Below are 455,657 nucleotides of genomic sequence, written 5' to 3'. Positions count from 1 at the left end.
CTTTGCGCTGTGCGGCGTGCTGCTTGCGCTCGCGCTGTGGCTGACCTCGCATTTCGCCTATGTGTGGTTCGCGCCGATGCAGCACTTCCGCGACGAGATGATCCTGCTGCTGCTGATTGCGGTCGGCGTCTTCGTCTACGCCCTGCTGATCCTCACATTGTTCGGCCGCGGCTGGCTGTTCGCACTGCGGCGCGTATAGTTTTACCTGTCAAATCAAATGCATAGGAGCCGGTTGTGCGATAGCGCCACGTGCGGCGGAAAGCGGTTTGCGCTTCGCGGACAACCACGCCAATATGCGCAAAACACACCAAGGCAATTGGAGAGACGATGGCAGCTCCCATCAAATTCGGCGTCGGACAAAGTGTGCGGCGCAAGGAGGACGACGCCCTGATTCGCGGCAAGGGCCGCTATACCGACGACGTCGCACCGTCTCCCGCATTGCACGCGTTGATGCTGCGCTCGCCGCATGCGCACGCCACCTACACGATCGACGCCGGCAAGGCCCGCGGCATGCCCGGCGTGGCGTTGATCCTGACCGCGGCCGATGTCGCCGAGCTCGGCGGCCTGCCGTGCCTGTTCAACCTCGAAACCGATCCGTTCATCGCGCCGCCTTATCCGATCCTCGCCAAGGATGAAGTGCGCCATGTCGGCGACGCCATCGCCTTTGTGGTCGCCGATACCGTCGATCATGCCCGCGACGCGATCGAGGCGATCGACGTCAAATGGACGCCGCTGCCGGCCGTTGCCGGCCTCATCAATGCGGTGAAAAAGGACGCGCCGCAGGTCTGGCCGGACAAGCCCGGCAATGTGCTGTTCGACGTCTCGATCGGCGACAAGGGCGCCGCCGAGGCCGCGTTCGCCAAAGCGCATGCGGTGGCCGAGATCACCATCGTCAATCCGCGCGTCATCACCAATTTCATGGAGACGCGCGCAGCCGTCGCCGAATACGACGCCAAGAGGGATCACCTGACGCTGACGATCGGCAGCCAGGGCAGCCATCGCCTGCGCGAGATCCTCTGCGACATGATCCTGAAGATGCCGAAGGAGAACATGCGGGTGATCTGCCCGGATGTCGGCGGCGGCTTCGGCACAAAACTGTTTCCCTATCGCGAGTATGCGCTGATCTCGGTCGCGGCGCGCAAGCTCAAGAAGTCGGTCAAATGGACCGCCGAGCGCTCCGACCATTTCATGGGCGACGCGCAGGGCCGCGACAATCTCACCACCGCGAAGATGGCGCTCGCCGAGGACGGCAAATTCCTCGGCATGGATGTCGATCTGATGGGCGACATGGGCGCCTATCTCTCGACCTTCGCGCCCTATATCCCGCATGGCGGCGCCGGCATGCTGCCGGGCCTCTATGACATCCAGGCCTTCCATTGCCGCGTCCGCACCGTGTTCACCAACACGGTGCCGGTCGATGCCTATCGCGGCGCCGGCCGCCCGGAGGCTGCCTATGTGATCGAGCGGCTGGTCGACGCGGCGGCGCGTAAGCTGGGCATGACGCCGGATGCGATCCGGCGGAAGAACTTCATTCCGCCGAAGTCGCTACCGTACACGACCGCGACCGGCAAGGTCTACGATTCCGGTGACTTCGTCGCGCACATGAAGCGCGCGATGGAGATCGCCAACTGGAAGGAGTTTCCAAAGCGCGCCAAGGCGGCCAAGAAGGACGGCCTGGTGCGGGGCATCGGCATGGCGAGCTATGTCGAGGTCTGCGGCACCATGGGCGAGGAAACCGCCAACGTGGCGCTCGATCCCAATGGCGACATCTCGGTCCTGATCGGCACGCAGTCGAGCGGGCAGGGCCACCAGACCGCTTACGCGCAGATCGTCGCCGAGCAGTTCGGCGTGCCGCCCGAGCGGGTCCATGTGCTGCAGGGCGACACCGACAAGATCGCGACCGGGCTCGGCACCGGCGGCTCGGCATCGATCCCGTCCGGCGGCGTCAGCGTGCAGCGCGCGACGCACGAGCTCGGCAACAAGCTGAAGGAGCTTGCGGCGCAGGCGCTGGAAGCCGGCGCCGGCGATCTCGAGATCGCAGACGGCCGCATCCGCATCGCCGGCACCGACCGTTCGGTCAGCTTCGCCGATCTCGCCAAGCGTCCCGGCGGCGACACCGCGAAGATGAATGCGAGCGCGACCTTCGCCAGCGCCGACGGCACCTATCCGAACGGTACGCATCTCGCCGAGGTCGAGATCGATCCCTCAACCGGCATCATCAAGATCGTTAGCTACGTCATCGTCGACGATTTCGGCGTCACGCTCAATCCGCTGATGCTCGCGGGCCAGGTGCATGGCGGCGCGATGCAGGGCATCGGGCAGGCGCTGATGGAGCAGGCGGTCTATAGCCAGACCGACGGTCAGCTCGTCACCGGCACCTTCATGGACTATGCGATGCCGCGTGCGTCCGACGGGCCGTCCTTCGTGTTCGAGACCCACAACGTGCCGTGCACGACCAACCCAATGGGCGTGAAGGGCGCGGGCGAGGCCGGCGCGATCGGCTCATGCCCGGCGGTCGTCAACGCGATCGTCGAGGGGCTGCATCGCGAGTTCGGGATCGACCACATCGACATGCCGGCCACGCCGGAGCGGGTCTGGATCGCGATCCGCGAGGCGCAGCGCCGCCATACTCTCTGATAAATTGTCGCAGGCGGAATGAACATTCCGCCTGCGGTGTTTGCAAACCAGACCGGCCGCGACCTGCGGACCCGGACAGAGCGGAATTGAGGGGTTTTGCCGATGAAGCGGATTGTCGTCGTTGCTGCGATGCTTGCCTTGAGTGCCGGTGCGGTCGTGGCCGATCAGGAGCAGGTCAAGAAGACCCAGGGCATGATGAAGGGCAATGGCAAGAATGCGGGCGCGCTGGTGGCGATGGTCAAGGGCGAGAAGCCCTACGACCAGGCCACCGTCGATGCCGCGCTGGCCCAGTTCGAGGACACCGCCAAGCAGCTTCCGACGCTGTTCCCCGAGAGCATGAAAGGCGTCAAGTTGGATGGCGATTACGCCCCTTCGCCGAAGATCTGGGAAGACAAGGCCGGCTTCGAGCAGCACATCGCGAGCTTTGCCAAGACTGTTTCGGAAGCCAAGGGCAAGGTCAAGGATGTCGACACGCTGAAGGCGGAGCTCGGTGTGATCGGCAAGCAGTGCGGCGGCTGCCACGAGACCTATCGCCTCAAGAAGGGCTGATCGCCATTCGGACGACAAGAAGGGCGGACGCTGCGAGGCGTCCGCCCTTTGTTGTGTCGGCCGTTTGTTGTTGAGGTCTTACTTCGTCACTTGGCCGCGGATCTCACCGCCCGGGTTCGCTGCGGTATGGACGTTGACATAGTACTTGCCGGCGAGAAGGTCGGCGGCCTGCGCATCGGTCAGCGTGGCGCTGCCTTCGACCGGGCTCGATGTCGCGTTCGGGATCGCGACCGCGACACCGGAATTCTTGCCGGCCTCGGCGGGGCCGTGGAAATGCGCGGCGGTCGCAGGGCCCGACAGGCCGGAATAGGTCAGTTTCCAGCTGAGCTTCTTGGTGGCCGCATCGTAGTCGATGTCGGCAGTGCCGGTACCGGCGCTGGTATTCGCAGGCACTTCGGACTTGGCGTCCAGCTTGGCGTGCAGCTTTTCGGCAAAGGCCGGACCGGCGAGGGTGACTACGGCGCCGAGTGTCAGCGTGGCAAGCAAGGTCTTGTTCGACATGGTTCTCTCCCCTTTGACGTCACACGATGGTTGTAATCCTCAAACCGCGGCTCACCGGATTTATTCCCAAAATGATCGTGAGTGCGGCAAATTTGATGCGAGCTTGTGCGACCGGTTGCCATCATACTGGTTGATGAACTGACGCGACCAATGACGGATCGGCGAATGTTGCGACGAATTCTCCTTCTGGCCGGCCTGGCGAGCCTCATCGGCTTCGGCGTGTTCTGGTGGCTGACGATCCCCGCGACCGTCGCCGCGAGCGCGCTGCCCGCCTACCAGCCTAACCTCGCCAACGGGCTCACAACGTTCAATGCGGGGGGATGTTCCTCCTGCCATGCCGTGCCGAAGCAGGATGACCGCACAAAGCTCGGCGGCGGGCTCGCGATACCGTCGCCGTTCGGCACCTTCTACGCGCCGAACATCTCGCCCGACCCGAACGACGGCATTGGGAGCTGGAGCGAGGCCGATTTCGTCACCGCTGTCATGAAGGGCACCTCGCCGTCGGGGACGCATTACTTCCCGGCGTTTCCCTACACGTCCTATCAGCACGCCAGGGTCAATGACGTGCGCGACCTGTTCGCCTATCTGAAGACCTTGCCGCCGGTCGCCGGCAAGGTGCGCGATCACGATGTGCCGTTTCCATTCAACATCAGGCGCGATGTCGGGGTCTGGAAATTCCTGTTCATGGACGGCAAGCCGTTTATTGCGGATGCAAGCCGCTCGGCGCATTGGTATCGCGGCGCCTATCTCGTCAACAGCTTCGGTCACTGCGCCGAGTGTCACAGCCCGCGGAATTTTCTCGGCGGCATCGTCAGCTCGCAGCGCTTCGCCGGCGGCCCGAACCCGGAGGGCGAAGGCTGGGTGCCCAACATCACGCCGCGGGGGATCGCGGACTGGAGCGCGAAGGATATCGCCTATTTCCTCGAGAGCGGACAGACGCCGGATGGCGATAGCGCCGGCGGATCGATGGTGCGCGTGATCCGCAACACCTCGCAGCTCTCGCCTTCCGATCGCGACGCGATCGCCGACTATATCAAGTCGCTGCCGCCGGTCGACGGGCCGCCAAAGCCGACGCGCAAGGCGGACAAGACCGATCCTTCCTGATTGCGTGGCGGCTATCCGCGCCACGCAGTGGCGGCAATGACCATCAACCCACCGGCAAGCGCGAGATCCTTGAAGAACAGCGTTCGTTCCGCCTTGTCGGCGAGGTCGAGGTGAAAGCCGAACGCGGTCGCGAGGCAAAACAGCGCCAGCGCGCCGGCGGCAAATGACAACTGCCATCCGATCAGCAGCGCCAGGCCCGCACCAAGCTCGAGCGCGATGACCAGCGGCAGCAGCACACCGGGAATATGGTGGGCCGCCATGTGGTCGAGGAACGGCTTCGGGCCGCCGATCTTGGCTACGCCGGCAAGGATGAACAACAATGCGAGCAGGCTTCGTCCGGCAATCGTGACCATCGAGATCGGCATGAAAGGATCCTCCGGGCTTGTTATTGGCTGTTGCGAGCGTGGTATCTCGCCTGTGAAGCGAACAGGACGGCGGACAGGATGAAGGCAAAGACGAAGAAGATCGTCCGTCCCAGGACCAGCGCCTTCGCCTGCTCCACCGGCGTAACCGAAATCAGGACCCGGAACGGGATGTAGCACCACAGCACCACCGCGATGGTCCTGCCGAGCTTGCCGAACTGCAGGAAGCCGAACGAGAACAGCAAGGCTGCGAGATAGCTGGCGTGAAACTTGACCTGGGAGGCGATCATCTGCAGTTCCCCGTCGGCCGGCGACAGCGGCAATCCGTTCTGGATCGCATGCACCATGGTCATGATGTGGTGGTTCTCGACGCAATCGAGCAAAACCGTGAGCATCATGGCGGCGAGCGCAATGCCTAGCAGATAGGGGTCCATCATCGTACGCAGCCGTGCGGCCAGCACGGTGAAAAATGCGCCGTAGAAGATCATGAAGAGATTATCGAGCCCGAGATTGAGCCGCAGGCCGAACGGTACGAGGGGGGTCCCGAGGTGCGCGCCATAAGCTTCGAGGGAGCGGGCGGTCTGGAAGAAGTCCTGCGAACCCTTGGTGGTGAGGATCCCGATCACCATGGCGGCGACGGTCGATGCCGCGAGCGTCGCCAGAATGGCAAGCGTACGGTCCATTGGACTGCTCCGCATGATATAGCTGCTCCCCGTGCGTTCGTCCGACGCGCTGATTTACAGATACCGACTGCTATCTGAAATAGATATCATTTGGTATCTGAAAATCAACTGATATTTGTAGCTGCAGGAGCCGGATCCGTTGCCCAGGCTAAATCGCGAGGAAAGTCAGGCCCGTACGAAGAGCCTCCTGATCGAGGCGGCGCGTGAGGAGATCATCAAGAAGGGGTTTGCGCAGGCCTCGGTGCGCGACATCGCCGATGCCGCCGGATTTTCGCAGGGCGCGTTCTATTCGAATTTTCCCGACAAGGAGGCGATCCTGCTGGAACTGGTGCAACAGCACCAATCCGAGGAGCGCGCAAAAATCGAAGGCGTATTGGGGCAGGCATCGGGCGAGCCTGCGAAGCTGATGGCCGGCCTCGAAAAATGGGCCGCCACCGCCAATTCCGATCCGGGGTTTGCCGTGCTGGCGATCGAGCTGCAATTGCAGGCGCTGCGCAGCCCGACTTTCGCGCAAGGCTATAACGAGCTCAACCGCAAGCACCGCCGTGCCCTGGGCGTGCTGGTGACGCGCCTGTTCGAGTTGCTTGGCAAGCAGCCGCCCGCCGATCCCGTCGAGATCGCCACCGGCTTCATCGCATTGGGCCGCGGCATGGCGCTACTGTCGAGGGCCGGCGAAGTGAGCCGCAGCGGCCGGATCGTCGTCACGTTCCTGAAGGCGCTGATCGACGCGGCGCCTTCCGCCTAGAGCATGATCCGGAAAAGTGCGAAGCGGTTTTCCGAAAGGATCATGCTTAGACAAGAATCTAAGGCGCGATGATGATTCAACCTGATCTCATCGCGCTTTAGCGGCGCGCGCCTCGCCAAGCGGGCGCGTGTGAAGATCGATGCGCTACTTCGCGCCGAACGCCTTGAAGGTGATGATGGTGAGGGTGTCCTGGATGCCCGGGATCACCTGAACCTTCTCGTTGATGAAATGGCCAATGTCGGTGTCGTGGTCGACGTAGAACTTGACCAGGAGATCGTAATTGCCCGCGGTGGAATAGATCTCGGACGCAATCTCGGCTTCCGCCAGCGCATTGGCGACGGTGTAGGACTGGCCGAGCTTGCATTTGATCTGGACGAAGAAAGGAACCATCAAAGTCGTCTCCGGGGATTTCCGCGACTATAGGCCAAAAACCGGCGGCCAAGGCAAGGGGACAAGAAGGGGCAAGGCAGGGCCAACGCGCGGTAAAGTCAGGCGAACTTGCTGGCAATCGGCGGCCGGGCTAGGACAGGCCATGGTGTTGTTCGTAACAGTCTCATTTGCATCAACCGCGGGTGCCACAAGATGACGCCGGTCGCGCTCACCATTGCCGGCTCGGATTCCTCGGGCGGCGCGGGCATCCAGGCCGACCTCAAGAGCTTTGCCGCGCTCGGGGTCTATGGCGCCTCGGCGATCACGGCGCTGACCGCGCAGAACACCACGGGGGTCAGCGGTATCCATCCGGTGCCGGCTTCCTTCGTCACGGCGCAGATCGATGCCGTGTTCTCCGATCTCGACGTCGGCGCGGTCAAGATCGGCATGGTCGCGCAGGCCGAGACCATCGCGGCGATCGCCGATGGGCTGAAGCGCTGGGCGCCGCGCCATATCGTGCTCGACCCGGTGATGGTTGCAACATCAGGCGACCGCCTGCTTGCCGCCGAGGCGGTCGATGCGCTGAAGACCAAGCTGTTTCCGCTGGCCTCGCTGATCACGCCGAACCTGCCGGAAGCGGCGGCGCTCTTGAACGAGCCCGTTGCGGCGAGCGAGGCCGACGTCGAGCGGCAGGGAAGGCAATTGCTCGCGATGGGCTGTCGCGCGGTGCTGGTCAAGGGCGGTCACGGCCACGGCGCCGAGAGCATCGACTATCTGATCGAAGGAGCGCGCAGCATCGCGCTCGCGGCGCCGCGCATCGCGACCGCGAACACGCACGGCACAGGTTGCTCGCTGTCATCGGCGATTGCGGCAGGGCTCGCGAAGGGCGAAGCGATGGAGACCGCCGTGCGCAACGCCAAGGCCTGGATATCAGATGCGATCGCAGCCGCCGATCGCTTCGCCGTCGGCCACGGCCACGGGCCGGTGCATCACTTCCACAAATACTACTGAGCCGCCGTAGCCCGGATGTAGCGAAGCGAAATCCGGGAACGGTTCATCCGCGCACGAAGGACCCCGGATTACGCTTCGCTCCATCCGGGCTACGCATTCGTCACGCGCGTTGTTCCGCTGCGATATGCAGCAACACCACGCCTGTTCCTCACAGCCGCGAGCGCCGATGTCGCCAGATTGTCGCATGCGGCTGTTATCCGCAGGGCAGGGGCGCGCTGCTGATTCTCGTTAACTCTTTGTGGAGCCTCAGGTCGCGGGGATCGTCATCGCCTTGTCACAAGAATCTGTTAGGTGCACAGGCATGGGAAGTGACTCCTTGAGTGAAGAAAGCCCCGAGCGGCGCTTTCGCACTTTGTTTATCTCCGATGTCCATCTCGGAGCCCGCGGTTCGCAAGCCGACCGCCTGTTGGACTTCCTCCGCTCTCACGATGCCGACACGATCTACCTCGTTGGTGATATCGTCGACGGCTGGGCGCTGAAGTCGAACTGGTACTGGCCGCAGACTCACAACGACTTCGTGCAGAAGATGCTGCGCAAGGCGCGCAAGGGCGCCAAGGTGATCTACGTCCCGGGCAACCACGACGAGTTCCTGCGCAAATATTACGGCACGCATTTCGGCGGCATCGACGTGGTGGAGAACACCGTCCACACCGGCGCCGACGGCAAGCGCTACCTCATCATCCACGGCGACATCTTCGATCTCGTGGTGCAGAACGCGCGCTGGCTCGCCCATCTCGGCGACAAGGCCTACGACTTCGCGATCCAGATGAATCGCTTCGTCAACTTCTTCCGCAAGATGTTCGGCGTTCCCTACTGGTCGCTGTCGCAATGGGCCAAGCTGAAGGTCAAGAAGGCGGTGAACTATATCGGCGCGTTCGAGGCGACGCTTGCGGGCGAGGCGCGGCGTCACGGCTGCGACGGCGTGATCTGCGGCCACATCCACTACGCGACGATTCATGACGAGCACGGCATCCGCTACATGAATTGCGGCGACTGGGTGGAGAGTTGCACCGCGCTCGCCGAACATGAGGACGGCCATTTCGAGATCATCACCTGGACCGACCCGGTGCGCCGGATCGCGCCAGTTCCGCGAGTGACGGCACGCGCTGCATGACGCATATCCTGGTCGCGACCGATGCGTGGCATCCCCAGGTCAACGGGGTTGTCCGCACGCTGACCATGATGGCACAGGCGGCGAACTCGCTCGGCGTCGAGGTCAGCTTCCTGACGCCGGACGAGTTCCGCACCTTCGCGATGCCGAGCTATCGCGATCTCCGGCTGGCGCTGCCGTATCGCGCCAGGGTCGCCAGCCTGATCGAAGCGGCCAAGCCCGACAGCATCCACATTGCGACCGAAGGCCCGATCGGGCTTTCGGTTCGCCGCTATTGCCGCAAGCGCGGCCTGCCGTTCACGACGAGCTTCCACACCCGCTTCCCCGAATATGTCTCGGCCCGGACGCCGGTTCCGGAAGCCTGGGTGTGGCGCGCGCTGCGCTGGTTCCACAAGCCGAGCCGGGCGGTGATGGCGGCAACCCCTGCGCTGGCCGCCGAGCTGCGTCAGCGCGGCTTCCGCAACGTGGTGCTGTGGTCGCGCGGCGTCGATACCGCGCTGTTCCATCCGCGCGATGTCGATCTCTGCCTGCCGCAGCCGGTCTATCTCAGCGTCGGCCGGGTGGCGGTGGAGAAGAATCTCGAGGCCTTCCTCGATCTCGATCTGCCCGGCACCAAGGTCGTCGTCGGCGACGGCCCGGCGCGGGCGGCGCTGGAGCGGAAATATCCGGAAGCCGTCTTCCTCGGCGCCCGCCATGGGGAAGAACTGGCTGAGATTTATGCCGCCGCCGATGTGTTCGTTTTCCCCAGCCGCACCGATACGTTCGGTTTGGTGCTGCTCGAGGCGCTGGCGAGCGGCCTGCCGGTTGCCGCTTTTCCGGTCACCGGTCCCCGCGACGTGATCGGCGCGGCGCCGGTCGGCGTGCTCGACGAGGACCTTCATCACGCCTGCCTGGAGGCGCTCAGCATCCCGCGGCAGGCCTGCGTCGATTTTGCCGCGCTCCACACCTGGCAGGCGTCGGCCCGGGTGTTCATCGAGCGATGCATGAACGTCCGCCCGGCTCCGCCCGATGGCGAGGGCGAAGCGTTCGAATTCGGTGCCGAAGAGCACCATTTCGCAGTTTTGCCGGCGAGCCACCAAACCTCACACTGACTTGTCTTGACGCGTTTTCTTCCCGCGAACCGGTACCCACTTCGCTCGAAAACGCTATGAAGCGTCTTGCCGGGCCGTATCCCGCCGCGATACAAATTGCGGATGACGGACACCGTTTTAAATCCACCCGTCGCTGCGGCGGACATCGATGCCGCCGCAAGGGTGGTCGCGCCGTTCGCGGTGCGCACGCCGCTCCTGACCTTTCCGGTTCTCAACGAACGCGTCGGCAGCCGGGTCTTCCTCAAGCCCGAGATGCTGCAGCGGACCGGATCGTTCAAGTTCCGCGGCGCCTTCAACAAGCTCGCCTCGATCCCGCAGGACCAGCGGAGCGGGGGCGTCGTCGCGTTCTCTTCCGGCAACCATGCCCAGGGCGTCGCCGCGGCAGCCAAGATCCTCAACATGCAGGCGACCATCGTGATGCCTGCGGACTCGCCGCTCACCAAGCGCGAGCGGACCAAGTCGTACGGCGCCGAAGTCGTGCTCTACGACCGTGATCGCGACGACCGTGCGGCGATCGCCAGCGGCATCGCCAGCAAGCGTGGCGCGACCCTGGTGCCTCCCTATGACGATCCGCTCGTGATCGCGGGCCAGGGCACCGCCGGCCGCGAGATCGCCGAGGACATGGCCGCGCTCGGGCTCACGCCGGACATCGTGGTCGCGCCGGCTTCCGGCGGCGGATTGATCGCGGGCGTTGCGACCGCGGTGAAGGCGAAATATCCGCAAGCCCAGGTGATCGTCGCCGAGCCCGCGGGCTATGACGATCACGCCTTATCGCTCAAGGTCGGCCATCGCGAGGCGCATGCGGTTGCGCCGCGCACCATCTGCGATGCGTTGATGGCGATGATGCCGGGCGAGCTGACTTTCGCGATCAACAGCAAGCTGCTCGCAAACGGTGTCAGCGCTTCCGACGAAGAGGTTGGTGCGGCTGTAGCTTTTGCCTATCGCGAGCTGAAGCTCGTGGTCGAACCCGGTGGCGCGATCGGGCTCGCCGCGCTGCTGGCGGGACGGATCGACGCCAGGGACAAGAACGTCGTCATCGTGCTCTCGGGCGGCAATGTCGATGCCGACCTGTTCGCCAAGCTCGTCGCCTGAAATCGGCGTTTTGAAAAGCAGCGGGGCAGGGCACGGTCGCTCTGCCCCGGTTTCGTTTGTGCGGTGTGGCCGATCAGTGCCTGAAGCCGCCATGAAGGCCGCCGCCCATTCCGCCGACATGCGAGCCGGACGGAGTTGAGCGGAACGCTGCATGGTCACCACCGCCTGACCTCGTCCGGTCGAGTTGCATGCTCTGCCGCCCGGCGCGGAAGCGGTGCCGGTCGCTGTCTTTCATGATCGGGCTTGATGCGTTCTTGCCGGCATTTGCAGCCGGAAGGCTCGCGATGTTGCCTTTGCCGATCGTGTTCGGCATCGCGACCGGCTTCGCTCCGGGCGCGGGCATGTTGACGATCCTGCCGCCGCCGATCTGGCCATTGCCGCCGGCGCCCTGCAGGCCCGCATTGATCGGCTGCAAGGCCTGACGATTTGTCAGCCGCGTGAATTGCATCAGCGGCACCGCCTTCGGCTCGGCCTGCAGCTTCAAGGCCTGCTGCGCGTAGGGGCTGCCAGCGAAATTGTCGTGGAAGGTCTTGTAGGCGAACGGCGTGTTGGCCAGCACCGCCTTGTGCCATGCGGCGACCTGCAGCCAGTTGGTCAGCAGGAAGCGAATGCGGTCGCACAGCGGATCGCGCGGATAGAGCCGGATGAATTCTTCATAGTATTCCGGGCGGCCCTCCGACAGCACAAAATCGTAGGCCTGGTGTACCGAGCGGTTCGGCAGGTTCGACGCCATCTGCACGACAGGGTCATTTGCAGGCGCACGCGATGACGCGACAGCGGTGTCGCCGAAGAAATAGAAGTCGGAGGTCAGCGACGAGCTTTCCCACGGCGTCTGCCGGCCGTCGGTCGTCGAGTTGACCTCGAGGCGAACGCGCTTGAACAACTGCTCGATCGGCAGATTGGGCTCGCGCGCCAGCCGCAGGAAGGCGTTGGTGTAGGGGCTGTGGCCGTTGCTGCCGTCCTGCGCCTCCATACCGGGCGCGGTCGAATAGCCGACGATCGAGCCGTTCGGCGCGTCGACGACGGCGAGGCCGCGGCCGGCATCGTTGACGTTGGGAAACGGATTGTTGCGGCAGGCATCGAGCACCACGATGCGCATCCGGCTCGGGATGTTCTCGAGCGTGCCCATCACGTCGACGAGGCGCACCGCATTGCCGTCGAGGTCGGACGGGGTTGCGATCTTCGCGTCGACCGGAATCAGATAGTTCTCGCCGGCGAGCTGCACGCCGTGGCCGGCATAGTAGATCATGGCGACCGTGCTCGGGCCCCGCGCCGCGACCTTGTCGGAGAAATCCCGCAGCACCTTCACCATGTCGCCCTGCCTGAGGTCGGTCGCGGAGATCACCTCGAAGCCGGCCGCGTTCAGCAACTCGGCCATCGACTGCGCGTCGTTGCCGGGATTGGCGAGCTTTGGCGCGTTCTCGTAATTCGCATTGCCGATCACGAGCGCCACGCGCTGCTCGGGACTCCGGAGCGCAGCCGGTGTCGCTGCGGCTGATGTCGCCGGCGAAACGCCCTGATCGACAGATTGCGTGGGCGTCTGCATCGCATTGCCGACGGTGATGCTGCTGGTCTCGGCGAACCCCGCGCGGGGCGCACCGAGGCCGAATAGGCCGAGCAATGCGGCCGATATCATCATGGATGTCAGGCGGACCATCGCGCGCTCCCAAAAGCTGATCCCGGTGCGAGACCGGTCGCGGGGAGGCTAGGCGCAAATGCGGACGCGGTACGTGAGCTGGGTCACGGAGCGTGGGAGGTCAATCGGAGGTGAACGCGTAGCGTGAACACGTCCGCGCTTACGAGAAGAACGCCATCTTCTCGGCCTGGCTCATGCGGCGGATCGGCGCGAGCGGATCGTTGGCGGCGGCGTTCGGCTTTTTCAGGAGGCCGCTGGCGATGATGGTGGAGCCGAGCGAGATCTCTGCCGCGGGAGCGGGCGCAGCCTCAACGGTGGGCGGGAGAGGCGGCGGCACCGCCGCCGGCGCTTCGGCAACCGCCGCTGCAACGACCAATGCGGGTTCAACCTTGATCTCGGCCTTCGGCTCGGGGGCCGGTGCAGGCTCGGGCAATGGCGCAGGCTCGGGCTGAATGGCCGGTGCGTCCATTTCGGGTTCGGCGGCCATCGCCTCGGCGACACGCACCTCTTCGGCAGCGCGCATTTCCTCGGCGATCGTCTCTTCGTCGATCGGATCGGGTGCGCCCATTTCCATCGCGATCAGGTCGAGCACCGCTTCGTCATGGGCGTCGGCGGCGGCCTCGTCGTTGACGCGTGCAAGTTCGGCAGCCTCGGCCTCGGCCAGCGCAGCTTCGGCCTTGAGCCAGGCTTCGCTCGGCTGCGGGATTACCACTGCGGCAGCCTCGGCGGGCGGCGTTGCGGTCGGCATCGCGGCTTCGGCGTTCGGCGTCGCAACGGCTTCCTGAGGCGGCGCCGGCGGCGTGGCGGCCATCGTCGCATCGGGGGCCGCGCTCTCGGCGGCAGCGCATTCGGCTGCCGGCGGCGATGAGGGCGCCGCCGCGGCAGGTTCCGCAACCGGCGCTTCGGCTGCGGCCGGCTCGGCCGCGGGCGTCGCCTTGTCCGGGTCGAACTCGCTGAGCCGGCGGGCGAGCGCCGCGAAGGCCGCGTCCAGCACGGCCTTGGCGTCGTCCATCGAAACCTGGGACGCGCCGGCCTCGATCGCGCTGGCCTGCGAATCGATGATGTCGCAGATCCGGCCGTCATTGCCGATTTCGCGCAGCCGCCAGGAGATCTCCCGGATCACCCGCACGCCCTTGCGTACCGGCGCGAGATTCTGCTCGAAGCTGACGCCGTCGAGCGCTGCGATGGCGGAGGCCTGGGCGGCCTCGATCGCGCCGCGCAGGGCGCCCAGCGCCTGCGCCAACTGCTCGTCCCTGATGGCAGCTGCGGCGGCCTGCCGCTGCGCGCTGAGGCTGTCCTCGATCCGCGCCACGGCATCGAGCACCATGCGGGTGTCGGCATTGCGGTTGCGCTTGGCGTATTCGCCGAGGAACCAGCGGCCCCGCGAGGTCTCCATGAAGGCTGCGCTGATCGCGGCATAGTCCTCCTCCCTCGGCAGGGCCGCGCGGGCGGAAATCGGCGACAGGGCGAATGCTTCTTCGGCCATCACAATCTCTTCGCGCAAATCACTGCGCGTTACGCTAACGATCACCACGATATCGCGCGAATCGCAATTGAATTGATGTCTTCCGAATCACAAATCCCCATTGCAGCAAAAGTTGCATCGCGGCGATTCGCGCGCAGGCTTGCGGCATTCTATGCCACGCTGTTCGGCATGACCGGAGTTCACCTGCCGTTTTTCACGGTATGGATGAAGGCGATCGGCATCGATGCCACCTGGATCGGCATCATCACGGCGGTGCCGCCGGTGACGCGCTTCACCGTGCTGCCGCTGGTCACTGCGGCCGCGGAACGGCGCCAGATGCTGCGCGGCGCGATCATCGCGACCGGCTTTGCCACGGCGTTCGGCTTTGTCGTGATCGGCACCCAGCACCAGCCGTTCGTGCTGCTCGCGGTCTATGCGCTGACCTGCTGCGTGTGGACGCCGATGGTGCCGCTCACCGACGCCTATGCGTTGCGCGGCGTCAGGCAGTTCGGCCTTAGCTATGGACCGCTGCGGCTGTGGGGCTCGGCCGCCTTCGCGGTCTGCGCGCTGGTGAGTGGCTTCCTGCTGCGCTATGTCGCGGAGGTCGACCTGATCTGGATCATCACGGCCGTGACGGTGCTCGGCGCGCTGGTCGGCCTGACGCTAAGGCGGCTCGGCCGCCCAGCGGCAACGGTGGCGCACGCGGTCGGTTCGCCGAGGTTGCTCCGCAATCCCACTTTCCTCGCGATCATCGTGTCCTCGGCGCTGATCCAGGGCAGCCACGGCGCCTATTACATCTTCGCATCGATTGCCTGGCAGCAGGCCGGTTTCAGCGGCCTGACCATCGCGGTGCTCTGGGTGCTCGGTGTGATCGCCGAGATCGTGCTGTTTGCGGCCTCGCCGCGCTTCACGCTGCCGTCGGCGGTGCTGGTGATGATCGCGGCCGCTAGCGCCGTGGCGCGCTGGGCGATCACCGCGCAGGATCCGCCGCTTGCGGTGCTGGCTGTGGTCCAGCTCGGACACGGGCTGAGCTTCGGGCTGACCCAGGTCGGCATCATGGGCTTGATGGTGCATCACGTACCGGCTCATGTGATGGCGCGTGCGCAGGGCTATCTCACCGCCTGCGGCGGCATCGTCGCGAGCACCACGGCGATCGTCAGCGGCTTGGTCTATGCGCGCTTCGGCCTCGGCGTCTACGACATGATGGCGGCGATGGCGGCGGCGGGCGGGCTCGTGATGTGGCTGGCGCGTCGACGCCTAACCCACCATCATCCCCACAGCGCGGCGTCCGGCGGGTAGACCAGGCTGCCCTCGTAGCGCAGGCCATTGTCGCGGTCCCTGGCCAGCAGCAGCGGGCCGTCGAGATCGACGAAGCGCGCGGCTTGCGCGATCAGCATCGCCGGCGCCATCGCCAGCGAGGTCGCGACCATGCAGCCGATCATGATCTCGAAGCCGAGCGCGCGGGCGGCATCCGCCATCGCGAGCGCTTCGGTCAGCCCGCCGGTCTTGTCGAGCTTGATGTTGACCGCGTCATAGCGGCCGCGCAGGCCCACGAGCGACGCGCGATCATGCACGCTCTCGTCGGCGCAGACCGCAACCGGGCGCTGGATCCGCGCCAGCGCTTCGTCCTTGCCTGCCGGCAGCGGCTGCTCGATCAGCGTGACGCCGGCATCGGCGCAGGCTTCGAGGTTGGCGGCGAGGTTGAGCTCGGTCCAGGCTTCATTGGCATCGACGATCAGTTCGGCACGAGGTGCCGCCCTGCGCACGGCGGCGATCCGTTCGCCGTCGCCATCGCCGCCGAGCTTGATCTTGAGCAGCGCGCGGTGCGCGGCCTTCGCGGTGGCCTCGGCCATTGCTTCGGGCGTCCCGAGCGAGATCGTATAGGCGGTGGTTCGCGGTTCGGGTGCAGGCCGGTCGAGCAGGTTCCAGATCCGCTGACCGGCGCGTTTGGCCTCGAGGTCCGCCAGCGCGCAGTCCAGCGCGTTGCGGGCGGCGCCGGCGGGCATCCGGGCCTGCAGGGTGATGCGGTCCATGCCGCCGGCAAGCGGCTCCTGCATCGCCTGGATCGCCTCCAGCGTCGCCTCCGGCGTTTCGCCGTAGCGCGGGTAGGGCACGCATTCGCCGCGGCCGATGAGGCCGCCCTGGCTGACCTCGGCCACCACCACGACCGCCTCGGTCTTGGCGCCGCGGCTGATCGTGAAGGTCCCGGCGATCGGCCAGTGCTCGATCCGGGCATTCAAGGAAATGGTCCGGGATGGGCTGGAAGTCATTTTAAAGTCTACTATTTCCTGAACCGTAGCTTGCGACGCGCAACCAACTATGGCTGGTTAGTGACAGATTCGACAAGCCGATCCGGCATCGCCGGAGATCTGCGTGAGCGGCGGCCAGCCGGCTTGAGGGGTAGGCAAAAGGTGAGCGGCGACCCGACACTGGAGCGGATAGCCCAAGGCGAAGGACTGGCGTTGTGCGCGGCGGGCAACTGGACCGCCCGCTTTGCCCCTGCGCTCGAGCGGATCGTCTCCGACGCCGAGAAGCTGCGCGGCAGCCGTCCCCACATCTTCATCGACGTGTCGCAGGTCGCAAGCCTCGACACCTTCGGCGCCTGGCTGATCGAGCGGCTGCGCCGCAGTCTCAGTGATGCCAGCGCGGAAGCGGAGATCGCGGGCCTCTCCGCCAATTACTCCAGCCTGGTCGACGAGGTGCGTCGCGTCGGCCCCGCGCCCAGGGTCGTGAGCGAGGGGCTGTCGATCACGGGCATGCTCGAGCAGATCGGGCGCACCGTGGCCGGGGTCAGCGGCACCATCATCGGCCTGGTCGACATGCTCGGCGCGGTGCTGGCCGCGGCCGGCAAGGTGCTGATCCATCCGCGCAGCTTCCGCCTGACCTCGACGGTGCACCATCTCGAGCAGGTGTGCTGGCGCGCGGTGCCGATCGTGGTGCTGATCACCTTCCTAATCGGCTGCATCATCTCGCAGCAGGGCATCTTTCATTTCCGCAGGTTCGGCGCTGACATCTTCGTTGTCGACATGCTGGGCGTGCTGGTGCTGCGCGAGATCGGCGTGCTGCTGGTCGCGATCATGGTCGCGGGCCGCTCCGGCTCGGCCTATACCGCCGAACTCGGCTCGATGAAGATGCGCGAGGAGATCGACGCGCTGCGCACCATGGGCTTCGATCCGATCGAGGTCCTGATCCTGCCGCGCATGCTGGCGCTGGTGCTGGCGCTGCCGATCCTGGCCTTCCTCGGCGCGATGGCCGCGCTCTATGGCGGCGGCCTGGTGGCGTGGCTCTATGGCGGCGTCGATCCGGAGGCCTTCCTGCTCCGCCTTCGTGATGCCATATCGATCGACCATTTCATCGTCGGCATGGTCAAGGCGCCGGTGATGGCGGCGGTGATCGGCATCGTCGCCTGCGTCGAGGGGCTGGCGGTACAGGGTTCGGCGGAATCGCTCGGACAGCACACCACCGCGTCGGTGGTGAAAGGAATCTTCTTCGTGATCGTGATGGACGGCGTGTTCGCGATCTTCTTCGCCTCGATCGGGATGTGATCATGGCGGAGCAGGACATCGACGCCATCATCCGCGTTCGCGACGTCACCGTGCAATTCGGCACCACGCGCGTGCTCGACGGCCTCGACCTCGACGTCAAGCGCGGCGAGATCCTCGGCTTCGTCGGCCCATCGGGCGCCGGCAAGTCGGTGCTGACGCGCACCATCATCGGGCTCGTGCCGAAGGTCTCCGGCCGCATCGAGGTGTTCGGCGTCGATCTCGATGCCGCGAACTCGTCGCAGCGCCGCGCCGTCGAGCGGCGCTGGGGTATCCTGTTCCAGCAGGGCGCGCTGTTCTCCTCGCTGACGGTGCGCCAGAACATCCAGTTTCCGGCGCGCGAATATCTGCGCGTCTCGCAGCGGCTGCTCGACGAGATCATGGTGGCGAAGCTGGTGATGGTCGGCCTCAAGCCCGAGGTCGCCGATCGCTATCCGTCGGAACTGTCCGGCGGCATGATCAAGCGCGTCGCGCTGGCGCGCGCGCTCGCGCTCGATCCGGAGCTCGTGTTTCTCGACGAGCCGACGTCGGGCCTCGACCCGATCGGCGCCGGCGATTTCGACGAGCTGGTGCGGACGTTGCAGCGCACTTTGGGGCTGACCGTTTTCATGGTAACCCACGATCTCGACAGTCTTTACACCGCGTGCGACCGTATCGCCGTTTTAGGGAACGGTAAGATCATTGCTGCAGGATCGATCGCCGACATGAAGGCATCGCAGCATCCATGGCTGCAGCAATATTTCAACGGCAAGCGCGCCCGAGCCGTTGTGGCCTAGCCCATGATCCCGAAGCGAGAAGACCGGTTTTCGGACGAGATCATGCGCCAATAGGGAATTCGACCGGCTCGAACGCAGGCTGACTGCGCAAGGGCCCAAGAGTAATTCAAGAGTGATGAACGCGAGCAATTGATGGAAACGCGGGCGAACTACGTCTTGATCGGGGCTTTCACGTTGGCGGTGATCGCCGCCGCGTTCGGCTTCGTGCTGTGGTTCCAGAGCCTGCACACCACCAAGCAGCGCAGCCCGTTGCGGGTGATCTTCGAGGGGCCGGCGTCGGGCCTGCGCAACGGCGGCAATGTCAACTTTAACGGTATCCGGATAGGGGAGGTGGTGTCGGTGAAGCTCGACAATCCGCGGCGCGTGGTGGCGCTCGCGATGATCGAGAACAACGCACCGCTCCGCAAGGACACCCTGGTCGGTCTCGAATTCCAGGGCCTCACCGGCGTCGCCGCGATCTCGCTGAAGGGCGGTGAGGAGGCCGCCCCGCCGGTGCCGCTGGATGAGGACGGCATCCCGGTTCTGACCGCCGACCCCAACGCACTGCAGGACGTCACCGAGGCGATCCGCGCCACCCTGCAAAACGTCAATCGCATCGTCGCCGACAATCAGCAGTCGGTGAAGAATTCGCTGAAGAACCTCGAGGTCTTCACCGAGGCGCTGGCGCGCAATTCCGAGAAGATCGACAACGTCATGGTCAAGGTCGACGGCGTGATGGCCAAGGCCGACAATCTGATGCTGGGCCTCAATGCAATCGCCGGCGGCAACAATGGCAGCGAGCTGAATCTCATGGTCAAGTCGATCCGCGAGCTCGCCGACAATGTCGACAAGCGGACCAATCTCCTGATCAACGACGGCCGCCGCACGCTCGCCGACATCAGCCGCGCCGTGAACAATTTCGACCGCAATCCGAGCCGGGTGATCTTCGGCGGCAGCAACAACGCCGCACCCGAGCCCGCGCCGGCTCCCGCCGCAGCACCCGGGCCGCGGCGGCGGCAGTAGGAGTAGGCCAACGCGAATGGTGAGTGGCGAATAGCGAGTAGGGGGCGTTGCGCCCTCGTTGTTACGTCATTCCGGGGCGATGCGAAGCATCGAACCCGGAATCTCGAGATTCCGGGTTCGGTCCTGCGGACCGCCCCGGAATGACGCTGTTGAGTGTTTCGTCGGCCAGAATTTTCAAATCGTGCCCAAAACAAAAACGGAGGCCCTTCGGCCTCCGTTTCCATTCGCTATTCGCTGTTCGCAAGCTTACCCCAGCCGTCCTGCGGCGTGCGCGAGCAGGGTGTAGACCAGCCCGGTCTCCGAGGTCAGGTGGCCAGCCAGCTCCTGCTGGCCGCGACCTTCGCGGGCGACTTCGTCGAGCAGGCGCTCGAACTCCGCGATGTAGCGGTCGACCGTCTGCTTGAAGCCGCGGTCGGCGCGATACTTGCGGGCCACCTCGTCGAAGGCCTTCTGGCCCGCCGGCGTATAGAGGCGCTTGGAGAACGCCTTGTTCTCGCCGCGCTGGTAGCGATCCCACATCTCGGCCGCAAGCGTGCGGTCCATCAGCCGGCCGATGTCGAGCGACAGCGACTCCAGCGGATTGGCGGCCGGCTGCTGCTGCGGACGCGGCCGCTGCTGGGCATCGCGGCCCTGCGGGGCAGGCGGCGGCGCGTCGCTGCGGTTGAGCAGGTCGGACAGCCAGCCGTCGCCGTTGTTGTTGGGGCCGGCCGGGCTGACCGACGGGGCCTCGGTGCGGCGCGAGCTCGCCATGCCGAGATCAGGCGGCGGCAGCGTCGAAGCGCTGTTGCCGTTGTCGCGCACGCTGTCCCGCATCCGCACGTCGGCACGGCCGCCGGCGGCAGCAGCCATCACCGGCTCCTCGTGGCGGACGCTGGCGCGGTTGGTCGAGACCACGTCGAGCCCGCGGCCGTGATGGGCGACGATACGGTTCAGCTCGGCCAGCGCCTCGATCTGGTCGACGATCACCTTGCGCATCTGCGCGGTGTTTTCGGCAGCCTCCTGCGGCATCTCGAGCACGCCGCGGCGCAGCTCGTTGCGGGTGGCCTCGAGCTCGCTGTGCATCTCGCTCGCCATCTGCTTCATCGCCGTGACCATCGCGGAGAACTTCTCCGTCGATTCCTTGAACATCGCATCGGTCTCGGCGTTGCTCTGCTGGTAGAGCTCGTTCATCGCGTCGACGGTCTGCTGACGCTCGTTCTCGGCCGCCTGGCGTACCGCCTCGAACTGCCTGCTGATCGCAGCCGAGCCGGCGCCTGCGGTCTCCGCTACCACGCGCGCGATGTCGCGGGCGCGTTCCTCTGCCGCGCCGAGCGATTCATCGAGCAGCCCGGTGAAGCGCGACAGCCGCTGGTCGAGATCGGTGGTGCGCAGGTCGATGGTGGTGACCAGCGCTTCCAGCGCCTCCTTACGCTCGCTGACAGAGGCCGTCGTCGAGCGGTTGGCCTGCTCGACCACGGCAGCCGCCTCGATCAGCGCCTTGCCATGGGTCTCGAACTGGCTCGACAGCGCGCCGAGATCTTCCAGCGCCTTGCCGGTCTTGCTGTTGAACACCGTGAGCTGGTCTTCCAGCGTCTGGGTCGCCACGCCGTTGCGCGAGGTGACGTCGTTCATGGCGGACACGAAGTCGGCCACGCGGGTCACCAGCGCGCGCTCCAGCGAGTTGAGGTTGTCGTGGGCGCCGGTCAACACCTCCTGCAGCAGGATGTTGCCCTCGCGTAGCCGCTCGAACAGCGCCACCGTATCGGTGCGCAGGATCTTGCTGGTCTCCTGCATCTCGGTGACCGCCGAGATCGAGACCTGGCGCGACTGGTCGATCGCCGCGCGCGAGGCGTGCTCGAGCTCCTTGAGCGACTTCGCCACCGCGCCGGTCGCCTGATCGCCGGCCGAGGTGATGTTGCGCGCGACATCGCCGCCATGCGCCGCCATCGACTGCGAGAAGGCGAGGCCGCGGGTTTCGATCGCCTTCAGCGCGTCTGCCGTGGCGCGATCCATGTCGGCCGACAGCTGCGTGGTCTTGGCGGTCAGCGCCTCGACCAGCGAGCCGCGGCGGCCATCGACCATCTGCGACAGACGCTCAGCCTGTTGCTGCACATAGGTGACGATCTCGTCGGTCTTGCCGGTCATCGCCGAGCCGAACGCGCTGGTGGCGGACAGCACCGAACGCTCGATGTCGGCGGAGGTCGTCTTGACCTTGGTCGAGACCTCGTTGGACATGGTGATCAGTGCGGCCTGTGCGTTCTGCGCAGAGGTCTGGATGTTGTCGGTGGTCTTGGCCGTGACCGAACCCAGCGCGCGCTCGATATCGGTCGAGAGCGTGCGGATCTGCGCGGCGGCATCGGCGGAGGTCGCCGCAAACGAGCTCTGGGCTTCGCGGGCGCTGCCCAGGATGGTCTGCGCGGTCTCGGCGCTGGCCGTGGTCAGCGAGCGCTCGATCTCGACCGAGATCGCGCGGATCTGGGTTGCGGCCTCGCTCGACGTTGCGACGAACGAGTTCTGGGCATCGCGGGCACTGCCGAGGATCGACTGGGCGGTGTTGGTGCCGACCGACGTCAGGGTGCGCTCGACATCGGCAGCCAGCGACTTGACGTGGTTGGCTGCATCCGTCGACGCGGTGACGAGGGTGTTTTGCGCCTCGCGGGCGCCGGCCGTCAGCAACTCGACGGTGCCGGAACCGGCCATCGACAGCGCGCGCTGGATGTCGGCGGCAAGTGCCGACACCTTGGTCGCAGCGTCGGTCGACGCATTGACCAGCGTGCTCTGCGCTTCACGCGCACCCGACGTGATCGATTCCGCGGTGGCCGAGCCGGCCATCGACAGCGAGCGCTCCATGTCGGCCGCCAGCGTGCGGACCAGATCGGCGGCCTCGGTGGATGCACCGGCCAGCGTGCTCTGGGCTTCGCGGGCGGAGGCGACGACGGCTTCGGCGGTGGCGGAGCCGGCCATCGACAGCGAGCGCTCGATGTCGGCCGACAGTGTCTTGACCAAATTGGCGGCATCGGTGGATGCGCCGGCCAGCGTGCTCTGGGCCTCGCGGGCGGAGGCGACGATGGATTCTGCGGTGGCGGTGCCGGCGGTCGACAGCGAACGCTCGATGTCGGCCGACAGCGTGCGGACCAGGTTGGTGGCGTCGGTCGACGCACTGGCCAGCGTGCTCTGCGCCTCGCGGGCGGAGGCGACGATGGATTCCGCGGTGGCGGTGCCGGCGGTCGAGAGCGAGTGCTGCATGTCGGCCGCAAGCGCGCGGACGATGTTGGCGGCTTCGGTGGATGCGCCGGCCAGCGTGCTCTGGGCCTCGCGGGCGGACGCGACGACAGCTTCCGCGGTTGCGGAACCGGCCATCGACAGCGAGCGCTCGACGTCGCTGGCGAGCGACTTGACCTGGCCGGTGACGTCGGTCGAGGTCGAGATCAGCGTGGTCTGGGCCTCGCGCGCACCGGCCATGATCGCTTCGGCGGCAGCGGAGCCGGACATCGACAGGGATGCCTCGACATCGGCGGCCAGCGACTTGACCTGGCTTGCGGCCTCGACCGAGGCGCTGACCAGCGTGGTCTGCGCGTCGCGGGCGCCCGACAGCACGGAGGCTGCGGTGGCGCTGCCGGCCGCCTGCAGCGTGCGCTCGACGTCCTCGGACAGCGCCTTGATCTGCGAGGCGACGTCGCCGGAGGCGGACACCAGGGAGACTTGCGCATCGCGGGCACTGGTGAGGATCGAGTTGGCGGCGCTGGTGCCGACGGCGGTCAGTACGCCCTCGACCTCGGCCGAGCTCAGCTTGAGCTGGTTGCCGACATCGGCGGACACGGTGAGCAGCGCCTGCTGCGCGGTGCGCGCGCCGGTCTGGATGGTTTCGCTGGTGTTGACCACGAGATTGGTTAGCGAGCGCTCGGCGTCCTCGACATGGGACTTGATGCTCGACGACAGCAGCTCGGCGCGGGACATCAGGTCCTCGCTGGCCTGGCGGCCGCTGCTCTCGATGCGGCCGGCGACGGCCTCGACGCGCGAGCCGAGCAGGTCCTCGAACTGCGCGACGCGGGTGTCGATGTCACCGGCGATGACGCCGACGCGGCTCTCGATGCCCTGCTGGATGTCGGCGAAGCGCGCCGAGATGGTGTCGGTCAGGTTCGAGCTGTGGCCGCTGATGGTCTCGACGAGGCGGCTGTTGTGGCCGTTGATGGTGTCGGCGAGGCGGGTGCTGTGGCCATTGATGGTATCGACAAGGCGGATGCTGTGGCCGTCGATGGTCTCGGCGACGCCGTTGATACGGTGGTCGATCGCGGCGATCGCCTGCACGGTGCCCTCGGTCAGGGTCGTGGTGAGCAGGCCGAGGCGCGAGTCGATCGAGTGGATCGCCTGGGTGGCGCCTTCGGTCAGCTGCGTCGCGAGCGTGCCGAGATGGCCGTCGATGGTGTCGGTGACCGACTTGGCGCGGCTCTCGAAGGTGACCTCGATCGTCTTCATGCGGCCGTCGATCGCATCATCCAGCGACTGCAGGCGGCCGTCGAACGAGCCGATCCTGGTGGCGAGCGAACTGTCGAACGACGACAACTTGTCGGTCAGCGAGGCGTCGAGATTGGTGACGCGGCTGCCGAGCGTGGTCTCGAACTGCAGCAGGCGCTGGTCGAGCGAGGCCGTGATCTCGCCGCCATTGGTGGTGACGCGATTGTCGAAGGTGTCGACATAGGTCTTCAGGCTGTCGGCGATGTCCTGGGTCCGCTGGCCCATGCGCTCGACGATGTCGCCGCCGAAGGTCTTCACCGTGCGGTCGAATTCCGAGATGTGGCGGGTGATCAGCGCGCCGAGCGTGCCGGAGTCGCGGGCGAATTTCTCGGCGAGCTCGCTGCCGTGGTTCTTCACCAGGTCGTCGAACGCGCTCATCTGCAGCGACAGCGAGTCGTGCGCGGTCTCGGTCTGGCCCACTACCTTGGCGACCAGCGAATTGACGGTGACGTCGAGCGCCTCGCTCGCGCGGTCGCCGGACGTCATGATCTGGCCGGCGAGGCGGTTGCCGGCGTCGTCGATCTTGCTGACGAGGTCGTTGCTGCGCAGCTCGAGCTCGAGCAGCAGCGAGTCCGCGGAGTTCTTCAGGGAGTCGTGGACCTCCTCGGTACGGTCGGAGATGCCGTCGACGATCGCAGACGAACGCTGCTCGAACTCGCCGGTGATGCGGTCGATGCGCTCGTTCAGCATCTCGTGGACGCGGTCGGCCAGATCGACGAACTCGTCATGGACATGGCCGGTCTTGAAGTTGAGGCTGGTGGTGAGCCGCTCGGAGGCGTCCATCACCGCGCGCGTGGTCTCGGCGCTGGCTTCCTCGAGGCGGTCGAGCAGGTCGCCGCCGCGCTCGCCGAGCGCGAGGATCATGTTGTCGCCGGCATGGCTCAGCGCGGTCGTGATGTGCTGGCCGCGCTCTTCCAGCGCGCCGGTGATGCTCTTGGCGACCTCGTCGACGCGCGAGGCGATCGCGTCGGAAATCAGCGCGATGTCGTGGCGCAGGTCGATCTGCACGCCGGAGATCGCGCTGCGCACCTGCTCGGCCTGGCCGACCAGATTGTCGCGCTGATGGGCGATGTCCTGCAGCAGCGCGCGGATGCGCACTTCATTGTCGGAATATGCGCGTTCGAGCGCCGCGACCTCGTTGGCGACGAGGGTCTCGAGTTCGCCGGCGCGCGCGATCGCGCGTTCGACGCCATCGCCCATCGCCGCGACCTCGCGTCGGATCGCCTGGCCGACCGTCACCATGGAATCGGCGGCGGCGTTTTCCGGCTCGGAGAATCGCATTGCGACCTGCGCCATCGATTGCGCGATCATCTGCATGCGCTGGCCGTGCGCGGCGAGGCTGGCGAGATAGTAGAACAGCAGAATCGGAACGGCGAACAGCGCGGCGAGGCCGGCGAGCACCAGGACGCCGGTGCCCTGGGCCATCGACGCCTGCAGCGCCGGCCAGAACGCGATGGTGAGGATCACGCCGCCGAGCAGCCAGGCGCCGGAGCAGACGAAGAACAGCGTGAAGGCGTTGCGGGCGCGCCCTCCCTGCAGCGTCTGCAGCATCTGGCCGATGGTCTCGCGATCATCATTGGCGGCGCGGCGAGGGGCACGCGGTTCTTCGATCGGCTCGAAGGCCGAACGGTCGGTATTCGGACGCTGATCGAACGATGTGGCGGAAAAATCCGAAGCCGATGGCGGCAGGCTGGGCGGCGCCGCGCCTTCGTTGAGGGAGCTGCGATTTTCGGCGCCCTGTTCGCTGATGTTGAGGGCTTCCTGGATGGCAGAAAGCGCGACTTCGGTGGGATCTTTGACCTTCTTGGGAGTGTTCGCCATGTTCAGTCTGAGCCCTCTCACTATTTTACGCGTCGGCGAGCCTGCGATCGTCCCCACGCAAGCTCGAAGCCGGTGCCCACAAGCGGAGCGCAAGCGCCCCCTCGGCGGCTTGTCCGCTACATCCGCAAACATCCTATGGGGAGAGTGATGCGAATGAAATGCTTGCGATTAATACTTTCTTAATCATCGTTAACAGCTTTGCGCCATAAGGCCTTACGGGTACTCGAAATTCCCGCCGCAGAGGGTCGATTGTGTCCGGAAATTGTCCAGAATCAGGCGGTTTTGCCGATCATCCCGACAACAATTCGTTAACCAGTTTCGTGATTGGCTCGCCGATGGTCCGCCGGTGAAGGCCCGGTGGGAACGACAGGGACAGGCCATGCCGCTTCATCTCGAACGCGTTGAATGGACCCAATCGCCGCCGCTCGCGCCCGGCGACGGGCCGATCGACGTCGATCACCTCAGGCGGATGACGCTGGGCGATCCGGGGCTGGAGCGGGAAGTGCTGGCGATGTTCTCGACCCAGTCGGCCCGGATCCTTGGCGAACTGGCTGCCCTGCCGCCCGAGGCGGCCACCCATGCCCACACCCTGAAGGGATCAGCGCGGGCGATCGGCGCCTTCGGCGTCGCCGAGGAGGCCGCCAACCTGGAAACCGCGCTGGCCGGCGGTTTCGATCCCGCCCAGCCGCTTGCTGCGCTCGGGGCCGCGATTGGCGAGGCGCGCACCGCGATCGAGCTGATTCTGGGCCGGTCCTAGGCCTCCCCCAACTCCGGGTCCTGCCGCAGCGGCCAGCGACGCCGCCCGGGCGGGCGGCAGGTTTTCGGTCTCTGCGCTGGCGCTGTGCGGATCGACCCGTTATACGACTGCCCGGGACCTTTCCATCCATCGTCCGGCGCATTCCGGCAGCACGAGCAATCATGGCCAAAATCCACTTTATCGACCATAGCGGCGAGAAACGCACAGTTGAGATCGAGAACGGCGCGACGGTGATGGAAGGCGCGATCCGCAACGCCATTCCCGGCATTGAAGCCGAATGCGGCGGCGCCTGCGCCTGTGCGACCTGCCATGTCTATGTCGATGAAGCGTGGCGCGAGAAGGTCGGCGCACCGTCGCCGATGGAAGAGGACATGCTGGATTTCGGCTTCGACGTGCGCCCGAACTCGCGGCTGTCCTGCCAGATCAAGGTGACCGACGAACTCGACGGCCTGGTCGTGTCGACGCCGGAACGGCAGGCCTGAGGCCTGTTACTCGCCGTCGGGGTTCACACCGCGACGGACCCAGCGGCGGAAGTTCTCTTTGACCTCCGCCGGCAGCGGCGTCGGCCTGCGCGTGGCCTCATCGATCATCACGGTGACCGCCTTCGCCGACGCAACGCATCTCCCCTGCGAAAACACCACCTGATCGAAGGTGGTCGATGTGCGCCCGAACTTGACGAGACCGAGCCCGAGCTCGATCTGGCCCGGCCAGTGCAGCTCGGCGCGGAAATGGATGTCGAGACGCACCATGATCCAGCCGAGCCCGGCCGGCATCAGCCCCATGCTACGGTCCTTCACCAGCGTGACGCGGCCGGTTTCAAAGTAGCTCGCATAGACGGCGTTGTTGACGTGCCCGTTCGGGTCGAGATCGGCAAAGCGCACATTGTCGGACAGCCGATAGGGAAAGTCTTCCAGGCGCAGTGCATCGTCGGCGCGGACAGGGGCATTCACGAGGGGGATCTCCGTCGGTTTCCTGCCCATACAGCCGAGTTGCGCAGGCTCGGCAAGGGGTTGCCGCGCCAGCCGCTGTCCCTATTATGCATGTCACGATCCGGCCCACTTGGCTGGACAGGCGAAAAGCCGTCCAGTCGACCTCAACTGAAAAGAAGCGGACATGAGCGAAGCGATCAAGACCGATGTGCTGATTATTGGCGCGGGCCCCTGCGGACTGTTCGCCGTGTTCGAACTGGGCCTGCTCGACATGAAGGTGCATCTGGTCGACATCCTCGACAAGATCGGCGGGCAGTGCGCCGAGCTTTATCCGGAGAAGCCGATCTATGACATTCCCGGCATTCCCTTCGTCACCGGCCAGGGGCTCACCGATCAGCTGCTGGAGCAGATCAAGCCGTTCAACCCGACCTTCCATCTCAACGAGATGGTGGAGAGCATCGAGAAGATCGGCGATCCCTTGTTCCGCGTGAAGACCGATGCCGGCAAGGAATTCGAAGCCAAGGTGGTGGTGATCTCCGCGGGCGGCGGTTCGTTCCAGCCGAAGCGTCCGCCGGTGCCGGGCATCGAAGCCTATGAGGGCACCTCGGTGTTCTATGCCGTGCGCAAGATGGAGCAATTCCGCGACAAGAACATCCTGATCGTCGGCGGAGGCGACTCCGCGCTCGACTGGACGCTCAATCTGCATCCGATCGCCAAGCGCATCACGCTGCTGCACCGGCGCGACGATTTCCGCGCCGCGCCGCACAGCGTCGAGCAGATGCGTACGCTGGTTGCCGACGGCAAGATGGATCTCAGGATCGGCCAGGTCACCGGGCTCGAAGGCGCTGGCGGTCAGCTCTCGGGCGCCGCCTTGAAGGGCAACGACAATGCGATGTCGACGATCGCCTGCGATACGATGCTGCCGTTCTTCGGGCTCACCATGAAGCTCGGTCCGGTCGCGAACTGGGGCGTTGCGCTCGAGAACAATCTGGTGCCGGTCGATACCGCGGCGTTCGAGACCAACGTTTCAGGCATCTTCGCGATCGGCGACGTCAACACCTATCCGGGCAAGCTGAAGCTCATTCTCTCGGGCTTCCACGAGGGCGCGCTGATGGCGCAGAAGGCGCACCGCTACGTGTATCCGGACAAGCGGCTGGTGTTCCAGTACACAACCTCGTCATCAAGTCTGCAGAAGAAGCTTGGCGTGAACTGATTCCGCTCCAGCAGCGACCAATGCCAGGGGCATGGGCCATTTCCCGCGCGGCGCGGGTACTGGAACGCTCCGTCAAATGGCCGTAGTCTGCGCGTAGTCGAGTTTGTCGATTGATCAGGTGATTGATGATGCGGAACACGCGATCCAGACTTCGGCTGATCTTGGCGCTCGCCGCGGCCTTTGCGCTCGCTGCTCCGCTTGCGGCGTCCGCGGCCGAGCTGTCGGCGGCTGGCCTTTGGCAGAAGGTCGAGGACGGCAAGACCGAGGGCTGGTTCCTGGTGGTCGAGCGCAACGGCCTTTATGAGGGCATGATCGCCAAGATGTTTTCGGCGCCCGGCGACCCGCCCAATCCGGTCTGCTCGAAATGCACCGACGATCGCAAGGACATGCCGTGGCTCGGCATTCCGCTGATCCGCGACATGAAGCGTAACGGGCTCGCCTATGAAGGCGGCAACGTGCTCGATCCGCGCAACGGCAAGGTCTACAAGGCCAAGATGACGCTGAGCGCCGACGGGCAGACGCTGACCATGCGCGGCTACCTCGGCATCTCGCTGTTCGGCAAGGACGAGGTCTGGACCCGGCTGCCCGACGCCGCGCTGGCGCAACTCGATCCGGCGATCGTCGCCAAATATCTGCCGGCGCAGGCCGCAGCGGTGAAACCGCCGCCTGCGCCCATGCCCGCGACGAAGCGGCACTAGGGCTTTTCGCGCTCCGATCCAGGATTACGTTCGCGCTCGCAGGGCGCGAGCGTTCAGCGCTGCTCCGGTGCCGTCGGCAACGGCGCGACCGGTTCGGAAAGCACTTCGGGCACTGTGGTGTTCAATTGCAGCACGGTGGCGGCTGCAGGCACGGCCGCATCGGCCATCGCCGCATGACCTTCAGCGCTGGGATGCACCGCACCGCCATACACCGCCGACAGGATGCCCCATGTCGCGTCGTGGATGTCTGTCGGCTGCATCGAGGACGGCAGGCCCTGCGGGTAGGTCATCGCCGCGAAATAGCTGTCATTGGCGTCGCGGATCCAGCGCGCGCGCGGCAGATAGGCGCGGTATTCGCCGGCGCTGCGGCCGCATTTCAGCGGCTGGCTTGCCGCGGCGACGATGTCGGAGACGAAGCTGTCGCCGTTGGCGGCGAAGCAGTCGCGGTCGAACTCCGGATCGGTCGAGGCGCGCGCGCAGAAGCCGTGGCTTGCAAACGCGTCCTGATGCGCATCGACGAAGGTCATGCGGTCGGCCTGCGGATTGCGGCAGATGATGCCGGACTGGCACTGCGCGATCGCCTTGAGCTGCGGCAGGAACTCGTTCTGCACGAAGCTCGTGACCGAGGCGAGCCGCTTCGGATCGGCGTTGAACGAGGGATGGATCTCGAAGCCGGCGCGGCCGCCGGGGCAGGGCGCGCCGCCGTTGGCCAGCGCCGGATTGGCATAGGCCGTATAGATCACGCGCGACAGGTCGCCGCCGAGCAGCGGCTTCAGCGCATCGCGCAGCTTGGCGAAATCAGCCGGCAGGTCGCGCGCCAGCGCCGAACGCGCGTCGTCGACGCTGGCCATCGAGCCGCCCTGGCTGAACAGCGTGCGTTCGGTCGGCGTGTCGACGATCACGTTGGCGACGAGGCCGGAGAAGTAGATGTCGTTGGCACCGATCGACAGCAGCACGAGATCGAGCGCGCGGTCGGGCTGCCGGCGCTTGGCGGCTGCGAGTGCTGTGCGCAACTCAGCGATCTGGCCGTTGACGGTGCCCGAGCAGCTGCTCGCGGTTTTGGTCGGCAGACATTCGCGCGCCTGCTGTGAGCCGAGCAGCCCGTCGGCGATGGTGGCGCCGGTGCAGGCCAGCGGCAGATAGGTCACCGCGATGTGCGGATATTGCACGGCGAGCGCAAGCGCGGTGCGGGTCTGGTAGCTGTACAGCGAGCGATGGCAGGCCGAGTTGAGCCACAGCGCGCTGTGGCGCTGCCAGTTCGCCAGGGTGTCCGGCGCTTCGCAGGCGCGCCCGCCTTTGAAGCCGGCGCGGCTCGGCCGGTAATATTGCGCTCCGCCGAGATAGGAGCGGAAACAGAATCCATCGTCGGAGAGTGCAATCGCGCGATCGGGATTGCCCTCGCCGGACGCTATGCTGTCGCCGAGCCCGGCGATCAAGAGGTCGCGCACCGCAATCTGCGTCGTCACGCGCTGGTTGGCGTCCGAGCCGCTGGCGACATCGACGGTTGCGACCGTGGTGCGGCCGTAGCGGACCCGCAGATTGACCGGCTCGGCGCAATCGAAGGTTTGGGATTGCGGCCCATCGCCGTCGTCGAACGACCAGGCGCAGGTCGCACCGACCGGAACCGGGCCGGTGAGCCGCACGGTGATCGGATGATCGATCGGCGTCAGATAGCTTTCCTTGACGTTGTCGCGGGTGCAGGGCTCGCTGACGCGGCCCTGCAGGTCGATACAGAGCCGGTTGATCGTGTTGCGGGCCCAGCCGCGGCCGTCGCTTTGCAGTTCCAGTGCCTGTTCCGAGGCCAATACGCTGCGGCCGAGCCCGCTTTCGACATGCAGGCGGAAGTCGCGTTCCTCGCGGAACAGGCGGAAGCGGTTGCGGACCTCCCAGGAGATCGAGAGCTGGGTATCCTGCGCCTCCGCGGCCGAGGCCAATACCGCCGCAAGCGCGCTGCCGAGCAGCACGCTTGCGACCGCCACGCGAAACCAAAAACGAACCAAAAAGCCAATCATGGCGCGGTTTGACGCGAGTGGTACGGCGAAAATAAGAGAAGCGACTGCAGGGATCAAAAATCCGGGATCGAAGAAACCGGGGCGAGGGGCTGATAACGTCGCTGTTACCGTCTCAGCCGCCTGATCTGCTGCTGCCGGCTTTCGATCGGTTGCCGCACGGTCGCCGAAGCCGTGCAGGCTTGGCTTAATCTTTTTCGTTCCTGCCATGGCCGCACCACGTTCAGCCACAGCTCGCGCATGCCCATGATCGAGATCGAGATTCCGAACGGGATCAGGAAATAAAGGATCCGGAACACGACCAGCGTCGCCAGCAGCTGTTCCTTGCTGAACTCCGGCAGCGCCACCAGCATCGCGGCATCGAACACGCCGATCGAGCCGGGGGCGTGGCTCGCAAAGCCGAGCAGCGTCGCCAGGATGAACACCACCGCCAGCGAGACGAAATCGATATGCGGCTCGGTCGGCATCAACAGATACATCGCAAGCGCGCAGAAGCCGAGATCGACCACGCCGATGATGATCTGCAGCAGCGTCAGCTTGGCCGAGGGCAGCACCACCTTCCAGCCGTTCTGGCCGAGCTCGCGGCGCTTCTCGCCGGTCAGCAGCCAGACGAAATAGGCGCCGATGCCGGCAAGGCAGCCGAGCGCGATCAGCCGGTTCATCGCCGGCGGCAGCAGGTCCATCGCCGACGCCGCGGCGGGGTGCCAGGCCATGCCGAAGCCGAGCACGAACAGATTGCCGAGCCAGAAGGTCAGGCCCGAGAGAAAGCAGATCTTGGCGACGTCGATCGCGGAGAGGCCGTAATCGGAATAGATCCGGAAGCGGATCGCGCCCCCCGTAAAGACCGTGGCGCCGATATTGTGGCCGATCGTGTAGCTGGTGAAGCTCGATAGCGCTGCGATGCGGTAGGGGACGTGGTTCTTGCCGATCGTGCGCAGCGCGAAGAAGTCATAGAAGGTCAGGGTGCAGAACGCTCCGACCACGCAGAGCGCCGCGAGCGCGATCCGGTCCGGCGCGATGTCGGTCAGCGCGGTCAGGATGATCCCGGTATCGACGCCCTTCAGGGTGTGGACCAGCGTCGTGATCGCGAACACGATGATGAGCACGCTCGCAGCGATCCCGAGCCGTTTCCAGCCGATCCTTTCCTTGAAGCCACGCCCGAGCGTGGTCAGCAGCCGAAGCATTCATCCTCCCGGCAGGGACAATTTCAGTGGGACCCGGTCACGGACGGCGACGGGTGACGGGCAAACGCACCGTACGCGATGACCCATAAGGCAAAACCGATGCGTTGTGCAGCCCTTGACAAGCCAACCTTCGGCTCCTGTCCAGCGTTGTTGTCATACTCGCTACATATGTTCTCGCTCTGCGGAATGTGAGTCGCGGCCATGTCGCGCACCGCGACGGGACCGCTGCGTGTTCCGCCGTCGTTCGGCCATTCACGGAGATTTCATCGGCATTTTTGCCGATTTTGCCGCCGTTGCGGGGACCATGGGAGCGAAGCGAATAGACGATATGCATCGGCATGGGGGAGGTCGGGGCCGGCTGCGGCGTTTACCAAAGCGTGAAGTCGATACGCGCATCTGCGTGATCGGGCTGTGAACCGCGGTTGGGGCCGGAATGAGGCGCCCGGAGGCCGGTCCGTAGGTCTATTGAGGCAAAACGCCGCGCAACATCGTTGCGGCCGCATCGCCCCGGCCGCCATCTCAATGCCATAGTTCGATCGACGGCGAAGTATCATTGAGAAACGAAGACCTATCTCTCGCATTGGTTGCGCAGAGCGAGGTCAAGACCATGCAACAGACATCCCTGAACGTTCGGCGCGTGCCGGACCAGCGCGCGGAGTCCCAACAACCGTCGGCCGGGCTTGCGGCGACGTTGACGCTCGCTGCCATGAGTCTCGGTTACGGCGTCGTGCAGCTCGACGTCACCATCGTCAACACGGTGCTCAATGCGATCGGCGCCTCGCTCGGCGGCGGCGTTGCCGAGCTGCAATGGGTGGTCAGCGCCTACACCATCGCCTTCGCCGCCTTCATCCTGACCGCGGGCGCGCTCGGCGACCGGATCGGCGCCAAGCGCATTTTCATGGCCGGCTTTGCGATCTTCACCGCGGCATCGGTCGCGTGCGCCGTCGCGCCTGATGCCGTGACGCTGATCACCGCGCGCTGCGTGCAGGGACTGGCCGCGGCCATCCTGGTGCCGAACTCGCTCGCGCTGCTCCGCCACGCCTATGCCGACGAGACTGCGCGCGGACGCGCGGTCGGCGTCTGGGCCGCCGGTGCCAGCCTTGCCTTGACTGCCGGCCCGTTCGTCGGCGGCGCGCTGATCGCGCTGGTTGGCTGGCGCGCGATCTTCCTGGTCAATCTGCCGATCGGGCTCGCCGGGCTCTGGCTCGCCTGGCGCTTTGCCGGCGAGACCACCCGCCATCAGCAGCACCGGCTCGATCTGCCCGGGCAAGTTGCGGCGATCGCCGCGCTCGGCACGCTGGCCGGCGCGCTGATCGAAGGTGGTGCGCTTGGCTGGGACAGCCCGTTCGTGATCGCAGGCTTCGCGCTGGCCGCCGTCTTCTCCGTGCTGTTCGTCTGGCGCGAGGCCCGCGCGGCACAGCCGATGCTGCCGCTCTCGCTGTTCAGGCAGCGGATGTTCGCACTGACCTCGATGGTCGGCCTGTTGGTCAACGTCGCGTTCTACGGGCTGATCTTCGTGCTCAGCCTGTACTTCCAGCAGGTCAACGGACTATCCGCGTTCGCAACCGGCCTCGCATTCGTGCCGATGCTCGGCGCCGTGCTGCCCGCCAACCTGATCGCGCCGCATGTTGCGGAGCGGATCGGCGCGCCGGCGGCGATCGCATTGGGCGCCGCACTCTCGGCCGCCGGATGCCTGGCGATGCTGTTGATCGGTCCCGGCACGACCTATACCGCGATCTGCCTGCAACTGGTCGCGATCAGCGGCGGCCTCGGCCTCCTGGTGCCGCCTTTGACCTCGACGCTGCTCGGCAGTGCCGAGCCGCAGCATGCCGGGATCGCGGCCGGGGTGCTGAATGCAACCCGGCAGACCGGCAGCGTGCTCGGCGTCGCGCTGTTCGGCTCGATGGTCGGCCGGTCGGCGGCCTTCATGGCCGGCCTGCATGCGGCCCTCGTGATCTCCGCCGGCGTCTTGCTTGCCGCCGCCGCGCTGGTCTGGATCGGCGCGCGGCGGTACGACTGAATTGAGAGGACTGCGGTTTTCCCCGACGGTATTCCGTTCATTCAAGGCTTCTTCACCATGCGTGGAACCTTGCTGCGGTGCGTTACCGTTCGTACACGAATACGCTTGTTCTTATGGGTCCATAACGGGGGCCTATATGTATCGCGTACTCACCTGTCTCACCTTGGAACATGACTGGCGGTTGGTCGTCCTCGGTGGGGTGATCTGCCTGCTTGCCAGCGCCGTGGCGATCAGCCTGTTTCACCGGGCCCGCGCCGCACAGGGCCGCGCCCGCGAGATCTGGATCGGCCTCGATGCGGCCGTCGGCGGTTGCGGTATCTGGGCCACCCATTTCGTCGCCATGCTGGCGTACGATCCCGGCATCGAGGCCGGATACAACATTCCGATCACGCTGCTGTCGCTGGTGCTTGCGGTTGCGATCCTGGCCGTTGGCCTTGCCGTCGCAGCGCTCGATGAACGCTGGTGGACGGTCGCCGCCGGTGGCGCGATCGTCGGCATCGGTGTCGCGGCGATGCACTACACCGGCATGCTGGGGCTGGAATTGCCGGCCCGCATCGTCTGGTCGCCCGGCATCGTCGTGACCTCGATCGCATTCGGAAGCCTGTTCGGCGCGCTCGCGCTGGTGGTTGCCACGCGCGGCGAACGTCTTGGCGCCACTGCGGCGGCGACCGGTCTTCTGACGGTTGCGATCGTCTCGCATCATTTCACCGCGATGGGCGCGGTGACGCTGGTGCCGGATCCGACCATCGTTCCCGACGGACTGACCGTCTCGCCGCGCGTGCTCTCGTTCATGACCGCGGTTGCGGCCTTTGCGATCCTCGGCCTCTCGCTGATCGCCTCCATCCTCGATCGCCGCGCCAAGACCGAGCTTCACAAGCAGAAGATGGTGCTCGATACCGCGCTGGAAAACATGTCGCAGGGCCTGTGCATGTTCGATGCCGACGGTCGCATCATGCTGTTCAACGAGCGCTACAGCGAGATCATGGGGCGCAATCGGGTGCCGCTGCAGGGGCGTTTGCTGATCGACGTTTTGCAGGACCTGCATTCCATCGGCGAGTGGGACGGCGATCCCGAGGAATTCTGCAATGCGCTCGTCGCCGAGGCAAAGGCCGGCAACGGCGCGACGCGGATCGTCAGCCGCAACGAGCGCGCGATCCGTGTCGTCGACCAGCCGATGAAGGGCGGCGGCTGGGTCGCGACCTTCGAAGACATCACCGAATGGCAGCAGGCCCAGGAACAGATTTCACACATGGCGCGGCATGACGCGCTGACCAACCTGCCGAACCGCACGCTGTTCCGCGAGCAGCTCGAGAAGGCCTCGCGACTGGCCAAGCGCTCGGATCAGCTGGCGGTGCTGTGCCTCGATCTCGACCATTTCAAGGAGATCAACGACACGCTCGGGCATCCGATCGGCGACGCGCTGCTGCGCGAAGTCGCGCGGCGGCTCGGCGAATGCGTCACCGAGCACGACACCGTGGCGCGGCTTGGCGGCGACGAGTTCGCCATCGTGCAGTTCTGCAGCAATTGCGAGCCGTCGGTGGTGTCGCAGCTTGCGAGTTGCGTGGTCGAGCGGATCGCCGCGCCCTACGAGATCGCCGGCCATCAGCTCGTGATCGGCGTCAGCATCGGTATCTCGCTCGCGCCCGAGGACGGCAAGGATCCCGACGAGCTGCTGCAAAAGGCCGATCTCGCACTGTACCGCGCCAAGGCCGACGGCCGCGGCACCTACCGGTTCTTCGAGACCGGGATGGATGCGCGCGCGCAGGCGCGCCGGCTGCTGGAGCGTGACCTGCGGCTCGCGCTCGAGCGCGACGAGTTCGAGGTCTATTACCAGCCGATCCGCGATGTCGAGGGCGATCGGGTGGTCGCCTTCGAGGCGCTGGCACGCTGGAATCATGCGCAGCGCGGGCTGATCGCGCCCAACAATTTCATTCCTGTCGCCGAGGAAACCGGACTGATCGTCCCGCTCGGCGAGATCGTGCTGCGCAAGGCTTGCGTCGAGGCTGTGCGGTGGCCTGAGGACATCGCGGTTGCCGTCAACCTGTCTCCGGTGCAGTTCAAGAATCCGAACCTGGTGTCGTCGGTGAGGGCGGCGCTGGACGCGTCGGGCCTGTCGCCGGATCGGCTCGAGCTCGAGATCACCGAATCGGTGCTGCTGCAGAACAGCGAGGCGACGCTCACGGTGCTGCACGAGCTGCGTGGTTTCGGCGTCCGCATCTCGCTCGACGATTTCGGCACCGGCTATTCCTCGCTGAGCTATCTGCGCAGCTTCCCGTTCGACAAGATCAAGATCGACCGTTCGTTCGTGACGGATCTCGCGACGCGCGAGGACTCGATGGCGATCGTGCGCGCGGTCACCGGTCTCGGCAAGAGCCTCGGCATCGTCACCACGGCGGAGGGCGTCGAGACCGATACCCAGTTCGACCTGCTGCGGCAGGAAGGCTGCACGCAGGCGCAGGGCTATCTGTTCAGCCCGCCGCGGCCGGCGGCTGACGTCGCCAAGATGTTGCGCCGGGCGCCGGAACGGTCGGTGGCGTGATCGGATACTTGCCGGACGCGTATTCTTGACGCGAACCGGCGTCCGCTTGGCTCGGGCGTTGTTCACAAATTGGTAGCGCCCGCTTTGCGCTTAAAAGGCGACGTTGAAACCGAGATGGCGGCACGTCGGCCTTGGGCCAGTTTCAGACAAATGCGCTGCAGCAAACTGCGCCTCGTATACGATCTTTCGGTTCGGAACCGGTGTGGGTTTATTCAGGCAAGCCCGTTTTCCGAAGACCCTCGATCAACAGCTTCGCATTTGAGAGGCCGCCCCGAGCGATCCACGCGGATATTGTAAAGGCGGGATCGACCTCAAGGACACGCGCCGCCGCCTCACGCGCCTTAGCATCACGCCCGAGATGAGCGAAAGCGGACGCGAGACAGCGGTGAGCTGGTGAGTAGAAGGGGTCCCGACGAAGGGCTTTCTTCCCTGCGGCGATGGCCTCGTCAAAGCGACCAAGCTCGATCAACGCCGTCCCCATCGCGGCAAACATCAGGTGCAGCCGCGGGTCTACTGGGCTCATACGCATAGCGCGTTCAAAGCTCCGGACTGCTTCCTCCGACAGCCCCGCAATTCTGTAGACTTGTCCTCTGCTATTCCATGCGCCGAATGAACTTGGGTTGAGCGCGACCGCCCGGTCCGCCATTTCGATCTCACTTTCACTATCGCCGACCATGAACGCCGAGGTTATGGCAGCCGTTGCCAATGTGTCTGGATCACTATCGTCGATGCTCAATGCCAAGCGACAAAGCCGAATAGCTTCCTTGCGCTCGAATTGAGGATCCATAGCGTAGCCCAAAACGACGTTGAGCATGTGGCAGTTACCTGCCAGCGCAGCGACAAAGCCGAACCGAGGGTCCAACTCCAAGGCGCGATCAGCCAGCCTTATCGCCTCCGCCACCCGTTCTCGGGTCGTTAAGTAAAACTGCTGCCTCGCGCGGAGAGAGAAATCATAAGCGGTGAGGTTCTCCGGTCGCCGTTTCGTCGCCATTGCAATTTCTGTTTGAAGCAATTTTGGCTCAATCGCTGAGACAACGGCGACCGTAACTTCGTCCTGCAGAGCGAAAATGTCGGTCAGGTCACGCTCAAACTTGTCCGCCCAGATGTGCGCACCTGTCACTGCATCGATCAACTGCCCGGTGATGCGAACCTTTCCCGACGCCTTACGCACAGACCCGTCAAGGACATAGCGCACGCCCAGCTTGCGCCCGACTTCCTTGACATCGACGACTTTGCCTTTGAACGTAAAGCTGGAAGCACGAGCGATCACGAACAGCCATTTGAACCGGGAGAGCGCGGTGATGATCTCCTCGACCATCCCGTCCGCAAAATACTCCTGCTCGGGATCGCCGCTCATGTTCTCGAATGGCAGCACGGCGATGGAGGGCTTGTCGGGAAGCGCAAGAGCGCTTTCGGCCAGAGCTTCACCGGGATTTGGGCCCGCCGCTTCCGGCGCCTCCCGCACCTGTCCGACGAAACGGAAGCCCTTGCGCGGCAGTGTCTTGACGAGGCGCTGCTCGTCCCCGGAGTCGCCGATTGCGCTTCGGGCCACATTCAGCCGGGTCGTCAGTGCTGCATCCGAAACGCTACGCCCATTCCAAACGGCATTGATGAGGTCGTCTTTACTGACGACGCGTTCCCTGTTGCGGATCAGGTAATCGAGCAGATCGAACACCTGTGGTGCGATGGCAACGACGTCTACCCCGCGATGCAGCTCGCGCCGGTCCGTGTCGAATGCGTACTCCTCGAAGAGATAGCGCAAGAGGCGAATCCCCTTGAATGAGGCCCGGACTTTGGCCTCGCTGGACATCGCAAGAATAAGCTGCCGGTGAGGAAAATGTAAGCGGCCAGTCAAGTGTGCCCGCCGATCTCGCGGCACCCTCGTGTCGGTGGAAAGACACCGTCCCATGGAGACACCGCAATGAGCGCGGCGCACGGCACAACGTGGCTAGGGCGGACATTCGGATCGACCCGGCATCTCTCCAGCTTCATCTGGAAATATTGCGACGCCTTTCAGGAGCGCGGCAAACGCCAAAAATTGCGCGCCACCATGTCCGATTTAAGCGACAGGGAGCTGATGGATATCGGCACCACGCGCGGCGAGATCGACTACGTCGCCTCGCACCGGGGCATCGACCCGCGAGGCATCCGATCCGGCGATTGGCTGCGGTACCTGCCAACGGTGGACGGCCAGATTGGGCCCACCGACTTCCGATAGTTGTCAAAAGCGGCCAATGCAGACCGGACTACTGATGTCGGCTCTACGCCGACGAACCGACATCCCCGATGGTCGAATGACCGCCAGCTATGGGCCAACTACGGACTCATGCAGCGCAGCAACTCCGTGTGCGCAAACTTGTGCATGCACGTCAGGATCGGCCGCGCCTTCGGAATTTGTCTTGCGCCCGGCTTTACGTGCGTCCGATGGCAATATTCGAAATCATGTTGGCGCTCACCTTTCCGTCCCCAAGGAATGGAGCAAGGTGTGCGCCGATCGTGGCGTTCAATCTGGATTGCGTTTCTGCCGGCAATATAGCGAGGGATGGGGCGAGCGGAGTTGCTGCGAGAGATCTGACGACCTGAGCGATCCCGCCCTCGAAAATCAATGGCAGGCTCGCGCTCATGACACGAATCTCATGAAAACCCGCAGCCTCGACCGTACTCTTGAGGACTTGCGCATCAGGCCAACTGAATGGTGCCAGGAGACGGTCAGCCAAATCGCCGGGAACACTCTCGCGCAGCGCCGCATGGAGGGCCGCATAGAAGGCATTGTCCTCGATATGGGACCATGCGGCGATCGCTAGTTTTCCCCCGGGCTTGAGCGCACGGCGCATCTCGCTGAGCGCGGCTAATCGATCCGGGAAGAACTGAATACCCTGTTGACAGATCACAAAATCGAACGTGGCGCTCTCAACTCCCAAAGGTGCAGCCGCTGATTCGATATAGGTAATTGGTGCGGAGTCTGGCGAGGACGACTTCGATTTGGCCACGTCGAGCATCGGGCGTGAAATGTCTGTCGCAACAACGCGGCCGCCCGGACCGATCCGTTTGGCTGCAACCCGTGCCACCGTTCCGGGGCCGGTCGCGACATCGAGAACGACCGCGCTTGGACGGAGGTGGCATTCATCAAGCAACAGCAGCGCCCACGGCTCGAACAGCCGAGGTACCATTACTTCCTCGTATGCTCTCGGGACGGCGTCGTTACTGTACTGGAAGCCCGTGTCTTGGCTCATGGATGCCCCCTTGGTGTAGAACTGCCTGCTGCGCGCGCCGCGAGCGGCAACGCGACGCGCTGCTATCTGGAAGCGTGATTAACACGCGCCGCGAAATGGCCTCCGCTGTCCTACCACATCGATGTGGGAATGCAGCGTTGTGCATCACAGCAAATCTGATCGTCGAATGGCAGAAGTAGGTCATAAGCCGTCTGCGGCGGCCAAGCGGAGCGACCTCCGCTTTACCTCGGAGTCCGGACGTTTACGGGTAGACGCGCTAGTTCTTCCTCAGCGCAAAATAGGCGCCGCAGAACGCCATCACGGCACCGAGGCACAAAGCGGCGAGGCCGGCGAGCACGGCGGAGATGGTCGACACCGCGCTCGGTGCCGAGGCCGCCTGACCGGCCCCGGCCAGCATCAGCACGCCGACGACGATCAGGAACTGGCGCATCCGCTGCGGGATCTGCCCGGCCACCGCACTGTGCATCAGGTTGGCGGTGAAGTAGCCGCCCGAAAACCCGACGCTCGCGATCAGCCACCAGGCGATCGCCGCACCTGCCGGCATGAACTCGTGGCTGTCGGAGCGCCACAGGCCGCCGAGATCGAGCCCGTAGCGCGCGCCGAGCATATGCACGGCAAGCGCCAGCAGCACACCGGAAATCATCGCGCCGCCGAGGATGAGGTAACGCGGAAAATAGGTCGTCTCGGGCATGGCTCGCTTGTAGGATAGGCACGACACTCCATGCAAGCGCGCGGATGTGTCCGAACAGGTGGAACGGCGGATTGCCAACAATGTTGCAGGACCGGTCGGAGGCAGGCGAGGGCGCAGCCGTGCGCTACGCCTACAAGGCCTCGCTGGTCGGCTCGGCGCACCAGTTCGAGCTGACCGGGGACGGGCTGTCGTGGCGGGTCGCCGGCAGGTCGGGCATGTGGGATTACGCCGACATCTCCGCCGTGAAGCTGTCCTATCGCCCGGTCTCGATGCAGCAGCAACGGTTTCGCGCCGACATCGACAATGCCAGGGGCGGGCGGATCGCGATCCTCTCGACCACCTGGCAGACCGCCACGCTGGTGGCGCCGCAGGGGCATCTCTACCGCGACTTCATCGTCGAGCTGCATCGCCGGATGCAGGCGGCCGGCAGCACGGCGAGGCTGACCGGAGGTCTCGGGCCGAAGACATATACCGCGGCACTGGCGGTGCTGGCGTGGCTGGCGGTTGCCATGATCGGATTGCTGGTGATGGCGCTCATGACATCCAACTGGACGGGCGCGCTGTTCCTGCTCGGCTTTGCCGCGCTGTTTGCCTGGCAGGTCGGCGGCTTCGTCAGCCGCAACCGGCCCCGGCATTACAGCTTCGACCAATTGCCCGACGCGCTGCTGCCCGAGGCGGATCGCAATCGAGCGCAATGAAACGTGACTTCGCGCGCAAGCTCGCCCGCGGCATCGTCGGCGAGTGGTGTCGCGAACGGAACGGGCAGGGGCATGGACGATCGAAGTTTGCGGATGCCGTCCGGCGATGAGATCGCCGCGATCAATGCCCGGCACCTGATCGAGACGCCGCTGAGGCCCGCCGATCTTCTGTTCGTGTTCGGCACCCGCTTGGATGTTGCCGAGCGGGTCGAGATGGCGGTCCGGCTCTGGCGCGACGGCTTTGCGCGCTGGTCGATCGTGAGCGGTGGCATCACGCCGGGCGATGGCCGCTCGGAATGCGAGATCATCAAGGCCGCGATGGTGGCGGGCGGCGTGCCGTCGGAGCGGATACTCGAGGAGCATCGCGCGCAGAACACCGGCGAGAACGTGATCTTCTCGCTGCCGGTGATCGACGCGGCGTTGGGGCTCGCCAACATCAGGAGCGTGATCTGCCTCGGCAATAGCTGGACCGCGCGGCGTTATCCCATGACGCTGCAGCGGCACTGGCCGGAGGTCGAGAAGATGCTGGTGACGGTGGATAGCTTTGCCGTCCCGCGTGCGCTTTGGCACACCGTCCCCGAGTTTCGCCGCCGCGTCCTGACCGAGTGGGACAAGATCGAGCCGTACATGGCGAGGGGATTCATCGCGGAGTGGCCTGTTGCCTGAAGGACAAATCTGCACGTTCGCGCCGGCCGGACTGTAAGCGGGTTGTAAGCAACACGCTGTAACATCGACGTCCGATTTGCTTTTTGCTGGAGTGTCAGATGACAATCCGGACCCCGTTTCTGGCCCTGTGCCTCGCGCTCTTGAGCGTCTCTCCGGTTCTTGCGAAGGGCAGCGTAGGTAACAAACACGATCCGCTGGATCATAGCCACGTCGACAACCTGCCCCTCGATGTGCGGCAATATGTTGCCGGAATCTGCAGGGGCACGCCGGTCGCGCAGCACGACTTCGCGACCTACTCGCCGCAGGAGAAGCGCTGGCGGATCAACCTCGAATATCTGCAGTGCGGCGTGATCGGGGAGTATCGCCGAGGCAACCAGTGCCTGGATGTGGACTTCGTCGCCGAGGGCGCCCATTTTCGTCTCGTCCGGAAGACGTATGCTGCCTGTGGTTATTGACGCTCGGACCACCAGGAATAGGCCGCTGCAAGCGCAGTGATCACGAGCGCCACCAGAATCCAATTCTGAACTGCTGTGCCGCTGACGAGCCAGTCGCTCATCACTGACTACTTGAACACCCGGCGCGAAAACGCGATCCAGGTCAACAGAACCGCAAACGTCGGGAGCACCCAGTTCTGAATGGGAAACCCGAAGATCATGAAATATCCCGTCAGCAGGCTGCGCATCGGAGCCACCATGCGCAACGTTACCACTGGTCCCTGACGGGCGGCTTACGGGGAGCGCTGAATGAATCGGTGTCACTCCGTCGAGTCAAAATCCTCTTCGGTCGCGCTCAGCATTCCCGCCAGTGTCCGCAGACCGAGGTCGAGTTGCTCCATCGGCGGCGCGGCAAGCGCAAGCCGCACCGCATTGGGCGCGTGCCCCGGCGTGGCGGCGAAGGTCGTCGACGGCGTCAGCGCGATGTCCCGGCGCGCCGCGGCCGCCACCAGGGTCTGCGAGCGCCAATGCGGCGGCAGGGTCAGCCAGAGATGATAGGACTTCGGGTTGGTCTGGATCTCGAAATTGGCCAGATGCTTCGCCGCGATCTGCTGGCGGCGGCCGGCGTCGATTCGCTTCAGCCGTGACAGTTCGGCGGCGGTGCCGTCGGCCATCAGGCGCTGCCCCGCGGCGAAGGCGTAGCCCGACGCCGTCCAGCCGCCCGAGCGCACCGCGGCCATGATGCTTTCGCGCAGCCGCGGCGGCGGGACGATGAAGCCGAGCGCGAGACCGGGCGCGACCTTCTTCGACAGGCTGTCGAGCAGGATGCAACTGTCGGGTGCGAGCGCGGCCAGCGGCACCTCGTCGTCGAGGAATCCGTAGACGCCGTCCTCAATGACGACGAGGCCGAGCTTCTCGATCACGCGCAACAGCTCGGCGCGGCGCTCGGCCGGCATCGTGATGCTGAGCGGGTTCTGGATCGTGGGCTGGACGTAGATTGCGGACAGGTGCGCCTCGCGGTGCGCCTTCTGCACCGCGTCCGGGCGCACGCCGTGCTCGTCCATCGCGAGCGGCACCAGCGTGATGCCGAGTCGCGCGGCGATGCCCTTTACGAACGGGTAGGTCAGCGCCTCCACGCCGCAGCGACCGCCGGGCGGCACGACGGCGGCAAGCGCCGCGGCGATGCATTGCCGGCCGTTGGCGGTGAACACGATCTGGTCGGGATTCGGCGCCCAGTTCTTGCGCGCCAGGAATTCCGAGGAGATCGTGCGCGCCGCCCGCGTGCCGAAACTGGTCGCCGGCCGCAGCGCACCCTCGAGCACCTCGGGCCGCTCCAGCCCTTCCAGGCTCTTGGCGATCATCGTCGCCTGGTGCGGCAGCAGGGGATAGTTGAATTCGAGGTCGATGCGGGCACCGCGCGGCTCGGTCGGAGCGGCGATGCCGCGGCGCGCCTCGCCCGACACGAAGGTGCCGCGGCCGACTTCGCCGACCACCAGCCCGCGCCGCAACAGCTCGGTGTAGACCCGGCTCGCGGTCGAGACGGCGATGTTGCGGTCGTACGCGAAATGACGCTGCGGCGGCAGGCGGTCGCCGGCCTTCAGCGCGCCGCTGGCGATCTCGGCGGCCACCGCATCCGCCAGCTTCAGATACTCAAATCGCGACATTATTGCACCGAGAGCAATGTTTTACTTGCTCCGATGAATGTACCGGATCATTTAAGAGGTAACAAGCCCATGATTGCACCGAGGAGCGCGCAAGCGATCCGAGGTCATGACGGCGCAGGTGCTGAAACAGCATTTGTGCGAACGGCATAGCTTTGCCTTTTGGGCGTCGATGGAGATGACAATGACGACGATATCCTCAGCCGCCGCAGCGCCCGTGCGGTCCAGTATGGTGGGCGGATTGCTCCGATTGCTCCGCGTGTGGGGCGATGCCCTCGCGACCTATTGGGTGCGCCGCGAGGCCATCAAGACGCTGCGCCAGCTCGATGACCGGACGCTGCGCGACATCGGAATCTCGCGCTGCCATATCGAGACCGCCGTCACCGGCGATCTCGACCTGGAACTGGTGCGGATCCGCTGACCCCTGCGGGAGCCGGGCGAGGTGGCGTTTGATGATTTCGGAATATTAGAAATATATCCCTGATTTGCCCGACGTGTCAAGTTGCCGTGTCGAGCGCCTGCAGCCGACGGCTCCTTTGCATGGGGTTGTTTTCGATATTTCGGCAGCGCGCGTGCGGCGGTCGTTGCGAGGTGCGGCTGGACCAGTCGCGCTTCAGTGCCGCACCACCAGCACCGAGCATTTGGCGTAGCGCACCACGTGCCCGGCATTCGAGCCGAGGAAGTAGGTGCGCATCGCCGGGCGGTGCGAGGTCATCACGATCAGATCGGCCTTCATGGTCGCGGCCTCTTCGAGGATCTCGTGATAGATGCCGCCCTGGCGGACCACGCCGGAGATGCGCCCGGGTGCGATGCCGGATTCGCGCGCCACGATCGCAAGCGCTTCTTTCGACGTTTCGCGCTGCTGGCTGTCGAAGTCTGCCGGCACATATTCGGCGAGCATCACCGGCGTCATCGGCAGCACGTTGAGCAGGCGCACCGCGCCGTTCCAGGTTTGCGACAGCGTCGCTGCGGTTGCGATCGCAGGCTTCGCCAGATCGGTATCGGCGAGGTCGATCGGCACGAGAATGGACTTGTACATCTGCGCCTCCTGTCCGCGATTGGTCTGGAGCCGTTTGGTCCCGGTGCCGGGACGCGCGCCTTCTTCTTCTTCGGTAGCTCGTGGTCGACGCGAACCGGTCCCCCTGTCGCGCGATCGTCAATATAGCATGGCGGAGCGGCGGTGTCCGCCCGCGTCAGCCGCGCGAGGCCTGCTTCAACAGTTTAGGGCTGACGAAGAGGATGAGCTTGCCGCGCCGGAAGGAGACGTCGTTCCAGTCGTCGGTCGCGAAGTCGAAGACGGCGAGCCCCGAGGTCGGCAGATTGTCGGCGAGCGCGCGCTTCGCCGCCTCGTCGCCGCTGCCGGTCAGGGTCAGCGCCAGCTCGTGCATGCCGGGGTTATGGCCGATCAGCATCAGCCGCTTCGGATCGGTAACCGAGGCCATCCGGATCGCGATGAGCAGCTGCGCCGGATCGGCGCCGTAGAGTTCCGGCACGAAGTCGACTTTCGGCGCAGGTCCGGCGCCCTTCAGCGCCTCGCGCACGATCTCCCAGGTCTGCGTGGTGCGGACCGCCGGCGACACCAGCGCCAGATTGGGCAGGGGCGAGTGCCGAGCGATCCAGCCGCCGATCTCCGCCGCATCGCGGTGGCCGCGCTCGTCGAGACGGCGATCCTGGTCGTGCCCCGAGGGCGCGTCGTGTTCGGTCTTGGCGTGACGCAGCAGCAGCAAACGGCGCATGAATTTCCATCTCGATTCGGTCGGGTCGAATTAATTCTACAGGCTCACGCCCTGGACAAGGTGACAAGCGCCGCAGCGGTTCGTAAGAAACGACATGAGCGAGACTTCCACAAGTGCGGCAGACGGCCCCCAAGCGGCATACTCGCCGTTCCGCGACCGCCTAGCGTTCGACCTCGATGTCGACATTTGCGTGGTCGGGGCGGGATTGGCCGGCCTGACCGTGGCCCGGGAGGCGGCGCGGCTTGGGGCCAGCGTCGCGGTGCTCGAAGGGCGCCAGGTCGGCTGGAACGCCTCCGGACATCATCTCGGCACCGTGATGCCGGGCTTCGGCCTGCCGATCGCAGATGTGATCGAGCGCGTCGGCCTCGATGATGCCCGCGAATTGTGGGCGCTGTCGAAGGAGGGCGCCGACTATGTTCGCGCCACGGCCACCGAGGATTTGATCCCGGGCATCAGCCCAAGCGACGGCGCGCTGGAGGTCTCCAATGTCGATGTCGGCGAAGCGCTGATCAGCCGCTTGCAGACGCTCGGCGAGGAATTTGCGACCGAAGTCGAAGGCTGGCAGGTCGATCGCGTCCGCAGCGTGCTCAGGACCGGGCGCTATTTCCACGGCATCTACTATCCGAAGGCGTTCCAGATCGACGGCCGCAAATATGTCCACGGTCTCGCCGCGCTGGCTGTGCGGGCGGGCGTGCGGATCTTCGAGGAGACGCCGGTCGTCAGCATCGATTTTTCCGGCATCCGCAAACGCATCGTGACGCCGTCGGCGCGCTTGCGCGCCAACCACATCGTCCTCGCCGGAAATATCCATCTCGGCGCGCCGCTGAAGCGCCTGTCCGATACGCTGCTGCCGGTGTGGCGCTACGCGGCGTTGACCGAGCCGCTCGGAGACCGGCTGGCCGAGGCGATCACCTTTTCCGGCTCGGTCGTCGACAGCGACGGCATCGATCATTTCCGCGTCGTCGATGGCGATCGCCTGTTGTGGGCCAGTCCCGAAACCACCTGGGATGCGCGGCCGAAGCGGTTCGGTGCGGCGGTGCAGCGCCGCATTGCCACGGTGTTTCCGCAACTCGGCAAGCCCGCGATCGCCGACACGTTCGGCGGCGCGGTCGGCGTCACCGTGCATGGCATGCCGCAGATCGGGCAGTTGCGCAGGGGCCTGTGGGTGGCGAGCGGCTTCGGCCGGCAGGGGCTCAACACCTCGGCGCTCGCGGGCCAGTTGATCGCGCGCAGCATCCTGTGGGGCGATGATCGCTGGCGGCTGTTTTCGCCGTTCGAACTGGTGTGGGCCGGCGGCACCACCGGACGCGTCGCCGGGCATTTCGTCGGCTTGTGGGCGCGGGGCGCCGCGTCCGCGGCGGGCGTTTTGGCGCGCTACCGCGAGGGAGCACGTGCGCGGGAGCAGGCCCGCGAGGCACGGCTCGCCGAGGCCAATCTCAAGGCGGGAACCCGGGGACCGGCACCCCGCCGTCCGCCGGGGGCCATGGTGCGGCCGCTGCCGCCGCCCGCGCCACCCCGGCAGATCGAGGATGGCGGGGAGCGGTATCCTCACGCCTCGCAAGAAAGTGAGCGGATCTCCGACGGGCGGATGTAACGTCCGGCAGCGGGGTTCGTATTTGTTGGCGAGCCTGTTCGGCCTGCTTTGGCCCCCGCATCGGAGATGATTGATGATCGATCGCCGCATCCTGCTTGCTTCCGTCGCCAGCCTGCTGAGCTTCGCTGCTTTCCGCTGGCTGCGCGCCTCGCCGGTGCAGGCCGCCGAGAAATTCGAGATCGAGAAGACCGACGCCGAATGGAAGGCGCAGCTGACGCCGCAGCAATACGAGATCCTGCGTAACCAGGGCACCGAGCGGCCGGGGTCGAGCCCGCTGCTCAAGGAACACCGCAAGGGCACCTTCGCCTGCGCCGGCTGCGACCTGCCGCTGTTCTCGTCCGAGACCAAGTATGAGAGCGGCACCGGCTGGCCGAGCTTCTACAAGCCGCTGGACAATGCGGTCGGCACCACGTCGGACCGCACCTTCGGGATGCTGCGCACCGAGGTGCATTGTCGCCGCTGCGGCGGCCATCTCGGCCATGTCTTCGACGACGGCCCGAAGCCGACCGGGCTGCGCTACTGCATGGACGGCTTTGCGCTGGTGTTCCACCCGGCCGCGCCCTCGGCGACCTAATAGCGTTTTCAAGCGAAGCAGGTGCCGGTTCGCGTCAGGAAAACGCGTCACAACAAAAAAGGGAGCGGGCTCAGAACTGCGCTCCCTCCCGGCAATTGTTGCCTGCCCGGCAATTGTGCCCCGGTTAAACGGCCGGGGCTTTTTTTTCAAGCGCATGATTTTGTTACGATTCGTTTCCTGGCACGACCTTTGCGACATGCTCCGCCGATGCGGCCATCTGCTGATTGCCAGCCGCCGGGAATCGAATTGGAGAACATGTCATGGGTATCTTCGGCGCACTTACGACGGCGGTCGGTGGCTTGCGTGCAGGGTCGTACGCGCTTGAGAACATCTCCGGCAACATCGCCAACTCGCAGACCACGGCATTCAAGCGCATCGATACCTCCTTCCTCGACCTCGTCCCGCAGACCGCGCTGACCGCGCAGCTCGCCGGCGGCGTCACCGCGCAGTCGCGCTCGACCAACTCGGTGCAGGGCGACGTGCAGTCGGCATCGGTCGCGACCTTCATGGCGATCAACGGCAACGGCTTCTTTGCGGTGCAGAAGCCCGGCAGCTTCACCGACGGCTCGCCGGTCTTCGACGGCGTCGACCGCTACACCCGCCGCGGCGATTTCCAGCTCAACAAGGACGGCTATCTGGTCAACGGCGCCGGCTATTATCTCGAGGGCGTGCCGATCGACCCGACCACCGGCAATCCGTCGGGCTCCTCGCCGCAGGTGCTGCGGTTCAAGAACGACTTCCTGCCGGCGCAGCAGACCACCAAGATCGACTATCGCGCCAACCTCGCGTCCTATCCCTTGACCACTGCGCACGACACCTCGGTTCCGGGCTCCGAGCTGCTGCGGCCGGGCGCGTTCAGCGCTGGCCATAATCCGTTGGTGCTGGGCACGCCCGCCGCGCCGTATACCGATTCCTCCGTCACCGGCACCGCGCAGAACAACAAGGCGACGCCGTCGGTCGCCAACACCGCCGCGACCTTGCTTTCGGGCGCTGCGGGCAGCGATTCGATCAATGCCAGCTTCAGCGCCGGCTCCGCCGGCCCTCCGGCCGTGCCCGCGGATACGATCACGGTCAACGGTACCGTCATCACTTTCGTGGCTTCGGGGGCGACCGGTAACCAGCTCAACGTCACCGACAGCATCGGAACGCTGCTCGCCAAGATCGACGCGATCACCGGTACCGCTACGCCGTCGACAATCAGCGGCGGCAAGATCACCCTGCACTCCGGCACCGCGTCGGACTTGCAGGTGACGAGCTCGAACTCGACCGCGCTCGCCGCACTCGGCTTCACCGGGCAGGCGGTTGCGACCCGCGGCGGTGGCGGCACGGTCGGCACCGGCCAGGTTGTCGGCAACGACAACTCGACCTTCCTGAACGAATCCGTGTCGGGCGGCGCGGTCACGGCCTACGACGTGTCGGGTGCGCCGGTGAACCTGCAATTCCGCTGGGCCAAGAGCGACAGCGCCTCGCTCGGTGCCGGACATACCGACACCTGGAACATGTTCTATCAGATCAATCCCAATGCGACCGGCACGCAGGTTGCGTGGCAGAATGCGAACGTCAACTTCACATTCGCACCGAACGGCCAGATGTCGCCGGCGATCTCGTCGGTGACGCTCAACAATGCCGTCGTCAACGGCGTATCGCTCGGCAACCCCGTGATCAATTTCGGTTCCGGCGGGGTCACTCAATTCGCGGACGCCAACGGCAATGTCCAGGTCAACCAGATTCAAGGCGACGGCTTCCCGGCCGGCCAGCTGCAGTCGGTCAGCGTCTCGACCAACGGTCGCATCGTCGGCAACTACACCAACGGCCGCAACATCGATCTCGCCGAAATCTCGGTGGCGACCTTCAACGGCACCAACTTCCTCAAGCGCATCGACGGCGGTGCGTTCGAGGCGACCGACGAGTCCGGTGCGGCGCTGTTCGGCAAGGCCGGCACCATCGTCGGTTCGTCGCTCGAGAGCTCGAACACCGACATTGCCGACGAGTTCACCAAGCTGATCGTGACCCAGCAGGCTTATTCGGCCAACACCAAGGTGATCACGACGACCAATTCGATGGTGCAGGATCTCTTGAACGTCGTGCGCTGATCGCATCGATGGTGCGCGTGTGAAGCAGTAAAGGCGAGTACACACCATGGGTTTGAGCCAAGCCCTTTCCACCGCGATGTCGGGCCTGCGTGCCACGCAGGCCTCGCTCTCGCTCGTGTCGTCGAACGTCGCCAATGCGGAAACGCCCGGCTACGTCAGGAAGACGCTGAACCAGGATACCGGCACCACCGGCCAGTTCGGGTCGAGCGTCCTGATCACGGGCGTCAACCGCCAGCTCGACGAATTCCTGCAGACCCAGCTGCGCACCGAGACGTCGGGCGCTGCCTACGCCGATGTGCGCTCAAGTTTCCTGTCCAACCTGCAGGGCGTCTACGGCAATCCCGACTCCACCGGCACGATCGAAGACGCCTACAACAAATTCCTCACCGCGTTGCAGGGGCTGTCGACCAGCCCGGATTCGCAGTCGGCCCGCATCGGCGTCGTCAATGCCGCGCAATCGATGGCGCAGCAGCTCAACGCGACCTCTCAGGGAATCCAGACGCTGCGCGCCAACGCCGAGGCCGGCATCAACGACTCCGTCAACACTGCGAACAATGCATTGCAGCAGATTGCGCGCCTCAATGTGCAGCTGCAGGCCAATGGCGGCACGCAGGACGCGTCGACCGCGGCGTTGCTCGACCAGCGCGACCGCTACGTCACGCAGCTCTCGCAGCTGATGGACATCCGCACCGTGACCAACAGCCAGAACCAGGTGACCGTGTTCACCAATTCCGGCGTGCAACTGGTCGGCGCCCAGGCCGCGACGCTCAGCTTCAACGCCCAGGGCACGATGACGCCCAACACGCAGTACAATTCCGATCCGACCAAGAGTACCGTCGGCACCATCACCATCACGTTCCCGCAAGGCGGCACCTATGACATGGTGTCGACCAACTCGATCCGATCGGGCAAGATCGCCGCGTATCTCGAGCTACGCGACAATACGCTGGCGAAGGCCCAGACGCAGATCGACCAGTTCGCCGCCTCGATGTCGAGCGCGCTGTCGGACAAGACGACGGCAGGCGCGGCGGCGACGGCGGGGGCACAGTCCGGCTTCGACCTCGACCTCTCGGGGCTGCAGAGCGGCAACACCATCCACGTCTCCTACAAGGACAACACCACCGGCCTCACGCATAATCTGTCGATCATCCGCGTCAACGATCCGAGCGTGCTGCCGCTGAGCAACACCGCGACCGTCGATCCGAATGATGAAGTTCTGGGGGTGGATTTCTCCGGCGGCATGAGCTCGGTGCTGTCGCAGCTCAACGGCGCGCTCGGCGGGACGGGGCTGCAGTTCTCCAATCCGTCCGGGTCGACGCTGCGCGTGCTCAACGACGGCGCCGCCAACAAGGTCAATGTGACCGCGGCGTCGGTCACCACGACGGTCTCATCACTGACGTCGGGCGATCCGCAGCTTCCGCTGTTCACCGACAATGGCGGCCTCTACACCGGCGCGATCACCGCGAACGGCTCGCAGTCGACCGGCCTTGCCGCGCGCATCAGCGTCAACACCGCCCTGGTCGGCGATCCCTCGCGCATGGTCGTGTATTCGACCAATCCGCAGACCCCGGCGGGCGACACCACGCGCGCCAACCTCGTTCTGAACCAGCTGTCGAGCGCCTCGTTCAGCTATTCGCCGCAGACCGGCCTCGGCACATCCGGCGCGCCGTTCACCGGCACGCTGTTGAACTTCGCCAAGCAGTTCATCAGCCAGCAGGGTGAATCGGCGACGGCGGCCAAGCAACTGGCCGATGGTCAGGACGTCGTGCTGAATACGCTGCAGACCAAGATGGACTCGACCTCCGGCGTCAACATGGACGAGGAGATGGCGCATCTGCTCTCGCTCCAGAACGCCTATTCGGCCAATGCGCGCGTGATGTCGTCGATCAAGCAGATGTACGACGCTCTCCTGCAGCTCACGTGAGGGTAACATGTCGATCGACGGCGTAAGCGGCAGAACTTCCTATATCGGCACCAATATTCTCAACCTGCGCAATCAGCTCAATGACCTGACGACGCAGCTTGCAACCGGCAAGGTATCGACGACCTATGCGGGGCAGGGGCTTGATCGCGGCTTTGCGCTCAGTCTGCGCGCGCAGATCAGCGGCATCAATGCATTCTCCGACACCGCCACCAACCTCAACACGCGTCTAAATGTGGCCAATCTCAGTTTGCAGGGGTTGTCCGACGTCGGCACCCAGGTGAAAAATGCCGCGACGACGGCGACGCTGACGCTCAACGAGAACGGGCAGACCTCGGGCCAGATCACGGCGCAGGCCGCGTTCGCCAACGCGGTTGCGATGCTCAACAGCCAGTCGGGCGACCGCTATTTGTTCTCCGGCCGCGCCATGGATACGCCGGCCACGCTGTCGGCCGACACGATGTTGAAGGGCACGGCAACCCAGGCCGGCCTCACCCAGCTTATCAATGAGCGCAAGCAGGCCGATCAGGGCGCCAGCATGATGGGACGCCTGAGCGTCTCGTCGCCGCCGGCGACCACCACGGTGACGAGCGTTGCGGAGGACGGCTCGCCGTTCGGCCTGAAGCTGCTGTCGGTGCAGTCGTCATTGACCGGCGCCACCGTGACCCAGCCGACCGGCACGCCGAAGTCGGAATCGGTCGATCTCGGCGCCGTCAATCCGAAGGATGGCGACAAGATCAAGTTCAACTTCACGCTGCCCGACGGCACTACCGAGGCGATCGAGCTCACGGCGACGACGACCAACCCGCCGCCGGCCGGCTCGTTCCTGATCGGCGCCGACACCACGGCGACGACGGCCAATTTGCAGTCGACGCTGACGTCGTCGATCAAGACCTTGAGCGACACGTCGCTGGTTGCAGCCTCCGCAGTCGTGGCGTCCAACAACTTCTTCAATCCGGTTGCGACCGTCTCGGGCGCCGCCGTCAACAACCAGAACACGCCGCCGGCGCCGATCTCAGGTGCCACGGCGCTGTCGGGGGCAGCCGGCACCGACTCGCTGTCGACCAGCTTCGCAGCCGGTGACACCATCACGGTGAACGGGACTCCGATCACCTTCGTTGCCTCGGGCGCTACCGGCAATCAGGTCAACATCACCGACAGCGTGCAGACGCTGATGGCGAAGATCGACCAGATCAGTGGCACCAAGAACCCGTCGACCATCAGCAATGGCGTTATCACCCTCCATGGTGCGGACGGCCAGAATCTCTCGATCTCGAGCTCCAACACGGCGGCGCTCGGCGCGCTCGGCATCGCCAACAACACGACCGCGACCCCGGCGCCACTCAGGGTCGGGGGACCGCCGTTCAACACGGCGACCAGCCTGGTCGCGGGCACCCCCGCCAATACCGTGTACTGGTACACCGGCGAAAACGGCCCGGGATCGGCGCGCGGCACCGCCGTCGCGCAGGTCGATCAGTCGATCACCGTGCAGTATGGCGCGCGTGCCAACGAGCAGGCGTTCCGCTACTTGTTGCAGAATGTCGCGGTGTATGCGGCAGTCACCACCAACGCCAGCAATCCGAATGCAAGCGCACAGGTGACAGCGCTGGCGCAGCGCGTGAGCGCGAACCTCGCACCGCAGAACGGCCAGCAGCAGATCCAGGACGTGCAGGCGGAGTTCGCCGGCGCGCAGACGGCGACCAAGGCGGCCACCGATCGCCAGACCCAGCTCAAGAGTATGGCGGAAACGATGCTCGACTCGGTCGAGGGCGTCAATCAGGACGAGGTCGCAACCAAGATCCTGGCGTTGCAGACCAGCCTGCAGGCGTCGTATCAGACCACCTCGATGCTGTATCAGACCACGCTGTTGAAATATCTGCCGGTCGGCTGATTGCCGGCCGCCCATCTCCAGCCAGCAAAAAGGCCTCCTAGCGGAGGCCTTTTTCGTTCAGGCGAAGGCTAGAGCGCTTGCAGCGAAGCGGACGCCGGTTCGCGTGAAGAAACCGCGTCAGAACGAGGAGCTCTACGCGATCTTGCGGGTATCGTCCTGATTGATCTTCTGCTCGCCGCGCGCGCTCTCAAGCAGCTTCTCCTCATGCGCGATCAGCTTCTTGGATTCCTTCAACGCGTGATACAGGTCGCCGTTGAGGATGAAGTTGTTGACGCTTTCGATGAAGGGCCAGGCGCTCGGCATCGCGGTGATGATGTCGCGCACCAGGCTGAAATAGGTCGGGTGGTGCGCCATCGGGTCCGGCGACAGATACATCAGCTGCACGGCGAGATAGATCAGCTTCGCCGGCGTGTCGGCGGTCTCCGGCGTCAGGATATCCTTCTCGCGCAGGATCGGGATGCGGTCGCCGTCGATCAGGAGGCGGGCACGCTGATCGGTGTTGGTGATCACGCAGCTGCCGACGATGATGCGCTCGTTCGGTTTGAGTTCGACCTTCAGGGCCATGACCGTTCTCCTTTGCCGGGCAGTCGCACGATGTCGTCGCTAGCGGAACGAAGTTGTGCTCGGCACTGCTTAGCAGCCGCCGTCGCGGCCCGGGGCCGATACGACAGCGATCCTTTCCCATGATGGTTAACGCTTGGTGAACAGGCGGCGGGCGCGGGCGTCGGCATTCGGCCGGAATCGGCAATCGTCTCAGTAGTTTTCGCGGCGAACCTCGCCCAATGGCGACAAATTTATTCTTCCGCATTCGACTCAAATGCCGTGCCGGAGATTTCTGTTTCCTTCGCGGGCGCGAACGCAGGATGGGCCATCCGCGCGGTCAGAAAGGATCGGCGCGGTTTTTTCCTCAGTTTCACACCAGAAAGGTATGAAAATGTCCGGTATCATTCTCTCGTCCTCCGTTCGTCAGAACCTCCTCTCCCTCCAGTCCACCGCCGATCTGCTCTCCACCACGCAGAACCGCCTTGCCACCGGCAAGAAGGTCAACACGGCGCTCGACAACCCGACCAACTTCTTCACCGCACAGTCGCTCGACAACCGCGCCAGCGACATCAACAACCTGCTCGACGGCATCGGCAACGGTGTGCAGGTGCTGCAGGCTGCCAACACCGGCATCACCTCGCTGCAGAAGCTGGTCGATACCGCGAAGTCGATCGCCAACCAGGTGCTGCAGAGCCCGACCGGCTACACCACGCGCTCGACCGTCAGCTCCGCGGCGGCGATTGGCGGAACCGCGGCGAACCTCGTCGACGGCACCACGATCAAGAGCGGTGACACCCTGTCGATCGCGGCATCGGCCGGTCAGCCTGCCTTCACCTTCACCTTTGGCGCCAACACGTCGCTTGCGCAGCTGAATACGTCTTTGTCGGCTAGCAACCTGACGGCGAGCCTCGACAGCTCCAACAAGCTCGTCATCACCACGACCAATGATGCGGCGTCTTCGACGATCGGTGCGGTGACCTACACCGCCGGCGGCGGCACCGTGACGTTCGGCGCCGCAACTGCCCCGGTTGCCGACGCGGCCTCGCAGTCGGCGCGCGCCGCCTTGGTGACCCAATACAACAACACCATCTCGCAGATCACGACCACGGCGCAGGACTCCTCGTTCAACGGCATCAACCTGCTGAGCGGCGACAGCCTGAAGCTGACCTTCAACGAGACCGGCAAGTCCACGCTGAGCATCACCGGCGTCAAGTTCGATGCCGCTGGCCTCGGCCTGAAATCGCTGGCCGCCGGCACCGACTTCCTCGACAACAACTCCGCGAACAACGTGATCGCGTCGCTGAACTCGGCGAGCTCGTCGCTGCGCAGCGAAGCCTCGACGCTGGGCTCGAACCTGTCGATCGTGCAGATCCGCCAGGACTTCTCGAAGAACCTGATCAACGTGTTGCAGACCGGCTCGTCCAACCTGACGCTGGCCGACACCAACGAGGAAGCGGCCAACAGCCAGGCGCTGTCGACCCGCCAGTCGATCGCGGTGTCCGCGCTGGCGCTGGCCAACCAGTCGCAGCAGAGCGTGCTGCAGCTGCTCCGCTAAGCGTACCGACAAGCACTTCGACAACGGCGGGGGAAACCCCGCCGTTTTTCTTTGTCTCCGGGATATTACGGTATCTGTCTGTGCCGTCAGAACGACCCATTTCGTAACGGCCGCTAACCATATTTAAAGGCGCCGGATGCATAAATATCGAGCGCTAGAATTGCGTCCCCGCGGCTCGAGAAATCCGCATCCCATCGAGGTCATTAATGTCGAATGCAGCCCAGGCCTACGCTCGTACCTCAACGACGACGGCGTCCCCCCGTGAAATCGAAGCGCAGGCGCTCTTGAAGGCCGCGCGGCAGCTGCAGGAAGTCCAGGCGAACTGGAACGGCCTCGACAAGGCGCTCGATCACGCGTTGCTGTTCAATCGCCGGTTGTGGTCGATCTTTCTCAGCGCGGCAGAGGGTGCCGACAATCCGCAGCCGCTCGAGGTGCGTCAGAACATCGCCAACATCAGCGTGTTCGTGATGAAGCAGACCATCGACATCCAGATGAATCCGGACCCGGCGAAGCTGAAGTCGCTGATCGACATCAACTGCAACATCGCCGCCGGCCTCTCGGGTCGCGGCTGATCGGGATCACGAAGGAGCTCTCGGCATGGCCGACGTGTTGAGCATCCTGTCCGCCAACTACAAGGCTGCCGGCCTCACGGTGCCGTCGAAGACGCCCTATGTGGCTGTCGATCCGAACCTCTATCAGGGCAGCTGGAGTGGCAAGTACGCCAACAACAAGTCGTTCAACATCTCGGTGTCGAACGTCGAGGGCTTCCGCGCCAAGGTCCATTATCAGAGCGACGGCACCAACAAATATCAGGACGTGCTGATCAAGGACGGCGCGTTCCGGGTCGGCGATACCAAGTTCTCGCTGGTGCAGCAGGGGACGGCGCTGATCGCCAATGTCGTCACCGATCCGGCCACCGGATCGACCTACCTCGACAAGGCCTACGCCACGCAGAAGTGAGGGATCGTTCGCCTGCGTCTAGGCGCGGCGGTCGGTCGCACGCGCCCGCGTCGGCGCGTCCTTGCTGAGATCGAGCGCGTGGAAATAGGCCCGGCGGCGCAATACGGCTTCTTCCGGAAACTGCCTCACCACCAGGTTGGTGCGATTGTCGACCACCTGGTAGACCACGGCGCGTGCGTCGCGATCGATGATGACCTGGTCGGTGACCGATGGGGCCTGATTTGAAATGGACGCATTGACGGCGTTGGGGTCGATCGTGACGCGCACGCTCGGCTCCGGAGCGGTGACGCTCTGGCTCGTGGGCAATTCGGTCTTCATCGCCTTCTGCGCCGTATCGCTCACCGGAGTGATCATCGGCGCTGCGACCGGTGCCCCCACCGGCTTGATGTTGAAATCTGTACTCATGGCAGCCTCGTAGTGCACAGGCACTAGTTTGCTTGAGTCAAATCCCAACCCCTCACGATCCGCAACTCTACGGGGAACCTCTCAACAGGGTGTTAGGGAACACGTTGAATACCGTGCTGCCGGAGCCGCGTCGAATTGAACTAAATTGTCGGCCGGTGCGCGTCAGAGTGTGCGGCTGACGGCGATCGGCGTCATGTTGCGGGGACCCGGCGCGGCGCGCTGTCCGTTCGCGGTGTAGGTGTTCGGGATGTTGCGGCGCTGCACCTCGGCGTTGACGCCGCGCACGATGCCTTCGGAGACGGCATGCGCGGTCGCAAGCACCGTCAAATTGACCTGCAGCATCGCGCGGAACGTCTCGTGATGACGCCGCAGCGTCGCCAGCAGTTCGGGGTCGGTCTGCGACAGCATCTTCTGCATCGACTTCAGATGCTCCACCGCGAGCATGTAGCGTCGCGACAGCTCCGACTTCTGCGCCTCGAGCTGCATGCCCTCGCGGATCTTGCCGGCGCGGACGAACTCGGTCTCCCGCTCGACGACGACGAGAAGGGCGCTCATCACCTCGGTCAGCTCGTTGGCAAGACGCGCGACGTCTGGAGGCGTCGACGTCGCGCCCCGCGCGGCGGGGGCGGAGGCTGGCCGCGGCTGCTGTGGACGCTGGTTCATCGCGCTGCTCCTTAGCTCTTGTTCGCCTGCTGCAGGATCAGCGAGCGGAACACTTCGTTGGAAATGCCGACGCCGCCGGACTTGGCGAAATTCTTCGAATACTCGTCGGTCAGCATCGAGCGCCACGGCCCGGTACCGACCGTGTCGCCGTAGGGACCGTCGCCCTTCAGGCCGGTCGTCATCTGCGAGAACATCGTGTTGAGGAACATCGATTCGAAATCGGTCGCGGTCGCCTTCGCCTTGGTGATCTGCTGTGGCGTGACCTTCTTCATCGCGTCCTGCAGCACCGGATCGGGGCGGCCGTTGAACATCGGCATCAGCGCCTTGTTCGGCATGCTGCCGGTGGTGCTGTTGATCAGGCTCGCCATCACATCACCTCGATGTCGGCTTCGATCGCGCCGGCGGCCTTGATCGCCTGCAGGATGCTGATGAGGTCGCGCGGTCCGATGCCGAGGCCGTTGAGGCCGTCGACGAGCTGTTGCAGCGAGACGCCGTCCTTGACGACCGCAAACTTCTTGCCGTCCTCGGTGACCTGCACATTGCTGCGCGGCGTCACCACGGTGCGGCCGCGCGACAGCGGATTGGGCTGGCTGACCTGCGGGGTCTCCGAGATCGTGACGGTGAGGTTGCCTTGCGCCACCGCGACGGTCGCGACGCGCACATCGCGGCCCATCACGATGATGCCGGAACGCTCGTCGATCACGATCCGCGCGGCCAGATCAGGATCGACTTGCAACTGTTCGATCTCGGTCAGGAAGGCGACGACGTTGCCCTTGAACTCCGGCGGGATCGAGAGCTGCACCGTGGAGGGATCGAGCGGCTCGGCGGTCTTGACGCCGAGATAGTCGTTGACCGCGGCGGCGATCCGCTTGGCGGTGGTGAAATCGGCGTTGCGCAGCGCGAGGCGCACATTGGGCATGCGGTTGAGCGCGAACTCGATCTCGCGCTCGATGATGGCGCCGTTGGCGATGCGGCCGACCGTCGGCACACCGCGCACGACCTTGGCGGCCTCGCCCTCGGCCTGGAAGCCGGAGATCGCCAGCGTGCCCTGCGCCACGGCGTAGACGTTGCCGTCGGCGCCGAGCAGGGGGGTGACGAGCAGGGTGCCGCCGCGCAGATCCTTGGCATCGCCGAGCGCCGAGACGGTGACGTCCATGCGGGTGCCCTGGGTGCCGAACGGCGGCAGATTGCCGGTCACCATCACGGCGGCGACGTTGCCGGTGCGGATGGTGGCGCCGCGGATGTTGACGCCCATGCGCTCGAGCATCGCTTGCAGCGATTGCTTGGTGAAGGGGATGTTGTTGAGCGTGTCGCCGGTGCCGTTGAGGCCGACCACGAGGCCGTAGCCGATCAGCTGGTTCTGCCGTACGCCCTCGATGTTGGCGAGATCCTTGATCCGCGACGTCGCGGCCGCGGGCATGGCGGAAGCCGCCAGCGCCAGCAGCGCGGCGCAGGCCAACCCGAATAAGCTTACGATGCGGATGCCGGGCATCCCGATGCTCCCCTCAAACTCACTGGCGGATCACACGACACTCCCATGACGGCGATCCGCCATTAACCATGCGAGCTGCGTGCCACTTCGTTTCGTTGGGGCAATGTACTGATATATTTATCGAAGTTGTCTGGCTGGCGTTTGGCTCGGGTGGGCCAGGGAGCGCGAAACTGCCGTGCGGCGGCAGAAATTGCCGGGTCGTTAACGCATCGTTAACCATAAAACGGCGATGCTCGCGGCATCAGGCCTGCGGGATCACCCAGATGCGCATCTACGGACCGAACGGCACCACGCTTGGCACGTCCACCAGCTCCACGCGGCGCACCTCGTCGAGCGGCTTCTCGCTGCCGGATGCAACGTCCGCGCAGGAGGAGGTTCGCTCCACCGCCGCGCCGAAGGCCACCGCCAGCTTGGACGCGCTGCTCGCGCTGCAAGGCGTCGAAGACCCGACCGAACGCCGCAAGCGCTCGGTCGCCCGCGGCAAGGGCGCACTCGACGTGCTCGACGCGCTCAAGCTCGGACTGCTGTCCGGCAATTTCGATTCCTCCACCGTGAACCGGCTGCGCGATGCCGCCGCGAGCCTGAAGGAATCCTCCGGCGATCCCGGCCTCGATGCGGTGCTCGGCGAGATCGAGCTGCGCGTCGAGGTCGAGCTCGCCAAGGCCGGGCAATACTAGGCTCTTCCCTCAACCCACCTGTCTCACGCCACGCGTGCCTCAGGCCGCGAGCGCCTTGCGCTGCTGGTCGTAGCGGCGCTGCGCGGCCAGCACCTCCTTCAGATTCTGCTCGGCCCAGTCGCGCAACGGGTCGACCGCCTCGGCGAGCGTCGAGCCGAGCGGCGTGATCGAATACTCCACGGTGACCGGGACGGTTGCGATCGCCCGGCGGCGCAGCAGCCCGTCACGCTCCAGGCTCTTCAACACCTGCGACAGCATCTTCTGCGAGATGCCTTCGATGGCGCGGCGGAGCTGGTTGAAGCGCATCGGCTCGCCGCGCAGCAGCAGCAGGATCAGCACCGCCCATTTGTCGCCGACCCGGTCGAGGATCTGGCGCGTCGGGCAGTTGGCGGCATAGGCGTCCGGCTTCAGGCTGGCGGCTTTCATCGGGTTACTCCGGCGTAATCAGGTGAGACAAGAGTGCCTTCTTCACACTTACATCCATTTCGCTATCTAGTCACCATCGGAAACTATCAATCGGAGACTTGAGATGAAGATCGCCATCGCCGGCGCATCGGGCCAGGCCGGCTCGCGCATCACGGCGGAACTGGCCCGCCGCGGCCATACCGTCACCGCCATCGCCCGCAACCCGGAGAAGATCGCAACCCTGCCGGGTGTCACCGCCATGAAGGGTGACGTGAACGACCAGGCGGGCCTGGCCGCGCTGTGGGCCGGCCACGATGCCGCGATCAGTTCCGTCCATTTCACCGTCAGCGACCCCCTCAAGCTGATCGGGGCGGCCAAGGCCTCCGGGGTCGGCCGCTATCTCGTGGTCGGCGGCGCCGGCAGCCTCGAAGTGGCCCCGGGCGTCCGCCTGGTCACGACGCCAAATTTCCCGCCCCAGTACAAGGCCGAGGCCTCGAAGGGAGCCGAATTCCTTGATCTGCTGCGCCAGGAAAAGGAGCTGAACTGGACCTTTCTGTCGCCCTCGGCGCTGTTCGTGGCGGGCGAGCGGACCGGCAAGTTCCGCCTCGGGACCGACCAGCTTTTGACCGCAGCCGACGGCAAAAGCTCGATCTCGTTCGAGGATTTCGCAGTTGCACTCGCCGACGAAATCGAGCGCCCGGCCCATATCCGACAGCGTTTCACGGTCGGCTATTGAGGGGTGAAGACGGCCCCCGGGCAGGGCGGATAAGTTTGCCTGTGCAAGGCCTTGGGGGCGGCCCGCCTTTCGCGGTGGCAGATATTGTCTGTCACATGACGTGGCTATATAAGGCGCCGCGCGGAGGGGTCCTGTTCCCTCCGCCTGACAGGGACATGGCTGCCTTTGGAAAAGCTGAAGAACTACCGGCCGACTGAAAAAGAGCCTTTCATGAATGAGCGGCAGCGCGACTATTTCCGCGCCAAGCTGCTGGCCTGGAAGGATGAGATCCTCCGCGAATCGAAGGTCACGCTGCAGACGTTGCAGGAAGAGAACGTCAATCACCCCGACCTCGCGGACCGAGCTTCCTCGGAAACCGACCGCGCGATCGAACTCCGTGCCCGCGACCGTCAGCGCAAGCTGATCTCGAAGATCGACGCGGCGCTCCAGCGCATCGAAGACAACACCTACGGCTATTGCGAAGAGACCGGTGACCCGATCTCGCTGAAGCGGCTCGAAGCCCGCCCGATCGCAACGCTGTCGGTGGAGGCGCAGGAACGCCACGAGAAGCGCGAGAAGGTCTATCGCGACGAATAGTGGCGGCCGGCCACCACAGATTGATTCCGGCGCGCACCGGTTATAGGTTCGCGCCGCCATGATGACACGTACTCTCAACATCGCATCGGTCTTCTTCCTGGGCTGATCTCGTTTCCGAGCGGGAAACACGCTTCCACAAGGAAGCGCTGATCGCCCCGGCAAGCTCCGCTTGGCCGGGTTCCAGCGAACCGAATGAGCCGGTCAGGTTCCGCGTAGCGCGGACCATCGATGGCTGGCGATAGTTTGAGAGACAATCATGATTAGTCGAGACGACGCGCGTGCGCTGAGCGACGCGCAAATCGAGCAATTCATCCAACAGGGCTTTGTCAGGATCGACAACGCCTTTCCCCGCGAACTCGCCGATGCAGGGCGCGCCATCATGTGGCGCGATCTGCCGTGCCGTGAAGACGATCCTTCGACCTGGACGCGCCCGGTGGTGCGGCTGCCCGGCTATGGCGAGGAGCCATTCCGGCAGGCGATCAACACGCCGGTGCTGCACCGGGCCTTCGACCAGATCGTCGGCCCCGGCCGATGGAGCCTGCGTCATAACATCGGAACCTTTCCGGTGCGCTTCCCGCATCCGGACGATCCCGGTGATGCCGGCTGGCATGTCGACGTCAGCTTCCCCGGTGACGATTGCGATCCGCACGAGCGGAGCGACTTCTCCGCCTGGCGGGTGAACGTCAACTCGCGCGGTCGCGCGCTGTTGATGCTGTTCCTGTTCTCCGATGTCGACGAGGACGATGCGCCGACCCGGATCAGGGTCGGCTCGCATCTGCCGATGGCGCGCTACCTCGCGCCGGCCGGAGAGGCGGGACGCGCGCGGATGAACCTCGCGCAGATGGGCGCCGACTGCGAGGTCGCGCTCGCGACGGGCGAGGCGGGCACGGTCTATCTGTGCCATCCGTTCCTGGTGCATGCCGCGCAGATCCATCGGGGAAAGACGCCGCGCTTCATGGCCCAGCCTGCGCTCGGCGCCGGCGAGCCGTATCGGCTCGAGCGTGACGATGGTGCGTACTCGCCGGTCGAGATCGCGATCCGGCAGGCGCTCGGCATGGGACTTGATTGAAGCGATCTCGCAGCGTGCACGCTCCGCCTCTCCCGCTTGCGGGGGAGGCCGGATCACATCGTCAGATGTGATCCGGGTGGGGGCTCTCTCCACACGAAGAGTCTCGTCGTGGATGCATCCCCACCCCAACCCTCCCCCGCAAGCGGGAGAGGGGGCATAGCGTCGATGCGGCGATCTTCAGGCCAGTCCGGCTCCGACTGTCGTCTCGCTTGCCAGCGCACTGCGGCGTGGGCCGTAGGTCTTCGACCACGCCAGCAATTCGCGGAACGCCGGCGTCAGGCCCCAGGCCGAATCCGTCAGCTCGTATTCGACCTGCAGCGGTTTTTCGGCGAGCACCTTGCGCGCCACCAGCCCGTCGCGCTCGAGCTCACGCAGTTGCGCGGTCAGCATATGCTGAGTGATCGGCACGAGCGCACGGCGCAGCGCGCCGAACCGCACGCCGCCATGCATCAGCGTGAACAGGATCTCGAGCTTCCACTTGCCGCTGAGCGCGTGGATCGCCTGCTTGGAGTCGATCAGCAAAGTCGGGTCGGTGGGGCAGCTGTCGCAGTCACCGCCGTCACACACATCACTGGTATTGTTTTCCATACCGGTCTCGATTTTCATTCTACTTGCTCGAACAGAGATAGTGACCAGATGCGGCCTGTGCAGGGTGGGCGGTGCGATGTCCGACCCCGCCGAACCATGGAAAGGGCGAGGACATGAGCACGGTGTTGGTCACGGGCGGAACGGGTTTCATCGGCGTGCATACCATTCTGCAACTGCTGGCCGACGGGCACGTGGTGCGAACCACGGTGCGCAACCCGGATCGCAGCAAGGACGTGATCGCGATGCTGCGCGAGGGCGGCGCTGATGCGGCCGACCAAGTCGGCTTCGTCACCGCCGATTTGCTGAGCGACGACGGCTGGCGCGATGCGGCCAGCGGCTGCGATTACGTGCTGCATGTCGCATCGCCGCTCGGCTCCAATGTGCCCGACGACGAGAACGAGCTGATCGTTCCGGCGCGGGAAGGCACGCTGCGGGTGTTGCGCGCGGCGCGCGAGGCCGGCGTGAAGCGCGTCGTCGTGACGTCGTCGTTTGCGGCGATCGGCTACGGCCATCCGCCGCAAGCCAAGCCGTTCGACGAGGCCGTCTGGACCAATCTCGATGGCCCCGACGTGCAGGCCTATCCGAAATCCAAGACGCTGGCCGAGCGCGCCGCCTGGGATTTCGTCGCGCGCGAAGGAGGTGGCCTCGAGCTGGCGGTGGTTAATCCCACCGCCGTGTTCGGCCCGGCGCTGGGTCCGGACTTCTCGGAGTCGATCGGCATCATCAAGGCGCTGCTCGACGGCGCGATGCCGGCGGTGCCGCGGATCCATTTCGGTCTCGTCGACGTGCGCGATGTCGCCGACCTGCATCTGCGCGCCATGACCTCGCCGAAAGCCAAGGGCGAGCGGTTCCTCGCGGTCGCCGGCGAGACCATGTCGGTGCTGCAGGTGGCCAGGCTGTTGCGCCGGAAACTCGGCAGCAAGGCGCGGCGAGTGCCCCGGTTCCAGGCGCCGGACTGGATGATGCGGCTCGCCGCGCGGCGCAATCCGCTGGCCCGCGCCGCCCTGCCGCTGCTCGGCAAGGTGCGCCGCTCGACCAGCGCCAAGGCGCAGAACCTGCTCGGTTGGCGGCCGCGCGGCAATGAGGAGATGATCCTCGCGACCGCCGAGAGCCTGATCAGGCTTGGCCTGGTCAAGGCCTGACAGCCTCTCCCGTCCGGCGTGCTTGCCAGACGCGTCGGCGAGTGCTGAATTGCCGTGAGCAGACGGAAGGCGCCACCGCGCCACCGTGACCAACAGGGAGGCTGCGCAGATGGATCGGGTCCTCGCGGCCGCTAAGGCGATTGCCAGCGCGCGTCGCAACCGCACGCCGCTCAAGGCGCTTCCGAAGGACGTCGTGCCGCTCGACGAGGCCGAAGGCTACCAGGTGCAGTACGCGCTGCACGATTTGTTGCAGCCGCAGGTCGGCAGCCTCGTCGGCTACAAGATCGGCTGCACCAGCGCGGTCATGCAGGAGTACATCAACATCCCGCACCCCTGTGGCGGCGGCGTGTTCGAGAAGGTCGTGCATGACAGCGGCGTGCAGCTGCCGGCCGCCGATTTCGTCCATGTCGGCGTCGAATGCGAGATCGCGGTGCGGCTGGCGCGCAATCTGGCTGCGAGCGAGGCGCCGTTCACCGCCGAATGGGTCGCGGAAGCGATCGAGGCCTACCATCCCGCAATCGAGATCGTCGATGACCGTTACGTCAAATGGGAGACGCTCGGTGCGCCGACACTGATCGCCGACGACTTCTTCGCCGCCGGCTGCGTGCTCGGCGAGGCCGTGCCGCGCATTACCGTGCCGGATCTGCGCAAGGTCGTGGGACGCGCGATCGTCAATGACAAGGAGGAGGGGCGCGGCACCGGCGCCGACGTGCTTGGCCATCCCCACAACGCGCTCGCCTGGCTTGCCAATCATCTCGCCGCCGAGGGGCGCGGCCTGCATGCCGGCCAGATCGTGATGACCGGCAGCCTGGTCAAGACGGTGTGGCTGAAGGCGGGTGATGTGGTCGTGATGGAGCTCGACGGCCTTGGCAAGGTGGAAGCGACGTTCATCTGACTTTGCGCGCCTTCTGCGTAGGGACGTTATCGTTTCCTACAGTTGATCGTTCGTACACATCAGTACCTTGCCGTCCCACAGGCTTCGGACCGCGTCGAACGGCACGGCCAGCCTGGCGTATTTGCGATTGAACCAGACGCCGACCTCGAAGCCGTCATCCCCGACCACGAGCCGATCGAATTCGTGCTGCAGGATGATCGTGATCTCCTCGGGGTACTTCTCGATCACGGCGGCGGGCAACTTCACGCCATCGGCCCGGGTTGCGAAGGTGATGTTGACCGGCCGGTCCTCCGCGGCACGGCGGAGCAACGCGGTCATTTCGATCCGCTTCTGTGCGGTGTTGCAGGGCTCGACGCCGGCGCGCGCCGGGAACGAGGCCGCGACCAGCAGCAGCACTCCAGCCATCCGTCCGCGCCGGCGCCACATCCGCCTTCTCCATCTCGCTCACGCGATGTCGTTCTTGGCTTCAGTGGTCGCAGGTGGCGCCGAGGTTCAAGTCGCCGGCCGCTTGCCGTCCGTGACCAGCTCGACCTTGCCGTCGGTCAGCCGATAGACCGCGCCGACAATCCTGAGCTTGCCCTGATCGACCGCGGCGTTGAGGATCGGCGTCGCCGTCTTGAGCTTCGCGACGTTGTCCATGACGTTCTGCCTGATGGCGTTGGCGAGGTGGTCGCCCGGCTTGCCCTCGGTCGCCTTCACCGCCGGCGCGATCGCAGTGACGAGCGAGGGCAGATGGCCGGGCAGGGTGGTGTTGTCCTTCAGCGACTTGATCGCGGCGTCGACCGCCCCGCAGCTGTCGTGGCCGAGCACCATGAACAGCGGCACGCCGAGCACCGACGATGCATATTCGAGGCTCGCGATCATCTCGTCGCTGGCGAAATTGCCGGCGACGCGGCAGACGAACAGATCGCCGCGGCCGGTGTCGAAAGCGTATTCCGGTGCGATGCGGGAATCCGCGCAACTCAGGATGCCGGCGAACGGATTCTGTCCGCCGGCCAGCGCCTCGCGCTCATGCTTGAAATCATGCCGCCGCGACACGCCTTCGACATAGCGGAGATTGCCCTTCACCAGCCGGTCGAGCGCGGCGTCCGGCGGCAGCACGTTCTGCGGCTTCGGCGGCGGCTTTGTTTCCTTGGCGGAGACCGATGATACGAAGGCGAGGCTGGCGGCGGTGCACGCCGCGGCGGCGAGGAAGCGGCGCCGGGAAGGCTGGCCGGGAGGTGTGACGTCGCAGAGCTGGCACATCAAGGTTCTCCATGAACAAGGACCGCATCCGCGCGAAATTTGTAGGTGATGCGCTGGGTCTTCGCAACGACATGCATTGACGGGCTCGGGGCCGCGACGTCCACGCGTCGTCGTCCTGGCGAAAGCCAGGACCCATCACCACCGCGCCGAATTGTAAGAGGGATCGTCGCCCCAGCATCGCGCAGCAATGAGCTTTCGGGGTAATGGGTCCTGGCTTTCGCCAGGATGACGGGATGGTTCTCGATTCAAGATGTCAAACACGCGGTGTCATCACCCGCGCCTGCGCCTGCGGGTGATACAGTATTCCAGAGGCAGTCGTTGTTGAGCCGATGGGCCGCGGCGTACTGGATCGCCCGGTCGAGCCGGGCGATGACAGCTGAGGATGGGGACGCCGCTTCGCATTCTCGCGACATGATTGCCCGAGCTTTGCATTTCGTTTCGCCCTCTCTCCGAAGAGGGCGCAGGGAAAGCCGGGTGCCCGATCGCACCCATCCTGCGATCCACGACCCGTTCGCCAGCGTAAATAACCATTGGGCTATGTGAGTAAGGGGAGGGCCGGTGGGGTGAGCTGCTGAACGGCATGAAATTCCGGCTCAAATCACCTCTGCAAGTTTCCTATTGACTAATTCATAGCTGGTTGGTTATACGTTTATCCATAATCAACGGGTTATTGATTGCAAATGCCAGACGCTCACGACGTGCTGTTTCGAACTCTCGCAGACCCGACCCGCCGGGCGATCTTCGAGCGCCTGTGCCGCGAGGGTGAGCAGACCGTCAGCGCGCTGACGGCGCGGGCGAGGATTTCTCAGCCGGCGGTGTCAAAGCATCTCGGCGTGCTGAAGCAGGCCGGGCTGGTGCGCGATCGCCATGAAGGACGGCAGACGCATTACAGCGCGCAACTCGGCGCGCTGGCGCCGCTGATCGACTGGACCAGCCAGATGGCCGGCTTCTGGCAGAACCGGTTCGACCACCTCGAAGATCTCCTCAAAAGGATGGACCAATGAACAACACCACCCCTGAGACGCGCTCGGCGATCGTCGAGCGCGAGTTTCCTCATCCGCCGGAAAAGCTCTGGCGCGCGCTGACCCAACCGCATCTGATGGAGGAGTGGCTGATGAAGAACGACTTCAAGCCCGAGGTCGGGCACAGCTTCAATCTGCGCGGCGAGTGGGGCGGCGTGCTGGACTGCAAGGTGCTCGCCATCGAGCCGCACAAGACGCTGTCCTACACCTGGAATTTCGCGCATGAGGATGCCGCCTACAATCTCGAGAGCGTGGTGGTCTTCACACTGACGCCGACGGCGCGTGGCACCCATCTGCGCGTCGAGCAGTCCGGCTTCCAGCCGCATCAGAAGCAGGCCTATGGCGGCGCCCATGCCGGGTGGAAGCAGTTTTTCGAGAAGCTCGATCAACTGCTGGTGCGCGAAGGCTGACACCGATCATGTCGTCCATCGGCCGTGACTGAGGTGTTCGCTAATCTATCCCCGTCATTGCGAGGAGCGATAGCGACGAAGCAATCCATGCGTCAGCGCGTGCGGAGCGATGGATTGCTTCGCTTCGCTCGCAATGACGATCGTACTTACAATATCCCCAAACAGGAGGTCACATTGAACTGGAACAACTGGATCAGGCAATCGCACCGCTGGCTTTCGATCGTCTTCACGATCGCGGTCATCATCAACATCGTCGCCATGGTGCTGCAGCAGCAGGCGACCTGGATCGGCCTGCTGGCGCTGTTCCCGCTGATCCTGATGCTGCTCAGCGGGCTATATCTGTTCGCGTTGCCCTATCTGGCGCCGCGGCGTCGGCTCGGGGGATCGACCTCGGCATCGCAAGTATGATTGATTAGGGCAGCCGAGGAAACGTGAGGCAGCAATGACGGCATCGGAACGTATCGACCAGATGATCGAGGATCTCACCGACTGGCGCGGCAAGACGCTCGCCGGCCTGCGCAAGAGCATCCTCGCCGCCGATCCCGGCATCATCGAGGAGTGGAAGTGGATGGGCAGCCCGGTGTGGTCGCGCGACGGCATCATCGCGGTCGGCAATGCGCACAAGGGCAAGGTGAAGCTGACCTTCATGTATGGCGCTCAGCTCCCGGACCCCGACAAGCTGTTCAACACCGGCTTCGAGGGCAATGTGCGGCGCGCGATCGACCTGTTCGAGGGCGACAAGATCAACGCTCCCGCGCTGAAGGCCCTGATCCGTGCCGCGATCGAGCTCAACCAGGCCAAGTCGAAGAAGACGGTGAAGAAGTCGGCGAAGAAAGCCGCGGGCGCTCGCGCAGCCGCGAAGAAGAAGCCGTGAGCCGCGATTGAGTGTTAGCCGCCGGCTCGCGCGCTGAGGCCGTGCAGGGCCGGAACTGGCCTGTCACCTCTTCGATGACGGTTCCTTGATCGCGGAGACTGCTCTGAAAATGCACCCGCCGGCCAGAGCCCCGACGAACATGAGAGGCGGAAGCACGGTGCCGGGCGCGAACATGATGAGCAACGCTATGGCCTGACCGACTTGTGTCGAATGATCCGACATGGTGTGGGCAAACAGGAGCGGCAAAATCAGCGCGACTGCTCCGCCGAACAGAAAGCCTCGCCAGAATGATCCGTCCATCGAGACGACCGCCTTTCCTTATCCCGTGCGTGCCGTTTGGGGTACGAGTCATTCTGGTGCGCTGTGGTACGCATGTGAGCGGCAGACTCTCAATTCTCCCTTAAGGCCATCCGTCAAGATGATCACAACCCGGCTCGCCACATCGTCGGACCCGGACGCGATCTCGGCGTTGCTGACGGCCAATTCCGGTGATCGCGGCGGCATGAGCTTGCGGTCGACGCCGGCGTTGCTTTGGCTCGCGCTCCTCGTGGATGCCGTGGCTCTGGTGTTCGTGCGGCGCGCGCTCAAATGGCGCTATCCGATCTAGCAATTTCGGTCGTGCGTCGCGCCGCACGCGGCCCCTCTAGGCCGAGATGTCGACCGCCTGGCCGGCCTTGCCGGCGTTCTTCTGGAACGCCTGCTCGATCAGCTCCTTGATCTTCTGCTCGACCGCGGCGCGCTGATCCGGCGTCATGGTCTTCAGGTCTTGTTCCGACAGTCCCATGCTCTTGAGGATGTTGGCGCGCATGCGGTCCATCGGGCTCATCTTCGCGTATTTGAGAAACTTCTGCTCGACGCTGTCGTCGGAAGAGCTGCCGCCGGTGGCTTGCGTGGACCCGGAAGCATCGGCCGTCAGCGGCTTCTTCAATGTGCCAGTCGTTATGCCGGCTGTGACCGATCCGAAGGCCGAGATGGACGTCATCTGCGCGCGCTGTCCCCGTTGCAATGCTGCAATCGCGGAGCAAATGGCGTGCCATGCGCCAGCTCAGTGTTTTCAAGCAGATCGCGACCACGCGGCGCGCGCCTGACGTGCCGCGGGAAAGTTCTGCCGGGTGAAGTTTGCCGGAGGAGCGGCCGTTACGCCATCGTGTGCACGATCACTGGACCCGCAACCCTGTTGCGGCCATCATGCCATTGTGTGCACGATCACTGGACCCGCAACAGCGGTGGCCTGGCCGACCAGCAAGGGACCGAGATTGTCGTCGATCCAGGCCAGTGCGCGGCGATTGGCCTCCTCGGCGCCGGCATGATTGTTGAAGACACTGATCGCGGTGACGGTGTCGTCGCCGGCATAGACCACGTAATAGGCCATGAAGCCTTCGACGTCGCTGATGATCGGGATCGCGCCTTCCTTGATCCGGCGCGCGAGTTCTTCGGCGGTGCCGGTCTTTGCCTTGGCCTGACGGATGGCGGCATACATGGCTTGCTCCTTCCGGCTGGATCGATCGGGCTGCGCTTGACGCGCAGGCATGATCGTACGCCGGCTCGGGCGCGGACGCCATCGGGAAGGGGGCGGCTCAGACGAAGCGCTTGCCCGCGAACGGATTCGGCGCGCGGCGGCTGACAGTGGGCTTTGGCAGCCTTGCAAGGCCGGCGGAAGCCGGCGCGGATTTCGGCGGCGGCGTTGGCGCGGCTTCCGGTTGCTGCAGAAACAGCGTGGCTTCGAACACCACGCCGGGAGCCTGCTTGGCCGTTCCCATGCACACCGCGCGATTGCCGCTGAACGAGCCGGTCAGCTCGGCCTCGACCTCGTCGCAGCCGAACACGGTGGTGAACGGGCCGTCGGCATATCGGCGCGTCGTCAGCACCGCGGTGAAGCGGTCCTCATCGAGCTGATAGGAGCCGCCATAGGTGAACATGGCGTCGCCGCCGCTGATCCTGCCATTTGCGAGCTGGACTATTCCGGTGCCTTCACCCCGCGGCGTCCGGAACCACGCCGCATATTGCCCGTCTCTTTGCATGACCGTCATACAAACAGAAAACCCTGCGTTGTCCTCTTGCTACGTTGCAAGCGCCGGGACTGCTACTGCGCGCTGCTGCGACGGTTAACGAACCGAGAAGGCGATCGCACGACTTGCGCGAAGCGGTATCGGACTGGTGTACGACAACAGCGCGAGTGCATGCGACCGGTCACAAGAGCCTTTCCGTTCCGATCGAATCGAAGCGGGGCTCTTGGTGTGTTTGGCGCGCTCCAAATGCCACGGCCCCCGCCAGGGGAGCTGGCGAGGGCCGTGTTGGTACACCGCGCCGCGCCTAGGTTCGCGACGAGATGTGGGAGCTCGTGAAAGTCTTACTCAGGCATGATCCTGATCCGAAACCTTCGGGATCACGCGGCTAGAAGGGCAAGAGCACGTCGAGAACCTGCTGGCCGTAGCGCGGCTGTTGCACGTCGGTGATCTGGCCGCGGCCGCCATAGGCGATGCGGGCCTGGGCGATCTTCGAGGAGTCGATGGTGTTGTCGCTCTGGATGTCCTCCGGGCGGACGATGCCGGCCACGATCAGCTCGCGGATTTCGAAGTTGACGCGAATCTCCTGCTTGCCCTCGACCACCAGATTGCCGTTCGGCAACACCTGGGTGACGACCGCAGCGACGCTGGTCTGTAACGCTTCCTGCCGGTTCACCGAGCCCTTGCCGTCGCTGGACGCCGTGGACTCGGCGGTCAGGATCTTGCCGGGCAGGATCTTGTTGGCCTGCGTGATGGTCTGCGAGCCCAAGAAGTTGCTGACCCCGGAGTCTTCCGAATTGGTGCGGCTGCGCTGGGTCTCGTTGGCGATCGCCGCCTTGTCGGTGAAATTCACCGTGATGGTCAGGAGGTCGCCGACGCGCGCGGCGCGCTGGTCCTTGAAGAAGGCGCGGGAGCCGCTGCGCCACAGCGAGTTCGGGCTGTAGGAGGCGACCTCGGGCTTCGGCATCGGCATCTGCACCGGCTTGTAGCCGGGCTGCGTCGTCGGATTGTCGATCGACGTCAGCTTCGGCTGCTCGCCGATCTGGGAGAGACGGTCGATCGACGAGCAACCGCTGGCGATCGTTCCGAGTGCGAACAGCGCACCGGTCAGGATGAGGCGGTTGATACGATACTGGGACATGAACTTACTCGGCGTTTGGTGCGACTGAACTCAGCTTGACGGGAGCGGAATCTGAAGTGGTGGCGTCGGCGCTGGGTGCCGCACGCGGGGTCGCGACCGAGATCGAGACCTCGCCGCGGCCGGTGACGACGCCGGAGACGGCGCGCTTGGACTGCAGGTTCATCACGCTGACGACGTCGCCCTCGGCGCCGCCATCCATCGCCTTGCCGCGGATGGTGAGATAGATGCCGGCGGTGCGGTAGATCAGCATGACGTTCTGGTCGCGGGTGACGAGATCGGGTTTCGCCATGTCGGCGACGCGCAGCGCCTGGCCGGCGCGGAGCTGGCGGCGCATCTGCATGCCGATGGTGCCGTCGCGCGTCGCCGCGTCGTTGCCGATGTCGGCCTTCGGACGGCGTTCGATCATCACGTCGGAGGCCTTCAGCACGTCGCCGCGTTCGACATTGCGGGTCAGCACGGCGGCCTCGATGGTCTCGATCGCGGTGCCGGTGAGGCGCAGCTTGTACGGCGCCGCCCCGGAATCGTTGCTGATCTCGAAGGTGACGTCGAAGCGCGTCGAGCGCGGGTCGTAGCGCACGGCGATCGGCTGCATCGCGCCGGTGTTGGTCGCCTCCAGTCTGATATCGCCGGGATCGCGGTCGAAGGTCAGCGCAATGTTGCCGGCCCGGCCGAGGCCGTGGCGGCCCTCGAGGGCGCGCGACACCTGCTGCTCGATCTCCTTGCTGTCGATGGTGCGCGCGAGCCGCGTGACGGTGATCTCCTTCAGCTCGCGGGTGTCGACGCCGATCACCTGGTGCGCGCGCAGCACGTTGAGCACCTGCGCGACCGGCAGCGTGCCCGTGGTGCCGAGATCAGGCGCGCGGTAGACCGCGATACTGCCGGCGCTGCCGGCATTGTCGATGAGGTCGCCGACCCGCACGATGTCGTCCGCGACCGTGATGCTGGCGCGCAGCGTCGGCGCCGCGATGGTCTCGCTGCGGCTTTGCGCGGCAGCCGAACTCACCGAGGCGGCGAGAAGTGCGGCGGCGATCAGGAGTGAGCGGGCGATCATCGACATCATCCTCAGCGGAACAGGTTGGAGGTCGACTGCATCATCTGGTCGGCGGCGGAGACCACCTTCGAGTTCATCTCGTAGGCGCGCTGCGCCGCGATCAGGTCGGAGATTTCCGAGACCACCTCGACATTGGCCTGTTCGAGGTTGCTCTGCTGCATGTCGCCATAGCCGTCGGTGTTGGCGGTGCCGTCTTGGGGCTGGCCGGAGGCCGGCGTTTCCTGGAACAAATTGTCGCCGATCGGCATCAGCCCGGCCTTGTTGATGAAGCGGGTCAGGCCGATCGTGCCGATGTTGGTCGATGCGGTCTGGCCCGGCAGCGTCACCGAGACCTGGCCCTGCGCATTGATGGTGAGGCCGGACGCGTTCTGCGGGATCGTGATCGTCGGCTGCACCAGATTGCCCTGCGCGTTGACGATGCGGCCCTGATTGTCCATCTGGAACGAACCGTCGCGGGTGTAGGTGAAGGTGCCGTCCGGCATCAGGATCTTGAAGAAACCCTCGCCGCGGATCGCGATGTCGAGATCGTTGCCGGTCGGCGACAGCGTGCCCTGGGTCATCATGCGCGGCGTGCCGACGGTCTTCACGCCGCCGCCGAGGTCGATGCCCATCGGCATGATGGTGTTCTGGTCGGAGGCCTGCGCGCCGACCCGGCGCACATGGTCGTAGATCAGGTCCTGGAACGCGGCACGCTGCTTCTTGTAGCCGGTGGTGCGCAGGTTCGCGATGTTGTTGGAGATCACCTGAACAGAGAGTTCCTGTGCCGCCATTCCGGTCGCTGCGGTATAAAGTGCGCGCATCGGTCAATCCCCCGGATCAGTTCGGCACGTCGGCGAGCTTCTCGATCGCCGATTTGTGCAGGTCGCTCTGCTGCTGCAGCAGCGAGGCGATTTGGGTGTAGGTCCGCGTGATCTCGATCATGCGGCTCATCTCGACGACGGAATTGACGTTCGACTTCTCGATGAAGCCCTGGCGGATTTGGGACTTGGTGTCCGGCAGCGGCTGCGCGCCTTCGCCCGGCGCGTAGAGATTGGAGCCTTCCTTGAGCAGGCGCTGGGCCTGCGCGAACGAGACCAGGCGGAGCTTGCCGCGGATCGAGTCGAGGCGGGACGTGCCCTCGAGCACGGAGATGTTGCCGTCGGGGGCGATGTTGACGTCGTGATCGGTCTGCTGGAACGTGATCGGGCCGGAGGTGCCGAGCACCTGGTAGCCCGAGGCGGTGACCAGCTGGCCGCGGTTGTTGATCTGAAGATTGCCTTCGCGGGTGTAGCGCTCGCCGGCCGGCGTCTGCACCACCAGGAAGGCGTTGCCGTCGATCGCGACGTCGAGCGGGTTCTTGGTCTCTTCGGTCGGACCCTGCGAGAAGTCGTGGAAGGTGGCGCGGTCCTGCACGAACGAGACGCGGCGGTCGGAGCCGGCGAAATTGTCCTCATGCGCGTTCGAGGAGAGATACTCCTGGAACAGCGATCGGTCGGCCTTGTAGCCGTTGGTGGTCATGTTCGCGATGTTGTTGGAAACGACATCCATCTGCCGTTCCAGCACCATCTGCTTCGATAGTCCGACCAGAAGCGTATTCTGCATCGGCGGTTCTCCCCTGTGAGGTGATCCGATGCAGAGGTTCTCCCAAACCTTCACGCCGGACCGTCGGTAACCATTGGGTTCTCCCAAACCCGCCAGTCACGCCGTCCTCTCAGCGAAAGCCGTGCCAACTTGAAATGTTAAGGTATTTGAGTGGCTTAGGTGTCTAGCCGGGGGCGCGGAGGGCGGCAGAAAGGTCTTGTTGACCATGTTTGCCCGGCAGTTTTTTCCTAGTGGATGGTAAATCCTAAGCTTCCGTTAACCATTATTACCTTAGCGTTGACGGCATTGGGGCGCGTGTGCGCCGGCGGCATTTGTATCGCGTCTTCAGGCCAAAGCTGGGGCAAATCGCGTTCGCATCCTTCAGGTTGAAGCGGGCGGACGATGGCGGACGAGGAAAAGACGGAAGGCGGCGAAGGCGCGGCCGCTCCGAAGAAGGGCAAGCTCAAGCTGATCATTGCCGTCGTCGGCTTCCTCGTCGTGCTCGGCGCGGGCGCGGGCGGATGGTTCTTCTTCATGCGCGGCCACGGCGAGGAGCAGCACGCCGAAGCGCCGCCGCCGAAGCCGCCGAGCTTCGTCGACGTGCCGGACATGCTGGTCAACCTGGTCGGCGCACCCGGCGAGCGCGTGCAATATCTCAAGCTGAAGCTCGTGCTCGAGATCAAGGAAGAGAAGCAGGTCGAGGCGATCAAGCCGGCGCTGCCGCGTGTCACCGATCTGTTCCAGACCTATATGCGCGAGCTGCGCCCGAGCGACCTCAACGGCTCGGCCGGCCTGTTCCGCCTCAAGGAGGAGCTGACCAAGCGCGTCAACCTCGCGGTGGCGCCCAACCAGGTCAACGCCGTGCTGTTCAAGGAAGTCGTGATCCAGTGACGGGGTGGATGTAAAGCCATGGCCGGCAACGACCAGATGGACCAGGACGCCATTGCGGCCCAATGGGAAGCCTCGCTCGATTCCGAGGATCCCGCGGCCGCTGCGGCGGAGGCAGCCAAGAACGAACTCACCGAGAACATGGCGCTGCAATGGGCCGCCATGGTCGAGGACGGCAGCCGCGACTTCGGCAGCAAGGGCACCAATGGCGAGCGCGTGCTGTCGCAGGAGGAGATCGACAATCTCCTCGGCTTCACGGTCGGCGACGTCAGCCTCGACGACCATTCCGGCATCCGCGCCATCATCGATTCCGCGATGGTGTCCTACGAGCGTCTGCCGATGCTCGAAATCGTGTTCGACCGCCTGGTGCGGTTGATGACGACCAGCTTGCGCAATTTCACCTCCGACAACGTCGAGGTCTCGCTCGACCGCATCACCTCGGTGCGGTTCGGCGACTACATGAACTCGATCCCGCTGCCGGCGGTGCTCTCGGTGTTCAAGGCTGAGGAGTGGGAGAATTTTGGGCTCGCCACCGTCGATTCCAGCCTGATCTATTCGATGATCGACGTGCTGCTCGGCGGCCGCCGCGGCCAGACCCAGCTGCGGATCGAGGGCCGGCCTTACACCACGATCGAGACCAATCTGGTCAAGCGCCTAGTCGAGGTGGTGCTGTCGGATGCCGAGCAGGCGTTCCGGCCGCTGTCGCCGGTGACGTTCTCGATCGACCGGCTCGAGACCAATCCGCGCTTTGCCGCGATCAGCCGTCCGGCCAACGCCGCGATCCTAGTCCGCCTGCGCATCGACATGGAAGACCGCGGCGGCAATGTCGAATTGCTGTTGCCCTACGCCACCATCGAACCGATCCGCAACGTGCTGTTGCAGATGTTCATGGGCGAAAAATTCGGCCGCGACCCGATCTGGGAAGGCCATTTCGCGACCGAGGTGGCGCAGGCCGAGATTGCGGTCGATGCGGTGCTGTACGAGGCCGACATCCCGCTGAAGGAGCTGATGAAGCTCAAGGTCGGCGACACGCTGCCCCTGGACATCCGCTCCGACGCGCTGGTCTCGGTGCGTTGCGGCAACGTCACCCTGACGGAAGGCCGCATGGGCCGCGTCGGCGACCGTGTCGCGATCCGCGTCACCAAGAATTTGCGTAAACCCCAAACCACCTTCGCGATGTTCGAGAAGGCGGACGAGCGGACCAAAATGATGGAGGCACCATGAGTCATGTGCTTGGACTAGCGATCGAGAGTCTGGTAGCCGTGCTGCTGATGCTGACGATCGGTTACTGCTGGCTGCTCAACAAGCGCCTGCAGCGGCTGAAGGCGGACGAGCATTCGCTGAAGGCGACGATCGCGGAATTAATCACCGCGACCGAGATCGCCGAGCGGGCGATCGGCGGATTGAAGCACGCGGTGCGCGACGTCAACGAGAATCTCGGCAACCAGCTCGATGCGGCGACGCAGATGTCGGCGCTGCTGAAGACCCAGCTCGCCGAGGGTGACGGCGTGGTCCGCCGCCTGTCCAAGATCGCGGCGGCCGCGCGGCCGCCGGAGCCCGCGCGCGCACCGGCCCAGCCAGCCGCGCCCACAGCCCCGGTGGCGCCGGCGCCGCGGGTTTCCGCCGCGCGCGCGGTTGCCGCGGCGGCTGAAGCCTTCACCGAGCGCAGGAGGGCCGGCGGCCTCGCTGCATGAAGTTGCTTCGTGACATCAGAGTGATGCCTGTGGTGCTGGTCGCGATCTTCGGCCTGATGGTGCTGAAGGTCGCGGGCCTCGTGCTCGATGGCGGTTACGTGTTCGCCGACGACGCGCCGCCGGCCAGTCCGGCCGGCCCGTCTTGGGCGCAGCAGAATTTCAACTTCCCCGGCGGCGGCAGGGCGGTCGTCGACAGCAAGAACAAGCCCGATCCCGGCGACATCACGGGATCGGTCGAGAACAAGGACGCCAAGAAGGACGACAAGAAGGAAGAGGCCCCGAAGCCGGCGGCGCCGGCCGCGGAGCCGTCCAAGCCCGACGGCGTCGTGGTCAATCTCGATGCGCCGGCGCCGGTGTCGGCGTCCGAACGCGCGATCCTGGAACGGTTGCAGTCACGCCGCCAGGAGCTCGAGACGCGCGCCCGCGAGGTCGAGATCCGCGAGAGCCTCCTGAAGGCCGCCGAGAAGCGCATCGAGGCCAAGGTCGAGGAAGCCAAGGCCAACGATGCCAAGGCGAACGCCGACGCCGCGGCCAAGGCGGAAGCCGAGGCCGCACGCTTCAAGGGCATCGTCACCATGTACGAGAACATGAAGCCGAAGGATGCTGCCAAGGTGTTCGATCGCCTGGAGATGAACGTGCTCTACCAGATCGCCTCGCAGATCCAGCCGCGCAAGATGTCCGACATCATGGGCTTGATGCAGCCCGAAGCCGCCGAGCGGCTCACGGTCGAACTCGCCCGCCGCGCCGGCGGCGACAAGTCGGCATCGACAGACGATCTCCCCAAGATCGAAGGCAAGATGCTTGCACCGAAGACGAATTGACGGGGTCTGGTCGAGGAGCCCGTCAATTGCCAGCTGTCGGCAGCTTCAGCCGTAAGCCGGATCCGGCCTGAGATCGGGTTGCCTGCATTTCATCCAGATGATCGCGATCACCGTTGCGCACATGAACGGACCAACGGGCACCAGCACGAACGGGAAAGCGTATCCCAGGACGACGATGACACCGAGACCGATACGGATGGCCCGCCGATTGGCGACCGGCGAGCCCTGATCGACGTCAGCCGTCATCAGGAAGACCAGCGCCATCGCCAGGATCGGAAGATCGTAGATGACGAAGTAGGGAGACATCAGCGGTGTAGCCGCAAGCAGGCTCGCCGCTTGAAGGGCGAAGCTGACGTTGCGACGCCATAGCATGACCACCCAAACCAGCGCGGCTGCCGCGACGGCCATATGGAGCGACCAAGCCAGTCCGTAACCAAGGTCGGCAACCCGCAGCAGCCCATAAACACTCGACAGATTATACCAGGCGACCCCTCCACCAGCCTGAAGCCGCGTCGATACAGTCGTTGCCCCTTCGCCGAATGCCTTGAACGTATCCCAGCCGAAGCTCGCTCCGGTGAGCAGCACGAGAGCCAGAGTTGCCAAAGCTGCGCTGATAATGACGTTCCAACGCCTGGTCGCGATCAACACGAAGGGAAGCAGGACACCGAATTGAGGTTTGAAGACGAGCAGCGCGATCAGAAAGCCACTGAGGAGCGGGCGCCTGTCCAGCTTCAGCAGGATGCCACCGAGCAACGCTGAGGCAAGCAGCCCGGTTTGGCCGTGAAACACATCGTAGAAGACCGGCGGGGTCGCGAGTGCCAGCAGCAGGGCACCAGGGCGTGGCCGAATGGCGTAGATGACAAGGAGCCAGCAAGACAGTTTTGCTGCGCTCCAAACCCAGAACGCGGCCGGAAACGGCAGCAGCGCGAGCGGCGCCAGGACCAGAAGAAACACTGGCGGATAAAAGAACGGCAGTGGAATCTGATCGTAGGGAAAACGGAGTTGATCGATCGGCGGCAACCGAAGGAGAAGCTGCTGACGCAGTTGCTCCCAGTCGTAAGCTGCGGCCGCGTGGCCATCGAGCGCCAACGTGCCCGCGCCCCAGAAACATGAAAAATCGAACCCGGGGCCCTCGCCGTTACCACTGACGAACGGCAAGATCGCAAAAGCGATCAGGAGAGCGCAGACAATTGCCTGCGCCGGGTCGTCTCCTGCAAAAGCATTCCGGCGTGCCACGTCGTTCATAACTTTTGGTTTGAAAAGGGCTTAAATCAATCAATAGTCGAATTTATCATCGCGCTTCCGGGCCAGGCAAGGCCGGGTATTCCCGGGCTCATTCGGAGAGTTAACTCTGCATCTGAGATCAGCGCGATCGGCCGCTCGGCAATCGGGTGAGTGAATGCGGAACCAGGCGCATACGCCGCGCCCCGAAAATGCGGTCGATGGGTTTACGTTAACAGCTCCTTAACGCCGCCCGATCCAAGATCGGGACGCGTGGGCGAGGGCGCTTCGCGCTGGTATGGCTGAGGTCCCGAGAAGACGTTTCGAGATGGCGCGAACGGCTGCCGCTGAAACATGGTCGCTAGGCCGCGCCTGGGCGCGGACCGCACGTCTGTGCCTGCTCGCCGCCGGCCTTGCTTTGACGACCCTGACATATTCGACCGTGGCGCGGGCCGATGACCCGGTGCCGGGGGAGGCGACATTCTCGGCCGCGAACGGCTATGCAAGGCTGGTGCTGAAGCTGAAGGAGGATGTCGAGTCGGAGGTCACGACCGCCGGCTCGATCATCGTGATCCGCTTCAAGCGTCCCGTTGATATTTCGGTCGAGAAGCTGGGCGATGCGGTGCCGGATTATGTCGGCGCCGCGCGCCGCGATCCGGACGGTTCGGCGATCCGCCTGTCGCTGGCGCGCCGCGTCACCATCAACACCATGACCGCCGGCGAGCGCATCTTCGTCGACTTCCTGCCCGATGGCTGGACCGGCCCGCCGCCGTCGCTGCCGCAGGATGTGGTCCGCGAACTGGCGGAGCGCGCCCGCGCTGCCGAGCGGCTGCTGCGCATCCAGCGCGCGGCCGATGCCGCCAGGAAGAAGCCGCCGATCCGCGTTCGCGCGCTGGTGCAGCCGACCTTCGTCCGATTCGTGTTCGAGGTTCCGGACGGGGTCAGCGTCTCCTCGGTGCTGAACGAGCAGAAGCTGACGCTGTCCTTCAACTCGGTCCTGGCTTTCGACCTGGCCGATGCCAAGGTCGCGGCGCCGCCGAACGTCGCGTCGATCAGCTCGCGCGCCGACACGGACACCTCGGCGGTCGATGTGACCTTGATCGGCGATGTCGACGTGCATTCGTTCCGCGACGAGAAGAACTACATCGTCGATGTCGCTTTCCAGCAGAGCGAGCAGCAGCAGGCGGCAAAACCCTCGGTGAGCTCGTTGTTGCCGACGCCGCGTGGCAAGAAGGGCGCAGCGGCGATCGCGCCGGTGACATCGGAAAGCATCGCGCGGCAGGCCAAGATCGAGATCCGGCCCGATCAACCCAAAGCGGAGCCGCCGAAAGCCGAGCAGGCCACATCCGAGCAGACCAGGTCTGAGTCGGCGCAGTCCGAGCCGGCCAAGCCCGAGCAGGCCACGACCGAACAACCGGCCGCAGCGCCCGCGAAAACCGAGCAGCCGAGATCGGAGCTACCCGATCCGGAACTGCCGAAAATCGCGGCCGCACCGGCGGCCGACGCCGAGAACGCGACTGCGCCGCCCGCGCCGCGTGAGGGCAGCGCCGGTGCCGCGGCAGAGCAGAACAAGGCGCCCGTCAGCGAAGCGCCGAAGCCTGCGCCCGCTGTCGCGGCCGCGCCGGCGATGGAGACGCCGAAGCCCACCGCTGCACCATCGCCGCCTGCCGAAGCCCGCGCCGGCGCCAAGTCCAGTGCCAAGTCCTCGGTCGACGCCCAGCGCGACAGCGACGGCCTTCGCGTGACGTTCTCATTCCCCGGCCCGACGCCGGCGGCACTGTTCCGCCGCGCCGACACGGTGTGGATGGTGTTCGATACGCCTGAGGCGATCGATGTCGACCCGATCCGCGACAAGGGCGGCTCGCTGATAGCAGATGTCAGCCGGATCGCGCTGGAGAAGGGGCAGGCGGTACGCTTTCGCCTCAACCGGCCGCAGATGCCGTCGCTCGAAAGCGACGACCGTTCGCGCGGCGTGAGCTGGACGCTCACCTTTGCCGACCGCGTGCAGAAGCCGCCATTGCCGCTGTCAGTGGTGCGCAACATCAGCGAGCCGTCGCTTGCCAATGTCAGCGTGCCGCTCGCCAATCCCGGCCAGCTCCACAAACTGGTCGATCCCGATGCCGGCGATACGCTCTGGGTGGTGACCGCGCCGCCACCGACCCGCGGCATCATCAAGCGGCAGGACTTCGTCGAGCTCTCGCTGTTGGAATCGATCCACGGCGTCGTGGTTCATCCGAACGCCGACGACGTCAAGGCCGAGGTCGGCGCCGACAAGGTGATGCTGGGCCGGCCCGGCGGCCTGACGCTGTCGTCGGCCGATGTCGCCGCGGAGCGCGCGACCGCGGCGGTGAAGCCGCTGTTCGATCCGGACGAGTGGCGCAAGAACCAGTCGGAAAATTTCCTCAAGCAGCTCGATAGCCTGATTGGTGCGACTTCGACGGCCAATGCCGAGCAGCTGCCGCAGGCACGGCTTGATCTCGCCGATTTCTACATGGCGCGCGGCATGTACCAGGAAGCCCATGGCGTCGCCAACCTGATCCTGTCCGACAGCAAGCGCGGTAGCGAGACGCCGTCCGCGGTGATGGTGCACGCGGTCGCCAGCATCCTGATCGGGCACCCGGCGCGCGGCCTGAAGGATCTCGCCAATCCCGTGATCGGCAACGGCTACGATTCCCAATTGTGGAAGGGGCTCGCCTTCGCCCGCGAGGGCAAATGGGCCGAGGCGCGCGAAAAATTCAAGAACGCCGAGTTTGCGGTCGCGACGCTGCCGCCCGACCTGCAGCGCATCGTCACCATGGATTCGATGAAGGCTTCGCTCGAGGTCAAGGACTATGCCGGCGCCGCGCGGCGCAAGAGCGATCTCGACGTGGTCGGCGTTCCCGACGGACTCAAGCCCGCGGTTGCGGTGCTGCGCGGCCGGCTCGCCGAAGCGCTCGGCCAGGAAAAGGATGCGCTCGACGCCTACCGCTTCGCCGCCAATTCGGCCGACCGCCAGGCCGCCGCCGAAGGCAAGCTGCTGGAGACGCTGCTCAAGCAGAAGCGCGGCGAGCTCGGCCGCGACGATGTGCTGAAGGAGCTCGAGCTGTTGTCGATGCTGTGGCGCGGCGACAATATCGAGCTGAAGACGCTCTATGTGCTGTCGAAGATCTATGCCGACACCGCACGCTATGCCGACGCCTTCGCGGTGACGCGTGCCGCGACCCGGCTGCAGCCGAACGCACCGGAATCACGCCAGGCGCAGGATGCCGCCTCGGCACTGTTCGTGCAGCTTTATCTCGGTCCCAAGGGCGACGAGATGGCGCCGATCGACGCGCTCGGCACCTTCTACGAATATCGCGAACTGACGCCGATCGGTCGCCGTGGCGACGAGATGATCCGCCGTCTCGCCGACCGCCTCGTCGGCGTCGATCTGCTCGACCAGGCCGCCGATCTCCTGCAGTACCAGGTCGACAAGCGGCTGGAAGGCGCGGCCCGCGCCCAGGTCGCTGCGCGGCTTGCGATGGTCTATCTGATGAACCGCAAGCCTGACCGCGCCATCGGCGCGCTGCGCTCGACCCGGATCGCGGACCTCTCCGGCGAACTGCGCCAGCAGCGGCTGCTGCTCGAGGCGCGCGCACAGAGCGACGTCGGACGGCACGACCTCGCGCTCGACATCATCTCGAACATCACCGGCCGCGAGGCGATCCGGCTGCGTTCGGATATCTACTGGGCGTCGCGGCACTGGCGCGAGGCATCCGAGCAGATCGAGCTCTATTACGGCGACCGCTGGCGCGATTTCACCCCGCTCAATCCGAGCGAGAAGGCCGACGTCATCCGCGCCGTGGTCGGCTACGCGCTCGCCGAGGACGCCATCGGGCTGTCCCGGTTCCGCGAAAAATACGCGCCGCTGATGTCCGGCGATGCCGACAAGCTGGCGTTCGACGCGGCCAGCAAGCCGGTGGCGACTTCGAGCGCGGAGTTCGCCCAGATCGCACGGATGGCCGCCAGCGTCGACACGCTCGACGGCTTCATCCGCGAGATGAAGACCCGCTTCCCCGACGCCACCGCTCGCGCGCCGCTGCCCGATCCGGTCGCGACCGGATCGGTGTCCGACATGCCGAAGGCCGCGCCGGTGAGCGTGCTGCCGGCGATCAAGGGCGAGCGCCGCGCCAGCGCCGCTCAATAGCCGCGCCAGCTTTACGGTCCGGGCGTCACCCACGCGGTCGAAATGATCCCCTTGTCGTCAAGCGCGATGCGCCAGTGTGCGGCGCCGTTGGCGTGCCTGACGCTGTAGACGTCCTCGCCTTGCTCGCCGACACCGAGAAAGCGGATCGACTGGATGTTGCCGAGGTCCGCGAGGGGCTGAAGCCACTGCATCTGCTTGCGGGTGGCCGCCGCTAACGCCGGGCTCATCTCGTTGTAGTCGGGATTCCCCGACGCGATCCCATCGATCAGACGATGAAGCGCAGCCTCGGTTCCGGGACTGGCCGACTGGTTCTTGACGCGTTCCGCCGTCTGATCGGCGATCTCCGTTGCCGTCGCGGCGTCGATACGCGGCATCGGAATATCGCCGCCGTTCTGATGCAGAACCAGCGAGGTGGCGCGTCCGTCCGGTCCGACCACGAAGCTGACCTGGGCATCGACAATCTTGGCGAAGAATTCGGTTGCGCTCTCCGCAAAGAACCGCACCGAGCGCTGTCCGGTGAGCTTCATCACCAGATGATGTCCATCGGGCGTCACCGTGAACACGGCACGGTCGTTGAGTTGGTAGAATCCGGAATAATTATCGAGCGCGGCTGGATCGACGGCGATCTCCTGACGCGCCGCGATCGGCGGTGATTCCGCTGCGGGCTCTGCAGCGTGGGCCGACATGCCTGGCGGCCCGGCGACCTGGATTCTCGCCGCCAGCGTGTTCCAGTCTCGCTGACCGAACAGTTTGGCGATCAGCTCCAGGCTGTCGCTGTGGGTGAGGGGGATCGATTTGGCGCCGAGCGCTTCGCGCAGCGTCTGCGCCATGGCCTTGGCATCACGGAAGTCGCGCATGGAATGGTCCTTTGCATCGACGAACGGAAAGCGTCAGGGGCTTGCGTTGCTGACCCGTTCGCGCGGGCAAAGGAAGCCTGAACCATGGCTTGATACATTCACCGTCCCCGGGCGGGGTGCAAGCGGCGGGTAGTATCGACCCAGGCTGAATGTTCGCCGCAGACCCGCAATTTGTCAATCGCAACAGCCCGTGATCGCCTGCGTCCTCTCGACATCCTGCCGTCAAATCGGCAACCATGGCTGATGTTGCCAGCCGGGAGGACGTCGTCACATGAGCAAGCCGATCAAGACCGAAGCCGAACTCATCGCGATGGCACGTGCCGAGTTGAAGGTACATGCCGATTGCCCCGACGGCATGGAGATCTCGGTGCTGCGCGACGGCGACAGCTGGGAATTCCGCGCCAGCGCCAATGAGGCCACGGTGGCGAAGCCCGGCTATCCCGAATGCGTCGCGATGCTGGTGCAGATCGGCGACCACCTCAGCAAGCAATATGATGTGAAAGGTTAGCGGCTGCCGCGAAGCGGGGGGATCGATGGACCGCATCGACGCCATGAAGGTATTCGTCGCGGCGGTCGACGAGGGCAGCCTTGCCGGCGCAGGGCGGAAGCTGCGACGATCGCCGGCGGCGGTCAGCCGGGCGATTGCGTTCCTCGAGCATCATGTCGGCGCCGAGCTGCTTCATCGCACCACGCGGTCGCTGAAGCTGAGCGATGCCGGCGAGCGCTATGCATTGGCGTGCCGGCGCATCCTCACCGAGCTTGAGGAGGCCGACATCTCGGCCGGCGGCGAGCGGGCCGCGCCGCGCGGCACGCTGACCATCACCGCGCCCATTGTCGTGGGCGAGGACGTGCTGCGGCCGGTGCTCGACGCCTTCATGACGGAATTTCCGGCGGTAACCGTGCGGCTCGTGATGCTCGATCGCACGGTCAACCTGATCGACGAGGGCATCGACGTCGCGCTGCGCATCGCCCATCTCGCCGATTCCAATTTCGTCGCGATCAAGCTCGGCGAGGTACGCCGCGTGGTCGCGGCCTCGCCGGGCTATCTCGCGCAGCATCCGGTGATCCGCGAGCCTGCCGATCTGGCGAAACAGCAGATCATCGCGATGACGCATTTCGGGCTGGACTCCTGGAGCTTTCCGCCGGCCGCGAAGTCGAAGATCGCGCGCGCGGTCCAGTTCACGCCACGGCTGGTCGTCAACACGGTGCGGGCGGCAGTTGCGTCGGCCGGCGAGGGCCACGGCGTCACGCGGCTGTTCTCGTATCATATCGCCGAGGAAATCCGCGACGGACGGCTGCAGATCCTGCTCGCCGGTGACGAACCCCCGCCGCTGCCGGTGCATCTCCTGGCGCCGCAGGGCCGCTTCGACGTGCCGAAGGTGCGCGCCTTCGTCGATTTCGCCGGCCCGCGGCTGAAACGCTATTTCGAGCGGCTGTCGCACGAGGCCAGCAAGGCCAATGCCAAAGCACGACGAAGCTGAATCGTCATCGCGATTTGATTTCCTGTTTGAACATGATCTCCGCGCAAACGCTGCGCATTTGTCGCGCCGGACAACCGCTTCGCACTTTTCAGGACCATGCTCAGTCGTTCGCGCCGCGGAAGAGTGTCTGCCGAATAGCGGGCATTCGCGCGGAAAGCGGATGTATCTAGGTTGCTCTCCATCGAAGCGGCGCTGGGTCGCTTCAGCAACGGATGGAGAGAAATCATGGGTGCAGAGCAGAAGGTTGCCATTATCACCGGTGCGTCGCAGGGTCTCGGCGAGGCCATCGTCAAGGGCTATCGCGACCGCAACTGGCGCGTCGTCGCCAATTCCCGCAGCATCAAGCCGTCGTCGGATTCGGACGTCCTGGCAGTACCGGGCGACATCGGCGATCCCGAAGTTGCCGAGCGCATCGTCAAGCAGGCCCTTGCGCATTTCGGCCGCGTCGACACGCTGGTCAACAATGCCGGCATCTTCGTCGCCAAGCCGTTCACCGACCATACCGACCAGGATTACGCCGCGGTGCTGGCGACCAACCTCAACGGCTTCTTCTACATCACTCGTCGCGTCGCCAAGGAGATGGTGAAGCAGGGATCCGGGCACATCGTCCAGATCACGACCAGCCTGGTCGATCACGCCAACAGCAACGTACCCTCCGTGCTGGCCTCGCTGACCAAGGGCGGTCTCGCCGCCGCGACCAAGTCGCTCGCGATCGAATACGCCGCCAAGGGCATCCGCGTGAATGCAGTGGCGCCGGGCGTGATCAAGACCCCGATGCACGCGCCCGAGACGCACGACTACCTCGCCAAGCTGCATCCGGTCGGGCGCATGGGCGAGATGAAGGACATCGCCGATGCCGTGCTGTTCCTCGAAGGCGCAGGCTTCGTCACCGGCGAGATCCTGCATGTCGACGGCGGCCAGAGCGCCGGGCACTAGGACAGGTGGGTGTGATGCCTATCGTCACCGTCCAGGTCACGCGTGAGGGGACGGCGCCGGGTGCGTCGTCCACCACCCCGGAACAGAAGGCCGCCCTGATCAAGGGCGCCAGCGAGCTGCTGCGCGACGTGCTCGGCAAGCCCATGGAATCGACCTTCGTCGTCATCGAGGAAGTCGACACCGACAATTGGGGCTGGGGCGGGCTGCCCGCGCTCGAATATCGCAAGAAGCTCGCCGCCGCTGCCTCTTCCCGCTGATCGCTTCTACCAAATCAAACTAGGCGCCTCTCCCGATCGGGAGAGGCGAGTAGTGATCGCTACAAACGATTGCTGCGATCGCAAATAATCATTTTTCACGAACGGCCGGAGGGCCTACGCCATGTCCATGTCAGCCAATGTCGATCATCACGGGCGCCATCATGCTGAGCCGCATCGCGATGCGGGCGGGCCGCTGTGGCTTTCCGCGGCCGCAGGGCTGTGCGCCTCGCTGGTCGGGCTCGGGCTGGCACGGTTTGCCTACACGCCGCTGATCCCGGCCTTGATCGCCGCAAAGTGGTTCACGCCGGCGGAAGCGGTCTATCTCGGTGCCGCTAACCTCGCCGGCTATCTCGCCGGCGCGTTGATCGCCCGCGACCTCGGTGCGCGGATCGGCTCGGTGTGGGCGCTGCGCGGCATGATGCTGCTGGCGGCGATCACCTGCTTTGCCTGCGCGGTGCCGATCTCCTTCATCTGGTTCTTCGGCTTCCGCTTCCTCGCCGGCATCAGTGGCGGCGTGATCATGGTGCTGGCGGCGACCGCGATCCTGCCGCACACCGCGCCGAGCAAGCGCGGTCTGATCGGCGGCGTGATTTTCGCCGGTGTTGGATTGGGCATCGCAGCCTCAGGCACGCTGGTGCCGCTGTTGCTGCAACAGGGCGTCAAGCAGGCCTGGTATGGCCTCGGCGTGCTGTCGGCGGTGCTGACCGCGATCAGCTGGAAGGCGTGGCCTGCCGAGGCGCCCGCCACGCATGGTGCAACTGAGCCGGGCGTGGCGGCGCATGGCGGGCGCTCGCCGCTGGTGATCGCGCTGTGCGTGGAATATGGGCTCAACGCGCTGGCGCTGGTGCCGCACATGGTGTTCCTGGTCGATTTCGTCGCCCGCGGCCTCGGGCAGGGGATCGCGGCGGGATCGTACTATTGGGTGCTGTACGGTATCGGCGCCGTGGTCGGCCCGCTGCTGACCGGACATCTCGCCGACCGCGCAGGCTTCGCCGCCGCGCTGCGCGCGGCGTTCCTGATCGAGGCCGTTGCGGTTGCGCTGCCCGCGGTGACGACGTCGCCCGCCGCGCTGATCGTGTCGAGCCTCATCGTCGGCGGCTTCACGCCCGGCATCGTGCCGCTGGTGATCGGCCGCATCCACGAGCTGATCCCGCATTCGGCGGCGAGCCAGCGCTCGGCCTGGGCGCAGGCCACCACGACCTTCGCGCTGTTCCAGGCGGCGGGCGCCTACGGCCTGTCCTGGTTGTTCGCGCAGAGCGGCGGCGATTATGCGCTGCTGTTCGTGATCGGCGCGGCCGGCGTCGTCGCAGCGCTGGCGATCGAACTGTTCAGCGTTGTGGCGCTGGGGCGCAAGCCCAGCTAACCGCGCAGCGTTTTGGTCAAGGCAGCGACGAGGCGGTCGGCATCGGCCTCGTCGTTGTAGACGTGCGGCGAAATCCGCATCCGGCCGAGCCGCAGCGCGACGTGAATGTTCTCGGCGGCGAGCTGCGCGATCAGTTCCTTCGGGATGCCGCTGGCCATGCCGAGGCTCAGGATGTGCGGCGCGCGCTGGCTCTGCGCCAGCACGTCGAGCCCGAGATCACGCACGCCGTCGGCGATCCGCTTCGTCAGCATCGCGAGCCGCTCGCTAACGGCAGCGGCGCCCCAGTCCGCCATCATCTCCATGCCGATCGACGCCATCTCGAGCGTGATGAAGTGATCGCGCTCGCCCATGTCGAAGCGGCGGGCATTGTCGACATAGCCGAGATCGCCGAAATAAACCGGGTTCTCGGAATTCACATTGCGGCGGCCGGCGGAGGTCTGCTCGAGCGGCACGCCGTTCTGATGACGTTTTGCAACGTAGAGAAAGGCACGGCCGTAGGGGCCGATCAGCCATTTGTAGGTCGGAAAGATCACCGCGTCGGGGTCGAGCTTCGTCACGTCCATCGCTACGACGCCGGCGCTCTGCGTCGCGTCGATCACGAACATCGCGCCCTGTCGACGCAGCACGGCCTGCACTCGGTCGACGTCGATCATGCCGCCGTCCGACCAGTGCACCGACGAGATGGAGGCAAGGCCGACCGGAGGCGCGCCCGGCCGCTCAATCGTTGCAAGCACCGCCGATGTCCAGTCGCCGTCTGCGGGCTGGCGCACGGTGTCGACGACGAAGCCCTGCGCCTCGGCGCGGGTATGCCATTCCAGCACCGGCGAGGAGTGATCGTTCTCCAGCACGATCACGCGGGTGCCGCGCGGAATCGTCAACGCCTTCGCCACCGTCGCGATGCCGTAGCTGATCGCAGGGATGAGCGCGATGTCGTCCGCATCGGCATTGATCAGGCGGGCCGCCGCAGTGCGGGCGCGCTCATGCTGGCGGCCGGCGAAACCGGCATCGATGGTCCAGGGCTGGCCCTTGCGTCCGACCGCCGCGCGGCCGGCCTCTAACGTCTGCAGCGGCAGCGGGCTGTAGGACGCCGAGTTCAGGTAGCAGACCTCGCGTGGGATCTCGAACAGATGGCGCTGGGAGGGAAGCATGTCGTCTCGTGGCTGGGATTGCAGATGATGTCGCGATGCGGACGAGTGCGCGCTCAGCCGTCATACTGGTCCGGCCCCATCGCCCACGGCGCCTGGTCGTAGCCCTTGGCGAAGGTACGGTTGGTCTGATCAGGATTGCGGTTGACCAGTGGTCGCAGATACATCGGATGGGTGGCGCTGCGCACCTCGTGCTCGACGGTGAACAGATGTCGGCCGTCACGGGGATCGACGATGTCGCAGAAGCGGTACTGGTACTGATTGTCCTCGCGCGAGACCAGGTTGCGCGCGCGCAGCCGGTTGTAGGGGCCCGAGAAGTCCGTGATGTAGATCTGGACGTGATAGCCGTCGAACTCGCCTGGCGTCTGGTCGGACTCGCGGAATTGCAGATATTGATCCTTGCCGACCTTTGCGCGCGCGATACCACCGTCCACGCTGGCGGGGATGCCCATGATCTCGGGATAGAACCGGCTGATCGCTTCGGCCGTGCCGCGCGGCACGTCGAACTCGACATAGGGCATGCCGAGCGCGATGCGCCCGAACCGCTCGGCGTCGGGCTCGTAGCAGCGCAAGCGGTTGCCCCAGGGGCAAATGGCCTCGACGTGATCGTTGTGCTCACGATAGCTGAACGCGGTGCCCTCGAGCTTGGGCGCGACTGCGGCGAGCTGCGCGAGCAGGGCCTGCCGTCCGGCAATCACGATCGCCGTGTGGCCGCGCAGCACCTGTGGCCTGCCGCTCGGCAGATGAAACTGGCTGCGGCCGGCGTTCACCCACATGTTGCTGTCGGAGACCATCAAATAGGGATCGCGGGTCAGCCCGATGCCGGCGACATAGAACAGCGTGGCGAGGCGCTGGTCCGGCACCTGCACGTTGACATGCTCGAGATGGATCGCGTTGCCGAGGTCTTCTGCGGCGCGGTCGAATGGCTGCTGCACGGCACGGCTCCCTGGATGCGGTGCGACGCATGATAGTGCAACGGCACGGCCGATCCAGCGATGCGGCCATGATTGTTTCGCGGGGCTACCCCCCGTAACTCTGCACCAGGCTGCCGGCGACCAGCGCCCAGCCGTCGACCAGCACGAAGAAGATCAGCTTGAATGGCAGCGAGACCACCACCGGCGGCAGCATCATCATGCCCATCGACATCAGCACCGAGGCGACCACGAGGTCGATGATCAGGAACGGCAGGAACAGCAGGAAGCCGATCTCGAAGGCGCGCTTCAGCTCGGAGATCATGAAGGCCGGCACCAGGATGCGCAGCGACATCTCCTCCGGCGTCGCCGGCGGCGGCTCGCCGGAGAGGTCCATGAACAGCTTCAGGTCCTTCTCGCGGACATTCTTCTGCATGAAGCCGCGCAGGGGCACCGAGGCGCGCTGCAACGCCTCCTCGACGCCGATCTGGTTGGCGACCAGCGGCTTGATGCCGTCGTCATAGGATTTCTGCAGGACCGGCCCCATCACGAAGGCGGTGAGGAACATCGCAAGCGCGATCATCACCGAGTTCGGCGGCGCGGTTGCGGTGCCGAGCGCGGTACGCAGCAGCGACAGCACGACCACGATGCGCGTGAACGACGTCATCATGACCAGGATCGACGGCGCGATCGACAGCACCGTGAGCAGCGCGATCAGCTGGATCGCGCGCTCGGTCACGCCGCCATTGCCGCCGCCGAGATTGATGGAGATGTCCTGCGCCATCGCCGGATCGGCGAAGGATCCGGCGGCGATCAGGACAGCGATGAAAACAACTCTACGCGGGACTGCCCAGAACCTCACGAAGGGTTCTTCGGTCGGCCGAGCAGCGATGCCATCTCGTCCTCGAGGTTCTCGAAGCCACTCTTCTGTCCGCCGGCGGGCGGAGCGGGCGGCTCGCTGCGCGGCGCGCGGACCGGTGGCGCCTCGGGCGCAACCGGCGGTGCGACCGTCTCGCCGGCGCCGGTCGGGCGGCGCAGGGCCGCCTCAAGCCGCTGTGCCATCTCGGCGAGATTGGCATCGGCGTTCGATGCGGGTGGCGGGGCCGGCGGCGCCTGGGTTGCGACCGGCGGCGGAGCAGGCGGGGGCGGCGGTGTCACGGCGCGCTCGGGCGCGCGTAGCGGCGGCGCTTTGGGCGGCTCGGCACCGCGCGGCGGACGCGGGACGACGGGTTCGGAACGCGGCGGCAGGCGTGGCGGCATCGGATCGGGCCGCGGCTCGCCACGGTCGGGCGTGAAGCCGGTGAGCGGATCACTGCGGCGTTCGGCGATCGGCGGCGGGGGCCGGCGCAGTTCGTCGGCGAAAGAGGGCCGTGCCTGTCGCGGCGGCAGCTCGGGCTCGGGAAGGTCGAAATTGTCTGACCGGGCGGCCTCGCTCTCGTTCCAGGCGGCATCCGGCAGCGGCGCCACGCGCGGCGGGGCCGCGTCGGTGGCGACGGCCGGGCGGCTCGACATTTGATCGCGGCCGGGCATGGCGCGCACGATGTTCGGCTCGACGACGATGTCAGTCGGGCCACCGATCATCAGGAGATGCTCGATGTTGTCGCGGCGGACCAAGACCAGGCGGCGGCGGCCGTCGACGGCGGCAGCATCAATCACCGCCAGGCGTGGCATGCGGCCGCGATTGGCATTGGCGCCGAGGCGGTTTCCAGCGAAGCGGCGGACGAGCCATGCGGTGACGCCGATCAGCGCCAGCACGACGACGAACGCCAAGACGAATGTAATGACCTGCATATTGGAGTCCCCGGCCATCTTGGCCTTCCTCAGCTTCCGCCATCAACGGGCGCAGATTGATAGGTGCGGTTTTACGCAGCGAATCGCGCCCGAGATTCGCCTTATTTCTTAATTCCCAGCGGCTTGCAGCCGACTGTTCTATTAATAAACCAAGAATCGCTTGTCCCAAAACGACTTCTCAGCGCCCCACGCTGTCTCGGTTTGTGCTGGTTAACGCAGCATTCGTGGCGAAAATGCGCTCGCAGGCCGCAGTTGCGGCGTTCTCCACGGATCCGTCCGGCATTTTAACCACCCGTTAACCATACACCGGGCAAATTCTGCCTACCTCGGAAGAGCCCAGAGGTTAACGGAGCCGCGGCGATGGCCATGAACGATCTCCCGATCCTGTCGGCGTTGCGCACCAAGATGCAGTGGCACCAGGAGCGCCAGCGGGTGCTCGCCGAGAACATATCCAATTCAGACACGCCGAACTTCCGGCCGCGCGACCTGGTCGAGCCGAAATTCGACAAGGCCGGCGCCACCGTCGGCGGCGGCATGGGGACGCTGCCGATGATGCAGACCAGCGCCACCCACATGGCGGCCTCCGGCGCAACCGACACCTTCGATAATGATCGCGGCAAGAGCGGGTTCCAGACCCGCCCCGCCGGCAATGCGGTCAATCTCGAGGAGCAGATGCTGAAAGTGTCGGCCAACCAGATGGACTTCGCAGCAGCCACGTCGCTCTACAGCAAGAGCCTGCATCTGCTGAAAACCGCGATCGGCAAGGGCTAGGCCACTTAGCGGCGGCAGGAGGATCCCATGGCAGATGGAACAAGCGATTTCGCCCGCTCGATGAGCATCGCGACCTCCGGCCTGCGCGCGCAGGCGGGGCGGATGCGGGTGATCTCGGAAAATATCGCCAACGCCGATTCGACGGCGCAGACCGCAGGCGGCGATCCCTACCGCCGCAAGGTGCCGACGTTCTCCTCCGCGCTGGATCGCTCTCTGGACGCCCAGGTCGTGACGCTCGGCCGGATCCGGCCCGACCAGTCGTTATTCCGCATCAAGCACGAGCCGGGCAATCCCGCGGCGGACGCTTCCGGCAACGTCAAATACCCGAACGTCAATTCGATGGTCGAAATGACCGACATGCGCGACGCCCAGCGCTCCTATGAGGCGAACCTCAACATCATCAGCGCGACGCGGCGGATGATTCAGCGCACGCTCGACATCCTCAAGTCCTGACGTATCAAGAACAGGGAACGTAACTCATGGCTACCCCGACAGTCGCCGCCAACGCCTATGCCAGTCTCGCGAAGATGATGGATCGCGGCGGCGCCGAGAAGGCCGGCGCGCAGGCCGTCGCCGGCCCGTCCTTCAGCGCGCTGCTGAAGGACTCGGTCGGCAGCGTGCTCGAAGCAGGCAAGAAGTCCGACGCGCAGACCATGGCGATGGCGTCCGGCAAGGCGAATGTGATGGACGTGGTGACGGCGGTTGCCGACACCGATGTCGCGGTGTCGACCCTGGTCTCGGTGCGCGACCGCGTGATCCAGGCCTATGAAGACATCATGAAGATGCCGATCTGACGTCCGTCAGGACGTCATCCCGGGGCGCGAAGCGAACCTCAGATGTCCAACTGCACATCAAAGATCTCGAGGTTCCGGGTTCGATGCTTTGCATCGCCCCGGAACGACGGTGCAAAACAACCAACAGCGAGAACGCAACAATGACCGGCCCTGAAACTCTCGACGTGGCACGCGATGCGATCTGGACCATCGTGATCGTGTCGTCACCCTTGATGGTGGTCGGCCTCGTGGTCGGCGTCGTGGTGTCGCTGTTCCAGGCGCTGACCCAGATCCAGGAGCAGACGCTGGTATTCGTGCCGAAGATCCTCGCGATCTTCGTCACATTGCTGCTGGCGCTGCCGTTCATGGCGGACTCGCTCAGTAGCCACATGATGCGGATTTCGTCGCGAATCATCGGCGGTTGATGCACTAATGCCGCGGTCATGCGCATCGATGTCTCCCTGCTGCCGGCGCTGGCCGCAATCTTCGTGCTGGTCTTCGCGCGCGTGGGTGCGATGGTGATGCTGCTGCCCGGTTTCGGCGAGAGCAACATCCCGGCGCGGGTCAAGCTGTCGATCGCGCTGCTGCTGACGCTGATCATCCTGCCCCTGCATCGCAATGCCTATCATGTCGACCTGACGTCGATCTCCTCGCTCGGCGTCCTGATGGTGCATGAGCTCATCATCGGCATCGTGCTCGGCGCCACCGCGCGGGTGACGCTGTCGGCGCTCAATGTCGCGGGCTCGGTGATCGCACAGCAGCTCGGCCTCGGCTTCGTCACCGCGGTCGACCCGACCCAGGGCCAGCAGGGCCAGATCATCGGCAACTTCCTCACCATTCTCGGCCTGACGCTGCTGTTTGCCACCGACAGCCACTATCTGGTCATCGCGGCGCTGAGCGAGAGCTATCGCATCTTCTCGCCGGGCGAGATCATGCCGACCGGCGATGTCGCTGCGCTTGCGACCAACGCATTCTCCGCCGCCTTCAAGATCGGCCTGCAATTGTCGGCGCCGTTCCTGGTGTTCGGCCTCGTCTTCAACATCGGGCTCGGCGTGCTGGCGCGGCTGATGCCGCAGATGCAGGTCTATTTCGTCGGCGTGCCGCTCTCGATCATGGTCGGCTTCCTGATCTTCGCCGTCGTGCTCGCGGCGATGATGGGCACCTATTTCGACTACTTCAACGGCGTCATGCGCCAACTCGCTCCGATGAACTAGAGCGTTTTCGAGCGAAGTGGGAACCGGGTCGCGTGAAGAAAACGCGTCAAAAATAGGGACCTCAGAACATGATGCGATCAAGTCGCATCATGTTCTAGGGAGAAGAGATGGCCGACGATACCGAAGACAAAACAGAAGACCCTACTCAAAAACGTCTCGACGAAGCCCTTGAGAAAGGCGACGTCGTCAAGAGCCAGGAGGTCAACACCTGGTTCATCATCGCCGGTGCCACGCTGGTGCTGTCGACCTTCTCGGGCTCGATCGGCGGCGGAATCTTGATGCCGCTGCGCAATTTGATCGCCAATTCATGGATGATCCGCACCGACGGTGCCGGCCTGCTGCAACTGACCCAGACGCTCGGCTACGCCGTGATCGCCGCGATCGGCGTGCCGTTCCTGATGCTGGCGCTGGCCGCTGTCGCCGGCAACATGATCCAGCATCAGCTGGTGTGGTCGGGTGAGCAGCTCAAGCCGAAATTCTCCAAGATCTCGCCGGCTGCCGGCTTCAAGCGGCTGTTCGGCAAGCAGGCAGTGGCGAACTTCCTGAAAGGCCTGTTCAAGCTGATCGCGCTCGGCGTCGTGATGGTCATGGTGCTGTGGCCCGACCGGATGCGGATGGAATCGTTCCTGCGGGTCGATCCGGCCGAGCTGCTGCCCGCCATCACCAGCATGACGGTGCACCTGATGGCGGCGGTGGTCGCGATCCTCGCTGCGGTTGCGATCGCCGACTACTTTTTCCAGTACCGGACCTGGTTCGAGCGTCACAAGATGTCGCTGCAGGAGATGAAGGAGGAGTTCAAGCAATCGGAAGGCGACCCGCACGTCAAGGGCAGGATCAAGCAGTTGCGGGTCCAGCGCGCCAAGAAGCGCATGATGGCCCAGGTTCCAAAGGCCTCAGTGATCATCACCAACCCGACCCACTATTCGGTCGCGCTGGCCTACGACCGCAGCATGTCGGCGCCGATCTGCATCGCCAAGGGCGTCGACGTCCTCGCGTTCAGGATCAGGGAGATCGCCAAGGAGCACGATATTCCGATCGTGGAGAACGTGCCGCTGGCCCGGGCGCTCTATGCCACCGTCGACATCGACAAGGAAATCCCGGTCGAGCACTATCATGCGGTTGCCGAAATCATCGGCTACGTGATGCGGCTGAGGCGCGGCCTGTCCGGCCTGCGTCAGTAAGGGGCGGAAAACCGCCTGAAATGCGCGTAACTTGCGAAATTGCCGCCTGATGGACTTGCGTTTTCGGGTCCGATTCAGGCACTCAGGGGCAAGGTGGCCGGCCGGTCGCCTTCGTGATGCAGACGAGCCATGTCTCTCCAGATGACCGCCGATAGCAACGATCCTCCCGCGACCGAGCCGTTCGTGGCTCACGGGCCAGCCCGGCGGAGCGGCAGCATCCTGCTGGTGGTGCTGATCGCTATTGGCATCGTCGCGGTGGCGGTCTGGCTGATGACCATCGGCCGCACCCAGGCGCAGCCCTATATCCTCGGCGTGCTGGCGCTGCTCGCCACCGCCGGGCTGTTCAACCTGTTCGCCTTGGCCGCAGGCATCATCCGCTTCTCCGACCGCGCCACCGACGACCCGGTGATGGCGCGGATCGCCGACCAGGCCCAGGAGGGGCTCGTCGTCACCGACTCCCGCGGCCATGTGGTCTATTCCAACGCCGCCTATCTGACGCTGACCGGTGCGGCCGGGCCGCAGGACGTCCGTCCGGTCGAGCGTGTCTTCATCGGCAACCCCGACGTTTCCGAAGCGGTGTTCCGCCTCCTGAAGGCCGCGCGCGAGGGCAAGCGGCAGCAGGAGGAGGTCCGCGTCGCCGGGCACGACGCCGGGCAAGGTGGTGGACAAGGCCGCTGGCTGCGGCTGCGGGTGCGCCCTCTCGGCGAGGGCAAGCGCGACGCCAGATATGCGGTGTGGTCGATCGCGGACATCACCCGTGACCGCGAGCGCCAGGAAGACGTGTTCCAGGAGCTGCGGCACGCGATCGAATATCTCGATCATGCGCCCTGCGGCTTCTTCTCGGTCAATCCGGCCGGCGAGATCGCCTATGTCAACGCCACGCTGGCGAACTGGCTGGACTACGATCTGGCCGAGATCGGCTCGGGCGGGCTGAAGCTGACCGACATCGTGTCGGGGGACGGCGCGGCATTGTTGACCTCGATCGCGGCCGTGCCGGGTGAGGTCAAGACCGAGGTATTCGACATCGACCTGCGCATGCGCGGCGGCAAGACCGTGCCGGTGCGGCTCTATCACAAGCTTGCCTTCGGCGCCGACGGCGCAGCGGGCGCCTCGCGCACGCTGGTGATCAGCCGTGCCCGCGACGAGCATTCCGATCCGGAGCGCGCCGCCGAGGTGCGCTTCATGCGCTTCTTCGACCACACGCCGATGGCGATCGCGACCGTCGACCGCGGCGGCAACGTGGTCGGCGCCAATGCACGCTATGCCAAGCTGGCGCAGGGGCTGAATGGCGATGGCGGCGCCGCCAAGTCGATCTTCCGCGCGGTCAATCCGCGCGACCGCGGCCTGCTGATCGCGGCGATCAACCAGGCCGCCGAAGGGCAGGGCGATATCGCGCCGGTCGAGGTGATGCTGGACGGGCCGAAGGAACGTTTCGCCCAGTTCTTCGTCACGACCATCGAGAAGGACGAGCGCGACGCCGAGACCGCGATCGTCTACATGCTCGAGATCACCGAGCGGCGCGCGCTGGAAAATCAGATCAACCAGTCGCAGAAGATGGAGATGGTCGGCCAGCTCGCCGGCGGCATCGCGCACGACTTCAACAACGTGCTGTCGGCCATCATGATGGCCAACGACTTCCTGCTGAACGCGCACAAGCCGACTGACCCGTCGTTCCAGGACATCATGCAGATCAAGCAGAACGCGACCCGCGCCGCGACGCTGGTGCGGCAGCTGCTGGCGTTCTCGCGCCGCCAGACGTTGCGGCCGCAGGTGCTCGATCTCGGGGACGCGCTTTCCGATCTGACCATGCTGCTGCGCCGGCTGATCGGCGAGAAGGTCAAGCTCGACCTCGTGCATGGCCGCGATCTGTGGCCGGTGAAGGTCGACGTCTCGCAATTCGAGCAGGTGGTGGTCAATCTCGCGGTGAACGCGCGCGACGCGATGCCCGACGGCGGCAAGCTGATCATCCGCACCGCCAATGTGCCGACCGAGGAAGCAGCCCAGCTCGCCAACAAGGGCATGCCGGCGGCGGACTATGTGAAGATCGAGATTTCGGACACCGGCACCGGCATTCCGCACGAGATCATCGACAAGATCTTCGAGCCGTTCTTCTCGACCAAGGAAGTCGGCAAGGGCACCGGCCTTGGCCTGTCCACGGTCTACGGCATCGTCAAGCAGACCGGCGGCTTCGTCTATGTCGATTCCGTGCCGGGCGGCGGCACCACGTTCCGGATCTACCTGCCTCGGCATCGCCAGGAGCAGGAGGTCGCGCCGGAGGCGCAGGCCGGCAACGGCGCGGCAAAGGAAACCGCTGCCGCCGCGGATGCCGCCAAGCCGAAGCCCGATCTCACCGGGCAGGGTACCATCCTGCTGGTCGAGGACGAGGACGGCCTGCGCTCGCTGAATGCGCGCGGTCTGCGTTCGCGCGGCTACAGCGTGATCGAGGCGGCCAACGGCGTCGAGGCGCTGGAGGCGTTCGAGGAGAAGAACGGCGCTGTCGATCTCGTGGTCTCCGACGTCGTGATGCCGGAGATGGACGGGCCCACGCTGCTGAAGGAAATGCGCAGCCGCAACGCCGAGCTGAAGATCATCTTCGTCTCCGGCTATGCCGAGGATGCGTTCGAGAAGAGCCTGCCGGAGAACCAGCAATTCGCCTTCCTGCCGAAGCCGTTCACGCTGACGCAGCTGGTCGCCGCGGTGAAGGAAACCATGACGGCGAACTAGCCGGTTGCCGCCGCAACTGCCTTCGTTTCTCGCAAGTGCGAGGTGAAAATTCCACTGCAACTGCGATTGAAACCGGGCCTCATCTCGCGCTAGGACGCGTTGTCGCGGCCACAAGGCCCATAGTGTCACATCGCCGCGACCGAGGGCCGCAGCCGCGGTTCCCGTTTCCCGCTTCACTTTTGTCAGGCCCTGCCCATCTTAGGGGCGTTTCCCCATGCCGGGGAATCCTTTGAGGAAACCAACATGAATTTCTCGCAACGCACGCGTGGAATTGTTCGGGCGATCGCTGTGGCGATGGCGCTTGCGCTGCCCGTGATGATGACCGTTTCGGCGGCCGACGCCCGCGTCGGCGGTGGCGGCTCGCGCGGCTCGCGGACATTCTCCGCGCCGCCCTCGACCAACACCGCGCCGGGTTCCGTTGCGCCGATGAACCGCACCTTCAGCCAGCCCGGTAGCCCGGGCATGAACTCGCCGGCTGCTGCGAACTCCGGCGGCCTGTTCGGACGCGGCGGAATGGGGCGCGGCCTGCTCGGTGGCCTGGCCGCGGGCTTCCTCGGCGCAGGCCTGTTCGGCATGCTGTTCGGCGGCGGCCTGTTCTCGGGTCTCGGCGGCCTGTCGTCGATGCTCGGCCTGCTGCTGCAGATCGGCCTGATCGTGCTCGTGGTCCGGCTCGCAATGTCGTGGTGGCAGCGCCGCAATGCGCCTGCCGCCGCTTACGCCGGCGGACCCGACGTCGGCCCCGGCCCGCAGGCGAATGCCCGCTCGGGCTTCGGCTTTGGCCTCGGCGGCGGATCGAACGCGCCGGTCGAGATCGCCCCTGCCGACTATGAGACGTTCGAGCGGCTGCTCGGCGACATCCAGACCGCGTGGTCGAACGAGGACATTGCGAAGCTGCACACGCTCGCGACGCCGGAAATGGTGTCGTACTTCTCCAGGGATATCGAGGAGAACAAGGCGCGCAACGTCACCAACAAGGTGACCAATGTGAAGCTGCTGCAGGGCGATCTCGCAGAAGCCTGGCGCGAAGGCGACAGCGAATACGCGACGGTCGCGATGCGCTACGCGCTGGTCGACACCATGCTGGAGCGCGGCACCGGCCGTCAGGTCAGCGGCGGGCAGCCGGAGGAGGTCACCGAGGTCTGGACCTTCTTGCGCCAGCGCGGCGGCAACTGGGAGCTTTCGGCGATCCAGCAGACCAACTGATCGACGGTCTGATATGACGAACAGAAGGCGCCGCGGCATCGTCCGCGGCGCTTTTGTTTTGTGCGCTCATTGCCGTGTCGTGGCGCCGGAATATCCTGACATGCCGCGGGTTGATGTCAGCGGACCATAACAACCATCGGGAGGATGGAATGAAGGTTGCTAAAATCGCGGTTCCCGCCTGTCTTGCGTTCGTCGTCATGGCCGCGCCGCCGGCTGGCGCGCAGACCGCCGACACCAGCTTCTTCGTGACCAGCAGCGGCATCGGCAATGGCGGCAATCTCGGCGGCCTCGCCGGCGCCGATAATCATTGTCAGACCCTGGCGCAGGCGGCGGGTTTCGGCGCGCCGAAGACCTGGCGGGCCTATCTCTCGACCCAGGCAGCCGATGGCAAGTCCGCGGTGAACGCGCGTGATCGCATCGGCAAGGGGCCGTGGATGAATGTGAAGGGCGTCGTGGTCGCCAAGGACGTCGCCGACCTGCACAGCGCGAGCAACAATCTCACCAAGCAGACCGCGCTGTCCGAGAAGGGTGAGGTCATCAACGGTGCCGGCGACACGCCGAACCGCCACGACGTGCTGACGGGATCGCAGGCGGACGGGACTGCGTTTGCGGCCGGCGAGGATCGCACCTGCAAGAACTGGACAAGCAGCACGCAGGGCGCTGCGATGGTCGGCCATTTCGACCGCAAGGGGCTGCGCGACGACGAGCCGTCAAAATCCTGGAACACGTCGCATCCCTCGCGCGGCCCCGATGGCGGCTGCTCGCAGGCCGATCTGAAGAGCACCGGCGGCGACGGCCTGCTGTACTGCTTCGCTGCGAATTGAGAGGGAGTACGGGTGCAGTCTGAACGTCTGCGCGTATATGTCCGTCATTGCGAGGAGCGATAGCGACGAAGCAATCCATCTATCCGCGTATGCCGCACGATGGATTGCTTCGCGGAGCCTGTCATCGGGCGCGCGTTCGCGCGACCCGTTGGCTCGCAATGACGGGTGAGCGGCGGCTCAGCTCTTCTTCCGCTTGGCGGTCTTCTTCACTGTCTTCTTGGCCGTCTTCTTTTTCTTCGCGGTTTTCTTCTTTGCCGCGAAATAGGCCTCGACCTTCTTCGAGGAATGTCCGACCTCGGCGACCGCGGCCTTGAGCCGGGCAGGGGTCACCTTGAACTTCTTCGACCAGTAGCGGACCTCGTAGGGCTCGCTGATCGCGATCCGGGCGCGATCGGCGGCCATGTGGCGCTGCTCCTTGAAATAGGCTTCCACCTTCTTCGCGGAATGCCCGACCTTCTTGACGGCGGCCGTGAGCTTTGCCGGCGTGACCTTGAACTTCTTGGACCAGTACGCAACTTCGTAGGACTCGCTCAACGCGATCAGCGCGCGATCCTGTGCGCCCCGCTTCTTCTTGTCGTCCGCCATCAGTTGATCCTTCATCGAAGACTCGATGCTTGGAACCTTAGCAGTCTGCGCGCGGTTCGGACAGGCGGCCCGTGTGCGATGGACGATTGGGCCGCGGCGCGGCTACGATCGCGATGAATAAAAACGACTGAAGAGAAATGACGCTGCGAAGTTTTTGGAGGCAAGTGCATGCACTATCAGCTTTACTACTGGCCGATGATCCAGGGCCGCGGCGAATATGTCCGCCTCGCACTCGAGGATGCGGGCGCCGGCTACACCGACGTCGCGCGCGGCAAGGGCGGCACCGGCGCCATGATGAAGATGATGGACGCGCACAAGGGCACGCCGCCCTTTGCGCCGCCATTCCTCAAGGCCGGCAGTCTCGTGATCGGTCAGACCGCCAACATCCTGCTGTATCTCGGGGCGCGTCACGGCCTGGCGCCGAAGGCGGAGGCGGGGAAGCTCTGGGTGCACCAGCTGCAGCTGACGATCACGGACTTCGTGCTGGAGATCCACGACACCCATCATCCGCTCGGCCCGTCGCTGTATTACGAGGACCAGAAGGCGCCGGCCAAGAAGCGCACGGAAGAATTCTGGGCGTCGCGGGTGCCGAAATATCTCGGTTATTTCGAGGACCTGGTCGCAGCGAACGGCGGTGCCTTCGTCACCGGACGCCGGCTGACCTATGTCGATCTGTCGCTGTTCCAGATCGTGGAAGGCCTGCGCTACGCCTTCCCGAAGCGCGTGGCTGCGTTCGAAAAGAAAATCCCGCGCCTGATCGCGCTGCGCGATCGTGTCGCCGGGCGGCCGAACCTCAAGGCGTATCTGGCGAGCGAGCGGCGGATTCCGTTCAACGAGGAGGGGATTTTCCGGCGCTACAAGGCGCTGGATTTGTAGAGCTCGTCATTCGGGGCACGCGAAGCGTGAACCTCAGATGCGCAATTGCGCATCGGGGAATCTCGCGCCGCAATATCGAGATTCCGGGTTCGGTCCCTGCGGACCGCCCCGGAATGACGATGTGAAAGAGTCACCGGCTCTTCCCATCCACCGGCGTCATCGTGATCTTCGACAGGTCGATGCCGTCGATGCAGCTGACATTGAGCGCCACGATGTCGGAGCCGTCGGGTTTCTTGCCGCGCGCGAACACGTCGACGCCGCAATCGACGCAGAGCTGGTGGCGGATCGCATGGCGGTTGAAGAGATATTCCTTCAGGTTCTCGGCGCCGGCGCGGAGCTGGAAGCTCGACGGCGGCATGAACACGAAGTGCAGGCCCTTCTTGGTGCAGATCGAGCAGTTGCAGGCGGTCACCATGGCCATGTCGGTGGTGCATTCGAAGCGCACCTGGCCGCAATGGCAGCCGCCGGTGTAGATCTTGCTCTCTGCCATGACGGTCGGTCCCTCACCACAGTCCGGGCACGAGACGATAGCGCACCCGCGCCGCATAGTCAGCATAGCCTGACAATCCCGCCATCAGCGTGCGCTCCTCGATCCCGGTGCGGAACGCGAACATCGCGAAGAACACCGGCACGAAGGCAAGACCCCACCAGGAGCCGAGCGTCAGCGGCACGCCGATGAAGAACAGCATCACGCTCGCATACATCGGATGGCGGACCAGCGCGTAGGGACCGGTCGAGATCACGTGATGGTCGCGCTCGGTCTGCACCTTGACGACGGGTGCTGCAAACGAATTGGTGCGGAACACCCACAGGATCAGCACGGTCGAGAGCAGATACAGCGCGAGGCCGAGCACGATCAGCGGTACGCCGGCATTGGCGCCGCCGAAGCGGCGATCGAGCCCCATCGCGACGAACCACAGCACCGCGATGACCAGGAACACCAGCATGAAGCGCTTGTCCTCGGCGGGCTGGCCCTCGCGTGTGGTGAGACGCATGCGCTCGGCCAGGAGGCCGGGATCGACCTTGGCAAGCCACAGCCCGCAGGCCGGGCCGATCAGCGCCGAGGCGATCAGGTAAGCCCAGGCGCCGGGCCAATGCAGCGTGCCGGCGAAGGCAAACAGCAGCGCGGCCATGGCGAGGACGAAGAACGTATTCTGCAAGAGGAGCTTTGCGATCATGGGCGGCTCCGTGATTCCAGCCGCGATTATCGCACTGTTTTCCCTGCAAACATGCGACCGCAGCCATCAACTTTCGGAGCAGGGGAGGTGTTCCAGCGCCGCAACTGCATCGCTTCCGCATTGACAATCATATAAGCAATTGCTTATATATCTGCATGACCACCGCCATGCAGCTGACCAATGTGCTCAAGACCCTTGCCGACCCGACGCGGCGGGCGGTGTTCGAGCGGATCATCCGGGAGGGCGAAGTCGCCGCGACCGGGCTGGTGCAGGGCTCAAAGGTGTCGCAGCCGGCGGTGTCGCAACATCTGCGCGCGCTGCGCGATGCAGGCCTCGTCGCCGAGCGGCGTGAGGGCCGGCACATCCATTATCGCGTCGCGCCGAAGGGGCTCAGTCCGCTGATCGACTGGCTCGGCCATTACGAGACGTTCTGGGCCGAGCGCTTCGCCAATCTCGAGAAATTGTTGAAGGAGAGTGAGTGATGGGTGAGACGCACGCGATCACGGTCGAGAAGGTGCTGCCTTACGCCGCCGACAGGATCTGGCGGACGCTGACCACGAGCGAATTGCTGATGAAATGGCTGATGCCGAACGATTTTCAGCCGAGCGTCGGGCACCGCTTCTATTTCCGCACCAAGCCGATGGGCGACTGGGACGGCGTCGTGCATTGCGAGGTGCTGGATTGCGATCCACCCCGCCTGCTGCGCTATTCCTGGAAGGGCGGCGCCGACACCAATCCGCAATACGGATCGAAGCTCGACTCGGTCGTCACCTGGACGCTGACGCCGGTCGAGGGCGGAACCCATGTCCGCATGGTGCATGACGGCTTCGTCTTCCCGGGCAACCGCTTCGCCTTCGACATGATGAGCCCGGGATGGGGCAAGATCGTCGATGCGATCGGGCGGGTTACCGCGGAAGCCTAGAGCTCTACCGGATCACTCGTTGTTGCCGCGGCGGACCGTGATCGAGGCGTCGGTCCGGTTGCGCGTGCATTCGAGGTTGAGACGGCGATAGCGCATGTTGATGGTATTGCCGCGCAGGATGCCCATGCGCTTCAGGCAGCGTGAGGTGCCTGTGGTGGCGTCGTCCTTCGGCACGGTGAAGATCAGCGCGGTCGCGGAGCCGACCAGGTTGAAGAACTCCGGCTTCATCTTGCGGTCGGTCTTGGCATAGAGCTCGATCGCATAGTCCTTGCCGCGGCAACCGAGCGACAATTCCTTGGCGGCCGGATGTGTGAGGTATGTGATGTTGGCGGCGCTGAAATTGACCTTCAGCCCGTCGATCTGGCCGGCGAGCTGCTTTGCGATGTCCACGCAGGGATCGGCATGGGCGGGTGCAGCAGTGAAGGCCGGCGCCAGCGCGATCAGCGCGGCGGGCAGGGTGGAGCGGATGCCCAAAGGCAAGCGTCGGCGCAACGGTGCTGTCACGAAATACCCCCGCGGTACGAAAATACGCGAAGCTACATGCAGGCTCCCGCGGAGCGCGTCAATATGGCCTGTCCGTCAGGACGTGCACTTGCCGTCCTGCGCCTTGGAGGCACCGGCAGCGCGGCGTTCGCAATCATTGCCGTATGTCTTGCCGTCACAGCCGCACACGGGCTTGAAGATCTTGTTGCAGATCGTCGGCCGGAACGCGCAGGTGCCGGTCTGGTCGGCGCGGCCGCAGCTGCCGGGCTTGAACTGGCAGAACTGGCCGACCCGGCTGCATTGCAGGCCGGCAAGGCCGCCGCAGGACTTGCCGAGGCGGGCTGCTTCGGCGCCGCTCGGGAGCGCGATCAACAAGGCCAGCGCCGCACACCGGATGAAAAGCGCTGTCTTCATGAAGGTCTCCTGATGGCTTCGCTGGCCGATTGCTGATGTGCTGCGCGTTGTGGCAACCCAAGATTACCGTGGCATGAAACCTAGCACGTGGATTGCCGGTCCGGCGCATGGCTGGAAGGCGGCCGGCTTCCCTTTCCTTTGTCCGAAAAAGGCTTAGAACGGCTCTACATTGCCGGCGGCCTCGCGGCCGGACCGGCCTTTCGAACCCGACCTGCAAGCCCAAAGAGCAGCTCATGAACGCCCCCTCCGCCTTCCCCGACCAGCAGAAGCCCGTTCCGCCCTACAAGCACACGCCCTTGTTCCCGCTTGGTGCTGACACCACGCCCTACAAGAAGGTGACGAGCGAGGGCGTCCGGGTCGAGAAGGTCCTCGGCAAGGACATGCTGGTGGTGTCGCGCGAGGCCTTGCGGGCGCTCTCCGAGGCCGCCTTCGGCGACATCAACCACTATCTGCGGCCGGGCCATCTGAAGCAGCTGCGCTCGATCCTCGAGGACAAGGAAGCCAGCGACAACGACAAGTTCGTCGCCTTCGACTTCCTGAAGAACGCCAACATCGCGGCCGGCGGCGTGCTCCCTATGTGCCAGGACACCGGCACCGCGATCATCATGGGCAAGAAGGGCTGCAACGTCATCACCGATGGTGAGGACGAGGCCGCGTTGTCCGAAGGCGCGCGCGATGCCTATCTGCGCCGCAATCTGCGCTATTCGCAGGTCGCTCCCTTGTCGATGTATGAGGAGAAGAACACCGCCAACAATATGCCGGCGCAGTGCGAGATCTACGCCGAGGGCGACGATGCCTACAAGTTCATGTTCATGGCCAAGGGCGGCGGCTCTGCCAACAAGAGCTTCCTGTTCCAGGCGACGCCCTCGGTGCTGACCAAGGACCGGCTGCTGGCGTTCCTGAAGGAGAAGGTGCTGACGCTTGGCACCGCCGCGTGCCCGCCGTACCACCTTGCGATCGTGATCGGCGGCACTTCCGCCGAGCTCTGCATGAAGACCGTGAAACTTGCCTCGGCGCGGTATCTCGATGCGCTGCCGACCCACGGCTCGGCCGACGGCAATGCGTTCCGCGATCTCGAGATGGAGCAGGAAATCCTCAAGATGACGCAAAGCCTGGGGGTGGGCGCGCAGTTCGGCGGCAAGTATTTCTGCCACGACGTGCGCGTGATCCGCATGCCGCGCCACGGCGCTTCGCTGCCGATCGGGCTCGGCGTGTCCTGCTCGGCGGACCGCCAGGTGCTCGGCAAGATCACCAAGGACGGCGTCTATCTCGAGGAGCTCGAGCATAATCCGGCGCAGTATCTGCCCGCGGTCGAGCAGTCGCTCGGCGGCGAGGTCGTCAAGATCGACCTCAACAAGCCGATGAAGGAAATCCTGGCGACGCTGTCGCAATATCCGATCAAGACCCGCGTCTCGATGACTGGCACCATGATCGTGGCGCGCGACTCTGCCCACGCCAAGCTGCGCGAGCGGCTGGAGAAGGGCGAGCCGCTGCCGGACTATTTCAAGAACCATCCGGTGTACTACGCGGGTCCTGCCAAGACGCCCGACGGCTATGCCTCCGGCGCGTTCGGTCCGACCACGGCCGGCCGCATGGATTCCTTCGTCGACCAGTTCCAGGCCGCGGGCGGCTCGATGGTGATGGTCGCCAAGGGCAACCGCGCCGTCGCGGTGCGCGAGGCCTGCAAGAAGCACGGCGGCTTCTATCTCGGCTCGATCGGCGGTGCCGCGGCGAACCTCGCCGAGCATTGCATCAAGAAGGTCGAGGTGGTCGAGTATCCCGAGCTCGGCATGGAAGCGATCTGGCGCATCGAGGTGGTCGATTTCCCGGCCTTCATCATCATCGACGACAAGGGCAACGACTTCTTCAAGGAATTGAATCTGGGTTGATTGCGGTCGGCCTCGACGGGTTTTCCAGGGGCTGGGTCTCCGTCAGCATCGACGGCGACCAGCGCACGATTTCCTTTCACAGCGATGTCGCGGACGCGCTTTCGCGTCCGTTCGATCGTGCCGGGATCGATATCCCGATCGGCATGACTGATGACGGGGAACGCGATTGCGACCTGCTCGCCCGCGCACGGCTGCGCCCGCACACTTCGCGCGTCTTCACCGGCGCGCGGCGCTGGCTGTGGCAGGAGTTTCAAGACCCCGACAGGGCGAACAAGGAAGCGAGGCGCCGCGGCCAGACCGCCGTCTCACGCCAACTCTGGCACCTCGGCAAGAAGATCATGGAGGTCGATGCGTTCGTCCGTGTGAACGCCGCACGCGACATCCGCGAGGTTCATCCCGAACTGGTGTTCCTGCGACTGAACGGCGGCGCGCGGCTGCCGCGCAAGAAATCGGAGGAGGGCGATACGCTCCGCCGCAGGCTGCTCAAGCGATCAGGCTTTCACGACATCGATCGCTGGCTCACCGAGACGCGGATCGGCAGCGGCGCAAAGCGCGACGATGTGCTGGATGCCTGCGCGGTGGCGCTGGCTGCCCATGAACCAAGCGGCTGCGTTCCCGAGGGACCGCAGCCGCTAGATGGACATGATCTGCCGATGCAGATCTGGTTCTAGAAAATCGCGCTTACGCGCGCGAGCCGGTGAAGGGGAAGCTGCCCATCGGGCCGATGCCCATCTCGCCGGAGATGCCGTCGCCGGCGACCTTGCCGGTGAATTCGAGCGTCAGCGGCATCGGGTTGGTGATGGAAACCTTCCAGGCGACGTCATCGCCGTTCACGGTGCCGTCGAAGATTTCGGTGGAGTTGCCCTCGGCGCCCTGAGTGCCGGTGAGCGTACCGCCCGAGCTGGCCAGCGACAGCGTCGCCTTGCGCTCGCCCATCGGCGTCGTCATCGTGAGATTCCAGTTACCGTCCACCGCCATTGATGTCTCCCCTCGAGATGTAAAGCGTGCGGGCGGTATAGCCCATCTTGCAGCTTGCGCCTAGTTGGCGGCTGCGGCGATCAGGCGCGGGCGGCGGCGCGCAGCCGGTTGTCGACCAGGAAGCGGAAGGCGACATACTGGATCGCGAAGGCGACGATCTTGGCGCCGAGCAGCACCACCGACACGTAGAACGCCCACAGCTTGATGTCGCCGGTGGCTGCGATCGCAATGGTGCCGGCGGCGAGGATGAACATCAGCCCGGCCCAGGCATAGCCGGCGAGGGTGGCGTATTCCGGAATAGTCTCGGCCACGATCGGCGGCAGATAGCGCAGCATCCAGCCGCGCTTCAGCATGATCGCGCCGATCGCGATGTGGCCGATCGCGGGCTTCGCCAGCACGAAGCGCGGATCGTTGGTGAGCAGCGTCGCGCCGCCCAGCACGATCACCAGCCCAAGGCTCGCCCAGGTCATGTAGCCGAGCGCCTGTCCCATCACGCGCGCATAGATCACTTGCGCGATTGCGCCCGCGATCGCAACGCCGGTAGCGATCAGGACATTGTCGGTGACGAGATAGACCACCAGGAACACGATGGTGGAGAGGAAGTCGCTCGCGAGCCTGGCAAAAACGCTCTTCATCGTCGTGGTTTCCGTTTGCTCTGACGTGGTGATTGTTCTGGTCGTATGACCGCAGCGTTCAGTGCGACGGCAGCGCGGCAGCCGGCGGCGCGCCGTACTTGGCCGCGCGATACTGCGGATACCAGCGGGTGAAGCCGACCGCGGCGTTGCGCGCGGCGAAGGCAACCAGCAGACCCGTCCACAGCGGCAGCGCCGGCACATAGAGCACCGCGATGTTGCTGATCAACATCAGCAACGTCGCTGCGGTCCAGGCGCCGGTGATCAGGTAGTTGGCATAGAGGAAGCCGGGCTGCTTCGCGGTCTCGGCATCGACCTGCTCGAGCGCATATTGCCGCGTGAAGGGATGGCCGATCAGGATCGAGCCGAACGACACCGCGAGGATACCGGCATCGACCGCTATCTTCACGGCGATCATGCTTGCCGTCGCATCGACGAAGGTGAGGTAGAAGCCGACCGCGGTGAATACGAGCACCGAGCCGACGCCGAGGCTCTTGATGCTGCGGCCGTGCGCGATATCGAACGCGATGACGCCAAGGCAGATCAGTGCGGCAGCGAGCAGGCTCACCGTGGCCGAGGTCACCAGCATCAGTGTGGCGAAGGCGCCGTAGGGAGCGAGGATCAGGAAGATCGTCATTGGGAGCCTCGAGGGCTGATCTTTACAACGTAAAGATAGCCTAGAGGCGGGCAAGGAGAGCGTCAAGCGAAATCTTTACAGTGTCAAAATCGTGAAGCAGCGAAGGAAAACTGAGAAATGACAATGAAATAGGGCGCCTACGCTCACGTGGATGCCCGGCACGCGGCCGGGCATGATGAGCGGAGAGATTAGTGGCCTTCACGTCTGGGACGATTGAGTGCTACTCCGCCCCCACCCAATTGCCGTGGAAGCCATCCGGCACGCGGTGGCCGAGATGGACCAGCGCGGTCGGGCCCGCCTCGACATCCTGCGCGTTGAAGACAGCGAGGTCGCTGCGGTTCTCGCGGGCACGCCAGACCACCGCGAGCAGCCAGCCGTCGCCTTCCGCGGCGTCCGCGCCGCGCTCGACGAACACCGGCTCGGAGATCGTATCACCGGCAGGCAGCAGATAATGGCCGAGCCGTTTGCCCTTTCCGTCGACATGCACGATGCCCGACAGCGCACCGAACATCGGTAGATCAGGGTTGGCGCAGGCGTACCAGCCGTGATTGCTCGCGAGTCCGGCGCGGCGATCGTCGACGCGGGGGAATTCACCGGTGAGATCGTCGAGATAGGTTTGCGTGAAGCGATCGGTGTTGCCGGAAAGGTCGAAAGTCCAGCGACAATAGCGCGCCCGGTTCTTCTTCGGATCGGTCGGCGAGCCGTCGGGATGGTTGAACAGCGGTGCTTCCTCGAACTGCATCACGTCGGCAATGATGCGGTTGCCGTCTTCCCACGCATTCATGACATGGAAGACGTAGCAGGTCTCGGCGCGGAACCAGATGATGTCCTTCGATGCGCCGTTGCGCTTCATCACGCCGACATAGGCGCCTTTCTCCGGCTCCCAGGCGTAGGGCGCCTGTCCGCGCATCGCGCGTTGCATGCTGCCGGTGATCGGCAGGATCGGAAACAGCACGTGGTTCTCGGTGACGATGAAGTCGTGCACCATGCTGGCATAGGGCGCCTCGAAGCGCTCGAACCGCGTCACCACGCCGGATGCGCTCACCGCGCCGTACGACAGCGCCGGCGTCAGCGGACCCGCGGCGTTGTAGCCGAAGAACACCATCTCGCCGGTAACCGGATCGATCTTTGGATGCGCTGAGAACGGGCCGGAGATTGCGCCCTTGTAGTCGCAATAGCCGAGGCGATTGAGCGTGCCGGGTTCGATTTCGGTCGGCAGATGGCTCTCGACGAGCGCGAGCAGCTTGCCGCCATGGTAGATGATGTTGGTGTTGGCGACGCAGCCGTCGGTGGTGATCGTCTCCGGCGCGTCCGCCAGCTTGCGGCCGAAGCCGCCGAACAGCGCGCGGCCGGCGTCGTGCTCGGCCTGCCATTTCGCGGTGCGGACCCAGCGGTTGCGGTAGCTGGCGCGGCCGTTCTCGAGACGGAAGGCGTGCAGCATGCCGTCACCGACGAACCAGTGCGCGCCGGGGACCTCGAACTGCGGATTGGGGCCGTTGCGGTAGAGCGTGCCGTTGAGTTCGCGCGGCAACTCGCCGGTGACCTTCAGGAACGGCGCATCGGCTTCAAACGGGATCGGCGCCAGATTGGACCGCGCCGTGTTCGAGGTGACCTGGTCGAGCATTCGCATCTCCCTGCATTATGATCTTTACATCGTAAAGATATCACTAGGGATCACACCTTCGATCGTCAAGCAAAATCTTTACAGTGTAAAAATTGCGACATATAACGGCGTCATGGCAAGATTATCCAAGGAAAACAAAGCGACTCGCCCGGTGCGGGCTCCGACGCGCCGGGTTGCGCGGGTAGCTGCGGACCGTCCGGCGTCGCGGCGCCGGGCCAATGACACGCCGTATCATCACGGCGATCTGCATGAGGCGCTGCTCAAGGCCGCCGAGCGCGTGCTCGAGCGTGACGGGCTGGCGGGACTGACATTGCGCGCGGTGGCGCGCGAGGCCGGTGTGTCGCACGCGGCTCCCACGCATCATTTCGGCGATCTCACCGGATTGCTCAGTGAACTCGCCGCGATCGGTTTCCGGCAATTCGGCCTCGCGATGGCCGCTGCAGACGCTTCGGCGACCGCGCCGTCCGAGAAAGGGGTGGCGAGCGCCAAGGCTTATGTCGCCTATGCTCAGGCGCATCCCGGCATGTATGGGCTGATGTTCCGCAGCGAGCGCCTCGATCATTCGCGGCCCTCGCTGCACGAGGCGTCCGAAGCATCGTTCGCAGGGCTGACCCGCGGCGTCGGTGCCAGCCGGCATGAGCAGATTTCCAAGGAGCAGCTTACGCTGGATCAGGCTGCCGCGATCGCATCCGCCTGGTCGCTGGTGCATGGTTTCACCATGCTGCTGCTGGACGGACGCCTCAAGACGATTCTGGATCGAGCGCCCGAAGGCACATCGGTGGAGACGTTGTTGACCGCGATGCTGCGTTTGTCCGCGGGCCGCTCGGCGCGGCCCTAGCGTTTTGTCAGCGACGTGGTGCGGCCGCTCTGGCCGATCGTCTTCACCTTGTCCGCGCCGCATTTGAAATCGCGGGCGAAATCGTCGGCGGCCTGCCGCGCCAGCTCGTTGGCGTTGGGATTGGCCGCGACGTCGACATAGGCGACATGACAGACATCGCCCGGCGGCAGCCGCGTCACCGCGAGCATCGTCCGTGAGACCGGGCCGCCGCGCTTGTCCTGCTCGCTGTTGTCGGCGATCTGCCAGCGCTGGATGATCGCGAAGGGTTTGCTGCCGGCGGCACGCCATTCGACCGTATCTCCGGTCGAACTGAACGGGCCGAACCAGGCCTGCGCCGCCGGTTCCTTCGCCGCAGCCGCGCGGTTTCGGCCGACCGAAACCACTTCGCGCAGATCGCCCTCGTTGATCAGCACCACGAGGCCGGACTTCCCCGGGCAGACCCGCGTGGTGCTGCCGTCCTCCTCGTTGGGCTTGCCGATCATCCGGCAGGCCTTCGGCGCGGTCGAGGTGTAGCTGCTGCTGATCGTCTCAGAGGCAGCCTGACCGGGATTTGCGCAAGCCAGCGCCATAACGGCTGTTGCAAAAGCAAGGTATTTCATCGGGGGAAACCCGCGATCCGGACGTTACTTTGTGTCTGACATATGCAATCTGGGGAAGGTTCAACAGACATGCCGGAAACACCTGACAGGCGCGCGGAATCGTCCTAGAAGGGCGGCTTCGCAACTTTGTCGCGTGCGCCCCGGCGTGCCGTAGCCTCGATCATCATGCCCGCATCATTATCGCACAAGCCCTATCGCGTTGGTCGTTCCCGTACCGGCCTTGGCCTTTTCGCCACCAAGCCGATCAAGAAAGGCACCAAGATCATCCGCTATTTCGGGCCGTTGCTCGACTCGAAGAAGAAGGATGAGGACGCGATCGAGAACAAATACCTGTTCGAGCTCACCAACCGCTGGACCATCGACGGCTCGATCCGCGAGAACGTTGCCCGCTACATCAACCACGCCTGCAGGCCGAACGCGGAATCCGACGTCAAGCCCCGCAAGCGCAAGGTGTTCATCCGCGCCATCAAGGACATCGAGCCGGGCGACGAGATCAATTACGATTACGGAACCGACTATTTCAAAGCCTATCTGAAGCCGATCGGCTGCAAATGCGATGCCTGCGAGAAGAAGCGCAAGAAGAAGCGCGCGGAGGCGAGGGCGGAGCGGCTGCGGCTGAAGGAAAAGGCCGAACGGAAGGCCAAGCGCGAGGCCGAGAAGCTTGCCGAGACGCGGGCCAGGCAGAGGAAGGCAAACGCGAAGAAGGTCGCCAAGGCAAACGGCAAGGCTCCTAACGGCAAGGCTCCTAACGGCAAGGCTCCTAACGGCAAGGCCGGCAACGGCAAGACCCTGAATGGCAAGGCCCTGAACGGCAAGCACCTCAACGGCCACACCCTGACGGCCGCAGCCGGCAAGCGCGTGGTCCCTTCAAAGCGCGGCGCCGCGCGCGTGCTGCAGGCCTGAGTCCCAAGACCGATCCTGTTCGACGATCGTCATGACGCGCGCGCCGGATGGCGCGCGGGCCGTGGCAGATAGGCGCATTCGGCGAGCGTGGTTCCGTCGAGCTCGCGCATGAAGGCCTCGCGCGCCGCGGCGAGCCTTGCCTTCAGCCTGCAGCGCGGCAGCAGCACGCAATCTCCGCCATCCTCCCTGAAGCATTCGACCAGCGCGCTGCCGCCTTCCAGCGCCCGGACCACTTGCCCGAGGGTGATGGTCTCCGCCGGCCGCGCCAGCGAAAATCCGCCGCCCGCACCGCGCTGGGTCGCGATGAAGCCGGCCTCGGCAAGGTCGCGCACCACCTTGGCGAGGTGATTGCGGGAAATGCCGAACTCGGCCGCGATTTCGCTGGTGGCGAACGACCGATCCGGCTCGCCGGCCAGCCGCATCAGGGCGCGGAGCCCAAAATCCGTGAACGAAGTCAGGCGCATGGAAGCCCTTCGAAATCAGCACTTGGCGGATCAGCTATAGCAATCTAAATAGGTATTTGAAATGCATATTTAGGATATGAGCGATGACAGGAGCAGAGCGCCGCGAGCAGATCACCGCCGAGATCGTCGCGCGGACCGGGATCACCGAGGCCATGATCGCGCAGCTGGTGCACGCCTTCTACGCAAGGGTGCGCAAGGACCCGATGATCGGGCCGGTGTTCGAGGCGAGGATCAGCAATTGGGAGCCGCATCTGGCCCAGATGTGTGCGTTCTGGTCGTCGGTCGCCCTGATGACCGGGCGCTATCACGGCACGCCGATGGTCAAGCATATGCCGCTGCCGATCGATGCCGCGCATTTCGATCGCTGGCTCGAATTGTTCGAGGCGACCGCGCAGGAGCTGTGCCCGCCGGTCGCGGCGGAGCATTTCATCGAGCGCGCGCGGCGCATCGCCTCCAGCCTCGAGATGGGGGTCGCCAGCGGGCAGGGCGTGATGCTGGCGGTCGGCGAACGTTACAGGCGCGATCCCCCGTCGTCATTCCGGGGCTCGCGAAGCGAGAGCCCGGAATCCATCGGGCCATAGTTCCAGCAGCACAATGGATTCCGGGCTCGCGCCAAGAGGCGCGCCCTCAGGTGCGCAATTGCGCACCGGGGAATGACGAGATTGAGCAATCCATCCCGCTTGCCAAGACATGGATCGCTTCGCTCGCAATGACGGTCGCTGTTACGCCGTCACCGCACCCTCACTCCTCCGCAACCCGACATATTGCAGCTCGGCGAACACACCGGTGGCGATCGCCTGGGCGAGGATCACGATCGTGCCGAAGAGGTTCGGCGACACCGCGCCCGACAGCAGCAGCGCGATGCTGGCGAGCGTCCAGGCCGCGTTGCCGGCGACCACGAGGATCACAGGGCCCTTCGGCAGCGAGGTTCGCGCGCCGAGCCAGCCGACCAGCGCGGTGTAGGCGATCAGGAATAGCCCGGTCTCGCGCAGCAGCGCTTCCGGCAGACCGAGCAGCGAGGCCAGCGCGCTGGTGTCGAGCACCATCGCCAGGGCGGATATGCCGCTGAACACGGCATCGGCAAGCAAAGCGCGGCGCAGCAGCTGGGACGAGTGGATCATGGCAGCATCTCCTCTGGTTTGGGAAGGGGTGGTCAGCGGAACAGGGACTGCAGCTGACGCCACAGCCGAGGCGGGCACAGCGCCTTGCCGACCCTCATCTCGACCGCGTAGACCTGCGCGAACACGAACAGGCCGGTCGCATGCACGAGCGGCTGGGGCATGTTGAGCGAGCGCGCGACCAGCCAGGTGGCCAGATGGATCAGCCACGGGAGCAGGACGGCGAAGGCGCGGATAAGGGACAGCATCAGCATGGTCATCTCCTGTGCCGTGGAAGATGAGCCGCCCTGCGCGCCAATTCGATTACCTCGGACGTAAAAAATTGGCTTGTTCGAAGGTGCTCGACGTCGTTCGCGCGGCCGGACCCGAACAGAACGAGCAAAGCGGGCTCCAAGCTCTGACGTGGTCGGTGACGCCCTGCGGGTCGATGCGTTGACCGTCCCTCGTCCCGGCATGATCAACGATATGGAATGGACGGAAGTCGACTGGGATGCCAAGCGCTGGGCCATTCCCGCGGTGAAGATGAAAACCGGATGGGACCACGTCGTGCCGCTGTCGCGGCAGACTCTTGCGATCCTGCGGCGCGTGCAACAGATCACAGGCAACCGGCGCTACGTGTTCGCTTGTGCCCAAGACGCGCCACTGTCGAGCAGAACGCTATGTCAGCGGCTGCGCGCGCTCGGCCTTGATACCAAGGCCGAGCATTGCGCACATGGTTTCCGCACGACCTTCTCGACCCTTTGCCACCATGAGGAGATCGAGGAAACCAAGGTATGGGACAGCGACATCATCGAGTTGCAATTGGCACATCTCGAAAGCAATTCAGTCAAGGCGACCTACAAGCGGCACGGCCCCCTTGCACTTATCGGTTCGCGCACGAAGTTGATGCAGCATTGGGCGGACCGGATCGATGGCTTTGCCGATCCAAAAATGATTGTGCCGGTCGAGGCAATCCGCGAAGGCTCGCAAACCAGCTAAGCTAGGCCAGTCTTCATGTGCCCGGTTCAATGCGGGGAAGGCTCATGTGATAGGCGTCGATGGAATCGGCATCGACCATGGTCTGCCCGCCCATCTTGTAGGCGATGATTTTCTTTTCCTTGATTAACTCATAGGCCTTGGTCCGGCCAAAGTCGCCGCGCTCCAGCGCCTTCTTCAACGGGATCAGGTTCCGTTTCTAGCGGGGCTCATCGAGAATCGCCATGTGTCCACTCCTGGCCGGTCGTCACCGCACGAAAGTTGTGGCGACAGTGCGGTCTCGCGCAGCCAACTGCAGCGTGCGCTTCCACCCGCCACTTTACGTTCAAAGCCGCCTGCCGCTCCAGCGAAGGTAACGAATGCCTGGGGCATTGTGGGGGGAGCCAAAGGAGCCGAGGATCATCGTAGCCAGTGAGATCGGATATGAACATAGCGATCATTTTCAATTGACCGGGTTTCACTTTGGGCTGATCACGTGGGTAATGATCGATGAAGCCGTCCCTTGTTGCCTTAGCTCGCTCAATCTCGCCAATGATGGATTGGAGCGAGAGCTTAGTTTTTCAACTGATTAGAAGGCGCGTGTGCACGACGTGTACACCGGGAGATCAAGAAAAGTCTCATCCTATCCCGTATGTCTCCTCGCGTGGCCTCGGGACCGACGCTGCGACGGACCGGACAGTGTGGTTGGTTGCGGAAATGCTCAAGGCCGGTATCAGCGGGGTAAAGCCGAAGGGCGGCATGAGGTATTGACCGTTGCTGACCAAGGTCCAGCAATCCGCGAGATCGTCAGTCAATCGAATTTTCCTGCAGCGCTTGATCGACCGCCTCGACCAGCAGATCGGTGTGCTCCATGCCGAACGTCAGGGGCGGACGAATCTTCAGCACATTCGCGCTGGGACCGGCCGCGCTAATCAGAACATGCCGTCTGCGCATTGCATTGACCAGTTTCGTCGTCTCACCCGCGGCGGCCGAGTCGCCGCGGCGGAGCTCGACACCGATGAAGAGACCAGCACCTCGAACCTCCGCCACGAGTTCATGCCGCGCGCGGAGCGCGGTGAGCCGCTCGCGCAAATAAGTGCCGGTGCGCCTGGCGTTCTCGACCAGGCTTTGCCGCTCGATTACGTCGAGCACGGCCATGCCGGCGGCGGCGGACACGGGGTTGCCGCCAAAGGTGTTGAAATAGCGTGAGCGCGCGCCGAATTCCTTCAGCAACTCCGGTCGTGCCGCCATCGCCGCGATCGGATGGCCGTTACCCATCGGCTTGCCCATCGTGACCATGTCGGGGACCACGCCGTGGCGGGCAAAGCCCCACATGCCCTCGCCACAGCGACCAAAGCCGGGCTGCACCTCGTCGGCGATGAACAGCGCGCCGGCCGCACGCGCGGCCTCCACCGCCGGCCGCAGGAAGCCCGGCGGATCGGCGAATACGCCGTCGCTGGAGAAGATCGTGTCGACCAGCAGCGCGGCCGGGCGAATGCCGCTGAGTGCCATATCTTCCAATGCGGCACGGACGTGGCTTGCGAAGACCTCACCGGTTTGATCGCCCGCGGACTGCGGCGCGGGCACCAGCCGGACATGGGGGGCGGTCGGCTCGGGCAGGCCGAGCGACGGCGACAGTTCGGCGAGCGCGCCGGTGACGCCGTGATAGGCGGTCCGGGTGACGACGACGCCGGTTCCGCCGGTGCAGGTGCGGGCGACGCGGAGCGCCAGATCGTTGGCCTCGCTGCCGGTGCAGGTGAACATCACCTGGCCGAGCTCGGCCGGAAAGGTCGCGAGCAGTCGCTCGGCATAGTCGAGGATCGCCTCGTGCAGATAGCGGGTGTGGGTATTGAGCACCGCGGCCTGCCGCGCTATCGCCTCGATCACATGCGGATGGCAATGGCCGACGCAGGCGACGTTGTTGTAGGCGTCGAGATAGCGGTTGCCTGCGGCGTCATACAGCCAGACACCTTCGCCGCGCACGACATGCACCGGCTGCTCGTAGAATAACCGGTAGGCGGGGCCGAGCAGGCGGTTGCGGCGCGCGATCAGCTGCTGGGTCGAGGTGTCGGCCGGCATTGTGTCACTCTCCCTGACAGGCACGCTCGATCTGCTGCGTGGCCTGTGTTCGCGTCAGTGTCGCGATCCGGGCGAGCCGGGCCGACGCCTGCTTGTTGTTGCGCAGAATATACGCGCTGTTCTCCGGATAGCGAGCGGCCCTGATATGGCTGATCACGATGGTCATGACCATGCGGGTCGCGATCAGGTCAAACAGGATATGGCGCTCGCGCTCTTCGAGCGGCGAGACCGCATGATAGGCCGCAATCAGATCGAGCGCCGGCGCCAGTGGATCTTCGCCGTCGGTCACCTGATAGGCTGCCGCGATCGCGAGGTCATTGATGCGCGCCGTCGCCGTCATGTCGCCGAAATCAATGATGCCGCAGACGCGCCTCTGTGAGTCCGCGTCGACGACGATGTTGTGCGGATTGAGATCGTTGTGCAGCGGCTGCTGTGGAAGTTGCGCCAATAAGGGCACGGCGTCGGCCTCGAAATGATCGAGGACGCGTTCGACCAGTCCGCGCTGGGCGGGCGGCACCGCGCCGAGCAGCGGCCGCAGCTCGGCGGCATGCTGGATGTCCCAGAGCAATTTGTGGTTTGCGCCGAGATGAACGAAGTCGCGCAGCGCAACGGCGAGCCGTGCCGCGCAGCGGCCGACATCTCCGCGCAAGGCCGCCGACGGCGGCGCCTGATGCATCGGCGTTCCAGCGAGGAACGTCAGCAGCCGCATGACCCTCGCCGAGCCGTCGTCGAAGCCGATCTCGAGCTCGGCAGCGCCATTCCGCGCGGAGACGATGCGCGGAATCGGTAGCAGCGGATCACGGACCGCGACGTGCCGCAGCGCCTCGGTCTGCAGATTGGTGACGGCCCGATCTTCGTCGGGATTGGCGATCTTGAGGACGTATTCGCATCCATCTGGTGCGCACAGCCGGAAATTCTGGTCGCGCTCGCTGTCGAGCCGGCGGATGTCGGCCGACAGGCCGTAATGCTCCATGACAAGCGCCTGCGCTCGCGCCTCCGCAATCGGCCCGGCGGCGCGCAGCCCGTCGAGCGGGTGCGCGGCATCGGCGGACGAACGGGGGTTCTGCATCTGACGCTGCTCCGTATCGCAATCAATAGCCGCGTGCGCGGTCGATCGCATGCGGGGGACGCCGTCCGGCGCGGATCGCGTCCGCCGTGTTGGCAAGCGTCGTCGCAACGGCGCTGACGCTGACGTCGCTCGCGTCATGCGGCGTGATGGCGATCTGCGGATGATGCCAGAACGGATGGGCCGAAGGCAACGGTTCGGTCGCGAACACGTCGAGCGCAGCTCCAGCCAGCTGACCGCTGTCGAGTGCTGCGAGCAGATCGGCTTCCACCAGATGCTCGCCGCGGCCAACCTGGATCAGATAGCCGCCGCGGCGCATCTGGCCGAACAGATCGCCATTGAGGATGTTGCGCGTCTCTGGTGTCAACGGCAGCAGATTGACCAGCACCTCGGTGTCGCCGAGCATTGCGGCAAGACCGGTGGGCCCGTGGAAACTCCGGCTCGCCGATGAAATCGCCTTGGCGGTCCGGCTCCAGGACATCACCGGAAAGCCGAGATGGGCGAGGTCGACGGCGACGCGCCGGCCGATCTCGCCATTGCCGAGGATGCCGACGGGCACATCCTGTGTGCGCCGCTGCGCGCGGCGTTGCCAGATTCGATCGCGCTGCTGGGCGCTGAAGGCGGCAAAGCCGCGCTGATGCCCGATCGCATGCCAGGCGATGAAGCCCGACATCATCTGTCCCTGTCCGGGATCGACCACGCGCACCACGTCGACGCCGGGCGGGAGGCTCGGGCAGGTCATGATGTTGTCGACGCCGGCGGCGATCGAGCACACCGCCTGCAGATCGGGATAGCGTTCGAACGCGTCGTCGGGGGGATGCCAGGCCAAAGCGAGCCGGACATCCGCGGCATCGCCGGCGTGATCGACCACCTCGATGTGCGGCGCGATGCGCGCGAGCTCCGCACCGTAATAGCCGCGCAGATCGAGGCTGCTGCTGATCAGGGCACAACGCATGGTTCAGGCCGCACGCGATGAGGAGATCTGCCCGGGCACCGCGGCGAGCAGCTCGCGGGTGTAGGGATGCTCGGGCGTCGAGAACAGCGCGGCGGTCGGCTTCAGCTCGACGATCGCGCCGCGCTGCATCACCGCGATCCGGTCGCAGATTTGCGCCGCCACCCGCAGATCGTGGGTGATGAACAGCATCGACAGGCCGAGCCGCGCCTTGAGGTCTTCCAGCAGGTTCAGCACCTGCGCCTGCACGGAGACATCGAGCGCCGAGACGGCTTCGTCGGCGACAATGATTTCCGGCTCGAGCGCAAGTGCGCGGGCGATGCCGATGCGCTGGCGCTGGCCACCTGAGAATTCGTGCGGATAGCGTTCCATCGCGCTGGCATTGAGCCCGACGAGACCGAGCAGCTCAGCGGCACGCTGACGCGCGACCGCCGGATCGGTGCCGTGGGCGATCGGCCCGTCGGCGATGATGTTGCCGACCTTGCGCCGCGGATTGAGCGAGGCGAACGGATCCTGGAAGATCATCTGGATGCGGCTGCGTTCCTTGCGCAGCGCGCGGCCGGCGACGCGGGTGAAATCGGTGTCGCCGAGGCGGACCGTGCCCTGGTCCGGCTCGATCAGGCGCATCACGAGGCGGGCGACGGATGACTTGCCGGAGCCGGATTCGCCGACCAGGCCGACGGTCTCGCCTTGCAGGATGTCGAAATTGACCTCGTTCGCGGCGCGTACCCGCCGCTCCGGCTGGAACCAGCCGCCGCCGCTGACATAGGTCTTGTCGAGACCGATCACCTCGACCGCCTTGGCGCGATCCGCAAGCGGCGCACGCGGCGGCGGCTGCATCGAGGGCACCGCCGCAAGCAGCGCGCGCGTGTAGGCATGCTGGGGGCGCCGCAACACGTCGTCGGCCGCGCCCTGTTCGACCACCTTGCCGTGCTGGAGCACGACGACGCGGTCGGCGATATCGGAGACGACGCCGAAATCGTGGGTGATGAACATGACCGCCATGTTGCGGCGGCGCTGCAAGTCGCGGATCAGCTCGAGGATCTGCGCCTGTGTGGTGACGTCGAGCGCGGTGGTCGGCTCGTCGGCCACCAGCACGGCCGGCTCCAGCGCCAGCGCCATCGCGATCATCGCGCGCTGGCGTTGGCCGCCGGACAGCTGATGCGGGTAGGCGCGCGCCGAACGCTCGGGCTCGGGCAGGCCGACCTCGCGCAGCAGCTGCAATGCCTTCTGCTTGCGTTGCCGGGGCGTCAACAGATTGTGCGCCTCGAACATTTCGGCGATCTGATCGCCGATCCGCATCAACGGATTGAGCGCGGTCATCGGCTCCTGGAAGACCATTGCGATATGACGGCCGCGAAGCGCGAGCCAGCCGGTGTCGTCGAGCGTGAGCAGGTTTCGGCCGTCATACGCAATCTCGCCGGCCTCGCGGATGATGGTGTTCGGCAACAGCCCCATCAGCGCATGCGCGCACATCGATTTGCCGGAGCCGGACTCGCCGACCACGCAGAGGATCTTGCCGGGTACGAGATCGAAGGAGACGCCGTCGACGGCGTAGGGGCGGTCGGAGCCCGGCGGTAGCGCGAGCTTCAGATTCTTGATCGAGACGACGGGTGCGGCTGACATGCGTCAACGTCCTTCCTTGTTGAGGCGCGGATTGAACGCGTCGTTGAGCCCTTCGCCGATCAGGTTCAGCGCCAGCACCGAGAGCAGGATCGCGATGCCGGGGAACAGGGTGATCCACCAGGCTTGGCGGATCACGGTGCGGCCGGCGCCGACCATGTAGCCCCAGGACATCAGATTCGGATCGCCAAGGCCGAGAAAGGAGAGCGAGGATTCCAGGAGGATCGCGGTCGCGACCATCAGCGAGGCCAGCACGATGACCGGCGACAGCGCGTTGGGCAGGATCTCGCGCCAGATGATCCAGCTGTGGCTCTGTCCGGTGACGATCGCAGCCTGGACATATTCGCGGGTGCGCAGCGACAGCACCTCGCCGCGGACCAGGCGGGCGACCGGCGGCCAGCTTACGATCGCGATCGCCAGCACGATCGAGACGATCGAGGGCTGCAGGATCGCGACCAGCACGATGGCGAGCGCGAAGCTCGGCACGGTCTGAAAGAATTCGGTGAAGCGCATCAGGACGTCGCCGACCTTGCCGCCGAAATAGCCGGCGAGGGCGCCGACGGGAATCCCGACCGCGAGCGCGGCCATGGTCGAGACCAGGCCGACCAGCAGCGAGACGCGGGCGCCATAGATGATGCCGGCGAGCACGTCGCGGCCGAGCGCATCGGTACCGAGCGGCAGGCCGGGCACCGTGAATGGCGGCAGGAACGGCCGCTGGACCATGCGCCAGGGCGAGGTCGGAAACAGCAGCGGGCCGAAGATCGCGATCGCGATCGCAAGCAGCAGGATCGTAAGCCCGATCACGCCGCCGGGATTGCGCAGCATGGTACGCCAGAACTTGCTCATGAGGCGAACTCGATGCGGGGATCGACCGCGCGGTAGATCAGGTCGGTGATCAGGTTGAAGGCCAGTACCATCGCCGAGCACACCACGAATACGCCGAGCAGCAGATTGTAGTCGCGCTGCAGCAGCGCCTCGTACATCAGCCGGCCGATGCCGGGCCAGGCGAACACGGTCTCGGTGAGCACGGCGCCGCCGACCAGCGTTCCGGCCTGCAAGCCCGCTAGCGTCACCACCGGCAGCAGCGCGTTGCGCAGCACATGGCGGCGCTGGATCACGGCGTCGCGCAGGCCCTTGGCGCGCGCGGTCTTGACGAAGTCATGCCGCTTCACCTCGAGCATCGAGGCGCGGGTCATGCGGGCGTAGGTGGCCATGAAGAACAGGCCCATCGTCGTCGCCGGCAAGATCAGATGGGCGCCGACGTCGAACACATGGGCGAGACCGGTGTAATTGGCACCGACGGTCTCGTAGCCGAAGCTCGGCAGCCAATCCATCGCGACCGAAAACAGCAGGATCGCCATCAGCGCCACCCAGAACAGCGGCGTGGCGTAGAAGATCAGCGCCAGGATCGTGATCGCAGTATCGGCCCAGGTGCCGGCAAAGCGTGCGGCCAGCGTGCCGAACAGGACGCCGAGCAGCAGCGAAATCACGAAGGCCGTGACGGTCAGCAGCAGCGTCGCCGGCAGTCGCTCGGCGATCAGCTTGGCGACCGGCATCTGTTGGCGGAACGAGAAGCCGAGATCGAGCGTCACGATGCCCTTGACGTAGCGGTAGAGCTGGACCGGCAGCGGCTGATCGAGCCCGAACTTCTCGCGCAATTGGGTGACGAAGATCTTGTCGCTGGCGCCGGCCTCACCCGCCATCACCATCGCCGGGTCGCCCGGCGCCATGCGGATCAGCATGAAGTTGAAGACCACAATCGCGAGCAGCACGACCACGGCCTTGGCAAGTCGCTGGGCAATGAAAGAGAGCATGGCTGAGGTCGTTGCGTTCGAGGAAACGGCAGAAACCGCGGCGCTGGATGGCGCCGCAGCGGGATACGTCGTTACTTGTCGAGCCAGGCGTCGCGGAAGCCGTCGTTGACGCCGATCGCCGTCGTGACGAGGTTCTTGACGTTGCAACGGGTGATGGTCGGGAACTGGAGCTCGAGCTGCCAGGCCACCGGCACGTCGTCGGTCAGGATCTTCTGCGCCTTGAGGTAGATGTCCTCGCGCTTGGAGTCGGGGAAGGCGGTGGCGCCGTCGGCGAACAGCTGATCGATCTCGGGGTTCGAATAGCCTTCGACGTTGTTGAACGGCGAGCCCTTGGAGATCTGGCTCGAGATGTAGTTGCGGCCGACGCCGAGCGCGGGATCGCCATACTGATAGAGATAGGTGAAGGCGATGTCGTAATCCCAGTCGGCGACCTTCTGGTTCCAGCCGGGCACATCGGTTGCGATCATCTCGACATTGATGCCGACGTCCTGCAGGTTCTGCTTCACGGCTTCAGCCCAGCGCTGCCAGGTTTCGCCATAGGGCAACGGCAGCAGGCGGACCTTCTCGCCCTTGTAGCCGGCCTCCTTCAGCAGCGCCTTGGCCTTGGCCGGGTCGTAGTCGTAGGTGGTGACCTTGTCGGTGTAGTACTTGATCGTGGAAGCCGATGGGCCGGTCGCGACCTTGGCGAGGCCGTTCCAGATCACGTCCTTGGCGAAGTTGCGATCGATCGCATACATCAGCGCCTGGCGGAATTTCTTGTTCGCGGTCGGGCCCTGCCGGTTATTGAGCCACAGCCACGAATGCGGGCTGAAGAATTCCCAGCCGGCGCCGGTGACGCAAACATTCTTCAGCTTGGTGAGGCGCGGCACATCGAAATTCTCGACTGAGCCGCCGGGCAGCACGTCGACCTTGCCGGTCTCGAACGCCACCGCGCGCGCGGCGGCGTCGGGGATCACGTGCCAGTAGATCTCGTCGAGATGAGGTAGGCCCTTGATGTAGTAGTTCGGATTCTTGACCAGGCGGATGAACGAGCCCTTCTGCCATTCCTTGAACATGAAGGGGCCGGTACCAACAGGGGTGTTGTTCGCCGGATTGGTCTTGTAGTCGGTGCCTTCGTAGATGTGCTTGGGGATCATCGGCAGCGAGCCGACCTCGAAGATGCCGAGGAACGGGCCGAACGGCTGCTTCAGCGTGAAAACGACGGTGTAGTCATCGGGCGTCTCGACCTTGTCGAGCTGGGCGAGATTGCCGCGGGCGCGCGGGTGGGTCTGCTTGAGGAAATCGATCGAGAACGCGACGTCGGCCGAGGTGAACGGCTTGTCGTCGTGCCAGGTGACGCCCTTGCGCAGCTTGAACGTGTAGATCTTGCCGTCCTCGCTGACGCTCCAGCTTTCGGCGAGGCCTGGCAGCGGCTCGAGCTTCGGCGAGTAGCGCAGCAGGCCTTCATAGATGTTGCCGGCCACCATCTGCGTCGGGCCGTTCTGCACGAGGCCGACCATCAGGCCCGGCGGCTCCGGCTGGATCACCGCGTTGATCACGCCGCCCGATTTCGGCTCTTCGGCAAATGCCGCGGTGCTCAGGGCACTCGCCACCAAAAGACTCAACAGAACTCGTTTCAACATGTTCAGGCTCTCTTGTTCGATTTGTCCGGCCGCAGCTCCGAACCGGTATCCACTTCGCTTGAAAACGCCTTAGTTCACGAAATCCGGATCGGTGCGCGCGAGCATGCGCTTGAAGGCCGCCCACTCGGTATCGGGCACGCCGTGGGTCTCGATGCTGTCGTAGAAGGTTGCGTATTGCGCGGCGGTCTTGTGCGCGACCGCGTCCGACAGCGGCGCGATTTCGGCGCCGGCGGACTGGATCGCAAGCTGTGCGCGGCAGGAGCGCTCCAGATTGTGCATCAGCTTGAAGGCTTCCGAGACCGAGCGGCCGCAGGTCAGCATGCCGTGATTCCGCAGCACCATCACGAACTTGGCGCCGAGGTCAGCGACCAGGCGCTCGCGTTCGTCGAGATCGAGCGCGATGCCTTCGTAATCGTGATAGGCGAGGCAGCCGGTGAACTGCATCGACCATTGATTGAGCGGCAGCAGGCCTTGCTTCTGGCAGGACACCGCGACGCCGGCCATCGTATGGGTGTGCAGCACGCAGGTGACGTCCGGCCGCGCCGCATGCACCGCGCTATGGATGGTGAAGCCGGCCGGATTGATGCCGAGCCCGAGCGGATCGTCGATCACGACGCCGTCGAGATCGACGGTGACGAGGTTGGACGCCTTCACCTCCTCGAAGCGCATGCCGTAGGGATTGATCAGGAAGCGGTCATGGCTGCCGGGCAGCCGCACCGAGATGTGGGTGTAGATGCTGTCATCGAGCCCGAGCCGGTGGATCAGCCGGTAGGCCGCGGCGAGGTCGATGCGGAATTGCTGGTTCTGGTCCTTCACGGCGTCGGGCCGCACATGCGTCGTCATCGTTGCTGCTAGTCCCTGTCCGCGGGCCGTTTTTGTTGCGTTGCAATGCCCGCGTCACTAAACTGTCGACAATCTAAGAATTGATCAAGATCAAACTGTCGACAATCGACGATTAAATAATGTACAAGGGTCGAAACGGACCCTTTTGATGCGCACGATTTCCCCTCCGGTCGGCTTGCCGGCCCTCAATGAGACCGACCTCGTCGGCCAGGTCGCCCGTCGCCTGACCGAGGCCATCGTTCAGGGGCGGCTGCCGCCGGGATCAAAGGTGGTCGAAGCCGGCATCGCGCGCGAGCTGGGGGTGAGCCGGGCGCCGGTGCGCGAGGCGGCGCGGCTGCTCGAGCAGCAGGGCTTGCTGGTAGCCAATCCGCGCCGCGGCTTCTTCGTCCGGCAGTTCGCCGCCGATGATATCGACGAGATCTACGATCTGCGTCTGTGCGTCGAGCGTCATGCCGCAGTGCTCGCCGCGCGCAACCTGACGCCGGAGACGCGCGACAAGTTGCGCCGGCAGATCGAGGTGCTGCACGAGACTGCCGATCTCGACGATCCGGCGCGGCAGGTCGAGGAGGACTACCGCTTCCATCGCCTGATCTGCGAGATCGCCGGCAACCGGCGGATGCTGCGGCTGTTCGACGATCTCGCCTCCGAGCTGCGCATGGTGATCGGCCTGATCGGCCGCCTCTATGACGATCCGCATGAGATCGCGCGCACGCACGAACCGGTGCTCGCCGCGATCGAGGCCGGTCACCCTGAACGCATCGTCGCGCATGTCGACTATCACATCGGTCATGCCTGGCGCGAAGTCGGACGGCTGGTGCGCGAAATTCCGCCGTGGCCGGCGGCGGCGAAATAGCAGCGCGTGATGTTGCGATCTTTCTGATTCATCCAACAGGAGTGTCCCGTGAAGGCCGTCTACAGTGATCTGCACCGCAGCCATGATCCGCAGTTCTTCCTGGTCCGCGGCGTGGTTCAGCGCACCACCGAGCAGCCCGAGCGCGCCGATCGCCTGCTGGCAGGCCTGACGGCCGGCAAACACACGCTGATCGAGCCGACCAAATTCGGGCAGGGGCCGCGCGCCCGCGTGCACAGTCCGGAATATCTGAGCTTTCTCGCCGAGGCCTGGGATGCGTGGACCGCGCTCGGCGATGCCGGGCCGGAGATGATCGCGAACATCCACCCGGTGCGCAACGCCGCCACCTATCCGACCCATATCGTCGGCAAGCTCGGCTGGCACACGGCGGACACCGCAGCGCCGATCGGCAAGGGCACCTGGGCCGGCGCCTGCGCCTCGAGCGACGTCGCGGTCACCGCCGCGCAGATGGTGCTGGACGGCGAGGATGCGGTTTACGCGCTGTGCCGTCCGCCGGGTCACCATGCCTATCGCGACATGGCCGGCGGCTTCTGCTTCCTCAACAACAGCGCGATCGCGGCCGAGCATCTGCGCCAGAAGCATGAGCGCGTCGCGATCCTCGATGTCGACGTGCATCACGGCAACGGCACGCAGGGCATCTTCTACGAGCGGCCGGATGTCTTCACGGTCTCGATCCACGCCGATCCGTCGTTCTTCTATCCGTTCGTCTGGGGCCACGCGCATGAGCGCGGCGCCGGACCCGGCCTCGGCGCCAATCTCAACATTCCGCTGGCGAGAGGCACCGGCGACGACGACTACATGAAGGCGCTGGCGGCGGCGGAGCGCGCGATCCGCTCCTTTGCGCCGACCGCGCTTGTGGTTGCGCTCGGTCTCGACGCCTCCGAAAAGGACCCGCTGGCGGGCCTCGCCGTTACCACCAACGGCTTCCGCCGGATCGGCGAGGCGCTGGCGCGTTTCGGACTGCCGACGGTGCTGGTCCAGGAGGGCGGCTATCTCTCCGACATCCTCGGCGCCAATCTGACGGCGGTGCTCGGCGGATTCGAAGCCGCGCGCTAATGCCCTTGCGTTGAGGACGCGTCGCGCGAAGCGCCGCACACCTGCGCCGAGTGGAAGGAGTCCGCGTCATCGAGGATGAAACTTTCTGCGAGAAGCATCAAGCGCGATAATTTCTAGAGATGCGTGGACGCAAACAGGCGACCACCAACGGGGCTACCGCTCGACGAGACTACCAGCATCCGCGGCTGCGGCACGACGACCATCGGGCGCTGTGTGCGGCATGATAACACCGTATTTTTTGACAAACTGCCGCGCGCTCTTCAGTGGAATGCCGCGCGTTTTTTCTGGCGATAGACATGACCAGAAACATAGGTAACTTCAGGCTTAACGTCATTCTAGATGACGCCGTGTGCACGACGTGTGCACCGGGAGATCAAGAAAAATCTTGTCACAGTGCATGTGCAGAGTCTGAATTTCCGAGGGCCTGAGGCGGGCGAGTGCTTACGAGCAGTCTCAGTTGTTCGATGTGGAACGATCGATATTCGTGGGTTTGACTCCCACTCTCTCCGCCAGGTTTTTCGAGTAATCGTCTGAAAATATTAAAAAAATAAATTTTTGATTCTGTCGTTCGCCACCCGGGCCCCCACCTGCGATTTTTTGTCACTAGGGCCGTTATCCGGGAAAGGCGTTCTTACTACGAACCTGCAAAAGGCCAATTTCGAGCCAGCAGGACCCCTTAAGTCACCGCTTCACCCGGTCCTCGACGGCCTGTTTTGAACAGGGCGATGGGAGGAAATTGCAAGCTTAATCCGGATGCCTCCGTCGTAATCCGGATCGCCCTGGCACTGACTGCGACCGCGTCGATGATTGAGCGGGCGCGGGGCCATGGCGTATTGGTCCTGCCGCAGTCGAGCCTGCCGATCACTGGGCGCGCGAAGGCATTGAAATTCGAAAAATGGACAGTCGCGACGTAGCTGCATCGCAGACCGGCGAAAATGATTTGGACAATGTGAGCTGGTTCACACTGTTTCGGCCGACTTGCGGATGATGTAGGCTAATTGGCAGGTACGGGGGCAGGGTGGTCATGAAATCGCTGGGGCGCAGGGAGAGGGAGAAGGCGCTTCGTGTCCAGGGTTGGGCGAGTGGAATCTCTTTAGACCCCCGATTTACAAAGGACGACCTTGCTGCCCTGACCATGAAGGTCCAGGGCGACATTGTCCTGCCGACCGACGCCGGCTACCAGCAGGACCGTCAGCTCGCCAACAATGCCTTCCAGAGCTTCCCGCAACTCATCGTCTATTGCGAGGTCTTTTCCGACATTCGCCAGTGCCTCGCCTTTGCGCAGCGCTGCGGTCTGACCGTCGCGGTGCGTTCGGGCGGCCACAGCACCGCCGGCCTGTCGGTCAACGACGACATGGTGATCGACCTCAGCCGGCTGCGCTACGTCGTTGTCGATCCCAAGGCACACACGGCCGTGGTCGGCGCCGGAACCAATATGGGGCATCTCAACGCCGCGCTCGACATCTATCATCTGCACGTTCCCGGAGGCAGCTGCCACGATGTTTGCGTGGCCGGTTTCATGCAGGGCGGCGGCTTCGGCTACACCTCGCGCTGCTTCGGTCTGAACTGCGACAACGTGGTGGCGATCCGCGTCATGCTTGCCGACGGGCGCATCGTCGTCGCCGACGACAAGGTCAACCGCGACCTGTTCTGGGCGGTACGTGGCGGCACCGGCGGCAATTTCGGCATCCTGCTCGAAATCACCTACCGGCTGCACGAGGTGAAGAGCGTCTGGGCCTTCCGCCTGCAATGGCCGCTGCGCGCGGGTTCGGACGATACCGTCCGCGCGGCGCGGCTGCTGTCGATCATCCAGAGCGAGCTCACCCGCAAGGCGCCCAAGGAGCTCGGCTACATGACCTTCCTCGGCTGGCAGGGCGACATGCCGTATCTGATCATCCGCGGCATGTATGTCGGCCCCGCCGAACGTGGCAAGGCGCTGCTGCAGCCGCTGCTCGATGTGCCTGGTGCCGAATGGATTAACGACCGCAGCGGCTCCTATGCCGAGATGATGCATCACCTTGTCAGCACGACGCCCGACCTGCCGCAGGTCCCGGATCTCGCGCGCGAGGACAAGCAGAGCGGATATGTGGCACGGCCGCTCGGGCCGGATGACTGGCAGGAGGTGATCGAGCAGTTCCTGGAGACGCCGAATAATTCGAGCATGCTGGCGATGGAGCACTATGGCGGCGCGATCTCGGAGCGTCACGAGAACGACATGGCGTTCGTGCACCGCCGCGTCGACATGGACGTCTATCTCGATGTGTTCTGGATGAATGAGCCGGAACGTGTCGATGCCGTTACGTTCCTCGATCGCTTTATGCGCTTCATGGAGCGCTTCTGTAACGGCCAATCCTATCAGAACTATCCGCGGCTGGCGCAGACCGATTATCGGCGGCGCTATTGGGGCGACGTCTTCGATGACCTGCTGGCGGTCAAGCGCAAATACGATCCGGGAACATTCTTCCGCAGCGCCCAAGGCATTTCCGCCGATCCGTCCCGGTCCGCGGCCGATCCTGTCAGCACTTTGACCGGTCTTCTTGACGGCATCGAGTCGGAGGCAGACCCGGTCTGAGTGGGTGTCGCGGCGTCGCAGACGTCCAACAGGGGTCGCGCGTCAGCGAGAGGAATGCTTATAGCGGGCATTTTGATCGATTGAGGGGGGACGAAATCCGTGGACAGTATGCTCGAGCTTTTCTTCCTGCCGCCGATGGCGATCGGCCGGCTCGGCAGCAGCGACGCACCGCTCGCGAGTTTTTCCTGGGCCGAAGCCAATACCCGCCACGATGCCAACGAGACGATCATCACGCCCGCGTTGTCGCTGCGCGTCGAGCCGGACGACTCGGTCGCGCCGTATCTGCCCGACGAGATCGATTTCAAGGACGAGCTTGGTCGGATCAGGCCGGTCGCGCCGTTTTTCGAATTGTGGGCCAAGATGCAGTCGCGCGAGGGCGGAACTGTCGATGTCCCGGTTACGCTCGACCTGCTGAAGCACCTCGGCGCCACGCCGCATAACGTCTCCTATGAGATCACGCTCGCCAACCACAAGGCCGCCCGCCGGGCCGGCGATCCCGCCTGCGCCTTCTCGGCGCGTGTCGTGGTCGCGGGCGACAATCACCGCCGGCAAGAACTGCTGGCGTTCAGCCCGCATACCGCGGGGCAGGAGCCTCTGGTGCGGCCGGAGCGCCCGATCCCACTTGGTACCTTTCAGGTGATACGGCCGGTCCCAAACAAGGATGAGGGCAGGGGCGTCGACCGCAGCATCCTGCGCGTCCGCTTTACGCCCCCCGCGGGCCTCGTCTACGGCCCGCCCACGGCCGTCAACGGACCTGCGCCGCTGGTGATGCCGGGCGTTTACGAGGCCGCCGGAATCCAGTTCGGCCGCGTCCATGAGATCGTCCCGCTGGAGCGGCGCATCCTCAATCCGGCCACCGTGTGGTCGAGGTACATCATGATGAACGGCCACTTCGAGGATCCGCAACCGCAGGATGGCTATGATGGTGCCGCCGTCGGTAATTTCCAGTCCTGGGGCTGCGTCGACGACACAAGCGACGGATTGATCGTCGCGACTCTTGCCGTGCACGGCCGGCGCTTCCGCGCCGCCGCGCGGGTGTTCAGCTCGCCGCCAGATTTTGCGCCCGATCGCCGGCCGTTTTTCAGCATCGGCGACGACATCGCCGATCGCGAGCTGCCGCCGCTGCCTACCGTCGACGCCGAGACCTTCAAGGTCAGCAAGGAGGAGATCGTCGATCTCTTCCATCGCGCGTTCGAGACGGCGAGTCTGTTCAACCTCGATGCGATCCGCACCCGCGCGCTGCAGGAGAATCGAGTTCGTCTCGGCAAGCATGTCGGGCCGCCCGGTCGCGACGAGCCGCGCGCCGGCGGGGAGAGCATGACGGCGCAGGACACACCATACGTCGATCGTCTCCCCATACTCGCACCCCAGGCGCCGTCGCGGTTCAGCGGGGCCGGCTTTGAATTGCCGCTGCCCTACACGGCCGTGATCACGCACGTGCATGCGGCGCTGAAGGATGAAGCGGTGCTGATCGACTTCCTGCGCCGACGTGCCGACGCGGTCGAGCGCGTGATCCGGCCGCCGTTCGGCCGGCTGCACGAAATTCCTGTCGAGCCCAACGCGGAGGCCGATCCGCATTTCCGCGACCCCCGTGTCTTCCGCGATCAGCTGCATGACATGCGGATGCCGCCCTATATGCGCGACGCCAACCTGCAGCCGCTCTCGCTGTCGTGGCGACAGTATCATTTGCTGATCGGCGTCATCGCCTATCTGCGGTCGACGGCCCCGCCGGAATGCAGCCAAACGAGCGCGATCAACCCGGGAGCAAGGCGATGAGTGGAGACAAGATATTTCCGCGCAATCTCACCGCGCGAGCGGCCCTGGCGGCCAGTAAGGTGATCGGCAATCCGGTCACGACCATGATGGAGTCCGGTGTCGCCAACTGTTTTCCCGGACTCGAGTTCGACGTGCGTATTCTGGACTGTCGGTTTTTTCCCGGGCTTGTGTTCCAGTTCATTGTGCCGCCGAAATACCCGGCGCCCGATGCCATTCCGAACCAGCATGGCGCGCGGCTGCTCTACACCGACTATCTGCTCGATCCGATGCTGCCGGAAACGAGCCGCGAGCCGTGGGTGCAGAACCTGCTCGACCAGTATGGCGGACCGCTCGCCACGACCTTCATGTCGGGCCGCTGGTATCTCGACTGGATCGAGCAGAACGGCAGACGCCTGCCGATGCGCGATACCCAGGGCAACTATCTCGACGGCTACACGGTCTGGCGGCTGGTGCGCGGGCTCGAGGCAGGTCGCGTCGAGATCGGAATCGAGCGGCGCGATCCGCCGGCGCCCGGGCCGGCGCAGGTCGTCGTGCTGAGCGGCTACCGCCGGCAATATGTCAACGCCGCCGGCCTGTTCGACGAGGCGTTCCGGCCCGGCGAGTTCACCCAATCGATGTGCAATCCATGGACTCACGATTTTCGAGATTGCGCCTGCCACTACTGGGCCTCCAACCATCCGGACGTGGTCACCGGCGGTCCATTGATGAGCGACAATCCCTCAGATGCCCGCGATCCGGCCGCTGCGCAGCGCCTCGACTGGCTGCGCCGTCGCGACGGATCGTCGGAAGTCTCGGCTTCCGCAACAATTGCCGAAAATCGCGTGTACCAGATCGATCATTACGAGATCAATCAGAGTTGGGAGAAGCTGCCATTCGTTCTGGAGGGACATGAGATCGACCGCCCGTACCGGCCGCCGCTTCCGAAATGGGGCGAGCCTCATCAGGATGCGGCCTGGCTGATCAGGGAACTGGAGAACGAACTCGCGGGGATGGAGATGGCGCTTGTCATCGAATATCTCTACGCTCTGTTCTCGCTGCGGCATCCGGACGAGGCCACCGATCCGGCCTGGCCGTCGCTGGCCGACGATTTGCGCGCGGTCCGTCAATCCATCCTGATGGTCGCGGTCGGCGAGATGACGCATCTGCGCTGGGTCAACCAGATGCTGTGGCTGCTCGATCGCGCCGGCATCAATCCGGGCTGGCACTACACCCCGGTCGTGAGCTGGTCGAACCGGATCCGGATCGCCGACCGGGCGACAAGGCTGGCCCCGCTTACGCCGGATGTGCTCAAGGACTTCGTTCAGCTCGAACGTCCGAGCGGCTATCTGACCGGCGTCTACGAGAAATGCGTTGCTACGCTCAAGGACGAAAAATATCCGCGCGCGGTCTTCGAGATCGCGTTGCGCATCGACGGCGAGGGCGGCGAGCACTACAGGAATTTCTGCAACGTGCAGCGCATCCTGAGCAAGTATCCGCGGGACGCGCACGGCGAATACCCTTACCTGCGTTCCGTGACGCCTCAGAGCACGCCGGAAACGCGCGCCGCGCTCGCCGAGTTCGACGCCATCCGCCGGTACCTTGCCAGCGCTTACAACGCAGAAGCGCGTGGCGACATGCCGGGCGCCGACAAGGGCATCACCGACGCCCGTGCGGCGATGGTGCGACTGCAGGCGAGCGCCGAGCAACTCGCGCAGCAAGGCCTCGGAATCCCGTTCCTCGATCCGCGGAGCTGACGCCGTGCCTGCCTCGGTTCAGCGCTTCGAGACCGCCTCGGGTGCCCATCTGCTGGTCGTGGACGGCAGTCGCATTTACGACCTGCCGCCCGGGCTCGACGCGGAGCTCAGGAGCGCGATGATCGCCGGCGACACGGCGATCGACGCATTGCTTGCGCGCTACGGACTGGGCGGTCTCGCGCATATCGACGATTCACCGATCAGCGATCCGCCGATGCGCTCCTTGTCGCTGGCGGTGACGCAAACCTGCAACCTCGCGTGCGGCTATTGCTATGCGCAAGGCGGCAGCTTCGGCGCACCGTCAAAACGCATGGAATGGCCGGTCGCGCGCGATGCCGTGTTGCAGCTGCTCGATCAGGCCGCGCCGGGCGACAGGGTCAACATCGCCTTCCTCGGCGGCGAGCCGCTGATCAACCGGCCGCTGATCGCGCGGACCACTCGGTTTGCCGCTACGGAGGCTGAACGGCGCGGTGTCGGCGTGGGCTTCTCGATCACCACCAACGGCACGCTGCTTGGCATCGAGGATCGTGACCTGTTCGACGAGCATGCGTTTTCGGTGACGGTCAGCCTTGACGGGATCGGCGAAGCGCATGACCGCCAGCGGCCGTTCCGCGATGGCCGCGGCAGTTTTGAGCGTATCCTCGCGCGGATCACACCGCTTCTGGAGAAGCCGGGCCGGATGCAGATGTCTGCACGCGTCACGGTGACACCGCTCAATCTCGAGCTGCGCCGCACCCTGGACGAGTTGATCGGATTGGGATTCGGCATGGTCGGCTTCTCGCCCATGCTGAGCTCGCCTTCGTCGAAGCTGGAAATGCAGCGGGGCGATCTCAAAACCTTGCTTGATGAATTGGTTGACTGTGGGAGGCAGTGCGAGAGCCGGATTTCCGCCGGCGGGCATTATCCGTTCGCCAATCTCATCGACGCGCTGCGCGAGCTGCATCGCGGGACTCACCGGCCCTATCCGTGCGGTGCCGGCGCGGGCTATATGGGTGTTTCGGCCGAAGGCGGTTTGTTCGCCTGTCATCGCTTTGTCGAGGATGACGCAGGCCGCATGGGTACGGTCACCGACGGACTCGACCACGGCCGGCGGAATGCCTGGCTCGCCGACCGCCACGTGCACCGGCAGGATCCTTGTCGCTCCTGCTGGGCCAGGTATCTCTGCGGCGGCGGATGTCACCACGAGGTGATCTATCGTGGCCGCCCAGCTTGCGACCTGATCCGTGGATGGCTCACCTTCTGCCTGCAGGCCTATGTCCGCATCTCTGACCGCCGACCGGACTTCTTCGCACAGATGGGAAGCGCACGCTGGATCGCCTGAGCACAGACATTGCCGTGATTGGCGGCGGACCGGCCGGCGCGATCTCTGCGCGGCAGCTCCGCCGGATGGGCTTTCATACCTGTCTGATTGAAGCCCGCGGACCGCTGCGTCCGGTCGTCGGCGAAGCGTTGCCGGTGACGACGCTGCGTCTTCTGCACCAGCTTGGCTTCGGCTCCGCTGTAGCCGAGCGGGACGCGCTGCGCTGCGACGAGATCGTGCAGAGATGGGGTGATGGCGACGCGACGGCACGGTCGACCAGCGTGGTCATGGTCGACCGCGGCCGGTTCGATCCGGCGCTCGTCGACATTGCGGCTGAGGCAGGCGTCGATGTCATGTGTCCGGCGCGGTTGCGTCGGCGAGACGAAACACCCGAGGGCTGGGATCTCGAGGTCGAAACCGGTGCGGGCATTGTGCGGGTCGCGGCCCGTTTCCTCGTCGACGCACGAGGGCGCCGCGCGGCCGGCAGTCGGCCGCTTGGTGCCGCGACGGTCGCGCTGTGCGCGCGTTGGCGCGGCGTCGCGTTAGCGGAGCAGCCTCAAATGCGCATCGAAGCGGCCGACGACGCCTGGCTCTGGGGCGCGCCGCTCGCCGACGGCTCGTTGGTCGTCCAGGTTTTCCAGCGGACGGCCGATTGCACTGGCTTGAGTCCCGCGTCGCGCGAGGCGCGCTACCGCGCGATCTTGCGCGGCGCGAAGCTGTTTTCGGGATGCGATGCGGGAGTCTTGATCGATCCGGTTCGCGCGCGCGATGCGAGTTGCCGGGTGGGGATCGAGCCCGTGACGCGAAACATGATCAGGATCGGAGATCGGTGTTTGGCAATGGATCCGTTGTCGTCGCAGGGCGTGCAGAGCGCGGTTCGCTCAGCCCTGCAGGGCAGTGTGGTGGCCAATACGATCTTGACCGGCGGCGATCGCGAGGCCGCCGTCGAATTCTATCGCCATGCGACGCACGCGATTGCAACGCGGCATCGCGAGACATCGGCCGCTTTCTACGCCGAGACGGGGAGCGGGGCTTCGCCGTTCTGGCACGAGCGGGTCGGCGCCCGCCGGACATCGGCCGGCATTGAGCCCGGCCGCCGAACCTTGCCGTCGCGCGTGCGGCTATCCCCCGACGCGCATCTGGTCGATCATCCCGCGATCGAGGGGGACATCGTGCGGCGGCGCCCGGCGCTGATCCATCCCCGGTTGGGCGAACCCACCGCCTTCGCGGAAGGCATCGCCCTGTCCGGCGCGATCACGTCGATCGAGCATGTGTATCGCGTCCCAGACATTCTGGCGCGGTGGGGTTCGATGATGCCCGAGGCGACCGCACGTGCGCTGCTCGACTGGCTAGTCCGTCACGATGTACTGATTGACGACGACAGCTCACCTACCGGTCCAGTGATGCCAACAGTTCGTCCGCCATCCGCAAGTCGGGCGTCGTGGCGCCCTGATTGAACGCCGCGCGGACGGCAGCGACGATGTCACGCGCCTCCGCTTTGCGTCCGGTTGCCGCTAGCAGATCGGCAAGGCTGACAGCGGCGCGCAGCTCCCAGCCGCGCGCGCTCTGCTGGCGAGCCTCGGCGAGCGCGGCGCGGAGCAGCGCTTCGGCCTCTGCCACGTTGCTGTCGCGCAGCAGCGTGGCCTGAAAGCGCAACAGCTCCGGCGCGAGCAGCCGTTCACCCGTCGATAGGGCGACCTCTCTCGCCTTGACGATCGTCTCGATCGCTTCGGCGAGGTTGCCGCACGTGGCCAGCGCCTCGGCCGTCATCAGCAGATAGAGCGGATAATAATTGGTGCCGTGGCGGGTCTGCAGCACGGCCTGCATAGTGTCCAGCACCTCGGGGTCCCTGTCCCCGTGCACCGTCCGGCAGAAGGCCAGGTGGAATTGCGCCATCTGGGTCGGAAGTCCGAACGAATTCCGGATGCCGACGTCGTAGGTCTGCTTCGCGATCTTGGCCACAGCATCCCAGTCGCGCGCGAACGCGCTGCGAATAATCCGGAACATCTCGGTCTGCGCCAAGCTGTAGCGGTGATTGAGGCGCGTGCCGTGTGCTATGCCCCAACCCTCCTGCGCAATCGCTGCATCGGGCAGACCCAGTACCCACAGGGTCATGGCGAGGAAGCTCGAAATCGTTTGCCCGTGGTCTGTCCCATAAACGAAGGCCAGCGGGCCGTCCGCCTCGGCGTCGTACAAGCTCATGGCGCGTTCGAGATGGACGCGGGCCTTTATTGGTTCGCCGGTGTGCAACGCGAGCATTCCGACCGCGCGATGGCCGAGCACCAGGGAAAACCGGTCACCGCTCGTTTCGGCCATCGCGAGCAACTCGCGGGCGATCTCACCGGTGGCCTCGTTGCGGGCACCGACCAGATGATACCCGAACAACCCGGCGAGGGCCTGGATCAGCGCCTGCCTGTCGCCGGTGCGCCGGCTCAACTCGCGGGCGCGCTCGAACGATTGTCCCGCGCCTTCGCCATGGGGTCCCTGGATCGCCCGCATCACGGCGCCATGCTTGAGCACGATCGGCAGTTCGAGGGCATCCCGCGCCGCATCCTCGGGTAGGCCTTCGATCAGATGCAAAGCGCGGCCCAGATGTGCGCTGGCCTCCGTGGAGGCCGAACGCTCGATGGCGCGATCGGCCGCACGCTCCCAGTGGCTGATCGCTATCCGCGCCCTGCCGGCCCGGTCCCAATGCTGGGCCAGCACTTCGGGCTGGTTGTCGTGGATGTCGGGAAACAGTCGCTCAAGCGCATCGGCGATCCGCTCGTGAATCTCGCGACGGCGCGACCACAACAGCGTCTCATAGGCCGCATCCTGCAGCAGCGCGTGCCGGAACACGAAGATGCGATCGGCCTGCTCGGTGCGCATGTGCAGCAGGTCGGCCCTGACCAATTGGTCGAGTCTGTCGCGCACTTCCTCCTGCGAGGGCTGCCCCAGCACGGCGTGGAGCAGGGTCAACGAGAATTCCCGGCCGATGGCGGCCCCGACCTGGGCGACTTCCTTGGCTCCGGGCAGGCGGTCCAATCGCGCGACCAGGGAATCCTGCAGTGTTACCGGGATGGTCGCCGATGTTGTGCGCTCGTCGAAGCCGGCCTCCGACGCCGTCTTGGTGAGTTCCTCGATGAACAGCGGAATGCCGTCGCCGCGGGCAACGATTCGGTGCAGTAATTCCGCCGGCATCTGCTGATGAGCCACCAGATGCTCGGCGATCGCCAGCGAGTCCTCTTGGTGCAGTCGCCCGAGATTGATCCGGGTGATGTGGGGGCCGTCCCCTCGTGGCGGTTCGAACTCCGGGCGCTGGGTCAGGATTAGCATCAGCGACAGCCTTGCGGCTTGCTCGATCAGCTGGTCGAGCAGTTCGCGGGTGGTCGGGTCGAACCAATGCAGATCCTCGCAGGCCAGCACCACGGGGCCTCGTGCGCAGTGCTGCGCGATCCAGTCGGCTTTCGCAGCGAAGGTGGCGCGCTTGCGCTGTTGGGGATCGGGATCAAGCCGCGGGTCGGCGTCGGCAGGCGGCAGCGACAGAGTGGCCGCGATTGCCGCTGCCGACATGGCCGGCAATGCAGGACCACTTGCCAGCAGCGCGCCGAGCTTCTCGCGCTTGACTGTCGCATCATCGTCCGGCTTGAAGCCCGCCGCGGACTGGAAATACTGGATCACCGGCCACAACGGGCTGTTTTGCAGATACGGCGAGCCATGCCAGCGGATGCGGATAGCGGTCGCGCTCGCGATCCTTTCATTGAATTCCTGCAAGAGCCGCGATTTCCCGATGCCGGCCTCGCCCGATAGCACCACCACCTGGCCCTGATGCGCCTCGGTCCGGCGCCACGCGTGCTCGAGCGCCGCGAGTTCGGGAACATGATTGACATAGGGCGTGAGCCCGGCAGCACGGCGCAGGTCGAACCGGTCGAGATGTTCGCGCCGGCCGATCACCCGCCAGGTATTGACGGCGCGCGGAAAGCCCGCGAGCTCGATCGGGTCGAGCGCCGTGCACTCGAACGAATTACCCACCAGCAGATGGGTCGCCTCTGAGATGATCACCTGATTGGAGCGGGCGACGCTCTGCAGCCGCGCCGCGAGATTAGCGGTCTCACCGGTGACGTCGTGCGATTGGCGGCCGATCTGCCCGACGACGACCTGGCCGCTCGCGATCCCGACGCGAACCTGCAGCGGCTTCCCCCTCGACACCAGCTTTCCCACGGTCTCGACGACCTCCAGCGCCGCATGGACGGCTCGCTCCGGGTCGTCCTCATGGGCCCGTGGATAGCCGAAATAGGCCAGAACGCCATCGCCGAGATAGCGCGCTACGAAGCCCTCAAAGCTCTGGATCGCGTCGGTGCAGACGCGTTGATACTGGCCGATCAGATCCGCCAGTTCCTCGGGATCGAGCTGGGTGGACAAGGCGGTCGAGCCGACCAAATCGCAAAATACCACCGAAAGGTGCCGCCGCTCGGCGCCACCGAACGACACCCCCGAAGACGCGTCCTGCATCCCGATGCTTCTTTCCATATAAGGAATATAGCGGAACAAAACCTACCAGAAAGCGACCTCGACAGGTGTGTGCTTACCGAGGCGCGCCGTTCTGAGCGTGTCATGGAAGCCGCCGTCGATCCCGACGCGGACAGTTGAGCCCGCGTCCGGAAGGCCAAGCGTGCATTCTTCAATCCCCTGAATCGGTCGAGCGATAATTATTCAGTAATTTCAATTACATAAACGTTCGTTGTGTTGTTCCGAGTGGCGCACCGTTCGGAATCGGATCACGAATTCTGAATGTTAGTATGTCTTAAGAGATCTTAGCTTACCGGCATCGAGGCGGTTCTTCGCCGCGAGCAAGACCCTCTCCTTTGTCTGCACATGCAGCGGTGTCGTCCGCGGGCAGGGAGGAGAGTGCGGTCTTCTGTTCAGTCATTGGTGGGATGCACTGCCTTTGATTGGATCTAATTGGAGATCGGTTGCTGGAGCTAGCTCAAACTTGCCCATGATGGATTGGAGCGAGAGTTTAACTTTCGACGAATTGCCGGTCCTCATTGGTCAGCATCTTGTCCATCACGGCAAGGAAGCCCTTCACGGCGATAGGGCCGGCCGACAGGAATGCCTCCGTGGAGGCGCTTGTGTTGCCGGTTCGACAATTTCGCAACAAGGGTCGCACCTTTTAGAGGCGCGCTTCGCGAGTGGCTTGCGTCAGTTCAGCAAAACAACAAGGGGCACTTCCTCATGTTGCCGCGGGGTTCAATCCGGACGTCGATTGACAATTGCTCACCTGGCGTATCGACTTCGTGCCGCTGAAGAACAGGCTGGACAACCGCTGCACCAGCGCCGTCGCACGGCTTCCTTCGAGGCCCGGGCGCACGTAGAGCAAGCGCTTGCGAGGCGGCAGTTCCGGCAGGTAGTAATCCTTGGCCGAAATGAGGAAAGACGGGATCATACGCGCGGGACACGCCGTCAAGCCGTACCCGGCCCGCGCAGCCTCCAGCCGCAGCTGCTGGTTCGGGCTTCGGAATACGATCTTGTACGAAATGTTGTGCTTGGTCAGCGTACGGATCATCCAGTCGTCGCCCGGACACGTCAGGATCGGGATTGGCGCACCTGGCCGGAGGACGAAATCCCGCGACCGCACCCACATCGAACGCTCGTCGACCTCATTGGCGATGGTGACTTCGTCTTCAGCTTCGAGCGATGGGTTACCGTAGACAAAGGCAATATCGATGTAGCCGTCGATCAGTCCCCTGATGATGGCCGGCGACATGTCGGCGTGAATCAGGATGTCGGCGAGCGCGTCGACCGGCTGCAGCTTGAGGAATTCTTCGGCCAGCATCGTGCTGATCCCGAGCCGCAGCGGCTGCGGACCTTCATTGTTGCCGCCGAGTCGCAGCAGTTGATCGTTCGCTTCGAGAATGCGCCTCGCCTGCTGAACGGCGACCTTGCCGAGTTCGGTGGTCGTCGTTCCGTTCGCCGTTCTGACGAAGAGCGTACCGCCAATCAGACCTTGCAAGCGCTTGACCTGCGAGCTTATCGCCGGCTGACTCAGGCCAAGCCGCTCGCCAGCCTTCGATAGGCTTCCAGTTTCAGCAATAGCAACGACAGTTCGAACAACCTCAGTCGGAATATTCAAGTATTGACGCGGTCTGTGCATCGCGAGCCCTCCAATCTCAGCACGGGACGCAACAGCGCCCCCCACATAATGTCGTTCAGCAATGCTAACGAATGGTTGTGGTGGCCACTAGATTCAATTTGTGGAGATATCGTCTCATATGCATCGTTACGTGCATTGCGGGCGGGCACATTGGCCGATGCGTGCTGATTTTCCACGGGTTACGCATCAAATTTTTTGATCCCCCCATAAGACGCTGCGCGTCCATCAAGTGTGTCGCTGCGGTCTGCGCCGATCACTGGCGCTAATTCGCGAAAGCGTTCTCATAGTTTTCCTTAATCAAAGCCTCGCAACGATGCGGACCGCTTAGAGCTGCGAGGTGTGCGATGTTCAGGTTCTTCCGCTGTCGAAGCGGCGCATCAGCCGTCGACTTTGCTCTGCTGTTACTGCTGTTTCTCGCCTTCATATTCGGCATCGTCGTGTTCGGCTCGTATCTGGCGATGGTGCACGGCGTTCAGCAGCTTGCCGCCGAGGCGGCACGTTCATCGATTGCCGGAATAACCGACAGCGAACGCAGCAGCCTGGCAACAAACTACGTCGCGGCGAATGCCTCAACCTACCCGCTGCTGGTTTCCGGCAATCTCTCGGTCAGCGCTGCGTCGTCACCGTCGAACGCAAACGTCTACGTCGTGACCGTGAACTACAACGCGGCTGGTAACTTCATCCACAAGCTGCCCTTCGTGCCCGCCCCATCGGCCACGATCGTCCGCTCGGCGGCGATCCAGTACGGAGAGTTCTAGAATGTCCGCGATACTGATGCTGTTGCGGCGTTTCCGCGCCGATCGCCGCGGCAACTTCGCCATCATGGGCGCGGGCCTGATGACCCTCGTCGTCGGCTGCGCTGGGCTTGCGGTCGATCTCGGCACGATCTTCGCCGACACACGAAAGACGCAGAGCACGGCGGACCTCGCCGCGATCATCGCCGCCAGCAGCCTCAACGATCCTGTCAATGCCGCAACCGTCACGCAAAACAACTATCCAGCCAGCGCGCTGGGCGAGCTCGCGACCGGAACATACACGGCGAACAGCGCCATCGCGCCGCAATCCCGGTTCGTGACGCCGGCAGTTGGCACCTCCGACGCCGCACGGGTCACGCTGAACACACAGACGCCGCTTTGCTTCGCGCGTTATCGCAGCTTCACGAACCGGACGACGGCCACCGCGGCGTCAACCGAAATGGCATCGTTTCCGATTTGGTCGCGGTTGCTTTCGCTCAATGGCGGCCTGCTCAACGCCGTGCACGGCGCTGTCGCTGTCGGTGATGGACCATAATGCCCTGCTCGGTGCGAACATCGACGCGCTGGATTTCCTCTCGGCGCTGGCGACGCGGGTCAACATGACCGGCGTGACCTACAACACCCTGCTGATGAGCAACATCAAGGTTCCGGATATCATCGCGGCGGCACTTGCCGCGCAACAGAGCACCAGCGGCGTGAACTCCGCGACGACTGCACTGTCGACGGTTTCGCAGGCCGTGAGCAGCCTCACGACCAAGATCGCTCCCGGTTCATTGATCGACGTCGGCCCGCTTGCCAACCTCACGGTCGGACAGAAGCCGAAGCTGAGCGCCACTGTGACGCTGTTCGATCTCTTGTCCACCGTCGCGCAGATCGCCAACGGCTCGAATCAGATCGTGACCGCGGTCAATCTCGGCTTGCCCGGCATCGCCAACCTGACCAAGCTCGCCACCGCAGGTAAACGGCCGGTCGGGTCGAGCTGGGTGGCACTCGGCAGCGAGGGCGCGAGCGTCCGGACCAGGCTTCTGGCGACAATCCAGGTGCTCGGCAGCGGCAGCGTCTCCACCATCAACCTGCCGGTCTATGTGGAGGTCGCCTCGAGCACGGCGACGCTCAATGCGGTGTCCTGCGGCTATCCGAACATCAACACCTCGCAGGTCACGCTGGGCGCCACGCCGGGGATCGTCAATGCATGGATCGGCGCCGTCACTCGGGTCAACATGACCAACTTCGCCACCGCGCCGAACCCGCCGCCAGCGACGTTGGTCAATCTCGGCGCGATCACGGTCACCGGGCTCGCGAATACCTGTATGGGCAACACCGCCCTGACAAGCGTGAACTTCAGTTACAGCGAGATTCAATCGTTGATGATGAAGACGGTGACGACGACCAATTTCACCTCGTCACTAATGTCGTGCCTGCTGGGCAACCTGGCGCTGAATGTCAACGTCAGCCCGCTTGGGGTCCCCATACCTGGGCTCGGCGCGACGGCTTCCGGCATCCTGAACGACGTGACCTCTCCAGTCGATCAGATCCTGGCCTCCCTGCTCGCAACGCTCGGAGTGAGCATCGGGCAGGCCAATCTGAGGGTCATGGGTATTCGTTGCGACAGTGTGCTGGTCAACCAGGGAACGACGGACTCGTATCGGGGCGGGAGATTGCGGTGAACACAAAACTGACGCGGTACAAAACCGACAGCCGGCGAATCGTGCTGATGAAGCGCGGAACGATCTGCTCCGGGGACACCAGCATCGGATGCGTCGTGCTCAACATGTCGACCGGCGGCGCCGGGCTCGCCGTCGAAAGCGACGAGCCGATTCCGTTCGCATTCGAGCTCAAGATCGAAAGCGAGCCGATCCGGAGGCGCTGCGTCGTCGCCTGGCGCCTCGAGCGCCGGCTCGGCGTGACATTTGAATGCGATCAGTTGCAGCGCCCCAAGTAAGACCGATCTAGACAAACCCGCGAAGCCCGACGCCTTTCGGCCTATAATGGGACCGGATTCATGGAAGAATTGTGATGACCAAAGTGCCTCTGGATTAGCTCATGTCACTTGGCAAGGAGCCCCCAAAATGACCAGGCTTCCGCTCGCCATTGTATTCGCTATCGCGGTCGTGTCTCCGTCACTCGCAAACGACCCTTCAGTTTGAGGCGAGCGACAGCTTCGCAAAATGTCTCCTCATTGAGGAAGATGTCGCCTATCTCGGGATCTCAAAGGCAGTTATATGCGGTCTCGATGTACTGACCGACGACGGCATGAGGCATTAGAGATAGTGGACCTTGGCTATTGCGCCGATCAACTGGTCCGAGCGGATAAAGCTGCCGTCTAGAGTCGCGAAGAGCTCGTGGTCCTGCTGCCTGATCGAGATGAGCGGGCGCGGTTCACGTGACATTGCTGGCGATTGTCGACTTGCTGGGCGACGCGGGCCGTGTTGACCGCCTTCAGCCGGGATTTTGAGATCGAGCGAACGAAGTCTCGCCTGTCTTGGCGCTATCGAGATGCTCACGCAATCAGGCGCCGCGATACACATCTAGTCAGTCGGGCGGTTGATGCTTTCGGTCATAGCCATAAATCGCCTGCCTTTGGCCAAATACGGAAGAGCTGCCTCACTCCGATCGAACCGGGTCCCGCTCCTGTGATGTCGCCGAAGTGAATTTCAGCGCACTGATCTGACTCCTAACGATCCGGGAACGATGCGCATCGGGGCGGTCACGCCCGATCTCGCAGCGTTAACGCTGTCTGCATCTTAACCCTTACAAGCTGAAGCGCTTGACCGATTCTGCGCGAAGTTGGAGGCTCGCTCCACTGCCGCAGCGGATCGCGCTCGGTTGGCGCTATCGGACGGATATTTCTGCGTTGTCGCATGAGTCCGATGACCGCTGGTTCACACCATGAGGTCGGCCGTCAAGAGCCGAGGTCGTCGAGATCTAAAGAACCTAGATACCGGCGGCTGACGACGTCGTTACGATTGCGCAGAATATTGAGTGGCGAAGCATGTTGAACTCAGCGTCGTGTACATCTCTCCGTACTGCGGATCCACGTGACGCGGAGTCGTATCCGCCAATCCCGAGCGTTAGATGACGGAAGGCGAGCTGCAAACGCCTGTCGATAGGCGCGCTCCGCGCAAGGGCGCCGTCCGGCCTATGACGGCTGCGGACGTGCCTGCAGTTGCCCGACTTTTCCTAAAGATCTTCCGGGGGGCCGACAAGCCTGCGGACTCCGACCTGCATGACTATCTGCAGGCGTTGACCCTAGGCTCGCCATCCTACAATGCGACGACCGGCACGCAAGTCTACCAGCAGCAGGATGGGCGTATACGCAGCGCGCTGCTTGCCGTCCCCATGCATTTCATCGCTTGCGGCAACGTCGTACCCGGCCGGCTGCTCGGCGTCTTCATGACCGACGCCAACAAGGAGGCCGCCGGCGCGGCGCAGCTGATCCTTGCCCTGCGGCCCAAGCGCGCCGATTTCTCGTTTTGCGACAGCGCGTCGCCGACCAGCGCCAATCATATGTCGGCCATCGGCGGGAAACCCATTCCCGTGCAGAACCTTGAGTGGTCGCGTTGCTTCCGTCCTCTGGGGACGCTCGCCGGACGATTTTCGCTGCGGTTCTTGCGCCGAAACGATCCGGGTCTCGCAATGCTGGTCCGCCCGGTTGACGCGCTGCTGAGCCGCTTGCGCGTCGGCGACGACGCGCAGCAACCTGCCGGTGCGAACGTGACCGATATGTCCGTCTCGGCCTTTCTCGCGCACGCGCCGCGGTTGATCGCCCATTATGCGGTGCGGCCCTTGTGGTCGGAAGACGAGCTCGGTTGGCTGGTCGTCCTGGCGGCGCAGAACACCAGGCTCGGCGCATTCACCATCCGATCGGTCGAAGATCGTGCCGGCGGGCTGATCGGCGCCTTCGTCTATTATGCGGCACCGGGGCGGACCGCGCATGTTCTCAACATCCTGTCGCTTCCCGGCCGGGAGATCGCCGTGCTGGGCGCGATGTTCCGTCACCTCGAAAGCACCGGCCATGTCGAAGCCCGCGGCCGTGCGCAGCCTGCCCTGATGCCCGGGCTCGCGCTGCAACGCTGGCTTGTCTTCCGGCACAGGGCTTTCGCGATGGCGCTGACTCGGATTCCCGAGGTGAGCGACGCAGTCGCACGCGGTGATATCTACATCGGTGGCCTCGCCGGCGAGGACTGGAGCCGGCTCATGTGTGATTTTCGCTGAGGTGAAGACAACGCGATGGCAGTGTCGGTCATTCTCAAGGCACTCAACGAGGAGGCGCGGATCGGGCCGGCGATCGAGAGCGTGCTGGCTGCGCTCGAAGGCATCGGCGGCGAGGTTATCGTGGCCGACGGCGGTTCGCGCGATCATACGCTCGCCGTCGCGGCGAATTTTCCGGTCCGCATCGTTCAGCTTGAACCTGCGATCGCGCCGAGCTGCGGCATCGGTCCGCAACTCGGCTTCCAGTACAGCCGCGAGCCGTTCATCTGCCTGATGGACGGCGACATGCTGCTCGATCCGGCCTTCCTGCCCGACGCGATCGCCTATCTCGCGGCCAACCCGGGTGCAGCGGGTGTGACGGGGCATGTCGTGGAGATGAATGACACCAGCCTTGAATATGTCCGGCGCGGCCGCAGGATCTCGCCGGAGAACCGGACCGGGGAAATCGACCGCATGAACGGCGGCGGCCTCTATCGGCGGGCGGCCATCGAGCAGGTCGGATATCTGTCGGACCGCAATCTGCATGGCTACGAGGAGTTCGACCTCGGCGTGCGACTGCGGGCCCGCGGCTGGACGCTCCACCGTCTCGACCGCAGTTTCGTCCGGCATTTCGGACATGCGATCAACGCCTACGCGCTGCTGCTGCGTCGCTGGAAGTCGGGCTATCTGCGCGGGATCGGCGAACTGTTGCGCGCGGCGTTCGGCAAGCCGCAATGGAAGCAACTGGTCCAGGAATTGCCTGAACTGAAGCTGTGGGGCGCAGTCTATCTGTGGCTGGCCACGATGGTCGTGCTGCCGTTCCTCGTATCGCCGTCCGGACTGGGGCTTGCGATCGACGTTGCCATGATTGCCGGCGTCATCGGGCTGATGAGCCTGCGCCAGCGCAGCCTTACGCTCGGTCTCTACGCCGTCGTCGCGTGGCTGTTCCACGCAGCGGCGTTACCGCTCGGCTTCTTCCACGGCCGCAAGGCTCCGGCTGCCTGGATCGACAGCCGCGTCGTCCAGGACATTCCCTGAAACTGTGGCGGTCGCGATGGTGTCGTCTGCATTCTGGCGGCTGCGGCGCGCGAGCCGCAGCAGAACCAGCCAGGCGTAGACGACGAGGGATCCTTCGATCACGTAGAGCGCAATGAAGGTCCCGATCGGGGCGGCGAGCCACGTCGCTGCGGCGATCAGGCCGCTGCCTGCGAGGTTGGTGCTGTTCAGGATCAATGCACGCACGCCCTGCCGGCCCGATGCCCCCAACAAGTCCATTGCGACCGCCCAGGCGCCGATCAGGACAACCGTGCCGGACAGGCAGCGCACGAAGAATGCGAGATCGTGGTACTCGCGACCAAACAGCCGTGGCAATTCGGGCGCCACCGCGAACAGGACAAGGAATGTCGCAACGCCGAGGCCGAGCGCCGCGACCAAAGCACGTTTTGCCGCGGGCAGCGCCAGATGCAGGCCGTCGCGGCTGGCGCGTGCGAAGCGCGGATAGATCAGTCGGTTGAAGGCGTCGATCGACAGATAGCTGCTGTCCATGATGCGCCGGGCCACGCCGTAGCTGCCGACCGTTTCGATCGGCATGAACAGGCCGATCACGAACAGGTCGACGTTGGATCGGATCGCCCGAACCACGAACTGCGAGCTGAATAGAACGCCGGAGCGCAATTCCTCGTGCAGGATCCTGAACCGCGGCCGGCCAAGCGGCCGCAACCACATCAGTCCGATCAGCGTGTAGAGCAGGTGGCCGCAGAACTGCCAGACGGCCCATTCCGCAAGGCTCGAGGTGTGGAACACGATGCAGGCAAGTGCGGCGGTGGTGGTGCGCGCGGTCGCGAAACCGACGACCGAGCGATTTGCCGAGCGAACCCGGCCGAGGCCGAGGAACGCCGTCTCGACCAGAAGGATCACCCGGACCAGCACGACGTTGCCGAGGAACAGCAGCGTGACGGTCGAGATGGCGATCGAAGGACCGGAGACCATGCGGGTCCATGACGCCATTGCCGCGACGCCGCCGAGTACGAGCACTGCGCCGCTGAGGCCGATCAGGAGAATGTTGTGGCCGAGCAGCTCAGGATAACTCGCGGGCACGCGCGCGACCCTGCGCAGCAGACAGTCGGAGGCACCGAGGCCGCAGATCTGAACTGCGATCGCGGTCACGGCCGATATCTGCACGAACGGGCCAAACTCGGCCGGCCCGAGCGCGCGCGCCAGGATCGCAAACGTCACAAGCTGCGCAAGGCTCGCCGCCGCCAGCGATCCGCTCGACAGCAGATAGCTGACGATCATCGGCGTGGTGGTCGAGAATATCCGGCTAACGGCGCTGAAGTGTCGCAATGATCCAACGGCCTCTGTTTGGCGGTCGATCCCCACAGCGCATCCTATCAGGCTCGCGTGCACTTCGTATCACGCGCAGCGCGCCGTTCGAAATTGACGTTAACGTCGGCGCCAAATGCGGAGGTGCGATCGTCGCCGACGCCTCGGCGTGCGAATGATTCCTCCATTATCGTGAATGCAGACATCTCTCTCGTGCCGATGTTTAAGGCCGCGCGCGTTGAGCAGGGACATTCGTATCTTCGGTTGCATCTCGCGATCCCGATCGAAGTGCTGCTCGCTCGCGTAACGATCCAGGCGGTCTGTGGCGTCATCGAAGCCACGAGGTAGCGAAACAGCGAGCGCGGCAAGAGGGTTGCGTGCACAATGTGCCCGCGTGTTGCTAGCGAAAGCGATGCGATCAGTAATTCAATTAAAGGTTGATAGCGAGTTTCCCATAAGTTCACCGTCGGGCATCAGCTTTTATGGCTCCATAATCAGCCAATGCTGCTATCCAATTAATGGATAGTAAGGTTAACGCTAACGCCTAACTCTAAACGCTACTTAAAGTTGTTTCAGTTTGCGAGAGGGGGATAGTGGGCCAAGCCGAGCGAAATGACAGCTTGGGACAGGACATGGAGGTCGTCATGAACGATTTGGCCCCGATCGCCGCTCTGAACGTCAAGAGACCCATCAATGGGCGCGTGTTGCATGGCGACACGATCAACGGATCGAGCTCTGTGCCGGTCGCGTTGAATAACGGCGGCATTGTTTCCGCGCGCACCGGCGCGTCCAGCTGCAACTAGGCGGCATTCCTGCCGCTGGCGTGCCCTCCAGTGAAATCAGCTGACATGTACACAGCAACCGATAACAGCAGGTCGCAGCGAAGCGATGTCGCCTATCGCATGGCGAGCGCAAGCGTGGCGGCGCCTGGAGCCGCCATCAGCGCGATGCAGGTCGCCGGCTGGCTGTTGCAGGGCCGGCGGTGGATTCTGGTTGCGGTTCTCGCCGGCGCGATCGCAGGCGTCGGTGCGACGCAGCTGCTGACACCCCGGTTCACCGCGATCATGGACCTCACGATCTCGCCGTCGAACCTGCTGGTCACTCCGAACGATCTCTACGCGACGAACATCCAGCCCGACAGCCAGATCCTCGATGTCGAAAGCAAGATGCGGACGATCACCTCCGGAAATGTCCTGCGCCGCGTCATCGACAAGCTCGGCCTCAGGAACGATCCGGAATTCGCCGACAAGATGCGCCTGTTCGATCTCAGCTGGCTGTTCGATCGCCACGCATCCGATTCCGCCGAACGCAGCGATCTGATGGCCTTGCTCGCCAAGCGCATCAACGTGACGCGGCAGGAGCGTTCCTACGTCGTGACGATGTCGGTTTGGGCGAGCGAACCTGCGATGTCGGCACGGCTTGCGAACTCCATCGCCACCACGTTCCGGGAAGAGGTCGTCCGCGCCGACGCCGAGCGGGCCGGCCGCGCGGCGCAGGGGCTGGCGGCGCGGCTGGGCGAGCTCAAGGCCGCGGCGGCCGAGGCGGAAGACCGCACCGAAGCCTTCCGCCGTGCCCACGGCCTGCAGCAAGGTCCGTCCGGACAGCCGCTGAGCTCCGAAGCCATGGAGCGGATGAACGGAAAGCTGACCGACGCGAAGGCGCGGCTCGCCGAGGCGGAGGCCCGCTACAACGAGGTCTCGCGCGCCGTGTCGCTCTACGGCGTGCAGGCAGGCGCGGTGCAATCACAGACCCTGTCGGGCCTGCTCGCCGACGAGGCTGCCCTGCGCCGGCAGATCGCGACCCTGACCCAGACGCTCGGTCCGCGCCATCCCGCCATGCTGAATGCGATGGCCGAATCCGACGCGCTGACCAAGGCGATCAAGTCCGAAACCGAGCGGCTGCGCAGTGCCGCCCGCTTCGAGGTCGATCAGGCCAAGGTGGCGCTCGATACGCTAAACGAGGAAACCCGCACCTTGCGCGGCAATGTCTCGGTCGACGACCAGGCCCAGGTGAAGCTACGCGAACTAGAGCGCGAAGCTAGCGCCAAGACCGCGCTGTACCAGACGTTCCTGACGCGCTCCGGCGAGGCCGCCGAGCGGCAGCAGATCGATGCGACCGACGTCCGCGTGATCTCGCCCGCCGTCGCGCCGATGCGGCCGACCTGGCCACCTCGTCCCATCATTGCCGCTGCCGCAGGTGCTGCGCTGGGCTTGCTGCTTTGCGCAGCGGCGCTCGCCGGCTTCGGCTATCTCCGCGCGTTTCGACTTACCAGGGGCAGGGTGACATGATGGCATCAGGCGATATCCGCGAGGGTGGAACGATCGGCGTTCTGGGACCGCCGCTGTTCGTCGTGACGCTGTTGTTCTACCTGATCACGCTGACGCCGTTCATCGACCTGTCTGCGGCCAATTCGGGCGATCCCGCTGCCGACAAGTCGAACACCGTCAATCAGATCGTCTTCCTCGGCCTGACCGCAAGCTTGTGGCTGACCGCCATCAGCTCACCGGTGCGCCGTCTTGCGGTGCGTCCGCGCGGCGTCCTGATTATGACGCTGCTGTGGTTTGCGTTCGTCTCCGCGATTTCGGCGCATCCCGACCTTGCGCTGAAGCGTGTCGTGCTGGCGACGCTGACGATCGTCAATGCCGGCATCTTCCTGCTGCTGCCGCGTTCGGAGCGTCAGTTCGCCGGCATGCTGTCGATGTGCTGTATCGGCACGCTGGCGTTCGCCTATATCGGCGTCGCCTTGTGGCCGCAGCTTGCGATCCATCAGGCGAGCGAGGTGCGTGAGCCGATGAATGCCGGGCTGTGGCGCGGCCACTTCGCGCACAAGAACGTCGCGGCGGCGGCGATGGTGATCATCAGCTTCGCCGGGCTCTATTTGTACAGCACCGGGCGTCGCATGATGGGCAGCGCGATCACGCTGCTCGCGGTCGTGTTCCTGACCCAGACCGGCGGCAAGTCGTCGACCGCGGCGCTGCCGGGCATTCTCGTGATCGCCGGGATCTTCGAGCGGTGGCGGGCGATCCGCGTCCCGATGGTGTTTATGGGGATTGCGGCCTTCAACGTCATCACGATCGGGTGCTCGATCTCGCCTGCAATGCGGGAGCTGGTCGCAAGCCTCGGGATCGACCCGACCTTCACCAACCGCATCGACATCTGGCGCGTCGGTGCCTCCGCCGTCGCGGACAGGCCGCTGACCGGCTACGGCTTCCAATTGTTCTGGCAGACCGACGAGATGGTCTACAAGGCGGGTGGCGGTGCGAGCTGGGCGGTCGGCGCCTTCAACGCCCATAACGCCTATCTCGACGCGGCGATCACGACCGGCATCCCGGGTCTCATGCTCACTTTGGCGCTGCTGGTCTGGCTGCCGCTGCGCGACGTATCGCAGGCAGACATGCGCGACAATGATCCGGCGCTGACCCGTCTCTTTACCCGGATTTGGCTCTACGGCGTGTTCTCGGCCTGCGTCGAGAGCCTGTACTTCCAGTCCGGCAGTCTTGTCTGGTTCATGGTGATCGTCTCGATCTTCGGCCTTCGTCTGCAGGCCGGCGCGCACGAGATTCGCGAGTCGGAAGCCGTGATGCGTGTCGGGGAGCCGGCCCATGCATAGCCCCGCCATCGTATTGCGCTTGTCGGAAGGCGCGTCCCGTCTGCCAGCGACGATTGATCGGCTCGCCGGTCGTCTGATCAACAGGTTGATCCGTGCGACGCCACGGCAGGTCATCCAGGTGCCGACCCGGAAACCCACCATCTCCTTCACCTTCGACGATGTTCCCGATTCCGCGCTCCGCGTCGGCGCGGCGATCCTGGAAGCGCGTGGCGTGCGCGGCACCTTCTATATCTCCGGCGGCCTCGAAGGGCGCGTCGAGCCGGATCGTACCCTGATCGATGCCGCGGGCTGCAGGGAGCTCGCCGCGCGCGGTCACGAGATCGGCTGCCATACCTATGGCCATCGGGATATCAGGCATCTCGATCGCTCGGTCTTCGTGGCTGATCTCGCGGACAATGCGCGCTATCTCGACACGGTCGATCCACGCCCCGGCCGGCGCAACTTCGCCTATCCCTACAATTCCGGCTGCCTCGGCAAGCGGCCGATACTGGCTCATGCGTACCGGACCTGCCGCGCAGGCGGTGAAGCGATCAACCGCGGGCCGACTGACCCGACCTTCCTCAATGCCGTCGAGATTCGCCAGCCCGAGACGCATGTGGCGGGACTGACGCGCTGGATCGACGCGGCGGTCGCAAAGCCGGGCTGGCTGATCTTCTTCACGCACGACATCGCGCCGAGCCCGACGCCCTATGGCTGCACACCCGCCGCCTTCGAGCGGCTGGTCGCATATGCGGTCGCGCGGGGCTGCTGTGTGCTGACGGTCGATGCTGCGCTAGACCGCATGAGACTCCGGGAGGGTGAGCGATGACGAGCGAGCGCCGGCTGCTGGCCATTAACAATTACTTCTACCGGCGCGGCGGCGCCGAGAGCGTGTTCCTTGACCAGATCGATCTGTTCGCCGCGGCCGGCTGGAATGTCGTGCCGTTCGCGATGGAGCATCCCGACAATCTGCCGAGCCCGTGGTCCGACTATTTCGTGTCCGAGATCGAATATGGCCGGACCCTTGGGCCGATCACAAAAGCCAGGCAGGCGGCCAAGATCATCTTCTCGCTGGAGGCGCGCCGCAAGATCCGCGCCTTGATCCGCCGCATGCAGCCGTCGGTGGCGCACGCCCACAACGTCTACCATCACATCTCGCCTTCGATCTTCGACGTCCTCAAGGCCGAAGGCGTGCCCGTTGTGATGACGGCGCATGATCTCAAGATTGCCTGTCCGGCCTACAAGATGCTGAGCCAGGGCAAGGTCTGCGAGCGTTGTCGCGGTGGACGGATCCACAACCTCCTGCTGCGCCGCTGCGTCAAGGATTCCGCCGTGGTGAGCGGGCTCGTCTTTCTCGAGACCCTGGTTCACCGGAGCTTCGGCCTTTATCGTGACACGCTCGACTGCCTGATCGCGCCGAGCCGCTTCTACCGCGACAAGCTGGTGGAGTGGGGTTGGGACGCGAGCCGCATCGCTTACATCCCGAATTTCGTCGATGCGGAGCAATTCACGCCCTGGTGTCACGAGGGAGACTACTTCGTCTATGCCGGCCGGCTTGCGCCGGAGAAGGGGCTCGGCACGCTGGTGCGTGCCGCCGCGCTCGCGCACCAGCGGCTGGTTCTGGCCGGCACCGGCCCCGAAGAGGCGGCCTTGCGTCAGCTGGCCTTCGATCTCGACGCCGACATTGTCTTCGCGGGTCACATGGCCAAGCCCGAGCTGAAGCAGCTGATCGGAGAATCGCGCGCCCTGGTGCTCGCTTCCGAATGGTACGAGAACGCGCCGATCAGTGTGCTCGAGGCCTACGCGCTCGGACGTCCGGTGATCGGGACGCGGATCGGCGGCATTCCGGAGCTCATCGTTCACAACAAGACCGGCGTGCTGGTGGCGCCGGGCAATGTCGGCATGCTGGCCGAAGCCTTGGCCAGCATGGCGAAGCTCCCCCGGTCAGGGCGAAACAGGCTCGGGGCGGCGGGCCGTGACTGGGTGCTGCGGGAATTCTCTCCCGAGAAATATCGCGACCGTACGATGGCGCTGTACGAGACGGTGGTGCACTGATGTACACGTTGATACCAGCCGGTGGAGCGGACCGACCTCCGAGAAAGGTGATCTTCCTCGGGCTGCGCGGCATCCCCGAGATCCAGGGCGGGGTCGAAACCCATGTTGCCGCGCTCGCGGTGCGCATCGCGCAGCGCGGCTGGCAGGTCGAAGTGCTCGGGCGCAAGCCGTACCTTCCATCGCCGGAGCCGTACGTCTGGAAGAACGTCACCGTGACGCCGGTCTGGACGCCGCGCTCAAAGAACGTCGAAGCGCTGCTGCATACCACCCTGGCATTGTTTGCCGCCGCCCGGCGCGATCCCGATCTCGTTCATATTCACGCCATCGGGCCGGCGCTGCTCACGCCGCTTGCCCGCCTGCTCGGCCTTCGTGTCGTGGTGACGCATCACGGTTTCGATTACGAACGCCAGAAATGGGGGTGGATGGCGAAGTCGGTGCTGCGCATCGGTGAATGGATGGGAATGAAGTTTGCGCATGCACGGATCGGCGTGGCAAAGGGCATCGTCGACTCGGTCCGTGCCAGGCTCGGGGTTGCGGCGACCTTCATTCCGAACGGTGTGGAGCGCAGCGTTCCGCGGCTCGGCACCTCCTATCTCGACTATATCGAGGTGGCCCCGAACCGCTACATCCTGTGCGTCGGCCGGATCGTCGAGGAGAAGCGGCAACTCGATCTGATCGGCGCCTTCGCGCGGTTGGGCGATCCCGACAGGAAGCTGATCATCGTCGGCACGGCCGATCACAATAGCGGCTATCTGCATGCGGTCGAGCAGGCAGCCGCAGCGACGCCGGGCGTGGTGATGACCGGCTTCCAGTCCGGCGAGAGCCTTGCCCAGCTCTACCGCAACGCGGCGCTGTTCGTCCTTCCGTCGAGCCATGAAGGCATGCCGATGGTGCTGCTCGAGGCGCTGAGCCACGGCGTGCCTTGTCTCGCAAGCGACATCGACGCCAATCTCGCGCTCGATCTCGGGCCGGACAGCTACTTTCCGCTGGGCAACCTCGATGCGCTTGCGGCCGCCATCCGGCAGAAGCTCGCCGCGCCCGACAGCGCGCCGGAACGCGGCGAGCGTGCCGCGCGCGCGCTCGATTGCTTCGGCTGGGACCCGATCGTCGACCGTACCATCGAGGTCTATGAGAGCGCGCTGGCCGCCTGGAAACCCGGCCATGCGCAGCGCGGCGGTGCCGATCTCAAGAACCATCTCGGATTCGGAGGCGGACAATGACGCCAGCCCTGCGGCAGCTCGAAATGACGGTGCTCGGGCTCGGCTTCCTCGGCCTTGCCTGGAGCAAGGACAAGCTGCGTGGTTACGCCACGCCGAACACCGTGTCGAAATTCGACGTCGAGGGCCAGATCGCCTATCTGCTCGACATCTTCGGCTCGCTTCGCCGCTTCATGCCGCCGGAGCTCGATCTGCGCGGGCGCGACGTGCTGGAGCTCAGTCCCGGCGCATCGCGCGGCAATGGCGTGCTGTTTCTCGCGATGGGGGCGCGGTCCTATCACGCCATCGACGTGTTCAACCTCGCCGGCGACGAAGATCCCGTGTTCTACGAGGTGCTGCTTGATCGCTTCACCGAAGGCACCGCGGCGGATCGCCAGCGCGCACGCACCATCGCGTCGACGTCCGGCTCCCGCGATTTCGGCTATGCCGTCGGGCGAGACTTCGACATTCCGCGCCTCGCCGAGGGGCGGACTTTCGATTTGATCGTGAGCTGCGCGGCGTTTGAGCACTATGACAGCGTTCCCGATGCCGTTGCCGGCCTCACCCAGGTGGCCCGGCCGGGCTGCGCGGCGATCCATATCATCGACCTGCAGACGCATTCGCGCTGGATTCGCGAGCACGACCCCAACAACATCTATCGCTATCCCGAGGCGATCTACCGGCTGTTCCGCTTTCCCGGACAGCCGAACCGGCTGCGCCCCGCCGACTATATCGCGGCCTTCGGGGCCGAAGCATGGAACGACGTTCGGTTCGTGCCGTCGCGAACCATCGATCCCGCGCTTCGCGACATCTCGCTCGCAGGGCTCGCCGCGCCCTTTGCGGGCCAGGAGGACATGATCGTGCTCGATGGCGCGTTGACGGCACGTCATCCCGGCAGGGTCGGCGGTTGAACGCGATCAGGAGAAGCGCCGTGACCAGCCGTCGTTCCATTCTCCGCAACATCGCCGGCGTCGCGATGCTTAGCCCATTCGCAGCGTTGCGAGCCGTGGCCGATCCGGTGAGCCCGCTTCCCAATTTCCGTCGCGGCATCGGCGTCGCGCATGCGTTCGGATGGGCCGACGTACATGCGGATGGCGCCTATGTCGATCCGCCGTTCTCCGCGCCACGCTTTCAGTTCACCGCCGAGCAGCGTCAGGCGATCCGCGCCGCGGGTTTCGACTTCGTGCGTCTGGTCGTCGATGTCGGTCCATTCCTGGCCTTTGACGGCGCGAGCCGTGACCGGCTCGACGATCTCATCGTCACCGCGGTCCGCGCTCTGCTCGCCGCCGATCTCGGCGTGATCGTCGACATGCATCCGAGCGCGATGAATCCGGCCTACCGGCCCGCGGAACTGACGGCAGGCGTGAACACGCCGAAATTTCAGGCCGTGCTCGCCTTGCTCGCTCGTCTGGCCGGCCGCCTGGGCCAGGTCATCGCGGAGCAGGGCAATACGGCGTCACCGAGGATTGCGCTCGAGCTGATGAACGAGCCCGAGATCCCAGCGGCGGAATGGCAGCCGATGCTCGAGGCCGCCTACGCCGCGGCGCGCAGCGGTTCGGCGACGCTGCCGCTCGTCCTTGGCGGCGGCGGGATGAACGCGCCCGGAGCGTTGGCGCAGATCGACATGGCTCCGTTTGCGGGCGATGCGCGCCTGATCTTCACCTATCATGACTATTCGCCGTGGCAGTTTACCCATCAGGGCGTGCTCGGCAGTCCCGCCTATGCGCTCGATGCGATCGTCTATCCGGCACCGGCATCGGTCGATGCGATGAACAAGGCGACCGACCAGCGCGTGACGGCCCTGGGTCTGACCGGCGCCCAGCTCGATCTGGCACAGCAGGCAAAGCAGACACTCGCGAGCTATGTCGGCTCCGGCTTCAACCGATCGACGCTCGAACGGACGTTTCAGCAGGTGGCGGCCTGGCGCACGGCGCACAACCTGCCGGCGCACGCGATCCTGCTCGGCGAGTTCGGCGTGCACAAGACGCCCTATCCGGACAGCGACGAGGGAGAGGCTGCGCGCGCGCGCTGGTTGCGCGATATGCACGAACTCGCCGAGACCTACGGCTTCGCCTGGTCGTGCTGGACTTATCTGGCGACCGGCGGCTTCGCACTGGCGGAGAACGAAGCCGGCCCCGGCTTCGATGCGGCGACCTGCGCCGCGCTCGGCCTCGCCTCGCCAAGAGCACCGGAATGAGGCCAGGCATGACGGCGCAGCGCTACGCCAATATCGACGGATTGCGGGCCATCGCGGCGCTCGGCGTCATGGTCGAGCACATGTTCGGCGACCTGCTCAGGCAGACGCCGCCTGCCGCCGGGCCGATGAATGCCGCGGGCGATCTGCTGGTCCAGAATGTCAGCCTCGGCCGGTTCGGCGTGGCGCTGTTCTTCCTGATCAGCGGCTTCGTGGTACCGTTCAGCATCGGCGGCGAACGGCCGTTGTTTCAATTCGCGGTCTCGCGGGTGTTCCGGCTCTATCCCGCACTGTGGCTTGCGCTCGCGGTGCTCGCGACCATGGCATGGCTTGCCGGCGAGCCGCCGCGCGCGGTGACCGTGCTTGCCAACATGACCATGGCGCCGGCGCTGTTCGGCCAGCCCTGGCTCTCGCCGATCTACTGGACGCTGTTCATCGAGCTGGTGTTCTACATCCTCATCGCGCTGCTGTTTTCGGTCGGCAGATTGAGACACGTCGCGGTGCTGTCGATCCTGAGCCTGGCGCTGGTCGTCGCAACGGCGTTGCCGGTTCAGTTGCGCACGCACGGCATTGCCAATTTGCCGGTCCAGTATCTCGGCATGCACCTCTCGTTCCTGTTCCTGGGCCTCTTGTTGCGCTTGTGGCTGGTCGAGCAGGTGCCGGGGGCACGCATCGCCGCGCTGACGCTGGTCCTTGCGCAGATCGTCGCGGTGCCGTCGGTCGCAGCCTTCTCGCTGGCGCGCGGCGACAATTTCATCATGGAGGGACTGACGCCGGTCCTCACCGCCTACTTGCTCGCCTTTGTGGTGTTCCTTGCAGCCGTCAGGTTAGACCGGCCGCGTTCGCTCCTGTCGCGGATCGGGCTGATCAGCTACTCGATGTATCTGTTCCACTGGACCGTGAATGTCACGGTCTACCGGTTCCTGCCGTTGACCGGACAGATCGGCGACATCGTCACGATGCTGATCTGCACTATCCTTACCTTGCTGGCATCCTGGCTGGTGTACCGGCTGGTGGAGCATCCGACGATCACGTTAGGGCGCGCGATCGTGCTCAGACATGGCGTGGCGAGCCGTTCGTGACGGATGCCGAACCCAATGTATGGGGCGAGCGAATAACCGGTGACGGGCACGCACCGAAACCAACGCGCAAGCCAACTCTATTGCTCGACCGCCCAATTCGGCAAGAGCCGTGTGTTAGCTTGTTCGTCGCGGCTGTGGTTCTAAACTGCCAATGGCTAGGAGGATGTGACAGATGTGGAGTGTCTGGAATGTTACCTGCGGTCATTGGGCTTCGGCTTTGAATTTTGACAACAAGCTTGATGCGGAATCGTGGCTAAGAGAACATTGCAAATCCCCCAAGACGGTGGATCATTACGAGGTGCGACAGCGTACGACGTCAGCTCTCTTGAGACAGCCAAGGGATTTCACAGAGTGAGGATTTCTGGTGCAACGTAGCCGCAAGGAACGAAGATGAAGCAGAAATCCGGACCGCGTGAACCGGCGGTTGAACCAGTGTTGAAGGACATTCGGGGCCAGACACGTCGGCATTACCGCGCAGGTCATTCTGACGCGAGTGCAGAAATGGTCCTGGCGCAAAGCGTGGGCCATGCAGATCGCAAGGCGACGCGGGCGGCAAAAGGCGATCGTTGCTTTGGCGCGGCGGTTCGCTGTGATCATGCGCCACGTGTGGAGCGACGGAACGGAATTCCGCCAGAACGAGGCACAGCTCACGGCAGTATCATTGCTAGCTGTGATCGAGCTAAAGATCCAAACGTTAAGGTCGAACGATTCAAATTCAGAAGTAGACGAGTTTTTCGAACTGAAGCGCCGCGTAGAAGAATTCTTGGCCGCAAATGCAGCTCGACAAGAAAGGTCGATCGTGGAGGACGTGGTGAACGACCACGTCGAGCGCCAGATTTCGAGATCGTATGTCCATCATGGCGACGACTTCGTCATGGTCGATACTGAATTCGGTTTGATGAATGTCAGGTGGTCGAGTGTGGTGGACTGTGTGGCCCCGATACGAGCCGCGCAGCAACAAACAACGCGTTTTGCGTTAACAAGAGAACATTGCAGCTTCAGAATCGACGAAAAAGAGTTTGGCTTGGACTCGCTCGCCCGCAATTTCTCTGAGACTATTGATTGCTCGCCGATGGCGCTTGCGAGGGGAATGCGGATGATTTGCACTGACCTCCTGGATATCTCTCGAACCCGCGCTGCGCTTCGCGCGCGATGTTGTGCCTGCTGCTGTTGACGCATCTGCGGCGTCCCGCGGATCAGCAACCCTGACTGCCCCAACTCTCGAATAATTCGAGCTGACGACGGCTGCAGAGCCGTCGCCTGGAATCGCTGACATCGCGCAGCGTGAGTGCATCGTGCTGCCTGTATCCCGTCACGCCTTTCGTCGCCTGCCAACCGATTCACCTTGAGGACACGAGGACATCTAAATGACCGCCAGCCATGATCAGATCAAATTTGCCTATTGGGTGCCGAACGTCTCCGGCGGGCTCGTCATCAGCAAGATCGAGCAGCGAACCGGCTGGGACATTGACTACAACCGCCGGCTGGCGCAGATCGCCGAGCAAAACGGCTTCGACTATGCGCTGAGCCAGATCCGCTTCACCGCCGGATACGGCGCCGAGTTCCAGCATGAGCCGGTCGCCTTCAGTCACGCGTTGCTCGCTGCGACCACGAAGCTGAAAGTGATCGCGGCGCTGCTGCCCGGGCCATGGAATCCGGCGGTCGCGGCCAAGCAGATCGCGACCATCAGCCAGCTCACCGAGGGGCGGGTTGCCGTCAACATTGTCAGCGGCTGGTTTCGGGGCGAGTTCACCGCGATCGGCGAGCCCTGGCTCGATCACGACGAACGCTATCGCCGCTCCGAAGAGTTCATCCGCGCGCTGCGCGGAATCTGGACCCAGGACAATTTCACGTTCCGCGGCGATTTCTACCGCTTCTCTGACTACACGCTGAAGCCGAAGCCGGCGCATCCATTGCCCGAGATCTTCCAGGGCGGCAGCTCGCGCGCCGCGCGCGACATGGCCGCGCGGGTGTCGGACTGGTACTTCACCAACGGCAATTCGGTGGCGGAGATCAAGAAGCAGGTCGACGACATCAGGGCGAAGGCGCGCGCCAACAATCATTCGGTCAAGATCGGCGTCAACGCCTTTGCGATCGCGCGCGACACCGAGGCCGAGGCACGCGCCGTGCTCGACGAGATCATCGTCAAGGCCGATCCGGAGGCGGTCAATGCGTTCGGGCACGAGGTGAAGAACGCCGGCAAGGCTTCGCCTGAGGGCCAGGGCAATTGGGCGCAATCCAGCTTCGAGGATCTCGTCCAGTACAATGACGGCTTCAAGACCAATCTGATCGGCACGCCGGAGCAGATCGCCGAGCGCATCGTCGCGCTGAAGGAGGTTGGGGTCGATCTCGTGCTGCTCGGCTTCCTGCACTTCCAGGAGGAGGTCGAATATTTCGGCCGCCGCGTCATTCCGCTGGTCCGTGCGCTGGAGGCGAAGACCGCCGTGCACGCCGAAGCCGCTGAGTGACGGGGAGCTCAGCGACGTGACGGCGATGATGACGAATGCCGGCATCCTTGCGCTGGAGGCCGCTCCGGCGGAGGCCGCGGCGCGCGCGCTAGCGATCGGCAATGCAGGCGATCGGGTGCACGCGAAGGTTACGGATCGCGCGGATCGGCCGGTGTTGGCGCTCACCGATATCGCGCTGACATTCGGTGGCGTCGCTGCGCTGCGCGACATCGACCTTGCGGTCGCACCGGGTGAAATCCGGGCCGTCATCGGGCCCAATGGCGCCGGCAAAAGCTCGCTGCTCAACGTCGTCAGCGGGCTCTACCGGCCCGACCGTGGCCAGGTCTGGCTCGGCGAGCGCGCCTTCGTCCAGGTGCCGACGGCGCGATTGGCGGCGCATGGCGTGGCGCGCACGTTCCAGAACCTCGCGATCTTCAAGGGGCTGTCGGTGTTCGACAACGTCCTGATGGGGCTCGCGCATCGCGTCCGCGCCGGCTTCCTGCGCCAGATCATCGGCTCGCCGCGGGCGCGCCGGATCGAGGCGGAGAATCGCGCCGCCGCTGAAGACGTCATCGGCTTCCTGCATCTCGGCGACGTCCGCGAGCGCGCCGCCGGAAGCTTGCCTTACGGCTTGCAGAAGCGGGTCGAGCTGGCGCGGGCGCTGGTGGCGCGGCCGACACTGCTGCTGCTCGACGAGCCGTTCGCCGGTGTCACGTTGAGCGAGAAGCTCGAGCTGTCCGAGCACGTGCGCAATGCGCGCGACCGCTATGGCGCCACCATCGTTCTGATCGAACACGACATCGGTGTGGTGATGGGCCTCTCCGACCGGATCGCGGTGCTCGACAACGGCAGCAAGATCGCCGACGGCACGCCCGACGAGGTGAGGGCCGACCAGACGGTGATCGACGCCTATCTCGGCGTCGCGCATCAGGACGTCACGGAGCTCGCGGTCTGATGTTCGATTATCAGTTTCTGATCGAGGTTTTGGTCGGCGGCCTGCTGTCGGGGGTGATGTACTCGTTGGTCGCGATCGGCTTCGTGCTGATCTACAAGACCTCCGGCGTGCTCAATTTCGCGCAGGGCGCGATGCTGCTGTTCGCGGCGCTGACCTTCGTCAGCCTGGTCGAGCGCGCCATCTCGTTTCCCCTCGCGTTCGCCATCACGCTCGCGATCATGGTCGTGCTCGGCGTCAGCGTCGAGCGCGCGGTGCTGCGGCCGCTGGTCAACGAGCCGCCGATCACGCTGTTCATGGCGACGCTCGGGCTGTCCTATGTGATCGAGGGCGCGGCGCAGCTGCTGTGGGGCACCCAGGTCCACGGCCTCGACATCGGCATCAGCGACGTTCCGCTCGACATCGCCGGGGTCTTCATCAGCCGGTTCGACCTGTTCGCCGCGACGGTCGCGGGCAGCCTGGTGGCGCTGTTTGCGCTGTTCTTCCGCTACACCCGCACCGGGCTGTCGTTCCGCGCAGTCGCCGACGATCCGTTCGCGGCGCTGGCCGTCGGCCTGCGGCTGCCGCGGGTCTGGGCCAGTGTATGGACCGCCTCCGGCATCGTCGCGCTGGTGGCGGGCCTGCTGTGGGGCGCGCGGCTCGGCGTGCAGTTCTCGCTGTCGCTGGTGGTGTTGAAGGCGCTGCCGGTGCTGGTGCTCGGCGGCTTCGATTCGATCGCCGGCGCGATCATCGGCGGACTGCTGATCGGCGCCATCGAGAAGCTCGCCGAAGTCTATGTCGGGCCGCTGTTCGGCGGCGGCATCGAAGCCTGGGCGGCCTATGTCGTGGCGTTGGTGTTGCTGCTGGTGCGGCCGTCCGGGCTGTTCGGGCAGAAGCTGGTCGAGAGGGTCTAGGCGATGAGCGCAGCACCATTGACGGCACAGCTCTCGCCCGGCGCCGGAGCCTTTGCGATCGTTGTCGGGGCCGCGATCGCCTTCGGCGCCGTTCCGCTGTTCGGTTCCGACTATCTGATGGACGCGGTGCTGACGCCGTTTCTCGCGCTGGCGCTCGCGGCCGTCGGGCTCAACCTGCTCACCGGCTATGCCGGGCAGGTGTCGCTGGGCTCCGCCGCGTTCCTCGCGGTCGGCGCCTATGCCACCTACAACCTTCACCTCCGGCTGCCGCAGCTGTCGCTGATCGTCGATCTGGTGCTCGCCGGGCTCGTCGCGGCCGCGATCGGTATCGTGTTCGGATTGCCGAGCCTGCGGCTGCGCGGCTTTTATCTCGCGGTCTCGACGCTCGCCGCGCAGTTCTTCGTGCAATGGGCGCTTACCAAGTTCGGCTGGTTCTCCAACGACAATCCGTCCGGCGTGATCGATGCCCCGGTGCTCAGCGTGGCCGGCGTCACTTTCACCAGCCCGGCGGGCCGCTATGTGTTCTCGCTGAGCGTCGTGGTGGTCGCGACGTTCCTGACGCTGCGGCTGTTGCGCTCGCAGAGCGGCCGCAATTTCATCGCGGTGCGTGACCACGAACTCGCCGCCAAGGTGATCGGCGTGCCGCTGTTGCGCACCAAGCTGCTCGCTTTCGGCGTTTCCTCGTTCCTGATCGGGATTGCCGGCGCGCTGTGGGCCTTCGCCTATCTGCGCACGGTCGAGCCGGCCGGCTTCAACCTCGATCGCTCGTTCCAGATCCTGTTCATCATCATCATCGGCGGGCTGGCCTCGCTGCGCGGCGCGTTTCTCGGCGCCGCCTTCATCGTGGTGTTTCCGCTGATCCTGTCACGCGCCGGTGCGGCCTTGCTCGGCGGCGTGTTCGATTCCGGCGTGCTGGAGATGAGCCAGCGCATCGTCGTCGGCATGCTCATCATCGCGTTCCTGATCGCAGAGCCGCGCGGCCTGATCGCGCTGTGGGACCGGCTTTGGCGAGTGGTCACGCGGCCGGCCGCCATCCGCAACACCTGACATTTCGCACCACTGGAGAAACCAAAGATGATTAAATCGAGATATCTGAGAGTTGCCTTCGCCGCGGCGGTGGCCTCCGTGCTGGCCGCAGCACCGGCGGCGCGGGCCGACGAGCAGTTCTTTCCGCTGCAGAGCTACCGGGTCGGACCCTATGCAGCCGGCGGCACCGGCTTCTTCGGCGGCTTCATCGACTATCTCAATTTGATCAACATCCGCGACGGCGGCGTCAACGGCGTCAAGCTGACCTGGGACGAGGGCGAGACCCAGTACGAGGTCGAGCGCGGTGTCGAGGTCTATGAGCGGCTGAAGGGGCGGCCCGGCGTTGCCGCCTGGAATCCGCTGTCGGTCGGCATCGCCTACGCCATGATCGACCGCATCACCAAGGACAAGGTGCCGCTCATCACCATCAATCACGGCCGCACCGATTCGACCGACGGCCGCGTGTTCCCATACGTTTTCCCGCTGCTGCTCAATCCCTACAGCGAGACCTCCGGAATCGTGAACTACATCGCGAGCCGCGAGGGCGGGGTCGACAAGCTGAAGGACAAGAAGATCGTCGTGCTCTATCACGGCTCGCCCTACGGCAAGGAGACCATCCCGATCTACAAGCTCTTGGCCGACAAGTACCAGTTCAGTCTCGAGCAGATCGAGGTGCCGCATCCCGGCAACGAGCAGCAGTCGCAATGGCTGTCGATCCGCCGGGCCAAGCCCGATTACGTGGTGCTGCGCGGCTGGGGCGTGATGAACCCGGTGGCGTTGAAGACCGCGCAGAAGGTCGGCTTTCCGGCCGACCACATCATCGGCAACGTCTGGTCCAACTCCGAGGAAGACGTGATCCCGGCCGGTGACGCCGCCAAGGGCTATATCGCGATCACGACGCAGGCCTCCGGCGAGCAGTATCCGGTGCTGCAGGAGGTGATCAAGACGGTCTATGGCGCCGGCAAGGGCAATCTCGACGACAAGAAGCGGATCGGCAGCGTCTACCACAATCTCGGCATCGTGAACGGCATCCTCAATGTCGAGGCGATCCGCATCGCACAGGCGAAGTTCGGCAAGCGCACCTTGACAGGCGACGAAGTGCGCTGGGGCTTCGAACACCTGCAGCTCGATCCGGCGCGGGTCGAAGCGCTCGGCGCCAAGGATCTGTTCCACTCGATCAACGTCACCTGGGACAATCACGAAGGCGACGGCCGCGTCACCTTCCAGCAGTGGGACGGCGGCAAGTGGAAGGTCGTCTCCGGCTGGATCGCACCGGACTGGGCCTTCCTGCGTCCGATCATCGAGAAGTCGGCCGCCGCCTATGCCAAGGAGCATGGCATCAAGGTGCGGACCTCCGGCGACGATCCCGTCAGCAACTGACGCCGCAGGGACGCGGGAGCTGTTCGGCTCCCGCGTCCCTCAAGACGATGGATCAACAGATGAGTGAAACCCTGCTTTCGGTCGCAGGTCTGGCCGCGACTTACAACCACGCGATCGCGGCCGTCAACGACGTCTCGCTTGCCGTGCGGCGCGGCGAGATCGTCGCCGTACTCGGCGCCAACGGCGCCGGCAAGTCGACCACGCTGCAGGCCATCTCGGCGCTGCTCTCAGCGCGTCGCGGCCAGATCACGGCGGGCCGGATTGTTTTCGATGGCCGCGATGTCGCGGGTACGTCCGCAGCGACGCTGGTGCGCGCCGGGCTCGTGCCAGTGCTCGAGGGGCGGCACTGCTTCGCCTCGCTGACTGTGGAGGAGAATCTCGTTACCGGCGCGATGGGGCGCGATGCGCGCCGGGCGGAGATTGCCGCGGACCTCGACCGCATCTATCAACTGTTTCCGCGCCTGAAGCAGCATCGCCGCACGCTTGCCGGACTGACCTCCGGCGGCGAGCAGCAGATGACGGCGATCGGCCGGGCCCTGATGTCGCGTCCACGGCTGCTGGTGCTCGACGAGCCGTCGATGGGCCTCGCGCCGCTGGTCGTCGAGGCCATCTTTCGCGCGCTTAAGCAGCTCAACAGCGAGCAGGGGCTGTCGATCCTGGTCGCCGAGCAGAACTCGACCGTGGCGCTGCGTTTCGCCGATCACGCGGTCGTGCTCGAGAACGGGCGCAGCGTGCTGGCCGGTCGCGCGGCCGAATTGCGGCAGCGCGCCGACATCAAGACCCATTATCTCGGCGGATCGCCGAAGGGCGATCAGGGCCGAAGGCAGCCGCGCGAGGCTGTCGCATGATTGCAACCCGGAGAGACTGACCATGGCCAACGACAATCTCGCACGCAAGATCGACGACGACGTTTATGCCAGGCTCGATGCCGCCATCGACGCCACGGTGAAGGTGAATGCCGACCGCAACGACCGCGAGAGCCGTTTTCCGCGCGATAATCTGCGCGCACTGGCGGAGGCCGGCTGGACCGGCGTGCTGAACGAGCCGCAGTTTGGCGGGCTCGGTCTTAGCCATCTGGATTTCGCCGAGGCCGCCTATCGGATCGGGCAGGCCGATGCGTCCACCGGGCTCATCTACGTCATGCATGTCGGTGCGGCGCAGACCATCAATCTGTTCGGCAACACCGATCAGAAGGAGCGCTGGCTGAAGGCGGCCAATGGCAGTCTGCTCGGCACTTACTCGACCAGCGAGCGCGCCACCGGCGGCCACTGGTGGTACAATCTGTCGGAAGCCTCGCGCGACGGTGACGATTATCGCGTCAACGCGGAGAAGTCGTTCACCACGAGCTCGGGCCAGGCCGACTATTACGTGGTGCAGACGCGCACGCCGGGCGCCAAGGATCAGGCCGACATCATCTTCTTCATCGTCGACGGCAAGGCCGAGGGGATCGAGTCCCGGCCCTGGGATGCGCTCGGCGTGCGGGCCAACCATTCCGGGGCGATCCGCTACAGCAATGTGCATGTGCCGCAACGCGACCGGCTCGGTGCCGAAGGGCAGGGCAAGGAGATCATCTATGACGGCGTCTCCCCGGTCTATCTGATCGGGCTCGGCGCGGTCTGGGAAGGCGTCGCACGCGGCGCGTTGAACGCGGCGATCGCCCACACCACGAGTTTCGTGCACAAGGACAGGAACAAGAGCCTGTCGGATTATCAAGCAATCCGCCAGGAGCTCGGCGCGGCCAAGGTGCTGGTCGAGACGCTGCGGCCGTGGCGCAACGAACTTGCGGGCAAGCTCGACGCGCTCTGGCGCGCCGGCAAGCCGCAGAGCGAAATCCTGATCCCTCTGACCGAGTTCAAGGTGCATGCCGCCGAGGTCGCCAACAAGGTCGCGGCGACGGCGCTGACGGTGACGGGCGGCTACGGTTATCACCGCGGTCCGATCGAGCGCGCCTATCGCGACGCTCGTGCGGCGATCGCGATGGGGCCGTCCAATGTCATCGCGCGCGACTGGATCGGAAAGGCGGTGGTCGGCCTGCCGCTGGAACTGTTCTACGAGGGCGGGGAATAGCGCATCCCAGCGTATGGAGCCACAAGACGTTGCTCGATGTAGCCATCGACCGCCTGCCTGGATTGGCGCTCCGGGCGGGCGGCAATAGTCGACGCACAAACCGGCAGTTCGAGAACGTGGCGTCGGAGGGCGGATTCGCGCCCGAGAACGATCCGCGAGAAGTGCAGCCCACTCGACGTTGGACGTCAAAAAAGGACGAAAAAGACAATCGACTGGATCGCGACCTGCACCGAATGTCGGTATCGGTGGTTACACCTCCAGGATTTGAACCTATTCGTGCGCCTTTTTATTCAGCGCAAGCAGCGGAGCGCCAAACGTTGGATTCGCGTAGAGCGGATCGATCAACAACATCCCAATCAGCGTGGTGAGTGGGAGACGACTGGGATTCAACAATCTCCCAATTCGGTTTCCCTACATCGAATGAATTCCAGTGCGAGCGCACGAACGAAAAGTGGACGTATCTGGTGCGGTCGTCGCGCTGCGGGCAATGAGAGCCCAGTAAGACATTGATCTCATTGGTGGGCCCGGCAGGACTCGAACCTGCAACCAGACCGTTATGCGTGGCCGGCGGACCTCACGAAAATGAGGCGGGGTCGTATCCAGAGCGACTCTTGTCTGAACCAGAACTGAAAAGCACCTTTGAGCGTGAAATGCACCAAGCTCGGTAGCAAGCCTCGCAAGCTATTGCAGTTGCAACCGAAGGGGTGCCGACCTGATCGTCGACGGGTTTCAGCTGGGCCAGCTTAACGAGAGCCGCCGCTTCGTCGTGGTTTCGACGCAGGGCAAGGGCGACGAGGCCGCCCTGAGGCAAGCGGTCACCGTCAATGCTGGCTATCACGCCTTTGTCGGCAGCAAGCGCAAGGCGGCGGTGCTCCGCCAGAAGCTGGTTGCCGCAGGTCTTGACGTTGCCACCGTCGATCGCATCAAGGCGCCCGCCGGGCTCGACCCCGGTGCTATCACGCCGGAAGAAATCGCAATGTCGATCCTCGCCGAATTCACCCTTGAGCGCCGCCGCGGCCAACGTGCCGGCAATTTCCTTGCAAGCAGCTGAGATCCAAGATGCAGATGAATGACAGCCAGCGTATCCCGGCCTCCAGAGAGAAGGTGTGGGTGGCGCTCAACAACCCCGGCGTCCTGAAGCAATGTATTCCCGGCTGTCAGTCGCTCGTGATGTCGTCGCCCAACGAAATGACCGCTACTGTCGATCCGCCCAACAGCTATCGCATCTTGGGTGAGGGGTCCGGCGGCATCGCCGGGTTTGCGAAGGTGGAGCGACCGTCACGCTCACATCCGAGGGACCTGAAGTGACTGTCCTGACCTATGCCGTCGACGTGCAGATTGGGGGTAAGCTCGCGCAGCTTGGCGGCCGGCTGATCGATTCCACGGCGAGGAAACTGGCCGATCAGTTCTTTGCGGCGTTTGCGAGAACTGTTCCGAGCACAACGTGCGAACCGGCCGATAGCCCGTGAGAATTTGTTGAAGCGGGGCTCGCTGACCGCTGCCGCTTCATGTTGTGGCTGATTGGCGAGGGCAGCGGAAGTGCGGGCCGAACTCCATCTGCTGAAGCATCCCGCCCATCACCGAATGCGATTTGAGCGGCATGATTGGTCCTGCACCGGAGCAGAAGAACGAAACATGGCATGAAAAATGCTGAGGTGCCTCCGAAGGCGAGCGATAGGTTTGCCGGTCATGCGGAGGATAATATGAAAGCCCAGGTACTGAAAGCATACGACGAGAAACTTTTGAAAGATCAGTGGGTCAGCGAGGAGAAGATGCCTGATCCCAAGCTGACCAAATCGACGGATGTCATCGTTCGCATCGGCGGTGCCGGCGTCTGCAGGACCGATCTCCACATCATCGAAGGTGTCTGGAAGCCGCACATGGATCCAACCGGCGATAAGCTGCTCCCCATCATCATGGGGCATGAAAATGCAGGCTGGATCGAGGACGTCGGCAAGGAGGTCGAGGGGTTGAAGAAAGGCGACCCCGTTATCGTTCACCCGAAAATCACCGGCGGGACATGTCTGGCCTGTCGTCGCGGTTTTGACATGCACGGTCCCGGTACATTTCCCGGGCTCGACTGCAACGGCGGATATGCAGAATTCCTTTGCACGTCGGAACGCAACATCGTGCCGTTGCCGCGGACGCTTGCGCCAAAGGATGTCGCGCCCTATGCCGACGCGGGCCTCACGGCGTATCGCGCAGTCAAGAAAGCGACGCGTCACCTGTTGCCCGGTGAATTCTGCGTCGTCGTCGGGGCGGGTGGGTTGGGTCACATCGCAATCCAGTGCCTCAAGGCAATGTGCGCGGCCGACATCATCGTCGTGGACAAATCGGAGGCGTCGTTGAACCTGGCCGAAAAGTCGGGCGCTGATCACCTTGTAAAGGCTGACGGCAACGAAGTCGCCGCCGTTCTGGATCTGACTGCCGGAAATGGTGCCGAAGCGGTGATCGATTTCGTCGGCGAGAAAGGTACGACAAGCAAGGGGCTCGCGATGACCCGCCCGATGGGCAGTTACTATGTTGTCGGCTATGGCGAGGACATCCGCGTTCCGACCGTTGATATGGTGATTACCGAGAAGAACATCATCGGCAACCTGGTTGGTACATGGGCCGAGTTGACAGAATTGATGGCGCTCGCCGATCGGGGTCTGGTTAAACTCGCGACCGCCGAATACCGCCTCGCGGATGCAAACAAGGCCCTGCACGATCTCAATGCCGGCAAGATTCATGGGCGCGCAGTCTTGATTCCTTGAGCTCAATGGCTCTTCCATCGCGAGCATGCGTTCGCTCGCGATGGATCGTCACTTGCCGCTGATCCCACCTTTGGAAATAGCTCTTCGGCCGCGTTCGCTGAAGCTGGTTTTCCGGACCCATCGAAGCGCTTGTCACCGAGCGGCGGGAAACCGCCAATCATCCAAATCCCCGCTGGGCAGCTGCGCGGATGGCCCATGCTGCAGCGCAACCGTCGGATGTGAAGAACGTGACGGCAGGTCGCAAAGAGTCTCAATTTGCAATTGTTGTCGCAATTTGCGTCGCGAATGCTCTCAAGTCGAGGATCACAGTCACTCAAGGGCGCCGCGCCGGGCGCTAGTCATCGCTTCGTCCGCTCAGCAGTGGATTAAGTTCCAGGACAAGCTGGCACGGCCATTGCAAATATTGCGCGTGAGCATTTCCGGCGGAGCACGCGTTAGCCCGTTCAACACGTCAGGGAAGCGACCGCAAACGGGCGCGCCGGGCATGAGCGGATCAGACTGGTCGCCGATTGTCAGGCGGCCTGCATCTCTTCCGCGTTAGGGGGCGCCATATGAGGTTCATCCTGGTCAATGGCAGCAGGCGGTCCCGGAGGACCTTCTGTATGCTTTGCTCTGCGCCGATTGGCGCGAGCTATCTGAAGGAATGCCGCACCGGGCTGTCGTTCTGCGGCCATGACTGTTACGGGCTCTATTGCGACCGCTGGATCTCAAGAGTGGGGCCTCCAACCTGCTCGACCGTTGCAGAGAACACCGGACAATTGGCGCATGTGAAAGCAGATGGCCAACGTGGAGGGCGATGCGCTGTGGACAAGAAGCAGGTGCGTTGCCCCACAGATTCGGGTGATCACTCTCGGTCCTGAGAGGCTCCAAGCCCTCTCGCGTGAGGAGGACGCGTCCTGGCGCCGTGCTTCGGGCTCGCGACAGACGCGCAAGGACGCGGGACGAACACCGTTGTATCCACGCGTCATCCGCTGCGGATCGAAGGAGTGACCCAGCCGCATGCCAAGCGACCGGATCGCTGGTTGGCGGCGAGCAAATCAACAGGCGCGGGTGCACTGGTCGCAGCGATCACCGCCAAACGAGTCAGTACCACTGTCCCAAACGTGCAAACCTCTTGCGGTCAAATGCTGCTGCACGTCGACCCTCACGCTGTTGCAAATCTCATTCTGCGATTTCTGTCGCAACCTGCATCTGGTGCGGCTGCAGCTGGGTGCCGGCGACGCCGCCATCTGCGGTCATCTTTGCATCTGTTCGGTCGGAAATGGCCGCGCGAGCTCTTCCGACGAATTGGCACGCCCATTGCAAAGCTTCTGATCGCATAACAACGCCGACTGCTCCATCTGGGGCGAGCCGCGAAAAGAACGAGGGGAGGGGATGCTTGGCTGAGGGCGCATCATGTGCGGGATGAAGCATTGCGATCGGCGGACTGCAATTCCGAAGATCGCTCCTGATCACCTTGCAGTGCACCACAGGCATCCTCCGAGACCCTTGCCGATATCAAGCGTCCGGCCGTGCGAGCGGCCGCGAGGTGGCCCGTAACGCACGGGTAGGCGACGCCCGGTCCATCGAGTCCGGGCAAGCGGAATATCGATGTGGTTTCTGACCCGATCAGGAGGAAAGACTAGATGTCTGGAACGCTAACGCTCAACAAGATCACCGCCCAGCGCGGCATTTCCGTGGGCGAGGCTGCAAAGAAGATTGCAGATCTCGGCTGGAATCCCTCCTACGTCCAGGAGGCGATGACCTTCCCCACCGACTACAAGATCACGAAGGCGCCGAAGGATCCGATGAAGCAGGTCCTTCGTTCCTATTTCCCGATGCAGGAAGAGAAGGACAACCGTGTCTACGGCGCGCTCGACGCCGCGCTGCGCGGCGACATGTTCCGTAACGTCGAGCCGCGCTGGGTCGAGTGGATGAAGCTGTTCCTGGCGATCATCCCGTTCCCGGAAATCTCGGCGGCGCGTTCGATGGCCATGGTCGGCCGTCTGGCTCCGGGTGAGGATCTCCGCACCGGCTTCACGATGCAGATGGTCGACGAGTTCCGTCACTCGACGATCCAGATGAATCTCAAGAAGTGGTACATGGAGAACTACATCGACCCGGCCGGGTTCGACATCACGGAGGAGGCGTTCGGCAAGTGCTACGCCACCACGATCGGCCGTCAGTTCGGTGAAGGCTTCCTCACGGGCGATGCGATCACCGCGGCGAACATTTATCTGACCGTGGTCGCCGAGACCGCGTTCACCAACACGCTGTTCGTCGCCATGCCGTCGGAAGCCGCCCGCAACGGCGACTATGCACTGCCGACCGTGTTCCTCTCGGTGCAGTCGGACGAGAGCCGCCACATCGGCAACGGCCACTCGTTGCTGATGTCGATGCTGAAGGAGCCCGAGAACCACCTGCTGCTCGAGCGCGACCTGCGCTACGCCTTCTGGCAGAACCACGCCATCGTCGACGCGGCGATCGGAACCTTCATCGAGTACGGCACCACGAACCGCGACAAGAACAAGGAGTCCTACGCGGAGATGTGGCATCGCTGGATCTTCGAGGATTACTACCGGACCTACATGCTGCCGCTCGAGAAGTACGGCATCAAGATCCATCATGACGACGTCCAGCTCGCCTGGAAGCGCCTGACCGACAAGAAGTACGTGCACAAGGTCGGGCAGTTCTTCGCCGTCGGCTGGTCGGCGAACTTCTGGCGCATCGAGGCCCAGACCGAGAAGGACTTCGAGTGGTTCGAGCATAAGTATCCGGGCTGGTATGCCGAGTTCGGCAACTTCTGGAAATGGTACGAGAAGCTGTCGCATCGCGGTCAGACCAACATCCTGTTCAACGGCGATGTCGGCTACGTCTATCCGCATCGTTGCTGGTCGTGCCTGGTGCCCTGCCTGATCCGCGAGGACATCGTCACGGACGAGATCGACGGCAAGCTCCACACCTTCGCCCACGAGCTCGATCGCTGGACGGCGGTCAATGCCTTCGCCGGCGAATACCAAGGGCGTCCGACCCCGGCGATGGGGCGGTTCAGCGGTCGCCGCGAGTGGGAAAGCGTCTACCACAATGTGGATATGGCCGACGCCATCAAGGATCTCGGCTTCGTCCGCACCGACGGCAAGACCCTCGTGGCCCAGCCGCACCTGCGCTTCGACGCGAAGGAAATGTGGACGCTCGACGATGTTCGTGGCCACATTCTCAAGAGCCCGCTGGAGACGCTGCGGGCGATGAGCCCGGCGGATCGCGAAGCGCATCTTGCCGAGTATCGCAAGGGATTCACCATCAATCCCTGCAACTAAGCCAAACGGAAGGAGCCGGCTCGGGCCGGCTCCTTCCCGATCATCGATCTCCGGAAGATATGTCAGCCTTGGCTTGAGGAGGCCCATATGGGCGCGCCCGCTAACGTCGTTCGCCTGCAACCGGTAGGCGTAGAATTCGAGGTGGAAGAGAACGAAACCGTTCTCGACGCCGCGTTCCGCCAGGGCATCGCGCTGCCGCATGGCTGCAAGGAAGGACAGTGCTCGGCGTGCAAATGCATTCTTACCGGAGGTGAGGTCGAGCTCAAGAAGTACTCGACGTTCGCCCTTAACGAGACAGAGCGCGGCCAGGACTACATCCTGCTGTGCCGGACATTGGCCTATTCGGATCTTGAGGTGGAGCTTCTCAACTATGACGAGGAGGTGCTCTCGAAATCGATCCCGGTCAAGGACTTCACCGGCACGGTCACGAGCGTCTCGGCGCTGACCCATGACATCCGGCATCTGGAGATCTCACTGGAGCAACCTCTGAAGTTCTGGGCGGGTCAATATGCCGACATCACGCTCCCGGGGGCAGAGACGATTACGCGCTCGTTTTCCATGGCAAATTCGCCGGTCGAGGGCCAAAAGCTCGCATTCATCATCAAAAAATACCCGAACGGACGCTTCTCCTCCCGGCTCGACGGAGATCTCGCCATCGGAACCAAAGTCGGGCTCAAGGGACCTTACGGGACCTGCTTCCGGCGAGAAGCCAGAACCGGAGCCATGATCCTGGTCGGCGGCGGATCAGGAATGTCGCCGCTGTGGTCGATCCTGCACGATCATCTTAGTTCGGGCGAAGTTCGCCCGATCCAATTCTTCTACGGCGCCCGGACGCGGAACGACCTCTTCTATCTCGATCACCTCGCCGAGCTCGCAGCCGAGCATCCGGAATTCAGTTTCGTCCCGGTGCTCTCGCATGCGTCCGACGACACCGCCTGGGGCGGAGCAAGGGGCTTCGTGCATGAAGCGGTCGAAGCACATCTTCGCGCCGCCGGATATGGCGAGGATGTCGATGTCTACGCCTGCGGACCGTCGCCGATGATCGAGGCGCTGACGCCGGTTCTGCATATGAACGACGTCGCATCGGACCGCATCTTCTTCGACAAGTTCACGCCAGCAAGTAACTTAGAAGCCAACAGCCCGAGACTTTCCAAGTGCCGATCCAGCCAAGTGTAAAACTAGCAATGGGAGGAGTAAGACCATGACTGCCGTTCCGAATGTTTCAGTAGGATCCGGTGCAGCAGGTGCTGCAATATTTCCGGACTCAGACAGCCGCAGATATCGGTATTTCGAGCCGCGCGCCAAGCGGGCCACGCACTACGAGGACGTGACCGTCGACGTGCAGCCTGATCCGGAACGCTATCTGTTGCAGAACTGGATTATCGCCTTCCCCAACGGGAAAGGCGCCTACTACAAGGACGCCACAGCGGCGTTGAGCTCGAACTGGCATGCGTTCCGGGCTCCCGACCAGGAGTGGGAGCGGACCCATTATCAGCGCCAGTCCAAGATCGAGGGAATGGTTCAATCGGTGATCGCCAACGGCCGCAAGTCCGGTGCACCGAAGGCGTTCGACAAGTCGTGGGTCAAGATCCTGCAGAACCACCTCGGTGCCTGGAAACATGCCGAGTTCGGCCTGGGCACGTCGCTGATGCAGGCGCAGCGCTACGGCTACACCCAGATGATCAACAACGCGACGCTGACGAACTCGTCTTACAAACTGCGCCTTGCGCAGGATATCACGCTGTATCTCGCCGAGATTGGAATGGATATTCCGGGCTTCGACGACAACGCGGGCAAGCATACCTGGCTCGAAGACAAGGGCTGGCAAGGCACCCGGGAAGCGATCGAAGCGATCATGGGGTCTGGCGACTATCTTGAGCAGTATTTTGCCACCAACATCGTGTTCGAGCCGCTTGTCGGCGAATTGTTCCGCAGCAAATTCCTGATGCAGGTGGCTTCGCCGAATGGCGACTTCATCACGCCATCGGTCATTTCGGCAGCCGAGGCCGACTACGAGCGCAATCTCGCGAACGCGATCGACCTGATGCATCTCCTCGTCACCGACAACCAGCACGGCGCCCACAACAAGAAGCTGTTCCAGGGCTGGGTGAACAAGCATGTGGCGCTCGCCAACAAGGCGGCGGCCGGCTTGCAGCCGATCTGGTCGCAGCCGCACTCGAAGCCGGTGCAGTACGCCGATGCCCACGCGCAGTCGGTCGAACGCATCAAGAAGATCCTCGGCGAGCTCGGCCTCGTCCTTCCCAAGGAGTAGATTGCAATGTCCGTTGCTTCCAGAAGTGCGACCAACCAGAACATTTTCCAGAAGATGGGAGATCTTCGTTTCGAGCAAACGATCTCCCATCAGTGCGGCGTCACCATGAACGACAGCGTCGAGGCGCGAGCTATCGCGGAGTTCATGGGCAAAAAGCCGAATGTAACCGTGACCTATCAGCCCGCCCTGATCCGCATCGACGGCGAAGGCAAGCTGACCTTCAAGATGGATGAGATCAGCGAGATTCTCGGCAAGGACATGACCGCCGAGATCTTCGAGGTCAACACGTCAACCCATTACGGCCGAATGGTGCGTATCGACGACAACACGGTGACGCTGTTCGGCAACATGGACGAGGTCTTCGAATTCATCGAATGATCTTCGATCGGTCCCTCGCGACTGGGTGGAGCGACAGTTTCCGGCGTGAAGCTCCACCCGCCTTTTTCGATTCTGAAATTAAACCGCGGCTGTAATGCCATCGAACGGTAGGAGCTGACGATGTACAAGACGTCCACTGGGGAAGAAATCTTCGTCATTGATGGGCACGTCCACTTCTGGGACGGCAGTCCGCAAAATCAAAAGAATATTCACGGCAAGCAATTCATCGACTGCTTCTACGCCTATCACACGAACTTCAGTCCGAAAGAAGAGCACTGGCCGAAAGAGAAATTCGAAAGATACGACGCGAAAACCATGTACGAGGACCTTTTCGTGCATGGCTACGACGATATGGCGATCCTGCAATCGACCTATCTCAATGACTTCTACAAGAACGGATTCAATACGACCGAACGGAATTTCGCGCTCAAGAAGGCGCATCCTGATCGCTTCATCCTCAACGGGGCGTTCGATCCGCGTGACGGCAATGCTGGCCTCGAGTACATGCATGAGCTGAAGGAGAAGTACCAGATCGCCGGCGTGAAGCTCTACACCGCCGAATGGCGGGGTGAGTCAAAGGGCTACAAGCTGACCGACCCGGCGAGCTACAAGTTTCTCGAGGCCGCTGAAAAGCTCGGCATCAAGAACATTCATGTTCACAAGGGGCCGACCATCATCCCGCTGAACAGGGATGCATTCGATGTCGCGGATATCGATGACGTTGCGACCTCGTTCCAGAATTTGAACTTCATCGTCGAACATTGCGGGCTGCCGCGGCTTGACGATTTCTGCTGGATCGCAACCCAGGAAACCAATGTCTATGCCGGCCTGGCGGTCGCGTTGCAGTTCGTCTGGAGCCGCCCGGATTACTTCGCTCACATCATGAACGAGATGCTGTACTGGATCGGAGAAGACAAGATCCTGTTCGGCAGCGACTACGGCATCTGGACGCCGAAATGGCTGATCGACAAGTTCATGGCGTTCGAGCTTCCGGAGAAACTCTCGAAGGAGTCAAGGGTGACGTTCTCGCTGACCGGCAAAAAGAAGATTCTCGGCCTGAACGCGGCGCGGCTGTACGGAATCGATATCGAGAAGCAGAAGGCCAAGCTGAAGAGCGAAAAGCTTCAGGCCGCGGAGTAGAGCCAATGACCGGCCTTGCGAGTCAGTCTGATTGGAAAGCGGAAGTCTGGATGCAGCTCGCCACGGTGGTTGATCCGGAACTCGATGAATCGATTGTGGACCTCGGCTTCGTCAAGGGAGTCGAGCTCCATGAGGGTGATGTCGTTCACATCGCGTTCCGACTGCCGACATACTGGTGTGCTGCCAACTTCTCCTTTCTGATGGCAGACGATATTCGCAAGGCGGTCGGCGGGCTGCCCTGGGTCCGGAGCGTCGTCGTGACGCTCGACGAGCATATGTATGGAGATCAGATCAACGCCGGACTGGCGAAGGGGCTGTCGTTTCAGGAGACGTTTGGAGCCGAAGCGGATGGTGATCTGGAAGAGCTCCGCCGCACGTTCCTGGTCAAGGCGTTCCAGCGCCGGCAGATGGCATTGCTGAGCCACATGACGTCCGTCGGCTACTCGACAGATCGCCTGGTTGGACTGTCCCTGGCGGAGTTGCGAGCGTTGCCGCTCGATGAATCGGGCAAGGCTCTTGTTGCGCGCTATCTTGAGCGGCGGGATGTCGTGGGTCGGGCTCATTCCGGGGCGTTGGCTTTCGTGACGTCGGAAGGCCGGGCGCTGAAGGCGGAAACTTACTTCGGCTATCTGTCCGGGCTTCGGACCGTCGGTCTGAACGCCGAGTTCAACAGCATGATTTGTCGGGGCCTTCTTGCGGGTCGCGATCGTGAGGTCGAGGCTGGTCGGATGAAACAGGCTGCCGGCCATGGAGCGGCAACGACTTGCGGGACATGTGGTGGCGGCTGCGGGGTGCGAGCCGATGCATCGTCGGCGAAAAATGCCCATGCGGGCCAGGTCGGGTGACGAAACATGAGTGCGCCGCTCATGGAGGATGACCGGAAGGCCTGCGAAGGATGGGAGCGGCTTGCGCGGGCCAAAGAGCCCGAGCTTGACAGGACAATGGCGGCGCCTGGAATCGTCGGGCGAGCGACAATGGACGGAGATGATTGGGTCGATATCTTGCTACGGTTGCCGACCCGGTGCTGTTCCAGGGGCGTGGCGCGTCCGGAGGCCGACGATCTGGATCAAGCGGTGTCGTCGTTCCCATGGGTCCGCGAGGAGCGCCCGCAACTGTGGGATCAGAAGGACATCGGGAATGTCAGTGGTGGTGAGCTTACCGGTGAAGCGCCCGAGGCGGTCGCGGCCGGCAGCTTCCTCGGTCAACTGCGGCGAATCGCATTTGAACGATGTCAAGAAGTCATGATTCTTGCGCTGCGTGGAGTGGGCTATGAGGATCCGGTCATCTGCCGGATGAGCCTCGGCGATTTTGACGAGGTCGAGTTCGGTTCTGCGGATGTAGAACGCCAAAGATCTTGCTATCGCACGTGCTTGGTTGAGCGGCAGCTGGCCTCCGTCGCCAGTGACCGGGCGCTTGTTACTTACGAGGGAAGTCCCGTTGGGCCGCATCAACTGGTCTCATATCTCCGACGATTACGGGCAGCACGAATTAGCATGCAGCTCAATCGCGCGATCAGGCCGCAGCTCTTTGCCGTCATCGACGGCGAGTTGGAGAGAGGTCGGAACGAAGCAACGCTAGGGCTCAGCGGCAAGGCTACAAGAGTGGCCGCGCCGTGCGATCCGTTGCGCTCGATCCGAGAGGGCGGAGAGGCAGAGCAGCCTAGCCGCGGAAGGCCTCTGATCGAGTAGCCGGGCGCGCTGAGCTCCTGGGCGGTCAGCAGAGCCGCCCGACGAGATGAAGATGAGAAGAGGTTTGGGAGGGGAAGACAATGCCGAAAGTGCTGTTGCATGACATCGAAGCCCGCCGCGCTCTCGCACGCGGTGTTCAGAAACTTGCTGCTGCGGTTGAGACGACGCTCGGCCCCAAAGGCATGAATGCGATGGTCGACCGGCCGATCGGTACGCCGATCGTGTCACGGGATGGAGTTACCATTGCTTCCGAAATCGAGTTGCCGGATCGCTTCGAAAACATGGGCGCGCAGGTGGTCCGTGAGGTGTCGATGCAGACCAACGAAGTCGCCGGCGACGGCACGACGACGGCAATGGTGCTCGCAAATGGCCTGATCCAGGGTGGTGTCGCGGCTCTTGAGCGCGGCGCCAAGGCGGTGGATCTCTGCAAGGGCATCGATCGGGCCGTTGAGGTCGTCGTCGATGTCCTGAAGGGTTCGGCAGTGGCCGCATCGGACCGCAAGACGCTGCAGGCTGTGGCAACGATTGCGTCCACCGACGCCCATCTTGGCAGCTTGATCGCCGAGGCAGTGGAGCGGGTCGGCAAGGACGGTATCATCAGTTCCGATTATGGCCTGACGACAAACACGACGCTCGAGGTCGTGGAAGGCATGTCGTTCGATCGCGGCTATATCTCCCACCATATGGTGACGGACATTGAGAAGATGGAAGTGGTGCTCGATCAGCCCTACATTCTGTTGACGGATCTCAAAATCAAGGCGCCGGACGAGCTCGCTGCGGTGCGCTCGGCAGTTGCGCCCACCGGACGGCCGCTTGTCATCGTTGCTGAGGAGATTGCGCCCGAAGTCGTGCCGACGTTGCTTGGCGACGGCAACCGCGGCAAGGTCCTGGTGGTCAATCCTCCGGACTATGGCCATTGGCGCAAGGCGATGATGGACGATCTTGCGATCATCACCGGCGGGCGCGTGATCGCCCGCGAGCTTGGCGGCAAGCTGGAAGAGACCGGTCTTGCAGATCTCGGGACGGCGCGCCAGGTGCGGGCCAGCGCGCGTGAGACGGTGATCATTCGCGGCGGCGGCGACAGCACGGCGATCGCGGCGCGGCGTCAACAGGTCGCCAAGCAACACGATCTGGCACCGCCGAATATCGAGCAGGACAAGCTCAAGGAGCGATTGGCGAAGCTCTCGGGCGGGACCGCCGTGATATTGGCGGGCGGAGTCACTCCGGTCGAGCAGAAGCGCACCATCCAGCTCATCGACGACGCGCTCAGTGCCACGCGGGCGGCAGCCGAGGAAGGCATTGTTCCCGGTGGCGGCATCGCATTGGCGCAGTGCGCGCCGACGGTCGCGCGGGCCCTCGGCAACATCAATGGCGACCTGGGGGAGGGCATCAAGCTGGTGCGTGAGACACTGTCCCGGCCGGCTGCCTTGATCGCGCGGAACGCGGGGCATGATGAGAGCAAGGTTGTGGCTGAACTGCAAGGTGCGCCTGCGGGCGTCGGCTTTGATGCTGCCAATGGCAAGTTCATCAACATGATTGCGGCCGGTATCGTGGATCCGGTTCGGGTGACATACACGGCGCTTCGCAATGCGGCGTCCGTCGCCACGCTGGTGCTGACGACCAACACGCTGGTCGCCGACGTGCCGCAATATATCGATCCGACACAGGGGCCGGCCCTGGGAGGCGGTGCAGAGAAGCTTGGACGGGCATGAGGCATCGGTTCGCGGTTCGCGTTCCGCCGCGTCGATTGCAGATGCGGTCAAATTGCGGCTGGCCATTCGGCTCGGCCGCGCTGCTCGACGCGTCCCATCCGGGGCGCATCGGGCGTCGGCGGCGAAATCATCTTCGAAGAGGGGGGAGAGTTATGCGGAAGTATATTGCTGAGTTCATTGGAACGTTCGCGCTGGTGTTCTTCGGATGCGCGACTGTGATCTTCATGCGGACCGAGGTCGGATTACTTGGTGTCGCGTTCGCGTTCGGCCTGTCGGTGGTTGCGATGGCCTATTCGATCGGACACATCTCCGGGGCGCATCTCAATCCGGCGGTCAGCCTTGGGATGCTCGTTGCCGGCCGGGCGTCGCTGCGAGATTTCGTCGGTTATGTTATCGCGCAGTTTATCGGAGGAATCGCGGCGGCAGCTGTGCTGTACCTCATCGCGGAAGGCAAGATCGGGGGCTATGACGTGGCGGCGAATGGCTTTGCCCAGAATGGTTGGGGCCAATATGGCGTTCTCTCCGCGTTCGTGTTCGAGACGGCCGCCACCTTTCTGTTTTTGACGGTGATTCTTGGTGCGACGCAAAATGGGGCGTCCGCGGCCTACGCCGGGCTGGTGATCGGACTGACGCTTGTAGCCATTCATCTTGCTGGCATTGCCGTGTCGGGGGCATCGGTCAATCCGGCACGCTCACTCGGCCCCGCGTTGTTCGCAGGTTCCGAAGCATTGTCGCAGGTGTGGCTTTATTTCGTTGCACCTTGCTTCGGTGCCGCACTCGCCGGCTATGTCTTCAAGGCCGGAGTGACCAGCCAAATCGTGGCGACAGCGCAAGCGGCTAACGGATGATTGGGCGGTGACAACAATCGAGAACAAGCTACAATCTTGAAGTGCCGGTGTAAGCCACAGGAGGCGACTGCAACAAGCCTCCACGGTCATCGGAACAGATCGGAGGAGGAAACCGCGTGGTCTACATCATCTCCAAGCGCGACGGTCCGCATCGAGAACAAGTGGCGGCGAAGGACTTCATCAAAAAAAACCGCAGCAAGATTGACGCTGTCGCCAATCATCTGACGGGCGGGCGCTGGCAGGAATTGCGCAATCCCAAGCCGCCTCCGCAGCCCCAGCCGTCCGGAAAACTCTGGTCCACGCCGCCGGCGCTGCCGCAAGAAGCAGAACCCTATGTGCGGATCAGCCTCAATGGACGCGTCGTGATCGCTGATCTTGCGTCGGGCCGGCAACTTCATTTTGTCGGCGAACTGCGTGGCAATGGTCCTTCGCGATACTTCGCCCTGGCAACCCGCGAGAACGGCATCTTCGGGCCGATCGACGAGGCCGCCTACAAACCCCTTGCCGATCTCGAGGGGCTGAGTGTGCCCGACGAGGCGGCCGAGGAACAGCTGGAACGGATCATCGCAGAGCGCCTCGGCGTGAACGCGATCGCCAAGACCGTCGAATGAGTCCGCGATCTGAGCCCGCCGGGATCGCGGTCCCGGCCGGGGCTGGCTGAGGTCATTTCTGCCCGTCGGGTGTGCTGTCTGCCAACATACGTATGGTGCTCCAATGCTCACGGAAACGCTCATGGCCAAGCCGCCGTTTTCCATGGAAGGCTACAAAGCTCCGGATGGCACGGAAGGAGAGCAGGGCCGTCCATATGATGAGAGCGAAACCAACAGGGCTTGGGAAGACTTTCTGACGTTCGGAGACCTCCGGCGCAAGAATGCGCCGGTGCGGGGGGTCATCGAGGCCTCATGGCATCGCAGCGTCGATTCGGGCGTCAATGCACGTGGCAAGGGCAGTCATCTGGTTGCTTCGCCGGATGAGCTCTACGAACTGCGCCTGAAGAATGATGATTTGCTTGGTTCGAGCGCCGAGACCTTCCGCCGCGTAGCGGCGGTGCTTGGTGATGCAGCCACGATGCTGATCATCACCGACAACAACGGCGTCGTGCTGGAAGTGGGTGGCGATCAGCGAACGATCGATGCCGGACACGATATTCGCCTGGAGGTCGGTGCCGCCTGGAGCGAGTCAGTAACCGGTACGAACGGCATCGGTACAGCTCTGGTCACCGGCAAGCCGGTTCACGTCCACGCCGCGGAGCACTTTTCCGAAGGCATAAAGGCCTGGACCTGCGTCGGCAGTCCTATTCGAAGTCCAATCGACGGCAGTATTATCGGCATCGTCGATTTCTCTGGACCTCAGGCGATCTTCCACCGGCACAATGTGGCCCTGGCGGTCGTCGCAGCCAACCACATTGAGCTGGCGCTCTCCGAAAAGATCCGCATCGAGCGAATGCGGCTTCTTGAAGCGAGCATCTCGCGCATGCCTGGAACGACGCACACCGATGGCGTTGTCATTCTCGATCGGTTCGGCAGAATCGTTCATCACAACGACATGGCGTCGGTCCGCCTGCGGCGAATTTCGCACCTGCAGGACCTTTCCATCGGGACCCAGCTTATCGCCAGCAGTGAAGGTGTGTTGGCTGCAGATCTCGCGAAAGGGCTGCCGGAGGAGCTGCGTGAGCAGCGCATTGAGCCGCTGGTGATCGATGGGGCCGTGAAGGGCGCGATGCTGGTGCTCGCGTCGAAGCCGCGCGTCAATCTGGTGGGATCACGGATGTCGCCCAGTGCCTCCGCGTCGCTGTTGGCGGCGAAGGAAGCGATCGCCGGCTGCAGTGAAGTCTTGCTCCAGGCGATCGAAAAGGTCGAACGCGCTGCGCTCGGACGGTCCGCAATCCTGCTTGAGGGCGAGACTGGTGTCGGCAAGGAACTGTTCGCCCGCCTTGTTCATGCGGCCGGGCAGAAGACCGGCAAGGAACCCTTCGTTGCGTTCAACTGCGGTGCGGTCTCCAAGGAGCTTCTCGGTGGCGAGTTATTCGGCCATGCCCCCGGTGCCTTTACCGGCGCCACGCGCGAGGGAAAGCCCGGACGGTTCGAGTTCGCTCACGGCGGCGTGCTCAGCCTTGACGAGATTGGCGAGATGCCGCTGGACTTCCAGCCCTATCTGCTTCGGGTGCTCGAGGAACGGGCCGTGTACCGGCTTGGCGACAGCAAGCCTCGTCCGGTGGACGTCAGGCTCGTCGCGTCGACCAATCGGAATCTGAAACAGGAGGTCGCGGAGGGGCGGTTCCGAAAGGACCTGTATTTCCGGATTGGTGTCGTCAAGATCACCATTCCACCTCTCCGCGACCGCGTGGGCGATGTTGAGATATTGATCGATCATTTCAATCAACATTTTGCGACAACGTACAATACCCAGCCGCTGCGTTTCGAGGCGGATACGATTCAATTGCTGCGACACCATTCCTGGCCAGGCAACGTTCGGGAACTGCGCAATTTGATCGAGCACCTTGTCTTGATGACGCTCACCGGCATCGTCACCCCAAGAGACCTGCCCGAAGATTTCGTGGAGATGGCTGCCCAATCGCCTCCGGTGTCCCTGCCGACAGATCGTGGACCAACGGTGCCTGACGAAGATGTTGCGCGCTTCGACGAGGTCGAGCGGCGTGCCATCGAACGAGCGGTTGCAAACGCCGGCGGCAACATTGCGGCTGCCGCCGATAAGCTCGGTCTGTCCCGCGCAACATTGTATCGGAAGCTGCACCAGTACCGCTCGCGGTCCTGAGGATGGGAATGCCTATGTCGACTGGCCGGGATGATCCGGAAGCAGGAAATGAGCCCGTCGCGGCGGCAGAGCTTGCCACGAGAATTCTTGCTCGCGCGGACCGGGACATCACCTTCATCGTGCACCTGGTCGGCGAAAGCCACGATCTGCTGCTTCGGCATTTCGTCATGTTTATCGAGAATGAACTGGCGAAGCGCGGCGTCCGCTACGGCGCACATCCGCTGTTGCGGCCGTTTGTCGATACGCATGCGCGTGAGCTGACGGAGTTCGTTCTCAATGGGATCGGGTTGCAACATCAGTTCGGCCTGCAGGCGTTTGAGACGATGGCAGGTGATCCGTTGCGAATGCTCAGGGTTGATCTGTGGGATTCGTTGCAATCGCACATCGATCATGCGCAACGGCACTTCGTTTCAGGTGTCGGGGGACTGCAACGGATCTTATGCCAGCTTGAGGCAGGCGCATGAATACGGCGGCCCAAACGCTAGTGGACGTGCTGAACCAACGGTTGCAGGTCGTGCAGGAGATCGCATCAGTGCAGTCGCGCAATCTCCTCCATCGTCAGCGCAGGGGAGGAATTGAAGTTGAAATACAGCGGATCGAGAAGGAGATCGGGACGGCCGGAATCTCGGATACGCTTGCAGGATCACTTGCGGATGCCCGCGACCGCCTGCAACGAGAAAGCACCGAAATGGCAGCGGGCGATGCCCATTGTGCCGAGCTTGAGCGCCGGCTCGAAGAGCTGGACCGCCAGATTGCGGCTGCCAGGTAAACCGGTCGGAATGTGAGGCGATCGATGAACACGATGGAAGCACAGACCGCAACGCTCTACGAACTCCTTGGACGGCATTGGACGGTGGGAGCGCCGGTCGCAGACATTGCGTTAGACGCCGCTGGAGAGGCAGTCGCGTTCGCACTCGCCGATGGCGGGATAACGATTGCACCGTTGATTGACACGGAACCTCCACAAGATCGCTGCCGTACGGCGCTGGATGAGGGCCGGTCGACGATCATGCCCCGACGGAAGCCGGTGTTGCCGCTGTCCAGGGTGGTTGTCGGCGATGTTCAGCCCCATCTCGCACCCCTCGGGACCTCCGGCTTTGTCGCCAGCGATGGGGGGCGTCTGCTGCGGGTTTCGGCGTCCGGTGTGACGGAGCTCTTCGCCAGCCAAGGCTCTTCGATCGATCTTGTTGCCAGCGTGCCGGCCGGGGGGATTCTATCGGCGTCGGGTGGTTCGATTGTGTTCTACGATTCCAATGGTGATGTCGGTTGGCTCCAGCAACGCTCCGGAGGCAACGCATCGGCAATGGCGGTATCGCCGGATAGCAGACGCTTTGCGATCGCGGCGGACGGTCGGTTGCTTGTTCGAGCTTTCGGGGCACGACCCGATCCGGCCCAGTCATTCGAGTTAGGGCCGATTGCCAATTTGGCGTGGAGCCCTGATGGTGGCTGGTTGGCGGTTTCCATCGCAAAGAAGGAGATTGCGTTGGTTCGCTTGGCCGATGCATGGGTGGTCCGGATTTTCAGTTATCCCGCAAGCGTGGCTTCGCTTTCGTGGAGCGCGGACTCACGCCTCCTTGTTACAAGCGGGGCCTATCGTATGGTTGTATGGGATGTCTCCAGCCTCGGCGACGATCGTGAGAAGCCGGCCAGTGTGAGCACTGGCCGGGCAGGGTTCGTTCTTGTCGAGGCCGCCGAATTGCATCCCGAGCGGACCCTGGTCGCTGCGGGATATGCCGACGGACGGGTCGTTGTGGCGAAGGTGGGAACGTCCGACGAGCTGCTCGTCAAGCCGGCCGGGGGAGGCGCCGTCCAGAGCCTGCGATGGTCGAAGGATGGCCAGCATCTCGCGTTCGGGACCGCCGAAGGCGAGGCGGCGATCGTGACGTTTCCGGCGCATATATTCAAATAACCGGGCGCATTGCTGCAATCACGAGGGGAGAAGCCATGGCAGTTGCTGAATCGCTGAACGAGGCCGAAAGCAAGGATCAGTTCTTCAAGGAATTGGCAGAACTCTCCGAGCGAATGGTTGCCGCGCACGGAAAGGATTTTTCGATGGGGGCCTTGGTATTGGCCGCAAGGTTCATCGCCGAGAACAAGCCGTTTGAGCGCAGCGCCGTGGCACAGTAGGCCTGTTGGGGTGGACCGAAATAAATGCGCTGATCGAACCTGCGGCGGAAATCTGCTCCGGGCGTAGTGGAAGCTCATCAATCGCCTTGTTTGACGCGTCAACCAGGGGCCATCGCAAGCTTCGCCCGCAAGAACTCTCGCAGGCTGGTCGCTACCGTTCGAACCGGGGCGGAGCGTTTCAGATCGGTATGGAAAACCAACCACACATCGCGTTGTGCGATCTTTTCCCGCCGCGCTCGGACGAGGACTGGATCGCTCGCCGCGATGAAGTCGGGCAGTGCGGCTACCCCGCCGCCGGCGCGGACGAGAGCGAGTTGAAATTCAAGGGTGCTCGACCGGAGCGCCAGCGGCTTGTCGCCCGCCAGCCGGCGAAGGGCGGCCTGCTGGGCCGCACCTTCCAGGGCTTCGTCGTAGCCGATATCCATTACCTCAGGCGTAAAAAATTAGCCTGTTCGAAGGTGTTCGACGCCGTTCGTTTGGCTGGCAAAACCCCTTGAAAAACAGATGCTTCTGCGTACATCGGTGTCCGTCCCTGTTTGTTCTTCGCCGCCTCCAGCCGACCGATTTGTTGGTATTTTTGTTGGTATCGGAAGAACAAACGTTCTCGGTAAAATTACGATATTCCGAACGAAGAGAACAGAGCAGATGGCACGCAACAAAGGCGAGTGCGCCAATCCCGGGCAGATCAGGACCGACGTCGACTGCCGCGCCGCCGGGCCGAAGTTTCAGAACGGTGCGTGGCGAGCGACCAAGATTTCCGACGCGACCGGCGGCGGTCTCTATCTGTTGATCACGCCGGACCCGAGCAGAACCGGCAAAGCGGGCTCCAAGCTCTGGCGGATGGCCTATCGTTTTCACGGCAGGCAGAAGACCTATTCCATTGGGCCCTACGGCAATGGCAGCGACGGCACCGTCTCGCTCGCTACGGCACGCCAGAAACGTGACGCCGCAAAGGGCCTGCTCACACAGAACCGGCCGGTCGATCCCTCGATCGAGAAGCAATTCGAGCGCCATCGCCAGGCGGCCGAGCGGCCGTTCGGCGTGTGGATCGACGAATGGCTCGCGGAGAAGAAGACCGAGAAGATCAAGCGTGGCCGGCTTGTCACCGTGCGTAGTCCGCAAACCATTGCGCTGCTTGAAAGGTGGTCTGGCTACCTGAAGAATCGTTTCGGCAATCTCCACCGGCCGGACATCAAGCGTCCCGACGTGCTCGCCTTCTTTCGGACGATGCAGGCCGAGGGGAGGTTGGAGACCCGTGACCGGGTCCACAGTATCGGCGAGCAGGTCTGCGACTACGCCGACCTCGAAGGCGACGGCTATAATCCGTTCCGCGCCTGCAAGAAGCAACTCAGTGTCAACGTCTCAACCCCGCGCCCGGGCGTCACTGAACCCCAGGACATCGTTCGCCTCTTCAGCCTGATCATGCCGCTATGGCAAAAGGCCAGATTTGGCGACGTGGTCGGTGATGCCCTGCGGGTCGATGCGTTGACCGTCCCTCGTCCCGGCATGATCAACGACATGGAATGGACCGAAGTCGACTGGGATGCCAAGCGCTGGACCATCCCCGCGACGAAGATGAAGACCGGATGGGACCACGTCGTGCCGCTGTCACGCCAAACTCTCGCGATCCTGCGGCGCGTGCAACAGATCACAGGCAATCGGCGCTACGTGTTCGCTTGTGCCCAGGATGCGCCACTGTCGAGCAGAACGCTATGTCAGCGGCTGCGCGCGCTCGGCATTGATACCAAGGTCGAGCATTGCGCACATGGTTTCCGCACGACTTTCTCGACCCTTTGCCACCATGAGGAGATCGAGGAAACCAAGGCATGGGACAGCGACGTCATCGAGCTGCAATTGGCACATCTCGAAAGCAATTCGGTCAAGGCGACCTACAAACGGCATGGCCCCCTCGCACTGATCGGCTCGCGCACGAAGCTGATGCAGCATTGGGCCGACCGGATCGATGGCTTTGCCGATCCAAAAAAGATTGTGCCGGTCGAGGCAATCCGAGAAGGCTTCACAACCAGCTAAACTAGGCCTGTCTTCATGTACCCGGTTCAATGCGAGGAAGGCTCATATGGTAAGCGTCGATGGAATCGGCATCGACCATGGTCTGGCCGCCCATTTTGTAGGCGATGATTTTCCCTTCGTTGATCAACTCGTAGGCCTTGGTTCGGCCAAAGCCGCCGCGCTCCAATGCCTTTTTCAGTGGGATCAGGTTCCGTTTCTGGCGGGGCTCACCCAAAATCGCCATGTGTTCTCTCGTAATCGGCTTGCCACGTCGATAGCTACGGCCACATCGCGGTCTCGCGCAGCCAACCAGCAGCGTGCTTTCGGTCGCCACTCTACGTTCAAAGCCGCTTGTCACTCCAGTGAAGCTAACGAATGCTTGAAGCATTGTGGGAGAGCTGAAAGAGCCAAGGATCGTTGTGAGCCAGTGAGGTCGGATATGAACATAGGGATCATTTTCCGTTGACCGGACCTTTTGCTTTGGGATGACCACCTTGTTGAAGACGTATTAGGCCAACCCTTTGCCCTAGCTAGCGCAGTCTTTCCGATGATGGATTGGAACGAGAGTTCAAGCTTTTCAATCGGTTAGAAGGCGGCGTGTGCACGACGTGTGCACCGGGAGATCAAGAAAAATCTTGCGAAAGCCAACGTGCGCATGCTTGTGGCGCATGTGCAGGATCTGAACTTCCGAGGGTGGGTGCGAGCGACTGCTTAAGTGCAGTCTCAGCTGTTCGACCGGATTGATCGAAATTCGTGGGTTTGACTCCCTCTCTCTCCGTCACACTAAAATTGCGTCGAGAAAGTCCCGCAGGCCTTTCTACGGACCGGGAACTCGTCGGTGTAGCCCCAGAGGCGCTCGCACAGAGCCGTCCGCCGTTGACCTTCAGATAGGTTCCGGCCGCGCAAAGCGGTAACGGAAACAGCTGTTTATCGGGAAGGTGCCGGCGCTGACTACGGCGCGCTTAGTATGGCGTCACTTCCGTCGCGCCTTGCCACGAGCTGCCACGCTCCAGCCCTCCTGACAGACCTTGGATTAGGTATATGATTTCATGCCGTGACGCGCTCGACCGTACCCAAGACCGAGCGCGCGGCGCGCGAGGAGCTTAATCAGCGGACTTCAAGTCGGCGCCCGGGTGCCGGAGTCTGACAAATGGTGCAGCAATCGCCGAATATCGGGTACTCGGACGATAGCTCTCAGGTGCTATGGGAGGACGGCGAGCGCGTGTTCAGCCGTGGCTGGCGGCTGGACGATAATGGAAATCGGCGCGCCGTGCTGCTTGTTGCCCCTGCCGCGGACCACCCGTCCCCCTCAACACTCGATCGCCTCACGCACGAATACGAGCTGAAAGATGAGCTCGACAGGGCATGGGCGGCCCAGCCGCTCGCACTCATGCGCGACGCCGGCCGGACCGTGCTGGTGCTCAATGATCAGGGCGGCGAGCCGCTCGACCATTTGCTCGGTGGAGCGATGGAGGTAGGGCCGTTCTTGACGCTGGCTATCGGGGTCTCCTCAGCTCTGGGAAAGCTTCATCAGCGCGGACTCATCCACAAGGATATCAAGCCAGCTAATGTCGTGGTGAATTGTTCGGATGGACGCGTGCGACTCACCGGGTTTGGCATTGCATCGCGCTTGTCGCGCGAGCGGCAGGCCCCCGAGCCACCCGAGACCATCGCCGGCACGCTCGCCTACATGGCGCCCGAGCAAACCGGGCGGATGAACCGGTCGATCGACGCCCGCAGCGATCTCTACGCCCTCGGCATCACTTTGTACCAAATGCTCACAGGAGTTCTCCCCCTAACGGCCGCCGATCCGATGGAGTGGGTGCACTGCCATATTGCCAGAAAGCCTGTCCCGCCAGGGAAGCGGCTCGAGAGTGTTCCAGCGCAAGTCTCGGCGATCGTTATGAAGCTGCTCGCCAAGACGCCGGAGGATCGTTACCAGACCGCTGGCGGTGTCGAGCGCGATCTTCGACGCTGCTTGGTCCAATGGGAAGAGCGTCGCCGCATCGATGACTTCCCGATCGGCTCGCAAGACACGCCAAGCCAACTGTTGATCCCCGAAAAGCTGTACGGGCGAGATCGCGAGATCACGACGTTGCTATCCTGCTTCGACCGCATCACCAAAACCGGTGTCCCGGAATTGGTGCTGGTTTCGGGATATTCCGGTATCGGTAAGTCCTCCGTCGTCGATGAACTGCACAAAGTGCTCGTGCAGCCACGCGGTTTGTTCGCGTTCGGGAAGTTCGACCAGTACAAGCGCGATATCCCTTACGCGACACTGGTGCAGGCCTTCCAAGGCCTCATTCGGCCCCTCCTCAGCAAGAGCGATATGGAATTGGCAAGTTGGCGCCACGCGCTTCTAGAGGCGCTGGGATCGGATGGGCGCCTCATGACCGATCTCATACCTGAACTGAAGCTAATCATCGGAGACCAGCCATCGGTCCCCGAGCTGCCTCCACAGCAGGCACAACGCCGATTTCAGCTCGTATTTCGTCGCTTCATAAGCGTATTTGCCCGCGCGAACCAACCGCTCGCGCTCATCCTCGACGACCTGCAGTGGCTCGACGCGGCGACCCTTGATCTGTTGGAAGACCTTGTGCGCTCGGACATTCGGTATCTCATGCTGGTCGGCGCCTATCGCGACAACGAAGTCGCTCCAACCCATCCGCTAATGAAAAAGCTCGGCGCCATCAAGGCCGCTAACGGAAAGGTCGTCGAGATCAAGCTCCCGCGGCTCGACCAAGAGCATGTTGGGAAATTGGTTGCGGACGCTCTTCGCTGTGCGCCGGAGCGCGCCGCGCCACTTGCGAAGCTGTTGCATATCAAGACCGATGGCAATCCGTTCTTCGCCATTCAATTCCTGTCGTCGCTCGTCGAAGAAGGCTTACTGGCATTCGATCATGATGGCGCGCGCTGGTCCTGGGATATCGACCGCATTCACGCCAAGGGCTACACCGACAATGTCGTTGATCTCATGGTGGGGAAGCTGGCCCGGCTTCCGGTCGCGACGCAAAATGCGTTGCAACAGATGGCTTGTCTCGGCAACATTGCCGAGAGCACGGTCCTTTCGATGATACTTGGGATGTCGGAGGAGCAGCTCGATACGGTTCTGTGGCCGGCGCGCCATCAAGAAATGGTTGAGCGCGCGGGAGGTGCTTACCGGTTCGTCCATGATCGCGTCCAAGAGGCCGCCTATGCGCTGATCCCGGAGCGGCTGCGCGGCGAGACGCATCTTCGAATAGGACGGCTGCTTGCGGCGCGGGCATCTCCGAAGAAGGGAGACGAAGCGACCTTCGAAATCGTCAATCAGCTCAACCGAGCAGTTCATTTGATTGAATCGATTGATGAACGCGAACGAGCCGCAGAATTTAACCTGGCGGCAGGCCTGCGCGCCAACTCATCTACTGCGTACGTTTCGGCGCTCAGTTATTTCGTCGCAGGTCGAAGTCTATTGGCAGAAGATTGCTGGGAGCGTCGTTGGGAGCTTATCTTCACGCTCGATTTTCATCGCGCGGAATGCGAACTGTTGACCGGCGCGCTCTCGGACGCGGAAAGCCACTGGACGGCATTATCTGCGCGCGTCACGAATGTGGCTGATCGAGCGGCGGTGGCGCGCCTCGGCATCGACCTTTACATCAGGCTCAATCAACCCCGCCGCGCGATCGCTGTCGGTCTCGAGTACCTGAGCTACCTAGGAATCAACTGGTCGCCGCATCCAACCGGTGAGGAGGCGCGCGCAGCCTATCGGCGAGTCTGGTCGGAGCTCGATCGACGCACGACCGAGGAACTGAAGGCGCTTCCTGTGATGAGCGACCCGGCGTCCCTCGTCTTGCTGGACGCCTTGAATCGCCTCTCTTCCCCAGCGCAATACACCGACTTCAACCTCTACACGCTCGCGGTCTGCGAAATGCTCCGCCTTACGTTGGATCGCGGCAACAGCGACGCGTCCGCGGTCGCGTATGCCCGGTTTGGTATGATCGTCGGGCTACATTTTGGTGAGTACGAGCGATCATATCGCGTCGGACAACTCGCTTATGAGCTCGTCGAAGAGCGTGCTCTGTGGCGTTTCCGGGCGGGCGTGTACCTGAACTTCGGTAATATGGTCATGCCTTGGAGGAAGCATATCAGAACGTGCTGCGAACTGATGGACCGCGCATTCGACGCGGCGCAGAAAGCCGGTGACCTCGTGTATGCGGGCATCTGCTTCCATCTACGGGTGCTCAATCTTCTTACGGTCGGTGATCCGCTTGCCGACATCGAACGGGAAGGCGACAGGGCAAGGTCTCGCGAAGTACAGCAAGGCTTTGAATTCCTCAATGCGGCAATCGCAGTAGTACGAATGTTGCGCGGCAAGACGGTACGATTCGGTTCCTTGGATCATGAGCAGTTTGATGAGCAGCGAAATGAGCGCGATTTCGCCAAAGCGTCGGATGCGACGGCCGGCCAATGCCTGTATTGGATCTGCAAACTGCAAGCTCGCTTTATGGCTGGAGACTACGCGGCAGCGGTTGACGCCGCATCGAGGGCGCAGCCGCTTTTAAGTCTGTCTCTCACCATCATGGAGACGGCCGACTATCACTTCTACAGCGCCTTGTCGTACGCGGCCTTCTGTGACGCGACATCTACCGGACAGCGGGCATCGGCACTGGACGCCTTGAATCTCCATCACCGCAAGCTTGCGAGCTGGGCCGCGGCCTGTCCCGAAAACTTCGCAGACCGAGCGGCGTTGGTCGGCGCGGAGATTGCCCGCATAGATGGCCGCGCCTTCGCTGCAATGAACCTCTACGAACAGGCCATTCGTTCGGCGCAGACAAGCGGCTTTGTCCACAATGAAGCGCTCGCCAGAGAGCTGGCGGCGCGCTTTTACACCATTCAAGGCTTCGGACAGATCGCGCATCTATATCTGCGGAACGCCCGCGATTGCTACCTTCGCTGGGGCGCGGACGGGAAGGTAACACAACTCGATCAGCTCAATCCTTGGCTTAAGCAGGAGCATCGTGCGCCGGGTTCAATGGGCACAATCGAAGAGCCAGTTGAGCATCTCGATCTCAAGATGATGATCGATATATCGCAGACTTTGTCAGGCGAAATGGTTCTGGACAAACTCATCGACAAACTCATGCGGACAGCTCTCGAGCACGCCGGCGCCGGGCGCGGCCTCTTGATCACGGCGCAGGGCGACGAGTTGATGGTACAAGCGGAGGCCACCGCGAGCCAAGATAACGTAACTGTGCATCTGCATGGGAGTGTTCCGCCTTCAGTGGCGCTACCAGAGTCGCTCGTTCGTTACGGAATTCGGACCAAGGAAATCGCAATTCTCGACGATGCGTCAACTCACAATCCATTTTCTTCCGATCCCTACATCGCAACGGGGCATCCCCGTTCTATTCTCTGCTTGCCGCTTATCAACCAGGGAAGGCTCACAGGCGTTCTCTATCTGGAGAACGATCTGACACCAAGAGTCTTTACGCCCGATCGCGTTGCTTTGTTGAAGGTACTTGCGTCACAGGCGGCGATCTCGCTCGAATATTCGCGACTTTATCGCGACGTCGCAGATCGGGAAGGGCAGATTCGGTGTTTGGTCGACGCCAACATCATTGGGATCGCTATTGCCGACAGCGAAGGCCGTTTTCTTGAAGCCAATGACGCGTTTCTACATCTCGTAGGATATGGCCATGAGGACTTGGTTTCGCGCGTGCGCTGGACCGAGCTGTCACCGCCCGAATGTCGCGAGCGCGACAAATTGATTCAGGCTGAACTGAACTCAACCGGGATAGTTCGGCCCTTCGAGAAAGAGTATGTTCGGAAAGACGGAAGCCGCGTTCCCGCGCTTGTTGGCGCCGCGTTGTTCAAGGAAGGAGGTGGCAAGAGTGTTGCGTTCGTGCTCGATTTAACAGAGCGCAAGCGTGCCGAGGATCGGTTGCGCCGCACCGAGGCCTGGCTAAGGCAAGCAGAAAGTCTAAGCCATAGCGGAACTCGGGTCTATAATGCGATAACTAACACGTATATTTATTGGTCTGACGAGAGTTACCGAATCTGGGGGTTTGATCCGCAGCAAGGCCTTCCAAGCCGTGACGATACGCTTCAACGCATCCACCCGGACGATCGAGACGGAGTGAGCGATAAAATTCAAGAAGTAGTGCGCCAGAAAACGGACTTCGCAATCTTCGAGTTCAGAATCTTACTTCCTGATGGAACAATAAAATACGTTGAGCTAGCCAGCCGTCAGCTGTTTTCTTCCGGGGGCGCGTTTTTGGAGGCGGTGACCTGTACAGTCGATGTGACGCAACGCAAGCGTACGGAGCAAGCCTTACGGGCGAGTGAAGTGAAGTTTCGAGCAGCCATTGACGGGATAGCCGGACTCGTTGCGATCATGTCTCCGAGCGGCGAACTCGAATCCGTCAATAGCCCACTCACCGAGTATTTCGGTCGAACCGTCGAAGAGCTGAAGAACTGGGCGACAGGCGATGCAGTACATCCTGAAGACCTTCCCCGTGTCCTTGAATCTTATGAGACGTCACTCGCCGCCGGTACTCCCTTCCATCACGAACTACGCCTGAGGCGCTTTGACGGCGAGTATCGGTGGTTTGAAAATCGCGGCGCCCCAATTCGCGACGAGTCCGGGCGTACCGTGCGTTGGTACTGTCTGCTAACGGACATCGACGACCGCACACAAGCGTTGGCGCGGTTGCAGCAGATGCAATCGGATTTCGCCCACATGAACCGCGTGAGCATGATGGGAGAATTGGCTGCTTCGCTGTCTCACGAAATTCTGCATCCGATCGCAACCGCCCGCAACAACGCTCGTGCCGGGATGCTTTTTTTGGAAAGGAGCCCGCCAAATCTGGATAAGGCCAAGGTCGCGTTCGGTCGAGTTGTCAGCGACGCCGACCGAGCTAAGGATATCGTCGGACGGGTGCGTGATCAAATCAAGAAAGCACCCCCGCGAAAAGAGCGCTTTGACCTCAATGAAGCGATCGACGAGGTGATCGTGATGATGCAAAGCACAATCGCTAAGAACAGAATCGTTGTCCAGACCCACCTTATGGATGGGCTGGTCCCTATTTGGGGCGATCGCGTTCAACTGCAACAAGTCCTGCTGAACCTTGCCCTGAATGCGGCCGAAGCCATGGGCTCGGTTGAGGAGGGGGCACGAGAGCTGGTGATCAGCACCGAGCAAGATCAGACAGGCGCCCTCGTGGCTGTCCGCGATTCCGGGCCTGGCATTGATCCGGCGAATCTCGATCGGGTCTTCGATACCTTCTACACAACGAAATCCAGTGGAACAGGCATGGGATTGTCGATATGCCGCTCCATCATCGATGCTCATGGGGGCAAACTATGGGCGGAAGCGAATCAGCCGCGCGGCGCTGCATTCCAGTTCACGTTGCCCGGCGCCGAAGAGGATTCATGACTTGTCATCAATCGGCGTACCGGGCTGCAGCGCAGAGCGCAGGCATCGATCGAGATGCTTGTCGTCCACTGGCTTGCTGAGAAAACAAACAACCCCGTCCCTTAGGGCCTGATCCCTGATGGCTTCATCGGGGTATGCAGTAACGAGGATCGTCGGAATCGCGTATCCAGCGTCGACCAAGTGTCTGTGCAGCTCAACTCCAGTCATGCCAGGCATTTGAACGTCGGTGACCAAGCAGGCGGTTTCCCGCAGGAGACGCGATGCGAGGAAATCGGCTGCTGACGGAAACGCTTCGACAGTATAGCCCAACGACATCACGAGTTGATACATTGATTCACGAAATGTTTGATCATCATCGACGATGGAAATCAGTGCACGGTTCAACATCGCGGCTTCCATGCACAGTCCTCGCTGCACATATCATCGGCAGCAATACCTTGCTGCATGAAGCTCACTGTCGGCGACATTTCCCAGCAATGCAATACCTGCGCCCCTAAGCGATGTGCATAGGGACTTGGCCCATCCGCTTAGTTAGGCAACAGATACTTTTCATCTCGATGGATTGTGCCTAGAATACCGTCGTTTGCGGGAAGAATGCGCTCCCCCTAAATGCGGGATACCGGGAATGGGTAACGCAGATCCCAGCGTCATGGTTATCGATGACGATCCTGAGTTTCGCGCGTCGGTCGCGCTGCTGTTGGAGGCGGTCGGCTTGCAGACCCGTCAATTTTCGTCTGTTCCTGATTTTCTTAGGGCTGATCCACCGGAGGGCCCCACTTGCCTGGTCCTCGACGTGCGCATGCCAGGGCGAAGCGGTCTTGATCTTCAGCGCGACCTTGCAGCTGCGAACCGGCAAGTGCCGATCATCTTCATCACAGCTCATGCCGACGTGCCGATGAGCGTGCAAGCGATGAAGGGGGGTGCAATCGAGTTCCTTACAAAACCGTTCCGTGATCAGGATCTTCTTGACGCGGTCGAGAACGGCCTCGCTCGCGATCGCACCCGTCAAGAGAGTGAAAGAGCATTTGCCATGCTCAAGGCGCGTTTCGACATGCTAAGCCCGCGCGAGCGTGAGATCATGCTCCATATCGTGGCGGGTCGCCTGAACAAACAGATTGCCAACGATATCGGCCTCGCGGAGGGTACAGTGAAGGTGCATCGCACCCACCTGATGCGAAAGATGGAGGCGCGTACGTTTCCCGAGCTCTGCCGGATGGCTGAAATCCTCAATATGAAGCCGAAGAGGCCATAGAGTTTCTGAGCCGGCGAAGTGCATCCTCTTCACGGCGCATTTATCCCAGCGTACCGGTCATTCGTGCAAATTTGCGATCTGCCGTGTCAGCTATACCGCTGATCATCCTCCCTTGCCCGGTCATCCGGCTACCGGGTGCGGCAGCAAGGAATCATAACCAGAGGTCTCGCACCCGCGTTGTCCCTAAGCGATTTGCATATGAAAGTCTAACCACAGGCAAACCTCACACCACCTGCGGGCAATCGACCGCAGCGCCGCAAGCCGTCAAATTACATTTCAAGAATTGTTTCGGGAAACGGTCAATCACGACACGCAACGCCAGTCAGGACGGAACGACGCGGGGCTCGTCAGTAAAGTCCGGGCGCCTTGACGGAGAACGACAATCCATGGAGCTTCATCAAGTTCGCTACTTTCTCGCCGTTGCCGCGACGCTCAACTTCACCCGCGCGGCCGAGCAGTGCAACGTCACGCAGCCCGCCCTGACCAAGGGGGTACAGAAGCTTGAGCAGGAGCTCGGCGGCCAGTTGATCTACCGCGAACGCCAGCTTACGCAGCTTACCGACCTTGGAAAGGAAGTCCTTCCGATGCTAGAGCGCATACTGGCCTCGGCAGAGGCGGCGCGTTGTAGGGCGCGGGAGTTCCAACGCAAGGAGGTCGCGCGACTGAGGATCGGCCTCGCTCCATCCATCTCGGCGTCGCTCGTCCTCGATCCAATCGCGGAGATTGCAAAGTTTGTCCCTGGACTTCACGTCGAATTGCGCGAGGGCGCGGCGGAGAAGCTCATCGACCTTTTGCTTGAGGGGGAGATCAACGCCGCAATGGTCGGGGACGTGCGGGACATACCAGCCCGCATCGACAACTGGTCGCTGTTCGAGGAGCGCTACGTCGCGGTTCTCGCCCCGACACACCAGCTCGCAAACCGTCCCTCGATCGGCATCGACGATCTTCGTGAAACCATCTTGCTGGAACGCGACGAATGCGACGTCGCCGCGAAGATCCAGCGGTCGTATTTCCCCGAGGAACCGCTCCGCCTCGGGCACTGCAGCGGCCACGACCTGCACCTGCAGCACATGGCCGCGGCCGGCTTCGGCGTGATGCTCGCGCCCGAGCACATGCCCCGCCTTCCGACGCTCAAGACCATTCCGCTCGAAGGCGAGCCGGTTTTGCGGGAGGTGCGGCTGCTGGCTGTGCAGGGGCGCCGCTACTCGCCGGCGCTGGACGCTTTCATCAAGGTCACGCGGCTTCGCGACTGGTCGGCCGAGGTCCCCTACCGGGGTCATGCCGCGCGCGATACTCCCGGAGGTAGCGCGCGCGCACGCATAACCACAATACGCGGCCAACCGCTTCAAGCCAACCGATCCGCAGCCTGACACCCTACCGATGCCAAACCAGACCGGGGGCGAGCTCCGGTTGGCGCCCAACTTGTCGGACCCGGGGGGCGCTTGGGTCACAGTGGCGTTGGCCCGGGCGAAGCGTAGCGCCATGCAATCCATTACCGATCGTTATTTCGCGAAGGTCGTGGCGTGCGATAGCATCAGAGCCATCGCGACAACATAGCAAGACGAGGAACAGGGAATGACCACAGCGATTTGGAACGGCGCGACGATCGCGGAATCGGATAAGACGATCGTTGTCGAGGGAAATCACTATTTCCCGCCCGGGAGCGTTCGTGAGGAGTTCCTACAGGCGAGTTCGACGACGAGCCGCTGCCCGTGGAAGGGTACGGCGAGGTACTACTCGTTGGTGGTGGACGGAAAGACCAACGAGGACGCCGCGTGGTACTACCCGGAGCCTTCGACGGCGGCCGCGAACATCAAGGACCACGTGGCTTTCTGGAACGGCGTTGACGTCAGGTAGCGCGAGCGAAAGGCCGAGACGGGAGCTAAGTGATGGTTGCGTGTAGAGCCGCACAAGACGAGCACAAAGATGAAATCGACCGCGTAATCGAGTGGAACGGGTGCTGGCAGCGTGGAAGAGAAGGCGGGAAACCCCGGCGGCATGGAGCCGGCTGAGCACGACCTGCTCGCCGACCTCAGGCGAGCGCGTCGTTCGCTTCGGCTTCGGGCCATGAATGAGCCTCCGGCGGCTGCGCGCCTGACGACGGGGCAAAGGATAGCGGACGCGGTTGCCGCCGTCATGGGATCGTGGAGCTTCATCATCGTCCAAAGCGCGATCCTGATCGTCTGGATAACCGCCAACCTGGTCGGTGCGATCAGCGGCTGGGACCCTTACCCGTTCATTCTTCTCAATCTCGCGCTTTCGTTCCAGGCCGCCTACGCGGCGCCGGTTATCATGATGAGCCAGAACCGGCAACAGGACATTGATCGCAAGGCCGCTGAGAAGGACTACCGCATCAACGTGAAGGCGGAACTCGAGATAGAATTGCTGCACGAGAAGATCGACCAACTCCGCGAGTGGGAAGTCCTGAAGCTCACCGAGGCCGTCATGGTGCTGACCGAGTTGCAGCAGCAGTCGGCCTCGCACGCGCGCGAATCCGATTCGAAAGTCGGACGGCCGTAATTACGCGTGGCTATCGACTTCATGGCGTGATGTCATTTCCCATTCGACGCGCGGAATTCCATCCTTCCCGGTACGTTGTGAGCGGCAACCTTTCGCCGCTACTGCGAAGTCGAACAAGGATCCAATCGTAGGAGGCTACAAAATGTCAGTCCGGCAGCCGGTCCTCACGCCGCCCCACGGCGGCGAGACAGTGATCTCGAGCGGAGGTTCGAGCGTCGAGATGAAAGTAGAGAGCAGCCAGTCCGGAGGCGACTATGGCGCTGTCCTGTGGACAGTACGGGCCGGGGAGGAGCCGCCGCTGCACACCCATTCGCGCGAGGACGAGCTGGTCTACGTGGTGCAGGGGCAGCTGATCGCGCGGGTTGGCGATGCCCGCGTCGACGTGGGGCCGGGCGCCTATGCGGCTCTTCCCCGCGGGGTGCCTCATACGATCGAGGTGGTCGGCGACCAAGCGACCCTGCTAGTCAGCTTCGTGCCAGGTGGGTTCGAGCGCTTCTTGGTCCCCCTGGACGGCGAGCGGCCCGACCCGGCCGCTTTCGGCCTGACGCTACCCTAGAGGCGGGACCGCGGCTCGCGACGGTCGTGACCGTGCGCCCGCGCGGGCCTGGCGCCGGCCGCTCGCGGCCGCCCCAGATGATTTGTTCCACACGCCAGCCAGGTGTGCCTAAGGCCCTCGCAGCTTCGGACCAACCGCGCTTCGCAGGCGGCAGTGGTGAGCTGCGAAAACGCGCCTCGTCGTCTGCAGGAAGCCCCTCTCGCCGAAGAGCGCACGCGGGGGCTGACAAGACCGCCCGTGCCGTCGCCACCTTGCTCAATCACCGCAAGGTCGCCAAATACACCACCATCGCAGACCACGGGCGGAGCTTTCCGCACGATCATGCCGCCTCGCCGCAGAAGTAGTCGGCGTCCGGTGAGCCCGATGTGGAAGGCGGCCCGCCGTCATAACGAGCGGCGATTGACTTCATAGCATGATGTCATTTTCCATTCGCCGCGCGGAATTCAATACTTCGCTGGTACCTCATCCGACGCACAGCAGCTTTACCGTACCGTGCGAAACGACACTCTTTTCACCCGCCGACAGAGGAAATCCGTCATGGCCACTCGCGGTTTCACGGGCCGCCAATCCGGACCAGAACCATCGGACCGGGTGCCCCCGGGACAGCACCTCGTCAACAATTTCCCGGTGCTTACAGCCGGCCCCACGCCGCGGATCGAGCCCGCAGACTGGAATTTCACGCTGAAGGTCGGACCTCGACCCTTCAAAGTGTGGAGTTGGTCGGATTTCAACGCGCTCCCACGAACCAGGATGACGCGAGATATCCACTGCGTGACGTCGTGGTCGAAGCTCAACACCGCCTGGGAGGGCGTGGCCGTCGACGACATCCTAGCCGACGCTGGCCTTAGCGCGCCCACTCCGTTCGTACTCGCACATTGCTTCGACGGATACTCCACCAACGTGCCGCTCGCCGACCTTGCAACGGGGAAGGCAATGGTCGCGCTCAAGTACGAAGGCCAGCCGCTGCCGCGCGAGCACGGGGGGCCGGCGCGCCTGCTCGTGCCACATCTCTACTTCTGGAAATCGGCAAAGTGGGTGAACGGTCTTCAGTTCACGGAGCGCGACGAGGCCGGCTTTTGGGAGCTGCGCGGCTACCACATTTACGGCGATCCCTGGAATGAGCAGCGATACACAAATGACTGAAGCGATTGCCGCAACCGCGCGGTGGCAGAGCTGTGCGATTGTCGAAATCGCAACGAGAACACCGGCCATCAAGAGCTTCTTTCTCAGACTCTCCGAAACGTTCGACCATAAGGCCGGACAGCACGTTGACGTGCGGCTGATCGCGCCCAACGGCTACACTGCTATGCGCAGCTACTCAATCGCCTCGGCCCCGAGCAATTCCAGGGTCATCGAGCTGGCGATCGAGCGCCTCCCGGACGGCGAGGTCTCCCCGTTCTTCCACGACGTCGCCCAAGTAGGCGACACGATCGAGCTTCGCGGGCCGCTCGGCGGACACTTTCTCTGGCCGCGGCCTTCAAACAAACCAGTGCTCTTGATCGGCGCCGGCTCTGGCGTCGCGCCGCTCATGGCCATGATCCGGTACCGGAAGGCCAGCGCCGAAGTCGTGCCTGTCGCGCTGTTGCTCTCATCCAGGACCTGGCGCGAGGTACTGTTCCGGGACGAGCTCCTGGAGCTCGAGATGTCGCTTCCCGATTTCGCGTTCGCCTTGGCGCTGACACGCGAGCCTGCGACGCGCTGCACCGACTTCAGCGGGCGGATCGATGCCAGGGTGGTCGCTGACGTCGCGGCGCGCCTGCCTGCGTCCCCCGGCTGCGCCTTCGTATGCGGATCGAACGCCTTCGTCGACATCGCGGCGGACGCCGTTCTCGCCTTGGGACTAGAAGCCGGAACGATCAAGACTGAACGCTATGGCGCTTGAGGGACGATCCCTCTCGTTTTGCGAGAGACGTGTCGGTGAAGAGACAGGAGCGACGCGGATGCTGTCTAAAACGATCGATGTCGACGGCTTGAAGGTCTTTGCCGTGAAGGCGGTGCGCCTGGGCGGGGCACGTCGACATCGAGATCGACTGCGTCGCAGCACTCCAAAAGCAGGATTCGAACATGTTCTCAGTGATCTTTGAGGTCCGCCCCAATAACTGGGATGACTACCTCGACGCGGCCGAGATGCTGCGTCCCGAGCTGGAGCAGGTCGAGGGCTTCGTCGATAACATACGCTACAAGAGTCTGACCCGCGAGGGCTGGATCCTTTCGGTTTCGACCTGGCGGGACGAGAAGTCGCTCGTCCGTTGGCGCACCCGCAGGCGCCATCAAGAAGTCCAGCAGAAGGGCCGCGAAGAGATCTTCGCAGACTACCACCTGCGCGTCGGCCAGATCACTGCCGACAATCAGGTGCCAACGGGGTATGCTCTCACGGAGCAGAGGCTCGACGAGACCGAAGTCGGGGAGGGGACGACGGTCACGCTGATCAATTCGACTCGCCCCGCGGAATGGAAGCCGACTACCAATCCGTACGACTGCGCCGAGTGGCTCGGCCTGAACCCGTGGGCCGCTGACAGCACGTCCTGGGATATCTTCGACGCCGTACTCACGCCCGGTGACCTGATTCTGGTCATATCCTGGAAGAACGCCGCTGCGGCGCAGGCCTACGAGGACTCTTCCGCGCTGAACGACAATGCGAGGGTCCGGACAGTGCGGATCGTGCGCGACTACGGGAAATACGACCGTCGCGAAGCTCCTCAATACTACAGGGATGCCGAGGGCGGCGAGACCCTCCACGCCTGACATCCACCTCGCAGCGCACCGGTCCCTCGCTCGCAGAGACTCCAGAAGGTGTGTCCGTGCGTCCAAATCAATAGGCCGGGCCGTTCCAACGCGTTCATGTAAGTTGCATCTAGGTTTCATGACCGCGACGTGCCCCGTCACGTCGTCGAGTGCCAAGGCTCGTCTGTATCGACGACCTCACTTTGACGGAGAACGACAATCCATGGAGCTTCATCAAGTTCGCTACTTTCTCGCCGTTGCCGCGACGCTCAACTTCACCCGCGCGGCCGAGCAGTGCAATGTCACGCAGCCCGCCCTGACCAAGGGGGTACAGAAGCTTGAGCAGGAGCTCGGCGGCCAGTTGATCTACCGCGAACGCCAGCTTACGCAGCTTACCGACCTTGGAAAGGAAGTCCTTCCGATGCTGGAGCGCATACTGGCCTCCGCAGAGGCGGCGCGTTGTAGGGCCCGGGAGTTCCAACGCAAGGAGGTCGCGCCACTGAAGATCGGCCTCGCTCCATCCATCTCGGCGTCGCTCGTCCTCGATCCGATCGCGGAGATTGCAAAGTTTGTCCCAGGACTTCACGTCGAATTGCGCGAGGGCGCGGCGGAGAAGCTCATCGACCTTTTGCTTGAGGGGGAGATCAACGCCGCAATGGTCGGGGACGTGCGGGACATACCAGCCCGCATCGACGACTGGTCGCTGTTCCAGGAGCGCTACGTCGCCGTTCTCGCCCCGACACACCAGCTCGCAAACCGTCCCTCGATCGGCATCGACGATCTTCGTGAAACCGTCTTGCTGGAACGCGACGAATGCGACGTCGCCCCTAAGATCCGGCGGTCGTATTTCCCCCAGGAACCGCCCCGCCTCGGGCACTGCAGCGGTCACGACTTGCACCTGCAGCACATGGCCGCGGCCGGCTTCGGCGTGATACTCGCGCCCGAGCACATGCCGCGCCTTCCGACGCTCAAGACCATTCCGCTTGAAGGCGACCCGGTTTCGCGGGAGGTGCGGCTACTGGCTGTACAGGGGCGCCGCTACTCGCCGGCTCTGGATGCTTTCGTCAAAGTCGCGCGGCTTCGCGATTGGTCGGCCGAAGTCCCCGACCGGGGCATACGGCGAGGGCGTGAGCATAGCCAAAACACGCGCGCCGACGGCCAACGGCTTCGCACCAATCGATCCGCAGCTTGACGACTCCCGCCGATGCCATACCAGACCGACAAAACACTCGCCCAAATTCGCACCGAGCTATTGACGACGTTCAGCGCCGCGGACTGGGAGTCATACAACCGCCTCGTAGCCTGGCTCCGCGATACAGGCGTGGCATCGCACGCGTTGAAAGTCGGAGACGACGCGCCGGACTTCCTCCTGCCGGACGCCGACGGCCGTCTCCATTCCTCCGAACAGCTGCGCCGCAACGGACCCCTCGTCCTGAGCTTTTTCCGGGGCGGCTGGTGTCCGTTCTGCACGGCTGAGCTCTGCGCCCTCCAGGCCGCGAAGGATGAGTTCGAGAGCGTCGGCGCAACCCTCGCAGCCGTGACGCCGGAGACGAGGGACTTCCCGCGACAGCTCAAGCGGAGCCTTGGCTTGGACCTGAAGGTGCTCTCCGACGTCGATTACGGCGTCGCCATGTCGTATGGCGTGCTGTTCCGGGTGCCCGACGAGATCAAGGCGTACTATTCCGGGCTAGGCTTCGACTTCGGCGCCCGGCACGGGTCACCGGACTGGATGTTGCCTATTCCCGCGACCTACGTGATCGACGCCGAAGGCCGGATCCGCAGCGCGTTCGTCGAGCCTGACTTCACGATACGGCAGGAGCCGGCGCAAATCCTGGCCTCGCTGCGCTAGGCGCTTTGACGTCCTGGTGAGGGAGGCAGAAATGGAAAGCGAGATCCGGGACAATCCGGCGATGAGCCGGCTTGAAATGCCGCTCCGCGACGCCGCGCTCGCAGTCGCTTACTACAAGTTCGAAGGCGGTCGCGTCGTCCTGCTGCACACGGAGGTGCCACAATAGCTGTCTGGCCTAGGTACGGATCGAGGCCGGCGCATGGTGTTTTCGAAGCGTTGCGACGCTTCGGGAAAGGAGTCATCACGAAATGCCCCTTCATGTCCTCCTACGCCGCCCGCCGCCCCGAGTACGGCGAACTCCTCGACGGCTGATGGCGGACGGGCGGGACGCCGGAGCGCACATCGCTTTTTGCGAGAATACCTCACGCCTATCGAATACATGTCCAAAGGGAATTTCTAATTTCGTCGGCGGCATCCGATCTTTGGGTCTGCAAGGCCGCCGTGCACACGCGGTTGGCCCCGGAGTGATTGAAGTCGTTGCGCGGAGTTACCCTGCCGCGCGCGAGCAGCAAAGGAGCCCCCGATGAAATTACTGAGGATTGTCGGCTTCGCTGTCGCCGTCTCGCTGGTCGCCAGCACTGTGGCATCGCTCACGCAGGTCAGCGGAGCAGTTCCAACTGGCCCGACCGCGAACGTGGTGGACACCGCTGGGCACTTGCGCGTGCCGGCTGACTACCGAAACCTCTACCAAGCGCTCGGCAGCTGGGCTATCGCCGCCGACAGCGGCCAGGGCTCGAAAGAAATCCACACCGTCTACGCGTCTCCGGGCGCGATCGACGCCCACCGGAGCACGGGGCACTTCCCAGACGGCGCCGTTCTGGTGAAAGAGGTCTTCGCGACCTCGACGAACGAGATGACCACCGGCACGGTAAGCCACGCCGACAAGCTTAAGGGCTGGTTCGTCATGGTGAGAGACAGCAAGGGAACTCACCCTGGCAACCCGTTGTGGGGCGACGGGTGGGGATGGTCGTGGTTCGACGCGGACAAGCCGCTCAAGACTACTTCGACGGACTACCATTCCGATTGCCAGGGGTGCCACGTGCCCGCACAGTCCACGGACTGGATTTATGTGAACGGATATCCCGTCCTGCGTCACTAGGCGACCGTATGCGTGGCCACTCTCCTCTCGCCGCGGTTTCGCGGAGGTCAATGTCGAATCCCAAAAGCTGGTACCGCAAGCCGGTAGGTTGAAGAGCTGATTGTGACTGTTCGTTTCGGATATCGACGTCGCGTTCGGCCGATGTTCACAATACAAACGAGCACATGGAGTTGGACGTGTCCTTCTCGGTCTATGACATCACGGTTCCTGTCATGGTGCACGGACTGGACGTGATGGACGACTATCTCGACCACGCTCACGCGTTTGAGTGTATGAGGGGGCTTGAGCCCGGGACGATCCTGGGCGAGCGGCTCGCGTCCGACATGCTGAGCTTCGGAGAACAGTTTTCTGTAAGCTGCAACAAGGTGGACGCGCACATGGCGAAGCTGATGAAGCGCGAAGCGCCAGCACCCTGCAATACCCCTATGACTTACTCGGCATTAAAGGGCCGGCTCCTCGAGACGCGCGGCTTCTTGCAAAAAGTGCAGCCGGATGAGGTCGCCGTTGCGCAGTCCCGCACATACGAGTTGACACCGCCTATCGTGCGAGGGTGGTTCGGCGGCGACGACTACATCCGGCACCTGGTGCTGCCCGACTTCTTCTTTCACATCTCGATGGCGCACGCGATCCTTCGACATCTTGGAGTAAAGATCGGAAAACGCAATTACCTTGGCAACCTTAGTCAACAAAGCGATGCCGACTATTCGTGATCGCACTGCGCTGCGCGGACCGGGGACTTCAAGACGGCGTTCAAGTAGCGAGTGTGAGCGATATATGAGCGGTCGTTAGCCCGCTGAAGTCCAAAGCGGACATCCGAGCGAGCGAATTCCTACTTCCAAAAGACTTTGCAACGGGACGACGACATGCATACGAAAGATCTACTCGCGAGCGGGGTCGCTCGCGACCTCAATAATAGATTGCAGAGCATGGCCAACGCGCTCGGTCTGATGCGCTTGCGCATTGCAAGCGGGCGCACATCTGATCTCAATTCCCTCATAGAAGTTGCAGAACGTTCATTGGTTGGCGCTGGCGAGTTGGCGCATCGGCTTATGACGGCTGGGCGTACTCTTCAATCAGACGAGCTGATTCTGCTTAACAAGACCGTATCTTCGATGCTTGATATGCTGCGCTACGTTGCGGGCGAGGCGATCACGCTTCGATTGGCTTTTCCGGATTCGGATACTTGGATCCAATGTGATTCTCACCTGCTCGAATGTGCACTCATAAACCTTGTTATAAATAGCCGAGACGCCATGCCCAGGGGAGGCCTCATCACAATCGAGACCAGGAAAGCTTGTTCCCCCGCAGGCGACGATGGCCAGGCGTATGTTTCCCTGAGCGTCACTGATTGCGGATGCGGCATTGCCCCCGACATCCTGGAAAAGGTATTCGAGCCGTTCTTTACGACGAAGCCAAAAGGCAGCGGAACAGGGCTTGGACTTCCGATGATACGGCATTTCGTTGATCTGGCGCGCGGCCGCATAGAACTTCACAGCGTGCCGGGGCAGGGCACGCGCATCGAGCTCCACTTGCCCATCGTTGCTGAAAATTAGACGGAAGTAAAACTATTGGATTGCGGATGACCGTTCGAGCGCTTGCTCCGTGCCCTCGGGATCTCGTTGGTGTCGGCGGAATGAAAACCATAACGATCCGGCATTTCTAGTAGCGCGCAAGCGTGAGTATTCTCCGCCTGCGTCTCATCGAGATAATTCGGGCTGCGGCGCCGCGTGAATCTCGATCACAGCGCGATCGAACTGCGGTTCGCGTGCGTTGCCTCGTCTCTCGACGAACTCGGTCAAAAAGCACCAACTCAGGAGTCAGGCCATGCCAATCCGCTTCATTACAAAATCCCTCCACGCCTATCTGATCGACTATCCCGTCGCGATCGTGTTGATGGTCGCGCCCTTCCTGCTGAAGCTCGGGCAGAGCAACCCGCCCGCGATGTGGCTTTCGGTGGTGGCCGGCGCGGCGGCACTGCTGCTGGCGGCTCTCACGGACCACCCGACAGGGCTAATCCGGGTCATCCCCTTTTGGCTCCATCTGTGGGTGGATCGTGCTGTGGGCTTGGCTTTCATCGTTGCGACGTTTGTCTTCCAATTTACTGGGCTCGACGCCTGGTACTATTTGGTTCTCGCCGCCGCAGTCCTGTTGAGCACCTCGGTTTTCAACGCGCCCGAGATGGGCGCGGGCCAGCGAGCGACCTTTGGTACGCGGAAGGCCATGTGAGTATGGGTTCGAGTTCGACGCGACATCCCGTTGCGGGATCTGCTCAGAAGTAACGAAATGTCGCGTCGATCGAACGTCCTGTCGTCTGGATTGTGTTGTCGCTATCAACAACCCACCACGCCGCATCGGCGATTTGCAGCCTTGGCTTAGAGTTGCTGGCGGGCGGCCTGCTTCTAATGGTTTTCCTGCCGACACCCCGGCGAAGTAGGATGTCGTAATGGCGGCTGGCTCTTGGCGGCATCGCTTTGGTCTTTTCCAGACACCCAACAACACCGCGATGATGACGGCTGGACCCGTAGGTCGTAGCGGGGCCGCAAGCGGGATGAATGCTGCGGCTCGCTACGTCGGTTGGTCAGTTGGGTCCGCCTTTGTCTCGCTGATCTTCGGCCTGAGCGGAGATCATGGCGCGGTCTTTTGTTTGGTCGCTGGAGCGGGCTTAGCGCTGATGGGAGCGATTTCCAACGGCGCTCGTCGGTTCAGATAGAGTCTCGGAACAGCAGCGGAATCAAAAGACGGGATGCCTGCGGTCATTGCTGCGTCGGCAGACTGTGCAATGGATCGCAACATTGCTGTTGTTTATAGAGCCTTCGTCGATCCGGTGAGCGCTCGACAGGACGGACGCCTGAGCGGGAACACCAGTACGGCGAAAGACGGGCCAAGCAGGGTCATGCGCTCGATCGATCAAACCAGCCGCTAACGGATCGTCCCGCACTCCCCTCAGAAAACCGCAAGCTGTTGCGGAGTTCCGCAACATTCAACCGCATCACTGTGGTGGACGTTTCATGGTCAAAAGCTTGGTCACATCGTGCCGATCATCCGCAGATGAGATAGCGACTGTCAGCCATTTGCCGTCGATGTATGTCTTGGCTTCATCGTAGAGTTTGACCAACTGCGGACGCCAGACATAGCGCCGCTCTTCAAACTTCTCTCGTTCCGCTTTCCCCAAGACCACCACCGCTGAAAATCGCTTGTATTCCGGAATGAAGGTGCAGAATGCCTTGGTCTTCTTGTAGCGCAGGGACCAACCGCGCTTCTTGCCACCATAGAGCCAATCGGGCACGAAAACACCAGGGTAGTATGTCTCGATCCAGTTTCGTAGCTCGGCCCAATTCTTGAACGCTCGCTGCCCGACCCAGTCGCGGACAGTGCCGTCATCGGGTGGTGCTGATCTGTCGGTGATCCTGTCGCCGATCTGGTGGGATCGTTCCATGCCGCTTTCCTTACGCTTCCTGCCCGATCTCCTGGGCGCAGAGGTCTGAATCAATAACGCCGCGGCCGCACCGCGCTATGAGCGGCCGCACTTCGTAGCGAATCGTCGCCTCCAGTTCGTAGGAGACGGCATTTGGGAGAGGGCACTTGCAATCTCGTCTCGTGTTGCAGGTGCTTCTGACAACGCTCTTACACCGTGGCAGTCGGATAACGACAAGGGAAATCACCTCTCGCCATCGAATCGATAGATGATCGGCATTGCCTCACTGCTCGGCGTGATGCCGTCGCGGCCTGTGCAACATTCCTTGATTGACCAATGGCAGTGAAAAACGTCGCAGCAACATTCCCGGTTGCCATGGAAACTATGCATGACGGCTATTAGAAAAAGTGGTCCTGCTCATGCCATTCCTAACTGGCGTTTTCGCTGAATTATATCCCGCAACGAAGCAACCGGGAGGATCAGGTTGTGAGCAGCGCGTCCCTGATGCTGACTGACCGCGGCCTCGCGTTCTCCGAGCCTGCGGCCCTCGGCGCCGAAGGCAGCACCAAGACGCTCGCTGCGTTGAGCTTGGGCGGTTCCCTCGTTTTCGTCAGCGGTGCGGTCGTCGCGGTCGCGCTGGCGGCGATTGGCCGAAACATGCATCTGTCGCCGCTCGAACTGCAATGGGTGATGAACGCCGAACTCTTGCCGCTTGCGGCCCTGACTTTGGTCGCCGGCGCTGTGGGGGACCGGTTCGGACGGAAGCGGATCTTCCTCGGGGGGATCGCTCTTTACGGTCTGGGCGTAGCCGCGATCGGCTTCGCGCCGAGTTTCGCGCCGCTCATTGTTGGCCGATTCCTGCAAGGCTCGGGCGAAGCCTTGATACTGCCCAATGGCCTTTCCGTGCTAGGGCAGGCCTTTCCCGCCGACAAGAAAGCCGGCGCGGTCGGCATCTGGTCTGCCGCAGCGGCTGTAGCCAGCGGGGGCGCGCCCGCAATTGCCGGCATGCTACTTGAGCACGGCTCCTGGCGGATGACCTTTCTGATGCTTCTGCCTGCGGCGGTCGGCGCGCTGGCCGTCGGCACCGTGTGGATACCTAAGGACTCTCCAACCGGTCGCGCCAGGGTCGGCGTCGCTGGCGCGGTGTTTTCGGCAGTTGGGCTCGGCGCGCTGGGCGCGGGGCTAACCAGCCTGACCAATGATTCGGGCTTGAGCCTTGGTGTGCTCCTCACCCTGGTCGTCGGTCTGAGCGGCCTGGCCGGCCTGATTGTGAGCCAACGGCGATTAGGCGACGCCGCCATGTTGCCGCCGTCACTTTTTACTTCGCGGTCGGTTATCGGCGCAAACCTGTTTACTGTGCTCCTCTACGCACCGTTCACGGTCGTGCTAACTTTGATCCCGTTCGTGATGATCCGCGGCGCACACCTGCCGACGCTGGCGGCAGGGCTGGCCTTCATTCCCATGCAAGTGCTGATCACAATCGTTTCGCCACTGGCCGGCGTGCTCTGCCGCCAGTTCGGCCGGCGCTTGCCACTGTTCTCCGGCAGTGCCATCGCCGCCTTGGGATGCGCAATGGCGCTCCGTATCGGCCCGAACGCGACCTATTGGGCGGACATATTCCCCGCTATCGTGCTGCAGGCTCTGGGCATGGGCCTGGCGATCGCGCCGTTGACGACCCTTGTCCTCACCTCCGTCGAACCCGATCGCGCCGGCACTGCGTCTGGCGTCAACAGCGCGGTCTCGCGCGCCGGGTCGCTGTTCGCCATCTCTCTGCTCGGCGGCGTCCTGCAGCAGGGTGGTCCCGAGCTGTTCTCGGGATTCCACATAGCGATGGCTGTCGCCGCGGTCGCCTGCGTTCTCGCCACGCTCGCGGTGTTCATTATCGAGTCGGGGCCCCACGTCGACTTCATCCCGCGAGACTAACCTGTTCGGTCCGCAATCGGCAGCAGGCGAGGCCGAGAGGAAGCAATGAAGACTAGCCTATAGGCAGAAGGAGAAACCCATGAGTATCCGAATCATTATCGCCGCCACCTGCGCCGCCTTCACCCTCTCAATGGCCGGCCCGATCTTCGCGCATGATAGCGAAGGGCAAACCGTGACGAAGAACTTCGAGGCGGCCATTCCGAATATCCCGGGCAAGTCGCTGATCACCCTGGAAGTCGATTACGCGCCGGGAGCAGCCTCTCCATCCCACACCCACGCGAAGTCGGCTTTCATCTACGCCTACGTGATCTCGGGTGCGATCGAGTCGAAGGTGAACGATGGCGAGACGCGCATCTATCGGGCAGGCGAGAGCTGGTCCGAGCCGCCGGGCGCGACCCATTCGATCAGCCGCAACGCGAGCAAGACCGAGCCGGCAAAGCTGCTCGCTGTCTTCGTCCTCGACACTAATGACCAAATGCTGACCACGCCCATCAGATAAACCTTAGGACGCACTCGGCGCATCGGCGAAAGCCAACCGATACTCAAAGAGAGAAGCGCATGAAGATAGTCGTGATCGGAGGCACTGGCTTGATTGGCTCGAAGATCGTTGCCATTCTGCGCCAGGGCGGCAACGAAGTCGTCGCGGCGTCGCGTAGAGGTGGGGTCAATACCGTCTCCGGAGAAGGGCTTAAAGAAGCCATGGCCGGCGCGCAGGTGGTGATCGACGTCTCCAATGCGCCTTCATCTGACCGCCAGGCGGCGTTAGAATTCTTCGAGACCTCCGGCCGCAACATTCTCGCGGCGGAAACCGCAGCGCGCGTACGGCATCATGTTGCGCTATCCATCGTCGGGGCTAACCGGGTGCCCGACCAAGGCTACTACCGCGCCAAGATCGTCCAAGAGAGGCTGATCACGGCTTCGAATCTTCCTTACACGATCATCCGCTCGACCCAGTTTCTGGAATTCCTCGGCAGCATCGCCGATGCGAGTACGGATGGAGGCATCGTCAGGCTCCCGCTGGGCCTAATTCAGCCTATCGCCGCTGATGACGTCGCCGCCTTCGTCGCCGAAGTTGCCTTCGCCAATCCGCGAAACGGAATCGTCGAGATCGCAGGCCCGGAACGAGCACCGTTCAATGAAATCGTCTCTCGCTATCTGAAAGCTATTGGCGACCCTCGCAAGGTCGTGAAAGATCCCGAGGCTCGATATTTCGGCGGTCGACTGGAGGAAAAGTCGCTCGTACCACTGGGCGAAGCGCGTCTCGGTCGCGTGTATCTCGAGGGGTGGTTACGCCTCTCGCGGAAAGGAGCCTGATCAGGGCGTAGCTCCTCCTGTTCTCCAACCGAACAAAGCCCGGACGCGTTCCCGAGAATCCTTCCTGGGGTGCATCCGGGCTCGGGCTTTACGTTCGCATCACATCAACCTTGGAGATGGTCGATGCGACCCGATGGAGTTCAAATCGAGCCAGCCGGAGCAACGGCGGGAAAGTCCGTCTCGGGATCGAACACGTTGTTGAAAAAGTTAGTCAGGGAGTACATAGCCACCAGCGCGACGATCTCGATAACGTTCGCATCCGAGTAGCCGGCGGCGCGGACGGCTTTAAGGTCGGCGTCATCGACCTTGCCGCGTGTCTCGATGACCTTGCGCGCAAACTCGATAGCGGCGTTCCGCTTCGGGTCACTAGCATGGCCCTTCCGAGCGAGAATGATCTCATTGGCCGGCAGCTTGGCCATATGATCGGCGGTAAAGCTGTGAACCCCAAGGCAATAGTCGCAGCCATTCACTTCGGAGACGGCGAGGCCGATGCTGTCACGCGTCTTCACGTCGAGCGCCTTGCTCAAGGAGCCGAGCAAGGTCGCCCACGCGTTGAACGCAATCGGGCTGGCAGCGAAGGTCGCTATCATATTAGGAGTAAATCCGATGTTCTTGGTGAACATCTCGAGGGTAGGTTTCGAATCGGCCGGCACCTGTTCTGGCTTCAGCGCTGTACTTCTCGTCATCTTAGTCTCCGCAATTTTACCAGTTTTATCGGCAATCAGACGAGTTCCAGCACATCTGCCACCGGCAGGCGCGGCTTCTGCGCCCAGTTTCCCGGGCGGAGCGCGCCTATGGACAGCAGCATGACCGGAACTTCGTTCTCGGCCAGCCTGAACTCGCGAGCCACCGCTTCGGCATCGAAACCGATCATCGGCGTCGAACCCAGCCCCATCGAAAGGGCCGCATAGATCATCGCCGCCGCGCCGAAGGTGGCCGTACGTACCGCCTCGTCGCGCTGGCGTTGCGGATACGCCATATACAGATCACGCGCGGGAATTTCCCAATCCGGCACCATCGATGCCGGCATGATGCCCGCCTCCACGAGTGGCGCCAATCGATCCGGTATGACGCTTGAGTCGGCCAACTGCCCGCAGACGATGAAAGTAACGGCGGCTTCGCTGGTTGCGGGCTGATTCCAGGCGATCGGTCGTAGTCGAGCTTTGGCTTGCGGCGTCCGTACGGCGATGAAGCGCCAGTTCTGCAAGTGAAAGGACGTCGGCGCGGTGGTGCCGATTCGTACCAACTCGCGGATCTGGTCGTCGCTCAAGGTGGCAGTAGGGTCGTAGTACTTGGCGGCGCTGCGGCTCATGATGCATTCGATGACAGCATTGGTCATGGCGATTTCGTCAGTCGAGGTAATTCCGTCGGACATGGTGATTTCCTTTGGGTTGAGGGGGTAGGTTGAAGGCCCGCACCGGCGTATGCGAACTGGCCGGGATGGACGGCGCCCGTTGGCTCCGCGCAATAACGGGCGTGCGTCGACTTAGGGGCGAATGCGGATGACCGTTTTGCCCTTGGGTCGCTTGGTCGGATTCAAGGCGGCGATGGCCTCGTCGAGAGTCGGAAGGTTGCCGATATTCGTGCGCAGTCGTCCGTCGCGCACCCGCTGGACGATCTCATTCAGTTGGGCACGATCGGCCTCGACGACGAAGTCGATCGCGAGCCCGTCGACAGGCCGTGCCTCGACCGGCCCGACGATGGACACCAGCGTTCCTCCCGTTCGAATCAGGTCTGCGGACCGTTTTCCGATGTCGCCGCCGATGCCATCGATCAGCAGATCGACTCCGCTGATGTCTTCCAGCGCGTCGTTGCCAAGATCAAAGAACTCCTTCGCGCCAAAGTCGAGCACCGCCTGACGGTCGGCGGCGCGCCCGGTGCCGATGACATAGGCGCCGAACTCGCGGGCGAGTTGCGTCACCATCGAACCGACGGCGCCGGCCGCGCCGTGCACGAGGACGCTCTGCCCCGCCTGAAGGCGGCCGTGCTGGAACAGTCCCTGCCAAGCGGTGAGGCCCGAGATCGGCAGACTCGCGCCCACCGTGAAGTCAACGTCGCCCGGCAGCGGCGCGAGGTTGCGGGCCTCCATGGCGACATATTCCGCCAGGGTGCCGTCGCGATACCAGTCGGCGAGGCCGAACACGCGCTGTCCCACCGACAGTCCCGTCGTGCCGTAGCCGAGAGCGGTAACCACGCCGGCCAACTCGTGCCCGGGAATCGAGGGTGTTCGGTCGCGGCCGAGGCGGTCGGTCCAGGTTGAGGGCCACTCCAGCTCAGTCGGAACAAAGCGCGCCGCATGAACCTGAACGATGGCGTCGTTTATCGCTGCCTGCGGCTCCGGCCGCTCCGAAAGCTTCATCCCCGACGTTCCCGCCGCCTGGTCCGTTACGACGATTGTTTTCATCATCCACCTCCTTGCGTGGGGTCTGTCGCCATCTTCCGATTCATTTTGCGGCCACGAAGCTCGCTGGTCCAATGACCAGTGGCTATGGAATTGATGCCATCAAAGCGGCACGCGAGAATCAAACTGCGTCAAACTAGTCATTGAATCGGAGCGGACGATCGCGCGAGAGCATGATCTCTGGGCACTCGGGAGCACATCCAGAGCCACGGATTTACGCAACTTGAGACCATGCATCATGAGAGGCTCCGGTGCCCCCGATGCAGCGATCGCCAGCACGAGAGACACTCAATCCGGATAGATATTCGGGATCCCGAGTTCAGCCAGATCATCTTCATAGCTGGCCTGAGTGCCGGCGTTGAGGTCGGAAGTAGTGGCGTCCAGGCGTAAGCGAATATCCGCACTGATGCCGAGAAGTTCGCCAACGGGGCAGAGATTTGCGACCTCCAGCAAAAATGTGCGCTGTTGCGCATCGAGTTTCCCCTCTAACACGAGAGTGCGCTCGAACGAATCCCTTTCACCCGCTGCGCCGTGGTGGAAGCTGACGCCCACTTCCACGCGCTCCAGCGGAACTTTTCCGCGCCGGGCGTGAAAACGAACGGTCATAGCGGTGCATGCGGCGAGGGATGCGCTTAGAAGGTCGTACGGGTTGGGACCCGGGGATACGTGTCCGACTCCATCAGGACCGCCGACAGGAAAGGGAGTTGCGTCGACACGACCAACCAGCGCGCCATGATTGGTGGGATCGCTCGTGACGAAGACTTCTCGGAGCTTGGATGCATTGCTTTGTGGCATCATGGAGCGTCCTTCCATTGTGTTTGAGTGTGCCATGCGAAGCGACTCGCTGACTGTCATGCCGTTAGGCTGCACGAAACTCTGTTATTGGCAGTGGGATCCGAATTCGTGCGACGTGTAAGCGCCGCACGCGCCCAAGCCGATGCATTTGAAATTAAATTCGGCGCCCATTCGAGTAAAGCTATCGTATCCATAACCGATAGGAATGCTCCGTGAATCGGGAGACAAGGCTTTCGATGAGGAAGTTTGTGAGCGCTTGCGCGGTGGGCTCAATCATGCTTCCGCTCACGCGCGCAATGTATTGACTTCCAGCGAGCCGAAAGTCCCAGGCGGACACTGTGTGAATTTTCGTTGCACCGGTTGTGCAAGCCGCGACAGTTTGATTGCGATTTTAGAAGGCGGCTCGGAAGCCTCTGCAGGACAAAAAACGTCCCCATTGAGCGTCATGCGGCTCGTGGCATTCCTGACATGACGGCGCGCAGCGCGCCGCCATCGGCAATAGCGTCCCTTTATCGATTCCATGGCGGGAGGTGATTTCCCTAGCCGGCGCTACAAGGTCATTCTCCAAATGATCGTCGTGCCGAGCTTGCGGTGCCGCGCTCGAAATCCGAGGTCGGCGTAGCGATGCGAATGCTGCAGCGATTTATATCGAGATTGGCCGGACGGCAATTGTGTCGACCGTCCAATTCAATCGCAACTTTCCAGGTCCTTGGGAGACGGAAGTGAATACGACCAATAGAACGCGGCATCCGGCCCCGAGAACTCGGCTCGATTGCAGCCCGTTTCGTCGACTTGGACGATGGGGTGGCGCATCGATCGGCATGCTGATCGCGCTCGCTGGCTGCGACGTGAGGGCGCAATCTCAGACGCCCGCGCCTCCGCCGCCGGTGACAGTGGCTCAACCGGTCAAACGGACCATCACCGACTGGGACGAGTTCACCGGTCGCTTCGAGGCGGTTGAGGAGGTCCAAGTCCGCGCCCGCGTCGGCGGCTTCGTCATGAATATCGCGTTTAAGGACGGCGACATGGTGCATGCCGGTGACCTGCTATACATTATTGACCCTCGGCCATTCGAGGCGGTGGCCGAGCAAGCCAATGGTCAATTGGCCGACGCCCGAGCAAAGACTGAGCTTGCCAAGCGCGAGCTCGATCGTGGCCTGACGCTTGTTCAGACGAGCGCGGTCTCTGAACAGGTCGTTGACCAGCGCCGCCAGGCAATGCAGGCGGCGCTCGCCGCTGAGACAATCGCGGAAGGCACGCTGAAGGCAGCCCAGCTCAATGTTGAATTTACTCACGTGCTCGCGCCGATCACCGGTCGAGTCAGCCGCCATCTTGTCAGTGTCGGAAATCTCGTCTCGGGCAGCGATAACGGCACCTCGACGCTGCTCACCACCATCGTCTCGATGGATCCGATCTACATCTATTTTGACGTGGATGAGGCCACCTACCTGAAGAACAACAAACTCTGGTTCGAAGGCAAGCGGCCGAGTTCGCGAGACACGCCCAACCCGGTCGAGGTGGCACTGACCGGCGAGACCAAGCCCTCGCATGAAGGGCGCATGGATTTCATCGACAACCAGCTCGATGCCTCGACTGCGACGTTGCGCAGCCGCGCCGTGATCCCCAACCATGATCTCTCGATCCTGCCGGGCCAATTCGGCCGCGTACGGCTGATTGGCTCTTCGCCCTATGAGGCGTTGCTACTGCCAGAAACTGCGATAGCGACCGATCAGTCGCGCAAGATCGTGTTCGTGGTGAAGGACGACGACACCGTGGAAGCACGCGCTGTCGAACTCGGCCCGCTGAACGGTGGCCTGCGCGTGATCCGTACCGGCCTGAGGCCGGAGGAGCACGTCATCGTCGACGGCGTCCAGCGCGCCCGCGTCGGGGCCAAGGTGACGCCCCATGTGGCGCAGATCGGCGGAGGCAGGTCATGAATCTCGGCCGTCTTTCCATCAATCAGCCCATCCTGGCGATGGTGCTGTCGATCGTGCTCCTTATCGTGGGCGCGCTGGCCTACCGGACGCTGCCAGTCGCAGAATATCCAGAAGTGGTGCCGCCGACGGTGGTCGTCACCGCGACCTATCCGGGCGCCTCGGCGCAGACTATCTCCGACACGGTGGCGGCGCCAATCGAGCAGCAGATCAACGGCGTCGAGGACATGCTGTACATGTACAGCCAGGCCACCTCGAACGGCCAGCTCACCATCACCATCACCTTCAAGCTCGGCACCGATCTCGACAAGGCGCAGGTACTGGTGCAGAACCGCGTCGCGATCGCGCAGCCGCAATTGCCGGATGAAGTGCAGCGCAACGGCGTCACCACCAAAAAGAACTCACCCGACATCTTGATGGTCGTGTTCATGCTGTCGCCAGATGATAGTCTCGACCAGCTCTACATCTCCAACTACGCGCTGCTGCAGGTCCGCGACCAGCTTTTGCGGCTCGATGGCATCGGCGACATCACGATCTTCGGCGCGCGCGACTATTCGATGCGGCTGTGGCTCGACCCGGACAAGATCTCCAACCTCGGCATGACCTCGTCCGACGTGATCGCTGCGATCCGCGCCCAGAATCTGCAAATCACCGGCGGCCAGCTCGCGAGTCCGCCGATCGCCGACCGCGCCTTCCAACCGAACCTGACCTTCACCGGACGGCTGAAGGAGCCGGCCCAATTCGAGGACATCGTGGTCAAGTCGGGCTCGGACGGTCGCATTGTGCGGCTGCGCGACGTCGGGCGGATCGAGCTCGGCGCGCTCGATTATTCCACCAACAGCTTCGAGCTGCGCAAGACCGCGGTCGCGATGCTGGTGACCCAGCGTCCTGGATCGAATGCGCTGGCGACCGCCAAGGGTATCAAGGACACCATGGTTAAGCTGAAGGCCAGCTTTCCCAAGGGGCTGGACTACGACATCGGCTACAACCCGACCGAGTTCATCCGGCAGTCCATCAGCGAGCTGATCAAGACCATCTATGAGGCGATGGTTCTCGTCGTCATAGTGGTGTTGGTGTTCCTGCAGGGATGGCGGCCGGCGATCATTCCTATCGTGGCAATCCCGGTGTCGCTGGTCGGCACCTTCGCGGCAATGGCCGCTCTTGGCTATGGCATCAACAACCTCACTCTGTTCGGCCTCGTGCTCGCGGTCGGCATCGTGGTCGACGACGCCATTGTCGTGGTCGAGAACGTCGAGCGGCATCTCGAGCATGGTATGAGCCGGCGCGATGCCGCGCTGAAGACGATGGAGGAAGTCGGCGGGGCGCTGGTCTCGATCGCGCTGGTGTTGTGCGCGGTGTTCGTGCCGACGGCGTTTCTCGGCGGCATCACCGGACAGTTCTTCCAGCAATTCGCGGTGACGATTGCGGTTGCGACCGCGATCTCCTGCTTCTGCTCGCTGACCCTGTCCCCGGCGCTGGCTTCGCAGATTCTCGTTCCGCACGAGGAAAAGCGGTCGCCGGCGCGGTGGAATCTGATCGCGCGCAGTTGGGAATGGTTCACCGGCATCTTCAACCGCGGCTTCGACTGGCTGTCCAACAGCTATGCCGACGTTGCCGGCTTCGTGATCCGCCATCGCGTCGTGATGCTGCTGATCTATGTCGTGCTGATCGGTAGCGCCGGCTGGCTGCTCGTCACCACGCCGCAAGGCTACATTCCGGCTCAGGATCGCGGCTACGTGATCATCTCCGCGCAGTTGCCAGGCGCGGCTTCGCTGGCGCGAACCACCGAGATTGTGCGCCGGATCGAGAGCATCGCGCTCGATACGCCGGGAATCTCGCATATCGCGGTCTTTGCTGGACTGTCGGGCGCGACGCGAACCCAGGCGAGCAATTCGGCCGCGCTGTTTCCGGTGTTCGAGGAGCCGGAAGTGCGGCTCAAGAGGGGGCTGAATGCGCAGGTGATCACGGCTGACTTGCGCAAGCGGCTGTCCGCGATCGAAGGCGCCTTCATCATCGTGATCCCGCCGCCGCCTATCCCGGGCATCGGCACCGGCGGCGGCTTCACTATGCGCATCCAGGACCGGCTGGGCCGCGGCCCTCAGATGCTTGCGGCCGCCACCGACGAACTTGTCGCAGCCGCACGCAAGTCGCCGCTGCTGCTCGCGCCTACGGTGTTCTCACCCTTCTCGGCGAACACGCCGCAGGTCTTTGTCGATATCGATCAGGTCAAAGCGCAGAAGCTCGGCGTGCCGATCCAGGGTATCACCGACACCATCCAGACCTATTTCGGATCGACCTATGTCAACGACTTCAACCTGTTCGGCCGCACCTATCACGTCACCGCGCAGGCCGATCTGCCGTTCCGCAAGGAAAAGCAAGATCTGGCGCGGCTGCGCACCCGCAACGCCAATGGCGACATGGTGATGCTCGGCAGCGTCGTGGATTTCAAGGACGTCTCGGGTCCCGACCGTGTGGCGCGCTACAACCTCTATCCGACCGCTGAGCTACAGGGGGAGGCTCGGCCTGGCATAAGTTCGGCGACCGCGATCGCCGTGATGAAGCGGCTCGCCGACGAGACCTTGCCGAGCGGCTTCTCTTATGACTGGACCGACCTGTCCTATCAGCAGGTCAACGGCGCCAATACCGGTCTGTTCGTGTTCCCGATCTGCGTGCTGTTCGTCTATCTGGTGCTCGCCGCGCAATATGGCAGCTGGAGCCTGCCGTTCTCCGTCATTCTGATCGTGCCGATGTGCCTGCTAGCCGCCACCATCGGCGTGCGCATCATGCATCAGGACGTCAACATCCTCACCCAGATCGGCTTCATCGTGCTGGTGGGATTGGCCGCCAAGAACGCGATCCTGATCGTCGAGTTCGCGCGCGACATCGAGGCCGAAGGCAAGGAGCGCCTCGAGGCGGTGATCGAGGCGTGCCGCCTGCGCTTGCGGCCGATCCTGATGACGTCGTTCGCGTTCATCCTCGGCGTGCTGCCGCTGGTGATATCGACCGGCTCGGGCTCGGAGATGCGTCAGGCGGTTGGAGTAGCTGTGTTCTTCGGCATGCTCGGCGTCACCCTGTTCGGGCTGCTGTTCACACCGATCTTCTACATGGTGGTCCGCAACCTCGCGGAAGGTAAAAACGAGGGCAAGCCGACCCAGACGATGGCGGCCGCGGCGGAGTGAGTTGCGATGTTCAGCTCCGCGTTTCCTCTAGCCGTCATGGCGCTGGGCGAGTGGAAACTAAAATCACAATGGCCGGGCTTTTGGGAAGGCGGATCGCGCGCCTGATATGCAAGAGGCTTAAGATGGGCGCATTTGCTCAACTGCGGGACCGATGCGCCACGATCGGGCAGCGCTTTGACTATTTAGCGTCGGCTCCCGCAATGGCTGCCATTTGCTACCCGTTTCTGCTCCGGGCCTTTCATGCCGTCGTTGGCACGCAAGCGGCAACGCCTTCGCTCTCCATAATTGTCGGCGCGACATTGATTTTGGCCGTAGCGTTCGTCGTGCCGTTTTTCGCGCTCGGGCTTGCTTGCCGGTGCAACGCCGATCCGGGGGCGAGGCGGCTCGCCTATGCCGCCGTGACGGCGCCAACGCTCTATGTCTTTCTTGGCGTCGTTCAGGCCCTAAATCGCAGCCCTATCCCCGACGAAATCGTGTGGTGCGTGCTTTGGCTCGCAATCGTGATCTGGTCACAGACCGCCCGCAATCCCGTCGTCGCCGCAACGTGGCCGACCATGGGACGCTGGCGTATCGTCCACGGAATGACGGCGGCGGTCCTGTCCCTATACGTGGCGTTCCATCTAACCAATCACCTGCTTGGGTTGATCGGCCCCGACGCACATGCGGCCGTTATGAAGGTCGGCCGCATTGTCTACCGCTCTCACGTGGGTAAACAGCTGTTGGTTGCGGCCATGCTTTTCCAGATCGGCACTGGTCTGTTCCTGGTATGGCGTTGGAGTGCCGCCCCGCAGAGCCTCCATCGGACATTTCAGGTCGGGTCGGGCGCCTATCTCTCGCTGTTTATCCTCGGGCACATGAACTCGGTTTTCATCTACGCTCGAAGCTTTCTCGGCATACCGACCGATTGGAATTTCGCGATCGGAGCCCCGGCCGGGCTTATTCACGACGCATGGAATATTCGCCTATTGCCTCATTACGCGCTCGGCGTGTTCTTTGTTCTAAGCCACCTTGCGTCTGGATTGCGGGTGGTGCTGATCGCCCACGGCGTCGATCAACGCCCCGCAAATCGTCTTTGGGGCGCGGGCGTCGTCGTAAGCGCCGTTATCTCGGCTGCGATCATTGCAGGTATGTGTGGGGTTCGGATCAGCTAGGCGGGCGCGCCCGCCGGCCTGGGGCACGCGGCTCATGAAGGTGAACGCGGCAATGGCTTAAAGCGTCCACCGCCGGCAAATTCTTTCATGATGAACTGGAAGTCGCCTCTGACGAGGGCCCGGGCCCGGCTGGTGGCGTTCGTCTCTACGAAATCAAGCAGTGCGCGAACGTTGATAACGATCGTCTATCCACTTGATGGCGACAGGTGATTTCCCTCGCCGGCGTTGCAACGTCATTCTGCAAAAGCAAGGCCTGGTCAATCTGCGGATCAGGTTCGCGATTGCAGGACGCGGGCTGCGACCGTCGATTAAACAAAAACACTGCGAGAGAGAAAGACACTAATGTCCCAGACGAGATACGACATTGTCATTATTGGTGCGGGCGCGGCCGGCTGCGTCGTTGCGAGTTATCTCGCCGAACACACCGACGCGTCGATCGCGCTGATCGAAGCGGGTGACATGGATCGCGACCCGTTCATTCACATTCCCGCCGGCTTTGCCAATATTCTAGCCCACGACCGGCACGTCTGGAAATACGAGACGGTTCCCCAGCACGGCACAAAGAGAGCATATCGCTCAGGCAAGGTGCTCGGCGGCGGCTCTTCGATCAACGCGATGTGCTACGTCCGCGGTCAGATACGCGACTTCGCGGCGTGGCAGGACGCGGTCGGCGACACCGGAAAATGGTCGTATGAAGACCTGCTTCCGGTTTTCATGGCGCAGGAAAACAACGACACCTTCCACGACGAATATCACGGCATAGATGGTGGTCTGGCGGTCCAGTTGCCCAAAGGCATCAATAAGCTGAACCAGTATTGCCTCAAGGCATTCCAGGAATATGGGATTCCTTATAACCCCGACTACAACGGAAAAAGCCAGATCGGCGTATCGCCGGTGCAGTCGACGGTCGGTGACCACCGTCGGTGCAGCGCTGTAGACGCTTATCTGCGTCCGCACCTGACCTCGGGCCGCGTGACCCTTCTAACCGGCAAGACCGTCGTTCGTATCCTCATCGAGAATAAGCGCGCGGTCGGCGTTGAGTTGATGGACAATGGTCTGGAGAGGATCACGGCCAAGGAAGTCGTATTGTCGGCCGGCACCGTCCATAGTCCGACGATCCTCATGCACTCGGGCATCGGGCCGGCTGAGCAGTTGCGCCAGCAAGGCATCGCGGTGATCGTCGATTCTCCAGAGGTGGGCGAAAATCTCCACGACCACCCTATGGTGCCGGTCCGTGTCTATGTGAAGGGAGATCTCGGCTATCAAGCCGCCGCGCACGGCATCGGCAGCGTGAAGGCGGGCCTGCGTTATCTGGTTACCAAGGATGGCCCGGCCTCGGGCAACGGCATCGAGACGGTGACGCATTGGAATCCATCCGATTTCACCGCCGAGCCGACGATCCAGTGCTATCACGCTCCGATCGTCTTGACCGAGCAACTCGGCCCGGCCGGCGATCGGTCGGGCATCACGTTCGAACTCGTGGTGCTTCAGCCCAAGAGCAGAGGCTGGGTGCGATTGGCCGACGGCGACCCGACATCGATGCCCCTGATCAACCCGAATTTCATGGGCGAAGAGGAGGACTTGAGGGCCGCGGTGGAGTCGGTGCGTGCGATTCGCAAGGTCATGGCTCACCAGTCATTGGCGAAGGTGATCGAGGAAGAGATGGATCCCGGTCCGCGCGTCCAGTCAGACGCCCAGATCGGCGAATGGGTGAAGCGTGTCGTAACGACAATGTGGCACCCGGTCGGCACGTGTAGGATGGGTCAGGATGCACTAGCGGTGGTCGACGCAAGGCTCAGAGTCCGCGGGGTCGACGGCCTCCGGGTGATCGACGCCTCGATCATGCCGAACATCACCAGCGGCAATACCAACGCGCCGACTCAAGCGCTTGCTCGCCACGCCACGGCGATGCTGGTTGAGGATCTGAAGCGGAACGCCGGATCGACACGGCGAAATGTCGCAGTGGCCCCACTTTGAATTCCGGTTGCGACCGAAAGGAATACCACGATGTCGGGTAGCTCAGAGCAAGCTCTGGTGGTTGGTTCTTTCCAGATAGAGGCCGAACAAGGGCCCGAAGAAGATCGTTTCTATCAGGAGCTTGTGCCTTTCGTCTCTTTTGAAGACGTAGTGCGATGGGATCGGTATCGCCCTCTGCCTAATGACTGGATCATCGGCGTCGCGGACATTGCTCATTCGACCGAAGCTATCGAACAAGGACGGTACCGCGAGGTGAATGCGGCCGGTGCAGCGGTTCTTGCCGCCGTCAGCAATGCACTACCGGACCTACAGTTTCCTTCTACGTTCGGAGGAGATGGCGCGAGCTTCGCCGCGCCAAGCGTCTATTCGGCCATTATCCAGGATACGTTGGCAAAAACCGCGGCTTGGGCCGAAGACGCACTAGGTCTTATACTGCGCATCGCGGTCATTCCTATCGCTGACATTCGTGCTCAGGAGTTGGACGTGCTGGTTGCGCGCTTCGCGCCATCTTCGAATGTCACCTACGCGACGTTTGTGGGCGGAGGGCTCGCCTGGGCCGAGCGGAAACTCAAGCAAGGAAGCTACGCATTTCCGCGCGCGCCCATCGGAGTGACAGCTGACCTCACGGGTATGTCGTGCCGATTTGCGCCTATCAGTGCCAGGCACGGGGTTATCTTGTCTCTTATCGTCGTTGCGCGCGATGATCCAAGTTCATTCGTTGAGCTTATAGGTGAGCTCCTGCGGACGTTCCGTTTGGCTGAGCCCCGCCTACATCCATTGCCTACCGAAGGCCCGGTCGCCGCCAGGATCAACGACGATGTTGATCGTGCCATCGAGAAAGGCAGGCCAAAGATACCCTTTGCGGCTCGAGCTACGAAGTACATTCACGCCATTCTGGCGCGGATGGGCATACTGCCGCGGCTTCCAATTGGGGGCTTTGAGGAAGCTCGGTTCCGACAAGAGCTCGTGGAGAATACAGACTATCGAAAATACGATGATGGCCTTCGTATGACCGTGGATTGCCCATTGGAGCTCGCCGACTTGATAGACGCGCGCTTGGAAGAGGCTCAGCGACGAGGCGCATGCTTTTTTGGAACGCATCGACAGTCCTTCGCAAATCTTACATGCTTCGTGCCATCACCCACGCGAGCCAATCACGTGCACTTCATTGATGGTGCTTCTGGGGGGTATGCCTTCGCCGCAGCCAAGTTGAAGCGAAATATTGCTGGCGACTAAGTTCGCCAATAGCGGTGTGATGCGCGTGCCGCTCCATGCACTGCAAGGCGAAGGCCTTTGCGCGCGGTATTCGCGTTCCTGCCCTAAGATGTGACATCCTTTGGCGCTTTGGCTATCCGCCGATAGTCGCTCGGATCTCGATTGTAGGCCTTTCGGAATGCCCGTACAAAACTTGAGCGGCTCTCGTATCCCACATTGAGAGCAACGGCGTCGATCGACATCGTCGTTGTCGTCAGATCGATTGCCGCCTGTCGCATTCTCAAGTTGCGCAAGATGACCATTGGGGATTGTCCAAAGATATCCGGGAACCGCGCCATGAACGACGAACGACTTAGTCCTGCGCTGTGTGCCAAGCTCTGGGTTGTATGGGCAGCTCCCGGCCGTGCCACCATGTCCGCAAAAGCGCGGGTTACCTGTCTGTCAGCAAGTATCGAGAATCGCTCAGTCCACCGTTGGGATGACTTGAGGGACCGTCGCACCAAGGAGACAATGATTTGCTTGAGCAGAGACGCTGTCATGGCTCCAACGCCGACCTCTTGGTGTAGCAGCTCGTCCATAGCCTCGCGAAGCTTCAGATCGATCTTGTCCGCTGGCGCGAACTGCTCGATCACAGGTTCGCGGAGTTCTCCGAACAGCCTCACAGACTGACCAAAGGATGCGTTAAAAAAGCCGCATATCTGAACGATTTCGGGTTGCTCGTTCGGCACTGCGACGCGGAGGATGTCGTCTCGACGGGTCCAGCAGTCTCTCGAAATGAGCTTTGGTGGACCACTTCCACCGTCAACCTCGATCGTGAACGGAGTATTTGGCGGCACGATGATCAGCAAATGAGGGCTCAATGGCATCTGGGGTCCGCCGTTGATCGATATGCGACCCACACCACTCAAGTTGTAGTGGATCCCGGGTGCGCCAATCATTCCCATTTCGACTCGATGGGCGTGCGGCACCAGAATCTCAGTCAGCGCGATGACATCGATGTCAAGCGCCTGCATCAAGTTGTCGAGGTCTCTTGTAGACAATTTGACAGTGGAGCCCGTGGTCAGCGAACCGTCCTGCCCGAAGAGAGCCTGCGTTGGAATCGCTTTCGAGGTGTGCATGACTTTAGTAGCCCTTTACTGCACGGGCTACCGGTGCCGATAGTGCTCCGAAGCCCGTTCTCCGGAGATCAGCGAGGGCGTCGCCATGCTCGTTCGCGCCACCGACTGCCGTCTTCCCGAACCCAAACGCAGCAATCATGATCAGAACACCCTAGCATGGAAGTGAAGTTCTTGCAGATCAAATCTGAGTCGCCTTCAGATCAAAGCTGAATCGCGACCAGCACGCGTTCGTTCCAGAAGTGCACAATCTCGCGCCTTTCGGCCTTCCAGTGAGAAATGCGACGTCAAGCTGATGATTCTGAATCGCGGCCATATGCGTGGCCGGACCGCCCTCAACGAGCTCGGGGCGAACATCCTTATTGCTGTCAACGAAAGCACGAAGCAGCTGCGCCAGGAAGCTCGTAGCGAGTGAAGTGAATATGCCAATGAGGACCTTGCCGGTCTCTCCTCGACCGGGCGACGCGGCATCAATAGCGACATAATTGATTTGATTCAGGGGCCCTCCGCGCCCGCGCGATAAAGAGCTGACCCGCATGCGTGAGCCTGACTCCGCTGCTGCCGCGGACGAACAGCGCGGCGCCGATCTCGTCTTCCAGATCGCGAATGCGACGGCTGATTCCTGGACGCCAATTGCTATCGCGGCTTTTCGGAAGCTGCTGTTGTCAGCTGCAGCAATGACATAGCGCAGTTGGCGCAACCCAAAGGCCTGCAGTTCATCGCGCCGCCGCTCGGCCATCTCGCCAACTTCCCTGAAGGGCTCCTTCGCGACCTTTGAAATCTCGGGAGGGCGATAGTCCTGGCCGACCACACAACGGGCCCCCAGCGCCAATCCGCTAGTCAGAAGCACCGGTGTAGCGAACGTCCGTATAGCCATCATGCTGCGTCTACTGTCGGTGCGGTTGGAACAGTCGGCTTTGTCTCTGGTGAGCCAGCGGCGACACGTCCGCCAAGCCGTACGCGCAATCGCTTCACCCGCGCGGTAATCCAATCGGCCATGAGGCGATTGATGACGTAGAAGCTCGGCGTGAAAATCAGCCCAAAGAAGGTCACGCCGATCATGCCGAAGAAAACGGCGACGCCAAGTGCTTTGCGCATCTCCGATCCGGCGCCGTTCGCGATAATGAGTGGAAGCACGCCCAGGATGAACGCGATCGACGTCATCAGGATCGGGCGAAGGCGTTGGTGCGCTGCTCGGATCGCAGCTTCCCGATGAGACAAGCCTTCGGCTTCGCCTTGTCTCGCGAACTCGACGATCAGAATCGCGTTCTTCGCTGCGAGTCCGATCAGCACCACGAGCCCGATTTGCGTGAGGATGTTGTTGTCCATACCGAGCAGGTTGATGCCGAGGACGGCAGCGAGGAGGCACATCGGAACGATGAGGATCACCGCGAGCGGCAACACGACGCTCTCATACTGCGCCGCCAGGAGCAGGAAGACGAACAGCACGGCCAGCCCAAAGACGTAGATGCCGGTATTGCCCGCTTGCTTCTGCTGGTAGGAGAGCTCGGTCCACTCGATGCCCATGCCCTTCGGCAGAACGCGGGCGGCTATCTCCTCCATCGCTTGTAGCGCCTGGCCGGACGAATAGCCTGCGGCGGCCCCGCCCTGTATCTCCGCGGACGGGAACATGTTGTAGCGCACGACCCGATACGGGCCGGATTGCTTTTGAACATCCGCGATCGCGCTCAGTGGGATCATCTTCCCGGTTGCCGAGCGCGCGCGCAGTTGAAGAATGTCAGCGGCCGATTGCCGGTACGAGGAGTCCGCCTGGGCGACCACCTGCCAGGTGCGGCCGAGATAGTTGAAATCGTTGATGTAAGTTGAGCCCAGGTAGGTGCCCAGCGTCGAGAATACGCGATCCACCGGCAAGCCGAGTTGCTCCGCCTTCTCGCGATCGATCGACACGTGAAGACGCGGCGTCCCGGTGTTGTAGGTCGTAAAGACCCGCTGCAGCGCGGGGTTCTCGTTCGCTTCGGCGATCACGTCCTGCGCGGCCTGCTCGAGCGCCGCGTAGCCCAAGCCAGATCGATCCTCCAGTTCCATCTTGAATCCGCCGGCGGTGCCGATGCTTCGGACTGATGGTGGCGAGATCACCAATACGTTGGCGCCAGTTATATTTGAAAAGGCCTTGCGTAGCTTGTCCGCGACCTCGTCGATCGTCGCCTTGCGTTCGGCCTGCCGTTTCAGGTGAACGGGAATGAGGGCCGCGTTCGAGGCATTGGAGTAGGTCGCGCCATCAAACCCGGCAAAGGTCAATGAGTGATCGACCTCGGGAACTGTTGCTGCCGCAGCTTGAACCTGTTTTGCGATTTGCGTCGTCCGTTCGAGCGACGAGCCCGGTGGCAGTTGGAGCACGTTGATCAGCAGGTCCTGGTCCTGCGAAGGAATGAAGCCTTGCGGCGTGACGTAGAAGCGCCACCCGGTCATGACTATGAGCGCGACATAGACGACCGAGAGGATCACGAGGCGACGGACAAGCTTGCCCGTGATGCGGCCGTAGTGAACCGACATTCGGTCGAACAGGTGATTGAACCAGCGGGCAAATCGGCCTGGAAAGCCGAGGATGCCGGGTTTGGCCTCCGATCGCTGGTCGGCAGGTTTGAGCAGCAACGCCGCCAGTGCCGGCGACAGCGTCAGCGAGATGAACGCTGACACCACCGTTGCAGAAACGATCGTCAACGCGAACTGCTTGTAGAACTCGCCCGAGAAGCCGGGGATGAAGGCTGTCGGCAGGAACACGCCGCAGAGCACCAGGGCGATGGCCAGGAGCGCACCGGAGACTTCCCTCATCGTCTCGTGGGCCGCCTCCTTCGGCGACAGATTCTTCTCGACGATCAACCGCTCGATGTTCTCGACCACGACGATCGCGTCATCCACGACGATGCCGATCGCCAAGACCATTCCGAAAAGCGACAGGCTGTTCAGCGAGAAGCCGAACGAGGCCATCGTGGCGAAACTTCCGGTCAGGGAGATCGGGATGGCGATCAACGGCACGACCGCCGCCCTCCAACTCTGCAGGAAGAGCAGCACGATCGATGAGACGAGGAGCAGCGCGACGAAAAGTGTTTCCTTCACGTCGCGGATCGAGTCCGCCACGAAATCGAGCGGGTGGTGGGCGACGGAATAAGCCATGCCCGGCGGAAAGTCCTTCGACAGCTCGGCAACGAGGGCTTTGGCGCGTTCCTCGGTCGCAAGCGCGTTGGTTCCGGGTTGTTGCTTGAGAACCAGGCCAATCGCATTGCGGTCGTTCAGGAAAGCATTGGTCGAATAGTCCTGGGCGCCCAGCTCGACTCTCGCGACATCACGCAACCGGGTCAGGCCACCGTCGGCGCGCCGCTTGAGAACGATGTTGCCGAATTGCTCAGGAGTGGCGAGTCGCCCTTCGGTATCCACGCCCAGCTGATAGGCATTGGCCTTTGCACCGAACGGCGGCTGGCCAATGATGCCGGCCGCGACCTGGGCATTCTGGGCGCGAATGGCCGCGATGATCTCATCGACCGTCAAGTTCCGCGCTGCCGCCTGATCCGGATCAATCCAGACCCGCATCGCATAGTCGCGCCCGCCGAAGCGCACGGTATCGCCGACGCCGGGGATGCGCTTGACCCGATCGTTGATCTGCAGAGTGACGTAATTCGAGATGAAGTCGGTATCGAGCGAGTTGTCGGGAGAATAGAAGGCGAAGCCCACGAGGTCTTCTGCGGAGACCTTGCGGACAGTCACGCCGATCTGTCTCGTCTCGTCGGGCAATCGCGGAAGCGCCTCGTCGACCCGGTTCTGGACGAGAACCTGTGATTCATTGATATCCGCGCCGAGTGCGAACGTGATGGTGATCGCCACCGAGCCTTCCCCGACCGAGGAGCTCGACATGTAGAGCATGTGCTCGACGCCGTTGATTTGCTGTTCGAGAGGAACGGAGACGGTGGACGCCATCGTCTCTGCGGTCGCACCGGGAAACCGCGCGGTGACGACCACGGTCGGCGGCGCGACCTCCGGATATTGGCCGACCGGCAACGACGGATAGGCCACAAGGCCAGCGACGGTGATGAGGATCGAGAGCACGGCCGCGAAGATCGGCCGCTCGATGAAGAAGTGCGGAAAGCGCATCGGTCGCTCCTCAGTACCCGTCGGAGGCGGTCGCGGCGGATGGCTCCGGCGCGGCGACCGGCGGCTGCGCCCGGCTCGCGTCCGCGTTGCGCGGCTCGATCGCGGTGCGGTGCGGCTTGACTTTCATCCCTGGCCTGAGCTGGGTGATACGGTCGAGGATAACGAGATCGGTGGAAGCAAGCCCGCCCTTTACCGCCCGCAGCCCAAGAACCTCCGGTCCCAGCTCGACCGTCCGCTTCGTGACGGTGTCATCACGCGCGAGGACGAGAACCTCCTTCTGCGACTGTTTTGTGATGATCACTTCGTCGGGGACCAGCATGGCGCGATAGCTACCGGACCCGAGAAGGCGCGCGCGGCCGAACATTCCGGGCGTCAGAAAATGATCATGATTGTCGACGACGGCGTGAGCCTGGATCGTTCCTGAATCAACATCGATGGCGTTGTCGACGAACACCATCTTCCCGCGATGTGCGAAGCTGGTTTCGTCGGACAGCCTGATGTCGATCGGGTTTTCGAAGTCCCTCGATAACTGGCGTTGGCCCTGCCGCGCCTGCCGGAGATATTTCAGATAGAAGCTCTCGGCGCCGTCGAAAACGAACCAGATCGGGTCGAGTGACACGACCTTCGTGAGCAGAGTGGTCCCCGCCTGGACATGGTCCCCGATCGAGACGCGACGGCTCGAAGCGCGCCCCGAGACAGGGGCGCGGACGGTGGTCCAATTGTAATTCAGCTCGGCAGTTTCCAATGCCGCCTGCGCGGCATGAAGCGCGGCGGTCGCCGTTCGGAGACCTGTCTGATCGGTCTCCAGCCTCTCCTTGCTGACCGCATTCTTCGCTACGAGGGTCGCCGATCGGGCCTCGATCAATATTGCGTTGTCCCGCGTCGCTTCAGCGCTCTCCACACTCGCCCGCGCCTGATCGAGCGCGGCCTTGTAGGGCTGCGGATCGAGGACGAAAAGCGGCTCGCCCTCCTGGACATCCTGGCCGTCGCGGAACAGGATCTGCGTGACCTGCCCGGTCACCCGCGCCCTAAGCTCGACAGACTGCGGCGCCTCGAAATGGCCGATATATTCGTCCCAATCGACGACGGTCTTCAAAGGAGGATTGGCGACGGAGACCGCAGGCGGTAGCGGAGCTGGCGGCGTCTCGCGCGAGCAGGCACTGAGGAGGACCAACATAGCGACGGCAGCCGGAATACGAAACACGATCATCCCCTTTTTGCGAGCGCTTCGATCGCGCCACTACCAAAGCTTACGGTCGGCGACTCAAAGTTCGAGACTGGATCAGCTCAATTAGATGCTCAAAAGGATCACTGGCACTTGTAGGTCTCGGACCAGGCCCGATTGCTCGCCATCGCGCTCAAGTCGGCGCCTGTGGGCGGCGTGCCGGCAAGCCGAGCGCACTAGATCTGCGGTCGAGGCTGAAAGCTCGAGGTGACGTCTGTCGCAAACGTCAAGCGCAAGAGGCCGAGTCACGCGATAGACATTTGCGACAGGTCGGGGCCAGAAAGTCGTCCGCCGGGGCCCTATTCCAGCGCCCCGAAGCGACCGCCCCGAGATGAGAGTGAGAGGAAGGGAGTTTCGGTAGAGTAGGGATGAAGCGCCTTGCCCCGTCGACTTCGCGTGAGTGTGGGGCGGAGAGGCTGCGCCAGGCGCGTAGTCGACTTCCAAGACGATCAGCGACTTGCCGGGGATATTGGCAATCGCCGACTCAAAGTTCTTCGCGACGGTTTGCGTTTCGCCACCATGGGCGGAGACAGCGCCGGCCCATGGAGAAGGCCAGGGCGGCTCAGTTGTCCGGTCGTAAAGCTGCATGGCGCTGTGATTGGATTCGTGCGTCGACCAGTACACGCGGGCCGCCCCTCGACGTCTCGCCTCGGCATAGACATGCTCGATCATCGCGCGACCGACGCCGCCGCCACGTGCGTCGTTCGCGACAAACGAGACTTGAAGATAGCAGTAGTCGCGCGTCGTCCAAGTTGATCGATGGTAGATCGAATGCACCAAGCCCAATGCTTGTTTACCGACCATGGCGAGCGCTGCACGCATCGGCTCAACCGGGTCCAGTAAACGCGCCCAGGTCTTGATCGTCACCGACTCGGGGATATCCACCTCGTAAAATCGTTGATAGCCTTTCCACAGCGGAAGCCAAATATCAAAATCGTGGTTAGCAATGGCTTTAATCTCGACTGGTTGCATAGAATGCTCCTGAAATCCCTGTAAAGAGTCCTTCACGCTGAGCATCCTCGCAGACGAACGCGGATAATCGTCTTCCCGCTGATCCGCTTCGTCCGATTGAAAGCAGCGCAGGCACCGTCGAAGGTCGCGACGGTGCCGATGTTCGTCCGCAGCCGTCCATCACGCACCCGCCAGAGGATCTCACCCGGTTGGGCGCGATCGGACACACGAGAACAAAGTCAGTTTCCAGGCCGTCGGCAGGCCGTGCCTCGGTCGACCTGGGGATGGTCACCAGCGTTCCTGCGGCTGCGACGCGCAAGCGATGACCGGCAAGGACTATGACGACGACTTCAGCGAATTTGTATCGATTGGCAGGCTGCGCAAGCGCTTGCCGGTAGCGGCGAAGATCGCATTGGTGACTGCGGCACTGACAATGGCTGTCGGAGCTTCACCAACGCCACCTGGGGCTTCGGCATTCTTGACCAAGTGCGTCTCCACCACCGGTACCTCATCGATGCGCATCGGAAGATAGGTATCGAAGTTGCTCTGCTCGACGCGTCCATCCTTGAAAGTGATTGACCCATGGAGTGCAGCGGTCAGCCCGAATAGCGTTCCACCCTGAACCTGTGCTTCGATCGTATCGGGATTGACATACATGCCGCAATCAATCGCACAGACAACGCGATTGACTCGGACAGAGCCATCAGGCGCCACATGGACCTCGGCGACCTGGGACGTGTAGCTCCCGTATGCGAATTGTACCGAAATCCCGCGGCCATGCCGTGGGGGCAGGGAGGATCCCCACCCAGCTTTTTCCGCCGCGAGCGACAGGACAGCAAGCGCTCGCGGATTGTGGCCAAGCAATCCCTTGCGATAAGCGACGGGATCCTGCTTCGCGGCATGCGCGAGTTCATCTATAAAGCTCTCGACTACAAAAACATTGTGAGTCGGTCCGACGCCACGCCACCAGGATGTCCGGACACCAGGGGGTTCGACCCGGACAAAGTCGACATGGATATTGGGTAGTGCATAGGGCGGCTCAGCCGCCGCTTCTACGGCATCGGGGTCCAGTCCATCCTTCACGTAAGGTGGATAGTAGCGAGCCATAACGGAGGAGCCGGCGATCCGATGCATCCAGGCGACCGGCTTGCCGGTCGCATCAAGTCCTGCCGAAAGCCGATCGAGATAATATGGCCGATACATGTCGTGCTGGATGTCTTCCTCTCGGCTCCAGATCACCTTCACCGGGCCGTCGACGTGCTTGGCGATCTTGACTGCCAGCACTGTGCCATCAGCCTCCAGCCTTCGGCCGAAGCCACCTCCAATCAGATGATTGTGAATCTTAACCACGTCCTTTGGCAGACCGGTGAGTTCGGCCACCAGAGACTGCGTGATCGTAGGCGCCTGCGTCCCGACCCAGATGTCGCAACGATCCTGCTGCAGATGAACGGTGCAGTTCATCGGCTCCATTGCCGCATGGGCCAGGAAAGGTACCTGATAGACAGCGTCGACCCGTTGCGCCGCCTCCGCAAGTGCCTTCCCCGCATCACCGACGTTACGCGCAACAGCGCCCGGCCTGTGGGATTCCTGCGCCAGTTGCTTGACGATGTCGGCGCTGCTGACCTTGCTGTTCGGGCCATCCTCCCAAGTGATGGCAGCGGCCTCGAGGCCCTTCTTTGCTGCAGCCATGTGATCCGCTACCACGGCGACAGCTTCATCGACATTGACCACCTGGCGGACGCCCCTCACCGTGAGCGCGGCCTTCTCGTCTATCGTCTTGGCCTTGCCACCCAGCACGGGCGAAATCGCAACCGCTGCAACCTTCATGCCCGGCAGTCGTGTATCGATGCCGAAGAGCGCGCGTCCGTCGACCTTCATTGCTGAATCGATGCGCTTGGCGCGCGTGCCGATCAGGCGGAAATCCTTCGGATCCTTCAATTTGACGTTAGCCACAGGTGGCACGGGTAATTTCGCCGCGGCGTCCGCAAGTTCACCGTAGCTCAGATGCTTGGAGCCCGTCGAATCGAGCACGACGCCATCCCTGGCGCGGCAAGCCGCTGGATCAACATTCCAGCGTTTTGCGGCCGCTGTAATCAGTAGATTACGACCCACCGCGCCCGCCTGACGCAGCGGAGTCCAGAAGGCGCGGACGGAGGCGGACCCACCTGTATTTTGAATGCCTATGATAGAGTTGGCGTAAAGCGCGTGATTTGGTGGCGCATGCTGAACTTGAATTTGGTCAAGCCTTAGTTCCAGTTCTTCAGCCAAAAGCATCGAGAGCGACGTGTAAACTCCCTGTCCCATCTCGACCATCGGCATGACCAGGGTCACTGCGCCGATTGGATCGATCCGAATAAATCCATTCGGCGCGAAAGTACCCGTGACCTCGTTTTCGACTATCCGCGAAGCTGGTGCCGCAAAGACGGGCTCCGCGCTCGCGCCGGTCAGGGCAAAGCCCAGCAGCAAACCTGTGCCATGTAGAAAGGCGCGCCGCGACATCGCTGTTTCATCGGACATCCGCTCTGCCAAGGTAAGCTTATCCATGATCTCAAACTCCCGCAGCATGCTTGATCGCAGCGCGGATGCGCTGATAAGTGCCGCATCGGCAGACGTTCCCCGACATAGCAGCATCGATGTCGTCATCCGTCGGCTTTGGCGCGTCCTTCAGGAGTGCCGCCGCCGACATGATCTGGCCGGACTGGCAATAGCCGCACTGCACCACCTCAAGCTCCAGCCATGCCTTCTGCAAGGCCGCGCCCTCCGGCGTGTGGCCGATCGCCTCGATCGTGGTGACCGCACTATCGCCGACGCTGTCGACCCGCGTTTGGCAGGAGCGGACCGGCTGACCGCCGACATGCACGGTGCAGACGCCGCAAAGCGCTTGGCCGCAACCGAACTTGGTCCCGGTCATTCCAAGCACATCGCGCAGTACCCACAGAAGTGGAGCATCACCGTCAACATCGACCTCATGGTGTTTGCCGTTGATCTCTAGGGTAAAAGCCATCGATGTCTCCTGAGCGTATTTGGGAGTGAGCGGCGAGCTGACGAGCAATCGTTCACCAACATGCTGCAAAAAATCGGTGGACCAGATACGGCACTTTAGGAGCATGGCACGTCCTCGTCAGCGCGGAGACGTCCCAGAACCCAGGCTTAAGTTGCATCTGGCCTGTCAATGAAGCGTGTGACTGCCGTAACCTCTAATCGCAACATGGGACGAGCTTTTCCAATAGCCGGCATGTATATTTTCCATTCCAAAAAGGAATGCTTCACTTAAGGGAATACCCGATAGGAAAAGCCCCGGAACCGCTTGAGCGGTCGTCGATCGGCTTGGTCTTCGCGGGGGCCTGCTCGCGGCAAGCGTCGTCGCCGGCCTCGTCCTTCTTCCCCTCATCGGGGCGGTCCTTCGGTACCGCGGTCCCGAAGATCTGGGCATGAGGAGGGACGGTGGGCTCGTCGGTGCCGGCGGCGCGCTGGACTTCGCCGAGCACATCGCGACGCCCGAGAACCGGCGGCGCCTGCTCTGGAGCGCAACTGCAGCTTTCGCGCTGACACTGCTCGCCCAGATCGGCTTCATCGCTCACCACGTCGCGTTGGCCGAGCAGTTTCTCGGCAAGTTCGGTGCCGGCGTGCTGGTCAGCGCGACGGGGGCGGTCACGCTGTTTGGCCGCCTCTACCTGGCGAAGATTGTCGATGGCGCGCCGGTTCGGCGATTAGCTTGCCAAGCGATGGTCGCACAATTGGCCGCGCTCCTCGCGATCGGGCTATTTCCTTCGATCCCGACGCTAATCGTCGGCAGCTTGATCTACGGCTTCGCGATCGGACACGTCACGACGCTCAGCCCGATCGTTGTCCGCCGCGAATTCGGCGCCAAGGCCTTCGCCGGCGTATATGGAATGGCCGCGACCTGCATCCAATTTTTCTCGGCTTGCGGCCCCGCATTCATCTGATATCTCCATGAGCGGTTAGGCGGATATCCTCCGGTTCTGCTCGTTTCGGCGGGTATCACGGCGCTCGGCTGCGCATCGCTGTACTTCGGCACTGAACGGTCGAAATGACCGTTTACGTGCCGTTCAATCTGGTCAGCGTCTTTTCGGGACGGGATGAGCTCGACGACATGGTTGCGACAGCGACAGATATCCTGGACAGGCGTAGGCATCCAGCGAAGGCCTCTGGCTAGGCCGTTTTTGGGCGGAAGGCTGATCAGCGCTTAAGCGGCGTGAGCGACGCTTTGAATCTGCCAATTCCACCCGCACGCCCGACGCAATGGGGATCACCGTAGGCATCCATCTGCCAGCGCCGCCGCGGCGGTCTTCAGCGTGGCCGCGTCGATCCTGCACGGCCACAGATATGAGGCGCTCTATGCCGAAAGCCATATCTTGAAGTTTTTTAGTATCCTCAAGATCCTGATCCAGAAATGCACCGGCCACGGGTTCCGTGGGATCTGGGTCGTAAACTTTGACATGGAAAGTAGATAGGTTGCGGCCTTCAAAGACGCATCCATAGCCTACAAGGATCGCGACACAAACTGCCCCAGGCGGTAGCTAAGCAGATCATGGTCTCGCAGCGAAACCGTGATACAAGCCGCTCCTCATTCAAAAGGAGTTATTCATATGGCGAAGAAGGCAACGAAGAAGCGCGTTAAGCGCCGCGAGTGGACTGCGGCAGATATCAAGGAACTGAAGGCCCATTCGAAGGCAAGAACCCCGGTCGCAAAGATATCGAAGCTGACCAAGAGAACGGTAGGCGCGCTGCGGCAGAAGGCGTTGAATCTCGGAATCGGTCTAGGACATCAGCGGTAGCGCGCGCCGCAGCGGTCGAGCATATAGGTCAAGCCGTAGGCATACCTGAGTGATCCGATCGAGGCGGCTGGTTTTTCTCCCACGAAGACGCGGCGCTGCTAGAGGGGGGCCTAAAGTCGAAAGGTGCTCTGGAATCTGTCGGTTGGCCGGTAGAGCGGAAGTAGCCGGACGGCGGGCGGGAGGAGGCTCTTGGCCGAAGCCGAGCTCGGCTCGGAGTGCTCGGCACCAGTTTTCGCGACGGACCCCGTGGTGTCCCGGTGATAACCCGCGGTTCCGTCGTCCATAATGTCCCTTCGAACGGGATCGCGTGCCCATGGCTGAAGCGCATCCAGGCAGGGTCGGACGCAGGCTGGCGGCCATCGTCGCCGCTGACGTGGCGGGCTACTCGCGCCTCATGGGCCTAGACGAGGTCGGCACCGCCCATACTCTCCGCGAACACCGCAAGGTCACCGACGCTCTCGTGGCAAAGCACGGAGGTCGCCTAGTGAAGTCCACGGGGGACGGCGTGCTGCTTGAGTTTTCCTCGATAGTCGATGCGGTCGAGTGCGCGGTTGCGGTGCAGGTGGTGATGGCCGAGCGGAACGAAGGCGTGCCCGTTGATCGCCGGATGATGTTCAGGATCGGGATCAACCTCGGCGACATCCTGATCGAGGAGGGCGATGACATTCTTGGCGATGGTGTCAACATCGCCGCTCGACTTGAGGGGATCGCTGAGCCGGGTGGCATCTGCATCTCCGCGTCCGCTTACGAGCAGGTGCGCGGTAAGGTCCCGGCCGATTTCACGGACCTTGGCGAGAAGAGCCTCAAGAACATCGCTCGGCCTATCCGTGCCTATGCGCTCGGCAACGATGGATTGGACGCTAGAACAAAGAGCAAGAGCACTACAGCAACGGCACCAGGCGCGCCATTTCCTCCTGCCCTTGGTTCGCCAAATGACGCAGCTTCTAGCGAGTTCGCCCTAAAGGGGACGCCTCCGTTGCCCGCCAAGCCCTCCATCGCCGTTCTTCCATTCCAAAACATGAGTGGCGATCCCGAGCAGGACTACTTTGCGGATGGCATGGTGGAAGACATCATCACGGCATTGTCGCGATTTGGCGAGCTATTCGTCATCGCGCGCAACTCGACCTTCACCTACAAGGGAAAGGCTGTCGACATCAGGCAGGTGGGTCGCGAACTTGGTGTACGTTGTGTGCTTGAGGGCAGCGTGCGTAAGATGGGAAACCGCGTGCGCATCACCGGGCAACTCATCGATGCCGGCTCCGGCGCTCATCTCTGGGGAGATCGCTTCGAGGGAGACCTTCAGGGCATTTTCGATTTGCAAGACCAAATCACCGCGCGCGTAGCGAACGCGGTTGCTCCCAAGATTGTGGATGTTGAAATCGATCGCGTCGCACACAAACCAACCGCGAGTCTAGACGCATACGATCACTATCTGCGCGGTCTTGCAGGGTATTACAAATATGAGAAGGAAGCTACCGATGAGGCGCTTCGCTATTTCATTAAGGCGATCCAACTCGATCCAGATTTCGCCCCAGCCTATGCCCTTGCATCGAGCTGCTATTGGTTGCGCAAAGCTCACGGTTGGATGGTCGATGCTCCGAAAGAGATTACGGAAGGTACGCGACTCGCTCGTCGTGCAGCGGAGTTGGGGAAGAATGACGCCACCGCGCTCTGCTTTGCCGGCGTGACGCTTGCCCATGTCGCTGGCGATCTCGACGCGGGCGCGAATCTGATCAACAGAGCGCTGCTACTGAATCCGAACTCGGCGGTTGCGCTCTTTTTTCGCAGCTGGATAAAAGGTTGGATTGGTGAACCAGACCAGGCGGTTGATGATGGGTTGGGGGCGATGCGCCTGGATCCACTCGCTCCGAGGCTTTCCTACATGCAGGCATCGATAGCTTACGGCCATTTCTTTGCTGGACGATACGGCGAGGCGTCTAGCTGGGCGGAAAGATCGATCCAAGAACAGATTTCCCCAGTTGCCCTGCGTGTGTTGGCTGCGAGCTTGGCGCTCGCTGGCAAGCGTGAAGACGCCCGAGACGCGGCTGTCCGCTTGATGCAGCTCGTTCCGGCACTTCGCGTCTCACACATTAAGACGTTAATCCCTATTCGCCGCCCTGACGACTTGGCTAGGCTTGAAGAGGGCTTGCGGCTTGCCGGGTTGCCGGAGGGATGATGTCCGTCTACGTCAACATTGGACGTTCAGGAAGACGAGGGCGCGCCCTCAAGCCTACACTGTGAACCATAGGTTGGCATCGGGACAGACATGTTGGACCTTCCAGACATCAGCCGACGCCTCGTCGCAGTCTTCGCAGCAGATGTGGAGGGTTATGCGCGGATCCGGGATCTCGTACGATCTGATCTATGCGGAAGATCTCAGCCCTGCGCGGCTTAAGGAGTTCGAACGTGATCTCGTCTAAGCATCCAGCGTTCCTAAAACTCGCGACCAAACTTGACCGGGCTAGGCAAGAGCTTGTCAAGATTGACGACTACCTAGAGTCGATCAAGGGCTTCGATCGACCCGTCAACGAATGGGCTCGAGGTTCGGCGCATCAGACCATTGCAGAGGCGGTGAGAGGTCTTCTCCGTCGCAGGTGAACCGTCTCGGAATTTGCGCTCCGTCGGCGAAGGCACTTGAAACGAGTTTCATGGCTTCCTCCATCAACTTGCAGGGGATATAGGTTCGGACCTGGGCTCGGGCTTGAGAGTTCCTACGGAGCCGGCGCGACCTCGCCGGATCGGTGCACGAGCGCGACCAGATTGCGGCCGTATAGCTCGATTTTGGCGCGTGGAAATCCATAAAGTCTGCTTAGATCAGGAAGTCCGTCGGGCAGCTGCGGCAGATTGGCTTGCTATGCGACCGCTTTTTCATCCGAACCTGGTCAATGGCCGCTACGGCGACCCGACGGTATATGTGGAGACGCTGTTCGAGAAGCGCAGCCTGCTGTTCGATATCGGAGAGATTTTTTCGCTCTCGCCGCGGAAGATACGACGCATCGACCAGGTCTTCGTCTCGCACGAGCATATCGATCACTTCGTTGGATTCGACCACCTGCTTCGCTTGCTTGTCGGACACGAGAAGTCTGTGCAGCTCTTTGGTCCATCCGGCTTTACTGAGCGGGTCTTTCACAAGCTTCAGGTCTATCGCTGGAATCTGGTCGAAACCTATTCTAGCGATCTTGTCTTCGTCGTGAACGAACTCGCAGCGGCGAATTCCATCTTGAACACGCGGTTCAGACTGAGGAGGGCTTTTGTCGCAGAGGCATCAGTCTCTCGCAAAACCCTTGCCGGGGTAATCTGCGACGAACCGACCCATCGCGTGTCAGCCGTGATCCTTGAACACGGTACGCCCTGCCTTGCTTTTGCGCTGCAGGAGGCGGCGCATGTCAATGTCTGGAAGAACCGGTTGTTGGAGCGCGGGCTGCCCGTCGGTCCGTGGTTGCGCTCACTCAAGCAGGCCGTGGTCGAACGGCGCGCGGACGATCATTTGATCAAGATCGATGGATCGGCGGTTTCGGGCAATCGGCTCGTTCCACTTGGGGCCTTGCGTGATCTCCTCACCGTCACGGCCGGACAGAAAGTTGGCTATGTCACCGACGTTGCCGATACGCCGGCCAATCGTGGCGCCATCGTAGCGCTCGTGCAGAACGCGGATATCCTCTTCATCGAAGCGGCGTTTGCAGGAGCGGACGATGCGCTGGCGAGGCACCGGGCTCATCTCACGACCACAGCTGCTGGAGAAATTGCTCGAGAAGCCAATGTGCGCCGCGTCGAGCCGTTTCACTTCTCTCCACGTTATGTGGGGGAGCAGCAGCGGATGGTTGCTGAAGTGATGGCGGCGTTCAGGGGAACTCACTGCTAGAGCTTGCCTGAGGAAGCATATTTGCCTGCTGGACATATCGCCATCTCTATTGGGGCTCGCCGATGAGAAGTGCGTTCTCGATCTGGTGAGATTAGGATCGCGGCAGGCGGCGGTCGGTCGCATCCGAACGTCCGCGGCTGTCCGGGGCGGCTTCACCTGTTCCAGCGGTCATCCAACTGGGGGCGTCCTATCCAGGCCCTGTTCAGGCACCGGGTTGTCGACCTGACATTTGGTCGTACCCCATGCGGGTAAGACTGAGCGGGTGCCGCGGCTGCTGCGGCGCCGTTTGCAGAAGAAATTGCCCGCCGCCGTCGTCTTTCATGCTCCCTCTCGAAAGCGTATTGTTCCGATCGAACGAGCTCACTCTGCAGCGCTGTCGTTCAGAGTATTCAAAAAACTCTCGAAACGAAACACGGGGAACGCTCATGACCGGCATAAGGCTGAAACATTACGGCTGGGGACGGGAAGGCGAAGGCATGAGCGCGGAAGAGCGGGCGTTTGTCCTCGGCCGCTACCACGCCAAGTTTGGTACCGGCGAATTCGACACGGTTACTATTCCCGGCCTTGAAGAGCTGTCCTTGCGGGAGCCGCGCGTGGTGCCGCCAGCTTCGCTCACGCCGTTCTGCACGACCGAACGCTACGACCGCGCCGCACACACTTACGGCAAGTCATATCCGGATTACGTCAGGGCCATGCTCGGCGATTACGATTGCGCTCCCGATGTCGTGGCCTATCCTCGCAACGAGTCGGAGATATCGGCTGTCATGGACTGGGCGGGGTCCGTCGGCGCTTCGCTGACGCCGTTCGGAGGCGGATCGAGCGTGTGCGGTGGCGTCGAGCCGCAGGCCGACGGCACCAAGCACAAGGCGGCCGTCACGCTCGACCTGCGCAATCTCTCCAAGGTCGTCGAAGTCGATCCTCTCTCGCGCGCCGCATTAATCGACGCCGGCACCTATGGTCCATCGCTGGAAAACCAGCTCAAGCCGCACGGCGTCACGTTGCGGCATTTTCCGCAGAGTTTTGAATATTCGACCCTGGGCGGCTGGATCGCGACGCGATCGGGCGGCCACTTCGCCAGTCTCTACACCCATATCGACGATTTTGTCGAAAGCCTGCGTGTCGTGACGCCGGTTGGCGTCGTGGAGACGCGCCGGCTTCCCGGTTCGGGTGCGGGTCCGAGCCCCGACCGCATGTTCATCGGCTCGGAAGGAATTTTGGGCGTGATTTCGCGCGCCTGGATGCGCTTGCAGCCCCGTCCAAAGTTTCGCGCCGGCGCTTCGGTTCGCTTTCCCACTTTCTTCGATGCCGCGCGCGCGGTGCGTGCGGTTGCGCAAGCCGGCCTCTATCCCTCCAATTGCCGCATCCTGGACCCGCAGGAGGCGTTCAACACCGGCGCGGCCGACGGCAACTCGGCCATCATGGTGCTGGCATTCGAATCGGGCGATCATCCCCTGGACGCCTGGTTCAAGCGTGCGCTCGAATGCTGCGCCGACCACCGCGGGACACCGGAGCCCGCAGAGGCCGGCGACGCCCATCTCGAAGGCGCGGCAGGCATCTGGCGCAATGCGTTCATTCGCATGCCCTATGCGCGCGAATTCTTGACGCCCGCTGCTATCATCAACGATACGTTCGAGACCGCCATCACCTGGGATCGGTTCGAAAGCTTTCACGATCAGGTCAAGGCGGGAACCGAACGCGCGATTCTGCAAGCGACCGGGGTGAAGGGTGAAGTCACCTGTCGCTTCACCCACGTCTACCCGGATGGGCCCGCGCCCTACTTCTCCTTCCACGCGCGCGGTCGGCACGGTGCGCTGCTCGCGCAGTGGCAGGCCATCAAGGACGCGGCGAGCGACGCGCTGATCGCGGCAGGCGGCACCATCACGCATCACCATGCGGTTGGCCGCGATCACCGGCCCTGGTACGACCGGCAGCGGCCACAGCTTTTTGCCGCCGCGTTGCGGGCCGCCAAGCGCGAACTAGATCCCCGCGGCATGCTCAACCCGGGCGTCCTGATCGATCCTTAGGCGCGTGCCCTGCGGCGAGAGAATTGGAAAGCAAAATTGCCGCCGCGACCGGCGCCGCGTCAGGCATCGGATTGGCGAGCAGCGAGGCGATGTTGGCGGCAGGTGCGCGCGTGGTGATGGTCGACCGCGACGAGGCGGCGCTGACGGCGCTCAGCAGCAAGCATGGCGACGCCGTGATCCCCCCTGGTGATCGACCTGCTCGATCCGAAGGCCTGCGCGACACTGCTGCCGAATATCCTGGAGCAGGCTGGCTAACTCGACATCCTGCATTCCAATGCGGGGACATATGTTGGCGGCGATCTGGTCGATGCCAAAGCGATCGACCGGATGCTGAACCTGAACGTCAACGTCGTGATGAAGAATGTGCGCGACGTGCTGCCGCACATGATCGCGCGCGCACCGGCGATATCGTCGTCACCAGTTCCCTGGGGGCGCATTTTCCGACGCCGTGGCAGCCGGTCTATGCGTCGTCCAAATGGGCAATCAACTGCTTTGTCCAGACCGTACGACGTCAAGTGGGCTCGATCTCACCCGGACCCGTCATCAGCGCGCTGCTCGCGGACTGGCCGCCCGAGAAGCTGAAGGAGGCCAAGGAATCCGGAAGTGTCTCCTCAAGGCCAGCGAGGTGGCTGATGTGGTGATGGTCATGCTGACGCGGCCACGCGGCATGACCATTCGCGACACGGTCATGCCGCCCACGAATTTCGACCTCTAGTTTTCGCGGAAATCATGCTCAAGCAAGAAGCTAAAGCGCGATGATGATTGATCCCAATCTCATCGCGCTTGTGCGCACCGGAAGCCCTGATCGTCACGACTGCGAGACCAAAGGGACATCCCATCGGCCCGCATGGACTTCCGAGGGACCCCAAGGGGCCGATAACGAGGGTTGCCGAAAGGCCACAAGCGGACCGATGCGCGCTTGTTTCGGCCCATGACTCCCCATTTCCGTCAATTTTTGATCGCCATATCAGGCGTGGATATTTTTGCCGAAGCGTGGCCAGGGAAGTCACGCGATCTATTCTTCAGTCAGAGTGATTTGCAGAAGCGCTAATGAAAAACGCTGCGCTGTTTGCCCTTGGCCTGTTGGCCGCTGGTGTTTGGTTACACGACAGTGCGAGATGTCAGACGTCGCTGGCCCCGCCGCTTTCGCTTGCTCCGCCGCCGCCGTTAAGCGAACAGGGGGCGGCACCTCCGGCCGCCACCAACAGCGTTTGGCCGCCGATGGCGGCACCCAGCGTGTCGCCGCCACGGGCGACCGCTGCCGGCGCCCCACCATCTGTTACTGTCAAGGACACGCCGTTGGCGTCCGACGACGTTTCGCCAGCACCGGTGATCGACAGGCTGCCGCCGTTGGCCAAGCCGGCTACCGATTACGATGGCTTTAGCGTCGGCATCGTCGACGAGAATGACGCGTCAAGCCTGACGACGCGACCCGTCAGGCCGCGCCCGGCAAAGCAGCCCAAGCTCGATCAAGAAGCGGACCGTGTCTTTGGGCTGCAATCGGTCAATCCTGCGGACGATGACAAACTCAAGGGCAAGCTCACGATTTGCCGCGGCTGCAAGTAGAGGTCGCCGCTCCGGTTGCGTTCGTCTATTGTCCCACCGGACAGGCGGCGCGTTCGGGTGCTCACGCCGCGATTTTCGCAGAGACCGACCTGACGCGGGTCATCCGCCGCCTCGGGCCCCGCCAGCAACTATTCGTGGGGGCTTCGACGATTGGCGATGATGCCTGCGTGCGTGGCCCAAGCGTAGATGTGTCTGGTTTGCGCCAAGAGCTGCGCTTTACGCGAGGTCGCATTTTGGGGGCAGAGTACGCCAACCCTCGGAAACTGCCGAAGTCAGTTATGGGTCCAAACGCGACCTTGCGGGGAGGGCAGCTTTTGGGCGCAAAGCGGGCGTTGGCAGGAACGTGAAGGTCTGCCTGGCAACCGTCGACGGGAGATCGGCGACCGTCCAAGTTGACGGATCGCCGATCTCAACTAGCGGCGCTTCAGCCTAGACCAACGCCTCGCTATCCCAGATGCCACCTTCATGCAGGCGTCGGCCATCATGTCTCGCAGACGCGCGCACTGACAGGAAAGTGAAGGCGCCGAGAGCGCGCAGTGCTCGCCGATTGTCTTGCAGAGCGTTTTGGTCTGGCAAGAGGCTGGGTTAGCATTCGAGCTTCATTTCAGTGGGAGGCAGTGGTGCGGTCGGAGCTCGAAGCTCCAGCGCGTACAACGGGCGGAGCGGCCTCCTTGGGCGGCGTCGGGTCCCCGTGGCCATGGACCATGCTGGCGTGGACCGCGCTGCTGGTGGTGATCGTCGCGTCGTCCAGGCCCGCGGTCCCGGTCATCTGGGGCGACACGCCATCCTTCGTGGAATCTGCTTTTCGTACGCTCGAGGCCGGACAGCCGACGGTGGCGGGTGGGCGCGATCCGGGCTACCCGGCGTTGCTGGGCGTGACGTTCGCGTTCGGAGGCGACCTCGGCACGGTGGTGCGCCTGCAGCAGGCGGCGTGGACCATCCTGATCCTGGCGCTCGCAGCAACCGCGCAGGCGACGACGCGCAACGCCGGTGGGCTCGTGCCGATCATCCTCGTGGCGACGTATCCGGGCCTGCTGCTGTTCAGGAATGTCGTCACCTCGGAGCTTCTCTTTGCGGTCTTTCTCAATCTCGCAACGGCCGGATTGCTCGTTGCCACCTGCGTCGACAAAACGGCGCGGTGCTACGCGGTCGCTGCCGCTGTCTTATGTGCGGCGCTCGCGGCGTGCTTCAGGTCGCAAGGAGTCCTGGTCCCGATCGTCGCCGTCCTGGTGGGCGCGATCCTCGCCCGCCCAGACACGTCTGCGCGCCTTGCCGTGATTGCCGTGTCCGTCGGGGCGGCGTTGGGGCTCCTCGCCACCGGTTCCCGGTTCGGGGCTTCCAACTCCGATCAAGCCTCCATCGTGTTCGTCCCCAAGACATTGTTCTGCAATCACCTGAACATCGTGCTCGCAAGCGATGCAGCGCGACGCGAGATCGCGTCGGCGGCCGGAGACCGCGCCGACGCCACGATGGCGCGGCTTGTCGCCGACTTCACGGCGGAGCCGGGTCGGTGGCCGGCACTCGGGTTTTTCGGTGACGCGTGCCTCTTCGACACTGCACTGGATCGAGACGTCGCCAGCGATGCCGGAAATGCCGACGGCGCGGCGAGAGCCTATCGGCGCATCTTCCTGGCCGCCGTGCGCGACCGGCCGCTGGCCTACGCGGGCAAGGTCGCCCGTCAGATGGCCTATGGGGCCACGGTCGCATGGCCGGTTTACGGACTCGAACCTGCCATCCCGGTGTCGACCGACGATGTGCCGCACGTGTCCGACATCATGACGCGGCACGGCCGGGCGGCTCAGCCGATCGATCTGCAAGGTGGACCAGTTCGGATCGGCCTACTGTCTGATTTCCCAGTCATCTCCGCCTATCTGTTCAGGGCCTTGTCCATCGCGTTCGTCATCGCCGTAATATATTGGACGGTGACCGCCGTTTGGCGTTGGCGCCCCGGGTTCTCAGCGCGCGGAGGTATCGTCATCGTGATGTGGGCGGCCTCGATCGGGACCGCCGCCGGCGCCCACACCCTCGACGTCTGGCGATACCTAATTCCCGCAGTGCCGATGGTCGGCTTCATGCTGGCCCTTTTTACTGTCGAACTGATCGAAATTATCTCATGCCTGCGGAGGGGCTAAGCGCATCATTCGCAAGCTCCTGTGCGCAGAAAAAGCGAGCGCATCGCTCCAGCACCGCAGCCTCCTGAACCTGTGAGCGGTCAGAAGAAATCCGTCCTTACGGAGCAAGCTCAAGACGAGTGAACGACATCTCTTATTCCGGAGGCCGCAAGGCCAAATAAGCGAGCCGCCGTAACTCGCGACGGCCACGCACGACAGTGTCGAGAATCATTCCACTGAAGAAGCTAAGGAAGGCGAGTATCATGAGTCCTGTCGAAAGAACCGCGGTTGGCAAACGCGGCACTAAGCCGATCTCAGCATACGTGACGGCAAGAGGTACCGCGATCACGATCGAAACGAACCCGAGCAACGTGCCAATTATACCGAAAAAAAGCATCGGTCTTTCAATTCGAAACAGCGTCAGGATGGCCAACAGGATGCGACAGCCGTCGCGGAACGGGGAGAGCTTGGACTTCGAACCTTCCGGCCGTACTTTGTAAGCAGTCCCGATCTCGGCCACTGGCATGTGCAACCCCAGAGCATGGATGCTGATCTCCGTCTCTACCTCAAAACCTTCCGAGAGGGCGGGGAAGCTTTTTACGAACCGGCGCGAGAATACGCGATAGCCCGAGAGGACATCGCTGAACGAGCGACCGAAGATATGCGACAACATTCCATTGAGGATCGCATTGCCGAGGCGATGACCTGGCCTAAAGGCGGCGGCGTCAGCGACCGCACTTCGCACACCTACCACCATGTCCAGCTGGCGTTCGATCAACTCCTGTATCATCGTCGGTGCAGCCGCTGCGTCATAGGTCGCATCGCCGTCGGCCATCACATAGACATCGGCATCAATGTCCGCAAAACTCCGGCGGACGACGTTGCCCTTTCCTGGCGTCAGTTCGGTTCGAACTATCGCGCCAGCAGCACGAGCCATATTCACGGTATTATCGGTCGAATTGTTATCGAAGACATAAATGGCAGCGTGGGGCAAAGCCGCACGAAATGCTGTTACCGTGGCGCCGACGGCCGCCTCTTCATTGCGACAAGGGAGGATTACCGCCACACTTTGTTGCTTCATAGCCGACCCTAGAGTCTGCACCACGTGCTCAAACCGACAGTAAATCGAAGCTTCCGCGGGCCGGTGCAGGCATCCCATATAGCTTCTCGCAAAGACAGACGGAGCGAATTGTACGCGCAGTTCTAATGCGCCATTAGGACGGGCAAATCCGCGTGTTCCATGATATAATTCGTCGCGCCGCCGAATATCATTTGCCGCAGCCTGTTGCGGGTAAAGGCTCCTTTTATCAACAGATCGCAGCCTTGCGCTCTGGCGGCATCAAGAACCGCCTCACCGGTGTCGCGGTCTTCCAGTTCAATGCTCACTAGGTTGGTCGCAATGTCGTTGTACAGCAATTGTCGGACAATGTGATCGGCAGATGGGCCTGGTACCGATTGTCCGGCAATCACGGTCAGCACCGTTACCCGTTCTGCCAGACGAAGCAGCGGCATGGCAAAAGCGTTGACCCGAGCCTGCTCGGTACTACCGTTCCAGTGGATCACAATGTTTGTCGCGATGCTTCTCGGCGCGTCTGGTGGCGCCAGTAGAACGGGTCTACCGCTCTCAAACAGCGCGGATTCAATGGCGCGCCGGTGAGGGCCGGCAGCATCAACGTCGGACCGTGGCATTACAATGACGTCGAAAGCTCGCCCATAACTTCCAACAAAGTCTTCACCCTCAGGCGCGGTTTCCAGCCAGCCGAAGCATGGTCGGCTCGCGCGCGCAGTGGCTGGAGGAATATCGTGCTTTAGCATGAACGCTTCGAACAAACGATGCAGTTCGGCCAACTCTTCCTGGCTCTTCGCAAGGTAAGAATCCAAAGGGATGCCGGTGGCTAATTCTGCGACTAAATATGGAGGGATACCGAACCGGAGCGGAAAGCCTTCGATGTAGGCGCCGGTACGTTGCGCGAGGCGTGCGGCGGCCTCGAGTGTGGATGCCATGGTCGCAATGTTTTGGATCGGGACCAAGATCGTCTTCATTCTCAACCCCCGTGTTTCAGGTGAACATTGACTTACAACGTCTCGTTGCCCTTGGCGGCTAACGGCTTGCGACTGAGGCCGATAGAATTCTCCGGTCGCGGTGCAGATCGTTATCAAAATGCCGAGCGATTAGCCCTGCATGTTAGCACTGCCCGGCGGGCTGTTCGACATCGGGCAAAACACGATCACGTCGCCAGCGAGCAAGCCGGCGAACGCCAGTCCGCGCTTTCGCGGGTTACGATCCACGTAATCCTGCAAGCTGCTGCAATTCTGGGCGTTCTTAACGCGCACGGAAAGTGAGGCCGGGGCGCTCCTGCAGACGCTCGCGCGCGGACAGTTTCCGGGCCGGTTGGCATGTCCCAAACGGGGCCATGAGCCGACGTCGCTCCAATCCCGCGCGATACTTGTCAGGCTTCTTAGCGGCCATAAGGGAAGCAGCGGTGACGATCGAGTGTGAGACCGAAATGCGCTCCCAGCGCAGCGATGGCCGCTTCCTGCTCAGGATAAGGATCGGCATTGGATGCGGCAACGATGATGATCCGGAACTTGCCGCGATCCTTGCCACCCGGTGGCAGCATCGCTGTAGCCAGTGCATTGCCCTCCCTGTCGCGCAACGTGAGGAAAACCGGCATCTCACGTCGTACATGGGCCTCGAGGCCGATGTCGCGCTCGATCGCGTTGGGCCGTTCCGGACGCCAGGACTGGAGTGCCTTCTCCCGCTCATTGCGGAAATATTTCTCGACTGTGTGGTTCATCAGGCGCGACTCATGCGCCGCTTCACCTTCCGTCTCGATACGGAACCAGGTCTTACCCTTCGGCGCGTCGCAAACATACTGCATTTCGCTCGTCCGGCGATCGCCACGATTCTAGGGCGTCGGGCCTGCAAAGCCAACATGAGATTCGCACCCGTAAATAACGCTGCACCACCGTATAATCGGAAGTTTGGCTGCAACACCGCGCGACTATTGCCTGAGAGGCGATGGCAGAGCTCCGATCTGATGCGGCTTCGCAAAGCGGTCCGGTACGTCCAGCCTGGTAAATCTGTTCACTGAAACGTCCGCTGTGGGTTATTTTCGACGAGCTTGACCGGGTATCTCACCGGTTGATGTCCGTGTTGCCCCGGAAGCAGACCTGGAGAAGGGGGCGAAGCGACGCCGGCAGCAGCCGCAGCGCCCTCGTGATGCCGCTAGTCAAATCGCACACGTGCAGCAATGCTGCCGCACGAGCCGGTCTCAGATACAAAACCTGTTGACAGGGATCGGCTTCATTCGTCCTTCCATTTGATCGAGCAGCCAATGGATGACTTTTGGTCAGCCGGCGCCAGACCGGTGGTCGCAATCGCGCGCATGGCCTCGACAAGCTCCCGGGGCGCCCCCGCGCGAGGCGGAGTTGTGCGCCCTTCGTCGAGCCGGCCGCGATACTTGAGCTTGCGGTCGGCATTGTAACCGAAGAAGTCCGGCGTACAGACCGCTCCATACGCCCGAGCGACTGTCTGGGTCTCGTCGTGGAGATATGGAAACGGGAAATCATGAGCCTTCGCGAAACGCTTCATATTCTCAAATGAGTCTTCGGGATAGCTCGCCGCATCGTTCGAGCAAATCGCCGCAAAGCCAATGCTCTCCGACATCAGCACGCGGGCGTCCGAAACCATGCGGCCGATCACCGCTTTAACATAGGGACAATGGTTGCAGATGAAGACGACGACTGTGCCTTTTTCGCCCGCAACGTCGTCCAGTGCGTAAGTCTTGCCGTCGGTGGCCGGAAGCCGGAACTCCGCCGCCGGCGTATCAAGAACGACTTGGGTAGCTGCTGTCGCCATATCGCACCTCCTTGTGCCCCTATATACGCTGATGACGGCCTGCTGGGGCACAGTTTCCAAAACCTTTTCGTCAGTCGCGTCGTTTTGACCGTACGCCGACCCCTCCCGGTCGACCCTTAACAGCCGCCATTTGGACGAGCGCGGGAATTCGTCGGTGTGGGCCACGAACGGACGTTAGCGCCTCCAATGCCCCGGCCCGTTGGGCGGCGACCATAATATGCTGTTGTCTAAAGTTTGTTCGTCCGGCGCCTCTGAATGATTGCCTCGACACTCACCGCCGGCCGCGCTCCTGCGATTTTTTTTCGCCGATCAGACAGGGCACCCGAGGCTCTTTCTCGGCGGCTGGGACGATCCCGCTCTCTGGCGCGAGGCCCGCAACTTCGCGAACAAGCTTGGTCCGGATCGCTTCCTGGAATTTTTCGCGATCCTTGATCGTCATGACGAAGGCGCCCGGCCCTCCGATCACGCAGTCCTCGTAGTAGAGATCGAGATTCTCGATATCGGTCGTCGAGAGGGATGGCTCCTTCACCATGATCGGGAGGCCGTTGATAATGATGCGTTTCTCCAGGGCAGCGTCGCGGGCGCCGGTTACGGGGGCTCCGTCGTTGTTCGGCCCATCGCCGGAAATATCGATGACACGCCGCAACCCGCGATAGGGGTTGTCTTCGAACAGCTGCACCGCGAAATCAATCGCGCCGGAAATCGAGGTACTCGAACCGCGACGAACCGGCGCTTTCATGATCTCGGCAGCCACGGCATCCGCCGATTCCGGACCGTCGATCACGCGCCAGGGAATGATGATCTTCTCGTCGCCCGACATCGACCACTCGAAATAGGTCACGGCCACCTTGCTGCCAGGAATCGCCCTCAGCGCCTGAAGGAAGTCTTTCGAGACGATGGCATGCGCATAGCCCTCGCGCTGAATGGCAAGTTCGTCCATATCCATCGAATAGGAGACGTCGACTGCGATAACGAGCTCGACATTGACGGGCTGTACACTGCGGTTGGCGTCGGCGAATCGAGAGTTCGGGGTCGGCGCGGCAATCCCAGCAACGTCACCTCCGACTATCGCCCCCGCAGCAAGCACCGCCCCGACCGAGACACACCAGCGCATGGTGGCTCTCCCGTCCTTTCACGAGCATGGTGACACCCAAAACGCACTCCGAAAAGCGGAAACATCCAACTGTCGTTCACGTTCGCAGCAATCGAGGCTTGCTCTGGACGATGAGTAGAAGCCTGGAACTGCCTCGTGCTTCCGGATCGCGCCAACCCCGCAGGCTTTGCCTTTCCGGACACCGATGAGACTTCCCAGATTCCAGTGAGCAAGATGATTGAGCAGAATCTTAACGCGCTCGTTGCCTGGTTGTGCACCATTCCGTCGATCGAATAGAGGTGAAGCTGTTGGTGCAAAGCGGACCGAGGTGTCCAAGGACGGAGTGGTCCGGTGAGCGGTGCGAGCTATCACCTCACAAGCCAACCACGGTTTTCCCGATCATTGACGGTATCGGAAGCAAAGGGGCGAGTGTGGCGGGGACCCTTACGGCCAAGAACTCGCGTCCACCTAGTCGATTGACTCCGATACTTGCCGAAGGAGCCATTGCTCCGAGCAGCATGAGTATTCCTGTGAATTCAAGGTCAAAACGTTAGCACGGATATACTGTCGGGATCTGACTGCCAGCTTTGACGCATTGTGCTTGCAAATCAACGCGGTGATGTCGTCCTAAATGATGATGGGTAGTAGTGTTACCGGCTGCTATCTCGCAGTTCAGCGTAGTTTGACGACGTTGCTCTCGCTTCATTTCACATTGAGGCGCTGACCGAAGTCGTGAGCTGGCTTATCCCGCTCGAGATCGGCATTCCAGCGCGTTTTCGCTAGCGGGATATTGCAGCGCAGTTGATCGTGCAGAGGGGCGGGGCGTGGAGCACCGGCAGCCATTGGCGCAAAGCTGTCATTGGGATTGATTCCCACGTCTGTGAAGGGCCGTGAAGCGGGCATTTGGCACGAGCCGCGAGTCAGAGAAGGGCTGGGTGCGGACTTATACGCCGCTGGCAGCGCGTTACTTGACTCGCGGGCGATCGCCGCAAGCATTCCTTCCTGAGACTGCAGTCGAATATCGTGGGCTGAAGCTCTTGCTCCCAAATGCCGCGGGCATAAGTGAAGAGCGGTTAGCGCTCGCTCATTGCGACTGCTGATCCAGAAAATATTCCCAAAAGCCAGGGAGAGCTGCATGAAATTCCGTCCGCTTCACGACCGCGTCGTGGTCAAGCGCATCGAGGCTGAAGAGAAGAGCGCCGGCGGCATCATCATTCCCGATGCTGCCAAGGAGAAGCCCTCGCAGGGCGAAGTGATCGCCGTCGGCCCCGGTGGCCGCGAGGAGAGCGGCAAGCTGATCCCGATCGAGCTTCAGCTCGGCGACCGCGTTCTGTTCGGCAAGTGGTCCGGCACCGAAGTCAAGATCGACGGCCAGGAGCTGTTGATCATGAAGGAGAGCGACATCATGGGGGTTCTCACCAACACCTCCAGAGAGAAGGCCGCCTAAGCGGTACGACAACTCCCTCATCCTTGAGGAGCCGGCGCAGCCGGCATCTCGAAGGATGAGGCCCAGACCTCATCTCGTTCTTCGAGACGTAAGGCTCAGAACGAGGAGCGGAGGTCAACTCAGGGAGACTGACATGTCAGCCAAGGAACTCAAATTCGGCGTCGATGCCCGCGACCGCATGCTGCGTGGCGTCGACATTCTCTCCAATGCCGTGAAAGTGACGCTAGGCCCGAAGGGCCGCAACGTCGTGATCGAAAAGAGCTTCGGCGCTCCTCGCATCACCAAGGACGGCGTTGCCGTCGCCAAGGAGATCGAGCTCGAGGACAAGTTCGAGAACATGGGTGCACAGATGGTGCGCGAGGTCGCGTCCAGGTCCGCTGACGCGGCCGGCGATGGCACGACCACCGCCACCGTGCTTGCGGCGGCCATCGTCCGCGAGGGCGCCAAGTCGGTCGCGGCCGGCATGAACCCGATGGACCTGAAGCGCGGTATCGACCTCGCGGTCGAAGCCGTCGTCGCGGACCTCCAGAAGAACTCGAAGAAGGTCACCTCGAACGAGGAGATCGCCCAGGTCGGCACCATTTCGGCCAACGGCGATGCCGAGATCGGCAAGTTCCTCGCCGACGCCATGAAGAAGGTCGGCAACGAGGGCGTGATCACGGTCGAGGAAGCCAAGTCGCTCGAGACCGAGCTCGACGTCGTCGAGGGCATGCAGTTCGACCGCGGCTACATCTCGCCCTATTTCGTCACCAACGCCGACAAGATGCGTGCTGAGATGGACGATGCCTACATCCTGATCAACGAGAAGAAGCTCTCCTCCCTGAACGAGCTGCTGCCGCTGCTCGAGGCCGTGGTGCAGACCGGCAAGCCGCTGGTCATCGTCGCTGAAGACGTCGAAGGCGAAGCCCTCGCCACCCTCGTCGTCAACCGCCTGCGTGGCGGCCTGAAGGTCGCGGCCGTCAAGGCTCCGGGCTTCGGCGATCGCCGCAAGGCCATGCTGCAGGACATCGCGATCCTGACCGGCGGCCAGGCCATCTCGGAAGACCTCGGCATCAAGCTCGAGAACGTCACGCTGCAGATGCTCGGCCGCGCCAAGAAGGTGATGATCGACAAGGAGAACACCACGATCGTCAGCGGCGCCGGCAAGAAGGCCGACATCGACGCCCGCGTTGCCCAGATCAGGGCGCAGATCGAGGAAACCACCTCGGACTACGACCGTGAGAAGCTGCAGGAGCGTCTCGCCAAGCTCGCAGGCGGCGTCGCGGTGATCCGCGTCGGCGGCGCGACCGAGGTCGAGGTGAAGGAGCGCAAGGACCGCGTTGATGACGCGATGCATGCGACCCGCGCGGCTGTCGAGGAAGGCATCCTGCCGGGCGGTGGTGTTGCTCTGCTTCGTGCCTCCGAGCACCTCAAGGGCCTGCGCACCAAGAACGACGACCAGAAGACCGGCGTCGAGATCGTGCGCAAGGCGCTGTCGGCTCCGGCGCGCCAGATCGCGATCAACGCCGGTGAGGACGGTTCGGTGATCGTCGGCAAGATCCTGGAGAAGGACCAGTACGCGTTCGGCTTCGACGGCCAGACTGGCGAATACGGCAATCTGGTCACCAGGGGCATCATCGACCCGACCAAGGTCGTGCGCACCGCGATCCAGAACGCTGCTTCGGTTGCCGCGCTCCTGATCACCACGGAAGCGATGGTTGCCGAGCTGCCGAAGAAGAACGCCGGCGGCCCCGCAATGCCTCCGGGCGGCGGCATGGGCGGCATGGACTTCTAAGTCAAAAAGTTCAGCGCCCAAAACAACGAGGGGCCCGGCATCGTTGTCGGGCCTCTCTGCATGACATGTCGATCTCGACGATGATAGCTGCTTGGGGGTGACCGTTCTCAAGAGCTCAGCGCCGTTCATGAGCACAGAGCCGGTCGCTATCGCCGCGCCGCTCACGACGAAGCTCGCATCGGGCGCCATCCGGGACGTCTGCCTTCGCGGCCTTTTCAGTCGGTCACCGCCGCGGCGCTGGCGATGAGGTAGGAGTAGGTGCAGGACACCGCCTCGAAGAGCAGCCTGAAGATCATCGCTTGCCTTGGTCGCGGGTCTGGCCGACCGGACGCTGATCCGGCCGGCCGGAACGATCGCAAGATCGAACTATTATTTGCCCGGCTGCGCGACAACGCGAAGATACGGCGTCAGCGTCTTCCAGCCGTTCGGGTACTTCGCTGCCGCCTGCTCGTTGGATACTGCGGGCGGAATGATGACGTCATCGCCGGGCTTCCAGTTCACCGGCGTCGCCACCGCGTGCTTCGCGGTCAGCTGGCAGGAGTCCAGCAGCCGCAGCACCTCGTCGAAGTTGCGGCCGGTGGTCATCGGATAGGTCAGCATCGCCTTGATCTTCTTGTCCGGGCCGATGACGAACACCGAGCGAACCGTGGCGTTGTCGGTGGCCGTCCGACCCTCGGACGTGGTGCCCGCGCCCTCGGGCAACATGTCGTACGCGGTCGCAACCTTAAGGTCGGTATCGCCGATCATCGGGTAGGTAACCGCGTGGCCCTGCGTTGCCTCGATGTCCTGTGACCATTTCGCGTGGTTCTCGACTGGATCGACGCTGAGGCCGATGATCTTCGTGTTTCTTTCATCGAATTGCGGTTTCAGCCCGGCCATGTAGCCGAGTTCGGTCGTGCAGACCGGGGTGAAGTCCTTGGGATGCGAGAACAGGATGGCCCAGCTATCGCCAATCCAGCTGTGGAAATCGATCGGCCCATGCGTGGTGTTGGCCGCGAAGTTCGGGGCCTCGGCGTTGATACGAAGCGTCATGTCCCTTGTCCTCCTGTTGGCCCGGGCAGTCGGAGCGCCCGGCGGGATGACGCCGTCCTGCACGTGGCGCGCGGCGCGCGCTATGCAATTCTGGCATGAACAGGATGAGAAGCGTGGCGAAGCTCGGCCAGCGTCGCGTTCCGCCGCAGGGTTTTCGACGGATGTTCCCCAAAGCGAAGACGATAGGCCTGCGCGAATCGACCGAGCTCCCAAAAGCCGTACCGCATGGCAACGTCGGTGACCGTGGTTGCGGTGGGATCGGACATCAGCAGGCATTGGCGAGTGTGATCAAGGCGGCGCCCGCGCGCGTATCGCATCGCGCTCTGACCCAGGAACTCTTCGCAGGCGAGGTTCAGCGTTCTCTGCGCAACACCGACCTCGGAGCAGAGGTCTGAAAGTGACAGCATTTCTTCTGGGCGCTCCCGTAGCGCGCGCTCCAGGCTTGCGACGATCTGGCGGTGGCGGCCCGGAGCGGCTCGGTCCCGGCTCCGCTGGCCCGTGGTCAGGCAGGCAAGCAAGGCCTCCATAATGGTATCCGCCAGCGCCTTGGCCGGTGCCGGCATCTGGACGATCCAGGGCTCTTCTCTGGCAAGGCGCTCCACATCGTTCATCAGGGAAACGAGCCGCGTCCGCTGAAGCTCGGGAGCCAAAAACAACCGGTCGTCGTGTGTCGGGACTTTGGGATCAAGGCCAGTGACGTCGGCACCGTACGCGGCCAGCAGGTCAAGTGGTACGGTGATGACGGCGGCGGACCCCGGTTGGCGGGGCGAGATGGCGCAGGCGAGGTCATTGGTCCTCGGGTGAAAAATATGCTGGTGGCTGACTGTCCAGCCGGAGATGCGACGAGCGGCAGAGGGTTCGGTCGCGAACATGAAGACATGCGCGTTGGGGACGCCCGAGGTGAGAGTAACGGACGCCGAGGCCTTGCCCAATCCAATACTCAGCCGGTAGAGGGCTACGCGGGTGAGTCTCGCCTGGAATGTCTTGCCGACAGCACTGCCAAAACCGAGAACATTGGCGCCAGCCGCGAGTTTGATGGCCTCGAAAGCGTAGGCTTCCGGATCGGTGAAGGCAGCGACGTGCGCGCCAGGTGACACCGTGGTGCCCTGTCGGTCGCTCGGCGTGCTAACGCTGGCACCTGGAATCCTCATTGTCACGACCGTAAGGTAGCCCTGTCAGTCCGACAACGAGTTTGATGGGCGGGGAGGCCGGTGCGGGCGGGATCGACATCGGTGCGCGACTGGCTGGTCAACATCGCACGGATGACTTGCAGCGGCTGCGGCGGACGACGACTTACTGGTAGTAGGCTGCATAGGTGCGCCTCAGCTTGGCTTTTTCGATTTTGCCGGTGGCGGTCTTGGGCAGCTCCGAAACATGGATGACGGCCTTCGGGCATTTGAACGGGCTTAGCCGCTCGCGCACGGCTGACAGCAGCGTGTCCGCGTCGATGGATCGGCCATCTTGGGTGAGGACGACGGCGGTGATCGCTTCGCCCCAACGCTCGTGCGGCAATCCGATCGCGGCGACTTCAAGCACGTCGGGATGGGCGGCCCGGACCGCGAGCTCGACCTCGATCGACGAGACATTCTCGCCACCCGTCTTGATGACATCCTTGAAGCGGTCCTCGAACCAGAGAATCCCGTCATCGTCGAAATGGCCGGCATCGCCTGAGTGAAACCAGCCATGGCGGAAGGCATCTGCGGTCGCCTCGGGATTGTGCAGGTAGCCCGCCATGGTCTGGGGACTGCGATAGACGATCTCGCCGGTCGCGCCTGTCGGAAGCAGCTCGCCGCCAGGGGCCATGATGGCGACCTGCACGTTGACGGCCGGCGTGCCAACCGCGCCGGGATGGCTGAGCTGGTGCTCCGGCTTGAAGAATGTCGAGACCGGGCTCATCTCGGTTTGCCCGAACATGAGGCTGAAGTTGCAGCCGAAGGTCTCGATCGCGCGGCGGAGTTCCGCTTCCGGCATCGGCGCCATCGCGTAGACCGTCAGGCGCAGGCTCGAGACATTGCGTCGGTGCGCGAGCTGGCGTTCGACGAGCTGCTGGATCATCATCGGCAGCGCAAAGAGCACGCTGATGCGCTCATTCTCGATGGCTTCGTGAAGAGCCGTAGCGTCGAAGCCGCGCTGGATCACCATCGAGGCGCCGGCTGCGATGGCCGGCGTGCAGAGTGCGTTGAGCTGGGCGGTGTGGAAGAGCGGAAGCACCACGCTCAGCCGATCGTTCTCGGTCATGCGGGTGTCGATCGCGGTCCCCAGTGATTCCAGGTAGATCGCCAGATGGGTGCCGATCACGCCCTTCGGCGCGGAGGTCGTGCCGCTGGTGTAGAGATAGGAGAGGGGAGCGCGATCCTCGATCGCGATATCCGGAATGTCCGAGGACTGGCCGGCCGCGAGCGCGTCGAACGCGAGCACCGGCAGGTCACCGATGCCGTCGGGGGCGGTCGCCGCCTGCCCGTCGATCACGACGACGCCGAGCAGCTGTGCCGGATCTTCCACACCAGCGCAGAATTGCTTCAGCAGGCCGGCTTCGACGACGGCGGCGCGGGAGCGCGAATCCTTCAGGACGTGGCTAAGTTCGCCCTGTCGCCAGAGCAGGTTGACGGGGACACAGACGAGGCCAAGCCGCGCGCAGGCGAAATAGACGGCAAGGAATTCGGCGCGGTTGCCCGACATCAGCGCAAGCGCGTCGCCCTTCACGAGGCCGAGCGCGGCAAGCCCATGAGCGATGCGGTTGGTCCAGGCGTCGAAGTCGCGATAGGACCAACGCCGGTCGCCGTCGCAGATCATCTCTCGCTCCGGAAAGCGCGCCGCGCTTCGGGTGACGAGGTCGCCAACATTGACACGGTGAATCAGGTGACTGGTCACGGCGGCTCAATCCTTGCTGACAAAGTGATGAGGGGCGAAGAGGTCTTGACGCAGATATTGAAAGTCCATTCGTGAGCTCCCTGAATTCGCGCCGCGCGACAAATCTACCGGTCCTCCCCGGTGAAATAGGCCGGCTTTCCGGTGGTCCAGGTCTCTCCCCAGAGCTGGCCCCCGCCATCCACAGTCAATGTCTCGCCGGTCACGAATGCTCCGGAGGGACTTGCGAGATAGGCGCAGGCTTCGGCTACATCCCACGGCGAACCCACCCGCATCATCGGATTTGATCGCGGGTAAGCCGCGCGTGCCTCGGGCGTATAGACGCTCCAGCCTTCGGTCTCGATCGCACCGGGGGCGACGCAATTCACCCGGATGTTCAGTGGGGCCCATTCCACGGCAACGCTGCGCGAAAGGCCGATGACCCCGGATCTGGCGGCGATCGAATGCGCGATGCCATAAAGGCCGTGCGTCGTCACGACGACAATGTTGACGATGTTGCCGGGATGCTTGTTGTCGCGCCAGTGTCGGGCGGCGGTCTGCATCATGTACCAGGTGCCGTTCAGATTGGTATCGATGACGGCATTCCAGCCCTTGACCGAAAAATCGATGGCCGGTTGCGGGAATTGTCCGCCCGCGCTGTTGATCAGGCCGTCGACGCGGCCATGCGTCTGCCAGACCGTATCGAACAGGCTCGCGACGGCGTCGGGATCCCTGATGTCGACGGCGCTTGCGGATGCCTGCAATCCCTTCGCCGTCATACTGGATGTCAGCGCGAACAATTTGCTCTGGTCGCGGCCGACCACGACGAGATGCGCGCCGAGCCGCGCGAACAACCACGCGATTGCCCGCCCGATGCCACCCGCGCCGCCGGACAGCACGATGACCATATCCTTGAGGGCGTCGGAGCCGAACACGGTCCGATGCAGCGCAAGCTCATCGTCCGTGAGCCCGAGCCTTTCCGATCGCTCAGTCGTGTGATCGTCAGCCATGGGAAGCCGCGTCCTTGAGCAGTTCGCCCGCGATGATCATCTTCCGGACCTCGGTCGTTCCGGCGCCGATTTCCAGCAGCTTGATCGAGCGAAACAGCCGGTTGATCTCCGACTCCCAGATGTAGCCGCTGCCGCCATGGATCTGGACCGCCCTGTCGAGGACGGCGTGGCATGCCTCCGCAGCGTACATCACGGAGGCCGCCGTCAGCATGTGGATGTCGCCGCGTCCGCCACCGCCGATTTCGAGCGGGGCGCCTTCCGCAAGCGTGCGATAGGTGAAGGTCCGCATGGTCTCGACCTGAACGTACATCTCCGCCAGCATGGACTGGACCATCTGGAACGAGCCGATAGGCTTGCCGAATTGCTGGCGAGTCTGCGCGTAGTCGATGGAGAGCTGCAAGGCGCGCTCCGAAACACCGAGACACAACGGCGCGACCATCGCGCGCTCCAGATCGAGCCCGCTCATCACGATCGACACGCCGCGGTTCTCGCCGCCGACCAAATTCTCCACGGGCACCCGGCAGTCTTCGAACACCAGCTCGGCGGTCTGGCTGCCGCGATAGCCCATTTTGGTCAGCTTCTGAGCGACCTTGAACCCGGGAAAGCCCTTTTCGACGATGAAGGCGGAAATGCCGTGGGCGCCCTTTGCGCGATCGGTCTTGGCGTAGACCAGGATGACGTCGGCGACCGGTCCGTTGGTGATGAAGATCTTGCCGCCGTTGAGGACGTAGTGATCGCCGTCGCGCCGCGCGGTGGTGCGCATCGAGCCCAGCGCGTCGGAGCCGGCTCCCGGTTCGGTGAGGCCGAGCGCGCCGATTGTCCGGCCCTTGCACAGGTCCGGCAGGTATTTGCGGCGCTGCTGTTCGTTGCCGTTGCGATAGATGTTGTTGGCGCACAAATTGTCGTGCGCGACCCAGGACAGCGCCATCGCGTGGTTCCAGCGCGCGAAGCCCTGCAGCACCAGGCCGGCCGCCACAAGGTCCATGCCGGCGCCGCCATATTCCTCGGGGATGGTCGCGCCGAAAAAGCCGTTGTCGCCGATCGTGCGGAATGCCTCGTCCGGCCACCATTCCTCGCGGTCCATTCGCTCGGAAAGCGGATACAGCTCTTTGCGTGCAAAACGGTCGGCCTGATCGAGGATGGCTTGCTGCTGCTCGTCGAGCGCAAACATCGACACGCGATTGTCGCCGCTCAAGCTGGCCTGGGACGTGGTCATACGCCGGCTTCCTTCCCGTTTTTATGGACGCCGCGATCTTGGGCTGAACGCGCTTTATAATGAATGTAATTCAGTTTAGGGTGGTGTCAACTGCCGAGGGCCGATCGACGAGAACCAAAATGAATTATATTCAGTTTAGCGCGATGCGACTTGTCGTCATGGATCTGGAACATTCCCGAGTTGCGACATGCCGGCGATAAGTCCCGAGCGAATGCAGGATCGTTACGACGCGATTCTCGATGCGGCCAAGCGTGCCTTCGCCGAGAGGGGGTTTGAGGGGACCTCGATCGCCGAGATCGCGCGCATCGCGCAGATTTCCGACGGGCTTGCTTATCGATACTTCCGGAACAAGCGGGGCCTGCTGTTTGCCGTGTTGCAGAAGTTCTATGAACGGATCCTGATCGATCTCGAGACGCAGGTGTTCAGGAAAGATCGCTTTCGCGATCGCCTCGAGGCGCTGATCAGGCGGCATCTCGAGGTCTTCGTCTCCGACACCGACCTCTGCCGCCTGTTCATTGCGGAGGTGCGGGGCGCGAGTGACTACGAAGGCTCGGCGATCCAGGAGATGAACCGGCGCTATACCTCGGTTCTGATTCGAATCGTCAAGGACGCGGTCAAGACCGGGGAGGTGAGGCCGGACGTCAATCCAAAGCTGCTGCGCGACGTTCTGTTCGGCGCGATCGAGCATGTCGCCTGGCGATACGTCAACGGCCGGGGGCAACTCAGGGTCGCCCAGACGGCGCGTGAGCTGACCGCGATGCTCACCATCGGCACCTGCGTGGACCGGTAACGAGGGGGAGCGCATGCGAAACGCGCCGACTGCATCGGCGCGTCGCATTCGCTGAGGTGCCTGACCTGATCAGCTTACTTCTTCAGGAGCTGGCATTTCGACTCGGAGACCGGCCGGTAGGCGTCCTCGCCTTTGACGGTCTTGACGATCTCGAGGTAGTCCCACGGTTCCTTTGACTCGGACGGCTTCTTCACCCGGGCGAGATACATGTCGCGGATGACCCGGCCGTCCTCGCGCAGCTTGCCGCCGTGCACGAAGGCGTCTTCGATCGGCAGCTCGCGCATTTTCGCCATCACCTTCGCCGGATCGTCCGTGCCAGCCGCCTGGATCGCCTTGAGATAGTGCAGCACCGAGCCATAGACGCCGGTGTGGATCATCGTCGGCATCACCTTGGTTCTGGCGAAGAACTTCTTCGACCACGCGCGGGTCTTTTCATCCATGTTCCAGTAGGAAGCCGTCGTCATGTAGGTGCCTTGCGCGGATTGCAGGCCGATCGCGTGCACGTCGGTATCGAACATCAAGAGGCCGACGAGCTTTTGGCCACCCTGCACCAGGCCGAATTCCCCGGATTGCTTGATCGCATTGTCGGTGTCCTGGCCGGCGTTGGCGAATGCCACCACATCCGCTTTGGAGTTCTGCGCCTGCAAAACGAACGAGGAGAAATCGGCCGTGTTGGTCGGATGCCGCACGCTGCCGAGCACCTTGCCGTCCTGCTCCTTGATGAAGCGCACGGCGTCCTTCTCCAGTTGCTGGCCGAAGGCGTAGTCGGCTGTCACAAAGAACCAGGACTTGCCGCCTTCCTTGATGACCGCCGAGGCCGTCACCTTGGAGAGGGCATAGGTATCGTAGGCGAAGTGAACGGTGTTGGGGCTGCACAGTTCGTCCGTCAGCGAGCTTGCACCCGGGCCCGAGAGCAACGCGATCTTGTTGCGTTCCTTGACCATGTTGTGGATGGCGATCGCGATCCCCGAGTTCGGGATGTCGGCGACGGCGTCGACCTTGCCGTTGTCGAACCAGTCCCGCGCGATTTGCAGGCCGACGTCGGTCTTCATCTGATGATCGGCGCTGACGATCTCGATCGGCTTGCCCAGCACGGTCGGGCCGAACTCCTCGACGGCCATTTTGGCTGCCTCGACCGATCCCGGACCGCTGTTGTCGCGCCCCCAACTCGAAAGATCGGTCAGCACGCCGATCCGGACAACGTCGTTGGAGATCTGCGCGGAGGCGGTCGATGTCGCCGCCGCGAGGATGGCCAGGGCCAGGAAATGCTGTTTCACGAGTTCTCCCTCATTTTCTTCTGTTGGATTGTGGTGTGGTGCGCCCCGCAGGCAGGCGATCCGCGACGCGATGTCGGTTGCGATGACGGCGAGGGGGAATTACCGCTCGCCGAATTTCTGTTCGCGCTTCTCGCGAAACGCGCCGATGCCTTCGCGGGCGTCGGCATGTGTCAGCAGGAACGGAAAGCCATCGATCGCATGGCGCATCTCGTCGCCGCCGAGGCCACGGTTGTAGAACGACTTTGCCATCTGCACCGCGAGGCGCGGCTGCGAGGTGATGCGTTCGGCGAACGCCAGCGCGTCGGCAAGAAGCCTGTCGTCGGGGACCACGCGTGAAACGATGCCGAGGCGGCATGCCTCGGCGGCGCTGACGGGATCGCCGAGCATGCTCATCTCCTTGGCTTTCGCGCGCCCGACGATGTCCTTGAGCCGAACGATGGCAAAGCCCGGCAGCAGTCCCAGCTTGATCTCGGGGACAGCGAAGCGGGCGCTTTCGGCTGCGAAGATGAAGTCCGACGCGATGGCAAGCTCGAAGCCGCCGCCATAGGCAATGCCGTTGACGGCCGATATCACCGGCTTGAGCGCCCGCTCCGGGGCGGACAACACCTCCATGGCGTCGATGAAGAAGGCGCGGGCCTTCTCCGGATCGAAATCGAAATTGCCGATATCGGCGCCGGCGCAGAACGCCTTGCCACCGGCGCCGGTGATGATGCTGACGCACACCTGGTCGTCGTTGTCGGCCCGCTTCAGGCCTTCGAGGATGCCTGCGCGAATGCCGGTCGTCAGTGCGTTCAGCTTGTCCGGCTCGTCAAGGGTCAGAATCGCGATCCTGCTCCGGACGTCGTAGTTCACGCTTCCCAATCGTAACATGTGCTTCCTGAATCTCGAGAGGGCGGGTTATTGCAGGGCGAGGTCCGGCTCGACGACGGCGACGACGGCATTTCGCTCGACTGTTTCGCCGGGCTTGAAGTGGACCGCGGTCACGACGCCATCGACTTCGCTGGCGATGCGCAGTTCCATCTTCATGGACTCCATGACGACGGTGGCATCGCCGGCCTTGACGCGGGTGCCGACTACAACGTTGACCTTCAGCACCACGCCCGTCATCGGAGCACGCAGCTCGCCGCTGGTCTCGGGACTTGTGCTGATGTACCGCAGGTAGGGAATTAAGGTCATGGTGTGGGCGGCGCGCGCGTCGTGGACGAAGATCGCCTGATCCTTCTGGACAATCCGCACGGTCTCGCGGCGCGCGTTCACCATGGCAGCGAAGCTCTCGTCCGCGAGCGGCGAAAGCTTCGCCGAAATCCGGGCATCGTTAACGCCGATCAGCATCGTGCCGTCCGGCTGCAACGGTGCAAAGCGGATTTCCGCGCTGGCGCCGGCGCTCTCGAGGTGCAGGATTGGGATCGGCGACATGCCGTCGTCTCCCTGCGCCATCTGCCAGCCGGTCAGCCCGCTGGACTGCCAGGGGCTGTCGGAGCTGACAGCGCGCTGGCGCATCATCCAGAAATAGGCCCCAAGCGCCAACGCCTCGGCAGCGAGGCCATCGGCGCGCGGCGTGAGCGCGTCGATCTGCTCGTCGATGAGGCGGGTATGGAACGTCGCGGCCCGGGTCGCGGGCAGGGCGATCAGGCGCTGGAGGAACTCCCTGTTGGTGATGACGCCGAAGATTGACGTCTCGTCGAGCGCGTTGTGTAGCCGATCGAGTGCCTGGTCGCGGGAAGCCGCGTGAGCGATCAGCTTGGCCAGCATCGAGTCGTAGTAGGGCGTAACGGTCGATCCGCTCTCGATGCCGGTCTCGACGCGGATGCCTTGGGACGGAAACCTGACATAGGCGACCTCGCCGGTCGACGGCATGAAGCCGTCGTTCGGATCCTCGGCGCAGATGCGCGCCTCGACCGCGTGGCCCCGGCACGTCACATTGTCCTGCGCAACCGGCAGGCCTTCGCGGGCGGCAATGCGTAGCATGGTCTCGACAATGTCGATGCCGGTGACCATTTCAGTCACGGGATGCTCGACCTGGAGCCGCGGATTGACCTCCAGGAAGTAATAGTCGGTGCCGCTGACGATGAATTCGACCGTGCCGACGCCACGATATCTGAGTTGGCGACCGAGCCGGACGGCGTCGTCGAGGATGCGCTGGCGAAGCGCGGGTGGCAGGTTGGCGGCGGGCGCTTCCTCGATCAGCTTCTGATGACGGCGTTGCAGCGTGCATTCGCGTTCGAACAGGTGGATGACGTTGCCGTCGCCGTCTCCCGCGATCTGCACTTCGAGGTGCCGGCCGCGCTGGATCAGCTTCTCGACGATCAGCCCCGCGTTGCCGAAGGCATTCTTGGCCTCTCGCATCGCGGACTCGATTTCGTCGCGAAGTCCGTCGAGGGTCGAGATCGCCCGCATGCCCTTGCCGCCGCCACCAGCAGCCGCCTTCAGCATGACAGGCAGTTCGAGCCGCCGGACGATACGTTCGATTTCGACAGGATCTTCGCTGGGAACCTCGCTGCCGGGCACCGTCGGTACGCCGGCCGCGACGGCTTCACGTTTCGCCGATGCCTTGTCGCCGAGCCGCTCGATGGTTTCCGGCGCAGGTCCGATGAACACTAGCCCTGCGGCTTCAACCGCGCGGGCGAAGGCCGCATTTTCGGCCAGGAAGCCGAAGCCGGGATGAATGGCCTCGGCGCCGGTGGACTTTGCCGCAGCGATCACCACATCGATCCGCAAGTAGCTCTCCGAGGCCGGCGCACCGCCGATCTCGATCGATTCGCCGATGGTCTTGACGTGCAAGGCATCGGCATCTGCGGTGGAATGCACGCCGGCTACCGCAACGCCGAGACGTTGGCAAGTGCGGGCAATACGGCAGGCGATTTCGCCTCGGTTGGCGATCAATATCTTCTTGAACACAGCGGGTCTCCTGCGTCTACATTCGCAACACGCCGAAGTCGGTGTGCTGACGCGGGATCCGGCCGGCCAGATCGAGCAGCAACGCCATCACGCTTCGGGTTTCGAGCGGATCGATCACCATGTCGCACCAGGTGTTGCGGGCGAAATTGTAGGCATTGGCGAAGTCCTCAAATGTTCGCCGGGTCGGCGCCATATAGGCCTCGCGCTCGGCGTCCGTCCAAGTCGTGCCTTCGCGTTTGTGAACCTCGTCGCGGACCATCGCGAGCGTTGTGGCGGCCTGGTCAGGTCCCATGATCGCGGAACGGGCATTCGGCCACATCATCATGGCGTTCGGCCGGAACGCCCGACCGCACATCGCGAGGTATCCCGCGCCATAGGCGTTGCCCATGATCAGCGTGTATTTCGGCACGTTCGCGCTCGCCATCGCCGTGATCATCTTCGCGCCGTTCTTGGTGATGCCGCCTTCTTCCGCCTCGCGGCCGACCATGAAGCCGGTGACGTCGGCCATGAACAGCAGCGGAATGTCGCGTTTGCAGCAGAGGTCGATGAAGTGCGTCGCCTTCAGCGCGCTTTCGGAGAACAGCACGCCGTTGTTGCAGAGGATGCCGATCTCGAAGCCCATGATCCGCGCGAAGCCGGTCACCAGCGTATCGCCGTAGAGCGGCTTGAACTCATGGAATTCGCTGTCGTCGACGAGGCGGGCGAGGATGTCGCGATTGTTGGTGGGAACGCGGGGATCCGAGGAGATCAGGCCGTAGATTTCGGCCGGATCGAACAGGGGGGCGCGTGCGGGAGCGACCGTCCAGGTCTGCCGCGGGATTTCGCCGAGATTCGCTACGATCTCGCGCGTGATCGCGATCGCGTGTGCATCGTTCTCGGCGAGATGATCGGTCACGCCGCTGACGCGGCTGTGCATCTCGCCACCGCCGAGTGCTTCGATGCCGACTTCCTCCCGCGTTGCCGCATAGACGAGTTGCGGGCCGCCGAGGAACATGGCGCCCTGGTTTCGAATGATCACCGTCTCATCGCATAAGGCGGGAATGTAGGCGCCGCCTGCGGTCGAGGGACCGTGCACCACGGCAATCTGCGGGATGCCTTCGGCGGACATCCTGACCTGGTTGTAGAAGATCGAGCCGAACTGGCCGTCGTCGGGGAAGATATTGGGTTGGTCGGGCAGGTTAGCGCCGCCTGACTGGACCAGGGTCACGCAGGGGAGGCGATGCTGCCAGGCGAAGCGCTGGGCGCGAACGTGCTTCTTGCAGGTGATGCCGTAATAAGTGCCGCCCTTCACCGTGGGTTCGTTGGCGATGATCATGCAGGGACGACCGGAGATCATGCCGACGCCGGTGATGATGCTGCCGCCGGGCGGCACTCCTTCGTACAAGCCTTCGCCGGCCAATTGACAGAATTCAAGGAACGGCGATCCGGGATCGACCAGCGCGGCGATCCGTTCGCGCGGCAGCAACTGGTCGCGATCCTTGTGAAGCTTGCGCGCCCGTTCGGGCCCGCCGATCGCCGCGGCGGCCCGACGTCGCCGAAGGTCGGCGACGCGCTCGGCGTAAGCGCTGCGGTTGCGTGCGTATTCCTCGCTCGAGGTCGCGACGTCCGATTTCATCATTGCCATTGCGAGTGGTCCTGGCGGCTGCGCGGCAAGCTCGTCGTCGGCTTGCCGTCGGTGTGAATCTTTCCATGGGGTGGCGGCGCGATCCTCACGACGTGAACGAGGCGCCAAAATCTAACAGTTGTTAGAATCGATCGCGCGGCGATGCAAGAGGAACTCATGCGCGCCTCTCAAGCCTTCCTGAATCGCGGCAGGGTGATGTGGTCGGAGACCTGGTCGAAGGCAAGCTCGACATCCATGTCGAACGTGACGTCCTTCGGGTCGCTGCCTATGAGAGTGCTGATCATGCGTGGCCCTTCCGCGAGCTCGACGAGCAACACAGCGTAGGGCACGTCTGCCTTGAATGCCGGGCCCGGAGCCCGGTGGACCACACTGAAGGAGTGAACCTTGCCGCGGCCGGTTGCCGGCCTGTGCTCGAGCTCATCGCTGCCGCATTCGCGGCAAGTGGCCTGCTGGTAGTATTGCACGTGGTGGCATTGGCGGCAGTGCTGCAGTAGAAGCTTGCCGTGTTGCAGGCCGCGCCAGAACGCGGCCGTGTCGGCATCCGGCGCGGGCAGGGGCTTTCGGGTGGAGTCTTCCGAGACCATCACAGCGCTCCCCGTGTGCCCAGAATGGTCGTGGCGTTGGTGGCGAAACCAGCGCCAAGGCTGTGCACCAGCCCCAGGTGTGCGCCCTCGACCTGCCGTTCGCCACATTGGCCGCGCAACTGCGCGATCACTTCATGGAAGTGGAACAGTGAGCCCGGCATTCCCGAATGCGCGAATGATAGCAAGCCGCCATGGGTGTTGGAGGGAATTCGGCCGCCATAGCTCATCTGCCCGTCGGCGACGAACGGTCCACCTTCCCCCTTCCGGCAGAAGCCGAGGTCTTCGAGCATCATGATCACCGTGCCTGTGAAGCAATCGTAGATGCCGGCGACGTTCATGTCGGTTGGTCGGTAGCCGGCCATCGCATAGGCTCGCTGGCTGGATTCGACGGCGCCGGTCGTGGTGAGGGACGGCATCAGGAAGATGTGCTCATGGGTGTAGCACTCGCCGCAGCCGAGAATATAGACCGGCTTCTCGATCCCGAGCGCCTGCGCATGCTCGGCCGAGGTGAGGACAAACGCCGCACCGCCGTCCGAGATCAGCGAGCAGTCGAGCTTGCGATAAGGCGTCGTGACCATCGGCGAATTCAGCACGTCCGCGGTGGTGATCGGCGTCGTCTGCTGCGCGCCGGGGGTCCGCGCCGCGTGACGCCTGTGCACGACTGCGACCTCCGCCAGTTGCTCGGGCGTGGTGCCGAACTCCTTCATGTGCCGATAGGCCGTCATCGCGAAGGTGTTGGCGACGGGGACGCCGAACGGCATTTCGTATTGCTGATCCCGGCTTTCGGTCAGCGAACGCAGCGCGAGATCCGGCGTCAGCCCGGTCATGAGGCTGTCGGCCGCGACCACCAGCACCACCTTGGCGAGGCCGCCGTGAATGGCGGCCGCGCCGACACTGAACATCGTCGCCGCCGTCGCGCCGGACACCTGCAGCGTATTGGAGAAAGTCGGTCGAATTCCGAAATATTCGCTGAAGGCAACGCTGAAGCGGTGGAACGGGGAGGCGAAAGCGTGGCTCGACAGCACGCCATCCACCTCGCTCTGTTGCAGCCCAGCGTCCGCGAGTGCATTCCTGGCGGCCTCGGCGGCAAGCGAGAGCGGGCTGCGGCCCGGGACCTTGCCGACCGCCGATAGTCCGATGCCGATGACGGCGACCTTCCCGCGAAGACTGGTGTCGCTCATGTGGAAGCCTTCAAAAGCCGTTCGAGTTCGTGGCGCTGGACCTTGCCGCTGGTGGAGCGCGGGAATTCTGCAAATGCGATGAAGCGGAATTCGCGTGGCCGTTTGTAGCCGGCCAGCTCGCGGCGGCACAGTTCGGCGAGCTCAGCCTCCGTCAGTTGGGCATTGTCGCGGCACGCGACAAAGGCAACCGGAGCCTCGCCCCATCTGGCGTCAGCGGCGCGCACGACTGCGACTTCTGTGATCCGATCGTCGCTCAGCAGCACACGTTCGATCTCGGCGGGATAGATGTTCTCGCCGCCCGACTTGATCATGTATTTGGCGCGATCGACGAAATCGAGCGATCCGTCCGGGTTGCGCCTGAACACGTCGCCCATGTGAAACCAGCCGCCGCGGAAGTCGTGCGCATTGGTCTCGTCTGCCTTCCAATAGCCGGAAAATAGCGTCGGGCTGCGGATGGCCAATTCGCCGGGTTCGCCGGGAGCGACCTCGTTGTTGGAGGTGTCCACCAGCTTGATCTCGCAGAATGCGTTCTGTCGCTTGGACAGGCTGGCCGGCACTTCACCGAGCGGGATCAGCGCCCGCGTCGCCGGTGGCAGGCCGGTTTCGGTCGAGCCGAAGCTGTTGAGATAAGGAGCGCGGAGCAGTTCGGTGACCGCGGCAATGGCGTGCGGGGGCACAAGGTCCGCCATAGCCCCGCACACACGCACGCCCTTCACCTTCGCGCGCTGCGTCTTCAGGCCGTCGATAAACGCCTCCACCATGCCTGGGATCAGGACCAGCCAGCCAATGTCGTGTTGGGATACGGCTGTCAGCAGCGGTTCCAACTGGAATCCGTCGATCACGATCACGGTTCCGCCACGCAGCAAGGTCGCAAGTGCGTGGTCGGTCGACGCCATGTGGAACAGCGGCGTCCATGCCACGAACGTGTCGTGCGGCGCTATGCGAAGCTCGGAGGAAAAGACCAGCGCGCGCATCACCATCGCGCGGTGCGAGATGACGGCGCCTTTCGGCAGGCCGGTCGTGCCGCTGGTGTAGAGAATGACGAGTCCGTCTTCCGGCTGTGCCACACACGGGGCCGCGCGCCCGTCCTGCCGTACGAGTTCGCTTTCATATTCCGGCCCGATCTCCAGGATCGGATTCGCCCTGGCGGCGGGCGGGAGGTTTGCTGCGAGATCAGCTTCGACCAAGAGCAGCTTGGGCGACACCAGCTCAATACAGTAGGTGAGCTCGCGCTCGGCCAGCCGCCAGTTCAGGCACGCAGTGATGATCCCGAGGTTGGCCGCTGCCAGCTCGATTTCGAGGTATTCCGGTCGGTTACGCGACAGCAGGCCGAGCCGGTCGCCCCGCTGGAGGCCCCGCGCGGCGAGCACGGCAGTCAGGCGACGGACCCGGTCGAGCAGCTCGCCATAGGTCACGCGCCGGCCGCGGTGTTCAATTGCAAGTCTGTCGGCATGAAGTTCGGCGCAGGCCTGAAACAGCGTACCGACGGTTCCGATGTCGGATCCGGCGCCTATCTGAGTACTGAACTCGGTTGCCATGACGTTTCCTCGAGTGCTGTCTTTCGACATTCTTGTCCCAAACCGGCGCTTGCGCCGGCGGATTACAAATTCTAACATCTGTTAGAAATAATTGGTAGCGCTTCTTAGGCGCCAACAGCGGGAAGATCAACATGTCCAATCGATACGCCGCCTACACCAGGCTGAAGCTCGACTATCCGGCGGAACGGATTCTTCGGGTCACCTTCGATCGCCCCGAAACCTACAATTCCGTCGACGCCGAGACCCATACGCAGCTCACCCACATCTGGCGCGACATCGACAACGATCCCGATATCAACGCCGTGATCGTCACGGGGGCCGGAAAGGCATTCTCGGCCGGCGGCGACTTCGAACTGATCAAGGGGCTGTTCGACAATCCGGCGGCACGGATGGCGACCTGGAAAGAGGCAAAGGACCTCGTCTACAACGTCATCAACTGCAACAAGCCGATCATCTCGGCCATCAATGGCGTTGCCGTGGGAGCCGGTCTCGTGGTCGGCATCCTCGCGGACGTGTCGATTTGTGGCAAATCCGCGCGGATCGTCGACGGTCACACGCGGCTCGGTGTCGCGGCAGGCGACGTCGCCTGCATCATCTGGCCGCTGCTCTGTGGCCTCGCGAAGGCAAAGTACTATCTGCTCACATGCAAGCCGCTGTCCGGTGAGGAAGCCGAGCGGATCGGCCTGGTTTCGCTGTGTGTCGATGATGCCGAACTGCAGAAGATCGCACTTGAAACGGCGCAGGATCTCGCCACCGGCGCACAGAGCGCGATCCGTTGGACCAAATATGCGTTGAACAATTGGCTTCGCGTCAACGGGCCGCTGTTCGATACCTCGACTGCGCTCGAGATCCTGGGCTTTGCCGGCAACGAAGCGCGCGAAGGGCTGGCCTCTCACCTCGAGAAGCGCAAGCCCGCGTTTCCGAAGGATTGCCCGATCTAGGATCGACTGGTCCTCGTCAAGGCAACTGACTTGGCCGGTTGCCTTGACGCTTGGATGAATTGGGGCCGGCTGCTACGCCTTGAGCTTCCGTCGGATGTGCTCGATGGCCTCCGGGTTGGCGAGCGCCGACAGATCGCCGGGGTCCTTGTCCTCGAAGACGGCGCGGAGCACGCGGCGCATGATCTTCATGTTGCGCGTCCTTGGCAGGTCGTCGACCAGCAACACCCGCTCGGGGCGGTATGATGTGCCCATTCCGTGCACCAGCGCTTGGGACAATTCTTCGGAGAGCGCGCGGGAATCCTGCGTGGGGGCGGCCGGCACGCAGGCGCACACGATCGCGGAGCCTTTCACCGGGTGGGAGACGCTGAAGACCGCAGCTTCCGCAACCTTGGCGGTCGCGGTCAGTATTCCCTCGAGCTCCGCAGGGCCGACGCGCTTGCCCGAGATCTTGATCGTGTCGTCGGAGCGGCCGAGAATGTAGTAGAGGCCGTCCTCGCCACGCATGGCAAAGTCGCCATGCACCCAGATGCCCGGGATCGTTTTCCAGTAACTCTCGAGATAGCGCTGGTCGGCCTTCCACAAGCTCTTGGTCAACCCGATCGATGCATGACGCAGGACCAGTTCGCCGACCTCGCCGTCGGGGACGCGGTGACCCGCCACGTCGACGATATCTGCGCCGACCCCGAGCGCCGGCCGGGAGAACGAACACGGATTCATCGGATGGTTCGGCGTGCCGGTGAAGATGCAGCCGCCGACTTCCGTGCCACCGGAAATATTGATGATCGGGATATTCGACTTGCAGACATGCTCGAAGAACCATCGCCACGGCGTCTCCGTCCAGGCCTCGCCGCCCGACGCCGTTATCCGCAGGCTCGAGAGGTCGTATTGCTCGACCTCCTCGCCATACCGCATCATGCCGCGCACGATGGTCGGTGAGACACCGAGATAGGTGACCTTGTGCTCGGCGATCAGGCGCCAGAAGCGCCCCGTATCGGGATAGTCGGGGGTCCCCTCGGCGACCAGCAGTCGGCCGCCGGCGAAGCTCGGAATGCAGGCGCACATCGCGCCTACCATCCATCCCATATCGCTGAAGAAGAAAAACAGGTCCGTTGGCTTGAAGTCGCCGCAGATGATCATATCCCGCGTGACCATTGAGCCGATGAAGCTGATGTGTGTCCACACACAGCCCTTCGGCTCACCGGTCGTGCCTGACGTGTAGAGAAGGATGGCGGGGTCTTCCGCGTCCATTTCGGCCGTCGGAAGCTCTGCTCCGTCCTGGGCGATCTCGTTCCACCAGTGGTCGCGTCCCGCCTGCATCGGCGTGTCGATGCCGAGCCCGCCGCGGTCGGCCACGATCACATGCTGGACGCTCGGTGCGGTTTCGAGTGCCTCGTCGAGCACCGATTTCAGCGGACCCGGCGTGCCGCGACGCCAGGTGCCGTTCGCGGTGATCACGGCCTTCGCTTCACCGTGGTTGAGCCGCGACCGGATCGGGTCGGGGCCGAAGCCGGAGAACAGCGGCATCACGATCGCGCCGATCTTCAGGATCGCGAAGAAGGCCACGAAGGTTTCGGGCAGGTTCGGCATGTAGATGGCGACGACATCGCCCTTGCCGATTCCGAGCTTGCGCAGGCCGGAGGCTAGCCGCTCGACGGCGGAAGCGAACTCGGCATAGCTCAGTCGTCGCTGCTCGCGCCTGTCTTCGCCTTCCCAGACCAGAAACGTCTTGTCCCAGGCTTCAGTTCCGCGGTGCTTGTCGATGCAATTGAGGACGATGTTGGTGGTCCCGCCAACGCACCAGCGCGCCCATGGCTCGCCTCGTGCAAGATCAAGGATCTTCTCGGGCTGGCGATAGAAGCGGACGTCGCAGAACTTGAACACTTCCTGCATGAGCCAGGCCGGATCGGCATCGGCCCTGGCCGCCAGCGCGTCGTAATCCGGCTGCCCCGTGGCGCGAAGAAACGCGCTCAGGTTGCTCTTCTCCACCAGTTCCGCGGGGGGCGTCCAGAGATACGCCATTGGTTTTCTCCTGCTTCAAGAGCTGCGCCATCTTCTTGCATTTGGCTAGCGGCGATGTATTCTAACAAATGTTAGAATTCAAGAAAGAAGAAATCGTGGCTGACAAAGAGCAGGTCCGCTATTCGGTCGAAGGCGGCATCGCGACCGTGACCATCGACCGCCCCGAACGCAAGAACGGGCTCTCGGTCGAGGCGATGAACGGCCTGACCGACGCGTGGAGCAAGGCCGAAGCCGATCCCTCCGTCCGCGTGATTATCCTGACGTCCGCAGACTGCGGCGTATTCTGCGCGGGGCTGGACCTGAAGCAGGCTGCTGAGATCCGGGCGAGGGACGGGGTGGATATCCTCACGCGGATGCGCGATCCGATGCAGAACGCGATGCGGACGGTCTCGAAGCCGATCATTGCGGCCATGACCGGATCATTGATGGCTGGCGGAATGATGCTTGCGCTGAAGTGTGACCTGAGGGTCGGCTTGCGCGGCGCGCGTGCCGGGATAACCGAGGTGAAGATGGGGCGCGGGTCTCCGTGGGCGGTACCGATGCTTTGGATGCTACCGCAGCCGCTGCTGATGGAGATGGTTCTCACCGGCGAGACCGTGCCGATCGAACGGCTGGCCGAGCACGGTTTCCTCAACTCGCTCGAAGATACCCCACAGGCCGTCCGCGAACGTGCGAATGAACTGGCGCGGATGATCGTCGCGGGCGCGCCGTTGTCGGTCAAGGCGGCCAAGGCCAGCGTCCTTGCGGCGATGGATTTGGGGCTTGCTCGGGGCCTCGTCGAGGCCGAGCGACTGCATGTGGAGGCCTATGCCAGCCTCGATGCGATAGAAGGGCCGAAGGCGTTCGCGGAGAAGCGCAAGCCGGTCTGGCAAGGCAGATAGAAGAAGGCAGATAGAAGAAGGCAGATAGAAGAAGGCAGATAGAAGGGGTCAGGGCTTGCTGACGCCTTCGAAGATCAGCAGCTCCGTACGTTCGGCCAATTCAAGCACCGCGTCCCTGTTTTCCAGCCTGAACCACTCGATCGTCCAGTTCAGGGCACCGATCACGAACATGCGCAACGGCACCACCTCCATGTCGGCCCGGATCTCGCCGGCGCGTCGCGCATCGATGAACAATTGGTCCCAATATTCGGCGTAGGCTCGCCGCAGCGGCCGATGCGGCTTCTTCAGGTGCTCCGGCAATTGCCCGTAGATGCGGATGTTGGCCGAGGTGAAGTCGCTGGTCTCGAGCAGGGCGACAAGATGAGCCTCGATCGCGAGGCCGATCCTGCGCCGGTGCGACACCTTGCCGGCTCGTTCGACAGCGTTCTTCACGCTCTCGAAGACGTGACGAAGGCCGCGGTCCAGCACCTCATTGAGGATCTCCTCCTTGGAATCGAAGTGGTAGTAGATGCTTCCGGCCTTGATTTTCGCCTTCGCGGCGATCTGGCGCAGCGTCGTGGCCGAAAATCCCTGACGGCGAAATAGCTGCGCCGCGGACTTCAGAATCAGGTCTCGAGACCGTTCCGACTTCAGCTGTGCGGGGGCGTCCTCCACCTCGGTATTGCGTTTATTCGCAACCGAAGTGGCCTTGGAGCGACGCGCCGCCGCCCCAGGACGGGACCCGTCACGAGAACGCGTGGATGACCGAATTGCCCTCATTCCTGCCTGAAGCTCGTTATCGAAAGTTTGCTGTGCCGGCCTGTGTTGGCGATGAATCCCGTTGCCGCTCGAGGCAGATTTGGCAGATCGTCTACATATTTCAATGATGGACAGATTCCTAGAGGGCGATCGCGAGCAGGCCTTACCGGCACACACCTCAGCCCTTTCCAAGGGCTCGTTGTCGTCATCGACGGGGCGACACGAAACATCGCGGGCCGATCCGGCCGAGCAGGGCACCGGCACCCCGATGGATGCTGATCAGCAGAGGGATCCCGAGTGGAGCGACGCAGGCTTTTGGGGTCTGGATGCGACAGAAGCCGCTTCTGATGGGTTGGGGCCTTCGCGTCATCTGGCTGCCAAGTCCGTCCAATTTGGCCTTGCGGGCCCCTTAGGATGTGAGGCGGGGGCAGCGGCGCCGTCGAGGTCGCGGACCTGAGCGCAACAGGTCGCTACCGAACGTAACGCCGTGGCCGACAGCTAGCTAGCGAGCTCGTGTTGATAGCGCCTCTCAATGTTGACGGTATCAGGCGGAAATCGAGAGAAGCGAAGCGGTGGCCGTTCACACCGAGCGGACGTCTACTTCGTCGGTTGACTCCGATAGTTGCCGAAGCAGCGATTCCTCCGAGCGAAACAGATTTACCTGTGAATTCAAGACCGAAAAATTGGGCCGGGTATACCTTCGGGATTTTGCCGCCGGCTTTGAGGATTTGTACTTGCAAATCAACGCGGAGACGGCGTCATAGATGATTGAGTGGGAGTAGTGGGACCGGCTGGAATGGCGCAGTTTGGAGTAGCTTTGTCTACTTATTCTCAGCTCCTTCGCATTGAGTATTTATCGATGTGGTGAGCTTGGCTTATCGCAGCAGAAGTGCCACATCCATTGTACCGTTAATGACAGAGCATCGCAGCGTGCTCGATCGTAAAGAAGGGCCAAGTGCTTAAGGCTAGCTGGGCATCGGCGGGTTTTGGCGCGAAGCGGACATTCGGCTCGATGCGCATGCCTCGGAAGGGCCAACAGCGGAAGTCAGTTACTGGCCGGGAATGAAAATGCCACCAACTGAAGGCTGCCTCAATGCAGCTTGTGGGCTAGTTTTCTGATGATCTCGCGAAGCTTGGCGGCGTCATCCTCGATGACGCGCCGCGCCTCGTCCAAGCGAGACGGCTTGGCTCCTATCCTCAGAGGGTTTGCTGGAATCGCGCACGGCCCGATAGTAGGTCTGCCCCGGAAGCCGATATTGTTTGAGATAGATCAAGAGAGAGGCCGCCAACAGCTCAGGTTAAGAGATGCGCGCAATACCCCTCACTGTTTGCGCGGGCAGCTCCTCTGCTGCATCTGAACGGTGCGGATACATTCGACGCGTTGGGCTAGTTCGTCGTAGCTGTGTGCGACCTTGCGCTGCGCGTCCTTTTGCCTATGGCTCGGCATTGTCCGCTTTGGTCCGAAACTCCTCCGCTCGCATCGGCCAATATCTGACGCGCCGCTGGCTTTCTTCTTGAAGTCTGTCCACACTAGTGTATTGTCTCAAGCATCGATACTGGCCGAACAACTGTTCCGCTTTCGCCTCAGATCCTGACGGCGCGCACGTTTCAGACATTCTCCATCATCGACTAACCGGACGGCAGGCGGCGACTCGCGCGCCAGGTCCTGCGCGCATAACAAGGGAAACCTGATGAACACCGGTACAGTGAAGTGGTTTAATACCCAAAAGGGCTTCGGCTTTATCCAGCATCCAACGGCACCAACGACGTCTTTGTTCACATCAGCGCGGTCGAACGCGCCGGTATGGGAACTCTGACGGAAGGTCAGACGCTATCTTACGACGTCGTCGCAGACCGTCGTGCTGGCAAGTCTGCTGCCGAAAATCTTCGTGCTGCTTAACTAAGAGCACGACAGACCTGTCGCTCTAGCCACGGATGTACTGGCAGAGCTTGTGGTCCTGCCCCGCTCCCGAGTTATCGGGGCGGGGTTTTTCATTCGAGCAGGTAGAAATCGAAAAAGCGGCTGTCGCTGCGGCTTCCTTGGACGGTTGCGCCTGTAGCCGATGACTACGCCAGCATGTTCACTAGCCGCATCGGGAACGTGATTCCTCACTGCAAAGCAGGAGACTCAATGAGCATCGTTAAACGTCACCTAGCCGAGCAAGAAGAACGCTTAGTCCTGATCGAGGAAATCTGTATCGATACAGGAGCGCTTGTCTTGGACACTGCCACAGACGAAGTCTACTTCTCCGCGGACGAAGCGGCTTACAAGAACGCATACGTCATGGTATTCCAAGCCTGGGCGAAGGGCACGATCAAGGGCACCGCGGAACAGATATTCGAGGCCACAAAATCCATTCTCGAAGACTAAGCAAGACCGCCGATAGACCCGAAAACGCGAGAAAGCAAATATGCCATACGCTTATAAGCTAAATGAAGAGGTTCGGCACCACGCTCAAGGTCCCCAAGGACGCGCCGCAACTGAACTGCCAAGGATCTACACAATCGTACAGTGCATGCCGATAGAGTCCGATGGACGCGTAAGATATCGCATCAAGTCCACGTCCGAGAACATTGAACGTGTCGTTACGGAAGATCAGCTTTCTTATTTTCACTGATCTCCGCATCCCGAAGCGCTCATCAGACAGTGCCCGGAGCAGCAGGAGGAAAAATGTCAGACCGGCGCGAGCTATACCGGAGCCCAAGCGGGGACGCTTGGTTCATCGCACGCGAGCCCACAAATGGCTACGCTTTCGTCATCCACCAGCCCAATGCGCCCTCTGGTGGCCGGCTATCTCACATCGAACTGGGCGAGTTCTTGCGTGACGGAAAGGGACCCGAACAGCAAGCATTGTTGCGATTGATCGGAACGCTGGTCGAGGTCCCGCCGTTTGCGTAGGATCCTTACACTCTTCGATCATAGCCAACTCTGACGGCCCACTCTTCAAGGCTGCCGCCGAATTGAAAGCGAGCTTTGTAGGTCGACACGTTGGGCTAAGGGTCGCGGAATCGTCCACGGGTCACAAGCGTTCAGCACCATGCTTGCCGCGAGAGAGTCTCGGCCGCCCGCGAGAATAGCGCTTGGTTGAGGGAGCTGGAATAGTACAAGTGAGTCCAGATCTTCAGCGCACGCCAGAAGCACCGAACGCACGCCTGAAGGGGTCATTCAGTGACTTCGCGTAACCCTGTGACCGGAGCCAAGCGATCCGACGCTCTCCATTCATCCAATCGTCAATTTCGGCTTTGCTCCTGAAGCCCGTAATCTCTCGCGCTTCTGCGCCCGGGTAGCACTCGCCGCAACCGAAAATGTAGACCGGCGTTGTGCTCTGCCGACGAAGACCAGCAATCCGCGAGAGCGTCAGTCAATCGAATTTTCCTTTAGCGCTTGATCGAGCGCCTCGACCAGCAGATCGCCATGCTCCATGCCGAATGTCAGGGGCGGACGAATCTTCAGCACATTTGCGCCGGGACCTGCCGTGCTGATCAGAACATGCCGTCTGCGCATTGCATTGACCAGTTTCGTCGTCTCACCCGCGGCGGCCGAGCCGCCGCGGCGGAGCTCGACACCGATGAAGAGACCAGCACCTCGAACCTCCGCCACGAGTTCATGCCGCGCGCGGAGCGCGGTGAGCCGCTCGCGCAAATAAGTGCCGGTGCGCCTGGCGTTCTCGACCAGGCTTTTTAATGCCCTAGCCTAGCGCTAAGGACGCGTCGCGCCATTCATATCGCGGGATGTTCGGTATCGTGCTTTTCATCCCATCGTTGGCGCCACATATTCCGCGCCGGTCCGAGCAATGCTGGTCGGCCAGCGTGTCGTGATTGAATCATCCTATCAACTGGATGTTGCGCCTCGAGGGACAAGGCTTGCTACCGGACGGCGAGAGATAGTGGACAAAGGCAAGTTTCGGCGCACTGCCAGGACGCCGAATTCCAAGGTAGTTGTCCTTCGACAAAGAAACAGGGATACCGCAATAACGGGTGTCGCGATGTGGCGGGTCCGAGACTTGACGCCCCGATCGACCGTCAGAGTATCAATGCTCCCGATCTGTGCGGCGACGTGTGCACCGGGAGATCAAGAAAAATCTCATGACAGCCAACGTGAACAGGCCTTTCGAACTAGGATAGAGCCGCGTCAGGTTGGCGGACGTGCACGACAAAAATTCCCGAGGGGAGGGGCTAGGCGAGTGCCGTCGAGCAGTCTCAGTTGTCGGAGGTGGAAAGCGCCACCTCTTTACCGCGCATTCGCGCAGCCCCGCTGATCCAACTAAGAACGAAAATCTCTCGCAGAGTGGGTTGGCAGCGCTCCCGCGCTACTTCTTCCCAACGTCCCTACACCAGGCGAAAAGGCCCTCGCCGGCGCGCGTTGTGTTAGCTGAGAACATCACCGGGGGCCCGGCGTCTCGCCGTAATGGAGTTGAAGAACTGCGCGAGAAGCCCTCAGCGGTCTGCTCCCGGCTTGGTCGTCTGATCGTCGCGGTCGGGGTGATGAAGACGAACGTACACGCCGACAACGGGTATTTTTCCTGCAGGAGACGCACCGCCTCCGCTGCCGAACCCGCAGTCACATGCACTTGGAGCACGCTCCGATCGGCCTCGTTCTGAAGGGCCACCACAACGGCCGGCATGAGGCTCCTGCCATTCCCCGGATAGGACTCCGGGTATCTCTTGAACAGCATGTGCCGTGCCAAATTCTATGTGCCGGATTGGGACCACCGGGATCCGCACAAATGGCGGGTACTCGAGCGCATCGCAATCGGTCCGGGCCAATGATCGGGATGGCCGCGCTCCCGGTCGCGACCGCTGAGCTCGTTGCTGATCTCGCGGCCACCAGCCGGGGCCTTGCCGCTCGGTATGTGGCTCAAATGAATATTGCAAATGCAATTAAAAATGGCTGCGAGAGTACCGTCGAAGCGGGTCGTTCAACGATTTTCGGAGAAAATTTGGGTGTTGTGATGCCGACTGCGCTGCCGCATGTCGTCGAACTCGGAATATAACTTGCAAATACAAGTAACAGCCGCTAGCATTTCTCAACGACTGGCCGCATGGGGGTGCAATGGCGACGACGGGCGAGACGGCGTGCGATTTGATCTTCCGCGAGGCGACTGTGATCGACGGCAGCGGCGCGCCGCGCTTTGTTGCCGACGTCGCGGTGAAGAGGGATCGGATCGCCGCCATTGGCGATTTCGCCGGCGTAACTGCGCACGAGGTAGTCGAGGCGCGTGGCCTTGTGCTGGCGCCGGGTTTCATCGACACCCACAGCCACGACGATGGTGCCGTGTTGGCGATGCCGGGCATGGAGATCAAGGTCTCCCAAGGCGTCACCAGCGTCGTGAACGGCAATTGCGGGGTCAGCCTCGCGCCGCTTGCCATCGATGGTCCGCCGCCGCCGCCGGTCTCGACCCTCGGGGGACCCGAGGACTTCGCGTTTCCGACCATGGCGGCCTATCTGGAGCGTCTCGCTGCGTGTCCGCCCGCGGTGAATACCGCAAGTTTGGTCGGACATTCGACGTTGCGAGTGGGGGCGATGAGCGACCTCAAGCGCGAAGCCAATGCCGAGGAACTGGAGGTGATGCGCGAGCGTCTGCGCGAGGCGATGGCGGCGGGCGCAATCGGCCTCTCCAGTGGCGTATTCTATCCGCCGAGCCAGGCCGCAACGATCGCGGAGACCGTAGAGCTCGCGCGCATCGCCGGGGAGGCGGGGGGCATCTATACGTCTCATGTCCGCGACGAGAGCGATGCCATAGTGCCATCGCTTCAGGAGGCCATCACGGTCGGCGCCGCCGCCGGCGCGCCGGTGGTGATCTCACACCACAAGGTTGCGGGTGTGAAGAATTTTGGCCGCTCACGGGAGACGTTGGCGCTGCTCGACAAAGCCAATGCGACGCACGAGGTTGGTTTCGACGCCTATCCGTACACCGCGGCGTCGAGCTGGCTGACGCCTGACTATCTGTGCCTATGCAGCCGCGTCACCGTGACATGGTCTAAGACCTATCCGGAGATGAAGGGGCGCGACATCGCCGCGATCGCGCGGGAATGGGGCTGCGACGACGAGGAGGCGGCGCGTCGGCTGCAGCCGGGCGGCGCAGTGTACTTCCTGATGGACGAGGCGGATGTGCGCCGCATCGTCTCCCATCCCCGTGCGATGATCGGGTCCGACGGCCTGCCCAACGATATGCATCCGCACCCGCGGCTGTGGGGCACGTTCCCGCGCGTGCTTGGCCACTACGTGCGCGACGAAAAGCTGTTCGGTCTCGAAGAGGCGATACGGCGCATGACGAGCCTGCCTGCGTCGACATTCGGCTTCGCCGAGCGCGGCCTGGTGAAGCATGGCGCCTTTGCCGACCTCGTGCTGTTCGATCCGGATATCGTGATCGATACAGCCACCTTCGAGCAGCCGGTCCAGGCCGCGCGCGGCATCGAACTTGTGCTGGTCAACGGCGTGCCGGTATGGCGCGACGGCGCGTCGACCGGCGCGCGCCCCGGCCGAGTGTTGCGGCGTCAATCGATGCGCGTGGCTTAGGGCGCGCATTGCGACGCCGGCGGGATTGATCAGAGGAGGACCGTGTTGGGTCGCGAATTCACCAAAATTGACATGAGCTTCGACCGGATTCCCTACGACTGGGAAAGCCGCAAGGCGTGGCTCGACATTCCGTTTCCGATCGAGGAATACGAAGCGCGCGTTGCCCGGGTTCGGCAGGCGATGCGACAGGCTGATCTCGATGTGCTCCTGATCCACGGCGGACCAGGCTGGCTCAACGGCGACGTGCGTTGGATCTCGAACTTTCTGTCGCAGATCGGCAATACCGTTGTTGTGTTGCCAAGCGACGGCTCGCTGATGCTGACGACTGATTCGATCCTGCACTCGGCGCCGATGCACTCCTTCGTGCATCAGACGTGGATCCGCGACGTTCGCCCTGGTCATCTGCCGGGAACGGTCAAGGATCCGGTCGGCATTGGTCGCCACGTCTGTGATGTCCTCGCCGAGCGCAAGCTGGACACCGCTCGCATAGGTCTTGTCGGCGAGCGGTTCTTTCCGGGCGTGATCCTGAATGAAATCCGCCAGCGTTTTCCCTCGGCAACATTTTCCTCGGGCTTGCTGCCATATTGGTCGGTGAAGCAGATCAAGTCGCAGCGCGAGATCGCCGTCATCGAGCAGGCCGGGCGGGCGACCGCCGCCGGTCTCGAGGCCGCGATGGATCTTGTACGGCCCGGCGTCACCGAGCTCGAATTGTCCGCCGCGGCGCACGGTGCCATGGCCGGGCTCGCGGATTGGGTGGGGCACTGTATGGTTGCCACCGGCCCGCGCTCGGGGCTCAAGCACCTCTATCCGACCGAGCGCAAGCTCGAGCACGGTGACATGGTGTTCCTCGACATGGGCGTGCATCTGCAGGGTTACTTCACCGACACCGCCCGCACCTTGTGTGCGGGCGTAGCTGGTGACCGGCAGCGTCGGGTGTTGCAGTGTGGTCTCGACATGTTCGAGGCCGTGGTCGCCGCAGCGAAGCCAGGCGTCGTGATCGCCGAATTGCAGGACATTGCCCAGGGCATCGCCGAGGACGCCGGCCTCGGCGAACACTATTGGCCGAGCGGCTTCGGCCATGGCATCGGCACCAACGTCGCCGAGTTGCCGAGCCTGCACTGGAAGAGCGATGCCGTGCTGCAAGCGGGGCAGGTGTTTGCGCTCGAGCCGATGATCGTGATCCATGGCTTCGGCTGCGGCGTAGTCGAAGACCAGGTCTTGATCACCGAGACCGGCGCCCGCTCGTTGACGCCGGCGAAGAAGAAGGTGTGGTGATGAGGAATTCTGGCTCGCCGCGCGACCCGCGGCAAAGCATCAATGCCGGTCTGATTGGCGTGCCGGGCGGCGCGCTGAAGCTCACGACTCCGGCGCTCGTCATCGATCTCGCTGCGATGCGCGAGAATCTCCGGCGCATGATGCGGCAATGCCGGGATGCCGGCATGGCTCTGCGGCCGCACGGCAAGACTCACAAGTGCAGTGCGATCGCGCGCGAGCAGATTGCGGCTGGTGCCGTCGGTATCTGCGCGACCACGGGGCGGGAGGCGATCGCCTACGCGCAAGCGCGCCTTCCCGGCCTCCTGGTCACGACGCCGATTGTTCAACGCGCCCATATTGAGACGCTGGCGGCACTGCATCGCACGGGGGCCGACATAACGCTGGTCTTCGACACCATCCAGAACATCACCGAATGGGAAGTCGCACTTACGGGCGCCGAGCGTGCGATGCCGGCCTTCGTCGATCTCGATCTCGGCATGGAGCGCACCGGCGTGGCTTCGGTTGCCGCCGCCGTCGAGCTTGCGCAACGGTTGCGCCAATCGTCGGCGCTAGCCTATGCCGGGCTGCAAGGCTATTCGGGCCGCGTGCAGCACATTCTCCCTTTCGCCGAACGCCGCCGGGTCTATCTCGGGCAGATTGAGCGGCTGCGGCACACGCTGGCGGCGCTCATGGCCGCCGGTCTTCAGCCGCCGGTCGTCAGTGGCGGCGGCACCGGCACCTTCGCCATCGACGTTGAGCACGGGCTCTACACCGAGAGCCAGGCCGGCTCTTATGCGCTCATGGATGTCGACTACGACGTAGTCGAACTGTTTCCCGACCGTGCCAACCCGTACCGCTTTGCATTGTACTTGCGCACCTCGGTGGTCAGCGCCAACCAGCCGCATCACGTCAGCATCAATGCGGGATTCAAGAGCCTGTCCACCGACGGGCCTTTGCCCCGGGTGCGGTCTGGGCACTGGCCGGGGGCGACCTACGATTTCTTTGGCGACGAGTTCGGTTTGATCGCTGTCGCAGAGCGTATCAAGCGTCCGGCGGTGGGCGACCTGGTGGATATCGAGGTCTCACACTGCGATCCGACCATCAACCTGCACGACTACGTCCATGTGCTCGACGGCGACACGGTCGTCGACATCTGGCCGGTGGACGCGCGCGGCGTGCTCTAGGCGCGACAAGGCTGGCGCCGTCCGGTCCCAACGGCGGATGCCCCCGCCGTGACCGCGGCGGCGCCACTCAGCGGGTGGTGCAGCACAGGCAGCATTCGACGGGGAGGTCGCACAATGATCGTCATCACGCGCCAGATTCGCGCGGCACGTTCGCTGTTGGGTTGGGAGCAGTACGAGCTCGCCGTCCAGTCCGGCGTCGCCATATCAACGGTGCGCCGGCTTGAGGGGTCGAAGCGCGCGGTCAATGTGCAATCCGACACGATCGAGAAGATCCGGCTCGCATGCGAGCGGGCCGGCATCGAGTTCATCGGCCTGCCGAATCCCGGTGTGCGTTTGCGTACCGGCGACCGAGCGCTGCCGGCCGACTTGCAGCAGGTGGTCATCTGCAGCTTCGCAATGCATGCAAGCGCGCTCTAACGGCACGCAGAACACGCGACGCGATGAATGCGAGATACAACGCGTGAGATCCCTGTCACCGCGCCGAAACACTCGATGATCAATGTCGATTCTAGAGATGTTTTATAATTGAAATAATTTCGTCGACCGCCTTTCATCGTCATGCGTGCTCGGCAGTGGCTGTCACTGACCACCTGCGGTAGCACGACTCAACAAAACGAGGAGGGCCAATGAGAGCAGTGAAGATCGGCATCGCCGTCGCGGGAGTCATTGCCGCGACGCCGGCGAGCGCCTACGAGTTCGGTTATTCAGGATACGCCTCGCTGCCAGGCGTCACTGTGGGAGGCGCGACCGCCGGTGCGCCGCCGCCGGGCGTCTACATGTTCAATCAGGTCGGTGTGACAGTCGCCAACATCGTTGGCCCAGGCGCGCCAAACATCAACGGCAACGCGACCCCGGTCCACGTCTCGGGCGCTGCCACCGGGCTGTTGTGGGTGCCGGGCTGGACGTTACTTGGGGCGACTTATGATGCGGTCATCGTGCAGCCGTGGTTTGCGGTCGATGTCGGCAATCCCGTCGATGCGCATCCCGTCGGCTTCCACAACACCTACTTCGTACCAGCCGAGCTGAGCTGGAAACTTGGCGACAGCGGTTTTTTCGCCAAGGCGGGCTTCGGCTTCAACGCGCCCAACGGCAACATCTCAGGCGCCAACGGTCTTGCCGGTATCGGCAATCCGTGGTGGACGTTCCAGCCAGAGTTCATTGTGTCCTATCTGAAGGATGGCTGGAACTTCACCGCCAACGTGTCGCGTGAGATCAACACCAAAAACTCAATCACCGACTATCACACCGGCGACATTGTGCATGCCGAGTTCACTGCCACCAAGGCGATCGATCGGTGGACGGTTGGCCCGGTTGCCTTCTATGTCGGGCAGGTGACCAACGATACGTCCAGTGCGTTCTACAAGGGCGCCATCAACTCCAACAGGTATGACGTCTGGGCCGTCGGGGGCCTGGTCGGCTACAACTTCGGCCCTGCCCAAATCACGGTGTGGGCGCTCGACCGGGTGTCCGCAACGACGTCGGGCGGAACGGCCGGCCCGCCGGGAGTGGATACCGCTGCGATCTCGAAAGGCTACACGGTTTACGGACAGCTCAGCTTCCGCCTGTGGGGGCCCGACGAGAGTGCCGCGCCGTCACGGTTGCCGCTCGTCCGCAAATAACCATCGTCCGGCGCATGCCGCGAACGATCGCGGCTGCGCCGGCACAATCCTGCTCATCACCCGAGGACATCAACATGCTTTCCGAGACATTTGGCATCACGCCGGGCAACGCCGGCCTCGACAACATTTCCTGGAACATCCTTGGCCAGACCTATGTGCCGAAGCAGTTCACGGACCGTTCATTCGCTTGGCATGCGACACTGCCGCCCGGGGCTTTCGTGCCACCGCACATTCATCCGACCCAGGACGAGTATCTGTATCTGCTGGAGGGGCGGCTCGATGTCCTGCTCAATGGCGCGGAGGCGGTTGCGGCGACCGGAGATGTTGTCCGCCTGCCCATGGGGCTTCCCCACGGCATCTTCAACAGGTCCTCCGGCGTCGCCAAGGTGCTGTTCTGGGTGTCTCCGTCGCGGCGCTTGTTCGATCTGTTCAAAGGCCTCCATAACCTCACCGATCCCGATGCGGTCGTGGCGCTATCAGCGCAGCACGAGGTCAATTTCCTCCCGCCTGCGTCGTGATGGCGGGCGAGGCATGCGGCTACCGAGATCACAAGGAGAGGAACGTTACCGATGAGAACCTTTCGGGCTGGCGACTGGGGTTTCCTGGCGCTCCTGATGCTGGCCTCCTGCCTCAATTTCCTCGATCGGCAGATCTTCTCGATCCTCATTCCGGCAATGAAGGCCGAATTGAATCTGTCAGATACCGAACTCGGCGCGCTGTCGGGGCTTGCCTTTGCGCTGTTCTATTCGGTGCTCGGCATGCCGATCGCGCGGCTTGCCGATCGCACTGATCGTGGCCGCGTGCTTGCGGCGGCTGTTGCATTGTGGAGTGCGATGACCATGCTGTGCGCAGCCGTATCCGGCTTCTGGCAACTTGCGCTCGCGCGCATGATGGTCGGTGTCGGCGAAGCGGGCGGCACGCCGCCCTCGCACGCGCTGCTTGCCGAGCGGTTCGCGCCCGAGCAGCGCTCGATGGCGATGTCGCTGGTGGCGCTTGGCGTGCCACTCGGCATCCTGTCGGGGTTATTGCTCGGCGGCTTCGCCGCCCAGGCCCTCGGGTGGCGCTGGGCCTTCGTTCTCGCCGGGCTGCCGGGCCTCGTGCTCTCGCCGCTACTGCTGTACTGCGTGCGTGATCGACGCCGCTTCGACGGACGGTGGGGCGGGGCCGACACGGACGTCGGGGTCGTCTGTACCTTGCGTGCCCTTTGGTCGATAGCAAGTTACCGCTACCTGTTGGTGGGGGCGGTTCTGTTTGCGCTCTCCAGCTATGGCCTTACGCAGTGGCTGCCTTCGTTCCTCGTGCGCAGCCACGGCTTCGACATTCGCGGCGCGGGCCTTGTGCTTGCTCTGCTGCTTGGTGTCGTCGGCGGCCTCGGGACATTCAGCGGCGGTCTCGTCGCGGATCGGCTGGTGAAATTCGACCGGCGTTGGGCGTTTTGGTGTCCGGCCGTGTCGATCGTCCTGTTTGCACCGTGTCTCGTCGCCGCGATGCTGGCGAGCTCAACGTCGGCCTTTCTGCTGATCGCGGCCATTCCAGTCTTCCTGAACTTCACGACGATTGGCCCGACCTACGCGATGGTGCAGCAGTTCGCTGCGCCTCAGCAACGCGCGATCGCCGCGGCCTTCACCCTGCTTGTGATCAACCTGTTCGGGCTTGGCGTTGGCCCGCTCGCAGTCGGTCTGATCGCAGACCTGCTGTCGCCCAAGGGCGAAACAGACGCGCTGCGTCATGCGATCATCATCGTTTCCGCCGGAGGCGGCCTGCTCTCGGGCGTCGCCTTTCTCAAAGCGGGACGTTTGCTCGGGCGTGGCGAGGCGGGCATGGCGGCGCTGCAACGCGCGTAACGCCCACGCGCCGCTATGGTTGTTTGCCCGTGCGCCGCTGTCGCAATAGGTCGAACACGGTCGACCTCGGGTAGGGGCCAACGTCGGGACGTTCGCCGAAATGCATCACTGAGGTATGCTCGTCGAACGAAGGCCAGTGCAGAGCGGCGCCGCCATTGGGGTCGCCGGCGCGGGCGAAATTGATCCAGTAATCCTGCATCGACTGCGATAGCGCCGCGTCGGTGGCGTCGTAACCGCCGTCGCCTTGCGGCAGGCCGAACACGTAAGGGATTTCGTAGGTGTGATTGGCGCGTCGGTCCGCGGCGCGATTTTTCGGCGCCACCCGGCGGAAGTGGTAGACGTAGCACCGCCGTCCCAGCGCGCGCAGCTGCGCGGCCATTTGATAGGCGCGCTCGACGAAGAAGAAGTCAGCGAGCAGGTTGCGCATACCTTCGCGGGCGCCGGCACGGGTAAGCGGTGAGGTCTCGCGAAATACCTTGCGGGCGCCCAGCCCGAGCACTCCGAGCGACATGCCGAAATACTTCATCCGCTCCGCGCCGAAGGCGTTGGCGAAGAAAATACCCTCGTTGGCATTGGTACCGAGCAGCACTGGCACTTCGGCGATACCGGCCGAGATATCGCTGGTGTCACTGCGCGGCAGCAGCGCGGTCGGCGTCGGCCACCAGCGCAGACCGCGCTCAGTCTCGCGGAACTTGAATGCCATGGTTTCGATCAGCTTGCTGCCGGGCATGTCCCGCATCTCGGCCAGGGAACGGGCTCCGAGCGCCTTTTGATACGCGAGACCTACGCGCAGCTTCGTTTCCAGTGTCGGCTCTGCAGCCTCGCCGAGCGCCGACGATCCGAATCCGCCGCTCTGCAAGATGGCACGGTGGAACAGCCCACGGCCCGCCGGCATCTCCATCAGACAGCGTACCGCTGCGGCGCCGGCGGACTCGCCGAAGATCGTGACATTGCCGGGATCGCCGCCGAATGAAGCGATATTGGTCTTGACCCAGCGCAGCGCGCCGAGCTGGTCGAGCAGGCCATAGTTGTTGGTAGCTCCGGCAAGGTCAGCCGCCGCGAGCTCCGGGTGGGCGAGAAAGCCGAGCGGTCCGAGCCGGTAGTTGAGCGTGACCAGCACGACGCCGCGCGCTGCAAACTGCGTGCCGTCATACCCGCTTTCGCTTCCCGAGCCGCTGAAGAAGCCCCCGCCGTGGATCCAGACCATCACCGGCGTGGCGGCTCGCGGCCGCGCTGGCGCCCAAACGTTGAGATAGAGGCAGTCTTCGCTGGTTGTGGAGGCACGCTCCGGCGAAATGGTTAGCTCCTGCGGCAGCGCCGGCTGCAGGCTTGCGGAGCCAAAGGCGCCGGCGTCACGCACGCCGGTCCATGGGTCGACCGGTTGCGGTGCGAGCCACCGTCGCACGCCGATAGGCGCCTGTGCGTAGGGAATGCCAAGGAACGAACGCACGGCGCCTTGATGCAGCCCGCGGAGCGCGCCCGTGGGAGTTTCGACAACACTCAAGTCCATCATTCGACCACCAGGAGTGCCCCGGCTTCCTCGTCCACCTCGCTGAGGTCGGTGGCGCGTGCAAGGCCACGATGGATTGTTCCGAGACCGAGGCACATCAGCTGCGCCGCGCCCTCGGGCAGGTCCTGGCAGGCGATCCGATTGACGCGGTCGGCGATTGGCCAGAGTTTGTCGAACAGTTCTCTACCTTTCTTCGACAGGCTCAGGCGCATAATGCGCATGTCCTGGTGGTCGGCGGTGCGTTCGATCCAGCCGGCGCGGATCATCTGCTCCATGGAGCGCGAAAGCGTGGTCGGATCGATGGTGGCGTATTCGGCGACCTCGGTCATCGTGATTCCCGGTCGCACTTGCACCGCGAGAACGACGCGCCATTCGGGCACTCGCACGCCGAGAGGCCGGAACTCGCGGGCCAGCAACCGATCGCGCCGACCCATGATCTGGGTGATCCAGAAAAAAACGTGACTATGTGCAACCGGCGCCGGCGGCGATTGCGGCTGGCCGTCGTCGAGTCCATTAAGTGGCGGTAGCGCGTCGATTGCGCTCGCAGCATCGGCTGCGGGCAGGCGACGAACCGATTTTTCCCTTGGCATCCCGCCGTCCCCGTCTTGTTCAGTCTCAAGATCGGAAGATGGCAAATATAACTTGCAAATGCAATAAAAATGCTAACTCTGCTGGTCGCTGCCTTTTTGATCATGTCATCGAGATACTCCGAAAAGCCGGCGCGCAGATCATGCATGTGCTGCGATCGAAGTCCCGTGATCTTCGGTTGTCATGGCGATATAACTTGTGATCACAAGAAAGTTGCCCATGCCGTTCGGGAATCCTCGATATCTCGGCAATGGAAGTACGACTTGCTACCTCGTCTTGCCGGCTGCGAAGACCGTTTGTCCGCCGACGATTGTTCTGAGCACCTGGATTTTAGGCAAGTTGTCGACCGGCACTTCAAACGGATCTTCGTCCATGATGGCGAAATCAGCATGGCTATCCACTTCGATCGAACCGATGCCATCCCATCCGAGAACCTCGGCGGCGTCCTTGGTGAACATCCCGATCGCTTCGGCGCGGCTGATCGGCTGGGTGCGGTGCAGGTTCTTTCTACCGGATCCGGCAAGCTCGCAGGTCTCGGCGAGCTGGATCTGTTCCAACACGCTCTTGGGGCCCCAATCAGTTCCGCCGCCGACCTTGATTCCATGATCGAGCAGGCGCCGGAGCGGAACCAGATCGTTCAGAGCATGCTCGCCGATCCGCTCGCAATACAGATCTCCCTTGCCCCAGTGAAATCCCTTGCTGGTGGTGCAGCACATTCCGTATTTCGACATGTTGCGGGCGCTGTTTTCGTTCACCAGGATGGCATGCTGGACGATCCATCGCTTCAGGGCCACGGCTTCCTGTACGCCGAGCTTGTTGATGGTGCTGAAGAAGTCATCGAAATCCGGCGGGGTCGCCAGCAGCGCGCTCAGCCGCACGCCTGTTTCGGCGCAATAGCGCACGACCGTCTCTTCCACGCGGCGGGGCAGAAATTCCAGCCCATAGGTCTCGCCGCCGAACGGAGCCTTAATCGGCTCATACATGCGGAGGAAGCCAGGATTGCAGGGGCCCGTTCGACACAGCAGAACTCCCTCGATTCGCAACCAATCGTCGGTGAGCGTCGTCGATGCCCGCATGAAGTCGATCAGATCGCGGATCTGCGTGTCCGAGGGCTGGAAGTGAACGTTGAAGGCCTGGTCGGCAACGTCGAGTCCGGCGAGGACGCGGCATGTCAGCTTGCCGTCCCGACGGAGCGCCTGGTACGCGGCGAGTTGGTCGGGAGTCATCGCGTGAATCTCGAAAATGCTGGTCACGCCGATGCTATTCATCTCCGCCATTCCGGCCTGTGCGGCCACCGGCCAGAGCGCGGGCGGTGGCGGCGGGAGCTTGCTCAGGATCTGAAGCCACAACGGATCGCGCGTGTAATAGTTCGTGACGGCGCCCCGGAGAATCCCGGTCACACGATCTTCGGAATCTCGATCGATCCAGACGTCGCACACGCGTCTCGGAAGCACTTCGGAAATGCCGAGCTGACCAAGCGCCAAGCTGTTGAATGCGACCATGTTCGGCTGTTTGGGCGCATAGGCCTGAATGAACACCGGATGCTTGTCGGTCGCCTGGTCGAGCTGCCAACGGTTGGGAAGCGTACCTTCGGGCAGGTCGCGGTAGGACCGGCGGATGTAATAGTGAGCTTCGCCGACCGGCGTGCAGAAGATCCATTCTCCGGGCGGAGTCGACGCCGCGCAAGCTCTTATTCGCGCGATGATATCGTCGTGGGACTGCGCATCGCTCAGATCGACTGCGGCGATCGTCAGGGCCGCGAAATGCATGGCATGCGGGTGGGTATCGATGAACCCCGGCAGAATTGTCGCCCCCTCAACATCGATACGATCAATGTTGGGCTTCGCCACCTTCTCCAGATCGGCAAGTGTGCCGACGGCCGCTACTTTTCCGTCGCGGACGAAGATGGCTTCCTGGGGCGGCGTCCGAAAATCACAGGTCTGGACCCGCCCGCCATGCATCAGGAATGTGTTTGAATGATTATTCGACATGTTGTCCTCCGTTTCCGAAGTCTCGGGCGAACGAGACGTTTTGACGAAACTGCCGGAGCGCCACATGGTTGCCAATCGTCCTTCGGAGTGACGATTGTGCGGTACGAGCGTGCTTTGACGATTGGATGCGGGGGAGGGGAATGATCATGACCTTTGGGGATGTGAACAGGCGCGCGTCATCGGGAATAACGGAGGAGGCCCACGTCGCCTCGCAGCTCGGCTCAGTTCGTGTGCTCGCTGAAGCGTTGACTTTCTTCGAGCGAACGCTGCCAATTTCGAGCAGTTGTTTCTATTGGATTAATGCGGAGTCCCATGCTGTCCACCTGCAGTTACGTGAGCTGGACGCAGTTTGGCTCAACGCGTATCGAGAGGAATTTCACCGCTACGATCCGCTGCATCCGCGCCGCTGGCGCGCCGATTGCGGGCGCGTGACGAGCTTCGATGGAACGTTGAGAACCACCAACTGCGATATCAGGAACTACATCGACAACTTTCTGCTGCCGCAAAATACCCCGTACCAGGCGGAGATTTATTTCTGGCAGCGTGATCGCATGATTGCCGGCATTTCGCTGCTACGAACCAGCGATCTCGGCGCTTTCGGGGCCGACGAAATCCAGTTTATCCAATCGGTCCTGCCACTCGTCGATCTCTCGTTTTCCCTGTTGCCGGAGGCCGCGCTGCCAGACAGCATCGTTCAGAAGCTGACGCAGCGTGAGGCAGAAATCGTGACAATGGTGGCGGCCGGCGGCAGCAACAAGCTGATCTGCCGCAAGCTTGGGATTGAGCTTCCTACCGTGAAAACTCATCTGAAGAGAATCTTTCAGAAGGCCGGCGTTGGCTCGCGCACCGAACTGATCAACAAGCTCTACCTGGCCAGTCACTGATCTCGATCCGGCCGCTTTCGATGTCATCCTTGCGGGTGATGTCTTGCCTGTCAACTTGTCGCTAATCTTCACCTGAAAAGGGTTGAGGCTACGATGACAGGTACTGCGGATTGCATAGGCGATAGCGTGGTCACGACTACGGAGGCACCCCGTCGCCCTGTGCCGCCCTATCTCGCGGTGGGATTGTCGACCATCGTGACAGGCATCGGCGCACGCCGTCACATCAGGCGAAATTTGGAAACCATTGAAGAAGCCATTCACGCGGCGATTTCGGTCTGTGGGATCAATATGCCAGTGAAGCTCATCGCACTTGCGGAAGGAGCGCTGACAGGCTTCACCGACGAGATCTTCGACGTCCCTCATGTTACGGCCGCCCAAGATCTCTTCATCGACATTCCGGGTGAGGAAACCGAGCATCTGGCCCGTCTCGCCCGACACTACGGGGTCTACATCATTGCGCAGTGCAAGGCGCGGTGGCCCGAAATCATGCGCGACCGCTTCTTCAATACCCTGTTCGTGATTTCGACGGCGGGGTTGGTGATCCATAAGGCAGCAAAGAACCATGTGTGGTGCCGTGAGCGAAGCTGCACTCCGCATGACGTCTACGACCGCTGGGTCGAGCATTTCGGAAATGGCCTCGACGCGTTTTTTCCCGTGCTTCGGACGTCGGACATCGGCAATATCGGCACCATCTGCTGTTCGGATGGTGAATATCCCGAAGCCGTACGGGCGCTTACATTCAACGGGGCGGAAGTCGTTTACCGTCCGTCGGAAGCGATGCCGATGACCGGAAGCGGTTATCCCGGTGGCGGCTCCTGGATGATCCAGAATCGCGCCCATGCCGAGTTCAATTCGGTCTTTATGCTGTGTCCCAATATCGGCCCCGTCTATTTAAGTCCAAGCTCGCAGCACCCGATTGATATTGCGGGCGGCAACAGTCACATCGTCGATTATCGCGGCAACATCCTTTCGTATTCCGCGTCCTCGGCGAACACGATGACCTGCGCGGTTATCGACGTCGAGGCGCTACGGCAGTTTCGGGCGATGAACCTGAACAGCAACTGGTTGAAGGACCTGAGGACCGAGCTGTTCCGCAAGATGTACGACCGTCCGATTCATCCCTTGAACCTCTGGATGTCGGAGGACCCGGTGCATCATGCGGCGGTCGACGACATCTATCGCCGCAATATTGAGACGTTGTATCGCGATGGCGTCTGGGAGCGGCCTGCGGTCCAGCACGGTGGTGCAGCTTACCAGTCGAGTGATTCTTCGCCTCCTTGGGAGGCATGGGATAGAGCGAAGTCCTTATGGCTGCCCTGGAACTGATCCGTTTGGCGTTTGTTGGGAGCATTTTCGATGAAGCGTGCAGAGTATGCGGCGTTTGACGCGATCGGACTAGCTGAGCTCGTGCGGGCGGGCGAGGTGACGGGTGCGGAGGTTGTTTCGGCGGCGCTAGATGCCATCAATCACGTCAATCCGACCATCAAGGCGATCATCGATCCTGTGGAGCCGGCGTTGTCGTGTGGGATGGTATCAGCCGACGGCCGATTGGCAGGCGTTCCGTTCCTGCTCAAGGACCTCGGCGTGTTTCGGGCGGGTGCGCGGTCGGAGGCGGGTAGCGGCTTGTGCCGGGACTTTCGGCCACCATTCACGTCGACCCTGGTTGAGCGTTACGATCGGGCGGGGCTCATCTCGCTTGGCAGGACCAAGAGTCCGGAGTTCGGCTTCAGTCCGACCACCGAACCGCGACACCATGGGCCAGCTCACAACCCGTGGAATCTGGCTTACTCGCCTGGTGGATCGAGCGGTGGGGCTGCGGCGGCGGTCGCCGCCGGCTGTGTGCCGGTCGCTCACGCCAACGACGCGGGAGGCTCAATTCGTATCCCGGCGTCCTGTTGCGGTCTCTTCGGGTTGAAGCCGAGTAGGGGGCGTGTGCCGGTGGGACCAGCTTTTGCGGAGGCTGTCTGTGGGTTGGGTGCAGATCACGTCGTCTCGCGATCCGTGCGAGATTCGGCACTGATACTCGATCTCACACGGGGCGCGGCTTCGGGAGATCCCTATGGCATTGCAAGGACCATCTCGAGTTATCTCGGCCATATCGAGAGACCACTTGAGGAGCTTCGGATCGGTCTTTGGCGCAAACCGTGGTCGGGCGTGGAGTTGGCGCCCGACGTCGCAAAAGCTTTGCAGGCCGCGGCGAACCTCTGTACGCAGCTCGGTCACCATGTGGAATTCGTCGAGCCCGACTTCGGGGTGCCGTGGGATTCGTTTCTTGACGCGAATGCCACGATTTGGTGCACCAATCTCGCTGCTCTGATTCAGTTTTTCTCTCGCCTCATGCGCCGTCAGATCGATTCCGAACATCTGGAAGAGCAAACGCTCGTAGCATACGAGTATGGTAAGCGACGTTTGGCGACCGACATGCTTGCTGCGGCCAATGTCTTCAATGCGGTATCCCGTGCCATCGGTACGGCGTTCACGCAGTTTGATGTTCTGTTATCGCCTGTCATGACGCGGACGACGCCGCTTCTCGGCCAGTTCGTGAAATTTACCTCCGAAATGAGTGCGACCGATTGGTGCCGCTGCATATTCGATCAACTGCCGTTTACGCCGTTGTTTAACGTCACAGGAGGGACCGCAGCGTCCGTTCCGTTTGGCCAGGATCAGCACGGTCTACCCATCGGCATCCAGATCGGCGCCGACGTCGGGAATGAAGAGGTTCTGTTGAATCTTGCCCGACAATTTGAAGAAGCCGCGCCTTGGGCGGGTATGCTTCCGAAGACGCACGCAGCTCATTGACAAGATATTTGGTTCGAGGCCAGCACGTCGTTCTAAGTTGGCCTCCGGCTCGACCCCGGAGTCTGCAGGCGGGACGCCAGTAGAGTTGGTTCAAATTAGCCGGTGATGGGTTGGAGCGGGAGTTTAAATCGTTTGATCCGTTAGAAAGCCGCTTGTGCAAGACGTGTGCACCGGGAAAGCAAGAAAAATCTCATCATAGCCAAAGCGAGTAGGTGCTCCGCCCGAAAGCCGGCTGCCTCAGTTGATGAAGTCTATCGCCAGTTCCGACGTAGGGCTGATTGTCGAGTGCCGACGAGGAACCCAGCTTACGGAGGTGAAAGCGCTACTCCCCCAGTCCTTTATCGCGCTTCGCACAGCTCCGCTGGTTGAGCCGGTGAGCGTTCCAGTGGGAGTTTTCTCATTGCAGCCGTGGCCTTTTATCCGATTTGTTGCGGTAGCAGACCGGTCCGCAGCCGACCGAACTCATTCAAAATTTTGGTTGCTCTTAGAGCCACAAGGCCTCCTTCCGATAGTTGAGATCGAGCAGCAACTGGCTCGCCGGGCCTTCGTGGAACGCGGTCCCGCGTTCCAACGCGAAGACACGGTCGGCGAGGGCCAGCACCAGATCGAGATTGTGCTCGACGATTACGATCGAGATCTTCTCGCGCGACCGATCGAATACATTGAACAGATCGAGGATCACGGCCGGCGCCAGGCCCTCGAACAGCTCATCCAGCAGCAGCAGCAGCCTGACATTGCCCGACAGGGCGCGCACGACCGCGACCATCTGCTGCTCGCCGCCGGAGAGGTAATCCGCCGCGACGTCCATGCGCTGCTTCAGCCGCGGGAAGTGATCAAGGATGTCGGCTTCGCTCCAGACCACGCCGCGATTGCCATCGGTGGTGCGGGCGAGCCGGCCGAGCGACAGGTTCTCGCGCACCGTCATGCCGGCGAACAGGCCGCGTCCTTGCGGCACGTAGCCGATGCCGAGCCGCGCGATATCGGGCGCCGTGAGGCGCGAGATGTCGCGGCCGTCGAAGGCGATGCTGCCCGAAGCCGGCGTCACGAGACCCGCGAGCGTCTTGAGCAGCGTCGACTTGCCGGCGCCGTTGTGGCCGAGCAGCGCCACGATCTCATGTTCACGCACGTCGAACGTCGCGTCATGCAGGATGTGGCTCCTGCCATCGAAGCTGTTGACGCGATCGACGCGCAGCAGCTGCGTCGCGTTCATCGCCGTATCGAAGTTGCAGGCGTGCTCGACCGGCGGGATGCCCGAGCCGGTGTAGATCTGCTGAACGCGGCGGTCGCCGCGCACCGCGGTCGGCGACCCCGTCATCAGCACTTCGCCCTGTTTCATGACCGTGACATTGTGCGAGAAGCCGAGCACCCGATCGATGTCGTGCTCGACGATCAGGACCGGGACTTTTGTCGCCACCGACTCGATCAGGTTCGACACCCGTTCGCGTTCGGCGGCAGCGAGCCCCGCGAGCGGTTCGTCGAGCAGCAGCACCTTGGGCTTCGAGCCGAGCGCGATATTTGAGTTTCGCGGGGATTAAATCATGTCACTGAACGGGGGGTTCTAACTTGTCAGGGTCGAATAGTCCGGCTGTCGAGCCCGAATGTAAGCCCGCTCGTCAACAGTCTCATCCGTTCTGCAAGATGTGCACGAAACCAGCACTGCCCAGGCCTGCGTTCTGTTGCAGCCCGGTGCGAGCACCTTCAACCTGGCGGGGACCGGCACGGCCGCGGAGTTGCCACGTCAGCTCCGCGATCTGGGCCAATCCAGTCGCCCCGAGCGGATGCCCCTTTGACAAGAGACCACCAGAAGGATTGACGACTATATCTCCTCCATAGCTGCCGCGGCCCTCGAGAATGAAGCGTTCGATCTCGCCGTCGGAACAAAAGCCAAGGCCTGAATACATCAGTGCCTCGTTGCTGGTGAAGCAGTCGTGCAGCTCGACGACGTCAATGTCCTTCGGTCCAACTCCGGCAGTCTCGTAAGCTTTGTCCGCCGCGTCCTTGCCGAGCGCACGGAACATCAGATCCAGTGGGTTGCCTGCAAAATGTTCGCTGCGATCGCTCGTCCATCCAGACCCGATAACACGTACGTTGGTCGGCAGACCGTGCCGCGCCGCGAATCTGGGGCCGCACAGAACGGCAGCTGCTGACCCACAGCTCGGCGGGCAAGCGAATAGCTTGCGAAGGCCTCGGAAGAGCAAGGGGCTCGCGAGGACTTCATCTTCCTGCAGCGGTGTCCGGAACAACGCATAGGAATTGGCAGCGGCGTGACGGCGCGCCTTAACGGCAATCTTGGCCAACGCTCGATCGCCGACTCCACACTGGTTCTGCAGCAGCTCGACCTGACAGCCGAAGAGCTGGATCGCCGGCGGTCGTGCGCGGTCGTTGGTGCTGAGGCTCATCATCTCTGCCACGCGGCTCAGATGCGGGCCGACCGGAGTGGGACGATCGCCGAATACGACATCGAGTGCGCCCGGAGCCATCTGTTCAAATCCGAGCGCAAGGACACATGCGTCCGGCTCGTTGCGGACTGCCTCGACAGCAAGCGCAAAGGCGGTTGAGCCACTTGCGCAGTTATTGTTTACGTTGACGATCGGGATTCCCGTTGCGCCAAGGTGACCAAGCGCGGCTTGGCCAGCGCAACTATCGCCGTACACGTAACCAGCATAGGCTCGTTGCACGTTGGCATAGACGACGCCGGCGTCCTCCAGCGCAGCGCCTGCGGCTGCCGCACCCATAAGATCGTAGGTCTGGCCTTGACCGGGTTTGGTGAAGGGGATCATGCCAACCCCCGCGATCAGGACATCAGTCATGCTGCTCTACCTTAGTTCACTGCGCGCGTGCGCCCGTGCCAGTAGGCTGCCCTCAGCTCAGCCTTGAGCACCTTTCCGGCCGCGCTGCGCGGCAAGTCATCGACAAAATCCACGCTCTTCGGTGCTTTCACGCCGCCAAGAGCCCGCTTCACCAAGGCAATTAGTTCGGCCTCAGTCGCTTTGGCCGCAGTTTTCAGCTGGACCACAGCCTTTACGGCTTCGCCCCACTTTTCATCCGGGACCCCGATCACAGAGCAGTCTTGCACGGCCGGGTGGCTGGTCAGGATCTGCTCGATCTCGTTAGGAAAGATGTTGAAGCCCCCCGAGATGATCATGTCCTTCTTCCGGTCGACGATCGTGACGTAACCGTGCTTGTCCATCACGCCGACATCGCCGGTGTGGTGCCAGCCAAACCGGCGGATAGCCGCCGTTGATGCAGGGTCCTTGTAGTAGCCAGGCGTAACGAGAGGCCCGCACACACAGATCTCGCCGGGGCTGCCACGCGGCTGCTCTGCTCCGTCCTGATCGAGGATGGCGACCTTGTTCCACACGCCGGGCCGTCCGACGCTATGCAGGCGGTCCAGGTCGATTTCGCCGGCTGCGTTCAGATAATCCCATGGTGCTTTGAGGCAGATCGCGGCCGGGCATTCGGCTTGACCGAACGTTTCGGACAGTACCGGCCCGAATACTCTTATGGCTTCCTTCAGCTTCTCCAGCGAGGAGGGGGCCGCCGCCACCAGCAGATGCTGCAACGACCCATAGTCATATCGGCCAAGGTCAGGGTGTGCCAGCAACATGTAGAGAACAGTCGGCGGAAGGAAGAGATGGGTGATGCGGTGGTCCTGAATCGCCTCGAGGATGGCGGCGGGATCAGCCTTTGGCATGATGACGTTGCATCCGCCCCGACTGAAATGCAGGCAGCCGAGAATACCGGCCGAATGCGTCATCGGAGCCACGACAAGATGCCGCGCGCCCTCGTAGTAACCGAAGTGGCTCATGAAATTGCTGAACATGGCCGCGATATTGCGATGAGTTATCATCACCCCCTTCGGCTGACCGGTTGTTCCGCCTGTTGGGAAGATCGCAAACATGTCGTCGGGCGAATATTCGCTGGTGGGGACACCCGCCTGGTCCTGACTCGTCCAGGCCTCGAGCGAGGGGCCAAGCAGGCTCTCGGCGTCGAGGCAGACTGTGGCGCGCAATTCAGGGACTTCAGAAACGAAGTGTTGCGCGTCCTTTTCGTGGACTTGGCTGAAGAACAGCAGCTCACCGTCAAAGCGTCGCAGCAGGTCGGCATTAACGGCCGGCGGATTGCGGGGATTGAGCGGAAGCCAAATTGCATTGGCGCGCATCAGTCCGATCAGTGTCACGAATGCAATGCTGCTATTAGGCGCCAGGATGCCGATTTTGGCGCCCTTACCAAACCCATGACCTCGAATTGCGGCGGCGAGCAGCCGCCCGCGATGATCGGCCTCTCGGTAGGTCAATGTTTCGCCGCCGGCGAGATCGTGGAAGGCAACGGAGTCTGGATAATAAGCGACGCCCTGATCGAAATGGTCGATGATCCGCATAGCTATTCGCTTCACACAGGAGCGGTTCGAGGAGTGGTACGATTGATGATATATTTGTACCCGGTTGGGTTTGTCAACTTGGCTCTGGGATGATCGCAGGATGTCGCGCTATATCGGGAGACCCAGGTGAGGAGAGATGAAATGAGCCCAAATACGCGCCGGAGCGAAGACCGACAGCTCCGGCGCCACGAGAAGATCCTCGATGATCTCGAGGAGATTTTCCTTACCGAGGGCTTCCTGACTCCGACCGTTGACGATCTGTGCGCGCGACTGCGGTGTTCGAAGCGCTCTCTGTACGAAATCGGCCGCGGCAAGCCCGAGCTCTTTCTGGTGGTTTTGCGCCGCCTGCTCGATCGGATTCGCCGGCGCGGCATGCGCGCTGCTCTCGAGAATGAAGATCCGCAGGCCCGTATCCTCGCCTATTTGCAGCCGGGCATCAGCGAGAGCTCCCGAGCGACACAGCAGTTCAACGAGGAATTGCGAGCCTTCGAGCCGGCTCGTCGGATGCTTGAAGAGCATCAACGGGAGCGGGTTGCAGTGCTACGTGATCTCATTGAGGACGGCATTCGTAAAGGGCACTTCCAGCCGTTGCACGCGCACCTGGCTGCTGAAGTCTATTTCGCCGCCGCAAGGCTCATCAATCAACCCGAGGTGCTTGCCGCGGCCGGGCTCACGATGAGTGAGGCGTTCGCCGAGCTTCCAGCTCTCCTCTTCCAGGGTCTGTTCAAACGCGAAAATGCGGCGCCGCGGGGCGAGACGCCGAAAAAGCGCTAATCGGAAGATACCAGCCCAGAGGCAAAGACTGGAAACGTGGTGCCGACTCAAGGGCACTACACGCTATCGCTGCCGCACGCCTGCAGAACAAAACTTGAGCGAGCTACTTGACAAATCGCTCGGTACGAAAATAACGTAATTCGTACCAAATGGCATGGCGAAGCAAGCTGGTGCCGATAGGGAGGCGGAATGGCGCAGCCGGCCGACGGTTCGCCATGTCGGTCAACTGTGTCCGGGGATCTCCCTTCGGTGGTGCTGCCAATAACAGAGGAGATTCCATGAGACGCATCATTGTCGGAAATGATCAGGGCGGAAAGTCAGACGTGCTGGCCGTCGACGATCTGTCAACCTTGCCACATCTTGGCTTCAACATTTTTGGCCGCGATCTATGGATCACGCACGAGACGCCGGCTGATCTTTCTTCGTCTCGGGACCCCACGCTCAATGCTCCGGTGCGACACGAGCCGCCAGATGGAGGCACGATCTTTCGTATCGTTCGCTTTGCGCCCAGCGCACAACCGCTTTCGGCTGCGGACGTGGAGGCGATGCATCGATCAATCCAAAGCGTGCACGTGCCGTCAAAGGACGAGATGGCAGCCGCAAAGCACAGCTCCATGCACAAGACGGATACCTTGAACTATTTCATGATCGCTTCGGGACGGGTCTGGATGTTGACCGAAGGGCAGGACGTTCTCCTCCAGGCCGGCGATGTGATCGTGCAGAACGGCGGCATGCACGGCTGGCGCAATGACGGCCCCGATGAATGCGTTTTGGTCGGAGTGCTTGTCGATGGGAGGGCCGCGGCGTGAAACTCGTCACCTTCACTGCCGGGGGCTCCCGGTCGGTCGGAGCTCTCTTGGCTGACAACCGTATTGTCGACTTGACATCGTCGACCAGAGCAGACCAGCGAGGCAGGTGGTTCTGTTCGATGCAGGAGATGATTGAGGGAGGCACTGAGGCACTTCGTCTCGCGGAGCAGATCCTTAGCAATCCGCCGCGATCAGCCATTCTCCCGTTGGTGGAAGCGCAACTTCTTGCTCCACTGCCGAGACCGGTTCGCATGCGTGATTGCAACCTGTTTACGGAGCATGTGGAACGCTTCTTTGAGCGCAAGGACCAGCTCGAAGCGGAGGCTGCTGCCGGTTCAGAGCAGGCGGCAGCTCAACTCGCCGTAGCCAAGCGGATGCGCTTTGACCTGCTGCTCAAGCGGTTGACCTATTATACGGTCGATCCGCTGTCCGTGTCGGCTCACGAAGAGGATATTGAGTGGCCGGCTTATTCAAAGGCCGCCGACTTCGAGCTGGAATGGGCTGTCGTCATCGGAAAACGAGGCAAGGACGTTCCACTCGAAGCGGCGGCAGGCCACATTTTCGGCTACACGATCTTCAACGACTGGAGCGCAAGAGACGAACAACTGATCCATATGGAAATGGGGATCGGGCCGGGTGGCGGCAAGGATTTTGACGGAGCCAAGACTCTCGGGCCGTGTATTGCCACTCCGGACGAGTTTCGCGACCTCTCCGACGTCCGCATGATTGCGCGGGTCAACGGCGAGGAATGGACCAACCGATCCTCCCGGCATATGCGCTTCACGTTCGAGCAGGCGATCGTGGAGATGAGCCGCTCTCGCACGATCTACCCTGGCGACATTTTTGCTTCAGGCACGGTGCTCGGAGGCAGCGCCATTGATCACGGACGATCGCTCAAGGATGGCGACGTCGTCGAGCTCGAGGTTGAAAGCATAGGGGTCCTGAGGAATCGCGTGCGAATGCGGCACGGCATGTCTGATCGACAGTGATGTTCCTGAATGTGGTGAGGACGGAGCCGGCAAGTCAGGCCGAGGAAGGACAATCAATGGATTGACCAGCGGGGGATCAATGGCGGTATGCCGAAGGCCACCTGATCTGCGGTGCATTCGGTGTAGCGTGGGCAATCTCCGGTCCAGATCGCGATCGGGGCGGGAAGCAAGGCGGCATAAGCACAAGTAGTGCTTGCAGCATGACGTGATTGCCGGCGAGGGCGCCGTCGTGTCACGGATCACGCTGCAATCAAGCAGCCAATAGAAAACGACCATCTCACCAACGGTGATTCCGGTGGCGAGGATAGCTGCGCCTTTGTCTGCGAGGCCGAGCGACCCATCCTGATGAATTCCCGGGCGCTGCGAGGCTTTACAGAAAACGACAAAAACATTGTCAAGGGGAGGAGAGAATGCATTTAGAACGCATCGTAAGTACTCGAACGGAAAGAACGGTCAACGGGGGCGATCTCCGTCTGTATTGGCGGAGAGTGGTTCGCTCGGGTTGCCTCGGCCTGGCGTTGCTTGCCGTCAATGGCGCGTCGGCTCGCGCAGGGTCCGCAGAGCAAAATGCAAAGGAGGTTGCATCAGTCACTTACAAGCAAAAGGCCGTTGGTCCAAATAGGAGAACGGTCGATGATACGAAGCGCGCATCGCCGCAAATCAAATCGCCCGTCGCACGAAACCCTAATGCGAAGATCGCTGACGCGATGCGTGAGCGCGAACAGTTGAACGAGCTGAATAAACGCTATGGCGTAAAGGGCTGGAACATACCGTTTCCCTCCTATGCCGACTCCCTTCTGCGCGACGAAGGCGGTTGGCGGTCGGCACTGGCGTCAGCAGGCTTCGGCCTGCAGATCTACGACCTCGGCATCTTTGAAAGCAATATGTTGGACACGCCGCGGCATGTGCCGGGCTACTTCCCTCCCTGTTCCCGCTACTCCCAGGCGATTGGTGCACTGTGTGCAGGCAACCAGACCTATCTCGGTCAACGTCCGAGCTACATTAATGAGACGATCGCCTGGCTGACCTACGATCTGAGCCGCTGGGGCGTGCCCGACGGGCAATTGATGGTGGCCGGGCTGTACAGCACGGGTAACGATGTTGGATACCTTCCCAACACTCTCCAGCTCTATCAGCTGGCCTGGTATCAAACGCTCTTCGACAAGCGGCTCGAGATCAAGTTCGGTTACGTAACCAACACCACCGAGTTCATGGGGACCTTCGTCGGTTCGAATCTGGCCAGTACATTCGGTCCAAGCGGCTCAATTCCGGTGCAGCTGGGGCTCTCGATTGTGCCGACTCCAAGCTTCAGAACGACCTGGCACATCACCGATACGATCTATAATCAAGCCGCCGTGCAACGCAGTCTCCCGATCAACAGTGTCACGGGCAATGTAGTGTTCGACGAAACACTGACCAACCCTTCGGGGTTCAACTGGAGCGGACCGAGGGGAACCGGGGAGCTGTTCATTGACGAGATCGGCTACAAGCGGCCGGCGAGCCCCGGAAACCCGCAAACCTGGTTGCGGCTTGACGTCCTCTATAACAATTCGACCTTCCTCGACTTTTCACATCTTCCGGGCAATCCGTTCGCAAAACATGCTGGCAATGTCGGCGTGACATTCCTGGCCGATCGGCAACTATTGCAACAGGATCCGTCGTCACCGCTGACGGCGCACCGCGGCATCTATGCGGGCATGTCGTTCATGTACGCGCCCCCCGAGACGACGGGCATCTCTCAATATTATGAGGGCCGAGCGTACTGGATCGGACCGTTTGACAGCCGCCCAACCGACATGTTCTCGGTCGTCACGGCTCGAAACGTCGTCAGCCACTATCTGGCGGACGCTACCAACCAATTCTCGGGCCTTACTGGAGCGTTTGCGGCGCGGACCTCCAATTCAGTCACCGCGACATACACTGCGCATCTTATGCCGGGTCTCTGGGGAACAATCGGGGTAGGCTATACGGATCATCCAAGCCTGGCGTACTTCAAGACCGAAGGGCCCTCTCTCAATGTGCTCGCATCCCTGCTCGTAAACATGTAGCAGCGCGTCACCCGAAGCCATCGATTGGATCGTCGGATCGCGATCCAATCGATGGGCTGGGGTGTGGGCCGCCGCTTGCGGCGCCGGAGGGCGAAAGCAGCTCGTTTGGTCCTGTGGTATGCTTCGTGTTTCTCCTTATGACCGGTTGGCCGACGGCTCGATGATAAAAGCAGTGAACCGGTCATTTCAGGAGTTCGTCGATGCAATCTGGACGGCAGACGACGAACAAGGGTTCGAAAGTGTCGCAAGGCGCGTGACCCGGCGCCTCGGATTCCGATGGTTCGCCTATCTGCAGATCGCGAACCAGGCGCCCACGCTTGTTTCCTCCTATCCAAAGGCCTGGACCAGCCGATACTTTGAGCTCGGCTATCAACAGCTTGATCCCGTTGTGCGTCGGGCTCGTCACGAAAACGATGTTTTCTGCTGGGGGGACGGTGCACCGAAGCCCGCGGGAACAAGGCAACAGCGCAACTTCTTCGATGAGGCCATGACGTTTGGTATCAGATCCGGCGTCACCGTCCCGATCAAAGGTGGCTTTGGACGGATGGCAGCGTTCACTCTCGCAACTGACGAGCCGGTTGCCTCGACAAGTCGACTGGTCATCGATGCGAAGCTCGCAGTTCACCTTGTAGGCCTCTATTTTCACACCCACGCGGTCGCCCGACTGCGAAGGCCAACGCAGGGCAGCAGCGTTCTTACCCAGCGCGAACGCCAATGTCTTGCCTGGGTCGCACAAGGCAAGACTGTCGCGGATATCGCCGTACTTGTTCAGATATCGCGCCGCACGGTCGTATTCCATCTCGAGAACGCCCGGCGCAAGCTGGACGCCGCCACAATCGCCCAGTGCGTCGGCGAAGCGCTGCGCCGGGGATTGTTGCCCTGACTTCATTGCGAGCGGTTGGAATAACAACCCACATCTAAGCAAACCTGTTGTCTGCTGAAGAGGTGTCCTCGATTGCTGAGCTTGGGCTTATCTTTGCTAAAAGTGGCCTTGGCTTCCATTGGATCGGCTTCGACCTGCAAGATTCGACAGGCGCGTGGTCTGTGTACCTCTGGTTCTGTGACCTCCTGTTATCAATCAGGAGGTCACTATGCATGTCGTTGCTCTCCGTCATCATCAGTTCGGGCGGCATCTCGATCTACTCGCGGCGATGTTTCGTCTTCGCCGGCGGGTGTTCAAGGATCGACTCGATTGGACCGTGTCTGTGTCGGGCGAGTTCGAAATGGACATCTATGATGCTCTCAACCCGACCTATCTTCTGATTACGACCGAAGAGCGGGACGTCGTGGCATCCGTTCGGCTGCTGCCGACCACGGGGCCCACCATGTTGGCAGATACGTTTCCTTCCTTGCTGGGAGGCCAGCCTGCACCGCGAAGTGACCAGGTCTTGGAAAGCTCGCGGTTTTGCGTCGACACAGCTCGCGCTGCCGCGGCGACAGAGAGTGGGCTCAATCGCACGACTTTCTTGCTCTTTGCGGCCATGATCGAGGGGATGCGGGCCGCCCAAGCCGATACGATCGTGACCGTCACCGACATGCGCATGGAACGAATTCTTCGGCGCGCTGGATGGCCGCTGGAGCGGATCTCGCCGCCACAGAGGATTGGCCAAACCATGGCATTGGCGGGCTTGCTGCACAATTCCGATACTGCACTCGCTGCAATGTACAGACAGGCAGTTGTTGAGGGGCCCGTGCTTGGGGAGGAGCCACTGCCTCTCGCCGCCGCGTGACCAGGATACATTCTGTTTCTGTGGGCCATCCGGTGCATTTCCTGGATCAATGCGATGCTGGCAGATCCGCGGCGCAGTCGTCTGATCCTGATCAATCCCGGGCGTACCAGACCCGGGAAGGTTGACGACCGACAGGAGAGCCTTGCACTCCTGCCCGCAGTGTTTCAGGTGTTCAGCATTACGCTCAACCTCGTCGGAGAGCACGAGCCTTCGTGGGCTGGCCAGATTCCTGGTGTTGTCACGATACCTGACGCGGATCCTCTGGAGCTGTGGCACGATGCGCGGTTTATCGCGAGCCTGGCAACGTCGAATACCAGTCTGCTATTTTTGGGGGGAGCGTGGCTGGAGGAGGACGTGCTCATCGCCGCGCTCGAGGGCGCAACGCTCGGTTACGACGTACGAATACTTGCCGATCTCTCCATGGCGCGCCGGGAGGCGGACCGCCAGCTTGTGCTCGATCGTCTTGCGCTGCACGGAATTCTGACGACGACGCTCCGCCAGACGCTGCTTGAATGGGCGGTATGCCTTGGTTGTCCGATCGCAAGGCAGAACGTGCAGCAGCTTCTGATCCATCGAGGGACCGAGCTGTCCTAGTGAATCCGCCAGCCAGAGGCTGCTGCAGTGGACTCCCGTCCCTGTCAAATCGCCGGGCGATCATCGCGACGTCAGCACTCTCGTAAGAGGCGAGATCCGCTCCTTGCGGAGCTGCCTGCAAGGATGTGAACGTCATCTGTCTGGAAGAGGTGCTTTTGGAGGGCACGAAGGCCGGTTGGCATTGAGGCTGGCGACGCCCGCAAGCAACCGGGCTTGCGGGCCGGGCGATCGTGAACCGAGCCCGTCCGCGGTCTCGGCCTTCGGCGTCGATCCCTGGCGCGAACTTTGTGCGCGCGGTTGACGTGGCGACCATGCGCCTTCGAAGGCGTCGAGCGCAATGGTCGACCGAGGTCACCACGCCGTCGCAAGCCGCTTCTTGAAGAGCCGGCCGCATGCGCCCGGCGCATTTTGTAGCCCGCGGACCGCGGGGTGGGCGGTGCTCCCGTGTAGCCCCGAACCGACAGGCCGCAACCGCGCCATTTCAAGGCAGTCTGCGACGAGTGCTTGCATGGCGCGGTCCTCCGCTGCCGCTCCGGCCGTTCCGGTGCTGCCCGCCTCCTGAGTTCGGGGCTTTCCGGTCGCTCTTCGCCGCCCACCCCGCCTTCCGGGGGCAGGGCGCGCAAGAAGGACGAACGGAGATCATCATGTCCAGGCGTTTTACGCGCAATCACGCGAGCAAGGCGAAGCCGAGCCTCTATGAAGAAGTCACCGCACGGATCATCGCCGATCTGGAGGCAGGGACTTTTCCCTGGGCGCAGCCTTGGGCCGCAGGCTCGAGCGATGCCCGGCTCGGATTGCCGCGCAACGCTGCGACCGGTCGGACCTATTCCGGGATCAACGTCCTGATCCTGTGGGCACAGCTGTTCGATCGGGGCTTTGCCTCGCAGCGGTGGCTTACTTTTCGGCAGGCGACCGCCATGGGCGCAACCGTGCGCAAGGGCGAGCGTGGTGTCGGGGTCTGTTACGCCGACACGTTCATTCCGAAGGATCGCCGATCCGAACCGACCGATCCGGCGGCAGCGCAAGGCGACCGGCACGAAGCCAGCGCCGTCCCGTTTCTGCGCCGCTACGTCGTGTTCAACGTGGCGCAATGCGAAGGGCTTCCCGATCGCTGCATTGCGTCCGCGCCCGCATTGCCCGAGCCCCGGATCGTGCCGGAGGCGGAAGCGCTCGCGCGCGCAACGCTCGCCGATATCCGTCATGGCGGTGATCAGGCGTTCTATGCCCCGCGCGAGGACGTGGTCTGTCTGCCGCCGCAATCGGCGTTCTTCGACCAGATCAACTACTACCGCACGCTGTTTCACGAACTCGGACACTGGACCGGCCACCATCGCCGGCTGAACCGCGATCAGAGCGGCGCCTTCGGGTCGACGCTGTATGCCGCCGAGGAGCTGGTCGCCGAGGTGACAACCGCCTTTGTCTGTTCGTCACTGTCCATCGTGCCGACAGTACGGCATGCCGACTATATCGGCAGCTGGATCGATGTGCTGCGCGCCGACAACCGCGCGATCTTTCGTGCCGCAAGCCAGGCCTCAAAAGCCGCCGACTTCCTGCTGGCCTTCCGTGCGCCGGTTTCAGCGAACGCAGACGATCAAGCGCAGCACAGCCCGGACGCATAGCCGCCCCCTCGCAACGGGCGCAAACCGCCCGCTGGGACGGGAGGTCGCCGCCACCAATTCGTTGGAAACCGCCAGGGTGCAGCGAATCATCCGCGACTGCCTGAACGACGAGGGACGGAACAAGACCGGCGGCTGAGTCCGCCGATTCGGCTGCTGCGGCCTCCGCCGCGGCCGTTTGCCGGGAGTCTCCGAGTCGTGAATCAAACCCTAACGGCCCGAGAAATAAGCCTGAGGCGGCGGCGGTGCGACTCAGACTAAGAGTCCGGCTCGATCCTTCGGAGCAAGTGACGGAGCCGGCCCATGCAAAATGCATTCAGCGTCTTTGTTGACGGCAGTGCCATGGTAGGGCGGTGTATCGCGCACGTTCTGGTCGGAGGGACGATGCTCGCCGCCACCGTCATGGTGCTGGCGCGGGTGGTTTCCTCGCTGACCGTTGGCTCACCGTAGGACGTGGTCCAGTCAGGTGGGGACCGGCATTTCGAGACGATTGCGACCGTGGCACGCATTCAATTGGTCTAACCGGACGTCCGGGCGGCGGCCGGCTCTCGGCCGCGCGCTCATCCTGCTGTTTACCGCCGCCACGCTGGCGGGCCCCGTCCGCGCCGGCGACGCGACCGGGCAGGCGAGCGTGATCGACGGCGACACCATCGAAATTCGTGCGACACGCGTACGCCTCTTCGGGATCGATGCCCCTGAACACGATCAGCTCTGCCATGACCGGCACGGCGAGCGCTATCGCTGCGGGCAGATCGCATCGAATGCGCTTGCCGCCTTCATAGGCAGGCAGACGGTAGCCTGCGTCGAGGTCGACCACGACCAATACGGGCGGACGATCGCGGTTTGCTCCGCCGGCAAGGTTGACCTTGCCGACTGGCTGGTGCGCGGCGGACTTGCGATCGACTGGCCGCGCTACAGCAAGGGCGACTATGCGCCTGCCGAGGCCGAGGCGCGCGCGAAACAGACCGGCATGTGGAGCGGACGATTTGTCGAGCCCTGGCGCTACCGTCAATGCATTGCAGCCGGAGGCCGTCCGGATGCCTGTTCCAGCGACGCGAACAGTGGGACACGACGAGGCATGCGGCCGTTGGAAGCGCATTAACGTGATGGCTGAAGCGGCTGACGGCGGCGAGAGACGGGATCAAAAAAACCGGACCCATGTGCATCAATCCAGAGGCTCTTGGGCCATGTGCACATGGGGCCGGTCTGATCGTCGCCGCGTCATTTGCCGGGGAGCATCCTACGATACATCCGGCGCCGACATCGAGGCTGGCGCGATGCCGCGGCGGCTTGAAGCGCGGAAAGCCGCGCTTACTTCTTCATCTTCTTGGTCTTCTTGGCGACCTTCTTGGTTGCCTTCGCGGTCTTTGCCTTTTTCGCTTTCTTAGCCATGTGGTCCTCTCGGTTTTGTGTTGGCCTGACGTGTTCGCGAGCACCGCAAGTGGCGCACGCATCATCAAGCTAATCCGATACTAGCAAAATTGATACCGTGTTGGGTTAACGCAGCCCGTTCGAGCGCTGCGGTTGCGTGACGATCAAGCAGTACAAGCACCTCACGCATGCTGCGCAGGCGGATGCTTGCGACCGGCCGACACCAGGAGCGCGCTTTGCGAAGTCGTCAGCGGGCCGCCGTCGTGGAAGGCTGTCAGGTGTGTGCGTCCGGCAGCCCCGGCGGCAGCGGTAAGCTCACTAGTCCTTGCGGTCGCTTCCGCTCGCGCGGCCCGCACCGGTCTCGAACCCAGGATGACGACGCGGAGTCTACGTGTGTCCGCGGTCTTGCCGTGGTTGGGCACGCTGCCAATGCTCGTCCGTTGGATGGGGTCTTACCCTTGAGACCGGGCGCCGATCCGGAGCATCCGGCTCAGTCATGGCTGTGCTCCTTGAGCCTTGAGAGGGACGACCTCCTGCTTTCGGGCGTGACGACCTATGGGAAGCGCTCCGCCGTCCAAAACCCTCGCCATCTCCTTTTTTCCCCGCCGCTCCCTTGCGGCCCCGGCTCCTCGCGGCAGCTTCGCCTCAAAAAACTCGTTCACTCGGGTGCGCCGCTGCGCTTCGCCCCTGACGGGTTCGGCGGCGGTTCGCTTCCCATCACGGTCTCGCCATCGCAGGGGATCGGCCTCTGCGGCATCAAAGGAGACAAACCATGACTGCGATCGGATACGTCACCAAGACCGAGAATGGCGGCTACAAAGGGCAGCTCAAGACCGTGTCCATCCGGACCGACATCGACATCGTGGCCAACCACGACAAGACCGCGGACGCTCAGCCGGACTTCCGGGTCGTCACCCAGGGCGTCGAGATCGGCGCAGGCTGGATCCGCCGCGGAGAAAACAGCCGCAAGGACTATGTGAGCCTGTCGCTGGCCGCGCCCGAGTTCGGACCGCGCAAGCTCTACGCCAACCTCGGCCGCGCCGCCGGCCAGGACGACGAGAACGTCTTCGCGCTGATCTGGAACCCGGCGGACTGACGCAAGCCGCAAGGCCTCCGCGCGCCCAGCGCGGAGGCCACCTTGGCGCCGCAATCGCTTTCGACCATCGTCGCAGACGACTCGCCCTGGGGGCTGCGCTTGGATCGACAAGGCTTCAGTAGCCCATGGCGGAACGCAGGCGCGGCGGGCGGCCGCGATGCAATCGATGCCTACGATTCAAGCGACTGGGCCTGGGAATTCCTCCGTCGCAACCCGGACTATGCCAAGGGTTGGCGCGCCTCGGTGCCAAGGCATCTTCCTTGCATCACTTTGTCCGACGGCACGAGGCTGCTGCGTCTGCGGCGGCGCTATCCGCACGCCGAACGATGGGGGCTCTACGCCTTTGCCGATCCCCGTGCTCCGGCCCGCGCCGCTCCGGTCTTCTGGCTGGCATCCGCCAACCGCCGCCGGGTTCGTGCCCGCTGCAGGGCATCCGATGGCGTCAATGACGGTCGAACCTCACCGCTTGCAACGTTCAAGGTTGACCGTGCGGTGGCCATCGGCGCCGATGGGATTGCCGTGGTGATGCTGAAGGGGCAAGGCATGAACGTAGCCGTTGAACTTCACGATGTCGGGGTCCTGACCCGGCCGTCCCGGCTCGTGTTCGAGCTCGACGGGCTCGATGATCTCAACAGCCAGACCGAGCGGCTCAGGACTCTGCAGCGCTTCGAAAGGCCCGAGACAGCTCGCACCGGACGGTCGCCATTCGCCAATGATGAGCGCCTTTATCAAGCGCTGATCGCGCTCGATGAAAGCATGGCAGGCAAGACCTATCGCCAGATAGCGATCGCGATCTTCGGCGAGCAACGCGTCGCCGACGATTGGGGCGGGACGAGCCAGTTCCTGAAAGACCGCACCCGCCGTCTGGTTGCCAAGGGCCAGGAACTGATGCGCGGTGGCTATCGCGAACTTCTCGCCTGACTGGACCGCGCTTCCCCTTGCGGGGTGGCGACAATTTCCGGGCCATCTTCGACACTTCCATGAGCATTCGTCCTTGACGAGGTTTCCTCTCGCTCTCGCATTTTGCGGGCATGACAGGGAAACGTCGATGATGACGGAAAGCGAGAAGAAAGAGTCCGACTCTCCATTTCTGAACACGACAGAGGCGGCCGCCTGGCTGCGGCTGACCAAGAACACGCTTGAAAAGATGCGGGTCCAGGGCACAGGGCCCAATTATCGCAAGCATGGACGCTACGTCCGTTACGACATCGAAGACCTCGTCGATTATTCGAAGGCCAGCAAGCGAAAGTCGACCTCCGATGATCGCTAGATCGCAGCGCTTGCGCACAAGGGCCGCCGTGCTTGCGGTCATTTCCGTGTCGATAGTCGCGACCATCGTTGCGTCGGCGCCACATGCGCCGCTCGTCGTCTACAACGGGTCGGGCAGTGCGCCGCTCGGGTTCTATCGCCTGGAAAATCGCCTGCCCGAGCGCGGCGAGATGGCGGTGATCGAGCCGCCTGCGCTGGTCGAGTTGATGCTGGTCGCGCGTGGCCTCTTGCCGCCCTCCGTGCCGCTAATCAAGCAGATTGCCGCAGCCGGCGGAGACGAAGTGTGTCGCTCGGACGAGCCCAACGGAACAATTGCCATCAACGGAAAGGTGGTCGCCGAGACCTTCGAGAAGGGCAGAGATGGCCGAGCGCTGCCAGCATGGAAAGGCTGCATGAGGCTGATTGAGGGGGAGTTCTTCCTGCTACAAGCGCATTCGAATTCGTTCGACTCGCGCTACTTCGGACCGGTGCTCAGATGCAATGTTCTGGGCGTGGCGCGTCCCATCTGGACGTGGAATCCTGACAACTGATGCGGCACGCAATGCCGATTGTGCGCGCTCCCGGAAGGGGGCGCGCATCGCTCATGTGCGCTTCTATCCCGCGCGATCGTTGATCACAGCTTCGGCAACCGGAAGAGCCTGTCCATTGAGGTCCAGGGGCTGAAAGAGCAGAACGAGAGAGCAAGATTAAAGGACTGGCGCTCGATGAGCCTCAAGCCCTTGTCTGCACATCCAGGAGTTGGCGATACGGCGCGACGCGATGCCGCCAATAGCGCTTCAAGGCAGTGCAAGTGCTCACCGTTCGCGTCTGCGACTTGGCGAGGGCTCATTGGCTTCACATATCCGCGGTCTTCTCAACCGGGAACACGCGACATGCATGGTGTCGATGACGACGAGGTCAAACCGAAACTAGGCCGGATCGGCAACCGCAAGGCCAGAAAGCCGACCGGATATCTCCGACGTGTTCGGCAGGCCGCCGAACGCGCCGGTCCAAGTGTTGATCGCGCCTCGAATTTCTCGGGCGGCCGTATCGGCCGCGGATACGCGCAAGGTGCGGTGCTCGCCGGCCGAAGCCGGAGCGAGGGACGACGCCGGGTCGTGATCAAGGCACGGATCGTACGCATCAAGGCCGGCGATACGGGCGCCGTCCGGGCGCATCTGCGTTACGTGCAACGCGACGGCGTGACGCGAGAAGGTCAGCCCGGAGAACTTTACGACGCGGGGAGCGACCGGGCCGACGGCAAGGCGTTTACTGAACGCAGCGCCGGCGACCGCCACCAGTTTCGCTTCATCGTGGCACCGGAGGATAGCGCCGAGCTCTCCGACCTGAGGCCGTTCATCCGTGATCTGATGCGACAGATGGAGAGTGACCTCGGTTCAAGGCTCGACTGGGTCGCGGCGGATCATTTCAACACGGGGCATCCGCATAGCCATGTCGTGCTCCGTGGCAGGGATGATGCGGGGCACGACCTCGTGATCGCTCGGGACTATATTGCCCACGGCCTGCGGGCGCGCGCAGGGGACCTTGCTACCCGTGAGCTCGGTCCCGAAACCGAGATCGAGGCCGCACTCAAGCTTCAACGGGAGGTAACGGCCGAGCGGTTCACGCGGCTTGACCGGGCTATTCTACGCGACGCCCCGCATGGTGTCCTTGAGCCTGCACAGACTGCGCGAGGTCCGGTCTGGCACACGATGCGGATGGGCCGGCTACGGACGCTCGAGCGGATGGGATTGGCGGAAGAAGGCAAGCCCGGCCGCTGGCGTCTTGACGCCGAGCTCGAAGCGAAGCTCAGGCGCATGGGCGAGCGTGGCGACATCATCAAGACCATGCATCGCGAGCTGACAGCGGCGGGAATCTCGCGGGCGTCAGGCAGCTATGCGATCTTCGATCCGCAGCATGACAGTGAGCGTCTGATCGGACGGGTCGTCGGCGAAGGGTTTGCGGATGAGCTGACGGAGCGCCGCTATGTGGTAATCGATGGGGTCGACGGGCGGACACATTATGCCGAGGTCGGCGTTCTCGGGGCTAACGAAGAGCTGCCCGCACGGAGCACGATTTTGGAGCTTAGGCCGCGCTCCGCGGCGGCTCGCCAGATCGACCGGACCATCGCTGAAGTGGCCGCGGCCAATCGCGGTCGTTACAGCGAGCGCCTGCACCGGGAGTTCGATCCCCAGGCATCGGGTGAATATATCGGAACCCACGTCCGGCGACTGGAGGCAATGCGTCGGCTAGGGATGGTGAGCCGCCTTGCCGATGACGGCTGGAAGGTCGGCGAGGACTATCTCGATCGGGCGCTTCGGTATGAAGAGCTCCAGCGCGTGCGCAATCCATTCCGCGTCGCGGTGCTGTCATGGCAAAGTCTCGAAGAGCTGCCGCACGCGGTCGGTGCGACCTGGCTCGACCGCAAGCTTCTCGGAAAGGAAACGGGTGGGCTCGCGTCAATCGGCTTCGGAGCGGAGGTCGAGACGGCGTTGCGGGCGAGACGGCAATGGCTGATCGAAGAGGGGCTCGCACGACAGGAAGGAGGGCGGATGCGTTTTGCGCGGAACATGCTGCGCGCCCTTGAAGAGCGCGAGCTGGCGGGGACCGCGGTGGGCATTTCGGCTCGCACCGGGCTCGAGTATCGCAACGTCAGGGCAGGCGACAACCTCAGCGGCGTCTACAAGCGGATGCTGACACTCAATAGCGGGCGATACGCCCTGATCGAGCAGTCGCGCGAATTTGTCCTGGTGCCCTGGCGGCCGGTTCTGGAACGCGCGCGTGGACAGTTCGTCAGCGGCAGTGTCGGCGGAGCGGGCATTTCCTGGTCGATCGGAATAAAACGGGGCATCGGCCGCTAGCTCGAGCCTCTCGTCAGCCCGGTGCAAGTCCGACCCTATATCGCTGCGCAAGCCGCCAGAACCAGTCCTGATCGAGGTTGGTCTGTCGATCGATTTCTCTGACCGAACTGCGTGCGCGATCAAACAGCGCATAGCAAAGGCCTTCGTCGTCGTGGCGGGCGTAGTAGGCGATGCCGTCGGGACTGAGCGGATGGTCGAAAAGCGCCTTCGACCAGGCTTGCGGCACGTCGTAGGGCAATCCGCCATGGACCACCTCGGCAGTCGCGCCGACAATAGCGAGTGATGGACCGGCCAATCTGATCAGCGCCAAATCTTCTGTGATCTCGAGACGCGCGTAGGCTTTGCGTCGGAGCAGGCCGGTATCGAGCAGGGTCCGTCCCGGCACGCGGAGGAACGTCTCTGCGAATGCGCCAAAAGGCTCCCGAGCTGCGTAAAGAACGCCGTAGCTTCCGTCGGGCGCATTAAGCCGGCCAAGACGCGAGGTGTCGAAAAAGATCGGGTCGTACTCGGCCGTGTAGAACCGATGGACGACTGTTCCTCGCCGTAGCCGGACCTGGCGGGGACGGCGGCGATCGAGATCGCCGGGCGGCAGTGGAGCGGTCACGCGCCTTGCTGAGCCATTCGCCGGGCGGCCTCGACCACAAGTTCAACCTTGCCTTCCCGGAGCAGGTCGATCGGCTTGCGGCCGCCCAACCGATCGTCTGGCCGAGCCAGGAAATTCAGAACGGTCCAGGGGTTGTTGGTTGGCAGGGCGTCCTGAACCGACTTGAGTCCCTCGACGACGGTGCCGTCGACGTTGAACTGAAAGGTCGGAAAGCTCCGGTGGTTACTGGGACCGGGAACGGCAAGGAGGCTGCCTTCCTGCACGCGCTTGTCGACGGCCTGCCGGGAGATTCCCCGCAGGAGCGTTCTGACCTGCTCCAGATCATACGCGCCGCCAGATCGCCGAAGATCCTCCTGCGCAATACGGACGCCTTCAAGAACGGCGAGCGCGCGGGCATCGGGCGTGAACGCGTCCTTGTTGACGACAGCAGCTTTCTTTGCGGCTTCGGAGAAGAACCGGAACGCCTGACCCGTCAATTGCTTGTTTCGCTCACGCACCTTCTGCAGCGCGGTCGCGCTTTTGGAGACAATCGCGACCTGCGCATCGGCGGGAAGCTCCAGGCTCTTCAAAGCGCCGGGCTTCTGCTTAAGTACCATCATCACACCGTCCCCATGGACGGACAGATCCTCGGTACCGGAGGGCTTTGACTGTGCCTTGGACATGAGCTGAACTCCGACCTGAATATTGGGCGCGTGTGCAACTTTGTCAACTTTGACAAAACTTGATTTAGGTATTATGGTAGTTTTGATTGGCTCGTGATGAATTTCCGGCGGAATTCCCGCAAATCATGCGGAGAATAGGGCCGCCAATCTCCGCACGCGCCCGCATTGCAAGATCGATGGCGAGTTGGGCAGTCCGTCGCGCAGCGATGCTTTGGCCGACGCGCGGCCCTTTCGGGCCGGCAGTCGATGTGAAGGCGCGAGCGGCCTCGTTCGATTCGTTTCGTTACCTCGGGGCAGCCCGTTGCGACGAGCTATACGGGGCGAGGCCGGACCGGTGATCAAGTTTGATCGTGCCGTTCACCTTCAATTGAGGCGCTTCCTCAACCACGCTGAGATTGCCGCAGCAACGATTTCACTTCGATGGATATGATCGAGCCGGATCTCGTTGCCGACGGCAATTTTTATTCAGGTTGAATGCGATCCGCCATCCCGCTTTTCATCTCGACGCGCTCGTTGCGAGCGTTGAGTGGGGCGGAAAATGTTTCCGGCAAAAATCTACGTCGGCCAGATCGCGGTTGTCTTCGGTATCGTCGTTGCATCGACATGGGGGGCGACGCAATGGACGGCGGCAGCGCTCGGATTTCAGCCGCGGCTTGGTGCACCTTGGTTCGCCATTGGCAGCTATCCGGTCTATCTGCCCTGGCGATTGTTCGAATGGTGGTTCGCCTATGAGGCCTACGCACCCGAGATATTTGAGGAGGGCGGGGTCATCGCGGCGGCGGGCGGCATTGCGGGCGCGCTGTTTGCAATCGTCAATTCGGTGTGGCGGGCACGGCAAAACCAGCTGGTCACGACCTACGGCTCCGCCCGCTGGGCAATTGCGAAGGAGATCCGCGCCGCCGGCCTGTTCGCAGGCAAGGGTGTGTTCCTTGGCCGATTTGAAGATCGCTATCTGCGTCACGACGGACCCGAGCATGTCATGTGCTTCGCACCGACCCGGTCGGGCAAGGGCGTGGGGCTCGTGCTTCCGACGTTGTTGTCCTGGACTTCATCGGCTGTCGTGCACGACATCAAGGGCGAAAACTGGGAGCTGACCTCTGGCTGGCGCTCGACCTTCTCGCATTGCCTGCTGTTCAATCCGACCGATCCAGCAAGCGCGCGCTACAATCCGTTGCTCGAAGTCCGCAAGGGAGTGGCCGAAGTCCGCGATGTCCAGAACATTGCCGACATCCTGGTCGACCCGGAAGGGGCCCTGGAGCGCCGAAGCCACTGGGAGAAGACCAGCCACTCGCTGCTCGTCGGCGTCATCCTTCATGTGCTCTATGCAGAGCAACAAAAGACGCTGACCCGCGTCACCGAGATACTGGCTGACCCGGCGCAGTCCTTTGAGAAGACGCTGCGGATCATGCTGGCCACCAATCACCTCGGAACCGAGGCCGAGCCCAAGGTCCATCCCGTCGTCGCCGCGACCGCGCGGGAGCTCCTCAACAAATCTGAAAATGAGCGCTCCGGCGTGCTGTCGACCGCCGTGAGTTTCCTTGCGCTCTATCGCGATCCGGTTGTGAGCCGCAATACCGAGAGCTGCGACTGGCGCATCGCCGACCTCGTCACGGCGGATAAGCCGGTCACGCTTTATCTGGTCGTGCCGCCGTCAGACATCAGCCGCACCAAGCCGCTGATCCGGCTGATCCTCAATCAGATCGGCCGCCGGTTGACCGAGTCCTTGAACATCACGGCAGGCGAGGCGAAGCGACGTCAACTCCTCTTGATGCTGGATGAGTTTCCGGCTCTCGGCAGGCTCGACTTCTTCGAAAGCGCGCTCGCCTTCATGGCTGGCTACGGCATCCGCGCTTACCTCATCGCTCAATCGCTGAACCAGATTGCAAAGGCCTATGGCGAGAACAATGCGATCCTGGACAATTGCCACGTCCGTATCGCCTTTGCGGCAAATGATGAGCGCACTGCCAAGCGCATTTCCGATGCACTCGGCACCGCGACCGAGCTACGGGCTCAAAGGAACTATGCCGGTCACCGGCTCGCCCCCTGGCTTGGCCATGTCATGGTGAGCCGCCAGGAAACCGCGCGGCCGCTGCTCACTCCGGGCGAGGTGATGCAGTTGCCACAAGACCAGGCCATCGTGCTCGTCTCGGGGCTGGCGCCGGTTCGGGCTCGCAAGCTCAGGCACTATGAGGATGCAAATTTTGTAACGCGCTTGCATCCGTCTCCGCGCCTCGATGCCGGTGAATGCCGCGACCGTCCAGCACCGCGTCCCAGCGACTGGGATCGCCAGATCCGGGCCGTCGATCTTCGATTGGCAACGCTTCCGTACCGCGACCTGATGCAGGCGGCTGCGCAGGAGGGCGGGCTGAAGCAGCAGTTGCCGCTGTTTGAGGAAGCTGATTCCCGAGCCGAGGCGGCGCGATTTACCGAGGAGCGGCTGCTCGATGACGAGGCAGATGTCGCGGCAGATCGCAACCAGATGCAACGCGCGGCAAACGCCTCCGGCACCATCCGCAGCGCTCACGCGGTCACGCGCGATGACGACGATCTCCTTCCTGCATTTTGAGGGCACTCCCAATGAAACCAAAACTATCCGCCTATGTCTCTGACAGCGTGGCGCAGCGGCTCGAACTGGCTGCCAGACGACCCGGCACCAACAAGTCGGCCATCGTCGACGCCGCCCTCGATCGCTTCCTCAATCCGGAACGGGACGCAAGCGGTGACGCAGCGCTTCTGCGCAGGCTTGACCGCATGAACCGGCAGCTTGATCGCGCGGAGCGTGATCTCTCGATCATGGCGGAAACCATCGCGCTCTTCGTTCGCTACTACCTGACGATCACGCCGCCATTGCCCACCGGAGACCAGGACGCGGCACGTGCGCTGGGGCGCGAGCGCTTCGAGATGTTCGTGGCGCAGGTCGGCAAGCGCATCGCCTCCGGCGGCCGGCTGGTTGCGGACGTCATGGAACAGGTCTCGACGTCAAATCCGGACCTGTTCATGCGGCATATTGAGGAAGGCGCGCCGCTCGGCGGCGGCAACGCACAGACAGGGACAGAATCCCGCCCGCACCATGCGACGGGTCAGCAGCCGGGGCCGTCTCCGGCGGGGCGAGAGGAGGTCGGCCATGTCTGACCTTCTCTCGCCCGAAACCCGCGAGCGCCGCCGTGGCATGTTGCGGACCGCGTTGGGGCCGGCGATCGCGCTGGCCCTGGAGGAGGCCGAGGTTGTTGAGGTGATCGTCAACCCAGACGGCAGGCTTTGGCTTGAGCGGCACCGGTCAGGACGTGCCGATACCGGCGTCATTCTGACGCCGCAGGAGTCGGAGCGGATCATCCGTCTGGTCGCGAGTCATGTCCGAGCTGAGGCAAGTGCATGCTACCCGATTATCTCGGCTGAGCTTCCCGAAACTGGCGAGCGGTTCGAAGGCGTCCTGCCGCCGGTCTCGCTCGCGCCGTGCTTTGCCATCCGCAAGCCTGCAACGACGACGTTTCTCCTGTCCGACTACGTAAGGGCGCAGATCGCCACGCCTTTGATGGCCAAGGTGCTGGCGGCCGCGGTTGCCGAAGGCCGCAGCATCCTGGTTGCGGGCGGCACCGGATCCGGCAAGACCACACTTGCCAATGCGCTCCTGGCGGAGATTGCGCGCCTCGATGAGCGCATCGTCATCATCGAGGACACGCGCGAGCTGCGCTGCGAGGCCAAGGATGTCGTGACGCTCCGCACCAAGCCTGGCGTCGCGAGCCTTGCAGATCTCGTGCGCTCCACGCTTCGCCTTCGTCCTGATCGCATCATCGTGGGCGAGGTCAGGGGCGCCGAGGCCCTCGACATGCTGAAGGCCTGGAATACGGGCCATCCGGGTGGGATCGCCACGGTTCACGCCAATTCGGCGCGTGCTGCGCTCTATCGGATCGAGCAATTGGTCCAGGAAGCGGTCGCCACTGTGCCTCGCCGGCTCATCGCCGAGGCGATCGACCTGGTCGTGTTCATCAGGGGGCGGGGTCCCGCGCGCCGGATCGAGGCGATCGCCGACCTCAAGGGTCTTGATCCTGCCGGCGATTACCTCCTGGAGACGCCTCCCGGTCTCCCAAACGCCTCCCATCGTCCCTGATCCACACGGAGAGTACGACATGCCTTGTTTGTTTCGTTCAACGGCGCGCTTCTGCTGTCGTCGCGCTTGCAAGCACTTCCTCATCGAGCTTGGAGCAGGCGTCGCCTGCATGGTTCTCACCGCTCCGGCCGTCCGCGCGGCAGGCTCAGGCATGCCGTGGGAGGCACCGCTCGAGCGCATTCTGGAGTCGGTGCAGGGACCGGTCGCGAAGATCGTCGCCGTCATCATCATCACGGTGACCGGCATTTCGCTTGCCTTCGGCGACACCTCGGGTGGCTTTCGCAAGATGGTCCAGGTCGTCTTTGGCCTCTCCATCGCGTTTGCTGCTAGCTCCTTCTTCCTGTCGTTCTTCTCGTTTGGCGGCGGAGCGCTGATCTGATGCGCCCGGATGGCTTCGAACTCGTGCTTCACCGCTCGTTGACCGAGCCCATTCTGATCGGTGGTGCGCCGCGCTCTGCGGCCATCCTGATCGGCACCCTGTCGGCCGTGCTGGCGCTTGGCCTGCGGCTCTGGCTCGCAGGTGTTGTGCTCTGGATCGTCGGGCACGCCATCGCGGTTTGGCTTGCCAGGCGCGATCCCGCCTTTGTCGAGGTCGCCGTCCGTCACACCAAGCACAAGGCTTCGCTCGCATGCTAAACTTGAGAGAATTCCGCCGAGACGCGTACCGGCTGGCGGACTGGCTGCCTTGGGTCTGCCTGATCGCTCCAGGTGTCATCCTGAACAAGGATGGCAGCTTCCAGCGGACGATCCGCTACCGCGGACCAGACCTCGACAGCGCGACCGAGGCCGAACTCATGAGCGTCGCGTCACGTGTGAACAACGTTCTGAAGCGCTTCGGCTCGGGCTGGGCACTCTTCTTTGATGCAACGCGCATCCCGGCGTCGGAATATCTGCGGTCAGAGTTTCCGGATGCGGTCTCCTGGCTGGTCGACGAGGAGCGCCGCGCCGCGTTTGCGGGTGCCGCCGGGGCGACATGGGAGGATCCGTCACGCCCCGGCGGGCAGCACTTTGAGAGCGTGCTGCACCTGACCTTGATGTACCTGCCGCCGGCCGAGAGGGTCTCGCGCCTCGAGAGCCTGTTCCTGGAGCGTCCGAGGCAGAAGGATCTGCGAGTCCGAAGGAACCGGTCTGCTCGTCGCGGTCCTCTGGTCAGTGACGCTGAGCGAGGGAAAGAACCGGCAGAAGCCAACATCCGTGACACCCAGATCGAGGGCCAGAACGCAGAGCGGAGCGAGCATGGCTATCGCGATCACCTCCAGCGGTTCGTCCAGGAAACCGACCGGGCAATCGATCTCCTATCGTCGGTCCTACCGGAGATCTGGCCCCTCAACGATACGGAGACGCTCACCTACCTTCATAGCTGCGTCTCGACCAAGCGCCATCAGGTCAGCGTTCCCGAGATTCCAGCCTATCTCGATTGCTTTTTGAGCGATGAGCCGCTGACCGGGGGATTGTCGCCGGCAATCGGGCGCAGCCATCTTCGGGCGCTGACCGTCCTTGGGTTTCCGCACATTACCTTTCCCGGATTGCTGGACGAACTGAACCGGCTTGGTGTTGCCTATCGCTGGGCGACCCGATTTCTGCCGCTCGACCGCACCCTGGCCAATGCCACTCTGTCGCGTTACCGGCGGCAATGGTTTGCAAAGCGGAAGTCGCTCGCAGCGATCCTGAAAGAGGTCATGTTCAACGAGCAAGCGGCGCTGCTCGACACCGACGCCAGCAACAAGGCGCTCGACGCGGACGCCGCGTTATCCGAGCTCGGCGACGACCTGGTTTCCTTCGGCTACATCACGACGACGGTCACCGTGAGTGACGAGGACTCGCATCAGGCGGACGAAAAGATCCGTGCGGTCGAACGAGTGATCAACAGCCGGGGATTCACGACCATCCGCGAGAGCGTCAATGCGGTCGAGGCGTGGCTCGGCGGTCTGCCGGGCCAAGCCTATGCCAACATCCGCCAGCCCATCGTACATACCCTGAACCTCGCCCATATGTGCCCACTGTCGGCGGTATGGGCCGGACCCGAACGGTGCGAGCACCTCGATGGACCGCCGCTTCTGATCGCCAAGACAAAAGGGGCAACTCCGTTCCGGCTCTCGCTCTACGCCGGCGATGTTGGGCATTCGATCGTCGTCGGGCCAACTGGCGCCGGCAAGTCTGTGCTGCTCTCGATGCTGGCCTTGCAGTTTCGACGCTACCCGAATGCCCAGTTGATTACCTTCGACAAGGGGCGCTCCGCGCGCGCCACGACACTTGCCCTCTCGGGTGAGTGGTACGAACTCGGGGCCAAAGGCGGCATCGCGTTTCAGCCCCTGAAGGAAGTTGCCGAGGAGGGGGCGCGGCTTTGGGCGCTTGATTGGCTCTGCGGCGTGCTTGCCCATGAGCGGGTGACTGTGACGCCGGAGGTCAAGGAAACCATCTGGTCGGCGCTCAAGAGCCTCGGTACTGCACCCATATCCCAACGCACGATGACCGGGCTCGTCGCCTTGCTCGCCCGGGATGCCCTGCGTCAGGCGCTCCAGCCTTATACGCTTGAGGGACCTTACGGCCGCTTCCTCGATGCGGATGCCGATCGTCTGTCGAGCGCCGATGTCTTGACCTTCGAGATGGAAGAGCTGATGGCGCTGCCAGGCCTGGTCGCGCCCGTGCTCACTTATCTTTTCCACGCTCTGGAGGCTCGTTTCGACGGGCGGCCGACCTTGCTGGTGCTCGACGAAGCCTGGGTTTTCCTTGATGATCCGTTGTTCTCGAACCGGATTCGCGAATGGCTGAAGACATTGCGCAAGAAGAACGTGGCGGTGATCTTTGCCACGCAGTCGCTTGCTGATATCGCGGACAGCGAAATCGCGCCCGCGATCATCGAGTCCTGCCCGAGCAGGATCTTCCTGCCCAACCCGCGTGCCCTCGAGCCGACCCAGACCGAGACCTATCGACGCTTCGGTCTGAACGACACGCAGGTACGCCTGATCGCGGAAGCCTCTCCCAAGCGTGACTACTATCTGCAGTCCCGCGCCGGCAACCGCATGTTCGAGCTTGGCCTTGGACCAGTCGCGCTTGCCTTCGTCGGAGCGTCCTCGCCAGAGGATCAGCGCGCCATTGACGCGGTTCTCAGCCGCACCGGGCCTCGCCATTTCGGCGAACGCTACCTCAACGAACGCGGCCTGCATTGGGCCGCCAACCTGATCAGCACCTTCGAACAAGCCCACAAGATCTGACTTCAACACAAATCCCTGGAGTCTTCCATGCTCGAACGTCTCGGCCGCATCTTCACGGGTACAACCTCAAGAATTATAATAACAACAATGCTATCTTTCGTCATCGCCGTGAACGGGTCGCGGCGGCTCGGGGCGTTCGATATCGTCTTCGATCCTACGAACTACGGCCAGAATCTCCTGACCGCCGCGCGAGCGCTTGAGCAGATCAATAATCAGGTGAGGAGCCTGGAAAACCAGGCGCAGTCGCTTCTCAATCAAGCAAGGCACCTCGCAAGTCTCCCCACCAGCGTCGTCGGTCAGCTGACATCAACCATCAACCAGATGAACGGCCTGATCAGTCAGGCAAAGAACATCTCGTTTGATGTTCGGACAGCGCAGCAGGACTTTCAGCGGCTATATCCGCGGCAATACGCGGCAGCGATCTCGTCCGACAAGATGGTTCAGGACGCAACAGCACGTTGGGACAACAGCTACGATGGACTGAAGCAGTCGCTCACCGTTCAATCGGCCATTGTCGGCAGCCTGGATCAGGACGGCCAGACCCTGCGGACACTGATGGCCAGGTCGTCCACTGCCATAGGCTCCCTGCAGGCTCAGCAGTCGAGCAATGAGCTTCTCGCCTTGCAGATCAAACAGTCGCTGCAGGCTCAGGCTTTGATGGCAACGCAGGCGCGCGCCGAAACCTTGCGCGCCGCCGAGCAGCAGGCTTCGGCCGCTGCCGCAAAGGAGCGGTTCATCCGCTTCATTGGCGACGACCATGCCTACGCTGGCGGCAAGTAGGCGAGGGCACCATGACTGACCTTTCCGTCATTGACCGCTTTACCGAGACCTTCTCCCGCTACATCGATTCCGGATTTGGTCTTCTGTCTGGCGAAGTCTCGTTGCTCAGTTCGACCCTGATCGGCATCGACCTGACGCTAGCGGGGCTCGCCTGGAGCACGCGTGGCGATGACCAGATCCTGGTCACGCTTGCCAAGAAGGTGCTCTATGTCGGCGCGTTTGCGTTCATCATCGGCAACTTCAAAAGCCTCGCGGACATCATCTTTGCGTCGTTCTCCGGCATCGGGTTGAAGGCCTCGGGCGGGAGCTTAAGCGCTTCCGACCTGGCGCGGCCGGGCTTTGTTGCGGCTGCCGGATTCACGGCGGCACATCCGCTGCTGGAGGAGACCGCCCAGTTCACGGGCTTCGACGTCCTGACTAACCTGCCAACCATCCTGATCCTGCTGTTCTGCTGGATCCTGATCGTGCTCGCGTTCTTCGTGCTCTCGGTGCAGCTCTTTGTGACGCTGATTGAGTTCAAACTGACGACGCTGGCAAGCTTCATTCTGGTGCCGTTCGCCTTGTGGGGGAAGACTGCATTCCTTGCGGAAAAGACCCTCGGCAACGTCGTTGCATCGGGCGTGAAGGTGATGGTTCTCGCTATCATCATTGGCATCGGCTCGACCATCTTCGGTCAGCTCGCGGGAACGTTGACCCGGCCGATCGACATTGCCTCAGCCATGAGCCTGCTGCTGGCGGCGCTCTCGCTGTTCGGCCTCGGCATCTTTGGTCCCGGGATCGCAGCGGGCCTGGTCTCAGGCGCCCCTCAACTGGGAGCCGGAGCGGCTGCCGGGACGGTGGCGGGTGCAGCAGCGGTCGCGATCGGCGGCGGAGCGGCGGCCGTCGGCGGCCTGCGCGCAGCGGCAGGCGGTTCGATGGCTGCCGTTCGATCCGCGGCATCGCTCACGGGGGCATCTTCGGCCGCGGGCGCGCCAGCGCGGGCTTTCGCCATCGATCAGGTCTCGAGCGGTAGCGCTGGAGGTACAGCTACTGCTGAGGCAGGTCGCGCAATGGCATCGTCGGCGCGGGGATACGCGCGGGAAGCGGCACAAGTCGCCGCTCATACCCTGAAGGAAGGTGACAAAGGCGGACATTCGTCGGGCCCGAAGCTGGAAGGAGAATAGGGGATGGCATCTCACCCGTTTCAGCGCGTGTCGGTTCGGTATGGCGAGACGCCAGAGCCGGTCACTCCCTACCAGAAGGCAGCCCAGGTCTGGGACGAGCGGTTGGGCTCCGCGCGTGTTCAGGCGAGCAACTGGCGCCTCGCTGCGCTGGCAGCTATCGGCCTGTCCGGTGTGCTTGGATTGACGATCTTTACCCAGATCGCTCGCTCGGGTGTCGTTCCCTACGTGGTCGAGGTCGATCGGCTCGGTGAAGTCCGAGCCGTCGGGCCGGCGATCGAAGCCTACCAGCCGTCAGACGCGCAGATAGCGCACTTTCTTGCGCGCTTCATCGAGAACGTGCGCTCGCTTTCGATCGATCCGGTCATTGTCCGGGCAAACTGGCTGCGTGCCTACGACTTCGTCACCGATCGCGGCGCACAGGCGTTGAACGACTACGCTCGGGAAACCGATCCGTTCACCAAGATCGGGTCCAAGACCGTGACCGCAGAAGTCACCTCCGTGGTGCGCGCGTCCGGCGACAGCTTCGAGGTCCGCTGGAAGGAAAACGCCTACGAGAACGGCGCGATCGCAAAGACCGAACGTTTCACGGGTCTTGTCACCACGGTCCTCAAGCCGCCCGCAGATGCCGAAACGCTGCGCAAAAACCCTCTCGGACTCTACGTCCATTCGCTCAACTGGTCGCGCGACCTTATTGGAGACGCCAAATGAACACCGTTGCTCTTAGTAAGCTCGCGTCGACCAGCGTCCTGGCCTTGTCGCTTGTACTCAGTGGCTGCGCCACCAAGCTCAACCTTGAAGCGCCCTATGATGAGATGACCTTTGAGAAGGCGCTCCCGGAGACCGACCCGCCGGCGCCGGTACAAGTGGTCGAGACACCGAAGGTCTTGCCTTTGCCGGGTCAATTGAAGCCCGTACCGGCAAAGGGCGGTAAGGAGGAAAAGCTCCCGCCGGAACAGGCGATCGCCAAGGCCAACAAGGCGGCGAGGATGGAGCCAACACGTGCCGGATATATCAACGCCATTCAGGTCTACCCCTGGACGGAAGGCGCACTCTACCGGCTCTATGCAAGCCCGGAAAAAGTCTCGACCATCGGGCTTCAACCGGGCGAAGAACTGGTGGATGTCTCCACCGGCGATACGGTGCGCTGGGTGGTCGGCGATACTTCGAGCGGACAAGGCAACTCCCGGCGGGTGCACATCCTGGTCAAGCCGACGCTGCCGGATATCCAGACGAACCTCGTCGTGCTGACGGACCGGCGGGCCTATCACCTCGAGCTCGTTTCGACCAAGCAGACCTATATGGCGTCGATCTCCTGGACTTATCCTACAGACACGCTTGTAGCGCTCCACAAGCAGAACGTCGCCGCCCAGGAAAGCGAGCAGCGGATCGCCGATCGCGGGGTACGCCTCGACAACCTGAATTTCCGGTATCGCATCGAAGGAGACGATCCACCGTGGCGGCCGGTGCGTGCATTCGACGACGGTCGCAAGGTCTATATCCAGATGCCGTCTGGTCTCTCACAAGGGGAGGCGCCACCCTTATTCGTTGCCGGCGCCGATGGCCGGCCGAACCTCGTCAACTACCGGGTTCGAGGTTCCTACTACATCGTCGACCGGATGTTTGGTGTCGCCGAGCTCCGCCTTGGTGAAGATCCCCAGCGCATTGTCCGGATCATTCGTATTGACGCGCGTCCCGTATCGCAGAGCTTCAGCAGCACGTGGAATGCCTCATGACGACGGGGTTCGACCGGGATCCTGAGCCGCTTGAAATACGAGCACGTCCGCGGCCAGTTCGGCGCCTCAATAGGCGCGCCCTCATGATCGGCTGCGCGATCGCCGCGTTGTTGATTGCCGGAGCGACGCTCGTGGCGCTCCGACCGCAGTCCTTCAAGCAGTCGGTGCGGACGGAGCTCTTTAATACTGACCGCAAGCAGACCGCCGAGGGGTTGAGCAGGCTGCCAAAGTCCTACGAGGAACTGTCGCCATCGATCCCGCGGCTTGGACCGCCGTCGCCGGGGGACGTCGGGCGGGCATTCGTCGAAAACGAGAAGAAGGCCGGTGTGGCATCGGAGACGGGCTTCCGGACCAACCCGGAAGAAGACGCCGAACGGGCCGAGCGGATTCGGCAGACCCGGATCGCCCAGCAGGCAAAGGAGTCAGGATTGTTCTTCCGCCTGTCGGAGAAGCAGGACAGGCGAAGGCAGGCAAGCATGACCGAAGTGGCAGCTGCCGCCCCATCTGCGTTCCGGCCATCAACCACCGATACGGGACCATCAGCCGCCGAACTCGCCAAGACAGCGCAGGCGATGGTCGATCGATCCAGTGAGATCGTTCCCTCGTCGCAAGCACGGAAGCTCGCCTTTGTGGGAACGAAAGCCGACACGGAGACCACCAATCCGCATACGCTGAAACCGGCACCATCGACCCATGCAGTCATGGCCGGGTCGATCATTCCGGCTAGCCTCGTTACCGGGCTCAATTCGGATCTGCCTGGCGCAACCATCGGCCAGGTTACAGAGAACGTCTTTGATACCGTGACTGGTGAACATCTCCTTATCCCGCAAGGGACGCGGCTTGTGGGCAAGTACGACAGCGTTGTCGCGTTTGGCCAGAAGCGGGCGCTGGTCGTGTGGACACGGCTCATTTTGCCGAACGGCAACTCCATAGTGATCGAGAACCTTCCAGCCACGGATGTCGCAGGCTATGCCGGGCTCGAGGACGAGGTAGACTTCCATACCTGGCAATTGCTCAAGGGCGTGGCCTTGGCGACGTTGATCGGGGTGGGGGCCCAGCTATCGATCGGCAATGACGAGAGCGATCTCGTGAAGGCGCTAAGGGAGAGTACGCAGCAAACGACCAATCGTGCCGGGCAGCGCCTCGTGGAGCGCGAGCTCGATGTGCAGCCGACGATCACGGTGCGGCCCGGATGGCCGCTGCGCGTGATTGTCTCGAAGGATCTGGTGTTGAAGCCTTACCAGGATGTTCAATCCGCCGCGAAGAGCAAATGACGCATGAAGCTTGCGAAGCTGCCTGATCGGACGCCGGTGAAGATGAGTGTTGTGTTGGCGCCAAGCCTTGCCAAGCGGCTGCGCGAATACGCCGACTTTTATGCGGAGACTTACGGTAGCCGGGAGGAGGTCATGGAGTTGATTCCGTTTATGCTTGAGGCATTTCTCGATGGAGACGCGGAATTTCGCAAGGCCAAAAGGACAGCAACTTTAGATGTCGCTTCGTCCTAGATATCCGAGATGGACGCGACTGACCGGCTGCATTAACGTGCGCTTGGCCATATCCGGTCTCTGGTGTTGACGCACAGCCGTTGTCGAGAATTGGCGGCTTCCGCCCGGCAACGCCCTTTCGCCGCAGCATAAAGAGTTATGTCGACCGGAGAGAGGCGCTTGTGAGACCGATGCGGCAGTGCTCCAGACTTTGAGTCTCCGGCCAACGATTAGTCCGCTATTAAAACGTCTCGGTAATCTTGCGCAAGCAAGGGGGACGATCCGGATCAAATCCGCAGGCACGCGCCGTCTGCTCAATCATCCGATAGGCCGGAACGAGCATGGTGATCGGATCGGTGGCGGGATCATCCTCGGTCAGCCAGGCCAGCGAGCCATGCGGTCCGCCGCAGAGATGCAGCGCAAACTTTTGCTCACGCAACTCGTTTACCAGTGCGTCCACCGTGGCCGCCGTTTCATCCATGAGGCGCATCATGACAACCGGCGTACGCGACGATAGCGCGGCGCGTGGCCCATGCTGCAGCTCGGCGGCGCTCAGACCGATGGAGGGCAGGCGCAGGATTTCCGAAAGTTTGAGCGCGATCTCCCTCGCCGAGCCCAGGGCCAGACCCCGGGCCGCCACAAAAACGGCTGACGCCTTGGTGAGACCATCGGCAATCTCGGACCAATCGAGCGCCAGCGCTCGGTCCAGCCGCTCGGTCCAGCCGCTCGGGCAGCCTATCGAGGGCTGACCGCAGCGCTCGATCTCCAGCGAGCTCGGCAACAAGTCCGACACAGGCCGCCATCGAGCCGATCACGGTCTTTGTCGCCGCCACCGAGCGCTCCTCGCCAGCTTCGATCGGAATGACGAACTCCGCTTCGTCAGCCACCGGCGACGACGCCGCATTGACGATGGCGATGGTCCGTGCGCCCGAGACGCGCGCCGACTTCGTCGCCGCGACAAGATCCGGGCTGCGTCCCGATTGCGAGATCACAATGAACAGCGCATTGCGCAGCATCAAGGGCGTGCGAAATGCTGTGATCACCGACGGAGCGCTGGCTGAAACGGGAAGACGAAGCCGCGTCTCGACAAGGTATCTCAAGAAAACCCCGGCATGCCCCGAGCTTCCCCGGCCACATACGACACACAGGGGAACGGCGCCAATTCTAATTCGTTGTGCGATGTCGCGCGCGGCGGGGCGGCTGCGAACAATGTTGGCGACAACATTCGCGCTTTCCCCGATTTCGCTCGCCATCGCGGAGGTCGTCATGGCTCAGTCGCTCCGTCTCGCCTGCGCGCCGTCGCTCCCTTTGGATGCCGGTCACCATCCTTGGCGAGTTCGGCAAACACCCGTCGAAGGTTGCCGTCACAGTTCTTCAGAACGGTCTCGGCATCATCCCTGTCGACACCCAACACCAGAAGGACTGCCGTCTTGATGTCTCCCTTGGCCTGCTCGAGCGAGCGTGCCGCGTGCGACGGATCACAGTGCGCGATTTGCGCCACCATGACCTCTGCGCGCCGCTTAAGCTTGGCATTGGTCGGCTGCATATTCACCATCATGCCGCGATACACCCGGCCAAGCCGCAGCATAATCCCTGAGGAGATCAGATTGAGCACGACCTTCTGCGCGGTGCCCGCCTTCATCCGCGTAGAGCCGGCGACCAGCTCGCGGCCGGTCTCGATCAAGATCGGAAACTTTGCCGAGGTCAGCAGTGCGGTGCCGGGATTGTTGGCGACGCCAATCGTCACTGCATCGAAAGAGCCTGCTTGCTGCAGCGCCGCGACCGTGAATGGCGTTGTGCCGCTGGCGGCTACTGCGATCACCACGTCGTGCGGCGTGAGTCGCGCGACATCGATCTGCATGACTGCATCATCGACATCGTCCTCCGCGCCCTCGATGCTGGTGACGAACGCGCTATCTCCGCCGGCGACGATGAAGCGAACGCGCTCCTTGGGCCAGGCGAAGGTCGGCATAAGCTCGGCGCCGTCCTGGACCGCCACGCGGCCCGAGGTACCGGCGCCGACGTACACAATGCGTCCGCGATCGCCCAGCGCCGCCTTGGCTGCTTCGGTCGCCGCAGTGATTGCGGGAAGGGCATGGCCGATCGCTGCAACGGCTGCAAGCTGGCCCTCCCACATCGCTTCCACCGCGGACATGAGCGGCCATGCATCAAGATCGACAAAGCGGGGATCGACTTCTTCGGTGGCCATATTGATCCATGCGCCCTTAACCGCGGAACTTTGAAGCCTGTTCATAGTCAGTGTCTCTCTCGGGCAGATCGAGCCGCCCTCGCGCCACCAGTAACGCACCGGCCGCTGCGTCGGCGTCAGGACGCTTCAGGCGGGCGCGCAGATCAGGTGTCAGCCAGGGCGTAATGGCAGCCGCGAGTCCGCCCACGAGCGCGAGCCGGTCAATTCCTCTCGCCAGGAACAGATCGAGGAGATCGCCAATGGCATCGGCCGCGCGCTCGACAATGCGGCGGCCGACCGGATCGCCCTGATTGGCGTGCCGTATCACGATCGGCGCAAACCCTGCGTAATCTGTTGCTTTGGCTTCTTCAGACCATGCCACTGCCTGATAGGGATCATGATCGAATGCGCCAAGTACCTCGGAAAGCAGTGGGGTCAGCTCGCTGCGGCGATCAGCAGCCCGCAGCGCCAAGCGCACGACCTGCAGACCGATGTCGGCGCCGCTGCCTTCGTCGGAGACAGGAAAGCCGTAACCGGCGAGACGAATTTCGCGGCCGCCGATCACGCCGACACCAACCGAGCCAGTGCCGGCTACCACGATCGCCCCGTCCGCGCCGCTGTGGGCGCCGAGACAGGCAGCCATGCCGTCGCTTATGAAGATAGTGGACGTAAACGGATGGACGATCTTCTTGAGCGCCGCTTCCGCGCCCCGGCGGCCAAGCCCGGCGAGGCCAATTCCGGCGCGGATCCGCGCAAAATCCTCGCGCGCCAAGCCGGCCTGCGCGGCAGCCGCTTCGGTTGCCTCCATGATGGAACGCCAGGCCTTTTCGACACCAATCCGCGTCGTCGCAGGCCCCGAGCTCGCTTCGCCGAGCAGCCTGCCGCTTTCGTCCTCAATCCGGGCGCGGCAGCGAGTTCCGCCCCCGTCAATTCCGAGATACGTGGTACCTTTCGTTCCCATGGAAAGTTAACGCAAGGGCTTCGGTCCGGGTCCCCCAACGCATAGATGGGGGAACATTTTAGGTTACGGCACTCGTCTCACGGGTCTGTGACTGCCACTCTCGGATGAACGCTGATGGGCGACTGCACCTCTTCCGACGTTATCACGATTGCTGCGTCGCAAATCTTTGACGGTATCGCGGTGCACGGGCCGGGGCGGGTCAGGATTACGAAAGGCAGGATTGAAAGCGTTACCTTTGGAGAGTCGGAGCCATGCGCGTCAATCCAGCTGCCCCAAGATGCGATCCTTGCGCCCGGATTCCTCGATGTCCAGGTGAACGGAGGAGGGGGAGTTCTTCTCAACGACGAGCCAACTGAGGCTGGTGTTCGTCGCATCGTCGCAGCGCACCGCGGAGCAGGGACCACGGGCTGCTTACCGACCCTCATCACCGATCGCAGCGAGGTCATCGAGCGATTGGCTGCAGTAGCTCCGGCGTGCCTCAAGATTCCCGGTGTGCTCGGCTTTCATCTGGAAGGGCCGGCACTCAACCGGTCACGCATGGGCATCCATCCGGAAGCCGAAATACGCGTGCCCGATCGGCGCGATCTCGCCGCGGTCAAAAGTTTCGGGGGCCACGGCCGCTCTATCGTAACCTTGGCCCCGGAATGCGTGCCCGCATCCATGATCGATGAGCTAATCGGCGCTGGATTGCGTATTGCAGCCGGCCACAGTGACGCTACTGCAGCGGAGGTCCGGCTGGCAGTCGACCGTGGTATCTCGGGGGTGACCCATCTGTTCAACGCCATGTCGCAGTTGAACGCCCGGGAGCCGGGCCTAGTGGGCGTCGCGCTTGAGGACGATCGGTTGTTCGCAGGGATCATCTGCGACGGCATCCACGTTGACCGCGCTGGTTTGCGTGTTGCCTTCCGCTGCAAGGGACGCGATCGCTTGATGCTGGTCACCGATGCGATGCCATCGGTGGGTACGGACGATCGGCAATTCCTGCTGCAAGGAAAGCGGATTACATTGAACGAAAGTCGCCTGACTGGCCCAGATGGCACGCTCGCGGGCGCTCACCTCACCATGATTGAGGCGGTGCGCAACGCTATTGCGCTTATCGGAGCCTCCCTTATCGACGCCCTCATCATGGCTTCCCGGACGCCCGCGATGTTTCTGGGCCTTGAGGATGAGCTTGGACGGATTGCGCCCGGCTACCGCGCGGACCTTGTCGCGATCAATTCGGCCCTTGAAGTTGTCGGCACTTGGGTAGGCGGTGTCGGTTCGACGAACGAAGCGACCATGGCTTCTCACCGAGGGTAGATGCGCAACCGTTCCATTATCGTGCAAAAATATGGCGGTGCCTGCCTTGAAACACCGGCGAAAATTCGCGCGGTTGCGCGCAGTCTTGCCGACCTGCATCGCCGTGGTCATCGTGTCGTGGCGATCGTCTCTGCAATGGGTATGACCACTGATCAATTGATCCAGATGGCTTATCAGGTAAGCTCCACCCCCAATCGCCGCGAACTTGACATGCTGCTGACGACTGGTGAGCGCATCAGTATGTCCCTGATGAGCATGGCGCTTTCTGACCTCGGTGTGCTCGCGATCAGCTTCACCGGTAGTCAGGCCGGTGTGATGACGGACGCTTCCCATTCCTCGGCACGCATCCTGGATGTACGTCCCATTCGGGTGCGTGAGGAACTTGATCGTGGGCGCGTTGTGGTGCTGGCGGGATTTCAGGGCGTGAACGCTGCGACAAGAGAAATCACCACGCTCGGCCGCGGCGGCAGCGACACGACGGCCGTTGCGATGGCAGCGGCGCTGAAAGCCGAGCGCTGTGAAATCATCAAAGAGGTCGACGGCGTTTGCTCGGCCGATCCACGCACCGTGCCGGATGCAAAGCCCTTGCGACGGGTGGATTTCGCATCCCTGTCTGAGATGTGCTTCTGGGGTGCGAAGGTTCTGCATTTTCGCAGCGTAGAGCTGGCACAAAGTCAAGATGTGCCGCTGGTTCTCAAGCGGTGGGGTGGCGTTGAACACGGCACGCAGGTGATGAAGGAGGTTGCAGGGATGGAAAAGGGAAGGGTTCTGGCCGTAAACTCGATAGTTCGCGTTGAGCATGTCGAAATAGATTGCAAAGATCTCAATCACGGTTTCCAGAAATTCGCGCAGCATCTCGAGCAAAACAGCCTGTCTTGGCCCCAGGTCCTTGCCTCGGGCTTCGCCGCGGGCAAGACCAGCATGAACGTGGCCTGTGATTCAGAGTGGCTCGACGCGCTGCTGCGGACGATGGAGGGCAGCAAGGAGTTGCGCAAGCATTGCGAGGCGTCAAGCTCGGTGAGCCTCACCTGCTTCGGCGGCGTTTCGTCGGAACTGCCGTTCAGGGCATTGCAGGCTCTCGAACTTCACGGGATTGTACCCCACAAGTATGTGTTGTCGCCGCATTCGATCAGTCTGTTTGTTCCTGTGGAGAGCCGGGAAGCAGCGGTTAAGGCATTGCATTCGCTTATCCAGCAGGCATAGTTTCAGGAAGCGGAGGGCATCGCTCCCACTCACGCCTTGATCTGCAATGCGAGACGAACAAGCTGCGTGTGATCAGTGCTTCGCCTTGAGGCTTGCGCACGGGCCCGCGACTATGTCGCCCGTAGAATTGCGGCATAGATTTGAGGGCGGCGGAGTGGCGTTCGGCTTTTGTGCGTTGGCTCTCTTCGCCCCCAAGAAGCGCACTAGCGGTTCGCGAGTTGCTTCCTATGAGACTCGATCATCTCCGCAGTAACGTCGCTGGGGTAACAGATCGGTGCCGCGCCGCCTGGCCGAGAATAGGCGCTTCGGGCACCACAGGCCCTTCCATTCCGCATTGTGTCATCCGGACACGCGCAAGGTTTGCCCGTCGCGTGATATTGATCTCGACTAGCCTTGATGATGATTGCAGCTATGGCTGCCGCTGTTAGAACAGCCTCCGCCCTGTGCTTTGGCTCGCGTTGAGGAGTCGGACGCGGCGCCGGCTTCTCAGGTGCCCGCGGCTCGACGCTTGAGACTTCCTTTTTTGACTCAGGGCTTAGCAAGACCGGCGCCAACGGTACGCGCTTCGCAATGATCGGTGGCTCCACGAGGGCGATCGGTCCTTGAGCGGTTGAGGTCGAAACTGACTTGCTCGGACTGGCATTCTGACCAAGCGAATAGGCAGATACTGCCGTCACGCCGATCAAGAAGAAAACTGCACCTCCGCGCATGGCCGCGTCCGATTAGTAAACTTATGCATAGACGAAACTGCCCAAATGGGCTGCAAGCGCTCCGTTAGGCGCCCGCTGGCCCTTGCGCAATATCGATGACGTGCCGGTCGGCCCCGACAGTGACGACAATCGTATACGTCTTCGCACCACCACCTTGGTCGGTCGGTGGCGCAAGATGCAGTTGGCCGCCGTACCATTCGCCTGACATGAGCGTGTTGTCCTTGATCACCGACTGCTCTAGTGCCGTCATATTGCGTTGCCCCGTCTCCACCGTGGCCGCGATCATCGCTTCGTTCTGGGCAGTAGCATTACCTTGGGCAATCGCGGCGGCGGTCGGGCTGTAGAACGTGCCTGTGCGACCGCTTGGCGTGGTGTAGCTGCCATAGCCTGCTTGTGACGCGCTATAGGCATTGCCTGCTGCCGCTAGACCCGTAAAAATTGCCCTCGCGACCTGGCGGTTCTTTTCTTCCTGCACGAGCATTTCATAGGTCACGACCTGCATCGAATGATCGGTTCCACCGACGTGCTGGACCGCCTCGACTTGCGATACCCGGAAATCTACGGGGGCCTTGCCGAGATTGTTAATGCCCAGGACGAACACAGGGCGACCATTAGCCTGAAACTGTCGAGCAGCAGGACGCACAAGGACGAGCGAATTCTTCTGTCGAGAGACAAGAGCTGGCTGTCCATCCCGCACGAGCGCCTGTTGCTGCGGATTAGACGTTTTAAACTGAACTGTCTCGCTGTTGGTTACACAGCCGCCCAACGTGGCGAAGAGCGCCACGACGCAAACTTACGCATTGATCTTCCCCCAGACTCAGAGGGATAGAAGCGCAACCAGGGCGCGATATCAATAAAGTGCATCAACCCGCCGCACTACACCTTAGTTGTATGTACGCGAATGAGCTCAATCCTGTAGTTGCACAGACTGTTTGATCATAAATGACCGTGACTAAGATGGTCTGCGAGTGGTCGGGCTGCGCGGCGTCGATCGAGCATCTTTCGGTGTTGCATCAGATCCGAGGCGAGTTGACGAAGCTAAAGAGCTTGGACCGCTCATTCGAGCGCGCTTTCTCCACAGTCAGAAGGACAGCCTCCATGGCTTCGGACGCGTCTTCACGGCTGCGGCGCAATCAAAGGAGTCTTGCCGCACCGTCATGTTGGAATGCGTAAGTCGAGCGACGATCGACAGCTGGTGTCGTGCCGCTCGAGAGCGGTGCGCGCTTCATCGAAGCTGTTGGCTCTGCCATCGGAGCGCGCGCCACGGTGCGAGGCCGTTGATCTCGCAAGGCCCGCGATCAATATCGCCGACGCCAGTGCGCGGGTTCATAGAGGTGACGTGGACATCCTCATTTGCCGACCAGCCAGACCCTTTGGCGGACGTCGGGATCGAGGTGGTGCATTGGGCGTGACCTATGATTCCTACCAACCAGTCAGCTTGCCACGATTTTTTGTAGCCGGTCGTTGACTTCGAATTGTTGGTATTTGTGTTGGTATTGGCCAGCGGATCGAAAAATAAACACAGTAAATTCAATTGGGTAAGTACCAACATCCATTACCTCAGGCGTAATGGAACGGGCGAATTCCGCATGGTAGGTTTTGCACCATGAACGCACATGCATCCCTGGCGCGGGCCGAGCCCGCAAAACCCGTCCTGATAGGCGAGCACCTGCGCGAGTGGCGGCAGCGCCGCCATCTCAGCCAGCTCGACCTTGCAGTCGATGCCGAGATCTCGGCGCGGCATCTGAGCTTCGTCGAGACCGGCCGCTCGGCGCCGTCGCGCGACATGGTCCTCAAACTGGCGGAGCGCCTCGACGTGCCCCTACGCGAACGCAACGTGCTGCTGGTAGCCGCGGGATTCGCGCCCGCTTTCCCGCAACGCTCGCTGGAGGATCCCGCGCTGAAATCGGCGCGCGAGGCGATCAATCTGGTGCTGAAGGCGCATGAGCCCAATCCGGCGCTGGCCTATGACCGGCACTGGAATCTGGTGTCGGCCAATCGCATGGTGGCGCCGCTGCTCGAGGGCGTGCCGCAGCGGCTGCTCGGCCAGCCCTTCAACATCCTGCGGCTGGCGTTCCATCCGGAGGGCCTGGCGCCGCGGACCGTCAACCTGGCCGAATGGGCCGCGCATCTGCTGGAGCGGCTGCACCGGCAATGCGAGGCGACCGCCGATCCGGAGCTGCTCAAACTCTACCAGGACCTGAAGTCCTATCCGATCCCGGCGCGCTCCGCGCCCATCACCACCGACAACAATGTCGCGTTGGCCTTCAAGCTGCGCCTCAATGGCGAAATCCTGAGCTTCATCTCGACCACCATGGTGTTCGGCACCCCGGTCGACATCACGCTGCAGGAACTGGCGCTGGAGACCTTCTTTCCGGCCGATGAGCTGACCGCCGAGCGGATGCGGCAGATGGCAGCCAGTATGAAATAGCGGCTTGTCTCGGGGCGCTTTCGGCCTACCTTTGGGGTTCCATTTTCGTTGGGAACCCCGCCATGAGCGATCTGAAGCCGCTTCGCCTCGACATCGTCTCCGACGTTGTTTGCCCCTGGTGCTACATTGGCAAGCATCGCATCGAGGACGCGCTCAAGCTGGTCCCCGATGTGCCGGTCGAGGTGCACTGGCGGCCGTTCTTCCTCAACAATTGGGTGCCGCGCGAGGGCATCAGCCGCGACGAATATCTCACCGCCAAGTTCGGCTCGGTCGAGGCCTACAAGGGCATCGCCGGCCGCGTGGTCGCCGCCGCCAATGAGGAGGGGCTGACCTACCATCCCGAGCTCGTGAAGCGGCAGCCCAACACGATCGACTGCCACCGCCTGATCCACTGGGCCGAGGCCAAGGGCAAGGCGGCCGAGATGAAGCAGCGGCTGATGGAGCTGTACTTCCGCGACGGCGGCGATCTCACCGACACCAATGTGCTGGTGCAGGCAGCGGCCGATGTCGGGCTCGACGCCGACGATGTGCGCAAGCGTCTTGCCACCGATGAGGATGTCGCCCTGGTCTCCGCGCAGGCGCAGGAAGCCGCCGAGAAGGGCATCTCCGGCGTGCCGACCTTCGTGTTCGCGCAGAAATACGCGGTATCCGGCGCCCAGCCAGCCGAGCAACTCGCCCGCGCCATCCGTCAGGTCTCGGCCGAGATCAACACACAGGCTGCGGAGTAGTCCGCGGGTCCCTTTCCAAAGCCCGGCTCGCGCCGGGCTTTTTCATTTGTCCACGCGATCAATCCAAGCAATCAGGGAGACAACCATGATCTATGAGCTGCGCACCTACACGGTCCGTCCAGGCACCGTCGGCGATATGGTGAAGGCCGCGAGCACGATCTCGCGCGACATCCGCGCCGACAATTTCGGCAAGCTGGAAGGCTACTGGATCACCGAGATCGGTCCACTCAATCAGGTCATGCACATGTGGAGCTACGCCGATCTCAACGAGCGGGCAAAGCTGCGCGCCGAGCTCGGGAAAAATCCGCGCTGGACCGGCGAGTACATTCCGGCGATCCGTCCGCTCTTGGTGCGCCAGGAGGTCCGGCTGCTCAATGCGATCATTCCGCCGGTGGCGCCTGCCACCAAGGGCAACATCTACGAATTCCGCAACTATCGCGCCAAGCCGCTCGGCGGCGCCAAGCAATGGCTCGACCTGATCACCGGCGTGATGCCGGAGCGCGAGAAATATTCCAAGATCGTCGGCCTCTGGACCACCGATGCCGGGCAGCCCAACGAGGTCTGCCATATCTGGGCCTATCCCGATCTCAACGCCCGCGCTGCTGCGCGCGGCGCCGCGCTGAAGGATCCGGCCTGGCAGGAATTCCTGGGCAAGGCCACGCCGCTGCTCGAAGAGATGCACTCGACCATCATGCTGCCGGCCCCGCACTCGCCGTTGCAATGACGGGACGGCTGCGGGCTCGTGCCGGCAGAAAGCCCCACCCGACGTTTCCGTCCGATGGGGCTTTCCAGGCAAGGGCATACGCTGCCTGAGAAACAGCGCTCCGTAACGCTAGAAGCGCCAGCTGACACCAAGCTGACGGCGAGGTCGATTGTGTCTTGATGTGTCTGCATGGCTACGAAAGGGTAAACCGTCGGCCGCCAGCGCACTATGAATGCCAGGGCGGCATCAAGCTGCGTGATGCCGCCTCGTCCAGCACGGCAAATTGCTCCGCGCCGCTCTCGAACGCCGTGACCAATTCGGCCAGCCGGTCGAGTTCGGCAAGGGCGTCGACCTTCAAGACCTTGCCGGCCGGCGCTGCGTCGCGCCAGCTATCCCAATTCGACATTTGCCGGTTCGTGAGCGACAGCAAGTCGCGGTAGACATTGACGTGAAGAAACCACAGGCCGGTGGTCGCGGCATGCCCGAAGGCACCGGCCGCAACCGAGTTGCTCCTCACCAGCCGCCAGGCCTGTGACGCCGTCAGGAATGCATCGCGCGGCAGGTTCGCACAGTCGAACGTGATCTGCTGTCGGTCGATCTGAAGCGCATCGAGCTGTGCGTCAGCCTGCAGCCAGCGCTCGTCGGCGGGTGGCCAATATTCGCAGATCCAATGGTCGTGATAGATGTCGTCGCCGATGTAGGTGGCAAAGCCGCAGCGGACCCGCGCCGGGATCGACCGGGCTCGGAGCATGCTGCACAGCAGGAGCGCGTAGTCGCGGCAGGTGCCGAACGTACGGCTGCGTGGCGGCCGTGCCGCGGTGAGCGATCCGGCGAACGCCGCCTGGATTGATTTCAACCGATCCGCGACCCGCTGGGTTTGCCTGATCATCGGCGTGTCAGGCGGGATGCCGTAGAGCTCCGCCAGGGCGACATGAACCATCAGCCCCGACACGACCTCGCGCAGGTCCGGGATCGTCTCGGGCAAATCGTCATATGCGCCGGCCAACTCGCCGGGGTCGGTCAACGCGTCCTGACGGACGTAGAATTGCTGGATCGTCACGTTCCCGCCAGATCACGACGTCATCGGCTCACGGCCGTCATGCGCAGCCTATCGATCCGTGCCGGCTCGCGTAAGAGGGGTCGTGCTATCCGGGCTTGCCGCGCCGGTTGCGGATGAAGCGGGCGGTGCTGCGCGCGGCCTCGTAGGCGATAGTGTTCAGGGTCAGCGCGGCATGGATGACGGCGACCAGCGGATCGCGGCGCCGCAGCGGCAGCAGCACGTCGCCGATCGCGAAGCGGCCGCGCCAGATCGGATCGATCATGGGGTGCCCGGGCGCCGCGGTGGAATCGGCCGAATTGATCGCAGGATCGGCGCAGAGATGGCGCGTCAGCTCCAGCGTCAATTGCGTGCCGGGCGAGTGCTTCGCAAAGCGCTCGTCGATGCCGATCTTGAAGAAGAAGGCGCGGTCCTGGTGGCGGACCACGATGCCGCCGGCGACCGGGGTGCCGCCCGCATGCAGCGTGACGATCTCGCAGCGGCCGGCTTCGGCCATCGCCGCCGTCGCGCGTCGGATGAAGGCCGCGTCGCCGGCATGCTGGCTGAGTGCGGTGCCGCGCTGGCCCTTCCAGCCGCCGGCTTCGAGCGCAAGGAAGGTCTCGAGCGCGGCCGCAACTGCACGCGGCGTGCGCGCGACATCGAAGCGCACCGCGCCGTGGTCGGACATGCGATGGCGCTGGCGCCGCAGCTCCTTCAGCTTCTTGGGCCCGAGCGCGTCGCGCAGCAATTCGTCGGCATCACGCGTCGCATCGAGCTGCGCGCGCTGATAGGCGCTCAGCAGGCGCGGCTGCAAACCGTCGCGCGCGAGCACCGTGCGGATCGCCGCCATGGCCTGACCATCGAGCGACATCGTGCGCAGGATCAGCGCATGCGCGCCCGCATCGCGTGCCTGCTGCAACATCTGGCCGACGGCCTGCTCGGCGGCGTTGCGGTCGAGCAGCGGCGTGCACAACGTGCCGTAGGGTTCGGCGCCGACCAGCGCGGGCAGGGGTATCCGGTAGATCCGCCGAAATGGCACGACCGGCAGCAGCCCGATCAATTGCCCGGCATCGCCGGCGGCGCTGAGCAGCGATGCGCCGGTGCGGCCGCGCGCGGACGCGTCGACCGCCAATTCCCAGTCCGCCTGGTAGTAGCCATTGGGCTCGAGCGCGCGCTCGGCCAACGCGCGCCATGCGCCGGCCGGCGCCGCTGACAGCGGCGGCAACGCGCGATCGTCCGTGGCATCCTTACGCGATGCACGGCGGATCATCGCCTGGTCAGCAATATCGGCCACGTCCCTGTTTCCTCGGTCCGCGAGGCTGATCGGCCTTGCGTTCATCGGGGGCAACGCTAGCGGAAAGAAATGGAAAATGCCGTTGGGGCCATCCGGCAATTCGAGCGGTCATGTTAACGGAGCGTTCAGCATACCGCGGCGCCAATGCATGGCGCCAGCGTTCACGCGGCAATCGAGCCTGGGCCTATGACCGTTCCGCTTCCATCTGCCGCAGGGCGGCCTTGAGCAGAAGCGTGAGGCAATCCTTGGCCTCCGGGATGCTTCGGTTCGGATAGGTGCGCAGCGACTGCCACATCTCCCAATCGAGCAGGGTCGCAAGGGCAACCAGCCATTTCTGCCGTGCCTCGGCCGACACCTGCTCGAGCTCAGTGGCGAACCACTGGCCGACCACGTCGCGAAAGGCCTTGCGCACCCGCAGCCGGTGCTTCTGCAGCAGCGGCGAGGTCTCGATCATCGCGTTGGACGCCCTTCGATGCGGCGTCATTCGCTCCAACGCCTGGGCCCGCATGTCGATGAACTGTGCGACGCGAACGTCCACCGCGCCCTGCAGGACGGATTTCGCAGGCGCCGGCTCGATCGATTCGGGGGGCATCAGCTCGTCGAGCACCGCCTGCGTGAGCTGTCCCTTCTCCGGAAAATGCAGAAACAGCGTGCGGATCGATACGCCGGCGCGGTCCGCGATCTGCTGCGCCGATGGACGCGCGAAGCCCTCGTTCTGAAGCGCGATGCATGCAGTGACGATATTGCTCCGGGTGATCTGCGTGCGCTGCCGCCGGCCGTCGGCCGACTTGGCGGAGGTGAGACCTGACGTCGAGCGGGAAACCATGCAATCGCGGTCCTTCAAAAGCTTGATTGCCTCTTAGCAAAATCGAGCACGAGAAAATATTCGCGGCTAGCCAGAGAGCGGATTTTTCCCGTTCCGGCAAGTCCGCCGCCTCCCGTGTCTTGCCGACCGCGATGTGTCGAGGCGCGGACGCCGGCTTGACAGCGCTCGAGCGAGCGGAATATATTTGCATAAATTTATGCAAATATATATTCTCGGACGGAGCGCGTCCGGGGAGAAGCCGACCGGGGAGGCGCCATTGCCGGATACCAACTATCGCGTGCTGCGGTTTGACGAACTCACCGTTCAACCCAATCACGGCGAGGAGATCGCCAGGACGCTCGAGGCCTGCGGCGCGCCGTCCCCTGCGCAATTGCTCGGCGTGTTCGTGCCGCTGATCGGCGTGTCGAGCAATGTCGCCACCATCGCCACCAACTGGTCCGGCGAGCCTGCGGCACCGGTGTATCAACATGCGCAAGTCTCCGGCATCCGCAGCCGGCTGTTCGACGTGCTGGCGCGCGGCCAGCAGCCCTGCGCCGCGGAGGGCATCTACACCCACCGCTGGTTCGTCGTCGCGCCCGATCAGGTCCAGGCGCTGACGGAGATGAGCGTCGAGGCGTGGAAATCGTCGGAAGCCGACACCGGAATGCGCATTGCAGGCTTCTGGCGTTGCCGCGAGCCCAATGCCAATGGCGAGGCGGTGGTGTTGATGATCGTCAACTATCCCAGTCTCGCAGCGTGGGATGAGAGCCGCTACTGGAAGCCGAAACCAGAGCATCAGGCGCAGCCGAACCGCAACGTCTGGGGCGGACTGTTCGCGCGGCGCCGCGAGATACTGCGCGATTCCTGGGTGACGGTGCACCGCCTGGCAACATAGCGCGTGAAGCATCACCGGTGGCTTGACATCGCTCAGACCGCAAAATTATAAATGCATAAAAATATGCAATAAGATTTGGGGAGGCACGCGATGTCGTTCAGCGGCAACAGGCGATCGCCGATTGATCCGGCGGTCGTGGTTATCAGGCGCATCGACGATGCCGGCGGTCCGCTGTCAGCGCGCGTCGCTTGCGACTGACGAGGGCAGCATGGCGAGGCAGATCATGGATCCCGGCTGGAAGGTCGTTATCGGCTCGGGAATAGGCATTTCATTCGGTGCCGCGCCCATCTTTACCGCGGGCTTCGCGCATCTGACCGGGGCGATGGCGCAAGACTACGGCTGGAGCCAGGCCGAGGTGGCGCGGGGCGCAACCATCGTGCTGTCGTCGACGATGGTCGCCTATTTGTTTTGTGCGTGGCCGCTCGATCGTCTGGGTTCGCGAAAATTCGCGCTGATCAGCATTGCCCTGTTCGCGGTGTCGCTCGCCATTATGAGCCAGGTCGGAAACTCGTTGCTGCAATTTTATCTGGCGGCCGCGCTGTTCGGCTTTGTCGGCGCGGGCACCAACGTCGTGTCCTATGCGAAGGCAATCTCGCGCTGGTTCGATCAGCGGCGCGGCCTGGCGCTGGGTCTTGCCGCAAGCGCGCAGGCCGGCGGCAGCTTCATCGTGCCGCTGGCGGCGCACTGGATCATTGAACGATATGGCTGGTCGGCCTGCCTGCTGGCATTCGCCGCCTTCGAAACTGTTGTCTGCCTGCCGCTGGTGGCGTCGTTGGTAGCGGATGGTCCGCCCGCGGGCGATCCGGCGTCGAAAAACGACGGGCAGCAACGGCCATCGATGGACACCGAGGTGCCGGAGGCCGGCATCAGCGCCGCGGAGATCATCGGCACACCAACCTTCTGGAAGCTGGCGCTCTGCTTCGCCGTGATCGGAATGTCGTTCTATGCGATCGCGCCGAACGTCATGTACATCCTCAAGCGGCGCGGAGATGTGACCGGCGCCGATGTCGCCTGGATCCAGGCAGCCGGCGCCGTCGCGGCGCTGTTCGGGCGAATTGTCGTCGGACATCTGCTCGACCGGCTGCACGCCCGCGTCGTCGGTATCCTGACCGTCCTGCTGATGGCGTTGTCGGCGCTGCTCAATGCGACCGCGGACGCCGTAGCACCGATGGTTGTCGCCTCGATCCTGATGGGGTTCTCGATCAGCGGGGAGGCGGACCTGATGCCTTACCTGGCCGGGCGTTATTTCGGCACGCGATCGGTCTCGAAGGTGTTCAGCTGGCTGCTGTTTGCGTTCTGCATCGGCGCCGCGATCGGCCCGGTCGCGTTCGTCTGGCTATCGACGCTGAGCGACAGCGTGGTCTTGCCGTTGCTGCTGCTGGCGGCCGTGCAGATCGTCCCCGTGATGCTGTTCCTGTCGCTTGGGCGTTATCGGACGCCGCCCAAGCGCGCGCAAAGCCTCGCCATTGCGCTGACATGACCACGCACCCAGCCGGAGAACGAAAATGACGCTCAGGGATTCGCCGCAGACATCCGCCGGTGTACCGATATCCCGGCCGATTGCACCGGAAGCGAGCCTGGCTGCTGCCGCGGGCGAGGCCTTCGTCTATGCATTGCCCCTGATCGAGATGGCCGCGGTTCGCCGCAATTCGCTCGGCCGCACCGGACGGCAGAACACGTTGTCGCATCAACGCGACCTGATCGATCACAGGGCGCGCTGGGTCACGACGCCGAACAACGACACCCTGTATTCGATCGCATGGCTCGATCTGACCCAGGGCGCCGTCCGGCTGACGATCCCGCCGACGGGCGACCGCTATTTCTCCGCCGCGCTGATGGACATGTTCACCAACAACAATGCGGTGCTCGGAACACGGACGATCGGCAATGCCGGCGGCACGTTCACGATCATTGGACCTCACCAGACCGGCTCGGGCCCGGACGTGGTCCGTGTCGCGACGCCGCATGCGTGGCTTCTGATCAGAACATTGGTCGATGGCGCCGCCGACCTTGTCGCCGCACGCCAGGTTCAGGATGGCTTCAGGTTGGAAGGCCCGTCGGGCAGTCCGCCCGACGATCATGCGGAGCGCAACGCGGCCGCGCCGGCGCTGTTCGGCAGCATTCAGCGCCTGATGGCGTCGGATCCACCTCCGGCGACGGATACCGCGATCCTTCGCCGGATTGCAGCCGCGCTCGAACAGGCGGCGCCGACGGCGTCGGAAGCGATTGCCGAGGGCGTCGCCGCGGCGCGGTCGGCGCTGATAGCCGGCGGCAGACGATTGGAGTTCATCGACGGCTGGAGCTATCCGCGCACGAACCTCGGCAATTTCGATCAGGACTATCGCTATCGCGCAGCCGTGGCGTTGTGGGGCATCGGAGCGCTGCCGGTTGCCGAGGCGATGTACATGCGCGCCGCGGGAAATCTCGAGAACGGCTTCTTCGACGGCACCGCCGACTATCAGCTTCACTTGCCCGCCAAACTGCCGTTGAACGGTTTCTGGTCGCTGACGATGTACGAAGTCGCCGACGACAATCAGTTGTTCCTCACCGAGAACCCGCTGGGACGCTACGCCATCGGCGATCGTACGGACGGGCTGCGGCGCAACGCCGACGGGTCGATCACCATCTGGATCGGCCGCAGCGACCCGGGCGGCGATCGAACCGCCAACTGGCTGCCGGCGCCGAAGCGTGGGCCGTTCAGCCTGATCATGCGCTGCTACCTCCCGCGTCAGGAGATGCTGGCGGGACGCTGGCGCTTGCCTCCGGTCCGGGAGGCCGCGGGCTAGAGCATTCGAAGCGTTCGACAGGGGCGGATCAACGACAATAAAGACAAGGGGGCAGGGATGATGAGGGGGACTCTCCCCGGCGCAGTAGCCGGGCTGTTCTGCATGCTGGCGGCGGCACAAGCCGCCGATCAAACGACCGATACGGCGCGCGAGATGCCGAAGAAGGCCGTAACACTGAAGGCGCCGCCGCCGGCCGAAAAGCCGTTCTTCCTGGTCAACGACAACCGCGTCACCGTCTCGCAGTTTTCGGGAGGTGTTCCCGGTTACACCAAGAACGCGCAGAGCTCGACGCTCGCTTACACGCACTATGACACCTGGGCCTATGGCAGCAACAGCTTCTCGCTGTTGACGTCGAAATACGACCACGGGGCGGCCACCGCGCCGTGCCTCGGATCCGTGCTCGCTCCGACCGGCCGATGCGCCGGTGGCGTCGCGGCTCTGGCATCGATCCGCAGCACATTCGGATGGAACGAATTGTTCGACACCAATGCGTTCTCCGTCGGCCCGCTGACCAATATCTCGTTCCTGGTCGGGGCAGACGCTGCGGTCTCGAATATCTTCACCGCCTCCAGCAACTACGATGTGCTCGCCGGTCTGCAGTTCGGCTTCAGCCTGCCTTACAAGGGCTACTTCAACATCAGTCCGATGTACTTCCAGCGGATGCAGCACGGCGCGCAGCTGATGCCCGCGGGTTTCGGCGGCCCGGTGTCGATGCCGCCGCCTTATCCCGGCCTTCCCGACGGCGTGATGCACTTCTCACCGACCTGGGGGCTCGATTTCAACTACTACATGGATCTCGGCTTCCTGCCGGAGACCCTGCAATACTTCTCGATCAGCGGTCGCGCGTCGATCCGCGGCGCGGACGGCAACGGCGGCTACGGTCCTTATCCGCGAAGCCCGCTCAGCAACCGTACCACCGCCTACGCGCTCGAGCCGGTCCGCCTGACGCTCGACGCGGGCAAGCTGTTCTGGGGGATGAGCTATGCGCATCTGGTCGACGTCTGGGCCGCGTGGCGATACGAGAAGAACATCGGCGGCTATGCCGAAGCCTATGACACGTCCTGCATCACCAAGGGCGCGTACAATGGCAGTTGCTCGAGCAATGGCATCTACTATGGCATGACCGTGAAGCTGGGCGCGCCGCTGCCGGGAACGCCGGCCCTGTCGCCGTTCGGCACGCCGTTCTTCACCAGCGTCGACAACAGCTTCACCTATGGCGTGCTGCCGAGCGCGACCGCTCCGGGCGAAACCGCAAAGACCGTGAAGCAGGTCTACGCCTTCACCCACACCGACAGCTGGGCCTACGGCACCGATCGTCTCTATGCCGAACTGCTGAAGTCCGATCATCGCGATCCGGCTTCGCCGTGTTCGGCGGTCTACAGCCATCCGGCCTTCGGCGCCACCGCGCCGTGCTCGGGCAATATGGAGATCAACACCTCGCTGCGCAGCACGATCGGGTTCAACGAAGTCTTCAACACCGCGGCGTTCAGGGCAGGGGCACTGCGCAACGTGTCCTTCGAGATCGGCGCCGACGGCCGGACGACGCTGGGCTATGCGGCGCCGGCCAAGGAGGCGATCGTCGCCGGCCTGCAATTCGCGTTCGACCTGCCGTTCAAGAGCTACCTGACGATCGCGCCGCTCTACTATCAGGAATGGAATCATTCGACCTACGCGGTTCCGAACAACGCGGGCAACAGTCCGTATGGGGTCGGACTCTACGGCGTGCCGCCCTACAAGGGCCTGATGCCGGCCGGCTTCACCGGAACGGTCGACGGCAATCTGCATTACGATCCGACCTGGGCGCTGGAGATCGACTACGGCAGCGCGCTCGATTTCCTCCCGGAAAGCCTGCGCTACTTCTCTGTCAGCGGACATGTCGGCATCTACGGACCGAAGGGCAACGGCGCCTATGGCGGCTATACGCTCCCGTCGAGTTGGAACACCAAAACAGAGATCAACGCCGAGCCGGTCCGCCTGAGCTTTGACGTCAGCAAGGCGCTGTGGGGAAAAAAATACGCGCACCTCGTCGAGGCCTTCGTGGCGTACCGTTACTGGCACAACAAGTTCGGTCTTGACGGCAGCAACGCCGCCAACGGCATCTGCTTCTTTGCCAACGGCACGAGCAACAAGAGCTGCACCGAACAGACGGTCTACACCGGCGTGACGGTGAAGTTCTGACCGACCTGTCGTTGACGTTGCCGTGTCAACGCGCGCGTTCAGGCGTCGCGAGTCCAGGAGGGGGCGGTCCCCGCCGCGCTTGCGCAAGCCGGTGCCGCAGCACCCGCAACGCCTGTCGTCCGGATCATTTTTGCACCACCGGTGTGCGCATGTGCGCACTGAGCGGCCGGTGCGGGCGCGCCTAGCTGCAAGGTCTCCGGACGATCCGGGTGTGCAAACCCAGGGAATTGACATGTCGAGATTGGAAGGCAAGGTCGCGGTGATCAGCGGCGGCAACAGCGGCATCGGGCTCGCCATCGCGCAGCGCTTCGTGACGGAAGGCGCGCATGTGTTCATCTTCGGACGGCGCCAGGACGCGCTCAACAAGGCGGCGAAGCTGATCGGCGGCGGTGTCACCGCGATCCAGGCGGACGCGTCCAGTCTCGAAGACCTCGACCGCGTCGCCGGGACCGTTCGAAAGGCCAAGGGCAGGGTGGACACGGTGGTCTCCAACGCCGGCTTCACCGAACAGGTGCCGCTCCGCGACATCACGGAGGAGCACTACGACCGCACGTTCAACCTGATGGCCAAGGGACCGCTGTTCCTGGTGCAGAAGATGCTACCGATGATGGGCGGCGGCGGATCGATCATCCTTGTGTCGTCAGCGATGCACTATATGGGCTTGGCAAACCACTCGACCTATGCGGCAACCAAGGCCGCGGTGCGCTCATATGTCCGGACCTGGGCGGCCGAGTTCAAGGACAGCGGCATCCGCGCCAACCTGCTCAGTCCCGGCCCCGTCGATACGCCGATCATGGACTCCCAGGCGTCGACGCCCGAGCAAGCCGCCGCGATTCGCAAGATGTATTCCAACTACACGCCGATGCTCCGGATCGGCCGTCCGGAGGAATTGGCCGCTGCAGCCGTCTTCCTCGCCTCGGACGAGAGTTCGTTCATGACCGGCTCAGACATGGTCGTCGACGGCGGCGTCAGCAACGTCTGATCTGCGTGACGAACGGAGTTTGCTGCCCCGATCGACATGGGCGCGCATGACATGTGCGATCAGGCTTGGCCGCGCATGTCGACGTCTCAGACTAAGGTTTCGCGCTCCGCGGCGTTTCCACCGCAACGGCGCTCTCGACCGGCTCGTAAGTCTCGGTGAGGCAATTGTCGTCGGCTTCCACCTGCCGGCGATCGAAGATCGCGCCTTCGCTGATGAAGACGCGATAGGTCTGCGTCCCCAGCGGCTTGCCGATGACAGATGTCAGTTCGGCGCGCACGCAGGCGGTCCAGCCGGTGCCGCGCGGGTCGTGCAGCGGAGCGGAGACCCGTACATGCGACGGCTGCGAGCCGGCGATGAACACCGAATCCAGCTTGCCCGCGACCAGCCGCTTGACGTCCGGAGGCGTCTCGAGCGGCGCCGGCTCGCCAGCCTTGACCTTCAACATCTCCGGCCACACCGCGTGGCTATCCGCCAGCCCGCAGCCGCTCAACATCAAGGCGGCGCCGGCCAACAGCGCCGCCACCTGTACCTGTCCCTGTCCCATCGGGCGTATTTAATGTGCCGCCGCCAAGATTGCGCCCCCCCTGGTGGGGCTGAATTCGCATCGCGCGACGCTTTGTCGATCAACAAATGTCGAGCGGCAAGTTATCTTGGGGTAGAGGTGTTGCCGGATGTTTCTACGGCTGCGAGGGAAGGGACTGACATGAAAAGCTTCACGGTTGCTGCCGTCATTCTGGCGCTGATCGCGACACCGACCCTGGCCCAGGGCCGGCGAGGCGGCGGGGGCGACGACCGGAAGACGGAGAAGAAGCCCCAGATCGACGAGAAGGCCTACAAGGCCGCGCTCGATCGTATCCCCGAGCCCAAGGAGAAATACGATCCCTGGGGTGTCACCAAGCCGGCCGCCGATCCGGCCAAGAAGCCGAAATAGTCAGCTGAAATAGCCAGGGCTTATCGGGGCTCATCGGGTTCCTGCGGCGTCTCGACATAATAATCGACGTTGGCGGCTGCACATTGCCGCACGGCATGAACCTTCACCTGACGGCTTTCGACCCATCTGCGGTATCTATTGTCGGAGGCCGCCATGCTTCGCCGTTCGCTGCTCAGCCTGATCGTTCCGGTTGCGATCCTGTTCGGTGCCGTGCCGGCATCGGCGGAAAGCCGCCTGGCGCTGGTGATCGGGCAGTCCGCCTACAAGTCGGTGCCCGCGCTGCCCAATCCGGCCAACGACGCCAGGGCCATGTCGCAGATGCTGACCGACGCCGGATTTGCGGTGACGACGGCGTCGGATCTGTCCCAGGATGAGATGCGCGCCCGGATCAGCGACTTCGCCGGTCAGGTGGCGGCGAAGGGCGCCGACACCGTGGCGCTGGTGTTCTATGCCGGGCATGGCCTGCAGATCGATGGCGAGAACTATCTGGTGCCGGTCGACGTCGATCCGAAGCGCGAGGCCGACATCCCGATCCAGGCGGTCCGCCTCAACGACATCCTGAACACGTTGACCTCGGTGCCGAGCCGGATGCGCATCGTGCTGCTCGATGCCTGCCGCAACAATCCCTTCCCGGAACTCAGCAAGACCGCGGGGCACGGGCTTGCCATCATCGACGCCAAGGTCGGCGCGCCCGGCACCTTCGTGTCGTTCTCGACGTCGCCGGGCGCCGAGGCTGAGGACGGCAGCGGCGCCAACAGCCCCTATACGACCGCGTTGCTGGCTTCGGCGAAGGAGCCGGGGATCCCGATCGAGGATACGTTCAAGCGCGTTCGTCTTGCCGTGAACAAGGCGACCGATGGCCGCCAGACACCGTGGGACTCCTCGTCGCTCACCGACGACTTCCGCTTCATGGCAGGTCCTTCAGCCTCGCCCGCGGCCACGCCGGCGCCGGCCGCGACCAAGCGCACCGTCGACGAATGGAAGCGCGAATTGCAGGGCAAGCCGATCGAGGCTGCAAACGAACTGATCGTGGTTGACGGCACCGACGAAGCCTATGAAGCCTTCGCCGCGATCTTCGCCGGCACGCCGCGCGGCTTGCAGGCGCGCGACTGGCTCGACCGGCATCGCCGCATGGTGGCGTGGAACGACGCTGGTCTCGCCAACACCGCGGCGGCCTATCGCAGTTTCCTCGTGCTGTATCCCGACAGCGATCTCACGGCCACCGCGCGCAAGATGATCGAACGGTTGCGTTACCGTCCCGACCTGACGCCGGCCGCAGCGCTCAGCGTGCCCGCGACCAATGTCGCGCTGGCGGCGCCGACGTGTCCCTGCAACGCCGTGCCGCCGGAGCAGCAGAAGGCCGCCGTGCCGGCGAAGAAACGCGCCGATCCCGATCCGCCGCGGCGCGCAGGCAAGCGCCCGCCGCGCGTCGTGGTCGAGGACGACGTCGTCGTGGTGCGCCGGCCGCCTCCAGCCGTGGTCTACGAGCCTGTCGGACCACCGATCGGAATCGGGATTGGCATCCGCGGCGGCTATCGCGGCAATTATGGCGGCGGCTATCACAGGGGTGGATACTGAGGCGCCAATCGCGTAAAGGCTTTCCCGCATGAGATGCGGCGTCCGATGATCGCATCTTGCGGGAGGACGCAATGCGGTCCCTGTTTCGCCTGCTCGCCGCTCTGGTGCTTTGCATGCAACCGGCGCTCGCCTGGGAGTATTGGGGAGGGGATCGCGGCGGACAACGCTTCTCGCCGCTGACGCAGATCACGGCGGACAATGTCGGCACGCTGGTGCGCGGCTGGGAATTCCGCACCGGCGATCTCGACGCTCGCCCGCCCGACGTCATGAAGCGCACCAAGTTCGAGGTGACGCCGCTGTTCGTCGAGGACAGCCTGATCTTCTGCACGCCGTTCAACGAAGTGATCGCGCTCGATCCCGGCACCGGCGCACAGAAATGGCGTTTCGATCCGAAGATCAGCATGGCGCAGCGGCCGGCCAATCGCTTCGTCTGCCGCGGCGTCGCGCACTGGACGGATGATCGTGCGGCCGAAGGTGCGGCCTGCAAGTCACGCATCTTCACCGGCACCAATGACACGCGCCTGATCGCGCTCGATGCCAGGACCGGCAAGCCTTGCGCCGATTTCGGCAATGGCGGCGAGATCAAGATCGATGCCGGCATGAAGCTGGAATGGCCGGGCGAATTTCAGATCACGTCGGCGCCGGTGACCGGCCGCGGCGTGGTCGTGGTCGGATCCGCGATCGGCGACAACCGGCGGGTCGACGCACCGGTCGGCGCGGTGCGCGCCTTCGATGCACGAACCGGTCAACCGCGCTGGACCTTCGATCCGCTGGTGCATGAAAGCGTCGAGGCCGGCCACAGCAATGTCTGGGCGCCGATGTCGGTGGACGAGGAGCGCGGCCTGGTGTTCCTGCCGACGACATCGCCCAGTCCCGATTTCTGGGGCGGCAAGCGCCCCGGGAATGACGAGCACGCCAATTCGGTGGTCGCGCTGCGGATCGAGACCGGCGAGCTCGCCTGGGCCTTCCAGACCGTGCATCACGACGTCTGGGACTACGACTTGCCGGCGCAGCCGACGCTGGCGCGGATCGACACCGGCAACGGCATGCGCGACGTCGTGATCCAGCCGACCAAGCAGGGTTTTGTATTCGTGCTCGATCGCGATACCGGCAAGCCGGTGTGGCCGGTCGAGGAGCGCGCCGTGCCGCAGAACGGCGCCGAGGGCGAGAAGCTGTCGCCGACTCAGCCGTTTCCGACCCATGTGCCGCCATTGCTGACGCAGCGCATGACGGCCGATGATGTCGGCGGCATGCTGCCGGGCGTCAGCAGCGCGGCGTGCGAGAAGCTGCTCGCGCAATCCCGCAATGAGGGGCTCTACACGCCGCCGTCGACGCAAGGCACGATCGTCTACCCGATGACCGGCGGCGGTGTGAACTGGGGCAGCGCGGCGTTCGATCCGGTCAACCAGATCCTGCTCGCCAATGTCAGCCATGCGGCGCACGTCATTACTTTGATTCCGCGCGACCAGGCCAAGGGCTTCAATCCGCCACCCGGCCATGATTTCGGCCAGCAGCAGGGCGCACCGTTTGCGATGTCGCGGGCATTGGCGAGCACGGAGGTTGGCTCGCCGTGCAACAAGCCGCCCTGGGGCGAGACGGTGGCGGTCGATCTCAAGGCCGGCAAGGTGCTCTGGCATGCGACGGTCGGCACCAGCGAGGATCTCGCGCCGCTCGGCATCGCGCTCAATACCGGCACGCCGCTGCTTAGCGGCGTTGCGATCACCGCGGGCGGACTGGTGTTCACCGGCGCGATGGACGCCTATCTGCGCGCGTTCGATGTCAAGTCGGGAAAGCAATTGTGGCTCGGCCGGCTTCCGGTGCCGGGCGTCGCCAATCCGATGACCTACCTGTGGAAGGGCGAGCAGTACGTCGTGATCGGCGCCGGCGGACATTCCGAGGGCGGCACATCGATCGGCGACAGCGTGGTCGCGTTTCGCCTGCCGCGTCAGGGCGAGAGCGCGTCGCTGTGGACGCGCTTGATCGATCGTCCCGGCGGACGGTTCTTGCTCAAGGTGATCGAGGTTGCTTTGACGCTGATCGCGCTGACTGCGCTCATCGTGCTGCTGCGACGCAGGCGGCGGGGCCGTCGCGCAAACGCGGTGTAGTTCAGCGGCGCGCGCGTTGCGCCGCTGCATGACAAATCGGCGACATCGCTTCTCAATCCGTGCACCGAAACGACGTGCAGACGAATGCGCGCGATGTCATGCTTGCCTTCGCCGCGACGCTTCGCCTACGAGGTCGCGACGGACGCGCTGGGCTTCCAGCGAGCTGTTCATTTCAGATCATTTGCCCATGGAGATTGCGATGAAGATCACTGCCTCGATCATGCTTGCCGCCGCGCTCGCGCTGTCGTCCGCGCCGGCCAATGCCACCGTCCTCGATCTCTCGACCATGACCTGCAAGCAGTTCGTCGAAGGTGGCGACGACACCATCAAGATGGTGCTGGTCTGGATGGACGGCTGGTACAAGGGCGATTCCGACGAGGCGATCATCGACACCGACGTGTTCACCGAGAACGCCAAGAAGTTCGGCACCTATTGCGGAAAGAATCCGACCATCAGCATCGTCAACGCCGCCGAAGCCGTGCTCGGCAAGTAACGTTTCTTGGGCATGATCTCAGCGCAAACGCGTTGCGTTTGTCGCGGGAAAACCGCTTCGCACTTTTCAGGATCATGCTCTATCCCGGCAGCATCGCGAACGCGCTCGACACCATCGCCACCGGCTTGTTGTCGGTGGCGGAGGATAGCGTGACGCGGCCGAAGCTCATGGTGCGGCCGAGCCGGACCACGCGGGCGTCGGCCAGCACGTCGGAGGCGGTCACCGCGCGCATGAAGTGCGTGGTCTGGTCGACCGTCGTCATCGGCCGATAGCCCTTGTTGGCCGCGAGATTGGCCAGCACCATCGCGGTGTCGGCGAACGCCATCAAGGCCTGGCCGCAGACGATGCCGCCATTGCGGCACAGCCGCTCCGAGAACGGCATGCGCAGGATGGCGCCGGGCTGCCAATCGGAAGCGTTGCCGGGCGGCGGCGTGAACTCGAACTGCTCGATCGACAGATTGAGATCCTGCACCCACGGCGCAAAGACGTCGCCGAGCACCCGTCGCGCCTCGTCGATCCCGAATTCACCGGCCTGCTGCATGACGTCCCGTTTCCCCTGCTGATTTATTGTTCTCTATCTATCGCCTAATTGCGCGTGACGTGCACGCGCGGCGTCTCGCCGGCATTCCACTTGCCGTCGATCGCCCGCTCGATCTGGGCGGCGAGCTGCAGCAGGAGGCCGTCATCGGCCTGCTTTGCGATCGCCTGGATGCCGAGCGGCAGGCCGTGCTCGTTGGTCGCGAGCGGCAGTGAGATCGCCGGGATGCCGCAGAGATTGGCGAGCGGCGTGAAGGCGAAGTTGCGCCAGAGATTGCCGAACCAGTCCAGCACCGACGGATTGTCGCTGATGGTGAGATACTCCGTGGTGCCGACCTTCGGTGTCGGCAGCGCCGTGATCGGGGTCAGGATGATGTCCCAATCCTCGAAGAACGCGCCGAAGCCGCGGGCGGTGGTGTTAAACACGGTCTGCATGCGGGCGCGATCGGCGAAGCTAAAGTCGCGGCCATGCTCCCAGATGCGGATGTTGATCGGCTCGATCAGGTCCGCCGGCGGCCGCTCGAGGCCGCGCGCCGCGAGCATGTTGCCGATCACGACGGCGAAATTGCTGATGTAGCAGGTGGTCTGCGCCGCGAAGGCTTCGGTGTAGTCGATCGACGGCAGTGCGTAATCGACCTGATGGCCGAGACCCTCGAGGAAACGTCCGACACGCTCGAGCTCGGCGGTGATATGCGGCGTCGCGCGATACTCGCCCCAGGTGTGTGACAGCGCGATCTTGAGCCGGCCGGGGTCGCGCGCGATCATTGCTGTATACGGCTCCGGCGGGGTCCAGAACGGCATGAACTCGCCGGGTGCAGGTCCGCGGCACGCATCGACGAAGGCTGCGGTGTCGCGCACCGAGCGCGACTGGCAGCCCTGGATCGAAACGAGGCCAGTGAGATCGGACAGATGCGGCGCGAGCGAGAACACGCCGCGCGATACTTTCAGTCCGATATTGCCGTTGACGCCGGCGGGAATCCGGATCGAGCCACCGCCGTCGGTCGCATGCGCGATCGGCACCGCGCCGGCGGCAACCATAGCCGCACTGCCGGCCGACGAGCCGCAGGTGGTGTAGTCGGTATTCCAGGGATTGCGCGTGACATAGACCGCGGGGTTCTCGGCCGAGCTGCAGACCCCGAACTCCGGCGTCGTGGTGCGGCCGATCAGATTGAGGCCGGCCTTGCGCAGCTTCGTGGTCAGGAAGGTGTCGGCTGCGGCGCGGTTGCCGCGCATCATCAGCGAGCCCATCTCCTGCAGCCGTCCCTTCAAGGTCGGGCCGAGATCCTTCATCAGGAAGGGCAGGCCGGCGAACGGGCCGTTGAGGTCGGCGCCGTCGCGTGCGGGATCTGCGATCACGTCGTCGAACAGCTCGACCACGCCTGACAGCGCCGGATCGACCTTGGCGACGGCGCTGGCTGCCTGCGCCGCCAGCTCCCGCGGCGTCAACTCCCCGTTGCGGACGCGCTCGGCGAGCGCCGTTCCGTCATGCCGCGTCCATTCGTCCCAGCTCATCGCCAAAGTCATGTCGTCGATTCCTTTTCTGCTTTGTTGCGCACTGTAATTTGCAGAGCCGCCCGGTCAAACCGTCGCGCGTGCGCTGCGCTCCGGGGCGCGTGCGCTGCGCTCCGAGGCGCTTGCGCGGCGTTCCGAGGCACTTGCGCTGCGCTCCGAGGCGCGCTTGCGCTGCGCTCCGAGGCGCGCTTGCGCCGCGCTGCAAGCGCCGTGCCCGGCTTGAAAATGCCCCAGTTTTGGCGCCCAATTGCCCCTCCTCAGTGGTGGGGGCGTACATGTTCCGCAGGTTGGTGTTGCTGGGCGGCGTGATCGCGATCGGGCTTGCGCTTGGTAGTTGCACGCGATGCGGTCCGATCTGGGACGACTGGATGCAGTCGCCGAAATCCTGCAAGTCAGACCACCTCTAGGGCAGGGACTGACACGCTTGGCGACCGCTTTCTTGCGGTGATATACCGCTGACGAAAATGCAGGGAGCGTTGTGATGAGAGTTTTGTGCGCAGTTGCGGTCGCGGTGCTGCTGTCGGCGCCGGCCTATGCGCAAATGCCGAACGTCAATCTGATGCCTGAGGTCAAGACCAAGACCCAGGACGAGAAGGATCGGGACGCGGTCAACGACCGGGCCTACAAGGACTCGCTGAGCAAGATTCCGGATGCCAAGGGATCGTCCGATCCCTGGGGGGCGGTGCGCAGCGATGCGCCGAAGGCGGCTGCCCATCCCGCCAAGCCGAAGACCAAGACCGGAAGCTCCGCGCAGTAGCGCGCGTTCGGGCCGGCTTCCACTTTCTGCAGACTCGGATTCTCTCCGCGTCGCCCCTATATTGAGGGCGTCGTCAGTTGGTCCGGAGTTGCGGCAATGGTGTTTCGTCCGCGCGATCTCGCCAGCCGGATGGCCGCGCGGCACAAGCCGGATGACGGCTATCTGCGCGAGACCTTCAGCCTGCCGCGCGATCAGGCCCGCCTGCGGGCGCGCGCCTTTCTCAAGCGCTATCCGAAGGCCGCCTATATGAGCGCGGTCGAGAGCTGGCGTGAGCTGCCCGGCGGCGAAATCGAGTTCACGATGCGGCGGCTGGCCAGCGCGGACTGAACCGCGCGGCCTGTTTGGCTTGCGCGGCGGGGCCGATCGAACCGGCCGCGCCTCAATCGTGATTGCTCTGCCCGCGTGGGCGTCCCAGCCCGAGATTGTTCAGCTCGCGGTCGATCCGCAACTGCACGCGGCGGATCGCCAGGAGGTCGAGTTTCGCTTCGGTCTTGCCGGTGAAGACCCGGTCGCCGATCTGGAAACGCCATTTCCAGACGCCGGCCGTGACCTGCGTGACGCTGTATTCGACGCCCTTGTGAATCATCTGGAACGGTTCCGCGAAGGAATGGCGGTCGTCGATAATTAAACTAAAGGTTGTAGTAATAATTAACACCCGTAAAACGATGTTGTGAACCGCGGCGCCCATCCGGGCGTCAGTTGTGGATCCCGAAGTGGATCCATCCGCCGGCGGCACGCCATGCCTTGCGACGTGAAATCTGGCGTTGGCCCCGGCGAGCCAATGTTACGAACACTGGCGGAACCCGAGTCTTCCCGTGAAGGCTACGTAGTTTTCTTGGGGGTCAGGAGGGGTACCAAGGTAGTATGCAGATTGTGCCAATCGCGCGCCGCTGTCGCCAAATCTGCCGGTAACTCGTTGATTATTCGGGGGACTTGGGACGAGGGTGGATCCGCCTGCTCGCGGAACTTTGTTCTAGCCCGGAGAACTACGGATCGCGCCGGACCGCTATCCAAACAGTCTGAAAACAGGCCCACGCCGCGTTCCGGAGCGCTGACCTTTTCAACCCGATCGGACGCCGAAAGCGCAACGCCGCCCGCTTGAAATCAATGCGGACGGCGTTGGCCCTAGCCCCAGGAAGGTGTGCAAAATCCTGATGAGTGGAAGCCTATACAATTTGTGCCAAAGGACATGTCCCAAATTGGCTATCACGGTTGCCAATCTCGAGTGACTCGGCTTCACCGCGCAGCAAGAACAGATGGCGTCCCATCATGGAAAATGATGGGGCTAGAACATTTACTATGCCGCCTCGGTAGTCCTACTGAGAACATCGGCCAGGCCGCGGTTTCCGTTCGCTCCATCCGATGCGAAGGCATTCAGCCGATGCCGTCCCCGTCGGAGCGCTCGCGCACGGGACCAGGACACGCCGGGATAGGAACGAGCGCAGCGCACTCCGAATTATCTCCTGTCCGGGTGCTGTTCCTGCCGGGCAGCATTGGGACGACCAAAGTGCAACTCGGCCCCGGTTAGTGCCCACTCGCTGGGGCCGCTCCTTTACACCAGCGATCCGGAAGTGAGGAGCCGCGCGAACCCGAGGCGGCTGCGGGCATGGCGGGCATGGCGTTTGACCAGCCTGGCCAAGCACTTCACGGTTCAAATTCGCGGGCAGCCGGAGAACTGCGAACGAATTGGGCACCATCGAAATCTATATGCCCAGAACCGTGCATAATCCTCCGGGCATGTGGCACAAACTGAGTATTGATTGATGGCCGTATAAAAGCCGGCGGGCGTGAGAACGTCCCGTGATCGCAGCACGGCCCGTGCTGCCAGAACATCGGCTAAGCCATGGTTTCTTTGCTTAATCCGAACGGCGAGATTCTCAAATCCAATTGGGGATCCGTGCGCTGAGACGTGCATAGCGCCCAAACCCTGGTGCTGTCTTAGTTAGAACACTCGCAGTCGGGAATTAGGACACTTGTCAAAGTGAGGTAATCCGGGATCGACCGTCGATGGCACGACCATTCCGATACAATACAATTGCGCTCTGAGTATGAGCGCTAGTGGGACGACTCCGGCCGCCATCTAGCCCCTGCGAGCGCGCCGGGGCCGTCTCGGACACCTCGAATGATCAGTTCCGTTCTACGGAACACCGTGCTCTCCCGGAATCCTAAAACCTGTGGATAAGAGTAAAGTAGCTCTTGCCGAGGTGAGAGCATTTCAGGGCGTGAGATTTTCGAGAATTTCCTTGGCTGGGGGCCGTAATACGCGAGCGGCCCCCTCTCGATTCAGCCGGCGCGGTAAGGCGGCCCCAGCATCACCTCCAAGGGTGCTGGGGCAGTTTCCTTATGACACCGTCACTGACATGCCTAGCTGAATGCGGAAACGTTTATGCTGCCCCATATTCGCACGATGTTCGATCAGATCGACGTCGTCGAGTACGCCGTGATTGGCGTTGGGTTGGTCGGCCTCGCTGTGGGCGCGGCCTACATCCTCGTGTCCTAAAGCCACCTCTGGGATGACACGTCACCTTGGCCTCAGCTTGCACCCCCTCGCTGGGGCCGTTTCTTTGGGGGCTATGAAGCCTTCCGCTTTTTCGGTTGCTTACGCGACGCTTCAAGTCGCGGGCCGAAGAGGCTCGCTCGCCCACGATTGCCGGGCATATGAAGAAAGAGGCCGCCAACTGACGCGGCCTCACCGTAGACCAATCCGAGCCACGGCGATCCCCGCGATTTCTTTCGGATCGCTGATGCCTGTAGCACCGGCCTCGATGACCTTGCGGGCCACCAGCTCGCAAAGCGGATCATTACGATCAACGAGGTCCATCGCACGCAAGGCGAGGTCAAAGGCCTTGCTTAGCAGCTCGACTTCTTCTGACGTGTGTTCGCCAGCCTTCAGCAAACGGCTGATTGGCATTTGTCCCGCTCCCTGCCAGAGCGCAAGTTCCGCTTTATAGCACAGGAACTCCGTTCACTCACTATCCGAGGTTTGGAGAGCAGTATCAGTTCGACTTCGGCTATGAGCGCGATAAGGACGACGGCAAAGGTCTGTAATGAAAGAGGCCGCCAACTGAGGCGGCCTCGCTATGAGCGGCCCCAGCAACTTTGGGGGCCTGTGTAGGGGGAAGGCTTGTTGCTGGGACCATCTACCGGCTCGCTTGGCGCGTGCGGGCCAGGTTCGCGGTTACTGCGCGTACATCGCTATTCCGATGATGACGAGCGGGCTTAGGCCGAACAGCACGATAGCCACGCTTTCAAGTATGCCGCTCACCATGACACAACCCCTGCGTTGATAATGGAACCCTACGCGCCGGGAACTCGGTGATCTAGTGCAATTTGTGCCTAGCAATTCTCCGAAACAAATTAGGAAGGAACTCCGTTCACCCACGGAGAACTCCCGGTAATCCATCTGCTCGATGGAATCGTGGATCATCAAAATCTATGCGCCCAGAACAGGGAATATGCCGGTCGGTAGGACTACTGAGAACGTCGGCCGCTGCATGGTTGAGGATGGGTTAAGTCCAAACTAGGCCACTCGAATTTTCAAAGCAGGCCACTAGGGGATGGAAGTAGGCCAGCGCCTAAATCCGCAAAAGAACATATTGCGAACATGGAACAAACGTGGTACGAGATTTCTATCAACAACGCATTCCGTCTGATCTCACCCGCCGTTTGTCCCGCTAGCGAATCCTCGCCATAAGGAGCACATCCCAAATGTCCGCCACCGCACTGCGTATCGTCGAAGGATCCTCCATGGACAAGTCCAAGGCCCTCTCAGCCGCGCTCTCCCAGATCGAGCGCCAGTTCGGCAAGGGCTCGGTGATGAAGCTCGGCAAGAACGACCGCTCGATGGATGTCGAGACGGTGTCGTCGGGATCGCTCGGGCTCGACATCGCGCTCGGTGTCGGCGGCCTGCCGAAGGGACGCATTGTCGAGATCTACGGGCCGGAATCATCGGGCAAGACCACGCTGGCGCTGCACACCGTGGCAGAAGGCCAGAAGAAGGGCGGCATCTGCGCCTTCATCGACGCCGAACATGCGCTCGATCCGGTCTATGCGCGCAAGCTCGGCGTCAACATCGACGAGCTCCTGATCTCGCAGCCCGACACCGGCGAGCAGGCGCTGGAAATCTGCGACACGCTGGTGCGCTCCGGCGCGGTCGACGTGCTGGTGGTCGATTCGGTCGCGGCGCTGGTGCCGAAGGCCGAGCTCGAGGGCGAGATGGGCGATGCGCTGCCGGGCCTGCAGGCCCGCCTGATGAGCCAGGCGCTGCGCAAGCTCACCGCCTCGATCAACAAGTCGAACACGATGGTGATCTTCATCAACCAGATCCGCATGAAGATCGGTGTGATGTACGGTTCGCCGGAAACCACCACCGGCGGCAATGCGCTGAAATTCTATGCGTCGGTCCGCCTCGACATCCGCCGCATCGGCGCGATCAAGGAGCGTGACGAGGTGGTCGGCAACACCACCCGCGTCAAGGTGGTGAAGAACAAGCTGGCGCCGCCCTTCAAGCAGGTCGAGTTCGACATCATGTACGGCGAGGGCGTCTCCAAGATGGGCGAGATCCTCGACCTCGGCGTCAAGGCCGGTCTCGTCGAGAAGTCGGGTGCCTGGTTCTCCTATGACAGCCAGCGGCTCGGCCAGGGCCGCGAGAATTCGAAGGCGTTCCTGCGCGCCAACCCCGATATCACCACCAAGATCGAAGCCGCGATCCGGCAGAACTCCGGCCTGATCTCCGAGCAGATCCTCGCCGGCGCGCCCGAGCGCGACGCCGAAGGCGAGGAGCCGACGGAGGAGTAGACCTCAAGGCAGACATGATTTCGCTGGAAGCGGGCGCTGAGGACGTTGAGTTGCCGACGTCTTCGGCGCCCGTTTCGTATTGTGTTGCGTTCGGCGAGGTTGGACGATGAAGCGCTTGATTCTGACTGGTTCCGGTATCCGTCTCGCGCGCTCAGGTCTGGCAGAAGCGGTCATTGAATTTCGCTTTCGCTTCGTTGGGGGGCCGTTGCCCCCGGTAGAAGAGTTCGAAGATTATTTTGGCGCGCGTTCCGGCCAGGGCCCGGGTCGTCATTGGTCGGATTGGTGTTCATGGAGATTGTTCTCCGATGAAGTCCGGGCTCGCAGGCACCTTTCGCTCGTCGAGTATTGCGAACCGTATGACGTTATCGAGCTCTGGTTCGAACAATATCCGAACGATCAGCTGCAGCTGGTCTTCCTTCTGGCTTTTTTCAGATGTCATCCCGAGACAGCGGCCAGGTTGAAGTTGCGTCTTGTTGATTTCGATCTGACGATGCCGGCTGAACAGATGCCCGAACCAGAGGATGTGTTGACGGTCGACGTCGGCCCGGTCGAACTCAATACCGGAAGTGCGATCTGGTCGGCTTATCGCGCAGCCACCCCAATGCCTTTTCTGGATTGCTTGCAGAGTGACCTTAGCTCACTGCCATTTCTGAGGTCGGCGCAGCTTGCCTTGGTTGCAGAATTGCCCTCCCGCGCGACGGGGCTTGGCGCAACTGAAATGCGACTTCTTGAGCTGATCGCACGTTACGACGGCTTTTCAGCGCTTGGACTACTTCATCGTTTCTGGCGCCCCGGAAATGTGTTCGGGGAACTCGAACTTTTCTCATTGCTCGACGGCCTCACGGATGGTCCGTCGCCTGCAGTGACCGATCTCGAACGACCGCAGAGCAAAAGGAGCTGGCACGCGCGCTACGCCGCAAGCTATCCGCGGCTGACCGAGTTCGGCGAAGCGATCATCGCGCACCAGGAAGACTTCAGCAGCCATAACCCGATCGATCGCTGGTGGGGCGGCACGCACCTCACCAACGACAATCTCTGGCGCATTGCTCCGACGCTGACCAAGCCGTAGTCAACTCAACCTGGTGCCAGCGCCTTCTCCCGGCTCACGATCAGCGCCCGCAGATCGTCCGCCACCGCGACCGATTGATGGGTTTTCTGGTCGGTCGCGACCCAGATGATCTCGCCGGTGGCGCGCAGGTCGTCGGAGCCCTTGGCGAAGATCGCGAGCGCCAGATTGATCGAGGAGCGGCCGATCCGGGCAACCCGGACGCAGACCTCGATGTCCTCGTCGAACCGGATCGGCGCCTTGTACTCCACCACCGACTTCACGGTGTGGAAGTCGATGCCGGTCCGCGCCACCTCGCCGAGATAGTCATAGCCGAGCGCGCGGAAATACTCTGTTATCGCGGTGTCGAAATAGGTCAGGTAGTGGGCGTTGAACACCACGGCCTGCGCGTCGACCTCGGAATAGCGGACGCGAAACGGGAAGTGAAACCAGAATTCCTCGCGCATGTTTCCTCCTGCCGCGGCGTCGGTCGCGCCCGCGCATCCCGCGATAGCCGAATTGCGGACCCGTTGGCTCTACCCGTCCTACCGACTGGATCTAGTGCCGGTGGATGACCAGTCGCCCCAATCTCTACTGTGCATGGGGTTGTTTTCGACGTTTTGAACTGGACCCCGTAGCAACCATCCCCGCTTGATGGTTGCTACGGCATCCGGCAACGGAGGCCGCGTTACTCCGCGGCCTCCGCGTAATCCTCGATCGGCGGGCACGAGCACACCAGGTTGCGGTCGCCGTAGACATTGTCGACGCGGCCGACCGGGCTCCAGTATTTGTCGGACCGCGACACGCCTGCCGGGAAGCAGCCCTCAGTGCGGGTGTAGGCCCGGTCCCACACATCGTCGGCGATGTCGTGCACGGTGTGCGGCGCGTGGCGCAGCGGTGAGGCCTCGACCTTCCAGCGGCCTTTCTCGACTTCCGCAATTTCGTTGCGGATCGCGATCATGGCGTCGCAGAAGCGGTCGATCTCGAACTTCGATTCCGATTCCGTCGGTTCGATCATCAGCGTGCCCGCCACCGGGAAGCTCATGGTCGGCGCGTGGAAGCCGTAGTCGATCAGCCGCTTGGCGATGTCGTCGACGGTGACACCGCTGGTCGTCTTGAGCGCCCGCGGGTCGACGATGCACTCATGCGCGACGCGGCCGCGCTCGTTGCGGTACAGCACCGGGAAGTGCGGCTGCAGCCGTGCGGCGATGTAGTTCGCATTGAGGATCGCCACCTCGGTGGCGCGCGTCAGACCTTCGCCGCCCATCATCAGGATGTAGATGTAGGAGATGGTCAGGATCGACGCCGAGCCGAACGGCGCGGCCGACACCGGGCCGATGGCGTGTGCGGTCGCCCCATCGGTTGCGGGATGGCCCGGCAGATAGGGCGCAAGATGCGCCTTGACGCCGATCGGGCCCATGCCGGGGCCGCCGCCGCCATGCGGGATGCAGAAGGTTTTGTGCAGGTTGAGATGGCTGACATCGGCGCCGTAATCGCCGGGCCGCGAGAGGCCGACCTGCGCATTCATGTTGGCGCCGTCGAGATAGACCTGACCGCCATGCGCATGCACGATGTCGCAGATCTCGCTGATATGCTCCTCGAACACGCCGTGGGTCGACGGATAGGTGATCATCACTGCGGCGAGGTTGGGCGAATGCTTCTCCGCCTTGGCGCGGAGATCATTGACGTCGACGTCGCCGCGCGCATCGCACGCGACCACCACGACGTCCATGCCGACCATCGCGGCCGACGCCGGATTGGTGCCGTGCGCCGAGGAGGGGATCAGGCACACCTTGCGGTGCGGCTCGCCGCGCGCCAGATGATAGCCCCGGATCGCCAGCAGGCCGGCATATTCGCCCTGCGCGCCGGAGTTCGGCTGCAGCGAGACCGCGTCATAGCCGGTGATGTCGCACAGCCACTGCTCGAGCCGCTTGAAAAGCGCATGATAGCCCTTGGCCTGATCGGCGGGTGCGAACGGATGCAGATTGCCGAACGCTGGCCAGGTCAGCGGGATCATCTCGGTGGTGGCGTTGAGCTTCATCGTGCAGGAGCCGAGCGGGATCATCGCGCGGTCGAGCGCGAGGTCGCGATCTGAGAGCTTGCGCATGTAGCGCAGCAGCTCGGTCTCCGAACGGTGGGTGTTGAACACCGGATGGGTGAGGAAGGCGCTGGAGCGCCGCAGCTCCTTCGGCAGCGTCTCGCTTGCGCTGCCCTCAATCTCGGCAAAGCTGAGCTTGCCGCCGAACACGCGCCAAACCGCCTCGACGGTCTCAGGCGTCGTGGTCTCGTCGAGCGCGATGCCGAGCGTGGTCGCGCCGATGCGCAGATTGATCCGCTCCGCCTGCGCACGGGAGACGATCTCGATCTGCTTGGCGCCGACCTCGACGGTCACGGTATCGAAGAACGCCTCGCTGGTCGGCGCGAAGCCGAGCTTGCGCAGGCCGGCGGCGAGCACGGTGGCCCGGCGATGCACGCCGCGTGCGATGTGGGTCAGGCCCTCGGGGCCGTGATAGACCGCATACATCGAGGCGATCACCGCGAGCAGCACCTGTGCGGTGCAGATGTTGGATGTCGCTTTCTCGCGGCGGATATGCTGCTCGCGGGTCTGCAGCGCGAGGCGATAGGCCGGCGCCCCACGCGAATCCACCGAGAGGCCAACGATGCGGCCGGGCAGCGAGCGCTTCAGCGTGTCGCGCACCGCCATGTAGGCGGCGTGCGGTCCGCCATAGCCCATCGGCACGCCGAACCGCTGCGCCGAGCCGATCGCGATGTCGGCGCCGAGCTCGCCCGGCGAGGTCAGCAACGTCAGCGACAGCAGGTCCGCGGCCACGATCGCAAGCGCACCCTTGGCACGCAGCGATGCGATTGCCGGCCGGAGGTCGCGCACCGCCCCCGTGGTGCCGGGATATTGCAAGAGCGCGCCGAGAACGTCGGCCTTGTCGAGATCGGTGAGGGGATCGCCGACCACCAGCGCCCAGCCCAGCGGCGCGGCGCGCGTGCGCATCACCGCCAGCGTCTGCGGATGCACCTCCTTGTCGACGAAGAACACCTTCGCCTTGACCTGCGAATGGCGCTCGGCGAGCGCCATTGCTTCGGCTGCCGCCGTCGCCTCATCGAGCAGTGAGGCATTGGCGACGTCGAGCCCGGTGAGGTCGCAGATCATGGTCTGGAAGTTGAACAGCGCCTCGAGGCGGCCCTGGCTGATCTCGGGCTGATACGGCGTATAGGCGGTGTACCAGGCCGGGTTCTCCAGGATGTTGCGCTGGATCACCGCCGGCAGGATGGTGCCGGAATAGCCCTGGCCGATCAGCGACGTGAACACCTGGTTCTGCGCGGCGAGCTCGCTCATATGGGCGAGCGCCTCGGTCTCGCTCAGCGCCCGTCCGAGATCGAGCGGCGCCTTCTGGCGGATCGACGCCGGCAGCGTCTCACCCATCAGCGCCTGCAGGCTCGCGGCGCCGACTGTGTCCAGCATCGCGTTGAGGTCGCGCGGCGACGGTCCGATATGTCGGCGGACGAAATCGGTGGCGGCTTCGTTGATCGGCTTGAAGGGCGCGTTCATGGGCTGATCCTCGGGTGATCCTTTAGGCGGTGTGCGCGGCGTAGGCGGCCTCGTCCATCAGGCCGCCGAGTTCGCCCTTGTCGGCAATTTTCAGCTTGAAGAACCAGGCCTTGCCGCCGGCATCCGAATTGACCAGCGCGGGTTCGGCGGCGAGCGCCTCGTTGACCTCGATCACCTCGCCGGTGATCGGCGCATAGACGTCGGAAGCGGCCTTGACGGATTCGACGACAGCGGCGGCCTCGGCCTTCTTCAGGCTGCGGCCGACCTTGGGCAGTTCGACGAACACGACGTCGCCGAGTTGCGATTGCGCGTAGTCGGTGATCCCGATCGTGGCGACATCGCCCTCGATGCGGAGCCATTCGTGGTCGGACGTGTACAGCGTCGTCATGGAGAGATCCTCTGGCGTTTAGCGTTTGTAGGTATTGGGGACGAAGGGCGTGGCGGCGACTTTCAGCGGCAGCCGCTGGCCGCGCACTTCGGCGAAAACGGTGGTGCCGACGGCGGAAAGGGCGGTGGGCAGATAGCCCATCGCGACCGGTGCATTGAGGCTCGGGCCGAAGCCGCCGGAGGTCACCTTGCCGATCTGCTCGGACGAGGTGGCGTCGGCAAACAGTGCCGCGCCTTCGCGCACCGGCGCGCGGCCGTCAGGCTTCAGGCCGACGCGGCGGCGCGCGGCGCCGTCGGCGAATTGCGCAAGAATCTTGTCGGCGCCCGGAAAACCGCCGGCGCGGACGCCGCCGCTGCGGCGAACCTTCTGCACCGACCATTCCAGCGCGCCTTCGACCGGCGTCGTCGTGGTGTCGACGTCATGGCCGTAGAGGCAGAGCCCGGCCTCGAGCCGCAGACTGTCGCGTGCGCCGAGCCCAATCGGCAGCACGTCGGGATTGTCGAGCAGCGCTGTAACCAGCGCTTCGGCCTTGTCGGCCGGCACGGAAATCTCAAAACCGTCCTCGCCGGTATAGCCGGAGCGCGAGACGAAGCAGTCAATGTCGGCGACGCGGCGCGGGCCGGCGTCCATGAATTTCATCGAACTGACATCTGCACAAAGTTTCGCCAGCGCCGATTCGGCCTTCGGCCCTTGCAGCGCGATCAGCGCGCGGTCGGCCAGCGACACGATCTCGCAAGTGTCGGAGAGATGCGCGCGCAGATGCGCCTCGTCCTCTGCCTTGCAGGCGGCATTGACCACCAGGAACAGATGATCGCCGAAATTCGCCACCATCAAATCGTCGAGCAGGCCGCCGTCGTCATTGGTGAATTGCGCGTAGCGCTGCCGTCCCGGCGCGATGCCGGCGATGTCCTGCGGCACCAGTTTTTCCAGCGCGAGTGCAGCATCGCCGACCTTGCCGGATTTGGCCTTCAGCACGAGCTGTCCCATGTGGGACACGTCGAACAGGCCGGCGTCCTTGCGGGTGTGCAGATGCTCCCTGAGCACGCCCGCCGTGTACTGCACCGGCATGTCGTAGCCGGCGAACGGCACCATCTTGGCGCCGCGCGCCAGATGCAGCGCGTGCAGCGGTGTCTGTTTCAGCGGGGAAGTTTCGTGCGCAAGCATCACAGGGCCCTCGCGGTTCCCGTCGGGGACCCATTTCCCCTTGAGAAACCTGCAGAAAGCCCCATCTGTCGCTGTGCCTGAGAGTATTATCCCGTCGGCGGACGCATCGGGGAGAACCCCAGCGCCTCTTTCCAGATGTCAGACGTCACGCGGTCCTTTTGCCTGAGAGTTTCCGGGGCGGTTGCTCCTTCGGCGCCGGCCCAGTACAGGGCCGGTCTCTCCCGACGTGACTACTTACAGGTAGGACAGAAACACGGCCCCGCCAAGGCTGTCAACGCACTCGGACGACTATCAACGGGCTTTGTGCTGTTGCGGCAAGCCCATGATCCGCCTGCACAGTTTCTGGACACCGCAGCTGGCAATGTCTAAAAGCGTTCGGCCGGAAAATGACGCCTTTTTGCGGCTGGCCGGCCCCTTTTTCCGATTGGATGAACATGAGCAGCGTCAACGACATCAGGTCGACATTTCTGAACTTCTTCAAGGAGAACGGCCACGAGATCGTGGCGTCGTCGCCGCTGGTGCCGCGCAACGACCCGACCCTGATGTTCACCAATGCCGGCATGGTGCAGTTCAAGAACGTCTTCACCGGCGTCGAGAAGCGCAGCTATCAGCGTGCCACGACGTCGCAGAAGTGCGTGCGCGCCGGCGGCAAGCATAACGACCTCGACAATGTCGGCTACACCGCGCGCCATCTCACATTCTTCGAGATGCTCGGCAACTTCTCGTTCGGCGATTACTTCAAGGAGCGCGCGATCGAGCTCGCCTGGAATCTGATCACCAAGGATTTCGGGCTGAAGAAGGACAAGCTGCTCGTCACCGTCTACCACACCGACGACGAGGCGGCCGGTTACTGGAAGAAGATCGCGGGCTTCTCGGACGACCGCATCATCCGCATCCCGACGTCGGACAATTTCTGGGCGATGGGCGACACCGGCCCGTGCGGTCCGTGCTCGGAGATATTCATCGACCGCGGCGAGCACATCTGGGGCGGACCTCCCGGCAGTCCGGAAGAGGACGGCGATCGTTTCCTCGAATTCTGGAACCTGGTGTTCATGCAATACGAGCAGGTGACGAAGGAGGAGCGCGTGGCGCTGCCGCGTCCCTCGATCGACACCGGCATGGGCCTGGAGCGCATGGCCTGCATCCTGCAGGGCGTCGAGAGCGTGTTCGAGACCGATCTGTTCCGCCATTTGATCGAGGCGGCTTCGTCGGCGCTCGGCCACGGACCGAACGCGCAGAACGTCGCGTCGTACCGGGTGATCGCCGACCATCTGCGTTCGTCGGCGTTCCTGATTGCCGACGGCGTGCTGCCGTCGAACGAGGGCCGTGGCTACGTGCTGCGCCGGATCATGCGCCGTGCGATGCGCCACGCCCAGCTGCTCGGCGCGAGCGAGCCGCTGATGCATCGCCTGGTCTGGGCGCTGGTCCGCGAGATGGGCCAGGCCTATCCGGACCTGGTGCGGGCTGAGAAGCTGATCGAGGAGACGCTGCAGCTGGAAGAGACCCGCTTCCGCAAGACGCTGGTGCGGGGCCTGTCGATCCTCGACGAGAAGAGCGCCGGCCTCAAGAAGGGCGACATGTTCGACGGCGACACCGCGTTCACGCTGTACGACACGTATGGTTTCCCGCTGGACCTGACGCAGGACGCGCTGAAGTCGCGCGGCATCAGTGTCGATCAGGCGGCGTTCACCGACGCGATGGAGCGGCAGCGCGAGAAGGCGCGCGCCTCCTGGGCAGGCTCCGGCGAGGCGGCGACCGAGACCATATGGTTCCCGCTGCGCGAGAAGCTCGGCGCGACCGAATTCCTCGGCTATGAGACCGAGAGCGCGGAAGGCGCGGTGACGGCATTGCTCAAGGACGGCGCCGAGGTCGATGCGCTCAAGGCCGGCGAGAGCGGCGCGATCGTGCTGAACCAGACGCCGTTCTACGCGGAGTCCGGCGGTCAGGTCGGCGACGTCGGCGTGCTCACGGGTGAGGGCGTCAAGTTCCGCGTCACCGACATGCAGAAGAAGGCCGGCGATCTGTTCGTGCATGTCGGCACGGTGGAGCAGGGCACGCTGACCGTCGGTACGGCGTTGCAGCTCGAAGTCGACCACGCGAGGCGCTCGTCGATCCGCGCCAACCATTCGGCGACGCATCTGCTGCACGAGGCGCTGCGCCAGGTGCTCGGCGATCACATCGCGCAGCGCGGCTCGCTGGTTGCGCCCGATCGCCTGCGTTTCGATTTCGTGCATCCGAAGCCGATCACGCCGGAAGAGCTTGCCCGGGTCGAGGATATCGCGAACGATGTCGTGCTCGAGAATGACGAGGTGACGACCCGCGTGATGGCTGTCGACGACGCCCGCGAGGCCGGCGCGCGTGCGCTATTCGGCGAGAAATACGGTGACGAGGTCCGCGTCGTCTCGATGGGCAAGAGCGCCCGCGAGCACGGCCAGAACACGCTCGGCTGGTCGGTCGAGCTCTGCGGCGGCACCCATGTCCGCCGCACCGGCGACATCGGCCTGATCTCGGTGACCAGCGAGAGCGCTGTCGCCTCCGGAGTCCGTCGCATCGAGGCGCTGACCGGGCGTCACGCACGCAAGCATGCCAACGACACCATGGCGCTGGCGAAGACCGCGGCGGCCGAGCTGCGCACCACGATCGAGGACGTGCCTTCGCGCATCACAGCCCTGATGGAGGAACGCAAGAAGCTCGAGCGCGACCTGTCGGATGCCCGCAAGAAGCTCGCGATGGGCGGCGGCGGAGCATCGAACGGCGCCGCCTCAGCCGTTCGCGAGGTCGGCAACGTCAAGCTGCTCGCGCGCGCGGTCGAGGGCGTCGAAACCAAGGACCTGAAGAGCCTGGTCGACGACGGCAAGAAGCAGATCGGCTCGGGCGTGGTCGCTATCGTCGGCGTCACCGAGGACGGCAAGGCCGGCATCGTGGTCGGCGTCACCGCCGACCTGACCTCGCGCTTCAACGCGGTCGAACTGGTCCGCAAGGGCTCCGAGGTGCTCGGCGGCAAGGGCGGCGGCGGCCGGCCCGACATGGCGCAGGCCGGCGGTCCCGACGGCGCCAAGGCGGACGCCGCTCTGTCTGCGATTGAACAAGCAATGGCCGGCGCCTGACGGAGAGGCTGATCGTGGCGACGGCTCCGCTCAAGCCCACGATCAGCGATCCCGGACTGCGCAATCGTCTCTACGAGCTGCTCGAGCGCGATGACCTGCCGCATTCGGGCGGCTCGCGGTTTGCCGGGATCATCGTCGCGATCATCACCGTCGACGTGCTGGCGGCGATCTTCGCCTCGGTGCCCGAGATCGACGCGCAGTTTGGATGGCTGCTGACGACCGTCGAGATCGCGGCGGTGGCCGCCTTCGCGCTGGAATATGCCGCGCGGCTCTGGAGCGTGGTCGGCCATTCCCTGCGCGACATGACGCCATGGCAGGCACGGCTCGAATACGCCCTTTCGACCCTCGGCCTCATCGATCTGCTGGCGTTCCTGCCGTCGGCCATCGCGCTCGCGATCGGTGACAAGACCGCACTGGTGCTGTTCGGCATGCTGCCGTTCCTCAAGCTGGTGCGCTATTCGACCGCGATGCGCTCGCTGCTGGCGGCGTTGCATGCCGAGCGGCGTACGCTGTTCGGCTGCGTCGTGATCCTGACCGGCGCGGTGCTGCTGTTTGCCGCGCTGCTCTATGCCATCGAGCACAAGGTGCAGCCCGACAAGTTCGGCACCATGCCGCAGGCGATGTGGTGGGCGATCGTGACGCTCGGCACCGTCGGCTACGGCGACGTCGTGCCGGTGACGCCGCTCGGGCGGATCGTCACCGTGGTTGCGATCGTGGTCGGCTTTGCGATGATCGCGCTGCCGGTTGCGATCATCTCGACCGCATTCGCCGACGAGGTGCGGCGCCGCGACTTCGTCGTGACCTGGGGCATGCTGGCGCGGGTGCCGCTGTTCTCGCACCTCAACGCCGCTGACATCGCCGACATCATGCGCCTGTTGCGATCGCAAACCATCGAGGCAGGCGAGGTGCTGGTGCGGCGCGGCGATGCGGCCTCATCGATGTATTTCATCACCGCCGGCGAAGTCGAGATCGATCTGCCCAGCCAGCGGGTGCGGCTGGCCGATGGCACGTTCTTCGGCGAGATCGCGTTGCTCCGGCGCACCAGCCGCTCGGGAACGGTGACGGCGACGCGGAAGACCAAGCTGCTGCTGCTCGATGCGCAGGACTTCCATGCCCTGATCGAGCGCATGCCGGCACTCGCGGCCCATGTCCGGGAGACGGCGGAAGCGCGGCTCGCCGATCCGCTCACGGCCGGCGGCGACCTTGCCGCCGCAGAGATCGCCCAGGCGCCGCACGAAACCGACGGCGGTATCCGCGACTAAAGCCTGATGAGATTAGGTTGAGCTGGAGCGGCGTCGAAGGTTCACCTCTCCCTTGGGAGAGGTCGATTTGCGCAGCAAATCGGGTGAGGGGTTATGGTCTATCGAGAGGGCAAGAGCCTCACCCGGATTGCTTCGCAATCCGACCTCCCCCAACGGGGAGAGGTGAACCGAGACCGCGCCAAACCGATTCAACCAAAACTCATCCCGCCTTAGTTTAGGTTTAGTCTCGGCGCAGGAACATGTAATCTGCAGAGTACGCCGCGCTCTTCAACGCGCCGGCCTTGTCGCAGGCGCCGCTGAGCTCGCCGCCCGAAGTGTTGATCCGCTGCACGGTGGCAACGCTCGAGAGCACGCCATTGCCGCGGTGGGCGATCACCTCGAGCTTCAACCAGGCAATGTCTGCAGGCGTTGCGCCAGGCGCGCTGCCGGCGGTGCGGGCGGTCACGGCGCTGCCGTCGACATGCTCCCAGTTGGGACCGGCATAGTGCCGGCCGACGGTGCGGCCATTGGCGATCAAGGTGGCGACCGGTTCGCGGAACGACCAGGCGAGCTTGCCGTCGGTGACCGGCTTGCACTCGTAGACCTGGACGCCCTCGGCATGGACCGACAGCACCGGGGACTCGCCGGGTGCCGCGACAGCGTCGGGCAAGGGATCGGCAGCTGATGCCGCCGACCCGGTGAGCAGCAAGGATGCGACCGCAGCGGCTCTGATAAGGGCCATGATATGCGCTCGCTGTTGTCGTCCCAGAAACGGCGGCCGTTAGACCGCCATCGCCTTCACGAGGTTGTCGGACACCTTGTCGAGGAATCCGGTGGTCGAGAGCCAGCGCTGGTCGGCACCGACCAGGAGCGCGAGGTCCTTGGTCATGTAGCCTTCCTCGACGGTCGAGACGCAGACCTTCTCCAGGGTGGTGGCGAACTTCGCCAGCTCCGGATTGTTGTCGAGCTTGGCGCGGTGGGCGAGGCCACGGGTCCAGGCGAAGATCGACGCGATCGAGTTGGTCGAGGTCTCCTTGCCCTTCTGGTGCTCGCGGTAGTGGCGGGTCACGGTGCCATGGGCGGCTTCGGCTTCCACCGTCTTGCCATCAGGGGTGAGCAGGACGGAGGTCATCAGGCCGAGCGAGCCGTAGCCCTGGGCCACGGTGTCGGACTGCACGTCGCCGTCGTAGTTCTTACAGGCCCAGACATAGCCGCCGGACCATTTCAGCGCGGAGGCCACCATGTCGTCGATCAGGCGGTGCTCGTAGGTCAGGCCCTTGGCCTCGAATTCCTTCTTGAATTCGCGGTCGTAGACGTCCTGGAAGATGTCCTTGAAGCGGCCGTCATAGACCTTGAGGATCGTGTTCTTGGTCGAGAGATAGACCGGATAGTTGCGCATCAGGCCGTAATTGAACGAGGCGCGGGCGAAGTCGACGATCGAGTCGTCGAGATTGTACATCTCCATCGCGACGCCGGCGCCGGGCGCCTTGAACACTTCGCGCTCGATCACGGTGCCGTCCTCGCCGACGAACTTCAGCGACAGCGTGCCCTTGCCGGGGAACTTGATGTCGGTGGCGCGGTACTGGTCGCCATAGGCGTGGCGGCCGATGATAATCGGCTTGGTCCAGCCGGGAACCAGGCGCGGCACGTTCTTGCAGATGATCGGCTCGCGGAAGATCACGCCGCCGAGGATGTTGCGGATGGTGCCGTTCGGCGACTTCCACATCTGCTTCAGGCCGAACTCCTTCACCCGGGCCTCGTCGGGGGTGATGGTGGCGCATTTGACGCCGACGCCGACCTTCTTGATGGCTTCGGCGGCGTCGATGGTCACCTGGTCGTTGGTCTCATCGCGGTATTCCATGCCCAGATCGAAATAGAGCAGTTCGACATCCAGGAAGGGGTTGATCAGCTTGTCCTTGATGTACTGCCAGATGATCCGGGTCATCTCGTCGCCATCGAGCTCGACGACGGGGTTGGATACCTTGATTTTTGCCATGACGGGGAGGCCCTCTTGGGAACGGCGCGCTTTTGACGGCGGGGGTGGAAAATACGCCTGCGCTATAGCACCGCCCGGGGACGGGCGGAAGCGCACCGGTTATGCACTTTCAGCCCATCTTTTCACCGAGAACCGCCATTCTGACGGCGGCTCCTGGGTCCCTGTCCTGGACCGGTTTTCTTCACCGGCCGCCCGCTAGAATGGCACCTGCGTCGCGGTCCCGGCCACGATGTACCAGGTCACGAACAGGCCGGCGATCAGAGCCCCCGGCAGGCTCGATCCGGTCCGCCGCCAGGTGAAGGTTGCAATCACGGCGACGATCGCCAAGAGCGGCACGAACTGGATCGCGACGATGGTCGAGAGCGGCACGAAACCGGGGTCCGGCATCGGATTGAACAGCTTACCTGTCAGCCACATCGTGCCGTATTGCAGCACCAGCAACACGATAAAACCCAACGTCAGCGCCAGGATGTTGGTGAGGTAGAGCGCCCCTCGTGGCGCGTCCATGGTCGAGAAATTCCGGTGCAGCACGTGCAGCGCCACGACGAAAAACGCCGTGAATGGAATCAGATAGATCAGGAAGATGAGGAATTGCTTCGCGCTCATCAATTTCAGCGCGACGATCCAGAACCTGAAGTCGATCTTGAACGCGAGGTCGGCGAGCCAGAGCGCGGCGTAGCCGACCGCAACCGAGATCACCGCGATCACGACGGATTGACCGACCAGCCCGGCCCTGCTGGTGCGCTTCGGGGCGAATCGCATCAGGGCCAAAGTGATCAGGAGGTTGATGATGGCCCATACCAGGATCTGGTTGGTGATGCCCTGCGGCAGGAATGCGCTCGGGGTGACGAAGGTGCCGCCCAGCGCGAAGGCCGGGTAGTAGGTCAGCGCCGGGATGAAGGCGGACAGGATGAACGCGGTGGTCCAGCGCCGGCCGCTCGCGGCCTGATGCGGCGGCATGGTGCCGTCGGCAACCGCGGGCAGCCGCAGGCGAGCGAACATCTGGGCTTCCAGCAGTCCGTCGAACGTCCCGATCACGAGGGCAATGAAACCGATGAGGGCGATCAGCGTGCCGATCTCCTTGCGGAACCAGATCTGGTCATCGACCGGGCGCGGCGTCCCGCCTTTCAGCGTCTTGGCGAACCAGTCGAGGCTGTAGCCGATCGCCTCATGCGAGATGTGCTCGGCCGGATGGGTCATCGCCGGGGTGTACAGCACCCGTGCGGTGCCATGGGCCGGATCGCCATAGACCTTGCCCGGCTCGACCGCACCCTGGGTGCCGAACAGCGCCCAGAGTTTCGGGCTCGTGGTGACGTCGAGGGCATGCTGCACGCCCCACATCAGGTCGGGGAATTCCTCGTATTGGGCGAACACCAGTGCGGTGTTGCGCGGCCAGCTCGTGGTGCCCTCGGCGGCGAACGGCTTGCCGGTGGACGAGCCTTCAAGCACCATCGACTTGTAGTCGTTGGGCATCGCGGCAGCCGCCGCCAGCACGGTCCAGCCGCCCATCGAATGGCCCTCGAGCCCGATATTCTCCTTGTCGACGAAGGGCAGGCTGCGGAGATAGGCGAGGCCGTCAGGTCCGCCAAAGCCGTTGGCGAAGGAGGGCGGGTCGCTATAGCCGTGGCCGGTCTGGTCGAGCGCCAGCACGACATAGCCGCGGCGGGCGAACTCGATCGCGAAGCCGTCCTGGGTCTCGCGCGAATTGATGTAGCCGTGGACGGCGAGGATGCCGGGCGCCGGGATCTGCGGCGTGGCATTGGCCGGGACGTAGAGCAGGGCGCTCATGGTGTTGCCCTTGGCGCCCTTGAACCTGACATCCTCGATCCGGATGCCATTAGCAGTCTGCGTGAAGTGGGCGAGCAGGCCCCCCGCCACGATCAAGATCAGGCCCACAATCGCCAGCGTCCATCTGCCCCGCATCTCGTCTCCCCCAAAAGTGCTTTGAACCAAGTGCCTCGCCGTTCAAGCGGCGTCTCAAGCGTGCCTTTACAGCTTCGCTTTGGTTGTGGTTGATAGCCTATCCGAAGGCGAAGCGCGCGCAAGCGGCAGCCTTCGCCTGGTGCGCCTGGGATTCCGATTGAGGATTCGCAAACGCCGCTAACCCTGTTATCTCCTTGGAGAAAATGGTCCTGCGCAAAAACCGGTGCAAAGCTGGTCGACGTTCGTCGACGCCGGTCTTGCGCCCCCCACATGAGGTTTTGAATCATCCGCTTCGGAAGCTGATTCAAAATCTTCAGACGTTGAATCAGAAAGTGAAGTGAGATGTCCGGCACCGACAAGACCAAGGCAGGGCACGACCTTGCCGGTCCCGTCGTCATCCTGGTCGAGCCGCAGCTTGGCGAAAACATCGGCATGGCCGCGCGCGCTATGGGCAATTTCGCGCTGAGCCGGATGCGCATCGTCAATCCGCGCGACGGCTGGCCGAACGTTGCGGCCCAGCGTGCCGCCGCCGGCGCCGACCAAATCATCGGTTCCGTCGAGCTGTTCGACACGGTCGAGCAGGCGATCGCCGACCTCACGCTGGTGTTCGCGACCACCGCCCGCGCCCACGACCAGGCCAAGCCGGTGGTCGGGCCGGAAGGCGCGGCAAGCGAGATCGTCGGCCATGTCGCATCCGGCGGTGGGGCCGGCATCCTGTTCGGGCGGGAGCGCTCCGGCCTGACCAATGAGGAGGTCGCGCTCGCCAACCGCATCATCACCTTCCCGGTCAACCCGGGCTTCGCCTCGCTCAATCTGGCGCAGGCGGTGCTGTTGATGGGCTACGAGTGGTTCAAGCTCTCGACCGCGGGCGCGCTGCCGTTCGCGATGCCCGAGCGGTCTGAGCCGGCCTCCCAGCACCAGATGCAGGCTTTCTTCGACAACCTCGTCGCCGAGCTCGACAAGGTCGAGTTCCTGCGTCCGGCCGAGAAGCGCGACACCATGCTGGTCAACCTGCGCAACATCTTCACCCGGATGGACCCGACCAAGCAGGACATGCACACGCTGCACGGCGTGGTGATGGCGATCGCCGAAGGCCGCAAGGGCCCGGCCAAGGGCGGGGTGCTCGACGGCGCCCAGGCGACCCGGCTGCGCGCGCTGCTCGCCGAGCAGGGGCAGGGCGGTGCCGTCGCCGACAACTCCAGCACGGTTCGCGGGCTCGCCCGGCTGCTCCGCCGCAACCCGACCGATGCCGAACGGATCCTGTGGCAGGCGCTGACGCGGGACCGCCGCTTCGCCGGCCAGTTCAAGCGCCAGACCCCGGTCGGCCGTCACATCCCCGACTTCGTATCCTTCGTGCACCGGACCGCGATCGAACTGGTCAATCCGAACGAGAGCGAGGCCATCGTCGCCGACCGCGCCAAGCGCCGCGCCTGGCTCGAGGCGCGTGACTATCGGGTGGTCGACATCAAGGTGGATGATGTCGAGCGTGATCTGGACGGCGAACTGGCGCGGCTGGAGGCGGGGCTTCAGCAGGGGAGGTGAAGCGTCTTGTTCGCTGTCATCACCCACGCATGCGGGTGATCCAGTGCGTAGGATGGGTAGAGCGCAGCGAAACCCATCATCTCTCCTTGCGATCAGCTTGATGGGTGTCGCTTCGCTCCACCCATCCTACAATTCCGAATGACCCGTCGGGCAAGTTGCCGGCATCATCAGCAATCTCTCTGCAACGACGACAATCGCTCTGGGGCGGCGGCAGGGCTGGCTCGCTAAACGTCTGTCCATTCACCCGCAACCACGCCTCACTTCGGCATGGCCGGTCAGCAGGAGACAGACATGAATCTACACAACCCCTCAGACGCCGTCAGATCGAAGCCCGAAGAGCTGGTTCCGTCGCGCTACGCGGTGCGGGTCGGCGACATCGACGTGCTTGTCGTCAGCGATGGCGTGCTGCCGCTCCCGACCCAGATGCTGGGACACAACGCCGATCCCGCCGCGCGCGCAGCCTGGCTGCACGACATGTTCCTGCCGGCGGATGCGTTCGACTGGGCGCTGAACGTGGTCATGGTCCGCAGCGGCGGGAAAACCATCCTGATCGACGCCGGGCTGGGGTCGGATCCCGACCTGCACCTGCCGCGGGCCGGGCAGACGGTGAAGCGGCTGGAAGCAGCCGGCATCGATCTTTCGTCCGTCACCGACGTGGTGCTGACCCACATGCACATGGACCATGTCGGCGGGCTGCTCGTCGACGGCGTGAAGGAGAGGCTGCGTCCGGACCTGCGGATCCACGTGGCGGCCGCCGAGGTCAAATTCTGGGAGGCGCCCGATTTCTCCCGCACCGACATGCCGCAGGGATTCCCGGACGCGCTGCGGGCGACCGCCAAGCGGTTCGCGCAGGAGTACCGCGACAATCTGCGGACGTTCGATGCGGAGCACGAAGTAGCGCCGGGCGTCGTCGTTCGTCGCACCGGCGGTCACACGCCCGGGCACAGCATCGTCCGGATCGCATCTGGCGGCGAGGCGCTGACATTCGCCGGCGATGCCGTGTTCGCGGTCGGCTTCGACGAACCCGACTGGCACAACGGTTTCGAACACGACCCCGAGGAGGCGGCGCGCGTTCGCGTTCGTCTGCTGCGCGAGCTGGCGCAGACCGGCGAGATGCTGGTGGCCACGCACCTGCCGTTCCCGTCGGTCGGACACGTGGCGGTCGATGGCGACACCTTTCGTTGGGTGCCGGTGTACTGGGACTACTGACTGCTTGTCGGTCTAGGACCGAACCAGGGCGTGGACTCAATGATGCTATTGAGTTCGCGCCCTGGGCGGCGCCGGGTGCTATGCGACGTCGGCGACGTCAGCGTAGATGGCACGGCAGTGCTGCGCCAGGGCGTCGTGCGCAACCACGAACTGCTTCAACGGCGTGTCGATGTCGTAGAAGTAAATGTTGGCCACGAAGCCATAGATGCCGGCGTCGATGGACGTCGGCGTGCTGCCGTGCACGTAGCCTTGCCGCGAAATCAGGTTTGCCAGTGCGGCGAGATCGGCGAGCCCGCGGGCCATCGCGGCGGCGGGCTCGAAACGGCCGATGCCCTGGTAATGATAGCGTTGCGCGTTGAACTCCTTCGCCTTCATCAAGCCGTCGTCGGTAAGGTCCGGATGCTCACGCTTCAGCGCATCGCGGAACTTCGGCCAGTAGCGCTCGTCCTTCCAGCGCGAATAGGACATCACCCAGTAGAGATCGTCGAGTGTGCGCGTGACAAGGAGATCGGTGGTGCGTTGCGCCGGCGTCAGCGCCGCATCCAGCGTCACACCGTATTTTCGGTGACATAGCGGAGGATGGTCTCGCTGTCGCCGACGGTGTCATGGCCGTCGACGATATAGGGCAGCTGTTGGCGCGGCGCCTTCGAGGCATTAAAAATGTGCTCGTGCCGGAACGGCACGCGCGTGAGCTTGAGAAAAGCGAACACCTTCAGACCGTAACCGTTGTTGTCGGCGACGCCGAACAACGGTGGATAGGAATAAAGCGTGAGCATGGCGGCTCGTCACGTTCAGGATGTATGAGGCTACCTCAGGATCGGCCGGTTGGAAACGCTAGCCAACCGCGCCGTGCTCGGGCGGATAACGATTGGTCGGTGCGGCGTTGATCCTGATGTATTGCGTCCCGAATTTCGGCGGCGTCATGTTGGCTTCTCAAACACGTGAAATCTGATAGATTTTGTCTGGCAAGCCCTCGGCAGTCACGTGCCGAAAGAAAGGGCGGCGATCGTACCATTGATCCGCGCTCCTTTTTCTTGCGCGTCGGCTATCTCGATTTGCGCACGGCCTCGTTGGCACCCGTGCGCGCATTTCGTTGACGAACCCTTTTTGAAGCTAGAAATCGATCTGAGTTCTATCGGCATATTTAATTGATTGGAGGCGTCGTTATGATCCGTATCGGATCGCTAGCGCTCGTTATCGGTGCGGTATTGACCAACCCGGCCAGCGCACAATCGGACTTGGTCGCGCGCGGTGATTACCTGGTCAACGGCATCCTGACCTGCGGCAACTGCCATACCCCGAAGGGACCATCGGGCGAGATCCGGGATAAGGCTTTTTCCGGCGGCCTGTCATGGGATGAGCCGCCGTTCAAGGTCACGGCCTCGAATATCACACAAGACAAGGAAACCGGCATCGGCAATTACACTGACGCAGAGCTCAAGCAACTGATGCGTAAGGGCATCAAGCGCAACGGCGCGCACGTCGCCATGATCATGCCAAGCGGGTTCTACGAGATCATGACCGATCGCGATCTCGATGCAGTGATCGCTTATCTGCACACCATCAAGCCGATCAGGAATGCGGTGCCGGAGCCAGTCTACAAGATGCCACAAGGACATCCTGTTCCCCCAGGTGGTGAAAGCCCGTACACCGAAGCGATGTTGGGCGACAAGGTGCAGCAAGGATTCTACCTCGCCACGATTGCACACTGTATGGAGTGCCACACGCCGATGGGGCCGCAAGGGCGAGAATTTGCGACCAGCATGGGCGCCGGCGGCGGCAAGTTTCCGGGACCTTGGGGCGTCTCGGTTTCGCGGAACATTAGCTCCAGCAAGACGAAAGGCATTGGCGGCTGGACTGATGACGAGATCAAGCGCGCCATCACTCAGGGCGTCAGCAAGGACGGCAGCAAGCTCAATCCGCCCATGGGCTTCCATTATTACGCCACTCTGGCGGCTGCCGACCTCGACGCCATCGTCGCCTATTTGCGTACGGTGCCGGCAAAAGAATAGTCTGAAAGCCGCTTCTGGCGGGCAATGACGATGGAGAGGCGCAGACCAGGTGAGGGTCCGCGCCTCGCATATCGCCTGCTGCCTTCACGCCTTCGAGATGCCGCCGTCGATCACCGGTCCCATCGGCTCGTAGCGTTCGCCGCTGAAGCGCGTCAGTTGCAGTTGCTCGAGCGGATAGTAGTCGGTCGGCGAGGTGTTGATCTTGATGCCGGGCAGCAGCATGTCGGATTCGACATCTCGCAAATTCGCCGCCTGCTTGATGATGTTTTCGGACGAGACGTCGTCGCCGCACTGCTTGAGCACCTGGACCAGGATCTGGCTGGTGAGATAGCCGGTGACCGCGTAGATATCGTTCTTGGCGGCCGCTGGATCGTATTTGTCGAGGAAGGCGCGCCATTTCTGGATGGCGGGATCGCTGTCCCAGGCCGCATCAACGGGATCTTTCAGGTAGGCGCTCGAGATGATGCCCTTGGACACGTCGAACCCCGCGGCCTTCAGCGTCGATCCGGCGGAGGAGGCGTTGTTGCCGATGTAATGTGCCGGCTGCCAGCCGAGCTCGGCGAGCTTCTTGATGCCTTGGGCTGCGAATTTCGGCGTGGTCATGCTCATGAACACGTTGGCGCCGGCGGATTTGCAGCGCACCACCTGGCTGTCGATCGTCGGGTCAGCGGTCTCATAGGACAGCTCGGCGACGATCGCAGACGCCTTCGCGCCAAGTCCGTCCTTGAAGCCCTTCAGCACGTCACGGCCGAAATCGTCGTTCTGGTAGACGATGCCGATCTTCGGATCGGTCTGCGTCGACAGCACGTCCTGCGCGAAGGCCCGGCCTTCGATCTGGTAGCAGGGCTGGAAACCCATGGTGTAGGGGAAATTCTTGTAGTCGCCGAACTTGGTCGCGCCCGAGGCGATGAAGAGGTGCGGGACCTTCTTCAGGTTCATGTATTTCATGATCGCCGCATTGGTGGGCGCACCGAGCGGCGCGAACAGGACGTCGATCTCGTCGCCTTCGACGAGCTTGCGCGCCTGTTCCACCGTCTTGGCCGGGCTGTAGGCGTCGTCATAGGTGATGTACTTGATCGTGCGGCCGTTGATGCCGCCTTGCTCGTTGATCATCTTGAAATAGCCGCCGGGCGTGCGGCCGATCGACGAATAGACCGCAGCCGGTCCGGAGTAGGCGTCGATGTTGCCGATCACGATCTCGGTCTTGCCCTTGGCAATCGCGGGCTTGCCGAGCAGCAGCGTGGCTGAGGTGGCGGCGGCGCCCTTGATGAGATGACGGCGGGTGAGCCGGGGGGAACGGTTCCTTGTCATTCTTATTTCTCCGCTTCTTCTTGTTGGCCGTTTGGCATTGTTGGCCGTTTGGCAGCCTCTGATGAGCATCTCGGCTTCAAGCATTCCATGCTGCTTGATCCGGATCAAATCAGTTTAAGTGCGCGGCGCGGCGGAACTTGTGCGCAGTCGCTACCATCAGGAATATTGGCGGCGGTGTCAGGATGCGCAGCGGCGCGGCGGATCAAGTGATCCACCGCGCCGCGCGTTGAGGTCGATCAGGCCGGCAATGCCTGGCCTGCCGCACGACCCTTCGCCTTGAGCTGAGGCAGCGGGAAGACGCGATCGTAGGCGATGTTGAACATGAACGCGTAGACCAGATAGAACGCGACGATCGAGATATCCATCATCAGCGCGGCCCACAGCGAGATGCCGAGATACCAGGCGACGAACGGGATCAGCAGCACGATCAGGCCGGCCTCGAACAGCATCGCGTGCGCGACGCGGATCGGCATCGTCTTGGCGACACGGCCGGTGACGCGGACCAGCGCATGGTCGAAGCCGAGATTGAACAGCAAGTTCCAGATCGTTGCCACCGTCGCCGAGACGACGCCGATGACGCCCATATGGGCGACCGGCTGATTGAACAGCCAGGCGGCCGCCGGCGTGAAGATGGCGATACCGATCAGTTCGAACAGGACTGCGTGCCTGATCCGGTCGGAGAAGGAACGCATGGACATTTTGAAACCCTTTCTTGTCGTTGTGACCGGATTTCTATCTGATATTGTGGGATTACAAAGTTAGGCAATATCTGGAAAGGAGATAGATGGCCGTTTCCATGGATCAGCTCGAATCCTTCGTGGCGGCGGCCGAGCAGGGCTCGTTCTCCGGCGCGGCGCGGCTTCTGAAGAAGGCGCAATCGGCGGTCAGCACGCACGTCGCCAATCTGGAAACCGACCTCGGCATTGCGCTGTTCGACCGGACCGGCCGCAACCCGGTGCTGACCGAAGCCGGTGCGCGATTGTTGCCGGAAGCAAAATTGATCCTCGATCGCCGCGAGCATCTGATCGGCGTTGCCAGCAGCTTCGAGGCGCATGTCGAGAAGCGCCTAGTGGTGGCGATCGACGAGCTCTATCCGGAGAGCGCGGTCGGCGAGCTGTTTGCGGAATTCGCCACGCGCTTCCCGCATGTCGAGCTCGAGCTGCTGTTTCCGATCATGGAGGACGTCAGCCGCCTTGTGCTCGACGGCAAGGCCGATGTCGGCGTGATGTGGCGGCAGGAGCAGCTGCCGCCCGAGCTCGGCTTCAAGACCATCGGCTGGGTGCCGCTGCAACTCGTTTGCGGCAAGACCCATCCGTTGGCGCATGGCCGGGTCGATTGGGAGGAACTGAAGCGGCATCGCCAGATCATGGTCACGGTGCGCAACGAGGGAACCGAGCGGCACCGGCTGCGTGTCGCGGCGGAGGTGTGGTGGGTCGAGAGCCATTGGGTGATCCTGCAGATCCTCAAGCATGGTGTTGGCTGGGCGCTGATCCCGGCGCACATCATGGCGAGCTCGCAGGTCGCCGAGGATCTCGCCATTCCCGAACTGGAATTCGACGAGGGCGCGCACCCCGTGGCGCTCGAAGTGGTCTGGCACAAGCAGCGGCCGGCGGGGCCGGCGGCAAAATGGCTGCGCCGCCGTTTCGCCACGCGGCCGCCGATGCTCCGTTTGTGAGCGCCGGACACGCGCATCGCATCGGGAGCTGACATCGCTAGCACGATGTGTTGCCATGCCTGCCGCAATGACCTGACGAGGTGAAGACGATGGCGAAGCAGTTGGAAGGCAAGGTCGCGGCCGTGACCGGGGCGGCGTCCGGCATCGGACTTGCGAGCAGCGAAGCGATGCTGGCGGCCGGCGCGCGGGTGGTGATGGTCGACCGCGACGCCGCCGCGCTCGCGGCGCTCGCCGGCAGGTATGGCGATGCGGTGATCCCGCTGGTCATCGACCTGCTCGATCCCACGGCCTGCGCGACGCTGCTGCCGCGCGTGCTGGAGAAAGCCGGCCAGCTCGACATCCTGCACGCCAATGCGGGCATCTATGTCGGCGGCGACCTCGTCGATGCCGACACCGCCGCGATCGACCGGATGCTGAACCTCAACGTCAATGTCGTGATGAAGAACGTGCACGACGCGCTGCCGCACATGATCGCGCGGGCGACCGGCGACATCATCGTCACAAGCTCGCTCGCCGCGCATTTCCCGACGCCGTGGGAGCCGGTCTATGCGTCGTCGAAATGGGCGATCAACTGCTTCGTCCAGACGGTGCGGCGCCAGGTGTTCAAGCACGGCATCCGCGTCGGCTCGATCTCGCCGGGGCCCGTGATCAGCGCGCTGCTCGCCGACTGGCCGGCGGAGAAGCTGGCGGAAGCCAAAGCGTCGGGCAGCCTGCTCGAAGCCAGCGAAGTCGCCGAGGTCGTGATGTTCATGCTGACCCGGCCGCGCGGCATGACGATCCGCGACGTCGTGATGCTGCCGACGAATTTTGATCTGTAGGGTGAATGGCCGCTGGCCAATCTTCCAGGTCGTCAGCGAGAGGCAAGAAAAGCGCAAAGATTGCGGCTAGCGCGACGAGTATTTCTTGACTAAGACTGGAGCCGTGCCACTAATGCAACCTAACGTCGATAATTGTAGGGCCTGCCTCATGCGCCCAATAGCACTATTCGTTCTGCTGAGTTTTGCTTTTAGTGTCGGGGCCCTTGCTCAACAAAATTCCTCCTCGCCCGGAGGCGCCTCGGCGGGTGCCACAGCACCACCGTCGCCCAAGTCGATCCCAAAGCCGTCGCGAATTGCATGTGCAGCAGTCTGCAACAAGGCCGTAACAGAGGTGACGTTGTCTGACGAAGACAAGATTTGGTTTCAACACTGTGCGGAAGCCTTACTTTGCCAAGGAAGATCACCCCTTCCTTTGGCTTCCCAGCCGAAAAGTCCGGAAGACATTGAGTACGGTCGCGCTGGTAGCGGGATCGAGAATTTGTTGCGAAAGATGTACCGAGATATCATTGGTTAAGAGATGGAAGATTTTAATCCGGCTTCCTTTACAATTTCCGAGTTGCTTTACCCTGTCGGGATGGCTTTCGCCGGCGCGATCGGAATGGCGCTGCTTGCCTTCATCTTCTTTCGAGGCGATCGTTCCTTCTTTGCGGAATTTCGGAGGGTGTTTGCCTACTATTTTTTCTCCGGAGTACCGATAGCGCTAGTTGGATATTCGGTTGGATTTCTTACGGGTATCAGCCGAAGCCCTGCGATAGGCAATCTGCTTCCCGCCGTATTAGCGTTGATTGGGGGGCTGAGCGTCTACGTCTTCGGGACTGATACCACCTACAAATCGCTAGTCGGATATTGCGTGAGCCTTCTCGTGGTCAGCCTATTTTACGGCACCGAAACCGGATCATTTCAAAGAGAGGTTCACAGGGAAGATCGCCTGATGGCCGTATTTGAGCTTGAACGAAGGCTTAAGCTCTATCGCGCGCATCGCGACCTACCTGAGAAGGCATCAGATTGGCTCTATTTGGGAGAGTCCGTCTCCAAATAGCGCACACGCACACCTTGAGCTGTTTGCGGCCGGAGCACGCTCGCTACACTGCGACCAGCTCTTCCGCCGCGTTGCCAGCGCGCTTGGCCTTTTTCACCCTGGCCGGCGCGAACAAACTGCCGGCGGCGAGGCCCGCGGTGTCGGCGACGCCGGGATCACCCGACACCATGGCCGCGACGATCGCACCGTCGATCAACAGCGCGAGCTGGTGCGCCAGCACGGCCGGCTGGGTCGCGCCCATCTCGGCGGCGAGCTTCTCGATATGCGCCAGCACCACCTTCTTGTGCTTCAGCGCGATGTTGCGGAACTGCTTGGCGTCCTTGTCGTGCTCGGCGACCGCGTTGATGAAGGGGCAGCCGTAGAAACGCTCCTCGGCGAACCAGGTCTTCAGGGCAGGGAAGATCCGCGACAGCTTGGTCTGCGGATCGCCGCCGCCGGCCTCGATCGCGCCGATGAACCATTCGCGCCACTGCCGGCCTTCGCTCTCCAGCACCGCATGCACGAGGTTGGTTTTCGAGCCGAACAATTTGTAGAGGGTGGTCTTCGCGGTGCCGGCCTCGTCGATGATCGCGTCGATGCCGGTGGCGTTGATGCCGTTCTTGCAGAACAGGTGCGTCGCGGCATTGAGGAGGCGCCCGCGCGCCGATTCATCGTCGCCGGCGGTGAACGCCGCGGCAGGTTTTTTCTTCGCAAGCGATTTGGCCATGCGCGGCAGTAAATCGGAGCGCGGCGAAATCATCAAGCCGCATCTTCATGAGCGCTCTCCTGCGCTGAAAATAATCGCAAGCCCGCGGCATCTGCTTGGCGATTGAGCAAGACGGCACTGATCAATCCGCAGGCAGGCGCGCGTAAGCGTCTGCGGAATTTCGCCTTTTGATTTGCGGCGGGACTGGCACGCTTCGTGCAGTAAACAGACCGTTCGGTATCCTGACCATTTCCATCGCTCCCAGGGAGAAAACTGATGACCGCTGTCGCCCAGAAAACCGCACTGACCGGCTGCCTCGCGCCGATCGACAGAGGCGGGCTCGAGCAGCTCATTGCCAACGGCAAGGCCAACCCGAAGGTCATCAAGACCTTGAAGTGCAAGACGGTGGCAGAGGGCAAGTTCCGTCACGCCAACTACATCCGCAACCTCGCGCCCTATATCGTCGACGAGCCGCCGGGCCTGCTCGGCGACGATACGGCGCCCAATCCCTCTGAAGCCTCACTCGCCGCGCTCGGCTCCTGCCTTGCGGTCGGCCTGCACGCCAACGCCGTGCATCGCGGCTGGATCGTCAACAAGCTCGAGCTGGAGCTCGAGGGTGATCTCAACATCACGGCGGTGTGGGGCACCGGCGACGTCAGCGAGAAGCCGGTCGGCTTCACCGATGTCCGCGTCAAGGTCGACATGGAATGCGAGGGCGTCGCGCAGGGCGAGATCGACGCGCTGGTGGCGCATGTGAAGAAGTGGTCGCCGGTCGCCAACACCTTCACCCGTCCCGTCAATCTCGAGGTCAGCGCTTAAGCGTCGCCCGGCAATTCAAGGTGCGGAGATCATCCATGACTTCACTGGCTTTATCGCGGGTCGCAGCGCGAGATCCCGCACCGACCATCGCGGGCGAGGTCGCACGCCTCGCCCGTCAGGAACTGGCGCCGCTCGCATCCGCGATCGACGCCGGTTCGGTCTATCCCGGCGAATTCCTGCGCCGGCTCGGCGAGGTCGGCGCGTGGAGCAGCCACGTGCCGCAGGAAGGCCCCGCCGACCTGCGCTGGGCCATCCAGTCGATGGCCGCGATCGGCGAGGTCTGCGGCGCCACCGCCTTCATGGCCTGGTGCCAGAACACGCTGGTCTGGTACGTCGCCAATTCCACCAACTTGAAGCTCGCCGCACGCTTCGGCGACTGCTTCTCTCGCGGGCGCGTGCTGGGCGGCACCGGGCTCTCCAACCCGATGAAGAGCTTCTTCGGCATCGAGCGGCTGAAGCTGAGGGGTCGCAAGGTCGACGGCGGCTACATCGTTCGCGGCGCGCTGCCCTGGGTCTCGAACCTCGGGCCCGGCCATTACTTCGGCACGATCTTCGAGCGCGAGGATGAGGAGGGCGGGACAGTGATGTTCCTCGCCGATTGTTCCGATCCCGCGATCACGCTGACGCCATGCAAGCCGTTCCTGGCGATGGACGGCACCGGCACCTACGGCGTCCAGTTCCGCGACGTGTTCGTGCCGGATGAATTAATCCTCGCCGAGCCGGCCGCCCCCTTCGTCAAGAAGATCCGCGCCGGATTCATCCTGCTGCAGGCCGGCATCGGCCTCGGCTTGATGCGGGACTGCATCAACATCATGGACGAGGTCCATGCGCCGCTCGGTCACGTCAATCGCTATCTGCCGCAGCAACCGCTGCAATTCCGCGAGCTCTATGCCGAGTTCGAGAAGGAAGCGATGGTGCTGGCGAGCGATCCCTACAACGCCGACGACAGCTACTGGCGCCGCGTCGTGGCGCTCCGCTTGCGCATCGGCGATGCCAGCGTCGCGGTCGCGCATGCGGCGATGCTCCATTGCGGCGCGCGCGGTTACCTGATGAGCCACCGCGCCCAGCGCAGGCTGCGCGAGGCCTATTTCGTCGCCATCGTTACGCCCGCCACCAAGCAGCTGCGCAAGATGCTGGCGGACGGCTGAAGCATTCGGGACCACCAAGACTAGCAACCACGCAACAGGAGAGAGCCATGACGGACGTTCTGATCACCGCCGGCGAACTTGCCGAGCTCGTCAAGAAAGAGCCGTGTGTCGTCATCGACACGCGCAATCCGGACGCCTATGGCGCGGGACATCTGCCCGGCGCGGTCAATGTGCATGACATCTTCACTTATCTCGCGACCTCGACGCCGGAAGGCATGCACGCGCTGAAGACCAAGTTCGCCGACGCCTTCGGCGCCGCCGGCCTCTCCGGCAAGGAGACCGCCGTGATCTACGAGCAGTCGATGAATTCCGGCTTCGGCCAGTCCTGCCGCGGCTATTACCTGCTGGCGATGCTGGGCTATCCCAAGATCAAGGTGCTGCATGGCGGCTTCGATGCCTGGAAGGCGGCGGACCTGCCGGTCACCACCGACGTTGCGGTGCCGGCGAAGGCCGGATTTGCCATCGTGCCGGAGGCCGGCGAAATCATGATCGACGCCAAGGCGATGCTGGCGGCGGTCGGCAAGCCGGGCGTCGCCATCCTCGACGTCCGCGACGTCGACGAGTGGATCGGCGAGAGCTCGTCTCCGTACGGCAAGGATTTCTGCCCGCGCAAGGGCCGCATCCCCGGCGCGGTCTGGCTCGAATGGTACCGGATGATGAAGCCGACCGGCGAAGGCCCGCGCTTCAAGTCGAAGGACGAGATCCTTGCGGAATGCGCCACGGTCGGCATCTCGCAGACCACGGCGGTCTATCTCTACTGCTTCAAGGGGGCGCGCGCCTCGAATACCTTCCTGGCGCTGAAGAACGCCGGCGTGAAGGACGTGCGGATGTATTTCGGCTCCTGGAACGAGTGGTCGCGCGATCCCGCGCTGCCGATCGACGAAGGCTTGCCGACCGCTGCGGTCGTAACGGGCAAAGCGGCATAGAAACTGCATGTTTGTCGGCGTCCGGCGGCATAAAATGCGGCCGGACGCCGATCAATGCCGGCGTCGGCGCAGCGTGCCAACGCCTAAGGAGGAAGCCTCATGAAACGCGAAGACCTCACCGAAAAGCTGCTCGACATCAAGCGCGAGAAGGGCTGGAGCTGGAAGTACATCTGCGAAAAGATCGGCGGCTACTCTGAAGTGCTGATCGTCGGCGCGATCCTGGGCCAGATGAAATTGACAAAGCCGCAGGCGGCCAATGCCGGCGAATTGTTCGGGCTGACGAAGGCCGAGACCGCGATGCTCAACGAGGTGCCGATGCGCGGCACCGGCACGCCGATGCCGCCGACCGATCCCCTGATCTACCGCTTCTACGAGATGGTGATGGTCAACGGCCCGGCATGGAAGGCGCTGATCGAGGAGGAGTTCGGGGACGGCATCATGTCGGCGATCGACTTCGACATGGCGATCGAGCGCGTCGCCAATCCGAAGGGCGATCGCGTCAAGATCACCATGAGCGGCAAGTTCCTGCCCTACAAATATTACGGTGCCAGCGGCAACGTGCCGGAATACGGTTTCAAGGAAGGGTAAAGGCGAATGGCGAGTAGCGAACCGGGTTCTCCATTCGCTACTCGCTACCCTCTATTCGCTCTTGGCGGCCGCGAACGCCTCGCGCACCTCCTTCACCGGCGCCATGTCGCGGACGAAGGTGAACGCGCCGTTATCCTTCATCTCGCGGGCAGCGCGCAGGAACGCAGCCAGCGCGTGGCGCTCCATCGCGCCACCGACGCTGATGCGCTTGACGCCGGCGGCCGACAGCTGCTCGACCGTCAAGGTCGGATCGGCAAAACCCATCACCAGATTGAACGGCCGCTTCACGGCCGAGACCACGGTCCTGATGGTGCCGATATCGTACAGACCCGGTGAATACAGCACGTCGGCGCCGGCGGCCTCGAACGCCTGCAGCCGCTTGATCGTGTCGTCGAGGTCCTTGCGTCCCCAGAGGAAGTTCTCCGCGCGCGCTGTCAGCGTGAACGGGAAGGGGAGGGCGCGGGCGGCTTCGACCGCCGCCTGCACCCGTTCGACCGCGAGCGAGAAGTCGTAGATCGGGCGCTCACGATCGCCGGTCGAATCCTCAATCGAGCCGCCGACGACGCCGGCTTCGGCCGCGCGCGCGATGGCCTTTGCCGCGGTCTTCGGATCATCGGCGCCGCAATTTTCCAGGTCGGCGTTGACGGGCAGGTCGGTGGCCTCCGATATCACCCGGCAGTTCTCGATGATGGCATCGAGGGAGATTGTGGCCTGGCCGAGCGTGTTGGCGACCCCGAGGCTGGTGGTCGCGAGCGCCTCGAAGCCCATCGCCGCGAGCAGCTTCGCCGTGCCGGCGTCCCACGGATTTGGAATGATGAAGGCGCCGGGCCGCTGATGCAGCTCGCGAAACCGTGCTGCCTTGTCTGCCTGGGTGCGCATGTGAACTCCTGATGGCTGGGAAAAGCGACTGGCTGCAGCGATAGGGCGGTTTCGGTCATCAGACAAATTTGTTATTTCTTTCGATATCATCAGCTTTTTGCATGAGGCAGAGATGGACAGCGACGCGCTCAACACGTTCCTAGTGGTGCTTCGCCGCGGCGGGATCTCCAACGCCGCCAAGGCGCTGCATCGTTCGCAGCCGGCTATCTCAAGGCGCATCGCGCTGCTCGAGCAGGAGCTCGGCGTGCCCCTGTTCGAGCGCATCGGCGGCAAGACGCGGCTCAGCGATGCCGGACGGGTGATGGTGCCCTATGCCGAACGCGCGGTGGCGGCAGCGCAGGATGCCGAGAACGCGGTGCGCGCGCTGCTGCGCGACAATTCCGGTCCGGTGGCGCTGGCGGTGACGGGCACGCTTGCGGGCGAGCGGCTCTCGAAGGTGCTGAAGCGCTTCGCCCGCGAGCATCCCGATGTCACGCTGACGCTGCGCACCGCGACCAGCGCGGAGGTCAGCGATTTGATCCGGCGCGGCGAGGCGACGATCGGGTTGCGCTACGATCAGGACCGCTCAGGCGAGCTCGATTGCGAGGTGCTGCGCGCCGAGCCGCTCGGGGTGGTCTGTGCGCCGGACCACCCGCTGGCCGGACGCCGGGTCGGCAAGCTCGCCGATCTGAGGGACGAGCGGTGGATCGCGTTTCCCGAAGTGCCGGGACGGCGCGAGATCACCGCCTCTCATGTGTTCGCCCTGTTCCTGACCCACGGGCTCGGCGAGATCGCATGGACGCCGGTCGACAGCCTGACCGCGCAGAAACGGCTGGTCGAGGCGGGGCTCGGGATCGCGCTGCTGTCACATAGCAATGCGGCGGAGGAACTGCGCGCCTCGACGATCGCGACGATTCGCGTCGGCAATCTCAGCGCAAGCCACGAGGTCGTCGCGGTGACGCGGCATGGCGGCTTCCTCAGCGCCGCGTCGCGCCGTCTGCTCGACATCATCCGCGCTGAGTTCACCAAAGCGAGGGGTACAAACACGTCGCGCCGGAACAATGTTCGGCGCGCGTAGAAGGTCGTACTGGAGCGTTGCGGGGCTGAGCCCAGGTTCGCGCTTCCTGCTTTCAGGTTCCTGCCTTCACCTGGGTCACCGCAACGGCCAGCAGCTCATCCATCTTGGCGCGGATGTCGCGCTCGGTGGCGGGCTGGCCCTTGGCGGTGAGGTCCTTCAGCACCTTGTGCAGGACGTCATTGTCGCCGGCTTCCTCGAAGTCGGCGGCCACCACTTCCTTGGCATAGGCGTTGGCAGCGTCGCCCGTGATGCCGAGCTTCTCGGCGGCCCACAAGCCCAGCAGCTTGTTCCGGCGCGCTTCCGCCTTGAACTTCAGCTCCTCATCGAGGGCGAACTTCTTCTCGAAACCTTCCTCGCGCTTGTCGAATTCGCTCATGGCCGAAGTTCCAATCCCCTGCTGAATGCGCCGCAGCTCGTTGCGGCGGCCCCGATGCCTGCCTAAATAGGTGGGAGGAATCGGCAAGACAACGAGCCGTTAAGCCGCAGGCAAAACAGGCGGAATCGGCCCTTTTCGATAGCGCGGTATAAGTGCCCGCAAGGGGGCACTATCGATTGTGCTGGATGGGCCAATCAGATAGGTTGCCAACAGGTGTGGTTCTTGTTCTGTTTCCAGTTGGATAGCTCAGGTTCCAGGCCTCCGCGGCAGCTCCGTCGTGGGTCGTAACCCCAAGTCATCCGGAGCACCCAAATTCATGGATTTCAACAAAACACGGTACATCCCAATGAGCCGTCGACGCCGCATTTATGAAGGCAAGGCCAAGGTGCTTTACGAAGGCCCCGAGCCGGGAACCCTGATCCAGCACTTCAAGGACGACGCGACCGCGTTCAATGCCAAGAAACACCAGGTGATCGAGGGCAAGGGCGTCCTCAACAACCGGATTTCGGAGTACCTGTTTCAGCACCTCAACGACATCGGGGTGCCGACCCACTTCATCCGCCGCCTCAACATGCGTGAGCAGCTGATTCGCGAGGTCGAGATCGTGCCGCTCGAGGTGGTGGTGCGGAACGTCGCCGCCGGCTCGCTGTCGCAGCGGCTCGGGATCGAAGAGGGCACCCAGCTGCCGCGCTCGATCATCGAGTTCTATTACAAGAACGACCAGCTCAACGACCCCATGGTGTCGGAAGAGCACATCACTGCTTTCGGCTGGGCAACACCCCAGGAGATCGACGACATCATGGCGCTGGCCATCCGTGTCAACGACTTCCTGACCGGTCTCTTCCTCGGCATCGGCATCCGCCTCGTCGACTTCAAGATGGAGTGCGGACGGCTGTTCGAGAACGAGATGATGCGGATCATCGTCGCCGACGAGATCTCGCCGGACTCCTGCCGGCTGTGGGACATCAAGTCGAACGAGAAGCTCGACAAGGACCGTTTCCGCCGCGATCTGGGCGGCTTGCTCGAAGCGTACACCGAGGTCGCGAAGCGGCTCGGCATTCTGATCGAAAACGAGCGGCCGGCCGGCAGCGGCCCGGTCCTGGTGAAGAGCTAAGCTTAAGGGGCAATCGTGAAGGCACGTGTGACTGTTACGTTGAAGTCGGGCATCCTCGATCCGCAGGGCAAGGCAATCGAGGGCGCGCTGAAGTCGCTCGGCGTCGACGGCATCGCCAGCGTTCGGCAGGGCAAGGTGTTCGACATCGAGCTCGCCGCGACCGACAAGGCCAAGGCGGAGGCGGCGCTGAAGGCCGCCGCCGACAAGCTGCTGGCGAACACTGTGATCGAGAACTACCGGGTCGAGGTCCTGAGCTAGCCGGGCGCGCCAGATGACAACAGCTACCCTCGCTGCTGGCGGTAACCGTATCGTCGTTCGATCGTTGTTGGCTGCCCTGCTGACGGTTGCTGGAAGCGGCGGTGTCTCGGCGCAATCGGCGCCGCCGCCACCCTCCGCCACTACGGAGGCGCCGCCATTCTTGGTCAGCGGATGGAGCTACGAGCGCCGCGGCTCCGATGTGCACATGTTCCGCTGCACGCAGTCGTCCTGCGGCGCGGGCTCCAAGGTGAGCTACCGGTACTATACCGGCGGAAAGCAGATGACGCTCGACCAGTTCCGTGCGGGGCAGGAGCAGATCATCAAGGCGCTGGAACAGCGGACGCCCGGACAGCGGATTACGCTGCTCGGCGTTGACGGCGACAAGGGCACGGCGACGCCGCGCATGTTCAAGGCACGGCGCCTGACCGTGACGGCCGATGGCGCAAGCGAGTATCAAGTCAGCGGCTTGCTGATCGGCGGACAAGGCTCCGCCAGCCTGATCAGTTCGGCGCGCGACGAGAAGGCCAGCAACGACAATTACGCAAAGTTTGCCGCCGCAGCGAAGCTCGTGCTGGCGCCCAAAACCAGGTGATGCAATGAAATCAGCCGTCCTCGTCTTCCCCGGCATCAACCGCGAGCGCGACATGGCGCGCGCGCTCAAGCTCGCATCCGGCAACGAGACCGCGATGGTCTGGCATGCCGAGACCGCGCTGCCCAAAGGCACCGACCTCGTGGTGGTGCCCGGCGGCTTCTCCTACGGCGATTATCTGCGCTGCGGCGCGATCGCGGCGCGCGCGCCGGTCATGGACGCGGTGCGCGACTTTGCCGCCAAGGGCGGGCTCGTGCTTGGCGTCTGCAACGGCTTCCAGATCCTCTGCGAGTCCGGCCTGCTGCCGGGCGTCTTGATGCGCAATGCCGGGCTGAAATTCGTCTGCCGTGACGTGCATATGAAGGTCGAGCGCTCCGACACCCCGTTCACCCGCGGCTACAATGCCGGCCAGGTGATCCGCGTGCCGGTGGCGCATGGCGAGGGCAATTACGAGGCGGACGAGGAGACGCTGAAGCGGCTCGAGGGCGACGGGCGGGTGCTCTACCGCTACTGCTCGGCCGATGGCGTGGTCGACGAGGCCTCCAACTTCAACGGCGCCGCGCATTCGATCGCCGGCATCGTCAACGAGCGCGGCAATGTGCTCGGCATGATGCCGCATCCGGAGAACCACGTCGAAGAGATCATGGGCTGCACCGACGGCCGCGGCCTGTTCGCCGGGCTGGTCCAGCAGTTCGAGAAGGCGGCGTAACGGAAATGCTGGGGCGGTGGTGCCTTGCCGCGGCCGCGGTACTCGTTTTTGCGTCAGCGGCCAACGCCCAGGAACTCCCAAAGCAGGACTTCCCAAAGCGCCCGATCACGATGATCGTGCCGTTTACGGCCGGCGGCACCTCCGACGTAATTGCGCGCGCGGTCGCAGACCAGATGAGCGCGGCGCTCGGCCAGAGCATCATCATCGAGAATGTCGGCGGCGCCGGCGGCTCGACCGCGCTGACCCGCGCGGCACGCGCCGAGCCGGACGGCTACACGATCGCGATCGGCAATGCCGGCACCAACGCCGCGACCTACACGATCTATCCAAAGCTGTCGTTCACGCCGGACTCCTTCGCGCCGATCGCCGTGGTGGCGAAAACCTTCGGCATCGTCGCTTTGCGCAAGGATTTTCCGGCCAGGGACCTCAAGGACTTCATCGACTACGCCAAGAAGAACCCGGGCAAGGTCAATCTCGGCCATGCCGGCGTCGGCTCGTCGAACTATCTGATCTGCAAGAGCTTCGTGCATGCCGCCGGGATCGACGTGCAGCTGGTCGGCTATCGCGGCGCCGCGCTGGCGCTGACCGATGCGATCGGCAGCCAGATCGACGGCGTCTGCGATGCCGCGGCCTCGGTGTCGCAGGCGATCGACGACAAACTGGTGAAGGCGGTCGTGGTCGGCTCGACGGTGCGGCTCGCCTCGCTGCCGGAGCTGCCCACCTCGGCAGAGGCCGGGCTGCCCGAGTTCGAGGCGCAGGGCTGGAACGGACTGTTCGCGCCGAAGGGCACCCCGCCCGAGATCATCGCCAGGCTCAACGCCGCTGCGCGCACCGCGGTCGCAAGCGAAGCGGTGAAGAAGCGCTTCCTCGATCTCTCGACGGTCGCCCCCGACGCCGATGAACTCGCGCCGGAGGCGCTGCAGCAACTCGTGACCCGCGACGTCGCGAAATACCGCGCGCTGCTGGCGGACGACAAGAAGTAGCGGCTTTGCGGCGTGCAACTCCCTATTGTGGACACAGTCTACTGCAAGCCTGCGTTCAGGTTTGATCGGGGATGCGGTCATGCGCCGTGTGGTGTTGCGATGCTGCGCCGGCGTGGCGCTCGCTTGGCTCGTTGCCGGTGCCGCGACCGGCGAACAGTCTGGCTTGACTTACTCACCCTGGGCGAAGGTCTGCTTGGGCGATGCATGCTTCGTCGGGCGAGACGGTCGATTGAAGATAGAGAGCGTCGACTGCGGGCCGGTCGTATCAGCCACGCTCATCGCGCGCACCGGAAATACCAGGAAAACGTTGCGCGTCATCCTGCCGACCCGGGTGAAGGTGGAACGCGGCGTTCGGATCATCCTCGACCAGGCGCAGGCGATTGAGCGGCCCTTCACGAGCTGCTTTGCCAGCGGTTGCTTCGCAGACTACGACGCGGGTCCGGATCTGGTCGATCAGCTCAAGCAAGGGCATACGCTTGCCCTGGAGGCAATCGACAAGGCCAATTCGCCGATCAGCCTGATCGTACCACTTGCCGGCTTCGCTGATGCCTACGATGGACCACCACAAGAGACGACGGTGATCGAGCTCTCGAAGGAGGAAATGCAGGCGACGTCAGAAGAGGAAAAGCGCGCTGAAGAGGAGCGCAGGGCCCGCTGCGAAGCGCAATAGGGACGGTGAACCTGGACTGTTCGGTCTGCGACCAATGCGGGGATAATCGCCTCCGTTTCACAATCTCTTCACGCTAGCACGGCCGGCATGGCAACCGGGGATTGTCGCAGCGTGCCGGGCACGTTATGACGGGGGCGATTGGGATGGACTGTCCGGTTCGCGGGGATCCGCAATGCCTGTTGCATTGGTTGTATTGCTGCTCGACATCACGCTGATCTATCACGCCTCACGTACTGGGCGCTTGCAGCCGTGGGCCTTCATCATCCTGATGGTGCCGCTGATCGGCGCGCTCGCCTACATCGTCGTCGAGCTGATTCCGGAATGGTGGGGCGGACCGGGCGCCGCGCAGGCGCGCAAGCGCGTCGCCAACCGGCTCGACCCGGAGAAGCGGTATCGCGATCTGTCCGACCGGCTCGCGACATCAGACACGATCACCAACCGCGCGGCGCTGGCCGCGGAGTGCCAGGCGATCGGGCGTTACGAGGAGGCGGAGAGCCACTACGACCACGTGTTGCGGCTGCCGCAGGGCGACGATCCGGCCTACGCGCTTGCCAAGGCGCAGGCCCAGTTCGCGCGGAAGAAGCCGGCCGAGGCGCTGGCGACGCTCGATGCCTTGCGCGAGCACTGGCCGGATTTCGAATCCGCCGAGGGGCATCTGCTCTATGCCCGTTCGCTCGCCGAGCTGGGTCGGCTCGACGAGGCACTGGAGGAGTATCAGGCGGTGTCGCAGTATTTTCCGGGCGCCGAGGCGCGGGTCCGCTATGGCCTGCTGCTGCAGCTGGTCGGCCGCACCGCCGAGGCGCGCATCGTGTTCAACGAGCTGTTGATCCAGATGCGGCGCGCGCCGAAATATCTGCGCGATGCGCAGGCCGAATGGCTTTCGATCGCCGAGAAGCAGCTATCGACTTGAGCTGCGGCTACCCCCGGCGTAGCCAGCGCTTGACCGCATCGCCCGGCACCGTCATCGCGGCGACGCCGAACATGACCAGCACGAGTCCCAGTGCCAGGTTCGACGGCACGGATTCCCCGAGTAGGATCACCGACAGCGCGACGCCGATCGGAATCCGCAGATAGCCTTGCGCATTGGTCGTCAGCGTGCCGAGCCGCGTCAGGCACATGTAAAACAGCATCAACCCGAATGCGCTGGAGAAGATGCCCATCACGACGGTGGCGACCAGCGCTTGCGGCGTCGGATGCAGCGTCCAGGGATTGTCGATAGTCAGGGCGACCGGCAGCAGCACAGTGCCGCCGAACAAGAGCGAGCCGGCGGCGACCACCATCGGATCGTAGTCCGACAGCCGCAGCCCGAAGATCGTGGCGCAGGCGAACGAGACGGTGGCGAGCAGGATCGCGATCTCCGCGAATATTTCCTTGCCGAAGCCCGAGAGCGCGTCGAGGCCGATGATCGCGACCGTGCCGGCGAGGCCGAGGATCGCGCCGGCCAGCTTGAGCAGCGAGGCCGGCTCGTGCCGCGTGATCGCCCAGGTGATCAGGAAGGCGAAGATCGGCGTCGTCGAGGCCAGCACCACGGTGTTGGACGCCGGCACATAGAGCTGCGCCCAGGTGATCACCAGGAACGGGATCGTCGAGTTGATGGTCTGCTGGAATGCGAACAGCTTCCAGGCCTTGATGTCGGTCGGGACGCGGATGCCGCGGATCCGCAGCACGACGAGCAGGAAGGCTGCCGCCACCAGCGAGCGGGCGGAAATGAAAGTGACCGGCGGGATCGAACCGAGGCCGATCTTGGTCAGCGGATAGGTCGAGCTCCAGCAGCATGCGAGCGCCAGCAGCAGCGCGTAGTCGCGCCAGCCGCGCGCACCGGGCGCGGTGGACAGGCTGGGCGTGATCGCGGGAGCCGTCACGCCGCCCGTGTTCGCTGTGCTCTTCGGCACCTTGATTGGCTCCCTTCGCGCATTGTCGCGCGATGGGGCGAATGTAGCTTGGCCACAGGGCGAAAGGCTAGAGGCGGTGGTTCAATAGTGAAAAGCGACGGACGCGCGTGGCGTCCGTCGCACGGAATTTAGCTGAGATACTAGCGCAGCACCTCGCTCAGCACCTCGCCATCGACGTGATGCGGTGTGGTGCCGAGGATCCGCATGATGGTCGGCGCCACGTCGATGTTGCGCATGTGCCGCACCACGGTATCCCTGCGGATCTGCGGCCCCGCGGCGATGAATGTCGCGCTCATCACCGGGAGCTCGGGGTCGTGACCATGGGCGCCGTAGAAATTCGGCATCGACAGCGCGGTGGTCGCCGCACTGAACGGTGCATCGCCCTGACGCGCGACGCCGGGGTTCTGCACGCCGTCGAAATTGTAGCCCGGCGCCATCAGCGCGAACACGTCGCCATAGTCCTGGCCGACGGTCTTGCCGGTGCACTGTCCGGTACCGACGTCGCATTGCAGCGGCCGGGTCTCGACGACGGTGAAGATGCGCTGCTCCTTGAGCGAGTAGTTGAAGCGTGCATTGGGATCGACCGCGTTCTTCACCGCGTCGGTGATCTGCGCGACCAGGGCCCGGTACGTCGCCAGATCGACGGTGCCGCCGAGCTCGCGGTTCTGCAGGTTAACGTAGATGTCGGCGGCCGGACCCGAGGTGCGGACGCCGACCTTGCTGGTGTCGATGCCCGCGTTGCGCAGGATGTTGGTGAGATTGACCGAGGTGTGGAACGGCGCGAAGCCGTGATCCGACACCACGACGACGTTGCTGTCATGGCCCGCCGCATCGGCGATCTGCTTCACCGCCTTGTCGGCGGTCTGGTAGGCGAAGCGGATGTAGGAGGCGTAGCGCTTGACCTTGGCGGGATCCTGGTTGGCGCCGATCGAATTCGGATCGGTCGGGTTGGTGCCTTGGCGCGGATCGGTGAGCAGGAACTGGTGTTCGGAGCCGTCGGGTTGCTCGATATAGACCATCACGAGGTCCGCGTCCGGATGGGTCTTGATGGCACGCTCGCCGATATTGGCCTGGTAACGCACGAAGGTCTTCACCATGTCCTCGTACATCGTCTCGATCTCGACGTCGGGGAAGTTGGTGAAGCCCGGGCTCAGGCGCTCCGGAATCCGGAAGTCGGCCTGCGCACGCCAGAACCCGATGTTGTTGTTGATGTCGTCGACGTCGGCGAGAACAGGCGTGTTGCGCGGGATGTAGTTGGCGCTGTAGCGGGCGAAGCGCACCACCGAGAGGTCCGGCGACAGCGCCGAGACGAAGTAGGCGGCACCGACCTTGGCGCCGCTGCCTTCGAAGAAGAACGGCGCGTTCTCGCCGCCGAACTTGGCATAGGCCGGCCCGGTCGACGGTGCATGGAACGGACCTGCGGTGATGCCGCGGTTCTCGTCGAAGAACACCAGCGTGTCGTAGTTCACCTTGCGATCATTTGTCGTGTCGATCGCGGCGACGCGGATCGAATATTTGACGTCGAGCGTCGAGGCATTGGTGCAGGTTGAGGTCGCTGCCGCGGAACATGAGAACGTCTCGATCGGTGCTGAGGTCACCAGCACCGGGCTGAACGAGAAATGGCCCGCAGCCTGCAGCGCCGCGACGATGCCCGGATCAGCAACGAAGTCGCTGCGCGACAGCGTGAAGCCCTGGGCCCCGATGCCGCCGAACGCGCCGAACGGCACCGTGAAGTCGGTCACACGGGTCGGCTGGGCCGGTTGCACCACGGTCTTGTTGATGGAGATGTCGGCGCCGTCGCCGCCGGGCCAGGTCGCGGTGACGACCTTCTTGCCCTGCTGGCGCAGTTGCACCCACAGAGGCTCCGCCGTCGGGTGCGCCGACGGCCCGAGCGGGCTCTCGGTGTAGCCGCCGATCGGGGCCGCGAAGCCGCTGATGCTGCTGGAGATCGGCCCGACGATCGGCTGGAACGTGTTCGAGGGGATGTCGTTATGAACTGCCGTCGAACCGGTCGCGATCGCGATGTGCGATACTGCGGTGAGCGATGGTGAAGCCGTCACGTTCTGCAACGCGACTGCGCCGCGACGGCTGAGCCGGGCGAGGCCGCCGTCGCGCGGCAGCACGCCTTCCTCGATGAATTTCTGGATGAAATCGGGTTTTGCGCCGTCGAGCGAGATCATCACCACGCGCGGCTTGCGGCCATGATGATCGCCGTCATGATCTTGGTCCTGATCCTGATCGTGACCGCGGGAATCGCTGCCGCGATCGCCATTATCGCCGTCCTGTCCGGCGCGCGCCGGAGTTGCGGTCCATGCCAGCGATGCGACAAGCGACATCGCCGTCGTAACGGAAACGAACGTCTTCAATTTCATGAGAATGCCCCAACCTCACTGCGCGAATGCACAGACGGAAACCGTTCGGCAATCTACGGAAGCTTGGCTGACGGGCATGTGACGCATGCGCGACGACGCAACGACAGCACGTCGTCGCGTCGCAACGGCGGTGAGCATTGCTTCACGCGAAGAACACGCGTGAACACAACGCGCTAGCGCTCGGCATTCGATTCAATCCGCGCCGATGCAACGGCCGGATGACGACTTGTATTCACAAGACTCGCGTGTTCGCGCGCGCTTACGCAGTCGGCTCCGCGGGTGCCTTCCGCTTCACGCGCTTGATGGTGCCGGAGAAGGTGAACAGCGGCCGCTCGGCGGATGTCAGCATGCCGCGCACGAAGATCAGCGAGCCGCCGGCGCGGGTGACCTCGCCGGTGCATTCGACCAAATCGCCCTCACGGGCCGCATCAAGGAATTCCGAGGCGAACGAGACCGTGACGCCGGGGCCCTGGAGCACCGAGGCCGCGAGCGCGAACAAGCAGTAATCCGCGAAGGTCATGAAGCAGCCGCCATGGACGTTGCCGGAGCCATTGAGGTGCTTCTTGGCGACCCGGAACGCGCAGGAGATGCGGCCGTTCTCGTCCATGCGGTGGTAAAACGGGCCGGTATGGGTCTCGAAATTGTCCCGCGTCCAGGTTCGCCAGCCGGCGAATTCGCCCTCGGTTTCGACGTGCAGGTCGGGGCGGCGGTTGAATGCGGTGTTGAGTGCGGTGGGGGCGAGCTCGTTCACGAAATCTGGGCCTTCAATTATCGGGTTCGGGTCCTTAAATCCGATCCATCCCCATTGTGCAAATCCCGGGTACCAACCCCAAGCGGCGTCCAACCGCCGCAAAGCTCTGGACAGGCCGGAAATGGGCCGTAAAAGGCCTTTTCGTCCCCGTTCGATCTACCTATTAAGGGTCCCATGACCGCGACCAAGAACGAGCCCCAGATCACCCCCGAACTCGTCGCCGCCCACGGGCTGAAGCCGGACGAGTACGAGCGCATCCTCAAGCTGATCGGGCGGGTTCCGACCTTCACCGAGCTCGGCATCTTCTCGGCGATGTGGAACGAGCATTGCTCGTACAAGTCGTCCCGGATCCATCTGCGCGGGCTGCCGACCAAGGCGCCCTGGGTGATCCAGGGCCCCGGCGAGAATGCCGGCGTGATCGACATCGGCGACGGCCAGGCCGTGGTCTTCAAGATGGAGAGCCACAACCACCCGAGCTATATCGAGCCCTACCAGGGCGCGACCACCGGCGTCGGCGGCATCCTGCGCGACGTCTTCACCATGGGCGCGCGCCCGATCGCCTGCCTGAACGCGCTGAGCTTCGGCGCGCCGGAGCACCCGAAGACCCGGCACCTGGTGTCCGGCGTGGTCGCGGGCGTCGGCGGCTACGGCAATTCGTTCGGCGTGCCGACAGTCGGCGGCCAGGTGCGTTTCCACACCCGCTATGACGGCAACATCCTGGTCAACGCGATGGCCGTGGGCCTCGCCGATGCCGACAAGATCTTCTACGCGGCGGCCTCCGGCGTGAACATGCCGATCGTCTATCTCGGCTCCAAGACCGGCCGCGACGGCATCCATGGCGCCTCGATGGCCTCGGCCGAATTCGACGACGCCTCCGAGGAGAAGCGCCCGACCGTGCAGGTCGGCGATCCCTTCGCCGAGAAGCTGCTGCTCGAAGCTTGCCTCGAGATCATGGAAGCGGACTGCGTGATCGCGATCCAGGACATGGGCGCGGCCGGCCTGACCTGCTCGGCGGTCGAGATGGGCGCCAAGGGCGATCTCGGCGTCGAGCTCGACCTCAGCGCGGTGCCGACCCGCGAGACCGGTATGAGCGCCTACGAGATGATGCTCTCGGAGAGCCAGGAGCGCATGCTGATGGTGCTCAAGCCCGAGAAGGAGCAAGAGGCCGAGGCGATCTTCCGCAAATGGGGGCTCGATTTCGCCATCGTCGGCTACACCACGCCGACCAAGCGCTTCGTCGTCAAGCATGGCGGCGATGTGATGGCCGATCTGCCGATCAAGGAGCTCGGCGACGAGGCGCCGGTCTATGACCGTCCGCACGTCGCATCGAACGCGCTGCCTGTCATCCGCGGTCAGGACGTCAAGCCGCCGATCGGCATCACTGAGGCGCTGACCAAGCTGATCGGCACGCCCGAGCTGTGCTCGAAGCGCTGGGTGTGGGAGCAGTACGACCACGTCATCCTCGGCAACACCATGCAGCGTCCCGGCGGTGATGCCGCGGTGGTCCGGGTCGAGGACGGGCCGAAGGGGCTTGCGCTCACCGTCGACGTCACGCCGCGCTATTGCGAGGCCGATCCGTTCGAGGGCGGCAAGCAGGCGGTTGCGGAAGCCTGGCGCAACATCACCGCGGTCGGCGGCCGGCCGCTCGCGATCACCGACAACCTCAATTTCGGCAATCCGGAGCGGCCTGAGATCATGGGCCAGTTCGTCGGCTGTCTGAAGGGTATTGCGGAAGCCTGCGTTGCGCTGGACTTCCCGGTCGTCTCGGGCAACGTCTCGCTCTACAACGAGACCAACGGCCGCGGCATCCTGCCGACGCCCTCGATCGGCGGCGTCGGCGTGCTCGACGACTTCACCAAATCGGCGACCCTGGCGTTCAAGGCGGCCGGCGAGGCGATTCTGCTGGTCGGCGACACGCAAGGCTGGCTCGGCCAATCGGTTTACCTGCGTGACGTCTGCGGCCGCGAGGAGGGCGCTCCGCCGCCGGTCGATCTCGCCACCGAGAAGCGCAACGGCGACGTGGTACGCGGCATGATCCGCGCCGGCACCGCGACCGCGGTGCATGACGTCTCCGACGGCGGGCTCCTGGTCGCGCTCGCCGAGATGGCGATCGCAAGCGGCATCGGCGCACAGCTGCTGGCGGCGCCGTCGTCGATCGTGCCGCATGCCTATTGGTACGGCGAGGATCAGGCCCGCTACATCGTCACCGTGCCGGCGGCGGATGCCGGTCTCGTGCTGGCCAAGATGAAGGGTGCAGGCGTGCCCTGCGCACGGATCGGCACCACCGGTGGCGATGCCATTGCGGTCGCCGGCGAGGCGCCGGTGACCGTCGAAAGCCTGTCCCGCGCCTTCGAGCACTGGCTGCCGAACTACATGCGCGGTGCTGCCGCCTGATCCAATCCGATCAGGCGCTACCGCGTGCCGCAAAGATCTCAATGGCGCGATGATCCCATCATCGCGCTATTTCTTTTTGTGCGAGCCCGATCCTTTGGATCGCGCTAGGTTGCGCCGCGGACCGCGCGCCACGCAAAGATGATGATGCAGGCGCCGATGAAGCCGGCGACGAGATAGCCGATCCAGCCTCCGCCGAGCGACACGCCGATCAGACCCAACAGCCAGTTCGCCAGCGCGGCGCCGACGATGCCGAGGATGATGTTCATGAAGATGCCGGTTCCGGACTTCATGATCATTTCGGCGAGCCAGCCGGCCAATCCGCCGACGATGATTGCCGCGATCCATCCAACTTGAGGGTCGTTCATTCTGGGACTCCCTAGGGTCAAGCAGTCCGGCCAGCATACCTGAGAATCACCCGGCGGCATGTGACCAATGGCAGGGTGTGCGCAACTTGTCGGTCCCGATTTGCCGTCAAGCCTGCCGCTTCGCGCCGTTGCTCCATGCCGACGCTGCGGCGAGCCGTTTCGTCATCGGCAGCAACGTGGTGATCGCTACGCTGTTCGTGCTGCCGACCGCTACATCAAGATCGCCCGCGACCCCCGCGCTGCAAAGCGCGGCGGCGAGCAGCGTGATCAAAGCACGTATTTCGAGCCCGGGATCTTGCGCAGCACGGCGGTGGCGGCCCAGCTCAGCGCCACGGTGGCGAAGAACGCGATCGCCGCCTTGGCGATCGCCGGCAATTCCATGTCGAACAGCCAGTATTGCAGCCACAGCACGATCGGATAGTGCACCAGGAACATCCCGTAGGCATCGCCCTGCATGCGGTCGAGCAGCGTCGGGCCCGCCGCCTTCGATTGCAGGAAGTAGGCGAGGATCGCGAACAGGATCGAGGCGCTGAACAGCACGTAGAAGCTGCCGTAGATCGCGAGGTACCAGCCCGGCAGCGGGTCGGGGTTACCGATGATCTGCCGCTTGATGTAGATCATCACCCACATCAGGCAATAGGGGATCAACGTGATGCCGGTCCAGAACCAGCGCCGCTCGGTCAGCCGTCCGTGCGCGCTGAGCAGGCCGCTCTCAAAGTTGGCAGAGCCGATCCCCGCACCGATGAAGAAGTAGCACGCATACAGCAGCACCCGGCTCGCCTGCACCGAGAACGGTCCGAGCTCGAACCAGTAGTTCTGGCCGTAATGGACCAGCATCGGCAAATAGAAGGCGGCACTGACGACGACGAGGAACAGCCAGAACTTCGAGGGACGTTCAAATCCCTTGACCGACAGGCGGTTGATCGGTTCGAGCAGGCGCGACGACACCCGGTACAGCACGCTTGCCGTCAGGTCTAAGGCCATCAGGACCCAGACGAACCAGATCGGGCCGCTCGGCCAGGGCCCGTAGATCATGGTCCTCCACCAGAATTCGGAGAAGGTCAGGTCGGGCGTCGCACGCAGCGCGATCGCGTAATAGGCGATCGGAATCACGGTGAACGCGCAGATCACGAAGGGCAGGCCGAGCCGCAGCAGCCGGTCGCGCAGGAAGATCAGCCACGGCTTGTTGCCGAGCCCGGGCCACACGAACAGCCCCGAAAGGAAGAAGAACATCGCCATGAAGAAGCTGTCGGTGGCGAGCACCATGCAGTCGAAGCCGATCCAGGACGTCGGGTCGGTGTGCCCGAAATAGGTGTAGGGGATCACCGCGTGGTGCAGCAAAACGACCAGCGTCAGGAAGGTGCGCGCACGATCGAGGGCGACGTTGCGCTTGTGGAGCTTCGGTGCTGCCTGGACGTCGACGGCCGGAGCCGCGTGAGCAATCGATTTCATGGTGCCCCCAGCCGGGTCTGCAGCCGGATGTTGCAGTTGGGAACCCGATTCAGCAAGTACGAATTGTCTCGATTCCGTGGTGTCGAGGTCGGTCATCTCAGCGCGTCTGTTTCGATTTGGAACTGAAATATTGAGCGGGCGTTGTCGGGAGGGCTGGCGGGCGCGCCGGGCGCACGCGGCTTTGAGGAGCAAGCAATGACACTGCTGAAATGGGCGTTGATCTTCCTTGTTGTGTCGATCATCGCGGGCTTGCTCGGCTTCACCGGCATCTCAGCCGCCTCCGCCGATATCGCACGCTTCCTGTTCTACGTGTTCGTCGTGATCTTCCTGGTGCTCCTGATCCTCGGGCTCACGATATTCAGGGTCTAGCGGAAGTCGTCGTCCCAACTGCAGCCGTCATTCCGGGGCACGCGAAGCGTGAACCCGGAATCTCGAGATTCCGGGTCCGATGCTTGCGCATCGTCCCGGAATGACGAGGTTGACCTAGGCGACTTCCTCGATCTTCACCTTGTCGGGATAGAACGCGAGATGGCCGGCGATCTCGGTCATGGCCGGGAAAGGCTCCTCATAGGTCCAGATCGCATTGTCCAGCGTCTTGCCGTTGGCCTTGATACTGAAATAGCTCGCATCCCCCTTGTACGGGCAATGCGTGGTCCGCTCGGTGCGGGTCAGAAGCTCCATGTTGGCGTCCTGCCGGGGGACGTATTGCACCGCCGGATAGCTCGCTTCCTTCAGGGTCAGCGCATGGGTCGTCTCGGCGATGACGACGCCGTCGGCGGTGACGCGGACGCGTTTGGCATTGGGCGTGATCGTGATCGGATGGTCGGGGCCGGGGAGCTTCATGATTCTGCGCCTCTTCTGGTCATTTCGGCGTGATGGCTTGTGACCGATTGATGCAGGTTTAAATCGCTGGGAATGGGAATATAGTGTGCGGCGGGATGACCTAGAAGACCTCAAGGACTAGGTTTTATCTTAGGCTTTCTTGGCCGAATCGGCCCTGATTCGAACGACCTGACGGAGGTGGACTGGGATGCCGATGGACGCCCGTGATATCGAATCGATGATCAAGGCAGCTATCCCGGACGCCGAGGTGACGATCCGCGACCTGGCAGGCGACGGCGACCACTACGCGGCCACTGTCGTTTCCGAGTCATTCCGCGGCAAGTCCCGCGTCCAGCAGCACCAGATCGTCTACCAATCGCTGAAAGGCCAGATGGGCGGCGTGCTGCATGCGCTCGCCCTGCAGACCGGGGTGCCGGAAGGCTAGGCGCCGGCCAGCGGCGGGGCCTCGAGCGATGGCAGACAATCCGCGTGGAGCGATGTTTCGCGTCATCGTGCCGAACCAGCACAGCCGCGTCACCAATGCCGAGCTGTTCTTCGACCTCGTCTTCGTCTTCGCCGTCACGCAGCTGTCGCACACGCTGCTGCACCACTTCACCCCGCTGGGCGCGGTGCAGGTCACGCTGCTGTTTCTCGCGGTGTGGTGGGTGTGGGTCTACACCACCTGGGTCACCAACTGGCTCAATCCCGATCTGACGCCGGTCCGCCTGCTGCTGTTCGTCCTGATGCTGGGCGGGCTGCTGCTGTCGACCTCGATCCCGACCGCCTTCGAGGGCCGCGGGTTGTGGTTTGCCGGGACCTATGCCGCGATGCAGGTCGGCCGCACGGCGTTCTGGCTGTTGGCGACGCCGCGGCACCGGACCGCGGTACGCCACAATGCGATCCGCATCCTGACCTGGCTGAGCTGCTCGGCCGTGCTCTGGATCCTCGGCGGCTTCGCCGAGCAGGAGACGCGGATGTGGCTCTGGATCGCGGCGCTGACAATCGAATACGTCGCGCCGGCCGCGCGGTTCTGGACCCCGGGGCTCGGCTTCTCCTCGATGGAAGCGTGGTCGGTCGAGGGCGGCCACATGGCCGAGCGCTGCGCCGGCTTCATCATCATCGCGCTCGGCGAGGCGATCGTGGTCGACGGCGCGACCTTCGCCGAGCTGACCTGGACGCCGGAGAATGTCGCGGCGTTCATCTCCGCGCTGGTCGGCAGCATCGCGATGTGGTGGATCTATTTCCACAAGGGCGCCGAGGCCGGCTCCGAGATGATCTCGAAGGCGGAGGAATCCGGCCGCGTGGCGCGGATCGCCTACACCTATCTGCACATGCCGATCGTCGGCGGCATCATCCTCACCGCGGTCGCCGACGAACTGGTGCTGAAGCACCCGTCCGGCCATTCCGACCTCAAGACGATCGTGAGCTCGGTCGGCGGCCCCGCGCTGTTCCTGGTCGGGACCATCCTGTTCAAATACGTGATCCGCGGCTTCCTTCAGCTCTCGCACGGTGTCGGCATCATCGCGCTGGCGGTCACGGCGTATTTCGCCGGCGCGATGTCGCCGCTGGTGCTCTCGATCGTCACCACCGCGATCATGATCGTGGTCGCGGCGTGGGAATCGATCTCGCTGCGGTCGACGGCAGAGGAAGAATAGCGAGGGCCGTTAGCTGCGGTCGGCCGTTGCCACCCGGTGCTGCCAATAGACGAACAAAGGCGCGCCGATCACTTCGAGCAGGGTGAAGCCCACGAAGGGCAACGGCGGTGCGCCGACCATCACGATCGACAGCAGCCTGCCGATGCCGCCGAGGAAGATGCCGCCCCAGACCACGCGAAACAGCACGCTTTCGCTTTCGATGCGCGGCACCAGCCAGAGCAGCGCGAGGCCGAGGCCAAGCCAGACCCCGCCGAAGAAGCGCAGATTGCTGTCCAGCACCGGTAGCGCCGGCACGCCCGACGAGGCGTAGAGCGGATCGCTCACGCCGAGCATGGTGATGATGCCGGTCAGGATCGGGACGAGGGCGAGCACCACTGTCGCGATCTGCAGCGCAGGCCGGCCCATGGTCGTGCCCCCGTCCTGGTTGGGCGCTAGTCCGCGACCAGCGCGTGCACCGAGAACATCGTGTTGGCGTCGGTCCAGCTGTTGCGCACTGTCCAGCCCGCGCTGCGGGCGAGCGCGGTGAAACGCTCGAGCGAGTATTTGTAGCTGTTCTCGGTGTGAATGCTCTCGCCGGGGCGGAACGCGAAGGTGTTGCCGAGGATGCGCACGGTTTGCGCCTTGCGGCTGATCAGGTGCATCTCGATGCGATGGCGGTCGCGGTTGTAGATCGAGCGGTGGGTGAAGCCCGACAGGTCGAAATTGCCGCCAAGCTCGCGGTTGATCCGCGCCAGCACGTTCATGTTGAAGCGCGCGGTGACGCCGGCCGCGTCATTATAGGCGTCATACAGCACGCGCTCGTCCTTCTCGAGGTCGACGCCGATGATCATCTGCGCGCCGTGGCCGAGGATCTTGCGCGCGCTGCGCAGGAAGGCCAAGGCCTCGCTCGGCTCGAAATTGCCGAGCGTCGAGCCGGGGAAGAAGCCAACCTTCGGCATGGCGGCGACCGCCTCGGGCAGCGCGAACGGCGTGGTGAAGTCGGCCGCGACCGGATAGATGCCGAGACCGGGGAAATCCTGGCGCAGGCCGTCGGCCTGGGCCTTGAGGAAATCGCCGGATATATCGACCGGCACATAGGCTGCGAATTCGCAATGCTCGAGCAGCAGCCGCACCTTGGTGGTCGCGCCGGCGCCGAACTCGACCAGCGCCGCGCCGTCCGGGATGATCGCAGCGATCTCGTCGCCGCGATCGCGCAGGATGCCGAGCTCGGTGCGCGTCGGATAATATTCCGGCAGCACCGTGATCTGCTCGAACAGCTCCGAGCCGGTGGCGTCGTAGAAATATTTCGGCGACAGCCGTTTCGGGTGACGGGCGAGATCGCCGATCACGTCGCCGGCAAACGCCGAGGTCGCCTCGTCGAACGGATATGCTTTTGCCAAAGCGGCGGCATGCACATTCATGATACTCTCCTGAACGCGCTTACCGGCGCGCACTTGATGTCAACTGGAATCAATCAGGCGTAGTCGGCGAGGCGTAACCCCGTGAATTGCCAGCGATGGTGCGGATAAAAGAAGTTGCGGTAGGTGACACGGCTGTGACCTGACGGCGTCGCCAGCGACGAGCCGCGCAGCACGAGCTGGTTGACCATGAACTTGCCGTTGTATTCACCGAGCGCGCCCTCGATCGCGCGGTAGCCCGGGTAGGGTGAGTAGGCGCTGCGGGTCCATTGCCAGACGATGCCATAGGCGTCGTTGAGCAGGCCGGCACGCGCCGCAACCTCCCATTCCATCTCGGTCGGCAGATGCTTGCCGGCCCAGCGGGCGAAGGCGTCGGCCTCGTAATAGCTGACATGGCAAACCGGGGCCTGCGGATCGATCGGCTGCAGGCCACCCAGCGTCATGATCTTCCATTCGCCGTCGATCTCGCGCCAATGGCCGGGCGCCTGCCAGCCCTCGTTGCTCACGGTGGCAAAGCCATCCATCAGCCACAGCGTGGCGGTGGAATAGCCGCCGTCCCTGATGAAGGCGAGCCAGTCGGCGTTGCTGACGAGATTCTTCGCGAGCTTGACCGGGCCGACCAAAGCGCGATGCGCGGGCTTCTCATTGTCGAAATGGAAGCTGTCGTCGCCGTGGCCGACGGTGTGGATGCCTTCGTTGAGCGTGACCCATTCCTGCGGCCCGTGCTGCGACGCCGGGAAGCGCCACGCCGGATCATAGGCCGGCGGGATCGGGTTCTGCGCGAAGGCATGCAGGATGTCGGTGTACATCAGCTCCTGATGCTGCTGCTCGTGATTGAGCCCAACCTCGACCAGCGGCACCAGGGCCTCGAGCTTTTCAGGCGTCGCGGTCTGGAAGAATTTCACCACCTCGGCGTCGACATGGCGGCGGTAGGCGGTGACTTCGTCGGCGGTCGGGCGGGTCAGATGGCCGCGCTGGTGCCGGGCATGGCGGGGGCCGGCGCTGACGTAATAGGAATTGAACAGATAGGCGTAGTCCGGATGAAACGGCGTGTAGCCCTTGAGGTGCTCGCCGAGCAGAAACTGCTCGAAGAACCAGGTGGTATGGGCGCGGTGCCATTTGGCGGGGCTCGCATCCGGCATCGACTGGATCAGCTGGTCTTCCGCCGACAGCGGGGCAGCCCGGCGCTCGGTCTCGTCGCGGACCGCGCGATAGGCGTCCGCCAGCCGCTGCGCGAGCGGGGCGGATTCGGAGGAAAGTGACGGGGAGTCGGCGGTCGTGGTGGCCGCGGCAGAGGCTGGTTTCGTCACATGGGTCTCCGATTCCAGGGGAGAACGTTGCTTCGGCAAACTGGTTCCTGACGGACAGTTCGTCCTAGATAGGGGCTCCGTTACGGGAAAAAAGCCTCCCCCCATGATGATATTGGGGCCGTCAGATAATCCCGGCGCTTTTGGGGGTGCGGTCCGGCCCCCGCCGCATGCCAGATTTCAGCCATTTTGCTTTGGATGCACAATGGTTTGAGCTACATATATAGCCAGTCACGGGTTAGAAGGGCGGGCCGGCCCGCAAGGGCTTGAGAGCGCCGCCTACGCAAGGAAGCGAAAATGAGCATCGAGCAATTCATCGACAACGAAGTGAAGTCGAACGACGTCGTGCTGTTCATGAAGGGCACGCCGCAATTCCCGCAGTGCGGGTTTTCCGGTCAGGTCGTGCAGATCCTCGACCACATCGGTGTCGGCTACAAAGGCCTCAACGTTCTCGAATCCGCCGAGCTGCGCAACGGCATCAAGGTCTATTCGAACTGGCCGACTATTCCGCAGCTCTATGTGAAGGGCGAGTTCGTCGGCGGTTGCGACATCATCCGCGAGATGTTCCAGGCCGGTGAATTGCAGCAGCTGTTTACCGACAAGGGCATCCCGGTCGACGTGGCTGCCTGACCTTGACCGCGCGCCAGATCGGCAAGGCGCGGCTCGAAGTCATCGTCACCGACATCACGACCCTGCGCGTTGACGCCATCGTCAACGCGGCCAACTCATCGCTGCTCGGTGGCGGCGGTGTCGACGGCGCGATCCATCGCGCTGCTGGGCCTGAGCTCGTCGCCGAGTGCCGCATGCTTCACGGCTGCAAGACCGGCCACGCCAAGATCACCAAGGGGTATCGGCTGCCCGCCAAGCACGTCATCCATACGGTCGGCCCGGTATGGAATGGTGGCAAGCTCGACGAGGATGGTCTGCTTGCATCGTGCTATCGGCGCTCGATGGAGCTCTGTGAGAAGCATGGCCTCGCCTCGGTCGCTTTCCCCGCAATCTCGACCGGCATCTATCGTTTTCCGGCAGATCGCGCCGCCCAGATCGCCGTAAAGACTGTCGTCGATACGCTGGCCGTAGCCCCCGGCGTCGAGCACGTCATCTTCTGCTGCTTCTCGGCCCCAAGCGGCGAGCTCCATCAGGCGGTCCTGGACGCCTTCGGTGGCCCTTGTGCCTGATGATACCGCCGCTACACTTCCCCGTGATATCCGGGGAGGGATAGTTCAAATGCATTTATTTCGTTTGACGTGCGCCGCAGCCGCAGCCGCGGTGGTGCTTGCGGCGCCGGCGTTCTCGCACACCGAGGGCACCTACGAGATTCCGGCGGGTGCGCATTTCAATCCCGACAAGCTCGCCAAGATCAGCGAGTTCTTCAAGAACGAGGTTGCGACCGGGAAGATTCCCGGCGCCGTCGTCCTGATTCAGCAGCACGGCAAGCCGGTCTATCACGAGGCCTTCGGCGTGCAGGACGTGGTCAGCAAGGTGCCGATCACGGACAAGACCATCTTCCGGCTGGCTTCGATGTCCAAGTCGATCACCGCCGTGGTGTCGATGCAGCTGCTGGAGGAGGGGAAATACAAGCTCGACGATCCCGTCTCGAAATACATCCCGTCCTTTGCCAATGTGAAGGTCGGCGTCGAGAAGAAGGCCGAGGACGGCACCAAGACGCTCGAACTGGTGCCGCCCAAGCGGCCGATCACAATCCTCGATCTGATGACGCATACATCGGGCATCACCTACGGCTTCTATGGCGACAGCCTGGTCCGCAAGGCCTACAAGGCGGCCGATATCTACGGCGGAGATTTCGATCTCGCCGAATTCGCCGAGCGGATCGCCAAGCTGCCGCTGCACAACCAGCCCGGCGCGCTCTGGCAATACGGCCATTCCACCGACATCCTGGCGCGCGTGATGGAAGTGGCCACCGGCGAGAAGCTCTCGAAGATCGAGCAGGAGAGGCTGCTCGGCCCGCTCGGGATGACGGACACCGGCTTCTTCGTCACCGATCCGGAGAAGCAGAAGCTGATGGCCGAGCCGATACCGAACGACAGCGATTTCCGGGTCGGCCGGGTCAACGATCCGACCAAGGTCAAGAAATGGGAGTCCGCGAGCGGCGGCATGGTCTCGACCATGGCGGATTATTCGCGCTTCGCACAAATGCTGCTCAATGGCGGCACCCTCGACGGCAAGACAATTATGAAGCCCGAGACCTTCAAGGAGCTGACGACCGACCGCGTCGGGCCGGGCTCCGGCGTCGAGCGCGACTTTTTCTACTTCCCCGGCGACGGCTTCGGCTTCGGGCTGGGGATTGCGGTGCGCACCGATCCGGGCACCGCCAAGCCGCCGCCACCCGGCGACCTCGGCGAGCTGAAATGGGACGGCGCCAGCGGCTGCTACTATATCATCGACCGCAAGCAGGATTTCTTCTTCGTCCTGCTGGAGCAGACGCCGACCGAGCGCCAGCGCATCCAGCGGACGTTGAAGCAGCTCGTCTATGAAGCAATGGAAAACTAGAGCGTTTTCGAGCGAAGTGGGCACCAGTTCGCGTGAAGAAAACGCGTCAAAAAGAAGGAATGAGAGCATGATCCGATTCAATCCGATCGGATCATGCTCTTTCATGCGTGGGTGCCGCGCTGTCGTCGCGGCACTCGTGCTCGCGTTCGTCGCAACCGATGCGAAGGCCGGCTCCGAGGGGCCGGCCGCGCACAGATTCTCTCCGGAGGGCCTCGCCAAGGTCTCTGACTATGTCAGGAACGAGATCGCGACTGGCAAGATTCCCGGTGCGATCCTGCTGCTGCAGCAGCACGGCAAACCGGTTTACTTCCAGAAGTTCGGGGTTCGCGACGTCGCCACCGAATTCTCGATGAGCGCAGATACCATCTTCCGCCTCTATTCGATGTCGAAGCCGATCACCACGGTCGTCGCCATGATGCTGATGGAGGAGGGCAAGCTCGCGCTCACCGATCCGGTGTCGAAATACATCCCGGCGTTTGCCGGCATGAAGGTCGGCGTGGAGAAGCGCGGCGACGAGGGCAAGCCGACGATGGCGCTGGAGCCGCTCAAGCGTCCCATCACCATCGAAGACTTGATGCGCCACACCGCAGGCCTACCCTACGGCTATTACGGCGGCGGGATCGTGAACAAGGACTACGCCGATGCCGGCCTGTTCAACAACGATCCTGACAATGCCGAATTCGTGGCGCGGCTCGCGGCGCTGCCGCTCGCCGAGCAACCCGGCACGCAATGGGACTACGGCCATTCCACCGACGTGCTCGGCCGCATCATCGAGGTGATCTCGGGGAAATCCCTGTTTCAGGTCGAGAAGGAGCGGCTGCTCGGCCCGCTCGGGATGAACGAGACGGCGTTCTACGTCACCGACCCTGCGAAGTGGCCGCTGATCGCCGAGCCGATGCCGAAGGATCGCACCATCAGTCCGGTTGCCGACATCCGCGACCCGCGCCAGCTGCTGCGATGGGAATCCGGCGGAGGCGGCATGGTCGGCACCGTCGGCGACTATGCGCGGTTCTCGCAGATGCTGCTGAACGGCGGCCTCTATGAGGGGAAGCGCTATCTGAAACCGGAAACCATCGCGCTGATGGCGAAGGACCATATCGGTCCGGAAACCGGGGTCGTGCGCGACAAGAACTATTACCCCGGTCCGAACTCCGGCTTCGGCCTCGGCTTTGCCGTGCGTACCTCGGTGCCGGAGAACACCAACTGGCCGCTCGGCGAGTATCGCTGGGACGGCGTCGGCGGCACGTTCTTCTTCATCGATCCCGCCGACGATCTGTTTGGCATCTTCATGGTGCAGACGCCGTCGCAGCGCGGCCGGATCCAGCAGGAGCTGAAGACGCTGATCTACCAGGCGATGGGGCGGTAGCGGTGGCGCGGGGAGGTGGTCATGCAGGCGATGACGTTCACTCTCCGCAAGCTGATCCTGGTGGCCGTCGCATCTGCAGCCATGACTGCGTGGCGGCCTGTTCTGGCCGAAGAACCTCGCTGCCCCGGTGATGCCGACGTCATGCAGCGGATCGACCACGTCTTGAACGGCCTGAGGACGGCGATTGTCGTCGACGGCGATGCGCCGATGACGCTTGCCGATCGCATGAACGAGCTGCACGTTCCCGGTGTCAGCATGGCGGTGATTCATGGCGGTGCCATCGAATGGGCGCGCGGCTTTGGCTCGGTCGCCGTCGGCGGTCTGCCCGTGGTGCCGGAAACGCTGTTCCAGGCGGCCTCGATCAGCAAGCCGGTGACCGCCATTGCCGCTCTGGCGCTGGCCCAGGCCGGCAAGCTCGATCTCGATGCGGACGTCAACGCGTCGCTCAAGAGCTGGAAGATTCCGGACTATCCGTATTCCCTGTCCCGGGTGACAGTTCGGCGGTTGCTGAGCCATACGGCCGGGACCAACGTGCCCTTCTACCCGGGCTATCAGGCCGGCCAGCCGGTCCCCTCTCTTCTCCAGATTCTCGACGGCACGCCGCCTGCGAACAGCGCGCCTGTCCGGGTCGAGCACGAACCCGGCAAGCAGGACCTCTATTCCGGCGGCGGCTACACGATCGTTCAGCAACTGCTCGTCGACGTGACGGGGCGGCCGTTTCCTGCGCTGCTCGACGACGTCGTCTTCAAGCCTTTCGGGATGGCGCATTCCAGCTTCGCGCAGCCATTGCCTGCGGATCGTTTGACGATGGCCGCCACACCGTACCGGTCGGACGGCACGCCGGTGCCGGGCGGACCGCATGTCTATCCCGAACTGGCCGCCGCGGGATTATGGACGACGCCGACCGATCTCGCCCGTCTCTTGCTCGGTGTGCTGGATTCGCTGACAGGTCGGAGCAATCCCGTTCTGTCGCAATCGATGACGGCCGAGATGCTCTCGCCGGTTCTCGGCAGTGCCGACGGGCTACCCCCCGGAATCGGACGACGCGGGCTGGGCTGGCTGGTTCGCGGCTCGGCGCCCAACCGGCAATTCTGGCACAACGGGGTGAACGAGGGCTTCATCGACACCATGGTCATCTTCGAGAACGGCGACGGCGCCGTTGTGATGACCAACAGCTGGGGCGGTCGGATCCTCGTCGACGAGATCCTGCGCAGCATCGCCGCCGAGTATTGCTGGCCAGATCGCCAGGCCAAGGTCGGGAAGTTCATCACGGTGAGCCCGCAGACCCTGGACCGCCTGATCGGAACCTATCGGTTCTCGCCGGAATTTTCGATCCGCGTCACGAGGGAGGGCAATCACCTGTTCAGCGAGGCGACAGGGCAGGAGCGGCGCGAAATCTTTGCCACCAGCGATCACGAGTTCTTTTTCAAAATCGTCGATGCCGTGCTGTCATTCGACACGGACGACCGGAACGCGGCAATGCAAGTGATGCTTCACCAGGAAGGAACTGACTACGTCGGAAAGCGGCTGCCGTAGTTTGGCAGCCCGGATTTCGTGGAGCTCCATCCGGGCTACGGCAGTTACGCCGCGCGCACAATGTCCCTGACGTGCCCGATCGCTTCCTCGATCATCGCGGCCGTTACGTCGAGATGCGTGCAGGCCCTGATCCGGCCGTCCATCATCGCCAGCATCACGCCGCGCTTGCGCAGCTCGGAGACCATCCTGTCGCCCGAGACGCCGGCGCCGTCGGGCTTGAAGAACACGAGGTTGGTCTCGGGCGTCTGCACCGCGATGCCGTTGATCTGCGACAGCCCGCGCGCCAGCGCCCGCGCATTGGCATGGTCGTCGGCGAGACGGTCGACATGGTGATCGAGCGCATAGATGCAGGCGGCGGCACAGACGCCGGACTGCCGCATCGAACCGCCGAGCCGCTGCTTCCAGCGCCAGACGTCGTCGATGAAGGCGCGGGTACCGGCGATCGCGCCGCCGATCGGCGCGCCGAGGCCCTTGGAGAAATCGATCCAGGCGGAATCCCAGCCCGCCGTCATGTCGCGCGGCGAGACACCGGATGCGACGGTCGCGTTCAGCAGGCGCGCACCGTCCATGTGAGTCACGAGCCCATGGTCCTTGGCGATGCGCACGACCTCGTCGAGCACGGCCTTCTTCCAGATCGTGCCGCCGCCGATATTGGCGGTCTGCTCGACGCTGACCAGCACCTGGGGCGGCTGGTAGCGGGTGCGCGGATGCAGCGCGGCGCGGAACGTCTCCGGCGTGAACTGACCGTCTTCGCCCGGGAGCTGGGTGATCTGGAAGCCGCCGAGCGCGGCGTGCGCGCCGCCCTCGCGCGCGATGATATGCGCGGTCGCATGCGCCAGGATCTCGTCGCCGGGGCGGCAATAGGCCAGCGTCGCGACGACGTTGCACATCGTGCCCGACGGCATGAACACGGCGGCTTCCTTGCCGAGCAGATCGGCGACCCGGGCGCAGAGCTCATTGGTGGTCGGATCGTCGCCGACCTGCTCGTCGCCGACCTCCGCCTTCGCCATCGCCTCGCGCATCGCCGGCGTCGGTTTCGTCTGCGTATCCGACAACAGGTTGATGCGGACGGCGGGCGCCTTCGGATCGGGTCGGGCAGGGGTGTAGTGCATGGCTAGTCCTGGTGATCAGTCAAACAGCTTCGGTCGGATGTCTTGTGCATGGTGGTAGGCGGCACGGATCAGAACATATCCATTTTCCTCCGTGTAGAAGACATTGTGGGACTGGAATCGAAAGCGGCGGTGGCCCGGCGCCAATTCGTCGACCGATTGCCCGATGCGTGGGAAATCCGCGAGCAGACTGAACGTTCGCTCGAGGCCTGCATGATAGGCTTCGGCCTGGTATGGGCCGAAGGTCCGCGACGTGAATTCGTAGATGTCGATAAGCTGCGCGCGCGCTCGAACTGAGAGGCGGTATTCAGCCATTCGTGCGCGCGGCGGCTTGCTGTCGGGCCGCCGCTAGCACGTCATCCATGCTGTCATCGGTCGGCGTGGCGCAATCAGGATGGGAAAGCGCCTCTTGATAGCGGCGTAGTTGCTCGTCGCGGGGAAGGGCGGCCCAAGCCGCAAGTTCGGCTTCCGTCGGCGTGGCGGACGGCATGATGCGAACTGTCTTATCGGCGGTCTCGGACATGCGCTGAACTATAGCACAAAAGCCGGCCCAAACAAAAAGGCCCCGGCAAAACCGGGGCCTTTCCGAACTCGCAATGCTGAACTGATCAGCGCGAATAGAATTCGACGATCAGATGCGGCTCCATCTGCACCGGGAACGGCACGTCCGAGAGGCCGGGGGTGCGCGCGTACTTCGCGGTCATCTTGGAGTGATCGACTTCGATGAAGTCGGGCACATCGCGCTCGGGGAGCTGGCTCGCCTCGAGGACCGGGGTGAGCTGCTTGGAGGATTCCTTGACCTCGATGACGTCGCCGACCTTCAGCTTGTAGCTGCCGATGTTGACCTTGCGGCCGTTCACCTTGATGTGGCCGTGGTTGATGAACTGGCGCGCGGCGAACATCGTGGAGACGAACTTGGCGCGATAGACCACGGTGTCGAGACGGCGCTCGAGCAGACCGATCAGGTTCTCGCCGGTGTCGCCCTTCAGACGGCTGGCTTCGACATAGATGCCGTGGAACTGGCGCTCGGAAATGTTGGCGTAGTAGCCCTTGAGCTTCTGCTTGGCGCGGAGCTGCACGCCGAAGTCGGAGAGCTTGCCCTTGCGGCGCTGGCCGTGCTGGCCGGGGCCGTATTCGCGGCGGTTCACGGGGCTCTTCGGGCGGCCCCAGATATTCTGGCCCATGCGGCGATCGATCTTGTACTTCGCCTCACTGCGCTTTGTCATCGCGTCCTCTTTGCATAGCCGTCGCATCAAGCGACCGGCATTTTGTCAGTCTAGGGTTTGAGGAGACGCGCCCTCCTGTGTACCGGCCAAAAGGCTTGTACCGACAGGTTCGCCTCGAAAGCTCGGGGAGAACCACGGGTCGCGAAACGCATCGCGGGCCGAAACCGGCCCGCGAGCAAGGGTGGTCTTAAGGAGAAAGTCCGGTCCTGTCAAACGAAACGGGGGTCGTTTTGGGCCGAATCTGCGTCAAAATTGGCCGGTTTCGGCCCTCAAGCCGGCTTCCGGCCGCCCGGACCGGCCGAACGTCGGCGTGCGGCCGGATCGCGCCCAATTCTGTGGCGATTTCGCCGCTCAGCACGTGCTCGAGCCGGGTCAGGGTCTGGGCGATCAGGGCGGCGTCGCAGACCAGATGGTCCCAGCGCAGCTCCACATCGACGGTATGGTCCGGCTTGACCACGCCATAGCTCAGCAGGAAGGGCCCCGGGCTCAGCGCGTGCAACTCGCCGGGGCCATAGGCCGCGACCGAGGTCACCCCGAAGCTGCCGCAGAAATTGGCGCGCTGCCGGCCGAAATTCAATCCGATCGCCCAGGCCAGGCGGCGCAGCGGAAGCGGCAGGCGCGTCACACAGAGGGTTTTGCGGAACGAGGGGATCTCGTGCAGCGGTGCGGTCTTGGCGCGCCGGATCAGCGCATCGACATCGCTGAGCGCCATCTCGTCGGCCGCGCAGACGCGCTCGAACAGCACGCAGTCCTCACCCTTCTCAACGCGCGCAATGGCCACCATGCCGACGCTGCGCGGCAGCTCGTAGAGGCAGGGCCACGGCAATTTGACGTGTAGCGTGCGCAGGGTCGGCTCGGTCTTGGCGACCAGCGCGAATGCCTTGACAAAGATGGCGGCCCAGCCCGGTGCCTGCGCCGCACGTGCGCGGGCCTCGACCACCGCACGAACGTTCAGCGAGCGCGTCAGGGAGACGAACGGCACGCCGGCCGACGCGTACATCAGATCGGCGACGAGACGGCGCGGCAATGAAATCCGACGAAACTTACCGCGCATCCTGTCCGGTTCAAATCCCTGCAATCAGGCAAAACATCAAAGGCCCGGCGAGCTCAAATTGTCGCGCGCCGCACCTGAGGCCAACATGAACCGGTTGGTCGGAGATCAATCGGCTCGGGTTCATGGCGCTGGTTTCGCCAAGGGCTCGCCGGCCTTGACCACGTAGACGCCGAGCACTTTGAGCGGCTTGTCGCCGGAAGTCTTGGCGTCGTGCACCGCGCCTTCCGGAATCTGGTAGGAATCGCCCGCCTTCAGCTTCAACGGCGGCTTGCCGTCGATCACAAGCTCCAGCTCGCCTTCGAGCACATAGCCGGTTTCAGCACCGGGATGGCTGTGACGCCCCGACGCACCCCCGGCCGGAACCTCGGCAATCGCGGTGACCGTGTTGTAGCCCGCCGGAAAATCGACCTTCTGCAGCGGGGTTCGCTTGATGCCGCTCTGCTGCGCCAAGGCAGCGCCAGCACCGACAAGGGCAGCGCCGGCGCCGGCAAACGCAATCACGGTGAGACCAAGCAGCAATTTTCTGAACATTCAATTTCCTCCCAACCCGCGAAACTCTAGCAGCGCGGAATCGCGGCGAAAAGCAGGCGCTGTGTGATGTATGCTTTCGACATTGGGATTAGTCCGTTCATCTAATAGCGCTTGGCCATCGTGCGAATTATCCGCGGCCGAGCTTACAGAGGGCTGACATGCCGTTCAGGAATCGCAGGCTCGCGTTCAGCTGATCGCAGCGCAGGGAGTTGCGCTGCGGTTTCTCCATGACGTCACTGGAACTTGCTCGCCGGCGCGAGCGCGCGTCGCGCCTACCGCTTGATCCCGGCAAACGCAGCCGCGATGCCGCGCTGGAACAGCGACCAGTCGAAGCCCAGCGCAAGCGCGAGGTAGCCGCGCTCGATCATCGCGTTGGCCTGCTCGGCGGTGCGCGCGATGCCGCCGATCGGCACGCCGCTCTTCAGGATGCCTTGCTCGGCGCGCTGCATCAGCGCGACCACCTCGGGATCATCGGGCAGCCCGCGCTTGTTGATCGAGGTGGCGAGATCGCCGGGGCCGATCACCGCGAGGTCGATGCCGGGCGTCGCCATGATCTCGTCGATGCGGTTCACCGCATCGACATGCTCGATCGTGATCAAGCAGATCATGTCGTCGTCGGCGGTCGCCATGTAGTCGTTCATCGAGACGCCCCAGCGGAACGGCGCATGGAACGGACCCCAGAGCCGGTCCCCCTTCGGCGGATAGCGCACGCTGCGCACCGCCTTCTCGGCGTCGCCGCGATTGCAGATCATCGGGAAGTTGATGCCGAGCGCGCCGATGTCCATCGGCGCCTTGGCAAGGTGCGGCTCGTTGGCAGCGATCCGCACCATCGGTACGCATGGCGTCCCCGAGGTCGCCACGATCATCGCATGCGCGGTGCCGAGATCGATCGGGCCGTGCTCGAGATCGACGATGATCCAGTCCAGCGACTGCGCCATGATCTGTACGGTCTGGATGCTCGGAATTGTGGCGATCGCGCCGAAGGTCGGGCGCTTGTCGCGCCACGCCTTGCGCAGGCGATTGAGCGGCGTCAGCGGTGCTGAGGTCAATGCGGTGCTCCCTCGGTGAGGCGAGGGCAAACTAGCAGCGCGCTGTGACGGCGGAAAGCATCAGGCCGGGACGCGGCCGCCGAAGAACGGCGTCAGCGCCGCTGCCAGGGCGTGCGGGCGCTTCGAGGTGAAGATCATCTCGGCGCCGGCCTCGTCGCTCTTGGCGCCTACCGGGCCGAGCAGGTCGGCGACGCGGCGCGCGATCGCCGGCGCCGGATCGATCCAGTCGACCGGCCAGGGCGCGAGCCGCCTCAGGCGTTCCAGCAGCAGCGGATAATGCGTGCAAGCCAACACGACGGTGTCGGTGCGGGCCGGGTCGCTTGCGCCATCGCCGACGAAGCAGGGCGCGAGCTCGGCCGCGATGTCCTCGTCGCGCACGCTCTGGCCGCTGAGGGCGGCTTCCGCCAGCGAGGCGAGCTCGCCGGAGCCGACCAGCGTCACCTCGCAGCCTTGCGCGAAATCCGAAATCAGCTTGCGGGTATATTCCCGCTTCACGGTGCCCCTGGTGCCGAGCACCGAGACCCGCCGTGTCTTCGACGACGCGCAGGCCGGCTTGATCGCCGGCACCGTGCCAACGAAGGGCAAAGGATAGGCGTCGCGCAGATGCGACATGACCAGGGTCGATGCCGTGTTGCAGGCGATCACGACCAGGTCGGGCGCGTGCGCCTCGATCAGCTTGCCGACCAGCGGCACCACGCGGGCGATGATCTCGTCCTCGGTGTGGTGGCCATAAGGGAAGAACGCATCGTCGGCGACATAGACAAAGTGCGCGTCGGGCCGGGCGCGGACGATCTCGCGCAGCACGGTGAGGCCGCCGAGGCCGGAATCGAACACAAGGATGGTCGGGGGGGTGGACACGGTGAAAAGTCTATCCGAGGCAGGGTTACCATTCAGTTGTCTTTGCCTGCCCGGCCTTTGGGGCCGACAAAAGGCAGTGAAGGCGGGAATTTCATATGGCCTTGACCGATCCCTGCAAGTATCACGGCAAACTATTGCCGCGACGTGCGAAATCCTAACGGGGCAGCTCGACCATGATCCGCAATACCACCGTGAGCTGGGGCTCGCTCGCCCGCGCGTTCCACTGGGTGCTCGGCATCACCATCATCGGCATGCTGGCCTATGGCTGGTGGATGAACCACATCCCGGCGCGGGCGGACAAGTTCTTCTACCGGTCGATCCACGCCGACATCGGCTATCTGGTGCTGCTGCTCACGGCGCTCAGGCTGGTCTGGCGCGGGGTCAATCCGACGCCGGCGCTGCCGGCCGACATGCCCTCCTGGCAGCGGATCGCCGCCCGGGTCAACCACGGTGCGCTCTATGCGGTCACCATCCTGGTGGCGATGCTGGGCTGGGCACATTCCGGATCCCGCGCGCAGGGCTATTCGAGCTTCTTCGGCCTGTTCCACGTTCCCCAGATCACCTCGCCCGACAAGGCGGCGGCGGATGCCTATGAAGGCCGTCACATCTTCTTTGCCTATGTGCTGCTGGCGCTGATCGTGCTGCATCTCGCCGCGGTCGCCTTCCATCATTTCGTCAAGCGCGACCGCGTCGCCGCGCGGATGATCGGGGCGGGCGAGGCCGGCCCCGCCCGCTAGCACCGGTCATGGCGCCGCGCCGGTGACGGCGCTAGTCTGGCCGTGAAGCCGGGAGGGCCAAAGCGGCCGGGACCTCGTGGACGACCTTGCGCGAGACAATGCGAACTGGCGGATGCCGGATGAGGGCGCGCCGCATGCCGCGACCTGGATGGCGTTCGGCGCCAGTGCGGCGATCTGGGGCGGCAAGCTGCTTCCCGTGGCCAGGGAAAATCTAGCCAACATCGCCAGGGCGATCGCGGCCTATGAACGCGTCAACATGCTGGTGCGCGAGGAGGACCGCGACATAGCCGCGCGGCTGTGCGGTCCCTCGGTCAGCCTTGTCGTTCGGTCGATTGACGACGTGTGGATGCGCGACACCGGTCCGGTGTTCGTGCGGGACAGCTCGGGGCAACTTGGCGCCGTCGGTTTCAACTTCAACGGCTGGGGCAACAAGCAACGCCATGCGCTCGATGCCGGGGTCGCAGAGCATGTGGCCCATGCCGCGAACGCGATCTTCGTCAAGGCGGGCCTGGTGCTGGAAGGCGGCGGCATCGAAGTCGACGGTGAAGGGACTGCGATCATCACCGAGAGCTGCGTGCTCAACCCCAATCGCAATCCGGGTGTGTCGAGGGACGCATGCGAGGCCGAATTGTCTCGCCTGCTCGGGCTCGACAAGGTGATTTGGCTGCCCGGCATCGCCGGCAAGGACATCACCGACGGACATACCGACTTCTACGCACGATTTGCCGGTCCCGGCGTCGTCGTGGCCGGCCTCGAACCGGATGCGTCGTCGTTCGATCACGCGGTGACCAGGCGGCACCTCGATCTCCTGCGCGGCGCCGTTGATGCGAAGGGCCGGCATCTCGACGTCGTGGTGTTGCAGGGCCCGTCGACCGTGCGTCCAAAGCCCGGCACGAAGGACTTCGCTGCCGGATACATCAATTTCTACGTCTGCAACGGCGCCGTGATCGCCCCGGAATTCGGCGACGCGGTCGCGGACCGCAACGCGCGTGGTATCCTGCGGGAGCTGTTTGCGGACCGGGAGATCATTCAGCTCAACATCGACGGCATCGCTGCCGGCGGTGGCGGCATTCACTGCACCACGCAACAGCAGCCGCGTTCGTGACGTGAATGGCCCGGCCGCGAGCAGATCGCGGCCGGGCCATTCGTCGTTCATCAACTGTGCAAGCGGCGCTAGCCCGCCGGCATCTGCTTCTCGACCAGGCGCACCCAGTAGGACGCGCCGTGGCCGAGGATGTTGTCGTTGAACTTGTAGGCCGGGTGGTGGCACATCGGGCCGTCGCCCATGCCGAGGAAGACGAACGCGCCGGGGCGCGCTTCGAGCATGAATGCGAAGTCCTCGGCGCCCATCACGGGCACCAGATTGTCGTTGACGCGGTCGGCGCCGACCACATCGCGGGCGATCTCGGCGGCGATGCCGGCCTGATGCGCATGGTTCAGCGTCACCGGATACATGCGTCCATAATCCGTCTCGGCCGAGCCGCCATAGGCCTTGGCGATGCTGGAGGCGACCTCGCCGATCCGGCGCTCCACCAGATCGCGCACGCCGGGATCGAGCGTGCGCACGGTGCCGCCCAGCGTGACGACCTCGGGGATCACGTTGAATGCGTTGGCAGCTTCGAACATCGTGATCGAGATCACGGCGGACTTCAGCGGATCGACATTGCGCGACACGATCGATTGCAGCGCATTGATGATCTGGGCGCCGATCAGCACGCTGTCGACCGCCTCGTGCGGCGCGGCGCCGGCGTGGCCGCCCTTGCCGCGGATAATGATCTTCAGGGTGTCCGACGAGGCGAGCATCGGGCCGGGCGTGGTCGCGAAATAGCCTTCGGGCAGGCCCGGCATGTTGTGCAGGCCATAGACCTCCTGGATGCCCCAGCGGGTCATCAGCCCGTCGTCGACCATCGCCTTGCCGCCGGCACCGCCTTCCTCGGCGGGCTGGAAGATCACGACCGCGGTGCCGTCGAAATTGCGGGTCTCGGTGAGGTATTTCGCGGCGCCCAGCAGCATGGCGGTGTGGCCATCATGGCCGCAGGCGTGCATCTTGCCGGGGACCTTCGAGGCGTAGGGCACGTCGGCGGCTTCCACGATCGGCAGCGCGTCCATGTCGGCGCGCAGCCCGATGGTCTTGCCCGAGCCGTTCTTGCGGCCGCGGATCACGCCAACCACGCCGGTGCGCCCGATCCCCGTCACCACTTCGTCGCAGCCGAACTCGCGAAGCTTGTCGGCAACGATGCCGGCGGTGCGGTGCACCTCATAAAGCAGTTCGGGATTCTCGTGGAAGTCATGGCGCCAGGCGGCCATTTCATCCGAGAGGGCGGCAACGCGATTGACGATGGGCATGGGGAGCGTCCGTTTCTTGTGATTGCGTAGGGCGGGTCAGCGTAGCGCAACCCGCCGCGATGTCACGCGGGAATGGCGGCCTCCCTCAGGCCTCGCCGAACACCCGCTTGAAGATCGTGTCGACGTGCTTGAGGTGATAGCCGAGGTCGAACTTCTCCTCGATCTCGGCATCGCTCATGTACTTCTTCACGTCGGGGTCGTTCTTCAGCAGCGTCTGGAAGTCGCCTTCGCCGCGCCACACCGGCATCGCGTTGCGCTGCACGAATTTGTAGGCGTCCTCGCGGCTGGCGCCCTTCTGGGTCAGCGCGATCAGCACGCGCTGCGAATGCACCAGGCCGCCGAGCCGGTCGAGGTTCTTCTGCATGTTCTGCGGATAGACCAGGAGCTTCTCGATCAGGCCGGCGAGGCGGACCAGCGCGAAGTCGAGCGTAACGGTGGCATCGGGGCCCATCATGCGTTCGGCCGAGGAGTGAGAGATGTCACGCTCATGCCACAGCGCGACGTTCTCCAGCGCCGGCGTCACATAGGCGCGCACCATGCGCGACAGGCCGGAGAGGTTTTCCGACAGCACCGGGTTGCGCTTGTGCGGCATCGCCGACGAGCCCTTCTGGCCCTCGGAGAAGAACTCCTCAGCTTCCAGCACCTCGGTGCGCTGCAGATGGCGCACCTCCACCGCGAGCCGTTCGACCGAGGCGGCGATCACGCCGAGGGTGGCGAAATACATCGCGTGACGGTCGCGCGGGATCACCTGGGTCGAGACCGGCTCCGGCCGCAGGCCCATCGCTTTCGCAACGTGCTCTTCGACCCGCGGGTCGATCTGCGCGAACGTACCGACCGCGCCCGAAATCGCGCAGGTCGAAATTTCGTCGCGCGCGGCGACCAGGCGGGCCCGGGCGCGGGCGAACTCGGCATGGGCGTAGGCGAGCTTGAGGCCGAAGGTGACCGGCTCGGCATGGATGCCGTGCGAGCGGCCGATGGTCGGCGTCATCTTGTGCTCGAAGGCGCGGGTTTTCAACGCCGCCAGCACCCGGTCGAGGTCGGCGATCAGGAGGTCGGCAGCACGCTTGAGCTGGACGTTAAGGCAGGTGTCGAGCACGTCGGAGGAGGTCATGCCCTGGTGCACGAAGCGCGCCTCGGGGCCGACGATCTCGGCGAGATGGGTCAGGAAGGCGATGACGTCGTGCTTGGTCTCACGCTCGATCTCGTCGATCCGCGCGACGTCGAAGGTGGCGTCCTTGCCCTTGGCCCAGATCGTCCTGGCGGCTTCCTTGGGGATCACGCCGAGCTCGGCCAGCGCGTCGGCGGCATGCGCCTCGATCTCGAACCAGATCTTGAAACGCGCCTGCGGCTCCCAGATGGAGGCCATTTCCGGGCGGGTATAACGGGGGATCATCGAGAACTCCGAATCGAGCGGGGCGGGGCGCGCAAAACGCGCTCCGGCCAATTTGTTTTTACGCTGCGCTTTAGCAAATTGGGCCGGGTGAAGCCACCCATTCGGGGCATTTTGCGGGGAAAACCGGCCGAAATCGGCGGTCCGTAGCCCGGCCTTGCTTCGCCTCGTCCCGCTTGCGGGGAGAGGCCGGAACGCATCGCCAGATGCGTTCCGGGTGAGGGGGAGCCTCCGCGAATTCGGCTGTCAGCGTCTTCGCGGAGATAGTCGCTCATCCCAACCCTCTCCCCGTAAGAACGGGGAGAGGGAGCGGTTAGAGGTTCGCCAGGCCGCATTCGACGGCGAGGCGGACCAGCTGGGCGTCGGTCCGCAGGCCGGTCTTGGCCTTGATCAGATAGTGGTAGTTCTGCACGGTCTTGGTGCTGAGATTGAGGTTGGTGGCGATCTGCTCCTTGGTGTGGCCGGCCGCGAATTGCCGGAGGATCTCGATCTCCCGCTCGCCGAGCTGGTCGAGCGCCGATTTGGTCGGCACCAGGCTCTCCAGCGCGAGCACCCGCGCGACGTCATCGCTCATCGCATGCTCGCCGCGCGCAACCGAGCGGATCGCGGCGATCAGCTCGGCCGGCTCGCTGCCCTTGGTGACGAAGCCGGAGGCGCCGGCGCCGAACGCCGCCTTCACCTGGGCCGCCTCGCTGTGCATGCTGAAGACCAGGATGCGGGCGTCGGCATCGCGCGCGCGGATGTTGCGGATCGCCTCCAGCCCGCTGGCGCCCGGCATCGAGATGTCCATCACCACCACATCGGGCCCGTGCGACTTGAAGGCGCGGTAGGCATTGGCGGCGTTGTCGGCCTCGGCGACCACGCTGAAATCGTCCTGATGCTCGAGCACGCGCCGATAGCCCTGACGGACCACCGGATGGTCGTCCACCAGCAGGATCGAGATTCCCCGAGTCTTCACTGCTGTCATCTTCACGGCTGTCAGCTTCGCGGTCGTCATCTCAGGCGGCGAGCGGGATCGTGGCGGCGACGGAGAGGCCGCGGCTGGCGCGCGCGATCGACAGCGAGCCGCCGAGCGCAGCGACGCGCTCGCTGACGCCGGTGAGGCCGAAGCCCGCCGACTGCGCCACCTTGGCGGCATCGCCGCCGCCGTCATCCTCGACCCGCACCAGCAGCGCGTTCTCGGTTCCACTGCGCCGTTCGATCCGCAGCACGATCTCGCGCGCCGAGCTGTGGCGCAGCGCATTGGTCAGGCATTCCTGCGCCACCCGATAGGCGGTTACGGCAACCGTGCCGCTGATGTCGGCGAGGTCGCCCTGCAGATCGAGCTGGATCATCGGTTGCGCGGCGCGCGATCGCCAGCTGTCGACGAGATCGACCAGGCTTGCCTCCAGCCCGAGCTCCTCGGCCGGCGGATGGCGCAGCCGGTTCAACGTGTCGCGCAGGCAGGCGATGATGCGGCGCGTCGCCTGCGAGATCATCCGTGCATCCTGCGCAATTTCCGTACCGGCGGCGTATTTGTCGCCGGCGCTCGCCTCGATCGTGTTGGCGAAGGCCAGGATCGCGGTGAGGTTCTGGCCGAACTCGTCATGCAGCTCGCGCGCCAGCGCGCGGCGTTCGTCGCTGCGGATTTCGAGCAGCCGCCGTGTCAGCACGGTGCGTTCCTCCTCGGCCTGCGCGAGGCGATCGCCGAGATCGCCGACAGCGCGTCCGATCATCGCAAGCTCCATCGAGCGGACGCGCGGCAATGGCGTGCGGTACTCGCCATCGGCCATGCGCCGCAACGCCGACACGATCGAGTGGGCGGGCGCCAGCGTATGCGCGATCGCCAGCGAGGCGAGCAGCGCGATGGCGAGCGCCATCAGCAGCGCGACATGGATGTTGTCCAGGATGTGTTGCCAGGCGAGCGCGATCGCAGCGTCCGGATCGGCGATGGCGCGGACGGTTCCGGCGGTCGCGGCGCGGGCGCTGATCGGCCGCTCGACGGTGGCGTGCTCGCCGAGCAGCGCCTGCACGGTGGCCGCGAACCAGCGTGGCGGAGCCTTGCCGATCCCCTTGCTCTGGCCGCAGAGCGGCTTCTCGAAGGCGCCGGCCGGTTCGAACTGCACGCAGATACCCGGCGCGATCAGTCCCATGGTTTCGATGGTGCGCCAGTCCGGCGCCGGCAGCAGTTGTTCGCGCATCCGGTTGCTGCGCAGCAGCAATTCGCGCCAGTACAGCGCCTCCAGCGCCTGCGAGACACGCTCGGCGGATGCCGACGTCGCGCGATCGACGCTGCGATAGGCGTCGATCGTGGCCCAGACGGTGGCGGCGCCAAGGCATAGCGCGACAATGACGAGCAGGCGGGCGACCAGTTGAAGCACGAGGCGCATGCGATCACTCCACGGCCGGAGCATGAGCCGAACAAGCGTGATGCGGCTTCATGCTGAAACGGGCGGGGTGATGCTAACAGCACCGCTGTTCCCCGCCAATCGCAAGCGTGCCAGGTTATGCAGGTCGGGAAATTTGCCCGACGAAACTTGGGCAGAAGTCTTTGGACGGCGCCCGCCGGCTCTGCTCTAACCATCAGCGAGGTTCTCACGCGGGCCTCGCGGAACAACCGCTACAGGAGCGAACGCAGCATGGACGCCAAGGTCGAGGCTGCGGCCGCACCGGCCGGCACGGACGCGGCGGAGCGCAGTGTCCTGCTGCTCTGGATGATCTTCACCGGCCTTTCGATCTTCGCCGCCTTCCTGCTGTGGCGCTACGGGCTGATCCGCCTGATGGTCAGTTCCGACCGCACCTACATTTCCAGCGTCATCGCCGTGCTCTACATCGTCACCTGCATCCATTGCTTCTGGCGCACGCGGGCGATCGCGCGGGAAGGCGAGGTGGCGCGGTCCTGCCGCACGATCTTCGCCGCGCCCGACGGCGCCAAGGCGCTTGCTGCTGACGCGCGCGGCTTGCCGCGTGGCCTCGTCACCGATCACATCAAGAGCCTGGTGCAGAAGGCCGACGCGCAAGCCAAAGGCCGGATTGACCAGACCCTGCTGCTGCGGACGCTGGCCGACCGTCTGCGCGGCTCGAACGGTTTCGGCGCCTTCGTCTCCGACACGCTGATGAAGCTCGGCCTGCTCGGCACCATCATCGGCTTCATCATCATGCTGGCGCCGATCGCTTCGCTCGATGCCGCCGACAAGGTCGCGATGAAATCGTCGATGGGCCTGATGAGCGACGGCATGGCGGTTGCGATGTATACGACGCTGGCCGGGTTGATCGGGTCGATCCTGGTCCGCATCCAGTACTACATGCTGGATTCCGCGACCCAGCGGGTGTTCTCCGATGCCGTCGTGCTGACCGAGACTCACGTCACGCCGGCCCTGGAACGCCGCCTTGGTACGCCGCCATGATGGACGAGTTCGGGCTCTATCCGCGCGAGGAACCGTTCGATCCCCTTGGTGTCATGCTGTTCAAGGCGCTGCAGGTGATCGCGTTCCTGTTCTTCCTGGCGCTGCTTGCGGTGTCGCCGGACTCCAAGGACGGCAAGATCGAATCCAAGGCGGAGTTCATCATCACGATGGACTGGCCGGACAACCATCCCGACGATCTCGACCTGTTTGTACAGGACCCCGCCGGCAACATCGCCTGGTACCGGCATCGCGAGGCCGGCTTCCTGACGCTCGACCGCGACGACCGCGGCGGCGCCAACGACTTCATCGTGGTCAACGGCAAGAAGATCGCCTCGCCAATCCGCGAGGAGATCGTCACCTTGCGCGGCGTCGTCGCCGGCGAATACACCGTCAACGTCTCGCATTTCCAGGCGACGACCGGTGAGCCGGTGCAGGCCAATGTGAAGGTGCAGAAGCTCAATCCGACGGCGCAGGTGATCTTCGACGACAAGCTGACCGTCGATCACACCGGCGACGAGAAGACCGCGGTCCGATTTCGTCTCGACGCCGAGGGCAAGGTGATCAACGTCGACCGGCGGCCGAAATCGCTGCTCGAGACCTTCCGCAGCAGTTGGCGCAACGGCGCCGACCTCGATCCGAGCACCGGCGTTCCGAGATCCGGCGTAAGGGTGCTCCGCCGTGATTAGTCTGCAATCCGTCATCCTCACGCTTGCGGTCGCCTATGCGGCGGTTGGTGCGCTGCTCTTGATCGTGCTGGTCTATGCGCGGCTGCACTGGTCGCTGAAGGCGGTCGTCATCGTCGTGACCACCGTCTTCTATTTCGTCAGCTTCGGTGGCATGCGCGGCCTGCTCGGCTGGGCCTCAGCGGAGAAGCTGCCGGCGAACTTCAAGCTGCTGTCGACGCGGATCGTGGAGCCGCATTCGCTGGAGGGCGATCCGGGTTCGATCTATCTCTGGGTCGAGGAGCTTGACGAGGACAACCGGCCGAGCGCGGTGCCGCGCGCCTTCCGCATTCCCTACAGCGATGCGCTGGCCGAGCAGACCCACACCGCCGACAACGAGATCAAGGCCGGCCATCCGCAGGGTGGACGGGCGGCCGATTTCGGCGGCGGCGACGGCACCATCATGGACTTCGTCAGGGAGTACATCACGCCGAAGACGATCGTGGAGACCACCGGTGGCGACTCCACCACGGGGACGTTCGTGGCCCCGCCGGCGGGCGCGCAGGGATCAGTGTTCACGCCGCTGCCACCGCCCCGGATGCCGCCCAAGGATGAGCAGCAGTAGGACGACGCGCACTCACAGAGATGGCATAAAAATAGGGATCGCCAATAATCGGTCAGCGGAGTGGACAGTAGTGATCCGGAATCCCGCCAACCGTCAGCTCGGTGTAATCTAACTCCTAACCGGGGCTAGATTTTATCCCGAAGCCATTTTCCCGGCAAAGGGGCCGCTGCGTGAAGCGGCCCCTTTCGATTCCGGCGCCACCAAGCGATCCTCACACCGACAGGAATGCGATCGCGACAACCATCAGCCACCCGACAATGACGAGCGAGGCCACCGCGCCGGCGGTGATCTTGGCGATCTCCTTGAAGGTGATTGGGCGGTCCATGCAAAGCTCTCCTGGCAACCTTTCTTGGGCTGGTCTTTGGCTGGTCTTGGGCTGGCCGTATCGAGACATATGCACGCCCCGGCGGATCGCCCCGCTGCTCACGGAACGGTGTAGGGCCCCAGAGCTGGACCCGACAGGCGGGCTCCCCGGCATCCGGGTATCATTTCACAAAATATTGTCTGACAGATATTGAAATCTGTCAGCGAGATGGTGTATATACTCACCAGCCCAAGGGAGGAGGGCGCCCAGTGGCTGTTCCGGCGTTTTGGCCGGGGGAGCCGAACCTGATTTGATTACCTCGAAGGACTACCTCCATGACGATAGAAATCTTCCAATTGACCGCCCAGATTCAACAGTGGCTCAACCTTCGCGTCGCCCGCCATTTGGCTGCCCAGGCCGCCAAGTTCACCCGCGGGCAGGACGGCGATAACCAGACGGTAAACGCATGAACGAGGCGGTGGTTTTGACACCCGAGCGGATCCTTGAGGCAACTGAGGATGTCTTGAGGCGCTACGGGCTGACCAAGGCCACCGTTGTCGACGTTGCCCGTGCGCTGGATGTCAGCCACGGCAGCGTCTACCGTCACTTCCCCAGCAAGGCCTCGCTGCGCGACGCGGTCGCCAAGCGCTGGCTCGACCGCGCCAACGAGCCGCTGTGCAAGATCGCAGCCGGCTCCGGCCCGGCGCCGGAACGGCTGGAGAAATGGCTGCGCACCGCCTTCTCGATCAAGCAGAAGAAGGTCTGCGACGATCCGGAGATGTTCGCGACCTACCTCGCGCTGGCGCAGGGCGCGCGCGAGGTGGTGGAAGCCTACAAGGACAAGCAGGTCGACCTGATCGCAAAAATCCTGTCCGACGGTGTCGCGCAGGGTGTGTTCGAGATGGACGACGTCAAGGCGACCGCGCGCGCCGTGTTCGACGCGACCGTCCGCTACCATCACCCGGCGCATGCCGAGGAATGGGCCAAGCCTGAATGCCCGTCGCGGATCGATGCCCTGATCGCCCTGCTGTTGCGCGGCGTGCGGGTGTGCAAGCACTAAGGCATTAGTTCGGCGCTCGCGCTCTCTCACAGCAGAGCAAGCGGCACCCCTCTCCCTAACCCTCCCCAGCAAGGGGGGAGGGAACCCATCCGCCGGTGCTTCCCTTACGTCAGTTGCTGATGTTCTGTCGTGCTGCTGCTGTCACTCGGTGAGGTGAGCACGTCGGTCAGGCTCCCTCCCCCTTGCGGGGGAGGGTTGGGGAGAGGGGTGAGCCGCGAGTTGCGACGAGAAAGATTGCGCACGGTCGCGCCAAGTAGCTTTTCGTGCCGGCCTTTGGCCCGATTGCGAGCCGGGGGCCGCGTGTGCTTGATATCGGCAGGGATCAGTCACGCGGACCACGATGCGGCTTGCACTCTTTGCCGATATTCATGCCAACCGGCAGGCCTTCGCCGCCTGCCTCGAGGCTGCGCGAACGCGCGGCGCCGAGCGGCTGATCTGCCTCGGCGATATCGTCGGCTATGGCGCCGATCCCGAATGGGCCGTCAACACTGTGATGGACCTCGTCGCGAAGGGCGCGATCGCGGTGCGCGGCAATCATGACAACGCGATCGGAACCCCGAGCGACAGCATGAATGCCGATGCGCAGGCCGCCATCGACTGGACGCGCAGCCGGCTCAGCGCTGAACAGAAGGTCTTCCTCGCAGGCCTGCCGATCCTGCGCGAGGAGGACAACCGCCTCTACGTACATTCCGAGGCCTCGGACCCGGCGAAGTGGCGCTATGTCCGCGACACGTCGGATGCCGCGCGCAGCATGATGGCCACCGGATTGCAGATCACGTTCTGTGGCCACATCCATCGTCCCGGCCTCTACTCGATGTCCTCGACGGCGAAGATGACGAGCTTCGTTCCGACCGCGGGCGTTGCGGTGCAATTGCTGACCGGGCGGCGCTGGCTTGTGGTGCTCGGCTCGGTCGGCCAGCCGCGCGACGGCGATCCGGCCGCATCATTTGCGATGTTCGACACGGCAAGCCGCGAGATCACCTATCACCGCGTGCCCTACGACGTCGCGACCGCGGCGGCGCGGATCAAGGCGGGCGGCCTGCCGCTCTGGCTCGCCGACCGCCTGCTGATCGGCAGGTGACGCCGGTGGCGGCGCTGACGATGCAGGCCGGTGCCGAGCTCGATGGCTTCACCATCGGCGAGCGCGTGTATCGCGGCGGCATGGCGACGCTGTGGAGCGTCACCCACCCGGGAATCGACGTGCCACTCTTGATGAAGGTGCCACTCACCTCGGAGGGCGAGGATCCGGCCGCGATCGTCAGCTTCGAGATGGAGCAGATGATCCTGCCGCGGCTGTCGGGGCCGCACGTGCCGGCCTGTTTCGGCACCGGCGATTTCGAGCGCCAAGCCTATGTGGTGATGGAGCGCATCCCGGGCCAAACCCTCTACAAGCGGCTCGACAATCTGCCGCTGCCGTATGACGAGGTGAGGGTGATCGGCGGCAAGGTCGCCGCCGCGCTCGCCGGCCTGCATCGGCAGAACGTCATCCATCATGACATCAAGCCGAGCAGCATCATGTTCCGCGAACGCGGCGAGGCGGTGCTGATCGATTTCGGCCTCTCGCATCACCAGCACCTGCCCGATCTGTTGCAGGAGGAGTTTCGCCTGCCTTACGGCACCGCGCCCTATATGGCGCCGGAGCGCCTCAACGGCGTCCGCGACGATCCGCGCAGCGATCTGTTTTCGCTCGGCGCGCTGCTCTATTTCTTCACCACCGGCGTCCGCCCGTTCGGCGAGACCGAGACCCTGCGCGGCATGCGCCGGCGGTTGTGGCGCGACCCGTATCCGCCGCGCAAACTCAAGCCCGACTATCCGCCTTGGCTGCAGGAGATCGTGCTGCGGTGTCTCGAGATCGACCCTGCTGCGCGCTATCCGACTGCGGCGCAGCTTGCGTTCGATCTCGGCCATCCCGAACAGGTCAAGCTGACGGCGCGGGCGCAGCGGCTCAATCGCGATTCACTCGGCACGGTCTGGCGCCGCCGCTTCAATCTCGGTGCGGTGCCGCCGCAGCCGAAATCAAATGTCGCGGCCCAGCTCGCATCGAGCCCGATCGTTGCCGTTGCACTCGATCTCGGCGAGGGGACCGAGGCGCTGAACGCGACCATCCGCGTCATCGCCGAGCAGGTGCTATCGACCTCGCCATCGGCGCGGCTCGCCTGCGTCAACGTGCTGAAGCTCAATCGCCTGGCGATCGATCGAAGCCATGACGAGCAGGGCCAGAACAAGCATGTCGACCGTCTGGTGGCGCTGCAGCATTGGGCGCGGCCGTTCCGGCTCGAGGAGGGGCGGCTCACCGTGCATGTCTTGGAAGCGATCGATCCGGCAGCCGCCATCCTGGAATTCGCCGCAGTCAATCTGGTCGATCACATCATCATCGGCGCGCGGCAGAATTCGATGCGACGCGCGCTGCTCGGCAGCGTGTCCGCCAAGGTCGCCGGGGAAGCGCCGTGCACGGTGACCGTGGTGCGGCCGTCGCGGCTGGCGCCGCAAGCGGACGACGATGAGGCGGCGGACCACCAGGCGGCCAATGCCGCGGTCACGCCGCCTTCAGTGTTCTAGTTCCGCCGGAGAATCAGATTGCTTCGCCGCGCGCGTCGGCCGCGGCGTTGCGGATCGCGGCGATGTTGGTCTTGTAGGCCTCGAGCGTGCCGCCCTTGAACACCGCGGAGCCCGCGACGAAGGCGTTGGCGCCGGCCGCGGCGAGCTGGCCTGCGACGTCGGGCGCAACACCGCCGTCGACCTCGATGTCGATCGGCCGGCCCGCAACCATCGCCCTGACGTCAGAGATCTTGCCGATCGCCGAGCGGATGAAGGCCTGGCCGCCGAAGCCGGGATTGACCGACATCACCAGCACGAGGTCGATCAGGTCGAGCACATATTCGATCGCGCTCGCCGGCGTCGCCGGATTGATCGAAACGCCGGCCTTCTTGCCGAGCGCGCGGATCGCCTGCAGCGAGCGATGCAAATGCGGGCCGGCCTCGGCATGCACCGTGATGTGGTCGCAGCCCGCCTTGGCGAAGGCCTCCAGATAGGGATCGCAGGGCGAGATCATCAGATGCGCGTCGAAGATCTTCTTGGTGTGCGGCCGCATCGCCTTGATGACGTCGGGGCCGTAGGAAATGTTCGGGACAAAATGCCCGTCCATCACGTCGAGATGGATCCAGTCGGCGCCGGCCTGGTCGACGGCGCGGACCTCCTCGCCGAGCTTTGAGAAATCCGACGCCAGGATCGACGGAGCGATGACGAGGGGACGCGGGGTGAATGACTGAGTCATGTCAGCAGTTCCGGAAGACGAGCAGGGGGCGACGGGTGATCCCGCCTAACATGCGGACGCGTGGCGGGCAATGCGAGCGGATGGCGGCTGGAAGCCGGAAAATTCTGCCGCCGGCGGCAGGTCTTGCCGGGGGCGCGGAACCCGTAGCGATGCGCCAAGGCCTGGTTTTATTGGGTTTTTGCCATGGCACGCCGATTGCTGCGCCTTTGGCAAGCGTTTGAGCCGCCGGGCGCGGCCTTGTTGGAGTATTGCCATGTTATTTGCCATTGGCGCTGCGTCATCCGCCGTCGATCTTTTGAGCTCGCTGATGTCGTCGAAATCGACGACGCAGACCGGCAGCTCCACGCAGGGAAATCAGACCACCGGGCTGTTCGACCTCTCGACCACGACCTCGACGTCGAGCAGCAGCAGCACCAGCGCCGGGTCAGGCAGCAGCACCCCGCAGATTTCGCCGCAGACCATGAGCGCGCTGCTCGACGCGCAGAGCCAGACGACCGCTTCAACCAGCGCGGCTTCAAGCAGCACGACGCCGACCAGCCGGTCGGACGCGCTGAAGGACCTGTTCTCGCTGATCGACGCCGACGGCAACGGCCAGATCACCAAGACGGAATTCGAGAACGCGCTCGGCGCCGGCGGCACCAATGTCGCCCAGGCCGACGACGTGTTCTCCAAGCTCGACAAGAACGGCGACGGCAGCGTCAGCCTCGGCGAGATGTCGCAGGCCTTGCAGGGCCACAAGGGCGGCGGCCATCATCATCACCACATGGAGAGCGGCTCGACCGATGGATCCGGCTCCAGCAGCGGCTCGGGCGGATCGAGCTCCGATCCCCTGATGCAGGCGCTTGATGGCGCCACCTCGACCTCGGTGACCAACAGCGACGGCTCGACCACGACAACCACGACCTATGCCGACGGCTCCAAGGTGTCGATGACGACGCCGGCCACGGCCTCAGGCAGCAGCAGCACGAATTCGTCCTCCGCCGGCAACAACGCGACCTCGTCCTACAATTTCATCGAGCAGCTGATCCAGCGCCAGTCGCAGGCGATCTCGGCGAAGGCCTCGTCGTCACTGTCGGTCAGCGCCTAGGGCGTTGAGACGTCTCGCCCGTTGTAGCCGCGAGCTCCATGCCTCGCCCCGCGTGCGGGGAGAGGCCGGAACGCATCGCAGATGCGTTCCGGGTGAGGGGGAGTCTCCGCGAGTCCTGTCTTTCATCGTTGATGCGGAAGCAGCCCCTCACCCCAACCCTCTCCCCGTAAGAACGGGGCGAGGGAGCGCTCTTCCGTCGCGGTAAAATCCAGGTTTAACCGAACCGGTCCCGCCAGCTCGGCAGCGCGCCGGGGAAGGGCAGGGCGGTCGCTGAATGGACGCCGCGCGCGATCGCGCGCGCCACCGTGTTGGCGGCGATGGCGCCGAGTTTGGTGAGGCCGAACAGCGGATCGACCGGCTTGGCGCCGGTCGCGGCGGCAAACACCACATCGCCATCGAGCGGGGCGTGCACCGGATAGATCGCGCGCGCCATGCCGGTCTGCGCGATCATCGCGAGCCGCCGCGCCTGCGGTTTTGTCAATTGCGCGTCGGTCACGACCACGACCAGCGTCGTGTTCTCGGCGGCGGTGGCGTCCGCGCCGCCCTTAAGCCGCATCTTCAGCATGTCCTGGGTGAACACGGGCGGCAGGCCGCGTCCGCCGAACTCGCCGTTCACCTCGAAGGGCGCCGCCCAGAACCAGGGACCGCTGCCGACCGTGACGCTGCCGACAGCGTTGACCACCGCCAGCGCTGCGACCTTGATGCCGTCGTCGGTCACGGCGGACGCCGAGCCGAGGCCACCCTTGAGGTTGGCGGTGGTGGCGCCCATGCCGGCGCCGACGCTGCCGAGCTCGAAGTCATCAGAGGCGCCATTCGCCGCGGCATAGCCGAGATCGCGATAGGGCGGGAAGCGTCCCCACGCCTTGTTGCCGCCGTTGAGCAGGTCGAAGCAGATCGCGCCCGGCACAATCGGGATCACCGCATCGCGGATGCGAAAGCCGCGGCCGCGCTCGGCGAGCCAGGCCTGTACGCCGCCCGCGGCATCGAGCCCGAGCGCGGAGCCGCCGGACAGCGTGATGGCGTCGATCGCTTCGACGACGTTGTGCGGGGCAAGCAGCGCGTCCTCGCGGGTGCCGGGACCGCCGCCGCGCACGTCGATCGAGGCGACCGCCGGCCGCTCGAACAGGATCGCGGTGACGCCGGAGGCGATCACGGCGTCGTCGGCATGGCCGACGGCAACGCCGGCAATATCGGTGAGAAGGTTTTTCACGATGCGTCCATCCCTGCTGTCCGATCGATCCGGTATAGCAGCCGCGGCGGATGCATCAACCGGTGGTGCACGTGAGAGCAGGGATCTGCGGTAAGACTTGCGGGTATCGGGTCAAAAAAACGCCCCGGCGAACCGGGGCGCTCTCCTATGATTCGATCAGGCGCGAGAGGCTCAAGAGCCCTTCGGATTGATCTCGGTGTAGTTGCCCTTGGCGTCCCACTTGTAGACGACGTAGTCGATCGCCTTGATGTCGCCCTTGGCGTCGAAGCCCATCTTGCCGAGCACGGTGTCCCAGTCGCCGGCCTTGATGGTGGCCATCACCTTCTTGGCGTCGGTGGTGCCGGCCTTGGCGACGGCCTGCGTCCACACCTGCATCGCGGCGTAGGTGTAGAGCGTGTAGCCTTCGGGATCGATGTTCTTGCTCTTGAACTTCTCGACGATCGCCTTCGCGGTCGGCTTGTTGCGCGGATCGGGACCGAAGGTGAACAGCGTGCCCTCGGCGGCCGGGCCGGTGATCGAGGCGAACTCCTTGTCGTTCATGGCATCGCCCGCCATCAGAATGGTCTGCAGGCCCTGGTCGCGCATCTGGCGCAGGATCAGGCCGGCTTCCTGATGGTAGCCGCCGACATAGACCAGATCGATATTGTCGCGCTTCAGGCGCGAGACGATCGAGTTGAAGTCCTTGTCGCCCTTGTTGTAGGACTCGAACATCTTCTCCTGGAAGCCGGCCTTGTTCAGCGCCTTCTTGGTCTCGTCGGCGAGGCCTTTGCCGTAGGTGGTCTTGTCGTTCAGGATCGCGACGTTCTTGCCCTTGAAGTTCTTCATGATGTAGTCGGCGGCGACCAGGCCCTGCTGGTCGTCACGGCCGCAGACGCGCGCCACGTTCCAGAGCTTGCGCTCGGTGAACAGCGGATTGGTCGAGGCCGGGGTGATCTGCAGCACGTTGGCGTCGGCATAGGCCTCGGAGGCCGGGATCGACGACGACGAGCAGAAATGGCCGGCCACGAACGGAATCTTCGACGAGCCGATCTTTTCCGCGATCGAGCGTGCCTGCTTCGGATCGCAGGCATCGTCGTCGGCTTCCAGCGCGAGCTTCTTGCCGAGCACGCCGCCGGCGGCGTTGATGTCGGCGACTGCCTGCTCGGCGCCGTTCTTCATCTGCCGGCCGAAAGCGGATTCGGAGCCCGTCATCGGGCCCGCGACTGCGATGGTGATATCTTGCGCGAATGCGCTCGCCGAGAATGCGAACGAAGCGCCCAATGCCAGGCCGATCAGCTTCATTGATTTCATGAGACGTCCCTCGTGGTCGTTGCCTCTTGCGGAAGGGCCCGGCACGCCGGGCCCCAAAACCGCGCGCATTCTCGGCTGGTTTCGCGGCGAAGTCACCGGCAATTTTCAGGCAAATCGACGCTGCATCAGCTGCATCCTGCTGCAGGGGCGGCACGAAACGTGCAGCTACCCGCGGCGGCCGCCTTCCAGATAGGCGGCGCGGATTTCCGGGCGCTGCAGCAATTCGGCGCCGGTTCCGGCCAGCGTGATCAGGCCGTTGACCATGACGTAGCCGCGATGGGCGAGCTTCAGCGCATGGTTGGCGTTCTGCTCGACGATCAGCACGGTGAGACCGTCCTGACGGTTCAGGGTGCGGATGGCGTCGAAGATCTGCCGCGCGATCAGCGGCGCAAGGCCGAGCGAAGGCTCGTCCAGCATCAACAGGCGGGGCCGGCTCATCAGGGCGCGGCCGATCGCGAGCATCTGCTGCTCGCCGCCCGACAGCGTGCCGCCGCGTTGTGCGACGCGTTCCTTCAGCCGCGGGAACAGCGCGAACACGCGGTCCAGCCCGGCCTCGCGTTCGGCCTCGCTGCATTCGGTGGCGTCGGCGCCCATCTGCAGGTTTTCCGCGACGCTCATGCGCGGAAAGATCCGCCGGCCCTCGGGCGATTGTGCGATGCGCAGCCGCGCGATCTCGTGGGTCGGCACGCCGGTGATGTCATTGCCGTCGAACTCGATCCGACCGGCGCGGGCGCGCGGCCGGCCGAAGATCGTCATCATCAGCGTCGACTTGCCGGCCCCGTTGGCGCCGATCAGGGCGACGATCTCGCCTCGATTGATCTCGATGTCGACGCCCTTGAGCGCCTCGATCTTGCCGTACGCCGCACGCACGCCGCGCACCGCGAGCAGGGGTGTGGTTGCCGCTGCGCTCACGTGCCGCTCTCCATCACGGCGATCGCCTCTTCCTCGTCGGCGCCGAGATAGGCGGCGATCACCTTGGGGTCGTCGCGCACGGCCTGCGGCGTGCCTTCGGCGATCTTGACGCCGTAGTCCATCACCACGACGTGGTCGGAGATCTCCATCACGACCGACATGTCATGCTCGATCAGCAGGATCGAGGTGCCCTGGTCGTTGCGGATCGACAGCAGCAGCTCGTTGAGTCCGCCGCTTTCGCGCGCGTTCAGTCCGGCGGCCGGCTCGTCGAGGCAGAGCAGCACGGGCTCGGTGCACATCGCGCGTGCGATTTCGAGCCGGCGCTGGTCGCCATAGGCGAGATTGCCGGCGGCATCGTCGGCACGTGAGAGCAGGCCGACACGATCGAGCCAGGTCCGCGCCAGTTCGATGGCGCGCTCCTCAGCCGCGCGCCAGGACGGCGCACCGATCAGGCCGAGGAAGGTCAGGCCCGAGGCGCGCATCAGCGCGTTGTGCTGCGCCACCATCAGGTTCTCCAGCGCGGTCATGCCCGGGAATAGCCGGATGTTCTGGAAGGTGCGCGCCACCTTGGCCTGCTTGGTGATGCGGAAATCGCCGAGCCGCTCGAGCTGCATGGTGCGGCCATCGTCATCGGTGAGGCGGATCGCGCCGCCGCTCGGCCGGTAGAAGCCGGTGATGCAGTTGAACACGGTGGTCTTGCCGGCGCCGTTCGGTCCGATCAGCGCGGTGATCTTGCGCCGCTCGGCGGCAAAGGAGAGCTCGTTGACCGCGACGATGCCGCCGAAGCGCATTATCAGGCGGTCCACGGTGAGGATGGGATCGCCGCTCATCCGTGGCCCTCCTTGACGAGGTCGGAGGAGATCGCCTGGCTGCGCTCCAGGAACACGGTCGGCGCGCGATGGCCGATCAGCCCGCGCGGCCGCCAGATCATCAACAGCACCATCGCGATGCCGAACACCAGCATGCGATACTGATCGAAACCACGGAACAGCTCGAAGCCGCCGATCATGGTCAGCGCCGCCAGCGCGACGCCGAGCTGCGAGCCCATGCCACCGAGCACGACGATGGCAAGCACTAGCGCCGATTCCTGGAAGGTGAAGGATTCCGGGCTGATGAAGCCCTGGCGCGTCGCGAAGAAGGCGCCGGCGAAGCCGCCGAACATCGCACCCGTCGCGAACGCGGTGAGCTTGGTCGTGGTGACGTTGATGCCGAGCGCGCGGCAGGCCACCTCGTCCTCGCGCAGCGCCTCCCAGGCGCGGCCGATCGGCAGCCGCCGCAGCCGGATCGTCACCCAGTTGGTGAGCAGCGCCATCGCCAGGATCAGATAGAACAGGAACACGATGCGATGGGTCGGCGAGAAATCGATGCCGAGCCTGGCGGCAAGCCCGTCATCGCTGTTGTCGAGCGGAATGCCGAACAGGGTCGGGCGCGGGATGCCGGAGACGCCGTTGGGGCCGCCGGTCAGGCTCTGCCAGTTGATGATGACGAGACGGATGATCTCGCCGAAGGCGAGCGTGACGATCGCGAGATAGTCGCCGCGCAGCCGCAGCACCGGGAAGCCGAGCAGCACGCCCCAGAACGCCGCCAGGATGCCGGCGAGCGGCAGGCAGACCCAGAACGACAATCCGAAGTTGGTGGCAAGCAGTGCGTAGGAGTAGGCGCCGACCGCATAGAAGGCGACGTAGCCGAGGTCGAGCAGGCCGGCGAGCCCGACCACGACGTTCAGGCCCCATCCCAGCATCACATAGGTCAGCACCAGGATAGACAGATCGAGAATATAGCGCTGGTCGTAGAAGATCACCGGCACCAGGAAGGCAAACACCAGCAGCGCCGGTGCCAGCCAGCGCCCGGCGAACGACATCGCAGCCTGCACCGGCTTCGGGACGATGTGTTCCTTGTCGACCGGTCCCCACCATTGTCGCAGCAGCTCGATGATGATGCTGCCGCCGAACACGGTGCCGACCATGGCGGCGAGGTCGCCGAACCGCGTCCAGTAGATCAGGCCGCCCTGCGGCCCGGCCTCGGTGCGCACGCCGATCATCAGCGAGAACAGCACCAGCGCGACCGCGGCGCTGATCAGGGCTTTCTTGAGAATGAAGGCGCTGCCCGAAGGCTGCGCGGCGTGCGAGGGGCGGGCTGAGGTCGCGCTCACGAAGTGCCTGTCAGACTTTTTCGACTTCGGGACGGCCGAGCAGGCCGGTCGGCATGAAGATCAGCACCACGATCAGGATCGAGAACGCGGCGACGTCCTTGTACTCCACCGAGAAATACGCCGACCAGAACGTCTCGATCAGGCCGATCGCGAGCCCGCCGAGCATCGCGCCCGGCAGCGAGCCGATGCCGCCGAGCACCGCTGCGGTGAACGCCTTGATGCCGGCGACGAAGCCCATGAAGAAATCGACCAGGCCGTAATAGAGCAGGTACATCATGCCGGCGACCGCGGCGAGCGCGGCACCGATCACGAAGGTCATCGAGATGGTGCGGTCGACATCGACGCCGAGCAGTGAGGCCATCGTCTGGTCCTGCTCGCAGGCGCGCATGTCGCGCCCGAGCCGGGTGCGCGAGACCAGCCAGGTGAACACCGCGAGCAGCACGATGGTCGCGAGCACGACCACGATCTGGATGTTGGAGAGCTGCACGGCGAAGCCTTCGGAGCCCTCATGCAGCGTGTAGCCGCCGGTGATGATCGGCGGCACCGGCTTGACCCGCGCGCCCTGCGACACCTGCGAGAAATTGGTCAGCACGAACGACATGCCGATCGCCGACAGCATCGGCGCGAGGCGGAACGAGTGGCGCAGCGGCCGGTAGGCGATGCGTTCGATGGTCCAGCCATAGAGCGCGGTGATCACCATCGAGACCAGCAGCACGATCAGCAGGATCAGCGGGATCGCGGTGAAGCCGAGCGACACCAGCACCAGGAACGAGATCATCGCGATGAAGCCGCCGATCATGAAGATGTCGCCATGGGCGAAGTTGATCATGCCGACGATGCCGTAGACCATCGTGTAGCCGATGGCGATCAGGCCATAGATCGAACCGAGCACGAGGCCGTTGATCAATTGCTGGGCGAAATAATCCATGCGCTGCCGTCAGAGCCTGTTCGGTTGAGAACCGAACGGGCTCTCGGTTTGATTTGGACGCGGCGTCTTCACGCGAACCGGTCTCCACTTCGCTCGAAAACGCTACGTCGCGGGTGACGCGGCGAGGGCCCCCGGCAGCCTGGTCCGTCGCGTCGCGGTATTTTCTAACAGCGGAACCCCGGCGGCGGCAACAGCATGGCAGCAGCAGAAAGGGCTTTGTACATAACTACTTTGGCGGGTGCGGTTCCGATGTCACAGGGGTCAAAACCCCGTTGCCTTGCAATGAACGCGCCGGAACTCGTGTTCCATGAGCAATTGCGGTCCTGATGCGCGCGTTGTCCCCAGCTGGATGAAAGGAATGAACAACCAGGGCCCAGGTTAGCAGCTCAGGTGTGGCAGGATCCAAGCCGGCAAGGCAATTGAGCAGTTGCAACAAAAAGGGTCTCGCCGAGCGGCGAGGCCCATTTCGCCTGCTGACTGCTTGTTGTTCAGGCCAATTGATCGGAGAAGCGGCCGCGGAAGGCATATGAACCGAAATGCGTTAGCTCGCTGCGCAGGTCCAGCCAGATTTCGCCGCCCAGGTCGATCCAGCGCCGGCAGAATGCGTAATCCTCGGACAGATACTCGCCGGTCGTCTTGTCGATCATGCATTCGAACAGCGACACGCGGTCGAGGTCGGCGCGAACCAAATTGCCGGTGTTCAAATCGTTGGTCTTGTGGTTCGCCCGATATTTCAGTTCGGGATGGGCATCGCACATCCTGACCAGGACGGACCGCTTCAGCAGGAGGAACCCGGTCCCGGCGTAGCGGACCTTTGCGAAACCGTCGCCGCGAGCCTGGATCTGTTCGCCCTCCCATGTCACGACATAGTCCAGCGAGGATGAGGCGAGGTTCGTTCGCTTCGCGTCCGCAGCCCGCTGCACCTTGGCCCAATCGATGTGCTTCAGCGGATAGGCCGCCGCCGAAACGTCGGCGCCGGAGTCGAGCAGCCGGAATACAGACTCGGGCTCGAACCCGATATCGGCATCGATGAACAGGAGATGGCTGGCGCCAGAGGCGAGGAATTGGTGGGCCAGTTCGTTCCGGGCGCGCACGATCAGCGATTCGTTTCCGATCAGGTGGAACACGATGTCGATGCCCCGGGCGGTGGCCGCAGCCTGAAGCTTCAGGGCTGATAACACATAGGCCATCTTCAGATCGCCGCCGTAGCAGGGCGTTGCGACGAAAACGCGGGTTTCAGTCATTTTACCCCCTCATGCTCCGCAGCGCAGATACTGGCCGGGCCCGATCGCATCGATCCCGGAACCATCGCACCGCGCTTAACCTTAACAAAGGGTTTAAATTGCTGCCGGCAATCGATCGGCGTTACCTCGCCCCTGAACCGTCGCCGGTCTGAAGGGCGCGGGAAGCACGGGAAGCGGCAATGTCGAACAACTGGCGGATCAGCTCCTTCAATGGCGCGCTGCTTGCGGCCTATTTCATTCCGGTCTGGACAATCATCGCGTTCAGCATCATGGTGTCGCCGATCCACGGCCTCTATGAGCGGCCGAGCGTGTCCTTCGCGCTGTATGCGAGCGACTATCTGCACCTCGGCAAGATGGCGACGGTGCGGCTCGCATGGCTCTTGGCGCTGGCGCGGATCACGGTGGTGGCGTTCTTCGCGGTCTTCCTCGCGATGGCCGCGTTCTCGCCGTTGCGCCGAAACAGCAGTGGCGCCGACGAGGCGCTCGCGGTGGCGCTCTGCCTCGGCAGCGTGCTGAGCTTCGCCAGCATGATGATGGCTTCCAAGGTCGGCGAGGTCGAAGCGATGCGCATGCATGCATCGGAGCTTCTGATGCTGCTCGGCACCGCGATCGTGATGCTGTTCGAGACCACGCCGAAGCGAACTGCAGTGACTCCTGCCGTTGAGGCCGGTGCGCCGGCGAGTGGGCTATCCCTTCAGCAGCCCTAGCTCAGCAATGATCGCGCCGGCTTCCTTGACAGCGTGATTGGCCGCGGGGACGCCGCAATAGATCGCCTGCTGGAGCAGGATCTCCTTGATGTCGTCGGGCGTGAAGCCACCTTCGCTGAGCGCGGCGCGCACATGCAGGCGGAATTCGTCCCACTGGCCGAGCGCGACCATGGTGCCGATCACGAGCACGCGGCGCGTGCGGTGATCGAAATGCGGCCGCGTCCAGATATCGCCCCATGCATAGCGCGTGATCAGGTCCTGGAAGTCGGTGTTGAACGCGTTGCGGTTCTTGATCGACTTGTCGACCCATTCATTGCCGAGCACCTTGCGGCGCTGCGTCATGCCGTCGTCGCGGCGCTGATTGTCGTCCATTGGGAGTCCTTTTTGGGTACGTCATTCCGGAGCGGTCCGCAGGACCGAACCCGGAATCTCGAGATTCCGGGTTCGATGCTTTCGCATCGCCCCGGAATGACGATTGCTGCTAGCGTTGCGTCAGGAAGCCGACCACGGCTTCGGTGAAGGCGTGCGACTGCTCGACATTGGAAATATGCGCGGCATCGAGCAGCGTCATGTTCGCGCCGGGAATGCCGCTGCGGATCATTTCACCCGCCGACACCGGCGTTGCCATGTCCTGCTTTCCTGCGATCACCAGCGTCGGGCTCTTGATCCTGGGCAGCAGCGCGCGCTGGTCGAGCGTCGACAGCGCCTCGCAGCAGGCGAGGTAGCCCTCGACGGGAGAGGCGAGCAGCATCGCCTTCATGCGCGCTGTGGTCTGCGGTTCGCGCTCGCGGAAATCAGCGGTGAGCCAGCCCGCGATCACGGTGTCGGCGACCGCGGCGATGCCGCCTTCCTTCACCGCTTTAATGCGGTTCAGCCAATTGGTCGGATCGGGATAGTAGCAGGCGGTGTTGGCGAGGATGATCTTGCCAAATCTTTCAGGGGCGTTGGCGCCGAGCCATTGCCCGACCATGCCGCCCATCGACAGGCCGCACCAGTGCACCTTCTCGATGTTGAGGTCGTCGAGGATCGCCAGCACATCGCGGCCGAACCGCTCCATGGAGTAGGGTCCATCCGGCACGCCGGACTTGCCGTGACCGCGGCGGTCGTAGCGGATGACGCGGAACATCTGCGTCAGCGCCTTCATCTGCGGCTCCCACATCTGCAAGGTGCAGCCGAGCGAGTTCGACAGCATCAGGGTCGGTCCGCCGTCGCGGCCATCGACCTGGACATTGAGCAGGCATCCGTCGGCGTTGATCATCGGCATTCTTTTACTCCTTGTCATGCGCGGACTTGATCCGCGCATCCATCAAGAGAAATTCTTCTGCGATGATGGATTGCCGGGTCAAGCCCGGCAACGACATCTTCGCTATTTCTCATCCAGTGAAGCCAGCAACCGGTCGATCAGCGCCTGCGAAGCGCCCTGATAGGCCATCGGCTCGAACAGTTCTGCGATACGCTTGGTGTCGAGATGCGCGGTGACCGTGGCATCCGCCGACAGCACGTCGCGCAGATGCTTGTTCTCGGCGACCGCTTTCTTGCTGGCGGCCTCGATCAGATGATGTGCATCGCTCTTGCCGATCTTTTCGGCCAGCGCAAACGTCACGGCTTCCGCCATGATCAACCCATGCGTCGCATCGAGATTGGCGCGCATCCGCGCCGCATCGACTTCGAGCCCTTCGGCGAGGTCGACGACCGCGGCAAGCGCCCCCGAGGTCGCCAGCATCAGGCCCGGCAAGGTCGGCCATTCCGCGTGCCACGGGCCGGCGCTGCGCTCATGATCCTGCACCTGCGCGGCGAAGATCGTCGCAGCGAGGTTGGGCGCCATGGTCGCGGCGCCCAGCGCGCTCGCGGCGGCGACGGGATTGCGCTTGTGCGGCATGGTGGAAGAGCCGCCGCGGCCGGCGCCGGCGGGCTCAAAGGCCTCGCCGACATCGGTCTGCATCATCAGCGAAATGTCGCGCGCGATCTTGCCGCAGCTGCCGGCGAGGATCGCGAACACGGATGCTGCCTCCGCGATGCGGTCGCGGTGGGTGTGCCAGGGCGCATCGGGCCGCGGCAGCTCAAGGCTCCAGGCCAGCGCCTCTTCCACCGCCAATCCCTTATCGCCGAGCGCGGCGAGGGTGCCTGCGGCGCCCCCGAATTGCAGCGCCAGCGTCTCGCGGCGCAGGCGCAGCAAGCGCTTGCGGGAGCGGTGCAGGGCTGCGGCGTATTCGGCGAGCTTAAGCCCGAACGGCATCGGCAGCGCATGCTGCAGCCAGGTCCGTGCCACCATTGCGGTATCGCGATGCGCGCGCGCAAGGCCGGCAAAACCGGCAACGGCGCGGTCGAGGTCGGCGAGCAGCGCGTCGATGCCGGCGCGCAAGGTCAGCATCGTCGCGGTATCGATGACGTCCTGGCTGGTCGCGCCCCAATGCACATAGCGGGCGGCGGCGCTATCGGCTTTCGCGACCTCGGCGGTCAGCGCCTTCACGAGGGGAATCGCCAGATTGCCGGACCGGCTCGCGGCTTCCGCAAGCGCGGCGGCGTCAAACGATTCGGCCTTGCAGGCTTGCTCAATCGGCGCCACGGCGGTCCATGGAATTACGCCGACGAGGGCTTCGGCGCGGGCCAGCGCGGCCTCGAAATCCAGCATGTTCTGCAGGGTGGCGGCATCGTCGCACACCGCGCGCATCGCGGCGCTCGACAGCATCGGCGCAAGCAGGGGGGAGAGGGCTGTGCTCATGGCGCGCGACCTAACCACTCCCGGGCGTCGCTGCCAATGCCCCTGAGCTGCCGTCATATTCGGCAAGCGGACCGCGCGATTTCGTGAACTATGCGCTTGGCTTGCTGCGGTTGCGAATATGCATCGCTCATCCTCCCAAGGTGGCCTTTCCTTTGCGCCCGGGCTACTTTACTTGGGGGAGAAGGTTTCTTGCGATCGAGGAGGTCCCCCCATGGCCATGACGATGACCGGCGAAGTCCAGCTTGCAGCGCCGCGCCAGGCTGTGTGGGACAAGCTCAACGATCCCGAAGTGCTGAAGGCCTGCATCCCCGGCTGCGAAGAGCTGGAGAAGACCGACGAGGGCGGCTTCCGCGCTACCGCCAAGATGAAGGTCGGCCCCGTCTCCGCCCGCTTCAAGGGCAAGGTGACGTTGAGCGATCTCGACCCGCCGAACGGCTACAAGATCTCGGGCGAAGGCGAGGGCGGGGTCGCCGGTTTTGCCAAGGGCGGCGCCACCGTCGGGCTCGCCGACAAGGATGGCGGCACGCTTCTGAGCTACAACGTGGAGGCGCAGATCGGCGGCAAGCTCGCCCAGCTCGGCCAGCGCCTGATCAACGGTGCCGCCAAGAAGCTGGCCGATGAATTCTTTGCAAATTTTGCCAAGGCGGTGCAGGGTTAGAGCGTTTTCGAGCGAAGTGGACACCCGGTTCGCGTGAAGAAAACGCGTCAAAACTAGAGTCTATCCCGCTCGCGGGCTGGATCACTCAGGCCCCGCCATGCTCTGGAAGGGTGGCTCCAAAGGTTGCCCATCGCGGGGCGCGCCCATATTATGCCGTCTGGAATGATTTTAAACCGCCTGCTTCGCCGATATGCGGTGGCGCAGATAAGAGAGTGCTGATGGCCAAGATTTCAATGATCGTGAACGGCAACCCCGTCAACGCGAATGTCGACCCCCGTACCCTTCTGGTCCAGTTTCTGCGCGAAAACCTGCGGCTGACAGGTACCCATGTCGGCTGCGACACCTCGCAGTGCGGCGCCTGCGTCGTGCACCTGGACGGCAAGGCGGTGAAGTCCTGCACGACGCTCGCGGTGATGGCCGACGGTCATGAGGTCAAGACCATCGAGGGGCTGGCCGCCGACGGCGCGCCGCTGCATCCGATGCAGGAGGCCTTCCGCGAGCATCATGGCCTGCAGTGCGGCTTCTGCACGCCGGGCATGATCATGACCGCCGTCGACCTGGTCCATCGCAAGGGCCACGAGCTCTCCGACGAGGTGATCCGCGAAGAGCTGGAAGGCAATCTGTGCCGCTGCACCGGCTACCAGAATATCGTGGCTTCGATCGCCGCCGGCGCCAAGGCGATGGCCAAATCGGACTTGGCTTAAACAAGTCGGACCTCGCTTAATCAGCAATTCGTCGCGATCGCGATCAGGACATTCCAATGTACGAATTCAAATATCATCGTCCCGGCACCGTGCGGCAGGCCGCCAACCTCCTGGTGAAGAACGAGGACGCCAAGCTGATCGCCGGCGGTCACACGCTGGTGCCGGTCATGAAGCAGCGGCTCGCGAGCCCGCCGCATCTGGTCGATCTCTCCCATATCGAAGGTCTCGACACGATCGAGATGAAGGGCCGCTCGCTGGTGATCGGCGCCACCGCCAAGCATGCTGACGTCGCGAACTCGCCGATCGTCGGCGAGGCGATCCCGGCGCTCGCCGAACTGGCCGGCCTGATCGGCGATCCCGCCGTGCGCCACCGCGGCACCATCGGCGGCTCGCTCGCCAACAACGACCCGACCGCGGACTATCCGGCGGCGGTGCTGGCGCTCGGCGCGACCATTGTCACCAACAAGCGCCGGCTGAAGGCTGAGGAGTATTTCCAGGGCCTGTTCTCGACCGCGCTGGAGGCCGACGAGATCATCACCAAGGTGATGTTCCCGCTGCCGAAGAAGGCGGCCTACATCAAGTTCCGCAACCAGGCCTCGCGCTATGCGTTGGTCGGTGTGTTCGTGGCCAAGCGTCCGTCCGACGTGCGCGTCGCGGTCACCGGCGCGGGCTCGGACGGCGTGTTCCGCGCCACCGCGTTCGAGGAGGCTTTGAAGAAGCGCTTCTCGCACAAGGTGCTCGACGGCATCGCGGTTCCGGCCGAAGGGCTGAACAGCGACCTGCACGGCAGTGCGGAATACCGCGCCCATCTGATCGGCGTTTTGACGCGCCGGGCGGTGGAAGCCGCCAACGCCAAGGACTAGCTAAGGACTAGATCCAAGGGACTAGATCCAAACCGGATCCCAAGGACTAGATCTGACGCGTGACCTTGCTAACCCCTGTTCGAAGACTGGTTGTTCCATGAGTGCATCGGCGTTACCCACTTCCGTCGATGCGCTCGAGGAGCTGTTGACGTCGCGCGGCTATCTCGCTGAACGGTCGCTGGCGACCGTGACCTATCTGGCGCTGCGCATGGGCCGGCCGCTGTTTCTCGAAGGCGAGGCCGGCGTCGGCAAGACCGAGATCGCCAAGGTGCTGTCGGCGGCGCTCGGGCGCAAGCTGATCCGCCTGCAATGCTATGAAGGCCTCGACGTCGCCTCCGCGGTCTATGAGTGGAGCAGCGCGGCGCAGATGATCGCGATCCGGCTTGCGGAAGCCTCCGGCGACACCGATCGCGACCAGCTCGCCAGCGACATCTTCGCCGAGCGCTTCCTGATCAAGCGGCCGCTGTTGCAGGCTCTCGAGCCCGATGTGGCGGGCCCGCCGGTGCTGCTGATCGACGAGCTTGATCGCGCCGACGAGGCGTTCGAGGCGTATCTCCTGGAAATCCTCAGCGATTTCCAGGTCACGATCCCCGAGCTCGGCACTGTGAAGGCGCCGGCGCCGCCGATCGTGATCATCACCTCGAACCGCACCCGCGAGATTCATGACGCGCTGAAGCGGCGCTGTCTCTATCACTGGGTGGATTATCCCTCGGCCGAGCGCGAGCTCGCGATCGTCAAGTCGCGGGTGCCGAACATTTCCGCAAAACTGTCGCAGCAGGTCGTGCGCTTCGTGCAGGCGCTGCGCAGCCAGGATTTCTACAAGTCGCCGGGTGTCGCCGAGACCATCGACTGGGCCACCGCGCTGTCCGAGCTCGACGCCCGCTCGCTGACGCCGCAGGTGGTCGGCGACACGCTGGGCGCGCTCTTGAAGTATCAAGACGACATCGCGCGCCTGCAGGGCGATGCGTTGCAGAAGACATTGAAGGAAGCGACGAGCGAGACGTAAGTCGCGCGTCGCAACAGCATTCGTCATTCCGGGGCGATGCGAAGCATCGAACCCGGAATCTCGAGGTTCCGGGTTCGCCCGCTCCGCGTGCGCCCCGGAACGACGGGAAATGGATTCCAATGGCGATCAACCACCTCAATCCGCCGACCGGCCACATGGCCGATAACGTGATCGGCTTTGCCCGCGCGCTGCGGGCGGCCGGGCTGCCCGTTGGTCCCGGCTCGGTGATCGATGCACTCAATGCGTTGCAGCTGATCGAGGTCGGCAACCGCTCCGATTTCTACGCCACGCTGGAAGCGATCTTCGTTAAGCGCCATGAGCATGCGCTGATCTTCCGCCAGGCCTTCATGCTGTTCTTCCGCGCCGCCGAGGAGTGGAAGAGCATGCTCGATTCCGTGCCGCTGCCCGATCACGCCAAGAAGAAGCCGCCGCCGGCCTCGCGCCGTGTCCAGGAGGCGATGGCGCAGCCGGCGAAGAGCGAGGAGCGGCCGCAGGCCCAGGAGCAGGGGCTGAAGCTCTCGGTCTCCGACAAGGAGGTGCTGCAGAAGAAGGATTTTGCGCAGATGACCGCGGCGGAGATCGCCGAGGTGACGCGCGAGATCGCCAAGATGCGGCTGCCGCAGGCCGAGCTCGTCACCCGCCGCTATCAGCCGGACGCACGCGGCCTGCGGCTCGACATGCGCCGCACCGTGCGCAACTCGCTGCGCACCGGCGGTGAGATCATCGATATCCGCAAGCTCGGCCGGATCGAGAAGCCGGCGCCAATCGTGGCGCTGCTCGATATTTCCGGCTCGATGAGCGAGTACACCCGCCTGTTCCTGCACTTCCTGCATGCCATCACCGATGCCCGCAAGCGGGTCTCGGTGTTCCTGTTCGGCACCCGTCTGACCAATGTGACGCGCGCGTTACGGGCGCGTGACCCCGACGAGGCGCTGGCGAGCTGCTCGTCCTCGGTCGAGGATTGGGCCGGGGGGACCCGGATCGCGACCTCGCTGCACACCTTCAACCAGCTCTGGGCCCGCCGGGTGCTCGGGCAGGGCGCCATCGTCCTCCTTATATCCGATGGACTAGAACGAGAGGCCGATGCCAAACTGGCCTTCGAGATGGACCGTTTGCACCGTTCCTGCCGCCGCCTGATCTGGCTCAACCCGCTGCTGCGCTACTCGGGCTTCGAGGCCAAGGCGCAGGGCATCAAAATGATGCTGCCCCACGTTGACGAATTTCGCCCGGTGCATAACTTGACGTCCATCAAGGGCTTGATCGGGGCGCTGTCATCCCCGCCGCCGGCGCACCATCGCAGCCTGATCCGTTCTGTAGCCTAAGAAGCCTGACCCGATAGCAGGAGGCCACCATGCTCAACCGCGACGAAGACATCCTTCAGGCCGCCGAGACCTGGCAGAAGCAGGGCCACGGCGTGGCGCTCGCCACCGTGGTCGAGACCTGGGGCTCGGCGCCGCGCCCGGCCGGCTCCAGCCTCGTCATCAATGACGACGGTACGTTTCTGGGTTCGGTCTCCGGCGGCTGCGTCGAGGGCGCCGTTGTCACCGAAGCGCTCGACGTGATCGCGAGCGGCCAGCCCAAGATGCTGGAGTTCGGTGTCGCCGACGAGACCGCCTGGAATGTCGGCCTGTCCTGCGGCGGCACCATCCGCGTCTTCGTCGAGAAGGTCGGCTAGCCGTGAAGCTCGAGATCCTGAAACAACTGAACGCCGAGCGCGCCGCGCGCCGCCCGGTCATCATCGTCACCGACACCGCCAATGGCGATCAGCGCCTGGTCAAGGCCGCGGACATCGCCGCCGACCCGCTGCGCGCCGAGCTCGCCAAGCAGCTGCGGATGGGCAAGAGCGGCAATGTCGAGGTATCCGGCAAGAAGCTGTTCCTCAACGTCTACGCGCCGACCGCAAAGCTCGTGATCATCGGCGCGGTGCATATCAGCCAAGCCCTGGCGCCGCTGGCGCGCTCGCTCGACTATGACGTCACGGTGGTCGATCCGCGCACCGCGTTTGCGAGCCCGGAGCGTTTCCCCGACGTGCCCTTGGTCGCCGAATGGCCCGACGTCGCGCTGCCGCCGCTCAATGTCGATCACTACACCGCGTTCGTCGCGGTGACACACGATCCCAAGATCGACGATCCGGCGCTGCTGCACGCCTTCGACCGCGAGTGCTTCTATATCGGCGCGCTTGGCTCGCGCAAGACCCACGCCAAGCGCGCCGAACGGCTGCGCGCGCAGGGCGCCAAGGACAGCGACATCGCGCGCATCCACGCGCCTATCGGGCTCGACATCGGCGCGGTGTCGCCGTCGGAGATCGCAGTTGCGATCATGGCCGAGATCACCGCGCAGCTCCGTTTGCCTCCCAAAGAAAAAGAAGAAGCGGCATGAAATTCGGTCCCGCCAGTCCGGCCGACGCGATTGGCGGCGTCACCGTGCATACGCTCCGCCAGGGCGCGCTGGTGCTCAAGAAGGGCACCACGATCGGCCCTGAGGAGGTGGAGGCTTTGACCAAGGCCGGCGTCAAGGACGTCGTCGTGGTGCGGCTGGAGAAGGGCGACGTCTCCGAGGATGTCGCGGCCGCCAGCATCGCGCAGGCGGTGGCGGGCGAGGGCGTCAATGTCGAGCGCGCCTTCACCGGCCGCGCCAATCTGTTCGCGGCGTGCCCCGGCGTGCTGGTGGTCGACCGTGTCGCGGTCGACCGCATCAACGGCGTCGACGAGGCCATCACTTTCGCCACGCTCGCGGCATTCAAGCCGGTGGTCGAAGGCGAGATGATCGCGACCGTCAAGCTGATCCCGTTCGGCGTCGAGGGCCGGCTGCGCGACGCCGCCGTCGCGGTGGCCGGCAAGGACACGCTGCGGATCGCGCC

425 protein-coding genes, 7 pseudogenes and 1 riboswitch (2 of these 433 only partly in view) are annotated in these 455,657 nt (G+C 63.4%); of the genes and pseudogenes, 264 read left to right on the top strand and 168 right to left on the bottom strand.

Features of this window, described 5'->3' with window-relative positions; translation table 11 throughout:
* The 3 genes from murJ to QDT69_RS05735 form a co-directional block, all read left to right on the top strand.
* A protein-coding gene (murJ, locus tag QDT69_RS05745) for a murein biosynthesis integral membrane protein MurJ (protein ID WP_279705648.1) crosses the window boundary here: on the top strand, positions 1–199 show its final stretch. It extends 1,331 nt beyond the left edge of the window; the window shows 199 of its 1,530 coding nt (coding positions 1,332–1,530); its start codon lies off the left edge, out of view; it ends in the stop codon at positions 197–199.
* A gap of 128 nt (positions 200–327) precedes the next feature.
* Entirely contained in the window at positions 328–2,637 is a 2,310-nt protein-coding gene (locus tag QDT69_RS05740; protein ID WP_279705647.1) for a xanthine dehydrogenase family protein molybdopterin-binding subunit, read from the top strand.
* A gap of 102 nt (positions 2,638–2,739) precedes the next feature.
* On the top strand, positions 2,740–3,186 hold the full coding sequence (locus QDT69_RS05735; protein ID WP_279705645.1) for a cytochrome c: 447 nt from the start codon (positions 2,740–2,742) through the stop codon (positions 3,184–3,186).
* Positions 3,187–3,264: 78 nt separating this feature from the next.
* Here the strand turns inward: QDT69_RS05735 and QDT69_RS05730 are convergent, their stop codons facing one another.
* Positions 3,265–3,687 (bottom strand): CHRD domain-containing protein, encoded by a 423-nt coding sequence (locus tag QDT69_RS05730; RefSeq protein WP_279705644.1) that lies wholly within the window; start codon positions 3,685–3,687, stop codon positions 3,265–3,267.
* Positions 3,688–3,852: 165 nt separating this feature from the next.
* Here QDT69_RS05730 and QDT69_RS05725 point away from each other — a divergent pair, with 165 nt between their 5' ends.
* Complete coding sequence (locus tag QDT69_RS05725) at positions 3,853–4,791, top strand: cytochrome c (RefSeq protein ID WP_279705643.1); 939 nt, start codon at positions 3,853–3,855, stop codon at positions 4,789–4,791.
* A gap of 11 nt (positions 4,792–4,802) precedes the next feature.
* On the opposite strand, the gene QDT69_RS05720 is transcribed toward QDT69_RS05725, so the two are convergent.
* Together QDT69_RS05720 and QDT69_RS05715 are read right to left on the bottom strand one after the other, a co-directional pair.
* Entirely contained in the window at positions 4,803–5,156 is a 354-nt protein-coding gene (locus QDT69_RS05720) for a DoxX family membrane protein (protein ID WP_279705642.1), read from the bottom strand.
* 20 nt (positions 5,157–5,176) lie between these two features.
* Entirely contained in the window at positions 5,177–5,836 is a 660-nt protein-coding gene (locus QDT69_RS05715; protein ID WP_279705641.1) for a hypothetical protein, read from the bottom strand.
* Between the two features lie 139 nt (positions 5,837–5,975).
* Here QDT69_RS05715 and QDT69_RS05710 point away from each other — a divergent pair, with 139 nt between their 5' ends.
* The gene (locus QDT69_RS05710) at positions 5,976–6,581 is read left to right on the top strand and encodes a TetR/AcrR family transcriptional regulator (RefSeq protein WP_074130151.1); all 606 of its coding nucleotides are present in this window, start codon (positions 5,976–5,978) and stop codon (positions 6,579–6,581) included.
* 144 nt (positions 6,582–6,725) lie between these two features.
* Here the strand turns inward: QDT69_RS05710 and QDT69_RS05705 are convergent, their stop codons facing one another.
* Positions 6,726–6,971 (bottom strand): Lrp/AsnC ligand binding domain-containing protein, encoded by a 246-nt coding sequence (locus QDT69_RS05705; protein WP_016845986.1) that lies wholly within the window; start codon positions 6,969–6,971, stop codon positions 6,726–6,728.
* Between the two features lie 192 nt (positions 6,972–7,163).
* Here QDT69_RS05705 and thiD point away from each other — a divergent pair, with 192 nt between their 5' ends.
* From thiD to QDT69_RS05685, 4 genes are all read left to right on the top strand, one after another.
* The gene (gene thiD / locus QDT69_RS05700; protein WP_279705640.1) at positions 7,164–7,961 is read left to right on the top strand and encodes a bifunctional hydroxymethylpyrimidine kinase/phosphomethylpyrimidine kinase; all 798 of its coding nucleotides are present in this window, start codon (positions 7,164–7,166) and stop codon (positions 7,959–7,961) included.
* A 301-nt stretch (positions 7,962–8,262) separates the two neighbouring features.
* On the top strand, positions 8,263–9,075 hold the full coding sequence (locus QDT69_RS05695) for a UDP-2,3-diacylglucosamine diphosphatase (RefSeq protein WP_050423189.1): 813 nt from the start codon (positions 8,263–8,265) through the stop codon (positions 9,073–9,075).
* A complete protein-coding gene (locus QDT69_RS05690) occupies positions 9,072–10,163 on the top strand; it encodes a glycosyltransferase family 1 protein (RefSeq protein WP_279705639.1) in 1,092 nt (363 codons plus the stop codon). Before QDT69_RS05695 ends, QDT69_RS05690 begins: the two co-directional genes overlap by 4 nt.
* Positions 10,164–10,265: 102 nt before the next feature.
* A complete protein-coding gene (locus QDT69_RS05685; protein WP_279705638.1) occupies positions 10,266–11,255 on the top strand; it encodes a threonine/serine dehydratase in 990 nt (329 codons plus the stop codon).
* Positions 11,256–11,328: 73 nt separating this feature from the next.
* Here the strand turns inward: QDT69_RS05685 and QDT69_RS05680 are convergent, their stop codons facing one another.
* Both QDT69_RS05680 and QDT69_RS05675 read right to left on the bottom strand, forming a co-directional pair.
* Positions 11,329–12,912, bottom strand: coding sequence for a caspase family protein (locus tag QDT69_RS05680; RefSeq protein WP_279705637.1), 1,584 nt, complete (start codon positions 12,910–12,912; stop codon positions 11,329–11,331).
* A 139-nt stretch (positions 12,913–13,051) separates the two neighbouring features.
* On the bottom strand, positions 13,052–14,377 hold the full coding sequence (locus QDT69_RS05675) for a hypothetical protein (protein WP_279705636.1): 1,326 nt from the start codon (positions 14,375–14,377) through the stop codon (positions 13,052–13,054).
* Between the two features lie 75 nt (positions 14,378–14,452).
* Between QDT69_RS05675 and QDT69_RS05670 the strand changes: the two genes are divergently transcribed.
* The gene (locus tag QDT69_RS05670; RefSeq protein ID WP_279705635.1) at positions 14,453–15,655 is read left to right on the top strand and encodes an MFS transporter; all 1,203 of its coding nucleotides are present in this window, start codon (positions 14,453–14,455) and stop codon (positions 15,653–15,655) included.
* On the opposite strand, the gene dgcA is transcribed toward QDT69_RS05670, so the two are convergent.
* A complete protein-coding gene (dgcA, locus tag QDT69_RS05665) occupies positions 15,625–16,626 on the bottom strand; it encodes an N-acetyl-D-Glu racemase DgcA (RefSeq protein WP_279705634.1) in 1,002 nt (333 codons plus the stop codon). The genes QDT69_RS05670 and dgcA overlap by 31 nt on opposite strands.
* Before the next feature lie 141 nt (positions 16,627–16,767).
* On the opposite strand from dgcA, the gene QDT69_RS05660 reads away from it, so the two are divergent.
* The 3 genes from QDT69_RS05660 (at position 16,768) to QDT69_RS05650 (ending at position 19,676) form a co-directional block, all read left to right on the top strand.
* A complete protein-coding gene (locus QDT69_RS05660; protein ID WP_074131925.1) occupies positions 16,768–17,901 on the top strand; it encodes an ABC transporter permease in 1,134 nt (377 codons plus the stop codon).
* A gap of 2 nt (positions 17,902–17,903) precedes the next feature.
* A complete protein-coding gene (locus QDT69_RS05655) occupies positions 17,904–18,674 on the top strand; it encodes an ABC transporter ATP-binding protein (RefSeq protein WP_279705633.1) in 771 nt (256 codons plus the stop codon).
* A gap of 132 nt (positions 18,675–18,806) precedes the next feature.
* Positions 18,807–19,676, top strand: a complete 870-nt coding sequence (locus QDT69_RS05650; protein WP_279705632.1) for an MlaD family protein — start codon at positions 18,807–18,809, stop codon at positions 19,674–19,676.
* A gap of 246 nt (positions 19,677–19,922) precedes the next feature.
* Here QDT69_RS05650 and QDT69_RS05645 read toward each other — a convergent pair whose 3' ends face one another.
* The gene (locus QDT69_RS05645) at positions 19,923–25,991 is read right to left on the bottom strand and encodes a negative regulator of septation ring formation (RefSeq protein WP_279705631.1); all 6,069 of its coding nucleotides are present in this window, start codon (positions 25,989–25,991) and stop codon (positions 19,923–19,925) included.
* Between the two features lie 379 nt (positions 25,992–26,370).
* Here QDT69_RS05645 and QDT69_RS05640 point away from each other — a divergent pair, with 379 nt between their 5' ends.
* Both QDT69_RS05640 and QDT69_RS05635 read left to right on the top strand, forming a co-directional pair.
* Entirely contained in the window at positions 26,371–26,748 is a 378-nt protein-coding gene (locus QDT69_RS05640; RefSeq protein WP_279705630.1) for an Hpt domain-containing protein, read from the top strand.
* A 161-nt stretch (positions 26,749–26,909) separates the two neighbouring features.
* Positions 26,910–27,230, top strand: coding sequence for a 2Fe-2S iron-sulfur cluster-binding protein (locus QDT69_RS05635; protein ID WP_050424119.1), 321 nt, complete (start codon positions 26,910–26,912; stop codon positions 27,228–27,230).
* Positions 27,231–27,236: 6 nt separating this feature from the next.
* Here QDT69_RS05635 and QDT69_RS05630 read toward each other — a convergent pair whose 3' ends face one another.
* Positions 27,237–27,698, bottom strand: coding sequence for a thioesterase family protein (locus QDT69_RS05630; RefSeq protein WP_146987899.1), 462 nt, complete (start codon positions 27,696–27,698; stop codon positions 27,237–27,239).
* A 163-nt stretch (positions 27,699–27,861) separates the two neighbouring features.
* Between QDT69_RS05630 and QDT69_RS05625 the strand changes: the two genes are divergently transcribed.
* Positions 27,862–28,890 carry an NAD(P)/FAD-dependent oxidoreductase gene (locus QDT69_RS05625; protein ID WP_279705629.1) on the top strand — a complete coding sequence of 343 codons (1,029 nt, stop codon included), beginning with the start codon at positions 27,862–27,864 and terminating at the stop codon, positions 28,888–28,890.
* Between the two features lie 128 nt (positions 28,891–29,018).
* Positions 29,019–29,588: a DUF2147 domain-containing protein gene (locus QDT69_RS05620; RefSeq protein WP_279705628.1), complete on the top strand. Its 570-nt coding sequence runs from the start codon at positions 29,019–29,021 to the stop codon at positions 29,586–29,588.
* A gap of 53 nt (positions 29,589–29,641) precedes the next feature.
* On the opposite strand, the gene QDT69_RS05615 is transcribed toward QDT69_RS05620, so the two are convergent.
* Both QDT69_RS05615 and QDT69_RS05610 read right to left on the bottom strand, forming a co-directional pair.
* Positions 29,642–31,600 (bottom strand): hypothetical protein, encoded by a 1,959-nt coding sequence (locus tag QDT69_RS05615; RefSeq protein WP_279705627.1) that lies wholly within the window; start codon positions 31,598–31,600, stop codon positions 29,642–29,644.
* Between the two features lie 104 nt (positions 31,601–31,704).
* Positions 31,705–32,781 (bottom strand): YbhN family protein, encoded by a 1,077-nt coding sequence (locus tag QDT69_RS05610; RefSeq protein WP_279705626.1) that lies wholly within the window; start codon positions 32,779–32,781, stop codon positions 31,705–31,707.
* Positions 32,782–33,388: 607 nt separating this feature from the next.
* Here QDT69_RS05610 and QDT69_RS05605 point away from each other — a divergent pair.
* Both QDT69_RS05605 and QDT69_RS05600 read left to right on the top strand, forming a co-directional pair.
* On the top strand, positions 33,389–34,801 hold the full coding sequence (locus tag QDT69_RS05605; protein WP_279705625.1) for an MFS transporter: 1,413 nt from the start codon (positions 33,389–33,391) through the stop codon (positions 34,799–34,801).
* A 136-nt stretch (positions 34,802–34,937) separates the two neighbouring features.
* Positions 34,938–37,340: an EAL domain-containing protein gene (locus QDT69_RS05600; protein WP_279705624.1), complete on the top strand. Its 2,403-nt coding sequence runs from the start codon at positions 34,938–34,940 to the stop codon at positions 37,338–37,340.
* Between the two features lie 208 nt (positions 37,341–37,548).
* Here the strand turns inward: QDT69_RS05600 and QDT69_RS05595 are convergent, their stop codons facing one another.
* Positions 37,549–39,102, bottom strand: a complete 1,554-nt coding sequence (locus QDT69_RS05595; RefSeq protein WP_279705623.1) for a winged helix-turn-helix domain-containing tetratricopeptide repeat protein — start codon at positions 39,100–39,102, stop codon at positions 37,549–37,551.
* 159 nt (positions 39,103–39,261) lie between these two features.
* Here QDT69_RS05595 and QDT69_RS05590 point away from each other — a divergent pair, with 159 nt between their 5' ends.
* Positions 39,262–39,558, top strand: coding sequence for a DUF1127 domain-containing protein (locus tag QDT69_RS05590; RefSeq protein ID WP_279705622.1), 297 nt, complete (start codon positions 39,262–39,264; stop codon positions 39,556–39,558).
* 193 nt (positions 39,559–39,751) lie between these two features.
* Here the strand turns inward: QDT69_RS05590 and QDT69_RS05585 are convergent, their stop codons facing one another.
* Both QDT69_RS05585 and QDT69_RS05580 read right to left on the bottom strand, forming a co-directional pair.
* Positions 39,752–40,573 (bottom strand): class I SAM-dependent methyltransferase, encoded by an 822-nt coding sequence (locus tag QDT69_RS05585; RefSeq protein WP_279705621.1) that lies wholly within the window; start codon positions 40,571–40,573, stop codon positions 39,752–39,754.
* Positions 40,574–40,829: 256 nt separating this feature from the next.
* Positions 40,830–41,264 (bottom strand): hypothetical protein, encoded by a 435-nt coding sequence (locus tag QDT69_RS05580; RefSeq protein WP_050631073.1) that lies wholly within the window; start codon positions 41,262–41,264, stop codon positions 40,830–40,832.
* A gap of 80 nt (positions 41,265–41,344) precedes the next feature.
* Here QDT69_RS05580 and QDT69_RS05575 point away from each other — a divergent pair, with 80 nt between their 5' ends.
* The 3 genes from QDT69_RS05575 (at position 41,345) to QDT69_RS05565 (ending at position 43,083) form a co-directional block, all read left to right on the top strand.
* On the top strand, positions 41,345–41,962 hold the full coding sequence (locus QDT69_RS05575) for a hypothetical protein (RefSeq protein ID WP_279705620.1): 618 nt from the start codon (positions 41,345–41,347) through the stop codon (positions 41,960–41,962).
* A gap of 72 nt (positions 41,963–42,034) precedes the next feature.
* Positions 42,035–42,628 carry a YdcF family protein gene (locus tag QDT69_RS05570; protein WP_279705619.1) on the top strand — a complete coding sequence of 198 codons (594 nt, stop codon included), beginning with the start codon at positions 42,035–42,037 and terminating at the stop codon, positions 42,626–42,628.
* A gap of 98 nt (positions 42,629–42,726) precedes the next feature.
* A complete protein-coding gene (locus tag QDT69_RS05565; RefSeq protein WP_279705618.1) occupies positions 42,727–43,083 on the top strand; it encodes a hypothetical protein in 357 nt (118 codons plus the stop codon).
* 299 nt (positions 43,084–43,382) lie between these two features.
* On the opposite strand, the gene QDT69_RS05560 is transcribed toward QDT69_RS05565, so the two are convergent.
* Complete coding sequence (locus tag QDT69_RS05560; RefSeq protein WP_279705617.1) at positions 43,383–44,726, bottom strand: PLP-dependent aminotransferase family protein; 1,344 nt, start codon at positions 44,724–44,726, stop codon at positions 43,383–43,385.
* Positions 44,727–44,832: 106 nt separating this feature from the next.
* Between QDT69_RS05560 and QDT69_RS05555 the strand changes: the two genes are divergently transcribed.
* Entirely contained in the window at positions 44,833–45,144 is a 312-nt protein-coding gene (locus QDT69_RS05555) for a DUF1127 domain-containing protein (protein WP_279705616.1), read from the top strand.
* A 192-nt stretch (positions 45,145–45,336) separates the two neighbouring features.
* On the opposite strand, the gene QDT69_RS05550 is transcribed toward QDT69_RS05555, so the two are convergent.
* Both QDT69_RS05550 and QDT69_RS05545 read right to left on the bottom strand, forming a co-directional pair.
* A complete protein-coding gene (locus QDT69_RS05550) occupies positions 45,337–45,762 on the bottom strand; it encodes a universal stress protein (protein WP_279705615.1) in 426 nt (141 codons plus the stop codon).
* Between the two features lie 154 nt (positions 45,763–45,916).
* On the bottom strand, positions 45,917–46,459 hold the full coding sequence (locus tag QDT69_RS05545) for a histidine phosphatase family protein (RefSeq protein ID WP_279705614.1): 543 nt from the start codon (positions 46,457–46,459) through the stop codon (positions 45,917–45,919).
* Between the two features lie 94 nt (positions 46,460–46,553).
* Between QDT69_RS05545 and QDT69_RS05540 the strand changes: the two genes are divergently transcribed.
* The 5 genes from QDT69_RS05540 to QDT69_RS05520 all read left to right on the top strand — a co-directional run bounded on the left by QDT69_RS05540 (position 46,554) and on the right by QDT69_RS05520 (position 54,532).
* The gene (locus tag QDT69_RS05540; RefSeq protein WP_279705613.1) at positions 46,554–48,053 is read left to right on the top strand and encodes an FAD-binding oxidoreductase; all 1,500 of its coding nucleotides are present in this window, start codon (positions 46,554–46,556) and stop codon (positions 48,051–48,053) included.
* 73 nt (positions 48,054–48,126) lie between these two features.
* A complete protein-coding gene (gene msrB, locus QDT69_RS05535; protein ID WP_279705612.1) occupies positions 48,127–48,627 on the top strand; it encodes a peptide-methionine (R)-S-oxide reductase MsrB in 501 nt (166 codons plus the stop codon).
* Positions 48,628–48,887: 260 nt separating this feature from the next.
* Positions 48,888–50,720, top strand: a complete 1,833-nt coding sequence (locus tag QDT69_RS05530) for a flagellar hook-basal body complex protein (protein ID WP_279705611.1) — start codon at positions 48,888–48,890, stop codon at positions 50,718–50,720.
* Positions 50,721–50,766: 46 nt separating this feature from the next.
* The gene (gene flgK, locus QDT69_RS05525) at positions 50,767–52,644 is read left to right on the top strand and encodes a flagellar hook-associated protein FlgK (protein WP_279705610.1); all 1,878 of its coding nucleotides are present in this window, start codon (positions 50,767–50,769) and stop codon (positions 52,642–52,644) included.
* A 7-nt stretch (positions 52,645–52,651) separates the two neighbouring features.
* Positions 52,652–54,532: a flagellar protein gene (locus tag QDT69_RS05520; protein ID WP_279705609.1), complete on the top strand. Its 1,881-nt coding sequence runs from the start codon at positions 52,652–52,654 to the stop codon at positions 54,530–54,532.
* Between the two features lie 132 nt (positions 54,533–54,664).
* Here the strand turns inward: QDT69_RS05520 and flbT are convergent, their stop codons facing one another.
* Positions 54,665–55,096, bottom strand: a complete 432-nt coding sequence (gene flbT, locus QDT69_RS05515; RefSeq protein WP_279705608.1) for a flagellar biosynthesis repressor FlbT — start codon at positions 55,094–55,096, stop codon at positions 54,665–54,667.
* A 370-nt stretch (positions 55,097–55,466) separates the two neighbouring features.
* Here flbT and QDT69_RS05510 point away from each other — a divergent pair, with 370 nt between their 5' ends.
* The 3 genes from QDT69_RS05510 to QDT69_RS05500 all read left to right on the top strand — a co-directional run bounded on the left by QDT69_RS05510 (position 55,467) and on the right by QDT69_RS05500 (position 57,590).
* On the top strand, positions 55,467–56,630 hold the full coding sequence (locus QDT69_RS05510; protein WP_279705607.1) for a flagellin: 1,164 nt from the start codon (positions 55,467–55,469) through the stop codon (positions 56,628–56,630).
* A 206-nt stretch (positions 56,631–56,836) separates the two neighbouring features.
* Entirely contained in the window at positions 56,837–57,202 is a 366-nt protein-coding gene (gene flaF / locus QDT69_RS05505; RefSeq protein ID WP_050403500.1) for a flagellar biosynthesis regulator FlaF, read from the top strand.
* A 25-nt stretch (positions 57,203–57,227) separates the two neighbouring features.
* Positions 57,228–57,590, top strand: coding sequence for a hypothetical protein (locus QDT69_RS05500; protein ID WP_279705606.1), 363 nt, complete (start codon positions 57,228–57,230; stop codon positions 57,588–57,590).
* An 18-nt stretch (positions 57,591–57,608) separates the two neighbouring features.
* On the opposite strand, the gene QDT69_RS05495 is transcribed toward QDT69_RS05500, so the two are convergent.
* The 4 genes from QDT69_RS05495 to QDT69_RS05480 all read right to left on the bottom strand — a co-directional run bounded on the left by QDT69_RS05495 (position 57,609) and on the right by QDT69_RS05480 (position 60,150).
* Positions 57,609–57,995 (bottom strand): hypothetical protein, encoded by a 387-nt coding sequence (locus tag QDT69_RS05495; protein WP_279705605.1) that lies wholly within the window; start codon positions 57,993–57,995, stop codon positions 57,609–57,611.
* 162 nt (positions 57,996–58,157) lie between these two features.
* Positions 58,158–58,658: a hypothetical protein gene (locus tag QDT69_RS05490; RefSeq protein WP_279705604.1), complete on the bottom strand. Its 501-nt coding sequence runs from the start codon at positions 58,656–58,658 to the stop codon at positions 58,158–58,160.
* 11 nt (positions 58,659–58,669) lie between these two features.
* Positions 58,670–58,993, bottom strand: coding sequence for a flagellar assembly peptidoglycan hydrolase FlgJ (gene flgJ / locus QDT69_RS05485; protein WP_279705708.1), 324 nt, complete (start codon positions 58,991–58,993; stop codon positions 58,670–58,672).
* A gap of 32 nt (positions 58,994–59,025) precedes the next feature.
* Complete coding sequence (locus QDT69_RS05480) at positions 59,026–60,150, bottom strand: flagellar basal body P-ring protein FlgI (RefSeq protein ID WP_279705603.1); 1,125 nt, start codon at positions 60,148–60,150, stop codon at positions 59,026–59,028.
* Positions 60,151–60,413: 263 nt separating this feature from the next.
* Here QDT69_RS05480 and QDT69_RS05475 point away from each other — a divergent pair, with 263 nt between their 5' ends.
* Complete coding sequence (locus QDT69_RS05475; RefSeq protein WP_279705602.1) at positions 60,414–60,827, top strand: flagellar assembly protein FliX; 414 nt, start codon at positions 60,414–60,416, stop codon at positions 60,825–60,827.
* 39 nt (positions 60,828–60,866) lie between these two features.
* Here the strand turns inward: QDT69_RS05475 and QDT69_RS05470 are convergent, their stop codons facing one another.
* Complete coding sequence (locus QDT69_RS05470; protein ID WP_279705601.1) at positions 60,867–61,253, bottom strand: helix-turn-helix domain-containing protein; 387 nt, start codon at positions 61,251–61,253, stop codon at positions 60,867–60,869.
* Positions 61,254–61,356: 103 nt separating this feature from the next.
* Between QDT69_RS05470 and QDT69_RS05465 the strand changes: the two genes are divergently transcribed.
* The 3 genes from QDT69_RS05465 (at position 61,357) to QDT69_RS05455 (ending at position 63,613) form a co-directional block, all read left to right on the top strand.
* Entirely contained in the window at positions 61,357–61,968 is a 612-nt protein-coding gene (locus tag QDT69_RS05465) for an NAD(P)-dependent oxidoreductase (RefSeq protein WP_279705600.1), read from the top strand.
* Between the two features lie 210 nt (positions 61,969–62,178).
* A complete protein-coding gene (gene dksA, locus QDT69_RS05460) occupies positions 62,179–62,544 on the top strand; it encodes an RNA polymerase-binding protein DksA (RefSeq protein ID WP_021077973.1) in 366 nt (121 codons plus the stop codon).
* A 256-nt stretch (positions 62,545–62,800) separates the two neighbouring features.
* Entirely contained in the window at positions 62,801–63,613 is an 813-nt protein-coding gene (locus QDT69_RS05455) for a phytanoyl-CoA dioxygenase family protein (RefSeq protein ID WP_279705599.1), read from the top strand.
* Between the two features lie 177 nt (positions 63,614–63,790).
* Here the strand turns inward: QDT69_RS05455 and QDT69_RS05450 are convergent, their stop codons facing one another.
* On the bottom strand, positions 63,791–64,219 hold the full coding sequence (locus QDT69_RS05450; RefSeq protein ID WP_279705598.1) for a helix-turn-helix domain-containing protein: 429 nt from the start codon (positions 64,217–64,219) through the stop codon (positions 63,791–63,793).
* A 95-nt stretch (positions 64,220–64,314) separates the two neighbouring features.
* On the opposite strand from QDT69_RS05450, the gene QDT69_RS05445 reads away from it, so the two are divergent.
* Together QDT69_RS05445 and QDT69_RS05440 are read left to right on the top strand one after the other, a co-directional pair.
* The gene (locus QDT69_RS05445) at positions 64,315–65,343 is read left to right on the top strand and encodes an aldehyde reductase (RefSeq protein ID WP_279705597.1); all 1,029 of its coding nucleotides are present in this window, start codon (positions 64,315–64,317) and stop codon (positions 65,341–65,343) included.
* A 109-nt stretch (positions 65,344–65,452) separates the two neighbouring features.
* Positions 65,453–66,238, top strand: a complete 786-nt coding sequence (locus QDT69_RS05440) for a fumarylacetoacetate hydrolase family protein (protein ID WP_279705596.1) — start codon at positions 65,453–65,455, stop codon at positions 66,236–66,238.
* 36 nt (positions 66,239–66,274) lie between these two features.
* On the opposite strand, the gene QDT69_RS05435 is transcribed toward QDT69_RS05440, so the two are convergent.
* Together QDT69_RS05435 and QDT69_RS05430 are read right to left on the bottom strand one after the other, a co-directional pair.
* Positions 66,275–66,664, bottom strand: a complete 390-nt coding sequence (locus QDT69_RS05435) for a ClpXP protease specificity-enhancing factor SspB (protein ID WP_279705595.1) — start codon at positions 66,662–66,664, stop codon at positions 66,275–66,277.
* 66 nt (positions 66,665–66,730) lie between these two features.
* Positions 66,731–67,483, bottom strand: coding sequence for a carbonic anhydrase (locus QDT69_RS05430; RefSeq protein WP_279705594.1), 753 nt, complete (start codon positions 67,481–67,483; stop codon positions 66,731–66,733).
* A 680-nt stretch (positions 67,484–68,163) separates the two neighbouring features.
* Here QDT69_RS05430 and QDT69_RS05425 point away from each other — a divergent pair.
* The 4 genes from QDT69_RS05425 to QDT69_RS05410 all read left to right on the top strand — a co-directional run bounded on the left by QDT69_RS05425 (position 68,164) and on the right by QDT69_RS05410 (position 69,789).
* The gene (locus QDT69_RS05425; protein ID WP_074129070.1) at positions 68,164–68,487 is read left to right on the top strand and encodes a metalloregulator ArsR/SmtB family transcription factor; all 324 of its coding nucleotides are present in this window, start codon (positions 68,164–68,166) and stop codon (positions 68,485–68,487) included.
* Positions 68,484–68,915 (top strand): SRPBCC domain-containing protein, encoded by a 432-nt coding sequence (locus tag QDT69_RS05420; protein WP_279705593.1) that lies wholly within the window; start codon positions 68,484–68,486, stop codon positions 68,913–68,915. Before QDT69_RS05425 ends, QDT69_RS05420 begins: the two co-directional genes overlap by 4 nt.
* A gap of 174 nt (positions 68,916–69,089) precedes the next feature.
* A complete protein-coding gene (locus tag QDT69_RS05415; protein ID WP_279705592.1) occupies positions 69,090–69,323 on the top strand; it encodes a hypothetical protein in 234 nt (77 codons plus the stop codon).
* Between the two features lie 34 nt (positions 69,324–69,357).
* Positions 69,358–69,789, top strand: a complete 432-nt coding sequence (locus tag QDT69_RS05410) for a DUF1801 domain-containing protein (RefSeq protein WP_279705591.1) — start codon at positions 69,358–69,360, stop codon at positions 69,787–69,789.
* A 63-nt stretch (positions 69,790–69,852) separates the two neighbouring features.
* Here the strand turns inward: QDT69_RS05410 and QDT69_RS05405 are convergent, their stop codons facing one another.
* The gene (locus QDT69_RS05405; RefSeq protein WP_279705590.1) at positions 69,853–70,089 is read right to left on the bottom strand and encodes a hypothetical protein; all 237 of its coding nucleotides are present in this window, start codon (positions 70,087–70,089) and stop codon (positions 69,853–69,855) included.
* Between the two features lie 118 nt (positions 70,090–70,207).
* Between QDT69_RS05405 and QDT69_RS05400 the strand changes: the two genes are divergently transcribed.
* Positions 70,208–70,396 carry a hypothetical protein gene (locus QDT69_RS05400; RefSeq protein ID WP_279705589.1) on the top strand — a complete coding sequence of 63 codons (189 nt, stop codon included), beginning with the start codon at positions 70,208–70,210 and terminating at the stop codon, positions 70,394–70,396.
* A gap of 36 nt (positions 70,397–70,432) precedes the next feature.
* Here QDT69_RS05400 and QDT69_RS05395 read toward each other — a convergent pair whose 3' ends face one another.
* The 7 genes from QDT69_RS05395 to flgF form a co-directional block, all read right to left on the bottom strand.
* On the bottom strand, positions 70,433–70,771 hold the full coding sequence (locus QDT69_RS05395) for a hypothetical protein (RefSeq protein WP_279705588.1): 339 nt from the start codon (positions 70,769–70,771) through the stop codon (positions 70,433–70,435).
* Positions 70,772–70,975: 204 nt separating this feature from the next.
* A complete protein-coding gene (locus tag QDT69_RS05390; RefSeq protein WP_050424156.1) occupies positions 70,976–71,269 on the bottom strand; it encodes a hypothetical protein in 294 nt (97 codons plus the stop codon).
* A gap of 97 nt (positions 71,270–71,366) precedes the next feature.
* Positions 71,367–71,810, bottom strand: a complete 444-nt coding sequence (locus QDT69_RS05385; protein WP_279705587.1) for a hypothetical protein — start codon at positions 71,808–71,810, stop codon at positions 71,367–71,369.
* 373 nt (positions 71,811–72,183) lie between these two features.
* Positions 72,184–72,936 carry a flagellar basal body L-ring protein FlgH gene (gene flgH / locus QDT69_RS05380; RefSeq protein ID WP_050424157.1) on the bottom strand — a complete coding sequence of 251 codons (753 nt, stop codon included), beginning with the start codon at positions 72,934–72,936 and terminating at the stop codon, positions 72,184–72,186.
* A gap of 4 nt (positions 72,937–72,940) precedes the next feature.
* The gene (gene flgA, locus QDT69_RS05375) at positions 72,941–73,993 is read right to left on the bottom strand and encodes a flagellar basal body P-ring formation chaperone FlgA (protein WP_279705586.1); all 1,053 of its coding nucleotides are present in this window, start codon (positions 73,991–73,993) and stop codon (positions 72,941–72,943) included.
* A gap of 5 nt (positions 73,994–73,998) precedes the next feature.
* Entirely contained in the window at positions 73,999–74,787 is a 789-nt protein-coding gene (gene flgG / locus QDT69_RS05370) for a flagellar basal-body rod protein FlgG (RefSeq protein WP_050631042.1), read from the bottom strand.
* A 16-nt stretch (positions 74,788–74,803) separates the two neighbouring features.
* The gene (flgF, locus tag QDT69_RS05365; protein ID WP_279705585.1) at positions 74,804–75,568 is read right to left on the bottom strand and encodes a flagellar basal-body rod protein FlgF; all 765 of its coding nucleotides are present in this window, start codon (positions 75,566–75,568) and stop codon (positions 74,804–74,806) included.
* Between the two features lie 381 nt (positions 75,569–75,949).
* On the opposite strand from flgF, the gene fliL reads away from it, so the two are divergent.
* The 4 genes from fliL to QDT69_RS05345 are packed head-to-tail and all read left to right on the top strand — an operon-like array spanning position 75,950 to position 78,950.
* A complete protein-coding gene (gene fliL, locus QDT69_RS05360; protein ID WP_279705584.1) occupies positions 75,950–76,438 on the top strand; it encodes a flagellar basal body-associated protein FliL in 489 nt (162 codons plus the stop codon).
* Between the two features lie 18 nt (positions 76,439–76,456).
* Positions 76,457–77,659, top strand: a complete 1,203-nt coding sequence (gene fliM, locus QDT69_RS05355; protein WP_279705583.1) for a flagellar motor switch protein FliM — start codon at positions 76,457–76,459, stop codon at positions 77,657–77,659.
* Entirely contained in the window at positions 77,656–78,129 is a 474-nt protein-coding gene (locus tag QDT69_RS05350) for a DUF6468 domain-containing protein (RefSeq protein ID WP_279705582.1), read from the top strand. The genes fliM and QDT69_RS05350 overlap by 4 nt, the downstream gene beginning before the upstream one ends.
* On the top strand, positions 78,126–78,950 hold the full coding sequence (locus tag QDT69_RS05345; RefSeq protein ID WP_279705581.1) for a flagellar protein FlbB: 825 nt from the start codon (positions 78,126–78,128) through the stop codon (positions 78,948–78,950). The genes QDT69_RS05350 and QDT69_RS05345 overlap by 4 nt, the downstream gene beginning before the upstream one ends.
* Positions 78,951–78,995: 45 nt before the next feature.
* Here QDT69_RS05345 and QDT69_RS05340 read toward each other — a convergent pair whose 3' ends face one another.
* Positions 78,996–80,195, bottom strand: a complete 1,200-nt coding sequence (locus QDT69_RS05340; protein ID WP_279705580.1) for a glycosyltransferase family 87 protein — start codon at positions 80,193–80,195, stop codon at positions 78,996–78,998.
* Between the two features lie 304 nt (positions 80,196–80,499).
* On the opposite strand from QDT69_RS05340, the gene QDT69_RS05335 reads away from it, so the two are divergent.
* A complete protein-coding gene (locus QDT69_RS05335; protein WP_279705579.1) occupies positions 80,500–84,336 on the top strand; it encodes a tetratricopeptide repeat protein in 3,837 nt (1,278 codons plus the stop codon).
* Positions 84,337–84,347: 11 nt separating this feature from the next.
* Here QDT69_RS05335 and QDT69_RS05330 read toward each other — a convergent pair whose 3' ends face one another.
* Complete coding sequence (locus QDT69_RS05330; RefSeq protein ID WP_279705578.1) at positions 84,348–85,193, bottom strand: glyoxalase superfamily protein; 846 nt, start codon at positions 85,191–85,193, stop codon at positions 84,348–84,350.
* Positions 85,194–85,464: 271 nt separating this feature from the next.
* Between QDT69_RS05330 and QDT69_RS05325 the strand changes: the two genes are divergently transcribed.
* The 5 genes from QDT69_RS05325 to QDT69_RS05305 all read left to right on the top strand — a co-directional run bounded on the left by QDT69_RS05325 (position 85,465) and on the right by QDT69_RS05305 (position 89,230).
* A complete protein-coding gene (locus QDT69_RS05325) occupies positions 85,465–85,701 on the top strand; it encodes a hypothetical protein (protein WP_279705577.1) in 237 nt (78 codons plus the stop codon).
* A 25-nt stretch (positions 85,702–85,726) separates the two neighbouring features.
* Positions 85,727–86,674: a LysR family transcriptional regulator gene (locus tag QDT69_RS05320; protein ID WP_279705576.1), complete on the top strand. Its 948-nt coding sequence runs from the start codon at positions 85,727–85,729 to the stop codon at positions 86,672–86,674.
* A gap of 225 nt (positions 86,675–86,899) precedes the next feature.
* Positions 86,900–87,610, top strand: a complete 711-nt coding sequence (locus QDT69_RS05315) for an SDR family oxidoreductase (protein WP_050424168.1) — start codon at positions 86,900–86,902, stop codon at positions 87,608–87,610.
* Positions 87,611–87,624: 14 nt separating this feature from the next.
* Positions 87,625–87,867, top strand: a complete 243-nt coding sequence (locus QDT69_RS05310) for a 4-oxalocrotonate tautomerase family protein (RefSeq protein WP_279705575.1) — start codon at positions 87,625–87,627, stop codon at positions 87,865–87,867.
* 121 nt (positions 87,868–87,988) lie between these two features.
* Positions 87,989–89,230 carry a YbfB/YjiJ family MFS transporter gene (locus QDT69_RS05305; protein WP_279705574.1) on the top strand — a complete coding sequence of 414 codons (1,242 nt, stop codon included), beginning with the start codon at positions 87,989–87,991 and terminating at the stop codon, positions 89,228–89,230.
* On the opposite strand, the gene QDT69_RS05300 is transcribed toward QDT69_RS05305, so the two are convergent.
* The 4 genes from QDT69_RS05300 to QDT69_RS05285 form a co-directional block, all read right to left on the bottom strand.
* Positions 89,227–90,378: an aminotransferase class V-fold PLP-dependent enzyme gene (locus QDT69_RS05300; RefSeq protein WP_279705573.1), complete on the bottom strand. Its 1,152-nt coding sequence runs from the start codon at positions 90,376–90,378 to the stop codon at positions 89,227–89,229. The genes QDT69_RS05305 and QDT69_RS05300 overlap by 4 nt on opposite strands.
* A gap of 53 nt (positions 90,379–90,431) precedes the next feature.
* Positions 90,432–91,310 carry a hypothetical protein gene (locus tag QDT69_RS05295; RefSeq protein WP_279705572.1) on the bottom strand — a complete coding sequence of 293 codons (879 nt, stop codon included), beginning with the start codon at positions 91,308–91,310 and terminating at the stop codon, positions 90,432–90,434.
* A gap of 85 nt (positions 91,311–91,395) precedes the next feature.
* Positions 91,396–92,148, bottom strand: a complete 753-nt coding sequence (gene fliP, locus QDT69_RS05290; RefSeq protein ID WP_279705571.1) for a flagellar type III secretion system pore protein FliP — start codon at positions 92,146–92,148, stop codon at positions 91,396–91,398.
* Complete coding sequence (locus tag QDT69_RS05285) at positions 92,145–93,077, bottom strand: flagellar biosynthetic protein FliO (RefSeq protein ID WP_279705570.1); 933 nt, start codon at positions 93,075–93,077, stop codon at positions 92,145–92,147. Before QDT69_RS05285 ends, fliP begins: the two co-directional genes overlap by 4 nt.
* 360 nt (positions 93,078–93,437) lie before the next feature.
* Between QDT69_RS05285 and flgB the strand changes: the two genes are divergently transcribed.
* From flgB to QDT69_RS05240, 9 genes are all read left to right on the top strand, one after another.
* The gene (flgB, locus tag QDT69_RS05280; protein ID WP_279705569.1) at positions 93,438–93,848 is read left to right on the top strand and encodes a flagellar basal body rod protein FlgB; all 411 of its coding nucleotides are present in this window, start codon (positions 93,438–93,440) and stop codon (positions 93,846–93,848) included.
* 27 nt (positions 93,849–93,875) lie between these two features.
* Positions 93,876–94,301: a flagellar basal body rod protein FlgC gene (gene flgC / locus QDT69_RS05275; protein WP_279705568.1), complete on the top strand. Its 426-nt coding sequence runs from the start codon at positions 93,876–93,878 to the stop codon at positions 94,299–94,301.
* A 26-nt stretch (positions 94,302–94,327) separates the two neighbouring features.
* Positions 94,328–94,642: a flagellar hook-basal body complex protein FliE gene (gene fliE, locus QDT69_RS05270; RefSeq protein ID WP_279705567.1), complete on the top strand. Its 315-nt coding sequence runs from the start codon at positions 94,328–94,330 to the stop codon at positions 94,640–94,642.
* Between the two features lie 140 nt (positions 94,643–94,782).
* Complete coding sequence (gene fliQ, locus QDT69_RS05265; protein WP_021077937.1) at positions 94,783–95,046, top strand: flagellar biosynthesis protein FliQ; 264 nt, start codon at positions 94,783–94,785, stop codon at positions 95,044–95,046.
* 18 nt (positions 95,047–95,064) lie between these two features.
* On the top strand, positions 95,065–95,835 hold the full coding sequence (gene fliR / locus QDT69_RS05260) for a flagellar biosynthetic protein FliR (RefSeq protein ID WP_279705566.1): 771 nt from the start codon (positions 95,065–95,067) through the stop codon (positions 95,833–95,835).
* 107 nt (positions 95,836–95,942) lie between these two features.
* Complete coding sequence (gene flhB, locus QDT69_RS05255) at positions 95,943–97,016, top strand: flagellar biosynthesis protein FlhB (RefSeq protein ID WP_279705565.1); 1,074 nt, start codon at positions 95,943–95,945, stop codon at positions 97,014–97,016.
* A 141-nt stretch (positions 97,017–97,157) separates the two neighbouring features.
* A complete protein-coding gene (locus tag QDT69_RS05250; RefSeq protein ID WP_279705707.1) occupies positions 97,158–99,740 on the top strand; it encodes a PAS domain-containing protein in 2,583 nt (860 codons plus the stop codon).
* A gap of 243 nt (positions 99,741–99,983) precedes the next feature.
* The gene (locus QDT69_RS05245; RefSeq protein WP_279705564.1) at positions 99,984–100,943 is read left to right on the top strand and encodes a Tim44 domain-containing protein; all 960 of its coding nucleotides are present in this window, start codon (positions 99,984–99,986) and stop codon (positions 100,941–100,943) included.
* A gap of 197 nt (positions 100,944–101,140) precedes the next feature.
* Positions 101,141–101,767 (top strand): lectin, encoded by a 627-nt coding sequence (locus tag QDT69_RS05240; RefSeq protein WP_279705706.1) that lies wholly within the window; start codon positions 101,141–101,143, stop codon positions 101,765–101,767.
* Between the two features lie 177 nt (positions 101,768–101,944).
* Here the strand turns inward: QDT69_RS05240 and QDT69_RS05235 are convergent, their stop codons facing one another.
* Complete coding sequence (locus QDT69_RS05235; RefSeq protein WP_279705705.1) at positions 101,945–102,352, bottom strand: DUF3606 domain-containing protein; 408 nt, start codon at positions 102,350–102,352, stop codon at positions 101,945–101,947.
* Between the two features lie 168 nt (positions 102,353–102,520).
* On the opposite strand from QDT69_RS05235, the gene QDT69_RS05230 reads away from it, so the two are divergent.
* Positions 102,521–103,228, top strand: a complete 708-nt coding sequence (locus QDT69_RS05230) for a glutathione S-transferase (protein WP_279705563.1) — start codon at positions 102,521–102,523, stop codon at positions 103,226–103,228.
* Between the two features lie 130 nt (positions 103,229–103,358).
* Here the strand turns inward: QDT69_RS05230 and QDT69_RS05225 are convergent, their stop codons facing one another.
* Both QDT69_RS05225 and QDT69_RS05220 read right to left on the bottom strand, forming a co-directional pair.
* A complete protein-coding gene (locus QDT69_RS05225; RefSeq protein WP_279705562.1) occupies positions 103,359–103,718 on the bottom strand; it encodes a GFA family protein in 360 nt (119 codons plus the stop codon).
* A 13-nt stretch (positions 103,719–103,731) separates the two neighbouring features.
* A complete protein-coding gene (locus tag QDT69_RS05220; protein WP_050421143.1) occupies positions 103,732–104,406 on the bottom strand; it encodes an isoprenylcysteine carboxylmethyltransferase family protein in 675 nt (224 codons plus the stop codon).
* A 155-nt stretch (positions 104,407–104,561) separates the two neighbouring features.
* Between QDT69_RS05220 and QDT69_RS05215 the strand changes: the two genes are divergently transcribed.
* Both QDT69_RS05215 and QDT69_RS05210 read left to right on the top strand, forming a co-directional pair.
* Positions 104,562–104,888 (top strand): metalloregulator ArsR/SmtB family transcription factor, encoded by a 327-nt coding sequence (locus QDT69_RS05215; RefSeq protein WP_279705561.1) that lies wholly within the window; start codon positions 104,562–104,564, stop codon positions 104,886–104,888.
* Positions 104,888–105,328 (top strand): SRPBCC domain-containing protein, encoded by a 441-nt coding sequence (locus QDT69_RS05210; protein ID WP_279705560.1) that lies wholly within the window; start codon positions 104,888–104,890, stop codon positions 105,326–105,328. Before QDT69_RS05215 ends, QDT69_RS05210 begins: the two co-directional genes overlap by 1 nt.
* A 12-nt stretch (positions 105,329–105,340) precedes the next feature.
* Here the strand turns inward: QDT69_RS05210 and QDT69_RS05205 are convergent, their stop codons facing one another.
* Together QDT69_RS05205 and QDT69_RS05200 are read right to left on the bottom strand one after the other, a co-directional pair.
* On the bottom strand, positions 105,341–105,802 hold the full coding sequence (locus tag QDT69_RS05205) for a hypothetical protein (RefSeq protein WP_279705704.1): 462 nt from the start codon (positions 105,800–105,802) through the stop codon (positions 105,341–105,343).
* Between the two features lie 105 nt (positions 105,803–105,907).
* Positions 105,908–106,225 carry a Kazal-type serine protease inhibitor family protein gene (locus tag QDT69_RS05200; RefSeq protein WP_279705559.1) on the bottom strand — a complete coding sequence of 106 codons (318 nt, stop codon included), beginning with the start codon at positions 106,223–106,225 and terminating at the stop codon, positions 105,908–105,910.
* Positions 106,226–106,458: 233 nt separating this feature from the next.
* On the opposite strand from QDT69_RS05200, the gene QDT69_RS05195 reads away from it, so the two are divergent.
* Together QDT69_RS05195 and QDT69_RS05190 are read left to right on the top strand one after the other, a co-directional pair.
* Complete coding sequence (locus tag QDT69_RS05195) at positions 106,459–108,114, top strand: fumarate hydratase (RefSeq protein WP_279705558.1); 1,656 nt, start codon at positions 106,459–106,461, stop codon at positions 108,112–108,114.
* Complete coding sequence (locus QDT69_RS05190; RefSeq protein ID WP_279705557.1) at positions 108,111–108,785, top strand: DUF429 domain-containing protein; 675 nt, start codon at positions 108,111–108,113, stop codon at positions 108,783–108,785. The genes QDT69_RS05195 and QDT69_RS05190 overlap by 4 nt, the downstream gene beginning before the upstream one ends.
* Positions 108,786–108,795: 10 nt before the next feature.
* On the opposite strand, the gene QDT69_RS05185 is transcribed toward QDT69_RS05190, so the two are convergent.
* The 4 genes from QDT69_RS05185 to QDT69_RS05170 all read right to left on the bottom strand — a co-directional run bounded on the left by QDT69_RS05185 (position 108,796) and on the right by QDT69_RS05170 (position 111,985).
* Positions 108,796–109,092 (bottom strand): hypothetical protein, encoded by a 297-nt coding sequence (locus QDT69_RS05185; protein ID WP_279705556.1) that lies wholly within the window; start codon positions 109,090–109,092, stop codon positions 108,796–108,798.
* Between the two features lie 80 nt (positions 109,093–109,172).
* Positions 109,173–109,727, bottom strand: a complete 555-nt coding sequence (locus QDT69_RS05180; protein WP_279705555.1) for a septation protein IspZ — start codon at positions 109,725–109,727, stop codon at positions 109,173–109,175.
* 58 nt (positions 109,728–109,785) lie between these two features.
* A complete protein-coding gene (locus QDT69_RS05175) occupies positions 109,786–110,361 on the bottom strand; it encodes a hypothetical protein (protein WP_279705554.1) in 576 nt (191 codons plus the stop codon).
* A gap of 220 nt (positions 110,362–110,581) precedes the next feature.
* Positions 110,582–111,985, bottom strand: coding sequence for a carotenoid oxygenase family protein (locus QDT69_RS05170; protein ID WP_279705553.1), 1,404 nt, complete (start codon positions 111,983–111,985; stop codon positions 110,582–110,584).
* 112 nt (positions 111,986–112,097) lie between these two features.
* Between QDT69_RS05170 and QDT69_RS05165 the strand changes: the two genes are divergently transcribed.
* Positions 112,098–112,823 (top strand): TetR/AcrR family transcriptional regulator, encoded by a 726-nt coding sequence (locus QDT69_RS05165; RefSeq protein ID WP_279705703.1) that lies wholly within the window; start codon positions 112,098–112,100, stop codon positions 112,821–112,823.
* Here the strand turns inward: QDT69_RS05165 and QDT69_RS05160 are convergent.
* Positions 112,820–113,422 carry a hypothetical protein gene (locus tag QDT69_RS05160; RefSeq protein WP_279705552.1) on the bottom strand — a complete coding sequence of 201 codons (603 nt, stop codon included), beginning with the start codon at positions 113,420–113,422 and terminating at the stop codon, positions 112,820–112,822. The two genes, QDT69_RS05165 and QDT69_RS05160, sit on opposite strands and share 4 nt — an antisense overlap.
* Positions 113,423–113,587: 165 nt before the next feature.
* Here QDT69_RS05160 and QDT69_RS05155 point away from each other — a divergent pair, with 165 nt between their 5' ends.
* Positions 113,588–114,325 carry an SET domain-containing protein gene (locus QDT69_RS05155; RefSeq protein ID WP_279705551.1) on the top strand — a complete coding sequence of 246 codons (738 nt, stop codon included), beginning with the start codon at positions 113,588–113,590 and terminating at the stop codon, positions 114,323–114,325.
* A 29-nt stretch (positions 114,326–114,354) separates the two neighbouring features.
* Here the strand turns inward: QDT69_RS05155 and QDT69_RS05150 are convergent, their stop codons facing one another.
* A complete protein-coding gene (locus tag QDT69_RS05150; RefSeq protein ID WP_279705550.1) occupies positions 114,355–114,789 on the bottom strand; it encodes an Rrf2 family transcriptional regulator in 435 nt (144 codons plus the stop codon).
* An 83-nt stretch (positions 114,790–114,872) separates the two neighbouring features.
* On the opposite strand from QDT69_RS05150, the gene QDT69_RS05145 reads away from it, so the two are divergent.
* Positions 114,873–115,370, top strand: coding sequence for a group III truncated hemoglobin (locus QDT69_RS05145; RefSeq protein ID WP_279705549.1), 498 nt, complete (start codon positions 114,873–114,875; stop codon positions 115,368–115,370).
* Positions 115,371–115,511: 141 nt separating this feature from the next.
* Here the strand turns inward: QDT69_RS05145 and QDT69_RS05140 are convergent, their stop codons facing one another.
* A complete protein-coding gene (locus tag QDT69_RS05140; RefSeq protein WP_279705548.1) occupies positions 115,512–115,910 on the bottom strand; it encodes a hypothetical protein in 399 nt (132 codons plus the stop codon).
* Positions 115,911–115,942: 32 nt separating this feature from the next.
* Complete coding sequence (locus QDT69_RS05135) at positions 115,943–116,167, bottom strand: hypothetical protein (protein ID WP_279705547.1); 225 nt, start codon at positions 116,165–116,167, stop codon at positions 115,943–115,945.
* Positions 116,168–116,309: 142 nt separating this feature from the next.
* Between QDT69_RS05135 and QDT69_RS05130 the strand changes: the two genes are divergently transcribed.
* Complete coding sequence (locus QDT69_RS05130; RefSeq protein WP_279705546.1) at positions 116,310–116,885, top strand: site-specific integrase; 576 nt, start codon at positions 116,310–116,312, stop codon at positions 116,883–116,885.
* Between the two features lie 13 nt (positions 116,886–116,898).
* Here the strand turns inward: QDT69_RS05130 and QDT69_RS05125 are convergent, their stop codons facing one another.
* The 9 genes from QDT69_RS05125 to QDT69_RS05085 form a co-directional block, all read right to left on the bottom strand.
* Positions 116,899–117,063, bottom strand: coding sequence for a helix-turn-helix domain-containing protein (locus QDT69_RS05125; protein ID WP_279705545.1), 165 nt, complete (start codon positions 117,061–117,063; stop codon positions 116,899–116,901).
* A gap of 605 nt (positions 117,064–117,668) precedes the next feature.
* Positions 117,669–118,940 carry an aspartate aminotransferase family protein gene (locus QDT69_RS05120; protein ID WP_279705544.1) on the bottom strand — a complete coding sequence of 424 codons (1,272 nt, stop codon included), beginning with the start codon at positions 118,938–118,940 and terminating at the stop codon, positions 117,669–117,671.
* A 4-nt stretch (positions 118,941–118,944) separates the two neighbouring features.
* Positions 118,945–120,009 carry a phosphotransferase gene (locus QDT69_RS05115; RefSeq protein WP_279705543.1) on the bottom strand — a complete coding sequence of 355 codons (1,065 nt, stop codon included), beginning with the start codon at positions 120,007–120,009 and terminating at the stop codon, positions 118,945–118,947.
* A gap of 22 nt (positions 120,010–120,031) precedes the next feature.
* On the bottom strand, positions 120,032–120,961 hold the full coding sequence (locus QDT69_RS05110; RefSeq protein WP_279705542.1) for a glyoxylate/hydroxypyruvate reductase A: 930 nt from the start codon (positions 120,959–120,961) through the stop codon (positions 120,032–120,034).
* Positions 120,962–120,964: 3 nt separating this feature from the next.
* Positions 120,965–122,584 (bottom strand): ABC transporter ATP-binding protein, encoded by a 1,620-nt coding sequence (locus tag QDT69_RS05105; RefSeq protein WP_279705541.1) that lies wholly within the window; start codon positions 122,582–122,584, stop codon positions 120,965–120,967.
* 3 nt (positions 122,585–122,587) lie between these two features.
* A complete protein-coding gene (locus tag QDT69_RS05100) occupies positions 122,588–123,427 on the bottom strand; it encodes an ABC transporter permease (RefSeq protein WP_279705540.1) in 840 nt (279 codons plus the stop codon).
* Positions 123,424–124,395, bottom strand: a complete 972-nt coding sequence (locus QDT69_RS05095; RefSeq protein ID WP_279705539.1) for an ABC transporter permease — start codon at positions 124,393–124,395, stop codon at positions 123,424–123,426. Before QDT69_RS05095 ends, QDT69_RS05100 begins: the two co-directional genes overlap by 4 nt.
* 71 nt (positions 124,396–124,466) lie before the next feature.
* Positions 124,467–126,017: an ABC transporter substrate-binding protein gene (locus QDT69_RS05090; protein WP_279705538.1), complete on the bottom strand. Its 1,551-nt coding sequence runs from the start codon at positions 126,015–126,017 to the stop codon at positions 124,467–124,469.
* Positions 126,018–126,086: 69 nt separating this feature from the next.
* On the bottom strand, positions 126,087–126,860 hold the full coding sequence (locus tag QDT69_RS05085; protein ID WP_279705537.1) for a class II aldolase/adducin family protein: 774 nt from the start codon (positions 126,858–126,860) through the stop codon (positions 126,087–126,089).
* Between the two features lie 148 nt (positions 126,861–127,008).
* Here QDT69_RS05085 and QDT69_RS05080 point away from each other — a divergent pair, with 148 nt between their 5' ends.
* The 7 genes from QDT69_RS05080 to QDT69_RS05050 all read left to right on the top strand — a co-directional run bounded on the left by QDT69_RS05080 (position 127,009) and on the right by QDT69_RS05050 (position 137,625).
* A complete protein-coding gene (locus QDT69_RS05080) occupies positions 127,009–127,713 on the top strand; it encodes a GntR family transcriptional regulator (RefSeq protein WP_279705536.1) in 705 nt (234 codons plus the stop codon).
* 48 nt (positions 127,714–127,761) lie between these two features.
* On the top strand, positions 127,762–128,787 hold the full coding sequence (locus QDT69_RS05075) for a histone deacetylase family protein (RefSeq protein WP_279705535.1): 1,026 nt from the start codon (positions 127,762–127,764) through the stop codon (positions 128,785–128,787).
* 1,135 nt (positions 128,788–129,922) lie between these two features.
* Positions 129,923–131,359, top strand: coding sequence for an FAD-binding oxidoreductase (locus QDT69_RS05070; protein WP_279705534.1), 1,437 nt, complete (start codon positions 129,923–129,925; stop codon positions 131,357–131,359).
* Positions 131,360–131,458: 99 nt separating this feature from the next.
* Positions 131,459–133,135: a hypothetical protein gene (locus tag QDT69_RS05065; RefSeq protein ID WP_279705533.1), complete on the top strand. Its 1,677-nt coding sequence runs from the start codon at positions 131,459–131,461 to the stop codon at positions 133,133–133,135.
* Positions 133,132–134,868, top strand: a complete 1,737-nt coding sequence (locus tag QDT69_RS05060) for a ferritin-like domain-containing protein (RefSeq protein WP_279705532.1) — start codon at positions 133,132–133,134, stop codon at positions 134,866–134,868. Before QDT69_RS05065 ends, QDT69_RS05060 begins: the two co-directional genes overlap by 4 nt.
* A gap of 118 nt (positions 134,869–134,986) precedes the next feature.
* Positions 134,987–136,189 carry a radical SAM protein gene (locus tag QDT69_RS05055; protein ID WP_279705531.1) on the top strand — a complete coding sequence of 401 codons (1,203 nt, stop codon included), beginning with the start codon at positions 134,987–134,989 and terminating at the stop codon, positions 136,187–136,189.
* A gap of 14 nt (positions 136,190–136,203) precedes the next feature.
* Positions 136,204–137,625 (top strand): FAD-dependent monooxygenase, encoded by a 1,422-nt coding sequence (locus QDT69_RS05050; protein WP_279705530.1) that lies wholly within the window; start codon positions 136,204–136,206, stop codon positions 137,623–137,625.
* Here QDT69_RS05050 and QDT69_RS05045 read toward each other — a convergent pair.
* Entirely contained in the window at positions 137,558–140,659 is a 3,102-nt protein-coding gene (locus QDT69_RS05045) for an adenylate/guanylate cyclase domain-containing protein (RefSeq protein ID WP_279705529.1), read from the bottom strand. The two genes, QDT69_RS05050 and QDT69_RS05045, sit on opposite strands and share 68 nt — an antisense overlap.
* A gap of 721 nt (positions 140,660–141,380) precedes the next feature.
* Positions 141,381–142,301 carry a LysR family transcriptional regulator gene (locus QDT69_RS05040; protein WP_279705528.1) on the bottom strand — a complete coding sequence of 307 codons (921 nt, stop codon included), beginning with the start codon at positions 142,299–142,301 and terminating at the stop codon, positions 141,381–141,383.
* 344 nt (positions 142,302–142,645) lie between these two features.
* Here QDT69_RS05040 and QDT69_RS05035 point away from each other — a divergent pair, with 344 nt between their 5' ends.
* The 6 genes from QDT69_RS05035 to QDT69_RS05010 all read left to right on the top strand — a co-directional run bounded on the left by QDT69_RS05035 (position 142,646) and on the right by QDT69_RS05010 (position 148,285).
* Positions 142,646–143,059 carry a TadE/TadG family type IV pilus assembly protein gene (locus QDT69_RS05035; protein ID WP_279705527.1) on the top strand — a complete coding sequence of 138 codons (414 nt, stop codon included), beginning with the start codon at positions 142,646–142,648 and terminating at the stop codon, positions 143,057–143,059.
* 1 nt (position 143,060) lies between these two features.
* Positions 143,061–143,591 carry a pilus assembly protein TadG-related protein gene (locus QDT69_RS05030; protein WP_279705526.1) on the top strand — a complete coding sequence of 177 codons (531 nt, stop codon included), beginning with the start codon at positions 143,061–143,063 and terminating at the stop codon, positions 143,589–143,591.
* A 64-nt stretch (positions 143,592–143,655) separates the two neighbouring features.
* Positions 143,656–144,723, top strand: coding sequence for a hypothetical protein (locus QDT69_RS05025; RefSeq protein WP_279705525.1), 1,068 nt, complete (start codon positions 143,656–143,658; stop codon positions 144,721–144,723).
* Complete coding sequence (locus tag QDT69_RS05020) at positions 144,720–144,998, top strand: PilZ domain-containing protein (RefSeq protein ID WP_279705524.1); 279 nt, start codon at positions 144,720–144,722, stop codon at positions 144,996–144,998. The genes QDT69_RS05025 and QDT69_RS05020 overlap by 4 nt, the downstream gene beginning before the upstream one ends.
* A gap of 1,133 nt (positions 144,999–146,131) precedes the next feature.
* Positions 146,132–147,271, top strand: a complete 1,140-nt coding sequence (locus QDT69_RS05015; protein WP_279705523.1) for a GNAT family N-acetyltransferase — start codon at positions 146,132–146,134, stop codon at positions 147,269–147,271.
* A 15-nt stretch (positions 147,272–147,286) separates the two neighbouring features.
* Positions 147,287–148,285, top strand: a complete 999-nt coding sequence (locus tag QDT69_RS05010) for a glycosyltransferase family 2 protein (protein WP_279705522.1) — start codon at positions 147,287–147,289, stop codon at positions 148,283–148,285.
* Here the strand turns inward: QDT69_RS05010 and QDT69_RS05005 are convergent.
* A complete protein-coding gene (locus tag QDT69_RS05005; RefSeq protein WP_279705521.1) occupies positions 148,208–149,590 on the bottom strand; it encodes a lipopolysaccharide biosynthesis protein in 1,383 nt (460 codons plus the stop codon). The two genes, QDT69_RS05010 and QDT69_RS05005, sit on opposite strands and share 78 nt — an antisense overlap.
* Positions 149,591–150,213: 623 nt before the next feature.
* On the opposite strand from QDT69_RS05005, the gene QDT69_RS05000 reads away from it, so the two are divergent.
* The 37 genes and pseudogenes from QDT69_RS05000 to QDT69_RS04820 all read left to right on the top strand — a co-directional run bounded on the left by QDT69_RS05000 (position 150,214) and on the right by QDT69_RS04820 (position 189,473).
* Positions 150,214–150,372 (top strand): hypothetical protein, encoded by a 159-nt coding sequence (locus tag QDT69_RS05000; RefSeq protein WP_279705520.1) that lies wholly within the window; start codon positions 150,214–150,216, stop codon positions 150,370–150,372.
* 114 nt (positions 150,373–150,486) lie between these two features.
* Positions 150,487–151,857 carry a GumC family protein gene (locus tag QDT69_RS04995; RefSeq protein ID WP_279705519.1) on the top strand — a complete coding sequence of 457 codons (1,371 nt, stop codon included), beginning with the start codon at positions 150,487–150,489 and terminating at the stop codon, positions 151,855–151,857.
* A complete protein-coding gene (locus QDT69_RS04990; RefSeq protein ID WP_279705518.1) occupies positions 151,854–153,179 on the top strand; it encodes an O-antigen ligase in 1,326 nt (441 codons plus the stop codon). The genes QDT69_RS04995 and QDT69_RS04990 overlap by 4 nt, the downstream gene beginning before the upstream one ends.
* Positions 153,172–153,987: a polysaccharide deacetylase family protein gene (locus QDT69_RS04985; RefSeq protein ID WP_279705517.1), complete on the top strand. Its 816-nt coding sequence runs from the start codon at positions 153,172–153,174 to the stop codon at positions 153,985–153,987. The genes QDT69_RS04990 and QDT69_RS04985 overlap by 8 nt, the downstream gene beginning before the upstream one ends.
* Entirely contained in the window at positions 153,984–155,213 is a 1,230-nt protein-coding gene (locus QDT69_RS04980; protein WP_279705516.1) for a glycosyltransferase family 4 protein, read from the top strand. The genes QDT69_RS04985 and QDT69_RS04980 overlap by 4 nt, the downstream gene beginning before the upstream one ends.
* A 47-nt stretch (positions 155,214–155,260) precedes the next feature.
* A complete protein-coding gene (locus tag QDT69_RS04975; RefSeq protein ID WP_279705515.1) occupies positions 155,261–156,433 on the top strand; it encodes a glycosyltransferase family 4 protein in 1,173 nt (390 codons plus the stop codon).
* Positions 156,430–157,320, top strand: a complete 891-nt coding sequence (locus QDT69_RS04970; protein ID WP_279705514.1) for a hypothetical protein — start codon at positions 156,430–156,432, stop codon at positions 157,318–157,320. Before QDT69_RS04975 ends, QDT69_RS04970 begins: the two co-directional genes overlap by 4 nt.
* A gap of 20 nt (positions 157,321–157,340) precedes the next feature.
* On the top strand, positions 157,341–158,606 hold the full coding sequence (locus tag QDT69_RS04965; RefSeq protein ID WP_279705513.1) for a cellulase family glycosylhydrolase: 1,266 nt from the start codon (positions 157,341–157,343) through the stop codon (positions 158,604–158,606).
* Between the two features lie 8 nt (positions 158,607–158,614).
* Positions 158,615–159,685 (top strand): acyltransferase, encoded by a 1,071-nt coding sequence (locus QDT69_RS04960; protein ID WP_279705512.1) that lies wholly within the window; start codon positions 158,615–158,617, stop codon positions 159,683–159,685.
* Between the two features lie 481 nt (positions 159,686–160,166).
* Positions 160,167–160,316, top strand: a pseudogene (locus QDT69_RS04955) (IS110 family transposase); the annotation flags it as partial.
* Between the two features lie 736 nt (positions 160,317–161,052).
* On the top strand, positions 161,053–162,153 hold the full coding sequence (gene sfnG / locus QDT69_RS04950; protein ID WP_279705511.1) for a dimethylsulfone monooxygenase SfnG: 1,101 nt from the start codon (positions 161,053–161,055) through the stop codon (positions 162,151–162,153).
* Positions 162,154–162,178: 25 nt separating this feature from the next.
* Positions 162,179–163,087 carry an ABC transporter ATP-binding protein gene (locus QDT69_RS04945; RefSeq protein ID WP_279705702.1) on the top strand — a complete coding sequence of 303 codons (909 nt, stop codon included), beginning with the start codon at positions 162,179–162,181 and terminating at the stop codon, positions 163,085–163,087.
* Complete coding sequence (locus QDT69_RS04940) at positions 163,087–163,977, top strand: branched-chain amino acid ABC transporter permease (protein WP_279705510.1); 891 nt, start codon at positions 163,087–163,089, stop codon at positions 163,975–163,977. The genes QDT69_RS04945 and QDT69_RS04940 overlap by 1 nt, the downstream gene beginning before the upstream one ends.
* A 3-nt stretch (positions 163,978–163,980) precedes the next feature.
* Positions 163,981–165,024 (top strand): branched-chain amino acid ABC transporter permease, encoded by a 1,044-nt coding sequence (locus QDT69_RS04935; protein ID WP_279705509.1) that lies wholly within the window; start codon positions 163,981–163,983, stop codon positions 165,022–165,024.
* Between the two features lie 27 nt (positions 165,025–165,051).
* Positions 165,052–166,383: an ABC transporter substrate-binding protein gene (locus QDT69_RS04930; RefSeq protein WP_279705508.1), complete on the top strand. Its 1,332-nt coding sequence runs from the start codon at positions 165,052–165,054 to the stop codon at positions 166,381–166,383.
* A 59-nt stretch (positions 166,384–166,442) separates the two neighbouring features.
* Positions 166,443–167,231 (top strand): ABC transporter ATP-binding protein, encoded by a 789-nt coding sequence (locus QDT69_RS04925; protein ID WP_279705507.1) that lies wholly within the window; start codon positions 166,443–166,445, stop codon positions 167,229–167,231.
* A 22-nt stretch (positions 167,232–167,253) separates the two neighbouring features.
* Positions 167,254–168,450 (top strand): acyl-CoA/acyl-ACP dehydrogenase, encoded by a 1,197-nt coding sequence (locus QDT69_RS04920; RefSeq protein ID WP_279705506.1) that lies wholly within the window; start codon positions 167,254–167,256, stop codon positions 168,448–168,450.
* 766 nt (positions 168,451–169,216) lie between these two features.
* Positions 169,217–169,501 (top strand): XdhC family protein, encoded by a 285-nt coding sequence (locus tag QDT69_RS04915; RefSeq protein WP_279705505.1) that lies wholly within the window; start codon positions 169,217–169,219, stop codon positions 169,499–169,501.
* Positions 169,502–169,509: 8 nt separating this feature from the next.
* Positions 169,510–169,919 (top strand): annotated as a pseudogene (locus tag QDT69_RS04910) (carbon monoxide dehydrogenase subunit G).
* A 234-nt stretch (positions 169,920–170,153) separates the two neighbouring features.
* On the top strand, positions 170,154–171,206 hold the full coding sequence (locus tag QDT69_RS04905; protein ID WP_347952025.1) for an NAD(P)-dependent alcohol dehydrogenase: 1,053 nt from the start codon (positions 170,154–170,156) through the stop codon (positions 171,204–171,206).
* Positions 171,207–172,831: 1,625 nt separating this feature from the next.
* Positions 172,832–174,502 carry an aromatic/alkene/methane monooxygenase hydroxylase/oxygenase subunit alpha gene (locus tag QDT69_RS04900; RefSeq protein ID WP_066512348.1) on the top strand — a complete coding sequence of 557 codons (1,671 nt, stop codon included), beginning with the start codon at positions 172,832–172,834 and terminating at the stop codon, positions 174,500–174,502.
* A gap of 87 nt (positions 174,503–174,589) precedes the next feature.
* Positions 174,590–175,678 (top strand): 2Fe-2S iron-sulfur cluster-binding protein, encoded by a 1,089-nt coding sequence (locus tag QDT69_RS04895; protein WP_279705503.1) that lies wholly within the window; start codon positions 174,590–174,592, stop codon positions 175,676–175,678.
* A 25-nt stretch (positions 175,679–175,703) separates the two neighbouring features.
* Complete coding sequence (locus tag QDT69_RS04890) at positions 175,704–176,774, top strand: aromatic/alkene monooxygenase hydroxylase subunit beta (RefSeq protein WP_279705502.1); 1,071 nt, start codon at positions 175,704–175,706, stop codon at positions 176,772–176,774.
* 6 nt (positions 176,775–176,780) lie between these two features.
* Positions 176,781–177,152 (top strand): MmoB/DmpM family protein, encoded by a 372-nt coding sequence (locus QDT69_RS04885; RefSeq protein WP_279705501.1) that lies wholly within the window; start codon positions 176,781–176,783, stop codon positions 177,150–177,152.
* 120 nt (positions 177,153–177,272) lie between these two features.
* A complete protein-coding gene (locus tag QDT69_RS04880) occupies positions 177,273–178,292 on the top strand; it encodes an amidohydrolase family protein (RefSeq protein WP_279705500.1) in 1,020 nt (339 codons plus the stop codon).
* Between the two features lie 5 nt (positions 178,293–178,297).
* Entirely contained in the window at positions 178,298–179,137 is an 840-nt protein-coding gene (locus tag QDT69_RS04875) for an iron-sulfur cluster assembly protein (protein WP_279705499.1), read from the top strand.
* A gap of 129 nt (positions 179,138–179,266) precedes the next feature.
* Entirely contained in the window at positions 179,267–179,980 is a 714-nt protein-coding gene (locus QDT69_RS04870; protein ID WP_279705498.1) for a hypothetical protein, read from the top strand.
* 80 nt (positions 179,981–180,060) lie between these two features.
* Positions 180,061–181,692 carry a molecular chaperone GroEL gene (locus tag QDT69_RS04865; protein WP_279705497.1) on the top strand — a complete coding sequence of 544 codons (1,632 nt, stop codon included), beginning with the start codon at positions 180,061–180,063 and terminating at the stop codon, positions 181,690–181,692.
* A gap of 152 nt (positions 181,693–181,844) precedes the next feature.
* A complete protein-coding gene (locus tag QDT69_RS04860; protein ID WP_279705496.1) occupies positions 181,845–182,540 on the top strand; it encodes an MIP family channel protein in 696 nt (231 codons plus the stop codon).
* 116 nt (positions 182,541–182,656) lie between these two features.
* On the top strand, positions 182,657–183,151 hold the full coding sequence (locus tag QDT69_RS04855; protein ID WP_279705495.1) for a hypothetical protein: 495 nt from the start codon (positions 182,657–182,659) through the stop codon (positions 183,149–183,151).
* 121 nt (positions 183,152–183,272) lie between these two features.
* Positions 183,273–185,315 carry a sigma-54-dependent Fis family transcriptional regulator gene (locus tag QDT69_RS04850; protein WP_279705494.1) on the top strand — a complete coding sequence of 681 codons (2,043 nt, stop codon included), beginning with the start codon at positions 183,273–183,275 and terminating at the stop codon, positions 185,313–185,315.
* Between the two features lie 8 nt (positions 185,316–185,323).
* Complete coding sequence (locus QDT69_RS04845; RefSeq protein WP_279705493.1) at positions 185,324–185,779, top strand: hypothetical protein; 456 nt, start codon at positions 185,324–185,326, stop codon at positions 185,777–185,779.
* Positions 185,776–186,084, top strand: a complete 309-nt coding sequence (locus QDT69_RS04840; RefSeq protein ID WP_279705492.1) for a hypothetical protein — start codon at positions 185,776–185,778, stop codon at positions 186,082–186,084. The genes QDT69_RS04845 and QDT69_RS04840 overlap by 4 nt, the downstream gene beginning before the upstream one ends.
* A 24-nt stretch (positions 186,085–186,108) precedes the next feature.
* Positions 186,109–187,224, top strand: a complete 1,116-nt coding sequence (locus QDT69_RS04835) for a WD40 repeat domain-containing protein (RefSeq protein WP_279705491.1) — start codon at positions 186,109–186,111, stop codon at positions 187,222–187,224.
* A 35-nt stretch (positions 187,225–187,259) separates the two neighbouring features.
* Positions 187,260–187,442, top strand: coding sequence for a hypothetical protein (locus QDT69_RS04830; RefSeq protein WP_279705490.1), 183 nt, complete (start codon positions 187,260–187,262; stop codon positions 187,440–187,442).
* 5 nt (positions 187,443–187,447) lie between these two features.
* Positions 187,448–187,939, top strand: a complete 492-nt coding sequence (locus QDT69_RS04825) for a hypothetical protein (RefSeq protein ID WP_279705489.1) — start codon at positions 187,448–187,450, stop codon at positions 187,937–187,939.
* Between the two features lie 7 nt (positions 187,940–187,946).
* Complete coding sequence (locus tag QDT69_RS04820) at positions 187,947–189,473, top strand: integrase arm-type DNA-binding domain-containing protein (RefSeq protein ID WP_279705488.1); 1,527 nt, start codon at positions 187,947–187,949, stop codon at positions 189,471–189,473.
* A 13-nt stretch (positions 189,474–189,486) separates the two neighbouring features.
* Here the strand turns inward: QDT69_RS04820 and QDT69_RS04815 are convergent, their stop codons facing one another.
* Positions 189,487–189,696, bottom strand: a complete 210-nt coding sequence (locus tag QDT69_RS04815; protein WP_279705487.1) for a helix-turn-helix domain-containing protein — start codon at positions 189,694–189,696, stop codon at positions 189,487–189,489.
* A 906-nt stretch (positions 189,697–190,602) separates the two neighbouring features.
* On the opposite strand from QDT69_RS04815, the gene QDT69_RS04810 reads away from it, so the two are divergent.
* Positions 190,603–196,866 carry an AAA family ATPase gene (locus QDT69_RS04810; protein ID WP_279705486.1) on the top strand — a complete coding sequence of 2,088 codons (6,264 nt, stop codon included), beginning with the start codon at positions 190,603–190,605 and terminating at the stop codon, positions 196,864–196,866.
* Here QDT69_RS04810 and QDT69_RS04805 read toward each other — a convergent pair.
* The gene (locus QDT69_RS04805; RefSeq protein ID WP_279705485.1) at positions 196,861–197,265 is read right to left on the bottom strand and encodes a response regulator; all 405 of its coding nucleotides are present in this window, start codon (positions 197,263–197,265) and stop codon (positions 196,861–196,863) included. The genes QDT69_RS04810 and QDT69_RS04805 overlap by 6 nt on opposite strands.
* A gap of 226 nt (positions 197,266–197,491) precedes the next feature.
* On the opposite strand from QDT69_RS04805, the gene QDT69_RS04800 reads away from it, so the two are divergent.
* The 15 genes from QDT69_RS04800 (at position 197,492) to QDT69_RS04730 (ending at position 209,092) form a co-directional block, all read left to right on the top strand.
* Complete coding sequence (locus QDT69_RS04800; protein ID WP_163160721.1) at positions 197,492–198,118, top strand: response regulator; 627 nt, start codon at positions 197,492–197,494, stop codon at positions 198,116–198,118.
* Between the two features lie 386 nt (positions 198,119–198,504).
* Complete coding sequence (locus tag QDT69_RS04795) at positions 198,505–199,488, top strand: LysR family transcriptional regulator (protein ID WP_279705484.1); 984 nt, start codon at positions 198,505–198,507, stop codon at positions 199,486–199,488.
* Positions 199,489–199,693: 205 nt separating this feature from the next.
* Positions 199,694–199,975: a DUF427 domain-containing protein gene (locus QDT69_RS04790; protein ID WP_279705483.1), complete on the top strand. Its 282-nt coding sequence runs from the start codon at positions 199,694–199,696 to the stop codon at positions 199,973–199,975.
* Positions 199,976–200,086: 111 nt separating this feature from the next.
* Positions 200,087–200,638 carry a DUF1003 domain-containing protein gene (locus tag QDT69_RS04785; RefSeq protein WP_279705482.1) on the top strand — a complete coding sequence of 184 codons (552 nt, stop codon included), beginning with the start codon at positions 200,087–200,089 and terminating at the stop codon, positions 200,636–200,638.
* 142 nt (positions 200,639–200,780) lie between these two features.
* Positions 200,781–201,194, top strand: coding sequence for a cupin domain-containing protein (locus QDT69_RS04780; RefSeq protein ID WP_279705481.1), 414 nt, complete (start codon positions 200,781–200,783; stop codon positions 201,192–201,194).
* Between the two features lie 537 nt (positions 201,195–201,731).
* A complete protein-coding gene (locus QDT69_RS04775) occupies positions 201,732–202,337 on the top strand; it encodes a sulfite oxidase-like oxidoreductase (protein ID WP_279705480.1) in 606 nt (201 codons plus the stop codon).
* Entirely contained in the window at positions 202,330–203,076 is a 747-nt protein-coding gene (locus QDT69_RS04770; RefSeq protein WP_279705479.1) for a ferredoxin reductase, read from the top strand. Before QDT69_RS04775 ends, QDT69_RS04770 begins: the two co-directional genes overlap by 8 nt.
* A gap of 182 nt (positions 203,077–203,258) precedes the next feature.
* On the top strand, positions 203,259–203,939 hold the full coding sequence (locus QDT69_RS04765) for an antibiotic biosynthesis monooxygenase (protein WP_163160369.1): 681 nt from the start codon (positions 203,259–203,261) through the stop codon (positions 203,937–203,939).
* 202 nt (positions 203,940–204,141) lie between these two features.
* Complete coding sequence (locus QDT69_RS04760; RefSeq protein ID WP_279705478.1) at positions 204,142–205,110, top strand: LysR family transcriptional regulator; 969 nt, start codon at positions 204,142–204,144, stop codon at positions 205,108–205,110.
* A gap of 12 nt (positions 205,111–205,122) precedes the next feature.
* Positions 205,123–205,767, top strand: a complete 645-nt coding sequence (locus tag QDT69_RS04755; protein WP_279705477.1) for a peroxiredoxin-like family protein — start codon at positions 205,123–205,125, stop codon at positions 205,765–205,767.
* A 31-nt stretch (positions 205,768–205,798) separates the two neighbouring features.
* Positions 205,799–205,933, top strand: a complete 135-nt coding sequence (locus tag QDT69_RS04750; protein ID WP_279705476.1) for a hypothetical protein — start codon at positions 205,799–205,801, stop codon at positions 205,931–205,933.
* 357 nt (positions 205,934–206,290) lie between these two features.
* Positions 206,291–206,866, top strand: a complete 576-nt coding sequence (locus QDT69_RS04745; protein WP_279705475.1) for a cytochrome P460 family protein — start codon at positions 206,291–206,293, stop codon at positions 206,864–206,866.
* Positions 206,867–207,042: 176 nt separating this feature from the next.
* Complete coding sequence (locus QDT69_RS04740; RefSeq protein WP_279705474.1) at positions 207,043–207,576, top strand: DUF1993 family protein; 534 nt, start codon at positions 207,043–207,045, stop codon at positions 207,574–207,576.
* A 216-nt stretch (positions 207,577–207,792) separates the two neighbouring features.
* Positions 207,793–208,419 carry an ATP-binding protein gene (locus QDT69_RS04735; protein ID WP_279705473.1) on the top strand — a complete coding sequence of 209 codons (627 nt, stop codon included), beginning with the start codon at positions 207,793–207,795 and terminating at the stop codon, positions 208,417–208,419.
* Between the two features lie 271 nt (positions 208,420–208,690).
* Positions 208,691–209,092, top strand: coding sequence for a hypothetical protein (locus tag QDT69_RS04730; RefSeq protein ID WP_279705472.1), 402 nt, complete (start codon positions 208,691–208,693; stop codon positions 209,090–209,092).
* Between the two features lie 763 nt (positions 209,093–209,855).
* On the opposite strand, the gene QDT69_RS04725 is transcribed toward QDT69_RS04730, so the two are convergent.
* Entirely contained in the window at positions 209,856–210,302 is a 447-nt protein-coding gene (locus QDT69_RS04725; protein ID WP_279705471.1) for a DUF3788 domain-containing protein, read from the bottom strand.
* Between the two features lie 465 nt (positions 210,303–210,767).
* Between QDT69_RS04725 and QDT69_RS04720 the strand changes: the two genes are divergently transcribed.
* The 3 genes from QDT69_RS04720 (at position 210,768) to QDT69_RS04710 (ending at position 213,518) form a co-directional block, all read left to right on the top strand.
* Positions 210,768–212,204 (top strand): MFS transporter, encoded by a 1,437-nt coding sequence (locus QDT69_RS04720; RefSeq protein WP_279705470.1) that lies wholly within the window; start codon positions 210,768–210,770, stop codon positions 212,202–212,204.
* 79 nt (positions 212,205–212,283) lie between these two features.
* Positions 212,284–212,703 (top strand): cupin domain-containing protein, encoded by a 420-nt coding sequence (locus tag QDT69_RS04715; protein WP_279705469.1) that lies wholly within the window; start codon positions 212,284–212,286, stop codon positions 212,701–212,703.
* A gap of 59 nt (positions 212,704–212,762) precedes the next feature.
* Positions 212,763–213,518: an SDR family oxidoreductase gene (locus QDT69_RS04710; RefSeq protein WP_279705468.1), complete on the top strand. Its 756-nt coding sequence runs from the start codon at positions 212,763–212,765 to the stop codon at positions 213,516–213,518.
* 140 nt (positions 213,519–213,658) lie between these two features.
* Here QDT69_RS04710 and QDT69_RS04705 read toward each other — a convergent pair whose 3' ends face one another.
* The 4 genes from QDT69_RS04705 to QDT69_RS04690 all read right to left on the bottom strand — a co-directional run bounded on the left by QDT69_RS04705 (position 213,659) and on the right by QDT69_RS04690 (position 216,750).
* Positions 213,659–214,204 (bottom strand): carboxymuconolactone decarboxylase family protein, encoded by a 546-nt coding sequence (locus QDT69_RS04705; RefSeq protein WP_279705467.1) that lies wholly within the window; start codon positions 214,202–214,204, stop codon positions 213,659–213,661.
* A gap of 35 nt (positions 214,205–214,239) precedes the next feature.
* The gene (locus tag QDT69_RS04700; RefSeq protein WP_279705466.1) at positions 214,240–214,893 is read right to left on the bottom strand and encodes a nitroreductase family protein; all 654 of its coding nucleotides are present in this window, start codon (positions 214,891–214,893) and stop codon (positions 214,240–214,242) included.
* A 111-nt stretch (positions 214,894–215,004) separates the two neighbouring features.
* On the bottom strand, positions 215,005–215,922 hold the full coding sequence (locus tag QDT69_RS04695) for an NADP-dependent oxidoreductase (protein WP_279705465.1): 918 nt from the start codon (positions 215,920–215,922) through the stop codon (positions 215,005–215,007).
* Between the two features lie 285 nt (positions 215,923–216,207).
* Positions 216,208–216,750 (bottom strand): OsmC family protein, encoded by a 543-nt coding sequence (locus QDT69_RS04690; protein WP_279705464.1) that lies wholly within the window; start codon positions 216,748–216,750, stop codon positions 216,208–216,210.
* 785 nt (positions 216,751–217,535) lie between these two features.
* Between QDT69_RS04690 and QDT69_RS04685 the strand changes: the two genes are divergently transcribed.
* The 5 genes from QDT69_RS04685 (at position 217,536) to QDT69_RS04665 (ending at position 226,191) form a co-directional block, all read left to right on the top strand.
* On the top strand, positions 217,536–218,651 hold the full coding sequence (locus tag QDT69_RS04685) for an efflux RND transporter periplasmic adaptor subunit (RefSeq protein WP_279705463.1): 1,116 nt from the start codon (positions 217,536–217,538) through the stop codon (positions 218,649–218,651).
* Positions 218,648–221,827, top strand: a complete 3,180-nt coding sequence (locus tag QDT69_RS04680; protein WP_279705462.1) for a multidrug efflux RND transporter permease subunit — start codon at positions 218,648–218,650, stop codon at positions 221,825–221,827. The genes QDT69_RS04685 and QDT69_RS04680 overlap by 4 nt, the downstream gene beginning before the upstream one ends.
* A 122-nt stretch (positions 221,828–221,949) precedes the next feature.
* Positions 221,950–222,978: a hypothetical protein gene (locus tag QDT69_RS04675; protein ID WP_279705461.1), complete on the top strand. Its 1,029-nt coding sequence runs from the start codon at positions 221,950–221,952 to the stop codon at positions 222,976–222,978.
* Positions 222,979–223,320: 342 nt separating this feature from the next.
* On the top strand, positions 223,321–224,955 hold the full coding sequence (locus tag QDT69_RS04670) for a GMC family oxidoreductase N-terminal domain-containing protein (RefSeq protein ID WP_279705460.1): 1,635 nt from the start codon (positions 223,321–223,323) through the stop codon (positions 224,953–224,955).
* A 30-nt stretch (positions 224,956–224,985) separates the two neighbouring features.
* Positions 224,986–226,191, top strand: a complete 1,206-nt coding sequence (locus QDT69_RS04665) for a DUF3095 family protein (protein ID WP_279705459.1) — start codon at positions 224,986–224,988, stop codon at positions 226,189–226,191.
* Positions 226,192–226,274: 83 nt separating this feature from the next.
* Here QDT69_RS04665 and QDT69_RS04660 read toward each other — a convergent pair whose 3' ends face one another.
* The 8 genes and pseudogenes from QDT69_RS04660 to QDT69_RS04625 form a co-directional block, all read right to left on the bottom strand.
* Positions 226,275–227,288, bottom strand: coding sequence for a helix-turn-helix transcriptional regulator (locus tag QDT69_RS04660; RefSeq protein WP_279705458.1), 1,014 nt, complete (start codon positions 227,286–227,288; stop codon positions 226,275–226,277).
* Positions 227,289–227,466: 178 nt separating this feature from the next.
* Positions 227,467–228,096 (bottom strand): LysR substrate-binding domain-containing protein, encoded by a 630-nt coding sequence (locus QDT69_RS04655; protein ID WP_279705457.1) that lies wholly within the window; start codon positions 228,094–228,096, stop codon positions 227,467–227,469.
* A 65-nt stretch (positions 228,097–228,161) separates the two neighbouring features.
* Positions 228,162–231,392, bottom strand: coding sequence for a multidrug efflux RND transporter permease subunit (locus tag QDT69_RS04650; RefSeq protein WP_279705456.1), 3,231 nt, complete (start codon positions 231,390–231,392; stop codon positions 228,162–228,164).
* A 10-nt stretch (positions 231,393–231,402) separates the two neighbouring features.
* The gene (locus tag QDT69_RS04645; RefSeq protein ID WP_279705455.1) at positions 231,403–232,602 is read right to left on the bottom strand and encodes an efflux RND transporter periplasmic adaptor subunit; all 1,200 of its coding nucleotides are present in this window, start codon (positions 232,600–232,602) and stop codon (positions 231,403–231,405) included.
* Between the two features lie 81 nt (positions 232,603–232,683).
* Positions 232,684–233,589, bottom strand: a complete 906-nt coding sequence (locus tag QDT69_RS37185; RefSeq protein WP_347952021.1) for a GNAT family N-acetyltransferase — start codon at positions 233,587–233,589, stop codon at positions 232,684–232,686.
* Positions 233,590–233,621: 32 nt separating this feature from the next.
* A pseudogene (locus tag QDT69_RS04635) lies at positions 233,622–233,881 on the bottom strand (NADP-dependent oxidoreductase); the annotation flags it as partial.
* 23 nt (positions 233,882–233,904) lie between these two features.
* On the bottom strand, positions 233,905–236,112 hold the full coding sequence (locus tag QDT69_RS04630) for a xanthine dehydrogenase family protein molybdopterin-binding subunit (RefSeq protein ID WP_279705454.1): 2,208 nt from the start codon (positions 236,110–236,112) through the stop codon (positions 233,905–233,907).
* 4 nt (positions 236,113–236,116) lie between these two features.
* A complete protein-coding gene (locus QDT69_RS04625; protein WP_279705701.1) occupies positions 236,117–236,572 on the bottom strand; it encodes a 2Fe-2S iron-sulfur cluster-binding protein in 456 nt (151 codons plus the stop codon).
* 427 nt (positions 236,573–236,999) lie between these two features.
* Between QDT69_RS04625 and QDT69_RS04620 the strand changes: the two genes are divergently transcribed.
* The 8 genes and pseudogenes from QDT69_RS04620 (at position 237,000) to QDT69_RS04585 (ending at position 247,951) form a co-directional block, all read left to right on the top strand.
* The gene (locus tag QDT69_RS04620) at positions 237,000–237,515 is read left to right on the top strand and encodes a hypothetical protein (RefSeq protein WP_279705453.1); all 516 of its coding nucleotides are present in this window, start codon (positions 237,000–237,002) and stop codon (positions 237,513–237,515) included.
* 663 nt (positions 237,516–238,178) lie between these two features.
* Positions 238,179–238,367, top strand: a complete 189-nt coding sequence (locus QDT69_RS04615) for a hypothetical protein (protein ID WP_279705452.1) — start codon at positions 238,179–238,181, stop codon at positions 238,365–238,367.
* A 313-nt stretch (positions 238,368–238,680) separates the two neighbouring features.
* The gene (locus tag QDT69_RS04610; protein WP_279705451.1) at positions 238,681–240,543 is read left to right on the top strand and encodes an adenylate/guanylate cyclase domain-containing protein; all 1,863 of its coding nucleotides are present in this window, start codon (positions 238,681–238,683) and stop codon (positions 240,541–240,543) included.
* A 612-nt stretch (positions 240,544–241,155) separates the two neighbouring features.
* The gene (locus QDT69_RS04605; RefSeq protein WP_279705450.1) at positions 241,156–242,229 is read left to right on the top strand and encodes an MBL fold metallo-hydrolase; all 1,074 of its coding nucleotides are present in this window, start codon (positions 241,156–241,158) and stop codon (positions 242,227–242,229) included.
* 425 nt (positions 242,230–242,654) lie between these two features.
* On the top strand, positions 242,655–244,253 hold the full coding sequence (locus QDT69_RS04600) for an FAD-binding oxidoreductase (protein WP_347952024.1): 1,599 nt from the start codon (positions 242,655–242,657) through the stop codon (positions 244,251–244,253).
* 23 nt (positions 244,254–244,276) lie between these two features.
* Positions 244,277–244,968, top strand: a pseudogene (locus QDT69_RS04595) (SDR family oxidoreductase).
* Between the two features lie 335 nt (positions 244,969–245,303).
* Positions 245,304–245,819, top strand: a complete 516-nt coding sequence (locus QDT69_RS04590) for a hypothetical protein (RefSeq protein ID WP_279705448.1) — start codon at positions 245,304–245,306, stop codon at positions 245,817–245,819.
* Positions 245,820–246,523: 704 nt separating this feature from the next.
* Positions 246,524–247,951, top strand: a complete 1,428-nt coding sequence (locus QDT69_RS04585; protein ID WP_279705447.1) for a hypothetical protein — start codon at positions 246,524–246,526, stop codon at positions 247,949–247,951.
* Between the two features lie 133 nt (positions 247,952–248,084).
* Here QDT69_RS04585 and QDT69_RS04580 read toward each other — a convergent pair whose 3' ends face one another.
* The 5 genes from QDT69_RS04580 to QDT69_RS04560 all read right to left on the bottom strand — a co-directional run bounded on the left by QDT69_RS04580 (position 248,085) and on the right by QDT69_RS04560 (position 252,906).
* Positions 248,085–249,011 carry a glycosyltransferase gene (locus QDT69_RS04580; RefSeq protein ID WP_279705446.1) on the bottom strand — a complete coding sequence of 309 codons (927 nt, stop codon included), beginning with the start codon at positions 249,009–249,011 and terminating at the stop codon, positions 248,085–248,087.
* Positions 249,012–249,133: 122 nt separating this feature from the next.
* A complete protein-coding gene (locus QDT69_RS04575; protein ID WP_279705445.1) occupies positions 249,134–249,973 on the bottom strand; it encodes a universal stress protein in 840 nt (279 codons plus the stop codon).
* A gap of 416 nt (positions 249,974–250,389) precedes the next feature.
* The gene (locus QDT69_RS04570) at positions 250,390–250,812 is read right to left on the bottom strand and encodes a hypothetical protein (protein ID WP_279705444.1); all 423 of its coding nucleotides are present in this window, start codon (positions 250,810–250,812) and stop codon (positions 250,390–250,392) included.
* Positions 250,813–251,237: 425 nt separating this feature from the next.
* Complete coding sequence (locus tag QDT69_RS04565; RefSeq protein ID WP_279705443.1) at positions 251,238–251,792, bottom strand: thioredoxin family protein; 555 nt, start codon at positions 251,790–251,792, stop codon at positions 251,238–251,240.
* A 271-nt stretch (positions 251,793–252,063) separates the two neighbouring features.
* Complete coding sequence (locus QDT69_RS04560; protein WP_279705442.1) at positions 252,064–252,906, bottom strand: DUF1194 domain-containing protein; 843 nt, start codon at positions 252,904–252,906, stop codon at positions 252,064–252,066.
* A gap of 1,114 nt (positions 252,907–254,020) precedes the next feature.
* On the opposite strand from QDT69_RS04560, the gene QDT69_RS04555 reads away from it, so the two are divergent.
* Together QDT69_RS04555 and groL are read left to right on the top strand one after the other, a co-directional pair.
* On the top strand, positions 254,021–254,332 hold the full coding sequence (locus QDT69_RS04555) for a co-chaperone GroES (protein WP_279705441.1): 312 nt from the start codon (positions 254,021–254,023) through the stop codon (positions 254,330–254,332).
* Positions 254,333–254,465: 133 nt separating this feature from the next.
* On the top strand, positions 254,466–256,106 hold the full coding sequence (groL, locus tag QDT69_RS04550) for a chaperonin GroEL (RefSeq protein WP_279705440.1): 1,641 nt from the start codon (positions 254,466–254,468) through the stop codon (positions 256,104–256,106).
* Positions 256,107–256,475: 369 nt separating this feature from the next.
* Here groL and QDT69_RS04545 read toward each other — a convergent pair whose 3' ends face one another.
* From QDT69_RS04545 to QDT69_RS04525, 5 genes are all read right to left on the bottom strand, one after another.
* Positions 256,476–257,138 (bottom strand): peroxiredoxin, encoded by a 663-nt coding sequence (locus tag QDT69_RS04545; RefSeq protein ID WP_050421200.1) that lies wholly within the window; start codon positions 257,136–257,138, stop codon positions 256,476–256,478.
* 80 nt (positions 257,139–257,218) lie between these two features.
* Positions 257,219–258,235 (bottom strand): helix-turn-helix domain-containing protein, encoded by a 1,017-nt coding sequence (locus QDT69_RS04540; protein WP_279705439.1) that lies wholly within the window; start codon positions 258,233–258,235, stop codon positions 257,219–257,221.
* Positions 258,236–258,431: 196 nt separating this feature from the next.
* Positions 258,432–260,009, bottom strand: coding sequence for an AMP-binding protein (locus QDT69_RS04535; protein WP_279705438.1), 1,578 nt, complete (start codon positions 260,007–260,009; stop codon positions 258,432–258,434).
* A 104-nt stretch (positions 260,010–260,113) separates the two neighbouring features.
* Positions 260,114–260,995: an SDR family oxidoreductase gene (locus tag QDT69_RS04530; RefSeq protein WP_279705437.1), complete on the bottom strand. Its 882-nt coding sequence runs from the start codon at positions 260,993–260,995 to the stop codon at positions 260,114–260,116.
* Positions 260,988–262,211: an acyl-CoA dehydrogenase family protein gene (locus QDT69_RS04525; RefSeq protein WP_279705436.1), complete on the bottom strand. Its 1,224-nt coding sequence runs from the start codon at positions 262,209–262,211 to the stop codon at positions 260,988–260,990. Before QDT69_RS04525 ends, QDT69_RS04530 begins: the two co-directional genes overlap by 8 nt.
* A gap of 187 nt (positions 262,212–262,398) precedes the next feature.
* Between QDT69_RS04525 and QDT69_RS04520 the strand changes: the two genes are divergently transcribed.
* Entirely contained in the window at positions 262,399–263,001 is a 603-nt protein-coding gene (locus tag QDT69_RS04520) for a TetR/AcrR family transcriptional regulator (RefSeq protein ID WP_279705435.1), read from the top strand.
* 74 nt (positions 263,002–263,075) lie between these two features.
* Here the strand turns inward: QDT69_RS04520 and QDT69_RS04515 are convergent, their stop codons facing one another.
* The 7 genes from QDT69_RS04515 to QDT69_RS04485 form a co-directional block, all read right to left on the bottom strand.
* The gene (locus QDT69_RS04515) at positions 263,076–264,278 is read right to left on the bottom strand and encodes an ABC transporter substrate-binding protein (protein ID WP_279705434.1); all 1,203 of its coding nucleotides are present in this window, start codon (positions 264,276–264,278) and stop codon (positions 263,076–263,078) included.
* 99 nt (positions 264,279–264,377) lie between these two features.
* Positions 264,378–265,130 (bottom strand): enoyl-CoA hydratase/isomerase family protein, encoded by a 753-nt coding sequence (locus QDT69_RS04510; protein ID WP_279705433.1) that lies wholly within the window; start codon positions 265,128–265,130, stop codon positions 264,378–264,380.
* 45 nt (positions 265,131–265,175) lie between these two features.
* Positions 265,176–267,176 carry a biotin carboxylase N-terminal domain-containing protein gene (locus QDT69_RS04505; protein ID WP_279705432.1) on the bottom strand — a complete coding sequence of 667 codons (2,001 nt, stop codon included), beginning with the start codon at positions 267,174–267,176 and terminating at the stop codon, positions 265,176–265,178.
* 16 nt (positions 267,177–267,192) lie between these two features.
* Positions 267,193–268,800 (bottom strand): carboxyl transferase domain-containing protein, encoded by a 1,608-nt coding sequence (locus QDT69_RS04500; protein ID WP_279705431.1) that lies wholly within the window; start codon positions 268,798–268,800, stop codon positions 267,193–267,195.
* 167 nt (positions 268,801–268,967) lie between these two features.
* Positions 268,968–269,384: a Zn-ribbon domain-containing OB-fold protein gene (locus tag QDT69_RS04495; RefSeq protein ID WP_279705429.1), complete on the bottom strand. Its 417-nt coding sequence runs from the start codon at positions 269,382–269,384 to the stop codon at positions 268,968–268,970.
* Positions 269,384–270,565 carry a thiolase gene (locus tag QDT69_RS04490; protein ID WP_279705427.1) on the bottom strand — a complete coding sequence of 394 codons (1,182 nt, stop codon included), beginning with the start codon at positions 270,563–270,565 and terminating at the stop codon, positions 269,384–269,386. The genes QDT69_RS04495 and QDT69_RS04490 overlap by 1 nt, the downstream gene beginning before the upstream one ends.
* Positions 270,562–272,103: a class I adenylate-forming enzyme family protein gene (locus QDT69_RS04485; protein ID WP_279705426.1), complete on the bottom strand. Its 1,542-nt coding sequence runs from the start codon at positions 272,101–272,103 to the stop codon at positions 270,562–270,564. The genes QDT69_RS04490 and QDT69_RS04485 overlap by 4 nt, the downstream gene beginning before the upstream one ends.
* A 131-nt stretch (positions 272,104–272,234) precedes the next feature.
* On the opposite strand from QDT69_RS04485, the gene QDT69_RS04480 reads away from it, so the two are divergent.
* Entirely contained in the window at positions 272,235–273,044 is an 810-nt protein-coding gene (locus QDT69_RS04480; RefSeq protein ID WP_279705425.1) for an enoyl-CoA hydratase/isomerase family protein, read from the top strand.
* A 72-nt stretch (positions 273,045–273,116) separates the two neighbouring features.
* Here the strand turns inward: QDT69_RS04480 and QDT69_RS04475 are convergent, their stop codons facing one another.
* The gene (locus tag QDT69_RS04475; RefSeq protein WP_279705424.1) at positions 273,117–275,063 is read right to left on the bottom strand and encodes an AMP-binding protein; all 1,947 of its coding nucleotides are present in this window, start codon (positions 275,061–275,063) and stop codon (positions 273,117–273,119) included.
* Positions 275,064–275,131: 68 nt separating this feature from the next.
* Here QDT69_RS04475 and QDT69_RS04470 point away from each other — a divergent pair, with 68 nt between their 5' ends.
* Positions 275,132–275,944, top strand: a complete 813-nt coding sequence (locus QDT69_RS04470) for an enoyl-CoA hydratase/isomerase family protein (RefSeq protein WP_279705423.1) — start codon at positions 275,132–275,134, stop codon at positions 275,942–275,944.
* Between the two features lie 48 nt (positions 275,945–275,992).
* Here QDT69_RS04470 and QDT69_RS04465 read toward each other — a convergent pair whose 3' ends face one another.
* On the bottom strand, positions 275,993–276,703 hold the full coding sequence (locus QDT69_RS04465; protein WP_279705422.1) for a TetR/AcrR family transcriptional regulator: 711 nt from the start codon (positions 276,701–276,703) through the stop codon (positions 275,993–275,995).
* Between the two features lie 1,670 nt (positions 276,704–278,373).
* On the opposite strand from QDT69_RS04465, the pseudogene QDT69_RS04460 reads away from it, so the two are divergent.
* Positions 278,374–278,582 (top strand): annotated as a pseudogene (locus tag QDT69_RS04460) (cold-shock protein).
* Between the two features lie 231 nt (positions 278,583–278,813).
* The gene (locus tag QDT69_RS04455) at positions 278,814–279,053 is read left to right on the top strand and encodes a hypothetical protein (protein WP_279705421.1); all 240 of its coding nucleotides are present in this window, start codon (positions 278,814–278,816) and stop codon (positions 279,051–279,053) included.
* A 987-nt stretch (positions 279,054–280,040) separates the two neighbouring features.
* Here the strand turns inward: QDT69_RS04455 and QDT69_RS04450 are convergent.
* Positions 280,041–280,358: an aminotransferase class III-fold pyridoxal phosphate-dependent enzyme gene (locus tag QDT69_RS04450; RefSeq protein WP_279705700.1), complete on the bottom strand. Its 318-nt coding sequence runs from the start codon at positions 280,356–280,358 to the stop codon at positions 280,041–280,043.
* A gap of 1,090 nt (positions 280,359–281,448) precedes the next feature.
* Between QDT69_RS04450 and QDT69_RS04445 the strand changes: the two genes are divergently transcribed.
* The 8 genes from QDT69_RS04445 to QDT69_RS04410 all read left to right on the top strand — a co-directional run bounded on the left by QDT69_RS04445 (position 281,449) and on the right by QDT69_RS04410 (position 289,103).
* The gene (locus QDT69_RS04445; RefSeq protein ID WP_279705420.1) at positions 281,449–281,676 is read left to right on the top strand and encodes a hypothetical protein; all 228 of its coding nucleotides are present in this window, start codon (positions 281,449–281,451) and stop codon (positions 281,674–281,676) included.
* A 59-nt stretch (positions 281,677–281,735) separates the two neighbouring features.
* Positions 281,736–283,202, top strand: a complete 1,467-nt coding sequence (locus QDT69_RS04440) for a D-aminoacylase (protein WP_279705419.1) — start codon at positions 281,736–281,738, stop codon at positions 283,200–283,202.
* 45 nt (positions 283,203–283,247) lie between these two features.
* Positions 283,248–284,477, top strand: a complete 1,230-nt coding sequence (locus tag QDT69_RS04435) for a Xaa-Pro peptidase family protein (RefSeq protein WP_279705418.1) — start codon at positions 283,248–283,250, stop codon at positions 284,475–284,477.
* The gene (locus QDT69_RS04430) at positions 284,477–285,640 is read left to right on the top strand and encodes a DSD1 family PLP-dependent enzyme (RefSeq protein WP_279705417.1); all 1,164 of its coding nucleotides are present in this window, start codon (positions 284,477–284,479) and stop codon (positions 285,638–285,640) included. Before QDT69_RS04435 ends, QDT69_RS04430 begins: the two co-directional genes overlap by 1 nt.
* A 114-nt stretch (positions 285,641–285,754) precedes the next feature.
* Positions 285,755–286,057, top strand: a complete 303-nt coding sequence (locus QDT69_RS04425) for a helix-turn-helix transcriptional regulator (RefSeq protein ID WP_193399652.1) — start codon at positions 285,755–285,757, stop codon at positions 286,055–286,057.
* Between the two features lie 209 nt (positions 286,058–286,266).
* Complete coding sequence (locus tag QDT69_RS04420; protein ID WP_279705414.1) at positions 286,267–287,259, top strand: transporter; 993 nt, start codon at positions 286,267–286,269, stop codon at positions 287,257–287,259.
* 74 nt (positions 287,260–287,333) lie between these two features.
* Positions 287,334–287,777, top strand: coding sequence for a cupin domain-containing protein (locus QDT69_RS04415; protein ID WP_050421277.1), 444 nt, complete (start codon positions 287,334–287,336; stop codon positions 287,775–287,777).
* Positions 287,778–287,873: 96 nt separating this feature from the next.
* Positions 287,874–289,103 (top strand): MFS transporter, encoded by a 1,230-nt coding sequence (locus QDT69_RS04410; protein WP_279705413.1) that lies wholly within the window; start codon positions 287,874–287,876, stop codon positions 289,101–289,103.
* A 13-nt stretch (positions 289,104–289,116) separates the two neighbouring features.
* On the opposite strand, the gene QDT69_RS04405 is transcribed toward QDT69_RS04410, so the two are convergent.
* The 3 genes from QDT69_RS04405 to QDT69_RS04395 form a co-directional block, all read right to left on the bottom strand.
* The gene (locus QDT69_RS04405) at positions 289,117–290,616 is read right to left on the bottom strand and encodes a carboxylesterase family protein (protein WP_279705412.1); all 1,500 of its coding nucleotides are present in this window, start codon (positions 290,614–290,616) and stop codon (positions 289,117–289,119) included.
* On the bottom strand, positions 290,613–291,203 hold the full coding sequence (locus QDT69_RS04400) for a MarR family transcriptional regulator (RefSeq protein WP_279705411.1): 591 nt from the start codon (positions 291,201–291,203) through the stop codon (positions 290,613–290,615). Before QDT69_RS04400 ends, QDT69_RS04405 begins: the two co-directional genes overlap by 4 nt.
* A 264-nt stretch (positions 291,204–291,467) precedes the next feature.
* Entirely contained in the window at positions 291,468–293,192 is a 1,725-nt protein-coding gene (locus QDT69_RS04395) for an amidohydrolase family protein (protein ID WP_279705410.1), read from the bottom strand.
* A gap of 140 nt (positions 293,193–293,332) precedes the next feature.
* Here QDT69_RS04395 and QDT69_RS04390 point away from each other — a divergent pair, with 140 nt between their 5' ends.
* From QDT69_RS04390 to QDT69_RS04380, 3 genes are all read left to right on the top strand, one after another.
* Positions 293,333–294,076 (top strand): helix-turn-helix transcriptional regulator, encoded by a 744-nt coding sequence (locus QDT69_RS04390; protein ID WP_279705409.1) that lies wholly within the window; start codon positions 293,333–293,335, stop codon positions 294,074–294,076.
* 93 nt (positions 294,077–294,169) lie between these two features.
* Positions 294,170–295,402 carry a nitrilase-related carbon-nitrogen hydrolase gene (locus QDT69_RS04385; protein WP_128970754.1) on the top strand — a complete coding sequence of 411 codons (1,233 nt, stop codon included), beginning with the start codon at positions 294,170–294,172 and terminating at the stop codon, positions 295,400–295,402.
* A gap of 30 nt (positions 295,403–295,432) precedes the next feature.
* Positions 295,433–296,875: an amidase family protein gene (locus QDT69_RS04380; protein WP_279705408.1), complete on the top strand. Its 1,443-nt coding sequence runs from the start codon at positions 295,433–295,435 to the stop codon at positions 296,873–296,875.
* 484 nt (positions 296,876–297,359) lie between these two features.
* Here the strand turns inward: QDT69_RS04380 and QDT69_RS04375 are convergent, their stop codons facing one another.
* From QDT69_RS04375 to QDT69_RS04365, 3 genes are all read right to left on the bottom strand, one after another.
* Positions 297,360–298,364 (bottom strand): ATP-binding cassette domain-containing protein, encoded by a 1,005-nt coding sequence (locus QDT69_RS04375; protein WP_279705407.1) that lies wholly within the window; start codon positions 298,362–298,364, stop codon positions 297,360–297,362.
* A 133-nt stretch (positions 298,365–298,497) separates the two neighbouring features.
* Positions 298,498–299,685 (bottom strand): lipid-transfer protein, encoded by a 1,188-nt coding sequence (locus tag QDT69_RS04370; RefSeq protein WP_279705406.1) that lies wholly within the window; start codon positions 299,683–299,685, stop codon positions 298,498–298,500.
* A gap of 11 nt (positions 299,686–299,696) precedes the next feature.
* Positions 299,697–301,256, bottom strand: coding sequence for an AMP-binding protein (locus QDT69_RS04365; RefSeq protein ID WP_279705405.1), 1,560 nt, complete (start codon positions 301,254–301,256; stop codon positions 299,697–299,699).
* A gap of 141 nt (positions 301,257–301,397) precedes the next feature.
* Between QDT69_RS04365 and QDT69_RS04360 the strand changes: the two genes are divergently transcribed.
* From QDT69_RS04360 to rlxS, 15 genes are all read left to right on the top strand, one after another.
* Positions 301,398–302,030 (top strand): hypothetical protein, encoded by a 633-nt coding sequence (locus tag QDT69_RS04360; protein ID WP_279705404.1) that lies wholly within the window; start codon positions 301,398–301,400, stop codon positions 302,028–302,030.
* Positions 302,031–302,308: 278 nt separating this feature from the next.
* Entirely contained in the window at positions 302,309–302,839 is a 531-nt protein-coding gene (locus QDT69_RS04355; protein ID WP_050421216.1) for a cupin domain-containing protein, read from the top strand.
* 119 nt (positions 302,840–302,958) lie between these two features.
* Positions 302,959–303,828 (top strand): fumarylacetoacetate hydrolase family protein, encoded by an 870-nt coding sequence (locus QDT69_RS04350; RefSeq protein WP_279705403.1) that lies wholly within the window; start codon positions 302,959–302,961, stop codon positions 303,826–303,828.
* Between the two features lie 410 nt (positions 303,829–304,238).
* A complete protein-coding gene (locus tag QDT69_RS04345; RefSeq protein ID WP_279705402.1) occupies positions 304,239–305,876 on the top strand; it encodes a carbohydrate porin in 1,638 nt (545 codons plus the stop codon).
* A gap of 118 nt (positions 305,877–305,994) precedes the next feature.
* Complete coding sequence (locus QDT69_RS04340; protein ID WP_279705401.1) at positions 305,995–306,759, top strand: autoinducer binding domain-containing protein; 765 nt, start codon at positions 305,995–305,997, stop codon at positions 306,757–306,759.
* 208 nt (positions 306,760–306,967) lie between these two features.
* Positions 306,968–307,606 carry an acyl-homoserine-lactone synthase gene (locus QDT69_RS04335; protein WP_279705400.1) on the top strand — a complete coding sequence of 213 codons (639 nt, stop codon included), beginning with the start codon at positions 306,968–306,970 and terminating at the stop codon, positions 307,604–307,606.
* A 54-nt stretch (positions 307,607–307,660) separates the two neighbouring features.
* Positions 307,661–308,200: a hypothetical protein gene (locus QDT69_RS04330; protein WP_279705399.1), complete on the top strand. Its 540-nt coding sequence runs from the start codon at positions 307,661–307,663 to the stop codon at positions 308,198–308,200.
* Positions 308,201–308,844: 644 nt separating this feature from the next.
* Positions 308,845–309,819: a zincin-like metallopeptidase domain-containing protein gene (locus QDT69_RS04325; RefSeq protein ID WP_279705699.1), complete on the top strand. Its 975-nt coding sequence runs from the start codon at positions 308,845–308,847 to the stop codon at positions 309,817–309,819.
* Positions 309,820–310,119: 300 nt separating this feature from the next.
* On the top strand, positions 310,120–310,266 hold the full coding sequence (locus QDT69_RS04320; protein ID WP_279705398.1) for a hypothetical protein: 147 nt from the start codon (positions 310,120–310,122) through the stop codon (positions 310,264–310,266).
* Between the two features lie 181 nt (positions 310,267–310,447).
* Positions 310,448–310,918 (top strand): thermonuclease family protein, encoded by a 471-nt coding sequence (locus QDT69_RS04315; protein WP_347952020.1) that lies wholly within the window; start codon positions 310,448–310,450, stop codon positions 310,916–310,918.
* A gap of 1,041 nt (positions 310,919–311,959) precedes the next feature.
* Positions 311,960–312,283 carry a DUF736 family protein gene (locus tag QDT69_RS04310; RefSeq protein ID WP_279705397.1) on the top strand — a complete coding sequence of 108 codons (324 nt, stop codon included), beginning with the start codon at positions 311,960–311,962 and terminating at the stop codon, positions 312,281–312,283.
* Positions 312,284–312,325: 42 nt separating this feature from the next.
* Positions 312,326–313,204 carry a DUF2285 domain-containing protein gene (locus QDT69_RS04305; RefSeq protein ID WP_279705396.1) on the top strand — a complete coding sequence of 293 codons (879 nt, stop codon included), beginning with the start codon at positions 312,326–312,328 and terminating at the stop codon, positions 313,202–313,204.
* Between the two features lie 127 nt (positions 313,205–313,331).
* The gene (locus QDT69_RS04300; RefSeq protein WP_050421224.1) at positions 313,332–313,553 is read left to right on the top strand and encodes a helix-turn-helix domain-containing protein; all 222 of its coding nucleotides are present in this window, start codon (positions 313,332–313,334) and stop codon (positions 313,551–313,553) included.
* 28 nt (positions 313,554–313,581) lie between these two features.
* A complete protein-coding gene (locus tag QDT69_RS04295; RefSeq protein ID WP_279705395.1) occupies positions 313,582–314,082 on the top strand; it encodes a S26 family signal peptidase in 501 nt (166 codons plus the stop codon).
* A gap of 342 nt (positions 314,083–314,424) precedes the next feature.
* A complete protein-coding gene (gene rlxS / locus QDT69_RS04290) occupies positions 314,425–316,392 on the top strand; it encodes a relaxase/mobilization nuclease RlxS (RefSeq protein ID WP_279705394.1) in 1,968 nt (655 codons plus the stop codon).
* A gap of 13 nt (positions 316,393–316,405) precedes the next feature.
* On the opposite strand, the gene QDT69_RS04285 is transcribed toward rlxS, so the two are convergent.
* Positions 316,406–316,996 carry an RES family NAD+ phosphorylase gene (locus tag QDT69_RS04285; protein WP_279705393.1) on the bottom strand — a complete coding sequence of 197 codons (591 nt, stop codon included), beginning with the start codon at positions 316,994–316,996 and terminating at the stop codon, positions 316,406–316,408.
* Positions 316,993–317,658, bottom strand: a complete 666-nt coding sequence (locus tag QDT69_RS04280; RefSeq protein ID WP_279705392.1) for a hypothetical protein — start codon at positions 317,656–317,658, stop codon at positions 316,993–316,995. The genes QDT69_RS04285 and QDT69_RS04280 overlap by 4 nt, the downstream gene beginning before the upstream one ends.
* Before the next feature lie 538 nt (positions 317,659–318,196).
* Between QDT69_RS04280 and QDT69_RS04275 the strand changes: the two genes are divergently transcribed.
* From QDT69_RS04275 to QDT69_RS04220, 12 genes are all read left to right on the top strand, one after another.
* Positions 318,197–320,224: a conjugal transfer protein TraG gene (locus tag QDT69_RS04275; protein ID WP_279705390.1), complete on the top strand. Its 2,028-nt coding sequence runs from the start codon at positions 318,197–318,199 to the stop codon at positions 320,222–320,224.
* A 47-nt stretch (positions 320,225–320,271) separates the two neighbouring features.
* Entirely contained in the window at positions 320,272–320,790 is a 519-nt protein-coding gene (locus tag QDT69_RS04270; RefSeq protein WP_279705388.1) for a CopG family transcriptional regulator, read from the top strand.
* Positions 320,783–321,766 carry a P-type conjugative transfer ATPase TrbB gene (trbB, locus tag QDT69_RS04265; protein ID WP_347952023.1) on the top strand — a complete coding sequence of 328 codons (984 nt, stop codon included), beginning with the start codon at positions 320,783–320,785 and terminating at the stop codon, positions 321,764–321,766. Before QDT69_RS04270 ends, trbB begins: the two co-directional genes overlap by 8 nt.
* Before the next feature lie 82 nt (positions 321,767–321,848).
* Positions 321,849–322,145: a TrbC/VirB2 family protein gene (locus tag QDT69_RS04260; protein WP_279705696.1), complete on the top strand. Its 297-nt coding sequence runs from the start codon at positions 321,849–321,851 to the stop codon at positions 322,143–322,145.
* Positions 322,145–322,402 (top strand): VirB3 family type IV secretion system protein, encoded by a 258-nt coding sequence (locus QDT69_RS04255; protein ID WP_279705386.1) that lies wholly within the window; start codon positions 322,145–322,147, stop codon positions 322,400–322,402. The genes QDT69_RS04260 and QDT69_RS04255 overlap by 1 nt, the downstream gene beginning before the upstream one ends.
* Positions 322,396–324,981: a conjugal transfer protein TrbE gene (gene trbE, locus QDT69_RS04250; RefSeq protein WP_279705384.1), complete on the top strand. Its 2,586-nt coding sequence runs from the start codon at positions 322,396–322,398 to the stop codon at positions 324,979–324,981. Before QDT69_RS04255 ends, trbE begins: the two co-directional genes overlap by 7 nt.
* 27 nt (positions 324,982–325,008) lie before the next feature.
* Positions 325,009–325,761, top strand: coding sequence for a P-type conjugative transfer protein TrbJ (gene trbJ / locus QDT69_RS04245; protein ID WP_279705383.1), 753 nt, complete (start codon positions 325,009–325,011; stop codon positions 325,759–325,761).
* Between the two features lie 11 nt (positions 325,762–325,772).
* Positions 325,773–326,924: a P-type conjugative transfer protein TrbL gene (trbL, locus tag QDT69_RS04240; protein WP_279705382.1), complete on the top strand. Its 1,152-nt coding sequence runs from the start codon at positions 325,773–325,775 to the stop codon at positions 326,922–326,924.
* Positions 326,925–326,927: 3 nt separating this feature from the next.
* Positions 326,928–327,632 carry a conjugal transfer protein TrbF gene (gene trbF / locus QDT69_RS04235; RefSeq protein WP_050421235.1) on the top strand — a complete coding sequence of 235 codons (705 nt, stop codon included), beginning with the start codon at positions 326,928–326,930 and terminating at the stop codon, positions 327,630–327,632.
* Positions 327,629–328,657 (top strand): P-type conjugative transfer protein TrbG, encoded by a 1,029-nt coding sequence (trbG, locus tag QDT69_RS04230; protein WP_279705381.1) that lies wholly within the window; start codon positions 327,629–327,631, stop codon positions 328,655–328,657. Before trbF ends, trbG begins: the two co-directional genes overlap by 4 nt.
* Positions 328,654–329,931 carry a TrbI/VirB10 family protein gene (locus QDT69_RS04225; protein WP_279705380.1) on the top strand — a complete coding sequence of 426 codons (1,278 nt, stop codon included), beginning with the start codon at positions 328,654–328,656 and terminating at the stop codon, positions 329,929–329,931. The genes trbG and QDT69_RS04225 overlap by 4 nt, the downstream gene beginning before the upstream one ends.
* A 3-nt stretch (positions 329,932–329,934) precedes the next feature.
* Positions 329,935–330,162, top strand: a complete 228-nt coding sequence (locus tag QDT69_RS04220; protein ID WP_050421238.1) for a DUF2274 domain-containing protein — start codon at positions 329,935–329,937, stop codon at positions 330,160–330,162.
* Between the two features lie 220 nt (positions 330,163–330,382).
* Here QDT69_RS04220 and QDT69_RS04215 read toward each other — a convergent pair whose 3' ends face one another.
* The 4 genes and pseudogenes from QDT69_RS04215 to QDT69_RS04200 all read right to left on the bottom strand — a co-directional run bounded on the left by QDT69_RS04215 (position 330,383) and on the right by QDT69_RS04200 (position 333,290).
* Positions 330,383–330,934 carry an SIS domain-containing protein gene (locus tag QDT69_RS04215; protein WP_279705379.1) on the bottom strand — a complete coding sequence of 184 codons (552 nt, stop codon included), beginning with the start codon at positions 330,932–330,934 and terminating at the stop codon, positions 330,383–330,385.
* A gap of 55 nt (positions 330,935–330,989) precedes the next feature.
* Positions 330,990–331,394: pseudogene (locus QDT69_RS04210) on the bottom strand (SIS domain-containing protein); the annotation flags it as partial.
* An 11-nt stretch (positions 331,395–331,405) separates the two neighbouring features.
* Positions 331,406–332,350 (bottom strand): N-acetylmuramic acid 6-phosphate etherase, encoded by a 945-nt coding sequence (locus QDT69_RS04205; protein WP_279705695.1) that lies wholly within the window; start codon positions 332,348–332,350, stop codon positions 331,406–331,408.
* A gap of 16 nt (positions 332,351–332,366) precedes the next feature.
* Complete coding sequence (locus QDT69_RS04200; RefSeq protein ID WP_279705378.1) at positions 332,367–333,290, bottom strand: BadF/BadG/BcrA/BcrD ATPase family protein; 924 nt, start codon at positions 333,288–333,290, stop codon at positions 332,367–332,369.
* Positions 333,291–333,404: 114 nt separating this feature from the next.
* Between QDT69_RS04200 and nagA the strand changes: the two genes are divergently transcribed.
* Positions 333,405–334,589, top strand: coding sequence for an N-acetylglucosamine-6-phosphate deacetylase (nagA, locus tag QDT69_RS04195; RefSeq protein ID WP_279705377.1), 1,185 nt, complete (start codon positions 333,405–333,407; stop codon positions 334,587–334,589).
* Entirely contained in the window at positions 334,590–335,792 is a 1,203-nt protein-coding gene (locus QDT69_RS04190) for an aspartate kinase (RefSeq protein WP_279705376.1), read from the top strand.
* Between the two features lie 774 nt (positions 335,793–336,566).
* On the opposite strand, the gene QDT69_RS04185 is transcribed toward QDT69_RS04190, so the two are convergent.
* Together QDT69_RS04185 and QDT69_RS04180 are read right to left on the bottom strand one after the other, a co-directional pair.
* Positions 336,567–337,286: a hypothetical protein gene (locus QDT69_RS04185; protein ID WP_279705375.1), complete on the bottom strand. Its 720-nt coding sequence runs from the start codon at positions 337,284–337,286 to the stop codon at positions 336,567–336,569.
* Positions 337,287–337,727: 441 nt separating this feature from the next.
* The gene (locus tag QDT69_RS04180) at positions 337,728–338,054 is read right to left on the bottom strand and encodes a hypothetical protein (protein ID WP_279705374.1); all 327 of its coding nucleotides are present in this window, start codon (positions 338,052–338,054) and stop codon (positions 337,728–337,730) included.
* A gap of 54 nt (positions 338,055–338,108) precedes the next feature.
* Between QDT69_RS04180 and QDT69_RS04175 the strand changes: the two genes are divergently transcribed.
* The 3 genes from QDT69_RS04175 to QDT69_RS04165 all read left to right on the top strand — a co-directional run bounded on the left by QDT69_RS04175 (position 338,109) and on the right by QDT69_RS04165 (position 340,385).
* Positions 338,109–338,933 carry a helix-turn-helix transcriptional regulator gene (locus QDT69_RS04175; RefSeq protein ID WP_279705373.1) on the top strand — a complete coding sequence of 275 codons (825 nt, stop codon included), beginning with the start codon at positions 338,109–338,111 and terminating at the stop codon, positions 338,931–338,933.
* A gap of 62 nt (positions 338,934–338,995) precedes the next feature.
* Positions 338,996–339,661 carry a DsbA family oxidoreductase gene (locus QDT69_RS04170; RefSeq protein WP_279705372.1) on the top strand — a complete coding sequence of 222 codons (666 nt, stop codon included), beginning with the start codon at positions 338,996–338,998 and terminating at the stop codon, positions 339,659–339,661.
* An 85-nt stretch (positions 339,662–339,746) separates the two neighbouring features.
* Positions 339,747–340,385 (top strand): NIPSNAP family protein, encoded by a 639-nt coding sequence (locus QDT69_RS04165; protein WP_279705371.1) that lies wholly within the window; start codon positions 339,747–339,749, stop codon positions 340,383–340,385.
* 205 nt (positions 340,386–340,590) lie between these two features.
* Here QDT69_RS04165 and QDT69_RS04160 read toward each other — a convergent pair whose 3' ends face one another.
* The 3 genes from QDT69_RS04160 to QDT69_RS04150 all read right to left on the bottom strand — a co-directional run bounded on the left by QDT69_RS04160 (position 340,591) and on the right by QDT69_RS04150 (position 343,520).
* On the bottom strand, positions 340,591–341,424 hold the full coding sequence (locus QDT69_RS04160; RefSeq protein ID WP_279705370.1) for a transglutaminase-like domain-containing protein: 834 nt from the start codon (positions 341,422–341,424) through the stop codon (positions 340,591–340,593).
* A gap of 85 nt (positions 341,425–341,509) precedes the next feature.
* The gene (locus QDT69_RS04155; RefSeq protein WP_279705369.1) at positions 341,510–342,694 is read right to left on the bottom strand and encodes a GNAT family N-acetyltransferase; all 1,185 of its coding nucleotides are present in this window, start codon (positions 342,692–342,694) and stop codon (positions 341,510–341,512) included.
* 184 nt (positions 342,695–342,878) lie between these two features.
* Positions 342,879–343,520 (bottom strand): TetR/AcrR family transcriptional regulator, encoded by a 642-nt coding sequence (locus QDT69_RS04150; protein ID WP_279705368.1) that lies wholly within the window; start codon positions 343,518–343,520, stop codon positions 342,879–342,881.
* A 256-nt stretch (positions 343,521–343,776) separates the two neighbouring features.
* On the opposite strand from QDT69_RS04150, the gene QDT69_RS04145 reads away from it, so the two are divergent.
* From QDT69_RS04145 to QDT69_RS04125, 5 genes are all read left to right on the top strand, one after another.
* Entirely contained in the window at positions 343,777–344,394 is a 618-nt protein-coding gene (locus tag QDT69_RS04145; RefSeq protein WP_279705367.1) for a hypothetical protein, read from the top strand.
* Between the two features lie 208 nt (positions 344,395–344,602).
* Complete coding sequence (locus QDT69_RS04140) at positions 344,603–345,874, top strand: MFS transporter (RefSeq protein WP_279705366.1); 1,272 nt, start codon at positions 344,603–344,605, stop codon at positions 345,872–345,874.
* Between the two features lie 25 nt (positions 345,875–345,899).
* On the top strand, positions 345,900–347,180 hold the full coding sequence (locus QDT69_RS04135) for a DUF1254 domain-containing protein (protein WP_279705365.1): 1,281 nt from the start codon (positions 345,900–345,902) through the stop codon (positions 347,178–347,180).
* A gap of 60 nt (positions 347,181–347,240) precedes the next feature.
* Positions 347,241–349,358, top strand: a complete 2,118-nt coding sequence (locus tag QDT69_RS04130) for a hypothetical protein (protein ID WP_279705364.1) — start codon at positions 347,241–347,243, stop codon at positions 349,356–349,358.
* A 232-nt stretch (positions 349,359–349,590) separates the two neighbouring features.
* Entirely contained in the window at positions 349,591–350,340 is a 750-nt protein-coding gene (locus QDT69_RS04125; protein WP_279705363.1) for an SDR family oxidoreductase, read from the top strand.
* Between the two features lie 91 nt (positions 350,341–350,431).
* Here the strand turns inward: QDT69_RS04125 and QDT69_RS04120 are convergent, their stop codons facing one another.
* Positions 350,432–350,884, bottom strand: a complete 453-nt coding sequence (locus tag QDT69_RS04120; protein ID WP_279705362.1) for a hypothetical protein — start codon at positions 350,882–350,884, stop codon at positions 350,432–350,434.
* 159 nt (positions 350,885–351,043) lie between these two features.
* Between QDT69_RS04120 and QDT69_RS04115 the strand changes: the two genes are divergently transcribed.
* The 4 genes from QDT69_RS04115 (at position 351,044) to QDT69_RS04100 (ending at position 355,447) form a co-directional block, all read left to right on the top strand.
* Positions 351,044–351,271, top strand: a complete 228-nt coding sequence (locus QDT69_RS04115) for a hypothetical protein (RefSeq protein ID WP_097676049.1) — start codon at positions 351,044–351,046, stop codon at positions 351,269–351,271.
* Positions 351,272–351,424: 153 nt separating this feature from the next.
* Positions 351,425–352,849, top strand: coding sequence for a caspase family protein (locus QDT69_RS04110; protein WP_279705361.1), 1,425 nt, complete (start codon positions 351,425–351,427; stop codon positions 352,847–352,849).
* 71 nt (positions 352,850–352,920) lie between these two features.
* Complete coding sequence (locus QDT69_RS04105; RefSeq protein WP_279705360.1) at positions 352,921–354,954, top strand: pyrroloquinoline quinone-dependent dehydrogenase; 2,034 nt, start codon at positions 352,921–352,923, stop codon at positions 354,952–354,954.
* Between the two features lie 199 nt (positions 354,955–355,153).
* Complete coding sequence (locus QDT69_RS04100) at positions 355,154–355,447, top strand: HdeA/HdeB family chaperone (protein WP_028339845.1); 294 nt, start codon at positions 355,154–355,156, stop codon at positions 355,445–355,447.
* Positions 355,448–355,526: 79 nt separating this feature from the next.
* On the opposite strand, the gene QDT69_RS04095 is transcribed toward QDT69_RS04100, so the two are convergent.
* A complete protein-coding gene (locus QDT69_RS04095; RefSeq protein ID WP_279705359.1) occupies positions 355,527–355,988 on the bottom strand; it encodes a PaaI family thioesterase in 462 nt (153 codons plus the stop codon).
* A 44-nt stretch (positions 355,989–356,032) separates the two neighbouring features.
* Positions 356,033–357,508 (bottom strand): amidase, encoded by a 1,476-nt coding sequence (locus QDT69_RS04090; RefSeq protein ID WP_279705358.1) that lies wholly within the window; start codon positions 357,506–357,508, stop codon positions 356,033–356,035.
* A gap of 469 nt (positions 357,509–357,977) precedes the next feature.
* Here QDT69_RS04090 and QDT69_RS04085 point away from each other — a divergent pair, with 469 nt between their 5' ends.
* Together QDT69_RS04085 and QDT69_RS04080 are read left to right on the top strand one after the other, a co-directional pair.
* Positions 357,978–358,253, top strand: coding sequence for a hypothetical protein (locus QDT69_RS04085; RefSeq protein WP_279705357.1), 276 nt, complete (start codon positions 357,978–357,980; stop codon positions 358,251–358,253).
* A gap of 96 nt (positions 358,254–358,349) precedes the next feature.
* Complete coding sequence (locus QDT69_RS04080; RefSeq protein WP_279705355.1) at positions 358,350–358,580, top strand: hypothetical protein; 231 nt, start codon at positions 358,350–358,352, stop codon at positions 358,578–358,580.
* 52 nt (positions 358,581–358,632) lie between these two features.
* Here QDT69_RS04080 and QDT69_RS04075 read toward each other — a convergent pair whose 3' ends face one another.
* Both QDT69_RS04075 and QDT69_RS04070 read right to left on the bottom strand, forming a co-directional pair.
* Positions 358,633–358,839 (bottom strand): hypothetical protein, encoded by a 207-nt coding sequence (locus tag QDT69_RS04075; protein WP_279705694.1) that lies wholly within the window; start codon positions 358,837–358,839, stop codon positions 358,633–358,635.
* A 2,103-nt stretch (positions 358,840–360,942) separates the two neighbouring features.
* Positions 360,943–361,164, bottom strand: a complete 222-nt coding sequence (locus tag QDT69_RS04070) for a hypothetical protein (protein ID WP_279705353.1) — start codon at positions 361,162–361,164, stop codon at positions 360,943–360,945.
* A 797-nt stretch (positions 361,165–361,961) separates the two neighbouring features.
* On the opposite strand from QDT69_RS04070, the gene recA reads away from it, so the two are divergent.
* Positions 361,962–363,050, top strand: a complete 1,089-nt coding sequence (recA, locus tag QDT69_RS04065; RefSeq protein WP_050423630.1) for a recombinase RecA — start codon at positions 361,962–361,964, stop codon at positions 363,048–363,050.
* A gap of 106 nt (positions 363,051–363,156) precedes the next feature.
* The gene (locus QDT69_RS04060) at positions 363,157–364,119 is read left to right on the top strand and encodes a hypothetical protein (RefSeq protein WP_279705352.1); all 963 of its coding nucleotides are present in this window, start codon (positions 363,157–363,159) and stop codon (positions 364,117–364,119) included.
* Positions 364,120–364,124: 5 nt separating this feature from the next.
* Here the strand turns inward: QDT69_RS04060 and QDT69_RS04055 are convergent, their stop codons facing one another.
* The 4 genes from QDT69_RS04055 to gcvT form a co-directional block, all read right to left on the bottom strand.
* Positions 364,125–364,562 carry a thioesterase family protein gene (locus QDT69_RS04055; protein ID WP_279705351.1) on the bottom strand — a complete coding sequence of 146 codons (438 nt, stop codon included), beginning with the start codon at positions 364,560–364,562 and terminating at the stop codon, positions 364,125–364,127.
* Positions 364,563–364,783: 221 nt separating this feature from the next.
* The gene (gene gcvP, locus QDT69_RS04050; RefSeq protein ID WP_279705350.1) at positions 364,784–367,657 is read right to left on the bottom strand and encodes an aminomethyl-transferring glycine dehydrogenase; all 2,874 of its coding nucleotides are present in this window, start codon (positions 367,655–367,657) and stop codon (positions 364,784–364,786) included.
* Between the two features lie 22 nt (positions 367,658–367,679).
* Positions 367,680–368,045 carry a glycine cleavage system protein GcvH gene (gene gcvH, locus QDT69_RS04045; protein ID WP_021077888.1) on the bottom strand — a complete coding sequence of 122 codons (366 nt, stop codon included), beginning with the start codon at positions 368,043–368,045 and terminating at the stop codon, positions 367,680–367,682.
* Positions 368,046–368,063: 18 nt separating this feature from the next.
* On the bottom strand, positions 368,064–369,209 hold the full coding sequence (gene gcvT, locus QDT69_RS04040; RefSeq protein ID WP_279705349.1) for a glycine cleavage system aminomethyltransferase GcvT: 1,146 nt from the start codon (positions 369,207–369,209) through the stop codon (positions 368,064–368,066).
* Positions 369,210–369,350: 141 nt separating this feature from the next.
* Positions 369,351–369,443: riboswitch (glycine riboswitch) on the bottom strand.
* Between the two features lie 200 nt (positions 369,444–369,643).
* Here gcvT and alaS point away from each other — a divergent pair.
* On the top strand, positions 369,644–372,316 hold the full coding sequence (gene alaS / locus QDT69_RS04035; RefSeq protein ID WP_279705348.1) for an alanine--tRNA ligase: 2,673 nt from the start codon (positions 369,644–369,646) through the stop codon (positions 372,314–372,316).
* Between the two features lie 11 nt (positions 372,317–372,327).
* On the top strand, positions 372,328–373,578 hold the full coding sequence (locus QDT69_RS04030; protein WP_279705693.1) for a cyclic nucleotide-gated ion channel: 1,251 nt from the start codon (positions 372,328–372,330) through the stop codon (positions 373,576–373,578).
* Between the two features lie 220 nt (positions 373,579–373,798).
* On the opposite strand, the gene QDT69_RS04025 is transcribed toward QDT69_RS04030, so the two are convergent.
* The 3 genes from QDT69_RS04025 to QDT69_RS04015 form a co-directional block, all read right to left on the bottom strand.
* Positions 373,799–374,299: a DUF3455 domain-containing protein gene (locus tag QDT69_RS04025; RefSeq protein WP_279705347.1), complete on the bottom strand. Its 501-nt coding sequence runs from the start codon at positions 374,297–374,299 to the stop codon at positions 373,799–373,801.
* Between the two features lie 39 nt (positions 374,300–374,338).
* On the bottom strand, positions 374,339–375,553 hold the full coding sequence (locus tag QDT69_RS04020) for an NADP-dependent isocitrate dehydrogenase (protein ID WP_279705346.1): 1,215 nt from the start codon (positions 375,551–375,553) through the stop codon (positions 374,339–374,341).
* 195 nt (positions 375,554–375,748) lie between these two features.
* Positions 375,749–377,476, bottom strand: a complete 1,728-nt coding sequence (locus QDT69_RS04015) for an alpha/beta hydrolase (RefSeq protein ID WP_279705345.1) — start codon at positions 377,474–377,476, stop codon at positions 375,749–375,751.
* A 342-nt stretch (positions 377,477–377,818) separates the two neighbouring features.
* On the opposite strand from QDT69_RS04015, the gene QDT69_RS04010 reads away from it, so the two are divergent.
* Positions 377,819–379,018 carry a TrmJ/YjtD family RNA methyltransferase gene (locus QDT69_RS04010; protein WP_279705344.1) on the top strand — a complete coding sequence of 400 codons (1,200 nt, stop codon included), beginning with the start codon at positions 377,819–377,821 and terminating at the stop codon, positions 379,016–379,018.
* A 291-nt stretch (positions 379,019–379,309) separates the two neighbouring features.
* Positions 379,310–380,227, top strand: a complete 918-nt coding sequence (locus QDT69_RS04005; protein WP_279705342.1) for an MBL fold metallo-hydrolase — start codon at positions 379,310–379,312, stop codon at positions 380,225–380,227.
* Between the two features lie 78 nt (positions 380,228–380,305).
* Here the strand turns inward: QDT69_RS04005 and QDT69_RS04000 are convergent.
* A pseudogene (locus QDT69_RS04000) lies at positions 380,306–381,003 on the bottom strand (glutathione S-transferase C-terminal domain-containing protein).
* Between the two features lie 390 nt (positions 381,004–381,393).
* Between QDT69_RS04000 and QDT69_RS03995 the strand changes: the two are divergent.
* The gene (locus QDT69_RS03995; protein ID WP_279705341.1) at positions 381,394–382,239 is read left to right on the top strand and encodes a c-type cytochrome; all 846 of its coding nucleotides are present in this window, start codon (positions 381,394–381,396) and stop codon (positions 382,237–382,239) included.
* A gap of 84 nt (positions 382,240–382,323) precedes the next feature.
* Here QDT69_RS03995 and QDT69_RS03990 read toward each other — a convergent pair whose 3' ends face one another.
* On the bottom strand, positions 382,324–383,550 hold the full coding sequence (locus QDT69_RS03990) for an ABC transporter substrate-binding protein (RefSeq protein WP_279705340.1): 1,227 nt from the start codon (positions 383,548–383,550) through the stop codon (positions 382,324–382,326).
* A 236-nt stretch (positions 383,551–383,786) separates the two neighbouring features.
* Positions 383,787–384,242 carry a PACE efflux transporter gene (locus QDT69_RS03985; RefSeq protein ID WP_347952022.1) on the bottom strand — a complete coding sequence of 152 codons (456 nt, stop codon included), beginning with the start codon at positions 384,240–384,242 and terminating at the stop codon, positions 383,787–383,789.
* Positions 384,243–384,334: 92 nt separating this feature from the next.
* Here QDT69_RS03985 and QDT69_RS03980 point away from each other — a divergent pair, with 92 nt between their 5' ends.
* From QDT69_RS03980 to QDT69_RS03970, 3 genes are all read left to right on the top strand, one after another.
* Positions 384,335–385,225 (top strand): LysR family transcriptional regulator, encoded by an 891-nt coding sequence (locus tag QDT69_RS03980; protein WP_279705337.1) that lies wholly within the window; start codon positions 384,335–384,337, stop codon positions 385,223–385,225.
* Positions 385,226–385,314: 89 nt separating this feature from the next.
* The gene (locus tag QDT69_RS03975; protein ID WP_279705336.1) at positions 385,315–386,043 is read left to right on the top strand and encodes an SDR family oxidoreductase; all 729 of its coding nucleotides are present in this window, start codon (positions 385,315–385,317) and stop codon (positions 386,041–386,043) included.
* Between the two features lie 517 nt (positions 386,044–386,560).
* Entirely contained in the window at positions 386,561–387,082 is a 522-nt protein-coding gene (locus QDT69_RS03970; protein ID WP_279705335.1) for a hypothetical protein, read from the top strand.
* A 43-nt stretch (positions 387,083–387,125) separates the two neighbouring features.
* Here the strand turns inward: QDT69_RS03970 and QDT69_RS03965 are convergent, their stop codons facing one another.
* On the bottom strand, positions 387,126–387,788 hold the full coding sequence (locus QDT69_RS03965; RefSeq protein WP_279705334.1) for a TetR/AcrR family transcriptional regulator: 663 nt from the start codon (positions 387,786–387,788) through the stop codon (positions 387,126–387,128).
* Positions 387,789–388,043: 255 nt separating this feature from the next.
* Between QDT69_RS03965 and QDT69_RS03960 the strand changes: the two genes are divergently transcribed.
* The 4 genes from QDT69_RS03960 to cynS all read left to right on the top strand — a co-directional run bounded on the left by QDT69_RS03960 (position 388,044) and on the right by cynS (position 391,248).
* A complete protein-coding gene (locus QDT69_RS03960) occupies positions 388,044–388,586 on the top strand; it encodes an OsmC family protein (RefSeq protein WP_106327264.1) in 543 nt (180 codons plus the stop codon).
* 35 nt (positions 388,587–388,621) lie between these two features.
* On the top strand, positions 388,622–389,734 hold the full coding sequence (locus QDT69_RS03955; RefSeq protein ID WP_279705333.1) for an acyl-CoA/acyl-ACP dehydrogenase: 1,113 nt from the start codon (positions 388,622–388,624) through the stop codon (positions 389,732–389,734).
* 47 nt (positions 389,735–389,781) lie between these two features.
* Positions 389,782–390,660, top strand: coding sequence for a sulfurtransferase (locus QDT69_RS03950; protein ID WP_279705332.1), 879 nt, complete (start codon positions 389,782–389,784; stop codon positions 390,658–390,660).
* A 99-nt stretch (positions 390,661–390,759) separates the two neighbouring features.
* Positions 390,760–391,248 (top strand): cyanase, encoded by a 489-nt coding sequence (gene cynS, locus QDT69_RS03945; protein WP_279705331.1) that lies wholly within the window; start codon positions 390,760–390,762, stop codon positions 391,246–391,248.
* A 51-nt stretch (positions 391,249–391,299) separates the two neighbouring features.
* Here the strand turns inward: cynS and QDT69_RS03940 are convergent, their stop codons facing one another.
* Positions 391,300–392,127, bottom strand: coding sequence for an isocitrate lyase/phosphoenolpyruvate mutase family protein (locus tag QDT69_RS03940; protein ID WP_279705330.1), 828 nt, complete (start codon positions 392,125–392,127; stop codon positions 391,300–391,302).
* A 112-nt stretch (positions 392,128–392,239) separates the two neighbouring features.
* Between QDT69_RS03940 and QDT69_RS03935 the strand changes: the two genes are divergently transcribed.
* Complete coding sequence (locus QDT69_RS03935) at positions 392,240–393,184, top strand: LysR family transcriptional regulator (RefSeq protein ID WP_279705329.1); 945 nt, start codon at positions 392,240–392,242, stop codon at positions 393,182–393,184.
* Between the two features lie 52 nt (positions 393,185–393,236).
* On the opposite strand, the gene QDT69_RS03930 is transcribed toward QDT69_RS03935, so the two are convergent.
* Positions 393,237–393,560 (bottom strand): DUF1476 domain-containing protein, encoded by a 324-nt coding sequence (locus QDT69_RS03930; protein ID WP_279705328.1) that lies wholly within the window; start codon positions 393,558–393,560, stop codon positions 393,237–393,239.
* A 346-nt stretch (positions 393,561–393,906) separates the two neighbouring features.
* Between QDT69_RS03930 and purC the strand changes: the two genes are divergently transcribed.
* The 7 genes from purC to QDT69_RS03895 all read left to right on the top strand — a co-directional run bounded on the left by purC (position 393,907) and on the right by QDT69_RS03895 (position 398,793).
* Positions 393,907–394,674, top strand: a complete 768-nt coding sequence (purC, locus tag QDT69_RS03925) for a phosphoribosylaminoimidazolesuccinocarboxamide synthase (protein WP_016843454.1) — start codon at positions 393,907–393,909, stop codon at positions 394,672–394,674.
* A 15-nt stretch (positions 394,675–394,689) separates the two neighbouring features.
* On the top strand, positions 394,690–394,932 hold the full coding sequence (purS, locus tag QDT69_RS03920; RefSeq protein ID WP_021077860.1) for a phosphoribosylformylglycinamidine synthase subunit PurS: 243 nt from the start codon (positions 394,690–394,692) through the stop codon (positions 394,930–394,932).
* Positions 394,933–394,945: 13 nt separating this feature from the next.
* Complete coding sequence (locus QDT69_RS03915; protein ID WP_279705327.1) at positions 394,946–395,524, top strand: hypothetical protein; 579 nt, start codon at positions 394,946–394,948, stop codon at positions 395,522–395,524.
* Between the two features lie 4 nt (positions 395,525–395,528).
* Positions 395,529–396,230 carry a phosphoribosylformylglycinamidine synthase subunit PurQ gene (purQ, locus tag QDT69_RS03910; RefSeq protein ID WP_166206990.1) on the top strand — a complete coding sequence of 234 codons (702 nt, stop codon included), beginning with the start codon at positions 395,529–395,531 and terminating at the stop codon, positions 396,228–396,230.
* Between the two features lie 5 nt (positions 396,231–396,235).
* Entirely contained in the window at positions 396,236–397,213 is a 978-nt protein-coding gene (locus QDT69_RS03905) for a tripartite tricarboxylate transporter substrate-binding protein (RefSeq protein WP_279705326.1), read from the top strand.
* 79 nt (positions 397,214–397,292) lie between these two features.
* Positions 397,293–397,883, top strand: coding sequence for an invasion associated locus B family protein (locus QDT69_RS03900; RefSeq protein ID WP_279705325.1), 591 nt, complete (start codon positions 397,293–397,295; stop codon positions 397,881–397,883).
* Positions 397,884–398,055: 172 nt separating this feature from the next.
* Positions 398,056–398,793: a tetratricopeptide repeat protein gene (locus tag QDT69_RS03895; protein ID WP_279705324.1), complete on the top strand. Its 738-nt coding sequence runs from the start codon at positions 398,056–398,058 to the stop codon at positions 398,791–398,793.
* 7 nt (positions 398,794–398,800) lie between these two features.
* On the opposite strand, the gene QDT69_RS03890 is transcribed toward QDT69_RS03895, so the two are convergent.
* The 3 genes from QDT69_RS03890 to QDT69_RS03880 all read right to left on the bottom strand — a co-directional run bounded on the left by QDT69_RS03890 (position 398,801) and on the right by QDT69_RS03880 (position 402,898).
* Positions 398,801–399,775 carry a DMT family transporter gene (locus QDT69_RS03890; RefSeq protein ID WP_279705323.1) on the bottom strand — a complete coding sequence of 325 codons (975 nt, stop codon included), beginning with the start codon at positions 399,773–399,775 and terminating at the stop codon, positions 398,801–398,803.
* A 140-nt stretch (positions 399,776–399,915) separates the two neighbouring features.
* Positions 399,916–402,147, bottom strand: a complete 2,232-nt coding sequence (locus tag QDT69_RS03885; protein WP_279705322.1) for an alkaline phosphatase family protein — start codon at positions 402,145–402,147, stop codon at positions 399,916–399,918.
* A gap of 259 nt (positions 402,148–402,406) precedes the next feature.
* Positions 402,407–402,898 (bottom strand): PaaI family thioesterase, encoded by a 492-nt coding sequence (locus tag QDT69_RS03880; RefSeq protein WP_279705321.1) that lies wholly within the window; start codon positions 402,896–402,898, stop codon positions 402,407–402,409.
* A 174-nt stretch (positions 402,899–403,072) separates the two neighbouring features.
* On the opposite strand from QDT69_RS03880, the gene purL reads away from it, so the two are divergent.
* Positions 403,073–405,292 (top strand): phosphoribosylformylglycinamidine synthase subunit PurL, encoded by a 2,220-nt coding sequence (gene purL / locus QDT69_RS03875; RefSeq protein WP_279705320.1) that lies wholly within the window; start codon positions 403,073–403,075, stop codon positions 405,290–405,292.
* Positions 405,293–405,396: 104 nt separating this feature from the next.
* On the opposite strand, the gene QDT69_RS03870 is transcribed toward purL, so the two are convergent.
* The 3 genes from QDT69_RS03870 to QDT69_RS03860 all read right to left on the bottom strand — a co-directional run bounded on the left by QDT69_RS03870 (position 405,397) and on the right by QDT69_RS03860 (position 407,109).
* Positions 405,397–405,657: a GlsB/YeaQ/YmgE family stress response membrane protein gene (locus QDT69_RS03870; protein WP_050423597.1), complete on the bottom strand. Its 261-nt coding sequence runs from the start codon at positions 405,655–405,657 to the stop codon at positions 405,397–405,399.
* Positions 405,658–405,763: 106 nt separating this feature from the next.
* Positions 405,764–405,928: a hypothetical protein gene (locus QDT69_RS03865; protein ID WP_279705319.1), complete on the bottom strand. Its 165-nt coding sequence runs from the start codon at positions 405,926–405,928 to the stop codon at positions 405,764–405,766.
* Positions 405,925–407,109 (bottom strand): acyltransferase, encoded by a 1,185-nt coding sequence (locus QDT69_RS03860; protein ID WP_279705318.1) that lies wholly within the window; start codon positions 407,107–407,109, stop codon positions 405,925–405,927. The genes QDT69_RS03865 and QDT69_RS03860 overlap by 4 nt, the downstream gene beginning before the upstream one ends.
* 195 nt (positions 407,110–407,304) lie before the next feature.
* Between QDT69_RS03860 and QDT69_RS03855 the strand changes: the two genes are divergently transcribed.
* Entirely contained in the window at positions 407,305–407,478 is a 174-nt protein-coding gene (locus tag QDT69_RS03855) for a DUF1328 domain-containing protein (RefSeq protein ID WP_074128140.1), read from the top strand.
* A 114-nt stretch (positions 407,479–407,592) separates the two neighbouring features.
* On the opposite strand, the gene QDT69_RS03850 is transcribed toward QDT69_RS03855, so the two are convergent.
* Positions 407,593–407,952: a DUF427 domain-containing protein gene (locus tag QDT69_RS03850; protein WP_016843469.1), complete on the bottom strand. Its 360-nt coding sequence runs from the start codon at positions 407,950–407,952 to the stop codon at positions 407,593–407,595.
* 187 nt (positions 407,953–408,139) lie between these two features.
* On the opposite strand from QDT69_RS03850, the gene QDT69_RS03845 reads away from it, so the two are divergent.
* Positions 408,140–408,376 (top strand): BolA family transcriptional regulator, encoded by a 237-nt coding sequence (locus QDT69_RS03845; protein ID WP_021077843.1) that lies wholly within the window; start codon positions 408,140–408,142, stop codon positions 408,374–408,376.
* A 28-nt stretch (positions 408,377–408,404) separates the two neighbouring features.
* Positions 408,405–409,586 (top strand): low temperature requirement protein A, encoded by a 1,182-nt coding sequence (locus QDT69_RS03840; protein ID WP_279705317.1) that lies wholly within the window; start codon positions 408,405–408,407, stop codon positions 409,584–409,586.
* Positions 409,587–409,595: 9 nt separating this feature from the next.
* Here QDT69_RS03840 and QDT69_RS03835 read toward each other — a convergent pair whose 3' ends face one another.
* The 3 genes from QDT69_RS03835 to egtB are packed head-to-tail and all read right to left on the bottom strand — an operon-like array spanning position 409,596 to position 412,293.
* Positions 409,596–409,991, bottom strand: a complete 396-nt coding sequence (locus tag QDT69_RS03835) for a DUF4345 domain-containing protein (protein WP_279705316.1) — start codon at positions 409,989–409,991, stop codon at positions 409,596–409,598.
* Positions 409,992–410,017: 26 nt separating this feature from the next.
* Positions 410,018–410,986 carry an L-histidine N(alpha)-methyltransferase gene (egtD, locus tag QDT69_RS03830; RefSeq protein ID WP_279705315.1) on the bottom strand — a complete coding sequence of 323 codons (969 nt, stop codon included), beginning with the start codon at positions 410,984–410,986 and terminating at the stop codon, positions 410,018–410,020.
* Positions 410,987–411,039: 53 nt separating this feature from the next.
* On the bottom strand, positions 411,040–412,293 hold the full coding sequence (gene egtB / locus QDT69_RS03825; protein ID WP_279705314.1) for an ergothioneine biosynthesis protein EgtB: 1,254 nt from the start codon (positions 412,291–412,293) through the stop codon (positions 411,040–411,042).
* Between the two features lie 294 nt (positions 412,294–412,587).
* On the opposite strand from egtB, the gene grxD reads away from it, so the two are divergent.
* From grxD to QDT69_RS03800, 5 genes are all read left to right on the top strand, one after another.
* On the top strand, positions 412,588–412,920 hold the full coding sequence (grxD, locus tag QDT69_RS03820) for a Grx4 family monothiol glutaredoxin (RefSeq protein WP_074128090.1): 333 nt from the start codon (positions 412,588–412,590) through the stop codon (positions 412,918–412,920).
* A complete protein-coding gene (locus QDT69_RS03815) occupies positions 412,917–413,468 on the top strand; it encodes an O-acetyl-ADP-ribose deacetylase (RefSeq protein ID WP_279705692.1) in 552 nt (183 codons plus the stop codon). Before grxD ends, QDT69_RS03815 begins: the two co-directional genes overlap by 4 nt.
* Positions 413,469–413,517: 49 nt before the next feature.
* Positions 413,518–414,801: a serine hydrolase gene (locus QDT69_RS03810; RefSeq protein ID WP_279705313.1), complete on the top strand. Its 1,284-nt coding sequence runs from the start codon at positions 413,518–413,520 to the stop codon at positions 414,799–414,801.
* Between the two features lie 103 nt (positions 414,802–414,904).
* Positions 414,905–416,167 carry a serine hydrolase gene (locus QDT69_RS03805; protein WP_279705312.1) on the top strand — a complete coding sequence of 421 codons (1,263 nt, stop codon included), beginning with the start codon at positions 414,905–414,907 and terminating at the stop codon, positions 416,165–416,167.
* Between the two features lie 21 nt (positions 416,168–416,188).
* Positions 416,189–417,703 (top strand): serine hydrolase, encoded by a 1,515-nt coding sequence (locus QDT69_RS03800; protein WP_279705311.1) that lies wholly within the window; start codon positions 416,189–416,191, stop codon positions 417,701–417,703.
* 44 nt (positions 417,704–417,747) lie between these two features.
* Here QDT69_RS03800 and QDT69_RS03795 read toward each other — a convergent pair whose 3' ends face one another.
* From QDT69_RS03795 to murI, 8 genes are all read right to left on the bottom strand, one after another.
* Entirely contained in the window at positions 417,748–418,815 is a 1,068-nt protein-coding gene (locus QDT69_RS03795; protein ID WP_279705310.1) for a threonine aldolase family protein, read from the bottom strand.
* 15 nt (positions 418,816–418,830) lie between these two features.
* Positions 418,831–419,127 carry a type II toxin-antitoxin system RelE/ParE family toxin gene (locus QDT69_RS03790; RefSeq protein ID WP_279705309.1) on the bottom strand — a complete coding sequence of 99 codons (297 nt, stop codon included), beginning with the start codon at positions 419,125–419,127 and terminating at the stop codon, positions 418,831–418,833.
* Positions 419,120–419,335, bottom strand: coding sequence for a hypothetical protein (locus QDT69_RS03785; RefSeq protein ID WP_279705308.1), 216 nt, complete (start codon positions 419,333–419,335; stop codon positions 419,120–419,122). Before QDT69_RS03785 ends, QDT69_RS03790 begins: the two co-directional genes overlap by 8 nt.
* 85 nt (positions 419,336–419,420) lie before the next feature.
* Positions 419,421–420,038, bottom strand: a complete 618-nt coding sequence (gene rpsD, locus QDT69_RS03780; protein ID WP_279705307.1) for a 30S ribosomal protein S4 — start codon at positions 420,036–420,038, stop codon at positions 419,421–419,423.
* 187 nt (positions 420,039–420,225) lie between these two features.
* Positions 420,226–421,092 carry an acyltransferase gene (locus QDT69_RS03775; RefSeq protein WP_279705691.1) on the bottom strand — a complete coding sequence of 289 codons (867 nt, stop codon included), beginning with the start codon at positions 421,090–421,092 and terminating at the stop codon, positions 420,226–420,228.
* A 120-nt stretch (positions 421,093–421,212) separates the two neighbouring features.
* On the bottom strand, positions 421,213–421,623 hold the full coding sequence (locus QDT69_RS03770; RefSeq protein WP_279705306.1) for a cupin domain-containing protein: 411 nt from the start codon (positions 421,621–421,623) through the stop codon (positions 421,213–421,215).
* Between the two features lie 272 nt (positions 421,624–421,895).
* Positions 421,896–422,672, bottom strand: a complete 777-nt coding sequence (locus QDT69_RS03765; RefSeq protein WP_279705305.1) for an aldolase/citrate lyase family protein — start codon at positions 422,670–422,672, stop codon at positions 421,896–421,898.
* Between the two features lie 60 nt (positions 422,673–422,732).
* A complete protein-coding gene (gene murI, locus QDT69_RS03760; protein ID WP_279705304.1) occupies positions 422,733–423,530 on the bottom strand; it encodes a glutamate racemase in 798 nt (265 codons plus the stop codon).
* A 173-nt stretch (positions 423,531–423,703) separates the two neighbouring features.
* Here murI and QDT69_RS03755 point away from each other — a divergent pair, with 173 nt between their 5' ends.
* Both QDT69_RS03755 and QDT69_RS03750 read left to right on the top strand, forming a co-directional pair.
* A complete protein-coding gene (locus QDT69_RS03755) occupies positions 423,704–424,267 on the top strand; it encodes a cytochrome b (RefSeq protein ID WP_279705303.1) in 564 nt (187 codons plus the stop codon).
* Positions 424,268–424,379: 112 nt separating this feature from the next.
* Positions 424,380–425,372, top strand: a complete 993-nt coding sequence (locus QDT69_RS03750) for an agmatine deiminase family protein (protein WP_279705302.1) — start codon at positions 424,380–424,382, stop codon at positions 425,370–425,372.
* Positions 425,373–425,440: 68 nt separating this feature from the next.
* On the opposite strand, the gene QDT69_RS03745 is transcribed toward QDT69_RS03750, so the two are convergent.
* From QDT69_RS03745 to QDT69_RS03730, 4 genes are all read right to left on the bottom strand, one after another.
* Positions 425,441–426,613: a M20 family metallopeptidase gene (locus QDT69_RS03745; protein ID WP_279705301.1), complete on the bottom strand. Its 1,173-nt coding sequence runs from the start codon at positions 426,611–426,613 to the stop codon at positions 425,441–425,443.
* A gap of 85 nt (positions 426,614–426,698) precedes the next feature.
* The gene (purB, locus tag QDT69_RS03740; protein ID WP_279705300.1) at positions 426,699–428,006 is read right to left on the bottom strand and encodes an adenylosuccinate lyase; all 1,308 of its coding nucleotides are present in this window, start codon (positions 428,004–428,006) and stop codon (positions 426,699–426,701) included.
* A gap of 310 nt (positions 428,007–428,316) precedes the next feature.
* A complete protein-coding gene (locus QDT69_RS03735) occupies positions 428,317–428,970 on the bottom strand; it encodes a response regulator transcription factor (protein WP_279705690.1) in 654 nt (217 codons plus the stop codon).
* Positions 428,971–429,001: 31 nt separating this feature from the next.
* Entirely contained in the window at positions 429,002–430,372 is a 1,371-nt protein-coding gene (locus QDT69_RS03730) for a histidine kinase (protein WP_279705299.1), read from the bottom strand.
* A 249-nt stretch (positions 430,373–430,621) separates the two neighbouring features.
* Here QDT69_RS03730 and QDT69_RS03725 point away from each other — a divergent pair, with 249 nt between their 5' ends.
* The 7 genes from QDT69_RS03725 to QDT69_RS03695 all read left to right on the top strand — a co-directional run bounded on the left by QDT69_RS03725 (position 430,622) and on the right by QDT69_RS03695 (position 436,599).
* Positions 430,622–431,389, top strand: coding sequence for a MotA/TolQ/ExbB proton channel family protein (locus tag QDT69_RS03725; protein WP_279705298.1), 768 nt, complete (start codon positions 430,622–430,624; stop codon positions 431,387–431,389).
* Positions 431,386–432,075: a hypothetical protein gene (locus QDT69_RS03720; protein ID WP_279705297.1), complete on the top strand. Its 690-nt coding sequence runs from the start codon at positions 431,386–431,388 to the stop codon at positions 432,073–432,075. The genes QDT69_RS03725 and QDT69_RS03720 overlap by 4 nt, the downstream gene beginning before the upstream one ends.
* The gene (locus tag QDT69_RS03715) at positions 432,068–432,676 is read left to right on the top strand and encodes a hypothetical protein (protein WP_279705296.1); all 609 of its coding nucleotides are present in this window, start codon (positions 432,068–432,070) and stop codon (positions 432,674–432,676) included. The genes QDT69_RS03720 and QDT69_RS03715 overlap by 8 nt, the downstream gene beginning before the upstream one ends.
* A 639-nt stretch (positions 432,677–433,315) precedes the next feature.
* Positions 433,316–433,450 (top strand): hypothetical protein, encoded by a 135-nt coding sequence (locus QDT69_RS03710; protein ID WP_279705295.1) that lies wholly within the window; start codon positions 433,316–433,318, stop codon positions 433,448–433,450.
* Complete coding sequence (locus tag QDT69_RS03705) at positions 433,447–434,040, top strand: TetR family transcriptional regulator (protein WP_279705294.1); 594 nt, start codon at positions 433,447–433,449, stop codon at positions 434,038–434,040. Before QDT69_RS03710 ends, QDT69_RS03705 begins: the two co-directional genes overlap by 4 nt.
* A 340-nt stretch (positions 434,041–434,380) precedes the next feature.
* A complete protein-coding gene (locus tag QDT69_RS03700; protein WP_279705293.1) occupies positions 434,381–435,121 on the top strand; it encodes a metallophosphoesterase family protein in 741 nt (246 codons plus the stop codon).
* A 20-nt stretch (positions 435,122–435,141) separates the two neighbouring features.
* Complete coding sequence (locus QDT69_RS03695) at positions 435,142–436,599, top strand: bifunctional serine/threonine-protein kinase/universal stress protein (protein WP_279705689.1); 1,458 nt, start codon at positions 435,142–435,144, stop codon at positions 436,597–436,599.
* Positions 436,600–436,612: 13 nt separating this feature from the next.
* Here the strand turns inward: QDT69_RS03695 and rpe are convergent, their stop codons facing one another.
* Positions 436,613–437,314 (bottom strand): ribulose-phosphate 3-epimerase, encoded by a 702-nt coding sequence (rpe, locus tag QDT69_RS03690; RefSeq protein WP_279705292.1) that lies wholly within the window; start codon positions 437,312–437,314, stop codon positions 436,613–436,615.
* Between the two features lie 253 nt (positions 437,315–437,567).
* Here rpe and QDT69_RS03685 point away from each other — a divergent pair, with 253 nt between their 5' ends.
* A complete protein-coding gene (locus tag QDT69_RS03685; RefSeq protein ID WP_279705291.1) occupies positions 437,568–438,401 on the top strand; it encodes an EF-hand domain-containing protein in 834 nt (277 codons plus the stop codon).
* A gap of 214 nt (positions 438,402–438,615) precedes the next feature.
* On the opposite strand, the gene QDT69_RS03680 is transcribed toward QDT69_RS03685, so the two are convergent.
* From QDT69_RS03680 to QDT69_RS03650, 7 genes are all read right to left on the bottom strand, one after another.
* Positions 438,616–439,611: a P1 family peptidase gene (locus QDT69_RS03680; RefSeq protein WP_279705290.1), complete on the bottom strand. Its 996-nt coding sequence runs from the start codon at positions 439,609–439,611 to the stop codon at positions 438,616–438,618.
* 171 nt (positions 439,612–439,782) lie between these two features.
* Positions 439,783–440,901 (bottom strand): branched-chain amino acid ABC transporter substrate-binding protein, encoded by a 1,119-nt coding sequence (locus QDT69_RS03675; RefSeq protein ID WP_279705289.1) that lies wholly within the window; start codon positions 440,899–440,901, stop codon positions 439,783–439,785.
* A gap of 165 nt (positions 440,902–441,066) precedes the next feature.
* Entirely contained in the window at positions 441,067–441,813 is a 747-nt protein-coding gene (locus QDT69_RS03670) for an ABC transporter ATP-binding protein (protein ID WP_279705288.1), read from the bottom strand.
* Positions 441,810–442,643 (bottom strand): ATP-binding cassette domain-containing protein, encoded by an 834-nt coding sequence (locus QDT69_RS03665; RefSeq protein WP_279705287.1) that lies wholly within the window; start codon positions 442,641–442,643, stop codon positions 441,810–441,812. Before QDT69_RS03665 ends, QDT69_RS03670 begins: the two co-directional genes overlap by 4 nt.
* On the bottom strand, positions 442,640–443,965 hold the full coding sequence (livM, locus tag QDT69_RS03660; RefSeq protein ID WP_279705286.1) for a high-affinity branched-chain amino acid ABC transporter permease LivM: 1,326 nt from the start codon (positions 443,963–443,965) through the stop codon (positions 442,640–442,642). Before livM ends, QDT69_RS03665 begins: the two co-directional genes overlap by 4 nt.
* Before the next feature lie 10 nt (positions 443,966–443,975).
* Entirely contained in the window at positions 443,976–444,893 is a 918-nt protein-coding gene (locus QDT69_RS03655; RefSeq protein ID WP_279705285.1) for a branched-chain amino acid ABC transporter permease LivH, read from the bottom strand.
* 488 nt (positions 444,894–445,381) lie between these two features.
* Entirely contained in the window at positions 445,382–446,137 is a 756-nt protein-coding gene (locus QDT69_RS03650; protein WP_279705284.1) for a hypothetical protein, read from the bottom strand.
* 179 nt (positions 446,138–446,316) lie between these two features.
* Between QDT69_RS03650 and QDT69_RS03645 the strand changes: the two genes are divergently transcribed.
* Positions 446,317–446,844, top strand: a complete 528-nt coding sequence (locus tag QDT69_RS03645; protein ID WP_279705283.1) for a hypothetical protein — start codon at positions 446,317–446,319, stop codon at positions 446,842–446,844.
* Here QDT69_RS03645 and QDT69_RS03640 read toward each other — a convergent pair.
* The 3 genes from QDT69_RS03640 to QDT69_RS03630 all read right to left on the bottom strand — a co-directional run bounded on the left by QDT69_RS03640 (position 446,824) and on the right by QDT69_RS03630 (position 449,566).
* Positions 446,824–447,216, bottom strand: a complete 393-nt coding sequence (locus QDT69_RS03640; protein ID WP_050422263.1) for a carboxymuconolactone decarboxylase family protein — start codon at positions 447,214–447,216, stop codon at positions 446,824–446,826. The genes QDT69_RS03645 and QDT69_RS03640 overlap by 21 nt on opposite strands.
* Positions 447,217–447,325: 109 nt before the next feature.
* Entirely contained in the window at positions 447,326–448,108 is a 783-nt protein-coding gene (pcaD, locus tag QDT69_RS03635; RefSeq protein ID WP_279705282.1) for a 3-oxoadipate enol-lactonase, read from the bottom strand.
* A gap of 102 nt (positions 448,109–448,210) precedes the next feature.
* A complete protein-coding gene (locus QDT69_RS03630) occupies positions 448,211–449,566 on the bottom strand; it encodes a 3-carboxy-cis,cis-muconate cycloisomerase (protein WP_279705281.1) in 1,356 nt (451 codons plus the stop codon).
* A gap of 211 nt (positions 449,567–449,777) precedes the next feature.
* Here QDT69_RS03630 and QDT69_RS03625 point away from each other — a divergent pair, with 211 nt between their 5' ends.
* The 8 genes from QDT69_RS03625 to QDT69_RS03590 all read left to right on the top strand — a co-directional run.
* Positions 449,778–450,224 carry a carbon monoxide dehydrogenase subunit G gene (locus QDT69_RS03625; RefSeq protein ID WP_016840413.1) on the top strand — a complete coding sequence of 149 codons (447 nt, stop codon included), beginning with the start codon at positions 449,778–449,780 and terminating at the stop codon, positions 450,222–450,224.
* Positions 450,225–450,442: 218 nt separating this feature from the next.
* Positions 450,443–450,928 (top strand): (2Fe-2S)-binding protein, encoded by a 486-nt coding sequence (locus QDT69_RS03620; RefSeq protein ID WP_016840414.1) that lies wholly within the window; start codon positions 450,443–450,445, stop codon positions 450,926–450,928.
* A 56-nt stretch (positions 450,929–450,984) separates the two neighbouring features.
* Positions 450,985–451,791 carry a xanthine dehydrogenase family protein subunit M gene (locus QDT69_RS03615; protein ID WP_279705280.1) on the top strand — a complete coding sequence of 269 codons (807 nt, stop codon included), beginning with the start codon at positions 450,985–450,987 and terminating at the stop codon, positions 451,789–451,791.
* Positions 451,792–451,888: 97 nt separating this feature from the next.
* Positions 451,889–452,797, top strand: a complete 909-nt coding sequence (locus QDT69_RS03610) for a MoxR family ATPase (protein WP_279705279.1) — start codon at positions 451,889–451,891, stop codon at positions 452,795–452,797.
* A 119-nt stretch (positions 452,798–452,916) separates the two neighbouring features.
* Entirely contained in the window at positions 452,917–454,119 is a 1,203-nt protein-coding gene (locus QDT69_RS03605; RefSeq protein WP_279705278.1) for a VWA domain-containing protein, read from the top strand.
* 29 nt (positions 454,120–454,148) lie between these two features.
* Positions 454,149–454,472 carry an XdhC family protein gene (locus QDT69_RS03600; RefSeq protein WP_021077800.1) on the top strand — a complete coding sequence of 108 codons (324 nt, stop codon included), beginning with the start codon at positions 454,149–454,151 and terminating at the stop codon, positions 454,470–454,472.
* Positions 454,473–454,474: 2 nt separating this feature from the next.
* A complete protein-coding gene (locus tag QDT69_RS03595) occupies positions 454,475–455,176 on the top strand; it encodes an XdhC family protein (RefSeq protein WP_279705277.1) in 702 nt (233 codons plus the stop codon).
* Positions 455,173–455,657: the 5' end (the start) of a molybdopterin-binding/glycosyltransferase family 2 protein gene (locus QDT69_RS03590; RefSeq protein WP_279705276.1), read on the top strand. Its footprint extends 1,120 nt past the window's final position; only the first 485 of its 1,605 coding nucleotides appear in the window; it begins with the start codon at positions 455,173–455,175; its stop codon lies off the right edge, out of view. Before QDT69_RS03595 ends, QDT69_RS03590 begins: the two co-directional genes overlap by 4 nt.

It is taken from the genome of Bradyrhizobium sp. CER78 (assembly GCF_029846235.1).
Lineage (GTDB): Bacteria > Pseudomonadota > Alphaproteobacteria > Rhizobiales > Xanthobacteraceae > Bradyrhizobium.
This window is presented reverse-complemented; position numbering and strand designations above follow the sequence as displayed.

Excerpts from the sequence above, each read along its gene's own strand:
- QDT69_RS05740 (WP_279705647.1), top strand. The coding sequence starts at position 328 with ATGGCAGCTCCCATCAAATTCGGCGTCGGACAAAGTGTGCGGCGCAAG.
- QDT69_RS05735 (WP_279705645.1), top strand. The coding sequence starts at position 2,740 with ATGAAGCGGATTGTCGTCGTTGCTGCGATGCTTGCCTTGAGTGCCGGT.
- QDT69_RS05730 (WP_279705644.1), bottom strand. The coding sequence starts at position 3,687 with ATGTCGAACAAGACCTTGCTTGCCACGCTGACACTCGGCGCCGTAGTC.
- QDT69_RS05725 (WP_279705643.1), top strand. The coding sequence starts at position 3,853 with ATGTTGCGACGAATTCTCCTTCTGGCCGGCCTGGCGAGCCTCATCGGC.
- QDT69_RS05720 (WP_279705642.1), bottom strand. The coding sequence starts at position 5,156 with ATGCCGATCTCGATGGTCACGATTGCCGGACGAAGCCTGCTCGCATTG.
- QDT69_RS05715 (WP_279705641.1), bottom strand. The coding sequence starts at position 5,836 with ATGGACCGTACGCTTGCCATTCTGGCGACGCTCGCGGCATCGACCGTC.
- QDT69_RS05705 (WP_016845986.1), bottom strand. The coding sequence starts at position 6,971 with ATGGTTCCTTTCTTCGTCCAGATCAAATGCAAGCTCGGCCAGTCCTAC.
- thiD (WP_279705640.1), top strand. The coding sequence starts at position 7,164 with ATGACGCCGGTCGCGCTCACCATTGCCGGCTCGGATTCCTCGGGCGGC.
- QDT69_RS05695 (WP_050423189.1), top strand. The coding sequence starts at position 8,263 with ATGGGAAGTGACTCCTTGAGTGAAGAAAGCCCCGAGCGGCGCTTTCGC.
- QDT69_RS05690 (WP_279705639.1), top strand. The coding sequence starts at position 9,072 with ATGACGCATATCCTGGTCGCGACCGATGCGTGGCATCCCCAGGTCAAC.
- QDT69_RS05685 (WP_279705638.1), top strand. The coding sequence starts at position 10,266 with ATGACGGACACCGTTTTAAATCCACCCGTCGCTGCGGCGGACATCGAT.
- QDT69_RS05680 (WP_279705637.1), bottom strand. The coding sequence starts at position 12,912 with ATGGTCCGCCTGACATCCATGATGATATCGGCCGCATTGCTCGGCCTA.
- QDT69_RS05675 (WP_279705636.1), bottom strand. The coding sequence starts at position 14,377 with ATGGCCGAAGAAGCATTCGCCCTGTCGCCGATTTCCGCCCGCGCGGCC.
- QDT69_RS05670 (WP_279705635.1), top strand. The coding sequence starts at position 14,453 with ATGTCTTCCGAATCACAAATCCCCATTGCAGCAAAAGTTGCATCGCGG.
- dgcA (WP_279705634.1), bottom strand. The coding sequence starts at position 16,626 with ATGACTTCCAGCCCATCCCGGACCATTTCCTTGAATGCCCGGATCGAG.
- QDT69_RS05655 (WP_279705633.1), top strand. The coding sequence starts at position 17,904 with ATGGCGGAGCAGGACATCGACGCCATCATCCGCGTTCGCGACGTCACC.
- QDT69_RS05650 (WP_279705632.1), top strand. The coding sequence starts at position 18,807 with ATGGAAACGCGGGCGAACTACGTCTTGATCGGGGCTTTCACGTTGGCG.
- QDT69_RS05645 (WP_279705631.1), bottom strand. The coding sequence starts at position 25,991 with ATGGCGAACACTCCCAAGAAGGTCAAAGATCCCACCGAAGTCGCGCTT.
- QDT69_RS05640 (WP_279705630.1), top strand. The coding sequence starts at position 26,371 with ATGCCGCTTCATCTCGAACGCGTTGAATGGACCCAATCGCCGCCGCTC.
- QDT69_RS05635 (WP_050424119.1), top strand. The coding sequence starts at position 26,910 with ATGGCCAAAATCCACTTTATCGACCATAGCGGCGAGAAACGCACAGTT.
- QDT69_RS05625 (WP_279705629.1), top strand. The coding sequence starts at position 27,862 with ATGAGCGAAGCGATCAAGACCGATGTGCTGATTATTGGCGCGGGCCCC.
- QDT69_RS05620 (WP_279705628.1), top strand. The coding sequence starts at position 29,019 with ATGCGGAACACGCGATCCAGACTTCGGCTGATCTTGGCGCTCGCCGCG.
- QDT69_RS05615 (WP_279705627.1), bottom strand. The coding sequence starts at position 31,600 with ATGATTGGCTTTTTGGTTCGTTTTTGGTTTCGCGTGGCGGTCGCAAGC.
- QDT69_RS05610 (WP_279705626.1), bottom strand. The coding sequence starts at position 32,781 with ATGCTTCGGCTGCTGACCACGCTCGGGCGTGGCTTCAAGGAAAGGATC.
- QDT69_RS05605 (WP_279705625.1), top strand. The coding sequence starts at position 33,389 with ATGCAACAGACATCCCTGAACGTTCGGCGCGTGCCGGACCAGCGCGCG.
- QDT69_RS05600 (WP_279705624.1), top strand. The coding sequence starts at position 34,938 with ATGTATCGCGTACTCACCTGTCTCACCTTGGAACATGACTGGCGGTTG.
- QDT69_RS05590 (WP_279705622.1), top strand. The coding sequence starts at position 39,262 with ATGAGCGCGGCGCACGGCACAACGTGGCTAGGGCGGACATTCGGATCG.
- QDT69_RS05585 (WP_279705621.1), bottom strand. The coding sequence starts at position 40,573 with ATGAGCCAAGACACGGGCTTCCAGTACAGTAACGACGCCGTCCCGAGA.
- QDT69_RS05580 (WP_050631073.1), bottom strand. The coding sequence starts at position 41,264 with ATGCCCGAGACGACCTATTTTCCGCGTTACCTCATCCTCGGCGGCGCG.
- QDT69_RS05575 (WP_279705620.1), top strand. The coding sequence starts at position 41,345 with ATGTTGCAGGACCGGTCGGAGGCAGGCGAGGGCGCAGCCGTGCGCTAC.
- QDT69_RS05570 (WP_279705619.1), top strand. The coding sequence starts at position 42,035 with ATGGACGATCGAAGTTTGCGGATGCCGTCCGGCGATGAGATCGCCGCG.
- QDT69_RS05565 (WP_279705618.1), top strand. The coding sequence starts at position 42,727 with ATGACAATCCGGACCCCGTTTCTGGCCCTGTGCCTCGCGCTCTTGAGC.
- QDT69_RS05560 (WP_279705617.1), bottom strand. The coding sequence starts at position 44,726 with ATGTCGCGATTTGAGTATCTGAAGCTGGCGGATGCGGTGGCCGCCGAG.
- QDT69_RS05555 (WP_279705616.1), top strand. The coding sequence starts at position 44,833 with ATGACGGCGCAGGTGCTGAAACAGCATTTGTGCGAACGGCATAGCTTT.
- QDT69_RS05550 (WP_279705615.1), bottom strand. The coding sequence starts at position 45,762 with ATGTACAAGTCCATTCTCGTGCCGATCGACCTCGCCGATACCGATCTG.
- QDT69_RS05545 (WP_279705614.1), bottom strand. The coding sequence starts at position 46,459 with ATGCGCCGTTTGCTGCTGCTGCGTCACGCCAAGACCGAACACGACGCG.
- QDT69_RS05540 (WP_279705613.1), top strand. The coding sequence starts at position 46,554 with ATGAGCGAGACTTCCACAAGTGCGGCAGACGGCCCCCAAGCGGCATAC.
- msrB (WP_279705612.1), top strand. The coding sequence starts at position 48,127 with ATGATCGATCGCCGCATCCTGCTTGCTTCCGTCGCCAGCCTGCTGAGC.
- QDT69_RS05530 (WP_279705611.1), top strand. The coding sequence starts at position 48,888 with ATGGGTATCTTCGGCGCACTTACGACGGCGGTCGGTGGCTTGCGTGCA.
- flgK (WP_279705610.1), top strand. The coding sequence starts at position 50,767 with ATGGGTTTGAGCCAAGCCCTTTCCACCGCGATGTCGGGCCTGCGTGCC.
- QDT69_RS05520 (WP_279705609.1), top strand. The coding sequence starts at position 52,652 with ATGTCGATCGACGGCGTAAGCGGCAGAACTTCCTATATCGGCACCAAT.
- flbT (WP_279705608.1), bottom strand. The coding sequence starts at position 55,096 with ATGGCCCTGAAGGTCGAACTCAAACCGAACGAGCGCATCATCGTCGGC.
- QDT69_RS05510 (WP_279705607.1), top strand. The coding sequence starts at position 55,467 with ATGTCCGGTATCATTCTCTCGTCCTCCGTTCGTCAGAACCTCCTCTCC.
- flaF (WP_050403500.1), top strand. The coding sequence starts at position 56,837 with ATGTCGAATGCAGCCCAGGCCTACGCTCGTACCTCAACGACGACGGCG.
- QDT69_RS05500 (WP_279705606.1), top strand. The coding sequence starts at position 57,228 with ATGGCCGACGTGTTGAGCATCCTGTCCGCCAACTACAAGGCTGCCGGC.
- QDT69_RS05495 (WP_279705605.1), bottom strand. The coding sequence starts at position 57,995 with ATGAGTACAGATTTCAACATCAAGCCGGTGGGGGCACCGGTCGCAGCG.
- QDT69_RS05490 (WP_279705604.1), bottom strand. The coding sequence starts at position 58,658 with ATGAACCAGCGTCCACAGCAGCCGCGGCCAGCCTCCGCCCCCGCCGCG.
- flgJ (WP_279705708.1), bottom strand. The coding sequence starts at position 58,993 with ATGCCGAACAAGGCGCTGATGCCGATGTTCAACGGCCGCCCCGATCCG.
- QDT69_RS05480 (WP_279705603.1), bottom strand. The coding sequence starts at position 60,150 with ATGCCCGGCATCCGCATCGTAAGCTTATTCGGGTTGGCCTGCGCCGCG.
- QDT69_RS05475 (WP_279705602.1), top strand. The coding sequence starts at position 60,414 with ATGCGCATCTACGGACCGAACGGCACCACGCTTGGCACGTCCACCAGC.
- QDT69_RS05470 (WP_279705601.1), bottom strand. The coding sequence starts at position 61,253 with ATGAAAGCCGCCAGCCTGAAGCCGGACGCCTATGCCGCCAACTGCCCG.
- QDT69_RS05465 (WP_279705600.1), top strand. The coding sequence starts at position 61,357 with ATGAAGATCGCCATCGCCGGCGCATCGGGCCAGGCCGGCTCGCGCATC.
- dksA (WP_021077973.1), top strand. The coding sequence starts at position 62,179 with ATGAATGAGCGGCAGCGCGACTATTTCCGCGCCAAGCTGCTGGCCTGG.
- QDT69_RS05455 (WP_279705599.1), top strand. The coding sequence starts at position 62,801 with ATGATTAGTCGAGACGACGCGCGTGCGCTGAGCGACGCGCAAATCGAG.
- QDT69_RS05450 (WP_279705598.1), bottom strand. The coding sequence starts at position 64,219 with ATGAAAATCGAGACCGGTATGGAAAACAATACCAGTGATGTGTGTGAC.
- QDT69_RS05445 (WP_279705597.1), top strand. The coding sequence starts at position 64,315 with ATGAGCACGGTGTTGGTCACGGGCGGAACGGGTTTCATCGGCGTGCAT.
- QDT69_RS05440 (WP_279705596.1), top strand. The coding sequence starts at position 65,453 with ATGGATCGGGTCCTCGCGGCCGCTAAGGCGATTGCCAGCGCGCGTCGC.
- QDT69_RS05435 (WP_279705595.1), bottom strand. The coding sequence starts at position 66,664 with ATGTGGCGCCGGCGCGGACGGATGGCTGGAGTGCTGCTGCTGGTCGCG.
- QDT69_RS05430 (WP_279705594.1), bottom strand. The coding sequence starts at position 67,483 with ATGTGCCAGCTCTGCGACGTCACACCTCCCGGCCAGCCTTCCCGGCGC.
- QDT69_RS05425 (WP_074129070.1), top strand. The coding sequence starts at position 68,164 with ATGCCAGACGCTCACGACGTGCTGTTTCGAACTCTCGCAGACCCGACC.
- QDT69_RS05420 (WP_279705593.1), top strand. The coding sequence starts at position 68,484 with ATGAACAACACCACCCCTGAGACGCGCTCGGCGATCGTCGAGCGCGAG.
- QDT69_RS05410 (WP_279705591.1), top strand. The coding sequence starts at position 69,358 with ATGACGGCATCGGAACGTATCGACCAGATGATCGAGGATCTCACCGAC.
- QDT69_RS05405 (WP_279705590.1), bottom strand. The coding sequence starts at position 70,089 with ATGGACGGATCATTCTGGCGAGGCTTTCTGTTCGGCGGAGCAGTCGCG.
- QDT69_RS05400 (WP_279705589.1), top strand. The coding sequence starts at position 70,208 with ATGATCACAACCCGGCTCGCCACATCGTCGGACCCGGACGCGATCTCG.
- QDT69_RS05395 (WP_279705588.1), bottom strand. The coding sequence starts at position 70,771 with ATGACGTCCATCTCGGCCTTCGGATCGGTCACAGCCGGCATAACGACT.
- QDT69_RS05390 (WP_050424156.1), bottom strand. The coding sequence starts at position 71,269 with ATGTATGCCGCCATCCGTCAGGCCAAGGCAAAGACCGGCACCGCCGAA.
- QDT69_RS05385 (WP_279705587.1), bottom strand. The coding sequence starts at position 71,810 with ATGCAAAGAGACGGGCAATATGCGGCGTGGTTCCGGACGCCGCGGGGT.
- flgH (WP_050424157.1), bottom strand. The coding sequence starts at position 72,936 with ATGTCCCAGTATCGTATCAACCGCCTCATCCTGACCGGTGCGCTGTTC.
- flgA (WP_279705586.1), bottom strand. The coding sequence starts at position 73,993 with ATGTCGATGATCGCCCGCTCACTCCTGATCGCCGCCGCACTTCTCGCC.
- flgG (WP_050631042.1), bottom strand. The coding sequence starts at position 74,787 with ATGCGCGCACTTTATACCGCAGCGACCGGAATGGCGGCACAGGAACTC.
- flgF (WP_279705585.1), bottom strand. The coding sequence starts at position 75,568 with ATGCAGAATACGCTTCTGGTCGGACTATCGAAGCAGATGGTGCTGGAA.
- fliL (WP_279705584.1), top strand. The coding sequence starts at position 75,950 with ATGGCGGACGAGGAAAAGACGGAAGGCGGCGAAGGCGCGGCCGCTCCG.
- fliM (WP_279705583.1), top strand. The coding sequence starts at position 76,457 with ATGGCCGGCAACGACCAGATGGACCAGGACGCCATTGCGGCCCAATGG.
- QDT69_RS05350 (WP_279705582.1), top strand. The coding sequence starts at position 77,656 with ATGAGTCATGTGCTTGGACTAGCGATCGAGAGTCTGGTAGCCGTGCTG.
- QDT69_RS05345 (WP_279705581.1), top strand. The coding sequence starts at position 78,126 with ATGAAGTTGCTTCGTGACATCAGAGTGATGCCTGTGGTGCTGGTCGCG.
- QDT69_RS05340 (WP_279705580.1), bottom strand. The coding sequence starts at position 80,195 with ATGAACGACGTGGCACGCCGGAATGCTTTTGCAGGAGACGACCCGGCG.
- QDT69_RS05335 (WP_279705579.1), top strand. The coding sequence starts at position 80,500 with ATGGCGCGAACGGCTGCCGCTGAAACATGGTCGCTAGGCCGCGCCTGG.
- QDT69_RS05330 (WP_279705578.1), bottom strand. The coding sequence starts at position 85,193 with ATGCGCGACTTCCGTGATGCCAAGGCCATGGCGCAGACGCTGCGCGAA.
- QDT69_RS05325 (WP_279705577.1), top strand. The coding sequence starts at position 85,465 with ATGAGCAAGCCGATCAAGACCGAAGCCGAACTCATCGCGATGGCACGT.
- QDT69_RS05320 (WP_279705576.1), top strand. The coding sequence starts at position 85,727 with ATGGACCGCATCGACGCCATGAAGGTATTCGTCGCGGCGGTCGACGAG.
- QDT69_RS05315 (WP_050424168.1), top strand. The coding sequence starts at position 86,900 with ATGGGTGCAGAGCAGAAGGTTGCCATTATCACCGGTGCGTCGCAGGGT.
- QDT69_RS05310 (WP_279705575.1), top strand. The coding sequence starts at position 87,625 with ATGCCTATCGTCACCGTCCAGGTCACGCGTGAGGGGACGGCGCCGGGT.
- QDT69_RS05305 (WP_279705574.1), top strand. The coding sequence starts at position 87,989 with ATGTCCATGTCAGCCAATGTCGATCATCACGGGCGCCATCATGCTGAG.
- QDT69_RS05300 (WP_279705573.1), bottom strand. The coding sequence starts at position 90,378 with ATGCTTCCCTCCCAGCGCCATCTGTTCGAGATCCCACGCGAGGTCTGC.
- QDT69_RS05285 (WP_279705570.1), bottom strand. The coding sequence starts at position 93,077 with ATGCAGGTCATTACATTCGTCTTGGCGTTCGTCGTCGTGCTGGCGCTG.
- flgB (WP_279705569.1), top strand. The coding sequence starts at position 93,438 with ATGGCCATGAACGATCTCCCGATCCTGTCGGCGTTGCGCACCAAGATG.
- flgC (WP_279705568.1), top strand. The coding sequence starts at position 93,876 with ATGGCAGATGGAACAAGCGATTTCGCCCGCTCGATGAGCATCGCGACC.
- fliE (WP_279705567.1), top strand. The coding sequence starts at position 94,328 with ATGGCTACCCCGACAGTCGCCGCCAACGCCTATGCCAGTCTCGCGAAG.
- fliQ (WP_021077937.1), top strand. The coding sequence starts at position 94,783 with ATGACCGGCCCTGAAACTCTCGACGTGGCACGCGATGCGATCTGGACC.
- fliR (WP_279705566.1), top strand. The coding sequence starts at position 95,065 with ATGCGCATCGATGTCTCCCTGCTGCCGGCGCTGGCCGCAATCTTCGTG.
- flhB (WP_279705565.1), top strand. The coding sequence starts at position 95,943 with ATGGCCGACGATACCGAAGACAAAACAGAAGACCCTACTCAAAAACGT.
- QDT69_RS05250 (WP_279705707.1), top strand. The coding sequence starts at position 97,158 with ATGACCGCCGATAGCAACGATCCTCCCGCGACCGAGCCGTTCGTGGCT.
- QDT69_RS05245 (WP_279705564.1), top strand. The coding sequence starts at position 99,984 with ATGAATTTCTCGCAACGCACGCGTGGAATTGTTCGGGCGATCGCTGTG.
- QDT69_RS05240 (WP_279705706.1), top strand. The coding sequence starts at position 101,141 with ATGGCCGCGCCGCCGGCTGGCGCGCAGACCGCCGACACCAGCTTCTTC.
- QDT69_RS05235 (WP_279705705.1), bottom strand. The coding sequence starts at position 102,352 with ATGGCGGACGACAAGAAGAAGCGGGGCGCACAGGATCGCGCGCTGATC.
- QDT69_RS05230 (WP_279705563.1), top strand. The coding sequence starts at position 102,521 with ATGCACTATCAGCTTTACTACTGGCCGATGATCCAGGGCCGCGGCGAA.
- QDT69_RS05225 (WP_279705562.1), bottom strand. The coding sequence starts at position 103,718 with ATGGCAGAGAGCAAGATCTACACCGGCGGCTGCCATTGCGGCCAGGTG.
- QDT69_RS05220 (WP_050421143.1), bottom strand. The coding sequence starts at position 104,406 with ATGATCGCAAAGCTCCTCTTGCAGAATACGTTCTTCGTCCTCGCCATG.
- QDT69_RS05215 (WP_279705561.1), top strand. The coding sequence starts at position 104,562 with ATGACCACCGCCATGCAGCTGACCAATGTGCTCAAGACCCTTGCCGAC.
- QDT69_RS05210 (WP_279705560.1), top strand. The coding sequence starts at position 104,888 with ATGGGTGAGACGCACGCGATCACGGTCGAGAAGGTGCTGCCTTACGCC.
- QDT69_RS05200 (WP_279705559.1), bottom strand. The coding sequence starts at position 106,225 with ATGAAGACAGCGCTTTTCATCCGGTGTGCGGCGCTGGCCTTGTTGATC.
- QDT69_RS05195 (WP_279705558.1), top strand. The coding sequence starts at position 106,459 with ATGAACGCCCCCTCCGCCTTCCCCGACCAGCAGAAGCCCGTTCCGCCC.
- QDT69_RS05185 (WP_279705556.1), bottom strand. The coding sequence starts at position 109,092 with ATGGCGGTGGACGGTAACTGGAATCTCACGATGACGACGCCGATGGGC.
- QDT69_RS05180 (WP_279705555.1), bottom strand. The coding sequence starts at position 109,727 with ATGAAGAGCGTTTTTGCCAGGCTCGCGAGCGACTTCCTCTCCACCATC.
- QDT69_RS05175 (WP_279705554.1), bottom strand. The coding sequence starts at position 110,361 with ATGACGATCTTCCTGATCCTCGCTCCCTACGGCGCCTTCGCCACACTG.
- QDT69_RS05170 (WP_279705553.1), bottom strand. The coding sequence starts at position 111,985 with ATGCTCGACCAGGTCACCTCGAACACGGCGCGGTCCAATCTGGCGCCG.
- QDT69_RS05165 (WP_279705703.1), top strand. The coding sequence starts at position 112,098 with ATGGCAAGATTATCCAAGGAAAACAAAGCGACTCGCCCGGTGCGGGCT.
- QDT69_RS05160 (WP_279705552.1), bottom strand. The coding sequence starts at position 113,422 with ATGAAATACCTTGCTTTTGCAACAGCCGTTATGGCGCTGGCTTGCGCA.
- QDT69_RS05155 (WP_279705551.1), top strand. The coding sequence starts at position 113,588 with ATGCCCGCATCATTATCGCACAAGCCCTATCGCGTTGGTCGTTCCCGT.
- QDT69_RS05150 (WP_279705550.1), bottom strand. The coding sequence starts at position 114,789 with ATGCGCCTGACTTCGTTCACGGATTTTGGGCTCCGCGCCCTGATGCGG.
- QDT69_RS05145 (WP_279705549.1), top strand. The coding sequence starts at position 114,873 with ATGACAGGAGCAGAGCGCCGCGAGCAGATCACCGCCGAGATCGTCGCG.
- QDT69_RS05140 (WP_279705548.1), bottom strand. The coding sequence starts at position 115,910 with ATGATCCACTCGTCCCAGCTGCTGCGCCGCGCTTTGCTTGCCGATGCC.
- QDT69_RS05135 (WP_279705547.1), bottom strand. The coding sequence starts at position 116,167 with ATGACCATGCTGATGCTGTCCCTTATCCGCGCCTTCGCCGTCCTGCTC.
- QDT69_RS05120 (WP_279705544.1), bottom strand. The coding sequence starts at position 118,940 with ATGCCGGCCGACACCTCGACCCAGCAGCTGATCGCGCGCCGCAACCGC.
- QDT69_RS05115 (WP_279705543.1), bottom strand. The coding sequence starts at position 120,009 with ATGCAGAACCCCCGTTCGTCCGCCGATGCCGCGCACCCGCTCGACGGG.
- QDT69_RS05110 (WP_279705542.1), bottom strand. The coding sequence starts at position 120,961 with ATGCGTTGTGCCCTGATCAGCAGCAGCCTCGATCTGCGCGGCTATTAC.
- QDT69_RS05105 (WP_279705541.1), bottom strand. The coding sequence starts at position 122,584 with ATGTCAGCCGCACCCGTCGTCTCGATCAAGAATCTGAAGCTCGCGCTA.
- QDT69_RS05100 (WP_279705540.1), bottom strand. The coding sequence starts at position 123,427 with ATGAGCAAGTTCTGGCGTACCATGCTGCGCAATCCCGGCGGCGTGATC.
- QDT69_RS05095 (WP_279705539.1), bottom strand. The coding sequence starts at position 124,395 with ATGCTCTCTTTCATTGCCCAGCGACTTGCCAAGGCCGTGGTCGTGCTG.
- QDT69_RS05090 (WP_279705538.1), bottom strand. The coding sequence starts at position 126,017 with ATGTTGAAACGAGTTCTGTTGAGTCTTTTGGTGGCGAGTGCCCTGAGC.
- QDT69_RS05085 (WP_279705537.1), bottom strand. The coding sequence starts at position 126,860 with ATGACGACGCATGTGCGGCCCGACGCCGTGAAGGACCAGAACCAGCAA.
- QDT69_RS05080 (WP_279705536.1), top strand. The coding sequence starts at position 127,009 with ATGCGCACGATTTCCCCTCCGGTCGGCTTGCCGGCCCTCAATGAGACC.
- QDT69_RS05070 (WP_279705534.1), top strand. The coding sequence starts at position 129,923 with ATGAAGGTCCAGGGCGACATTGTCCTGCCGACCGACGCCGGCTACCAG.
- QDT69_RS05060 (WP_279705532.1), top strand. The coding sequence starts at position 133,132 with ATGAGTGGAGACAAGATATTTCCGCGCAATCTCACCGCGCGAGCGGCC.
- QDT69_RS05055 (WP_279705531.1), top strand. The coding sequence starts at position 134,987 with ATGATCGCCGGCGACACGGCGATCGACGCATTGCTTGCGCGCTACGGA.
- QDT69_RS05045 (WP_279705529.1), bottom strand. The coding sequence starts at position 140,659 with ATGCAGGACGCGTCTTCGGGGGTGTCGTTCGGTGGCGCCGAGCGGCGG.
- QDT69_RS05040 (WP_279705528.1), bottom strand. The coding sequence starts at position 142,301 with ATGCACAGACCGCGTCAATACTTGAATATTCCGACTGAGGTTGTTCGA.
- QDT69_RS05035 (WP_279705527.1), top strand. The coding sequence starts at position 142,646 with ATGTTCAGGTTCTTCCGCTGTCGAAGCGGCGCATCAGCCGTCGACTTT.
- QDT69_RS05030 (WP_279705526.1), top strand. The coding sequence starts at position 143,061 with ATGTCCGCGATACTGATGCTGTTGCGGCGTTTCCGCGCCGATCGCCGC.
- QDT69_RS05025 (WP_279705525.1), top strand. The coding sequence starts at position 143,656 with ATGACCGGCGTGACCTACAACACCCTGCTGATGAGCAACATCAAGGTT.
- QDT69_RS05015 (WP_279705523.1), top strand. The coding sequence starts at position 146,132 with ATGACGGAAGGCGAGCTGCAAACGCCTGTCGATAGGCGCGCTCCGCGC.
- QDT69_RS05010 (WP_279705522.1), top strand. The coding sequence starts at position 147,287 with ATGGCAGTGTCGGTCATTCTCAAGGCACTCAACGAGGAGGCGCGGATC.
- QDT69_RS05000 (WP_279705520.1), top strand. The coding sequence starts at position 150,214 with ATGAACGATTTGGCCCCGATCGCCGCTCTGAACGTCAAGAGACCCATC.
- QDT69_RS04990 (WP_279705518.1), top strand. The coding sequence starts at position 151,854 with ATGATGGCATCAGGCGATATCCGCGAGGGTGGAACGATCGGCGTTCTG.
- QDT69_RS04985 (WP_279705517.1), top strand. The coding sequence starts at position 153,172 with ATGCATAGCCCCGCCATCGTATTGCGCTTGTCGGAAGGCGCGTCCCGT.
- QDT69_RS04980 (WP_279705516.1), top strand. The coding sequence starts at position 153,984 with ATGACGAGCGAGCGCCGGCTGCTGGCCATTAACAATTACTTCTACCGG.
- QDT69_RS04970 (WP_279705514.1), top strand. The coding sequence starts at position 156,430 with ATGACGCCAGCCCTGCGGCAGCTCGAAATGACGGTGCTCGGGCTCGGC.
- QDT69_RS04960 (WP_279705512.1), top strand. The coding sequence starts at position 158,615 with ATGACGGCGCAGCGCTACGCCAATATCGACGGATTGCGGGCCATCGCG.
- sfnG (WP_279705511.1), top strand. The coding sequence starts at position 161,053 with ATGACCGCCAGCCATGATCAGATCAAATTTGCCTATTGGGTGCCGAAC.
- QDT69_RS04945 (WP_279705702.1), top strand. The coding sequence starts at position 162,179 with ATGATGACGAATGCCGGCATCCTTGCGCTGGAGGCCGCTCCGGCGGAG.
- QDT69_RS04940 (WP_279705510.1), top strand. The coding sequence starts at position 163,087 with ATGTTCGATTATCAGTTTCTGATCGAGGTTTTGGTCGGCGGCCTGCTG.
- QDT69_RS04935 (WP_279705509.1), top strand. The coding sequence starts at position 163,981 with ATGAGCGCAGCACCATTGACGGCACAGCTCTCGCCCGGCGCCGGAGCC.
- QDT69_RS04930 (WP_279705508.1), top strand. The coding sequence starts at position 165,052 with ATGATTAAATCGAGATATCTGAGAGTTGCCTTCGCCGCGGCGGTGGCC.
- QDT69_RS04925 (WP_279705507.1), top strand. The coding sequence starts at position 166,443 with ATGAGTGAAACCCTGCTTTCGGTCGCAGGTCTGGCCGCGACTTACAAC.
- QDT69_RS04920 (WP_279705506.1), top strand. The coding sequence starts at position 167,254 with ATGGCCAACGACAATCTCGCACGCAAGATCGACGACGACGTTTATGCC.
- QDT69_RS04905 (WP_347952025.1), top strand. The coding sequence starts at position 170,154 with ATGAAAGCCCAGGTACTGAAAGCATACGACGAGAAACTTTTGAAAGAT.
- QDT69_RS04900 (WP_066512348.1), top strand. The coding sequence starts at position 172,832 with ATGTCTGGAACGCTAACGCTCAACAAGATCACCGCCCAGCGCGGCATT.
- QDT69_RS04895 (WP_279705503.1), top strand. The coding sequence starts at position 174,590 with ATGGGCGCGCCCGCTAACGTCGTTCGCCTGCAACCGGTAGGCGTAGAA.
- QDT69_RS04890 (WP_279705502.1), top strand. The coding sequence starts at position 175,704 with ATGACTGCCGTTCCGAATGTTTCAGTAGGATCCGGTGCAGCAGGTGCT.
- QDT69_RS04885 (WP_279705501.1), top strand. The coding sequence starts at position 176,781 with ATGTCCGTTGCTTCCAGAAGTGCGACCAACCAGAACATTTTCCAGAAG.
- QDT69_RS04880 (WP_279705500.1), top strand. The coding sequence starts at position 177,273 with ATGTACAAGACGTCCACTGGGGAAGAAATCTTCGTCATTGATGGGCAC.
- QDT69_RS04875 (WP_279705499.1), top strand. The coding sequence starts at position 178,298 with ATGACCGGCCTTGCGAGTCAGTCTGATTGGAAAGCGGAAGTCTGGATG.
- QDT69_RS04870 (WP_279705498.1), top strand. The coding sequence starts at position 179,267 with ATGGACGGAGATGATTGGGTCGATATCTTGCTACGGTTGCCGACCCGG.
- QDT69_RS04865 (WP_279705497.1), top strand. The coding sequence starts at position 180,061 with ATGCCGAAAGTGCTGTTGCATGACATCGAAGCCCGCCGCGCTCTCGCA.
- QDT69_RS04860 (WP_279705496.1), top strand. The coding sequence starts at position 181,845 with ATGCGGAAGTATATTGCTGAGTTCATTGGAACGTTCGCGCTGGTGTTC.
- QDT69_RS04850 (WP_279705494.1), top strand. The coding sequence starts at position 183,273 with ATGGCCAAGCCGCCGTTTTCCATGGAAGGCTACAAAGCTCCGGATGGC.
- QDT69_RS04845 (WP_279705493.1), top strand. The coding sequence starts at position 185,324 with ATGCCTATGTCGACTGGCCGGGATGATCCGGAAGCAGGAAATGAGCCC.
- QDT69_RS04840 (WP_279705492.1), top strand. The coding sequence starts at position 185,776 with ATGAATACGGCGGCCCAAACGCTAGTGGACGTGCTGAACCAACGGTTG.
- QDT69_RS04835 (WP_279705491.1), top strand. The coding sequence starts at position 186,109 with ATGAACACGATGGAAGCACAGACCGCAACGCTCTACGAACTCCTTGGA.
- QDT69_RS04830 (WP_279705490.1), top strand. The coding sequence starts at position 187,260 with ATGGCAGTTGCTGAATCGCTGAACGAGGCCGAAAGCAAGGATCAGTTC.
- QDT69_RS04820 (WP_279705488.1), top strand. The coding sequence starts at position 187,947 with ATGCTTCTGCGTACATCGGTGTCCGTCCCTGTTTGTTCTTCGCCGCCT.
- QDT69_RS04815 (WP_279705487.1), bottom strand. The coding sequence starts at position 189,696 with ATGGCGATTTTGGGTGAGCCCCGCCAGAAACGGAACCTGATCCCACTG.
- QDT69_RS04810 (WP_279705486.1), top strand. The coding sequence starts at position 190,603 with ATGGTGCAGCAATCGCCGAATATCGGGTACTCGGACGATAGCTCTCAG.
- QDT69_RS04805 (WP_279705485.1), bottom strand. The coding sequence starts at position 197,265 with ATGGAAGCCGCGATGTTGAACCGTGCACTGATTTCCATCGTCGATGAT.
- QDT69_RS04800 (WP_163160721.1), top strand. The coding sequence starts at position 197,492 with ATGGGTAACGCAGATCCCAGCGTCATGGTTATCGATGACGATCCTGAG.
- QDT69_RS04795 (WP_279705484.1), top strand. The coding sequence starts at position 198,505 with ATGGAGCTTCATCAAGTTCGCTACTTTCTCGCCGTTGCCGCGACGCTC.
- QDT69_RS04790 (WP_279705483.1), top strand. The coding sequence starts at position 199,694 with ATGACCACAGCGATTTGGAACGGCGCGACGATCGCGGAATCGGATAAG.
- QDT69_RS04780 (WP_279705481.1), top strand. The coding sequence starts at position 200,781 with ATGTCAGTCCGGCAGCCGGTCCTCACGCCGCCCCACGGCGGCGAGACA.
- QDT69_RS04775 (WP_279705480.1), top strand. The coding sequence starts at position 201,732 with ATGGCCACTCGCGGTTTCACGGGCCGCCAATCCGGACCAGAACCATCG.
- QDT69_RS04770 (WP_279705479.1), top strand. The coding sequence starts at position 202,330 with ATGACTGAAGCGATTGCCGCAACCGCGCGGTGGCAGAGCTGTGCGATT.
- QDT69_RS04765 (WP_163160369.1), top strand. The coding sequence starts at position 203,259 with ATGTTCTCAGTGATCTTTGAGGTCCGCCCCAATAACTGGGATGACTAC.
- QDT69_RS04760 (WP_279705478.1), top strand. The coding sequence starts at position 204,142 with ATGGAGCTTCATCAAGTTCGCTACTTTCTCGCCGTTGCCGCGACGCTC.
- QDT69_RS04755 (WP_279705477.1), top strand. The coding sequence starts at position 205,123 with ATGCCATACCAGACCGACAAAACACTCGCCCAAATTCGCACCGAGCTA.
- QDT69_RS04750 (WP_279705476.1), top strand. The coding sequence starts at position 205,799 with ATGGAAAGCGAGATCCGGGACAATCCGGCGATGAGCCGGCTTGAAATG.
- QDT69_RS04745 (WP_279705475.1), top strand. The coding sequence starts at position 206,291 with ATGAAATTACTGAGGATTGTCGGCTTCGCTGTCGCCGTCTCGCTGGTC.
- QDT69_RS04735 (WP_279705473.1), top strand. The coding sequence starts at position 207,793 with ATGGCCAACGCGCTCGGTCTGATGCGCTTGCGCATTGCAAGCGGGCGC.
- QDT69_RS04730 (WP_279705472.1), top strand. The coding sequence starts at position 208,691 with ATGCCAATCCGCTTCATTACAAAATCCCTCCACGCCTATCTGATCGAC.
- QDT69_RS04725 (WP_279705471.1), bottom strand. The coding sequence starts at position 210,302 with ATGGAACGATCCCACCAGATCGGCGACAGGATCACCGACAGATCAGCA.
- QDT69_RS04715 (WP_279705469.1), top strand. The coding sequence starts at position 212,284 with ATGAGTATCCGAATCATTATCGCCGCCACCTGCGCCGCCTTCACCCTC.
- QDT69_RS04710 (WP_279705468.1), top strand. The coding sequence starts at position 212,763 with ATGAAGATAGTCGTGATCGGAGGCACTGGCTTGATTGGCTCGAAGATC.
- QDT69_RS04705 (WP_279705467.1), bottom strand. The coding sequence starts at position 214,204 with ATGACGAGAAGTACAGCGCTGAAGCCAGAACAGGTGCCGGCCGATTCG.
- QDT69_RS04700 (WP_279705466.1), bottom strand. The coding sequence starts at position 214,893 with ATGTCCGACGGAATTACCTCGACTGACGAAATCGCCATGACCAATGCT.
- QDT69_RS04695 (WP_279705465.1), bottom strand. The coding sequence starts at position 215,922 with ATGAAAACAATCGTCGTAACGGACCAGGCGGCGGGAACGTCGGGGATG.
- QDT69_RS04690 (WP_279705464.1), bottom strand. The coding sequence starts at position 216,750 with ATGGCACACTCAAACACAATGGAAGGACGCTCCATGATGCCACAAAGC.
- QDT69_RS04685 (WP_279705463.1), top strand. The coding sequence starts at position 217,536 with ATGCTGATCGCGCTCGCTGGCTGCGACGTGAGGGCGCAATCTCAGACG.
- QDT69_RS04680 (WP_279705462.1), top strand. The coding sequence starts at position 218,648 with ATGAATCTCGGCCGTCTTTCCATCAATCAGCCCATCCTGGCGATGGTG.
- QDT69_RS04675 (WP_279705461.1), top strand. The coding sequence starts at position 221,950 with ATGGGCGCATTTGCTCAACTGCGGGACCGATGCGCCACGATCGGGCAG.
- QDT69_RS04670 (WP_279705460.1), top strand. The coding sequence starts at position 223,321 with ATGTCCCAGACGAGATACGACATTGTCATTATTGGTGCGGGCGCGGCC.
- QDT69_RS04665 (WP_279705459.1), top strand. The coding sequence starts at position 224,986 with ATGTCGGGTAGCTCAGAGCAAGCTCTGGTGGTTGGTTCTTTCCAGATA.
- QDT69_RS04660 (WP_279705458.1), bottom strand. The coding sequence starts at position 227,288 with ATGCACACCTCGAAAGCGATTCCAACGCAGGCTCTCTTCGGGCAGGAC.
- QDT69_RS04650 (WP_279705456.1), bottom strand. The coding sequence starts at position 231,392 with ATGCGCTTTCCGCACTTCTTCATCGAGCGGCCGATCTTCGCGGCCGTG.
- QDT69_RS04645 (WP_279705455.1), bottom strand. The coding sequence starts at position 232,602 with ATGATCGTGTTTCGTATTCCGGCTGCCGTCGCTATGTTGGTCCTCCTC.
- QDT69_RS37185 (WP_347952021.1), bottom strand. The coding sequence starts at position 233,589 with ATGCAACCAGTCGAGATTAAAGCCATTGCTAACCACGATTTTGATATT.
- QDT69_RS04630 (WP_279705454.1), bottom strand. The coding sequence starts at position 236,112 with ATGGATAAGCTTACCTTGGCAGAGCGGATGTCCGATGAAACAGCGATG.
- QDT69_RS04625 (WP_279705701.1), bottom strand. The coding sequence starts at position 236,572 with ATGGCTTTTACCCTAGAGATCAACGGCAAACACCATGAGGTCGATGTT.
- QDT69_RS04620 (WP_279705453.1), top strand. The coding sequence starts at position 237,000 with ATGAGGAGGGACGGTGGGCTCGTCGGTGCCGGCGGCGCGCTGGACTTC.
- QDT69_RS04615 (WP_279705452.1), top strand. The coding sequence starts at position 238,179 with ATGGCGAAGAAGGCAACGAAGAAGCGCGTTAAGCGCCGCGAGTGGACT.
- QDT69_RS04610 (WP_279705451.1), top strand. The coding sequence starts at position 238,681 with ATGGCTGAAGCGCATCCAGGCAGGGTCGGACGCAGGCTGGCGGCCATC.
- QDT69_RS04600 (WP_347952024.1), top strand. The coding sequence starts at position 242,655 with ATGACCGGCATAAGGCTGAAACATTACGGCTGGGGACGGGAAGGCGAA.
- QDT69_RS04590 (WP_279705448.1), top strand. The coding sequence starts at position 245,304 with ATGAAAAACGCTGCGCTGTTTGCCCTTGGCCTGTTGGCCGCTGGTGTT.
- QDT69_RS04585 (WP_279705447.1), top strand. The coding sequence starts at position 246,524 with ATGCTGGCGTGGACCGCGCTGCTGGTGGTGATCGTCGCGTCGTCCAGG.
- QDT69_RS04580 (WP_279705446.1), bottom strand. The coding sequence starts at position 249,011 with ATGAAGCAACAAAGTGTGGCGGTAATCCTCCCTTGTCGCAATGAAGAG.
- QDT69_RS04575 (WP_279705445.1), bottom strand. The coding sequence starts at position 249,973 with ATGAAGACGATCTTGGTCCCGATCCAAAACATTGCGACCATGGCATCC.
- QDT69_RS04570 (WP_279705444.1), bottom strand. The coding sequence starts at position 250,812 with ATGCAGTATGTTTGCGACGCGCCGAAGGGTAAGACCTGGTTCCGTATC.
- QDT69_RS04565 (WP_279705443.1), bottom strand. The coding sequence starts at position 251,792 with ATGGCGACAGCAGCTACCCAAGTCGTTCTTGATACGCCGGCGGCGGAG.
- QDT69_RS04560 (WP_279705442.1), bottom strand. The coding sequence starts at position 252,906 with ATGCGCTGGTGTGTCTCGGTCGGGGCGGTGCTTGCTGCGGGGGCGATA.
- QDT69_RS04555 (WP_279705441.1), top strand. The coding sequence starts at position 254,021 with ATGAAATTCCGTCCGCTTCACGACCGCGTCGTGGTCAAGCGCATCGAG.
- groL (WP_279705440.1), top strand. The coding sequence starts at position 254,466 with ATGTCAGCCAAGGAACTCAAATTCGGCGTCGATGCCCGCGACCGCATG.
- QDT69_RS04545 (WP_050421200.1), bottom strand. The coding sequence starts at position 257,138 with ATGACGCTTCGTATCAACGCCGAGGCCCCGAACTTCGCGGCCAACACC.
- QDT69_RS04530 (WP_279705437.1), bottom strand. The coding sequence starts at position 260,995 with ATGGCTGACGATCACACGACTGAGCGATCGGAAAGGCTCGGGCTCACG.
- QDT69_RS04525 (WP_279705436.1), bottom strand. The coding sequence starts at position 262,211 with ATGACCACGTCCCAGGCCAGCTTGAGCGGCGACAATCGCGTGTCGATG.
- QDT69_RS04520 (WP_279705435.1), top strand. The coding sequence starts at position 262,399 with ATGCCGGCGATAAGTCCCGAGCGAATGCAGGATCGTTACGACGCGATT.
- QDT69_RS04500 (WP_279705431.1), bottom strand. The coding sequence starts at position 268,800 with ATGGCAATGATGAAATCGGACGTCGCGACCTCGAGCGAGGAATACGCA.
- QDT69_RS04495 (WP_279705429.1), bottom strand. The coding sequence starts at position 269,384 with ATGGTCTCGGAAGACTCCACCCGAAAGCCCCTGCCCGCGCCGGATGCC.
- QDT69_RS04490 (WP_279705427.1), bottom strand. The coding sequence starts at position 270,565 with ATGAGCGACACCAGTCTTCGCGGGAAGGTCGCCGTCATCGGCATCGGA.
- QDT69_RS04485 (WP_279705426.1), bottom strand. The coding sequence starts at position 272,103 with ATGGCAACCGAGTTCAGTACTCAGATAGGCGCCGGATCCGACATCGGA.
- QDT69_RS04480 (WP_279705425.1), top strand. The coding sequence starts at position 272,235 with ATGTCCAATCGATACGCCGCCTACACCAGGCTGAAGCTCGACTATCCG.
- QDT69_RS04475 (WP_279705424.1), bottom strand. The coding sequence starts at position 275,063 with ATGGCGTATCTCTGGACGCCCCCCGCGGAACTGGTGGAGAAGAGCAAC.
- QDT69_RS04470 (WP_279705423.1), top strand. The coding sequence starts at position 275,132 with ATGTTAGAATTCAAGAAAGAAGAAATCGTGGCTGACAAAGAGCAGGTC.
- QDT69_RS04465 (WP_279705422.1), bottom strand. The coding sequence starts at position 276,703 with ATGAGGGCAATTCGGTCATCCACGCGTTCTCGTGACGGGTCCCGTCCT.
- QDT69_RS04455 (WP_279705421.1), top strand. The coding sequence starts at position 278,814 with ATGAGCATCGTTAAACGTCACCTAGCCGAGCAAGAAGAACGCTTAGTC.
- QDT69_RS04445 (WP_279705420.1), top strand. The coding sequence starts at position 281,449 with ATGATCGGGATGGCCGCGCTCCCGGTCGCGACCGCTGAGCTCGTTGCT.
- QDT69_RS04440 (WP_279705419.1), top strand. The coding sequence starts at position 281,736 with ATGGCGACGACGGGCGAGACGGCGTGCGATTTGATCTTCCGCGAGGCG.
- QDT69_RS04430 (WP_279705417.1), top strand. The coding sequence starts at position 284,477 with ATGAGGAATTCTGGCTCGCCGCGCGACCCGCGGCAAAGCATCAATGCC.
- QDT69_RS04425 (WP_193399652.1), top strand. The coding sequence starts at position 285,755 with ATGATCGTCATCACGCGCCAGATTCGCGCGGCACGTTCGCTGTTGGGT.
- QDT69_RS04420 (WP_279705414.1), top strand. The coding sequence starts at position 286,267 with ATGAGAGCAGTGAAGATCGGCATCGCCGTCGCGGGAGTCATTGCCGCG.
- QDT69_RS04415 (WP_050421277.1), top strand. The coding sequence starts at position 287,334 with ATGCTTTCCGAGACATTTGGCATCACGCCGGGCAACGCCGGCCTCGAC.
- QDT69_RS04410 (WP_279705413.1), top strand. The coding sequence starts at position 287,874 with ATGCTGGCCTCCTGCCTCAATTTCCTCGATCGGCAGATCTTCTCGATC.
- QDT69_RS04405 (WP_279705412.1), bottom strand. The coding sequence starts at position 290,616 with ATGATGGACTTGAGTGTTGTCGAAACTCCCACGGGCGCGCTCCGCGGG.
- QDT69_RS04400 (WP_279705411.1), bottom strand. The coding sequence starts at position 291,203 with ATGCCAAGGGAAAAATCGGTTCGTCGCCTGCCCGCAGCCGATGCTGCG.
- QDT69_RS04395 (WP_279705410.1), bottom strand. The coding sequence starts at position 293,192 with ATGTCGAATAATCATTCAAACACATTCCTGATGCATGGCGGGCGGGTC.
- QDT69_RS04390 (WP_279705409.1), top strand. The coding sequence starts at position 293,333 with ATGATCATGACCTTTGGGGATGTGAACAGGCGCGCGTCATCGGGAATA.
- QDT69_RS04385 (WP_128970754.1), top strand. The coding sequence starts at position 294,170 with ATGACAGGTACTGCGGATTGCATAGGCGATAGCGTGGTCACGACTACG.
- QDT69_RS04380 (WP_279705408.1), top strand. The coding sequence starts at position 295,433 with ATGAAGCGTGCAGAGTATGCGGCGTTTGACGCGATCGGACTAGCTGAG.
- QDT69_RS04370 (WP_279705406.1), bottom strand. The coding sequence starts at position 299,685 with ATGACTGATGTCCTGATCGCGGGGGTTGGCATGATCCCCTTCACCAAA.
- QDT69_RS04365 (WP_279705405.1), bottom strand. The coding sequence starts at position 301,256 with ATGCGGATCATCGACCATTTCGATCAGGGCGTCGCTTATTATCCAGAC.
- QDT69_RS04360 (WP_279705404.1), top strand. The coding sequence starts at position 301,398 with ATGAGCCCAAATACGCGCCGGAGCGAAGACCGACAGCTCCGGCGCCAC.
- QDT69_RS04355 (WP_050421216.1), top strand. The coding sequence starts at position 302,309 with ATGAGACGCATCATTGTCGGAAATGATCAGGGCGGAAAGTCAGACGTG.
- QDT69_RS04350 (WP_279705403.1), top strand. The coding sequence starts at position 302,959 with ATGCAGGAGATGATTGAGGGAGGCACTGAGGCACTTCGTCTCGCGGAG.
- QDT69_RS04345 (WP_279705402.1), top strand. The coding sequence starts at position 304,239 with ATGCATTTAGAACGCATCGTAAGTACTCGAACGGAAAGAACGGTCAAC.
- QDT69_RS04340 (WP_279705401.1), top strand. The coding sequence starts at position 305,995 with ATGCTTCGTGTTTCTCCTTATGACCGGTTGGCCGACGGCTCGATGATA.
- QDT69_RS04335 (WP_279705400.1), top strand. The coding sequence starts at position 306,968 with ATGCATGTCGTTGCTCTCCGTCATCATCAGTTCGGGCGGCATCTCGAT.
- QDT69_RS04330 (WP_279705399.1), top strand. The coding sequence starts at position 307,661 with ATGCTGGCAGATCCGCGGCGCAGTCGTCTGATCCTGATCAATCCCGGG.
- QDT69_RS04325 (WP_279705699.1), top strand. The coding sequence starts at position 308,845 with ATGTCCAGGCGTTTTACGCGCAATCACGCGAGCAAGGCGAAGCCGAGC.
- QDT69_RS04320 (WP_279705398.1), top strand. The coding sequence starts at position 310,120 with ATGCAAAATGCATTCAGCGTCTTTGTTGACGGCAGTGCCATGGTAGGG.
- QDT69_RS04310 (WP_279705397.1), top strand. The coding sequence starts at position 311,960 with ATGACTGCGATCGGATACGTCACCAAGACCGAGAATGGCGGCTACAAA.
- QDT69_RS04300 (WP_050421224.1), top strand. The coding sequence starts at position 313,332 with ATGATGACGGAAAGCGAGAAGAAAGAGTCCGACTCTCCATTTCTGAAC.
- rlxS (WP_279705394.1), top strand. The coding sequence starts at position 314,425 with ATGCATGGTGTCGATGACGACGAGGTCAAACCGAAACTAGGCCGGATC.
- QDT69_RS04280 (WP_279705392.1), bottom strand. The coding sequence starts at position 317,658 with ATGTCCAAGGCACAGTCAAAGCCCTCCGGTACCGAGGATCTGTCCGTC.
- QDT69_RS04275 (WP_279705390.1), top strand. The coding sequence starts at position 318,197 with ATGTTTCCGGCAAAAATCTACGTCGGCCAGATCGCGGTTGTCTTCGGT.
- trbB (WP_347952023.1), top strand. The coding sequence starts at position 320,783 with ATGTCTGACCTTCTCTCGCCCGAAACCCGCGAGCGCCGCCGTGGCATG.
- QDT69_RS04255 (WP_279705386.1), top strand. The coding sequence starts at position 322,145 with ATGCGCCCGGATGGCTTCGAACTCGTGCTTCACCGCTCGTTGACCGAG.
- trbE (WP_279705384.1), top strand. The coding sequence starts at position 322,396 with ATGCTAAACTTGAGAGAATTCCGCCGAGACGCGTACCGGCTGGCGGAC.
- trbJ (WP_279705383.1), top strand. The coding sequence starts at position 325,009 with ATGCTCGAACGTCTCGGCCGCATCTTCACGGGTACAACCTCAAGAATT.
- trbL (WP_279705382.1), top strand. The coding sequence starts at position 325,773 with ATGACTGACCTTTCCGTCATTGACCGCTTTACCGAGACCTTCTCCCGC.
- trbF (WP_050421235.1), top strand. The coding sequence starts at position 326,928 with ATGGCATCTCACCCGTTTCAGCGCGTGTCGGTTCGGTATGGCGAGACG.
- trbG (WP_279705381.1), top strand. The coding sequence starts at position 327,629 with ATGAACACCGTTGCTCTTAGTAAGCTCGCGTCGACCAGCGTCCTGGCC.
- QDT69_RS04225 (WP_279705380.1), top strand. The coding sequence starts at position 328,654 with ATGACGACGGGGTTCGACCGGGATCCTGAGCCGCTTGAAATACGAGCA.
- QDT69_RS04220 (WP_050421238.1), top strand. The coding sequence starts at position 329,935 with ATGAAGCTTGCGAAGCTGCCTGATCGGACGCCGGTGAAGATGAGTGTT.
- QDT69_RS04205 (WP_279705695.1), bottom strand. The coding sequence starts at position 332,350 with ATGGCCACCGAAGAAGTCGATCCCCGCTTTGTCGATCTTGATGCATGG.
- QDT69_RS04200 (WP_279705378.1), bottom strand. The coding sequence starts at position 333,290 with ATGGGAACGAAAGGTACCACGTATCTCGGAATTGACGGGGGCGGAACT.
- nagA (WP_279705377.1), top strand. The coding sequence starts at position 333,405 with ATGGGCGACTGCACCTCTTCCGACGTTATCACGATTGCTGCGTCGCAA.
- QDT69_RS04190 (WP_279705376.1), top strand. The coding sequence starts at position 334,590 with ATGCGCAACCGTTCCATTATCGTGCAAAAATATGGCGGTGCCTGCCTT.
- QDT69_RS04180 (WP_279705374.1), bottom strand. The coding sequence starts at position 338,054 with ATGTTGGTACTTACCCAATTGAATTTACTGTGTTTATTTTTCGATCCG.
- QDT69_RS04175 (WP_279705373.1), top strand. The coding sequence starts at position 338,109 with ATGAACGCACATGCATCCCTGGCGCGGGCCGAGCCCGCAAAACCCGTC.
- QDT69_RS04170 (WP_279705372.1), top strand. The coding sequence starts at position 338,996 with ATGAGCGATCTGAAGCCGCTTCGCCTCGACATCGTCTCCGACGTTGTT.
- QDT69_RS04165 (WP_279705371.1), top strand. The coding sequence starts at position 339,747 with ATGATCTATGAGCTGCGCACCTACACGGTCCGTCCAGGCACCGTCGGC.
- QDT69_RS04150 (WP_279705368.1), bottom strand. The coding sequence starts at position 343,520 with ATGGTTTCCCGCTCGACGTCAGGTCTCACCTCCGCCAAGTCGGCCGAC.
- QDT69_RS04140 (WP_279705366.1), top strand. The coding sequence starts at position 344,603 with ATGGCGAGGCAGATCATGGATCCCGGCTGGAAGGTCGTTATCGGCTCG.
- QDT69_RS04135 (WP_279705365.1), top strand. The coding sequence starts at position 345,900 with ATGACGCTCAGGGATTCGCCGCAGACATCCGCCGGTGTACCGATATCC.
- QDT69_RS04130 (WP_279705364.1), top strand. The coding sequence starts at position 347,241 with ATGAGGGGGACTCTCCCCGGCGCAGTAGCCGGGCTGTTCTGCATGCTG.
- QDT69_RS04125 (WP_279705363.1), top strand. The coding sequence starts at position 349,591 with ATGTCGAGATTGGAAGGCAAGGTCGCGGTGATCAGCGGCGGCAACAGC.
- QDT69_RS04120 (WP_279705362.1), bottom strand. The coding sequence starts at position 350,884 with ATGGGACAGGGACAGGTACAGGTGGCGGCGCTGTTGGCCGGCGCCGCC.
- QDT69_RS04115 (WP_097676049.1), top strand. The coding sequence starts at position 351,044 with ATGAAAAGCTTCACGGTTGCTGCCGTCATTCTGGCGCTGATCGCGACA.
- QDT69_RS04110 (WP_279705361.1), top strand. The coding sequence starts at position 351,425 with ATGCTTCGCCGTTCGCTGCTCAGCCTGATCGTTCCGGTTGCGATCCTG.
- QDT69_RS04105 (WP_279705360.1), top strand. The coding sequence starts at position 352,921 with ATGCGGTCCCTGTTTCGCCTGCTCGCCGCTCTGGTGCTTTGCATGCAA.
- QDT69_RS04100 (WP_028339845.1), top strand. The coding sequence starts at position 355,154 with ATGAAGATCACTGCCTCGATCATGCTTGCCGCCGCGCTCGCGCTGTCG.
- QDT69_RS04095 (WP_279705359.1), bottom strand. The coding sequence starts at position 355,988 with ATGCAGCAGGCCGGTGAATTCGGGATCGACGAGGCGCGACGGGTGCTC.
- QDT69_RS04090 (WP_279705358.1), bottom strand. The coding sequence starts at position 357,508 with ATGACTTTGGCGATGAGCTGGGACGAATGGACGCGGCATGACGGAACG.
- QDT69_RS04085 (WP_279705357.1), top strand. The coding sequence starts at position 357,978 with ATGAGAGTTTTGTGCGCAGTTGCGGTCGCGGTGCTGCTGTCGGCGCCG.
- QDT69_RS04080 (WP_279705355.1), top strand. The coding sequence starts at position 358,350 with ATGGTGTTTCGTCCGCGCGATCTCGCCAGCCGGATGGCCGCGCGGCAC.
- QDT69_RS04075 (WP_279705694.1), bottom strand. The coding sequence starts at position 358,839 with ATGATTCACAAGGGCGTCGAATACAGCGTCACGCAGGTCACGGCCGGC.
- QDT69_RS04070 (WP_279705353.1), bottom strand. The coding sequence starts at position 361,164 with ATGCCAATCAGCCGTTTGCTGAAGGCTGGCGAACACACGTCAGAAGAA.
- recA (WP_050423630.1), top strand. The coding sequence starts at position 361,962 with ATGTCCGCCACCGCACTGCGTATCGTCGAAGGATCCTCCATGGACAAG.
- QDT69_RS04060 (WP_279705352.1), top strand. The coding sequence starts at position 363,157 with ATGAAGCGCTTGATTCTGACTGGTTCCGGTATCCGTCTCGCGCGCTCA.
- QDT69_RS04055 (WP_279705351.1), bottom strand. The coding sequence starts at position 364,562 with ATGCGCGAGGAATTCTGGTTTCACTTCCCGTTTCGCGTCCGCTATTCC.
- gcvP (WP_279705350.1), bottom strand. The coding sequence starts at position 367,657 with ATGAACGCGCCCTTCAAGCCGATCAACGAAGCCGCCACCGATTTCGTC.
- gcvH (WP_021077888.1), bottom strand. The coding sequence starts at position 368,045 with ATGACGACGCTGTACACGTCCGACCACGAATGGCTCCGCATCGAGGGC.
- gcvT (WP_279705349.1), bottom strand. The coding sequence starts at position 369,209 with ATGCTTGCGCACGAAACTTCCCCGCTGAAACAGACACCGCTGCACGCG.
- alaS (WP_279705348.1), top strand. The coding sequence starts at position 369,644 with ATGAGCAGCGTCAACGACATCAGGTCGACATTTCTGAACTTCTTCAAG.
- QDT69_RS04025 (WP_279705347.1), bottom strand. The coding sequence starts at position 374,299 with ATGGCCCTTATCAGAGCCGCTGCGGTCGCATCCTTGCTGCTCACCGGG.
- QDT69_RS04020 (WP_279705346.1), bottom strand. The coding sequence starts at position 375,553 with ATGGCAAAAATCAAGGTATCCAACCCCGTCGTCGAGCTCGATGGCGAC.
- QDT69_RS04015 (WP_279705345.1), bottom strand. The coding sequence starts at position 377,476 with ATGCGGGGCAGATGGACGCTGGCGATTGTGGGCCTGATCTTGATCGTG.
- QDT69_RS04010 (WP_279705344.1), top strand. The coding sequence starts at position 377,819 with ATGTCCGGCACCGACAAGACCAAGGCAGGGCACGACCTTGCCGGTCCC.
- QDT69_RS04005 (WP_279705342.1), top strand. The coding sequence starts at position 379,310 with ATGAATCTACACAACCCCTCAGACGCCGTCAGATCGAAGCCCGAAGAG.
- QDT69_RS03995 (WP_279705341.1), top strand. The coding sequence starts at position 381,394 with ATGATCCGTATCGGATCGCTAGCGCTCGTTATCGGTGCGGTATTGACC.
- QDT69_RS03990 (WP_279705340.1), bottom strand. The coding sequence starts at position 383,550 with ATGACAAGGAACCGTTCCCCCCGGCTCACCCGCCGTCATCTCATCAAG.
- QDT69_RS03985 (WP_347952022.1), bottom strand. The coding sequence starts at position 384,242 with ATGCGTTCCTTCTCCGACCGGATCAGGCACGCAGTCCTGTTCGAACTG.
- QDT69_RS03980 (WP_279705337.1), top strand. The coding sequence starts at position 384,335 with ATGGCCGTTTCCATGGATCAGCTCGAATCCTTCGTGGCGGCGGCCGAG.
- QDT69_RS03975 (WP_279705336.1), top strand. The coding sequence starts at position 385,315 with ATGGCGAAGCAGTTGGAAGGCAAGGTCGCGGCCGTGACCGGGGCGGCG.
- QDT69_RS03970 (WP_279705335.1), top strand. The coding sequence starts at position 386,561 with ATGGAAGATTTTAATCCGGCTTCCTTTACAATTTCCGAGTTGCTTTAC.
- QDT69_RS03965 (WP_279705334.1), bottom strand. The coding sequence starts at position 387,788 with ATGGCCAAATCGCTTGCGAAGAAAAAACCTGCCGCGGCGTTCACCGCC.
- QDT69_RS03960 (WP_106327264.1), top strand. The coding sequence starts at position 388,044 with ATGACCGCTGTCGCCCAGAAAACCGCACTGACCGGCTGCCTCGCGCCG.
- QDT69_RS03955 (WP_279705333.1), top strand. The coding sequence starts at position 388,622 with ATGACTTCACTGGCTTTATCGCGGGTCGCAGCGCGAGATCCCGCACCG.
- QDT69_RS03950 (WP_279705332.1), top strand. The coding sequence starts at position 389,782 with ATGACGGACGTTCTGATCACCGCCGGCGAACTTGCCGAGCTCGTCAAG.
- cynS (WP_279705331.1), top strand. The coding sequence starts at position 390,760 with ATGAAACGCGAAGACCTCACCGAAAAGCTGCTCGACATCAAGCGCGAG.
- QDT69_RS03940 (WP_279705330.1), bottom strand. The coding sequence starts at position 392,127 with ATGCGCACCCAGGCAGACAAGGCAGCACGGTTTCGCGAGCTGCATCAG.
- QDT69_RS03935 (WP_279705329.1), top strand. The coding sequence starts at position 392,240 with ATGGACAGCGACGCGCTCAACACGTTCCTAGTGGTGCTTCGCCGCGGC.
- QDT69_RS03930 (WP_279705328.1), bottom strand. The coding sequence starts at position 393,560 with ATGAGCGAATTCGACAAGCGCGAGGAAGGTTTCGAGAAGAAGTTCGCC.
- purC (WP_016843454.1), top strand. The coding sequence starts at position 393,907 with ATGAGCCGTCGACGCCGCATTTATGAAGGCAAGGCCAAGGTGCTTTAC.
- QDT69_RS03915 (WP_279705327.1), top strand. The coding sequence starts at position 394,946 with ATGACAACAGCTACCCTCGCTGCTGGCGGTAACCGTATCGTCGTTCGA.
- purQ (WP_166206990.1), top strand. The coding sequence starts at position 395,529 with ATGAAATCAGCCGTCCTCGTCTTCCCCGGCATCAACCGCGAGCGCGAC.
- QDT69_RS03905 (WP_279705326.1), top strand. The coding sequence starts at position 396,236 with ATGCTGGGGCGGTGGTGCCTTGCCGCGGCCGCGGTACTCGTTTTTGCG.
- QDT69_RS03900 (WP_279705325.1), top strand. The coding sequence starts at position 397,293 with ATGCGCCGTGTGGTGTTGCGATGCTGCGCCGGCGTGGCGCTCGCTTGG.
- QDT69_RS03895 (WP_279705324.1), top strand. The coding sequence starts at position 398,056 with ATGCCTGTTGCATTGGTTGTATTGCTGCTCGACATCACGCTGATCTAT.
- QDT69_RS03885 (WP_279705322.1), bottom strand. The coding sequence starts at position 402,147 with ATGAAATTGAAGACGTTCGTTTCCGTTACGACGGCGATGTCGCTTGTC.
- purL (WP_279705320.1), top strand. The coding sequence starts at position 403,073 with ATGACCGCGACCAAGAACGAGCCCCAGATCACCCCCGAACTCGTCGCC.
- QDT69_RS03870 (WP_050423597.1), bottom strand. The coding sequence starts at position 405,657 with ATGAACGACCCTCAAGTTGGATGGATCGCGGCAATCATCGTCGGCGGA.
- QDT69_RS03860 (WP_279705318.1), bottom strand. The coding sequence starts at position 407,109 with ATGAAATCGATTGCTCACGCGGCTCCGGCCGTCGACGTCCAGGCAGCA.
- QDT69_RS03855 (WP_074128140.1), top strand. The coding sequence starts at position 407,305 with ATGACACTGCTGAAATGGGCGTTGATCTTCCTTGTTGTGTCGATCATC.
- QDT69_RS03850 (WP_016843469.1), bottom strand. The coding sequence starts at position 407,952 with ATGAAGCTCCCCGGCCCCGACCATCCGATCACGATCACGCCCAATGCC.
- QDT69_RS03845 (WP_021077843.1), top strand. The coding sequence starts at position 408,140 with ATGCCGATGGACGCCCGTGATATCGAATCGATGATCAAGGCAGCTATC.
- QDT69_RS03840 (WP_279705317.1), top strand. The coding sequence starts at position 408,405 with ATGGCAGACAATCCGCGTGGAGCGATGTTTCGCGTCATCGTGCCGAAC.
- QDT69_RS03835 (WP_279705316.1), bottom strand. The coding sequence starts at position 409,991 with ATGGGCCGGCCTGCGCTGCAGATCGCGACAGTGGTGCTCGCCCTCGTC.
- egtD (WP_279705315.1), bottom strand. The coding sequence starts at position 410,986 with ATGAATGTGCATGCCGCCGCTTTGGCAAAAGCATATCCGTTCGACGAG.
- grxD (WP_074128090.1), top strand. The coding sequence starts at position 412,588 with ATGAGCATCGAGCAATTCATCGACAACGAAGTGAAGTCGAACGACGTC.
- QDT69_RS03810 (WP_279705313.1), top strand. The coding sequence starts at position 413,518 with ATGCATTTATTTCGTTTGACGTGCGCCGCAGCCGCAGCCGCGGTGGTG.
- QDT69_RS03805 (WP_279705312.1), top strand. The coding sequence starts at position 414,905 with ATGCGTGGGTGCCGCGCTGTCGTCGCGGCACTCGTGCTCGCGTTCGTC.
- QDT69_RS03800 (WP_279705311.1), top strand. The coding sequence starts at position 416,189 with ATGCAGGCGATGACGTTCACTCTCCGCAAGCTGATCCTGGTGGCCGTC.
- QDT69_RS03795 (WP_279705310.1), bottom strand. The coding sequence starts at position 418,815 with ATGCACTACACCCCTGCCCGACCCGATCCGAAGGCGCCCGCCGTCCGC.
- QDT69_RS03790 (WP_279705309.1), bottom strand. The coding sequence starts at position 419,127 with ATGGCTGAATACCGCCTCTCAGTTCGAGCGCGCGCGCAGCTTATCGAC.
- QDT69_RS03785 (WP_279705308.1), bottom strand. The coding sequence starts at position 419,335 with ATGTCCGAGACCGCCGATAAGACAGTTCGCATCATGCCGTCCGCCACG.
- rpsD (WP_279705307.1), bottom strand. The coding sequence starts at position 420,038 with ATGACAAAGCGCAGTGAGGCGAAGTACAAGATCGATCGCCGCATGGGC.
- QDT69_RS03775 (WP_279705691.1), bottom strand. The coding sequence starts at position 421,092 with ATGCGCGGTAAGTTTCGTCGGATTTCATTGCCGCGCCGTCTCGTCGCC.
- QDT69_RS03770 (WP_279705306.1), bottom strand. The coding sequence starts at position 421,623 with ATGTTCAGAAAATTGCTGCTTGGTCTCACCGTGATTGCGTTTGCCGGC.
- QDT69_RS03755 (WP_279705303.1), top strand. The coding sequence starts at position 423,704 with ATGATCCGCAATACCACCGTGAGCTGGGGCTCGCTCGCCCGCGCGTTC.
- QDT69_RS03750 (WP_279705302.1), top strand. The coding sequence starts at position 424,380 with ATGCCGGATGAGGGCGCGCCGCATGCCGCGACCTGGATGGCGTTCGGC.
- QDT69_RS03745 (WP_279705301.1), bottom strand. The coding sequence starts at position 426,613 with ATGCCCATCGTCAATCGCGTTGCCGCCCTCTCGGATGAAATGGCCGCC.
- purB (WP_279705300.1), bottom strand. The coding sequence starts at position 428,006 with ATGATCCCCCGTTATACCCGCCCGGAAATGGCCTCCATCTGGGAGCCG.
- QDT69_RS03735 (WP_279705690.1), bottom strand. The coding sequence starts at position 428,970 with ATGACAGCAGTGAAGACTCGGGGAATCTCGATCCTGCTGGTGGACGAC.
- QDT69_RS03730 (WP_279705299.1), bottom strand. The coding sequence starts at position 430,372 with ATGCGCCTCGTGCTTCAACTGGTCGCCCGCCTGCTCGTCATTGTCGCG.
- QDT69_RS03725 (WP_279705298.1), top strand. The coding sequence starts at position 430,622 with ATGGACGCCAAGGTCGAGGCTGCGGCCGCACCGGCCGGCACGGACGCG.
- QDT69_RS03720 (WP_279705297.1), top strand. The coding sequence starts at position 431,386 with ATGATGGACGAGTTCGGGCTCTATCCGCGCGAGGAACCGTTCGATCCC.
- QDT69_RS03710 (WP_279705295.1), top strand. The coding sequence starts at position 433,316 with ATGACGATAGAAATCTTCCAATTGACCGCCCAGATTCAACAGTGGCTC.
- QDT69_RS03705 (WP_279705294.1), top strand. The coding sequence starts at position 433,447 with ATGAACGAGGCGGTGGTTTTGACACCCGAGCGGATCCTTGAGGCAACT.
- QDT69_RS03700 (WP_279705293.1), top strand. The coding sequence starts at position 434,381 with ATGCGGCTTGCACTCTTTGCCGATATTCATGCCAACCGGCAGGCCTTC.
- QDT69_RS03695 (WP_279705689.1), top strand. The coding sequence starts at position 435,142 with ATGCAGGCCGGTGCCGAGCTCGATGGCTTCACCATCGGCGAGCGCGTG.
- rpe (WP_279705292.1), bottom strand. The coding sequence starts at position 437,314 with ATGACTCAGTCATTCACCCCGCGTCCCCTCGTCATCGCTCCGTCGATC.
- QDT69_RS03685 (WP_279705291.1), top strand. The coding sequence starts at position 437,568 with ATGTTATTTGCCATTGGCGCTGCGTCATCCGCCGTCGATCTTTTGAGC.
- QDT69_RS03675 (WP_279705289.1), bottom strand. The coding sequence starts at position 440,901 with ATGAAATCAATGAAGCTGATCGGCCTGGCATTGGGCGCTTCGTTCGCA.
- QDT69_RS03665 (WP_279705287.1), bottom strand. The coding sequence starts at position 442,643 with ATGAGCGGCGATCCCATCCTCACCGTGGACCGCCTGATAATGCGCTTC.
- QDT69_RS03655 (WP_279705285.1), bottom strand. The coding sequence starts at position 444,893 with ATGGATTATTTCGCCCAGCAATTGATCAACGGCCTCGTGCTCGGTTCG.
- QDT69_RS03650 (WP_279705284.1), bottom strand. The coding sequence starts at position 446,137 with ATGACTGAAACCCGCGTTTTCGTCGCAACGCCCTGCTACGGCGGCGAT.
- QDT69_RS03645 (WP_279705283.1), top strand. The coding sequence starts at position 446,317 with ATGTCGAACAACTGGCGGATCAGCTCCTTCAATGGCGCGCTGCTTGCG.
- QDT69_RS03640 (WP_050422263.1), bottom strand. The coding sequence starts at position 447,216 with ATGGACGACAATCAGCGCCGCGACGACGGCATGACGCAGCGCCGCAAG.
- pcaD (WP_279705282.1), bottom strand. The coding sequence starts at position 448,108 with ATGCCGATGATCAACGCCGACGGATGCCTGCTCAATGTCCAGGTCGAT.
- QDT69_RS03630 (WP_279705281.1), bottom strand. The coding sequence starts at position 449,566 with ATGAGCACAGCCCTCTCCCCCCTGCTTGCGCCGATGCTGTCGAGCGCC.
- QDT69_RS03625 (WP_016840413.1), top strand. The coding sequence starts at position 449,778 with ATGGCCATGACGATGACCGGCGAAGTCCAGCTTGCAGCGCCGCGCCAG.
- QDT69_RS03620 (WP_016840414.1), top strand. The coding sequence starts at position 450,443 with ATGGCCAAGATTTCAATGATCGTGAACGGCAACCCCGTCAACGCGAAT.
- QDT69_RS03615 (WP_279705280.1), top strand. The coding sequence starts at position 450,985 with ATGTACGAATTCAAATATCATCGTCCCGGCACCGTGCGGCAGGCCGCC.
- QDT69_RS03610 (WP_279705279.1), top strand. The coding sequence starts at position 451,889 with ATGAGTGCATCGGCGTTACCCACTTCCGTCGATGCGCTCGAGGAGCTG.
- QDT69_RS03605 (WP_279705278.1), top strand. The coding sequence starts at position 452,917 with ATGGCGATCAACCACCTCAATCCGCCGACCGGCCACATGGCCGATAAC.
- QDT69_RS03600 (WP_021077800.1), top strand. The coding sequence starts at position 454,149 with ATGCTCAACCGCGACGAAGACATCCTTCAGGCCGCCGAGACCTGGCAG.